Raw genomic sequence first — 366,185 nt, forward strand, 5'->3', positions numbered from 1 at the left:
CTTTAACACCACGGTAGCAGGTACTTCTGTTGCGGGTGAGTTGGCTCATCGTCGCAATGAACCACTGCAAATCGATGATGTCGAAATTCTGTACGCTGGTATGCCAGAGCAGCTTGCTAATGCAACCCTGGATGGTATCGCTGTGAACCCTGAATTGGGTGGTATTTCGCAAATTGGCCGGGCTGATGGCAATAAAGTGCTGCCTGGCCAGATGGCTCAGGGCTATATAACCCGCAACACCACCCAGGCATCGGTAACTTTGACCCACTTGTTTGGGCCTGTGCTTGGCACCGACAACTTGTCAGTCCTTGCTGAAGTGGGTGGTGTGAAAATCCACAGCATGCCAGATCAAAGTGTGCTTCGTTTGAATGGCCCAAACACCGATCGCAGTGGAGCACCTTTGATAGGTCCTTTTGGGCCATCGGAAGGCTTGCATCAGGCATTGTCTGACGGGCCAGAACCAAATCCGTTCCCTACGGCTTCAGCCTGGGGCTATCGTATCTTTGCGCAGGCCCAATACAACAACGTTTTTGCGGGAGGCAATCTGACGCACCGCATCAACTTCGCCCACGATGTGAATGGCATTACACCAGATCCATTGTTCATGTTCGTGGAAGGGCGTAAGTCTCTGGGTTATACCATTGGCTTTGATTACCTGAGTCGCTGGTCAGCAGAGCTGTCTTACAATTGGTTCTGGGGTGGGGTAGGTACCACCAACAATCTGGCCGATCGTGACTTTGTATCATTTAACGTTAAGTACTCTATTTAAGTAAGGGACGAGAACCATTATGAAAAAACTCACCCTCTTGGCTTCAGCTGTTGCCATGGTTGTAAGCTGCAGTGCGCTGGCTAAAATTACGCCAGAACAAGCTGCTCGTCTTGGTCAGGACTTAACACCAATCGGTGCTGAGCGAGCCGGCAATGCTGCTGGTACCATCCCTGAATGGACCGGTGGTATTTTGACGCCACCAGCAGGTTACACTCCTGGTGATCATCACCCGGATCCTTTCGCTGATGATCAGGTGTTGTATGTAATTAACAGCAGTAACCTGGATCAGCACCGCGACAAATTAAGTCCGGGTCAAATTGCCTTGTTTGAGCTCTATCCTGATACCTTCAACATGCCGATTTATCCGACGCGTCGTTCTGCCTCCTTTCCGCAGTATTTTTACGATGCAACCAAGGAAATAGCCACTAAGGCCGAGCTGATTGAAGGCGGCAATGGTCTGGCCAATGCTGCTATTGGTATTCCATTTCCAATTCCAAGCAATGGCTTAGAAGCGATCTGGAACCATATTGTGCGCTTCCGTGGCGTTGCAGCTACCCGCAATGGTGGTCAAGCGGCACCTACGGCTTCTGGTGCATACACCTTTATTGGTTTTGATGAACAAATCATGTTCAAGTACTCACATCCGGATGCAACGCCAGAAAACCTGATGGCAGAAAACATTTTGTTTAAGTTTAAACAAAGCGTTACCTCGCCAGCGCGTTTGGCGGGTACAGCCTTGCTGGTTCATGAAACCATGGACCAAATTGCTACTCCCCGACAGGCCTGGACCTATAACACCGGTCAGCGCCGGGTGCGTCGTGCGCCAAACGTTGCCTACGATGCACCAGGTACCGCTTCCGATGGCCTGCGTACCACCGATGACTTTGATATGTTTAATGGCTCCCCAGATCGCTACAACTGGGAGTTGAAAGGCAAAAAGGAAATGTATATTCCGTACAACAGCTATAAGTTGCACAGCAATGAGCTGAAGTACAGCGATATTCTGATGCCTGGTCATATCAATCCGGCTCACACGCGCTATGAATTGCACCGCGTCTGGGTGGTTGAAGCCACTTTGAAAGACGGTATGCGTCATGTGTATGGCAAACGTGTGTTCTTCATCGATGAAGACAGCTGGCAAATTCATGTTGCCGACCTCTATGACAACCGGGGTGATTTGTATCGGGTTGCACAGGCGCATGGTCTGAACTATTACGAAATGCCCGCACACTGGAGTACGCTTGAAGTGTATCATGATCTAAACTCGCGCCGTTACATTGCGCTGGGACTGGATAATGAGGATGCCATGTATGATTTCTCTGTCACCCTGAATGACAATGATTTCACTCCGGCAGCTTTGCGGCGCGAAGGCGTTCGTTAATCCTGAGCGGACTGTAGACAAACGGCTGAGCTTCTCAGCCGTTTTGCAATTAAATCGAGACGAATTCTGATGAAATCTGCCTGTAGTATCCCCCTTTGGATTGGTATGGCGTTGTTTATGAGCCTGGCGAGCAGTGCCAAGCAAGACCGCTTAGCTGCACAACCTGCAGTTTTGGCCCCCCTTGCTGAGCACTCGTTACTGACCGATATCACCATACTGCCATCAAACCGCCTTATTGCCGTAGGTGAGCGAGGTCATATTCTGTGGAGCGAGGATGGTGTGCACTGGCAACAGGCAGACGTGCCTGTGCGGGCCAATTTAAACGCTGTGTCCTTTGTTGATGCCAGCCATGGTTGGGCTGTAGGTCATGATGCCAGTATCTTGCACACTCAGGATGGTGGAGCCAGTTGGCAACTGCAACAGTTTTTGCCCGAGCTGGATAAGCCCTTGTTGGATGTGGTATTTGAAAGTCGCGAGCACGGTATTGCTGTTGGTGCTTATGGCCTGATGTACCGTACCCGGGATGGAGGCACCAGTTGGGAGGCCGAGTTTCATCTGGAGTTGCTGGATGAAGAGGAGCAAGAGTACCTGCTGGAGTTAAAACAAGATGATCCTGAGCTCTACGCCGTTGAACTAACCGCTATTTTGCCGCACTTCAATCGTATCTTTGTGGCAGACAACCAGCTGTTGATGGTTGGTGAAGCAGGTTTTTTTGCAATCAGTGACGATTTCGGTCAGCACTGGGAATTGCTTGAGCCCTTTTATCATGGCTCTTTGTTTGATGTGGCTGTGACTGCAGAAGGACATTGGCTTGCAGTTGGCCTGCGTGGCCATGTGTTTTTATCTGAAGATGAAGGCGAAAGCTGGCAAGAAATGGTGCTGGACTCGCAAGCGACCATTAATAGTGTGATTGTACTCCCTGAAGCCATTTACTTAACCGGCAATGCCGGCCTTTGGGCAGTCAGTACCGATCAAGGACAAAGTTTTGTCTTTAGTACCGAGGTGGATGGCCGTGCTATTGTGAATGCGGTGCCATTTCAACAGCGGATGATCCTGGCTACCGAGCTTGGGATCCGTCAGTTAGCGCAACAGAGCCAGAAGAAGCCATGAGTTTAAATCGAATCGTTAATAAAGTTGAGTATGCCTTATTTCGTCACCGACTGGCTGTGTTGGCCTTTTTCGTGTTGGCTACCTTGTTCTTATTATTTAAAGCTACTCAAATTCAGTTGGATGCTGGTTTCAGTAAGAATATACCGCTCAAGCATGAGTACATGAAAACCTATATGCAGCACGAGCAGGATTTCGGAGGTGCCAACAATATTTTGGTGTCGATGTGCGATGCCAGTGGCACTATTTTTAATGCGGATTTTTTCGATAGCCTGCGCCGGGCGCATGATCAGTTGTATTACATTCCGGGCGTTAACCGGGTCCAGGTACGCTCTTTGTTTAGTCCAAGCACCCGTTTTGTGGAGGTGGTGGAAGATGGCTTTGCCGGTGGACCGGTGATACCGGCAGATTTTGTGCCTGATCAACGCGGTCTGGCAAGAGTACGTGAGAATGTGGAAAAGGCTGGTATCGTCGGTCGCATGGTGGCGGATGATTTTAGTTGCGCCATGATCAACGCTCAGTTGCTGGAAATAGATCCCTCTACCAATGAGCGGCTTGATACCATTGCTTTTGCCGCAACCCTTGAAGAGCAAATTCGTGGACAGTTTGAAACTGAGCAGGTCAGTGTACACATCATTGGGTTTGCTAAGATGGTGGGGGATGTAGCAGATGGCGCCAAAGGCGTACTGACTTTTTTCGCTATCGCCATTGCTATCACATCCCTGATGGTATTCTTTTTCTCACGTTCTTTGATGTTGACGGTGCTGCCAATAGCCTGTTCATTGATTGCAGTGATCTGGCAAATGGGCTTGCTGTCGGTGATTGGCTTTGGCATTGATCCGATGTCAATTCTGGTTCCTTTTCTGGTCTTTGCCATTGGCGTAAGTCATGGTGTGCAGATGATCAACTCCACAGGGAAGCGGGTGGCATCCGGCCTGGATGCGAAAACGGCGGCTCAGGCCAGCTTCCGTAAATTGCTGGTCCCTGGTGGTGTGGCATTGCTGTCTGATACCGTTGGATTTTTAACCCTGTTGATCATTGAGATTGGCGTCATCCGGGAACTGGCCATTACTGCCAGTCTTGGAGTCGCGGTCATTATTCTGACCAACCTGATCTTATTGCCGGTGTTGATGTCTTACGTACGTTTCAGCAAAGCTTATCAGCAACGTGCTGCAGCTGGTAATCCTACTGCTGATAAGTTGTGGTACAAGTTGTCTGCGGTGGCAACTAAACCGGTAGCCGCAGTGGTGCTGGCAGTTACAGCCCTGCTTTTTATCGCGGCAAGCATCCAAAGCCAACAGTTAAAAATCGGTGATTTGCATGCCGGCGCCCCTGCTTTGCATGAGCATTCCCGCTACAATCAGGATACCTTCCTTATTACTGATCGTTTTGCGATTTCGGTGGATTACATCAATATTATGGTGGAGTCTATACCGAATGCCTGTACCCATCATGACATTATGCAACGGGTAGATCATTTCCAATGGCTGATGGTAAATGTACCTGGGGTACAATCTGCAGTATCACTGTCTTCAGTGGCGAAAACCATCAATGCAGGTTACAACGAAGGTAATGTGAAATGGCGGGTATTGCCACGCAACACCCAGAGTTTGGTGCAGGCATCCGCTCAGGTAGAAACCAGCAGTGGCTTGCTGAACCGGGATTGTTCAGTAATGCCAGTTATGCTGTTTTTGGAAGACCACAAAGCCGAGACGTTGGCCCGGGTGGTGCAAGCGGCGAAAGAGTACGGCAGTGAACTAGGGGATGAGGATACACGCTTTATGCTGGCATCTGGTCCGGCGGGAGTAATGGCAGCAACGAATGAGGCAGTGGCTGCAGCACAGCGACCAATGATGCTCTATGTATATGGTGCTGTCATTATCCTCTGTTTGTTAAGTTTTCGCTCTGGTCGGGCAACTGCTGCTGTGGTAATCCCACTCTTTGTAGTATCGACCATGGCGATGGCTTTAATGACCTTACTGCAGATTGGCCTGACAGTATCGACTTTGCCAGTAATAGCGCTGGGCGTAGGTATCGGGGTGGATTATGGTATTTACATTGTATCCAGCATGAGTCAGATGCTCAAAGATCGTGTACCAATGCGCGATGCTTACTACGAAGCATTGAAAGAGCGGGGCAGTGCTGTTCTCTTTACAGGCATTACGCTGGCGATTGGGGTGAGTACCTGGGTATTCTCGGCTTTGAAATTCCAGGTCGACATGGGTATTTTGCTGACTTTTATGTTCCTGGTGAATATGTTGGGAGCCATTCTGGTGTTGCCAGCGCTGGCTGCTTTTTTCTGGCCAAAGAATAAATAAGCCAAAAAAAGTTTATGCATGACTAAACACGAAAATGGCCGAAAGGCCATTTTCTATTTAAGGGAAGTGCATAAGTTATCATCAACAGTTGCCGTCACTGGTTGCACCAGTCTAAAACACTGAAATAAAGCTCGAAAATGGCTACAATAGTGACTACACTTCGCAGCTAACGCGCACAATCGTGTGCAGTTGAATCATGCCCTTGGCGTCATGACGTAAATAAAGGATATGAAAATGGCACTGATAGATGGTCAACCCTCTGTACTATTACAAAACGTAAAAAAACTTATTCAACAGAAAGTGAAAGAGCAACCTGCTCTGGTCGAAAAATTTGCTTCTATTCTCTATGGCAGCATTGCTTCAGAAGATTTGATTGGCCGTAATGACAGTGATCTGTACGGCGCTGCATTAAGCCTTTGGAAAACATTTAATAACCATCACCAGGATGGGGCTGTGATCCGGGTGTTCAATCCGGAAATTAGCCGGCACGGCTGGGAGTCCAAACATACCATCGTCGAAATTGTGGTGCATGACATGCCCTTTTTGGTGGATTCGGTACGAATGGCGCTGACTCGTCAGAATATTTCGGCTCATTTCTTTGTCCATTTGCCGTTGCAAGCCAAGCGCACTGCGGAAGGCGCGATTGAAGACTTCCATAAGCTGGGCGCCAAAAGCCAGGCCGATACCCGCCAGACGGTGTTTCATATTGAAATTGATCGCCAGACCGATAAGGCGGCCATTGATAACTTGACCTCTGAGCTGCACTCTGTGATGGAAGATGTCACTTTATCGGTGCAGGATTGGCAAGTGGTCCGTGAGAAGCTGAAGTCTGTTATTGCCGAGTTGCCAACCAGCAGTGACAAGGCGCTGAGCAACCAGCGTAAAGACCACATCGATTTCTTACACTGGCTGGTGAAAGATAACTTTACCTTCCTTGGTTACCGCGAATACAAAATCAAACCGGTCAAAGGTGATTATCGCATTGAAGGTATAACCGATACTGCGCTTGGCCTGATGCGCCGGGCCGATGCCAGAGATTTGATGCTGTCTGAATTGCCGGAAAATGCCCGCCACCAGGCATTGGATGATTCGCTGTTGATTCTGACCAAAACCAATCATAAGTCGCGGGTTCATCGTCCGGCTTACATCGATTATGTTGGTGTCAAGCAGTTTAATGACAAAGGCGAAGTCACCGGTGAGCATCGCTTTATTGGCCTGTACTCGGCAACGTTGTACAACAACAGTGCCGGTGATATCCCATTGCTAAAATCCAAGTTGTCACAGGTTATGGCGATGTCGGAGTTTACGCCTGGTACCCATGCCTACAAGGCTTTGCTGAATATTCTGGAAACCTATCCACGCGATGAGCTGATTCAAGCCAGTCCAGACGACCTGCTTGAAGTGGCAACCGGTGTATTGCAGATGCAAGAACGGGATATGACCCGGGTCTTTATGCGTAAAGACACCTTTGGCCGTTTTGTTTCAGCCATGGTTTATGTACCGCGTGAGCGTTACAACACTCAATTACGTAAAGAAACACAGCAAATATTCCAGCAATTCCTGAAAACCGATGAGCCAGTTGAGTTTACAACCTTCTTTTCCGAGTCGGTACTGGCCCGCACTCATTACATTATTCGTATCCACGATAGCCATGTCGAGTTGAATGTGAAAGAAATCGAACGCAATCTGATTGAAGCGGCCCGGACCTGGGAAGATAAGTTAGAGTCGGCGCTGGTTGGGGTCTATGGTGAAGCCAAAGGCCGCGAGTTGTCCCGTAAGTACGTCAATGCTTTCCCTCGTGGTTATAAAGAAGAGATGTTGCCAAATGATGCCTTGGTGGACATCGGCAAGCTGGAATCTCTGAACGAAGAACATACCCTCGAGATGTTGTTCTATCAACCACAGGAAGAGAAAAGCAACAGCAAAGCAGTACGCCTGAATCTGTTTCACAAAGACAAGCCGATTCATCTTTCGGATGTGTTGCCAATGTTGGAGAACTTTGGCTTGCGGGTGATTGGTGAAACACCGTATCCGGTACGAACGCCGGATGGTGCTGTCAGCTGGATCCTGAATTTCACCATGGAACTGAACTGCGAGTTATTAAACGACTTTGATCAGGCTCAGCAGGATTTCCAGAGTTCTTTTGCCAAAGTCTGGGCCGGCGCCCTGGAAGACGATGGTTTTAACCGTTTGATTTTAGCTGCGGGTTTGTCTGGGCGTGAAGCTGCTTTGCTGCGAGCTATTGCCAAGTACAAACGGCAAATCGGTGGTACTTTCAGCCAAAGCTATATTGAGAGCACCTTCAGTCGTTACCCGGAGTTGGCCCGACTGATAGTTGAGCTCTTTAATAGTAAGTTTTCACCATCAACCAAGGTAACAGCGAAAGCGATTGAGAAGCTGGAGCAGCAAATTACCGATCAGCTGGAACATGTAGCCAACCTGGATGATGATCGTATTATTCGTCGTTTTGTCGATATTGTGCATGCAGTGCTGCGTACCAACTATTTCCAGCCGGATGCAGAAGGGCAGGAAAAACCATACATCTCGATGAAGATAAAACCGGATCTGATCCCGGAAATTCCATTACCAGTGCCTGCTTTTGAGATTTTTGTCTATTCACCTCGGGTTGAAGGTGTGCATCTGCGGTTTGGTAAGGTTGCCCGCGGTGGTTTACGCTGGTCAGATCGACGCGAAGATTTCCGCACCGAAGTACTGGGCCTGGTAAAAGCACAGCAAGTAAAGAACACCGTGATTGTGCCGGTGGGTGCCAAAGGCGGCTTCGTTTGTAAGCAACTGCCGGAAACCGGTGGTCGTGAAGCTTTCATCAATGAAGGGAAAGCCTGCTACCGCACCTTTATTCGTGGCTTGCTGGATGTCACCGACAACATTGTCAAAGGTGAGATTGTCCCACCAAAAGATGTAGTTCGGCTGGACGAAGATGATCCTTATCTGGTTGTTGCGGCCGACAAAGGCACGGCTACCTTCTCTGATATTTCCAATGGCATCTCTGAAGAGTATGGCTTTTGGATGGGGGATGCTTTTGCTTCCGGTGGTTCCAATGGTTACGATCACAAAGGTATGGGGATCACTGCCCGGGGTGCCTGGGAGTCAGTAAAACGTCATTTCCGCGAAATTGGGGTGGATTGTCAAACCACTGATTTCACCTGTGTCGGCATCGGCGATATGGCGGGGGATGTCTTTGGTAATGGCATGCTGCTTTCTAAACACATTCGCTTGCAGGCTGCTTTTAACCACATGCACATCTTTATTGACCCTACACCAGATGCTGCCAGCTCTTACCAAGAACGTGCACGTATGTTCAAACTGCCTTCATCGACCTGGGATGATTACGACAAATCTTTGATTTCGGAAGGTGGCGGCGTCTTCTTACGCAGTGCCAAGTCGATCAAGTTAAGCCCACAAATGAAAAAGATGCTGGGTACCAGCAAAGCCAGTATGACGCCAACCGAGTTGATTCGTGCATGTCTGGCCATGCCGGTCGATCTGATTTGGAACGGCGGTATCGGTACTTACATGAAAGCTACGGATGAAAGTCATGCCGAAGTTGGCGACCGTGGCACGGAAGCACTGCGTCTAAATGGCCATGAATTTAAAGCCAAGATCTTTGGTGAAGGCGGTAACCTGGGTGCAACCCAGCGCGGCCGCATTGAATTTGCTGCCAATGGCGGTCGCATCAATACCGACTTTATTGATAACGTTGGTGGGGTAGATTGCTCAGACAATGAAGTCAACATTAAGATCCTGTTGAACTCTTTGGTGACAGCCGGCGATCTGACACTGAAGCAGCGCAACAAGCTACTGGTAGATATGACTGATGATGTCGCCCGTCTGGTTATTGAAGACTGTTATCTGCAGACTGAAAGCATTTCTATTTCCGGTTTGCTCGGTGCTGATCAACTGAAGGAATACACCCGTTTTATCCATACCCTGGAGAAAGAGGGCAAGCTAAACCGTGAGCTGGAATTCTTGCCTTCGGATGATGAGTTGTCTGACAGAATGGCACGAGGCATGGGGCTGACCCGCCCTGAGCTCGCTATTCTGACCGCCTATGGCAAGATGGTATTAAAAGAGCAGTTGGTTCTGCCTGAGATTTACGAGAACCCATACTTCAAGCAAGAGTTGTTTGCTGCTTTCCCACAAGTACTGCAGAAGAAGTACAGTGCTGAAATGGAGCAACATCCGCTGAAAGGCGAAATCATTGCTACCAAGTTGGCCAACCAACTGGTGAATGAGATGGGGCCGAATTTCGCCCAGCGGATGAGTGAAGAAACCGGCAGCAGTGTGGCAGAGTTGATGCTTTGTTATGCGATGGCACGTGATTTACTCGATATTCCAACCTATTGGGATGCGCTGCGTGCTTTGGATAACAAGATCCCGGCCAGTCTGCAAACCAAGTTATTGCATCAACTTCGGCGAACCATGCGTCGGGCTACACGCTGGTTCTTGCGCCATCGCAATAAAGCACTGGATATTCAGCAGACACTGGCGTTCTTTAAGCCAGCCTTTAAAGAAGTGTCAGAAAATCTGCCACGCTTTATGGCTGCCAAAGAGATGGCTGAACTGGATCAACAGCTGAAAACATACCAGGACAAAGGGGTGCCGGCTGATACTGCTCGTTACCTGGCTTATCTGAGTACGGTATTCTCGGTAATGGATATTGCTCAGGTGGCGGATGCAGAGCAAACGCCACTGCCATTGACTGCGGAAATTTACTTCAAGCTGGGCGACCGGCTGGATCTGCACTGGTTCCTGGAGCAAATTACGCAGCAACCTGTTGCCAACCACTGGCAGGCCCTGGCACGTGCCAGCTACCGTGAAGAGTTGGACTGGCAGCAACGCTCCATGGCCGCTGTCGTAGTGCGCAGTTGTGGTGGCGCTTGCGATGCCGAAGCTGTGATTGAAAGCTGGCTGACAGAGCACGATGCCTTGCTGGAGCGTTGGCGTATGATGTTGGCTGAGTTCAAGACAACCAAGACCCATGAGTTTGCTAAATTCTCTGTGGCCTTGCGTGAGCTGATGCTGCTGAGCCATCACTGTGAACCTGTTCAATCCTGAAGCAACAGGGTAAACTACCCTACAGGTTAAACCCAGATAGCCCCGGTACTCCTGGTTACTACACCAAGATGCCGGGGTTTCTTTTGCTGACGAAACACCTGGAGCCATCGCCATGTTTTATCCCTTTGCCCGAAGTATGATGTTTGCCTGTGATGCGGAGTGGTCGCATAATTTTGCACTGGGTACCCTGAAGCGCTTTGCGCATACCCCTTTGGCGCGGACCTGGCAACAGCAATTGGCATCCAAACCAGTGACCGTTGCGGGTATTCAATTTGATAATCCGATAGGCCTGGCTGCAGGTCTGGATAAAAACGCTGAATGTATTGATGCTTTTGGTCAAATGGGTTTTGGCTTTATTGAAGTTGGTACTGTCACTCCAAGGCCACAACAAGGTAATGATAAACCAAGGATTTTCCGGTTACCTAAAGCTCAGGCCATTATTAATCGTATGGGTTTTAATAATAAAGGCGTCGACTACCTGATTGAGAATGTAAAAAAGGCACAGTATCAGGGGGTGCTGGGTATCAATATAGGTAAGAACAAAGATACGCCCAATGAACAGGGTAAAGACGACTACGTCCACTGCATGCGCAAGGTATACGCCCATGCAAGTTACATCACTGTCAATATTTCCTCCCCCAATACACCGGGTTTGCGTGATTTGCAGTATGGTCAGGCCCTGGATGATTTATTGCAAACGGTGCGCAACGAACAATTGGACTTACAGGCCCAGTTTGATAAGTATGTGCCCATCTTTGTCAAAATTGCTCCTGATATGGATGGCGCCGAAGTGCAGCAGGTGGCAGAGGCTTTGTTGCGTAACCAAATGGATGGCGCTATTGCTACCAACACTACTTTGGATCGTAGCCTGGTACAAGGGTTAAAGCATGCCGATGAAGCGGGTGGTTTGAGTGGTTTGCCGGTGCAGCAAAAAAGTACTGCTGTGTTGCAACAATTGCGGCAGGCGGTGGGGAATGACTTTCCATTGATTGGTGTTGGCGGTATTGTTGATGGTGCTTCAGCCAAAGCGAAGCTGGCTGCAGGGGCAAACTTGGTGCAATGCTACACCGGCTTTATCTACCGGGGGCCCAGCTTGCTGACCGAGATCATCGACAGCCTGTAGTCGATCTTTCATCCTTAGAAGGATCCTGGCAGGATCCTTTTTTATTAGAAGAAATTCGAATTTCACTTTGATCATAACTTGTTATAATTACACCAAATGATCAATAATTCTAATACCTTAGGGATGCTGTATGTTGTCACCCACCGAAAGCTGGAGCTGGTACCATTGCACCGAGCGTAATCAGCTGGTGTTGGATATCAATGCTGAACTGGCATTCCCGGTGCCTTTCGCAGCAAACCTGCTGCAGTTGCCGGCATCAACGCAAGCCTTCACCATGCAAGACGCAGAGCATTACTGGCAATTGCTGGAGACCCTGGCCGAGACTGCACTTACTTCAGAGCAGCAGCTTTACTTTACCTTGACCGCTTTGGCCGCCTTGAAGTTTATGCGTTCGCAGGGACACAAAAGCTGGTATTTTGCTGATATTGCCAATACGAAAGCGGTACAATCAATGCAATTAGCCGAATTGGTGGGGCAGCAACTGGTGCAGGTTGTGGTGCTGCAAACCGACGGCGATTGTGCCGAGTGTATGTTGTTGAACAGCACAACAAACCTGGCTGGCAAAGCGCTTGTTGCAGGCTCAGTAGTGCGTGTCTTAAACTCCCGGCTAAGGCCATTGGCGCATCAATCTCTGCGAAAATCTGCCTGAGTTTTGTTTCTTGCCACGCGGTTGCCCTGACCGCGTTGTTGCTATAGTATCGCTTTGTCACAACGCCCGGGATACGCTATTAGCAATCATGTTTAAAAAAATATCAGCTTTGATCCGCCAGGTTGCGGGTAAGCCTTTACCAGCTCTGCCAAGCCCTCTGGTACTGAGTAAACGACGACGTTTTGCCGTAGCTATTCTGCTGATGTTTCATATCATGGGTTTTTTATCTTCGCTGGATGCTTTGATGTCTTCCCGAACATCGCAGGGTAGCATCGCCTGGATTGTTTCGCTTAATACCTTTCCCTATGTTTCTGTACCGGCGTATTGGATTTTTGGTCGGCAAAAGTTCCAGGGTTATGTTATTTCCCGGCGTGAAACGGACTCGGATCTGTGGCTGAAACACCAACTGAAAATGTCGACGGTTGATCGTTTTCAGCTGCAAAACAGCCGCATTCGCGGCAATATGCAAGCGGTTGAGTCTCTGGCTAAGATGCCTTTTTTAACCGGCAACGACATTGAATATCTGATTGATGGGCAGCAGAAGTTTGATAGCATCTTTGCCGGGATCCGCGCAGCGGAACACTATGTATTGGCTCAGTATTACATTATCCGTAATGATGCTATTGGCCGTCAGTTTCAGCAGGCTCTGATCGAGAAAGCGCAACAAGGTGTTCCTGTCTATCTGCTGTATGATGAAATCGGCAGCTACCGGCTTGGTAGAAACTATCTGCGTCAATTGGAGCAGGCAGGGGTGCAGGTGCGGCCTTTTCATTCCACCAAAGGGCCAGGCAACCGCTTTCAGCTGAATTTCCGTAATCATCGGAAACTGGTGATTACGGATGGCAAACATGCCTGGCTTGGCGGGGCGAATATAGGTGATGAATACCTGGGCCAAAGTTTGCGGTATGGTCATTGGCGGGATACCCATTTAAAAATCACCGGACCAGCAGTGATGAGTGTGCAACTATCCTTTGTGGAAGACTGGTACTGGTCCAGCGAGGTGATTCCTGAATTAACCTGGGAGCCGGTGGTCGCTGAACGGCGCGATCTGCCAGTACTTATCCTGCCTTCAGGCCCGGCAGATCGGCATGAAACTGCCAGCCTGATGATGCAGCATATGATCCACAGTGCCGTGGAGCGCTTTTGGATTTCCAGTCCGTATTTTGTTCCGGATGAAGGGGTGTTATCTGCTTTAAAGCTGGCAGCGCTCCGCGGAGTTGATGTGCGTATCCTGATCCCCGAGCGTACTGATAACTATCTGGTTTATCTGGCCGCCTATGCGTTTGTTGCCCCATTAATTGAGCTGGGCATCGATATCTACCGCTATCAGGATGGGGTGTTGCACTCGAAAAGCTTTCTGGTTGATCATCATGTCAGCAGTGTCGGAACAGTCAATCTGGACAATCGTTCGTTTCGGTTGAACTTTGAGATCACGGCCCTGATTGGTGGCGAAGAGCCCAACCAACAACTGGAGCAGATCTTCTTGCAGGACTTCGGGCGTTCCCGCACCATGACAGTGGAGGAAATCGAACAGAAGTCGTTGCTGTTCAGGGCTTTGTCACGCGCCGCTTATCTGATGGCACCTGTTCTTTAAATCCACTGTCGGCATTAGAAATAAGTATCCATCGCTTCAAGCAGTTGGTATTCATCATCCACCAGCCAGATGGTGCGCCACTTGTCGAACGTAAGGCAAGGGTGTGAACTGCCTAAAAGAGCCAGATCACCGACTTTCAGTTGCAGTTCGGCCGGATAGTACCAATAGGTATGCTGATCCATTATTTTTTTGCTCTCGCACTGGCTCAGATCATAGGGCAACTGCCTGCCATCCCGGTAGATTTTTAGTACCTGAGGCATGCCGGCATCAAAGGCAATATCCCGTTTGCCAAGCCCAAGTACTGCCAGGCCGGGCTCTGGTAAAGACTGAATATAAGCGGCAACTTCCAGCGCCGGTTGCAGATCGCCAGGAACTTGCCGCGCTAATTTGCTGCGTTGCTGAACCTGTTGCTGAGCTGCGGCATACAATTGATGATCATGACTGACGTAGCAGCCAGGTCTGAGTACAACCTGAATGCCGGTTTCAGCTTGTACATTGATTAATTCATCGGCGACCACGTCGTACCAAACTGAGCCAGCTCCGGTTAGCAGAGCAGTTTTGGTTTCAATGTTACTCTGCAGCAATTGTAAGCAGAGTTGCCTGGCTTGTTGGATCCAAAGGCGGACACTGGCTTCATCTTTAGCCACACCTTCATAAAACTCGACGCCGGCCAAATGAAGTCCCTGCAGTTGATGGATGCAGTTGGCTAACGACAGGCACTGCTCGATTTCGCGCAGACCACAACGCCCGGCCGGAGTACCAAGTTCAACCAAACATGGCAGATTAAGCTGCTTACTGTTAAAAAAGCCAGCCAGGCTTGCCGCATTGTCTGCATTATCAACGCAACAATACAGCTCAGTGCCCTGTGCCAATAATTCGGCCACAACCTCCATATTGGCTTTACCTACCAGTTGATTGGCGATAATGATGCGTTTCGCGCCAGCACGGGCAGCGACCCTCGCCTGATAGGCCGTGGCCACCGTCAGACCCCAGGCCCCGGCTGCCAGTTGTTGTTTAAAGATGCTTTCCGTCATGGTGGTTTTGCCATGAGGGGCCAGAGCCACATTGGCAGCATCTGCAAACTGTTGCATCCATCGAATATTATTGTGCAGAGCTGATTGCCGGATAATGGCTGCCGGCAGATGAAGCTGTTCGGCCAGTAAGCTGACTGGCTTGGATGCTGTGCGGGCAAAATCTGCTTTGTGTTTCATGACAACTCCATTGGTAAGCGCAAAACATAAATTATCTGTTACAGCTGTTTACTTTTAAAATTGAATGGTACAAAGTATCTGATGTAAATGCCATGCTATCTATGGATTTTGTAGTATTTTAATTTGAGAAAAACTGCTTAATGACATTTGAGATTGATATTTTATCACGTATATCTGAGCGCTTTGTTGAGTTAAGTGATTCCGAACAAAAAGTTGCGCAGCTTATTCTGAACGATGTGCGTGCCGCTACTGAGTTAAATATTGCGGCTTTGGCACGCAATGCCGGTGTCAGTCAGGCCACAGTGACGCGTTTTGCCCGCAGTGTAGATTGCAAGGATGTGCGGCAACTCAAAGTAAAGTTGGCGCAATCGCTGGCTGTTGGCCAGCGATTTGTGGAAGAAACACCGGATTTGGATGGTATTCAAGGGGTGTATGAGGCCATCAAAAACACGTTGGATGCCAGCCGTAAATTATTGAATGATGAGGCCGTGCACCAGTCTGTAGAGTGGTTGCTGCAGGCCAGGATGGTGATTTGTCTCGGTATGGGGGGCGGCTCATCCATTGGCTCGATGGAAATGCAAAATCGTTTATTTCGTTTTGGGGTGCCAGTAAGCAGTTATCAGGATGGGTTGTTATGCCGGATGGTCGCCGCAGCGGTAGAGCCAACAGATGTACTGGTTGTGATTTCGCTCACAGGCAATACCCCGGAAATCATTGATGCAGCGGCAATTGCACGGCAATACGACGCCAAAGTCATTGCGATAACCAAGCCTGGTTCGCCGTTGGCAGCAGAAGCCGATCTTTTATTGGCAATACAAGCACCGGAAGCCGACTACATATACAAACCTTCAGCGTCGCGCTATGCCATGTTGGCGGTTATTGATGTGCTGGCAACAGAGTTAGCCAAGCAGAATAAGCGTCGGTCACGCGACAAACTGCGCAGAGTCAAGTTATCGCTTGATAGCCACAGGGGCGGTGATGAACGGCAACCTTTAGGGGATTAACAGGAGAAACGATGTCGATTATTCGTTATGGTACAGAAGGCAATACCGGTACCGGAGGCCAAGCCTTGCCTTTTGCCAAAGCCGTTGCGGCAGGTGGTTGGTTGTATGTTTCAGGACAGACACCGATGCGTGATGGTGAGGTGGTGGAGGGTGGTATTGTGGAGCAATCGCGGTTGGCGATTGAGAACTGTCTGGAAATCATGCACCAGGCGGGATTTCACAAAGATCATATTGTGCATGTGAAGGTGTTCCTGACCGATGCCCGTTATTTCTCCTCCTTCAATAAAGTCTTTGCCGAGTACTTTGCCGATGCGCCGCCGGCCCGAATTTGCGCAGTAACAGACTTGGTGGTCGATTGTAAAGTAGAGGTAGATCTTACTTGTTTTAAGCAGGAACTATAACTGGCAAATGACAGCGATGTCATGGTGCAGGGCTGGAGTAGCGCATGAACATTACAACTTTTTATTTGTTGTTTGGTCTTTATATGGCGGCCCTTATTGGGCTGAGCTGCTTGCTGGCCCGGCGACAGAAAACCGGTGATGATTTTTTGCTGGCAGGTCGCAATGTTTCTACTCGGCTGAGCCTGGGCACCACAGTTGCCACCATGATTGGAACCGGTACCAGCATGGGGGCCGTTGGTTTTGCTTACACCAACAGCTGGGCGGGTATGCTGTATGGTTTAGGTGGAGCGACCGGTATTTTGCTGACTGCCTGGTTATTTGCTCCGGTACGTCGATACGGCTTTATGACCATGAGTGAAGAGTTAGCCTTCTATGTCGGCGCGCATCCGCGTATTCGTTTGTTATTTGCGGTATTAATTTTTATTGCTTCTTTAGGTTGGCTGGGCGCTCATCTTATTGGTGGGGCACTGTATTTAGCCTGGGCTACCGGGGTCGATCTTAATGTGGCCAAACTGATTATTGCTGTTGCTTTTACGCTTTACATTGTGATTGGTGGCTACAGTGCTGTGGTGTGGACGGACTCCATCATGGCCATCATCTTGTTTGCCGGTTTTGTACTGATGGCATTGTTGATCAGTGTGCAAGCCGGAGGTGTTGTCGCCTTGGCTGCCCAGGTGCCTGCCAGTCAGTCCGGTTGGCAGGCGCTGAGCCATATTGGTGTGATTCCGGCGATATCACTGGCAGCAGTGATTGCGCTGGGGGTAATGGCGACACCATCATTTCGGCAACGCATTTATTCTGCTCGCTCGGTAACTACAGTGCGTCGAGCTTTTATGCTGGCAGGTTTGTTGTATCTCTTTTTTGCAGCTTTGCCAGCCATGATCGGAATAGCCGCCAGACAAAGTGCTCCTGAGCTGGCTGATCATCAATTTGCTTTTGCGACCATGGCGGTCACAGTACTGCCGGCTATGATAGCCATGCTGGTGTTGCTGGCAGGTGTTTCTGCCACTTTGTCATCGGCCAGCTCGGATGCGATCGCAGCAGTTAGTATCTTTATTCGTGATCTATTGCAGCAGTGCTATCCAGCAGGTTTTAGTCCGACGGTATTGCTTCGGCTAAGCAGGGTGTCACTGGTCGTGGTGGCATCGCTGGCACTTACCATGGCACTGCTCTCTGATGATATCATTCGGTACATTACAGCCTTGATTGCAACGGTCATGTCAGGCCTGGCGGTGACTGCACTCTTAGGACGCTTTTGGCGAGGGTTTCGCTGGCAAGGAGCTCTGTCAGCAGTATTGGCAGGCATGAGTATTTCCCTCAGTATTTTGTTGCATGCAGACTGGTTGGCTTTTTGGGGCAACCCGGTGCTGCCGGCCTTTGCTGGGGCTGGCTGCTTCGGTGTGGTGGTTAGCTTGTGCTATCGAAAGCAACACCACTCGATGCTTGGTAGCATGCGCCGTTTGCGGCATGAACGACAACGTTTTATGCAACAAAACGGGGAAGAAGTGCTACCAGCAACAGAGCCCAGGCTGAGCAGCCCAGAATTATCCACTTCATGCCGTCGGGGAGAGCCTGGCCTATGATGCGTATTTTTACTGCTTCACTTGCAACAGAAACCAATACCTTTTCCCCGATGTTTACAGATTTAGACAGTTTCAAGAGCAGTTTTTACGCCAGGCCGGGGGAGCACCCACCAACCCCGACTCTGTGCAGCGCACCGCTGATTGCTTGTCGGGAGCAGGCGACAGCCCAGGGGTTTACGTTAATTGAAGGCAGTTGCAGCTGGGCTGAACCAGGCGGCCTGGTAAACCGGGCTTGTTACGAATACCTGCGGGACGAAATTTTGCAGCAACTGACCGCAGCCTTGCCAGTAGATGCTGTGGTCCTTGGTTTGCATGGGGCCATGGTTGCTCAGGGCTACGATGATTGCGAAGGCGACCTGCTAAGCCGGATCAGGGCTTTGGTAGGACCGGATACAGTGATAGCAGCGGAGCTGGATCCACACAGTCACCTGACCAGGAAACGGTGTGAGATGGCTGATTTACTGATTGCTTTTAAAGAGTTCCCACATCTGGATTTTATGGAGCGAGCCCGTGAACTGGTACAACTGACATTGGCTGCAGTGCGCGGCAATATTAAACCTTGCATGAGCCGCTTCGATTGTCGGATGATCGATGTATTACCCACCAGCAATGAGCCGATGAAATCCTTTCTGGCTCGTATTCGTTTGTTAGAACAACAACCTGGCGTGCTATCCATTTCTGTTATCCATGGGTTTATGGCAGGTGATGTACCGGAAATGGGCAGCCAGTTGCTGGTTATTACCGATAATGATCCTAGCCTGAGCCAGCAGTTAGCGAAGCAGCTTGGTATGGAGTTGTTCGCCATGCGGGGCAAGAGTATGCCGGAAATGTTGTCGGTGGAAGAGGGCGTCAGACGGTTGCAAACCAAAAACAACGGGCCGGTAGTATTGGCCGATGTCTGGGATAACCCTGGTGGCGGTGTTGCCGGGGATGGCACCTTAATTTTACGTGAGGTGATTCGCCAGCAACTGCAGGGAATTGCCTTTGGTACCATCTGGGACCCGATGGCGGTGCAACTGTGTTTTGCAGCAGGTGAGGGGGCAGAGATCCCGCTTCGCTTCGGCGGAAAGAGTTGTGCCACTGCCGGGGAGCCGGTGGATAAGATAGTTGCAATTAAAGCACTGCGGGCATCGGCCTGGCAGCAATTTGGCGGCAGTGAAGTACCAATGGGGGCTTGTGCCTGGATCCAGTTTGATGGCATTGATGTGATTTTGAATTCAAACCGTTGTCAGTCTTTTGACCCCAGTTTATTTCGGGCGCTGGGGATAGTGCCAGAGCAGTGCCGCGGCCTGGTGGTCAAATCAACCAATCACTTTTATCAGGGATTTGCTGCCATTGCCTCCGAAGTGTTGTACCTGGATGCAAAAGCGCCTTATCCCAGTGATCCCCGGCGCAATCAGTACCGGAAACTGACACGCGCCATCTGGCCAATCGTTGAGCAGCCACATCTGCAGCACCATGAAAGCAAAAGGGGCATCAGCCCCTGCTAGCGAGTTTATTCAACTAACGGCAATGCCAGTCGCTCAATACAACCGCAATCTTGCATGGTGACGTAGAGTTGGCCTGATTGGATTGCCAGATTGGTTGGCCGGCGATGCAGCAGTGGCAGTTCTGCCAGTAAGTGCCCATGGTGATTGAGCAAAACAACACTGCCATTCCCGTAACGCGTTACGGCCAGAATGCCTGGTTGGACCATTCGCATGCCATCCAGCCCGGCAGTTGAAAAAGCTGCTATCAGAGTTTTGTCGGTCAGTTGCTGTTGCTCAATACGGTAACGCCAAATACGTCGTTGCACACTTTCATTGACAAATAAATAGTGCTGATCGCTGGATACCTCAATGCCATTGGTGGTGCCCATCCCTGTTTCAAGTAAACGGCTGTCTCCATCGGCTGTAATCAACCATAATTGCCCACTCGCTGTAGCCCAGTCCGGATCGCTGGCGAACAGCGTATCTGGTGCTAACAGCGCCAGATCATTGGGCTGATGCATCGCCGGTTGATGCACCACCGTACTCAGCTGCTGACTCGCTGTATGATATTGCCAGACGCGGTTGCCGGTATAATCGGCAATAAACATCCGGCTGCCATCTGCACTAAAACGGATACCATTGCCAGTACTACCCGTTGGTAAAGTGACCAACAGTTCAGCCTGACCTTGCTGATTCACCCGACCTATGGTGCCTTCCTGTTGATAATTGACCAGGTACAGCTGTTGATCCGGCCCGAAAGCCGGCCCTTCAATACCTGCAGTGAAAGTGCCGGCAGCTACCCACACCGAGCTGGTGGTTTGGGTAAGTAAAGGCCGGATAAGGCGATGGGCAGCAATCACCAATTCCGCTTCTATCCCTCGACTGTCCTGCCAGAGCGACTGTGCTGCGGTTAACTGCTGCGCAGTCACTTCGGGCTGTTGCAACAACGTCAGTCCCAAGCTGGCCAGCTTGCTTAGTTGCAAAATAACCGGTTTCAGCTCTTTGGCTGGGGGCGTATCCGTTAAGTAAGGCAACAATGTCTCGGGTAGTTGTTGCCAGAGAGCAAACTGCTGCAGCAATGGTTCCAAGCTCATGGCTTTATCTTGTTGCCAGGCGCTGAGTAACAGCTCGAGTTGCCGGAACTGATAATTCTCTGCCGGCAGAAAATCAACCAGTCGATCCAGCCGGGCCTGATTGTGGTACTGCTGCCGAACGGAGCGCTCGTGCAAACGATGGTAATAATGCGCCGGTTCAAGCCCCAGAATGAATTGTTGCATCGCTGCTCTGCCATCGGCATGCACCAGGCCAGCCAAACCGGCATCTTGCTGTTGCAGATGCTGTAAGCCTACAGACTGTGCCAGCCAGGGTTCCAATTGCTCCAGACGCTGATAAAGGAAGTTTTCATCGGTCAGCTCGGCGGCCGACCACAGTCGCTCTGCTACCACCAATGCCTGAGGCCAGAGACGGCGATCAATCACTTCAGCATTGACCAGCTCCCCCCAGAGGGTAATTTCACCTCCCCGTACTCTGCTGGCCTCTTGTTCTGTTAAAGCTGGTCGCTCTATCCCAGTCGGGAAGGGCTGTTCTGTCTCGTACCAGGCAATTTGCTGGCCATGTACGGCATAGGGGGCATTGCCAACGACCAGATCGCCGCTAAGATCCCCTGTCAGCATCCATTCTGCGGTGACCGGTCCCATCCATGTGTCTAACTGAAAGCGCAGCCGACTTGCTTCCAGCTCCAACTGCTGTAATGTCTGGCGACTGCGGCCGTTAAAATCGATGAATCCTTCAATGCTATGATCTTGCATAAAAACCAGATAAAGGGTCCCTGTAACCGCAGCGCCTCGTAATCTGGGGATCGTAAAACTCCAGCCTGACCAGGCCTGGTAGTTGCTTGGCATTTGTGGGCTGGGCTCAGGCAGTGGATCGTTACGGTAATGAAAGCTGGCAAATTGAGGTTGATCCAGATAAAAGCCGGTAGATAAAATCACATCATGCCCAGCCTGAGCGGCGTCAACCACAGAGTCGAGACCACGCCAGGAGTGAACTAAACTTGAGGATGGCAGCTCTGGTGTTAATATTTCATCCCAGCCAATCATGCGACGTTGCAGTGGTGTCAGGATCTGCAGTAACTGCTGATTAAACCAGGTTTGTAATGCCAGATGATCCGCCATGCCGTGTTGTTGCTTGAATGCTGCTATGGCAGGGTTTTGTTGCCAATGATCCGGCAGTACTTCATCACCACCAATATGCAGGTAGGGATCCGGGAATAAGGTTGTGACCTCTTCCAGTAATTGCTGTAGAAAAACAAACACCTGCTCATTGGTTGGATCCAATACCGCCGGGTGAACCCCCCAATGTACTTCAGGCTCTGACGGGCCCGGCATGGACATAAACTCTGGATAAGCCGCACCCAATGCTGTGGTGTGGCCTGGCACATCTATTTCCGGTACTACCCGTATACCCCGCATAGCGGCATAGTCCACAATGTGGCGTATTTCATCCTGGCTGTAATAACCATCTGTTCCTCCAATTTGCTGCAATTTTGGAAAACGCTTTGACTCCAGCCGCCAGCCCTGATCATCGGTTAAATGCCAATGAAAGACATTGAGTTTGGCTGCAGCCATCGCATCCAACTGGCGCTCTATGGTAGACACAGGCAGAAAGTGACGGGCAGGATCCAGCAGCAAGCCACGCCAGGCAAAACGGGGCGCATCGGTGATTCGTATAGCAGGTATTTTTTTATTGGCAGTCACCAGCTGAGCCACGGTTTCCAGGCCGTGTAATATGCCCAGATGGGTAGGCGCACTTAGCCGGATCCCAGCCTGATCAATATGCAGCTGGTAGGATTCATCGCTGTCGGGTAAAGGATAGAAAAAAGCCTGCTCAGTTTCGATACGAAGATGCAGTAGCACTGCCGCATTCGGGTTAAAACTTATCTCTGGGTGATGCTGTTGCCATCGACGGTGTAAACGTTGCAACGCTGGTTCAAGCACCCTCTGGTGCTGCTCTGGGTAGTGCCAACTGAACTCTGCAGGTAGATGCAAGGGCGCTGTATCAAGCCATTCCACCTGCTGAGGCCAGGGCATCAGAGCGACCTCTGTAGCTTGCACGCTATGGATTGAATATGCGAATAACAGTGCCAGCAAAGCACGGTGAATACAATACTTAGAGTCCATAATGATCTCATAACTGCTACTTTAATTGTTACTTGGTAACATCAAAAGGTCACAAGCACAAGTCATCAAACGTCTTTTTTAGACAAATAAATGGCTAAAACTCAAAATCACTGTTTACTTTTTGCGCTTCATGGTACAAAGTAACAATGGGCTTGGGGTCGAAGCTAAGAGCAAGCCAGACTGATCAACGCAATCAGTACATGCTGTCGGAATTCCACTGTATGCAGGTGCCCGATGGATACCATGACACTATAAAGAGAAGAGAGTAACGCCATGCTAGGAAAAAAATTTAATGGTAACAAGTTAACCTTAGCCGTTGCTGCCGCGATTATCGGCGCCACCCCGGCTTTTGTTATGGCTGAAAATGACAGCGGTGTCATTGCGGACGAGGTAACGGATTCAGTAGAGGTCATCGAAGTGCGGGGGATCCGTGGCAGCTTAATGAGTGCACAGAATCTGAAACGTTATGCCGATACGGTGAAAGATCTTGTCACAGCATCCGATATTGGTGCTTTGCCAGACAGATCTGTTACTGAAGCTCTGCAGCGTGTACCGGGTGTCACTATCGAGCGCTTTGCATCATCCGACGATCCTAAGCATTATGCTGACGAAGGTACCGGAGTGTTGGTTCGTGGACTGGACAGGGTACGTTCCGAAGTAAATGGACGTGGAGCTTTCAGCGCAAACCCCTGGGGAGGTCTGAGTTACGAAGATTTCCCGGCAGAGCTGTTGGGGGCGGTTGAAGTCGTCAAAAACCAAACGTCAGATCTGATCTCCGGCGGTATTGCCGGTACTGTAAACCTGATTACCCGCAAGCCGCTGGACTCTGATGAGCGTTTAATTTCCTTTAACGCCAAAGCAAATTACGGTGATTTCCGTAAAGAAGTAACCCCTTCTTTCTCGGCTTTGTTTTCGGATAATTGGGATACCAGTTCAGGCCGATTTGGCTTTTTAATTGCCGCGTCACACTCTGAGTTTAAAACCCGTGGTGATGGCATTGGCTTGGGCAACTTTCACTCCCGAGGTGATTCATTTGTTCCAACACTGGACGAGTGGGGCGGCATCACCGGGGTTGATCCCGACTCGCCGGTCGATGGTCCGGCTCTGCCCGGGCAACCTGCTGGCAGTGTATGGCATGTGCCGGTCGCAATCCATATGAGTACGGCCGAAAATGACCGCAAGCGAACCGGTCTGACCAGTTCGTTGCAGTGGGCAAATACAGACAACACCCTGGTAGCTACTTTGGAACATATTCATTCAAAGGCATCCCTGGAGTGGAATGAACGCCAAATTGGCCAGGCAGCTCAAGGCTTCAGAAGCTTTATGGGCTCATCGCAAAATTGGCGGGATGATGCAGATACTGGCCGTCCTTTAACAACCAACAATGGTTTTGTCACTTCAGGGGTTGTGCTTGGAGTCAGTCCGGAAACACCATTTTTCTACCGCAGTCGCTGGAATTACAATGAAAATACGGTAAAAGATACATCTTTCAATCTGCGTTACCGGCCGACAGATCGTTTATCACTTGTCTTTGACTACCAGCACATTGACTCTGAAAAAGTGGTGCATAATTACAGCATGTCCGGTCAAACCCGCGGCAACCACGTGCATGTGGTTTCCCCTTATTTTTTGGATATGCGTGGTTCACGCCCAACAGTTGAGTTTTTAAGTGACAACATCCTGACCCCGGGCTGGTCTCCTAATGAAGACTGGAACGGTCCTGTACCGAACTTGTTCTTAGGCAGCGGCATGGAGCAAGAGGAGCACAATACAGCCAAAGCCAATAGCTTTAAATTTGATGCCACCTATGAACTTGATGGTACCTTTACCAGCATTAAAACCGGCTTTTACTTTACCGATAAAGACTTAACCGTTCGTGATACCGCTTATGAGGGTTGGTCAGCTATTGGTACTCCCTGGGATATGAATGATCGTAATGCTGCAGCAGCTGTGAACCGTCCTGAGCTGTTTGAGCGGGTTGATTTTGCTGATTTTTACCATGGCAACGTACTCATTGGTAACGTCAACAACTTCTTATTCCCCAGAATGGACTTAGTCAGAAACTACGCCGACTCCTTGCGTCAGGGCTGTAGAGATGGCTGGCACAATGCAACCAGCAGCGCTGCCAATGACGGGATCTGTACCGGCGTTTATGTGCCCTATACCGATAAACCGAATCGCGTAGAAGGGCCTTTTGCAGCGCACAACATCAGCTCATCCAATGAAAAACGTACAGAGCTGTACTTGCGGGGTGACTTTGACTTTATTGATTTACCCATACCGGTGAAAGGCAATATTGGCTTGCGCTATGTTAATTACAAGCTGGAGTCGACCGGCGCTTTTGTACAACCACTGGCCAGTAAGCGTGGCGATCCTGGGACCTCACTCAATGAGGTGATGCAACAGCCTGAATATCGACGCTATTACGATCTGGCCTCCGGTGAGTCGCAATTAAGCACCGTGAAAGGGACTGATTACAGTACGCTTCTGCCGAGCCTGAATTTAAACTTTGGTGTAACCGATGACGTGGTAGTACGCTTTGCTGCCTCGAAAGGATTGTATTACCCAAGCTTGGTGGATGCCCGCAATATCAGTTTGCTCGATCTGGATTACAATCGCCGTTTGCAGAACCCTGCGGCTGATTATGATGAAGAAACCAACCCGGTGGTTGGACTGGATGATATAGCGGTCACAGCACTGGCTGGCAATCCTTACCTGAAGCCGGAAAGCTCAATTAATTTGGATGTAACGACAGAGTGGTATTTTGCTCCGGCAGGATTTTTGGCTGTTGGCGTATTCCACAAACGGCTGGATAAAATTATCCGCAACAGATCCTTTGAGTTGCCAATCGATTACAACGGCGAACGATACAATGTATCGGCCTATGGCCCGGCAAACACTGGTTCCGGCACATTACGCGGTATTGAGTTTTCATACTCTCAATTCTACGACATGTTACCAGGCGCCTGGAGTGGGTTAGGGTTGCAGTTTAACTTTACCTACATTGACCAAAGTGGTCTGGAAGATCCGAACGAAATTTCAGAAGGCACATTAGGCTTTAATGAGGCGGGCGAGCGTATCGCAGACAATCGCAATACCTTCCGTGTTTTCAGTGGCTTGCCACTGCAGGGTTATTCCGATAAAAATATGAATATCGTTGGTATGTACGAATACAATGATATCTCATTCCGTCTCGCTTATACCTGGCGCTCTGAGTACCTGCTGACATTACGGGAATCAGAAGAATACGCGCCAGCTTTCGCCAAAGCTTCAGGCATGATGGATGCCAGTCTGTACTATTCCATTAATGATAACTGGAAAGTTGGTATAGAAGGCAGTAACTTGCTTAAAGCTGAGACCAAAACACAGTATCAGATGAATCAACAAGGTGATAGAACCGATGCGCTGAGTTTTACCACGGATCGTCGATACGCACTGAGCGTTCGTGCTGTGTTCTGATAGCACAAGTAAATAACCGCGTGGCAGTGTTGCGCGGTTTTAAGCTGCTTCTCTATGGATTATCTTGATTATTGTCTGATACCACAGCGTTATACCAGATAAAGCTGTGGTATCAGATGCCCGCATTAAATGTCAAACAGTTGTTACTAGCATAACAACTGTTATACTAACCCTCTGTTATAAACCCTGCTGATGAACACTACCGATTACAGCTGCACAGTCCAAACACGGCTGGCTTTCTCCGCTGGTTGCAGGTCCTATCTTCTTCGCACGGCGATACAGAGGTGTTTCAAAAATATGGAAGCAATGCAGGCACTTAAATTAAAACTGATTAAACTTTTTTTGCCGTATCTTGGCTTTAGTATTGCTTTGTTAGCAGCCTACAACCTTGGCCGCTGGGTATTAGATATACAACTGGGGCTTGTTTCACTTAAAACGGAAATCCTGGATTTCTGGCTACCCTGGCTGCTGCCATGGTTATGTATACCGTTATGGCTTAAGCGCCGGATTAGGCTATTGCAGGGGGCGGGCTGGCAACAGGATGGCTATTTTGCACATTATTTTGTTATCAATATTTCTGTTGCAGTCGTTATTTTTATCAGTCAAATCAACATGACCAGTGCACCGTTTTCTTTGATCTCTCTGCAGCACGTCAGTGATGTCATGCAACACCCCAGGCAGCAATACTTTGATATAGAAATATTTAACGTCCCCCGCAGCCGCTGTCGCAATATACAATTTACTGACTCCATCAGTAGCAGAGGTGGCACTAGCTACAACTTTAAAAATTACTATACTTGCCCGCTTGATCAATCTGGTACCCTTTGGTACGCCGTGTTATTTTCGAAACGCTATAATCCTGATGTAGATGACTTGCCACGCCAACAGGAACAACAGCGTTTCAATACAACGACAGAACAAAAATTTGCGCAATTGGACTTACAGCAAGTCAGCTACTTTGAGCGCCTGCGCCCATCTAATGACTTAACAGCTTTACTCAAAGTTATCCCAATACCTTCTGCAACAGCTGACCCTATGGTATTGCGAGCTCGGCATGAACCCTTTAGCCAACGACTGGGGCATGATTATAGCGATACTTTGTATGCCTTTATAATCGCTGCTGTTGTGGTATTCCTAATGCTGCTGGTTGCCAAGGTAAAACCAGAAGCACTGCAGGCTGAAAACAAACGAAAACCTCGGCAGGTAACGAAATAATCAGTCACCCAGGTTGCGATTGAAGTGGGTAATGTCAACACCTGGCTTGAGCTGGTAAAGCTGAGCTTGCCTGCCCCCCGATGAAACTTTTTGCTCGGTTAAATGAAACATATTACTGGCTTCAATGCGTCGCATTAGGCTTTTGCGCTGAATTTCCTTGCCGATAATCGCCTCGATCACCGCTTTAAGCTGGCCAACAGTAAAAGCCGGTGGCAAGCAATACACTGGCAACATGCTGTACAAGGCTTTTTGTTTCAGTCTGTGATGAGCACGCTGAATGATCTCTTGGTGATCAAATGCCAACTGCAAGCTAGCTATATCTTGTACTGGCCACCAGCTCGCCTGTGAGACCGTTGCTATATTGCTACTGACCGCTGAATAGGGCACTAAAGCAAAAAAAGCAAGACTAACACTGTAGCCGCGGGGATCCCGCCCCTTACCAGAAAAAACCTCCAGTTGCTCCAGGTAACCGGGTTGTAAGCCAGTTTTTTGCTGCAATTTACGCATAGCAGCAGCTTCCACACTGCTATCCTGCTCAATGTCAATAAAGCCACCAGGTAAGCTCCAGCAACCATCGAAAGGTGGTGCTGCACGCCGGATTAAAAGCAGATGTAATACATTGTTTTTTATAGAAAACATGACGTTATCTATCGTAAATAACGGCTGAGAAAAATCTAGACTGGCCATAGAACACCTCATTAATGTCACTAAGACACTATATGCCATTTCACGGCTATTTTCAAAGTTGTTAGATACTTTTTGTCTAGAAAAGCTCTGGTAATGTCAGAAAAGAAGGCATACCATATGTGTCATTAAGACATTAACATTCATTTGAATTAAGTATTACGTCGATAGCTTGTTCGATGGTATTATTTGACCTTTTTTAGGAGCCGGTATGGAAAACTGCATTCAGAAGGACTTTTATCAACTGCCTGCACTGGCAGGGGGCAACTTTACACAATTCAGCTTTGGTGCCGGTGAAAGCCATGTACGGCTTACCAGCATACCGGCTCGACGGGTCCAGTTGCTGTTTCGTTATCAGGGGGATGAATCTCTGATGCAGTTGTTGCTGCTGACCGATGCGCTTAAAAGAGCCGGTACCGAGCAGATCGATTTGTGGATACCGTACTTTCCCGGAGCGCGACAGGATAGGCTATGCAACCCTGGTGAGCCTTTGTCGGTTAAAGTATACGCTGATCTGATCAATGCCCAACATTATGCCAGTGTCACTGTATTTGACCCGCATAGTGATGTTTGTCCGGCACTGCTGCATCGGGTAAAGGTTGTAAAAAACCATGCGTTTGTCGCTGAAGTGTTGGCCAGCTTGCCCGGGAAAATTACCCTGATTTCTCCGGATGCCGGAGCCAACAAAAAAGTATTTGAGTTATCTGCTTATCTGGGTGCTTTGCCGGTGGTGCGGGCCGATAAAATCCGCGATGTACGGGATGGTAAGATCATTGCTACCGAGGTGTTTTCCGACAATTTGCAAGGTGCACACTGTGTCATCGTTGATGATATCTGTGCCGGCGGCCGGACTTTTATTGAATTAGCGAAAAAGTTGAAAGAGAAAGGGGCAGAAAAGATTTTCTTAATCGTTTCGCACTATGAAGGCAGTGCAAACGAGGCGTTGTTGCAACAAAGCGGAATAGACCAGGTGTTTTGCACGGATAGCCTACAGCCGGACGCTTCAGGTTTGATTCACGTAACTGATGTAACGAATTATCTGGCTTTACAAGGAGATACAAAATGAAGTTAAACCCTGTCATCGCAATTGATGGGTATAAAGTCGATCACCGTCGGCAATACCCGGATGATACGCAAATTATCTTTAGCAATCTGACAGCCCGGGCTACGCGCCGTGCCTACACCGATAAAATGGTATTTTTTGGGTTGCAGTACTTTATCAAAGACTTTTTGATCGACAGCTGGAACCGCGATTTTTTCCAACGCCCGAAGGCTGAAGTGGTATCGGCATTTGAGCGGCGGATTAATAACTATCTGGGGCCAAATAATGTTGGTACAGATCACATTGCTGCATTGCATGACTTGGGGTATTTGCCAGTAAAAATCATGGCATTGCCTGAAGGCTCGGTGTATCCACTGAAAGTTCCTTGTCTGGTAATTTATAACACAGATGAGCGCTTTTTCTGGCTGACCAATTACCTGGAAACCATTTTATCGGCCAACGTCTGGGGTATGTGTACCAGTGCAACTACAGCGCACCAGTACAAAAAGATCCTGACGCACTATGCCGCAGAAACAGACGGCAGTACTGAGTTTGTTAACTGGCAGGGCCATGATTTTAGTTTCCGAGGGATGTTTGGTGTGCAAGCTGCCACCATGAGTGGTGCCGCTCATTTGTTAAGCTTTACCGGCACGGACACTATTCCAGCGATCGACTTTCTTGAGCAGTACTATTATGCAAACAGCGATCATGAATTGGTTGGTGGTAGTGTTGCGGCCACAGAACATTCCGTGATGTGTGCCGGTGGCATGGAGAATGAGCTGGACACCTTCAGGCGTCTGATAGAAGACATCTATCCGCAAGGGATCGTCAGCATCGTATCCGACTCCTGGGACTTTTGGCAGGTGATGACGGATTTCACCGTGCAGTTAAAAGATAAAATCCTGGCGCGTGATGGCAAGGTGGTTTTCCGTCCAGATACAGGTTGTCCGGTTAAAGTGATCTGTGGTGACCCGGATGCAGAGCCAGGCAGTCCGGAATTTAAAGGCGCCATCGAGTGTTTGTGGCAGGTGTTTGGTGGTAGCACAACCGCAAAAGGCTATAAGATTTTGGACCCACATGTTGGGCTTATCTATGGGGACTCCATCACTATTGAGCGTGCTGAAGCTATCTGTGCTGGTCTTAAGGCCAAAGGATTTGCTTCGACCAATGTGGTATTTGGTATCGGTAGTTATACCTATCAATATGTCACTCGTGATACCGATGGTTTTGCCGTAAAGGCTACTTTTGCCAAAGTAGCGGGGCTTGATCGGGAAATCTTCAAAGCTCCCAAAACCGATGATGGTACCAAGCGCTCCGCTAAAGGATTAGTCGCTGTATTTAAAGATAGTAACGGCGACTATTATCTGAAAGATCAGGCCAGCTGGCATGATGTCAATCACTGTGAGCTACAAGCTGTCTTTGAAAACGGCGAACTGCTGATCAATCAGAGCTTAGCTGAGATCCGTCAGCGTCTGGCAGACTCCATTGCCAGTTAACCAAATCACCCGAAGATACTGCCAGTCGGGCAGCATCTTCGGCAGTTAACACCGGTGCGAACACCTTGCACTGTTGCTTTGGTGCAGGGGGTTTTGCATGGCATTACTCGTTTAATTTTAGGGATAAAACATGAAATATTTGCTGTCTGCCGCTTTATTGCTTGCTCCTTTTATCGTCAATGCCGACGAAGAAGAATGCAAGGTGATGGATATCGCCAGCCTGACCTATGTTGAAAACATTCAGGTAGTAGCTGATGCGGATGTCGGGGCCATCTACCAGGCGAAAGCGGAGCATCTGATGGCTTTTGCCAAGGAGCATAAAGTGGAAGGCTTTCGTATTATAAGCCAGGATGCAACGGTTAGCTCCAGCTGCTGTGGCAATATGGGTTTGCAACTGAACGTGAATTTTCAGATCACATACAGCCCCAGTTACCAGGCATTCACTGCCTTACAGAAGCATAGTGGCTCAGGCATGGTATCAACCTACCGTACTGGCATGGAGTCGTGCAAAGCCAGTAACTAAAATCTCATGCAATCAGCCTGGTTGTTACTGCCTGGCTGATTGCCACTACATAGCCTTGTGATAATTAACCGAAGTGGGGCTTGTTTATGTTTAGCAAGATCCTTATCGTAACAATAAAGGTATCAGGTAGTTTATTGTAGAGGTTTCAGTATCAAAGTGCTTAAACTATCACTGGGGTTGCTGCTTTTTTCAACGCAGGTGAATGCAAGTATGTTTGGATGGCTTAAGCGGTACGATGTACATTTGTGCCCGGAGGTTCGTGGTATCATCAGCAACAATGGGGAGCCTCTGGCAGGTCTGCGAGTGTACCGTGAGCTTGATTACGACAGAGCGTACAGTGATTCTGCGATAACTGATGCTCAGGGGCGCTTTTTCTTTGCAGAGAAAAATATTCGTTCGCGCTTGCCCGGTAATATGCTGGATCAGAGTACAGTCCGTCAGGTGCTGTCTGTGGATTACCAACAAAAAACCTACGTATTATGGTACAGCTCTACCCCGAGCCTACAGCCTCATTCCGCATTTCAGCAGGCTTTATCTGATTTACAGTGTGAACTGAGCTCTCCAGAGCAACACATGGTGTTCGCCAATGAGGAGTATCCGGATCACCCGCTAGGGGTGGTTGGCATTTGCAAACCAGCATCCCCATAAGCAAGATGCCGCCTGTCGCTGAGCCCATTGCAGAAACGATGATTGGCGTGTATTGCAGCCTGGAGACTACTGTTGCTTTAAAAGCTAAATCAGATACAATCCGAATTAATTGTAATAACAAGGATTTAGGTATGAATGAACTGTTCTGGTTGCTGCCTGCGGTGGTCCTCACCATAGGGCTGGTTATTCTGGTTCGCCGTTACCAGAAGTAGGCCAGCCTTCTTAGCTATGCAGGGAGCTTGTTTATGATTCAGCTTATCTTCATATCGGTAGCAGAACTGCTCTATCATGCCACAGGCAAGTTTACCCCAGAACTGTTGTACATTGTTCTGGCCAACTTTATAGAGTCATGAGGAGCTTTCCATGGTTGTTGGCAGGTGCTGCTGTCATGTTGCTTAGTGGTTGTGCCTTGCCATCAAAACGCGGGATGGAACAAAGTACCCACTTATCATTGGAGCAGGCAGTGGAAACCCGGCTGGGTACTGCCATTCATGATGAGCAACAGCAGCATCCGGGCAACAGTGCCGTTTATCCGTTAATTCAGGCCCAGGATGCCTTCGCCGCCCGGGTAATGTTGATTCGTTCAGCCGATAAAAGCTTGGATTTACAGTACTATATTTGGCAAAACGATATTTCCGGCCAGCTTTTGTTTGAAGAATTGCATCACGCGGCTGAGCGGGGCGTCCGGGTTCGTTTGCTGCTTGATGATCTTGGTGCCAGTGGTTTGGATCAATCACTATGGCATTTGACGCAACATCCGATGGTAGAGGTTCGCCTGTTCAATCCATTTGTCCAGCGGCAGTTCAAGTGGCTTGGCTTTATCTACGATTTTCCGCGTTTGCACCGTCGAATGCACAACAAGGCCTTGATTGCAGACAATCAATTTACTATCGTCGGCGGCCGTAATATTGGCGATGCTTATTTTGGTGCTACCGATGATGTAGTGTTCTCCGATCTGGATGTGCTGGTTGCAGGTGAAGTTGTACAGGATGTGAGCCAAGATTTTGATCTGTACTGGAATAGCCAGGCCTCGTACCCTGCGGAACGATTGATTAAAGAACCCTCCAAAGCACCTGCGCCGGCCAGTACGACCCAGAGTGCAAGAGCCAGTAGCTACAGGCAGGCGGTACAACAAAGCGACTTTATGCAGCAATTGGTCAACCACGAACTGGAGCTGCAGTGGGTGCCTGTGCGAATGGTGAGTGACAGTCCTGATAAGGTACTGAACAGAGGCGGCAAAGAGAAAAACCTGATGCCGCAATTAAGAGCAATTATAGGCCAACCAAATCAACAAATTTTGCTGGTAACGCCATACTTTGTGCCAACCAAAGCAGGTGTACAAGCATTCACAGAGCTGGCAAAAAGCGGTATTGATATTCAAATTCTCACCAACTCACTGGCCGCTACTGATGTTGCAATCGTTCACAGTGGCTATGCCAAGTACCGTAAAGCTCTGCTCAAAGCTGGTATTCGCTTGTTTGAGCTTAAGCGAACTTCTGGCAGTGATGAGCAAAAGCGTTTAACCAAAGCATTATCATCTTCATCGGCATCCAGCCTGCACGCGAAAACATTCGCCATTGATGGCGAAACTGTGTTCGTTGGTTCTTTTAATTTTGATCCCCGCTCAGCGCATTTAAATACTGAACTTGGGTTTGTCGTTCAAAGTACCGAGCTTGCAGAGCAAATGCAGCAAGTGTTCCGGGATCTCTTGCTCTTTAGCGCATACGAAGTAAAGCTGGGGCAGGGCAATCGTCTCTATTGGCAAGAGACAACCAGCAGCGGCACCATGCTGCATAGCACTGAACCCGAAAGCAGCGCTTTGCGTCGGCTGGGGGTACGTTTGCTCGGTATGTTGCCGATAGAGTGGTTGCTGTAACAGCAATAAAGCAAAGCCCACCAGTGGTGGGCTAGTTGGTGGAAACGCTTAAGCTTGTGGTTAGAGTCATTATTGTTGCTGTATTAGCAGCCAATCTGCCAGTTTTTGGTTCACTAAATCCGGTGAGGATTGCATAAACCAGTGACCTCCCGGAACAACTTCAATTTGTCCCTTGCCAAGTTCTTGTACTTGTTGCGCCCAGCTTTCAGCATGGAACCAAACCTCCTTGTCTTTACCATACATAAACAAAAAAGGAGTGCCATAGTCTTCTACCGCTATTGCTTCTGTGCTGTTTTTCGATAACACCGATCGCCATAAATGCCAGTATGGATAGGTAAGGCGCGCATCAGGTCTAAGGTCATCAATGGATTTATCAGGATCAACACGTTCAATTTGCAGAATTTTGTCTGCGGTATAATAGGCTAGTCTGGACCCTAAAGAGTCTGGTAAAGTCCAGGCAATGGCCAGTGCAAGCGTGTATTTCACATTGATGGCCGGTCTTTCTTCATCACCAAAGCTGCCTATATCGAAGAGAACCAGTCTGTTTACTAAATCATGTTCTTTCAGGTAATGAGATGCATAGACAGCGCCCCAGTCATGCGCCATTACTGTCACCGGTCCCCGCCCTAACTCTTTAATAAAGGTATCAATAATTATCCGCATCTGCTGTATGGTGTAATGGGAGCGCTTGCCATTGTCTTCTAATTCGAAGCCGGGCAGTGTAAATCGGACCACGGTATAGTTTTGTTTAAAATACGCGGCCTGCTTATCCCACAGCTCAAGGCTATCGGGGTAGCCATGAATAAAAACAATGGTTTCTTTGCCTTCTCCTTCTATTTTCACCTCCAGGCTGTTCACTATAGCCGGAAGCATGTTTTGAAAGACATCATCCGATACAGGGCCTTTCAACGTAAAGGCATAGATAAGGTAAAACACAGGGGAGAGAAGTAGCAGCGCAATGACTACTCCTATCATCAGAATCTTTTTCATGCGAATCCTTTTTATAAAAGGCCCACCAGGCACTTATGGTTGGTGGGCAACTGTGGCGGCTTATCGGCGATAGGCATTGACGAGCTGATAATCGGCTTGGTCAGGAAAGATTTCATCCTTCAATGGATTAGCACGATTTTTTATGATGCGTCTTACTTGCCATACCGCTAAAACAATATTCAAAGCCAGCGATAGAATAGCCAGGCTCCAGTTGGCAGCAGGATTGTAGCTTGGTGCGACATTGAAGGTACTGCCAATGGCAAAGAAATACGGGAACGTCATCACCCACATCATCCAAAAACTTAGTGTTGCCGCCCGGTTTTGCATCCAGGTACCTTTAGCCCATAGTAAGGCAGGAATAGTCGCTGCTATGTTAAGCGCTACGCCAGAATAAAAAGCATTGCCTGGGGCACAAGAATAGACATAAGCGATATTCCAGACGCCATAAGCGATAACCCATAACCGGGTTTGATCTGGCCACAGCATATCGTAGCGCATACCACCGGCTCGTTTACCTCGGTAGGCAAAGATGCCAAACCAACCACATATCAGCAAAATATTCAAAATACCGGCCACGCCATTCACATAGTTCCAGCCACCAGAAATATACTGCATGCCATCAACAATGCCGCTAAAGCCAGCGATACCGACCTGAAACTCACGTAGGACCGCCTCCGCGATATTGATAGCAAGAATGGCAGGCACCAGAGTGAGGTACCAAGGGTGTTTTTTGTGGTAATCAGTAAATCGAATAACCAGGTAAATGATACTGCCGGCCAGCGCTGAATATACTTTTACCCAGGTAAACCATGATGTGACATCACTATCCATATAAAGCCAGACAGGTGTCAGCAGTATCGGTAATCCAATAAATAAACCAAGGCTGGCCCATTTGCTGGCGCGAATTAATTCATTCAAGCCCATTAAAGTACATAGAACGACAAGCCACATCACCCAGTTGTACCAGGGAATAGATTCAAAGAAAAACATACCGGACCTCATTTGCTACTTAGATGCATCGGGAAAATGCTGAATTCAGAAGGCGTAGTTGTATTCCAGCCATACTCGGTCTGAGCCACCACTTTTTGAATAAGAGTGAAAGCTTAAACGCAGGTTTTGTTTGCTGGTAATCTGATAGCCGAGGGTAATTTCAATTTGCTGTGGGCTTAGCTCAAGGCCGCCATCTCTGATGCTGTCACTCCAGTCTTTCCCCATCAGCTCATCGGTGTATGTCCAGGCTCCGAGTAACCACCAGGCATCATTAAATTTGTAGCGTGCGTAGATTTTGGCAGAGAAGATGGTTGAGGCCCAATCCATACCACTGCTTCTTGTTGCTACCGCATGTTCACCAACCAATTGGCCCGTATTATCCTCCATGACAACTCCGCCTAGGAGTATCACGGGCCAGATATACGCATTGTCGCTAACAGGAATAGTTGCCAAAGCCCCCGCCTGCACTACAACTGTCGTGCCATAAAATGGGTGATCTTTCACAATGGCGTCAATCATTTTTCCTATGCCATTGGTTGTGTTTACAGAGCCGTAGCGAAATCGAAAGTTGGTGTTGGTTGTTTCATCTTTAAACTGAGGGGATAGGCCGTCCGAGGAAATACCAGAGAATTTTGGCTTACCTCCGTCTTTATCGGTAATGTCGTTTACTTCAAAGATAAAACCGGAGTTACGTTCATCTCCTGGTTTAGAAGTCATGAACATTGTTTTTAAACTAAAACCGTCATTACCGTAACCTAGGCCAAAAGCCGTATAAGCTTCTGTTGGGCTGGACATATCAATAGTGGCAGTTTCATTTGCTGAAACATATGCAGTACTTGATAACGTTGCCATGGTGAGACAAAGCATCTGTTTTACAATCATATTTTTACTCCTTGAGCCTGAGCCTACAATTGGCTCTAGGAGGTAGATCCTACACGCATTAGAGTAATTGCTCTAGCTAAGTAGAGCAATTACTCTAAATAAAGTTTGACATAGATCAGCTTTTCTTCAAAGAAAGGCAATTAGCAGCGTGGAATTGAAAAATTAGGGTGTAAGCCGGCGTTAATGCCGGCTGTAAGCTTGTATCAGAAGCCGAGCGATTTAAAGTCATCGGCGCTATGGCGCTCGGGCAGGGTGCTACCATCCTCGGAGTTGCGGTTTACCAAGCGTCCACGTTGAATAGCAGGACGTTCATTGAGTTGTTTAGCCCAGCGCTGGAGGTGAGTATAGCTTTGCACATCCAAAAACTCAGCGGCATTGTTTTCAACCGAGCTATAGAGTTGTCCCAGCGCTAAAGCGCCATACCAGGGCCAAATCGCCATATCGGCGATGCTGTATTCTGTACCGGCGATATAGGGCCGGCTTGCCAGCAATTGATCCAGCACATCCAGTTGACGCTTGGTTTCCATGGCGTAACGGTTAATGGGGTACTCGAACTTTTCCGGTGCATACACATAAAAATGACCAAAGCCGCCACCAACAAAAGGAGCACTGCCCATTTGCCAGAACAGCCAGCTTAGGATCTCGGTACGCTGCTTTGGGCTTTGGCCCAGAAAGCATTGAAACTTTTCAGCCAGATAGAGCAAGATAGCACCAGATTCAAAAACCCGCTGTGGTTGTGCGGGCTCACTGCGATCCAGTAACGCTGGGATCTTGCTATTCGGGTTCAGTTCGACAAAACCACTGCCAAACTGATCGCCCTGACCAATATCCACCAACCAGGCATCATACTCAGCCTCTGAAAAACCTAAGGCCAATAACTCCTCCAGCAAAATGGTAACCTTAATGCCATTGGGTGTGCCGAGTGAATACAATTGCAGTGGATGCGCTCCGATTGGCAAGGATTTTTGATGCGTGGCGCCGGCAACCGGGCGATTAATGGAGGCAAACTTTCCGCCATTTGTACTGGGTTGCCAGACTTTCGGGGGGTGATACTCGTTCATGAGGTACTCCATTTTGAATTGAGCCAGACACCGGTTAAGGTCGTACTTAACAAGTGATGTTCTGATACTAAAACAGGAGAGCTATGTCTTCCAGTAGTAAAGTACCAGCCGGTCGGCTGGCACGGTTAGGCGGTTTTGCCAGTTTGGCCGGAAAGTTGGCCGGTGGTATGTTGGCCGAGGGAGCTAAACGCCTTGCGAAAGGTGAGCCTGGTAGCCGGATGGAACTGCTGCTAACCCCAGCCAATATGAAACGCGTAACCAATCAACTGGCACATATGCGTGGCGCCGCCATGAAGCTGGGACAGCTCTTGTCAATGGATGCAGGCGACTTATTGCCCAGTGAGTTAGCGGATATGCTGGCCCGTTTGCGTGATAATGCCAATCCGATGCCACCTAAACAGTTAGCTGCAGTGCTAAGCTCAGAGCTTGGTGAAGACTGGCAGCGTCATTTCGCTGATTTTACCTTCAAACCCATGGCCGCAGCATCAATAGGCCAGGTGCATCGAGCTGAGCATGACAATGGCATGCAACTAGCGGTTAAGGTGCAGTACCCGGGCGTTCGACAAAGTATCAGCAGCGATGTAGATAATGTGGCGACCTTGCTGCGTATCAGCGGTTTACTACCTCAGGGGGTGGATTACCAAACTTTGTTGGAGGAGGCCAAAGCACAGCTGAGCCGTGAAGCCGACTATCTGCAGGAAGCGGCCTTTATACAACGATTTAAAGATGCGCTGAACAACTCTCCCGAGTTTTTATTACCTGAGCCTATAACGGAGTTATGTCGCCCCGGCGTATTGGTTATGCGTTACGTGGCAGGCATGCCGGTAGAAAGCCTGCAAGCTCAGCCGCAGGCAGTGCGTGACAGGGTAGTGACACAACTTTTTTGCTTGCTTTTTCGAGAGCTGTTTGAGTTTCAGTTGGTGCAAACAGACCCTAACTTTGCCAATTACCGCTACAACGCAGACACAGAGCAACTGGTACTGCTTGATTTTGGTGCTTGTCGTGAGTACAGCCAGGAGTTCAGTCAGGCGTATCGGCAATTATTCGCAGCCAGCCTGCAGCATGATCAGCCAGGCATGGATAAGGCACTGACCACCATCGGCTTTTTTAGTGAGCAGATTGCTGCTGAGCAACGATTGCGGGTATTGGCTCTGGTAAAGCTGGCTTGCGAGCCGCTGCAGCAGGATGCCCCGTTTGATTTTGGCCAGAGCGATCTGGCAGCACGAATACGCGAAGCGGGTACTGCACTGAGTTTGCAGCACAATTACTGGCATACACCACCAGCGGATGCGATCTTCTTGCACCGAAAAATAGGGGGGTTGTATTTGCTGGCAGCCCGCTTGCAAGCCAAAGTCAATGTACGAGCGCTGTTGCAGCCTTACTTGCGGTGATGAGGCCGCTGTATTTCTGCTGCCAACAGGCTGGCCCATTGTTTGGCGCCTGCAATGGATGGATGAAAGCCATCTTGTGCCAGCATCTTGGGTGTCAGCTCTATGGTGGAGCTGAGCACCCTGGCATTGGGCCATGTTGCCAGCGTATTGACCAACTGCTGATTGAGCTGACTGGCCTTCAGGCCAAGCCAGTGGTTCAGTGGTGCGGGCAGGGCACTAAAGTGCTGCATGGGTGGGATGGCACTGAATATGATCTGAGGTGTTGAAAATCGTTGATTAATCAGCTGCACTAAAGCATTGATCTGCGCTCTGAATTGGCGGGCAGAACTAAGCCCGGTCACATCATTTACTCCGATGGACACAACCACCCAGCTCAGTGGTTTTGCTTCCAGCTCCAGCAGGTGCTGCCTGAGCTGTGCACTGTTGATGCCCGTTTGCGCATGCAGTTGCCAGTGCACTTCGGCTTGTTGTGCCAGCAGCCCAACTAACTGGCCAGACAGAGCTTGTTGCTGATGTTGGCAACCGACACCTGCCGCTGCAGAGTCGCCGCAAATCAGCAACTGCTGTTTTGGCCCGTGCCCCTGGATACCTGAACGCTCACCGCTTGCCTCCGGTAAACGCAGTGCCAGCTTTCGTACCCGTTTGCCTTGCCAAAGCAGTAACGGCCAGCAACACAGGGCCAATAACCAAAAACGCCAATGCATGAATTTGTCCAATTGCTTGTTATTACAGCATCTTAGCAAAGAGCCAGCTTGCTTTAGAAGCTCAATTCGATACAATCAGACCGTAAATTAAAATTTTCCACAAGGATTTAGGTATGAAAGAGCTGTTTTGGTTGTTGCCTGCAGTTATCCTTACCGTCGGGCTGGTCATTCTGGTACGCCGTTATCAGAAGTAAACGCAAGCCCGGTGATTGCATAACCCGGAGCTTGTGATGTTCTGTATTGCCATCCAGTTTATTGTCAATGGCATTACCGATCCGGAGCTGCTGCAATTATTCCGAGCTGGCTTGGCTGTGGATGCTGCCGCATAGTTTTTCAGGGAAGCACCCGGTGCGTGGTAGCTCGGCTAACAATGAGTGCGTCCATCTGGCCAAGCCGTTTCAGGTCTTTGTTAGGATAATCAAACTGGCTAAGCACATAGCGCATCGCATTCAACCGGGCTCTTTTTTTGCAGTCGGATTTCACCACAATCCAGGGTGCTTCGGCCGTGTCGGTATGCAAGAACATCGCTTCTTTTGCTTTGGTGTAGTCATCCCATTTATCAAGGGATGCCCGGTCAATGGGGCTTAGCTTCCATTGTTTCAATGGGTGCGATTCGCGCTCAATAAAGCGACGTTTTTGCTCATCGCGGGTTACCGAAAACCAGAACTTAATGAGATGGATACCAGAGCGCACCAGGTTTTGCTCAAAACCGGGTGCCTGACGGATAAATTCGCGGTAATCCTGATCACTGCAAAAGTTCATCACCCGCTCAACACCGGCCCGGTTGTACCAGGAGCGGTCAAACAACACAATCTCACCAGCCGTTGGCAGATGCTGCACATAACGCTGAAAATACCACTGGCCTTGTTCTGCCCGGGTGGGTTTTTCCAGGGCAATCACCCGGGCACCCCGTGGGTTTAAGTGCTCCATAAAACGTTTGATGGTGCCGCCTTTACCCGCTGCATCACGGCCCTCGAACAAAATCACCACTCTGGCGCCTGTTTCCTTCACCCAGTGTTGCAGTTTCAGCAGTTCCACTTGCAGGTTGTATTTTTGCTTTTCGTAGCTTTTGCGGCGCAGGCGGTTTTTATAAGGGTAGGGGCTTTCCTGCCAATCGGGTAACAGTTCATCATCCGAGCCACTATCAAGGTTAGCGGTTTTTTCAAACTCTTCACGCAGCAGTACTTTCCGCAATAAGGCCACATCATCCGGCGATGCTCCTTGCACGATGGATTGCAGCTGCGTGCTTAGCTCGTCTACCGATTGATCATTTATCGTCGCGTTACTGCGCTCAGAGATGTCCCGCAATACCACCTCCAAAGAGGCCTGGGCACCGCTCATTTTCTGTTTACTGGTTTCTTCTGCGATCGCTGCCGGCGCAAGATCGGGCAGGGTGTCGCCTGTAATTACCTGCTGACGTTTGGGTTTCATTGATGGTTTGTAAGGTACATTCGCCACAACTCGCTCCTTTTATGTCCAAGTAAAAGTATAGTGTACAGGACCAGAACTGTTATTGATCAAGAACAGAGTTTGGCATTGGATTATCAGGATATCAAAGGCTTAGGTTAAGTGATACTATCCAATGTCAGTGATAGTTCTGTACAGGCTACGGAGCCATTGTCGTTAATAAGCCGGCGTCAGTATGAAAACTCTACGCGTTGCGAATCCCTCTTTAACGCTTTGTAGTTGCCCTCGCATAATGTCAGTGCTAACATTTGTGCGTACAAATAAAGGTGCTGATCATGGATTCCAGAATTCAATTTCGTGTAGACGAAGAAATAAAACGCTTAGCTCAGCAAATGGCTGAAAGCCAAGGCCGAACTCTTAGCGATGCTTGTCGTGAGCTCACTGAACAATTGGCAGAACAACAACGCAATGCGTTATCTCACGATGCGTGGCTAACTGAACAAGTAAATCAAGCATTTGAGAAGTTCGACTCAGGAAAAGCGGTGTTCGTTGAACATAACGTAGCTAAAACTCAAATAGCTGAACGTAAAGCTAAAATCCGAAATCGAGGCCATGGATGATTCTCTGGGAAGAAGCCTCCCTTAATGATCGTGAGAAAATTTTCGAATTTCTTTATGGCTTTAATCCAGCTGCAGCTGAAAAAGCTGATGATCTCATCGAAACCAAAGTCGAAAATTTACTTGAGCAGCCACTAATGGGTGTTCAACGAGATGGAATTCGCGGTAGATTACTCATTATCCCAGAAATATCCATGATTGTTTTATATTGGGTTGATGGTTCAAAAATTCGTATAATGCGAGTTCTCCATCAAAAACAGAAATTTCCAGCCGAATAAATATAGTCAACAGCAACTAACAGTTTTTTTTTAGACCTCTCAGAAAGTACAAACATCGGGAACACAGCACAATCCAGCTCGGCAACCCAAGGCATGATTTGCTCTATGGCAGCTACTATCTGTGCAGCACTTAGCCGGAGCCGCTCGAACTTACATTGCCGCTGCAAGAGCTGAGTTTACGGCTAAAAAATATCAGCTGGCGCATAAGGCTGCTTTAGTGGGTGGCGAGCAATCGTTAGAGCGGCTGATTAGAGGCTTCCAGCAGTTGGATCCGGTTACGGGCGGCCAGGGCTTCATTAAAGCCCTTGGCTATGCAGACTTTGCGTTACTTATTACTCCGAATAACGATTTTTACCGCAAAGCGGATTGGTTTAAACAGCGGCTTTCTCAACGCATGAATTATGATGAACTGGTTCAGGCACAGCTGTTCACAGAATCACTGTTGGCTGAAGCAGCAAATGGCTCTGATGGAGAGTTCTGATGAACGAGCGGTGGGTGGCTTGGGCTGATAGCTTATTTAACTTAAACACTCGATTTAACATAATATACAGACTAAGAAGCGGGGTTTTGAAAAACTTGAACTAAAACAGGGGAGTAGGGCGATAATTAAAGCGGTGAAAAGGCAGAATTTACCGCTTCAATTATCACCTTTGGCAAACGCTAAGCAACCATTTTACCCAGCACTTTTGTGTCCATTCGGCCACTTTTCCTGACTTCCTGCCAGAACATTACCAGCGAATCGTTGCCGCGTTTAAATTCGCGTTCAATATGAGCATCAGCCAGCACAGTTAAAGGGTTTAGGTCTAGAAGGTAAGCAATTTTTATTGCTAGGTCATCATCCATACTTACAGGCTTAGCCCTGTATTGGCTCACCCTTGCGGGGCTTTCGCCAAGTTTCTTAGCAAGCTGATAGTCAGATGTCAGTGAATACGCGGTTTTCACCGCGTCCATATATTCGACGGTTTTCACTTTTCGTTCCCCCAAGAACAAGTTTCCATGTGAAGTGTAGGACGATACTCAATGGCCTACAACCATGCAATGCCAATTGATACATCAATGCGCATTGCATATCCTTCTCACACGCTCACTTTCGCCGGTTCCCCCAAGAACAGAAAGCGAAGGCAGCGTACTCCGATGGGTGGCCGGTCATTGGCCGGTCACCCTCTCTCTGTCGGAGGAGAGAGCCACTAACGGCGCGGAGAGAGAAAAAACAGGAGCAAATCGAATGGCTTTTACTAATTCCATGCCTGCTGCGTCCATTGTCACAGCACATAAAGTAACCACTCCAAATGAACGTAAACTGAAGCTGATCGAGCAGATCAGGTTTTTACGCCGCATGAAACGCCACTGCATCAACGACCTGATCGCCAGTGAAGGCTTTGAGCGTGATCTTAAAATTCTCCGCAAACTTTACCGCGACACCCTGCCGGATGATGTGATCCGGGCTCGCTGCGAGCGTCTGAACGACCTACGAAAAAAACTGAACCTGCGCATTGTTGATAACCGCATCAGCTACACCCAAAAAACCACCGAAGCAGCCCATGCGCTGTGTGGGGGTGGGGTATGAGAAAAGAACTGATCCAAACGAATGGTAAATATCACGGCTTTGCAACCATGGTGCTTACGGCAACAGGTTGCGAAGTAATGATTTTTGCTGAATCTCACGATGATTTGCATGATGCATTTTTGCAATTTATTAAAGGTGCACCACTGGCAAATCCGCTTTTTGACATTGAGAAAATAAGGGCCGCAACACTTAGCAAACGAGAAGAAGTGGCCTCAGAAGTAGTGCACCTGTGCGGGTCTGATGGGGGTGGGGTATGAGCAATATGCGTTTTTTCTTTCCAGCTGCAGCTGGCACCCAGGGCAGCCGTCCATTTTACACAGCTTGTGTGCCGTTTGGCATGTTGTCGCGGTTAATGGCTATTGATACCGGTAACGTCATGGACAGAAGCCAGCGCCAGGTAGACACCAAGAGAGCCAACGCCATCAGCAAGTACATTTGCGAGAACGAAGAAAGCTTTGTTCTACCAGCGCTGACCGGTGTTATTGAGGATGAAACCCTAGAATTTATCCCGGCCAGTAAGGGTGCATCTGTTGGTGAACTGAATCTTTCAATGGATGCCACCATAAAACTGTTCGACGGCCAGCACCGTGCAACTGGTATTTTAGAAGCAATTAGCCAACGCAGAACGCTGAAAAGCCAGCAAGTTACCATCCAGCTTTTTGTAAACATGAGCCTTGCCGATAGGCAGCAGGCGTTTAGCGACATTAACAGCAACGCCAAGGCAGTAAGTGCCAGCCTGAACATGACTTACAACAAGAGAGACAACGCGGTAAACGCCATCAAAGAAGAGATCGCCAAAGTAAGCTGCTGGGAAGGCCAGATCGACTACGAAAAAAACGTGGTCGGGAAAAATACCGACAAGCTGTTTACCTACCGCCACGTTGTGCAAGCCAGTCGCCTGCTGCTTGGTATTGGCCCAAAGCAAACGCCGGATCCAATGCTCGTTACCGACATCAGCAAATGGTGGAACTCCATAGCAGAAGCCGTAGCCTGGCAATGGCAGGTCAGAGTTGTGAAAGATGTTGGCCCTGAAAACAGCGTAGCCTTTACCGCTGCAGGCCTTATGACATTAGCCCGTGTTTACCGGCAGCTAACCGATAAATACGGCTGCAAGTATTCGGTTGGAAAATACGCAATCGCGCTCGGTAACATTGATTGGCGTAAGTCGAATGAAATGTGGCTTGGCAACCTGGTTGACGAAAAAGGCAACATGCGATCAGGTACTGCTGGCCAAATCGAAGCCGCTGAACAAATCGTTGAGGCTGTATCAGCCTTTTGCGAAATGATGTGAGGTGGCTATGAACCCAATGCACAAAAACCTGCTTGAAGATATCGGGCAAGAGCAAAACAGAGCCTGCATTGTTGTAGTGCAGAAAAAATTTACCGGGCGGCACGTTGGCAGAAATGCGCAGAAGCCAAAAATTAGTTTTTTTTGCGGATTCAACAAAAAAGGCGCTCTGCAATCGGCTTGGAGTACAGCGGGAGCAAAAATACTAACGCCATACGAAGCCGCAAACATCTGCGGAATCATCCGAAATAAGGGCTATTACTGCCATGTCGCGCATGTGCAGCTAACGCTGTTAGGCGGTGCAGCATGAGTGTTCAGGAAGAAGCAAATGCAATTTGGGTTGTAAAACCACGAAGTAAAGTAATGCATGTAATTCCAAAAATGGAATTTGTTCCGTCATTGTGCGGCATGGTGCCACCAGGCAAGGGCAGGGCTCCGGGGGTATGGTCAGTTGTTGAAGCAGATTATGTATTGAAGGTGTTGGAAGGACAGGAGCGAGTTTATTACACGGTTTGTCCTAAATGTCTGCGCAACCTCAGAAAAATAAAGGAACTAGCAGGAGGTGCAGCGTGAAAAGTGAAGAATACGAGAAGATTTTTGCTAACGCTTTCATTTGGCAGAAAGTGGCAAACAAGGTTAACAAGGAAATTTCCTATCAGAATGCAAAGTGGGGAGTTGACCACGTAAGAAGCCAGACAGTTGAAGGTCATTTGTTGGTGTTGCGTAAAAAGCTGCAGGATGCAGAAGACGGTTGGATGAAAAACTTATCCGGAAGGAATTCTGTTGAAAGTGAATTGATCCAGGTGGTAGCTGTTGCCATGCAGGCATTAGTAAACATTGAGATTAAACGGCTGAATAAGGATGGTGCAGCATGAGCACCGTGATCAATCGCCCTTTCCTAAAATGGGCCGGTGGCAAGGCGAAACTGGCTCACCGCATCGCCCAGGTTCTGCCAAAGGCCAGGTGCCTGGTAGAGCCGTTTGTGGGTGCTGGCTCCATCTTCCTGAATACGGACTATGAGCACTACATTTTAAGCGATATCAACCGCGATCTAATCAATACTTACCAGCAGCTGAAAGACCAGCCGAAGGCATTTATTGCCGATGCAGCGGCTTTCTTTGTGCCGGAAAATAACACGGATTCACGGTTCAGGGAGTTAAAGGAAATATTTAACACGACCGGTGATCAGTACGAAAAAGCCCTGCTGTTTATCTACCTGAACCGGTTTTGCTTCAACGGCCTGTGCCGCTACAACAAAAGCGGCCAGTTCAATGTTTCCTTTGGTAAGTACAAAGCGCCTTACTTCCCAGCCGACGAACTGGCATTTTTTGCCAATAAGCTAAGCCGGGCAGAACTGCATTGCAGGAGTTTTGAAAAGGCGTTTTATCAAATGCCAGACGATTGCGTAATTTACTGCGATCCGCCCTATGTGCCGCTAAGCGAAACCGCCAACTTTACCAGCTATTCATCCGATGGCTTTGGCGTTGCACACCAGCGCTACCTTGCTCGTTTGGCGAGTAACTGGCAAGTGCCGGTGGTTATTTCAAACCACAATACCCAATTCACCCGACAGCTGTACAAAGGGGCAGAGCTGCAATTTTTTGATGTGCAGCGCAGCATTTCCACCAACGGGGAAAAGCGCGAAAAAGCAAAAGAAGTGCTTGCCCTGTTTGCCGATAAGCAGGAGGCAGCATGATAAATCCAGCATCAGTTGACAGGAAAGCAATGGCAAAAAGCTTTGCCAAAGTCGCCGGATTTTGCACCGGTTACCAGTTTTTGATAGTAGACATGATGCGCGAGCAGCGCTTTGTTTTTGCAGAGCTGGCGGCCATTCGGCGTCATGATGATTTTGCCGCCCAAAATACGGCGTTGTGTTTTGAAAAATTGCGGTACTGGTATCAGATGGCCCAGCGGCTTGCAATGCATGACAACTCAGTCAGTAAAGCGCATGTTATTTACCGCATGAACAAAGCCCGCTGCCAAAGGTTTGAACGGAAAGTGATGGGGGTTCGGCTGCCATGAACAGGTACTTTCTGCCTTTAGATCCTGCATGCCCTGAGTGCGGCAAAAGCTGCTATGACAAAGATTTTGATTTTGCCATGTACAGAACATGGTGCCAGAACTGCTTTGATTCCCATGTGCCAACACCCCCGGTTGGTGGTGGCGGATACAATTTGGAAAAGGTTGGAGGAAAGTGGGAGTGGGTGCCGGCATGATGTGGCAACAGCAGGACTTATTCCAAATTTACAACCGAGTGAATCACCCCGATCACTACGATGTAAACTGGATGAAGCGCCGTATTGCGGGCCTGCCATCCCGCATCCGGCAAAAGCTGCAAAAGGTGTTTTACACCGATGCGCTGACACTAACGGCCCGTGAGCGTAATACCAACCTGCGCCACGCTGCCGACCCAATACGCCGCAAGATAAAGCCGCTGTACATGGCGCTGAAACGGTTCAGTTTTGGCTACAAATCCATTGCCACCAAAGAGGCCACCCGCAAAACCGCCGCTGCCATTGCATCGGATATTTACCGCGCACTGGCAGAGCGGGCAGAGTATGCCCAAACCCAGTATCAGCACTACAACGACTGCCTGGCTGATTGCTATTCGTGGATATGCCAGTACAGCCTTGATCATCATCCGGAAGTGCAGCCGCCGTTTTGGAGCAACGAGCAGGAGTTGCCGGAACCGGAGTTCATGGAAGTAGCTTTGCTGAAAATCAAGTGTGATCGCTGGTGGTGCCGCAAGCTGCTGGTAGTGCGTAAGCGATACCTTGAAACGCTGGAAATTGTGGCCGGTAACGTGGGCCAGCAATCACCCTATGCCAGCAAATCGGCGGTTACTGAGTGGGCGCGTGATCAGCAGGCAACCCAGCAGTGGGCGGAATCGGGCGAACTGGTAAACCAAAGCGGCCAGGTAATCAGCCTGGAACAAGCGCTGGCTGCAGGGATGGGTGACCCTGAGAACATGCGTTGCGAGCTGATGAAACGCATATCAGGGCTTGAGGACTACGCCGAAGAAATGCAGCTGCAAGGCCTGTTCTTTACCCTGACGGCCCCGAGCAAATACCACCCGAAGTCAAAGAACTGGAATGGTGCCACACCGAAACAAGCCCAGTCGTATCTGGTTGATGTGTGGGGGCTGGTAAGGGCTGCGCTTGGACGGCGTAATATCAGCTATTTTGGTGTACGGGTAGCGGAACCGCACAAAGACGGCTGCCCACACTGGCACATGCTGATCTGGTGCGAGCCATCCAAAGCAAGGCAGCTGTGCCGCATTGTGAAAAGATACTGGTGCCAGGAAGACCGGCACGAACTGATCGCCCGGTTCAAACACCGCAAAGCCCTGCGCAAGCAATACCGTAAAAAACGCCAGCTGTATGGCTACTTCAAAAAGCTGGGCCAGAAGGTAAAAGCCCCCGCCAAAAGCTACTGGCCTAGCGCACCACGCTTTACAGTCGAAAAGTTAGAAAGCAGCCCCCGCGATGAAAGCGGCAAGCGCCAAGGGGGCGCTGCAGCGTACATTGCCAAGTACATCGCCAAAAACATCAATGCCAAGGGCGTGGAAAGTCTGGTGTGCGAGGAAACCGGCAAGGTGGTTGCCGACATCATCAACCATGTTCAGGCATGGAAAAGCCGCTGGGGGATCCGCCAATTCCAGTTTCAGGGCTGCGACCCAATCACGGTTTACCGCGAACTTAGGCGGGTACGACAAAGCATCGACGCTGAAAAACTGGAGCTGATCCGCCAGGGGGCAGAATCCGAGCTGTTTATTGATTTTATCCGAGCCATGAAGGAGGTCGATTGCGGGCTGGCTTACGAAGTGGAGCCCATGGCGAATCAATACGGGGAAGCCGCCAAGCGGGTGAAAGGGGTAACGGTGGGCAATGTTACCGCCTGGACCCGCTCGGAGAAATGGCAGTTGCGCCGCAAGGCGTGCAGTTCAGTCGGCGCAGCCGACCTATCTTGGACTAGTGGGAATAACTGTACGCCCCGGTCTTTGGGGCACAAATTTGACGCTTTAGGTATCGACGCGGAAGCACTGGCGCTGATGGAACGCGGCTGTACGGTAACGATCGGGGTAGAAAAGTGGAGGATCGGCAGGTTCGGGCAAATCGAACCCGCCCCACACCTGAAGTACGCCAACCCATGGGACGCCAAAAACCCCGATTTCACCCTGATTGAACACTGAGGGATCGCGAATGTTGTTGAAGGACTGGATATGAAGCAAGCACCAATGGCAGCGCTGTTAGCTGCCAGCGAATAAGGGGTATCACATGCGGGTATTATGCACAGTATGCGGCAGCAAAGCCGTGATCGGCAAAACAGACAGGGTAAGCATTGGCTATGCGAACCTGTATTGCTCCTGCACGGATCCGGAGTGCGGCCATACCTTTGTTACCAATGTGTCCTTTAGCCATACACTGAGCCCCTCGGCCAAGACGGCCAGCGAAGTGGTCACCGCGCTGGCCCGTTCGCTGTCACCAGAACAGCGCCGGGCATTGCAACAGGAGCTGGCATTTTAATTTGAATTATTGACACACGCTGAACAAGCGGTCTATGCTTTGGGTGCTGGCCATATTGCCAGCCAGGTTTAGCAGCCTGAAATCCCAAGCGAGCACAGACCGCTCAGAGCGGTTTTTTTGTGCAAACTATCTGCTACCCGTTTTTTGGCGGGCTAGGCAGGGGCACCGCAAGGTGCGCCAGTTTCGTTTGGGCTGGTCTGCTAACCCTGTTTAGTCCGTCACCATATTTAGCAGTGTGGTGCCGGTTTTTCTAAACCCAAACGATAGGTACACCACTATGAATCATACCACCCTGGCCGAAGCCGTATTACTGGATAACGCTGCCGACACCAACCCACAACTGGCCGGTAGCGCCCTTGAAAACACCCTGCAAACCATCGACGTAATAGGCACCCTGCTGCAGGGCCGCGCCGAACCCTTAACCCCCGAACAGCTGGAAGCCGTAGGCCAAACCCTGAAAGAAACCACCATGCTGGCGATGTGCTACTTTATCCGACAGGGCCATAAAGCCCACTGATCTTTTGCTTGCAATCTGCGGTTATTGTTACTACAATAACCGCATAACAACATAAAAGCAGGACGCAAACAGTGCGCATTAGTTACGACCCGGCCAAAAACCAGCGAAACATTCAGGAGCGCCAGTTGTCGTTTGACGATGCGGTTCATTTGGACTGGGCAACCGCCAGAATATGGCAGGATACCCGCAAAGTGTATCCGGAAGTACGGTACATTGCCGTAGGCTATCTGGCTGCCCGCTTGCATGTGTTGTGCTTTGCAGAGACCGCAGACGGGATCCGGGTAATCAGTTTCAGAAAGGCAAACCAACGGGAGCAAAGAGCGTATGAAACAACTGATAGATGATGAAGGCGAAGTGCGTGAATTGACCGAAGAGGATTTGGCGAAATTCAAGCCAGCCGCCGAAGTGCTGCCGGCCAGTTTAATGGCAAAGCTGAACCGGGGCGGGCGTCCGGTGTCCGATAACCCCAAAGTGTCTACCACAGTGAGGTTTGATGCCGAGGTGATCAACGCCTTCAGAGCCACCGGCAAAGGCTGGCAAACCCGCATGAACAACGCCCTGAAAGAGTGGCTGGCAACACACCCGCAGTAAACAACCGCCGCTATGCCGGGGGGTAATGCTTAGCCCCCGGCGCTATCGGTACTCATATCAAACACCAGCCGCACACCGGGCGGCACTTCCGGATCCCGCTCGATGGCATCCACCAGCATCTTAATCAGCGGCCGCGTTTCCGCTTTAAAATACACACTTTCGTACTTAGTCGGGTCACCAAGGCCAGCCGTGTTGGTTGGGATCATGCCACCCAGGCCAGCGGGGAACCGGTGAGCGTTAAACACATCCTGGGCGCTGACGGCTTTCACGTTGAAAAACTCGTCTTTGCTTTCAAAGTTGCCAACAGGGATCAGCTGAATGCCTTTTTCTTTACCACCTGGGATATTCACAAACAGAGATTTAAAGTTGCCCACACCTTTGGAGCTTTGGATTTTCTCGCGGATTTCTTTTTCTACATCCGCGTCCAGGTTCGGATCCGTGGCGTAGAGAATAAAACCCATGTGGGCACCGTTGATGTAATATTTGCGCCGGAACAGGGTTGAATCCTCGTTCAGCAACGCGGCCTGCAAGCCGCCCAGGTAATCGGGGCAGCCATACACCTGTTGCACCGGATCATAAATCCGCACCCAAATCACATCCCGCGCTTTGTATTTTTTTACTTCGCCTTCACGCTGCAGTACCACAGCGCCGCCATCTGCTGATGCCCTGGTGCGATAACTGGGCAACGGAAACAAGCGGATCACTTTACCAAAGCCATTGCGGATTTTAAGCAATGCCAGATCACCAAACTGCACCAGATTTAAAAATGCTGCACCAACCTGCTGGGCGCTCATGCCACCGGATCCGAATCGGGCCGTGGCCATGTTGGCACGGCTTTGCAAAATGCCGCCATGCTGGGCATTACGGCGCGGCAGGTTCGCCAGTAGATGCCTGTCTACCGGGGGTTCCCAGTAGTCGTGCATGTCGTTGTAGAACAGCGAATCATAGTCGGTCAGCCACATGGAGGGCATCACCGTTTCCGGCATGCTAAATACCACCGTTTTCGGTGCTTCAGCTTCGCTGGTTTCAGCCTGTTCGCTGGCCTTGCTGTCAGCTAGTGTTGTATCGACCATGATGATTTCCTTTGGTGTTGGTGGTTAAGGGGTTGGTTAATAACTGCGTGAGAAATGGCAAAGAACACATCAGCATGCCCGGTGGTATTGTCGCGGCTGGCCTTAAAGGTAATGGCCCCGCCCGAATCCGTAGTGGTGCGACGAATAGAAAGACAGCTCATGGCAATGTCTTTGTGGCCGGCATCCCATTCGATGTTGCCAGCTTCAATCAGCTCTACCATTTTCAGCACCAGGCGCGTTTTGCTGTTGACGCTGTAATGAATGGCCGTAGCTTCGCGTGGGTACAAGGTGCTGATGCTGTCGAACACACCGGCACCAATGCCGGTGGTATCCACGCCAATATAGGTAACCCGGTACTTGGCATAAATCTTTTGAATTTCGGCAACGTGGTGGGCAAAGTTCATGCCGCGCCAGTAGTGCTTTTCCAGTATGCGGAATTTCTCGCCGTCTTTTTCTGGCGGAGCTACTACCACAAGAGTGGCATTGTCGCGGGTGCGTGACGGATCATAACCAAGCCATACCTCACGGTTGCCAAAGGGGCGGGGCGCTGCTGGTTTGTGATCCTGCCAGCGGGCCGCGTCCACCATGCAGCGTTCCAGATCGGAAAATTTGAAGATGCTGGCCGCGTCATCCACAAACACACACATAAACAGGTTGGCGAAGTCGTCGGCGTTGTACTCGTCGCGCAGTTCGTCAATGTCGAACAGCTCGCAGCCGCCAGCCAGTGCATCCTGAATGGTCACCACAAAGCGCCATTGCCTATCCGGGCACAGGCGGCCGCCATCGCGCAGCGCATCAAATGCAGGGAACTCGATGTCTTCGCGTTCGGCTTTGCCTTGGCGCCAGTGATCACCTGTCCAGAACGTATAAGCAGGATGTGCTTTGGTGGATGGCGTTGAAAAATACGTTTTCCGCCATTTCTTGTGTGTGGCCATGGCACTGGCCAGCTTGTTCAGCACATCGAACTTGCCGATCCAGAAGTATTCATCAATGTACACGTGGCCGTGGTAACTCTGGGCGGTCTTGCTGTTGGTGCTTAGAAATCGCAGCTCTGCGGCACCGTGCGCCGTATTCAGCACAATGGGGTTGCCGGTCAGCTCGATTTCAAAAAATTCATGGGCAATGGCAATGATGTAACTGCGGAATACTTCGGCCTGGCTGCGCGAGGCGCTAAGGAAAATCTGCGGATCACCGGTCAGCGTGGCTTGCTCGAAGGCTTCCCCGGCAAAGTAGTAAGTGGCACCAATCTGGCGGCTTTTTAAAATGTTGCGGATCCGCTGATGCAAGTTGCTGTGCATCGTTTTCTGGTAGGCAAAAAGCGTATCGTGCCAGGTGGCAAAGTCGTCGGCCGTCAGGTGGCTTACATCGTTCTTTTTACGCCGGCCCTTGCGTTTACCGCCATCGCCATTGCTGCCGTTGGATTGGGTGCTGCCGGATTTGGTACCGCCATGGCTGTCGGTACCATCGGCCACCGCCTGTGCTTTGCGCTCGGCTTCAATCCGCTGTTTTTTCAGTCGTACATGCTGCTGGATAAGCATGTCCAGTTCTTTGATCTGCCCGTTGGTTTTGTCGGCAATATCCGTCAGCAACACTATGCGCCGGGCTATAGCATCGTCTACTTCTTCTTCGCGCAGCAAGTCCCGCCAGCCGTGCTTGTCTGCCCAGTAGTAAATAATACGGTTGTTTGGCAGCCCTAAATCATCGCGGATCTCGTCTGGCGTCCAGCGCTTCAAATACAAGCGTTTTGCAGCTTCGCGGATTTCGGGAGAGTAAGCCATTTTGCAATAACAGAGCCAGGTGAAACCAAAGAATGGCACCAGTGTATTGCCTGGCCTTGATGCGTTAACTAACTAAAATTCTTACCAATTCCTAAATGATAAAAATCGGAATGGCACAGAACAACGCCCAGTGATCAGGCGTTTACAAAGCCGTAAGCTGAAAGCCTCAAAGTGTAATTTCTACTGGCAGAGCAGGCAAATGGCAAAACAAACTGGGTGGGTAATCGCAGCAACCGCAGGCGCAACAATTGACGGGCGCGTCATTACCGAGCAGTGGATTAAAGACATGGCCGAACAGTACTCAACCGAAGAGTACACCGCCATGGTGTGGCCAGAGCATTTTCGTTCATCCTGGGCACCGTTCGACGGTAAGAACTGGGGCACCGTGGATGAAGTGAAAGCCGCCAAAGCCGGTGGGAAATTGCGCTTGTACGTGAAGTTAACCGCCAATGATTACCTGCTGCAGGCCAACAAAGACGGCCAAAAGCTGTTTATGTCCATCGAGCCCAACATTGATTACAAGGGCACTGGCAAAGCCTACCTGACCGGCATTGCCGTAACGGACAGCCCGGCCAGCACCGGAACCACCCGGCTAAAGTTCTCTGTTGGCGAGCAGCTGCACGACCACGAAGTAAGCCAGTTAGAACAACTGCTATTTACCGATTTCATCAACGACAAAGACCAACAAACCACGGCCACGGAAAAGGGCCTGCTTGCCATTTTGCAAGACTTTTTCACATCCAAACAGCCAGCACCGGCAACAGAACCCCCTGAGGACGACACAATGAACAAAGAGCAATTCGATGCCCTGATGGGCAAAATTGGCGGCATTGAAAGCAAGGTTGCCGATCTGGAAACCAAATTCAGCAAAGCGCCGGATGGCGATAAGCCAGCGGATCCGGCCAGCGATAAGCCGGCCGTCAAAGACGACGATAAGCCATCCGACAAGCCATCGGAAACCATCACCGCCGAGCAATTTAGCCAGCTGAATGAAAGCCTGGGTGCCCTGGTTAAAAAAGTGGATGGCCTGGAACAACAGTTCAAGGACATCAGCAAGGAAGTGCCAGGCCAGGAGCCAGACGCAGCCGGAACCGGCGATTCGTTCAGCGTGGTGTAGCGCTGCAGCAGCAGCTTAATGCAACACAACATCAGCAATCACTAGCAGCAGCGAGAGTAGAAAAATGCAACTGACAAAATTAGCACTATCGTGTGCGCTGGCCTACAGCGCATCACTGGCGAAAGCCTACGAAACCACCGATCCAAGCCAGCAGTTTGCGGTAACCAGCCCCATGGAAACGCGGTTGCGTGCTGCCATGCTGGATTCGGTCGAATTCCTTGGCCTGATCACCGCCATGGATGTGGATCAGATTAAAGGCCAGGTGGTGAATGTTGGCAGCAACGTCATTGCCACAGGCCGCAGTGAAACCGGCCGGTTTACGTCTGGACAAACCGTTGATGGCAACACTTATGAACTGGTAGAAACCGACAGCTGCGCTTTTGTGACCTGGGCAACGATGGCCGCTTGGGCCAATGCCGGCAACGAAAAGCAGTTTATGCAGTTGATGAGCCAGAACGCCACCCGCCGCTTTGCACTCGATGTGCTGCGCGTTGGTTTCAACGGTGTATCGATTGCGACCACGACCAACCCAACCACCAACCCATTGGGGCAGGATGTCAACAAAGGCTGGCACCAGTTGGTAAAAGAAAAAGCGCCGGATCAGGTGGTGACGGATCCTATCTATTTTAATCCGGACGCGACCGGTGAACTGGCCGAAGGCGAATACAAAACGCTGGACGCCATTGTCACCGAAATTAAAAACACCCTGATCCCGGAACAGTTCCGCAACGACCCGCGCCTGGTAGTGCTGGTAGGCAGTGATTTAACTGCAGCGGCACAAACCAAGCTGATGAATCAGGCCGATAAGCCCAGCGAGCGGGTAGCCGCCCAAATGATGGATAAATCCATTGGTGGGTTAAAGGCCTATACGCCGCCGTTCTTCCCTGGCAAGCGCCTGGTGGTGACCATGCTTTCGAATCTGCATGTGTACACCCAGCGCGGCACCCGACAGCGCAAGTCCGAAAACGTGGAAGACCGCAAACGCTGGGAAGACAAGTACTGGCGCTTTGAAGGCTACGCAGTGGAAGAGTACACCGCCTACGGTGCCATTGACGAAGCCGCCATGAACATCGGGCCAGCGCCGGAATAACGCCAGGTAAAACCATCCGCGCCGGGCTGAATCAGCCCGGCAAGTAAACACAAGCAAGGATACTGCCATGAGTGCCATTGCAAATTTTAAAAAACGCCGCGAAGCCCAACGGGCACAGCGCGAAGAGCGCACCAGTGAAGACGCCAAAACCGTTGCACCTGAAAACGAAGCCTTAACCCTGCTGGCCCTGTTGCTGTGCTGCGACGAAGAAAAAGCCATTGAAGTGGCCAGGGAAGAAGTCGATCGAAAAGCCCGTTTTGTGATGTATGACGATAAATTGCAGGGCGATGAAAAGGCCAAAGAAACCAAGGCCAACGAACAAGACAGCGACGATGCAGCCGCGCAGGTAGTGGATGCCGCCGACACGGTAAGCAGCGCAGCGGATAACGTGAACGCCGCCACCAGTGATCTGGAAGAAACCGCCAGCCAGCTGGCCGACAACGCCGACGACATCAGCCAGGCCACTGAAGATCTGAAAGTAGCGACTGAAGAGCTAAAAAAGCCATCGGCGGCGCGTCCATCCTCGCATGGAAAGAAAGCCGCCGCGCCGAAAAGCAGCTCGAAAAAGTAAGGCGAACGGGCAGTGCTGAGCATGCGCCCAGCCTGCACTTGCAGCTGATAGAGCTGGAATCGGATTTAAAGCGGTTAAAAGCCTTTGACCGCAGGGCCGACAAAATCGCCCACAAGCGGGATGTGCTGCTACCAAAGTGGCTGCCCATTGTTGAAGAGTACCTAAAAAACCGGAAGGGAAAAGGCAATGAAAAAATCAAAGATGCAACTGTTATCGACCATCCTATTTTCGCTTATTGCATTGTCTGGCTTTTCGACATTGGCGATCTCAGCCGGGCAATTGACTATGGATTTACAGCCATTGAAATCGGCCAGCCCATGGCCGGAGCAATCAAGCGTAAGTGGCCCGGATTTATCGCCGACACTGTTTTTGACTGGGCAGAAACTCAAGCCGAACAAGGCAACAGCATTGAGCCCTATTTTGGCACTGTGTTCGAGCGCGTCACAGGAAAGTGGAAGCTGCCAGAGCCAGTCACAGCCAAGTATTACAAATTCGCCGGGCTGGCCTTGCTACGAGCAGAGAACGGCAAAGTTACACCCAGCCACATCGGCGATGCGGAGCGACTTAAAAAGGCCGATCAGCTTTTAGAAAAAGCCGCCAACCTGCATAAGCATGCCCAGGTAAAGACGGTACGAAACAAAATAGCCATGCGGCTAAGGGCCTTAGAAGAAGGCGCTGCAGGGTAGACAGCAACAACTACGCGGTACCTATTGTTCGATAAGAGCGGTAGCGGCCGCAAGGGAACGACTCCCAACCCTCCAGGGCACTGGTGGAGTGCTTAACAGGCGACTGTTAAACCCACTAAGAAACCAGCAGCCCTGAACCTATTAACGATGTGACAGCAGGCGGCAGCGCCAGGGTAACAGTATGAGCGGTTTTGGATTTCAATCACCAGCACAAGACAGCATCACCATTGATGCCGGCAGCGGCTGGCCGGAACTATCGACCGGTGAATTCCGCAAAAATCGACGCATCCCTGAGTACTTCGAAGAAGCCACCCTAGCAGATTCGCTGAACCGCAGCGTGGCCGAAGTACAGTTGCAGATCATCAGTTTTGTAAGGCAGGCAAGCGCTAACACGGACGTTGCATTAACCCTGGATGAAAATCTGGCTCCTGAGTTCAGCGAGCAGCAAATCAGCATTTACCGGGGTGCAGTGTACGCCCGTTCCCATGCCGATTTGCTGGGTTATTTTTCTGCTGTGGATCAAAAAGAAGCAGGCAACAACAAAGCCAACGATGCAGACCAGCAATTGATTTTGCTGGCCCAGTCAAACCGGGGGATCCGGTTGCTGCTTGGCCTTGGCCGTGCCGGAGTGCATGACCTATGAGCCAGCCTAAAACCCAGCTGCAACAAGTAACCGAACACCTGCTGACAGGGCTAACCCCTTATGTTACTGCCAACAGCATCGACGCCTGGCAGGAAAACGGCACCTTACTGTTGAATGGTGAAGACAAAGGCGCTGGCAGTTATCAAATAGCCAAGTGGAAGCACTCGGCCATTATCGCCATTGAAAAATTTCCACACCTGAAAGTGGACCCTTACAACCTGCTTGCAATGCTAGCAGCGTTTTTACTGGCCAGCGACTGGCCCCGAGACACCTACGGTCTGGCAGATCCGCAAATAGACCTCGATATCATCAGCAACGACAACGCCACCGTGATCATTGAACTGGAACTGATGGACGACATCGAGCTGATCCCGGACGAAGAAGGGCCTGTGCTGTACCTGGACAACCGCTACCGGGTCGCCTTAGCCGAGGTGTTCGTGGCCGAGGAAGCCGAGCTGGTGACCGGTGCCGGGGGTGATGAATGACACTGATCATCAAACCCAACAAAAGCCAGGTGTTAAGTGCCAGCCAACAGCTGTCCCTGCTGCGGTTGCCGGCCAACAAGCGCACCCGAATTTTAAAAACACTGGGCCGGTACGAGCGCACCTTAGCCCGTAAGCGGATCAGCAGCCAAACCACCGTTGACGGCCGGCGCTTTGCCAAAAGCAAAAGTGGCAAAAAGTCCAGGCTGTTGCAGCGCCTGGGCAGAACGCTGGAGCCCTATGTAAAAAACGCCAACCGGCTGGAGCTAAAGCACAAAGCGCCCATGACCGGACGAATTGCGGCCCTGCATCAGAAAGGCGGCATAGAAAGAATGACGGCGGCGCGCATGAACAGAATTCACGGCCAGCCCGATTACAAGGCACCGGCCAGCCGCAGCCAGGCCAAAGCACTGGTTGCCAATGGCTACCAGGTGCGAAAAGCAAAAGGCGGTTTGCGCCGAGCCACCATCCGCGAAGTGATGGAAACACTAACCCACGGCAAGGCGGGTTTGATCCTGAGCAAGCTGCGTGGAAAACAGAAAAAACAAAGCTGGCCAATACCGGTTGCAGCAAGACCGTTCCTCGGTGACAAGGCCGACAACGTGCAGCGGCAACTGGCCGGCATCATCGAGCAAATCAACAAAACACAAAGGGGCTAACAATGTCACTAGGTAAGGTACAAGTTAACAATTTAAATCAGGGCCAGGGTGATATTGCGGCCATTGAACGTCACTTTTTATTTGTAGGTCGTGCCGGTGCAGCAGGTGAAGAAAGCCAGCTGTTTAGCATTGGTGCTCAAACCGACATTAACGACACCTTTGCAGCCAGCAACCTGCGTGATCAGGTGCTGGCCGCTCAGTTGAATGCCGGCCAGAACTGGACAGCAGCAGTATACCCGCTGGCCGAAGGTGAGGACGTATTCGAAGCCATCACCGCAGCCAACGAAGTGCAGAGCTTCGAAGCCGTAGTGTTCTGCGACCTTAGCACAGCAGGGGAAGCACTCAGCACCAAGCACGACTACCTTGCCAGCCTGCAAGCAAGCCATGGCCGGTTTGTCTTTGGTATTGCTGCAGTGCCTGGCATCGACGATGACACCCAAACGTGGAGCCAGTACGAAGCCGCCACCGTGGCATTGCAGGCAGGCATTGCTGCACATCTGGTCATTGCCGTACCACAGCTGCACGGCAACAACGCGGGTGTACTGGCGGGGCGTTTGTGCAACCGTTCGGTCAGCATTGCAGATAGCCCAATGCGGGTGGCAACCGGTGCCGTGATGGGCCTTGGCGTCGAGCCGCTGGACAGTGAAGACAAGCCGCTGACACTGGCCACGCTGGAAACGCTTGCAAATGCCCGGTTCAGTGTGCCGCAGTGGTATCCGGATCTGGAAGGCGTGTATTGGAGCGATGGCAGCACCCTGGATGCAGCAGGCGGCGATTTCCAGTACATCGAACACTTACGGCCAGTGCACAAAGCCAGCCGCGAAGTGCGAATCCTGGCTATCCGGCGCATTGCCAACCGTGCACTGAACTCCACGCCAGCCAGTATCGAGCTGAACAAGGCCTATTTCATGCGGCCGCTTCGCGCCATGAGCAAAAGCACCGTGATCTTAGGCACCCAGTTCCCTGGTGAAGTACAGCCGCCGCGGGATGGTGACATTGCCATTGTCTGGACGACCAACAAGGCCGTGACCATTTACATGGTGGTGCGTCCGTACAATTCGCCCAAAGAAATTACCGTCAACATCCTGCTTGATTTAAGCAGTGACTAATTAAAACGCTTAATTTAAGCAGCGCGTAGGAGCACAAAACATGCGTTTATCAGGAATTAATTTTAACGTGAACATGGGCGACATCATGATCCACGTTGACACAGCCACCCTGACCATTGACGACAACAGCGCGGTTAGCCAAACCAGCGGTGTGCCGGATGGTTATGTGGACGGCGATGTAGCGGCCAGCGGCGAACTGAATGTCAATGCCAGCCAGTTTGCGCTGATCTCCCAGGCAGCGAAGTCGGCCGGCGCATGGCGAGCCATGCAGACGTTCGACATCATGTTTTATGGCAAAACCGCCCGGGATGAAATGAAAGTCGAAGCTTTCGGATGCCGCATCAAGTTAAGCGAAATCCTGGACATCGACAAAAAAGGCGGCCAGGCCAGCTTGTTCAAAATCCCGTTCGATGTCACCAGCCCGGACTTTGTGCACATCGACGGTGTGCCGTACCTGCGGCCGGAAGAAATCGCCGATATCAAGCAATAAAAGCGGGGTGGCCAGTGCAGTTGTTCGTGACTGCGCCGGCCGCTGAATGGGTAACAACCAGGTAAGAGGACATGCAATGCACCAGGTAGATTTCGACTTTATCGCAGAGCTGGAAGGCAAGGCACAGCTAAAAGGCTATGTGCCGGATCCTGCCCATTCGAATTCCGGCGTCACCATCGCCACCGGGTTCGACATTGGCCAGCGCAGTGAAAGCGACATTATCAACCTGCTGCCAGAGCATCCCGAACTGGTAGATAAGTTGGTGCCTTACTGTGGCTTAAAGCGCATCGATGCCGTGATCGCGTTGCAGAAATGCCCATTGCTGATCACCCGGGAAGAAGCTGGCGTCATTGATAGCAGTGTCAAAAACCAGTTTTTAGGCCAGTTGCAACAACGGTACAACGCAGCATCCATGGCCGTGTTTACCGATCTGCCAGCGGCCATGCAAACCGTGATCGCATCAGTGGCCTTTCAGTATGGCGATTTAGCAAGGCGATGCCCGAAGTTCTGGCGAACCGCAGTTAACGTGGACAGCACTGCAATGATTAACGAGCTGAAAAACTTTGGTGATCGCTACCCGACACGGCGCAACCGCGAAGCCAACTACTTGCAGAAATATTGCCAGATGGGGGATGTATGAGCTGGAAAAAGATAGCTGGCACCGTTGGCAATGTTGCAGGTTCACTGGCTCCGCTGCTGGGCGGGCCAGCAGGCCTTTTTTTGCTACTGATGCTGGCCGCGCAAATGGGAGTGCTGTTTGTGTTTCAGATCCCTGAAGGAAACCGCGATCTGCTGGTGTACCTGTCGGGCAACTTCCTGCCGTTTGTATCTGCTGCAGTGTACTACTGGGTCAGCTCCACCAAGGACGCCACCCAGCGTGAAAAATTAATGACGATGACCGGCAGCGGCCAAGCGGGATCATCCCAGCAGAAAGCGGAGGACTGACGATGGAGTTAACCAACTGGCTGATGGTGATCATGACCTTCATGGGGCTGGTACTGGTGGTGATGGTGCCGCTAATAGCGCACCTGTACAACGTGGTCCACAACACCACCGCCGAACTAAGCCGCCACCAGACGCACATTGCCGAAAATTACTCCACAAAAATCGAGGTGGAAAAGCTCGCATACAGGATTGAACGGCAAATGCGGGACGGTTTTGACAACCTGAAAGAAATTCTAACCAACAGAAGAGAGAAGGACGCAGCATGAAACAGCAAATCACACTGACCTTAGGCAGCACTGATTTTTTATTCAATGTTACGGTGCAAGACCACAGCGATTACATCGACGCCGCAGCGCGGGGATCATCCATCACAGCCGCATCGCACAATTTCACCATGCGAACCATCGACGCCAGCCAAAAAGATGAGTTTAAGAAGCTGCTGGATGAGTGCCCCGGTGCAGAACTGCAAATCGCCGCAGCGCTGAAATCTGAGTTCTCGCCAGTACTGGAAATTACGGTAAAAAAATCGAGCAGCTGATCGAATCGATTGATTCGAATCAGCTGGAACAGTTGTTCATTATGCGGCGGCACCTGTTGCCGCATGAGCCGGACACAGAACAAAACCTGGCCCGTGCCGCCTGGTTGGTAAAACGGCAACGCGAAGACCTGCAGGCAATCGTAACCAACGCCATTGCTAAGGCCTTCGGGGGTTGATGGGTGCCGGTATCGAGTAAAGACAGCAGCAACTACGCTGCAGCAACGGGGCATGTATGAGCTTACCAAAGCCACTGATGTTTACCATTGGCCTGATAGACCAGATAACCAAGCCGATTGCAAAAATCAGCCAGCAGTTAAATGGGCTATCCGCCAACTACCAGCAAGGCACCATGCAAATGGCGGCCGGTGTGGGTGGTGTGGTGGCCAGTGGTTATGCGTTGCAACGCGCCCTGATGCCAGCCATTGAAATGAACCGATCTTTGGGCGAGGTGCGCTCACTGGGCGTGCAGGACAGCGCCCTGAAAATGCTGACCGATAACGCCTACGAATACGCCATAAAATACGGTGAATCGGCCAGCGCCTTTGTGCGGTCCAGCTACGATATCCAATCAGCGATCGACGGCCTGAACGACAGCGATTTATCACGGTTCACCATGGCCAGTAACGTGCTGGCAAAAGCCACCAAAGCCGATGCAGCCACCATCACCAGTTACATGGGTACCATGTACGGCATCTTTAAAAACGATGCGCTGGCAATGGGCCAAGGGGAGTGGGTAGACCGGTTAACCGGCATGACGGCCACCGCTGTGCAGGTATTTAAAACCGATGGTAAAAAAATGTCGGATGCCTTTGGCGCTTTGGGTGCTTCCGCTGGCCTTGCACCGCTGCAAGAGCAAATGGCTATCTTGGGCACATTGCAAGCCACCATGGGTGGCAGTGAATCGGCTACGCAGTACCGGGCATTTTTGGCCGGTGTGGGTAAAGCACAAGACGAGCTGAATTTAAAATTCACCGATGCACATGGGCAAATGTTGCATGTGGTAGACATCCTGAACAAAATTAAAGGCAAGTATGGCGAAGTTTTAACGGTTGCCGACCAAGACCAATTAGCGAAAGCCTTTGGCTCCCGGCAGGCCGTTGCCATGATCCAGTTGTTATTAAATGACATCGACGGCCTAAGCGGATCAATTGATTCGCTGGGCAAGGTAAAAGGCATGCAGCAAGCGGAGATCATGGCCGCCGCCATGGTCGACCAAAGCCAGCGCCTGGCCGAAAGCTGGTTTGTGATCCGTGCTGCATTTGGTAACGCGATACTGCCAGTATTTAACGGCTTTGTGGGCTGGATAGCCGATATGGGCCGGAAAGTCATTTGGTTTACCAGCCTGTTCCCCAACATCACCCGGTGGTTGGGCTATGTGGCCATCGGCTTTGTGTTGGCGGTGGCCGCTGGGGGGTTGTTTACCCTGATGATGGGGGCCAGCAAAATGGCCATGGTGGCCTGGACAGGGGCAACCATGGCCATGCAGGGCGTGGTGTGGCTGTTAAATGGTGGCCTGGCCGTGCTGCGTACTGCCATGCTGGCGGTAAACATCGCCATGTACGCCAACCCCATAGGACTGGTAATCGGTGCCATAGCGGCACTGATCGCAATCATCGCGGCGGCGGTGTACTACTTCGACGACCTGCGCAACTACATGGCACAAACCGCCTGGGGCCAGCCAATCCTGTTCGCTATTGATGCCATTGCAGACCTGTTAAAAACACTGGCCGGCATTGCTGCCGGTGTATTTTCAGTGTTCTTTAGCGTGCTGAAAGTAGTCTGGTCAGTACTGCGGCCAATCGCTTCCTTTTTGCTCGATGTACTGGTGGTTGCATTTAAAGTCGTTGGGGCCATAGCCGGTTTTGTTTTTGGGGCCATCGCCTACACCATTGGCGCTATTGTGCATTCAATTAACTGGCTGGCCTCTGTGATCCATCATGGGTTTTCCATTGCATTCGAATTTGTGGGAGAAGCATGGCAAGCGCTGGTGGATATGTTCGGAAATTTCGAGTGGTTCAACAATTTGCTATCAGCAGCCACAGCAGTTGGCGAGTTTATGGCGTCGCTGTGGAATGGCATCAAAGAAGCATTCGGCGCGGCATGGTCGTGGATAGTCGACAAGCTGAACAAGCTGCCAGGCATTAACATCAAAACCAACGTACTGCCGGATGGGCTGGATGCACCAGAGCTTGCTGGAAATCCTGATAATGCATCATCCATTGGCGCCATTGCCCCAATACGCAGCAGCGTTCCCCGCGGCGGCGTTAGTCAGCAGATAGCCAATGCCAACAACAGCAAATCCACTACCATAGGCAGCATTCAGATCTACCCGCAAAAAGTAGACACCGACTTCGCCAACTATGTGGAGATGCATGCATGAGCCTATACCGTGACCTGCATATCAACAACGGCGATCTGGTGCTGGATGCCGGTTTTAACCCTCAGTACCTTACCGATAGGGCGGTGATAGCACAAGACATCGCCCACGCAATCATCGAATCTGGCCTGGCACATTTGTTGGTAAGTGACAGAGGCACGGGCGTCACCGCCGACACCAAGGTAAGAATAAAGCTGCTGGTTGAAGATGACACCAGGATCCTGCCGGGCACTGTCCGAGTTGAATCACTGGACAACGGCCAGTGGTGGGTATTTGCCGACACCATCGACTTTGGGCCGCTATCGCAAAGAATAACAGAAGGGCTGCTGTAATGGCTGACAAAATCAAAGTGCCAACCATCGACTTTAAACGCATTGTGGAAGATGCCGGCATACCGACCACGGAAGAAGGCTGGAAAGAACTGTTTAAACAGGATGTAGAAGCAGAAGGCAGCATCATCGCCAACGATTCGGCCTACTCGCCGTTCTGGCGGCTAATCAGCGCCATTGTAGCCAAGCCGGCCAACTGGATAGTCAACAAAGTGCTGGTAGGCATTATTTTGCCAAACCTGTTTTTGCAAACAGCGAATGACGATCAGTTTATTGAAGCAAAAGCCTGGGAACACGATTTAACCAGAAAAGAAGCCAGCAAAGCGGAAGGAAAACTACAGTTTCACCGGGCGGCCAGCATGGGGCCAAGCTTGTTAATACCGGCTGGAACCGTAGTACAGACGGATGCCATCAACGGAACCATTTACCGAGTTATCAGCACCACGGATGTGATCATGACAACCAACACCACCACGGTTGATGTGCCAGTGATTGCAGAAAATGCCGGTGCCGCCTACAACCTGGGCGCGGGTTATTTCCATGTGCTGCCGCAGGCAATTACAGGAATTGGCAGTGTCACCAATGGCGCCGATTGGCTCGATGTACTCGGATCAGATCGGGAAAGCAACGACAATCTGAAACTGCGCACCCGTAATGCATTTACCGCTGTGTCTGCCTGGCACATTGATGCGGTATACCGCGCCATTTTAACGCAACGGGCTGGCCTGAATACTAACAATGTTTATTTTCAGCATGACGCGCCCCGTGGCCCAGGTACAGCCAATGCGTATATTTTGCTGGATACCGGCGAGCCATCATCAGAGCTTTTGACCGACTTAAACAACTACGTCATGGAAATGGGCAACCACGGCCACGGTGACGATATGCTGATATTAGCCATGCCAGGGGTTGATGTTGGCATTGGTGTAACGGTCTATCCATACACCAACCTGTTGGAAACAGAAGTCACAGCATTGCTTGCTGGCATCGAAGACTTTATCCGCTGTGCCTTTCGTGAAAATACCGATTACGAAAACACCAAAACAGTGCCTTATCAGAGATTCAGTTTTAGCCGCCTGGGCAAAGAGCTGCACCGAGAGTTTGAAGGAATCGAATCACTGGAGTGGCACCAGGCAGACATCACCAGCGCAAACAACGTGCCTCGTTTAACATCGCTGGATATTGTCAACGGGAATGAACCATGAGCATCGATTGGTCATTACTCACGAAAATGCCCGTTTGGCTGGCAAGGCAGGGCAGTGAACTCAATAAACTGCGCCGAGCTGCAGTAAAGTTTTGGCAGCGATTTGTTGATTTAATGGAGTTTCCGGCAAAACAGCTAGACCCCATGACAGCAGAGCTGGAGTTGGTGCACCTGTTAGCATGGGAACGGGAAATATCCCAACTGGCAACCGAAACCGAGGCCATGTATAGAACCCGGGTCAAGTATGCATTGCCGTTTGCCAAAGGAGCAGGCAGCAAAGTTGGCTGGTTGTCCATGTTTGAAAAGTTGGGGATACCTTGGATAACCATCAACGAACGGGTAAGCGATGTCGATTGGGATGTGGTGGACTTGCAGCTATTGGACAACAGCTTTGGTAACCAGCAAGCACTTCTGGAATTGATATGCCGTCAGTACGGCAGAACCACCAGGCGATACCAATTTACAACAATAGCGCAGATGCATATCACCATGCCACTAACCACCTTTGCCAGTAATAACGACTTGGCCATAGCGGCATTAAGCACACATTTAAAACCAGCAAAACGCATCATGACGATGGCAGGCGACAGCAGCTACCACGTTGCAGCAACAGAACAGAGGGTCTAATAGAATGGCACAAGTAATCACCACAGCCGGCGAACAACTGTTCGCACTCAAGGCACAAAATAACGAGCAGCTGGACATTGATACCTTTATTTTTGCCAATGTGCCGGGCTTGGATCCAGCAGAACCAATCGACAGAAGCGAAGGGGTGCCAACAGAGCATGTAGTGCATCAGCAAATTGTTCAGCAAGTCGGCCGGGTTAACCAGAACGTAGTGATTTATTCTACTGTGCTGGACAGCGTAACAGGCCCCTTTGAATTCAACTGGGTCGGCCTTTTTTCGGCAGTCAATGGAACATTGGTTGCCGTTAGCCACATCCCAACCGTTGTAAAAACGGTCACAGAGCCAGGCACAGCCGGTAACACCTTAAACCGAAACTTTGGCATTGAGTACAGCGGCATTGCCGATTTAACCGGCATTACCGTAGATCCGGAAACGTGGCAATTAGACTACACAGCCAGGTTAAATGGCATGGACGAACTAACCAAGCAACTGGCAAAAGATACCGGCGGCAAAGATTGGTTTAAAGACGATGGGTTTAAAGTGGTGCCGCGGGAAGTGGCCGATAGCTTCAAAATACTGGCAGGTGCCGGTTACGTGTCGGGTTTGTATGCCACTTTGGACGATGATAAAATCATCAACGTCAGCAGCTACCCGCAGAACGTCTATGTGGATGCATGGTTTGATGGCACAGCCAGCAGCACTTGGCAGGCACAAGTTGAATTTTCGGTGACCGATGAAGAGCTGGCAGACTACATCGATTCCAACGGAAAACAGCACCACCTATTCAAATTGGCCGAATTAATAAACGCCGACACCGTGCAAGATTTAAGGCCAGCCGGGCGAATTAATGTGATTGAACGCCGCCTTGGTGCTCAAGCCATCGGCGTGATCAATGTGTCAGAAATCATTAATAACAGCCCTGAATTCATTTTGCCAATTACTCCAGAACTAGGGCAGCACATCACGTTAGAAGGCCATGGCGATGCCAATTTTACCATCACAGGTTTTGGCGATGCCTGCCCGGTTGGTTACACGTTTTCTTTGTTGATCCCAAGGACCATTGCCAACACAGGCGGCAATGCAAACAGCCTGGGGAGTTACGTGCAATTCTTGCATACAGCATCCGGAAATGGTTTGGATATGAAAATTAATGCCCGCCAAAGCGGATCTAGCACTTTATACACATATCAAGCGTACCCAAATGCTAATGATGCTTTAGGTAGAGCGGCGGCTCTTTATGAGCAATTGATGTTTTCGCACTTAGGATCTGGCCGGTGGCGATGTACATCAATGCCACAGCCAATGTCATCTGAAAATCAAAACGGTTTAATTTCGAGGTTTAGCTGTGGAAGACAGAGATTAGGATATATTTTGAGTTCTTCGGCAGCATCTGTTAGCGAGGCCCTTTCATTGGGTAGCGATGTAACTATTAATGGCTATGGTGGGGCAGTTAATAAACTAGGATCCAGACCTTACCCCGCGTCTTTCGTTGGATTTAGAGTTGATCAAATTACTGGTGGTAGGTTTAACACTTCGACAGAGTATATTTATTTTGAGGGGAGGGATTGGAGTCAGATATTAGCAAAAGCGGGGGCTAATTGGAATTTTGCATCAGGCATGACGGCAGTTTCAATTAACCTATATGCAGAAGGCAGCTGGAAACCAAACGTCTAGGACTAGGAGAACACCATGTCAAAAGTAAAAGCATACGCACTATCAACAGGGGACAGAAACAGCTGCATTTTAGTGCCGGCCGGTGATCAAATACCACCCGGCTATACCCTAAAAGAGCCACCACAGCCAATGGATGGTTATCAAGTGCAGTGGAATGAATCGTTGGCAATTGGGCAGGGTGACTGGGAGCAAGTAGAAATCCCAGCAACCACCGAGTAAGCACCGCAGCATGCTAACCCTAAACGCCATAGCCATAGCCCTAAAAGGCATCCGGATCACAGCCAGCCAAGAGCTGGCCACCGAGGATGCCAGCGGGCAAAGCAGCAGCACAGACACAGCAGAAACCGGCATCAAAGCAAAAATGCTGACCGTGACCGGCTTTCTGCCGTTTGCTGATCAGCAAATGCTAACCGACCTGTTCAAACTGGCCGAAGCCACCGATGGCGGCGCCCGGGAAACCTACCGCATCGCCAACAAAACAGCGGAAACACTCGGCATCAAGCAAGTAAAATTCAGCAGCAAAATTGAAGCCGTAGAGCAAGAATCGACCAGACAGTGGAATGTGTCATTCACCCTGGCCGAAGTGCAAAGCATACCTCAGAAAAAAGAAGAACGAGAACCACAAGTAGCAGCGGCCCAGCAAGGCGGCACCGGGGAAGCCACCGACGATGCCGAATCACCACCAGAAACCGAAGTGCAGCTAACCGGCCTGCTCGGGTTCCTCAAAGCCATCGACAACAGGCTTGCATAACATGGCAGAACCAAACGCCAAATTCATAGCCCGCGCCTACATTGGCAAAAAGCTGGTCCATATCAGTGATCATTGGCTGGTACTTCAGGCAAACAGCCCAGGCACCTGCCAGCTAACCGTTGACGAAAAAGCAGAGCGCTACAGCGCCGTAGCTTTAGAACTGGGATGGGGCAGCATGATAGACCGCGTATTCATCGGCTACATAGAACGCATCATGCCAGCGGCCAACGGCCAATTTACCCTGTTCTGCCGCGAGCTATCCGGTGCCCTGGCAAATAACATCAGCGTCATGCTACGGCACCCAACCTTACGCCAGGTATGCGAAAGAATCAGCAAAAAAACAGGCATCGAATTCGACATACCACAAAAGGCCTACGCAGAAACCGCCATCCCATGCTTTTACAGCGACACCAGCGGTTATGCCATGCTCGACAACATCGGACGAGCCTACAGAATTCCAGACTACATCTGGCAACAGCAAGGCAGCGGCAAAATCTACCTGGGCAGCTATGCCGATTCGTTCTGGCACGGCAAAACCATCAGCATCCCCAACAACCTGATGACAGAGCAAAAGGCCGGCAAAACCGCCACCTTGCCAGCAGTGCCAAAAATACGCCCCAACGTCACCGCCAACGGCCAGCGGATCAGTAAAGTAGAATTCCGCGAAACCAACATGACCATAAGCTGGTAACCATGGAAAGCATCATTCGAAAAATCGTCTTACGAATATTCCCCGAGCTAAGCGCCCAGCTGCACCTGCCACGCTGGGGGAAAGTGGTCGCACTGCCAGAGCTGCCAGCCCAAGAAGGCGAGCGGGGCAGCGATGCATTCTACCCACGATGGGCCGTCGATATTGAACTGCTGGACGAAAACGGCACCGCCACAGACGGAAAAATACTGCAAGCCATCCCACTGCCATTGCCGGGCGCTGGCGTCAGGGCAGGGACCATGCACCCGCCAAGCATTGGCAGCATCGTAGAAATCGCATTCGCCTACGGCCGGCCAGACAAGCCATTCATCCGCACCGTGTTACCGTTCGGCTGGGAACTGCCAGCCATCAAGGCCGGAGAACACCGGGTACAAACCAAAGAAGGTGTTTACCAGCACATCGACGAAACCGGCAACTTTGAAACTAAAACGCCAGAGAACCTAAACGACATCATCGGCAAGTTAGCCCAGTTGGAATGCCAAACCAGAAAAGTCATCGCCAGCCAAGAGCAAGACCACCGAAGCCCCAAAACATGGCTGGGCAGCGACAGCGAGAACGTGCTAAAGCTGCTGTCCGAGCTCATGGCCACAGTCAACGCCCTGGCCACCACCTGCGCCACCCACAACCACGGATCAGGGCCACCGCCAAACCAAGCCGGCGATTTCTCCGGCCTGGCATCCCAGGCAAACGCGCAAAAATCGCGGCTAGACCCAATAACCAAATAAGCATCGAGTACAGCCACATACAACTACACACCCTGGTGACATAGCCACCGATAACTGCACTGGCCACAGGCCAGCTGCAGCATAGTTGCAACCGACTACACAAACCGGCCGCTAAAAACCTCAGCCAGTCGCAGAAGTCTCAGCACAAACGCACCCACGAACCCCCAGCGCGGAATCCAGCGCTACAGAGAAACCACGACACGAAATCCGCACTCTTCCTCACCCTCCTGCGCGCTTTGTATGTTAATTTTTTTTCAGTTTTCTAAGTATGCAATTCATAGCTGCAGACCGCGCCAATTCTAAAGGCTTGCAAGGATCGAGGATCTGAAATGATCGAGATTTTTTTCAGTAAATTACAGTTTTGAAGGGGCTAAAAATACAAAATTAAAATTGTAAGTTACTGAATAGATTGGTTTTGCTGTGGATTCCGTGAGAGTTTGCTAAAAAAGTGTCATTTTTACGTCATTAAAAAAGCGATGTAAAACAGTGGGATAGCGTAAAACAAAACTGAAATAAAAAACGGGTGAAAAGGGGGTTTGGGGATCGGCTGGCTTTGCAAAAGATCGCGGCCAGCCGGTAAAATTAGATGGATTTAAGCTTGCGGCAGGCATCAGAGCCCTTACTTAACATCAGCATGTTTTTGTGAGTGCAAAGCTCCACCCAACCAGAAATATTGCCGGGAACCACCATCGACTTAAAAGCATCAGACTGGATAGCAGAAGCATTTTCAAACTGATAAAGCTCAACGACTTCACCAGACCAAGTACCGCTCCAGCCATCGACAGCACCAACCATCTGATAAAACTGTTGTGACTGTTTTTTAAATCCGTGATCCACAGCAACATCAACAGAAATTGTCTTGGCACCGCAAGCGGCCAGCATCAAACAAGCAATAGGCAATAAAATAGTTTTTCTCATGTGCAATCCTTACATTGGTTTAAATATCAGGTAATAACTTAGCATCAAAAAACGATTAAGGCATCATTCAAGCCGTGCACACTCTGAAACTGTGTTGATCATCTGCCTGGCTGTGTGCTTTCCCTGGTCTAGCACCACAGGAAGCCGGCCAGTTTTGCGGAAGCGGTTCAGGGATTTTTGAATATCCAGCACGCGGCCCCAGTCGACACCACAAACAATGAAATTCCAAAACTGCAGCGTATCCAGGTTGATATGCACACCGTCGCGCAGTTCAACGCCATCATGAACAACACGAAGGCCGGCCCTGCGCCAAGAATCTGGCAGGTAACTGCCTTTATGCAAGCTTTCCAGTTGCATCCGCACCCGATTTGGCAAGCCGTTCTTGCTCCAGCTGCGCACCGTGCGAAGCGAAACGCAGCAAAATTCAGCAAGCCGTTTATGGTCAACGCGCTGTTTAACATCACCAGCCGCTGTCAAATACGTCTCAAAGAAGCCTGCACCATGCAATAAATCGCGATCACTTTTAGACTGTTTATTCATAACCATAATTTATACATTCCATATTGTTATTAAAAACGGGTTCGTCCCGCTTTCCGGTAACTGCATAAAATGTGCCTATCAAGCATCAAAAACAGCCAAACAATCAAAAGGGCAATTAACCGCATTTTTTACCGCTTGGCAGATTTTACCGCTGAACTTCGTATAAACTGCATTTGTTTCAATATCTTGCAATTTAACATAATATACATTATGAGAAATGATAACTAGGTGAAATCAGGCTCTAATCCCTGATTCAAACCGAAGCCGCCAAAAACAACGAATAAAGCCAGAATCGCGGCTGTAACTGACTTATTCAGCTTTTTTCCGAATTTGTGCCATACCTGCTTAGCTTCTTCTGACTTGGCTGTTTCCTCAGCTAAGTGCACCAGAACCCATTCAGTGTTTAATTCACATTCATGAGCAATGAACAATGCCTGTTCCTCAGTCAGGTGCCTTTTTCCTTTTTTGATGTCACCCAATGCGCCAGGCGTCATCTTTGGAATTACTTCTGATGCTTCCTTGTCTGTGCTTAGCCCTGCGCTTTTCTTCAATTCGCCAATTAATTCGTAGCTAAAACTCATACAGACCCCTTGCTTAATACACAGATTTGTGTATTATTAAGATTCACATATTTGTGTATTTTAGTGTTGTTAATTACATCAACAGTATATACGAGGGCTACCACCATGAACACTAACTCCCTGAATCTGGTAATAGATGGCTACGGTTTTGCAATTCTCGTTGCCGATGGCTCAGCAACTCTTTTCGATACCCTGGACGATTTAAAATTCCATGCTTCTGTGGCTGATATTGATTTGTCAGAATTTGAATGCATGTGGGCCTACAAGCTAAGTCCAGCCCTTCTGGCTAAGTACGGTTTAGAGTGTGGTAGCCCGACACCAGAACAGCCAGAGGGGCAACCTAATTTATCCACAGAAACGGTGGATAACTCTGATTCACCGGTCTGCCCACTTTGCGAAAGCTCAAACGTCACACGTCACACTCAGTCCGGTACACCTGGCTTTGAATTGCATATCTGCTTAGATTGCCCTCACGAATGGCTCGTTAAAGTGGAGCCTTCAGCATGAACAAAATGCCCCCATTCTTAGGCGTAACTTTTTGGGTTTCGGTTGTTGTTTTCTTTTTCCTGATTTCTGTAAACATGCTTTATATTGCTGAAACTCAAAGTCATTTTTTTACCGGATTAGTTCTTCTCGTCTTTTCTGGCATATTGGCTGCCGGTTTTATTGTAAATTCACTTCCCTCAAAGTTTTTCGGGGGTGATTCATGAACACCCGCGACATTAAACCGTTACGTAACGGGGGTGCATATGTCTCTATCTAATGCAGAGCGTCAAAAGCGCTACAGACAGAAACTTAAGCAACAAGCATCCAATCCGTTACGTAACGATTCAGAGCTTATAGATGCCTTATACCGGGCTTATCACAAAGCATACTGGCGTTTACACAACCCTGATTTTTCAAATTGCATGCATTACCAGGAAGGCGTTTCTTCGTTTCGTCGATACATTGAATCTGAACTTGGTATCAAGCTTCCCTCATACCGCAAAATTGATAGCGAGGTGAGCCAATGAACACCAGAGACATTAAACCGCTACTTGCTCATGACCTGCTTCGTTTCATCCAGCTAACTGCCACCATGGAAGCCGGAGAACGCGTTCTGACTGCTCAGATACTGATGCAGCTACCGAACCAAAAAGAGCCAATCCCTTTTGATTTCCACACTGACCGCCCTTTCTATGACCGGTCAGAGGTATACGACTATTTTCGGTCGCTTGGCGTTCCTCAGTCCCGCATTATCTTCGAGCTCCCCCAGGGCTCAGGACGCCTTTTTTCTCCCTGTGAACTGATACGGGGTGCCAGCTAATGAACCTCTTTGGCGTTATCTGTTTCCCTATCCAGCCGATACGGGTTCACTGCTACCCTAACCCACGCTACGCGCGTTTCATTGCACAGCGCTTAACAGAGCTAGCCAGCGAACAGCAATACCCGACCTTCTTTGTTGTCTCCACGGCATACAGGAGGCCATTCCTATGATGATAGATTGGCTTACTGTCGTGATACCGATGAAGCACCCGCGCATTCATAACGGCCATACACAAAAAATCTCTAAGGATGGCGAATTGCTTTGGTCTGTTTCTTCTTCTCAGCAATTTGCAGGCTCGTTTGAATCGTCCATTGCAGTCAAAAGCAACCAGCTAACAGAGTGCTTGCAGTATGGCGAAATGTTGTACTTCTCCGGCAACCCAACCAAGTTCTTGCAGGGCCACAACGTTGTTGGCTCGCTCGATATGAACATGCTGGTTGAACGCACTCTAGACCAGATTGCCAGGGCATTGGATTTTCAAGTCGACCACTTCACCAGGCACCGTATCCGCTGTGGTAATTACTACTTGAAGCGTGTCGATATCAACTGCATGTTCGAACTGCCAAGCCTTTCTGATGTCCGGGCATTCATAGACGCGGCATCGGTTAAGTTTCGTACCCGTCATGGCCGTTGTACTGTCACCAAAGGTACGTTTTACATCGGTAAGAATTCAAAGCGCTGGAGCTTCAAAGGCTACAGCAAGTTCGATGAAATTATGAAAGGTGAAAAGGGTCACCGCTTGCCCGTAGAGCTTTTCAACTCCCCTCTTGTTCCCTTCGTGGAAAACAAGCTTCGTCTTGAACTGGTATTGCGTGCGCCAGAGCTCAAGAAAATAACTGACGACAACAACCCCACAGCACGCCAAGTACTGTCTCTCGGATTGGAGACCATTTTTAACGATTATCTGAGGAGGATTGATATGTCCGCCAATGTCAGTTTGAAAGATGAGCAGTTGCTCAAACTGCCTCGCAAAGTCCAGGGCACTTACGCGCTCTGGAAACAAGGTTTCGATGTTCGCTCTGTGTTGGCCAATGGCACCTTTTACCGCCATAAAGACGCCCTGCAAGAGTTCGACATTGATATTTCACTGCCTTTCGACGGTGAGCACACTGCTAGCAACGTGGTTCCAATGGTTCGTATTTTGGAAGCTCAGCCGGTTGCTATTCCATCCAATTTACGCAAATACATCATCCATTAAGGGGTAAACCATGAACCAGAATATTTTAGTTGAAGGCGATGCAATCATCGGTGTTGTAGTCGGTGTATCACAGCGCAACCAGACCAACCGCCAGACAGGCGAAATCTACGCCATTACTGAGCTGGGTATCTCTCAGGTTGTTGTCGATAAGTACGGCAACCATCAGGAACACGTCACTGATGTCACAGTGACCAACCAGCAAATCAAAGATGGTGCCATGACCAAGCTCAACGACCTTAAGGGCAAAAAGGTCATCATTCCGGTCTGGCATCGTACCTACAACACAAAGAACGGTAATGGTGGCAAGACCTATTACCTTACTAACGACTGGGATAAAACCCATTACGTTATTCCTCAGCAGCAACCTATGAAGGCTGCTAGCTAATGGCCATCTGTGCAATACCGGACGCATCCGGTTTTCTACAATCCGTCGATACTCCAATAGAGTATTGCACTGGCTTCATATTGCTTGAACCAGTTGATTCAGCTAATGCGCTGCATCAACTGTTTGACCCTGCTTACCTGAGTGCTGGAGACATACAAACCGCCTTCATGCTCGGTATGACACTGCCATTATTGGCATACCTGACCGCCTGGGCTTACCAGACGGTTATTAACTTTGCATCTTCCGATAAGGAGTATTAATTATGGATTTTGGTCCTATCACCGGCGCAATTGACGCCACCGTTATTGTTGGCGCTATCTCTGCAATTGCAGCCCTGAAAGTTTTACCAGGCGTTGCTAAGTGGGGTTACGGCAAAGTAATCGGTTGGTTCCGTTAATCGTCATCAACTAGCAGGGGCAGCAATGCCCCTTGCTTACGGAGAATTTATGATTTGGGCATTTGGCTATTTTATTTTGGGAGCAATCACAAGTGCAGCAGCTATCGCAGGTTTTAAAACAGCTGGGGGCTAACCTCCCCCGATTTATCCAGCGGTTGGCAATCCGCCGCCTGTTTTTCTACGTTATACGCCACCCCCTCCGCTCTCTATTTTTCCTTATCAAAGCCTACCTGCTGCTAATGCTCTTTGCTTTGTGCCTTACCTTTGCAGCAGGCTCTTTAGCGGCTGAAAACCCCTGCGCACAAGGGGAAGTTTACAGTCCTGATGATGGCTTGTGCGGCATACCTGCCCCAGATTCAGCATGCACAATCACATCGATTTTCGTAAATAATGGTAACTTAGCCGGTAGAAGTTATCAGTCTTATCAGCTATGGTTTGCTGCTGCTAACGCTGTAACTCCAGGTCATCAAGTTGGTTCGTGCGAGTCAGTAACTCCAAATTCATCTCGTGAATGGGTAACGCAACAAATCACTACAGCAGATTTAGGCTTTACATGCCCCGATTCTGGTAGCTTTGTTGATCTCACTTATAATCATGATAGAGAGGTACACAAAACACGTATAGCACGCACAACGGGCTCTAACTGCACCACAACAAATTCAGTCGATACGTCTACCACCATCGTTACAGCACGCGTTAATTTTAACCGTGATGGTGATATTGAATGCCCTGATTCTCATCCTATTGGCCCGCGATTTTTGGACACTGGCGAAATAATAGGTAACTTCTGCTTTCGTATTGCAGAGCCGCCACCCCCATGCGATTGCTCTGACTTACAAGGCCAGGGAACATGGGCTGGCCTGTCTTACTTGGCTGCATCCTCGGCTTACAGTCAGGACAATCCTCCTCAATGCTTAACCATCACTGACAACGGCCAGTCTTGTGACTGCCAGATAGTTGCCGGTAACTGGGCTGCTTTTGCCGTTGGTATTGATGGATCACAATTGCGCTGGCAACCGCTCCCGACAGCTCAGGGCCAGCCAGCAGGTACATTTACCGGCGCATCCTGTGGTGATGAAGAATCGACAACGCCCCCGCCAGAGCGGGAAACCTGCTTTACATTGCAAGACGGCACCAGGTATTGCTTGGCTGACCGTGACCAGAACTGTACCCGCATTGATGGTGTTGAAGTCTGTCAACCAGGCTGCGGCAGATTGAACGGTGACTTTGTTTGCTTTGATGGCCAGGACGACAACCCAACAAACCCGGGTGATGACCTTGAGGATATAGACGACAACATTACCGACCCAAACAAATCCATCAATGACATGGTAAAAAGCGACTTTAAAGAGGTGCAACGTGGCACTGAACAACGTCTAGACCAACTAGCCCGCCTTTTGCAGAACTCAAATAATGCAAGCCGCACAAACCATAATGCCAGCATGTCACAGTACCAGGCATCTAATAGAGCCCTGGGCAATATTGACTCAAAACTGGCAGGTATTGGTGACACCCTAACAGCCATGGCAGGCACGTTGGATGGCATAGCCGATTCCTTGTCTGGTGACCCTGATGGTGACTGTGAAGGCGATGACTGTGACGACGAAACAACAGACCCAGGCATTGATTATTCAACCGATGCACTGAGCGAATTCACCGGAGAACCCAACGACTGGGAAGAGCGCAATTTTGGCACTGTTATGAAAGCAGCTGTTGACCGCATGCAGGAAGCTCCTGTATTTGAATCTGTCAGCACCTTTTTTGATGTGTCATTTGGCGGTGATTGCCCTATTTGGCAGGCATCAGTGCCAATGATGGGGGCTACGTTTGATATCAACATAGACCAGCTATGTAGCCCAACCATGAATTCACTTTGGCCCATCATCAGGGCCATCATTATCTTAGGTTTTTCAGTGTTAGCGTTTAGGGTGGCAATACTATGAGTAAGGTCAAAGAATGGTTTGCAAACCTCTGGCAAGGGTTTGTGGATTGGTTGGTTGCAATCATTATCATCATCCTCACCTGGATAAAGGATCTCTTTTTGCTCATCTTTGAGCTGATGCTGGATGGCGTTGTTTTTATCTTTGAATTGCTAACACCGCCAGACTTTCTGGCCGGTGGTATGGATGCCCTGGTAACAGCCCTGCCACCAAGTGTCACTTATTTTTTGGGCCAATCAGGTGTTGCAGAAGGTATCGCCATTTACGGCGCTGGCGTCACCTTCCGCTTACTCCGCAAACTCTTCACCCTGGGACAATGGTAAATGATTATTTTCCACGAAGGCTTGCCCCGCTCAGGCAAAAGCTACGAAGCCATCAAAGAACACATCATTCCGGCTCTAACAAAGGGCCGCAAGGTCTTTGCCCGTATCAATGGCCTCAACTATGAGCAGATAGCTAAGCTTGCCGACATTACCCTGGAGGAATGCCAGCAGCTGCTGTTCCACATCACTGAAGAACAGGTACCGACTATCTACGAACACGTAGAAAATGACGCCCTGGTCGTTATTGATGAACTGCAAAACTTCTTTCCTAGCGGTCGCGGCAAGCTCAGCGATGACATGACCAAATTTATCACTGAGCACGGTCACAGTGGGCTCGATATTCTCACAATGGGCCAGGCTATATCGGACTGCCACAACCTCTGGCGCAAGCGTACACAGCGTAAAATTCAGTTCCTCAAGCTCGATATGGTTGGCAAGGACAACAGCTACAAATGGACTGCCTACACAAACCGACCAGACCCCAAAGGCGAACCCACTTGGGTAAAAATTACCTCCGGTACCAAGAAATATGATCCTGCCTATTTTGGTGCCTATCTGTCACACCAACCTGACACTGAGAACAAAGACAACTTGGAAGATGCCAGGTTAAACATCTTCAACGCAAAATCGTTACGTTACGGCGTTCCTCTGGTTTTATTCCTGGCCGTCTACGCCGTTTATCACCTGTACTCGTTTTTCTCATCACCAAGTGTGGTAACTGTCGAACAAAATCCACCCCATCATGTTGAGACTAACCACACTCCCCAACAACACCAGCAACACCAGCAACCCCCTCGCCGCCCTACAGATTTTGTCATGTCCAATGACCAGCGCTACACCCCAAAGCTCACGTATATGAGCAGCTATTTTTCATTCATCCAAGATTTTTTGGTTGTCTGGGAAGATAGCCAGGGCCGTGTCCAGGACATGCTGTATATGGATGGATTCCGTGACATGGGTTACACCTTTGAAAAGCTTTCCATGGGTGTCAGGGTGCGCAAGGGTGACTATGAGCAGATTTATCGTTGGATGCCTGTGCACGAGTCCTGGGGCCGTGTACCGGTGCAGACCCAAAATGAGCTTAGCGGCTCCTAGCCATACGCCTGCCGTTAGGCAGCCGTATGGCTATGGAGCTGCGGCTCCAATTGCTTTCTTCCATCAATTGCAATAAGCTCTTAACAAATTAAATTGCAAGTATCTGTTATGTTTCGCTACCTCCCAATTTTAGCCATTATCAGCTTGCCTCTTCTCGCTAATGAGCAATATACAGTTGCTCAATGCCAATCCATTGCAACTGAACGAGAGCGCATTAAAAGCCGATTTAGGTCTGGTTTCAGAGAGCAGGAGAGAAATTACTTGAATCGCCGTGACAACGAGCTGTTCTTGCTTTTATCCAGGCACTGCACCAACCCTATTCAGCCAGGCACCGGACAGGCCAGCAGCAATACGCAACAGCAAAGAACCGTGACACGCTCACGCACTACAGTGCGCAACCAGCCCATTAATACCAATTATTCAGCCCGAAACCGAGTTTATACCGGCGAAAAGGCTCAAGCCTGGCAGGATTTTTACCAGGCATCTGATGAATGCAGACGAAGAAACCCCTCCCAGGCTGATTTTGTGGCCTGTGCTGAGGATAGAGCCCGTCAAAGACGAGAGTTTGAGGCTCAATGGCGTCAGACCAATCCAGATTAATTCTGGCCTGCATGACCGGCGATAGCCGGTGCAGTGAGCGATAGCGAACGGGAACCCAGCTCCCCTCTGGTAAATGACTCCTTTATTCCGCGCCCACAATGGTTGATTTCAATCCGGCCCCTCCCGCGCTTGCCGAACAGACAGCGGCGTTAGCCGCACAAAGCGCCCGTAGGGCCGCTATAAATCGCTTTAGCGTCTCGCGCCATTGGCGCGTTTTCCCCGTCGCGTCTCCGCGACTCGCGAAGCGTTTTCTTCTGGGGCGTCTCCGCCCCTCTCCTTCTGCCGTCTCCGGCAGGCTCGCCGCAGGCGTTTTCTCTCTCTTGGGCGCGTCTCCGCGCCCCGCGATTTTTTCGGCTAAAACAGCACTTCGGATCGAGGAAAATTTTTTTTCGCACTCGGCCGACAGGCCAAAAGGTTAAGTGATACTGCTCTTTTCTCCCATTTTGGGAATTATTCGGTGTCTGACTTTAAAAACAAGCCGCTTTTTTAACGATGTCTGCCAGTTGCTCTAAACCAGAATCAACACCTAGCCTTTTTCCCAATTATGGCAATAAAAAAGGCCGGAGATACCGGCCCGACTTGTTTCTTAACTTATTGTAATTTAACAATATGTCTCATTATGAGAAATTGAATATTAGAGTAACTAAGCCTATTTTTTGACTAAATCGGTCCAAAGCTTAATGTGCTTCGTATTAAGACAATACCTAATGACAGGATTAAACAATGCCGGAGCACTACTGCCATGACACTTTTGCTTCGATGGTTTGGCCTTGCTGCATTGTGGATTTGTTTTGCTTTGCAGGCGGAAAACATTTTGATGTCCGTACATCCTAATCAGCCTGGTACTGTGCGTTTGCAATTTGCCAGCGCGAATGACTTTAGTAATACGCGATTGGTGCATGATACGGTTATGGGTGGTCGCTCACATGGGACTTTACAGCCAGTTGAAACCACAGCGCTGCGTTTTAGTGGTCATCTGTCATTAGCGAATAACGGAGGTTTTGCATCAGCGCAATTTAATTTAAAGCAGCCATTGCCTGCTTTGAATTTCCAGCAGATCAGATTGCAGTTAGCTGCCGATGGCCGTCGCTATCAGTTGCGGCTTAAAACACCATTTATCCCGGACGGTGTTGCTTATGTCGCGCACTTTGATAGCCAGCACGGCAAAGCCAGTTATGAATTTACGGCCAGAGATTTTAATGGCCAGTTTCGTGGCCGTGCTGTCGCGAAAATGCCGGTACTTCAGTTTGCCGATGTATATCAGGTCAGCATTATGCTGGCGGATAAAACCACAGGTAACTTTGACATTTTGCTCTATGACATTGAGTTCTCAGCGCTGCAGTCCATTTAAAACACATAGAAACTCAGCTGTCGCCAGGCTTGATGCCCACCTGTTTAACATTACCCTGATCGTCTAACTGACGTACCGTAAGCACCAGAGCATCCAGTTTTACCTGATCGCCGACCACAACCCGACGGTGAAAGCGTTCGGTGATGTAATCAGCCAGAGTGATGTGGCTTTCATGCTCTGGCAAGGTAATGCTGTAAAAGGCATCCAGTTCATCCAGCGTGATTTGCCCGTTGAGGACAAAATCGCCAAAGAAATCACTGGCTGTCATACTGCGGCTGCTGGCGGCACTGGCCAACACGGTACTTATTGCAGGCACATCGACCATTTTGCACAAGACCAGCACGCTGTCTTTGAGTTTGAATACTGGTTTCTCGCTGCTTAACAGCCATTCGCCGTTACGGATCACGCCTAAAAACTCTGCATTTTGTGGCACGGTAAAGTCCTGCCATTGCTTATCCAGCATCGGCGAGTCGGCTTTAAGATTGAATGAAATCACTTCAATCACATCATTGCTATCGATAGCATCCAGTGGCATGGTTTGATCCGGCCCGGACTCTTTTGGTACTTCCAGTTTTAACCAGCGTGCGACCGGTGAAATACTCCAGCCCTGGAACACCAGCGAGACAATCACAATTACAAAAGCAACGTTAAAGTACAGGTGCTCATCAGGTACACCAGCCAACCAGGGAAAGAGCGCCAGGATGATAGGCACCGCACCGCGAAGACCTACCCAGCTGATAAACAGCTGATCTTTTGCCGGGAAGTGAAATGGGATCAAGCTTAGGAAAACAGCTAATGGCCGGGCGATGAAGATCAGTATGCCAGCGATGGCCAGTGCTGGCAGCAGATGCTCCAGCAACTGGCTGGGCACCACCAATAAACCGAGCATCAAAAACATCACGATTTGACTCAGCCAGGCCAGCCCATCATGCACCCGCAAAATATAGAGCACTTGTGGCAAACGAGCGTTACCAACAAAATAGCCCATTAAATACACGGCCAAAAAGCCACTGCCTTCAAATTGAGTGGTGACGGCATAAACCGAGATACAGCAAGCCACCGCCATTAATGGAAAGAATGCAAAACTTAGTGGCAGTTTGCGGCACAAAAACACGAACAGGCGCCCTGCTCCATAACCGACAGCACCACCGATAACGGCTTGTTTTAAAAATACAATCAGCACCGACCAATCCAGCGCGGTGTATTCCGCCAGCACCCCCACCAGGGTGACCGTAAGCATTACCGCCATAGGATCGTTACTGCCAGACTCAATTTCTAAGGTCGATGCGACCCGGTCTTTGATGCGAATACCGCGGGATTGGAAAATGGAGAAGACTGCTGCGGCATCGGTCGAGCTAAGAATAGCGCCTAGCAACAAGCCCTGCAGCCAATGCAAACCCAGGATCCAGGCTGCAGCAAGACCTGTCACGGTGCAGGTAATCACCACCCCAAGGGTGGCAAGCATGGCGGCAGGTGCCAACGCAACCCGAAAGCGCTCTGGATGAGTGCGCATACCACCATCAAACAGAATAATCACCAGCGCGATGGAGCCAATCAAAAATGCCACTTGCGGGTTATTAAATGTGATACCTAACAATCCCTGTTCACCGGCCAGCATACCAATAATCAAAAACACCAACAGGATAGGTGCACCGATGCGGGCTGAAATCAGCGTGGCAATAATGCTGATTAAAAACAATGCCCCTATAACCAGAATAGTTAGATTAATGGCTTCCACGCGCTAAAGTTCCCTCCCCTAAATGCAAGTTGGCGGCTAAGCCAATTCGTTCAGTATAGCCTGCAAGGCGGCAGCCGGATCAGCAGCTTTGGTAATTGGCCGGCCAATCACCATGTAATCCACACCCACGGCTTTGGCTTCAGCTGGTGTCATAATACGGCGCTGATCGTCCTGGCTGCTGCCTGCAGGGCGAATACCTGGCGTAACAAGACGAAAGCCCTGTCCCAGTTGTTGTTTAAGTAAACTGGCTTCTTGCGCTGAGCAAACGACGCCATCCAAACCCGAGCTTTGTGCCAGAGTAGCTAAACGCATCACTTGTTGTTCGGGTGATTGATCAATCCCAATTTCAAGCAAATCACTTTGCTCCATACTGGTAAGCACCGTCACGCCGATCAGCAATGGCTTGTTAGTACCAAAGGTTTTCAAGCTTTGTGCTGCAGCTTCCATCATACGACGGCCACCGCTGGCGTGCACATTCACCATCCAGACACCAAGATCTGCCGCAGCAGCTACTGCTTTAGCGACTGTATTAGGGATATCATGAAATTTTAAATCAAGAAATACTTCAAAACCCTGGCTGTGCAATTGTTTGACAAAAGCCGGTCCAAAGTGAGTGAACATTTCCTTGCCGACTTTTAAGCGGCATTGAGTTGGATCCAGTTGGTGAACAAAATTCAGAGCGGCTTGCTGCTGATCAAAGTCCAGCGCAACGACAACCGGGCTGATAGTGGACATGGGAACTCCTGTTAACGACCATCGATACCGCTGATTGGCTCCACCGTCTCCCATTGCTGACAGGATGGGCACAACCAGTAGTGCTGCCGGGTTTTGAAACCACAGTTCCGGCAGCTGTATAACACTTTTTTATCCAGATAATTCGCCACCAGTTCGGTGACTGACTCAAGGATATCCGCGGCAACTTCCGAGCCTTGCTTTCGTTGCTCCAGCAAGGCCTTGAATAAACGGATATTGGGCTGTTGCTGCAACTTTTCAAGCAGCAATTGCTCTGCGGCCTTGATGGAGCCGTGCTGCAGCAGCCAGTCCGCCAGCTCAATATGTGCGCTGATGTTGTTGTGCTTATGGCTAAGCTGAGACAGAAGTTGGTACCAGTCTTCATCAGGCATGCTGCAATTTTTTGCCAAGGGGAGAATATCAGCACTCCACTGCGGTTTCTCTATGACAATGCCGCGAAATAACGCAAAAGCCTCGGCGGATTGTTGTTGACTCATCGCCAGTGTCGCCAATTCATATCGAGGTCGTATCGCCTTTGGATACTGACTAGCCAACTGCTGATAGGCTTTGGCACGCTCTGCCGGTAAGCTGTGCTGCAAAGCCTCGCAACCAATATTGGCTAAAGCCAACCGTAGACTACTGGAATTGGTTTGTTCCACCGCTTCAGCAAGCTGTTGTGCTTTTGCCCATTCATGGGTACTAATGTAGAGCGCTACCAGGTTTTTCAGTGCCCTCTCCTGCAATGTAGCCTGGCGGATTAGCGGCACCAACAGTTTCTCAGCCCGATCATACAAACCAGCCGATTGATAATCTTTCGCTAACTCAAATTGAATTTGCTGGGCTTGCACTTTAGGCAGCTTTAACTGATGCAGCTTTTCATGGATGCGGATTGCTTTGTCCCAATCACCGCGGCGACGGAATAAATTAGCCAATGCCAAATAAGTATCAATGGTAGCTGCTTCTATATCCAGTAAGTGCAGCAGTTGCTCTATGGCTTTATCTTCCTGATCCGTCAGCAAAAAGTTCAGGCCAGAAGATAAATTTTTGGTAATGTGGGCGCGGTCTTTCAACTCTTGATGCTTCACGCTATTTCGCCCCATAAACCAGCCATAAGCGGCAGCAACAGGTAATAGCAGAAACAAAAGCTCTAACATAGATTAGCTAGTCGAGGATGGCTGCTGGCGTTTCTTCAACCGGCGGCGTAAACGAAATAACAAACTGAGTAGTACACCAGAAAACAGGCCTAACAGTAAAAACAAAATAGCAACATCAACCAGACGCAGCTCAAATTGGTTATAAAGTAGATCAAGTTCAACCAGTTGCTGGTTGGCGGCACCAAATAAAAAACCTAGCAGCAAGACAAGTGCAATGACAACCGCATAAACAAGATTTACCAAAGCTCACTCCATGGAACAAGGGAAAGTGGCAGACAAAGTGGTGCCACATATCAGACTAGATGTTACCTTTCACTCTGTCACGCAACTCTTTACCTGGCTTAAAGTGCGGAACATACTTGCCATCCAGATCCACCCTATCACCGGTTTTTGGATTGCGACCAATGCGTGGTGCACGGTAATGCAATGAAAAACTACCAAAGCCACGGATCTCAATGCGCTCGTTAGAGGCGAGTGATTGCACCATAAGTTCCAGGATTTCTTTGACCGATGACTCCATATCTTTAACCTGGATATGAGGGAAATCCGTTGCCATTTTTTCAATCAATTCAGATTTAGTCATATTATCTCCTGAGCGGTCATAGAGTGGGCTGGCATAACACCAGCCCACACATCAAGCCAGATTACTGATCTTTTTGAGCAGCTTTAAAGGCTTCAGCCATGGCATTGGCACCAAAGTCAGTTTCTTCCTGCTTATTGATGCTATCCAGAGCTTCTTTCTCTTCCGCTTCGTCTTTCGCACGGATTGACAGGCTGATCACACGGTTTTTGCGATCAACACCCATCAGGCGAGCTTCAACTTCTTCACCCACTTTCAGAGCAGAAGTTGCATCTTCGATGCGCTCACGAGCGATATCAGAGACACGGACGTAGCCTTCAATGCCACCTTCCAGTGCAACGGTTGCGCCTTTGGCATCAACTGCGGTCACTTCACCTTTAACAATAGCACCTTTCTTGTTGTCAGCAAGGTAGTTATTGAATGGATCGTCATCCAGTTGTTTGATACCTAAAGAGATACGCTCGCGCTCTGGGTCAACTTGCAGTACAACGGCGTGTACTTCGTCACCCTTTTTGAACTCACGAACGGCTTCTTCGCCAGTGGCATTCCAGGAGATGTCAGACAAGTGAACCAGACCGTCGATACCACCGTCCAGACCGATAAAGATACCGAAATCGGTGATGGACTTGATTTTACCGCTGACACGATCGTTCTTGTTGAAGCCTTTAGCAAACTCTTCCCATGGGTTAGGTTTACACTGCTTCAGGCCCAGAGAAATACGACGACGCTCTTCGTCGATTTCCAGTACCATAACTTCCACAGAATCACCCAGGTTAACAACCTTGGATGGGTGGATGTTCTTATTGGTCCAGTCCATCTCAGACACGTGTACCAGGCCTTCAACGCCTTCTTCGATTTCTACGAAGCAGCCGTAATCAGTCAGGTTGGTAACACGACCAGTGATTTTCGCACCTTCTGGGTAACGTGAAGCGATAGCAGCCCATGGATCTTCACCCATTTGCTTCAGTCCCAGAGAAACACGTTGCTTATCACGGTCAAACTTCAAAACCTTCACAGGAATTTCGTCACCGACATTGACGATTTCGCTTGGATGCTTCACGCGCTTCCAGGCCATATCGGTGATGTGCAGCAGGCCGTCAACGCCGCCCAGATCAACGAACGCACCGTAGTCAGTCAGGTTCTTAACGATACCTTTGACTTCCATGCCCTCTTCCAGGTTTTCCAGCAGTTGCTCGCGCTCTGCGCTGTTCTCAGACTCGATCACGGCACGACGTGAAACCACCACGTTGTTACGCTTCTGATCCAGCTTGATTACTTTGAATTCTAGCTCTTTGTTCTCCAGGTGCAGCGTGTCACGTACCGGACGGACATCAACCAGAGAACCAGGCAGGAATGCACGAATACCATCAACTTCAACCGTGAAGCCACCTTTCACTTTACCGGTAATTACACCGTGTACAGTTTCTTTGTCTTCACAGGCTTTTTCCAGGCGCAGCCAAGATTCATGACGCTTCGCTTTTTCACGAGACAGCAGAGTTTCACCAAAACCGTCTTCGATAGCGTCCAGAGCAACGTCGATGATGTCGCCGACATTAACTTCCAGCTCACCACTGTTGTTCTTGAATTGCTCGACTGGGATTGCTGCTTCTGACTTCAGACCAGCGTCAACCATAACGACGTCTTTCAGTACAGCAACAACGGTGCCTTTAACAATGGCGCCCGGGCGAGTTTCGATGGCTTTGAGGCTTTCCTCAAATAATTGTGCAAAATTTTCAGTCATAGGTTTGTTTTCAACTATTTGCTTTGCTCCACATTACATCCTGTGCAGTGGGGTTACCAGTTTGTCCCGGCCGGTTCCGTGGCGCGGGATTTTCACTCAGGAATCAGACAAGTTGCAGCTTGCTCTTGGCATACTGATAGACTTCATCCAACACCTGGGTAATGTCTTTATCCGACGAGTCCAGCATCAAGGCATCTTCAGCAGCTACCAAAGGAGCGGTTGCTCTGTTGGTATCGCGTTCATCCCTTGCCTGGATATCGTGCAAAAGGTCGCCGATTTTAACATCGAACCCCTTATTTTTCAACTGCAAAAAGCGCCTCTGAGCTCGAACTTCGGCACTTGCTGTTAAAAATATTTTTACTTTGGCCTGCGGGAACACCACAGTACCCATATCCCGACCATCCGCTACCAGACCTGGCACCTCGCGAAAGGCGCGTTGACGACGCAATAAAGCCTCACGCACTCTGGGTAAAGCGGCGACTTTGGAGGCAACAGCACCCACTTCTTCGGTACGAATGGTGGAGCTCACATTCTCACCTTCCAGAATAATCTTTACTTCACCATCATCGTCGGTGCTAAATTGCACATCCAGATGAGCCGCTAAGGGCTGCACGGCATCTTCATCTTCAGGGTCAATTTGATGATGAATCGCAGCAAGCGCCAATACCCGGTAAATCGCCCCACTATCCAGAAAGTGCCACCCCAGCTTTTGCGCCAGCAAACGACTGAGAGTCCCTTTACCGGAACCGCTTGGACCATCTATGGTAATGACAGCAGCGTCCTGTTGCATTCAAGCCTCCAAGGTTTTATCTCGAATTTCAGCGCGGTAGTATACAAGCTTTCATGGCAAAAAGCCTGTGAAGTTTTTAAACAAAGCACTTGGGCCCTGGCATAAACCAAGGCCTAAGCATTTGAAATAATGAAATAACTAGCTTGAAAGCGATTGAAACAAACTAAAATAGTCTGGAAAGGTTTTGCGGGTGCATTCAGGATCTTCAATGGTAACCGGTGTATCGCTAAGTGCTACCAATGAAAAACACATCGCCATACGATGATCATCGTAGGTTGCGATGCTGGCATGCGTCAGACTGGTCGGTGGCGTGATTTTCAAATAATCCTGGCCTTCCTCTACCTCGGCACCGACTTTTCTGAGCTCAGTTGCCATAGCAGCCAACCGGTCTGTTTCTTTCACCCGCCAGTTGTACACATTGCGAATACAGGTCGGTCCTTTGGCAAACAAAGCAGTGGTGGCAATGGTCATGGCGGCATCCGGTATGGCATTAAAATCTTTATCGATGCCATGCAGCTGGTTACGCGTGACAGAAATAAAGTCATCACCCCACTGCACATCAGCGCCCATCTCAGCCAGCGCATCAGCAAAGTGAATATCACCTTGTACCGCATTTTTACCAATACCTGTTACGGTAATAGTACCACCACGAATAGCGGCGGCAGCCAGAAAATAAGACGCGGAAGAAGCATCGCCTTCCACCAGAATACTGCCCGGGCTTTGGTAATGCTGATTACCCCGCACCACAAAGCGCTGATAGTTGTCGTTATGAACGCTCACACCAAAACGCTGCATCAGTGCCAGCGTAATATCGATGTAGGGTTTTGATACCAGTTCACCAACAATCTCGATGCTGCTGTCGCCACTAAGCATGGGGGCTACCATCAATAAAGCGGTTAAAAACTGGCTGGAAATGCTGCCATTGACGCGCGCCAATCCACCTTGTAGTGCCTGTCCCCGGATAGTTAATGGCGGAAATCCAGGCTCTTTTTCGTAGTCAATATCCGCCTGCCATTGCTGCAAGGCGTCTACCAAATGCCCAATCGGCCGCTCGTACATGCGCGGCTCACCTTTAAGGTGTGCTGTGACATTAGAGGCAGCAAGAGCTGCTGTCAGTGGTCGCATGGCAGTCCCTGCATTGCCTAAAAAAAGCTCTACTGGTGTGCTCGCCTGAAAGAAACCACCCAAGCCATTAACCACACACTCGGTGCGATCCGAACTGAGTTGGTAGTTTACCCCCAGTGCTTGCAGTGCATTGAGCATATGACGTATGTCGTCACTATCCAGCAAATTGGTGATCCGGGTTTGCCCTTTTGCCAGCGCCGCCAGCAATAACACCCGGTTGGAAATACTTTTCGAGCCAGGCAAATGCACTGTGCCTTCGACCCGGCCAATGGGTTGCAATGTTAAGGTCTTCATCCATGGCTCCGTTCAAAGGCTTGCATAAAGGCGATCAAGGCTTCCACACCTGCCATCGGCATAGCATTGTAGATACTGGCGCGCATACCACCGACCAGGCGATGCCCTTTTAATGCCAACAAGCCATTCGCTTCAGCTTCTTTCACAAAGCGATCGTTCAGGCTGTCATCGGCCAGCAGAAAAGGCACGTTCATCCAGGAGCGATTGGCTGGGGCCACATCGTTGCGGTAAAAGGCGCTCTGATCGATAAACTGATACAAGCGCTCGGCTTTGGCCTGGTTGTGCCGGGCCATTGCCGCCACACCCCCCTGCTGTTTTAACCACTGAAACACCAGGCCGGCCAGGTACCAGGCAAAGGTGGGAGGGGTATTAAACATGCTGTCGTTACCGGCTGTCAGCGCATAATCCATAATGGAAGGAATGGCTTTGCCTTGCCCGCGCGCCAGTAAGTCCTCCCGCACAATAACCAGAGTCAGGCCAGACGGGCCTATGTTCTTTTGCGCCCCGGCATAGATCAAACCAAAGCGGCTGACATCAATCGGCCGGGATAAGATGGTGGAGGACAAATCGGCCACCAGCGGTACATCCGTGTGCGGCAGTTCGGTGAACTCCAGGCCATCGACCGTTTCATTCGGGCAAAAGTGCACATAATCGGCGGTTGGATCAATGTCCCAGTCCTTCGCAGCAACCAGGCTGCGCTGGCCATCCTGATTGCGGCGAATATCCAGGGTGCGGACCTTGCCAAATTTTTGCGCCTCTTCAACGGCTGCTTTGGACCAGGAGCCAGACACCACATAGTCTGCTTCGCCGTCTTTGCTCAGTAAATTTAACGGCACCGCAGAGAACTGGCCACGGCCACCACCATGCATGAAAAGTACTTTGTAACTATCCGGAATGGACAACAAATCACGTAAATCCTGCTCGGCTTTCGCTGCGATTGCCATAAAGGATTTACTGCGATGGCTTACTTCCATCACAGAGCAGCCATGCTGCTGCCAGTTAATTAATTCAGCTTGCGCTTGTTGCATTACCTCGACCGGCAACATAGCCGGACCGGCACAAAAATTATAGGTGGTCATGCTGTGTTCTTACTCCACACTCTGCACTGTAAACAGAAACGAGCGCTGCTGCGCTCGTTCATTTGAGTGTTATACCTGTTCGTTATCCGCCGCTTGGTCCGGCGTTGTGCCTGTATCAGCACTGTCTTCGGCTACCTCAGCTTCATCAGTGGGTAACTCTTGCTCTTCAATTTCATCGATGCGCTGCACCCCTACCACAGACTCATCGTCTGAGGTGCGGATCAGGATCACGCCCTGGGTATTACGACCGACCTCCGACACTTCCTGCACCCGGGTACGAACCAGCGTGCCTTTGTTGGAGATCAGCATAATCTCATCGGACTCATTCACCTGTACGGCACCAACCACCAGACCGTTGCGCTCCGATACTTTGATCGAGACCACGCCCTGGGTTGCCCGACTCTTCGCCGGGTATTCTTCCAGCGCGGTTCGTTTTCCGTAGCCGTTCTCGGTCACCGTCAGTACAGCCCCTTCACCGTGCGGGATGATCAAGGAGACCACAGAGCCATTTTCACGCAGCTTGATACCGCGAACACCGGTGGCGGTACGACCCATGGCACGGACCTGGCCTTCATCAAAGCGCACCACTTTGCCATCGTCTGAGAACAGCATAATCTCGCTGTTGCCATCGGTCAGGCCGACACCAATCAGCTGATCACCTTCATTGAGGTTCACCGCAATGATGCCGTTGCTGCGAGGCCGTGAGTAATCGGTCAATGGGGTTTTCTTCACCGTACCTTTGGCGGTGGCCATAAAGACAAACTTGCCTTCTTCGTACTCGCGTACCGGCAGAATGGCTGTAATACGCTCTTCCGCTTCCAACGGCAGTATATTGACGATTGGTTTGCCGCGCGAGATGCGGCTGGCTTGTGGCAACTGGTATACTTTTAACCAGTACAGACGACCCCGGTCTGAGAAGCACAAAATAGTATCGTGGGTGCTGGCCACCAGCAGTTGATCGACGAAGTCTTCGTCTTTCACTTTGGTTGCTGCTTTACCTTTACCACCACGGCGCTGCGCTTCGTAATCCGTCAGCGGCTGATACTTGGCGTAGCCAAGGTGCGACAAGGTAACCACCACGTCTTCTTCGGTGATCAAATCTTCTAAGTTGATGTCCAGTTCGTTTTCTAAGATTTCGGTGCGGCGGGCATCACCATACTGCTCTTTGGCGGCTTGCAACTCTTCGCAAATTACTTCCATCAAGCGCTCTGAACTGGCCAGAATATGCAGTAGCTCGGCAATCAGCTCCAGCAGATCCTTATATTCTGCCAGAATCTTCTCGTGTTCCAGGCCGGTAAGCTTGTGCAGGCGTAGATCCAAAATAGCCTGGGCTTGTTGCTCGGTCAGGTAGTAATGGCCATCACGAATACCGAAATGATCTTCCAGCCACTCTGGCCGGGCTGCATCCTGCCCGGCCCGCTCCAACATGGCACTGACACTGCCCAGCTGCCAGCTGCGCTCCGTCAGGCCAATTTTCGCCTCTGCCGGGCTGTTGGAGGTTTTAATCAGCTCGATGATTTCATCGATGTTGGCCAGCGCTATCGCCAGGCCTTCCAAGATATGTGCCCGGTCGCGTGCCTTACGTAAGTCATAGACAGTGCGGCGGGTCACTACTTCACGGCGGTGCAGTACAAAGCATTCCAGCATCTGCTTTAAGCCGAGGATCTTCGGCTGGCCCTGATCCAGTGCCACCATATTGATACCAAATACGGTTTGCATCTGGGTATTGGTATACAGGTGATTCAGCATCACGTCGCTGGACTCGCCACGCTTGAGCTCAATCACAATGCGCATACCGTCTTTATCGGACTCATCGCGCAGCGCAGAAATGCCTTCAATGCGTTTTTCTTTCACCAGCTCGGCGATTTTCTCAATCAAACGCGCTTTATTTACCTGATACGGCAGCTCATTAACGATAATGGTTTCGCGGCCGGTTTTTTCATCGGTTTCAATTTCGGTGCGGGCACGGATGTAAATTTTACCCCGGCCAGTACGGTAGGCTTCTTCGATGCCCTTACGGCCATTGATAATCGCAGCCGTTGGGAAGTCAGGCCCTGGGATCAATTGCATCAGTTCAGGAATGCTGATTTCAGGGTTAGCGATTAACGCCAGGCAGGCATCAATCACTTCAGTTAAGTTGTGCGGCGGAATATTGGTCGCCATACCAACGGCAATGCCTGAGGAGCCATTGATCAGCAGGTTTGGTAACCGGGTTGGTAAAACGCCAGGGATTTGCTCGGTGCCATCGTAGTTCGGCACAAAATCGACGGTTTCTTTATCGAGATCGGCCAAAAGCTCATGGGCAATACGCGCCATCCGCACTTCGGTGTAACGCATGGCTGCCGCGGAGTCACCATCAATGGAACCAAAGTTGCCCTGACCGTCAACCAGCATGTAACGCAATGAGAACGGCTGAGCCATCCGGACAATGGTGTCGTACACAGCACTGTCACCATGTGGATGGTATTTACCAATGACGTCACCGACCACACGGGCAGATTTTTTATAGGCCTTGTTCCAGTCATTGCCCAGTTCTTTCATCGCAAAAAGAACTCGGCGATGCACAGGCTTGAGGCCATCCCGGACATCCGGCAGCGCACGGCCGACGATGACGCTCATGGCGTAGTCCAGGTAGGAATTTTTTAGTTCGTCTTCAATATTGATGGGAACGATTTCTTTTGCCAGCTCAGTCATATTCGCGCTTTTTCCCTTAAATCATGGAGATAACCCGCATTTATCGCAGTTCTTAGTTGCGGGGCAACGTCGGATTCTACCACATAAAATCGCAGTTGCCATGGCCGATCGGTGCTGTTGTTCGAAAAGTAAACCGAAGCCGGTCTGCCACTTGCAGTGGTGCCGCTGCGCCCTATAATAGCGAAAACTTTTTGGAGACTCCCCTGATGGCCGATATCCCTACCCAACCCTTGGCTGACAATGTAGATGCCGCTGAAATTGCCAAGTTTAATGACATCGCCTCTCGCTGGTGGGATCCTGATGGTGAGTTTAAACCCCTGCACCTGCTTAACCCCACGCGGCTGGGTTACATCAGTGATCAACTGGGCGGCTTGTTTGGTAAAGCGGTGATTGATGTGGGCTGTGGCGGCGGTATTCTGGCGGAAAGCATGGCCCGGGCCGGCGCTAACGTCACCGGCATTGATATGGCCGATGAAGCTTTGATGGTAGCACGGCTGCACGCGCTCGAAGCTGGCGTTGCTGTTGATTACCAGCAATCTACCGCAGAGCACTTTGCACTAAAAGCAGCTGGCCAGTTTGAGCTGGTAACTTGTATGGAAATGCTGGAGCATGTCCCCGAGCCAGCGTCTGTGGTGCAAGCTTGTGCGGATTTAGTGGCGCCAGGTGGTACTGTGGTGTTCTCTACCATCAATAAAAGCTGGAAAGCTTACGCCATGGCGATTGTCGGCGCGGAATATCTGCTGCGACTGGTACCACGTGGTACCCATGAATACGCCAAGTTTATTCGCCCTTCGCAACTGATGCGCTATGCCGAGCAAGCCGGTCTCACCATTACCGCAGCGACTGGCCTGCATTTCAATCCGCTGAGCAACACTTTTAAAGTAGGGCCTGGGCTGGATGTGAATTACTTTGTGGTGGCGAAAAAAGCATTGAATTGATGCTTATTTAACTGGTCAGACTGGCGGATAAAAATAGTTTTTTTCAACGAAAAAGAGCTTGCATTTCAGCAAAGCCTGACCGGCGCTGGCCTTGCTGGCTGCAGTAAAAAAGCATTAGCAAACCCCATACCAAAACTATGGTTTTTTCTGACTTGCAAATCGGGTAAATCCACACTATCTTGTGATCCAGTTCGCCGTTATCCCTATATGTTGTGTATTGAAGCAGCAATTAGGGTCGAAAAAATAATCAAGCAATCAGCACTGCCTGGTCTGACGGCGACATCAATTTAAATGGACGCAACAAAAAGTGGGTACTACAGCATGACGACATTGTATGTTACGAAGCGTGATGGCGGTCGGGAGCCGTTGGATTTAGATAAAATTCACCGTGTCATCACCTGGGCTGCCGAAGGGCTGCAAAGTGTGTCAGTTTCTCAAGTTGAGCTTAAGTCACACATCCAATTTTACGATGGCATCAAAACTGAAGATATTCACGAAACCATTATCAAAGCTGCCGCTGATCTAATTTCAAAGAGCACACCGGATTATCAGTACCTGGCCGCTCGGCTGGCGGTCTTCCACTTGCGTAAAAAAGCCTATGGCCGTTTTGAGCCGCCGGCTTTGTACGACCATGTAGTACGGATGGTGGAAAACAGTCGCTACGATGCGCACTTGCTGCAGGATTACAGCAAAGCTGAATTGGAGCAATTGGATAGTTTTATCGATCATGGCCGCGATCTGAACTTCAGTTACGCCGCTGTGAAACAACTGGAAGGCAAATATCTGGTGCAAAACCGGGTCACCGGCCAGATCTTTGAAAGTGCACAGTTCCTGTACATGTTGGTGGCTGCCTGTCTGTTTGCCAATTACCCGAAAGAAACCCGTTTAGGTTATGTGCGTCGTTTTTACGATGCCATCTCCTTGTTTAAATTATCCTTGCCTACGCCTATTATGGCAGGTGTGCGTACTCCTACCCGTCAGTTTAGTTCCTGCGTACTGATCGAGTGTGGTGATAGCCTCGACTCCATTAATGCCACCTCCAGTGCCATTGTTAAATACGTCAGTCAACGTGCTGGTATTGGCATCAATGCTGGCCGCATCCGCGCTCTGGGCAGCCCTATCCGGCATGGTGAAGCTTTTCATACCGGTTGTATCCCGTTTTACAAACATTTCCAGACTGCTGTCAAAAGCTGCTCGCAAGGCGGTGTGCGTGGCGGTGCTGCCACCTTGTTCTTCCCGTTGTGGCACCTGGAAGTAGAGTCTTTACTGGTACTGAAAAATAATCGTGGCGTGGAAGAAAACCGGGTCCGTCACCTTGATTATGGGGTGCAGTTTAACCGCCTGATGTATCAGCGCCTGATCAAAGATGAAAGCATTACCTTGTTCAGCCCATCCGATGTGCCAGGCTTGTACGATGCCTTCTTTGAAGATCAGGAAAAGTTTGAACAGCTGTATGTGCAGTATGAAGCCGATGACAGCATCCGTAAAAAGCGCATTAAAGCGGTGGAACTCTTCACCCTCTTTATGCAGGAGCGAGCCAGCACCGGCCGTATTTACCTGCAAAACGTGGATCATTGCAACACCCACAGCCCCTTTGATCCGAAAGTGGCACCAGTACGTCAGAGTAACCTGTGTCTGGAAATTGCGCTGCCTACCAAGCCGCTGCGTGATGTTAATGACGAAGAAGGTGAAATTGCGCTTTGTACCCTGTCCGCGTTTAACCTGGGCGCTCTGGAGAGCCTGGACGAACTGGAAGAATTATCGGATCTCATTGTACGGGCTCTGGACAGCCTGCTTGATTATCAGGACTACCCCATTCCGGCAGCCCGAAATGCTACTATGGGCCGTCGTACCTTGGGTGTGGGCGTGATCAATTACGCCTATTACCTGGCGAAGAATGGCGTGCGTTACTCCGATGGCTCGGCCAATGGCCTTACTCACCGTACCTTTGAAGCCATTCAGTATTACTTGCTGAAGGCCTCGATGCAGTTGGCAAAAGAATTTGGTCCTTGTCCAAAGTTCAACGAGACCACCTACTCGCAAGGCATTATGCCGATTGACAGCTACAAAAAAGATTTGGATAAAGTCTGCACAGAAGCTTTGCAACTGGACTGGGATCGGTTGCGTCAGGATGTGATGGCCTTTGGTTTGCGGAATTCCACGCTATCAGCGCTAATGCCATCAGAGACCTCGTCACAGATTTCCAATGCCACCAATGGCATTGAACCTCCACGGGGGCATGTCAGTGTCAAAGCCAGTAAAGACGGTATTCTAAAACAGGTCGTGCCTGAGTACGAACGGTTAAAAGCTCAGTACGAGCTGTTGTGGGATATGCCCAACAACGATGGCTACCTGGCCCTGGTCGGTATTATGCAGAAGTTTGTTGATCAAACCATTTCTGCCAATACCAATTACGATCCAAACCGTTTCGACGGTGGCCGGGTCCCGATGAAGCTGTTGCTAAAAGATTTGCTAACCGCTTACAAGCTTGGAGTAAAAACCCTGTACTACCACAACACCCGTGATGGTGCCTCGGATATGCAGGAAGACATGCCAGAAGCTGAAGACGATGACTGCGCCGGCGGCGCCTGCAAGATTTAACTGCCATAGCGGGCTCTTTTCAGAGCCCGTTTTTCGGTTCATTGTGTAATAGGAAGAGAATCACGCCATGGCGTACACCACTTTTAATCGTGAAATTAACGATCAAATGAAAGAGCCGATGTTCTTCGGCAACCCGGTCAATGTTTCCCGTTACGATCAGCAAAAATACCCGATTTTTGAAAAGCTGATTGAAAAGCAATTGTCTTTTTTCTGGCGTCCGGAAGAAGTTGATGTCAGCAAAGATCGCATCGACTTCCAAAACCTGCCAGAGCATGAAAAGCATATATTCCTGAGCAACCTGAAGTATCAAACCTTGCTGGACTCAGTACAAGGCCGCTCACCGAATGTAGCGCTACTGCCTTTGGTGTCCTTGCCAGAGCTGGAAACCTGGATCGAAACCTGGGCCTTTAGCGAAACCATTCACAGTCGCAGTTACACCCACATAGTGCGCAACATCTCCTCCGAGCCACACAAAGTGTTTGATGACATTATGCTCAATCAAAACATTATGGAGCGGGCGGAAGATGTTACGCGTTACTACGATGATTTGATTGAATCCTTTAGTTTGTACAATCTCTGCGGCAGCGGAACCCATAACGTCAATGGCGTCAGCAAAAGTGTCAGTTTGCGTGATTTGAAAAAGAAACTTTATCTATGCCTGATGTCGGTCAATGTGCTGGAAGCTATCCGTTTCTATGTTAGTTTTGCCTGCAGTTTTGCTTTCGCTGAGCGCGAGCTGATGGAAGGCAATGCCAAAATCATTAAACTGATTGCCCGCGATGAAGCCCTGCATCTGACCGGTACTCAGCATATGCTCAACATTATTGCTGCCGGTGAAGACGACCCGGAAATGGGTGAGATCGCCAAAGAGTGCGAGCAAGACGCCATCGCTATTTTCAAAAAAGCCGCTGAACAGGAAAAAGCCTGGGCCGCCTATTTGTTCAAAGATGGTTCCATGATCGGACTGAACAAAGATATTCTGTGCCAGTACGTTGAATACATTACCAACAATCGGATGCAGGCTATTGGCTTAAAACCGATTTACAGCACCAACCAAAACCCTATTCCCTGGATTAATGCCTGGCTGGTGTCTGACAACGTTCAGGTCGCGCCACAGGAAGCGGAAATCAGTTCCTACCTGGTAGGACAAATTGATAATCAGGTGGACTCGGGTGACTTTGGTGACTTCGATCTCTGATCTGACTCACCATGCCTAAAGTGCAGGTGAACAACTCAGACACCGAGTTGGAATACGACAACCAGGACAATCTATTGACTGTGCTGGAGCAAGCGAAGTTTAGCGTGCACTATCAGTGCCGCGAGGGCTACTGTGGAGCCTGCCGTTGCCGCTTGGTCAGCGGTGATATCAAGTACTTACAGGAGCCGCTTGCTTTTGTGCGGCAGGGTGAGTTCTTACCCTGCTGCAGTATTCCAATCAGCGATATTACGATCGAGCTTCCCGACTAGAACCGCTTTATTGACGGATCCCTTCCACCGTTAAATCCAGATAGACATGGGTTGCTGCTGGCCCTAAATCGTAATTGATGCCAAAATCTTTTAAGGCAAATTTAGTGGTACCGGCAAAGCCTGCGCGATAGCCGCCCCAGGGATCAGTGCCCTCACCCATTTTCTCTGCATCAATCACCACTACTTTCGTGATGCCATTCAAGGTTAATTCACCATGAACTTCAAGCCGGCCATTCTCAGTCGCTTTAATCTGTTGGCTCCGAAAATGCGCTTGCGGGTGAGCTTCGACATTTAAAAAATCAGCACTACGCAGATGTTGATCACGTTCCTGATGATTACTATCAATGCTGTTGGTATCAATCGTCAGAGCGATATGGGCACTGCTAAGATCGTTGGCATCGTAATGGAAGCTGCCTTCAAATTGATTAAATCGACCATACAACCAGCTATAACCCAGGTGATTCACCCGAAACTGAATAAAAGCATGAGCTCCTTCAGTATCGATTTGATAGTCGGCGGCTTGAGTGGTAGCTGACAGAAGGCTGGTTGTGGCTCCTAGCAGGATAGCAGAGCTAAATAAGGCTACTTTCATAAAATTCTCCGTGATTAAAAAACTCAAAACAAGCTTAGCCTACGGAAAAATAGATAAATAGCACAAAAATAAACAGATTTAATTCTAAAAAATCGCATGATAAGCCATCAAATGACTCATCATGCAGTGGTCGCTTAGGGCAGAATGATACGCTGAGTGCTATGCAGACTAGGATCAGGCCGGCTCAGTAACTGCTGTTCACGGGCAAAATCAATAAAAGCCTGAGCATAATTGATGTAGGTATCCTGATAACGCTCCGCAGCCATCACTTTGCCAAAAGTGGCCCAGCCATCCTGGCCGGACGCTATAAAACTGTTGGTCACGACGATGTAGCTTTCATCCATATTCAGAGGCTGCCACTCCCCATGACGCTGCACTTCCAGAGCGCTAACCCGCTGGTTCACCGGCTTGGTCAGATCGACAGAAAAGCGGATGCCGGCACCATGTGGGTAACCTCCAGACGAGGCCCCCGGGGTGATTGAGTAATCAATGGCTTCTTCCAACACCTGCTTAATCTCATGGCCATGCATGTGCAGGTGGATCAGGGTATTGGAAAACGGCAACAACTGATACACCTGGGCGATACTTAGCTCACCGGCAGGCAGATCGGTACGCACACCGCCAGCATTTTGCAGCGCAATATCAGCATGGCGGCTTTGATTCAGAAATGCCTTACTGACCACATAATGCAAGTCGGACTGCGTGGCATCGCCACAACTGGCTTCACGGGCTTCCCCCGGATCCATCCGGCATAAGCGCTCTGGTACATAGGCAATGCGCTGTGCGGATAACTCGACGATACGGGTGCTATAGCCTTCCAGCAGTTGCTGCAATGTTGGCTCTGGTGCCACCAGGCTAAGTACATCCGAGCCCGCGATGTAATCCAGTACTTTGGCTCGCTCTGCACCAGTTAACAGCTCGCCATTGCGGTTAAAGTTATCCCCAATCAATAAATGTGGCCGCCCTTCACAGCGCTCGACTGCATCACCTTTAAAGTGCACCAGCAGTTCACCGACGACCTGAGCATAATCCTTGCCTTGCACAATGCACACCGGAGCGCCGTCAAGGTTGGTTACCACGGTTGGGTATTCGCCATCGGCCGTTAAGCCAACCTGAGCAAAATCCCCCAATAAACTGTGCGAGTCACCGCCCACAATCACATCCACACCTGGCAAACGCTGTGCCAGCAGAATGTCATTGACATAGCCATAGTGTGTTAACAACACAATCTTACCAATGCCCCGCTGCTGCAACTTATCGATGTAATAACGGGCGGTTTCCAGCTCATCCAAAAAAGCAGTACTTGGCAGCGGCTGAGACGATTGCCGGGTCTTTTTGGCGATGGTCAGGCCAATGATTGCGACCTGATGTCCGCCAATCTCATGGATCACATAAGGCTGAAACAACTCCCAATCATGATTTGGAGCCAACGGTGTTCCTACTTCCGGCCGGATATTGGCAGATAACACCGGCGTTTGGCACTGCTCGTCGTGAAGGTTGCGGATAAAGGTTGCCAAATGAGCATCACCATCATCAAACTCATGGTTGCCTATGGTAAAGGCATCAAAGCAAATTTCACGCATAAGATGCGCATCGGCATCGCCCTGGAATAAACTGTAATAAAGATCACCGGTAATGGCATCACCAGCATGCAATGTCAATAAATCAGGATGGCGCTGCTGCAGTTGGGCAATTTTGCTGGCCACCCGCGGAAAACCGCCCACTTCAACATCGATAAAGTCACCGGCAATGCGTAGTGAAATTTGCTGTTTAGCAGCCAGGTTGGAGTGATGATCATTAATGTGGGCAATGGCTAAAGTTAAATCGGAACTAACTTGTGTTTCAGACATCCTTGTCTGGCTGCAACCAGACAAAGCTACTAAAAGTGAACATCCAAGCAGAGTAAGGTGTCGCATAAAACCCTCAGAACAATAAAAGCCAGCTAAGCTGGCTTTTATGACAAAAAAAAAGACAGCTGAATTATGGCTCAAGTTTACCATCACGGATATGTTTTTCACCCCGTTGTTTTGCCAGCTGAACCTGTTTTTGTCGCTCGGCAAAAGATGCTCTTTGCTCTGCAGTGGTTTTGTCATGGCAATGCGGGCAACTTAAGCCTTTGATGTAATACTCCGATTGCATGTCTTGCTCTGAGAGTGGCATCCGACAAGCATAACATTGATCGTAACTCCCCTGCTCCAAGCCATGCTTCACCGCAACACGCTGATCAAAGACAAAGCATTCCCCTTGCCACAGGCTTTGCTCAGGTGGCACTTCTTCCAGATACTTCAGAATGCCACCATCCAGGTGATAAACTTCTTCAAAGCCCTGCTCTTTCAAATAAGCCGTGGATTTCTCGCAGCGGATCCCACCGGTACAAAACATCGCAACTTTCTTATGTTGAGCAGGATCCAGGTGGCTAGCTGCCCACTCAGGAAACTCGCGAAACGAGGTGGTATTTGGGTTCACAGCATTTTGGAAAGTGCCAATAGCCACTTCGTAATCGTTGCGGGTATCTATCACGATGGTATCCGGGTCACTGATCAACCGATTCCAATCGTCACCTTTGACGTAAGTGCCGACAATATGCTTCGGGTCAACACCTGGCACTCCCATGGTGACGATTTCTTTTTTCAGCTTCACCTTGGTACGGTAAAACGCTGGCTCATCGGCAAAAGACTCTTTGTAACTTAAACCATCAAAGCGTCCTTCAGCCGCCAACCAGCTTCGGACTGCATCAATGCCGGCTCTGGAGCCACAGATGGTACCGTTAATCCCCTCTTCGGCCAGCAACAAAGTACCTTTTACCTGGTTCTCTACCAGTAATTGATACACTTTGTCTCTGAGTTGCTGATAATCGGGTAAATGAACAAATTTATAAAGTGCGGCTACAACGTACATAAACAACCTTCTTTGCCAGTCTGGATCGCAAATCCAGCGCAAGTTTAACGAGGGCCGGCATTATAGCTATTTTTAGCGCTGGGGAAAAGAAAGTAAGGGTTAATGCGGGTGTTGACACTGTACGGATAGTTCCAGATGCTGCGTGCCATCGGTCAGTAAAATGGCGTCGTCTTCACGCCAGACACTAAGCTCCATATGAGGTTTAAGCATAGTGCACAACTGCTGCAACTGCTCGGGTTGAAACACGCAGCTACTCCACTTCGCTGAATATGGCATGTTGTGCAATTGCCGTTGCTCATCCGGATCAAGAAAAAGCACCACCTGATCGGCTAAATGACAGGCCCGGCGTAGATGCTTTTCCTCCAACAGCTCAACACTGGCCCATAGTTGAAAATGCTGCTGTTCATCCAGCAAAAAGAGGTCGGGATCTTTGCCGCTGCGATGCAAGCCAGCCATCACGGCCTTACTTTCATACAAACACAACCAGGCCAGGACCCTGCGGGCAAAGTGCTCGGCAGGCTCCTCCGGATAAGGCGCTAAATAGTGGCGCTGCTGCGCAAAGTGATGGTGCTCTGCGCAGCTGTAATTCAGATCCAATTTGATGACCTTGGCACTCATCAACATGGTGTTTTCCTCGATAGCAAAAACAGGCCTTTACTAGTTTGTCGGTCATTCTGGTTAGAAGTTTAGACCAGGCTCCAAATAAGATGCAAAGCAAGTGCCAACAAAAGTGTACCCATCACCCGATCGAACCAGTAGCCTTTCAGCAGTAAAAAACCACGGACCCTGGCTTGAGTTAACAAAAAAGATAGCAAACAAAACCATAAAGCAGTAGCAATGGCCATATAACCGCCGTAAACCAGCTTAAAACTAAACGGTGTTTCGGGTGAAATGACTACCGCAAATAAAGACAGGAAGAACAAGGTTGCCTTGGGATTTAAGCCATTGGTAATAAAACCAGTCAACAATGCTTTTCGGCCGCTTAACCGCTCAGCGACTTGCTCTTTGGCAACCGCCTGTACTACATCCGGCGCTCTGCTGCGGATAGCTTGCTGGCCCAGGTAAGCAAGATAAAGTGCAGCCAGCACACTGAAAGCCATGTACAGCCAGGGCGTGGTTTGGATCAATAAACCTATCCCCACCAACGAATAGGTGACATGCAGTAAAATAGCCAAACCAATACCACAGCTGGCAGCTAACGCCGCCTGTTTGCCATAACGAACCGCATAGCGTAGCACTATGGCAAAATCCGGGCCCGGGCTGGCGACAGCCATCAGGTGGACTCCGGCAATCAATGCAAACTCAGACCAAAAACTCATCAATCAGACACCATCTTAAACAAGAGCTGCATTGTACGCTGATGGATCCATGCAATTCAAATCAAAGCCTTTCGCTTGCTATCACAGTATTGCGAACACACCCGGCTGCTTTGGCCGTGAAAATAGTGGTGTTCATCCAGTTTCTGACCAGCATCGTTGCAACAGACTTGATGCAACGAAGGAAAACTGTAAAATGTTATAACATCACAAGCTCTTCATCGATTGAAAGAAGGAAATCCGATGCGCAATTCGAAGTCGTTTCTCAAACCATCTGCCCTGGCTATTCTCATCGCCTGCTCATTTTCAGCACAGGCGATGGCCACTCAGCAAATTCGTGGCACTGTGCTCAATGCTCAGGGCGAGCCGGTAAAAAATGCCCGCATCCATGTGCATGGCCGCCAGCAATACATTTATACCGATGCCAATGGTAACTTTCAGTTGCATGCGCCCGCCAATGCGGAGCTGCACATCACCGCTCCGGGCTTTGATGGCAAGTATCTGCAAGTATCTGATCCGACAAGTGTACAAGCTATTACCTTGCAGCCAGGTGGCCAGATCGAGCGCATGATAGTTTCTGCTTCCGGGATCCATAAATACAACCTGGATATGGCCACCCCAGTCACCGTGCTATCGGGTGAGCAACTATCCCGTCGTACTGAACCTACCATTGGTGAAACCCTGAAGAAACAGCCAGGTGTCCATGCCAACTACTTTGGCCCTGTGGCATCCAGCCCCGTTATTCGCGGCTTGGATGGCCCCCGGGTGCGCATTTTGAACAACGGCCTGGATACCGGTGACGTGTCCCGTATAGGGCCGGATCACGCTATCATGGCCGATGCTCTGACTACAGAGCAAATTGAAGTGCTGCGTGGCCCTGCCACCCTGCTGTATGGTAGCGGTGCCATTGGTGGTGTAGTGAATGTGGTGGATAACCGCATTCCCCGCCAGTTACGGCCTCAGTCCGACACTGTGGTCGAAACCCGCTACAACAGCGTTTCCGATGAGAAAACCATTGCACTGAATCATGATGGTAGCCATAACCAGGTTGCCTGGCATCTGGACGGGCTGCATCGCAATGCCGACGACTACAAAGTGCCACACTTTACCAACAGCGATGGTGAACACGAAAATGAAATCGACAACAGCTGGCTGGAAACCAGCAGTCTGAATGCTGGCTTAAGTTATATTGGTAGCCGGGGGTTGATTGGTTTTCATGCTGGCCGGACTGAGTCTGAATATGGCATTCCGGGGCACGATCATGCCCATGGCCATGACGATCATGATGACCATGATCACAGCCATGGTCACGACCACGGACATAATCATGGTGGACACGATGATGATGTCTTTGCCAAAGCCCGGCAGAACCGTTTTAACCTGGCTGGTGAGTATTACGATCCCTTTGCCGGTATTGAGACCATCGCTTTTAACCTGGGCTACACCGATTACGAGCACAGCGAAATTGAAGATGGCCATGTTGCCACTTTCTTTGGCAGCAAAACTCTGGAATCCCGCATCACGCTGGAGCATGAACCTTTGGCAGGTTGGCATGGCATTTTCGGCTACCACTTGCTGCGCAATGATTACACAGCCTCTGGCGAAGAAGCTTTTACGCCAGATACAGAAACGACCAGCCATGCCTTTTTTATGCTGGAAGAAAAGCGTTTTGGAGATCTGACCCTGCAACTGGGCGGTCGGTTAGAGCGGGTTAAATACCATGCTGATGGCATTGAATTTGGCCATCACGAGCATGACCACAGTCATGGCCACGAGCACGACCATGGCCATAGTGATGGACACGAGCATGTTGAAGCCCGTTTTACCGCCTATAGTGCATCAGCTGGCCTGGTTTGGGAATTCCAGCCAGGTTTCTCCTGGGCTTTTGCTGCCAGCCGTTCCGAGCGGGCTCCCAGTGCTGCCGAGCTTTATGCCAATGGCGCTCATTTGGCAACAGGTACTTATGAATTAGGCCTGGCCTACCGCCTGGACCACCACGATGGTGATATCGAACCAAACCGTGATCGCTTCCAAAAAGAAATCGCCAATAACTTCGATCTGACGTTCCGTAAGTTTGATGGCAACCTGAGCTTAACTTATAACTTTTTTTACAACCGGGTAAATAATTACATTTACCTTGCCAATACCGGCCTGGACATCGATGATTTAGGTGGTCACGATCATGGACATGACCACAGTCATGGCCACGACCATGATCATAGCCATGATGGACACAGCGATCATAGTTTCCCGGTACTGCAATACCGTCAGGACGATGCAGTACTCTATGGCTTTGAGTTTGAGCTGGGTTACTATCTGGATCAGATGCAATCCGTCCACTTATTTGCTGATCAGGTGCGGGCCAAAGTTCGCGGTGGTGACGACTTACCTCGCATACCGCCGATGAAGCTGGGCGCAGAGTACCGCTATCAGGCGCAAAACTGGAGTGGTGAAGTTGGCTTAACCCGTTACGCCAGGCAAAACCGGGTCAGCCCGCTGGAAAACCGCACTGCCGGCTATACCCTACTGGATGCTACCTTTAACTATTACTTTGATGTAAGCGATGTGGAAATGACCGCCTTTGTCCGCGGGACCAACCTGACCAACCGCTTGGGCTTCGTACACAGCTCTTTTATCAAAGACGATGCTCCTTTGCCGGGCCGTGCCATTACCCTGGGCCTGCGCGCCAGGTTCTAAACTCTGCCCCCTGAAAAACGGCCTGTTACTCAGGCCGTTTTTTTATTCGAATTCCAGCACCATTTCTGCGGCGGTGCAGTGACATTCCCTGCCACAGACCGGGCAATCGTAGCCAGTACTTTGCAACGATAAACTGAGCCATTTATCCTGATGCACCCGAAGTAAACGCCCGCCAGCACGAGTAAAATAACGTACAGCGCTGTTACCGGGGCTTTGCATCCAGAGATGAGCTAACCCTGCTTTTGCACCTTGTTGTTGCAGTACTTGCACCGAAGCAAGCAACAATTGAGTTCCGATCCCCTTTCCTTGCATCTCTGGAACCACCGCAACGGATTTAAAGTAAGCCATTTTATCTGTTGTCACAGGCCAGAGAGACTCACTGCACCACTGGTCCGGCTGCCATTGTCCGGCAGCAAAACTTAAACGGTACCCAACCAATTGGGCCTCATGATAAGCGACAAAACTGGCATTTAAGCCAGCAGCCAGGCCACATTGAATGTAATGCTGTAGCTTGGTGGTATTCAGGTAGCCGTCACCATGCACCTGATTTGCCAGCGTCAGCAGTGCCGGCGCATCCAAAGCTTTGTAGGGCCGAATAATCATGCACTCACCACTTGTAAATACAACTTAGACATCCGCTTAGTAGACTTTAGTCGATCTTGTCCCGAAACAAGCAATATCCATACCTAAGATGGGTAAGAATAGACGAATAGCATTAATAATGGGATGGACAAGGGGAACTTAATCACCTATGTTGAATTCGGGAAGAATAACAATAAGCCCAAAGTAGTATAAATTATAATAGAAACCAGGAAGAACAACTATGCAAACAAAGAATTATAGTCGTTTATCGACCTGTATTCGCTGTGCCATTGCCGGTGTCACCACACTGGCTCTGACAGCGCCTGTGTGGGCAAACACAGAGGAACAGACCCAAGCTGCAGCACAAGAGCGTGTCGAGCGTATTGCTGTGGTAGGTAGCCGCTCGGCGCCTCGCTCGGTGGCTGATTCACCGGTACCGGTAGATATCATCGGTGGTGATGAACTAATGAAAAGTGGCAGCACCGATATGCTGAATATGATGACAGCCACAGTGCCTTCGATGAACGTACACTCACACCCTATCAGTGATGCTGCCACCTTAATCCGCCCCTTGAATCTTCGTGGTTTGTCTTCAGATAGCACCCTGATTCTGGTCAATGGCAAGCGACGTCATCGCTCTGCCGTCATCACCATGTTAGGTGGTGGCTTAAACGATGGTGCACAGGGGCCGGATATTTCCGCCATTCCAGGTGCAGCCATCAAACAAGTTGAAATTCTGCGCGATGGTGCTGCAGCTCAATATGGTTCCGATGCCATTGCCGGTGTAGTCAACTTTGTGCTGAATGACCGCGATGAAGGCGGTCACATCGAAGTTCGTCGTGGCGAGTTTTACGCTGGGGATGGTACCAGCAATGAAATCAATGCCAATATTGGTCTGCCATTAACTGATGCTGGCTTTTTTAATATCAGTGCTCAGTACAAAGCATCCGATGCAACCAGTCGTAGCACCCAGCACGCAGGTGCTGTGAACCAGGTAGCCTATGGCAACCCCAATATTTCCATCGATCAACCGGTTCAGGTATGGGGCTCACCTAAAATCAGCGATGACATTGCCATTTTTGCTAATGCCGGTTTAGATCTTGGTAATGGCAGAGAGGCTTACTTGTTTGGCAATTACTCTGAACGTGATGTTATGGGTGGTTTTTACTTTCGCGATCCCTACACCCGAAACCAGGTTTTTTCAAATGACGGTGGTCAAACACTGATTGTAGCGAACACAGATTTCAGTCAAGGGGACTGCCCAGTTGTTTCGTTAGCCGATCCAACCTTTTCTGTTGTCAATGCACAAGTGCAAGCCTTACCCGCACATTGTTTTACGTTTTTTTCCTGGTTTCCAGGCGGTTTTACCCCAAGTTTTGGCGGTAATATTACCGATACCTCCCTGGTGGGCGGAACCAAAGGTGAATTTCAGTCTGGTTTCTTAGCTGGCACCATGTACGACTTCAGTGCCACTGTGGGGCGCAGTGAAGCCGGCTTTAAAATTATCAATACAGTTAACTCAACCTTAGGGCCTGATTCCCCTACTGAATTCGACCCAGGTCGTTACATCCAATTGGAAAAGCACTTTAACGCTGATTTTTACCGTTTTGTACCAGTAGGCTTGTACGAAGATTTGGCGGTTGCTGGTGGTTTGCAATGGTCTGAAGAGAGTTTCGAGATTGTTGCCGGCGAAACGGCCTCATGGGAAGTCGGCCCTTATGTTGAGCAAGGCCTCGACTTCATTGGCTCCAACGGTTATCCCGGTTTTAGCCCAGATGCAGCAGGTGTTTTTGTAAGGCGTCATTGGGCAGCTTATCTGGATGTGGAAGCTGAGGTCACTGAGCATCTGTTGGCTGGCTTTGCATTACGCCATGAAGATTATGAAACCTTTGGCACCACCACAAATTTCAAACTGACTGGCCAATACCGACTGACCGATGACTTTGCCATCCGCGCATCGACCAGCACAGGTTTCCGGGCACCAACTGTTGGACAGGCCAATATCAGTACTTTCAGAACCGCTACTGATGATGCAGGCAATCTGGTCGATATTGCCTTGCTGGCACCTAGTAACCCGGTTGCTCAACTGTATGGAGCAACCGAGTTAACACCAGAGACATCCAAAAGTTATACTTTAGGCTTGGTATACTCTGGTAATAGCTTCTTTATGACGGCAGATGCCTACCGCATTGATATTGATGATCGTCTCAGCCAATCGGATACCATCAATATAGATGATACTGAGCGTCAACGGTTGCGTGATCTTGGCTTTAAAGGGGTTGAAGGGCTTTCACAATTAAACTTCTATACCAATGACTTCTCAACCCGAACCACCGGCTTAGACATCGTCATGAATTATGGTACAGCACTCTTGAGTGGGCGCTCAACCTTCAGCCTGGCCTACAACTGGAATAAAACTGAAGTGACTCGCTTTTCCGATATAACCGGTGCTTTTAAAGTATCGCGACTGGAAAAAGATTTGCCAAAACAGCGCGCCACACTAACCTGGAGCCAAGAGTGGAATGACATTTCGATGTTTTTGCGCTCTAACTACTATGGCAGCTACCAGGGTGTTCATTTTGATACCATTGCCAAGCAGGCATCCTCCAAAGTCACCTTTGATTTGGAAGTAAACTATGCCATCAATGATGCATTTTCTGTAGCTGTTGGTGCGCAAAACCTGTTCGACACCAAGCCAGAGCGTGTGGACTATACAGATACTGGTTTCCCGCAGGATTTCCTTGGTGGTAAGTACTATGAAACCTCCCCCATGGGCATCAATGGCGGCTTTTGGTACTTGCGTGGTCGTTATAGTTTCTGATTGCTGATTTTCTTAATAACAAAAAGCCTCTGCGGAGGCTTTTTTTAATGCCATTAAACACTGATGTCAATGGTAGTACCGGTTGCTTCACCAAAGATATTGATGCTTGGCCGCTCTGTTGGCACTTGTTGCTGGCTATCATCGGCTGTTTCTGACGGCAGCGAAATCCCACGGAATTGCTGATCGAGCCGCTCAAACAGCTCGGTAGGCGGCAAACTGGCGCGCACCAGATTCGCACGACTTTGCGCCTGGCCAGACTCCAACTGCAACTCGCGGGCAGTTTGCGCCATTTCGCGGGCTTCTTTGCGCTTTTCATCCGCTTGCGATTTTAGCTGCTCAGCTTCGCGCTCAGCCTGGTCGGCAATGCGCAGCGCCATTTGTTGCTTTAATTCAGCAAAAGCAGCAGAACTGACATTGTTGGCAGCATTGATCATAAAGCCCCCTTCTTGACACAGCGAGCACAGGCTGTTTCATCGTGGACTTCTTAAGTATACTGCAGAACCATTTTTTGTACAAAAAACCAGCAAGCACTTTAACTCAAGGCATGCAACAGTTGCTGCAGCGGATGCTTGGGCTTATCCCCAACCAGTCGTTTTACCTGACTACGGCAGGAAAAACCTGTCACCAGAATACGCTCCGTGCCATAGTGCTCCACCGGCGACTGCCAGCTCATGGCAAAGAGTGCTTTGCTGTGCTCCAGGTTCTGCCGTTCATGGCCATAAGTTCCAGCCATGCCACAACAGCCTACACTGACCGCTTTGAGCGTCAAACCTGCTTTGGCAAAGATCTGTTGCCAGTTTTTCTCGCTGGCTGGCAATGCTGTTTTCTCGGTGCAGTGCGCCAGCAATGCAAAGTCACCACCACCAGTGGTCTTGGGCAGATCCTGACTTGCTAACCACTCATGAAATAAGGCTACTTCGTAGTCACCACGCTTATCACCCAGCAATTTGCGGTACTCATCACGGTACACCAGCACCAGAGATGCATCCAGCCCCAGCATCGGAACCTGGTACTGATGCAGTTGCTGTAAAAAATGCGATGCTTTGCTGGCGGTTTTGACAAAATCACGCAGAAAGCCTTTCACATGCTGTGGCTTGCCATTGGGTAAAAATGGCAATAGCATCGGTTTTTTACCCAGCTTTTCCAACAGTTTTAGCGCATCTTCAACCAGTTCAGCTTCATAAAAGCTGGTAAAGGGATCCTGCACCAGCAACACCATTTGCTGACGCTCAGCATCGGTTGCCTGGGCCAGTGTTGCTAGATCAAACCGATACCGCTGTTGAACCCGCTCAGCCAGTGTTGGCATAGACAGTAAAGGCGTATCAACATAGCCAAGCGTATGACCAAGCAGCCGCTGTAACCAGGATTGTTGCAGGCAGAAATTGACTACCCGGGGCATTTTTGCGAGCAGCGGTGCTGTGCGCTCAATATTGCCAACAACATAGTCTTTCGCCGGCCTTAGATAACGGCTGTGGTACAGCTGCAAAAACCGGGCGCGGAACGAAGGCACATCCACATTGATAGGGCATTGGCTGGCACAAGCTTTACAGGCCAAACAACCCTCCATCGCTTCTTTTACTTCGTGAGAGAAATCCTGCTCGCCTTGTTTGTGTGCCCAGCTGTTGCGGATACGCTGCCAAAAACCGCCAAACCCAGCTCCTTCAGTTTGTAACCGCTGCTCTACCGCCAGTACATCCACCCCTTGATGCTCAGCGAGGCGCAGCCACTCGCGCATTAAGCCGGCTCTGCCTTTCGGGCTATGACGGCGGTCTTTGGTTATTTTACTGGATGGACACATGGGGGAGTTGGCTTCGTAGTTAAAACACAAGCCATTGCCGTTGCAGTTCAGACTGCTGTCAAAACTCTGTTTTACCTGCAACGGGATTTGCTTATCAAACCATGCACGCTTTACACCATCCACACTGACCAAAGCATCAGCACTTTGATAAGGTGTACAAATTTTGCCTGGATTTACCCTGTTGTACGGGTCAAAGACGGCTTTGATTTTCCGTAACTCGGTAAAGAGTTCCTCACCAAAGAATTCAGGACCATACTCACTGCGATAGCCTTTCCCATGCTCTCCCCACATCAAACCACCGTATTTAGCCGTTAGGGCTACCACCTGGTCGGAAATGGTGCGCATCAGCCTTTCCTGCTCAGGATCGCACAGATCGAGTGCCGGCCGCACATGCAACACGCCGGCATCCACATGGCCAAACATGCCGTAATGTAAGCCATGGCTATCCAGCAACTGACGAAACTCCATAATAAAGTCTGCCAGTTTCTCGGGCGGAACTGCCGTATCTTCAGCAAAGGCAATGGGTTTTTGTGTTCCCTTAGTATTGCCCAATAAACCAACGGCTTTTTTACGCATGGCATAAATATGGCCAATCGCCGCTGTATCGTACGTAAGTTGATAACCAATAATGCCATGCTGGCGCTTGGCAATTGCCTCATCCAACCGGGCAGTCAAATCAGCAATTTTTTGCTCGATATCGGCTTGGTCTTCGCTGTTGTACTCCACCATATTCAGACCTTGCATTTGCAGGCCTGGCACATCGGTGATCAACGCTTGTACCTGTTGCCAGATGATATCATTGCGGGCCAGATCCAGCACTTTGCTGTCGACTGTTTCAACCGAGGTAGCTTGCGCAGCTACCAGAAAAGGTGCATTACGCAACGCACTCTCAAAGCTATCGTACTTGATATTAACCAAGCATTTATGGCGGGCAATAGGCGTAATCGACAGTTTGGCTTCGGTCACAAAGCCCAGCGATCCTTCCGAACCGGTAATTAGCCTGGACAAATCAAATTCAGTTAAATCATCATTGAACACATGCTCTAAATCATAGCCGGTTAAAAAGCGGTTTAATCGCGGAAAGGTTTGCAGGATCTGCGGTCGGAAATTACGGCAACTTTGTAATACCTGGCGATAAATTTGACCTATAGAGCCAGCTTGCTGCGCTTTGACTTCAGCCTCTGCCACTGACTCTTTCTCAGTTTTCAGTACCGTTGCGTCCATTAATACGGTCGTAAGCGAAAGCGTATGATCGCTGGTCTTGCCGTAGACCAAAGAACCTTGACCGGAGGCATCGGTATTGATCATACCACCGATGGTGGCACGGTTTGAGGTGGATAAATCCGGTGCAAAGAAAAAACCATAGGGTTTTAAGAAAGCATTCAGCTGATCTTTAATCACACCGCTTTGCACCCGCACCCAACGCTGCTCGGTATTAATTTCCAAAATACCACGCATATGCCGTGATAGGTCCACCACCAGATGCTCGGTCAGTGATTGCCCGTTGGTGCCGGTGCCACCGCCGCGAGGGCTGAACTTTAAATGCCGAAAACTGGAGGTTTGTGCCAAACTGGTTAGCAACACCACATCATCCTGGTGCTTTGGCAGTAGCACTGCTTGCGGCAATGCCTGATAAACGCTGTTATCGGTGGCTACCGCCAGGCGGCTACCATAACTTGTTTCAATATCGCCAGCAAAACCGGCTGTTCGTAAGGCTTGGCAAAATGCCAGAACACTGGCATCCAGAGCAGCATCAGGGGCGAGACTTGGGATCATGATGATTGCGTTATTTGGTCCGACAGAGGGCGATAGTATACCATCATCTGCCGGTATTTATTAACACTTGAAACGCTGCAATCAGCCTGTTAAGGCATATGCCCCATTTTGGCAGCCTTTGTTGCAAGGTAACGATGGCTGTGGGCGGTAGTTTTCACCCGATGCTGTACCCGTTCTAAAATATTCACGCCAGCTTCCTGCAAAGCTTTTAACTTGCGTGGATTGTTGGTGAGTAGACGCAATTGCTTGATATGAAGCAATTGCAGCATCTCTGCCGCAATATCGTACTCACGCATATCCGGTAAAAAACCAAGAATTTCATTGGCTTCGACGGTATCCAACCCCTTATCCTGCTCGGCGTAAGCACGGATTTTATTAATAAGGCCAATGCCGCGCCCTTCCTGACGCAAATACAAAATAGCGCCGCGGCCTTCGTTGGCAATTTTTTGCATCGCGGCTTCCAATTGAGGTCCGCAATCGCAGCGCAAACTAAAAAGCGCATCACCGGTCAGGCACTCTGAGTGTACTCTGGCTAATACCGGCTCAGCCGTCGACACATCCCCCAATGTTAAAGCGACATGTTCTTTGCCATCAGGCGCTGTAAAACCATGCAGTTGAAAATCAGCAAAAGGAGTAGGTAAAAGGGTGGACGCAACCAGTTTCAGGGTCATTTCAGCTCTCGGCACAGACAAAAATCACCGCTATATTATCACAGCCCTCCACACTTTTACCTATTCATGCGTTAAAATAGCCGGCCTGTTTCTGCAAAGAGAGTTGCCCAATGCTTGGATGGTTCGAACGTCTCACCCGCCCTTTCCCTCTACGCGAGCCCGAACAACCACCAAAAGGCATGGTTGCATTTTGCCGCCATTATACCCGGGGAATGGAGCCATCCTTAGTGGTAATGGCCCTGTTATCGGCTCTGTCAGCCCTGTTGGAAGTGATGCTGTTTAGTTTTATGGGACAGCTGGTGGACTGGCTGGTAGAAAAGGATCCGGAGACCTTTTTTACCGATGAAAGCACCACCCTGCTTTGGATGGCTTTAGTAACTGTTTTGCTGTTACCACTGATTGCATTTTTACACTCTGCTGTGGTGCATCAAACACTGCTTGGCAATTACCCGATGTCAATCCGCTGGCTATCGCATCGCTACTTACTGCGCCAGAGTGTCAGCTTTTATCAGAATGATTTTGCCGGGCGCATTGCCACCAAAGTCATGCAAACCTCTTTAGCGGTCCGTGAAACCGTGATGAAACTGTTGAATGTGATGGTGTATGTGCTGGTTTATTTTGGTGCCATGCTCTACTTCGTCGCCGATGCCGATCCACGCTTAATGCTGCCAATGCTGTTATGGCTGGCCTGTTACATTGGGTTGCAGTTCTACTTTGTCCCTCGCTTGAAAGATGTCGCCAGCCGACAGGCAGATGCGCGCTCAGAAATGACTGGCCGTATTGTTGACAGTTACACCAATATTGCCACCGTGAAACTGTTTTCTCATACACAACGAGAGGAAAGCTATGCCAAAGACAGCATGGGGATCTTTCTAAAGCCCGTGTATCAACAAATGCGTCTCGCTACCTGGTTGAATGTTTCGGTGCAAAGCTTAAATTACCTGCTGGTGTTTTGCATTGCTGCGCTGGCACTTTGGCTATGGAGCCTGAGCGCTATTTCCATCGGCGCTATTGCCATCGCTGTGAGTTTAGCGCTGCGACTAAACGGCATGGCGCAATGGATTATGTGGGAAGTAAGTAGCTTGTTTGAAAACATTGGTACCGTTGCCGATGGCATCGCCACCCTATCACAACCTGCCAGTGTAGTGGATAAGGCCAACGCCAGCCCTTTGCTGGTCACAAAAGGCCAGATTGAATTTAAGCAGGTGTGTTTTAATTATGGCAAAGTCAGCACAGACAACGATAAAGCAGCGGTTCTGAATCAACTGAACCTGAGCATCAAGCCAGGTGAAAAAGTTGGCTTGGTTGGCCGCTCTGGTGCAGGTAAGTCCACCTTAGTCAATCTGCTGCTGCGATTTTACGACGTCGAATCTGGCCAGATCCTGATCGATGGTCAGGATATCAGCAGCGTAAGTCAGGAAAGTCTGCGCCAACACATTGCCATGGTAACCCAGGATACTTCGTTGTTGCACCGATCTGTCCGCGACAACATCAGCTATGGTAAACCTGATGCTACCGAGCAAGAGCTATTGTTGGCAGCAGAACAAGCTGAAGCCATCGATTTTATTCAGGATCTGACCGATCCAAAAGGGAACCATGGCCTCGATGCGCAGGTTGGTGAGCGCGGTGTGAAGCTATCCGGAGGTCAGCGTCAGCGCATTGCCATCGCCCGGGTATTGCTAAAGAACGCCCCGATCCTGATTTTGGATGAGGCAACGTCGGCGCTGGACTCTGAGGTAGAGGCAGCCATTCAGGCCAGCCTTAATAAGTTGATGGATGGTAAAACAGTGATTGCTATCGCCCACCGTTTATCTACCATAGCGGCGATGGATAGACTGATCGTATTGGATCAAGGCCGTATTGTAGAACAAGGTACTCATGCAGAACTAGTTGCCAGCCAAGGTATCTATGCCCAGCTTTGGGCGCATCAAACCGGTGGCTTTATTGGTGTGGAATAAGTAGAAAAAAGCCTCTGACCAGCAGAGGCTTTTTTGAAGCACTAAGACTTACGATTCAACCGTTTTTCCATTGGACTGCTCCGGCTGGGTTGCTGCCGACTGTTGCTGCTTCGCCAAGCGCTTTTCCCAGAAGGTTGCATTTTTAATGCCCAACTTCACCGGATCAAAGGTGATATCACCACCGGCTTTTTGCTGCTCCTCATAATCACGCAGGCAAAGGATGGCAGGCTTGGCGACAAAGAAAATGGCCAGAATACCGACAATATTGATCCAGGCCATTAAACCAACGCCGATATCGCCAATGTCCCAGATATAGCCGGCAGCATTGACCATGCCGTAGGACACCATCGCCATAATCACAATTTTCACTAACACCAGCGGGATATTGAATTTAAAATAGCGGTTTAAGTAGGCCACATTGGTTTCTGCAATGTAGTAATAAGCCAAAATGGTGGTAAAGGCAAAGAAGAACAAGGCAACACCAACAAAACCCTGGCCAAAGTTGCCAAACACACTAAACAGCGCCATTTGAGTGAACGCAGGTGAGCCAATTTCTGTGGCCGCATCAATATTCTGCACGATGAAGCTGCCATCGGTCAGCTCACCCACTACATTGTATTGCTGGGTGATCAGGATCATCAGCGCCGTAGCAGTACAAACAAACAAGGTATCGACATAGACCGAAAAGGCCTGTACCAGGCCTTGCTGCGCCGGATGATCCACCTCTGCAGCAGATGCCGCATGTGGCCCTGTGCCCTGACCTGCTTCGTTCGAGTAAATACCCCGCTTCACCCCCCAACCAATGGCAGCACCAAAGCCAGCCTGAGCGGTGAAGGCATCGGTAATAATCAGCGCAAATATACCAGGCACTTTATCCATGTTTAAGAACACGATAATCAAGGCCATCACAATGTAACCTAGCGCCATAAATGGCACCACGATTTGAGTAAAGTTGGCGATGCGCTTAATGCCCCCAAAGATGATAAAGGCCAGCACAATCAGGATCACCGCCAACGCCACCAACTTATTGGTGCCAACTTCACCAAAACTGGTCACCACCATATTGCCATCGCCAAAGACCTGGGTGAAGGCATTACCAACCGCATTGGCCTGAACCCCTGGTAAGAACACCCCGCACGCGATAATGGCCGAAATAGCAAACAGGATCGCCAGCCACTTTTGCCCTAAGCAACGCTCGAAATAATAAGCCGGACCACCGCGATACTGGCCATCTTCTTCTACTTTGTAGATTTGACCCAGGGTGGATTCTGCATAAGCAGTACTGGCCCCCAGAAAAGCCACCACCCACATCCAGAAAATGGCACCAGGACCGCCAAAGCCGATAGCTGCAGCAACACCGGCAATGTTACCGACCCCAACCCGGCCGGATAGCGACACAGCCAACGCCTGAAAGGAAGAAATGCCTTTGGAGGAGGCATTGCCGCTAAACAGCAACTTACACATTTCTTTAAAGTGACGGACCTGCGCAAAACGGGTCAGGATGGAATAAAACAATCCGGCGCCAAGACACAAATAAATCAAGGCATCACTCCAGATAATGCCATTGACTGAGCTAACAAAAGCTTCCATGAGGTTCCCCTGAAAACACTGATTTTTTTATTGTACGGAAGCGGTACTCTGCCACAGAACCAAGGTTTGTACCAGAGGCTGACAGTTTCAGGGCGCCGCTGGCGCCCTGAATTGAGTGATTAAGCTGTGGTACCGTACTTATCTGCCAGATACAGCCAGGTTTCAACCACGGTATCCGGATTTAACGAAACACTGTCAATACCCTCTTCCATCAGCCAGGCGGCGAAGTCATCGTGATCGGACGGCCCCTGACCACAAATACCAACGTACTTGCCTTCGGCTTTACAAGCCCGGATCGCCATAGACAACAGCTGTTTAATGGCAGGGTTTCGCTCATCAAACAAGTGTGCAATCAGGCCACTGTCCCTATCCAACCCCAATGTAAGCTGCGTTAAATCATTGGAGCCAATGGAGAAACCATCAAAGTATTGTAAAAACTCTTTCGCCAGCAAAGCATTGGATGGAAGTTCACACATCATAATCAAACGCAGGCCATTGTCACCGCGTTTCAGGCCATGGGCCGCCAATAGTTCAGTGACCGCTTTCGCTTCTTCCAATGTGCGGACAAAAGGGATCATGACTTCTACATTGGTAAAGCCCATCTGATTACGTACCCGCTTCAGAGCTTCAACTTCCAGCGCAAAACAATCACGAAAATCTGCCGAGATATAGCGTGAAGCGCCACGAAAGCCAATCATCGGATTTTCTTCATGCGGTTCATAACGTCGGCCACCAATCAGGTTCGCATACTCGTTGGATTTAAAATCCGACATCCGTACTATGACTTTTTGCGGTGCAAAGGCGCAAGCCAGCGTGGCAATCCCCTCAGTCAGCTTAGCAATATAAAACTCCGTTGGGCTACTGTAACCAGCCATAAGCTGATCAATGCTGGCCTTAACTTCACTATCTTGTTGCTGATAATTGAGCAGCGCCTTGGGATGCACCCCTATCATACGGTTAATGATAAACTCAAGGCGTGCCAGGCCAACCCCGGCATTGGGCAAACGTGAAAACGCAAAAGCTCTTTCCGGGTTGCCAACGTTCATCATCACTTTCATTGCCAGCTCTGGCATGCTATCGACACTGGTACTCACCAACTTGTGATCCAGCAAGCCTTGGTACACAAAGCCGGTATCACCTTCAGCGCAGGAGATTGTTACTTCAGCACCATCCTGAATCTTCACCGTAGCATCACCACAGCCCACTACAGCAGGAATACCCAACTCACGGGCAATAATAGCAGCATGGCAGGTACGACCGCCACGGTTGGTCACAATAGCTGCGGCCCGTTTCATAATAGGCTCCCAATCCGGATCCGTCATATCTGTGACCAGCACATCGCCTGGCTGGATCTGATCCATTTGATGGATGCCATCCAATACCCGGGCCACACCCGAGCCAATGCGTTGACCAATGGCACGTCCCTCAACCAGCACAGGTCCGGTTTCATTCAACTGAAAACGCTCCAGCCGGGTTTGATCCTCACGGCTTTTCACGGTTTCAGGACGGGCCTGCACAATATACAGCTGGCCATCAATGCCATCTTTCGCCCACTCAATATCCATCGGCCGCTGATAATGACGCTCTATGATCATGGCCTGATGCGCCAGTTGTTCTATCTCGGCATCCGTCAGAGAAAAGCGTCGGCGTTGCTCCGCAGGGACATCCTCCACCAGCACTTGTTTGCCATGCCCTTGCTCGCTGGAATACACCATTTGTACCAGTTTACTACCCAGATTGCGTTTTACCACGGCAGGGCGTCCTGCAGCCAAGGTTGGCTTGTGCACATAAAACTCATCCGGGTTGACAGCCCCCTGCACTACCATTTCTCCCAAACCAAAGGAGGAGGTAATAAAAACCACATCCTCAAAACCAGACTCGGTGTCCAGGGTAAACATCACTCCGGAGGAGGCGCAATCTGAACGAACCATGCGCTGAATGCCGGCCGATAAGGCTACTCCACGATGGTCATACCCCTGATGCACCCGATAAGAAATAGCCCGGTCATTGAAGAGTGATGCAAACACATGCTTAATAGCCACTATGACCGCATCGTAACCACGTACATTAAGAAAGGTTTCCTGCTGACCGGCAAAAGACGCATCCGGCATGTCCTCAGCAGTAGCCGACGAGCGCACCGCAAACGACAGATCCTGGCCTGTATCAGGGTGCAACTGCAGGTACGCAGTTTGAATCGCTTGCTCAAAAGCCGCATGAAAAGGAGTCTCGATAATCCATTGTCGAATTTCTGCACCAGCAGCTGCTAATGCCTGCACGTCGTCAATATTCAGGCTTTCCAGACGCTGATAAATACGTTCATTCAAACCACTTTGCTCAAGAAACTCGTTAAAGGCATCGGCAGTGGTCGCAAAACCACCAGGTACCTGCACCCCAGCTCCTGCCAGGTTACTGATCATTTCACCTAAGGACGCATTCTTACCACCGACCTGTCCAACATCCTGCATGCCGAGGTCCTGATACCAACTGACGTAGTTTTGCACTGTGATTCTCCATGATTTGTAGCAAGCACTGTAAACTTACATAATGAGTTACATTTTGATTTTACACTGTGACTGCAGGCAAATAAACTCTTGAGAAAAAGCATTTTTGTCATAGGCTATAACAAACCTTGGTAAGGAGCTCTTGTGCGCACAGCATTTTATATCTCTGATGGCACTGCCATTACATCTGAAGTCTTTGGTCACGCTTTACTTTCGTTGTTCCCAGCCGAGTTTGAGCATGTCACTATTCCATTTATTGAAACAGTCGCTCAAGCCGAACAAATGAAAATAGTGATCAATGATCGCTTTGCCGCCAGCGGTCAGCGTCCACTGGTATTTCAGACATTTGTGGATGAGGCTCTGCGTGATGTGATCCATGGCAGTGAAGGAGTCTGTTACGACTTTCTGGACACCTTTGTCCCCTCGCTACAAAAAGAGCTCGGTATGGAGCCGGTCCCCAAAACTCATCGTACCCACAGCATGCACGAGAAAACCTACGACTATCGAATTGATGCTGTGAATTACGCGCTGGCGAATGATGATGGCGCCAATATGAAAGATTTTGATAAAGCAGATCTTATTCTGGTCGGCGTCAGCCGCTCTGGAAAAACACCAACCAGCCTGTATCTGGCGCTGCAGTATGGCATCAAAGCAGCAAACTACCCTTTTGTCGACGAAGACATGGATAGGTTAACATTGCCTGATGTGCTAAAGCGTAACAAAAATAAACTATTTGGCTTAACCATCAGTGCGGAACGCTTGAGTGATATTCGCCAACAGCGCCGGGCAAATAGTCGGTATGCTTCACTGGCTCAATGTCGGCTGGAACTTAATGAAGTGGAACAACTGTATCGACGAGAGCAAATCCCTTTTTTAAACTCATCGCAATTATCCATTGAAGAGATGGCGGCTAAAATTCTGGCCATTACCGGCTTGAAGCGGCACCGCCATTAAAAAGCTCTGGCATGTGCCAGAGCTGATATTTTTTGCAAGCAATGCGGTAGAGCTTACACCGAACCGTTGCGTAAACTGTCGGCAATTAAAAATGCCAGTTCCAGCACCTGATCAGAGTTCAGGCGGGGATCGCATTGCGTAAAGTAACGCTGCGCTAAGTCTTGCTCACTCAAGCCATAGGCGCCACCGGTACACTCCGTGACATGCTCACCGGTCATTTCCAGATGAATACCACCAGCATGAGTCCCTTCAGCCTGATGCACCGCAAAAAACTGCCGTATTTCACGTAAAATAGCTTCGAAATCACGGGTTTTGTAGTTATTACTGGCTTTGACCGTGTTGCCATGCATTGGATCGGAGCTCCAAACCACCTTTCGGCCTTCACTTTGCACGCGGCGTACCAACTGCGGCAGCTTTTCAGCCAGATTATCAGCTCCCATCCGGGTAATCAGCGTCAATCGACCGGCCTTATTGTCCGGGTTCAGCGCATCAATTAAGCGAATTAGTTCATCACCATCAATGCCAGGGCCAACTTTCACCCCTACCGGGTTATGAATACCACGGAAAAACTCAATATGAGCGTGATCCAACTGCCGGGTTCGCTCACCTATCCATACCATATGGGCAGAGCAATCGTACCAGTCACCAGTCAGTGAATCCCGGCGCGTTAAAGCTTCTTCGTAATTTAACAGTAAAGCTTCATGCGAGGTATAAAGCTGCGTTTCACGAATGGATGGTGCTGTTTGTGAAGTAATGCCACAGACTTCCATAAAGCGCAGAGCTTCCTGAATGCGCTGCGAAATATCCTGATAGCGCTCTTTCAGTGGGTTGCTCTCAACAAAACTCATATTCCAGCGGTTGACCTGATGCAAGTCGGCCAGGCCCCCTTGTGCAAAAGCACGTAGCAAATTCAGCGAAGCTGCCGAGTGGTGGTAAGCAGTCACCAGCCGGTTCGGGTCTGGCCTGCGGGCTTCGGCAGTAAACTCGGAAGCATTAATGATATCCCCACGGTAACTGGGTAAGCTAACCCCATCTATGGTTTCCAGATCACTTGAACGCGGCTTGGCATACTGCCCTGCCATCCGGGCCACTTTCACGACCGGACTGCGGCCAGCGAAAGTCAGTACCACCGCCATTTGCAGTAATACTTTGAAGGTATCGCGAATTTTAGGGGCATGAAAATCAGCAAAGCTTTCCGCACAATCACCGCCCTGCAACAAAAAAGCTTCGCCATTGGCAACTTGCGCCAACTGGCTAAACAAATCCCGCGTTTCCTGTGCGAAAACTAAAGGCGGGTACTTCTGCAATTGCTGCTCTATTTGTGCCACCAGGGCTTGATCCTGATACTTTGGCTGCTGCTGAATAGGGAAATTCCTCCAGCTTTGCGGCGTCCATAAACTCACGTGCTTATCCTCATTGCTTGACTTCGAATCACTGGTTACAAAGTAAATTTATTACCGATGAAAAGCAATCTTTACGGCTAAATAAACTGTCTATATGCTATTCCAGATTGTTTTAGTAATAAAATTACCAAAATTAGCGCTGACGTGGCGCCATTTCCGCCAGTAAAGCCTTGCTACCCTGCTCAATAAGATCCAATACCCGCTCAAAACCACGACTTCCGCCATAGTATGGATCAGGCACTTCTTTGCACTGCGCAAAATCCGGGTGTCGGTGCAAAAAAAGTTGCAGTTTATGCTGGTACTGTTCAGGACAGCGTCGCTGGAGATCAGCCAGGTTTTGCAGATCCATGGCAAAAATAAAATCATAATAAGCAAAATCAGCATCTTTCACTGGTCGTGAGCGGATCCCGCTGAAGTTGTAACCTCGCTCCTTACCAACAGCAAGGCTTCTGTTATCTGGTGCAGCACCCTGGTGATAAGCGCTGGTCCCTGCCGATTCGACCTCGACCGGCAGCTTTTGCAGCTGAGCCATCTGGCGAAAAACCGCGTGCGCAGTTGGTGAGCGGCAAATATTGCCAAGGCAAACAAAAAGTACTTTAATCATCCGACTCTAACCCCATCAAAACCAGCAGCATTTTACCATGAGCCAGGCTTTAACAATATGCTTGAACTGAATGACCTATACCGAAGATGCCTGCTCGATGGCAAGGCTTGCAATCGCACATACAAAAGGTTAATACTATGTGTAAATAATAGTATCTTTGGCCTAGCCACTCAAAAGGATCGCGCATGGACTCATTTCACCGGCTAATTGTTGTTACCGACCGAGAGCAAACATCCAACCTTTCTTTACTTGCCGACTCTATCCACCTGAAAGTAGAACAAGTTGGCAGACAAGAGTTTGAACAGAAAATGTTTCCTGGCAACGCATTAATTGCCTACCCATTCGTTGGCCGACAGTTGGGTAAACGAGGCATCCCGGACGATCTGGTTCAGGGTATGTCTAAAGGGTCTCTGTTTCTTTATCAGGTAGAGCGTAGTTTTGCAGACCCTAACTTTGCGCTGAATATTGGTATTCGGGGGCTTATCTACCGGGATGAACAACTTGATAGGGTTTTAACCGCTCTAAAAGCTATGATGGCCGGTGAACTGTACTTCCCACGAGCTATTATGTCCGCCATGGTGGATGAAGTTTTACAACAACGATTCAAGCAAGGGTTTAATGCGGATGCTCTGACAGCCATTCAATTGCTTACCCGGCAGGAAAAGCGCATCATTCATTTAGTTGCCGAGGGATCGCGCAATAAAGAAATAGCTTTGACTCTCAATATTAGTGCCCACACAGTCAAAGCTCATTTATCTTCTATTTTTCGCAAAACCAAGTCCAGAAACCGGGTTGAGTTACTGCGTTGGATACAGCAATCAAACCCGGTGCAATCCTTATCTTTAACCCATTAGATGGCATTGGCACTTTCTGACGTACCTGCCCGCCAGAAACCGCGCTGCACACCTTTCTCAATTAAGTCAGCAACGGCAGTTTCCATAGCCTGGCGCACAGAAAATTGCACAGGCTCATTGGTAGAAAAGCCGGTTTCCATTTCAGCCAGCCGATCAACGGCAACGTAACGGAACAACCCCGCCCGCATTTCATGCGAAAAGACTTTTTTGGTAGCAGATACTGATAACAAAACCTGGCCGGTATGCACATCCACTGCGCGCAAATAGACGGTCACCTGATCTTCACGAAACAGTTCCGAAGCGCCAATACCAAAATACTCAACCCCAAAACCGCCTGTGGTTAAATTGGTTTCATAGCTGATAATTCCCCCTTCAAACAACAACCTGGCTTCACGTAATGGCGGTAAATCCTGTCCAGTGCGGCTGGAACCGTGGATTTTACGCTCAGTCAGCAGGTTTTGCAGCCCTTCTCGCTCCAGTGGCGCAAACCAACCAGTATCCAGCAAAATCTGCATCAGCATCGAGGTTGCCCCTTGAGTGACAGCAGTCGAGAAACTTGAAACGTTGGCTTGCGGCTTATACTGGCCTGTCTGGTCTCTAAAGGAATAGACCGATACCGGGATGGCATGCTGAGGTCGTGGTTGTTGCCATAATTGCTGCATCAGATTGCTGGGTTTATCTACTTCAGCAGGGCTAATATGAAAGCGGGGCTTTGGCATGGCCGAGCAACCGGCAAGGACCAGCACTGTGGCTAAGGCAATAATTTTATGCATATTAGCCACCTATACTCGGGATGCTTAAAATAGTGATTTCACCAGTAATTTGGTTGGTGATCTGCACCCGGATGCTGCCATCAGCGCCGGTAGAAACATCCACCAAAAACTCACCTGTATCATACACCCCATCCACCAGATCACCATCGGCAATACGACGCGTTAGAGTATTGATGATATTACGCTCAAGTGCTTCTCTGAACTTATCGACAAAGTTTTTTTCCGCTCTGGCAGGTTGATGTATCTGCGCTTTTTGCAATAAAAAAGCACCGTTCAACGGGTTGCCGCCAAAGCTGGGGTTAATCGGAGTATAAACCAACTCAGTACCATGAGCCGCGCCCATGATAAAGGGTAAGAATAACAACTTATACTTCATGGTCATTCCTTTAAAAAAATTCATCGGCTGATTCGCCGAGAATACGATCTGCTTGTATTCGGGCCAGCTCGGTAAGACTCTGTAACACCGCCTGCTCAGCAGTTTCTTTAACATCGTTGTAGCGCCTGCCAAAGTAGGTCTGATAAATCTTTCTGTCGTTCATTTCAACCCACAATACAGTTCCGGCCTGAGGATACACCTGCTCATAGATAACGACAGTAATGTTGTCTGTTGCCGGTATATCACGCCAGTAACCCGAATAGTAAAAGACAAAATCTTTACCAAAACGAGTGACCGTCCGGTCGAGCACCAGGCCCCCCAATGTGATGTCCCTGGACATCACTGTTGCAGGAAATGAGGTTAGAACGAGCAACAGCAGGTAAATTAGTATTTTCATAAGGGCATAAAGGCGGCCGAAGCCGCCTGATCTACTTCAATAACGGATTAATGCTGAATGACGGTAGCCGTATTGAAATCACCAACCTGGGTCACTGTCATCATATTACCAGAGCCCATTTGTGAGCCCATAACCAGGTTATCATTACCTAATTGGCTAATAGATACCAGACCGGCATTACCACCTTGCACAAAAGAAGGGCCTGTATCACCAGTTACCCAGTTGCCTGCGCCGATTTGTGTAATGTTCATCACATTATCACTGCCAGCTAGCAGCACATCGATCAGGTTAAAGTCACCTTGCTGTTGTGCCATAAATTGTTGATCAAACAAGATACCGGCACCAGTGGCAACCACTTCATTAAAGTCACCTGACTGCTCGATGCTAAACTGATTGTCAGCGCCCATAAATTCAACATAAGCAAAGTTCTCTACGCCATCCTGATGGATGTCAATGACGTTGTCAAAACCAAACTCAACATTGGCTAGCGCATAGTTATCACTACCATATTGTTCAATGCTAATGGTGTTGTTGTAGCCAAAAGCTGCAGCACCAGCATAGTTAAACTCGCCTTCGCTGTGAATAAAAGCCTGGTTCATACCGCCGTCCAGAACCACTTCACCGACATTCTGACTGCCATCCTGGTAAATTTCGATATCATGGCTGTCACCAAAGGTCGCGAAGAAAGCGACGTTTGCACTCCCCTGCTGCCATACATCAACCAGGTTATCATTACCCGTTACCCCAATAGGCGCATCCACTTCGTTGCCCACACCTTCTTGTTGTACCCAGATGGTATTATCAACGCCAGCCAATGGTTCCAGGATGAACACGTTCTGTGAGCCACTCTGGTATACATCAACCAAGTTATTCTCACCACTGACATCAAAGGCAATAAAGGCGTTGTCATTACCAGACTGCTGAATATAGAAGGTATTATTATCACCATTCACACCCACAACACCACCAACGTTGCCATCACCAAACTGCGCAACCTCCATGAGGTTACCATCACCAGTCAGTTGAAACATGCCTGATTCGTTAAAGCTGCCTTCCTGAACGCTGAACAACTCATTGTTATTTCCGTTAAAGCCAGCATTGGTCCAGTTCGCATCGCCGTCCTGATGCAGTTCGACAAAATTTGCATCGCCACTGAGTAGAATGGTCGCTTCATTTTGATCACCATTCTGGAAAACAGCCGCATCGTTCACATCACCTGTAATGGCGATTTCAGCCACATTCCAGAAGCCACTCTGAGTAACGGTAGCAGTGTTTTCATTGCCGTCAATATCTACAAAAGCAATGTGCCAATCATCTAATTGTTCGATACGGATCCAGTTGTCTTCACCAGCACTGAATGCATACCCCTCATGCCAGACACCATCCTGATTAAGTTCGGTGTTGTTAAGTGCACCATCCTGATCAACGATAGCCAGGTTAATGCTACCTCTTTGCTCAACAAAAGCTTCATTCCCCTCCAATACACCCGCGACCGATGTTTGCACAACGATCGCTTCGTTATCTGCCATTGCTGTACCGGTAAATGCCAGCGCGATAGCCATTCCCAGAATATGTTTACGTGGATTTTTGTAACTCATTATAGGTTCTCCATACTTTATTATTGTCACTTCTCTTGTAAAATCAGTACTGTGTAATGGCAAGTTCAGCGTGATTCCCAATTTGCTGAATACTAAAACCTGAACCACCAAACTGCTCAACCTGAATTCGGTTGTAATTTCCTTGCTGCAATACATCCAGTTGGTTTGACTGACCAAACTGCGAAATGATGGCTTCATTTCCAACACCAAACTGGCGAAGCTGCAACTGGTTCAGATAACCTGCCTGGTGCAGCAATGCGACATTGGCATAACCCAGTTGCTCAACCAGAAGACTGTTGTTTGCCCCCTGCTGCTCAATAACCGCCAGATTACCAAGCTGTTGCCGCTCAAGTAGTGAAGTCAGCGTTAGGGAAAACTCTGCGTGTAATACACTACTGAATAGCAGTGTCATGGTCACCAGTAACACCTTGGCATTTGTAAACAAAACCCACCTTCCGTTAATGCGAAAACACAAATCTAAACTATAAGATTTCTAATATGCCGCAATCGGATAAAAGAGTTATTTTTAATCAAGATATAGTTAATTCTTAAATAATATTAACCATGAAAAACATAATCTTAAATAACCATCCGTAACAATTGCACCTCCCAATAGACTAGTTCATTTGTACTAATTTATACTGAATTCCATTTCTTAATTCTAATTTATGGTATTGATTACTAGTGCTAAATAAAGCGCAGCTTTTTTACTATAATGAAAAATTAAGGTACTCATCTATGCGACAATTCAAAAAACTGGCCATGGCTGTTTCTGCAGCACTGGTCGCAGGAAGTGTAATGGCTGCACCACAGCAAGCAGCCGATGATTCCATCTTAGTCGTATTCAAACCAGGTGTCGGTAAAGCAGAACGTGAGCAGGTTATGCGTCACTCCGGAGTGTCATTACGTGAGCTGGATGCACAGGGCCGCGATATCCGCATGAAGCATGTTGCCGATGGGCGCATTGCCAAAGTCCGCTTACCAAGCGGCGTGCAGCGCGATCATCTGATTAAAAAATTAAGTCAACACCCCGCTATTGAGCTGGCAGAGCCCAACTACATAGTACAATCCATGGCATCTCCACTTTCTCCGGACGATCCACGTTTTAACGAGTTATGGGGTTTGCACAATACCGGCCAGAGTGGCGGTACCCCAGGGGCCGATATCAGCGCTTTGGAAGCCTGGGAAATCACAACGGGCAGCCGCGATATCATCATAGGCGTTATTGACAGCGGCATGGATTACAACCACCCGGATTTAATTGCCAATCGCTGGGAAAATGACGGCAGCTATCCTGGGCATCAGTTCGGTTGGTCTACCCTAAATGCCAGTGGCGACCCGATGGATAGTGGCAGTCACGGTACTCATGTCGCAGGTACCATTGGTGCAGTGGGTGACAATGGTATTGGGGTGGTAGGTGTGAGCTGGAATGTAACCCTGATCCCATGCCAATTTCTAGGCCCCACCGGCGGCAGCACCGCTGGTGCTATCGAGTGTATCAGCTACTTCACCGATTTGAAGCTTAATCACGGTGTAGACGTAAAAGCAACCAACAACTCCTGGGGTGGCGGTGGTTTCTCTGAAGCCTTAAAGCTTGCCATTGAAGATGGTGGTGATGCAGGTATTCTGTTTATTGCCGCTTCCGGCAACGATGGCCGTGATGCCGATCAATTCCCGATGTATCCGGCTGCCTACGACTCGGATATTATTGTTTCAGTCGCATCGACTGACCGCAATGATAATATGTCTGGCTTTTCGAACTTTGGCCTGGAAAGTGTTGATTTAGGTGCACCAGGTTCAGCCATTTTATCCACTGTGCCAGGCGCTGGTTACTCCACCTTTAACGGCACTTCAATGGCGTCTCCACATGTAGCAGGAGCCGCGGCATTAGTTTGGTCATTGGATCCAAGCATTTCAGCACTTGAAATGAAAGATATCCTGATGCAATCAGGTGATACTCTTCCAACACTAGATGGTCGAACTGTATCAGGTAAGCGCTTAAATGTGGCTCGTGCACTCGAAGAAGCCGATCCTGCTCCAAGTTTCCGTATGAGTCTGGCTCCGCGTAATCTGGAAATTGTAGCCGGTGAGCAAGCCAGCTACAGCCTCGAGTTCAGCTCGGTAGCTGGTTGGAACGATGAAATCCAGTTGTCTGTCGATGCCACACCAGCGTTACCAGGCGTGAGCTTCTCATCGGATTTGGCTTTCCCGGGCGATACCGTATCTTTACTGATTGATACCGATGAAGAGACTCCATGGGGGGCTTACCAGTTCCTGATCACGGCGACAGACAGTGCCAGCGGTGATATTGTTCGGCAGACAACCGCTAATCTGACGGTCATTCCGCAAGGCTTGATGGACTTCCCATACGAGAATACAACGCCTGTGGCCATTCCGGATAACAATGCAGCCGGCATTGAAAGCATTATCTCTGTAGCTGAATCTGGCCATGTATTTGGTACCGAAGTCGGTGTCAATATTACCCATACCTGGCGTGGTGATTTGATTGTTCGTCTGACCTCTCCGGAAGGCACTGTGCATACTCTGCACAATCGCACCGGTGGCAGTGCAGATGATCTCATTCAAACCTGGCAGTTGGATACTTACAACGGTGAAGCCATGCAAGGTGACTGGACACTGTTTGTCTCAGATAATGCTGCGCTGGATACCGGCACCCTGAATAGCTGGAACCTGACCCTGACCGCTTTGCCTGATGGTGGCATTGTTGATCCGGATCCAACAGCACCAGAAGCTTCCTTCAGTTATTCAGCATCTGGTCTGATGGTGACCTTCAGCGATGAATCAGCAGAAGGGGATGAGGCCATTGTGAGCTGGGACTGGAGCTTTGGTGATGGCAACAGTTCCACCGAGCAAAGCCCCACGCACCTTTACAGTGCCGCCGGCAGTTACAATGTCACCCTGACAGTTGCTGACACTAATGGTGTGACTGATAGCACCAGCCAAACAGTAACGGTCGCCGATGTAATCAGCTCCATTGATTTGTGGGTACATCGCGCTCAGCAAGCCCGCACCGGCTCAAGCATTGTAGATTTACGCTGGTCTGGTGCTGAAAGCCGGGTTGATCTGTACCGTAATGGCAGCAAAGTAGCGACGCTGGAGAATCAGGGCAGTTATCGTGACCGCTTCAATACCTCAGCCGATCAGGTCGTGTACCAGTTGTGTGCTGAAAACACGGAGCAATGCTCTGCAGAGATTGTGGCACAATTCTGATAAGCCATTAATCCATGAAATCAAAGGCGATCCTTAGGGTCGCCTTTTTTATTGCGCTTTAACTTGCTATCTTAACTTCACCAGAGCGTAAAGTTGTAAGGAGCTGCTGTGCTCGCAGAATTTCAGGCTATTGAACACCACCTCAACCAGGTTATCCTAGGTAAAAGCGCTCAAATCAAATTAGCGCTCTGCTGTTTGCTGGCTAAAGGACACCTGTTACTGGAAGACTTACCCGGAATGGGCAAGACCACATTGGCTCATGCCTTGGCCGACAGCTTAAGTTTATCCTACCGCAGGGTGCAATTTACCAGCGATTTATTGCCAGGTGACTTGCTTGGTATGAACATCTACGACAGCCGTTCGCATCAATTTAGCTTTCAACCAGGACCAGTGTTCAGTCATTTACTGCTAGCGGACGAAATCAATCGCGCCAGCCCAAAAACACAAAGTGCTTTATTGGAAGCCATGGAAGAACAGCAAGTCTCGATTGATGGTGAAACCAGAGCTTTGCCCTCGCCTTTTTTTGTGATTGCCACCCAGAACCCTTTGGATCAATCAGGCACCTCGGCGCTGCCTGAATCACAACTGGATCGCTTCTTGATGCGGATCTCGCTGGGCTTTCCTGATCGGGCAGCTGAGTTTGAGCTTTTGGACTCGGATCGCGGTCAATCCAGGCTAAGTTTATTGCAACAACACATCAGTATTGAGCAGTTGATGGAATTGCAAGCTAAGGTACCCCATATTCACGCATCGGAAGCACTCATCAATTACCTGCTGGATTTGGTCGCCCACAGCAGACAGCATCCGGATATGCTGCCTTTATCACCACGAGCTGCCAAGGCACTGCTGCAAGCCGCAAAGTCCTGGGCACTATTGCAGCAACGCGACTATGTGACTGCCGATGATGTACAAGCAGTCTTTCCCAGCGTGACAGAACATCGTCTGGATCCTAAATCGCATGCTGCAGAGCCTCGCTGGAGCCTTCTGCTGTTGCGGGAAACGCCCTGCAATCTATAAAAGGAACGGCTCGTGGTGCGAGATAAAATCTCCAGGATGTTGCAACGCTGGCTGGCGCGAAAATTTACAGCAAGCAATGATTTTCAGTTAAACCACGGCAACCTGTTGGTATTCCCCAGTCGCTATGGTTTTTGGTTTGCTTTATTGATCTTACTGCTGTATCTGCTGGGGACCAATTACCAAAACAACCTGATTTTGTTGCTGGCGTATTTACTGCTAAGCGTATTTCTGCTCTGTATCTGGTTTGCCTGGCGTAATCTGGCCGCGTTACAGATCCGGCTACAACCACCACAGGCTGTTTTTGCCGGCCAACAGCTTAGGCTACAGCTCGACATCACCGCAGAGCATCCTTTCCAGGCAGTGCAATGCACATCAGGCCCGGCTAAAGCATCAGCCAGTTCTGACCAGCCGGTTTGCCTGCAATGGACAGCGGCAAAACGTGGCTACTACCCTGTCACCAGACTGCAGTTACAAAGTGACTATCCGCTTGGCATTATCCGCTGCTGGACTTATCTGCCGGTACAGTTACACTACTGGGTATACCCAACACCACTTTCACCGGTTACCCCCCAAAGCTGGCAAGCTGGCACACCCGAGATCGGGCCGCGCAGCAGTACTGAACACCCAGAGCAGCTCAAAGCCTACCAACAGGGCGATCCGATCAAGCGTCTGCATTGGAAACGCCTGGCACGTCAACCTGATGTGCCTGTGATTAGGATTTCAGAGCAGCAGGCAAAGCAGGATCCTCGCTGGTTGCTGGTACCGCCCTTGCAGGGTGAAGCTCTGGAGCAATGCTTGTCAGAGATTTGTCACCAATTACTTGAACTCGAGGCAAAGCAAATGGAGTATGGTTTGCAATCCCCTGCCGGCGATGTGACGCTCGGTCAGGGGGCTCACCATTTACAGCAATGCCTACAAAAGTTGGCGCTATGCTAAATCAGTCGCGCTTTATTTACTTAGCAACCATCCTGCAGTTGCTGCTTATTTTGCTGATGCTGCCAGCCTGGCAATGGTGGAGTCTGGGATGCTTCCTGCTGCTCAATGGGCTGGCTTTTCTACAGGCCTTTGATAAAGCCCCAGTGCTTAGTTTACGACTGGTCAATATTCTGGCTGCACTCTGTGTGGTGGCCTTGGTGCTGGCAGGACGGCAACTTGGTGCTATGAACTTTTTGATGCACATCCTGGTGTTGTCTGCCCTGCTGCGTTTGCTGGCGTTATCCAAACAAAAAGAAGCCAGGCAGTTGGTATGGGTACATTACTTTATCCTGGGGTGCAGCTTTTTATTCCATCAATCGATAGCCATGGCCAGCTTAATCCTGCTCGCATTTGTACTGAACCTGCTGCTTCAATACCTGCTATTTGCGGTACAGATGCCAAGCAACCGCCAGCTGCGAGCCGATAGCCGCTTCCTGTTATTGTTACTGCCACTTTGGCTGGGATTGTTTTTGTTGTTTCCCCGCCTTGCCCCGCTATGGCAACTGCCCTCGGCGCAGCAAGCGATTACCGGCCTTGCCAATGAGATTGAACCCGGGACCATTGAACAATTGGTGCAAAGCAATGCCACAGCTTTTCGGGTACGGTTTGATGGTCCCTTGCCGCCGCAATCCGAACGCTACTGGCGGGCCAAGGTCTTTGAACACTTTGATGGTCGGCGCTGGTCTGTACAGCAAGGGTTTCATCATCCTGGCCGTCCGCGCAGCCGGGACTACCCTAACCAAGCGACAGAGCTCCGGTACCAGATCATTGCCGAGCCAAGCTTTCAGCGCAGTGTCTTTACTTTAGGGGTGCCTACACAATGGAGCCCTGAACTGGAAGCTTTGCCTGCTGCTCTGTTGGGCTACAACAGAACCATTAACCAACGCATCAGTTATCAGATCAGCAGTGTGACTGCTGCCGTGCCACTCACTGATGTTCAGGAAAAGCACTGGAATTTGCTGACCGGGGACCATAACCAGCGCAGCCAACAACTCGCCTCTGTGCTGTTGGCCGACCACCCAGAACCGCACGACTTTGCGGAGGCACTACTGGCTTATTTCCGTCAGCACGCCTTCTTCTACACCTTAAACCCGCCCCCTTTAGGCCAAAATAGTGTGGATGACTTTTTATTTCAAAGCCGGGCCGGTTTTTGCAGTCACTATGCATCGGCCAGTGCTTTATTATTCCGTCAGGCGGGGATCCCGGCCCGGGTTGTCGGTGGTTACCTTGGTGGGGACTGGTATCAGGAGCAGCACTATTTACTGGTACGTCAGCGAGATGCACATGCCTGGGTCGAGTACCTGGTGGATGATGTCTGGCATTCCCTGGATCCAACGGCAGCCATCGCCCCCGATCGGGTGTTGAATGGCCTGGACAGCGCTTTGTCCGATGCGGACATGGCGTTCCTGACTGGAGGCCTGTTTGGGCAACTGCCTTTGCTGTCTCAACTGCGGCTGCAGCTGTTGCATCTGGACTACTATTGGTCGGTTTGGGTACTGGGCTTTAATCAGCAACGCCAGGATGCACTGTGGCGATCATTTACGGCATTCTGGCAACAATGGCGCCAGCTGTTGTGGCTTAGTCTGCTGATAACACTTAGCCTGGTGCTGCTGGCAGTGGCATGGTGCTGGCACCGCAGAAAAAAGCGGTGCAGTGTAACAGAGCAATTGCAAAAAAGCATACCCGCTCTGGCCAACAAGCTGCCTCAGCAAAGTATCAGCAAGGCCTTGCATAGTCTGGCGGAGCAGGCTCCGTCCCAGCAGATGTTGTTGCACAGTGTGCAGATCCTGTATGAGCGCAGCATTTTTGCCTCAGATCAGTCAGCACAACAAGAACTGCTCAGACTGCTCAAACAGCACCGGCGACAGCTGACACAACTGGGCAAAAAGTAAGGGCAGTCACTGACTGCCCTTAGTATCAACGGCGAATGTCTGCCGCCGGCCCCGGTTGCAAAGGATCTGCTTTTAGCTCCGGAACAGGCGCACGCTGCACTTTGCCTCGCAGATAATCAATGGCAAAATCCAGCTGGGCATCCGTGCCATTGAAGGTCGCCACCGGCATATTGCGTACTTCGTAATCCGGTGCTACACCATAGCCTTCAATGATGTATCGCCCATCCATGGCAAACTGAGGCGTTTCAGCCACCCGGGCGACACCCCGATCGCTCAGTAAGTTGCGTCCTGTCAACCAAACGCCGGCTCCTGCGGTACGCATGCCCACCAAAGGCCCAAGCTCCAGAGCTTTGACACCGGCGGCAAAAGTTTCGCCGTCAGAATACGTCAGTTGATCGGTTAACACGACCAAGTGACCGCGGAAGGTCTGCTGCATATTGGTATAAGCACCGCCCTGGGTAGGCTGCCAGAAAGCCCAGGCTCGACGCAGTAGCTTCTCGATGATCCAGCTATCAATATTGCCACCACGATTGCGCCGCACATCAATGATCAGGCCATCTTTGTCAATGTTGGCGTAGAACTCCCGGGCAAAGCTGGCAATATCATTCGGTCCCATGGCATACAAATGCAGGTAACCGAATTGGCCTTCAGAAGCCGTTTGCACCTTGGCAGCATTGTTAAAGACCCAATCCTGATAGCGCAACTGATGATCACGCCCGGCATTCACCGGCACGGCTACCGTTTGTAAGCGGTTGCTGCCCCGCTGCAAGTCCAGCAATACCTGACGCCCCACCTGGTTACGGAGTTGCTGCTTCACATCGGCTAGCGTTTGCACGGCTCGGCCATTCACCGCACGGATCAGATCACCGGCCTGAGCATCAACCCCAGGCTGTGCCAACGGAGCCGCCTGGCCAGGTAATTCAGGATCTGTTTGGTAAATATGTGCAATACGAACGCCATTTGCTGTAGTTTCCAGGCTGGCACCAAGGCTGGCAGCCACAGCCGCAGGGCTTTGTCCGGGATAATCACCACCCCGCACCTGTGAGTGCAGTGCATCCAACTCTCCCATCATCTGGGCCAGTACATCGTCCAGCTCGTACCGATCAGACACCCGGTTTACCAGCGGCAAATAACGCTCCCTGGCATCTTGCCAGTCTATCCCACGCATGGCCTTGTCGAACAAAAACTCACGCTGCATCAACCAGGCATCGCGGAACATCTGCTGCCATTCCTGCTTTGGATCCAGCGCCAACTGCCACTGTCGACTGTTTAATAATGCAGAGCTGAGATCACCAGGCTCCTGATCGCCGATAGCCACCACATACATAGGGCCTGTGCCATTGCGCTGCTGCTTGCGAAAGTACAACTGCTTACCATCGGTGGAGATGCGATAATCGGCAATAGCTGAACCGTAATGTTCAACTTTCGCCTCCCGGTTATCCACTTTGATCACTTTCAGGGCGGGCAAAATATCGGCATCATGACTCCACTCCCGCACAAACAAACGCTGTTCAGTGACGCTTAGCTGGGTGTAGTTCCCGGCCGGAACCGGGACCTGCCATAAGCGTTGCTCCAATCCCTGCCAATCAACCCGGCTTTCAGGGGCTGATCTGCGACCTCGTCGTGCCGGCTCTTCCACCGGCTTTGCCGCCACTACTAGCTCGGTTGGTGGCTGAAACGGGAAAGTGGCTCCTTGCTTCAGATTGACAGCAAAAATCTCACTGCGGCGGTCAAACATCGGACCAAGATTGCGATCCCCCCATGGATGGCCAGGGGTAGCGCGGAAATGACGGTTGGATAAAAAGTACAGCCAGTTGCCATCCGGGCTAAAAGCAGGTGAAAACGACTCGTACTTGCTGCTGGTAATCCGTTGATGCTTTTGCTCTGCCAGCGAGTACAACAGTACCTGGCTTCTTTGCTGCCGGCTTTCCAAATGAGTCACTGCAATAAGTTGACTGTCGTGCGACCAGACAATATCCGCAAAGGGGGAAAGCCCAACACCGCCACTGAATGCCAGACGGTTTTCCAGTGTTTGCAGATTAAGCAGCCACAGGTTACCAGCTTTATCATCATGCGCCAGCCAGTTGCCATCCGGTGACAAAGCCAGTTGCCAGCGAAAATCAGTCCCATCTTTGGTCAGTTGCTGTGCTTCATCCCGGCCGTCGGCGGCATAACGCCAAATCTCCAGCTCGCCGCTTTGATCACTGATCGCATACACCCAGCGTCCATCATGACTTAAAATGGCTTCCCGGATCCGGCTGTTGGCTGGAGTCGCAATTTCTACCAGCCGTGCCGGTGATTTAGCGGCAATCGCCACCTTGCCCCGGGCGGTTAATACCACCTGATCGCCAAAGCCAGCGTAATGGGCACTGGTCAAATAGTTCAGAGGTTGATCCAGCCAGCGTTCACGCTGATGCGGTCGGTCGGATTGAATGCTCAGTTCAAGCAAACGCTGATGCCCTGTTTGCACGTCCAGTAAATGAATATCAGCACCCAGTTGATAAACAATACGGCCCTGGTTCAAATACGCTTGCCGTACTTGCCAGTCCTGATGGTCAGTATGTTGCTGCAAATTGCTGCCATCGGTTTGCATCGACCAAATGTTTGGATTACCGCTTTGATCACTGACAAAATACAAGCGCCCCTGCCAGTACATTGGATGACGAATGGACCCCTGGTGCGAAGCACTTAGCAGCTCGGCTTCCTGTCCGGAACCAAGCTGGTAGCGCCATAGTTCTCCCAAAGCCCCACCACGGTATGTGCGGGCGTTGTCACCGGTGACCTGCAAGCCATGTTGTACAAAATACAACCATTCACCGGCATCGTCCATAACCCCTTCAATGGCATCAGCAACCGGCAAGGTTTCTGTATGCAGATTGGCAGGATTGACTGTTTTTAACAGCCAGAAGTTAGCCGGGCCTGCCACCTGATCGGTGGCATAAAGTAACTTGCCATCAGCGGTCCAACCCTGCAGCCGAACCCGGCTGTTTTCATAAGTAACACGCTTGGCTAGCCCACCATTGGCCGGCTTTACATACAGCTCTGGAGTTTGCTCGTAACTGGCAACAAAGGCCAACCATTCCCCATCGGGCGATAAACGGGCTTGTGTTTCCTCAGCCGGGTGGCTGGTAAGTCGCTGGCCACGCAGCTCGGTCAAATCGGCACGCCAAACACTGCCTTCAGAAGTAAACAGCAGCGTATCCTGCTGCAAAGATGGTGCCCGGTAGTAACTATCGGACGCAAATGCAGAAGTAGCGCAAGCGGATGCAACGGCCAAAGCCAGTAGCGTACGTTTTATCATAGCAACCAAAATTATTGTGTAATAAGTGTGAACTAAGCTACCAGAAGTCCACACAGGGAGCCAGATAGAATACGGCTAAAGCTGGGTTTTTAGAGATAAAGTAACAACCTGTCATAATACGTTTTGGTAGTAGTTAATGCTGTATCCAATGCCACTAGATCTGGTCATCAACCGCCACTTTGTCGGCGGCTATTACTTCCACCAAGCGGTAATGGTACAAACTGGCATCGGCCGGCACGGTTTCGGGGGTAAAGCGCTGTTCCCGTTCAATCAGCAGTTGGTACTGATAACCGGGTACAAAGTCGAAGCCTTCGATGCTCTGGTAGAAAAACGAGCCATCCACCACCAGGCAGCGCATCGGTGCCACACCAACACAGTCTTGCTGGTAGGGCCCAACCGTAACGGTATAACGTTCTGCCAGCGGCAGGTTTGTCTCGGGCTTGTCAGCACTGCCACAGCTCGCCAGTAGCAGGCCGCACAACAATCCAGGAATGATTCTCATGTTAGATTCCTTCTTTATTTGATTATGTGACTTTAACTTGTTCTGCATCGATAGGTCCTATTGCCGTAATCAAGTCCTTATCGGTGCCAAGCCCAAGCTGATAGGCTTCCCCTAGCTTTCCGGCAGCAAACATGGAGCCAGTCAGGTATTCATCGTTCAGGTAATCAAAACCAAGTTTTTGCAGCTCAACATCCCTGACATAAAAAAGCCGCAGACTCGCCAAGACATGGGCACTGGTAGTATTCCCAAGCTCTGCGCCATACTCAAAATATGGGATGGCTTTATCAACATTGGGCGCAGCCCCGGCCAAACCATCCATATAGCATTCACCAAAACTAAAGGCCATTTGGGCCTTTAGCCAGCCAGTTGGCATATTCCATTCTTGATGAGTGGGAGCGTTTTCGAAGAGTTCACTGCGCACTCGGAACACAATGATTACTGTCTATCTAGCCAATACAAAGGTTTACGGCTTTGATGCATGTCTGCAAGAACAAAACATGTGTTTTTATCAGGTTTGTACACTACTGCATAAGGAAACTTTGTAAGCACAAAGCGGCGAGTATTTTTGCTCAACTTAGGCCAAGTGGTTGGCAACTGCTTGATAAATTTATAAGCAGATTCCAGTTCAGTGATAAAATCATCACCCAACCCAGTTGCTTGCTCTTCGTACCAAGTATAGGCTGCTTGCACTTCCGACAAGACAGATGGGTGAAATATCAGCTCCGTCATGGAACTTATTTAAGCTTACTTTTGATTTCATCCCAGGAAATGCCCTGAACCTTGCCTGTTTCAAGTTCTTCCAGGCGCTGCTCAGCTACCAGGCTCCAGCTAGCATCCACATCGTCATCCTGCGTTTTTTCAAGGCTTGAAATCAGACAATGAGCCAGCAAGGCTCTATCATTGGCGGAAAGTTCTTTGGTAACTTCAATTAACTGCTCAAGAGTTACACTCATAGGGAAAGCACTCCATCAATACGTAAACCGAGTTTAGCATGCTCAAAGCTTTCTGCCGACAAGTTGCCCGATACTTTCCCACCGTTGTTCACCACAGAAGCTGTTAAGTGAAAAAAAAACCGGCCCTTGCGGAGCCGGTTTTTGGGTTTGTTTACGCCTTGAGGCTTAGAACTCGCGGCTGTTTTGCAGCGCAGCGATGCGCTTTTCCAGCGGTGGGTGCGACATAAAAAGTTCGGACTTCTTGCCGCCACCAGCAATACCGAAAGCAGCCATGCTGCCCTCTAACCGGCTTTCGTGGTTGTGCTGCAGGCGCTTTAAAGCGGCGACCATCTTATTGGCGCCTTCTAAGCGAGCGGCACCGGCGTCGGCACGGTATTCACGATGACGCGAGAACCACATCACCACAATACTGGCCAGTACGCCAAATAACATTTCCAGCACGATCACGATACCAAAGTACGCAATAGTGCCCATTTGCTGGTTATTCTGCCGGATAATGCCGGCAATAAAACGCGCCAGGAAAATAACAAAGGTATTGACCACACCCTGGATCAGCGTCAGCGTGACCATATCGCCGTTGGCAATGTGGGACACCTCGTGCGCCAATACAGCTTCCACTTCGTCTTCACGCATATTACGCAACAAGCCGGTAGACACCGCTACCAGGGCGTCGTTGCGTTTCATGCCAGTGGCAAAGGCATTCATCTCCGGCGAGTCGTAAATCGCGACTTCCGGCATACCTATGCCTGCTTTACGGGCCTGGCGGGCTACCGTATCCACCAGCCATTTCTCAGTCGCATTACGCGGTTGCTGGATTACCACAGCGCCAGTAGAGCGCTTGGCCATCCATTTGGACATTGCCAGCGAGATAAAGGAGCCACCAAAACCAAACACAGCAGCAAATACCAGCAAGCCGCCGATACCGGAACGATCAATATTAAACACACTGAATATAATGGACAACGCAATGCCCAGGACAAAAAGAACAGCCAGGTTCGTCAGCAAAAATAAGAACACTCTTTTCATCGTGTACCTCAAAAGTAATTGAACTTTGTGTAATATAAGGGCATCGGCTGAATTTTCAATGAATACACGACCAAGACCCCGGCAAAAGAGTGTAAGCAAAGTTGTCAGGATGGGCCGGCTTTCGTAGACTAAGCCGCACTTTGCAACAGACACCCACGGAGATCCCGATGCAACTTCTTGCCCTGAGCAGTTCCAAAGTCAATAACAGCGACTACCTGACACCTTACCTGGACTGGATGAGCCAGCACCTGTCCGGCTGCAGCCGCTTGCTGTTTGTGCCTTATGCCGGTGTCAGCATTGATTTTGATGCCTATCAGGCCAAAGTGGCTGCGGCACTGGCCCAGCTTGGTATTACGGTCGATAGCCTGCATCGGTTTGACAACCCGGCCAACGCCATCGAGCAAGCTGAAGCGATTCTGGTAGGAGGCGGCAATACCTTTGCCTTGCTGCAACGGCTGCAGCAGTTGAATTTACTGGATTTAATAAAAAAACGCGTAACCGAAGGGCTACCCTACATCGGCTGGAGCGCCGGTGCTAACCTGGCCGGCTTGAGCATTCGTACCACCAACGATATGCCGATTGTGCAGCCGGATTCATTCGATGCTTTGGGCTTATTGCCGTTTCAACTAAACCCACATTACACCGACCAGCACCCGGCCGATTTTCATGGCGAAACCCGCGATATGCGCCTGGCAGAGTTTATGGTGTTAGAGCCTGAGATGCCGATCATTGCTTTACCGGAAGGCAGTGCTTTGTTGTATCAGGGGGAAGAGCTCACTGTACTCGGTGAGCCGGGCGCTTATCAGTTTAAAGGCGGCCATAAATCCCACCTGGCAGCAGGTAGCGAGCTATCGGCGTTACTTTAGCTTTAATACGTTCATTAAGGCGCCAGCCAGTTGCTGCTGCAGCAACGAGCTGGCCCCTGCTGGCTGGTATGGCAACACGCCCAAACAAGGCGCCGGGATGCGCTGCTGCAAATCGGCAATATTTTCCTGTTGCAGTTGCATCGCCGGATCGACGCCATTGGCGACCCAGCCGAGCAAGCGCAGACCAGAGCGCTCGATTTCGCGTACTGTCAGCATGGCATGATTCAAACAACCCAGCTTCATCCCTACCACCAACAGCACTGGCAATTGCTGCTCTATCACCCAATCGGCCAGGTAACGCGTAGCCGATAACGGCAATAGCCAGCCACCAGCCCCTTCCACCAACACCCACTCAGCTTGCTGCTGTAAGGCGCTAAGCTGCTGGCTAAGCACTGTTTCATCCAATGGCTGCTGTTCGATTGCAGCAGCAAGATGCGGCGCTACCGCCGCTTCCAGCAAGATCGGATTGATGGCCGCATAATCCAGTAGCACCGAGCTGGCTTGTTGCAGCGCCAGCGCATCCGGGTTTTTACCACTGGCATCCACCCCGGCGGCGATTGGTTTGGCACCAATGGCGCTAAAACCAGCCTGGTTTAAGCCCTGCAATAAAGCGGTGCTGACATAAGTTTTGCCAGCATCGGTGTCGGTGCCGGTGACAAAGAAACTGGCCATCAGCGCTTAACTCCGGTGAGATAAGCCACCTGATAGCTGGCCACTATTGTTTTGGTAGCGGTCTCTGCAGCGCCGTTTTCTAACAGCTCTGTTTGCCCACTGCCAACCCCTTTTGGGTAGGCCTGCTGCAACTGCTGCCAGTAGCTGCGTCCGGTAAGGCCTTTGCGGGTTTTATCCGGCACATAGTTGGCTCCCAGAGATTTCAGCTCCCGGCCAAGCGCCAGCACATCCGGATAGCTAAGTTGCACGGTTTCTATTTGCAATTGCCAGTCCATGGTAGGTGCCCCCTGCTGCATCGCCAGCAGCAGCGCATCGGCTGTCAGAAACTGATTCACATGCGGCGTCAGCTCAAGCGCTAAAAAGGCCTGACGAAACTCAGCCAGAGTACCCTGCAGCAAGGTGCTCAGGAAAACCTTACCACCGCTTTGCAGCACGCGTTCAAGCTCTGCCGCAACCCTGGATGGCTTGGGGCACCACTGCAGCATTAAATTGGAGATGACGTTTTGCACCGAGGCCGCTGCCAGTGGTAAAGCCTCGGCATCGGCCTGAATGTATTCTTTCGCCAGCGCCAGCTGCTGTGCCTGTTGCAGCATGCCGGCACTTAAATCAACCGCCAGCAGTTGCTGGCAGCGCTGGACCAGCTCCGGGTGCAGCCAGGCCGGGCCACAGCCCAGATCCAGCAGGTTGCCCTGTGGTGCCACCGGCAATGCATCAAGTAACGCATAACCAGTTAAGCGCTGCAAACGGGCCGCGTTACTGTAGCTTTGGCAGGCTTTGCCAAAATGGCGGGCAATGGCTTGCGCCTGAACAGACATCAAAACAGCTCCTGCAATGCAGCCACCAGGGTACGGATATGCTCTGGCTGATGGGCCGCGCTTAAAGTAATTCGAAGCCGGGCTTTGCCGGCAGCAACGGTTGGTGGCCGGATGGCCGTTAACCAGATGCCCTTCTCTTTTAGAGCCTGACTGAGCACCAGACAGCGACCGGCATCGCCTACCAGTACCGGCTGAATGGCCGAGCCGGAAGCCACTAAGGGCAAACCGGCTGCTTGTGCCAACTGCTGAAACAGGCCAAGATGCTGCTGCAAGCGCTCACGCCGCCAGTCATCCTGCCGGCACAGTTGCACCGCTTTCTGCTGCGCCCAACAGAGCGCCGGCGATAACGCCGTGCTGTAGATGTAATGACGGCCGAACTGGCGCAGGTAATCAATCACAGTGGCAGAGGCGGCAATAAAACCACCCGAGCCACCCAGGGCTTTGCCAAAATTCGCCATCAGGGCCTGCAACTGCTCGGGTACCAACCTCTGCTGTTGCCAGCTACCTCGCCCCTCAGCACCAAAAACGCCCAGGCCATGCGCATCATCCAGCAGCAACGGGGCCTGATGCCGTGCACAGAGAGCGGCCATCCCAGCCAGATCGGGGCTGTCCCCATCCATGCTGAAGACCCCTTCCGTCACCACCACCGATTTACCGGTAGCCTGTTGGCTCAGCAGCTGATGTAACGACGTCAGATCATTGTGCAAGAAACGCTTAAACCCCCCGGCATGATGTTTGGCCGCATCAATCAGCGAGGCATGGCTTAACTTATCCAGCAGGATGCGCTCATCTTGCGCTGCCAGGGTTTGTAGCATCGTCTGATTGGCGGCAAAACCAGAGCTGAACAGCAGCACCTCATCAAAGCCCAGCCAGTCACAGAGCGCATCGCTAAGCACCTGATGCGCATACTGATGCCCGGTCACCAAAGGCGAACCGGTACTGCCAATACCAAAACGGGCGGCTCCCTCGGTCAGTGCTGCCAGTACGGCAGGATCCTGCGCCAGCCCGAGGTAATCGTTGCCGGAAAAGTTCAGATAGTCTTTGCCCTGCACCCGCACCATGCCATCCGGCAATGGCTGCATGGCGAACTGGTTACGGTGCAATTGCTGCTGCCGGCGCTCACTAAGCGCCTGCTGCATGCTGGCCAGGTCCATCGGTATTAACCTGCAGCGTGATACAGCGGCGTCTGCTGCTGTTCTTTGATGGCATCCGCCAGTGCCAGGGCATGGGCTTCGTCCGACACATCCTGACGCTGCTCCGGCCGAATGCCAAGCTTGGCAAACAATTGCATATCGGCATCGGCTTCCGGGTTGTCGGTGGTGAGCAGCTTATCGCCGTAGAAAATCGAGTTGGCACCGGCCATAAAGCACAGCGCCTGCATTTGCTCGTTCATCCGGCTGCGACCAGCGGATAACCGCACATGGCTGGCTGGCATCATAATGCGGGCCACGGCAATGGCGCGGATAAACTCAAAAGCATCCATATCCTCGACAGCTTCCAGCGGTGTGCCCTGCACTTTCACCAACATATTGATCGGCACACTCTCCGGATGCTCCGGTAAATTAGCCAGCTGCATCAGCAAGGCCGAGCGATCATTGGCCGACTCGCCCATGCCAAGAATACCGCCACAGCAGACTTTCATGCCGGCATCGCGCACATGCTGCAGAGTATCCAGCCGGTCCTGATAAGTGCGGGTGGTAATGATTTCACCGTAAAACTCCGGCGAGGTATCCAGATTGTGGTTGTAGTAATCCAGGCCGGCAGAGGCCAGGCTTTGCGCCTGCTCGGGGTCAATCATGCCAAGCGTCATGCAGGTTTCCAGCCCCATCGACTTCACACCACGGACCATTTCAATCAGGTACGGCATATCCCGCTGCTTCGGGTTGCTCCAGGCTGCGCCCATGCAAAAGCGGGTGGCACCTTTCTCTTTAGCCGCCTGAGCCTGGCGCAGTACTTTTTCCACTTCCAGCAGGCGCTCACGCTCCAGGCCGGTGTTGTAATGGCCGCTTTGCGGGCAGTACTTGCAGTCTTCGGCGCAGGCACCGGTTTTAATCGACAACAAGGTGCTGACCTGCACCTCGTTCGGGGTAAAATGCTGGCGATGCACTGTTTGGGCCTGAAAGACCAGATCATTAAACGGCAAGGCGAACAGAGCATTGACTTCGGCTAGGCTCCAGTCGTGACGAATGGCTGTAGACATGAGGATCCCTGTTTGGATTGTGGTTCGGGTTATTTTTCGCTAGTCTAGCCGCCAACCCTGACTTGTCAATCTGATTTGCACACACAACTTTACTGATGGTTATTTTATGAGCATTGATTTAGCCTTTGACCGGCAGCATATCTGGCACCCCTATACCTCGATGATCGATCCACTGCCGGTGTATCCGGTGGTGGCCGCCGAAGGCTGTGAGCTGATTCTGGAAAATGGCCAGCGGCTGGTGGATGGCACCGCCTCTTGGTGGTCGGCAGTGCATGGCTACCGCCACCCGGTGCTGGATCAGGCAGTCACCGACCAGCTTGGCCAGATGGCCCATGTGATGTTTGGCGGCATTACCCATCCGCAGGCAGTGACACTGTGCCAACAGCTGCTGGCCATGACACCGCCGGCGTTAAACAAAGTCTTTCTGGCCGACAGCGGCTCGATTGCGGTGGAAGTAGCCATTAAAATGGCGCTGCAGTACTGGCAGGGCATCGGCCACAGACAAAAAACCGAGCTGATTAGCCTGCGTAAGGGCTACCATGGCGATACCTTTGCCGCCATGGCGGTGTGCGATCCGGTCGATAGCATGCACAGCATGTTCAGCAAACTGCTGCCGCAGCATCATTTTCTACCGGCCCCGGACAGTCCGTACCACAGCGAATTCCGGCCAGAGAGCCTAAAGCCCTTGCAACAACTGCTAGAGCAGCGCCATCAGTACATTGCCGCCCTGATCCTGGAGCCCATCGTGCAAGGCTATGGCGGCATGCGTTTTTACCACCCCGACTATCTGGCGGGATGTCGCGCCTTGTGCGATGAGTTTGAAGTACTGCTGATTGCCGATGAAATTGCCACCGGCTTTGGCCGCACCGGCAGTCTGTTTGCCTGTGAACAAGCCAAGATCACCGCCGATATTCTGTGCCTGGGCAAAGCCTTAACCGGCGGTTACATGACGATGGCCGCTACCCTCTGTACCGATCAGGTGGCGCTTGGTGTTAGTCAGAGCGAGGCAGGTGGCCTGATGCATGGCCCGACCTTTATGGCCAACCCGCTGGCCTGTGCGGTGGCCAATGCCAGTATCGGTTTGATCCGTACCGGTGACTGGCAAGCGCAGGTCGCAGCGATTGAAACTCAGCTAAAAGCCGAATTAGCCCCCTGCCAGGCCTCGCCTTTGGTAAAAGAAGTGCGGGTACTGGGAGCCATCGGTGTGCTGGAGATGCACCACCCTGTGGATGTAGCCAAGCTGCAACAGCATTTTGTCGGTGATGGGGTTTGGATCCGGCCTTTTAACCGGCTGATTTATCTGATGCCGCCCTTTATTATCAGCGAGGAGCAAATCAGCCGCTTGTGCTGGTCGATGCGTCGTACGGTTGGGGTCTGAACGAATGTCGATGAATGCTACAGGCGAAGCAGGTAAAGCCCCAGCGCAATGGACGCCAGCAACAGCAATACCAGATTAAAATGCAGCCGGTCGTCTTTACGGCGTAAGCGCAGCCGGTTGAGCACCAGGCTAATGGCACTAAGCAGCGCCGTGCCATACAGCATGGCCTGCAACCAGTTGGTTAGCACCGGGTGCCAGTCGCCTCGCACTTCAATATCCCAGTAGCGCACCAGGCCGGTATCCATTTCCGGCCGGGCAAAATGCACCAGTAACAAGGCCAGAATAAAAAGTACCCACGCCAGCACCGCCAGCCAGGCAAACAACTGGCGCACCAGATCCGGCCCCTGACGACGATCATTTTTAAATGCACTGTGCTCTGTGGTCATATTCGCGCTAAAAACCTAAGTTTTACTTGTGTTCAGTCACTGCGTCAGTATCATTACATGTCTTATTGATTTGACCAAGTTTAACCGCCAGGTTTCCAATTTTACACGGAGCTTTCAAGCATGTCCGATGCTGTGATTCATGATGTTTTAAGTGGTCGCTACGCTGTAGGCGATACCGTTACTGTCAAAGGCTGGGTCCGCACCAAGCGTGACTCCAAAGCCGGTATTTCTTTTGTCGCTGTGCACGATGGCAGCTGCTTTGATGCGGTGCAGGCGGTAGTACCGGCCGAGCTACCTAATTACGAAAGCGAAATCAAACGCCTGACTACTGCCTGCTCCGTGGTAGTGACAGGCACCATTGCCCGCTCTGAAGGTCAGGGCCAGCAGTTTGAAATTCAGGCCAGCTCGGTGGCCGTGATTGGCTGGGTGGAAAACCCGGATACTTACCCGATGGCGCCAAAACGCCACTCGATGGAGTACCTGCGTGAATTTGCCCATCTGCGGCCACGCACCAATATCCATGGCGCTGTAACCCGGGTACGCAACTGCCTGGCGCAAGCGGTACATCGTTTCTTTCATCAGCGCGGCTTTTACTGGATCAGCACCCCTATCATCACCGGCTCGGACACCGAAGGCGCTGGAGAAATGTTCCGGGTCAGCACGCTGGACCTGGAAAACCTGCCACGCACCGAGGCCGGCAAAGTAGATTACAGCAAAGATTTCTTTGACCGCGAGACCTTCCTGACCGTCTCCGGTCAGTTGAATGTAGAAACCTACTGCTGTGCTCTTTCCAAGGTGTACACCTTTGGCCCGACTTTCCGCGCCGAGAACTCCAATACCAGCCGCCACCTGGCCGAGTTCTGGATGATTGAACCGGAAGTGGCTTTTGCTGAACTGGCCGATGTGGCGCAGCTGGCCGAAGACATGCTGAAGTACGTGTTTAAAGCCGTGTTGGAAGAACGTGCCGATGACATGGCCTTTTTTGCCGAGCGGGTAGATAAAGACGCCATCAGCCGTTTGCAACAGATGGTGGACTCCAGCTTTGTGCGGATGGATTACACCGATGCCATCGAGATCCTGCAAAACTGCGGCAAGACCTTCAATTACCCGGTGGAATGGGGTATTGATTTGCAGTCCGAGCACGAGCGCTACCTGGCCGAAGAGCATGTGGGCGCACCCATTATTTTGCAAAACTACCCGAAAGACATCAAAGCCTTCTACATGCGCTTAAACGAAGATGGCAAGACGGTAGCAGCGATGGATATCCTGGCCCCCGGTATTGGTGAAATCATTGGCGGCAGTCAGCGCGAAGAGCGGCTCGACAAGCTGGATGAGCGACTGGCTGCGATGGGCCTGAACAAAGACGATTACGGCTGGTACCGCGATCTGCGCCGTTACGGCACCGTACCGCACTCAGGTTTTGGTTTGGGCTTTGAGCGCCTGGTCAGTTACGTGACCGGTATGGGCAATGTACGCGATGTGATCCCCTTTCCGCGCACCCCAGGCAACGCTGACTTCTAAGCCGTTGTCATTAGACCATAAACGAAACAGCCCCGCTAATGCGGGGCTGTTGCTTTTAAATCACTTTAAAATTCGGCAAAGAAGTCGGCCGGATCAAGGCCGGCACGAATACGGACTTCAGAGGCCGGTGTGCCCAAATATAAAAAGCCGACAATTTCATCGTCTTCGCCCAGCTCAAGCGACTGTTTGACAAACTCCATCTCGGCATACATGCCGCTGCGCCAAATACCCCCATAGCCCAGTGCAAAAGCCGCTTGCTGCATCGCCATCACCGAGCAGGCTGCTGACTGAATTTGCTCGTGCAAAGGTATTTTCGACTCGCTGTTGCAACGGGCAATGCAAACAATCACCATAGGTGCTCGCAGTGGCAGCTGGCGGGCTCGCTCCAGCAGATCATTGGAAATGGTGGGATCATCCTCAACCGCAGCTTCGGCGAAAATATCCCCTAAGCGCTCCAGTGAAGATCTGCCCTGCACTATCAAAAAGCGCCAGGGCCGCAAAGCACCATGATCCGGCACCCGCAGCGCGGCCTGCTTGATCAATTCCAGCGCTTCACCTTGAGGAGCTGGCTCAGTTAAACGCGGACAGGATTGCCGCGTAGTCAGTAGCGTGATCGCATCCATGATAAAACCCTTCTCAGAGCAAAAAAAGCGACAACTTAGAATAGCAACAAGGCTATCAGAAGTTTTTCAAGCTGCCTATGGCTTTATTGCGATTTCAGCGCAATCGCTTGGGAATTGATCAGAGCGCTTAGTATTGCTGCAAAGCCGCCTGATACAACAGCTCGTATTGCTGACAAGCTTGCTGCCAACTAAAGCACTGCGCCATTGCGCGTTGTTGCATCGCCTGATATAGCGCCTGGTCCTGATAAATAGCATCGGTTTGTTGCAAAGCTTGCAGTAAGGCAGCCGCATTCGCTTGCTCGAAATGGATGCCGGTACAATCGGCTTCAGGGTAAGGCACTACAGTGTCTTTCAGGCCCCCGGTAGCACGCACCAAGGGCAAGGTACCATAACGTAAACTATAAATTTGGTTCAGCCCACAAGGCTCAAACAATGAAGGCATCAGAAAAAAGTCACCAGCCGCTTCAATTTTATGCGCCATCGCTTCATCAAAGCCCATCACAAAGCTCATCTGGCCTTTAAAGCGCGCAGCCAATGCAAATAAAGCCTCGGTGTAGTGCCGCTCACCGGTCCCCATAATCAGCACCTGAGAGTCGGTGGTGGGCAGCCATTGCGCCAGTGCCGGTAGCAAATAATCGAAGCCTTTTTGGCCGGTAATGCGGCTTACCGCTACATACAACGGAACTGCTTTGTCGGGCAATTGATGATGTTGCCGCAACCAGGTTTTGCAACTTGCCTTGCCAGTCAGATCCGGCCAATCGTAATGGGCTGCTAAGTGAACGTCCCGGCCAGGATGCCATAACTGGTAATCACAGCCATTTAAAATACCGCTAAAGTCGGTCTGGCGCTGCTGATACAACCAAGCCAGTCCATTGCCTGCCGGCTCTGACAGCAGTTCATCCCGATAGCCACTACTGACGGTGTTGATTTTGCTGGCACTGACGATGCCTTGTTGCAGCAGATTGACCGGACTGCTGGATGCTGGCAGCTCCAGTTGTTTCGCCCAGTCGGATGCGACCACTTCCTGATAAGCACCATTATGAATGGTAAAAACGAAACGACTGCCGGAAAAGAAATCATCCTGCGCTTGCTCATGCTGTAAATAGACACCAGCCAACGCCGTTTGCCAATCGTGGCCATGGATAATATCCGGGCAAAAACCCCGCTCCTGACACCAGGCAAGCGCAGCCTTGCAAAAGAAAGCGAAACGCAGCGGATTATCGGCATAGCCATATTCTCCATCGTCGTATGGCCGTATGCGCTGAAAAAACTCATGATGCTCTACCAGACCAATGGCAACGCCATCCAGCGTTAGCTGTCGGACAGCACAGCCAAATGTACGACCGCCCAGAGATACATAGACCGATTGCCAATCCCTGGTTTCAAATGCATACAAGCTGGCATAACGCGGCACTAACACCATCACCTCATGCCCGGCCTCGACCAGAGCTTTGGTCAGGCCACGGCAGGCATCTGCCAGACCGCCGGTTTTAATGAGGCCTTCATACTCACTGCATAACATCAAAATACGCATTCAATGAACCTTTGTTGTTGTTCAATCCTGGCTTAATCAAAGCCAACCCGGGCTCCTTTGGGGATCACAATAACGCCTTCTTCCGACACATGAAAGCGCTGTTTATCCAGGTTCACATCTTCGCCAATCACTGTATTCGGCGCTATCTTGACATCTTTATCAATGATAGCACGACGGATGCGACAGCCCCGCCCTATATCGTTGTTGCCCATCAGCACACACTTTTCAATGTAGGCATGACTGTGCACATGCACGTTGTAACCCAGGATCGAATGGTACACGATGGAACCACTGATAATACAACCTGAAGACACCATAGAGCTAATCGCCTGACCAGTACGGTTGGTTTCATCATGCACAAATTTAGCCGGCGGCATCGGAGGCGTATAGCTACGTAGCGGCCAATACCGGTTGTACAAATCAAAAGGCGGAATCACCGCAATCAAATCCATATTGGCTTCGTAGTAGGAGTCGAGCGTGCCAACATCGCGCCAGTAACCGCGGGAGATATCTTGTTCACCACGAATGCTGTTGCTGGAAAAATCATACACATAGACGTCGCCAGACGGATAGAGTCTGGGAATAATGTTTTTACCAAAATCATGACTGGACGCCGGATCGGCAGCATCGGTTTCCAGACACTCGATCAGGCAGTCTTTTTCGAAAATATAATTGCCCATCGAAGCCAACACGTAATCAGGCCGGCCAGGTATCGTTTTTGGATTGCTAAGTGGTTTTTCTTCGAAACCAATCATTTTACCGCTGGCATCTACTTCTATCACACCGAAGTGATGGGCATCAGCGACCGGCACAGGAATGGCTGCAACCGTCATGCTGGCATTGTTTTGACGGTGAAAATCCAGCATTTGCCGCACATCCATTTTGTAGATGTGATCACCACCGAAAATACAGACCTCTTCCGGATCCAGGCCATGGATCAAGTGCAGATTTTGGTACACCGCATCGGCAGTGCCCAGATACCAATGCTTGCCGGTTTGCATCTGAGCGGGTATTGGATCAATAAAGCGGTTGGTTAAACCCGAGACGCGCCAGGCCCGCCCCAGATGCTTCATCAGGGAGTGTGATTTGAACTGGGTAATCACAAAAATCTGCAGAAAATCAGAGTTCACAAAGTTATTCAGTACAAAGTCTATAATGCGGTAATTGCCACCGAAAGGCACCGCAGGTTTGGCGCGGATACCCGTTAATGGCGCCAACCGAGTTCCTTCACCACCGGCTAAAATCATGGTTAACACACCTGACATACCAACTCCCTGTGAATCAAAAAATAATGATAGTGATGTTTCGATCTTTGTAATGCAAGGTAAAGGCCATTGTGAAGTCATGCCCTGGCAAAGCTGCATTCGTATGCAACAGGTTATGACGCCAGTATGGCGATAGCATGACAAAGGCACCAATATGGAGCAAAAAATAGCTGGCGCCACACTCATTTAGTGCAAAAAAAGCACAAGCTGGTTTCAGGCTAGCAAAGCTTTGCATCAGCGACAAGAGATTCAGGAAGGAAAGGAGCAGATATCCCCTTGCTGGTGCAACCAGCAAGGGGGATGAAACAGAAACTAAATACGGGCAGCCAATTCAGCACCCTGCCGGATGGCTCTTTTGGCATCCAATTCAGCAGCAACATCCGCGCCACCAATCAGATGCACCGGCAAACCAACATCCTGCAGTCCGGCTTGCAGCTCACGCAAAGGCATTTGTCCGGCGCAAATAATGACATTATCTACTTGCAGACACCGCTCCTCACCTGCAATTTCAATCCAAAGACCATGATCATCAATCTTACGGTATTGCACACCAGCAATACTTTCTACCCCTTTACTTTTAAGCGAGGCGCGGTGCGCCCAGCCGGATGTTTTGCCAAGGCCTGCACCCACTTTGCTGCTTTTGCGTTGCAGCAAATAGATTTTGCGCAATGCAGGTTCAGGCCGATGCTCTGGCAACAAAGCACCACGTGCCTGGTAGGCTTTATCAACGCCCCACTCTTTGAGCCAGGCATCTGGTTGCAGCGTCAGGGAATGGTTCTCGGTCAGATACTCGGCCACATCAAAACCAATGCCGCCAGCGCCAATAATAGCTACATTCTTACCGACCGCTTTGTGATCACGCAATACATCCAGATAGCTGAGTACCATCGGGTGCTCAATGCCTTCAATATCGACAGGCCTTGGTACAATACCGGTCGCAAGGATCACTTCATCAAACCCAGCTTGCTGCAGAGAGTCTACACTCTGTTCGCTGTTTAAGCGCAGTTCAATATGATGCAGTTCCAGCATCCGGCCAAAATAACGCAGGGTTTCATAAAATTCTTCTTTACCAGGAATTTGCTTGGCGTAGTTAAACTGACCACCTATCTGATGCGATTTATCAAATAAGGTCACCTTATGACCACGCTGCGCCGCATAGACACTAAAGGCAAGGCCAGCCGGACCGGCACCGACCACCGCCAATTTTTTAGGTGTAGCTGCAGACTCGAAATTCAGTTCGGTTTCATAACAAGCCCGCGGATTGACTAAGCAGCTGGCGCGCTTTTTCTGAAACACGTGATCAAGGCAGGCCTGGTTGCAGGCAATGCAGGTATTGATTTCATCGGCTTTATTAGCGGCAGCTTTATTGACAAAATCTGCATCGGCTAAAAATGGCCGTGCCATACACACCATATCCGCCTGACCATTGGCCAGGATATCTTCGGCTACCTGCGGTGTATTGATACGGTTGGTCGCCATGATTGGGATAGTAATTTCCTGACGAACCCGCTCTGTGATCCAACTAAAAGCAGCCCGGGGCACCCGGGTGGTGATGGTTGGGATCCTCGCTTCATGCCAGCCAATGCCGGTATTGATGATGCTGACACCTGCGGCAGATACAGCTTTGGCAAGTTCTACCACTTCCTCGTAGCTATTGCCGTCTTCTACCAGATCCAACATGGAAAGACGATAGACAATAATAAAATCGTCCCCACACCGCTCACGCACTGCTTTAATGGTTTCCAATGGGAAGCGGATGCGGTTGGCAAAATCGCCCCCCCATTCATCAGTGCGTTGATTGGTCCGCTGACAAATAAACTGGTTAATGAGGTAGCCTTCAGAGCCCATGATTTCCACCCCATCGTAACCAGCCTTTTTCGCCAGCTCTGCCGCCTTAGCAAAATCACGGATGGTGCTTTTAATTTGCCGGCCGGACATTTCGGATGGGGTAAAAGGGGTAATAGGTGATTTGATTTTACTGGGAGCTACATTAAAAGGATGATAGCCATAGCGACCTGCATGCAACAACTGCAAACAAATTTTGGCCCCATGAGCATGCACTGCCTGGGTGACTTCAGTATGCTTTTTTGCTTGCCAGCCAAAGCTAAGCTGGCTACCAAAAGGCACCAGATTGCCCCGGAAATTCGGGCTAATGCCCCCTGTAATGATAAGACCAACCCCTCCTTTAGCACGCTCAGCATAAAATGCAGCAAGTTTACTAAAGCCGTTTTTTTCTTCCTCAAGGCCAGTATGCATGGACCCCATAACTACGCGGTTGCGCAGCTGTGTAAAACCCAAATCCAAAGGCTGTAATAAATATTGGTAAGCCACATCGCCCTCTCTGGTCATACCTGTTAACTTGTCCGTTAGAGGGTAGCTGTTTTACCCCAGATACGCAATATGTACATTTACTTACAAATTGCAGTTATCTTTAGTGCTTAAATTCGCTAGCATAGTATCACCAAGATCAGATTTATTGTTGTGTAGGAATCCATCTATGTCCGCAACCAACCCTGGAATAGTCCGTCGCTTCTTCGGAGGCATTTGGCATGGTTACAAAGTTTTTCGTTCTATTATTTTAAACACCCTGTTTATTCTGATTGTGTTGATCCTGCTGATCAGCATTTTCAGTGGCAAAGATAAGGTTCAGGTCCCGGCAACCTCAGCTTTGGTACTGAATTTACAAGGTGACATCGTCGAAGAAAAGCGCTTTGTCGACCCCTTCTCCACCATCGTCAACGAAAGCTTGGGTGGCCAATCCGATCCGGCTGAAATTCTGCTGTCCGATGTATTGCAGGTGATTCAGCATGCGACCAAGGATGATCGTATTCATGCCATGGTGTTGGATCTGTCCGGCCTTGGCCGTGCTTCGCTGGACAAATTACAGGCCATAGGTAAAGAACTAGAACAGTTCAAAGCTTCGGGCAAGCATATCTATACCCGGGGTGCCTATTTCGGCCAAGGGCAATATTTCCTTGCCAGCTACGCCAACGAAGTACATCTTGATCCTATGGGTGCAGTGCTGCTGGAAGGCTATGGTAGTTACCCCATGTTCTATAAAAGTGCCCTGGAAAAGCTGAAAGTAAACACCCATGTCTTCCGGGTTGGCACCTACAAATCTGCTGTAGAGCCTTTTATTCGCGACACTATGTCTGACGAAGCAAAACAAGACGCTTTGTTCTGGTTAAACGACTTGTGGCATAACTACAAAGCAGAGGTGGCTGAGCGCCGCGGCTTCGAACCGGCAAGCTTTATTGAAACACGTGATACTTTCTTTGAAAAGCTGCAGCAACAAGATGGTGACTTAGCAAGTATGGCATTGGCACTGGGCCTGGTAGATACCTTGAGCACCCAGCAGGAGTTTCGCCAGAAAATGATCAGCCTGGTTGGTGAGAACGACAACCAAACCTACAACCATGTCACCTTTGACGACTACCTGAGCCTGGTAGTGCCACGGCAGTCATTTGATAACCCACTGACTGACAAAGTTGCGGTCATCGTTGCACGTGGCATGATTGTCGATGGGAATGCCAAAGCCGGCACCATTGGTGGTGATAGCACAGCTGCCATGCTGCGACGAGCCCGTAACGACGACAAAGTAAAAGCAGTGGTGCTTCGCATTGATAGTGGCGGTGGCAGTGCCTTTGCTTCTGAAATTATTGGCCGTGAGGTTATGGCTTTGCGTGCGGCAGGGAAACCAGTCATTGCTTCGATGGGTGCGGTTGCAGCCTCTGGCGGTTACTGGATTGCAGCACCTGCGACAGAGATCTGGGCATCCCCGACCACCATCACTGGCTCCATTGGGATTTTTGGCTTGTTTCACAGCCTGGAAGATAGTTTTCATGCGCTGGGAATTAATGTAGATGGCGTCGGTACTACCGAATTAGCCGGCTTTAGTTCCGGGCTGCCATTTTATAAAGGCCTGCAACCACGCGAAAAAGACATCTTCCAATTGCTGATCGAACGTGGCTACAAAGACTTCCTCAGCCTGGTTGGTGAACATCGCGGTATGAGCCTTGAAGAAGTAGATAAAGTAGCGCAAGGGCGAGTATTTACTGGCCAGCATGCCCTGCAATACGGCCTGGTCGATAAACTGGGTAGCTTTGACGATGCCATTGCTGCTGCTGCAGAGCGGGCAGGATTAAGCAACTACGATGTAAAAATCATTGGGCACGAGCTGTCACCATTTGAACAAATGGTCATTGAGCTCTTTGGTGGTGCCGCGAACCAGGGCTGGTTGCCACAAATTGGCACGAGCCCAGAGCGCCAGGCGATTAACCGTATGACTCAACAACTTCGGCATGACTTTGTCACCCTGTCCAACTTTAACGACCCACAGGGGCTCTATGCTTTCTGCCTGATGTGCCAAATCGACTGACACTCAGCATGATCTTAGCTACAATGCCCGGCCTGTGCCGGGCATTTTTTTATGAGGCCTTCGATGAATAAAAAACGGATTTACGTCGCTTATACCGGCGGTACCATTGGCATGCAACAGTCCTCCCAGGGTTTCGTTCCTGCCCCTGGCTTTTTAATTAAAACAGTTCAGGGCATGCCGGAGTTTTTCCGGGCTGAAATGCCAGAATTCACCATTCACGAGTACCCGGAGCTGATTGACTCCTCCAATATGACACCCGCCCACTGGTGGCAAATTGCCAAAGATATTCAACAAAACTACCAGCAATACGATGGGTTTGTGGTATTGCATGGCACCGATACCATGGCCTATACCGCCTCGGCCTTATCTTTTTTGCTGGAGAACTTAAGCAAGCCTGTCATTGTCACTGGTTCGCAAATTCCACTGGCACAGTTGCGCAGCGATGGTCAGGTCAATCTATTAAATGCACTCTACCTGGCGGCAGAGTACCCTATTCATGAAGTCTCGCTGTTTTTCAATAATCAGCTATTTCGGGGCAATCGCTCAACCAAAGCTGACGCCGATGGCTTTAACGCTTTTGCTTCACCCAATTACCCACCTCTGCTGGAAGCTGGCATCCAAATACGGTTGCAGGCTGGAGCCTTAAGCACCACAGAGCGACATGGCTCTCCACTGCAAGTAGCGACAGTGCTGCCACAACCCGTCAGTGTGGTTACTCTGTATCCTGGTATTAGCGTTGATGTGATTGCCAATATGGCAGCAGCTCCGGTCAAAGCATTGATTATTAAATCTTATGGGGTGGGCAATGCTCCCCAGCAAGCAGAGTTGCTGGCAACATTGCAGCAGGCCACTGAGCGTGGCACCATTATTGTCAACTGCACCCAATGCTTCCGTGGCCGGGTAAATATGGATGGCTATGCCACCGGCAATGCCCTTAGGGCCCATGGGGTGATCAGTGGTTATGACATGACTTTGGAAGCGACCCTGACAAAGCTGCATTATTTGCTAAGCCAACCAATCAGCATCGACCAGGCACGCCTTAAAATGCAACAGGATTTACGGGGAGAGCTCAGCAAAAGCTGAGCTCAGGATGCCGTAAACAGTGCCGCCACCCGGCTAAGCAAAGCCGTCTCATCCGGTTGCAAAGTACCATGACTTAACCAGCGCTTGAGCAAATTTTCTTTGGTTAAATTACTACTTTGATTGTGCTTTTCAGCCAACAACTGTAATTTTAATGCCGAAATATGCTGTGCTGGGACCGTGGCATCCTGAACCTGTCCGGTAGATACCAGCTCAAGTATGATGGTGAGATCTGCTCTGCTCATGTTATCAGCTTGCTGCGCCAAAGCATCACGCCAATAACCAGGGAGTGACTCCATGCTTGCACCGCTTTGCAAGGCAGTAAACAACTGATGGTACCATTGCTGTTGTTCATGTTGGACAAACTGTTGTTGCTTTTGCTCCAACTGTTCCAGCAACTGCTGCCGCATACGGCTGAGGGAAGCAAAACTGCTTAAATCCAACGCCAGCAACTGTTGCCGTATAACACTGAGTTGCTGCGGCTGTTCACTTTGCTGTAGCTCATGCTCACATGCCGTTAGCTGTTGTTGGCATTGCTGCTGCTCTTGCTGCCGTTGCTGTTGCAACTCCTGATGTTCCGACTTTCGTTTGGCAAAGAAATCATCACACAGCGCACGGAACGCACGCCATAATTCAGCATCCTGCGTTTTGCCGGCAAAAGGGATCTGTTTCCATTGCAACTGGCATTGCTTCAAAATAGCCGCCGCCTGACCGGTATCACTTAATTGCATCGCAGCCTTCACTTCTGCAATCAGTTGCTGCTTACTGGCAGCATAACCGGCTTGCTGGTGTTTCACCCGCTGCCATAGCTCCCTGCACTGTTGCTGATAGCTATGTTGCAGCGCGGTATAAGCCTCTTTGGGCACCTGACCAACACGCTGCCATTCTTGCTGTAATTGCTGTAGAGTCTGCGCCAGATCTTTACTATCGTCTGCGGCGGCTAGCTGTTGCAGCCGGCTCAGCAAGGCTTGCTTTTGTTTTAAGTTATGTTCGCGCTCAGCTTGCTGCGTAGCAAAAAATGCGCGGCAAGGAGCAAAAGCACGCTCACAGGCATCATCAAAGAGCTGCTGCCAGTTTGCTGCTTCATCCTCTTTCACCTTGCCAAGTGACAGCCAATCTGAGCGGGCTCTTTTTACTTCAGCAGAACGCTGGGAAGCATCCAGCATAGGCTCTTCAGCCAGTTGCTGCATTTGCTGCAGCAACTGCTGCTTGCGCGGCGTGGCAATAAAAGCTTGTAAGTCACTCAGCGCTTCCAGTTGCTGCCAGGCCTGTTGGTACAAAGTATCCAGTTGTTGCTGCTGCTCCGGCAGCAATTGCTGGTAGTCCTGTTCAATGCCCTTAAAAAGGCCAAAAAGCACCTTAAATTTACCGGCCTGATGCAAGCGTTTAAACTCGTGCAATTTGCTGCGGCACTGACGATAGGGTTGCTGCGAAGTACGTTCCAGCGATTCCAGCCTGGATTGCCACTGCTCTGACAGCACTGCAAAAGACTGGTTTAATTCACTCGGTAGTGGCAGGGACAAATCTGCTGACAGCTGTTGCCAACATTGCTGCCAATCTTGTAGCTGTTGTTTTGCCTTGGCAATATCAGCAACCTGGCTCGGTAAGTTTTCCTCCCGCCACTGTTGCAACCATTGCTCAGCCTGACCAAATCGCAAGGCCACCCTGGGCAAATCAACCAGCTGCTGCTCGAGCTTTGCCAGCGTCTCTTGTAACGCCAATTGTTCAGCAGCAGCTAACTCAGCCTGTTGTAGTTGCTCTTGCAAAGCATAAAACTGGCTCTGCAGTTGCTCGGCTTGTAGCAAGTTGGTATTTGCCAGGCTTTGACGTAAATCGATTTCCAGTGCTGCGATGGCTTTGCGGATCCCCGAACTGAGCAGTTGCTGCTGTTGCTGCTTATCTTCAGCCGCCTGTTGTTGTTTTGCCTGCTGCCAGCTGCTGGCGAAAAACGCCTGCACCGAAGATTGCAGTTGTTGATATTTTTCTTCCAACGCCGGCCAGTCATCCAGACTTCGCAATGCATCGGTAAGCTCAAGCCACTCCTGCTGGTACTGCCTAAAACGCGACTCACTGTCTGGTGGGTTGCGATCTTTTAATGCATTTATTTTGGATACAATCAGGCTGGCTTGTTTGCGCAGCTTGGCAGGCAATTCTCTTTGTTGCTGCCGCTTTGACAGCAATTGTGCCACTAGCTCTGCAAGCTCAGGTTGCAGCGACTTATGCAAGCGCTCCAACTCTTTATCGTCCTGAATGCATGACAGCAGATTCTGGCGGGCAGTCAGTGCAAGCGTTTCATCATGCAACGCGGCACAGTACAGCTCTTGTTTGTTCAACCGCTGCAACAAATTAAGTTTAATATCGCTGTCTTGCTCCATCCGCAAAATTTGCTCCAGCACACTGCTGCGCTGACACTGCTCAATAAATTGTTGTTTTAACCGCAACGAAATTTGATTGGTGATCACCATCTGAACCACCCGATTTTCGGCTTCCAGCCTCAATCGCTCGGATGCTTCTTTTTTGCTGGCTTGCCACCATAAAGAAAAGTCATTCAGTTTTTCAAGAGCCGCCTGACGCACTTTGGAGCTACCATCATTAAATGCCAGCTCGTGCAGGATTTTTTTGTAATCACTTTGCTCTGCAACCAGTTGCTGAATGGCTTCTATGCGCTTTGCGCTATCCGGGTGCTGCCATTTGGGCTGCAGCAGGCGTTTAAAGATCATCATGGTTAAACCGTGCAATAGGAGTTTGCATTTGCCAGGATGCTTTCATCTCGGCTTTGCTTTTTTGCACCATCTGGCCATCGGCTCCAATGGTGAAAGGTTCGTTGCTTTTTAGTACTTTGGCCTGATAGGCCAGCACCAACTGCATGCTGTGTGCACGCTGCTGCTCCGATAAGAGACTGCCATCAGCCCAACGACCGGTCGCTACGGCCTCTGCCAGCTTTTCATAGGTTTCCGGCGAGAGTGCACTAACAAGAGAGTCAAAATCCATGTTTAGATTTTCGCTTTAACATCATTATCCGCACCCGGTTTACCAGATACCAGATAAAACCAACGCCAATGGCTGCTATAGCCGCGTAATACTTCCAACCATAAGGCGGCAGTTGCCAATAAAAAAAGAAACCCGCCAGAAACAACACCATTGCAATCATCGATTGGGTCATCAAGGACTGACTCAGGTTTAAACGTCGATCGCGCTCCATCACAGCCAGTTTTTCTTTGTCCAGCCCGGCTATGGCAGCACCACATTTAGGGCAACCTGGTGCCTTATCGGATACTTTCTGCCCGCAGGACGGGCAACTGATAATGGCCATGAACTCCCCTTTTGTAAAGGCCAGTTGCAACTGCAGCTGGCCTAGTTTCAATCAACGCAATTGATCCACAATCGCCAGTACGGCGGTCAGACTGTCTGCACCAAACTTCATCGAGCGCACATCGCTCCAGCCATACAATTCATCCGGTAGCTTGTCGTTGTCTTTGAATGGCATTTCCAGGGTAAAGGCCATGCAGTTAAACTGCTCGGCAACCCAATTGGACGCCACTGTCATATTGGCTGTACCCGGTGCATCTACCTGGTAACCATGCTCATTTTGGAACTCTGGCGATGCCATAAGCAGGTACTGCCGAAAGTTTTGCTCCAGCTTGCCCATACGCTCATCAAAGCAAGGCACCCCTTCACTGCCGGCGAGAAAATTGTAAGGAATATTTTCATCACCATGCACATCCAGGAACATATCAACGCCCAGCTCCAGCATTTTTTCCCGCACCAGATAAACCTCCGGGCTTTGCGCCATAGAAGGTGACTGCCATTCACGGTTCAGGTTCACGCCAACAGCGTTGGTACGTAAGTGACCACGCACAGCACCATCCGGGTTCATATTTGGCACGACATAGAATACAGCTTTATCCAGCACACTCCGAGCGACAGCGTCGTCATCATCCAGCAGGCGATCAAGCAAACCTTCCACATACCACTCGGCCATGGTTTCGCCCGGATGCTGACGGGCTGTGATCCAAATTTTGCGCTTACTATCATCTGGTTCACCAATGACCAGCAGGCTCATATCACGCCCATCCAGCGTTTCACCCAGCTCAACCAGTTGGCAACGCTCATGCAACTGAGCTTGTTGCAATAAATCCAGATGCTGCTCGTAACTGTAGGGAGCAAAGTAGGCAAAATAAATCGACTCAGCTTCCGGGTAGTGGGTAATCACCAACTCCTGGCCATTGTATTCAGTATCAACCCGAAACCAGGTTTGGCGATCGTAAGAAGCAACCGCCTGATAGCCTTTCCAGCCATCTGGATAAGCTGAGCCATTCACATTGGTGATTTTGATGGTATGTGCTTCAATGTGCGGTGTGTGCAAACGGAAATGAAACCACTGATAGAAATCGGATTGGTTATCTTTGCGAATTTCAAGGCGGATATCGGTTGGATCGGTGGCACTAATCACATCAATATTGCCACTGTCGAATTGAGCGGTAATTTTCATACAGGTTTCCGTGGTTGTCGTGAAGTAAGCAAGCAGCTTACTGCTATTTGTGCTGTAGCTTTTATGCTGCTAAGAGTACCATAAAGTTGTGCTATAAAAAATCTCAGCGCACTCTGAGCTCAAGACCAAGCCTGCTGCTCCATCCCAACGACTTGCGCTGCACCCTGGCTTCGCTATCCAATACATAGTAAGTAGGGAATCCCTTGATCTGGTAATCTTGGGCCAATTGATCATTGCCCAGCACAACCGGCATACTGAGCGCTAAGTCAGCCACAAAAGCTTCCACCTCCGACCGATCTTCATAGCTTAATGCCACGGCCACAATGTTCCAGCCATCACGCTGCATCGCTTCGAGATTGGGCATGCTGTATTTGCAAACGCTGCACCAGGGAGCAAAAAAGTAGAGTACGGTAGGTTTTCCCAGCAGATCATCCCGGCTAAACCAGCCGTGCTGCAGAGTGCTGTGATAAAACATTGGTGCCATGGTCTCTGTCGGCAGCAAAGAACGCTCCCGGAACCAGGATACTGCTTGCACTATCAGAACGACAGCTATCAGATGCAGTAATAGAGATCGAGTCATAACCTACTTACTGCCCTAGCCCGCCACAGCGGACTAGGGCTGGTCACTTAATTAGTGAGCTTTACGCTGCGAACGCCCTGTGCGCAGACGCATCAATAACAGTAACGATAACCCAAGAGCAGACCACAGCGAACTGGTGGCACTTTTACGCTCATAGGTCGACTCATCCACAGCACCACACTCGCTGGGAGTACCATTGGCAATCGGGGTTAACTTGACCGCTCTGGCCTGGAACTCAGTTCGCGGGTTGCCATCCTCATCCGTTAAGACTTCCCCCCAAGAGTTACGCAGGGGTACTTCAGTCACCGCGGTAGCCAGAATTTCATTGTTATTATTGATGCTGGTTGCATCGACCAGCGTATAATCGCTATCGCATGCAAGGTAAGTGTTTAAATCAATAAAGCTGCCATCATCAATGCTGTACATAAAAGCCCGCTGCCGTTTGGCCGAAGAAATAACCACCTCCGTCCGGCCGACAATCACGCCTTGATCATTGATAGCGCGTGGTATTGTGTTGGCAGTAACAAAGAAATCCTCCGGGAACACCAGTTCAGCGGAATTGTAATCGTAATAAAACATGCGGTTACGCTGCTGGCCCGTAATAAACCTGGTTGCGAAGCCAGCAATAATGTTGTTATTGTTAATTGCCGTCGCATTGCTTGCCAACCATTCACGGTCAGTTTCCGGAAATATCGGGTGTACTTCATCACCAATAAAGATGGAAGCCCGGTTGCTGGCATATATGTTTTCCCGGGTTATGCGCTGACCAGTCCAAGGGTCAATCCGTTCCGTTCGAATAATGTCGCTGGAGTCAGAGTAGGTTGAAATGCCCACAATAATGCCCTGATTGTTCACTGCATTGGCCAAACTGCTGTAAGGCACGTCTGGTAACTCAGTCTCCGGATGCGGTTCATTATTGCCTTTATCCCCCAGAAAACCAAGTATTTGTGGCGAAGAAACGCTATTATCATCATTGAGTTGCCATACCATAGCACGGCTTACATAGCCATCAGCTATAGTGTGAAGATAGTGCAGACAGTTTTCGACTGGAGCTGAAAAACCACCGCAGTTATCTTCAACTAAAGTGATGAAGCTTTCACTGATATCGACACTACCGACGCCAATAATTAAACCTTCATCACTAATTGCCTGAGCAATGCTTGTACCACCGCCATACTCAGAGTATACCGGTGTCAGGGTGAGAACTTCATTCCCTATCCGAACCACGCCCAGTTGTTGCGCGCCAACAGGACGCCAAATCATATGCTCTGTTGGTTCAGGCACTTCGCTACCCTCTTCAACACTTTCAGGGTCTGTCGTGCGGGTAAAGGCTGTGTACTCAAAGGTGGGCGTCGCATAACCAACCTGCATATTGCGATTATTTTGCCCCAATACCTGCTCATTATTACCAATCTGAGTGTCCGTGGTTAAAAAGCGCAGCGGCTGAACCCCTTGCCCTTGTTCAATAGAGGCTGCTACCGTACTCACCGGTTGAAACTCATAACGATCCACTAAATTGGCAACTCGGGCACTTAAAGAGGTATGGATGTTGTTGTAGCTGTTTGGCCAGCCTGACAAAAAAGAATACAAAAGACCATGGGTGGTTGCCGTCAACTCGCCATTTTTCAACTCTGCCAACTGATCTTCAGTAAACACGTTTTCAAACACTTCTTTATCAAAGTCTATCCGACTGATGTCTATATCCACCGAGTACAACTCACGGCCATTCAGGACAGAGACACCTTGATCATTCACCGAGTTTGCATAGGTTGCACGCGCATCGACAACTTCGCCTAAGTCAACCACCTGGTACACTGCAGCTGAAGCACTCATGGCAGTTAAAAAAGGCACCATGGCCAGGCTGATGGGTGATAATTTCATTCAAAAACCCCTATAAATACGTCTGTTTATTATGCTTCTAAAATTTCCCAACGCTCGTACGCGTGCGCCAACTTCGACTCAACTTCAGCAAGTTGGTTCAACACCGCTTGTGTTTGCTCGATCGGGCTGGCAAAGAATTCCGGTGCATTGACTTGTTGTTGCAAAGCTGCCAGCTGAGTTTCCAAGGTTTCAATCAAGGCAGGCAATTGTTCCAACTCGCGTTTTTCCTTAAAGGATAACTTACGTTCTGTGCTTGTGGTGACTTTGCTGCTGTTGCTAACAGGCGCAGGCTCTGGCGTCACTGATGACTTGGCAGGTTTTACCGGCTCTTCGGCGAACTGCGCCTGCCAGCGTACCACATCATCGTAGCCACCGGTAATATCCACGATGGTAGCACGACCAGCAAACAACAAACTACTGGTGACGGTATTATTGACAAACTCCCGGTCATGGCTGACCAGAATAACAGTGCCTTGATACTGCTGTAAAATATCTTCCAGCAGCTCCAGAGTTTCCACATCCAGGTCGTTGGTAGGCTCATCCAGGATCAGCAAGTTACTGGGCTTGGCAAACAAGCGCGCCAGCAGCAGGCGGTTTTTTTCGCCACCAGATAATGCCCTAACCGGCGTACGGCTTCTGGCTGGTGGAAATAAAAAGTCCTGCAGATAACTGAGGACATGGCGGCTTTGGCCATTTTGCATCACTTCTTGCCGGCCATCTGCCACATTGTCCTGCACGGTCGCATCCAGATCCAGTGCCTGGCGGTGCTGGTCGAAATAAGCTACCTCAAGGTTAGAACCCCGTTTGATGCTGCCTTGCTCCGGCTCCAACTCGCCCAGTAGCAGTTTTATTAACGTTGACTTACCAACCCCATTAGGACCAATCAAGGCAAGCCGGTCACCTCTCATAACCAGTAAGTCCAAATCTTTTAACAGCGGCTCACCACCAAAGCTATGGCTAATCTGCTTGGTTTCAAACACCAGTTTGCCAGAGCGATCGGCCTGCTCGATAGCAAACTCGACTTTGCCTAAGCTTTCTACCCGGGCAGCCCGCTCTTTACGCAACGCCTTCAGCGCCCGTACCCGGCCTTCGTTGCGGGTGCGGCGGGCTTTGATGCCCTGGCGGATCCAGACCTCTTCTTCGGCCAGTTTTTTATCGAACAGTGCATTGTGTTGCTGCTCATCTTCGAGAATTTTTTGCTTACGATCCAGGTACTGTTGGTAATCACCGGGATGTGAAGTGAGCTGGCCACGATCTAAATCTATGATACGGGTAGCTAAAGCGCGGATAAAAGCCCGGTCGTGCGAGATAAAAATAATGGCACCTTTAAACTCTTTTAAAAAACCTTCCAACCACTGTATGGCAGCAATATCCAGATGGTTGGTTGGCTCATCCAGCAACAAGATATCAGGCTTAGCCACCAAGGCTCTTGCCAGCGCGGCTTTACGCAGCCAGCCACCGGAAAGTGATGCCAGGTTGGCTTCGGGATCCATCGCAAACTGCTGACAGAGTGCGGTTACGCGTGCTTCTAAGGACCAACCATCGCGGCTATCGAGCTCAGCCTGTAGCTGCTCGAACAAACGCATTTGCTGGGGATTTTCGGCATCGAGCGCTTCCGATAGTTGATAAAACTGCTGCAGCTTATCGGCTAAATCGCCGGCACCTTCCCGGATAAAATCGGCAATGCGGGTGTCCATTTTAGCAGGTGGATCTTGCTCCAGCCTGCTTAGTACCACACCGGTTGGCAGTACCACCTGGCCGTCATCCAGACTTTGCTGGCCGGTCAGCACTTTTAAAAAGGTCGATTTGCCGGCGCCATTGCGCCCGACCAGGCAGACGCGCTCGCCACTGAATAAGCTAAAATCCACCTTATCCAGTACCGGATGGGTACCAAAGGCCAGACAGGCCTGCTGAAAACGTAATACTTCCACCGTTATTGTTCCTGTTGTTGCAGCCAGGCCATCAGTTGCGCCTGATCAAAGGGCCAGCCCAGTGTGGCCTTGTTGTTACGGCAGGCCACGACTGGGATCAGAGCCCGGTATTGCTCAAATAAGTGCTCGTGATCCACGATATCCAGCACCTGATACTGGCCGGCTAAGCCTGCATCCAGTAGCATCTGCTCGGCTTGCTCACACAGATGACAGCCCCAGGTGCTGAAGAGTTCAAACCGTGCTGTCATCGGCTCAGCTCAAAACAGACATGAATGTGCGGATTGCGTTTAAAGTCTTCCGGCAAGGTTGCCGCCGAAATATCTTTCACCTGCCAACCATCGGCTTCAAGCGCCTGATAATCCAATTTAAAGCGGCGCTTGTTGTTGGAGAAAATAACCACACCGCCATCTTTCAGCCGGTATTTGATAAGCTCCAGCAGTTTGACATGATCGCGCTGCACATCCCAACTATCCTGCATCCGCTTGGAGTTTGAAAATGTCGGAGGATCGACAAAAATCAGATCGTATTGCTGCTGGCAACGGGTAAGCCACTGCAAACAATCGGCTTGCTCAAACTGGTACTGATGACCGTGCAAACCATTCAGTAAAAAGTTGCGCTTCGCCCAATCCAGATAGGTATTGGACATATCCACGGTAGTGACCGAGCTCGCGCCACCAATAGCCGCGTGCACCGATGCAGTACCGGTGTAGGCAAATAGATTCAGTACCGACTTGCCTTGGGCCATCTGCTGAATGCGCTTGCGGGTAATGCGGTGGTCCAAAAACAAGCCCGTATCCAGATAATCACGCAGATTCACCCAGAGTTTGGCACCGTACTCCTGCACTTCTTTGTACTGGCCTTGCTGTTGCAACGCCTGATACTGTTTGCTGCCTTTTTGCCGCTCCCGTACCTTCAACACCATTTGTTCCGGCTTAATGCCAAGTACCTGCGGTACCTGATTCACCACATCGAACAAACGCTTTTGCGCCAAGTCCTCATTCACTGAGGCTGGCGGTGCGTATTCATGCACCACCACTTCTCCGTCGTACCAGTCGACCGCCACGTTGTATTCCGGAATATCGGCATCGTACAGCCGGTAGCAACGGATATTTTCCCGCTCCGCCCACTTTTTTAGCTGCTTACGGTTTTTAGTAAGCCGGTTGCCAAAAGAGCTGCTTTCGCTGAAAAATAACGCCGGCGCTTCGACATTGCGGCTTTGCACCTGTTTTTCAGTCAGTTCAAACAGGCTGAACTCGCAATCGAGTGGGCCATTACTAAACTGGTAGCTTTTGCTGCGCGCTAGCTTCAGGGCCCGCAGTAAATCCTGATTGGAGGTAATGATCGCCAGCCACCAGCCCACATAATGCTGCTTTAACGCCACCGAAAAACGGGTATAGAGTGGGATCAGCGCCGGTAAGTCCCCCAGCCGCTCGCCATAAGGCGGATTGGTGACAATTACCCCTGGCTCTTTCGATACGGCTTCACCCAACGCCGTGGCATCGCCTTCCATAAAAGTAATCAACTCAGCCACACCGGCATTGCTGGCATTGCGCAACGATTTTTGCAGCACCTGCGGATCTTTATCCAGCCCATACAGCAGGCCAGTGGCCAGTTCTGTTTTAGCGGCCAACGCCTCTTGACGCAGGCTTTGCCACAGTGCCGGCCGGTGGCCGGGCCAGCCTTCAAAAGCAAAGTGCTGCCGCTGTAAGCCCGGTGCCCTGTTGGTAGCAATAAGCGCAGCTTCAATCAATAAGGTGCCGCTGCCACAGAAGGGATCAAACAGCACCTGATCATGCTTCCAGCCGGAGCGCAATACCAGGGCAGCAGCCAAATGCTCTTTCAGTGGCGCTTCGCCCTGGCCAAAACGGTAACCGCGCTGATGCAACGATGGACCGGAGAAGTCCTGCAAGAAATGAAAGGCTTTGTTGCTGATACGCACCTGAAAGCGCACATCTGGTTGTTGCCTATCTACATTGGGCCGCTCATTGGTTTCACGGCGAAACTGATCGACAATGGCATCTTTTACCCGCAAGGCACCAAACTGGGTATTATCGATGGTTGGGTGCTTGCCCACGCAGTCAATGGCAATGGATTGTTGCACCGACATTAGTTCAGTCCAGTTCAACTGGCTGGCAACCTGATACAGATCGGCGCTGTTATCCACCATTTCGGTATGCAGGTGCCGTAAAATGCGGGTAGCCAACCGCGACCACAAACACAGCTGATAGGCTGTTTTTAAGTCAGCTTTAAACCGAACAACACCCATGGTTATCTTAACCACTTCGCCCTGATGCTGACGGATCTCATCCGCCAGTAATTCCTCCACACCTTTGGAGGTTAATGCCCAAAATTCCAGCATGCTTTGACTGCCATGAAAAAAATCGATGGCTAGTATATCAGAAGCGAACCCCGAAGACGCGCCTGCAGGGGTGAATCTTTGTTACCTTTGCAGTGGCTTTTAGCAGCAGATGCCGAATAAAGCAGCAAACGATTGCCATCGATTGAATTGGTGCTTGCGTAGTTACCAAAAACCCCCTATCATTCGCCCCGCAATGACGGACGCGGGATGGAGCAGCCTGGTAGCTCGTCGGGCTCATAACCCGAAGGTCGTCGGTTCAAATCCGGCTCCCGCAACCAATTGTGACCAACTTATTCCAGAGGTCATCAATTAACGTCTTGCAAATCAAGCAATTATCTCTACTGCTCGGGGATAATTCACGGACGCGGGATGGAGCAGCCTGGTAGCTCGTCGGGCTCATAACCCGAAGGTCGTCGGTTCAAATCCGGCTCCCGCAACCAAATTGATTGTAAACATGGTATAGTGAATCGCCCTCGGGCTCCTCTCTATAACCGTGAGGCGAAGGTCGAAAATCCGGCTCTCGCAACCAACATCTTAACCAGCCATGTGCTGGTTTTTTTGTATCTGGACTTCAGCAACCCGAAGGTCGCCGGTTCGCTCTTCAATCGCTGTTTTTTGTGTCTATGATTACCTTTGCTTCTTCTATATAACCGCTATTGCCTCTGGTACGCAGCGTTGTTTATCTTTTGTGGTACATTAGAATACTGCAAGAGCGGTTCATAGATGGTGCCTAAGGGGGAATACAATGAGAAGCTGCTGGTGGAGTCTAGTACTGAGTATCTGCCTGGGAACCAATCTGGCTTATGCCAGCACAGCCGCAGTTGCCAGCCCAGATCGCTATGGCGCTGAAACATCCCAACTTATTCTGCATCAGGGAGGCAATGCAGTTGATGCTGCCATAGCAACCGCTTTTACACTGGCCGTCACTTATCCTGAGGCTGGGAATATTGGCGGAGGCGGCTTTATGGTGATCTGGTTTGAAGGCAAGCCTTATTTCCTGGATTACCGCGAAACAGCGCCATTGCAAGCGAGCCGGGACATGTATCTGGATGAAGATCGGCAAGTCATTGATGAACTTAGCCTGATTGGTCATCTGGCTTCCGGTGTTCCTGGTACTGTCATGGGACTGTGGCAGGCACATCAGCGCTTCGGCACCCTACCCTGGGCCGATTTGCTGCAACCTGCCATTGCTTTAGCAAACCAGGGTTTTATTGTACCAGAGAACCTGCAGCAATACGGCGGTAATGCACTGGAGCGCTATCAGGGCAAAACCAATTTCGCCGATTATTTTGCCGCCATGACCGCAGGTCATTTGTTTAAACAACCAGAGTTGGCCGCCACCCTGAGCCGTATCGCGAACCAGGGAGCGGCAGAGTTTTACATGGGCGAAACTGCCAGCCTGATTGTGGCTGAAATGCAGCGCGGGGCCGGCTTTATCACGGCCGACGATTTGGCACAGTACCAGGCGGTATGGCGAGAGCCGCTTATTTTCCCATGGCGAGATTATCAATTAGTCACGGTCGCTCCACCCAGCTCTGGCGGCATAGCCCTTAGTCAACTGCTTGGTTTAAAGCAACTTCGGCTGGATGATTTTAAAGCACAGCAACACAATTCTGCTGGCTATGTGCATCTGTTGGCAGAGATTTACAAGCGGGTTTTCGCCGACCGGGCCGATTACCTGGGTGATCCTGCCTTTACCAAGGTACCGCAACAAGAATTGCTGGCAGCAGACTATCTGGCGCAACGAGCCAGTGAAATCAATCCGCAGGCAATTTCAGCAACAAAGCAAATCAGACCGGGGCTCGAATCGGCACAAACAACTCACTTTTCCATTGTTGATCATGCCGGTAATGCAGTGTCCAACACCTACACCCTGAACCTTGATTTCGGCAGTGGTGTGGTGGTAACAGGCGCAGGTTTTCTGCTGAACAATGAAATGGATGATTTTTCCATTAAACCTGGCGTACCGAATGCCTTCGGTGTGGTCGGTGGAGCGGCCAATGCGATCGAACCTGGCAAGCGAATGTTATCGTCAATGACACCCAGTATTCTGGTGCAGGATAATGAAGTTCGGCTGGTAATTGGTACGCCAGGCGGCTCTACTATTTTCACCTCGGTATTTCAGGTGATCACGAATCTGTATGACTTCGGCATGCCACTGGCGGATGCTGTTGCAGCCCCGCGCTTTCATCATCAGTTGCTGCCCAAAAACCAGCTTGCCATGGAACCTTATCAGCCGTTAAGTGATGAGGTACAACAGCAGTTGTCCGAAATGGGCTACCAGCTTCATCTGCAGCGCTGGAGCCTGGGTGATATTCAGGCGATCCAGTTGACAGATCGGGGCATCGAAGCCATTGCCGATCCCCGAGGTCGTGGCAAGGCTCTGTTGATTGAGCCTGTTGCCACAGAGGAACAAAGTCAGTTGGACGGCAGTACTATGTAAACATTCTCAAAATGCAGATCATCAGCCTGGGAAGTCGCAACCAGTTGAATATGCAATGTGCCAACCTGGCTGATCTCAAGACATTGATCCAATTCGAAAACCCGATCTGTATGTGGCTTATCCCAACTTGACAACAGCCTGGCTTTGGCCTTTTGTTTCGCATCCGCTCTGTCTGTAGCCACCACAAACAAATAACGATGGTCTTCGCCAAATACCCCATCGTGATACCCACCAAGATTTAAAAAGAACAGTTTATTTTGCTGAGGAGCAGGCTCAGAAACCAGTTGCAGCCGATACCCATCAACTACCCGCACCCGCATCCAGGCATCCATATGCAGGCCCTCAGGCTCAGCAAACCATAAGCGCTGAAGCTGCGGGTAGCAGTGCTCCAGCTCGGTACCTGCCACAAAAACAACATCATGCAACTCGATGTTAGCTTTGGGATGGCTTCCTCCCAGCATCACCATAAACAGATCCACTCCGGTCGACATCGCGCTTCCCCTTCCTTTTTGCGGCAGTATAGCCAGTAAGGGGAAGCCTGCCAATGTTAGCCGTTAGGGTAAATGCTGGCGTATTTCTTCCAGACAGCTTGGATCTTCAATGGTAGAAGGCACCTGAGGCGTTTTACCATCGGCAATTTCACGCAACACCTTACGCAGAATTTTGCCAGAGCGGGTTTTTGGCAACTTCTGTACAATTTTGGCTTGCTTAAAACAGGCCACAGCACCGATGTCTTCGCGCACCATGGTGACCAATTCCTGCTCCAATTGCTCAGGCGAAATCGTGCTGCCATTTTTTACCATCACCAGACCAAAAGGCAACTGGCCTTTGAGTGCATCGGCAATGCCTATCACACAGCACTCAGCAACCGCCGGATGCCGGGCAATAATCTCTTCCATCTCACCGGTCGATAAACGATGGCCAGCTACATTGATCACGTCGTCAGTGCGCCCCATGATAAACACATAACCATCGTCATCAATAAAACCACCATCACCACTGCTGTAGTACCCCGGAAAACTGCTGAGATAACCAGCTTCGAACCGGGCTTCATTCCTCCAAATGGTTTGCAGACAGCCGGGTGGCAATGGCAATTTAATGGCAATATTGCCTTGTTGATTGGCAGGCAGCCGCTGGCCAGCATCATCCAGCACTTCAATGCAAAAACCAGGCACCGGCACCGAAGAAGAGCCGGGCTTGACCGGCAAAGCCTCAATGCCCATCAAATTGGCACAAATTGGCCATCCTGTTTCGGTTTGCCACCAATGATCAATGACTGGCTTGCCCGTTTTGGCTACAGTCCAATCATAGGTTGCAGGATCAAGCCGCTCCCCGGCCATGAAAATGCATTGCAAGCTACTTATATCGTAGTGTTGCAGCCATTGCGCTTCCGGATCATCTTTGCGAATAGCGCGAAAAGCGGTTGGCGCTGCAAACAGGACTTTGACCTGATACTGTTGACACAATCGCCAGAAAGAGCCTGCATCGGGTGTCATTACCGGCTTACCTTCATACAGCACCGTAGTGCAGCCAGCAAACAATGGGCCATACACAATGTAGGAGTGCCCTACCACCCAACCCACATCGGATGCGGCAAAAAATACATCGCCGGCCCGCACATTGTAAATAGCACCCATGCTGTAATGCAGTGCCACCGCATAACCGCCATGATCGCGCACCACCCCTTTGGGCTTTCCAGTCGTACCAGAAGTATACAAAATATACAGGGGATCATCGCTTGCGACCGGGACCGCAGCCGCCGGTTCGGCAGTGGCTAAAGCCTGCTGCCAATCATGATCCCTCCCTGGTTGCAATGCCGCAGCTAACTGTGCCCGCTGAACAATTAACGTAGCAACGGGTTGATGCGATGCCTGCGCCAAAGCTTTATCAAGCAGTGGTTTGTAGGCAATGACTTTATTAACTTCAATGCCACAGCTGGCACTGATAATTACCTTAGGAGTGGCATCATCAATTCGGACCGCCAGCTCATGCGCAGCAAAGCCTCCAAAAACCACCGAGTGAATAGCTCCAAGTCGCGCCACAGCCAGCATAGCGATCACGGCCTCTGGGATCATCGGCATATAAATCACCACCCGATCGCCCTTAGCCACCCCAAGCTGCCGTAAAGCTCCGGCACATTGCTGCACCTGTTGCAGTAGTAGCTGGTAGCTGAAGTTTTGTCTGGTATTGGTGACCGGAGAATCATAAATCAGTGCTAGCTGGTTTCCCCGTCCGGCAGCTACATGATGATCCAGTGCCAGATAGCTGCAATTGAGCTTGCCATCGGCAAACCAACGGTAACGATGGTCGGATAAAGGCTCTAAAGCCCGGCTCGGTAGCTGATACCAGGGCAGTTGCTGCGCCTGCTGTAACCAGAAAGATTCCGGGTCGGCCATAGCCGCCTGATAGTGTGCCTGATAACTGGTCATAGCCCTGCTCCTTTCATACGATTTGCCCTTACATAGGGTAAGGAAATAGATCACTACTGTACTGCAGAAAGGCTTTGTTGAAACTTAGACTATGGGCGAAGAAGTTTGTCTTTTAACCGCATCCGCACCAAGACTGGTGCATGATCACTGCTGTAGGCATCCTGGCTGTAATCTGGCCGCCTCAGGTGTTGATCCAGGGTCTGATACCCCATTACATCGGCACGACAGGCTGGATGATGGCTATCGAACTCATCCGACAGCAGAATGTAATCGAGCACCTGCCCCTCTGCGCCATAGTAATGGGTTGCAGGTCGTTGTGCTGTAGTTGCAAGCAGTTGATTTGCCAGCAAGTAAGCATCATGCAATCTGGCTGGGTTAAAGCTGTGCTGATTCAATGCTTGGCTGTTGGCCTGCTTTTGCCACAGCAGACCTGCTTGCAGTAAAATCGCCAAAGGTGATTGCTCACTCAGCGTATCATTCAAATCTCCCAGCACTACCAGTGGCTGTTGGTGTTGTTGCCGACGTAGACAGAGCGCATGCGCTAACAACTGCGCTTCCGTGCCTCGTTGTACCGTCGAGGCCCAATAGCCGAACGCATCCTGCAGGGGTGAGGCATGACCCGAAGGGGTTAACAGGCTGCTATCTAACTGAGATCGCTTCGATTTTAAATGCACCACACAACAATCCAAGGCACCAAAATCCGGTACTTGTACGGTAGCACGTAGAGGATGACGGCTAAATTGCATACCACTTAAACCAGCTGCATTTAGTAAGGCAGTATCCGGCATCAAGGCAGCATACGAACTAATTTTAAAACGTGACGCCAGTGCAACCACGGGTTTATGATAAATGTAATCTGCAACCAGCTCTGGCTGCTGCACCACTACAAAATATGGGTAGCCTAAAGCTTGCACTTGTTGTTTCAGCGCTTCACAGCTAAAAACCTCCTGAAAGCCAATAATGTCAGGTTGTTGTTGTTCGATAATACGCTGTAACCATTGTTGTTTTTGCTGCCACTGTGCTTTGCTGTAAATAGCATCATACTCATAGCAGGCCAGTGGCGGCTCGATGTAATTAAGCAAATTAATGCTGGCAATACTAAAGGTAAAAAGCGACTGCATGAATCACTGTTATCCTGTTCGTTGAATGCACCGGGATCCGGGACAAGGCATTTGCACCACTGTGACAGACTGGGTACCATGCTTAAAGACACTATAACTATAAAGGAAATATTTTCATGGTAAAACGACTTGCACTCAGTGTTGCTCTGGTAGTCAGCAGCCCGCTTTATGCCCAAACTGTGTCGGTTCCGGCTCAGGATCAGTTTTTTGACCACATTGCAGCTTACTGCGGTCAGGCCTTTGAAGGTCGGGTCACTGAAGCCAACTTCACCGGTGTTGAAACCTTCACCGAGAATCGACTGGTGATGCATGTACGTCACTGCAGTGCTGACCGGCTGGAAATTCCGTTTCACGTTGGAGATAACCATTCTCGCACCTGGATCCTGACCAAAACTGGCTCTGGTATCCAATTAAAACATGATCACCGAACCAAAGAAGGGCTGCCGGATAACGCCACCATGTATGGTGGTCATACGATCAATGCGGGTTGGCCACATGCACAGTCATTCCCGGCAGATGACTTCTCCAAACAAGACTTTTTGCGACGCCGAATCCCTCAATCGGTTGGCAATACCTGGCATATGTACATTTATCCGGGTGAGTTTTTTGCTTACCGTTTAACCCGTGAAGGCCGTGAACTTCGGGTAGACTTCGATTTAACCAAGCCAGTTGCCCTGCCACCTACGCCCTGGGGCTATGAAGGTACCGAGTAACAGCAATAACTTCAGGTTAATGCTAATACACAGATAAGCCCAATTGCTCTGCCAGCCGGGTTACCATAAACATGGCCCGGCAGGAGTTGCCAAAGCTGTTCAGCCTGGGGCTCCAGGCCGCTATAACCCCGTAATTGGGCACGATGGCGGCAATACCACCACCTACCCCACTTTTCGCCGGCAAGCCTACGGTAAAAGCAAACTCACCGGACTGATCGTACATGCCACTGGTAGATAAAATGGCATTGACCCGGTGTGCATCACGCCGGCTGCATATTAACTGCTCTGTGACAGGCTGTACGCCGCGATTGGCTAGAAATACCAGACTGCTGGCCAGTTGCTCACAACTCATTTCCACTGCACATTGATAAAAGTAATGATCCAACACCTGCGGCACTTCCGCTTCGATGTTGCCAAAGCTTTTCATCAAGTAGGCCAGAGCCGCATTGCGATTACCGTGTTCTTTTTCCGACTGATAAACCTCACTGTCAGCCCATATTTGTTCAGTTCCTGCCAGTTTACGAATAAAGTTTAACAAGGCTGCCTTGCTGGCCGAATAGTGACTAACCAGCATATCGGCCACCACAATAGCACCGGCATTAATAAAGGGATTGCGTGGTATGCCATGCTCCCACTCCAATTGCACAATGGAATTAAAAGGCTGGCCGGACGGCTCCATATGCACGCGCTGCCAAACCTCTTCTTCCAGCCGGTTCATGGCCAATACCAGGCCAAAAATTTTCGAGACGCTTTGAATGGAAAAGTTCTGACTGGAATCACCAGCTGTGTGTAGCTGGCCATCTAAGGTCGCTACTGCGATGCCGGTTTGTTCAGGGGCTACAGCAGCCAGAGCCGGAATGTAATCAGCAACCTTGCCTTGCTCAGGCAATTGCCTGGCCTGTTCAACCAGGCTTTGCAGCAGTAATGACAAGTTGGATGGTTGTTTTGGTGTGCCTTCCATGTACTTCCTGGTGTTATAAGGCCTGTGCGCTTTGGATAGCGAACAGGCCTGGCATTAAGATGGGAGCTTATTGCTGAGCAGCAATCCATCGCTCAACGCGACGCTCCAGTAAATCCAGTGGCAAAGCACCGCCACCAAGAATGGTGTCGTGGAAGCCACGAATATCGAACCGATCACCCAGTGCTAGCTCTGCCTGCTGGCGTAACTGCTGAATACGGATCATACCAATTTTATAAGAGGTGGCTTGCCCGGGCATCACCAGGTAACGCCGAACTTCCGAGCGCACAGCCTCCAATGGAATGGGTGTATACTGTTGGAAGTAGCCAATCGCATCTTCCTCTGTCCACCCTTTCGCATGAAGACCGGTATCCACCACCAAACGGACAGCACGCCACATTTCCGTTACCAGCCGGCCAAAGTCGGAATACGGGTCCTGGTAGGCTCCCATTTCCTTAGCCAGCAGCTCGGAATAAAGTGCCCAGCCTTCTACATAAACCGTAAAGCTGGCTTGGGTACGGAAACGAGGAATGTTCTCCAACTCCTGTGCAATGGAAATTTGCATATGATGCCCAGGGTTGCCTTCATGGTAAGCAATAGCTTCCATTTCATTTTTTGGCATGGCACGCATATCCGACAAGTGCGCGTAATAGATCCCAGGCCGAGACCCATCGGGAGTGCCAGGGAAATAATGCTGTGCCGCACCGGCTTGCTCACGGAAAGGTTCTACCCGCTTTACCACCAAATCGGCTTTGGGCAGGATGCCAAAATAATCCGGCAAGCGCTCATTAATAAAGGCCAGAAAGGCTTCTGAGTCGGTAATATAAGCTTGACGTCCTTCATCAGTATCTGGATAAAAAAACTGGTCATCGGTACGGATAAACTCAAAAAACTGATGCAGATCACCATCAAAACCAACTTGCTGCCTTATGGCTTCCATCTCTTTTGTCAGACGCTCCACCTCCTGCAAACCCAGTTGATGGATTTGCTCTGCAGTCATCTCAGTGGTGGTAGAAACCTGCAGCATATGGTTGTAATAAGCCTTGCCATTCGGATGGGTGGAAACGCCTGTTGGATTCACTGCAGCCAAAGCCACCTCTTGCTGCAACCAATCGAGCAACTGCTGATAAGCCGGTTGAAAATAGCCAGTAAGTGCCGCCCTTGCCTGCTGTTGCAGCGCTTTTGCTTCCTCATCATTTACCACTTGTTGTTGCTGCAACTGGCTGATTTTTTGTTGGGCATTTTCCCATAGCGGAGCGACCTGCTCCGACTCCAGGGTGAAAGGCTGGCCACGCAATAAGTTTTCAACCTGCTCGATCACGCCCTCATAGGCAAAACGTGGTGGCCGGATTCCTTGTTCAGTAAATTGCTCAGCTTGCTCCAGTAACTGCACCAGAGCATGACTAATGCCCTGCAGACGTTGGATATAGGCAAGCATATCTTCTTTGCTTTCCACCTGATGAAAATTCATCATAATTTGAGGAAGCAAGCTATGCATGCCCTGCATTTGATTGAATACATAGTTGTGATGCCGAAAATCTGCGGCCGCTTTCATCTGCTGGTATTGATACAACCACAAATCGTAAGAATCCTGAGCCTCTTCTGTCAGGTTCTGGTAATCAAACTGGCTTTGCAATGCTTCTACCGTCGCAGCTTTCCATGCCAGTTGGGCATCCTGAGCCGCCAGGCTCATATCATCCACTTCGAATTGACGATCTTTGCGGCCAAGAAAGGTCAGCATCAGCGGGCTTTGTTGCAGCTGTTGTTCGTACTTTTCATCAAACCAGCGGGTCAATCGCTCACTTTCTTGTTGCTGAAACTCTGCGCTGATGGGTTGAGGTAAACTGCTTGCATGGTCCTGTGCAGGCTGACAGCCTGCCAACAGCAATGACAGTGAAACAGCAAGAACGGAATAACGCACCATAGTGGCTCCTGTATCGGATTCGTTGCTCTGCATCTACCGCAGTGGCCCGCTTACAACTTAATACAACATGCCAGCTTTAGGGTTTAATACAGAAAGAAGGTAAAGCGCTTCACTATTACAGAAATCCAGGGCGGCACGCAAGTCTGGCTCAATAATTCCCAGGACCTCCAGCACAAAGGGATCGAGTAAATTCGCTTGCTTGTAGAGATCCGCATGAATATTGGCCAATGCCAGGCGGGTTGATATATTCAACAACAGAACCGCAGGTTGCCTCAGATGCTTATCTGGCTGATGCTGCAAGGCTATAGGTTCAATGATAGAGGGTGGCAATTGCCATAATCGCAATAATGCGGCACTTAACTCGGCATAGGTAAAGCCCAACAGCCGGCGTTGGCATTGCCAGGGCTTCTCAGTTGCAGAGTACTGCTCACAGGCCTTGGCCAGTTCAGGATCCAACTGGCACAATGCCAGCTCGCCAATATTGTGCAGCAGGCCAGATACATACAGCTGTTCACTTTGCCTTGGCACCACTTTATTGCCTAACGCCCTCGCTATTAAAGCACTGTGCACACTTTGCGCCCAAAATCTGTCCATATCAATGGCATTGGTGGTGACCTGTTCGCAGACACTGATCACCGCCGAGCTGACCACCAGGTTGTAAACTGTTTCGGCTCCCAATACCACCAGAGCTTTCCCAATGGTGTCAATTTTTTTGGGTAAACTGTATATCGCGCTGTTAGCTAATTTCAGCACTTTGCTGGCTAGTGAAGGATCCAGTTGGATAACTTCTGCCACTTCATCCATATCTGCCCGCTCGGACTCCAGCAATTGCTTGACCCGCAAATAAGCATCAGGAAAGACAAAAACTTCGGTTACGTTCTCGGCATACTGTAGAGCGTTCATCAAACGATGTCTCAAGTTGGTTTGTCTGCTTGCTATTAGTATAGCCGGCAAGCACATAATTGGAATATTGACTGAAAGAATAACAGATTAGCTGGGATAGGCGATACGTTTTACTGCAAAAGTAACGGGCAGCAGTTGGCTGCTGCCCGTTGGCCTTTTAATCGTAGATATGGAATAAATCAGCGTTTAGCCACAAATGTACAACGATGCTGGCGATGTAGCCTAGCAAAATAACCGGCGCCCACTTCAGATGCCCAAAGAAAGTATAATACCCCCTGGCCTGCCCCATCAGAGCCACTCCAGCCGCAGAACCAATGGACAACAAGCTGCCCCCAACGCCTGCAGTCAGGGTAATCAACAACCAGTGGCCATGCGACATCTCCGGCTGCATCGCCAGTACAGCAAACATCACGGGAATATTATCGATAACAGCAGAAATCATCCCCAACAGAATATTGGCAGAGGTGGCATTCCAGCCTTCGTACAGCAGGTCGGACATTAAACCGAGGTAACCAAGAAAACCCAATCCGCCTACGCACATAACGATGCCATAGAAGAATAACAAGGTGTCCCACTCGGCCCTGGAAACCCGGCTAAACACATCAAAGGGCACCACACCACCCAAGCGCTTTAACTTTTCCTGATCCCCTTCCCGCTCAGCCATCGCTTTTTTACGTGCCAGTGAACCTGGCAGAGTCATCCGCAGGAAATAACCAAAAAACTGCAAATAGCCAAGCCCCATCATCATACCCAGCACCGGCGGCAGATGCAGCAAGCTGTGACACAGTACAGCCGTTGCTACAGTTAGCAAGAACAAAGTTAGAATTCGCAGCGCACCACGTTTTAGCTCCACCTCTTCATAGACAGCGCTGGGCTGTTTCTTTTCAACGAAATAGCTCATCACCGCTGCTGGTACCAGGTAATTGACCAGAGCAGGCAGGAACAACACCAGGAACTCATCAATACGAACCAAGCCAGCTTGCCATACCATCAGTGTAGTAATATCACCAAAGGGGCTAAAAGCACCGCCTGCGTTGGCAGCAATAACGATATTTACGCAACAAATATTAATAAACCGCTTGTCACCTTCGGCAACTTTCATCACCACGGCACACATCAGTAAGGCCGTAGTCAGGTTATCGGCAATAGGCGAAATAAAGAACGACAAAAAGCCAGTGATCCAAAATAAATTCTGGTAACTAAAGCCCTTACGAATCATCCAGGAGCGCAGCGCATCAAATAGGCGTCGCTCTTCCAGCGCATTGATGTAAGTCATAGCAACCAGCAGGAACAGCATCAATTCAGCGAACTCGAGCAGGTTATGACGAAATGCCGCCTCCGTCACATCGGGAATATCCTGACTGATGTAGACCCAGCCAATCAAAATCCAAATAAGGCCCGCCGCGACCAATACGGGCTTGGATTTACGCATATGGAGTTTCTCTTCGCCCATTACCAGAATATAGGCAACAACAAAGATTGCGATACAGACAAAACCAACGAGAGAGCTTGTTAAATCAAGTGGAGCAGCGGATGCAGCAAAAACCGGAGTGCTGAACAGCAGACACAGCAAACCAGCCAACCACGACACGCAACGGAGACTTTGCATGGCCAGACCTATCTAGTTACATTCGGATTAAAGGGAAGCTTTTACCTATTGCAGGCGGCGGCATTGTAGCATAGCAGATAAAGAAAAATCAGGACAAAATGCCAGAAAATAGCGTTAAATTGCGAGGTTGCGACTAAAGTAGCAGAAATAAAACATCTGTATGCACTAAGGGCTAGTTCTTAGTGGTTAAGTATGCAAAAAATTGTCGGTAGTTAAGGTGTGATGATCAGCATTTTCGGCTTAAACAGCCGCAGCTCAGTGAACTGGCCGGCTTAAGCCGGCACAGTTACCAGGTCTCAGTGGGTCTTCACCTGCGCCAAAGCCTCCTGACACAAGGTTGTGACTCTTTGCCAGTCTCCTGCGGCAATGGCATCGGCCGGCAACACCCAGGAGCCACCCACACACACCACATTCGGCAGTGCCAGATACTCAAGGAAGTTTTTCTCATTGATACCGCCGGTTGGGCAGAAACGAACTTCTGAGAAAGGACCATGGATGGATTTCAATGTTTTAACGCCACCAGCAGCTTCTGCGGGGAAAAACTTGAAGTGGGTATACCCAAGTGCCAGCCCTTCCATCAATTCAGAAATGCTGGCAATGCCAGGGATCAGTGGGATCACAGAGTCCTTACCTGCCTGCAATAGCTCACGGGTCATGCCCGGACTGATGGCAAAACGGGCACCAGCGGCAATGACCTGCTGCAATTGCTCCGACGAAGTGACGGTGCCGGCACCAACAATCGCATCCGGTACTTCCTGACTTAGCAAGCGGATCGCATCCATTGCCACAGGGGTTCGCAGCGTCACTTCAAGAACGCGCAAGCCGCCAGCAACCAGTGCTTTCGCCATAGGCACGGCTTCAGCCAAATCATTTATGACGATAACGGGTACCACAGGGCCTTGAGCAAACAAGGTTGCAGGATCTAATTGCCAATTTTCAAATGCCATAGTGCTTACTCGCCCTGAGTTTGTTGTAAGATGGTTTGCTTCAGATACAAAGCAGCGCCAATAAGGCCGGGTTGCTCTGCTGTGATTACATAAGTTGGAATGGCCTGATTAAAGGCTGTAAAACGCCCTTTTTGCTCGAAGCGGGCACGAAACTCACTCTGCGGGAGCAGCGGTAATAGTTTCGGCACTATGCCACCGCCAATAAAAACGCCTCCCGTGGTGCTTAATGTCAATGCCAGATCACCGGCGATACTGCCAAGGCTGGCAAAAAACTGCGCTATGGTGGCTGAGGCCAGCGCATTGTCAGCGGCCAATGCCTGCTGTGAAATAGCAGCTGCACTGAGTGGTTCAACCTGCTGTTGGCGATACGCTGCCAGTGCCAGGTACAAGTCTTCCAACCCAGGGCCTGATAACAAGCGCTCTGGGGAAACATGGCCATATTTAGCGCTTAGCTGCTGGTAAATTGCCCACTCCTGCTGATTGGTGGGAGCCCAATCGACATGGCCACCTTCTCCGGGCAGTGGCAGATAACCTTTTTCGCCAACAGGCAACAAATGGCCAACACCCAGACCAGTGCCTGCGCCCAGCACTGCCATCGGCTGCCCGGCAACAGCGGTACCTGCGCCTACCTGCACACAAGCCGCAGCTTGCACCGCAGGCAAGCTCATCGCCACCGCGGTAAAATCATTCATCACCAGCAAAGTGGAAAGCTCCAGTTGCTGCTGCATCGCGCTGATGGAAAATTGCCAGTGAAAGTTGGTCATTTGCACCATATCACCTTGCACCGGGCAGGCGATGGCAATAGCAACATCGCTTAAAGCATGCAACTGCTGATCTGTACGGTAATGCTGCAGTGCATCCGCCAGACTGGCAAAATCGGCGCAACGATACTGCTGGACTTTATCCAATGTCAAAGCCGATAAATCCACCCGGCTGAAGCGGGCGTTGGTGCCGCCGATGTCTGCCACAATGGCGTAACGCACATCAGTCATTGCTACCTCCAGCGGCTACCAGATGATCTTCGGTCGAGAACAAGGCGCAAGCCCCCTCTTCTGCCCCGGTTAACTGAGCACGTAGCCCGCCAAAAATTTCCCGGCCCATGCCTGCGTAGCTATCGGATAAATCGATGGTTTCTGCCTGACGCTTGGCCAGCTCGTCCGCATCAACCAGCAGTTCCAGTACACCTTGATCAGCATCTACCCGCACCAGATCACCGTTTTGCACTTTGGCCAGTAAGCCGCCTTCTACCGCTTCCGGTGTCACATGAATGGCTGCCGGAACCTTACCGGAAGCGCCCGACATACGACCATCTGTCACCAGAGCGACTTTGTAGCCTCGGTCTTGCAACACGCCAAGAGGAGGTGTCAGTTTATGCAACTCCGGCATTCCAATGGCTTTTGGTCCCTGAAAACGAACCACCACAATGCAGTCTTTATTTAAATCTCCGGCTTTAAAAGAAGCGTCCAACTCGTGCTGACTGGAAAAAACTACTGCAGGAGCTGTAATCGCAGCAGTACCGTCACGCAAAGCGGAGGTTTTCATGACAGCACGTCCCAGATTGCCAGACAGCACCTCAAGCCCGCCATGGTTTTTAAAGGGAGCTGCGGCAGAAGTTAAGACACTTGGGTCAAGCGATTCGGTCGGGCCATCTACCCATACCAGCTTGCCATCTTGCAATACCGGCACCTGGGTGTAACGGCGCAAGCCAAAACCAGCCACGGTGTGCACATCTTCGTGCAGCAGGCCTTCATCCAGTAAAGTGCGGATCAGGTAAGCCATACCTCCGGCTTGTTGAAAATGATTGATGTCTGCCTGGCCATTGGGGTAAATACGGGTTACCAGTGGAGTCACACTGGATAGTTCGGCAAAATCATCCCAGTTGATCAGAAAGCCAGCCGAACGGGCGACCGCAATCAGATGCATAGTATGATTGGTAGAGCCGCCGGTAGCCAACAAGCCGACCAGACCGTTGACGATGGATTTCACATCCACCATGCTGCCGATGGGCAGGTACTCAGTGCCTAAGTCGGTCAAACGAGTCACTTGCCGGGTAGCGGCTTTGGTCAGCTCATCACGCAGCTCGGTTCCTGGATTTACAAATGAAGAACCTGGCAAGTGCAGCCCCATCATTTCTACCACCAACTGATTGGAGTTGGCTGTGCCATAAAAGGTACAGGTACCTGCTGAGTGATACGACGCTGATTCGGCCTCCAGCAATTGCTCTTTGCTTGCTTTACCTTCGGCATACAACTGGCGTACGCGCGCTTTTTCTTTATTGGGAATACCGGATGGCATCGGCCCTGCGGGTACAAATACAAAGGGTAAATGGCCAAAACTAAAAGCTGCCATCAACAGTCCGGGCACTATTTTGTCGCAAATGCCAAGCATCAGACCACCATCAAACATATTGTGCGATAGACCAACCGCTGCGGCCATCGCAATAATGTCGCGGCTCATCAAGCTGAGCTCCATCCCAGGCTGCCCCTGAGTGACACCATCACACATCGCTGGCACACCACCGGCAAACTGAGCAACACTGCCTACCTCTTGGGCTGCGGCTTTGATCAACGCCGGATAATGCTCATAGGGTTGATGTGCTGACAGCATATCGTTGTACGACGAAATAATGCCTATATTGGCTTTGGTCAGACTACGCAGATCGGATTTATCCTGCTTGCCACAAGCAGCAAAACCATGTGCCAGGTTACCACAGGATAAGGTACCGCGATGGGGTCCTTTTAGGCGTGCCTTTTCAATCCTGGCCAGATAAACCGCCCGGCTGCGCTCACTTCTGGCGGCAATACGATCGGTGACTTGTTGAATGACAGGGTGCATAAATAGCCTCTACTCGGTAGCAAACATCACCTGGATATCAACACAGGGATGGTGTAAGAAAGCGCGGATTGGCATCTGCAGCACATCATCACCGGCTACGGCTTGGTTCAATACCGGCAGTTTACCGGCACCAACCAGATGCAAAAACAAGTGCTGCGTGTTCAGCAAACGCTGTTTGGACAACGAGATCCGCTGGTAAGGTGCTGTGGTCGGATGAACGGCCACTGCATCCTGCGTCGTGCTCAGCCCCAAAGACAATTCCTGGCTGCAGGGAAACAGTGAGGCGGTATGGCCATCCTCCCCCATGCCAAGAATAACGGCATCAAACTTTGGTAACGATGACAGCCGCTGGTTAATCACAGCAGCTCCCTGCTCAGCGCGTTCATCTGTAGTCACCAGACTTACAAAGTGAGCCGCGCTGGCTTTGTCTTGCAGCAGTACCGACTTCACCAGACGCTCATTGCTGTCCTGAGCATCCGGAGCCAACCAACGGTCATCCGCCAGGGTGATGGTAACTTGCTGCCAGGGCAAGTCAGTCCCGGCCAAGTGTGCAAACAATGCCTGCGGTGTACGGCCACCGGACACCGCCAGGTAGGCATGGCCTCGCTCGGCAATGGCATCTTTAACTATGCGAATTAACCACCTGGCAAAGGTGCTGTTTAGCGCGCTACTGTTTTCAAAACGATGAAATTGCATCCTGACTCCTATTCGTCCCAATTGCGGTCATCACGTGCCAGCAATGAAATGGCAGATACCGGCCCCCAACTGCCGGCCTGATAACTTTTAGGGGTTTCGCCTGTTGCTTGCCAGGCTGCCAAAATACCATCCACCCAACGCCAGGCATGCTCCACTTCATCGCGACGTACAAAGAGGTATTGATTGCCAAGCATGGCTTCAAGCAGTAAGCGCTCGTAGGCATCGGCAATGCGCTTGGAACTGAACGTTTCATCAAAGCTCAAATCCAGCTTGGTTTGTTTCAGCTGCATGTGCTCACCCAAACCTGGAATTTTGTTCATGACCTGAACTTCCACACCCTCATCAGGTTGCAGACGAATGATCAGCTTATTGGCTGGCAACTGCTTGTAAGTTTCATGAAAAATATTGTGTGGTTGCGGTTTAAAACTGATCACCACTTCGCTGCGCTTTTCCGGCATACGTTTACCGGTCCGCAGGTAGAAAGGAACTCCGGCCCAACGCCAGTTATCGATATCCACTTTAATCGCAACAAAAGTTTCTGTGCTGCTATTGCTACGCGAGCCCTCTTCATCCAGGTAGCCCGGCACAGCGCCGCCGGCAACATAACCACCTGCGTATTGACCACGTACCGTCTTTTCATGCACATTGCTGGTATCAATAGGACGCAAAGCCTTCAATACTTTAAGCTTTTCATCCCGGATGCTGTCGGCATCCAGGCGTGCTGGTGGCTCCATCGCGATCAGCGTCAGTACCTGCAATAAATGGTTTTGCACCATGTCACGCATCTGACCGGCGTCGTCGTAGTAACTCCAACGCCCTTCTACTCCAACTTCTTCAGCTACAGTAATTTGCACATGATCGATGGCATTATGATCCCAGTTCGAAGCGAAAATTGCGTTCGCAAAACGCAGGGCCAACAAATTAAGCACCGTTTCTTTACCAAGGTAGTGATCGATGCGGTAGATTTGGCATTCGTTAAAATATTGAGCCACTTGCTCATTGATAAGCCGGGATGATTCTAAATCGTGACCAATGGGCTTCTCCAGCACAACCCGGGCAGGTTCGGCTGCAAGGCCGGCGGCGTGCAAGCCAGCACAAATCGCGGAAAACAACGCCGGTGGGGTAGCAAAATAGCTGACCGGAATGCGCTGGCTACTATCTACTACAGCACTGAGTTTCTTGTAATCCGCAGTCGCGCTTAAATCCAGTTGCACATAATGCAAACGCTCTTTAAAACGTTGCCAGACTTCTTCGTCAATCGGCTCTTTCTTAATAAAGGTTTCCAGGTTTTTCCGAACCAGTTGCTGATAAGCCTCTAACTCCAGCTCATCTCTGGCCACCCCTATTACCCTGCTGTCATCCTGCATTAAACCGGCTTTTTCCAGTTGATACAGAGCCGGCAATAACTTACGACGCGCCAGATCTCCTTTGGTGCCAAATAAAATAAGATCACAGGCTTTTGCTGCAGATGACATAGTTTAGTCCCGTCCTAAAGATGTAATTTTACAACAACCATCGCATACTAGCGCAGCATTCCGGCGTTGTAAACCCGACTTATTGTAATTAAATTACATTTATGCTTAAGTATCCTATTATACGCTCAGCTGCAGTGAGTTACAGCGTGCTACAGGCTCTAACTGTGGTAAAATAAATACTTTTCTGTAACCGGGTTTGGATGTATAACAACAAGATTACATCGGATCTCTGTATCATCCGGTTGCATAACCAGGAAGCTTGGAATGAATGTACTCGAAAAAATAGTCAACAGCGTGGCAAACTTCAGCAAGTCTGAACGTAAAGTGGCTGAAGTGATCCTGGCTAACCCACAAACCACCATCCATAGCAGTATAGCTGCCCTGGCGAAAATGGCTGATGTCAGTGAGCCAACGGTTAACCGCTTCTGCCGTCGCCTGGATACCAAAGGCTTTCCGGATTTTAAGCTGCATCTGGCGCAAAGCCTGGCCAATGGCACTCCCTATGTGAACCGTCATGTAGAAGAAGAAGATGGTCCTGAAGCCTATACTGCAAAAATTTTTGAATCCACCATGGCAGCGCTGGACTCTGCCCGCCACAATGTAGATATCAATACCATTAACCGCGCGGTGGATGTACTTACGCAGGCGAAGAAAATTTCATTTTTTGGTTTGGGCGCATCAGCCTCTGTGGCGCATGATGCTCAGAACAAGTTTTTCCGCTTTAATGTACCGGTCGTTTGCTTTGACGATATCGTGATGCAACGTATGTCGGCTATTAACAGCGCAGAAGGCGATGTAGTGGTATGCATCAGCCATACCGGCCGTACTAAAAACCTGTGTGATATCGCAGCCATTGCACGCGAAAACGATGCTACTGTAATTGGCATTACGGCCTATGACAGCCCATTGGCCCGCGAGTGTACACTGGTGTTGTCGTTGGATGTGCCGGAAGACACCGATATGTACATGCCCATGGCTTCCCGGGTTGCTCAACTGGTACTGATCGATATTCTGGCTACAGGTTTTACCTTACGCCGCGGCTCCAAGTTCCGTGAAAACCTGAAAAAAGTAAAAGATAGCTTACGCGGCTCCCGCTTCGAAAAGAAAGACTTTCCTGCCTGAATCAGCACAACGACCGCCTGACTTGCTGTACGGTCGTTGTTATTTAATTTCTCCATAACGCTGTATTCTGTAATAAAATTACATTACACTGTTTGTTATTCGTCCATAGCTGCATTCAGGAGCATTTGATGCCAAGAAGAACTAAAATTGTCGCGACCCTAGGCCCTGCCACCAATACCGAAACCGCAATAGAGCAACTGATTAAAAAAGGGGCCACGGTATTTCGCTTCAACTTCTCTCATGGCAGTGCCGATGACCATCGCCAGCGCGCTGCCATGGTTCGTGCTGCCGCCAATAAAACCGGGACTCATGTCGCCATTCTTGGTGATTTGCAGGGACCAAAAATTCGTGTCTCGACCTTTGCTGAAGGCTCAGTGCAGCTAAAACCTGAGCAGGCATTCCTGCTGGATGCCAGCTTACCGAAAGGCGCCGGCACTACTGAACAGGTAGGGATTGATTACAAAGAATTGCCACAAGATGTACAGCCTGGCGATATTCTGCTGCTGGATGATGGTCGCATCCAATTGCAAGTTACTTCGGTCGATGGCAGCAAGGTACACACCAAGGTCACCGTGGCCGGTAAGCTCAGTAACAACAAAGGCATTAATCGCCAGGGCGGCGGCTTATCAGCCCCTGCCCTGACCGAAAAAGACAAAGAAGACATCAAGCTGGCAGCTGAAATTGATGTAGATTATCTGGCAGTTTCTTTTCCGCGCTGCGGTGACGACCTGCGTCTGGCACGCGAGCTGGCTTTGGCTGCAGGCTCTGAAGCCCGTATCATGGCAAAAATTGAACGGGCTGAAGCCGTGGCAGATAACACTACCCTGGATGACATTATTCTGGCTTCCGATGCCGTTATGGTGGCCCGAGGGGATTTGGGGGTAGAAATAGGCGATGCTGAGTTGGTTGGCCAGCAAAAGCGTATTATCGCCCGCAGTCGCCAGCTGAATCGGATTGTGATCACAGCAACTCAAATGATGGAGTCGATGATCGAAAGCCCAATGCCAACCCGGGCGGAGGTGATGGACGTGGCAAATGCGGTACTGGATGGTACCGATGCCGTGATGCTGTCTGCTGAAACCGCAGCTGGTGCTTACCCGACAGAAACAGTGGATGCGATGGCACGGGTTTGTCTTGGAGCCGAAAAGCACCCCAGCATTAAAGTATCCAAGCACCGGATGGAGGAAACCTTCAGTGATGTCAGTGAGACAATAGCCTTGTCCGCGATGTATGCAGCGAACCATCTGCCTGGCATTAAAGCCATCATCGCGCTGACTGAATCTGGCTATACCGCAAAGCTGATGTCACGAATCACCTCCACCCAGCCCATTTATGCCCTGTCACGCCATCAAAAAACACTGAACAAACTGGCGCTGTACCGCGGTGTGTATCCAGCATTTTTTGATACCAGGGCTATTCCGGCACAGGAACTGGCTCACAGTGCAATTCAATGCATTGCCAGCCAGGCTGGTTTAAAAAGTGGCGATCTGGTGATGCTGACCCATGGTGATCAAATGGAAACTATCGGAGCCTCTAATACCTGTAAAATCGTGCAGGTTAAATAACGGCTACCAGTACCAGCCTGTTTTAACGCCGTAGTTGCTGACTACGGCGTTTTTCTTGGAATTTAGCGTGATACTGCCCCCACAACGGTGATAATGCGGTTGTCATGGAACCTACCACCACCAAACAAGCTCCCAGCATGGCCCAGCCATTTAAAGGTTCTGGTGTCAGCCATTCTGGCTGCCATTGATGCAAACCTTTGGCAACCAGTATGGTGATCAAAGGCGTAATAGCCAACACAGCACTGACTTTTGAAGCCTCCCAATGATGCAAAGCCTCCGCAAAAGCTCCATACGCTACCACGGTATTTAAGCAACAAAACAGCAAAAATGCCCAATGCCACCCCGTCAGTTGCAACAAAGGCTGCAGATCCGACAAAGGCATAAATACTACAGCTCCGGCACAATAAATAAGCACCATAATTTGCTTTGAACTGTAATGCACCAACAATTGCTTTTGTGCCAGAGCATAAGCTGCCCAGGTGACAGCCGCTCCAATGATCAGCAATAAACCAAAGCTTTCTTCGCTCAATTGAGTCAGTAGCACCAACAAGCGTGTATTAAAAAACAGCAGCAACCCAACCACCAACACCAGAGCACCAATTTTTTGCCAAAACAACAAGCGCTCTTTAAAAATCCAGACCCCTCCTAACATCATCAGAAAAGGGGCCAACTGGATTAACAGTTGAGCTGTTTCTGCGGTCAGGTAATTTAAACCTGACATATACAACAGATAATTGGCCAACAGGCCCAGCACAGCAATCAACAACAATACAATGCCTTGCCGGCTTAACAAACTGAACCGGGGCCATTGCCGCTGCCACCACAATAAGACACCAACCATAACAGCAGCTACGAAAAAACGAATACCAGTCAAGGTACTGGCGGTCAGAAAATCAAGCAGCACCTTCAGTACTATCGGTAAAACCCCCCAGAGCACCGCCGTGGTAAAAGCAAGGCTGAAACCTAAAATTGCGCGACCGGAAACCTGATGCATGGAAGGACTACCTGTAAGGGCAAAACAACAACCACTATTTTCGCTTATTCAAAGACAAAAGTCCTGCAGTTTCCGCCAGCCAGCACTTTATTGCGTTATGTAGCGTTATGCGGCAGATCAAAGTGTTGCAATGAAGTTTTGCTATACTGCTGCTCTGTAGATAGCAATGGAGCAATCAGATGGCAACGATACGGCGCATAGGTGTTTTAACTTCAGGTGGCGATGCGCCAGGCATGAATGCCTGCATTCGTTCGGTGGTGTTAACGGCTGCAGCTCACCAAATTGAGGTGATTGGCTTTTCTCATGGTTACAACGGCTTAATAGAAGGCGACTATACCAAGCTGCTGCCTTATCATGTGCAGCATATTATTCAGCTGGGCGGCACCATTTTAAAAAGCGCCCGTTGCCCTGCTTTACAGACTGAAGAAGGCGCAAAAGCTGCCGCCGCCACACTGCGTCAACTGCAGCTTGATGCGTTGCTGGTGATTGGAGGTGATGGCAGTTTTAAAGGTGCCCTGGCCATCGCTCAGCATTACAAGGGGCAAATTCTTGGCTTGCCGGGTACCATTGACAATGATGTGGATGGCACCGATGCCACCATAGGCTATGCCACCGCCATTGATACGGCGCTGGATGCCATTGATAAAATTCGGGATACTGCCGATGCGTTCGAACGTATCTTTCTGGTAGAGCTGATGGGACGCCACAGCGGGTTTATTGCACTGTCTGCCGGTATCGCATCCGGCGCAGAGCAAATTATCTGTCCGGAGTTCGGTACTCTGGAACCAGGCCAGCTCGATACAGTGATTCGGCCCATTCAGAATGCCCAGGTACTGAAAGGCAAAAGCAGTTACATCATTGTGATGGCCGAGCATTGCTACCCTGGTGGCAGCACCACGCTGGCAGCGGACATTACCGATGCGATCGGCATCGAATGTCGTGCTTGTGTGTTGGGGCATATTCAACGCGGGGGATCACCCGTTGGAGCGGATCGCATCCTTGCCACTAAATTAGGTGCCTACGCAGTGGAGCAGTTACTTGGCGGTGCCCACCTGATGATGGCTGGTGAAGTGAATCATCAGGCTGGTCTGTACCCGCTGCAGGCCAGCGGCGAGCGGAAAAAACGCATTGATCCTTATCTGCTTCGCTGGCAGCAACAAGTCGCCAATGACTGACTCAGTTCGGTTGCCGTCCTGCTAAGGGACGGCAAGCTACCTACTGAGGTGATGGTTTATGCTCCTTTAAAGACCTGTTTGACCCTGTCTTTGTAGCTACGGCTGACTTTCACCGTCTGATCATTGCTTAACATCAACTGATGCTCGCCATTGGGTAACATCTGCAGCTTTACGATGGTATTTACATTGACAATGGCAGAACGATGCACCCGGACAAACAAGCGCGGATCCAGTTCTTGCTCCAGCTCCTTCATGGTTTTACGCAGAATATGGGTTTGGCCATCACGGGTATGGATACACATGTAATCACCGGCTGCATCCACCCAATCAATATCAATCACCATTACCCGGGTAATTTCGCCACTGTCTTTGATACTAATGGCATCCGGATAGCGTGAGTCAACCACTGGCTCTTCGTTACTCAGCCGCTCCAAAATAGTGTCGGCTGCATCACCGGTTAAGCGGGATACCACCTGCGCCAGTTGCGATTTGTGCTTCTGATCATCCCGGCTGTCAAACACCTTGATGGCTTTATCCACAGCCAGCTTTAACCGCTCTGCCTCAACTGGCTTTAGTACATAATCAATAGCATTGACATCAAAGGCCGCCAACGCATAGTGATCGTAAGCGGTGACAAAAATAATGTAAGGCATTGGCAATTGTTGATTTTGCAAATGTTCAATTACAGCAAAGCCATTAATACCTGGCATTTCTACATCCAGAAACACCAAATCGGGCTGATGCGCAGCAATGGCATCAATCGCTTCTTTACCATTGGCACATTCAGCGACTACCGTCAGCTCCTTAAATTCTCCCAGCCGGTACAACATCCCTTTGCGGGCTAATGGCTCATCATCGACTACTACTACCTTCAGCATGCTCTTTATTCCGTTGTGTCCAGTTCATAAGGGATACGAATATTGACCTTCAGTCCCAATGGATCGTTGTGCGTCAGCACCAATGAAAAATTATGATCGTACAATGCCGCTAACCGCTCACGGGTATTGACCAAACCAACCCCACTGTTTTCCGACTTGGGCAAACCACCATCCAGCGGCACACCTGGTCCATTGTCGGCTACTTCCAACAGCAGATCATGACCAAACTTTTTCGCTGAAATTGCAATTCGGCCACCTTCTACCTGGGTTGCTACTGCGTACTTTATGGCATTTTCAATCAGGGGTTGCAAGATTAAACTGGGTACTAATGCCTGGCAGGCTTCATCACTGATTTCAAAACTCACCTTCAACCGCTCTGAAAAACGTACTTTTTCAATTTCCAGATAAAGCCGAGCCGCACTGATTTCCTGTTGCAGGGGGACTTTTTTGATCGGATCTTTGTACAAAGAATAACGCAAAAAGTCACTGAGCCGGGTTACCATTTTCTCCGCAGTATCATTTTCTCTGGTCAACACCAGCGTAGAAATTGCGTTTAAGGTATTGAATAAAAAGTGAGGGTTGAGCTGGTAGCGCAACATCTTTAACTGAGCTTCATGCGCTCTGTTGGTAGCAGTAAGCAGCTTCTGCTTTTCCCGTTGCAGGGTCTGGTAATACTTAATACCAAAATAAAGGCCACTCCAGCTTAGGATCACATAAAAAGAGACCGGCGTATGTCGCAGGTACAACTGGGCCCAACTCCAGCTTTTTGGCTGAAAGCCATGGCGGTAGATTTCCCAGTAGGAATGGTTTTTAAAGATGGTCCATACCACGGCAACCACAGTGGCCAGCAACAAGACCGTCAGGATCATTTTTAGTGGATGCCAGTGCCAGGCACGTTGATACACATAGCGCAGGGGTATGGTCAGTAACCAGCCCACAAAGGCATCCAGTAATACCACCCATAGGTAAGCATCGCGCATCTCCTGCACCAGAGAGCCCAGATAATGCACCACGGCAAAACCTATCCAACCGAGCGTGTGCAGTAGCCAAAATTGCAGATGTCTTTTATCGTCTAAGTTGTGAAGCAAGGCGCCACCAGAACTGCTTGAGATAGCTGAAATTATACCCGAGTGCAGCCAGGCTGCAGCTCAGTTAAACCTGAATCCCGCTACATTAGTCGCAACGGCGCTGATAACGGATGCCAAGGCGCTGCAACACAAAGCTCAGTAGCCAGGCCGGCCCAATCAGCAAAAAGAAAATATCCTGAAAAAAGGACGGTTTTTTCCCTTCAATATGATGCCCGATAAATTGCAACAGCCACATGACTGCAAAGAGTACCAGGCTACTGAGCCAAAGAGGCCAGCCAAGCGCCAGTTCGTGCCAACGCAACACAGAAAATACCAGAGCGGTAAACAAGGTCATGCCCGCACCCAGTGCAAAAGATAAACTAAAATAAAACACCAACACAGGTACAGCCATTAACATGGCCCAATTGATTTGGCTGGCAGCCAGACCGGACAAAGGCATCGGAATGGACCATAGCAAACCAAAAACAGTGCCATAAATGATTGGCACCGCTAACCAGTGAATGGCCTTATTTATTTTATTTTGATGGCTTACCGCGTATGCATCAAACCACTGCTGTGCTGTTTTCATTGTGTCACCTGGCGGCTGCTAACTGCTCTTACCAGATTAATCCAACAGCACACAAAGTCAAGTAAAGGACCTAGCCATCAAACCCTGACAGCACCGGCACAGGTTTGCGATCCGGCCCAAGCGCAACAAAGGTAAAGCTGCCGGAAATGGCTTTGTGCTGGTCATCCTGGTACATGTGCTCCAAAAAAATATCCACATGCACCCGGATACTGGTACGCCCGACATGATCAATCTTTGCGACCAGTTCAATCAAACTGCCAGCAGGAATGGCTTCTTTAAAATCAACCCGGTCAGAAGACACAGTTACCAGGGGTTTACGGCAAAAACGGGTAGCAGCAATAAAAGCGGCTTCATCCATCCAGGCCAGCGCCTCACCACCAAACAAGGTGTTGTGGTGATTGGTGCGCCCCGGAAAAACGGTTTTAGTTACCCGGGTGATGGCATGCTGCATGCGTTTGGCAATAAGTGCATCTTGGTTGTCTGTGCTCATGCTCGCTCTGATCTGTTGGTTGTATGTGCGGGCGCGCATTGTACGTGAACGCCCGGCAAATGCAATGCTGCCAGCTTTAGTAGCTTAACATGGGGCCTAAGGGGCGCCCGCCTACCAAATGCAGATGAATATGGTACACCTCCTGACCGCCATGCTGATTGCAGTTCATAATCAGCCGATAGCCATCCTCAGCAATGCCCTCCTCTGCCGCCAGTTTACGAGCCACGGTAAAGAGGCGACCCAGTGCTTGTTCATGCTGCGGCTCTACATCATTGACTGTTGGGATCAAGTGATTGGGGATAATCAAAATATGGCTGGGTGCTCTGGGATGAATGTCCCGAAAAGCAGTCACCAGTTCATCCTGGTACAGGATATCGGCCGGAACTTCGCCGCGTACAATTTTGCTGAAAATCGTTTCTTGCGCCATGGGGATTCCTTGTCATGTTACAATCAACAGAGTCTATCTGCAGGAGACCTCAGTATATATGAAGGCTTTCATTCAATACCAGCTTCGTTGTGTCGATATCGCGGCCCATCTGATTGAGATGGAACTCACCATACAGCCACAAGACAACGGCCCCCTGCTGTTGCAATTGCCGGCCTGGATCCCTGGTAGCTACATGATCCGGGACTTTGCCCGCAATATACTATGGCTGACAGCATCGGATCAGCAAGGGCCTTTACCGGTCGAAAAAGTCGACAAACAAAGCTGGCAACTGGTTCACCGCAATCAAAGCGTCCAGATACGCTATCAGCTCTATGCGTTTGATCGCTCGGTGCGGGCTGCTTATCTGGATGATGAAGTCGCGGTATTAAACCCAGCCTGTCTGTGTTTGTCGGTCGCCGGTTATGAACAACTGCCGCATTGCCTGAAAGTACATGCCCCAACAGATGCAGATGCGGCCGATTGGCGACTGGCTACCGCTTTGCCTGCGGCAGACGATACCCCATGGCTGGGCTTTGGCACCTACCTGGCCAGGCATTACCAGCACTTAATTGACAGCCCCTTATTAGCGGGCCGCTTTCAACTGAGCGAGTTTCACATCGACGATGTACCGCATTACCTGGTGGTGACCGGACGTAATTTATTTGATGCCAGCCGCTTTACCGCCGATCTGGCCAGGATTTGCCAGCAACAACGAAATGTCTTTGGCGCTTTGCCTGAGGATTTAACGGCTTATTGGTTTTTAACCTGGGTTACTGACTCCGGCTTTGGTGGTCTGGAACACCTGGACTCGACCTTGCTGTTGTGCAGCCGCTTTGATTTACCTGCAGTGCAAACGGACAACGCCGAGTTGTCGGAAGGTTATCAAACCTTGTTGAGCCTCTGCAGTCATGAATATTTCCATACCTGGTGGGTAAAACGATTAAAACCGGCCGAATTTCATCCTTATCAACTGACACAGGAACAATACAGCCGACAGTTATGGATCTACGAAGGCTTTACCTCCTACTTTGATGATTTGGCCTTGTACAGCAGTGGTCTGCAAAGCACAGAGCGTTATTTAAAAACCCTGGAAAAAACCATCAGCCGCGTCACCCGTAACCCAAGCGATACGGTGCAATCACTGGAAGACAGCAGTTTTGATGCCTGGACTAAATTCTATAAGCAGGATGAAAATGCCGTCAATGCGATAGCCAGTTATTACGCCAAAGGTGCTTTGGTGGCACTTTGTCTTGATGCCGCTTTAACCGCGAAAGGTCGCAACTTGCCAGAGCTGATGCAACAGCTATGGCTAAAGCATTTAACTACCGGGACTCCCCCTGGCGCCATCGCAGAACAATTAGTGGAGTGGCAGCTACCCGAGCTGGCAACACAACTGAACCACTGGGTGCAAGAAGCCGAACCTATCCCTTTGGCCGATTATATACCAGCTCTTGGATTAACACTCAACTGGCGTCAACCGACCAGCCCTGACGATCTGAACGGAACAGCTGAATCAGAGGGTAACGTCTGGCTTGGTGCCCAATATCAGAGCAGTGAACACAGCATCAAACTCACCGCTGTCTATCACAAAGGACCCGCGCATCAGGCTGGCCTGATGGTAGGTGACGAATTGCTGGCTTTGGATGGCTACCGGCTGACTACCAGCAGCCTGCCAGAACTACTTAAACGTTTGCCTGTACAGCAGCCCTTGACCCTGCAGTTGTTTCGGCGTGACCGCTTGTTAGAGCGACACATCACGTTAAGCGCGCCACCCGCTACAGTGGCACAATTGCGTATGACTGCTGAAGATGCACTTCACCCCTGGTGGGCGACCCCGGTAACGGACCATTAAAGCTTAACGACGATTTGGATCCTGCCTTGGCGGTGCAGCTTCCGGCATAAGCAAAGCGGGATCCAATCGCTCTTGAAACCAGTTGATTCGCCAATCCAGATGAGGCCCGGTCACCCGGCCGGTAGCGCCCATATCTGCCACCAACTGGCCCTGAGTAACTTTATCACCAACGGTTACATGAAAAGCATTCAGGTGCATCAACGTACTGCTTACACCATATCCATGGTCGATGATGAGGGTTAGGCCCGAGTAGTACAAGTCGTCTGCCAGCGTGACTATACCGGTCATCGGCGCGTACACCGGGCTACCAACCGGGCCGGCAATATCCAGCCCCAAATGTGGGTTACGAGGCTGGCCATTAAAAATACGTTGTGACCCATAAACACCACTGATGCGGCCATAGGCTGGCCATACCGGCTGCTGGAAAGCATACGGCAAGTCGGTCATCGTTGTCCGTGCAGCCTGCACCTGCTGGCTATCACGACGGATCCTGGCCAGTACTTCAGCCGGAGGGCTGACAAAGCGCTGCTCTACCCCTTCAATCCGTTGAATGTCGTATTCCCGGCCACTGAATGTTAATGGCAGGATAAGCTGCTGGCCATTTAGCTGAACACGCAATTGATGCTCAAGCGCAGCATCCCTGCCAATGCCAAAAACCACCTGGCCGCTTGGGCTTACTGCAATTTCAGTATCATTAAACCAGACCTGGCTGCCAGCCGGCACTGCAGCACGGATCAGGCTGCCCTGCGTCAGTTCCCCGCGTAACTCAATGCTGTCTTTTGATAATTCAGTTGCCTGCAGCGGCAAACTAGCTGCAAGCAATAGCGCCTTTAGCCACACCTTCATAAGCAACCACCTTGTAATGATGTTCCGCATTCAATGTTTTCAATGCACCGGCTATGTAGTCAGCCAGGCATTCCACAGTGGTATCGCAAGGCACCACTTCGCAATGGCTGGCGGGTAAACAAATTTCAAATTGGCCCTGGCCCGCCTGATAACGCGAACAGAGATCACCGGCATTGGCCTGCAACCACTGCAAGTCATCCGGCTGACATAGATCCTCGGTAGTGATCAGGTAAATATCCTGCCAGCGATCAGCCCAGAACTTATTTAACCGGGGAGACAACATGCCATCCTGATAGATCTGAATGGTAGAGCGATGACCATGTGCGATACGCTGGCAGTTACCATCGTGCTTTTTCAGGCCATGACTGTAGTGATAACTAAAGCCCTGACTGGCTTCCGGCCTTAAGGTTAACTGCACTTGTTTCACATTGTCTGGCAACTGGCCATGCAACTGCTGCTGAATAAATTGCTCTATGGACTGCAAATCTACCTGCTGTGCCTGCAGTAAAGCAAAGGCTTGCCCAGGACCTGCCACCTGAATGGCACCACGCGCACTGTTAAAATGCACCCTGGTGACAGCATCTTGCTGTTCCAGCCTGGTGGCAGTCGAGGCCACAGGCACAGCCAACGCATGATCGATGCTGCTATCAATGACTTTTTTGATCACTTTTTTGACCAGGCCAAAATCGAACACCATGGAGGCCTGATCTAAATCACCGTGCAGCTCAACATCCACAATCAGACTTTCGCCCAATAAACCACGCTGCGAACAAAGGTAAGAAAAATCGATGACCGTCAGATCACGTACAAATAAAATCATAACAACTCACAGGACGAACAAGGTTTGTGCATTATACGGCAGCAACCGGCTCAATGGCAGAGGCTGTTAGCGATCATGCTCTTTTAACCAGGCGTAAAGCAAACCGACCTGGCCACACTTATGGGCAGCATACATCAGCCGTAAAGCATTACTGACCAGGGTGCTATCGTTCCAATCTGTTTTTTGCTGGATATCTTCATAGCAGCGCAAAGCTTCAGGTGATAGATAACCCCGCAACTCTTTTTTACCAGCTTCTTTTTGCCGTTCGCGGTATCGCCGCTGCTTTTCGGCATTGCTTAGCGCTTGTTTGTCTTGTTCGCTCATGCGGTACCTCAATGCTGGCTGAATGCTGGTGTTTGTCCTTATTTTGCACTAATCGGACTTGCTTAGCGTACAAGTGTTCGCTAAGCTCCCACCAGAAAAAATCAGACCTCGTTAATTGGAATCAACATACATGATGAAGAATAGCTTTACAAAAGAAGAATTGGCGGCCTGTGGTCGCGGTGAACTCTTTGGCCCGGGCAACAGCCAGCTCCCCATCGATCAGATGCTGATGATGGATCGCATTGTACATATTTCTGAGCAAGGCGGCGACTTTGATAAAGGTGAAATCATTGCTGAACTGGATATTACCCCAGAGCTTTGGTTCTTTGCCTGCCATTTCCAGGGCGATCCGGTCATGCCAGGCTGTTTGGGGCTGGATGCTATGTGGCAACTGGTTGGTTTCTTCCTTGGTTGGTCTGGTGGCCCTGGTAAAGGTCGGGCTTTGGGGGTAGGTGAAGTGAAGTTCACCGGCCAGATCCTGCCAACAGCTAAAAAAGTAACTTACCGGATCAACATGAAACGCGTGATCAAACGCAAACTGTTTATGGGAATTGCAGATGGCTCAGTTAGTGTGGATGGTCGCGAAATATACACTGCCAAAGATTTAAAAGTAGGCCTCTTTACCGACACCTCCAGTTTCTGAGGCTCAGGTAAAAACGCCAGCTTTACAAAGCCACAAGCCCCGGTGATCGGGGCTTGTTTTTGTTGATATTCGGCAATTACATACCCTTGTTATAGAGACCTGTGCCACGGTCCTCCATGGCTTCACGCCAGCCTCCTAACCACTGGGAGCGTACATCGAGATTTTGATAAGGACAGATTTCTTTTGAGCGGCCAGTGACTCCGGCCCGGTAACCTTGTGCGTGTGCACGTTCAAGACGATCACGTTTTTGTCTTTTCATACGGCAGTCTTCCTCAATCGTTTTTGATGACAACACTGGATGAATGCGTTCAGCCAGTCCGCATCTAATAGATAAGGCAAAGTTGCGAAAGGTTCAACCCTGTTTTAGTCGCAATTGCAACCTTTCAGAATAAGCGCCTGATATGACAATGGAATTACAAAAAAAAGAATCTGCTCATTTTTTGCAAGCAATCAAGCTGGAAAGCGGAATATAAGTTGCAGTACAAACCAGTTCAGGAATAAGAAACCCGGTAAAGCAATGACTTTACCGGGCTACTCCGAACTGGGCGTTTAACGGCTTTGTGGCAAGGTGGGATACTTGATGCCTGCCATTTCGTACATCACCCGAATCACCTGCACGCTGTAACCAAACTCGTTATCATACCAGACGTAAAGCACGCAACGATCGCCATCCACGATGGTAGCCTGAGAGTCCACCACACCGGCATAGCGCGAACCCACCAAATCAGAAGATACGATTTCAGTTGAGCTGGTGTAATCAATCTGATCCTGCAATTCAGAGAACAAAGCCGTTTGCTGCAAGAAGGCGTTCAAACCATCTTTGCTGGTTTCTTTATTCAGGTTTAACGACAGGATAGCCATCGACACGTTCGGCGTTGGTACCCGGATGGCGTTACCGGTCAGCTTGCCTTTTAATTCTGGCAATGCCTTGGCTACAGCACTGGCAGCACCAGTCGAGGTAATAACCATGTTTAAAGGAGCGGCCCGGCCACGGCGCTCGGCTTTGTGGAAGTTATCGATCAGATTCTGATCGTTGGTATAGGAATGCACGGTTTCGACATGGCCATTGCGAATACCAAACTCATCGTTGAGTGCTTTCAGCACTGGTGTAATAGCATTGGTGGTACAGCTGGCAGCCGACACAATTTTATGCTCTGGCAAGATCATATCCTGATTCACACCATAGACCACATTTGGCACTTCGCCTTTTGCCGGGGCAGTTAACAACACCCTGCCCGTACCTTTGGATTCAAAATGAATGGCCAGAGCTTTGTCATCTTTCCAGACACCGGTGTTGTCCACCACCAATGCATTGTTAATACCATATTGGGTGTAATCAACATCGCTTGGTGAGTTGGCATAGATGATCTTAATAAAAGTACCGTTGGCTTTAATGCCCTGATTCTCGTGATCGACGGTGATGCTGCCATTAAACAGGCCATGAATGGAGTCACGGCGCAACAAGCTGGCGCGCTTTTCAAGGTCCCCTTCTTTGCCACCACGCACCACTATTGCACGTAAGCGCAGTTTGCTGCTTGGGCCACTGCGCTCCAACATCAGGCGTGCCAACAAACGACCAATGCGGCCAAAGCCATAAAGGACAACATCAGTTGGCTGGACTTTATCTGGGTTATCCAACAAATCGGCCAGCTCTCGCTTTAGATAGTCTTGCAGGCTGGCGCCATTGGAAGAGTTTTTGTACTGATAACCATAAGCCAGTTTGCCGATATCAATGCGCCCCGGGGCCAGCTCCAGCTGACTGATGGCTTCAAGGATAGGAAAGCTTTCCCGCAAACGGAGTTTTTGTCCTTCGTAACGCTCCACCATTTTATGGGCTTTGATCAGCTCAATGGTGGTTGCATTGACCAGAGGCTTGCCATAAACAACCACTTCCACGCCTTTGTTGCGGTACAACCGCCCAATCAAAGGAAGCATGTTCTCGGCAAATTCCTGGCGCTCCTGCCAGCTCTTCTGGTACTGTTCTTCGTGTGATAGGGTCATAGTTCGGCCTTTTAACTTCAGTCTGCTGAATGTAATGGGTGTTCAGATACAGAGGCCGCCCTTGCGAGCGGCGGCCTATTGTAATAGAAACTGAAACCTTACCACAACAGTTACAGCTTTTTTTCAGGACTAAACTGCAAAGAGACCGAGTTTACACAATAACGCTGACCCGTTGGTGCCGGCCCATCGTCAAATACATGGCCAAGATGGGCATCACACTGAGCACAAAGAATTTCCGTGCGGCTCATGCCATGGCTCTGATCATGCTGATAGCGTACTTTGTCAGCCAACGACTGATAAAAGGACGGCCAGCCGCAGCCAGCGTCAAACTTGGCCGCTGAATCAAACAGAGCAGTACCACAGCAAATGCAATGATAGCTGCCTTTAGCTTCCTGATAGAGTAACTCACCACTAAAAGGCAGCTCAGTCCCTTTAAGCCGGGTTACCCGGTATTGTTCCGGGCTTAATTGTTGTTGCCATTCAGCATCGCTTTTTTTCATACTTCACTCCCGTATTAAGCACCGAAAGGTTTCGCTCCAATCAACAACTGATGCAAATAAAAAGCAAACAGCCAGAACAGCAGTATACCGAGCAACAGCGACACCAGATCACGCCACAAAAAAACCGGCTCGCTGAATAACTTCAGCCCGTCACAACATCGACTGATGGCATAACAAATAGCATCAGCTTGCCCTTTTATTGGTTAAATATTCAATGCATGGTCGCTGTATGGATAATCATGCGCTTCCAGACTTTCCTGATAGCTTTCAACCCGATCAGCGACAATATCGGTGCGGTAAAACTGAGCAATGTGGTATACCGCATCGCCTTCATTCACCAGTGGCAGCTTCAGCAAACCAATGATAATCCCACTGTAAGGGGCACGGATTTCCTGCTCCGACTCGCCAAAAGGATCCGACACCACTCCCAGCACCGTCTGGTCTTTCAGCACCCGGCCTCCTTCACGTACAAAGGCCCGGAAAATACCGCTTTGAGGTGCTCGTACCCAGGCACTGGAGCGAGCCATTACCGGCTCTTTCGGCTGCGGGCGCCTTGATGGCGGTAGCATATCAAGCGCCCGCATCACCCGTAAAATGCCCTCAACCCCACCGCGAATAGCCACTTCATCAAAACGCAACGCTTCGCCGGCTTCATACAACAAGGTTGGGATCTTGTTTTGACCTGCGGCTTCCCGCAGTGAACCTTCACGCAACTCGGAATTAAGGATCACCGGGGTGCCAAAGGCTTTGGCCAGACGCAGAGCTTCCGGATCGTCCAGATCGGCCCGGATTTGTGGTAAATTAAAGCGGTGCAAAGCACCTGTATGCAGATCAATGCCATGCGTTGACTGGCTTACCACTTCACTCATAAAAAGGCGCGCCAGCCGTCCCGCCATGGATCCTTTGTTCGAGCCGGGGAAGCTACGGTTTAAGTCACGCCGATCCGGCAGATAGCGGCTTTGGTTGATAAAGCCATGCAAGTTCACCACAGGCACCGCCAGTAAAGTTCCTTTTAAACGCTTTAATGCTGGCACTTTCAGCAGACGGCGGATGATCTCGACCCCATTGATTTCATCACCATGAATGGCAGCACTGATAAAGAGCACAGGTCCTTGCTGACGACCACAGAGTACCTGTACCGGCATCATCACTGGTGTATGGGTATAGAGCTTGCTGCCACGCACATCTATGGTTTTGCGCTCCCCAGGCCTCACCTCAATCCCACCAATGCAAATGCTGCTGTTACGACTGCGAACCTGTGTACTCATTCAGCCACGTCCCTTGGTTTTCGTACGATTGGGTTTGGCATTTTTCTCAATAAAGTCAATGATAGAGCCAGCAATGTCTTTGCCGGAAGCCCCCTCAATGCCTTCCAGGCCAGGAGACGAATTCACCTCCATCACCACAGGACCATGATTCGAACGCAGTAAATCAACCCCGCAGACGTTTAATCCCATCACTTTTGCCGCCCGAATGGCAGTGGCGCGTTCTTCCGGCGTAATGCGGCACAACTGAGCAGTCCCGCCACGATGCAGGTTGGAGCGGAACTCCCCCTCCTTGGCCTGACGCTTCATGGCCGCCACCACCTTGCCACCAATGACAAAAGCACGAATATCAGAGCCCTTCGCTTCTTTAATAAACTCCTGAACCAGAATATGTTGCTTTAACCCCATAAATGCCTGGATCACGCTCTCTGCTGCCTGATTGGTTTCTGCCAGCACCACCCCTATGCCCTGAGTCCCTTCCAGCAGTTTGATAACGGCCGGTGCACCACCGACAATACTGAGCAGATCTTCAATGTCATCCGGCGAGTGGGCAAAGCTGGTGACCGGCAAGCCAATACCGCGCCGTGATAACAACTGCAAGCTACGCAGTTTGTCACGCGAACGGCTGATGGCAACCGATTCATTCAGTGGATACACATTCATCATCTCAAATTGACGCAATACAGCCGTGCCATAAAAGGTAATCGAAGCACCAATTCTTGGGATCACTGCATCAAAGCCGGTCAGGACTTCCCCTTTGTAATGAATTTCCGGATTATGGGAGGTGATGTTCATGTAACAACGCAGCGCATCAATCACCCGCACTTCGTGACCGCGTTGCTGCGCTGCTTCAACCAGCCGCCTGGTCGAGTACAGCTTGGGATTTCGGGATAATATTGCGATTTTCATACCGGCTTAACCTTCTCAGAACACTGCTCAATCGGTGACAATGGTTGCAAATAAGACGCTTCCGGCACCACCACAAAACGGTGACGCAGCGCTTCCCGCCCTAACAACATTCGAAATAACATGCTATCACGGCTAGTCAGAGAAACTTCAATCGGATAGCTTTGCTGCCCGACCACCACCTCTGTTTTAATAAAATACCGTTCGGTAGTATGCCCGCCCGAATCAGTAACAGCTCGTTTGTCATGCACTTTGGCTTCACACCAGACAACCTGCTCTGTATCGTGTTGCCGTGGGTGCATCCCAAAACGCACCCATTCCTCACCCTCTTTCTGAAATGGCTCCACAGAGAAAGTATGCAACGCAGAGCTCCGTGCCCCCGTATCCACTTTGCACTTAATCGCAGGGATCTGCAGCTCTGGCAGTGCAACCCATTCCCGCCAGCCAATTGGCCGGGCTTTTACATCAGACTTGTTCAAGAGTTGTTGCTCCCTATTGCATTGCTGGCAACGCTGCCGGCACCACTCTTAGCAGGTGCCCCTGGGGCTCATCGGTCAGCAGATAAACAGCACCATCCGGCCCGGTTCGCACATCTCGAAACCGCACCTGTAACTCGGTAAATAATACCTCCACCACCTCAGCGCCTTGTGAAGTCAATCGCACCCGTTGTACCTGGCGGGCAGCCAAGGCTCCAACCAGCAGATCACCTTGCCACTGAGGAAATAAATCACCCTGATACAGCGCAAGACCTGAAGGCGCTATCGAAGGTGTCCAGTCCAGCAACGGAGGTTCCATGCCCTGGTAGGCGGTAAAAGGTGTGATGCGGGCACCGGTGTAATCGATGCCTTGGGTAACGACTGGCCAGCCATAATTGCGCCCTGGTTCGATGCGATTGAGTTCGTCACCGCCTCTGGGGCCATGCTCATGACTTAGCAGCTGATTGTTGGCGCTATCATACACCAGTCCTTGCACATTTCGATGACCATAACTGTAGATTTCTGCTAAAGCACCACGCTTGGCGGCAAAAGGATTGTCTGCAGGTATCGTTCCATCTGGCCACAAACGAACCAGGCTGCCAAGATGGCTGGTCAAACGTTGTGCCTCTTCGCGGTAATCAAAACCATCCCCCAGGCTGAGCACGATACTGCCATCACCCAGCCATACTAGACGACCACCGTAATGCGCATTGCCGCTTTTCGCCGGATAACTGCGAAAGATCTCGGTTAAGCCGGTGAGCTCAAGCCGGCTGAGATCCAGACGGGCACTCGCCAGGCAGCTATGATTAGCGCGTCTGCTGCCACAAGCATAACTTAAGAAGATCTGTTGCGAGCGGGCAAAGTCTTGTGCCGGCAACACCTCAAATAACCCGGCCTGGCCCGAGGCAAACACCTCCGGTAAGCCAGCAATGGGTTCTGGCTCCAGCCGGCCATCGGCGTGCACCAGGCGGAGCCGTCCCGGGCGCTCTGTCACCAGCATAGTGCCACCTGGAAGGAAAGCCAGTGACCAGGGATGCTCCAGCCCTTGAACAACCGTATCTACCCGATAATCGCTATTGGCACTGGCAGGCTCGGTATTTAACACTGTCAGCAACAGGCATGGTAGTAACCATACCGCCGTAGATGTTGGACGCGCGGGCCCGCCGCGGCTGTTCTGCAGGTACGATTTCGCTGCAACTGCCCGGCCAAATAATGCCCCTGCCAGAGCAGCAATCAGCAACAACACCAGCATGCCCATCAGGCTTCGGCTGGCTGCAATCAGCGTAGGCATCGGTGCTACAGCGTTCACCAGCAGCAAGGTACACCAAAGGCCGGATCCTGCAGCCAGCGCGAATAAAGCCGGCTGCCAGCGCAAGACAATAAAACGACGCAAGCCAAGTGCCACCCCCTGAGAAATGCCATAACTGACGGACAACAAAGCCGCATAGACTGGCGCAAAATGACGGATATCGTGCCAACTGGTGGCCCATCGCTCGCTTGCAGGAATAACAACACCCAGTTGCTGCAACGCCAGTAAATTCAGTTGCGTTTGCGCCAGCGTGCTGAGCACCACCGCCAGCAATAAGGTCCAGATAAAATGCAGCAGCAGTTTGTAGCCCTTTGCAGTAATCAACATCAGGTTTCTCCCAAGCCAACTTATCGAATAAACTGAAAGCCTTAATAGTAGTGCAGCAACACTGCAACTGCTATGATTTTACCGTAAAACCAATCACCTGCTGCAACATAGGATCCTGAACGTGACCGATTGGACCGATCATCTTAACAGCCTGGCCAACCACTTGTGGCGACTGAGCCCTGGCTGCCGCACCGGGGTAGATCCCAGCATGGTCAGGCTGGTTGCCCACCGAGGGGCTCACCACGGACAAACCGGAAACCATGGCGACAATGTTCTGGAGAATACCCTGGCCGCATTCGACCGCTGTCTGCTGCATGGTATCTGGGGCATTGAGCTTGATATTCATTTAACTCTGGATGGTGAGCCGGTGGTACACCATGATCCAGCCTGTGGCCGTTTATTTGGCCGGCCGGATCTGGTTATTGCCGAAACCCGTTTTGATGTGCTGCAACGCGAATTGCCAGCCATCCCGCATTTGCAAGACATCATTGCACGCTATGGCCGACAACTGCACCTGATGCTTGAGATTAAAGAGTCCTGGCGTGAGTCTCCAGCCCTGGTACCACGCTTACAAAGGTTGCTGGCTGAGCTGGTACCGGAGAAAGACTTTCACCTGCTTAGTCTCGAACCGGATCACCTGGAGGGCTTTCGTTATTTGCCGCCTACCGCTCTGGTCGATGTGGCTCTGACCAACACCAAGCAGATTGTTCGGCAGAACCTTGCTCTTGGTCATGGCGCTGTGGCTGGCTCCTTTGCACTGCTTACTCCGGCCATCGTGCAACAATTAAAAGCCGCTGGTAAACAAACCGGTACCGGCCAGGTTAATCACCCTGATATTCTGAACCGTGAAGTCAATCGGGGCGTAGACTGGATCTTCAGCGATCAGCCACTGCGCTTGCAATACCCGGAAAAGTTCCGATAATAGGTTACGTAAAACAACAACATAATGAACAATAATCAACCATGAGGTCTCTATGAAAACTTTGCTTGCGCTTAGTATTGGCGCTGTACTGGCCGGCAGCACTCTGCTCAGCTCTACTGCTTCGGCGGTGAGCCCATCGCCTTACATCCATACTCAGTTCAATGTGACAGAATCGATGCAGCAAGCCGATCTGTTGGTGGTGCTGGTGCCGGAAAATGCCGGTGAGTTGCGTTTAACCGGCTGGGATCGCAGCAGCCGTAATCACATCAACCGCGCCATTAGCGTCGCTGCCTTTGACGGCAAAGCCGGTTCCCAGCTGGATATTGTTGCTCCTGTCGGGTTGAATTATGGCCGCGTGTTGCTGCTGGGGGTCGGTGATACCGCTGAGCTTAGCCGAGCCAAAGCTGAGGAAATCGGCGCCAACTTAAGCAACTGGGTCAATGGTACCAAAGCCGAAACTGTGCATGTCCATAGCCAGCTAATTGCCAATGCCAGCGATAATCACCGCATTGCCGCCGCTATCGCCCATGGGGTCGAGCTGCGCAATTACCGGTTTGACCGTTTCAAAAGCCAGCCGGAAGCCCGGCCAGCCCAGCGTTACAGCTGGCAAGTCGCACTGGCGACCGAGGCCCGGGCTAAAATTGAGCAAAAGCAGGCGCTGGCACAAGGCGTTTTTACAGCCCGTGAACTGACCAACCTGCCCGGCAGCAGTGGCTATCCGGCAGCCTTTGCCAATTTTGCCAAAGCAGTGCTGGAACCCTTAGGCGTGGAAGTGACTATTTTGGGGCCAGAGGACATCCAAGCCCTTGGTATGGGCTCTTTGTATGGTGTTAGTCAGGGCAGCCATATGAAAGCTCACCTGTTGGTCGCACGCTGGCGTGGCAACGATGACGACGCGCCTATTGCACTGGTTGGCAAAGGCAATACCTTCGATACCGGCGGCTATAACTTAAAAACCCAATCGGCTTCCATTTTACGCATGCACACCGACAAAGCCGGTGGTGCTGCCGTGGTAGGGGCTATCCAGGCCCTCGCTGGCCAGAAAGCCCAGGCCCATGTGGTGGGTGTGGTGCCGCTATCCATCAACATGATTTCTGGTACCGCTCAATTGCCTGGCGATGTGGTTACTGCCGGCGATGGCAGTACCATTGAAATTGGCAATACCGACGCAGAAGGCCGGCTTATTTTGGCCGATGGCATCTGGTACGCTAGAGAACACATCAAACCAAGAGCCATTGTGGATATTGCCACCTTAACCGGTGCCAAAGTTGGCGCGCTCGGAACCGAGTACTCCGCCGTCTTTACCCGGGATCAACAGATTGAAGCCAGCCTGCGCGAAGCAGGTAACCTGGTGCAAGAGCGGGTTTGGCCACTGCCATTGGATGGCTATGATAACATCGTCCGCAGCCGAATTGCCGATCGCATCAATACCGGCTCGCCGGGTGCTCAGGCCGGGGCAATTTTCCTGCAGCATTTTGCCGGCGATATCCCCTGGGCACACATTGATATGGCAGGCGATGCTTTCAATGCCAGCGCCAATGGCATTCACCCGGAAGGCAGCAGCGGTTACGGTGTGCGCTTGCTGACTGAGTGGGTCAAACTGTATCAGGCTCAAAGCAATTAATCTTTGTTGCCGTCAGGGTGGCCGATCTGGCTGATCGGTCGCCCTACTCGCTATCCTGCCAAGCTTCTGCCACTGCAGTGCCCCGGCTTTCATTCAGCGGCAACACCGCCACTATTGCCAGCACAAACAAAAACAGACAAAAGATAATGGCATCGGCCAGACCAAAAGCCCACTGCATCAGACCAAGGCCGACCATGCCAAACACCGCGGCCAGTTTGGTGGTCATACTCCAGAAGCCAAAAAACTCCGCTGCTTTGCTGTTTGGGGTTAACACCCCCACCAAAGCCCGGGCAGCCGATTGCGAAGCCCCCAGGCTGGCACCGGCCAGCACCCCGGCAAATAAAAACACATACTGAGCCTGCCAATCGACATCAAACCATTGCCGGCATAAGGCCGTCAGCCAGGGCGTTTGCCAAATAGCCAAAATAGCCAGCAGCCACAACATCAAGGTTAAGAGGTAAGTTGTTCGGGCACCGAGAGCACTTTGCAAAAAACCAAAACCAATAGCACCGAAGGCGGCAGTGATTTGCACGGTGACAAACATCAGTACCCGCACCTGTTCGTCCCAGCCAATCACCTGAGCGCCGTAGATAAAGGAAAAAGCAATGATGATGTAAATGCCGGCCATGGCAAAGAACACCGACACCAACAAGGTACGCAGATCGCGAAATTGCGGCAGGTGCTGCCAGGTCTGCCTCAGACGCCCCAGTCCGCCCCCCAGCAACCCCTGCCCTGCAGGTAAAACCCGCTTTCGACCGCGCTCGCGCACAAACCAAAAGGTAGGAATAGCGGCCAGCAAAAAGAAAGCCGCGGCAAAAGGCCCGACAAAACGAATGGTATCGTAGTTTTCCAGCGAGACTTCACCGAGAAAGAACAGGGTAAAAGCAGTCGCTATCAAACCACCGACATAGCCCAGGCTCCAGCCAAGGCCGGAGATCCAGCCCAGGGCTTTACGCGGCCCTAAGTCGGTCAAAAAACTGGCGATAAAACCTTCGCCAATGGCGTAGGCAAAGTTAGAGACAATAATCAGCAGCATGGCCGGCACTATCCAACCCGGCTCCACCAGATACAAGAGCGCGGTCGCCCCCACCGTTAGCAGATAACTGGCAAAGAGAAAGCGCTTGCGACTGGCCGAATAATCCATCACAGCACCGCAAATCGGGTTGGTCAGTACCACCAACAGGTAGCTGATGGCCAGCGACACACTCCATAGCAAGTTGCCCATACGGTAATCCGGTGCATCCCCAACCACAATGCGGGTAAAGAGATCGCCGTAGATCACGGTAATAATAAGCAAAGTGTATGCCTGATTGGCGAAATCAAACATCGCCCAGCCAAAGATTTCCCGCTTCGGTGCCAGCTGTTGGGGTGTCATAAAGCACTCAGATGATGATGTGTCCAGCTCACTCTAGCATGAAAGTGAGCTGGAAATCATGTCGCTACCGCCGTTTCAACAACGACAGGCTCAAGCCAAAAGATAACGGCCTTAACGTAGCTCTGTCCGAATGCTTGCTGCACTGGCCTTGGCTTTGTTTACCGCCGCTTCAATGCTCTCATCCAGCGCCAGCGCCACCCCCATTCGGCGCTTGCCCTGTACTTCCGGCTTGCCGAATAAGCGTAGTTCGGTATCCGGCTTAGCCAGTGCTTCCTGTAAGCCCTGGTATCGAATATCGTCACTCTGCCCTTCGACCAGCAGCACTGCAGACGCAGCCGGGCCATACTGGCGGATCTGAGGAATAGGCAAGCCTAAAATAGCTCTGGCATGCAAGGCAAACTCACTGTATTGCTGCGAAATCAGGGTTACCAGGCCGGTATCGTGCGGACGCGGCGAGACTTCACTGAACCACACCTGTTCGTCTTTAATAAAAAGTTCAACGCCAAAAATGCCGTTGCCCCCCAATGCCTGCACTATCTGGCTGGCAAACTGTTGCGATTTTTCCAACGCAGCTGCGGACATGGCCTGCGGCTGCCAGCTCTCGCGGTAGTCGCCATCTTCCTGGCGATGGCCGATAGGTGCACAAAACTGAATACCAGCTACCGATTGCACGGTAAGCAATGTAATTTCGTAATCAAAATCAACAAAGCCTTCAACAATGACATGCCCTTTGCCGGCGCGGCCGCCTTCTTGCGCATAGTCCCAGGCAGCATCCAGATCCTCTGCACTTTGCAACACCGTCTGTCCCTTACCGGAAGAGGACATGATAGGCTTGACCACACAAGGGTAACCAATAGCGGCTACCGCGGCTTCAAAGCTGGCTCTGTCCTGGGCAAAACGATAAGCCGACGTAGGCAGTTGCAGCTCTTCGGCCGCTAAACGCCGGATCCCTTCACGGTTCATAGTTAAATTAGCGGCCCGAGCGCTGGGTACCACGGTAAAACCAGCCTGCTCCAGTTCCAACAACTCGGTGGTAGCAATGGCTTCAAGTTCAGGCACAATAAAAGTAGGCTTTTCTTTGATCACCAGCTGCCGCAAGGCGGCATTGTTCAGCATGGATATCACCACCGCTTTGTCTGCCACCTGCATGGCCGGGGCATTCGGGTAGCGATCCACGGCAATGACTTCGCAGCCATAACGTTTTAATTCAATACACAGCTCTTTACCCAACTCACCACTTCCAAGCAGCAGTACTTTGGTAGCACTGCAACTACCGGGTGTTCCAATGGTTGTATTCATTATTTGATCCTCGTCATTGGCCGGCCCTGCTCGCTCCACAAAACATGGAAAGTTTTGCCTTTGGGCTGATCGGTGCGCTCAAAGGTATGAGCCCCAAAAAAGTCACGCTGGCCCTGCAGCAAGTTGGCCGGCAAGACCGCAGTACGGTACGCATCGTAATAACTCAGGGCTGAGCTTAGGGCAGGCACCGGAATGCCGGCCAAGGTTGCATTGGCAACCGCCTGACGCCAGTGCTGCTGAAAACTGGAGATTTGCTTGGCAAAAAATGGATCCACCAACAGATTATCCAGCTCTTCATTGCGCTGGTAGGCTTTGGTAATCGACTGCAAAAATACTGCCCGGATAATGCAGCCTGCCCGCCAAATTTTGGCGATCTCGGCAAAATTCAGTTCCCAGCCTTGTTCGGCTGCGGCGGTTTTCATCAGGTGAAAGCCCTGGGCATAGACACAAACTTTGGCGCAGTACAGCGCATCGTGCAGCGCTGCCACCCTTGCTTGCTTTTGTGCCTCATCCAGTAGCTGCGGGCTTGGCCCCGCTAATACGCTGGAAGCTTTCACCCGCTCGGCTTTTAACGCCGACAACGAACGGGCATAGACCGCTTCAGCAATGCTCGGCGCTGGGCTGCCCAACTGCAGGCTGCTAACCGCCGTCCAAAGGCCGGTGCCCTTTTGGCCGGCTTTATCCAGGATCACATCCACCAGCGGCAAACCAGTCTCGGAATCCGCTGTCGCCAGTACCTCTGCACTTATTTCCATCAGGTAACTGTTTAAAATGCCCTGATTCCAGTCTTTAAATACCCGCGCTATTTCCTGCGGATTCATATCCAATTGATCGCGCATCACCTGGTAGGCTTCGCAAATTAATTGCATATCCGCGTATTCAATACCGTTGTGCACCATTTTGACATAATGGCCAGAGCCCGTCGGACCTATGTAGCTGGCGCAAGGTTCGCCTTCCTGCACCGGTTGACCAGGTACTTTGCGCTCAATTGGTTTACCGCTCACCGGATCGACTTTGGCAGCAATGGCCTGCCACACGGGTTTGATGCGGGTCCAGGCGTAGGGATCGCCACTTGGCATCAGTGAAGGGCCAAAGCGTGCTCCTTCCTCCCCACCAGACACCGCAGTACTAAAGAAGATAAATTTCCCTTCGTAGGACTTTTCCCGTTCTACCGTATCGGTCCAAAGGCTGTTGCCGGTATCAACCACAATATCATCGGCCTGGATGCCGGCATCAATCAGTTTGTGGCAAATATCATCGACTGGCTTACCTGCTGGCACCGACAACACAATAAGGTGCGGAGCCGTCAGGCGCCCTAGCAGTTCAGTATACGAGCTACATGCAACCACCCGCGCTGGCTGGTCGCCACGTTCAGCAGCGTCCTGCGCCAGCAAAGCCTCCAGCCGCTGATGATCCAGATCGAAAGCGGCCACCCGATAACCGTTATCGGCCAGATTAAGAATAAGGTTTTTGCCCATAACGCCGGCTCCAACGAAGCCGATATCGCAGTGAATGACTGGTTCTGACATGAGAGGTCCTGTTTCAACCGGAGAAATCGGCGCGAAGTATAGCAAGTTCACGCCATAAATGCAGTCTCCGTCTTGTGTCGGATCTTTTGACAGCTGCCATTGACCCTTGAGGTTGCTTTTCCTGTACTTTGACAGCTTTCTACCGCACCACAAGGCCACTCTCAATGGTACCCCTGTGCCTGCTAACGTCTATCACGCCTCTCTATGGTTAACGGTAGAACACCCCGTCCATTTCGCGCTCAAGTTCCCGCAAAGTAGCCGCTGGCCCCACATAATAGCCAACCTCTATCATGAAATAGACGCCAGGGCTGGGCTCAGACATACGCCAATCAATATGTTCAATATGAGAAACACCAAATTGAACTTCCAGCTCTGTCCGCTTTGCATTAAGAATATGCTCCAGCCCATCTTTTGAGCGGGCGGCAGCCATCGCAGGCAAAGCAATATACCCATCCCGCCGTTCGATCTTAATATCCAAAGCACGCAGCAGGTTTCGAAGCTCGTCTTCAGCAACTGGCAACAGGCTTGCCACCAGTTCGTGACTTTCTTGTATGGCTTGATGGAATGATTCAGACTGAGAGTCTGTGGCTTTCACTCCAGCTTCGATATACAAAGCATCGGGTACACGACCTGATGGCCCACCGCCCGTGCCAGAAGGACCAACACGGGTATCATAAAACTCAATTGAGATATACTCTGGCGGTCGTCGCATTGTTGCAATAAAGGCAGCATCGACTAATTGTTCAAGTTGGCTTTGGTTGAGACCCAAACGGTTGCTTGACAAGGCAAGCGCTATCTCGATGACTTGATAAGCTCCATCCTGACGTAACGGGCCCATCAAAACACGAATGTCATCATTTGCCAGTTCTGTATTGGTGTTGGTATTGTAAAATCGCACCCCAAGGTACTCGGGTTCAACCCGAATAGTTGAGCCAACAGCTCGCTGAAAGATCTCGTCAGCACTTGCCCCCTGAACCAAAAGTTCGGCTACATCAAAGGGCGTTTGCTGGCGTGTTTGAGCCATCGAAGCAGGGCTGAGCATAACCATGCAGAATACTAAAAATGCTAGTATGATGATTTTCAAAACATATTTCCCCTTGCACTCGTAGCGGGTATATGTAACATATTATGCAATTAGAGTCTTACCTTTTCATCAAGGATATGCCATGCAGTGCCTATTGCGGGTTAGCTTGCAGCTAGTTACTTTTGCTCTCATTGCAGCTTGTGCCAACTACCCACTTGGCATGACTGAAGATGAATGGAACCGACTATCACCCCAACAACAACTTGATGCCCGCGAGCGTCAAGCCCTGTTAAACCAGGCTGAGCATGCCCGGCGTGCTGAAGCCGCAAGACACAAAGCTGAACAGGAACGTGAAGAACAACAACGCTATCAAGCTATGCTGGCAAATGCCGGGCCAGGTGACATTGTGCAATGCGTACTGCAAAACGGCGAAGGCTATTATGGCAGTAGTTGGCATCCAGCCGAGCCGGTTGGCTTTTCGTTACTGCGCGATTACACACAAACAGTCAGTTTTGCAGAACAAGGCCGCCCTACCCGCAGTATCACCACCGAATTGACCTACAATGGTGCCAATATACGAGTGTGCCGCCTCAACAACCGTGACTGCTCCAATGTCGCAGCCACACAGAATCAGTTACGCAATGGTATTTCTCAAAACATTCAGGTGAATCGAGCTATTCGTGGCACACTGTACTGCGATATTCCAAACCACGACAGAGTAAGATATCGTCCACAGCAATAACGTCCAAATGGCTTTGATGAAGCAATGGGTTAAAGGCTTAGTTCTTCTTTGCATCGATCCGATTGCGCAAAAACTAATTGCGATCTAATTCCCTACCCCGCTCATCAATAACAAAGTTAGCCTTCTCCATATCCTTGATAATTAAAACGTAATCCTGTTGGTTGTCATTATTCAGATCGCCCTGAATTTGTTCGAGAACAACATATCCAGCAGGAACAAACTCGATAGGTAAATTTGCGGTTATAGAGCGTGCTTGTCCGTATACGCTTGTTCCAAACACCAAAGAAAAGATAACAACAACGCTTTTCATTTCAAACCGCGACTGTATGTTGCAGACTAACGACTCTACGATAGCTGCCGCCCGCGACACAGCCTGTGAAACGGTGGCACACCTGCGGACGCAATCCTCCATCAAAAACTTTCTCCATAGCGGCTTTTGTTGAGTATTTGATGGGCATCGGAAAACCCCACAAGCTCACGTATGGCTTGGCTTTTGTCCTCAGAATGATGGTAATAAGCCTCAGCAATACGCTTTCCAATCCAGTACGCCATGTCTGCAGGCTTTCCATCCGATGCTGATTGCGGTTTCAATGGTAAGTACAGGTTCCAATGCCTGTTTTGCTCGCATTACGTCCGTATAGTTTTCCTTTATCCAGCGCTCGATATCATCTTCAAAAATGGTCATGGAATTGCCTAACACTCAAAGCAGCTGCGCTCTGTTCAGCATCGGCTGCCTTTACTTGTTTATGAGCTACCCTTTCTTTCACAAAAAGATACCACAGATCACTCTCACTCTTTATGATTTCCGCCGAGTGCCCATGTCCTGGTGATTCGACAAAAATTAAGTACCGTTCACCAGTATTAAATGTTAATGATGGTGAGCAGCTTCCATTTGGATACGGAGCTCGATATGCCTCTTGGCTCCAAAACTCTGGTGAACGGTGTTGATCAAAGTCATTCACGATATGCGATTGCCTCGCTCTAAACTTTACCCACTGAAACTCAACTGGTGGCCGGCCTTTTATTACCTCAATAGTCCTGAAATAGGACAACATGGCAGTATCAACTAGTTCAGCCAACACAATGGTATCCGTTGTATCAATAAGCTCTTCATGACTTAACAAAGCGCCGTGCATCCTGGCAGAGCATGAAAATACAGGCCAAGAAAAGAATAAGAGCAAAACTATCGTTGCTAACTGTTTCATGTCATTACTCAGATTCGGGATCGGGAGACACCTCACAGCACCTCTCCTCCCACAGCACCTTGGATACGGAACACGTATGCGGTGGTTCATTTGCATAACCCTAATCGTACTACCAGGGTCGGTAGCCCCAAGCTCAGACCGCGGCGGAAGAGTTATTTTGCTTGTACTGTCTAACTAACCAACTTTGCATAGCTGGCTCGTTCAATATCCACAACTTCAACGGTTAAAGAGCAAGTTTGAAGCTCAAGCTTTTGAAGTTGAACTAATACTGACTTTGAAAGCAATTGCTTTTGTTCGAGGGTTCTACCTGACAAGATTTTTAAAACCACATGCACAAAATCAGCTTTCTCTGGCCCCGTTAAATAGCTGTAATAAGTAATTGCTCTCACTTTTATATCACTACCATCAGTCTCAAATAGCTCTGACTTCAGGGCACCTGAAAATACCAGCGGCAATATCAACTCACTATCCAAGGATGCCGAATGTTCAACTACAATGTGGCACGAATTACTCCAAAAATACAACGCCCGCTGCAAAAACAAGCAACTTGTTACCAGCTGAGCGCCCAGCGGACACGTTGTGCATGTTATGCTTGCAGCTCATCTAAGCGCTTTTTTACTGACTCAATGTCAACATACTGACTTAGAACTGACATGCTCGCATTACTTTGCGAAAACATTCCTGCAGCCATGAACGCTGCACCAGCTAAAGCGGCACCTAAAAATAGGAAAATTGTATCAATGAGTTGGTACTTATATGCGACGACAACAAAAACTGTGCTAACAAGCATTACAATGAGCCAGATCATTCTGCAACGAGAGCATGAGGCTAAAGCACCGTTTGATTCATGCACTTCAACAATCCATTTAAGAGCTGCAATTTCGGTATCAACAGGGCTATCGTTTGACACTCAATTCTCCTTAGGCATAACGCCCGCCACAAACGCAAGCAACTTGTTGCGAGCTGAGCGGGCGTGTTTTCGATAGCGCCAGCTACACAACTTTAACGCTATGTTCACCAACTAATTCTTGTAAGACGTCTTTGTTTATCTTTGCAAGAAAAGCAAACTCTCTGAAGTTTGTACCTACGTTTGATTTGAAATCAATCAGAGTGCCAATAGGGCCAAGATTATAAGGCCTAATTTCAGCTAGAGATGCAAGTGCTAAGTGATCAGGGAAAAAGCCATAGCTATAAAGCGTCAGTTTTTCTTTGGAAAGAACAAAAACAGGCATAGTTAAAGCTTTGATAGTTAGCAGCCACAGTAAGCATCCTACGCCTGAGAGAAATAAAACTGTAAACGACTGTTCGATATTTAAAATAGAGAGTAGGAAATATTCCTTTTCCGCTCCCCAACGATTGCCTCGAGCATCTATATAAAAAGCAAAAGCATAGACGCCTAAAGGAACCGCAGGAACCAGCCAAATATGCAGGAAAATAGATTTAAAGAGAGAGATCTTTTCTGTTTTTCCATTTCGCCAGATTTTCACAAATCTTCCTTAAGTTGTATAGCACCTTGCTCACCAGAAAATCGGGAGCTTAGCGAGTAATTTTCCCGCATGCAGTAATTTGTTATTCATTTTTGCTGGATAGCTCTGGAAACTCTGCTGCAGCTACCAAAGCTGTAAACTCGTGCCTGAACTCATAGTCGCCCACATAGGCCTGGGCAATCGCACCCAACCACCTAATCTTGAATTGCATAGACTTGCCGATCCGCTCAAACCTGATCCGGTGTTTGCCGACCGCATCATGGCCAAGCAGGTAGATATGAAATGCAAGGTCATCCCAGTCCTTTATGGTTTCGGGGTTCGGATCAACTAGTACCTCAAGACCATCCAGCAGCTCCGGTGTGTATTCAGCGACGGTGCATACTCTAAATCCACCATCGTGCCAATAATTGGAAGACAGTGTGCATGAGTGATAATTACCCCAGACGATCGGGGCCGCCCAGTCTGATGTATAGTCGACATCCTCATCATCTTCTATATCGCGCTCCGCATAATAATCGGCTGATTTAAGATGCAGATCGAACCACACATCTTCACCCACCACTTTCGCCGACCATGAGAACGCTTTAATTGGATGGCCTTCTGGCCAGGGATTGTCCTTGAAGTAAATTCTGTCAGGTTCCATGTGTAAATCCTGTTGATGCCTAACATCTTACTGTTTTATCCAGCACGTTGTTCAGTGATAGCTAAACGCCTGTTGAACGGGCCGGTTCACTTCATTGTTGGTATCACTGATGCTAATGGAATTTGTTTTTTAAGGGAACAGCTTATTTACAGTTTTTTATGACTTAAGGGGCTGGCGCAACAAAAGCAGTACTCCACTTGCTGCTGGCAACTAGCGCGTTGCCATAACGGCTGCTCTAAAGCAGCAGTGCAGCTTATGCGGTGTTACCCGGCCTGGTGCAATTGCCACAACGAGCTACTAAAAGCCGCTTGCTGATAATGGCCCTGTTGTTGGTTGGGAGCTTGCAGCAGGCCTTTGTCGCGGGCAGTATCGAACAACTGGCACCAGTCCCCTGCTGGCAGTTGGATCGGTTGTTCCTTCTGGCCGGCATTGAACACAAAGAACAAGGTTTCGTCGGTGCGGGTGTTCTGAATGCTGAACAAACAGCAGGCCCGCTCCGGATCGTGCCAGTCGTGGCTTTGTTTTAGCTCACCGTCTGGCAAGTACCATTGCACCAGGTGTTTATCACCGTGCAATTGGTAGCGCTCATCCAGTAAAGACAATTGCTGCAAACAGGGGTAACGCTTACGCAGTGCCATCAGTTGCTGCACAAACTGCAGAAAGTCTTTTTGCTCCGTATCCAACTGCCAGTTCAGCCAACTAATGTCGTTGTCCTGACAATAGGCGTTGTTGTTGCCCCGCTGGCTATGGCTAAGCTCGTCCCCGCCCAGCCAGTGGATCATGCCCTGACTTAGCAGCAAGGTCGCTACCAGATTACGTTTGTGCTGGTAGCGTGCCGCTACCACCGCAGGATCCCGGCTCGGGCCTTCCACACCATGGTTGCAGCTGAGGTTATGACCATGACCGTCGCGGTTTTCTTCGCCATTCAGCCAATTGTGTTTTTGCTGGTAACTCACCAGATCCTGCAGGGTAAAACCATCGTGGTAACACAGATAATTCACGCTGCAGCTAGCCGGCATGCGGTGTTTTTGAAAAATATCGCGTGAACCAAGCAGCCGGGTAGTAAATTCAGCCAGGCTGCCTTTATCCCCGCGCCAAAAAGAACGGAAGCTGTCGCGGCATTTGTCATTCAACTCGGCCCAGTTGGCTGGAAACTGGCCTAAGTGATAGCCAAAAGGTCCAACATCCCAGGGCTCTGCAATTAGTTTGGCTTCACTAAGCACCGGATCCTGAGCAATGATTTGGAAAAAAGCAGCGTACGGGTTAAAGCGTTTGTGCTCACGTCCAAGGGTGACCGCCAAGTCAAAGCGAAAACCATCCACCTGCATTTCAGTAAGCCAGTACCGCAGAGCATCCATCACCAGCTTTTGTGTGACCGGGTGTGCCACATTCAGTGTGTTACCACAGCCGGTGAAATTGCAGTAACTCTGGTAGTCGGTAATATCTGCATGATTATGGAACAGGTAATACTGCCGGTTGGCCAGGCCTCGAAAGCTTAGCGCAGGCCCATCCTCCCCGGCTTCGGCACTGTGGTTAAACACCACATCCAGCAGAACCTCTATGCCATGCTGATGGAAAGTCCCCACCATGGTTTTAAATTCCAGCACAGCATCTTCCGACTGATAACGTGGATCCGGTGCAAAAAAATTCACCGGATTGTAGCCCCAGTAGTTGCTCAGTTGCATCTGCTCCAACCGGGGTTCACTCATAAAGCTGGCCACCGGCAGTAACTGGATGCTGGTGACACCAAGCGTCTTTAAGTGATTGATAATAGAAGGATGGCATAAGCCAAGATAGGTTCCGCGTAACTTTTCAGGCACCTCGGGGTGCTGCATGGTCATGCCTTTGACATGGGCTTCATAAATAATGCTTTGCTCAGCCGGTATCTGAGGCTTGGTTATGCCTTGCCAGTCAAACGGGCAGCTACTAAGGACTCCCTTGCTGATAAACAGGGGGCTCTTTTCCTGGTACAAGTGGGCCTGGAAACGCTGAGGCCGGTTTAACTGCTTGCAATAAGGATCAATCAGCAACCGGCTTGCATCAAAGCACAAACCTTGCTGCGGATTATTCTCGCCATCGACCGACAGCGCATACAAAGTGTTGTTGGCAATGCCATCGACCTGCAGGTGCCAGACTTCACCGGTACGCCCTGCAAATGGCAGTTCTGCAATAAGCTCCTCGGTATCCGGCTGAAACAGGCACAAACTAACCAGCTGCGCATCCGGTGCATAGACGGCAAAATTCCACAACTGCGGCCCAGTCTGGCTTGGGCCAAGCGGCTTTGCCTGGCCAACCGAGGTTTTTAACAGCGGTACCTGTAAGCCCATGTTCAGTTCCTGCACCGGATATACAAGGTAGACAATGGAGGCAAATCCAAGCTCAGACTGGCTGGCTGATTCTGATGCGGCAGGTTTTCAGCCAGCAGCGCAGCCCCAACATGGTAATTGCTGCCCCAGTAGTAGCTGCTGTCGGTATTGAGGATCACTTCATAGTCTCCAGCGGCAGCTACACCTAACCGATATTGGTTACGCGGTACCGGCGTAAAGTTACTGACCACGTAAATACGGGCCGCTGATGCATCCTGCCGGTAAAAGCTTAGCACTGAATGCGCTGCATCGTCGTGATCAAGCCAACCAAACCCCTGCTGCTCATAATCCAATTGATACAGTGGCGGACAACGCCGGTAACTCAGGTTCAAATCACGAAACAGCTGTTGAACACCACGGTGCTTGTCGTAATCAAGCAGGTGCCAATCCAGGCTGCGCTGATGGCTCCACTCTGCCGCCTGCGCAAACTCCATGCCCATAAAATGCAACTTTTTGCCCGGGTGTGCAAACATATAAGCAATGTAGGCTCGCAGGTTAGCCGCTTGCTGCCACTCATCGCCAGGCATTTTATGCAGCAAGCTGCCTTTGCCATGCACCACTTCATCGTGCGACAACGACAGCACAAAGTTTTCGTTGTAGTGATACACCATGGCAAAGGTCAGATCGTTATGGTGAAACTTACGATACGCCGGATCTTTGCTGATGTAACGCAGGCTGTCGTTCATCCAGCCCATGTTCCATTTAAAACCAAAACCAAGGCCGCCCTGGTCAACCGGCTTGGACACACCAGCAAAGGAAGTCGACTCTTCGGCAATGGTGATGGCCTTCGGGAAATGCCGGTAAACCTCGGTATTCAGCCATTGCAACAAACTGATGGCTTCGTAGTTGTGATTGCCCCCATCCACGTTGGGCACCCACTCTCCGGCCTTACGCGAGTAGTCCCAGTACAGCATGGAAGCCACAGCATCAACCCGCAAACCATCAATATGAAAATGCTCCAGCCAATACAGCGCACTGGCCACCAGAAAGTGCCGGACAGTGTCTTTGCCAAAATCATAAATGCAGGAATTCCAGTCCGGGTGCCAGCCCCGGCGTGGATCTTCATACTCATACAATGCTGTACCATCAAACCGGGCCAGGCCGTGGCCATCGTCCGGAAAGTGTGCCGGTACCCAGTCCAAAATAACCCCAATACCAGCCTGATGGCAGGCATCGACCAGTGCTTTAAAATCATCCGGGCTGCCAAAACGTGAGCTGGGTGCAAATAAACCAAGCGGTTGGTAGCCCCAGGAGCCATCAAAAGGATGCTCCATCACCGGCAACAACTCAATATGGGTATAACCCATATCCAGTAGATAAGGGATTAACTGCTCTTTCAGTTCCAGGTAACTTAACGGTTCGTTGTTCTCTTTGCGTCGCCAGGAACCTAAGTGCAGCTCGTACACACTCATCGCCGAACGGTACATCAGCTCGGCCTCACGTTGTTGCCAGGCCTGATCCTGCCACTGATAGCGACTGTGATCGTATACCTGAGAAGCGTGCGATGGGTATTGGTCGGCCAGAAAACCGACCGGATCTGCCTTGTGCGGCAGCAAATGTCCCTGACTGTCTTTGATTTCAAATTTATAGCGAACACCAGCCGCACTATCCGGCATCACTAACACCCAGTGCCCGCAGTCGGTTTTTTGCATCGGGTGGCAACGGCCATCCCAATCATTCATATCTCCAATCAGGCTGACACTGCTGGCATTGGGGGCATACACAGCAAAACGGGTTGCGTGGAGCTGGTGTTTTCCAACATCCAGTTGTATCAGTTGTGCCCCCAACTGCCGGTACAGGTTTTGCGGCTGGCTATGAACAAAATGTACCGCATGGTAGGCCTCGTCCTGAAACTGGTACGGATCGATGCAGCGGTACTGATGCTTGCCCCGAGTGACCAGCAACTGATAAGGCGTCGTTTTTCGTTTACGGGGCAATCGTAGTGTGAAAACACCCGCCACCGCAGGATCCGGCCGGCACACGCCAAGGGATTTTCCCGTGGTTAAATCCAGCACCTCGACCTGCTCTGCTTTCGGCAGAAAACAACGAACCAACCAGCCCTTTTGCTCCCCATTCACCAGATTGGGCTGCCAGCCCAGCAAAGAAAATGGTTGTGCACAGCTTACTGCTGCCAAGTCTTGCACTTGAGTCATCCTGCTTCCTTTTGCGTTATTCCTGTGGTTACCGGTACAGCCAATCGCAACGGGCCTGGCTAAGTTGCTGCATTAAAGCCAGCTGTTCTGGTTGCTGGCTTAACTGCTCGATTGTCTGACTAAGCTTGCGTCGCCAGTTCGGGTACTCATCACTGGTGCCTGGCACATTGACCGGTTGCGTCATATGCATCCAGTCTTCCAGTTGTAAAGACACCAACTGACTGTGTCCCTTCGCCAGATGCAACTGCAAGGCGTGGGCCAACACCGGCTCCATTCCAACCTGATCCACCTGCCTTGGATAGTCCTGCGGTAAAGCGCCATGGCCATGCAACGAATCCAGAATGCGCTGTTTATTGCGATGGCGCTGCTCAAACAATTGCTGCAACTGGGCTGCATCCGGATAAAGGCCTAACTGCTCGCCCAGCTTTAAATCATCGCAATGCCAAAAGCCGATTAAAGTCGGCAAATCATGCGTGCAAAGAGTAGCCATGGCCTGTAAAGGGTAATGCGCCGGTGAAATAAAACCGCCATCGGCGGCCTGTTCAAAGAAAAACACCCGGTACGAATAAACGCCATGCTGCTGCAATAAGTCGCGAATACCATCTGGCACTGTACCAAGATCCTCACCAATCACCACCACCTGGTTGCGCTGACTCTCCAACGCCAGTATGCCCAGCAAGTCCATAATGGGGTAATACAAATAGGCACCGCCTCTGGCATCAGCCGCGCTCTTGGGCACCCACCACAACCGCAGCAATGCCATCACATGATCAATGCGCAGTGCACCAGCATGTTGCATATTGCTGCGAAACAGATCAATCAGCGGCTGATAGCCCTGCTGAAACAATGACAGCGGCGACATCGGAGGTAAGCCCCAGTTTTGCCCTTGCGGTCCCAGCGGATCCGGCGGTGCACCAACGCTGGCATCGCGACAGTACAAAGCCGGATTAGCCCAAATTTCCATGGATGCTTCACTAACGCCTACCGCCAGATCACGATAGAGCCCCAGCAGCATGCCAGATGCTGTGGCCAATTGCTGCGCCGCAGCCAGTTGCTGTTCGGCACAAAACTGCAGGTAGCAGTAAAAGTCCAGATCAGCAGCATGGCTTTTGCTAAAGGCTTTTACGGTTGCAGAATCCGCAGCCTTGTACTTCTGCGGCCAGTTTGGCCAGCCCCAGTAACTGCTATCCATCGCATACAGGTGTGCATGCAAAGCATCGTACAAGGCCTGTTGCTGCAAGCTATCCCCACCAGCCTGCTTAAAGTTGGTAAAAGCAGCCTGCTGCTTCGCCGTAGCATGCTGCACAAACCATTGATACAAAGCACGCAGTGCAGGCAACTTTAACTGCATCACGCCAGTGTAATCCACCCAGTCCAGGCTACGCTGCAGCGCCAGTTGCTCCTGAAAAGCTGCTGACTTGACCCATTGCTGGCATTCGGTTGATTCCGTAAAACCAGGTATGGCGGTCACATCAAGGTAGATACAGTTCAGCCAACGCCTGGACGAAGGACTGTACGGACTGGCATGTTCCGGCATGGCCGGGTACAGAGCATGGATGGGGTTCAAACCAACGAAATCAGCACCCTGGCCTGCAAGTAACCGAATCAGTTGCTGCAAATCGCCAAAATCGCCAATGCCCCAGTTACGCTCTGAACGCAGGCCGTACAACTGCACACTGACGCCCCACTGTTTTTTTTCTGCAAATACCGCTGGCTGATAACAATGAGGCGGAGTGACGATCAAAGACTGCTCGCACTTCAGTGCAGCCGGGCTGGTCACCCGCAAGCGGTGATAACCAGGCTTGAGGTGAGGTACAATCGCATGCTGGTAAAGCTGGTACTCGTGCTCATCCTGCTGATACACCTGCAACAGCTCACCATCTACCGGGGTTAGCGTAAAGCGATGCTGCTTCCCATCTTCAGTGATCAGGTTCAGTTTCAGAGGCTCGTTTGCCAGCGCCAGGGGTACGCGAAGCTCCAGATGCAACGGTTGATCTTGCTGCTGCACCGACACCGGCAATAGCAATTGTTGCCATAACGCCTGCTCCTGTTGCTGCAGACTAGCAGCCAGCCCCGCCTCATCACGGGTGTCAAAACCCTGCGCAGCCAGCAAGGCTAACAAGCTTTGTTCACTCACCTGCTGTGGCTGACCGTAAGCATCGGTGTAACTGGCTTCAATACCAGCAAACTGCAAAGCCTGTTGCATAAGCACTGTATTCATGGCGTCCTTCCTGCTGAGTTTTTATTTGCTATGCTGAGATTACCTTGAACCCGGGCGATTTGCGTTATTTAATTACAAGAATTCGTATGCAATTGCATTTATCGCTTGAAAATTTCGCCAAACAATGTAATTTTACTACAAAATAACGTTTAACCAAGGGGTGCTTATGACCATTCGTGTTGCTATCAACGGCTTTGGCCGTATCGGCCGTAATATTTTACGGGCTTTGTATGAAACGAATAAGTCGTACGACATAAAAATTGTCGCAATCAACGATTTGGGCGATGCCGCCATCAATGCGCACTTGCTGAAGTATGACACAGCTCATGGCATTTTTCAGGCCCAGGTCGAGCATTCAGACCGTGCCATCTATGTCAATCAGGATGAAATCCTGACGTTAAGCGAGCGTAACCCAGCCAAACTTCCCTGGCAAGAACTGCAGGTCGATGTGGTGCTGGAGTGTACCGGCCTCTTTACCGATCGCAACAGTGCAGGTGCGCACCTTGAAGCCGGCGCCAAAAAAGTCATTATTTCAGCACCAGCTAAGAATGTGGATGCAACCATTGTCTATGGTGTAAACCATAACATCATCACTCCGGATATGACCATTATCTCCAACGCTTCGTGCACCACCAACTGTTTGGCTCCTATTGCCAAGCCACTAAACGATGCATTGGGCATTGAATCCGGCCTGATGACCACTATCCATGCCTACACCAACGATCAGCGACTGAGCGATGTTTACCATACCGATGTTCGGCGGGCCCGTGCTGCGGCCATGTCGATGATCCCAACCAAAACCGGTGCAGCTGCCGCTGTTGGTCTGGTGGTGCCTGAACTGCAAGGTAAGTTCGATGGTCTGGCGGTACGGGTACCAACCCTGAACGTCTCACTGGTCGATTTAACTTTTATTGCCGGTCGTCAAACCTCAGTGGACGAAGTCAATGACATCATTCGGCAAGCGGCTGCAACCTCACCGCTGAATGAAGCCCTGGCCGTGAACGACTTACCGCTGGTATCGGTAGATTTCAATCACAACCCGATGTCATCCATTTTTGATGCCAGCGAAACCCGTGTCAATGGCCGGCTGGTCAAAGTCATGTCCTGGTACGACAACGAATGGGGTTTTAGCAACCGTATGCTGGACAATACTGTACAGATGATGAAATAACAGGCCGCGCCGCCCTATGCTAAGCAGTATCCGGCAACAGACTGGTTTTGCCCACCTGCACGACCTGCCGTGCTGGCTGCTGCACTGCGGGCCAGCCCGTGCCGTGATCAGCAGCTACGGTGCGCAGGTTTTATCCTACCAACCCAGTGCCGGAGACGAACTGCTCTGGCTCTCTGAACAGGCTGGCTGGAACAACCAGGCCATTCGTGGGGGCATCCCTATCTGCTGGCCCTGGTTTGGGCCAGCACAACCGGAGCATATCCCTGAGGCAAACCAGCATCCCAGCCATGGATTAGCCCGAACCCGTCATTGGCAGTTGCTGCAACAGCAATGCACCGCCACCGAAGCCATACTGCATTTACACTGTCTGTTTGACCGTTTACCGCAGCAAGCGGCAGCTACCGAACTGCAACTTGAACTGCGTTTAACCAGCCAGGCGCTACAACTGACATTGCGCTGTGCACAAGCCTTGCCCCAACAAGCGGCTTTGCATAGCTATTTTCGGATCCATCAGCCCGGGCAACTGAAAGTCCACGGCCTTGGAAGACCATATCTGGATAAAGTACAGCAGCGACCTGGCAACGATGGCCTGCAAGGTGCCCAGCTTTACGGTGAAACCGATCGTATTTATCAGCAGCCAACGGACAAATTACTCCTTCAAGATGGCGAAGTAGCTGTTAGTCTGCAGCAGGCAGGCCATGACAGCTCGGTGTTATGGAATCCTGGCCCGGTTAAAAGTAAGCAACTGAGTGATGTAGCAGATGATGGTTATCAGCAGTTTGTTTGTGTGGAAACCGCCAGACTCCATTGGCAAGCGGTTCCCCTGCACTTAGTCCAGCGCATCTCCCGCCGCTAACTTAACGCCAACTGCTTTGAAAGGTTTGATGAATCAGCACCTCACGGCCATCCTGATAGCGTATCTTAACCATCAATCGCCACCGCATGTTCGGATCGGTGCAGGCGCCTAATAGAAACTCCGCCTGCCACAAATTATCAGTCAGCGGATCAAAGCGAACAGGTACCCGTCCCATATACATCGAATCACCAGTCACCTCCGCACTGATGTCAGCTATAGCTGCCAAAGCCTGCAGTTGCATAGTTAACAAAGACTCCACCGGAACAGTTGCAGGGCTTATCGTCAGGCGCTCGGCTGTGCTATCATAGAGCAAAAGCTCGGATTGATCAGTGTGTTGCGAAGGCTGGCACCCCAGTTGACAAGACAACAGAAACAGCAAAGACACCCATCGAAGCTGTCTGGCTTTGAGCATAAGTGAATCAAACCTTTTAATCCTGACAAGACGAACAATTCTACATGGAATACAGCAAAATGGGCAAAGACAACCTACACTTGTTTACTTAGTAAACAAGGACTTTGTTCTAAATCATAAAACCCGCGGATTCAACTATCTTTTAGAAAGTGAACACTTTATCATCCGCAACCAGAATAGCCCAGAGTGGGTACAGTACAGTGAGGTACGTACCGGCTTGGGGTGATAAAAAAAGGGCCACTTCCCGCAAGTGGATAATTTGTAACCAGCGAAACTGCAGTGGAACTCGATATGAGCCAGACTAAATCGTTAGAAGTTGACTACAACTATAGCGTTGTCCGTCTCTTTACCCTCGCTACCATTCTTTGGGGTATTGTGGGTATGGGGATAGGTGTACTGATTGCAGCCCAATTGTATTGGCCTGCCCTGAACTTTGACATTCCATGGCTGACCTACAGCCGCCTCCGTCCCCTTCATACCAATGCAGTCATTTTTGCGTTTGGTACCAGTGCCTTAATGGGAACGGCTTACTACATCGTTCAACGTACCTGTCAGGTCCGCCTTTTTGCGGAAAAGCTGGCGATGTTCACTTTCTGGGGCTGGCAAACAGTGATTTTACTGGCGGCCATTACGCTACCGCTTGGTATTACCCAATCCAAAGAATACGCTGAGCTGGAATGGCCTATTGATATTCTGATTACCGTAGTCTGGGTTGCCTTTGCTGTGGTGTTCTTTGGTACGCTGGTAAAGCGTAAAACCAGCCACATTTATGTCGCTAACTGGTTTTATGGTGCTTTCATTATTACGGTAGCAGCCCTGCACCTGGTTAATAACATGGTGATACCACTGAACCTGGTGAAGTCTTACTCGATTTATGCGGGTGCTGTCGATGCCATGATCCAGTGGTGGTATGGCCACAACGCCGTAGGCTTCCTGCTGACTGCTGGTTTCTTAGGCATGATGTACTACTTTGTGCCCAAGCAAGCAGGCCGTCCGGTTTATTCCTACCGCTTATCGATTGTACACTTCTGGGCACTGATTGCTCTGTACATCTGGGCCGGTCCGCACCATTTGCATTACACAGCCCTGCCAGACTGGACCCAGTCATTGGGTATGGTAATGTCAGTAATCCTGTTCGTGCCGAGCTGGGGTGGTATGATCAACGGCATTATGACGCTGTCTGGTGCCTGGCATAAGCTGAAAACCGATCCTATCCTACGCTTCCTGATCGTTTCTCTGTCCTTCTATGGCATGTCCACTTTTGAAGGCCCAATGATGGCGATCAAATCAGTAAATGCTCTGTCGCACTACACCGACTGGACCGTAGGTCACGTGCACTCAGGTGCTCTTGGCTGGGTTGCGATGATTACCATTGGTGCCACCTATTACCTGATCCCTACGCTGTTTAATCAGGGCCGTATGTACAGCATTAAGCTGGTAAACACCCATTTTTGGCTGCATACCATTGGTGTCGTACTCTACATTGTGGCCATGTGGATCTCCGGTATTATGCAAGGCATGATGTGGCGCGCGGTCAACACCGATGGCACCCTGACCTACAGCTTTGTAGAAAGTGTCGAAGCCTCTATGCCGTTCTATCTGATGCGCTTTATTGGTGGTGTGTTCGTGCTGGTTGGGATGTTTGTGATGGCTTACAACGCTTACAAAACCCTGCGTGCAGAGAACCACTCTCTGAAGCCTGTTGCTGAAGCCATGGCGTAAGGAGCAAGCAATGTCGAATAAAAATCATCACGAAAAAATTGAAAAAAGCGTTGGCTTGCTGGGTATTTTCACCATCATTGCCATTAGCTTTGGCACCATGGTACAAATCACGCCGCTGATGTACTTAGAAGAAACCACCACTCCGGTCCATGGCTTACGCCCTTATACTGCACTGGAGATGGAAGGCCGTGATATCTATATCCGTGAAGGCTGTAATAACTGCCATAGCCAGATGATCCGTCCGTTCCGCTCAGAGGTAGAGCGTTATGGTCATTACTCAGTCGCTGGTGAGCATGTGTGGGAACACCCTCACTTGTGGGGTTCGAAGCGGACCGGGCCTGATCTGGCACGTGTTGGCGAACGCTACAGCGACGATTGGCACTATGCGCATATGATGGATCCACGCTCTGTAGTACCGCAATCCAATATGCCGGCGTATCCCTGGTTAGCAGAGCGGGTGTTGGATGGTCGCTACACAGCCCGTAAGCTGGAAATCTTCCGTAACCTGGGCGTGCCCTACACCGACGAAGACATCGCTGGTGCGGCAAAAGCCGTTCAAGGTAAAACCGAAATGGATGCTCTGATTGCTTATCTGCAATCGCTGGGCACACACTTGAAGTGATTACGATGGAATTTGCAACCTTACACAGCATATTAACCGTCATTTTATTTGTAGGTTTTGTCGGCCTGATTATCTGGGCCTACGGCAAAGGTCGGAAAAAAGACTTCGACGAAGCGGCGAACCTGGTGTTCGACGACGAGCCTGAGCAGATAAAGCCTAAACAAAAACAAAAACAGGAGTCCGATCATGAGTAGCTTCTGGAGCGCTTGGATCATAATTTTCACCCTGGTGGTTTTGGTTGGTTGTTTCGTATTGCTGACCTGGAACCTGAAGAACTATGTTGGTGTTTCCGAAGATGAAACCACCGGCCACGAGCACGATGGCATCTCGGAACTGAACAACCCACTGCCAAAGTGGTGGACCTACATGTTCTATATCACCATAGCCTGGTCACTGTTGTACCTGGCGGCCTACCCAGGCCTTGGCAATTACAAAGGTTTTTTAAACTGGACCAGTTCCAATCAGGGTATTTTGTCGCTGGAACAGTCTGAGCAAGCAGTTATCGCGGCGCGTGAAGCCGGCATGAATGTGCAGCTGGATCGGGAAGTTGCCCGGGCTGATGAAGTCTATGGCCCGGTGTTTCGGCAATTTGCTGAACGTGATGTACTGGATCTGGCCTACGATCCGGAAGCCTTACGTATCGGCCAACGCTTGTTCTTGCAAAACTGTGCGCAGTGCCATGGCTCAGATGCCCGTGGTCAGCGTGGCTTTCCAAACCTGACCAACAATGACTGGTTGTGGGGTGGTACGCCAGAGAAAATCAAAGAAACGCTGTTGTATGGCCGTAAAGCTGCCATGCCAGGTTTCAAAGATGCACTGGGTGAGCAAGGTATCCGTGAAATGACGGCTTATGTACTGAGCTTATCTGGCCGTACCGTCAATCAACGAGATGCCGAAGCAGGCCAGGCCAAGTTTGCTATGTGTGCAGCCTGCCACGGCAATGACGGTAAAGGCAGTGTGGCCCACAATTTACCTTTTGGTGCCCCGAACCTGACCAACAACATCTGGTTGTACGGTGGCTCTGCTGCCGATATCACCGAAACCTTGACGCAGGGACGCTTTGGCGAAATGCCAGCCTTCCGTCACACTCTGGGCGAAGATAAGGTGCATATTCTAACCGCTTATGTCTACCGCTTATCCAACCCCGAGCCAAAACAAGACTGATCCCCTGGCTGGATTAAGATAGAATAAACCCCGGCTTCGGGGTTTATTTTTACGAGGAACGCTTTCATGCATACAGATACCAAACCCTGGTACAAACAACTCTGGCCCTGGATCTTAATTCTGCTGCCAGTAATTGCTTTTGCCCGTGGCGGTTGGGCCTTTTACATCATGCTGCAAAACCAGCCGGAAATGGTAGTCGATGACTACTACCGGGAAGGCCGGACCATCAATAACCGGTTGGAAAAATACCGCGAAGCGGCACTGCGTAATCTGGAAGCCCATGTACTGGTGATTGGTAATCGTGCCGTGGTGCGCTTTGACGAGAACGCCGTTCTGGGTGAAAGCATCCATCTGGATTTCTATCATACCACCTTAGGTGCCAATGACTTTGAAGTGGATGCACAGCGCAGTGGCGAGTTGCTCTATGTTGCCACCCTGCCGCACACCCCGCGTGGACGTTTTCGCTTAGTGGTGTCTGACGACAGTCAGGAGTGGCGTTTGCGGGTAACGCTGGATATCCCTGCCGAGCAGGAAGTGAAGCTAGGCTATTAACCACACTATGAGTACTGAGCGCTGCTTTCATTGCCACGAGCCGGTTCTGACCGGTCAGCAATTTGTATTACCCTTTGAAGGTGAACCACGCTCTTTTTGCTGCGCGGGTTGCCAGGCGGTAGCCGATACCATTATTCAACAGGGGTTGGCTGACTATTACCGTTTTCGAACAGAACCCGCCACCAAAGCCGATGCGATGCCCGCTGATCTGGCCGCAGAATTGGCCAGTTACGACAGCCCGGATGTGCTGGCTGATCTAAGCAGCATCGAGGGAGAGCGCAGTAAAATTGAGTTGTCCATTAGTGGTATCAGTTGTGCCGCTTGCGCCTGGCTGATTGAACGACGCCTGAAGCAACTGCCGGGGATTGCCAGTATCAGTGTGAACTCAGGCACGCAGCGCGCCCAGATCGAATGGCTGCCTGAACAGCTGAAGCTCAGTCATATCCTGCAAGACATTGCCCGACTGGGTTATCAGGCCAGCCCTTTTGCCGCCGATCAGGAAGAAAAAACCCATAAAGCAGAGCTCAGCCGTTATTTAAAGCGGTTGGCCGTCTCTGGTATCTTGTCGATGCAGGTGATGATGCTGGCAATAGCGCTCTACTTTGGCGAATGGACTGGCATTGATCCCGAGCATCAGGATTACCTGCGCTGGATCAGCCTGCTACTGACCACTCCGGTGGCCTTTTATGCTGCCCTGCCCTTCGTCACCAGCGCCTGGCGTAGCATTGTCAATCGTAAAATGAATATGGATGTGCCAGTCAGCCTGGCCATCTACTACACCTACTTTGCCTCCGCCTATGCCACGGTCACCGAAACCGGTGAAGTGTATTTTGAGTCGGTCTGCATGTTTGTATTCTTTTTGCAACTGGGCAAATTTTTTGAATACAGGGCCAGAGCAAAAGCTCGGGATGCCACCAGTAATCTATTAAAAATCATGCCGGTCACGGCCACCCAATTGATCGATGGTCAGCCACAGAGCACTTCAGCCAGGCGACTGCAACCAGGCGACCTGATTTTGGTGAAAGCCGGTGAAACCCTGCCAGCCGACGGCGAAGTGTTCGACGGCACCAGCAGCGTCGATGAATCCATGTTAACTGGCGAATACCAGCCTATCGCAAAAGTTGCAGGCAGTACTGTACTGGCAGGCAGCGTTAATCATGATGGTGTGTTGCAGGTTAAAGTCGGTCAACCACTGGCATTATCACGGCTTGGCCAGATCATTGCGTTGCAACAAGAGACGCTGAATCAAAAACCCAAACTGGCTGAAAAAACCGACGAACTGGCTCAGTATTTTGTCGAGCGCTTACTGTTGATAGCGCTGGCCACCTTTTTGGTGTGGTTCTTCTGGATTGATGCCAGTCGTGCTTTTTGGGTCACTTTGTCGGTTTTGGTTGCTACCTGCCCCTGCGCGCTGGCACTGGCGACCCCTACTGCCATCACCTGCTCACTGGCACAGTTAAACCGCAAGCATATCCTGATTAAAAACAATCAGGTATTGGATCGATTGCCCGATATTCAACAAATCGTATTTGATAAAACCGGCACCCTGACCCAGGGGCGTTTTAGTGTGCATCAGGTTCATCTGCTGCAGACAAAGCAGGATAAAGCCAGCTTGCTGAACCTGATCGCCAATCTGGAACGGCATTCCGAGCATCCGATTGGCAAAGCCTTTCAACCTTATCTGCAACAGGAGTTGACACTTAGCAAGGTACAAATCAGCATAGGCGCCGGTATATCAGCTTTGTGGCAAGGTCAGCTCATTCAGGTAGGCAATGCCGCATTCTGTCGGGCGAAACCAATTCGGGGTGCAATGGTGTACCTGACCATTAACCACGAACTGCAGGCCGCCATTGAATTGCAGGACGAATTACGGCCAGAAGTTCCAGCGTTGCTGCAAACCCTCAAAGCCAAAGGCTATCAACTGGGTCTGTTAACCGGCGATAGTTCCAGCCAGGCGGAGCGGGTAGCGCAGCAGTTAGGCTTTGATTGGCTGGAGAAAGGTTGTAGCCCGGAGCAGAAAGTAACCGTGATCCAGCAACTGACCGCTCAACAACAGAAAGTTATGATGATCGGTGATGGTATTAACGACAGCGCCTGTTTTCATGCTGCCGACGTCTCAGTCACACTGCAAGGCAGTACTGATCTGGCGAAGAATCAGGCCGATGTGCTGATCCTGCGCAATGATTTAAGCCTGTTGACCACGCTTTTGGCAGGCGCAGAGCAAACCGCCCGCACCATCAAACAAAATCTGGCCTGGTCGGTGGGCTACAATGTGATCATCATTCCACTGGCGGTGGTCGGTCTAGTCTCCCCTTACATTGCCGTGCTGGGGATGTCATTCAGCTCCTTGCTGGTGGTATCCAACTCACTAAGGTTACTCAAATCATGAGTGTTATTTATGTTCTGATCCCAATAGCAGTACTTTTTGTCATGATAGGGCTGGCTATTTTTTTCTGGGCAGTGAAAAGCAAACAATTCGACGATCTCGATAAACAGGGCTTTAGCATTTTGTTCGATGACGAGCCCAAGGCTCCGGCTAAAACCGAACCAACCGGGCAACCTGACCACACAACCAACAGCAGTGACCATGAACCCCGCTGACCTGGCTGCAGCTTTGATGATTGGACTGATAGGCAGTAGCCATTGCCTGGTAATGTGTGGCGGTATTGTAGCTGCTTTGCAACTATCCATGCCCGCTATGTCGCCAAGCCGTCGCTTTGGTTACCAACTACTACTAAGCCTTGGCCGGTTAACCAGCTATGCTTTTTTCGGTGCTGTCGTGGGCTATTTTGGTGTTGTTGCACTGCAAGTGACAGGGGCCTCAATGGTGTGGCTGCGCTTGCTGGCCGGCTTATTGCTGATTGCGATGGCGCTGTACATAGCAAAATTATCCACCCTGCTACTGCATCTGGAACGGTTGGGGCAAGGCGTCTGGCGGCGGATCCAACCCCTTAGCAGCCGGCTAATGCCACTGAATAGCCCTTACAAGGCCTTTGGCTATGGTCTGTGCTGGGGCTGGCTGCCCTGCGGCCTGGTGTACAGCACCCTGAGCTGGAGCCTGGCCAGTGGTAGTGCCACAGCCGGCGCCGGTATTATGTTGGCTTTTGGTGCAGGCACCCTGCCCGCTATTTTGCTCACCGCGACTCTGGCAACACGACTCACCCAGCTGAAACAACAAGGCTGGTTCCGGTATGGCACCGCCCTGCTGCTCGGTGGTTACGGTTTTTATACGGTTTATCTTGCCTTGGCGCGGCTAGTTTCTTAAGCTATCACCAATATAGCGACAACTATGGATCTGTTATGGCCCACTCGTCAATCAACTGTCAGGATTGTGGTTTCAGTCAGCTTTGCTTGCCTTTTACATTAAACGACAACGAGCTGGATACGCTGGATGACATTATTCAACGCAAAAAACCTTTGCACAAAAGCGATTATCTGTACGAAGCTGGCCGGCCTTTTCAGGCGCTCTATGCCATTCGTACCGGATCCTTCAAAACCTTTACCCTGACCGAGCAGGGCGAAGAACAGATCACGGGTTTTCACTTACCTGGCGATGTATTGGGCTTTGAAGCCATCAACACCGAGCAACACGTCAGCTACGCTCAGGCGCTGGAAACAGCTATGGTCTGTGAGATCCCTTATGCGAACCTGGAGCAACTACTGGGCGAACTGCCCAAACTGCGTCAACAGCTGATGCGTCTGATGAGTCAGGACATCTCCGCCGATCAGCAACTGATGTTGCTGCTCAATCGAAAAAATGCTGAAGAAAAGCTGGCCGCCTTTTTAACCAATCTGGCGCAACGTTTTCACAGCCGTGGCTTCTCAGGCAAAGAGTTTCGCCTTACCATGACACGGGGTGAAATTGGCAACTACCTGGGCTTAACGGTGGAAACCATCAGTCGGATCCTGGGGCGTTTTCATAAAGAAGAGCTTATCCACGTTGATGGTAAGTTTATCAGCATCAGTAATGCAGCAGCCTTAGCAAGCCTGGGTGGTATGGCCGGCATCGCCAGCTAGCAAGGCGGCAGCCAGGCCGCTGCACTTTATTTTGTTTCTGTTTGATACAACGCATGTTTTTCACTCGGCATCGCTGTGTTTTTTAACTACACTGAATGAAGTCAAAGCACCATAAGGAGCGATGCTGTGTCCAAACCCCAACATATCATGGTAGTGATTGATCCCACTACCGAACAACAAAAAGCACTCAACCGGGCTGTTGAGTACGCCCGCTATCAGGATTGTAGTCTTACCGCCTTTTTATCGATATATGACTTTTCCTACGAAATGACCACCATGCTGTCTGGCGAAGAGCGAGAGTCTATGCGTCAGGCGGTGATTAAAGATCGTGAACTGTGGATCAGCGAACTGGTTGCCCCCTACCGCGACAAAGGTCTGGTCGTTGATATTCATGTCGAATGGCACAACAGGCCCTTTGAAGCCATTGTCAAAGCCGTACTGGACGAGGGTTACGACATGGTATTTAAAGGTACCCATGACCACGATGTGCTCAAGTCCATGATTTTCACACCAACCGATTGGCATATCCTGCGAAAGTGTCCTTGCCCTGTACTCCTGGTCAAAGACCACGATTGGCCGGAAGGTGGCAATGTGCTGGTAGCGGTCAATGCTGGCAGTGAACAAGGCTACCATAAATCGCTGAATAGCCGCCTGATCAACAAAGCCAAAAAAGTGGCAGGCATGCTGTCTGCAGAGGTGCACCTGGTCAATGCTTATCCGGGCACTCCGGTCAATATTGCCATTGAAATTCCAGAGTTCAATCCACAGGAATACAACAGCACCATGAAGCGTCATCACGTCGATGCCGTAAAAGACTTGGCTCGTCAGCATAACATAGGCGATGATCATACCCATGTACTTGAAGGTATGCCCGAGGATGTGATCCCAAAAGTTGCCCGTGAACTGGATGCTGAAATGGTGCTGATAGGCACCATTGGCCGTACCGGCTTTTCCGCAGCCATCATTGGCAACACAGCTGAGCATGTTATTGATCGGCTGGACTGCGATGTACTGGCAGTAAAACCAGAGGACTTTGTCAGTCCGTTGCAGAAGTCTTAATTAAGCCTTGCTGAGCACTATGGAAACGGCGCCGGATCCGCTATACTGAGCGCCGTTTTTTTTCAGGGTGGTGTTATGTCGCATTCTGCTCAAGCCAAAGCTCAGTACAGCCTGAATAAGCTGCATAAGAAACTTCGCCGTGGAGTTGGCCAGGCCATTGCCGACTTCAATATGATTGAAGCTGGCGATAAAATCATGGTCTGCTTATCCGGCGGCAAAGACAGTTATACCCTGCTGGACATCCTGCTGAATCTGCAATTGTCGGCCCCAATCGACTTTTCCATTGTGGCGGTAAATTTGGATCAAAAACAACCAGGCTTTCCGGCTGAAGTGTTGCCCAACTATCTAAGCCAGCTTGGTGTCGACTATAAAATTGTCACCGAAGACACCTACGCTATTGTGAAAGAAAAAATCCCCGAGGGCAAAACCACTTGCTCACTGTGTTCGCGATTACGCCGTGGTATTTTGTACCGTACAGCTAAAGAGCTGGGCGCTACCAAGATTGCGCTTGGCCATCACCGCGATGATATGCTGGAAACCTTGTTTCTGAATATGTTTTATGGCGGCAAGATGAAATCCATGCCACCCAAACTACTGAGTGATAATGGTGAACATATGGTGATTCGACCTCTGGCCTATTGCCGGGAAAAGGACATTAGCCGTTATGCCGAAGCCAAAGCCTTTCCTATCATTCCCTGCAACCTATGTGGCTCGCAAGATGGTTTACAGCGCCAGGTCGTGAAAGAGATGCTGCAAGACTGGGATAAACGCTTTCCTGGTCGCATAGAAACCATGTTTCAGGCACTGCAAAATGTCGTTCCTTCGCATTTGGCTGATGCAAGTTTGTTTGATTTTAAACAACTGTCCAAAGACGATGCAGCTTATGCCAGCGATACTGCCTTTGACCCGGTTAGTTTACCGGCAAAGCTACCGATAACCGACGATGAAGAGCACGAAAAGGCCGCGGCAGCCGTCCAGGTGGTCGAACTGAGTTAGTACCGGCCGACCACTGCAGTTTAGTGCAGTGCTTTGCTGCGAAATAAAATAAAAATAGCCAGTCTGCACTGGCTATTTTTTTGTACCTGCATGGCTGACTAGCAAGCCGGCGAGATGGTAACAATGTGTTCCACTTCCTGCAAAATCGGGCAGTTAAAGCGGATCATGCCACTGATTTCAGCAATGTAATCCTCCCCTCGCTCCGAGTAGCGAAGTAAGCCCCGGGCCAGCTCCTCGCCTCGAACCGGCTTGTTATGGCTGCGCAGCTCGGCCCGGATATCCCGCAGCTCTTCATAGCTATGGAAGGTATTCAGGTTGTAGAAATAGCTGCGGATACTGGCACCGGCCGAATCAAAGCGAGCGACCTCATGAAACTGATCTTCACCACGGTACAATGGCACCAAACCACAGCCTTCACGAAAACACCATTGACCAAAGAAGTTCAACCCCTCCACCGCAAAGCGGCTGGTCCCCCACGCCGACTCATTGGCCGCCTGCATTAATACCAAAGATGCAGGCAATATATCGACCCGCTTCAAGAGTTCAGTGAAACTGTCGTCATCCGTTTGAGCAACGTCCATGCGAAACTCATCGTACAATGCATACAAGAATGCATAATCCTGCACGGTTAATGGCTGACGATTCGTCAGTTGTGCTTTCATTTCTAGCAGTTGTTTTCTGAGAAACCGCAAACGGGCATTTTCCCGTGCGACATGAGGGCCAAGATAGGCAAAAAACGCTTGCTTCTTTTCATTTATATCGGCAATGGCATCAAAATCCGGCAATGGTTTTTTGGCCGGTGCCGATGTTGGATAAGCCAAACGTTTACGCACCTGCTCAGATCGCGCATAACTGATCACATCCGAGCGTAAGGGGTGCTCGATTGGTTCTTGCGATACAACAACCTCTGGCTCAGTCACTGTTGATTCCATAAAAGGATAATACAGTGCATACAGCACTAACATTGTAACGGCCGTTAGTAGTGGGAACTTCAAAAATCGCATCTATCACCTGTAAGCTGCTTTCATTCTTTTGGCTTGCCGATGGGCCTGCTTGCCAGCCTGGCTCTTTTGCTTTAACGTAAAAGCCATCTGCAACCACCTTTTATAGTGTATTTTACCCTTAAATCATCAAATGCACGAACTTTTCTGTACACTTGATGTGCACATTCCAGCCTTATACAGAGCTAAGCTATTGATAATAAATAACAAATATTTTTTGGCATAATTAGTGCTTTAAAGCTGTAAAACCTTGCTTTTATGTATGCAAACGAAAGGAAATTACCATGAAAAAAGTGCTTTTAATCACCATGCTCCTGCTATTTAGTGCGCTAAGTCCCAGCCATGCAGACGAAAAGCGGCTTGAACTTGAGCTGGATGCCTCATCACTGCAACAGCTGCTGATCGAAGTGGGTGTTGGTCAGATTCAGATCACGCCGGCAAATACTGATCGCATTCTACTCACGGTGGATGTGCGTGGAGAAAAGCGCTGGTGGTTCTTTAGCTACAAAGTTGGCAATGCCGAGCTGCGTCAACAGCGAGAAGGCAATACTTTGCGCCTGAGCATTCCTAAAGACAACACCAAACAACACTGGCAATTGACCGTACCTGCTGAACTGGCTGTAAAAGCTGATCTTGGGGTAGGCCAATTTTATGCCAACAACATCAGCAGCAGTTATGAAATTGATGTTGGGGTCGGCCAAATCAGTAGCAGCTTGAATGCTGAGCAGTATCAGCGTATTGAATTATCGGCTGGTGTTGGTAATGTCAACCTGCACAATGCTCCCAGTAACTTCAAAGCAGACCGCCATTTGGTCGGCGGCTCCTTGGAATGGACCGGGCAAGGTAACACAGAGTTCAAGGCCAATGTTGGTGTCGGTGATATCAGCCTGACGCATCTGAACTAGTTTTACTGAAGTAATGGGTTGAGCGGTGACGCGAAAAAAATAATCATTTTGCAGCCAAAAGCCCTGCTTTTGGCTTTCTTTTGCCGGTTCAGATCAGGTAGTATCTGGCTATCCAGACGTATAAACCAAGAAGCAAAGTAGCCCTTATGAAGCCCATCCAACGCTCAAGCAAGCTCGAAGGGGTCTGTTACGATATCCGCGGCCCTGTGGCACAGGAAGCCAAACGGATGGAGGAAGAAGGCCACCGTATTTTAAAACTCAATATCGGCAACCCTGCCCCCTTTGGCTTTGAAGCACCGGATGAAATTCTAAAGCATGTGATACACAACTTGCCAACAGCCCAGGGCTACTCCGACTCTCAGGGTATTTATCCGGCCCGGGTTGCTGTGGCGCAATATTATCAACAACGTGGAATTCGTGGTGCCGATGCCGATGATGTGTTTATTGGCAATGGGGTGTCAGAACTCATCCTGATGGCACTGCAGGGATTACTCAATAACGACGATGAAGTCTTGATCCCCTCGCCTGATTACCCGCTTTGGACAGCGGCGGTGAACTTAGCCGGTGGCAAAGCCCGGCATTATCGCTGCGATGAGCAACAGGATTGGGCGCCGGATCTGGATGACTTGCGCAGCAAAATCAGCAAAAAAACCAAAGCGCTGGTGCTGATTAACCCAAACAACCCCACCGGAGCGGTTTATTCAAACGAAGTGCTGCTGGCCTTGCTGGAAATTGCCCGTCAGCACCAGCTGGTGGTGCTTAGCGACGAAATCTACGACAAAATTCTGTACGATGGGACCGAGCATACCAGCACAGCGGCGTTATGCGATGACTTGCTGCTGCTCACCTTTGGTGGTTTATCAAAGAATTACCGTATCGCCGGCTTTCGCGTTGGTTGGTTATTTATTTCCGGTGCCAAACGTCAGGCTCAGCACTATGTCGATGGCCTGCGTATTCTGGCTTCTATGCGTCTTTGTGCCAATGTGCCATGCCAGCACGCAGTGCAAACCGCACTCGGTGGTTACCAAAGTATTTTTGAGTTAACAGCCCCGGGAGGCCGTCTTTACGAACAGATGGATGCCGCCTGGCAACAGATCAATCAAATACCCGGGCTAAGCTGCACCCGCCCCAAAGGGGCCATGTACCTGTTCCCGAAGATCGATCGCAGCAAAATAAAAGTGAGAGACGATGAGTTGATGGTGCTGGATTTTTTGCGGCAGCACAAAGTTCTGTTGGTGCATGGTCGCGCTTTTAACTGGCCAGAACCGGATCACTTTCGTATTGTTTTTTTGCCACACAAAGAGCAGCTGGAACAAGCCATTGACCGCTTACAGCAGTTTTTAGGCAGCTACCAACAATAGGGGTTGCCATGACTACTGAGCCCGGCTTTCGTCACGCCTTTGAGTGGTTTACCAACCAGTTATCGTCCGCGGTATTCTATGCCATCCCGGTTGGCGGCGCCGAGCTGCCAGTGGTGGTGCTCTGGCTGATGGCCGGCGCTTTGTTCAGTACCTTTTATCTGGGCTTTATCAATGTGCGTGGTTTTGGTCATGCATTAAACGTAGTCTCCGGCCGTTATAAAGATCCACGCCAGCAAGGCGATATCACTCCGTTTCAGGCGTTATCCACCGCCTTATCGGGAACCGTTGGTACTGGCAATATTGCCGGTGTTGCTGTGGCCATTACACTGGGAGGTCCAGGCGCCACTTTTTGGATGATCCTGGCTGGCTTACTGGGGATGTCGCTGAAATTTGTCGAATGTACCCTGGCCGTTAAATACCGCCATCAGGCAGCCGATGGCAGCTACTCTGGCGGCCCTATGTACTACATTGAAGTGGCACTTCGCAAATTCAAGCTGCCACGTCTTGGTAAGGCCCTGGCGATTTTCTTTGCCATGGCCTGTGTCTTTGGCTCGGCCGGTTTTGTCCATGTCAACCAGGGCTATGCCCAGGTCAAAGGCGTCACGGGCTTTGACAATGCCTGGCTGTTTGGTGCTATCTACGCCCTGCTGGTGGCGGTAGTGATCATCGGTGGTATCAAAAGCATTGCCAATGTTACCAGCCGGCTGGTACCCATGATGTGCGCTATCTACCTGCTGGCGGCGCTGGTGATTATTGGCAGCCACCTGGATGCCGTGCCCGCGGCTCTGATGACCATCGTCTATGGCGCCTTTGCCCCTGAAGCCGCCTATGGTGGCTTTATTGGGGTGCTTATTCAGGGATTTCGCCGGGCTGCCTACTCCAACGAAGCAGGGATTGGCTCTTCACCGATTGCCCATGCAGCGGCACAAACACGGCACCCGGTGTCACAGGGTTTTGTCGCCCTGCTCGAGCCCTTTATTGATACCGTGGTGATCTGCACCATCACTGCCCTGGTGATCATTTTAACCGGCGCTTACCTCGGCAGTGATCTGGATGGCGTGCGCCTTACTTCCAGTGCTTTTGCCAGCGTATTTGACTGGTTTCCACTGGTGCTGATGGTCGCACTGCTGCTGTTTGGCTTTTCCACCGTAATCAGTTGGTCTTACTACGGCCTGAAATCCTGGAGCTATATCTTTGGTGAAACCAGCCGGGTACAAAACCTGTTTAAAGTGCTGTTTTGCATGGTGGTCTCCATTGGCGCCGTACCCAATATCCTGGCGGTGTTTAATTTTATCGACTCGATGATTTTCCTGATGGCAGTACCCAATATTCTGGCTATTTACCTGCTGATGCCCGAGGTGAAACGCGACTTAAAAGAATACTTGCGCCAGTTAAAGTCCTAATTGATGGAGGGCTCGACCCTAAGTAGGCTTTAACGTAAGATAGTGTTTGAACATAAGGAAGATGGCATGAGTACACCCTGGCTGGAGCGGCGCTCTGACCGCTCATTGAACCGGCAGCATGATCAACGCACTCCCTGGCAGCGCGATCGCGCTCGCATTTTGCACTCAGCGGCTTTTCGCCGTTTACAGGCAAAAACCCAGATCATGGGAGTCGGCCAGAATGATTTTTACCGCACCCGCCTGACGCACTCATTGGAAGCGGCTCAGATAGGCACCGGCCTGGTCAATCAGCTAAAGCGCCGGTACCAGCAACAGCCAGAGCTGGCCAAACAGCTACCGGAAGAAAGTCTGATGGAAGCCTTATGCCTGGCACATGATATTGGCCATCCACCTTTTGGTCATGGTGGCGAGACGGCGCTGAATTACAAAATGCTGCATGCCGGGGGGTTTGAAGGCAATGGCCAGACCTTTCGTATTGTCAGCAAACTGGAACCCTACACCGAACACCATGGCATGGATCTGACCCGCCGTACTCTGTTGGGTTTACTGAAATACCCGGTACTGCCGCCTGAGCAGCTGGGGGATAACAGCGAACCGTCACCGCTGAGCCTGACCCCATGGAAAGCGGTGAAATCGGTATTCCATGAAGACTCCGATGTGCTGGATTGGGTGCTGGCTCCGCTTAGCGCCACCGATCGTGCTTTGTTTCAGCAACTGGAACGGCTTGGGCAAAGCCCCTGGCAAAAGTCGTGCTATAAATCGCTGGATGCCTCCATTATGGAGCTGGCCGACGACATTGCCTACGGTGTGCATGATTTGGAAGATGCCATCGTCACCGGCTATGCCAGCGAAGAGCAGTGGCGCGCTCAGATCCCGGCCGCGGTTGCTGCCTTACCACAAGCCATGCAGCAACTAATGCAACCGGTCACGGATGCGCTGTTCCGGCCTGAGCATCATCTGCGTAAAAATGCCATCGGCGCTTTGGTCAATGCCTTTATTACCTCGGCAGAGTTGTATGAATGCCTGCCGGATGCGAGCGAACCCCTGATCCGTTTTAATGCCAGGCTGCCAGCACCACAGCAACAACTGCTGGAACTGCTGAAAGGTTTCGTGTTTCGCAATGTCATCAGCCAACCCGATATTCAACAAGCCCGCTTTCGTTGCCAGAACATGCTGCTAAAGATGTTTGACGCCTTTGCCTCGGATCCGAGCCGTTTGCTGCCACAAAATACCCAGCAACGCTGGCAACAGGCACAAAAGGATGGCCTTGGTTTGCGGGTGATCTGCGATTATTTGTCGGGTATGACCGATGAATACGCCGAAACCATGTACCAGAAGTTGTTTGGCGCTTTATGAGGTTACGTGTTTTAGCCGGGCCCACTGCTCTGGCCCATATTCAGCAGCATGGCTTGAATGCCAACGACATCACCACCTTGGTTGGTGCCAGTGGCGGACCCAAGTGGTTTAGTTTATTTGGGCTGGACCAGTACCTGACCGGTGAGTTTTTCCAAGGTCGTCAGCAACCACTGCAGCTGCTGGGCAGTTCGGCCGGTGCCTGGCGCTTTGCTTGTTATGCTCAGCAAAACCCGGTGGCAGCCAGCCAGCGCTTTTGCGATGCCTACTCCACCTTGTGTTACCCGGCCAAAGCCAGCAGCAAAGAAATTACTGATATTTCGATGACGGTGATTAAGCGCGTTTTCCCGGATCCCGATAAAATCCATGAAGTCATCAACAACCCGCTATTTAAGCTGAACTTCACGGTCGCACGCGCCAGAGCTTTGACCCGTTCACGTCATAAAGTTGGGCAACTGGCAGGCTTAAGCCTGACTGCAGCTGCTAACTTAGCCAGCCGTCGACATTTACGCTTTTTCTTTGAGCGCTGCTTGTTTTATGCACCCGACAGTCAGTTAGCCAAAAACCCACTGCAGGACTTACCTACCCGCACCATTCAACTGAGTGAACAAAATCTGTTACCGGCATTGCAGGCCAGTGGCTCCATACCGCTGGTGCTGGACCCAGTGCAGGATATCCCCGGCGCAGGTCGGGGGCTGTTTTACGATGGTGGCGTCACCGATTATCATTTTGACTGGCCTTTCAGCCAGCACGGTCTGGTGCTTTATCCACACTTTTATCCTTACATTGCCCCAGGCTGGTTCGACAAGTCACTGCCTTGGCGGCGTAAGTTCTCTGCTCACTACCACAATGTCGTGCTACTGTGCCCTACTGCTGACTGGGTGGCTTCTCTGCCTGGTGCAAAAATCCCTGATCGCAAGGATTTTAATCGGCCGGATAAAGCACGGATCCATGACTGGCGGGAAGTGATTGCCCGCTCTCACGAGCTGGCAGAGGATTTTAAAGCAGGCCATTACCAGTTGGAGCCACTCTGCTAGTCATTGCATCTGCAGCTCCAACCATGAGACGCAAAGTTATGGGCTGCCAGGGCTGAGCTCGGTAATACTAAAGCGGCTTGGCACCACATCCAGCAGCACAAAAGCAGCACTGCTGTTGTCTTTCATGCCATCCAGGTACTGCCAGTAGCCCTGTGTTTTGTCATCCTGACGAAAGCGCAGTGTGAAACCCAGTCCCTCGCCTTGGTGCAGATAGCTCACTACTTCACTGGCTCCTTTGTTATCCACCAAATCAAAGCCAATTAAATCCTTTAAACGACTGTTGCGGCTGAACACTCCCGAGACCACTACTGGCTCAGCAAGATCCAGGTACTCACGGCCAATGGTCGCAGATTTAGCCGGGTGCGGAATAAAACGATGCTCACCAACATGGTATCTGTCACCACCCTGAATAAAGCTAATACGGACGTCTTCCATATGGTAACCATGCGGATTGTTGATTTTACGTGCTTCGCGGACATCGATAATGGTGACACCACCATAGCCCAGGGCTTCAATTTCACGACGTTGTGGGTAATAGATCAGAGCAGCGTCTTCATCAACGCCATAACCTACCGGGTATAGGGCACGATTTTGCTGCACGGCAACCAGCAAGCGGCCAAAGCGCGACTTGCGATCAAAGTGCTGGTCGATGATGCCGTCTTTAAAAAAGCCAAGACCGGTACGCAAAATCAGAGGGCCGGCTTCCTGATCCTGCATGCCCTCATAGCGCTCAGCTGGCGGCTGCATCAGGGCATGCCAGGAATCACCACCGGCAATCATCACATCACTCATCATCGCTGCACCGGCACTGGTGCCCGCTACCACCCCTCCACGCTGATACAAGTCACGTACAGCCGTCAATACCGGCGTGGCTTTGTTATCAGGCAACAGCGTTTTGGTAATTCGGGTCTGATCGCCTCCCAGAAACCAGACGGCGGTGTATTGCTCCAAAGATTTCGCCAACTGCTTATCATGCCCACCCTGTGCCCAACTGCTTTCATCGACATCGGCGGTACTGCGATCATCCATCACGGCGATAGGTAATAAGGTCACTTGATCTTTGGTAAGGCCGTAATGCAGCATGTCATCTCGGAACTGCTCAAAATAGTGCACAGGTTGGCCACTGGCTGCCGGGATTACCGCAATGCGCGCTTGAATTGGTCCACCCGCCAGCTCAATAAACCGTTGGTAGACTGCTGCATTACTGGTACTGAGTGCCCCACCTACTATCACCAGTGCACCTTTCTCACTGATACGGGGTTCGGGATCTTTTTTTGAACAACCAATTATCGCCAGGCAGGCGACCAGCATTAGGATTGAATACTTCACTTTTTTTGCTCCATTGTTATCTTTGTAGTTTGGATACCCTGTTGCTTTTATTATCGGGTAACGGCCTGTGGCCAGCCAAAAGCTTAGCAAAAAAAACCTGGTGATTGCAGTAAAATCAATCGGCCCTGTGTTGACGAACCTGGTCTATGCCCTCACAAAGCGCTTGGATCCCATCCAGACTCCGCCGGGTAAAGCGATACATCAGATCAGCATCGACCGCCAGAAACTGCTGTTTTTGTACCGCAATCAGACTGGCGTACTGCTGCCATTGTTCAGGCCGGATAGCCTGCGCACCTACCGAAGGTTGAATGATCAATTCAGGATTTGCCAGCAGCAATTGCTCCGGCCCTAATTGTGGATAATCAGCGCTATTGACTGCGAAGGGATTCTCGGCAGCGCAGACCTCCAGCATCAACTGGGGCCAGGCGGCATTGGCTACGGTAGACAGTGGTTGCTGTGACATCGCAAAAAATACCCGTACCGGGGTCAATTGCTGGTACTGCTGCCGCAGTGCTGCCAAAGCCTGTTCATAAGCAGCAGCCCGCTGTTCGGCCAGTTGTTCGTTGCCGGTGATGGCTCCTAAACGGCGTAATTCAGGCGCAATGTCGTCCAGTTGCAACGGATCGGAGTAAAACACCCGCACACCCAGTTGTTTCAAACGCGCAAGATCGGATTGCGGATTTCCCGTTCGCCAGGCAATCACCAAATCAGGCTGCAGGGCCAAAACCGCCTCCAACTGAATATGCGCGTAGTTAGCAACACTGGGTAAGGCTTGAGCAGCCTCAGGGTAGTTGCTAAAATCACTGACCGCAACCAACTGATCACCCGCTCCTATATCATACAATAACTCGGTAATATGGGGAGCCAGCGAAATAATACGCTCTGGTTTTGCTGCAACAGGTGCCTGCAGTAAAAAACACAGCAACAGTGCAAACCACTTCACCAATCCACCCCCTGCTGCGCACGAATGCCGGCATCAAACGCATGTTTAACTACCTGTATATCGCTCACCGTATCAGCCAGCTCCAGCAAGCGGCGATGGCAATTCCGACCAGTCACCACCACATGTTGACCAGCTGGCCGCTGGCGAATACAGGTCAGGACTTCATCCAAATCCAGATAGTGATAACTCAACATGTACGTCAACTCGTCCAACAACACCAAGTCAATGCTTTCATCCGTTAAAAAAACTTTTGCTTGCTGCCAGACACTGTTTGCAGCGGCCATATCAGCAGTTTTATCCTGCGTATCCCAGGTAAAGCCAGTGGCCATGACAGCGAAAGGCACGCCATGCTGCTGCAGCAGGTTACGCTCCCCGCACGGCCAGTCGCCTTTGATGAACTGCACCACAGCCGCTTTGTAACCGTGGCCGACGGCACGTGTCACTGTGCCAAAGCCAGCCGTTGATTTGCCCTTGCCATTACCGGTAAGCACCAATAGCAGGCCTTTATCCTGATCGGCTTTAGCAACCGCCTGGTCTACTTGCTCCTTTAGTTGCTGTTGCCGGGCTCGATGTCGCTTTGCTTTGTAATCGTCTGTCATGGTTCATCCCGCTTGTTGCCGCCGTAGTAGCAGCAGAAAAAACACGCTCCCCAGTAAGGAAGTAATAACACCCAGGGGAATTTCTTGCTGCATAAACAAACTGCGCGCAAAGTTATCCACCCAGATTAAAAAAATGCCTCCCACCAGGGCAGAACCCAGCAACAGAGGCAGCATGGTCACTCCAAACCATTGTCGTACCAGGTGAGGAATCATCAAGCCGACAAAAGCGATACCACCGCATTGCGCCACAATAAAAGCAGTGACTGCAGAGGTGCCAAGTAAGAAAAACAATCGCACCCGCTCTACCGACACACCCAAAGTACGGGCACTCTCGTCATGCAGTAACATGGCATCCAACTGCCGGCGAAAAGCGAGTGCCACCAGCAAGAGACAGAGCACAGCTGGAGCTACCACTGCCACACCCTGCCAGTCACTCCGGCTTAAGCTCCCCATCAACCAAAAGATCACCCTGTTGGCAGCAAAAGGCTCTGCAAAATACAAAATAAAGCTGCTGATCGCACTCAGCATAAAAGACACAGCAACCCCGGCCAGTAACATCACCTGCAGTTGCTGCCAGCCATGACGAATACAAACCAATACCACCAGCAGCACAGCCAGGCTGGCTCCCACAAAAGCCGACAACGCCAAGGGCAGCTGCTGCTCGGGAAAAACAATCATCGACAAGCTGGCTCCAAGACCGGCACCGGCTGTCAGGCCAAATAAATAGGGGTCCGCCAAGGGGTTTCGGCTCATGTTTTGCAACAAAGCCCCGCAGATGGCCAGGCCTGCCCCGGCAAAAAAGGCCATGGCTATGCGCGGTAAGCGAATTTGCCAAATAATCGCCTGAAAGGTGGCATTGCTATCTGACGTAGTCAGAATATGCCAGATTTGACCATAAGACAGGGCGGCACTGCCAAGACGGATGCTCATCAATAAAGTGAACAGCAAGGCAACGAGTGCCAGCAGCCAACGAAAATAGCCAGCCCTAGCCATGGTGCTCTCCGGGCTTTTTAGCATAAAAATGGATCACCGGTCTTTCCAGCTGTGCATGAGGCAGCATCAGACATGGCTGCTGAAACACCTGACTCAACCGCTCAGCGGTCAGCACCTGCTGTGCAGTACCAAAGGCCTGCAAACGGCCGTTATCAAGCAGCAAAATGTCATCGCAATAACTGGCTGCCAGATTCAAATCGTGCAGGCAGCAAACAATGGTCAGATTAAGTTGGCGGATCAACTGCAAAATTTGGTGTTGATAGTGCACATCCAGATGGTTGGTCGGCTCATCCAGCAGCAGCACCCGGGCATTTTGTACCAAAGCCCTGGCAATAAAAGCCCGTTGCAACTCACCGCCGGAGAGTTCTGCCAGCTTTTTATGACGCAACGCCAGCAAACCGGTTTTTAACAAAGCCAGTTCCAGTTGATGGTAATCCTGGCTGGTGGTTGGATCAAACCAGCGTTTGTGCGGTACCAGTCCCAGCATCACCATTTGCTCGGTGGTTAGACTAAACACAGGCATAGGACTTTGCATCACCACCGCCATCTGCCGCGCCAGTTCAGCCCGCCGATAACTGCTGATGGCTTTATGGTGAAATAATACCTGGCCCTGGCTGGCCTGCAACTCGCCATACAACAATCGCAACAAAGAGCTCTTGCCGGCCCCGTTGGGGCCAACGACACCAAGCACCCGGCCAGCAGCAACACTGCAGGATATCTGGTCCAGCACGGTACGCTGCCCTAATTGCAAGGACACATTTTGCAATTGCAATACAGCTGATGCCAACTTAGGATCCACGATTGAGGTAAGTTGACGGATTGTAACAGAAAATCATAGAAATGGATTGCGGTTTTCAGAAACAACAAAACCAGCCGTAGCTGGTTTCACTTGCTGCAGATCCGGTTTAATTTAAGACGGATAGCAGGGTCTCATCCAGACCTTCAGTACTAAGAATCTGCACAATGGCCTGACAATGATCCACCGTGAAATCATTGTCTTCAATTTGATCGTTCAGCATGGCACGACGACGTAGCACAATACCAGCCAGCATGGCGGAATCAAAATCATTGGATGCTTCAATCTTCGTTTGAAGTTTATTCAACCAGGGGTACAGTTGTGCTTCCGCCTGATAGGCCGATTGCCGCACTGCCGGATGAAAATCCTGGCAGGCATTTAGATTGAGTAAATAAAAGTTCAGATAACCCGCAACCGTCAGTAAGCGGTAATCCTTGGTCGAAGCATCCAACTGCCAGGAGCTGGCTGCAATTGCACTGAATACAATCGCTATCAAGCACTTTTTCATCCTACGTCATCCCTATCTTATTGCTGTAGATTCAATCTAAACAGAAACCGGCGTTTTTTCAACGTTGCCGACCAAATAAGCACATTTTTTTGCTGCCTTCCAGCCTGCCACTGTTACGACAAAAAACATTGTAAATTTATGAATACAATAAAATTAACAGATAAACACCCAATTTATTGCTATATCGTTTCCTTTGTCTAGTATGAAACCTGGTGCACCAATAAGGTGACACTAAAACATCAATTAAATTTAAAACAATAAATAATGATAACAACTACGGAGGAATTATGCGTTATCACTACAGTGGGATCTTTCTGGCACTCAGTGCACTCAGTACTCTGCCCGCCAGTCTACAGGCACAACAAAGGGAGCAAGCAACGGATGTCGAGCGCATCCAGGTGACCGGTAGCCGGATACGGCAATCCGAACTGGAAGGACACAATCCGGTGCAAATATTGGACAGGGATTACATCGATCGCTCGGGCATGAGTTCGATCGGTGACTTACTGCAGTCCATTACAGCCTCTGGTTCAGCATTAAATACCCGCTTTAATTCCAGCGGAAACTTTGGTTTTCCACCCGACGGTGGTGGTGTTGGTGCCGGTGCCAGTACTGTAGACTTACGGCATCTGGGTACCCAGCGGGTGCTGGTCTTAGTCGACGGCCTGCGCTGGGTCAATGAAAGCTCTGCGTCGGGTGTTGGCGGCGTTGTTGATTTAAATACCATCCCAATGGCGATTGTTGATCGCATTGAAGTGCTGGAAGATGGTGCATCATCCATTTACGGCTCCGATGCCATTGCCGGCGTGGTCAATATCATTACCCGTCAATCACAAAACGGGGCAGCATTGAATGCACGCTTTGGGCAGTTTACCAAAGGGGATGGTGATCAAGGCCAGCTAGAGCTTAGCTTTGGCGGCGAGGTTGAACGGCACAGCTTTTTCATTGCGGCCAGCTTTTTTGACCAAAAAGCGGTAGCATCCAATACGCGTGCCCAATCCAGCCTGCCCTACCCTGGTACGGGCAATGCGCTGGGTAGCGCGGCCATACCAGCAGGTTTGATCGACTTTATTGATCCGAACACCAACCAACGACAAGCGCTATTTCCTACCAGCAGCAGCCCAGCCTATGATCCAGCATTGACTGGCTGTGAGCGTAGCGATAATTTCAGCTGCTTTAGCGACGATGATCGCTTTAATTATGCCGAATACAACTTGCTTCAAACACCAAACAAACGCTCGTCATTATTCGCACAACAGCGTTACCAGCTAACAGCACAGACCCAGTGGTATCTTCGTGGTCTTTATAACCAACGCAAGAGCACCAACCAGGCCGCCGCAGAGCCACTCTTTATCGGCACGGCTAACCCTACCAATTTCTGGGCCGATAATCTGACCATTGCAGCCGACAACCCCTACAACCCCTTTGGTTTTGATTTGGTGGCTGGCGGTGAGGATCCAAACCTGCTGATGCTGGCTTACCGTCCGTTAGAGGGCGGCCCGCGCCGTTTTGAGCAAACCGTCGATACCTTTTATCTATCAACTGGTTTCAGTGGTGATTTTATTCACAGCGACCGTTGGTTTAACTGGGATATCAATGCCGCCTACAGTACCAACCGGGCCGAGCAGCTTAACTTTGGCAGTTACAATGCCAGACGCTTGGCGACTGGTTTAGGCCCTATAGCCAACTGCCAGGCCGAAGCGGGCTGTGTCCCCCTGAATCTGTTTGGTGCCAATGCACTGACTCCGGACATGTTGGCTTATATCCAACCAGTGGTGCGGGATAACAGTGAAAACACTCTGAATCTGTTCTCGGCCAACCTGAGCGGTGAGCTCGTCAGCTTACCTGCCGGCGAGCTGGCTTTTGCCACCGGCTGGGAGTACCGCAAATACCGTGGTAACTATCGCCCTGATGGCTTAACCGTAGCTGGTGAATACAATGGCGTCGTTTCCTCACCCACCTCGGGAAGCTACCATGTTAATGAAGTCTATGCAGAACTCAGCATTCCTGTGTTGCGTGACCTGGCATTTGCCGACCAGTTGGATCTGAGCCTGGCAAGCCGTTTCTCGGATTATTCTACCTTTGGCAGCGAGCTAACCAGTAAAGCTGGCCTGCGCTGGCAACTATCGAGCCAACTGTTGTTACGGGGTAGCTGGGCTGAAGGATTTCGGGCACCTAATATTGGTGAATTATTTGGCTCTGCCAGTGGTTTCGATGCTGTACTGACCGATCCTTGCTCGGCACCAACTGATGCGGGCATTCAAGCCAATTGTGCTGCGCTGGGAGTCCCTGCCAGCTATGAACAACCCAACCCACAGATCGGCATCATCACAGGCGGTAACCGGGAGTTAGAACCGGAAACCTCTACCAGTAACAACTTCGGCTTGGTCTATAGCCCCGAGTTTGCCAGCCAAACCAGTTGGTCGGAGCGCCTGGATTTCAGTGTCAGCTGGTATCGGCACAAACTGAAAGGGGCGATTCAGGCATTGGATGCACAAACCCAGCTCAATCTTTGTGTACAAACCCTGCGTGATGATTTCTGTGGGGGTATTCAGCGCAATGCCTTAGGTGCCATTGATAACTTTAGCAATGCCCTGACCAACATCGGTAAAATCGACACCTCAGGTGTGGATTTTGACATCAGCTGGCTGCAGCCAGCCACCGACTATGGCCAACTCCGGGTCGACTGGCGCACCACCATGATGAATTATCATCGGGTATTTGATGCCAACAATGAGCGTCAACCAAGAACCGTGGCTGTGGAAGTAAACAACAGTGGTATTCCCCGTTTTAGCAGCAACCTGAACTTTAACTGGGGCAACGACATCCTCAATGCCAGTTGGACCATGCGTTACCTGAGTGAATTAACAGAAAGTTGTGGCCGCGCTGCCAGCTTTGCCGTTTGCCAAAATCGTCCGGAAACAGGCAAAAACCGTCTTGGCTCTGTGGTCTACCATGATGTGCAATTTAGCTGGCAGACGGATGAGCTACTCAGTGGTTTGCAGGTTGTGATTGGACTGAACAACCTGTTTGGCAAAGAGCCACCTATTTGCCTGTCCTGTACCCTGAATGGTTATGATCCTTCCAATTACGAGATGCCTGGCAGCCGTTTCTGGTACTTGCAAACCAGGCTTCAATTCTAAAGCCTGATCACATCGGGGGCTCGCGCCCCCCTTTATCATTTTACAGCCGATCAAACACCGAGCCCATATCCGGGCTGAAAATTTTCTGGTACAACTTAATGGCATAGCTGTCCGTCATGCCAGCTACATAGTCACAAATTACGCGATCTTGCTGGGCTGTCTGTTGATAACGCGCCAACACCACAGGCGGCAACAACCGCTCCGGATTATCCCTAAGCACCGCAAACAGCTTCATCACCAGTTGCTGTCCTTTGTATTCCAGGGTTTGCACCTCTGGCCGGCGGATCACATGTTTGTAAACAAAGTCTTTTAAGATTTGCAACGTCGCGCTGGCTTCCGCCGATAACTGCACCTGCAGATCCAGCAAAGGCGTCGCAAAACGCTGCTGTCTGACAATGGATATTTCCGGCAAAAAATAACCGATCAATCGGCTGATGGCATGCTTACGATCGGTGCTCGACTCAGAAAATAACTTACGATTGTAGAAGTCCAACGCTTTTGAAATCACATCATTGCCACTGAGTTTATTCAGCACATCCTCTTGCCAGGCCCGCTCTGTGACCAAACGCAATGCCAACACATCCTCCAGATCGTGCACCCCGTAAGAGATATCATCGGCCAGCTCCATAATGGCGGTATCAAAACCTTTGAAACAAGCCTTGGGCCTACTGCCTTCAGTGTTGATGCTGCGAAACAACTGTGCATCTTCAGGCGGCAAAGCAGACAGTACCCAGGCCAGCACGCTGTCATCATCATCATGAATGCACTTAGGGGGCTTGTAGCTGTCAATGTTGCTGCTGCACTCAGCCAGTTCGATCGGGTAGCAAGCCACGTCACGATGCAACACCGGGTACTTGAGTACACCCAACATGGTACGCCGGGTTAAATCCAGGCCATGCTGGGGAGAGTACTCCCCAAGGTGGGCCATAATGCGCAAAGTCTGGCCATTGCCTTCAAAGCCACCCTTTGCATGCATGTAGTAATTCAGCGCTACCTCTCCACCATGACCAAAAGGTGGATGTCCCATATCGTGCGCCAGACAGATTGCTTCAATCTGGCTCAGGCTTGGCAACCATTCCAGATAATCGGCATGATCCGCATAGCGTTCGCGCAACTGCTCACAAATACCAGAGCCAATCTGGGCAACCTCCAGCGAGTGTGTTAATCGCGTGCGATAAAAGTCATGCTCGCCAACACCAAGCACCTGGGTTTTAGCCTGCAGGCGTCGAAAAGCTTCCGAATGAATAATACGGGCACGATCACGTTGCGCGTCCTTATCTGCTGAATTTGAATTAAAAGCTTTCGGTGCATTGCCGTGCTGATAACTGCGCCTGCTCTCCCACATCTTGTCTTCCTGTCATTGGTCAACGGATGATGCCTAATCTACCACCAGATGCGGCAACAAACAAAAAGCGGCCAATGGCTGGACATTGACCACCAACAACTGTATAAATAGACAGTTCGTTATCATCAACCTATCTAAGGAGACAAGATGGCGGTTATCGTCAAGTACGTGGTCGAGCGAAACGGAGAAGAAAAGATGACTTTTAGCTCAAAAGCAGAAGCAGATGCCTACGATAAAATGTTGGATATTGCAGATGAGTTAACCGAATTTCTCGAGCACAGCACTCTCATCCCTGAGCAGGCAACCCAGGAAGCTTTGGCCTTGTATCTGGCGCAACATAAGGATGAGCTGATAAGCCTGCTAAGCAATAAACGCAAAGCAGCACCCACCAAAACAAAAGCCACGCCAAGCTCACCGGCAACGACCGCTAAAGAGCAGGCAGCATAAGCTTTTCCCCTCTTGCCCTGTATAAACTAACACCTGTCGGTGTTGGTTTAGACGTCATTTTTATGCTGGATAGGCTATGCTTGCCACCATACAGGCAGTATTTTATAGGGTAAATCAGCAGTTATGCCCTGTAATGTCATGGCCAAAGTAGCGATTAAACCAACATCTACTGTGTATTTTTCTTTAGAATACCAGCCATACGTCACGAAAAACTGCAGTCGTGTTGCAAGCGTCTGCGCCGCAGAATGAAAGGACCAAGCTATGCTATTTCATGGTGACCTGACCACCGATTGCCCCATCAGACAAAAAATCCGTGATTTTTACCGCATTGATGAGAACGAAGTCATCAACCATATCCTGCCGCTGGCCGAGGTGGGTGTAAAAGCCCGCAGCCGAGCCTGGGAGCGGGCACGACAAATTGTGCACAACATCCGTAAAGATCAGGATGGCCAGGGCGGTATTGATGCCTTATTGAATGAGTTTTCCCTCTCCAGTGAGGAAGGAGTGGTATTGATGTGTCTGGCCGAAGCCCTGTTACGGGTGCCGGATAAACGTACTCAGGACTTGCTGATCCGCGACAAGCTGGCCAAAGGCGATTGGAGCTCACATCTCGGTAGCAGCGACTCCTTATTTGTCAATGCATCCTCCTGGGGCCTGCTGGTCACCGGCAAGATGGTAAATTACAGCGATAAAACCAAGGCTCAGCAATTTGGCATCCTGAAAAAAACCATTGGTCGCCTTGGTGAGCCAGTGATCCGCAAGTCGGTCAACTTTGCCATGAAAATCATGGGCAAGCAGTTTGTGATGGGCCAAACCATTGAAGACGCCATTGAACGAGCCGCGGACAAAGAGCAAAAAGGCTACGTCTACTCGTACGACATGCTGGGCGAAGGGGCCCGCACCATGAAGGATGCCGACTTTTACTACCAAAACTACCTGGACGCAACCCATGCCATTGGCAAAGCTGCCAATGGCCGGGGGCCCATTAAAAGTCCGGGAATTTCCGTTAAGTTGTCCGCCATCCATCCGCGCTATGAGTTCAGCCACCGCGATCGGGTGATGAATGAGTTGGTACCCAAGTTAAAAGCTCTGGCTTTGATCGCCAAACAGTACGACATTGGTTTTACCGTGGATGCCGAAGAAGCCGATCGGTTGGATATGTCACTGGATGTAATTGAAGCCGTCTTCAGTGACGATGCACTGGGTGATTGGAATGGCTTTGGTTTAGCAGTTCAGGCCTATCAAAAGCGGGCTATTTTCGTTATTGAATGGGTCACGGAGCTGGCCCGCAGAGTGGGCCGTAAACTGATGGTCCGTCTGGTAAAAGGAGCCTACTGGGATACTGAAATTAAAACAACCCAGCAGCTTGGTTTAGCGCATTTTCCGGTCTTTACCCGCAAAGCGACCACCGATGTTTGCTACAAAGCCTGCGCAATAAAGTTGCTGGAAGCCCGCGATGTGCTCTACCCGCAATTTGCCACCCATAATGCCTACACTGCCGCCACTATTCTGGAAGTAGCGAAAGGCAATAATGTCGGCTTTGAGTTCCAGCGCCTGCATGGTATGGGAGAGTCACTGTTCGATCAAATTGTGCAAGAAGAAAAAATTCAGTGCCGTGTTTACGCACCTGTTGGTCAACACGAAAACTTGCTGGCCTATCTGGTGCGGCGTTTGCTGGAAAATGGCGCAAACTCGTCTTTTGTCAACGCCATTGTGGATACCAGCAAGCCGGTAGAAGCTCTGCTGCCTGACCCGGTTGAAACCCTGCAAGGCCTGCGCAATAAGCATAATAGCCAGATTAGAATGCCCATCGATTTGTACGGAGCGGAGCGTGCCAACTCCAAAGGCATGGATCTGACCGATATCAATACCATCACGCCCTTTAAAGAGAACCTAGCGCGCTGGTTTGAAGAACACCGTATTGATGCCAGCCAGCTAGCTGAAGATGCTTTGCCGGTAAAAAACCCCGCCAATCACCAGGAAGTGATAGGTTCTGTCCGGCTGCACAGCGCGGATGAAATGCAGGCTTTGCTTGCCAATGCCGAAGCTGCCTTTCAAAGCTGGTCTGCCACGGATGTTAAAGAACGGGCCAACCTATTGCGCCGTATTGCTGATATTCTGGAGCGGCATCATGATGAGTTGGTAGCACTTTGCATCAAAGAAGCAGGTAAAGTTGCCCAGGATGGGATCGATGAAGTGCGGGAAGCCGTTGACTTTTGTCGCTACTACGCAGCCAGGGCTGAAGAGCTGGCTACCGATGAGCGCTTTGAAGCACGGGGCGTTATTCTGTGTATCAGCCCCTGGAACTTCCCGCTGGCGATTTTCCTGGGGCAGGTTGCTGCCGCCATCGTTACCGGTAATACGGTGATAGCAAAACCGGCCGAGCAAACCAGCCTGATTGCACTGCGAACCATAGAATTGATGCTGTCAGTTGGTATGCCAGAGCACGTTGTCCAGCCGGTGATTGCCCGCGGCAGTGAGGTGGGGAAAGTGATAGTGCCCGATCCCCGGATTCAGGCTGTAATGTTTACCGGCTCCACCGAGACAGGGACCATTATTTCGCAAACACTGGCTGCCCGTAGCGATACGCAAGTGCCACTGATAGCCGAAACCGGCGGTCAAAACTGCATGATTGTCGATTCCACCGCCCTGCCGGAACAGGTGGTAGATGATGTGATTAGCTCCGGTTTCCAAAGTGCAGGTCAGCGCTGCTCTGCACTGCGGGTGCTGTTTATCCAGGATGATGTGGCCGATAGCATTATTGCCATGCTGATAGGAGCTTTGAAAGAGCTTCATGTCGGCGATCCGTCTTTATTATCGACCGATATTGGCCCAGTCATTGATGCCAAGGCATTAAAAAGCCTGACCGAGCATGTCAATGACCTGCAAGACAAAGCCAAGCTGCTTTACCAATGCCCTATCCCGGACAACACCACCAATGGCGCCTTCTTTTTTGCTCCCCGCTTGTATGAAATTAAGGACTTGTCTGTCCTGAAACGGGAAGTATTTGGTCCTTGCGTGCACATCATTCGATACAAAGCCAATGAGCTGGACCAGGTGATTGATCAAATCAATGGTACCGGCTACGGACTTACCATGGGTGTGCACTCACGGATTGAAGACCGTTGCGAATACCTGGCCAGGATGTCACGGGCTGGTAATGTTTATATCAACCGCAATATGATTGGTGCCATTGTCGGCGTGCAACCTTTTGGTGGCCGTGGTTTATCCGGTACTGGCCCCAAAGCCGGCGGCCCGAACTACCTGCAGCGACTGGTGAAAGAGAAAGCCTCACCGGATAATGTACAAATGACCAGCCTGACTCCAGACGAGCTGGACTTGCACCATACCGAGGATGCGGATGAGCAGGTAGCTATTCTGATGGCAAACTCGCTGCGTGATGAAAAAATCTGGCGCTCCACCCCCTTGAATGACCGGGTTTCCGCTGTTCGCCAGCTTTTAGCAAAAATCGCGACGGTAGATATAATCGACGAGCTGGCGGATGATCTGGCCATGACGCTGGCTGATGCCCGCGCACAGCTCAACCGGTTGGAAAAACACATGCGCAAGTCTATCACCTTGCCAGGACCGACCGGCGAATCGAATACTCTGCATATTGAACCTCGTGGTTGTGTGGTCTGCTATGCCGATAAGAGTACTTCTTTTAACTTCTGGGCGATTTCTATTATCACCGCCCTTGCGGCCGGTAATACAGTCATCACTGTTGCATCAGAATTGTTTTACGAAGAAGCCGTTGCCTTTAAAGACAAGTTTATCGCCACCGGTGTTGCTGAGGGCGTCTTTCAGGTTGCCAGGCCCAATCAGTTGCAAGCTATTTTGGCCCACCCACACCTGGCAGGGGCTGTGGTTGCCGCCCGCTCCACACGCTTGGGCTACTTCAGCCAGCAACTGGCTCAACGCCAGGGTGCCATTTTGCCGGTGATCAGTGCCGAATATTACGATACTTTGATCAAACGCCTGGTCACAGAAAAGACCATCAGCATCGATACCACTGCATCCGGTGGTAATACCTCGCTGATGACGCTGGTAGAAGATGAAGAGTAAAGGCTACCACTAGCCTCACTCAGCTAGCCGGACATGCTTTGATGGTCCGGCTTTTTTACACCAAGGTAGCCACAAAGCCATAGTCCGTAGACTTTCTGCGGCCAGCAGCACCCAACCAGCATGGGCTTTATGCCTTTATTTTGTTAACCTTGCTAAAAAATAACAACAATCATTGGAGTTTATACCTGCATGAAATACACCCTGCCCTTGATTACAGCTGCGCTGTTAACCGCCTGCAGTGGAGGCCAATCCATTACCGATGCATCCCAACACCACAACAGCCAAAGTCCACACAATCTAAGCTACCCAGAGACCAATCGCGGCTCAGTGGTAGACCACTACTTTGGCCGGCAAGTCGCCGACCCATACCGCTGGCTGGAAGATGATCGCAGCAGCGAAACCGAAGCCTGGGTAAAAGCCCAGAATGAACTGACCTTCGCTTATCTGGAACACATCCCTTATCGAAGCAACATCCGACAACGCCTGCAGGACTCCTGGAACTTTGAACGCTTAGGTGCTCCTTTTCAGGAAGGAGACTATACCTATTTTTACCGCAACGATGGCCTGCAAAACCAGTTTGTGCTCTACCGGCAAAAAGATGGTAGTGAACCAGAAGTGTTTCTCGATCCCAACACATTCAGTGCAGATGGCACCACCTCACTGGCTACGATTCGATTCTCCCGTGATGGCAGTCTGGCTGCTTATGCTATCTCCGAGGGCGGCAGCGACTGGCGTAAAATTATTGTAATCGATACCAAGACCGGCCAGCAAATCGGCGACGTACTGGTCGATATCAAATTCAGTGGTATCAGCTGGTTTGGTAATGAAGGCTTCTACTACTCCAGCTACGACAAGCCGGATGGCAGCGAGCTCTCTGCCATGACCGATCAGCACAAGTTGTACTACCACAAGCTTGGGACACCACAATCAGACGATCAGGTGATTTTTGGCGCTGCCGAAGCAGAGCAACACCGCTATGTCGGTGCCACCGTGACGGAAGATGATCGCTACTTGCTGGTCTCAGCAGCAGTATCTACCTCGGGCAATAAGCTTTTCATCAAAGATCTAACCAAACCAGCCGACGGCTTTACAGCGATTGTTGATACACCCACACACGATGTCAACTTCCTGACATCAAAAGGCGATCAACTGTTTTTAGTGACCAACCGTGATGCACCAAATCGCCGTGTGGTGGTTGCAAAAGCGGCCAAACCTCAGCCTGAATACTGGCAGGAACTGATCCCGCAAACCGAACATGTACTCCGAGCCTCTACCGGCGCCGGTTTCATCTTCGCCAATTACATTGTCGATGCTGTCGCTAAGGTAAAGCAGTTTGATTACGAGGGTAAACTGGTTCGCCAAATTGAACTGCCTGGCGTTGGCAGTGCCGGCGGTTTTAACGGCAAAACCGATGCTGAAACGCTTTATTTTAGCTTTACCAACTACATCAGCCCTGGCAGCATCTATCAACTGGATCCACACAGCGGTGAAACCGCTTTGTATAACCGACCAGACACCAGCTTCGATCCTGCCAACTACACTTCGGAGCAGGTATTTTACAGCTCGAAAGATGGCACCCGCATCCCAATGATCATCAGCTACCGTACTGATCTGCAGCGCGATGGCAACAACCCGACCATTCTGTACGGTTACGGTGGTTTTAATGTCAGCCTTACTCCCTCCTTCAGTGTTTCCAATGCAGTCTGGATGGATATGGGCGGTATTTATGCAGTCGCCAACATCCGTGGTGGCGGTGAGTATGGCAAAGACTGGCACGATGCAGGCCGTCAGATGAACCGGCAAAATGTGTTTGATGACTTTATTGCTGCCGCTGAATACCTGATTGACAGTAAGTACACCAGTGCCGAAAAGCTGGCTATTCGTGGTGGCTCCAATGGAGGCTTACTGGTTGCTGCAGCTTCTACCCAGCGCCCTGAACTGTTCAAAGTCGCTATCCCGGCAGTTGGAGTGCTGGATATGCTGCGTTACCACACCTTTACTGCCGGCGCCGGCTGGGCATACGATTACGGTACCGCGGATCAAAGTGAGGCCATGTTCGAATACTTGCTTGGTTACTCGCCGGTACACAATGTGCGGGCAGGTGTGAATCATCCGGCTACCATGGTCACCACGGCTGATCATGATGATCGAGTGGTCCCTGCCCACTCGTTCAAGTACGTGGCAGAGCTGCAAGCCAAAGACGGTGGTAAGCACCCGCAACTGATCCGGGTAGATGTTAATGCCGGCCATGGTGCGGGTATGCCGGTATCGATGATCATCGATCAGGCCGCCGATGTATTTTCCTTTATCCTGTACAACATGGGTTATGAGGAACTACCGAAGCAATAACAGCGCACTCCGCCCGTAACAACGGCGCCCAAGGGCGCCGTCCTTCCGTTTGCTCCGATACCAACTGGTAACCACAAGGTAAGTTCCGGTACAGCGGGACAGCGTGATACAATTTGGTGCTGGATCTAAAGCCGGCTTTACGGCATGCTAGCGCCCGCACTTTAACCATGCCGGAACACATAGCATGCTGTACCTTTGGGTCGTTACCCTGCTCTGGGCTTTTTCATTTTCGCTGATTGGGGTCTACCTGGCCGGTCAGGTGGATGCATATTTCTCGGTACTAAGCCGGGTCGTGCTGGCTGCGGTGGTGTTTTTGCCTTGGTTACTGCGCCATAAAGTTGCCCCGCACATAGCCGCTCAACTGATGGCTATTGGTGCCATTCAGCTTGGACTGATGTATCTGTTCTATTATCAGTCTTTTTTGCTGCTGAGTGTGCCCGAGGTGCTGGTGTTTACCATCTTCACACCGGTCTACATTACTTTGCTGCATGATCTGCTGGAGGGACGCTTTCATCGCCGCTATTTGCTCAGCGCTGTGCTGGCCATCACTGGTGCTGCGGTGATGCGCTGGAACAGCCTGACAGACGATTTCTGGCTGGGCTTTCTGGTGGTGCAAGGAGCCAACCTCTGCTTTGCCAGCGGCCAGGTACTGTACAAATACCGGCTGGCACATTGGCCTGCCGCAACACAACCTGCGCAGCATACGATTTTTGGCTGGTTTTATCTAGGTGCTCTGCTGATTGCTCTGCCAGCCTGGCTGCTGCTCGGTACCCCTCAATACCCAACCACAGAATTGCAATGGAGCATCCTGCTCTGGCTGGGAGTAGTAGCATCCGGTCTGGGTTATTTTCTGTGGAACCTTGGAGCTACCAAGGTCAACAGCGGCCAGTTAGCAACCATGAACAATGTGCTGATCCCGGCAGGACTTATCGTCAATTTACTATTGTGGAACCGGGATACCGACTTACTGCGCCTGTCGGTTGGAGCAGGCATCATGCTACTGGCACTTTGGCTGGTCAGTTATCAGCGCCAGCCTGCTCAGCTCAGGTAGCAGCTTATGATAGGACCCGTATTGATTTTTGACTCTGGTGTAGGTGGTCTTTCCATTGCGCAGGCTTTAAGGCACCATCACCCGGAGATGCCGCTCAGCTACTGCTGTGATAATGCCTGGTTACCTTACCCACCTGACAGATAGCTTTGCGCACCATGGCTTTCAAAGCACACAACGTTTGATCATCCCAGCTGATCACGAAAACTTACCTTGGTAGCCTTTCACTACCTACACTTTATGCTCAAGCAGCTCTCTTAAAGGCGCTGGTAAAATTTTTCGTAGTTTTTCAGTCAGCGACTTCTCATGCTTTTGCCATAGCACCCCCGCATAGATAATACCCAGACCGATCGCAGTCAGCGCTATTGGAAACAGCCAACTGTCTTTGAGTACATCGGATGCAAGGTAGCTCAGGTAAATAAAACCCCCCAAAGCGCCAAAAATCACAAAAACCCGACGAATCAGCATTACACCTACTCCTATCATCAACAGATTGATGCAGAAATAGAAAAACTTTGACCACTCATTATCCGAGTTTTGCAAGCTCAGTCCGCCCCAGAACGCTAACACACCGACAAGATACAACCAAAAAGCATAATCAGCTTTCCCCCTAGCTCGCAGATCAACCCAAAATGCCAAGGCGATGATGACTAACCCTGAGTACATTGAGACCAGCTTCCTTAATCTCCAGCTAAAATAATCATCTGAAATCAGTACCGTAATATCCATACTCAGATACCACAGGGTTACCGCAACAGGCATCAATAAAAAAGGGTATTTATAACGCCAGGCAACGATGGCTCCAATAGCTAAGGTGCCGAGCTCCATATAGAGCCAATTCCATTTGATGTAGCGATGGTAGTCCCGATACACGCTATCATCCGGCCAGAGCCCCAGCCACTGCTGCAGGCCATAGATAGCCAGTGGTGTTAAGCACACCATAAAAGTGGCACAGATACCTGCCGGAATAGCCAGCTGTTTCGCTGCAAAGTGGTTTGTAATAATAAGAGCTACTGCGGCGTACAAAACTGCGATAGATACAATGCCTGCACCTCCAAAACTTTCCCAGCCAAGAGTCATAAACAATGTCATGGCGCCGATGGCAATGAAGCCCCCGAAGTAATAAAGCACATGCGTGAAAGTAAAACGGGGGCTGTCTGCCGTGCTAGCTTGTAGAAAATCATACAGCTTCTTTGCTTGCTCAGATGAAATGATGTGTTGCTCCACGGCATCCGTTAATGATTTTTTGGTTATCTTCATGCTTTTTCTCGTCATCTGACTACTATGTCTAAAAAGGCTCTTGCATCAAGCAATTGCGCTCTCACTTGGTAGTGGCCCCTGCCAGGACTCACCACTTGGCGTAATGGTCCTCGCTAAAACCCCAGGCACCTTCGAGTTGAATGATTTCATCCGCGACTTGGATCTGGCCAGAATAGCGACCAAAATGCTGGGTAAAATTGGAAGCCAGCAACCCCAGATTGATTTTTTCCTGGCGCCGGCCTTGCGGTTCAAACTGCAAACAGAGAATACCGTCGCTCGATACCATCGACCAAGGTGTGTCGGGCTGATAGCGATCAAACTGAAAATCAACCATAGCAATTTTTATTAAGCGACCATCCAACCAAAGCGCATTTTCAGTAAAGCCCGTCTCATTGACTCCTGCGGCTAAGTTAAAACCAAGGCGACGACCATCGGGTAAAAAGCACGACAAACTGCCCCAATTCCAGAAGGTTTCCCGCCGCATATAGCCAGCCGTCCAGTCGACGCAAGCAAGAGTATTAAGGGCTTGCAAATCATAGCGACGGTTTTGCCACTTCAGCTGACCATTGCAAGACAAGGCGGTGGCTTTTTGGGTAAAGACCCAGCCCTGATAGCCGGCGCGGGTACAAACAGCCAAAGGCTGATAAGTGGTACTCTCATCAATGCAGGCTGTGAGTTGCAGCTGTTTTAATTGCACCTCGATAAGGCGCCTGCCTGGCTGCGACGAGGCATCTATGCTCAGGTAGTTCGCGCCTTTACGAAAAAGGGCTTTACCCTGACCGGGCTGAGTCTCTATCCGGGTGTTAAGCGCTAAGGGCTGCAGAAAACTGAACTCTTCGAACTGTTGTGTTTGCACATCATAGCAATAAACAAAAGCATTGCTAAGCCACTTTAAATCCACAATAGCCACACCAATCAGCAAACTCTGGCTGCTAAAACCGATGAATTGAAACTGATTAAACTTAAATCGTTTGGCAAAAGCGCCCAAACGCTTGTCCATGGCACTGCGCAAGTCATAATCCAGGTAGTTAATGGTATCAACACCATCCGGGAAATAGCCAAATTCAGGCTGACCATTGGTGTTGATTAATTGCGCTTTGCGTGCCATTTAGGCTCCTATCGGTATGCTTGTTTAAGCAATGCTAATAGTGATAACGGCATGAAATGATAGTAATAGCCGTATCATCAACTGCATAGACCAACCGGTTGGTATCATCGATACGGCGGGACCAAAATCCAGCCAGGTTTTCTTTTAATGGCTCGGGTTTCCCAATGCCAGCAAAAGGAGTGCGTTTTGTATCCTGGATCAGTTTATTGATGCGTTTGAGGGTTTTCTTATCCTGAGTCTGCCAATACAGGTAATCGCGCCATGCTTCATCCGTCCAGCAGAGCAAACGGCTAGTCATCCATAAGCTCTTTTTGGCTTGCTTTGCCTGCTTTAAATTGGGCTATAGAGCGCTGCAGGTGCTCAGCGTTAGCAGGTGAGCGCAGTAAATGCACCGTCTCCATAAGGCTGTTGTAGTAATCCAGCGACATGACCACTGCATCGTCCGCATCACGGCGCGTGATCACCGTGGTATCGGCATTATTAACCACTTCATCCAACACCGATTTCAGGCTATTTCTGGCTTCAGTAAAAGAGACGATTTTCATAAAGATCACCTGTACAATAAACAGAACAAGTATAAATAGCCAGCTCTGACTTGTACAGTAAGTCGCACAGAAATAAAAAACCCATGCCGGAGCATGGGTTTGATTGCAGCAGCTGTGCAGGTGTTACTTCATCGCCACCAGCATGGCTGCTGGTTGCTCCAGGTACTGTTTCCACAGGTTGCAGAAACGGGCAATGGTGCCGCCGTCAATCACCCGGTGATCGCCCGACCAGCTGATTTGCATCAGTTGCCTTGCTTCGACCTCACCTTTGGCATTAAAGCGCGGTAAGGTCTGCACCTTGCCAAGCGCCACAATCGCCACTTCCGGCTTATTGATGATGGGCGTTGCCACCGTGCCACCAATGGCGCCGATGTTGGAGATGCTGATAGTGCCGCCTTTGAGCTGATCCGGGCTAACCCGCCCTGCACGGGCCTGATCGGTCAGTTCAGTCAGTTCTTTGGCAATATCGACAATGGATTTTTGCTCACAGTGCTTGATGTTCGGCACCAACAGGCCCACTTTAGAGTCCACCGCCACACCAATGTTGTGCGCTGCTTTGTAGATAAGCTCGCTGCAATCGGCATTGACCTGGCTGTTCAAAATCGGGAATTCCCGAATGGCCATCGACAAGGCTTTCATAAAGAACGGCATCATGGTCAGTTTCACGCCCTGCTCACGGTACTGATCTTTCAGCTGGTTGCGCAGTGCACTCAGCTCAGTCAAATCAATCTCATCGCAGTAGGTAAAGTGTGGAATGCTGCTGACCGACTCCATCATCTGCCGGGCCATCACCGCTTTGACGCCTTTAATCGGCTCGACTCTGTCTTCTGCCGCAGCTGTTGCCACAACGGTACTGCTGGCTTTAGCTGGTGCAGCAGCTTTGCTGGTGCTGGTTGTGGTGGTTTTACCATCGGCGAAAGCACGCACATCCTCTTTAAACACCCGGCCTTTATCGCCAGAGCCTGGTACCTTGCTGATGTCCACATCCAGCTCACGGGCCAAACGTCGTACTGCTGGGCTCGCCACGGCTTTCCCCGGACGCAGCTCGGCTTGTTGCGTTTCGCTGCTTTGCACAGGGCAACTGGCGTTGCTGCTTGCGCTGGCTGCGGGCTTAACACTGGTCGCAGCCACAGAGCCGGCGATACGCATGCCAAACAACGGCTGATGCACCTTGGCAATATCGCCTTTTTGGTAATACAGCTTGGTGACGGTGCCGGAGTATTTGGCCGGGATTTGCACCAGCGCCTTGTCGGTCATCACATCACAGACGGGTTGGTCTTCTTCGATGCTATCGCCTTCGGCCACCAGCCATTCGACAATTTCACACTCGACAATGCCTTCGCCAATATCCGGCAGAATAAAGTCTTCTTCGGCTTCGGCCTGGCTGCTGGCTGGTGCAGCGCCGGAAGCTGGCTCAGTGGTTTTGGCATCAGCAGCACCATCACTGGCCAGTTCCATTTCAAACAAGGGGCCATGTACCTTGGCGATGTCGCCCTTTTGGTAGTACAGCTTGGACACCACGCCATCATGCACTGCTGGAATTTGCACCAGCGCTTTGTCGGTCATCACATCACAAACCGGCTGATCTTCTTTGATGGTATCGCCTTCGGCCACCAGCCATTCGACAATTTCACACTCGACAATGCCTTCGCCAATATCTGGCAGAATAAAATCTTTTTTCATGCTGCCCTCACTTAGAAGCTCATTGAACGCACAATGGCTTCGTAGGTTTTCAGATGATCGGCGACGTATTCTTTTTCCAGCGCCAGTGGGTACGGAGCATCCAGACCACAGACCCGCTCAATCGGGCTTTCCAAATGCAAGAAGCACTCTTTTTGGATGGTGGCGGCAATTTCACCGGCAAAGCCACCGGTCAGCGGTGCTTCGTGGTTGATCACCAGGCGGCCGGTTTTTAGCACCGAGTTGGCGACTGTCTCGACATCCCATGGCAAAATGCTGCGCAAGTCAATGATTTCACAAGAAATGCCATCTTTTTCATTCGCCATATCAGCTGCCTTTTGCACGATTTCCATCTGCGCGCCCCAGGCCAGCAAGGTCAGATCGCTGCCCTCTTGCACCACCTCGGCTTTGCCAATCGGCAGCTCGTAGTACTCTTCCGGCACTTCACCCACAGCGGCACGGTACAAGCGTTTAGGTTCAAAGAAGATGACCGGATCCGGGCTGTTAATGGCAGCCAACAGCAAGCCCTTGGCTTGATAGGGATCGCGCGGCACCACCACCTGCAGTCCCGGCGTATGGGCGAAATAGGCTTCCGGTGACTGACTGTGGTAATGGCCACCGGCAATGCCGCCGCCATAAGGAGTACGGAACACCAGGCCACCGACATTGAACTCATTGCCGGAGCGGTAACGGAACTTGGCGGTTTCGTTGACAATTTGGTCAAAGGCCGGGAAGATGTAATCGGCAAACTGGATTTCAGCCACCGGTTTCATGCCCTGAGCCGCCATGCCGTTGGCAAAGCCAGCAATGCCCTGCTCGGTCAGCGGAGTGTTGAAACAACGATCACGGCCGTACTTTTCCTGCAGCTTACTGGTGGCACGGAACACGCCACCAAAATGGCCGACGTCTTCGCCAAAGCAGACGACGCTGTCGTCTTTTTCCATCGCCAAATCCAGCGCATTGTTAATGGCCTGCAATAGATTCATTTTTGCCATCAGTCGATTCTCCCCGCCGTCACCGGATAGGCATCCGGGTATTTTTTAATGTGCGCTTTTAGCTCTTTCAGTTGCAGCTGCAACTGCACAGTCGGCTCGGCGTAAACATCGGTGATCATGTGTTCAATGCCAGGTTTAGCGACTTTTTCGGCTACTTTTAGTGCATCCAGAATTTCCTGACGCAAGGCACTGGTTTGCTCCGTATCGGCGGCATCATCCAGCCAACCTTTGTTGATCAACCACAAACGGAAACGACTGATGGGATCGTTTTTACGCCACTGCTCTTCTTCTTCTTTGGAGCGGTAACCGCTTGGATCGTCCGATGAAGAGTGCGCCGCCAGGCGATAGGCCATCGACTCCAGCAAGATAGGCTCGTTGCCGGCCAGTGCCTGCTCTCGCGCCATCTTGGTGGCCTGATAGACCGCCAGAATATCAGCGCCATCCACCCGCATGGTTTTAATACCATAACCAACACCGCGGCAAGCAATGCCATCACCGACAAACTGCTCATTGGCGGGGGTGGATATGGCATAACCGTTGTTGCGGCAGAAAAACAGCGCCGGAGCCTTGTGCACCGCAGCCATATTGAGGCCAGCGTGGAAATCACCTTCCGACGCTGCCCCTTCACCAAAGTAGCACAGAGTGACATTTTTCAGGCCACGCAAGCGCTGAGCATAGGCATAGCCACTGGCTTGGGGAATTTGGGTACCCAGCGGGGATGAGACCGTCATGTAGTAAATATCTTTACTGCCGTAATGCACCGGCATCTGCCGGCCTTTGCCCAGATCTTTTTCGTTGGAAAACAGCTGGTTCATAAACTGCTCCAGCGAAAAGCCGCGGTAGCGCAAAGCACCCTGCTCACGGTATTGCGCCATGATCATGTCTTTATCATCCAGCGCCGCAGCGCTGCCAACGACAGCGGCCTCTTCGCCAAGACACTGCATGTAAAAGCTGATACGGCCCTGGCGCTGGGCGGCTAACATCCGTTCATCCAGTACCCGGATAAATACCATGGTATCGTACATTTTTAAGGCGGTGGCTTTATCCAGCTCGGGCTCTTTGGCCCCTTCATACAAGGTACCATCGTCTTTGAGTAAGCGAAGCGTGGGAATACTTAACGCATGACCGCTGGTGAACTCTGCCGAATGCACCGTGGTAATGGTGGCGTTATTTGGGTTGGTCATAGGGTTTCTCTTGGTTGTTTACTCCAGCCGGCTTTACGTAGACGTAAAGCAAAGCCCGAGGTTGAACATGCTAAGCAAGCTCCAGTAAAGCTACGAAACGATTAGCCACTCACATTAAGCGGCTATAGTATAGCTGTACAGGCCTGCTCTTCCCCATTTCGTCTGCTACTTTAAGCAACAGATCACTGTTATGGTTGTTATTGTCGACGCCAACTTTACCTTTACGTAAACTGCATTGCAACTCCGGCCAGCGCCTTTTCTGTGGCAAACAACGGATTCAGTGTCAGTTTTGCTGTACTGTTTCTTGCACGTACGAACCCGGCCCCAAGATAGCACAATGCCCGGTAAAACCGGGCATTGTGCTTTAGATGGAGGCTTGCTTAGGCCAATTGCCCTTTGACCGATCGTGGGATCACCATCAGCATAGCGCGTTGACCAACCGCCACTTTGGCATTGGGGAAAATCAGCGCCTCCCCCTCTTGCTCGACCCGGTATTCGGTATCGCCATCAGTCGCCAGCAAAGTACCCACCGGATAAGTAGTAAAGTTTTCCACGTCATCAGCAAAGTGCAGTTTAAAATCCTGTGTTTGCTTATGGATCGAGCGGTACACCTCGTACAGATGAAAGTTGGCTTCATCAAAATCTTGGGTTTTAAGCGCTGCATCAGCCACTAAAGCACGCAAACTGGTGCGTACTTCGCTAAAACGGTTCATATCGTTTTGGCCAAAAGGCCGCACCTTGCCAAGCTCGATTGTAAAGGCATCGGCACCATGGGTATTGGAGGCATAATAACTAAAAGTTGAAGCTGCCGTTTGCATCAACAGCACAGTACTGACACCACAGGCCTGTAAAAACTCCAACTGATTTTTCTGCCATGGCTTGCCGTGCAAAAACGGATACACCGCAAATTTCTCAAAGCGTGAGCCACGAATGGCGGTATGCAAATCGTACAGATAACGCTTGCGCGTGCCGTTCGGTGCCTGCTGATAAAAACGCGTGACGTATTGCTCCAAAGCCAGTGCACGCTTGCGTTCATCGTTTATCAGGCCAGCACCTTTGCTGTGATGGCCGGAGAACAAGCGATTGAGGTTTTCTTCCACTTCGCGTTTGCCGCCATTGATAGCGGCTGGGTTGCCAATCAACACCAGAGTACGCTGCTTGGGTGCTAGTTTTTGTTGCAGTATGTCTTGTACCAGCTCGGCACAGATCTCGATAGGCGCCGTTTCATTGCCATGCACGCCACATGAGAGCACGATGTCTTTGTCACCGGCCGTAGCTGGCTCAAAACAAATCACGCCGGTATCCCATACCTGCACGGTTACGCCATTATCCAGACGAAATTCACAAGGGGAAAGCCCTGTTGGGTTGTTAAGGGTATGACGAAGAAAGTCATCGTTCGGGATTAACTGCTGGCTCATGCCTGCTACTCCTAGAAATCAAATCAGCGTTGCTATGGCGAGGTTTTCGCAAACCACTATACCAGCGGTAAATAAAAACAACAGAGTAAGTCGGCTAACTGCTGCTTGTTCCAGCAACTGAAGATGGCTCGCTGGGTCCACTAAAAAAATGCACTTGATTACGCCCACTTTGCTTAGCCTTGTACATCGCCTTATCCGCATCTGCCAACAACTGTTTCAATTCAAAGCCTGAATTATCACTGGACGTAACCCCAAAGCTAGCTGTTAACCGAAACTCATAACTGCTTGGTTTTGTATTGATTTCCTCAATGGCATCACGGCATATCTCTGCCAGCATCAGGGCTTTATCCGCATGGCAGCCAGGCAGCAGAATGGCGAACTCTTCGCCCCCCAGGCGGCCAAACACATCATCCAATCGCATAAAGTTGCGGCAAGTACGTACTACTTGCTGCAGTACCCAGTCACCGGTGGCATGGCCAAATTTGTCATTAATTTGTTTAAAATGATCAAGGTCAAATAGAATAACGCCTACCGTCATATCACGTTTTTTACAGTGCTGCAGTGCCCGCTCTGCCAGTTTGTTGAAGTGATAGCGATTGCTAATCCCTGTCAGCTCGTCGTTTTCGGCCATAAATTTAAAGCGATGACGCCCAACTAGGCCTCGGTAGGCAAAAATGCCCAGCACAAACAAAAGCAGCAAGAAAAAACCAAGCAATAAACGGGCATTTTGTGCTTCTTTATTCAACACCTGCTGCTCAAGATACAACAACTCATTATCTTTACTCAACAACTCTATCTGCTGATTTTTAGCCTGCATCACGGCTCTGGTTTCGTGAAAACTCCGAGTACGTTCAGATTGTGTATCTCTGTACTGCGATAGTGTCAGAAGGAGTTTTTTATGGTGATACAAGGCTGACTCAAAGTTCTCTTGCCGTTCATGAAGCTGAAATAAGACCTTGTTTGCAATAACATGAGACTCATAATATTTGCTTGCTTCTGTTCTTGTGGTTACCTGAAGCGCTGAAGCTTCAGCAGCATAAAAATCATTCAATAAAAAACTCAGTTGGGCTTTTAAGGCATGATAATAAGCAAAGAGTGCCTCGTAACTAACCTTTTCAAGTTTTTTAGAGTGTGCAATCAGTAATTCTTCGGCCAACTCTAAATCATTGAACTCTATCAAATATCGAATATAAAAATAATGCACCAAACTTTCAAAAACCAAATCACCTGCCTGCTGACAGCTTGCAACTGCTTCCGGGTACAAAAGCTCTATGTACTCAGCTTGCTGCAACCGGTAGTAAGATTCCATGATCAATTGTTGTGCCGCACATGCATCTCTGGCCTGATCGCTTTTTTGCAACGCAAGAGTCGAATAATAAAGCGACTCTTCATAGAGGCCAGATTGGTTGTACAGCAGTGAAACAACTCTCAGTGCATGTAATCTGGCAGTGGGATCTATAGCAGTAAGCGCATGCTGAGCAATATCATCAGCGAGTATAAAAGCTTCTGTGAATCGCCCTTGAATGGTTAAAATATTGAGCAATGTCGACTGCGCCCGAAGTGATAATCCCATATCCTCCGACTCATGCACAACAGATTGCAAGATACGCATCGATACATCAAAGTTACCAACAAAGCCTTGTTCATATCCATTGAGGTAATTCAGATAGATTTGCTGCTTTGTTGATAGAGTGTGTGACTCAGATTCAATATCTCGCAGAATACTTTGAAAGGTAGTAAAATCTGAACTTTTTATTGTATCCGCATGTTGCAACCTCTCGCTAATCATCATACCTCCAGCCAGTGCAAATGGCTGAAGGAACATCATCAAAATTACTGCAACAAAAAAATGAGCCGCCGTCTTACCCAGCATGCCGAAATCGATCATCAGCCCAAGCAAGTAAGGCTCTCTTCTCTTGCTCATCTTCCGTATCTTCTGGCTGCTCTTCATCATCCTTGTCAGGATCTTCCGCAGGGTGAAGCCCACAGATAACCTGCGTTCGCACTTGCAACAACAGGTTAAGCTCATCAACGTTACCAGTTCTCAATGCGTGCAGTGCCTCTGCAGGTACGTCAGCTTCGAGTTCATGACAAAACTCCGACCTATCTTGTTCAAAGGAAGTAGCCTGCCCCATTTTTTCCAGAAAATTTATAATTTTTGTCATTAAGTTATCACCTGTTAATCTTACACAACCCATAACAGCATTTATAGCAACCAGTTATGGTCATAACCGAAGCTTACAGTGCAAAGCATACCGCACATAATATCTATCTAAGCTTAACTTAAATCAAGTAGTAGCATAGGTTAATGTATCATTATTCTTAAACATCTTGTGTCTGGCTATCCTCCAGAGCTGCAAGTCGTTGTAGCATTTTGTGGTTTGGCCTCATAGCATTAGCCGGAGGAATAATTAGTGTAGTCTTTAAACTAATGTCAGAGTGTGGCAAGTCTTTTAGTGGCAATGTCTCGATTCGCACTTTTTGGATCGATAAGCAAATGGCTTCATACAAGATAACCTGGTGGTGCTGTGAGTAGTGAGCTTGCAGTGCTTCAACCAACAGAGCACGATAAGTTGAATCAGTCGAAAAACGTGCCAGACTTTTGTCCCCAGCAACCCCAACCTGCCACAATACCAGGTAAGCTGATGGGTTTATCGGACAATGGTAGAACATAAACTGGCTAGCTTCGTAATGCTGGCACCCATAAGTACCAGGGTCGATGCCAAGATCAGCATACAAACAATCTTCCGCTGATATGCCCGGCTCCATATGAGCCTGGTAGCCTTCAGCTCGCGCCGTAGCAATGGCTTTATGAGGTACCCAGGCAAAAACACCAGGATGGCCATAAAAAGCCCCAACCACCTTTTTACCCGCCCGAACTTCAGCCAAGATTACGGCAACCATTTCTTTATAACTCAGCAAGCGTGATTTCCCTTCCAGATAAAATGGTTGTAAGCTGCGCACATCCGAGTTCATGCTTTCAATCCATTGCTCAGTGATACCATCAGCGACCAGCACAAACACTACATCGGCTTGTTCAATATAATTACGACTTAAAGGACTGATGTGCGAGCCTAATGTCATACCAGTTCCCACACAAACCAAACTTCCCTGTTGCATCAACGCCTCCTGAGTAGTGTTATTGTTGCGATGATTTGTACCATATCTGTTTGTCACCCGCCTCAATACCCGACATTCGCTTCATATTTGCACGGCGTGCCATAGCAACTGCGGCACTATTGCCCCGCTGCACTTCCAGCCAAACAGTGCGCATAGAAAAAGTTCGAAAAAGTTGAGGTAACCAAGCTTGCAAAATCTCGCTGGCGATCCCTTGCCCCTGCGCATCATGCTGCAACACAATACCAAACTCAAGGCTGCGCGTCGTCCAATCAGCAGAGCTTAGACCAACTAAGCCCATAGTTTGCATACTAAGTTTATCTTCTACTACAAAAAACAACCGTGACCATATACGCGTAGAGTTCAAAGCTAAGGCATTTTGAAAGCTTTTGATTGCCTGGGCTTGTGATAATGGTGGCATGATATAACGCAACAGTTTTTCATCAGTGTACAGTCTGCTATACAGCGGCTGATCTTCGGATCTCAACAGCCGTATAGCCACTCTTGTTGCAGACAAAGACAGCTCAACCGGTTCTGGTACCCCTACCATAGCAATTAATGCTTTTTGCTAACACTGTGTCTGGCCGGTTTACGACCTGGTTTATGCTTGGTAGCAGGATCCAAGCCGGTATGCCGGGTCAGCGCTCGCTGCCCCGGCTTAGGCTTTGATGAATGTCTGGGTAATGGCTTGTCATCCGGCGGTACCAGGCAGTCTTTGCTGCGGCCAATCAGATGCTCCATCTTGTGCGCAATCAAGGCTTCGCGAATTTGCCCCCAACCAGCCGGATCGTGGTAACGCAGCAGCGCTTTATGCAAGCGCCGGTTGCGCTCGCCTTTAGGCACCGGCACATCGTCGGTGCTGGACTTGTGGATGTTCTTCAGCGAGTTCAAGCCCGTATAGTAAATGGTGGTGGCATTGGCCATTGGGCTGGGGTAAAAATTCTGCACCTGATCCAACTTAAAGCCACGCTGTTTTAGCCACAATGCCAGATTGATCATATCCAGATCAGTGGTGCCAGGGTGCGCCGAAATAAAGTATGGGATCAGGTACTGCTCTTTGCCTGCTTCTTTGCTGTATTGCTCGAACATGGCTTTGAACTTGTCGTACGCGCCCATGCCCGGCTTCATCATTTTCGACAAAGGCCCTTCTTCGGTATGCTCTGGTGCAATTTTTAAGTAGCCACCGACATGATGCTGCACCAGCTCTTTAACGTAATTCGGATCTTCCACCGCTAAATCGTAGCGTACACCGGATGCCACCAGCACTTTTTTAATGCCCGGCAAAGCCCGCGCTTCGCGGTACAGCTCTACCGTCGGGCTCTGATCGGTATCCATATGCTCACAAATGCTGGGATAGACGCAGGATGGTCGGCGACAGGTTTGCTCGGCCCGTGGGTTTTTACAGCGCAGCCGATACATATTAGCAGTTGGGCCGCCTAAATCCGATATCACGCCGGTAAAACCCGGTACCTTATCGCGAATTTGTTCCACTTCCCGCATAATGGACTCTTTTGAGCGGCTTTGAATCACCCGCCCCTCGTGTTCGGTAATGGAGCAGAAGCTGCAACCACCAAAGCAGCCACGCATGATATTGACCGAGGTTTTGATCATCTCATAGGCCGGTATTTTCGCCTTGCCGTAGCTTGGATGCGGCACCCGCTGGTAAGGCAAACCAAACACCAAATCCATTTCTTCGGTACTCAGCGGAAAAGCCGGCGGGTTAACCCAGATATGGCGATCGCCATGGCGCTGCATAATGGCCCGGGCGCAACCCGGGTTGGTTTCCTGATGCACGATGCGTGAGGCATGAGCATAGAGTGGCTTATTGACCGAGACCTGCTCAAAGGCAGGCAGCTTGACATAAGTAAGCTCCCACGGCTTTTGCTTGGCTGGTTGCACCACCACGGCTTTGGCCTCGACGGACTGTGGCTTGGTTAAGTCAATACCGGCTTTGGCAAATTCGGAGTAGCTGCTGCAACCAACATCATCGGCACCATAGGGGTTTGGGATGGGATCAATTTTGCCGATTTTATCCAGTGCAGTGGAATCAACGCCACGCCAGCCAGGCAGCGGCTCTTTACGAATGACAGCGGTACCACGCACATCCTGAATGCTGCTAACAGGCTCGCCAGCAGCAATCCGGCTGGCTACTTCAATCAAAGGGCGTTCGGCATTGCCATAAATCAGTAAGTCGGCTTTGGCATCGAACAACACCGAGCGACGTACTTTTTCCGACCAGTAATCGTAATGGGCAATACGCCGCAAGCTAGCCTCAATACCGCCAATGATCACTGGCACTTCTTTGTAGGCTTCTTTGCAGCGCTGCGAGTACACCAGCACCGCCCTATCGGGCCGCTTGCCGCCGACATCGCCAGGGGTATAAGCATCATCATGCCGGAGTTTTTTATCGGCGGTGTAACGGTTGATCATCGAGTCCATGTTGCCGGCGGAAACGCCAAAAAACAGATTGGGCTTACCGAGGCGCATAAAGTCGCTTTTGCTGTGCCAGTCTGGCTGAGCAATAATACCCACCCGAAACCCCTGTTGTTCCAGCATACGCCCGACCACCGCCATGCCAAAGCTGGGATGATCGACATAGGCATCGCCGACCACCAGAATAATATCGCAGCTGTCCCAACCCAGTTGCTCCATCTCTTTGCGTGTCATCGGCAAAAAGGGTGCTGTGCCATAACACTCCGCCCAATACTTCGGGTATGAAAACAGATCACGCTCTGGAGCCATGCGGGCTACCTGAGTGCGGGGGCGGAGTGAAGGAGCTGATTGCGACATGAAAACGGCCTGGTAAATTACAGGCCGTTAGTATAGCGGTTTAATGGCAGAACTTACAGCCTCAGCCGGTTAACTCCGCCGTGCTTTCCGGGCGGTAATACCGCAGTTTTAACTCCTCCAGCACACTGTAAGCAGCCGGTACCAGCAATAAAGTCAGTACGGTTGCTATCGACATACCAAAAATCACCGTAATGGCTAAAGAGGCGTTGCCATTGCCACCTGGCCCCGAATCGAAAGCGGCAGGGATCATGGCAAGGATCAGGGTAAGGGATGTCATCAGCACAGGCCGTAAACGCACCGGACAAGCCGCTCTAAGCGCCTCATTGATGCTCATGCTATGTGTTTCCCGGTATTGGTTGGTAAGGTCAATCAGCAAAATTGAGTTTTTGGTCACGACACCAATTAACAGCACCATCCCAATCATCGAATAAATATTCAGTGAATAACCGGTCAAACCCAAACCAAGAAAAGCTCCCATCACAGCCAAAGGCATCGCAGTCATAATAATCACCGGCTGCAAATAGGAATTAAACTGGCTGGCCAACACCATGTAGACCAGGACGATAGCAATCATAAAGACAAACAACATGGCATTGACGGTTCGCCCTAACTCTTCGGCCTGACCGGTCAATGCAATGCTGAACCCATTCGGCAATGTTGTCGCTGCCGTGGTATAGAGCTGCTCAATCGCATCCGATAACGGCATATCCGGGGCGATGTAAAAGGGCACTGCATACTGCAAGTTGTATCGGCTGATCACGGCAGGTGCATAGCTTTGTTCAAAATGCGCCACTGCATCCAATCGAACCCGCTGTCCCTCGCTGTTGCGCAGCCAAATCCGGCTTAAGTCCGCAGGGGTAGTAAATTGGTCATCGCGGCCTTTTAAACGGATGCGAAAACGCTCCCCACCACCAAAATCATCATCAAAGCGGGCAACATCAGCCCCACCAATGAAAATATTTACTGCCTGCACCACATCAGAAGTTTGTAACCCCATAAAGTGGGCTCGTTCCCGATCCACCCGCAATTGGAGCTGAGGCTGATTCTGGCGCAAATCCATATCAATGCGGCCAAGTCCTCGTTGCTGCAACGCCTCGAACAAGCGCTCGGATTGAATAGCTAACTGCTCCTGATTGGTAGAGCGCACATTGAATTGTAATGCTTCGCCACGCTGGCCACCAAACAAGCCCTGGGAAGACGTAAAAATCCGCACCCCGGTTACTTCTGCAAATGCCCGGTCCAGGCGTTGCATCACTTGTTGTTGGCTAACACTGCGCTGCTGCCAGGGCAAGAGCCTCACAAAAGCCGTCGCTTCATTGACACCGGCACTGCCGGTACCAATGGAAACAAAGTAATTATCCACCAAGGCTTCCTGCGTCAGAATGGCTTCCATTTCAGCGACTTTCTCATCCATATAATGGATAGAAACGCCTAAAGGAGCCCGCATGGTTACCACAAACTGGCCTTCATCTTCTTCCGGAGCAAACTCTGCTGGCAATTGCATACCCAGCCATAAGCTGGCCAGTATGGCAAGGCCGGACAGGGTAATCACTTTGCTTCTATGGGCCAGCCCCCAGATAAGGATGCGTTGGTAATGATTATCCAGCCACTGAAACGCAGCTTCTAAACGATGGTAGGCTTTGCCATGTACTTTGGGGAGTGATAAAAAGCGAGCGCACAGCATCGGAATTAAGCTAAGGGCAATGAAAGTAGATACCGCTACGCCAAACACCACCACCACGGCAAATGATTCAAAGAAACGCCCGATAATGCCTTCCATGAAAATGACCGAGCCAAAAATAGCAATAAGCGACAACGAGGATGCAATCACCGCAGTAAAGACCTCATTGGCACCAATACCAGCTGCAGCAACCGCATCCGTCTCCCCCTGCTCGCGGTGTCGCCAGATATTTTCCAGCACTACAATGGCATCATCCACCACCAGACCAATCAATAGCAGGATAGCCAGCATGGTCATCGAATTCAGGGTGTAACCCGCAAAATACATCACCGCAGTTACTGCCAGTAAAGAGACCGGAATGGCGACGATAATGATCAGTGTTGAACGCAGGTTTTTTAGGAATAACCACATAACCAAACCTGCCAACACTACGGCCAGCAATAAGGTTCTCTCCAGATTGTCAATCATGCTTTTAATGAAAGTAGACTGATCCGAGGTCACAGCCAGTTCGATCCCGGCCGGCAATGACGGCCTGATCTCTTCTGCCAATCGCCGCTCAACCTCCTGCACCACCTCCAGGGTATTAGCGCCTGCAACTTTAATAATTCCAAGCCCGACGCTCTCCTGGCCATTGAAGCGAGCCAGCCGCCGAAAATCGGTCAGACCATCTATCACCGTACTGATATCCTGCAAGCGGACCAAGCGTTCACCACTGCGGCGGATAATCAGCTCGTTAAGCGCATCAACATTGTGGTACTCCAAATCCAGCCGTAACATCCGTTCCTGACGGCCACCAACCAGAAAGCCCCCACTCGCCAACACATGCTCGTTGTTTATCGCCGAACGCACATCGGCAACAGTAACGCCTTCACGACTCATCGCATCAGCATCCAGTTCAACCCGGATCCGACGATTACGGCTGCCGCCAAGGCGAATTTCACCGACACCGTTGATTTGCTCAAGCTGAGGTCTGAGTGTTGTGCGGGCATACTCCGTCAATTGTTGAATGGTACGATCGCCTTTGACAATAAGCCACAGAACAGGCTGCGAGTCCGCCTCTACTTTCTTAATAACAGGCGAGTCGGCATCATTGGGCAAGCTGCCAACCACTTCACTGACCCGGGTTTGTACTTCAGAAAATGCGACATCTATGTCCTGCCCCATCATAAAAGTAATATTGACCGTCGAACTTCCAGGTGCGGAGACTGAGCTTATATTATCGATGCCTGGCACCGTATTGACAGCCCGCTCAATGAATTGAGTCACATTGGCATCCACCGTATCCGGATCGGCTCCAGATAAGGAGGTACTGACCGAGATCACCGGGAAGTCAACATTCGGTACCCGATCATTACCAATATCCTGGTAAGCAATCAGGCCAAACAACACCAGCACAGCGCTCATCATCACCGCCATGACATGTCGGCGAATAAAAAACTGAGGTAGGGACATATTAGCGCCCTCCCTGAATACGCACCTCGGCATCATGCGTCAGATAGGCACTTCCATCCACCACCACGCGCTCACCGGCACTGACACCAGACAAAACTTCCACGCGATCTGCTGAACGCTGACCAAGCTCGACCCGACGCTCTTCAACCTTGCCGTAATCCTCATGGCCAGGTAGAACATACACCACGGTCCGCCCTGGCCTGTCGACGACACTGACGGATGGAACCTGAAGAGCATTCGATCGCTGCGCTACTTCAACCAGACCTTCCAGCATGGTCCCGGATGGCCAGGATGATGGGGGAATAAACTCGACCACAGCCGTAACACCCATACCATCCTCGACCGATGGGCGCAAACGGGTTACCTTGCCATCAATCCAGTAATCATCGCTGCCTAAGCGGCGTAACTTCACTCGCATGCCCGTTTCAAGACGACCACCAACACGCTCAGGAAAGGGCAACGACACTCTGGCACTGCTTTGCGGGATCATCCGAAAAGCACGGTCACCGGCACTGACAAAATCGCCTTCGGAAATATGGCGCTCATCAATACGCCCGGCAATAGGCGCCTGAATACGGGTGTGAGCGACCTTCCGCTGTGCCGCTTCCCGCCGGCTTTCGGCCGCTTTCAGCTCCTGACGTGCGGTATACAAGTCTGCCCGGGCAGACTCCAAGTCCATTTGGCTAACGTACTGCCCACCGCCTACCATTTCCAGACGGTTGAGGTCTCGGGCAAACTGCTCTGCACGTGTTTTCAGAGCTGCTTCATCTGCCTGAGCAGCTGCTAACGCTAGGGTATAGGAGCTATCATCCAATCGGGCAAGAATGGCCCCTTCTTCCACTTCATCACCAATATCATGCAGCACTTCAACCACACGACCATCCACCTCGGGTGATACCTGCGGGCTGGAAAAAGCCTCGCTGCGCGCCATGGAGCGCTCTGTTTCTACCACCGTTGTGATGTGCACAGGTTGTACTCTCACAGGTGTACCCTGCTGAGCTTTGGCTTCATCACTATTAATGGGTGAACAGGCGATGGTAGATAAACCAAGAAAAACAGCTGAAGAAATCAAAAAAAACCGATGACTACTTGTCTGCATGCATACAACTCCATATCAACTCAGTGCACAACGTTATGCCAATCAAGCTGAGCCCAAGCTGAACTCAGTGAAAATAGTACATCAGATAACAAGTTAGCACCACGAAAACGCTGTCATAAATCAATCTTGGCAGCTCAGTTAGCACAGTAAACTTGAATTAACCTGTACAAAAAGTATACTATAGGTTCAAGCAAAGTCGTTCTCAGGAGGTTTATCATGGCAACGGTGGAAAGTACCAACCCGGTCGCGTTCGAAGCCAGTCAATTGCTAGGTAACACCCGGCCTGAGCGCTCGGCAACCGCAGAGCAACCTGCCAATCAGCCTGACCTTAGGGCGAATGATACCGCCAATACCAACAACGATGTTTCTTCGGTCGATATCAGCCAAGAAGCCAGAGCCGCATTTGAACAGGACAATGCTGACTTTCAACAAGCTCTGCAGGATTTTCGCAACCAAAGTGCACAACAACCGGCACAACTGGTGGCTAGCTTGTTTGATGATGCTGCCGGCAGCGGCAATCAATCCCTGACCGATGCTCTGGCCCGATTAAACAGTCTGGCCGAGCGTTTGAATGACAACCGGCAAGCGCAACTCAGTGAGCCAGTGGAGCGTGCTGTTGCAGCCGAGCCTGAAGTAGCCCCGGCGACAGAAAGTGATGCACCTGACACAACAACTGCCGCCGTGCAAGAACAAACACCGACCACAGAAGCTGAGCCTGAAGCCCTTGCTCTAAGCCAGCGTAACCCATTGGATGAAACCGGCCTGAGCCAGGGTTAAGTCTAATCGTATTTTTGTTTAATCTTTTCAAGCTGCTGGAAAAACTCATCCAGCAGCTTTTCACTGTCGGCATTGCTGTGCCAGGTATTGTGAAAACCTAACGTTAGTTGCACCCGACTGTTGTCGAAAAACAGTTCGTAACCATCAAAACCAGAGGATACCTGCACGCCATCCAGCAAATACCCCTGACCCCATTCAGTTTCAGTAGCCGAACCATGCTTTTCAATTTTGCTGTAAACATCCATCAGGAATTTACTGTTTATTTTGTGTTCCATCGGCAACTCCAATAGTGACAACTTTTTTCTTTGGCAAAGATACGAGCAAGTCGTTCAACCAGTTTTCCTGTATTTGAACCTGAGTGCAGTTCTGGGTATAGTGCCTGCAAACCTACAAATCAATGGAACATACCATGACAAAAAAAACAACCAAACCTATGCTGCTTTCAGCTGCAGCTCTTGCCGTATCCTTTGCAACCCAGGCTAACATTGTTGCACCAGCGCCCTTGGTCTCCATTCCAACCCACGATGCTTTTTTTGATCATCTGCGCGCTCACTGCGGTAAAGCCTATGAAGGTCAGGTAACAGTTAACAATCCGGCATCATCTGGGTTTGAGGGCCGTTTAATCATGCATGTCCGGGTCTGTGAAGACAATCAGTTGCAGATCCCTTTTCATGTCGGTGATAACCACTCCCGGACATGGATTTTAACCAAGACCGGCTCTGGCATCAGCTTAAAGCATGATCATCGCTTAGAAGATGGTAGCAATGACCCTATGACCATGTACGGTGGCCATACGGTGGATGCAGGCTTTGATCGGGTGCAATCCTTCCCGGTCGACCAATATTCGATTGAAGAATTTGTTAAAGCCGGCATACCCGCATCCAACACCAACATCTGGCAAATGTACATTTACCCGGAGCAATTTACCTACCGCCTGATCCGTGAGGGCCGCGAGTTCCGTGTTGACTTCGACTTAACCAAGCCAGTGGATCTGCCACCAACGCCATGGGGCTACCAGTAAAACGCCCAGAGCCAGCAACTCAGTCTGAGTTGTTGGCGCCTTTGTCCCGTTCAGGTTAGTATAGCTTTGCAGTACACCCATTATAATTACAACGAACTTCACTGGAGTCCATTTATGAAACCTACGCATTGGTTTTCAGGAACCCTGGCAGCCAGTTGCTGCCTTGCACTAAGTGGCTGTGGTCAACCAGCCCTGCAATCCGACGTCGCAGCAGCCGACGACACCCCCTGGTATCAGCAAGATACCGACATGAATCCTCGCCTGGCTGAGTACATCAAAACCCTGGCCTCTAATGAGTTTCAGGGACGTGCCCCGGCCACTGCCGGCGAAACTAAAACCGTTGCCTATCTGGAAGAACATTTTCGCCGGATTGGTTTAAAACCGATAGATGGCGACAGCTACAAACAACCTGTCTCGCTGGTGCAGATTGATCCGGTACAAGTAAGCGGTATGACCTTAAGCGGCGCCCTGGATACTACCCTGGCCTACCGGGATGATATGATGGCCTGGACCACCCGGGTGGTGGATGGTGTCGAACTGAAGGACAGCGAGCTGGTGTTTGTTGGCTATGGTATCGTCGCACCAGAATACAACTGGAACGATTACGAAGGCCTGGATGTCGCAGGCAAAACCGTGGTGATGTTTGTCAATGATCCGGGCTACGCCACCCAAAACCCGGAGCTGTTTAATGGCAATGCCATGACCTACTACGGCCGCTGGACCTACAAATTCGAAGAAGCGGCCCGTCAGGGCGCGGCCGGGGCTTTGATTATTCATGAAACCGAACCGGCCAGTTATGGCTGGGGCGTTGTGGCGCATGGTTCCCCAATCAAGTTTGATTTGATCAGCGAAAACAAAAACATGGACCGCTCGCAAATCGAAGGCTGGATCACTGCCGAAACCGCAGGCCGTTTATTTGCCGCCAACAATACCGATATTGAGGCCTTACGGGCTCAGGCTTTATCAGGCGAATTTAAGCCGGTACCGCTGAATACCACAGCGTCCATTTCGGTGAAAAACAATCTGCGGGAGCTGACTTCCAGCAATGTGGTTGGTTTCATTGAAGGCAGTACCTACCCGGATGAAACCATTGTCTATATGGCGCACTGGGATCACCTTGGCATGGACTTCTCCAACCCAAGCAACCCTGTGTTTAATGGTGCCCAGGACAACGCCAGTGGCACAGGCGCCGTGATGGCCCTGGCCGAGTACTTTGTACAGCAGCCACAACCTGAACGCAGTATTGCTTTTGTATTGGTCACAGCTGAAGAACGGGGCTTGCTGGGCTCTGCCTGGTATGCTGAGCACCCGGTATTCCCACTGGAAACCACCGTTGCCGCCATCAATATGGATGTGATGAATGTGTATGGCCCGATGAAAGACATGGTCATCGTCGGTTTGGGTAACACCGATCTGGAAGAAATTCTGGTGAAGTACACCGAGCAACAAGGCCGTTATGCCGTGCCAGAGCCAAATCCGGAAGCTGGTATTGCCTACCGCTCTGATCACTTCAGCCTGTCGAAGAAGGGGGTGCCTATTCTGTATGCCAAAGGTGGCAATGACCACTACCAGCACGGCGCAGAATGGGGTGCGGCACAGCGTGCGGAATTCAACCGCTGCTGCTACCACAAAGTCACCGACGAGTGGAGCGATGACTTTGACCTGCGCGGCGCCCAGCAGGACATGTTCCTGTACTTCCGGGTTGGTAATGAACTGGCCAACAGCCGCCTGTGGCCGAACTGGTACCAGGGCAATGAGTTCCGTGCCATCCGCGATGCCAGTGCCGCTTCACGTCAATAAAAAGCGATAAACCAAGGGCAATGCTTCATTGCCCTTTTTATTTAGGAGCTAATCATGACAACCCAGTATTCGATAGGTTTGCTCTGCGTGTTCGCCTTAACCGCCTGCCAACCCGCATCACACAGCCAGCAGACTACAGCCACAGACACCAGCAGTGATGAGATAGAATTGTTTGAAAGCAACTTCAATCCAAATTTCCGAGAGTACTTTCGCACACTGGCCTCCGACCAATTTATGGGCCGGGCACCCGCTACCAAAGGTGAAGAAATTACAGTTGCCTATATTGAACAACAGTTTAAGAGCTTTGGTTTAAAGCCGGCTAATCAGGGCAGTTACCGTCAGCCCGTACCGGTCACACAAATTGACCCGGTTCAGGTTTCCTCATTGCGCTTTGCCGGCAACAATGCGCCAGCCGATTATGTCTACAGACAGGATATGATGGCCTGGAGCAGCCAGATGCTAAATGAAATCAATGTTGAAGCGAGTGACATTGTATTTGTTGGCTACGGCATTGTTGCGCCGGAATACAACTGGAACGACTACGAAGGGCTGGATGTCACAGGTAAAACTGTGGTGATGTTTGTCAATGATCCTGGCTATGCGACCCAGAACCCGGAGTTGTTCAATGGCAATGCCATGACCTACTATGGTCGCTGGACTTACAAGTATGAAGAGGCAGCGCGCCAGGGTGCCGCTATGGCTTTAATTGTGCATGAAACCGCCCCTGCCAGTTACGGCTGGCACGTAGTAGCAGGCACCAGCCCAATTCGCTTTGAGCTGGCAAATGAAAACAAAAACATGCACCGGGCTAAAGTTGAAGGCTGGCTATCACAACAGGGAGCAGAGCGTTTATTTGCAGCTGCAGGCCTTGATTTAGAAGCATTACGCCAACAAGCACTGTCAGGTTCCTTCCAGCCAATCCCTCTTGAGATACAAGCATCCATCAACATAAAAAACAACTTGCGCACTTTGCAGTCCGACAATGTCATCGGCTACATTGAAGGCAGCACTTACCCTGAAGAAACCGTCATTTACATGGCACACTGGGATCATTTCGGCATGGATTTCAGCTTGCCGGATAATCAGGTCTTTAATGGTGCTCAGGATAATGCCGGAGGTGTTGCGGCCTTACTGGCGATAGCTGAGCGAATGGCGCAAGAGCCAGCCCCACAGCGCTCGGTGGTATTTATGTCCTGGGCGGTTGAAGAGCGTGGCTTACTGGGCTCGGCCTGGTATGCAGCAAACCCACTGTTTCCGCTTGAAACCACTGTAGCCGGTGTCAATATGGACGTCATCAACGTGCATGGACCGATGAAAGATGTGATGGTCGTTGGGCATAACAGTTCTGAGCTGGAACCTATGCTAGAACACTACAGCAAACTGCAACACCGTTACATTGTACCAGAACCAACCCCCGAAGATGGCTTTTACTATCGCTCCGACCATTTCAGTTTAGCCAAGGTGGGAGTGCCCATGCTGTATGCCCGCGGTGGCATTGACCATATTGAACATGGAAAGGCATGGGGTCTGGAACAGCGACACATCTACAACAGCCAGCATTATCATAAAGTCACTGATGAATTCGATGAGAACTGGGACTTACGTGGTGCCGCGCAGGATATGTATTTGTTCTATCATATCGGCAACGATCTGGCCAACAGCCGTCAGTGGCCAAACTGGTACCAGGGCAATGAGTTCCGTGCTATCCGCGATGCCAGCGCCAGGGTACGTCAGTAATGCTAAGTATGTAAGGGCAATGTGAGATTGCTCTTACCTCTTACTGCCATTGCAGGCTTCGAAACATGAAAAAATCAATCACTATCTTGCTCAAGGAGCAAACCATATCGCGCATAAATTTCAGTCACCTCTCCCCTGTCTTTTAAAACCTGTATGATTTCGTCAATCTTCGGAAAAAAAGCCATACGAGCTGATTTTCGCGGTATAGAAAAGCAACGGTAATTCTTATAACTTTCTTGATAGGTTGCAGGAATTAGGCTTTCATGCTGCTGAAATAGCTCAAGACCATGTATTTGGGAGCTAATTGCAATATCTATTCGCTTCAACCGCAACATTTCAATCAATTGCCCCACATCTGTCACTGTATAGACGGTCATATCGTCCAATGCGTTATTGAACTGCTCGCTGTAATAACTGCCTCGCAAAGCACCAATCTGTAATTTCTTAATATCATCAAAACTGAAAAAATCCCTTTCATCTTCTCGGTGCTTAAAGTACGCAATTGTTCTTATTTCATAACCAAATACAAAGCTCTTTAAAACTTGATCTCTTTCGGCAAAACATGAATGAACTGGTACTAAATCAACTGAACCCTCTTCCGCACTTTGCATTGTTCTGGCCCAGGGGACAAGTCGCCAAATAATCCGGTGCTGAGGACCTAGCATAGAAATTACAAGCTCCAGCATATCTGCGCCAGGCCCGCTACATGTACCATTTTCCCAGTAGATGTAAGGTAATCTTTGACGACAATCAGCTTGCCAATGGACGATATCTGCTTTTGCTGAGAACGTTAAGAGTAATGCTGCAAAAAAAATAAAAGGCATAAACGCCTCCCAGAATCAGGCCGCACTAAACACCTTCCAATCATACCGCGTCTGACCACGGTGCAAGCGGCCTTGCTGACCAAGTAACGCTAGCTCTTTACTCCTTACTGGGTTTAAAATAAATATTGCAATCGTGCAGCCAGCGCTTTGCCGCTATCTTCCGTCCCAACCAATGCCTGCTGCCCAGGGCCAGATACTTCGCTGTAGATTATGTTCGCCATTAAACGAACTCGCGTATTAAAATAGTAGTTCGTGCCAATTGTATAGGTAGTAACATCGGTTCCTTGATTTTCAGAACTGGCATTGAAGCGACTAAGGCGAGTTACAAATTCCCAGCTGTTGGCGATATTTCGCGGTTGACCAAAAACTGCACTGCCGGTTGAATAGGGTCGAACCTCACCTGATGGGAAATAACTAAGTGTCAGGTAAAAACCATCGACATCGGATTTATTCAACGGATCAGAAGCAAGCATCGTTTTAAGTTCACGCCGGGCATACTCCATTTCAAGCAGGATATTTTGCTTTTGATAGGCAACCTCAATACCACTCTGGTGCAAGCTATCTAAGGCTGCAGTCGTACCACCAGCACTGTAATTTACCAAACCAATGGGAGTTTTTCTGACTTCCCCTCTTGCTAGCCTGGGACTTAAGGTGTTCCCCCCCATATCTCTGCGAGAATGCCATGCACCAAGATGTAATACATGCTGATCAACCAGTTGGGACCAGGTCAAACGGCCGGTATAAGCAAGAGTTAAGCGCCCATTACTGTTCTCTCCACTCGCACCAAAAGCATCATTTTTATGAACTCCAAGAGCCCACCGTAAACCTGTATGTTCATGGTATTGATATGCTGAAGCTCCCCAACGAAAGTAAGGAGAAAAACTATCAGCCAAATGACTGCGCTCAATCAAACTTAAATTATTGCTACTCGTAAGCGCATTAAGTGAAATATCTTCCCGTAATTTACCAAATTGCACCCGAACACCATTACCAAAACCTGCATAGCGGATCCGAGCCATCACGATGTGATCATTCCCCTCTGCAAAATCCAGTAATATGGTGTGATCCCAGTCACCAACAGTGGAGTTTACTCCTAAGCGCACTCTGCGGGCGAATAAATCGCTGCCGCTTGTGCCATTTTCTGCTGCATTATAAGCGCCATCAAACAGGTTGTAATCCAGTTGAATACGGCCATCGAATCTCAAGGGCAGTGCCGGCTTGCTTTTTTCAAGCGCATCAACTTTGGCGCTAAGCTCATCAATTTGTTTTTGTAAATCTGAGTCTTGCGCTTCTTCGGCATGCACCTCCGTCACAACACAACTGCAAAGAAGAAAACCTGTTATTACAAATCTTAGGGTCATCGTGGCTACCTCATTCAATGTTTAAGCTATGCCGGAATTACTCTTTATTTGCAAAGTGTTATTGCCACCACCTTTATTATGATCTTGACTTACAAAACAGAAAAACCTTTCAATTAAAACTTTTTCAAAGCTAGTTGATAAAAGTAATTGTGTCTAGAAAAAGCCCCTTATTTGTATGAATCCTTTGAAAAGACATCAAATTCCATCGCGCCAAGCTACAGATGTGCTATACCAAATAAGAGTGTATCGCTAGCCATCAATGAGCCCAGTTTGTTCTGGCAGGAGAGCCCATGTTCCAGCGTCTAAGAATGACAAGTCGTCTTGTATTAGTTTTTAGTGTACCGTTGTCACTCTGCTTACTCATCGCTGCTGTTGTCGTTATTCAACAAGTTAGCAGTCGTGTTGTTAAACTTGGAGAGACGGCTGCTGCGCAGGCAGCACAAAGTAACGCCGATTTAGTCGGGAGCTGGATTAACTCCAGAATGGAGGTCGTTCGTACCCTCACTGAAACCAATACTTTCACGTCAGGTGATCCAGAAGCAATCACAGCGTTATTGCAACACTTTATGCGCAATCATAGTGAGTTTGAGGTGATGTTCTATGCCGACTCACAAGGAGAAGCTTACTATCACAATCTGGATCGTCGAAATCGGGCGGATCGAAGTTATTTTAATGAGATTGTTATTCAAAACAGTCGCACCTCGGTTGTATCAAACCCAACCTACTCCGGAACAACAGGCAACGCCATCACACTATTAGTTCATGCTGTTAAGAATGACAATGGTCGAGTAATTGGCTTACTGGCCGCGACACTCACGTTAGATACGTTAACACAATTAGTGGATGATATTTCTAGTGAACAAGCGATTGCCTGGCTAGTAGACTCTCAGGGTATTTATGTAGCACATCCAGAGCCGAGCTTACGCATGGAGAAAAACGCACTGGAATCAACTAATGCAGAGTATTCTGCTATGTCACGGCGTATGATCTCTGGTGAAACTGGCCTGGCAGATATTTTCCTGGATAATAACCGACGCTATATGGTTGCATACCATCCGGTGGTAAATACCCCTGGATGGTCGCTGGCCGTTGCACTCCCCTACGACCATGTCATGGCAACGGCTGTGAGTTTAAGAAACTCCCTGCTAATGGCATTTAGCCTGATTTTAATCATACTTGTCGGGATAGTCATTCTGGTAGCCAAAATGATTGTCAAGCTAGTGAATACCACAGGTTCCGCCTTAGACAGGATTGCCGCAGGTGATGGAGATCTGACCCAACGCTTAAGCGAAGAACGACATGACGAGTTTGGTGATCTTGCCCGTAGTTTCAATCACTTCGTTAGTGGCGTTCATGGATTGGTTCAGCAGGTCGCTGGTGCCGCTGTCCAACTGGCGGCTGCTTCTGAGCAACTTGCTGTATCGAGTCGGGAAGCAAGTGAACAGGTCAGTCAACAGCAACACGAAACTGATCAAGTCGCAACCGCAATGACTCAGATGGCAGCCTCAGTGCTTGAAGTTGCGGGAAATGCAGCTCAGGCAGCAACAGCCGCTGAGCAGTCAAGTCTATCGGTTGAACAAGGAGATAAAGTTGTTCAAAGGACAGCATCTGAGGTATCCATTTTAGCTGGCGAAGTTCAAAAAGCAGTTGATGTAATGCAACGATTGCAAAAAGATGCCGAGTCAATTGGTGCAATGCTGGAAGTCATTCGTGCAATTGCTGATCAAACCAACCTTCTGGCTTTAAATGCGGCAATTGAAGCCGCTCGCGCCGGCGAGCATGGCAGAGGCTTTGCTGTGGTTGCTGATGAAGTCAGGGCATTGGCAACTCGCACCCAAGCATCAACTGAAGATATCCGCAACATTATTGAAAAACTGCAAGCCGTTTCGCAAGATGCTGTCAATGTAATGGATGGTAGCTATACCAAAGCGAATGAAGTCCTTGACTGGTCTAGCCAGGCGTCAGAAATGCTCAAACAGATCACAGAGTCCATCATGACGATTAATGATATGAATATGCAAATTGCTACAGCTACTGAAGAACAATCTGCTGTTGCAGAAGACGTTAATCAATCACTGATTCGAATTAGTACAGGTGTTGAACAGTTGTCAACCGGATCAGCCCACATCGCGGGAGGCAGTGATGAGCTGGCTCGGTTAGCCACAGAATTGCAACAGCGTGTTGCCCGCTTTAAAGTCTAGACTAGTCCACTGTTTTTATAACAAAAAAAGCACCCGAAGGTGCTTTTTTTAAGACGGATGGCAACTTACGCAGCCAAACCTTCTTTTGCTTTGTTGACCAAAGCGGTGAATGCCGCCTTGTCGTACACAGCGATATCCGCCAGGATCTTACGGTCGATTTCCACAGAGGCTTTTTTCAGGCCTGCAATGAAGCGGCTGTAAGACAGACCGTTCTGACGAGAAGCCGCATTGATACGGGCAATCCACAGTTGACGGAACTGACGCTTACGCTGGCGACGGTCACGGTAGGCGTATTGGCCTGCCTTAATTACCGCCTGGAAAGCAACACGATAAACACGACTGCGGGCACCGTAGTAACCTTTGGCCTGGTTTAACACCTTCTTGTGACGCGCGCGCGCCGTTACACCACGTTTTACTCTTGGCATGTCAAGCTCCTATTCGTTATGCGTATGGCATGCAGCGGTCAAGACCGGCAATATCAACTTTAGCAACCAGGGTTTTAGGGCCCAGTTGACGCTTACGCTTGGAGCTTTTCTTCGTCAGAATGTGGCGAAGGTGTGATTGCTTGCGCTTAAAGCTACCAGAAGCTGTTTTTTTGAAACGCTTCGCGGCACCTTTGTTGGTTTTCATCTTTGGCATAGTATTAAAACTCGCATTGTAGTTAACAACGAATAATAAGGCGTCAGCCACTGACCTGGGCCAGCGGCATGCGCTTGAAAGCCTTATTACTTCTTATTTGGGGCCAGCATCATGGTCATCTGGCGACCTTCCACCCGGCTGGGGAAAGATTCGCACACAGCAATGTCTTCCATATCGGCTTTAATCCGATTTAGCATCTCAATGCCGATTTCCTGATGCGCCATTTCACGACCACGATAACGCAGTGTGACTTTGGCTTTGTCACCCTCTTCAATAAAGCGACGCAGGTTGCGTAGTTTGACCTGGTAATCGCCTTCATCAGTTCCAGGCCGGAATTTTACTTCCTTAATCTGGATCTGCTTTTGCTTTTTCTTCTGCTCTTTCAGAGCCTTACTTTTTTCAAACAGGAACTTACCATAATCCATTAGTTTACAGACAGGAGGTTCCGCATTTGGGCTTACTTCCACCAGATCAACGCCGGCTTCTTCTGCCATGGTCAAAGCTTCAGCAGTCACCACAACACCCAACTGCTCTCCTTCGACACCTACCAAACGTACTTCACGTACATTGATTTCTTCATTTAAGCGGTTCGCCCGCGGTGCTGCCTGATTCTTTTTTCCAACTTTAATGGTTCGTTCCTCCAAGAAAAGAATAATTACGACTTAGTAGCAATTTCTGTCTGCAGCTTGTCAATAAAGCTTTCTACCGACATTTTGCCCAAGTCTTCCCCCTTACGGGTGCGCACCGCCACATCACCGGCTTCCATCTCTTTATCGCCGACAACTATCAGGTACGGGATCCGCTTTAAGGTATGCTCGCGGATTTTAAAGCCTATTTTCTCATTTCTCAAGTCACTTATCACACGAATGCCCTGAGATTTGAAAGTTTTTACCAATTTTCGCACATAATCGGCCTGATGATCGGTAATATTCATCACCACCACCTGGGTTGGTGCTAACCAGGCCGGGAATAAACCAGCGTACTCTTCAATCAAAATACCGATAAAACGCTCCAGCGAGCCTAAAATGGCACGGTGGATCATTACTGGCGGCTTACGCTCGCCATCTTCATCGACAAATTGTGCGCCCAAACGGGCTGGCATCGAAAAGTCGAGCTGTATGGTACCACATTGCCAGGCCCGACCAATGGAATCGTACAAAGTAAATTCAATCTTAGGGCCATAGAAAGCCCCCTCACCTGGCTGGTACTGGAACTCCAGACCATTGCGCTGCAAGGCTTCGGCCAATGCCTGCTCGGATTTATCCCAGCTTTCATCGCTCCCAATACGCTTTTCCGGCCGGGTCGACAGCTTGATATCGATGTTGTCGCTAAAACCAAAATCTTTGTAGACGTCATACACCATGCTAATGCAGCTGGTCACTTCATCCAGGATTTGCGCTTCAGTACAGAACACATGGGCATCGTCCTGGGTAAAGGAGCGCACCCGCATCAGGCCATGCAAAGCACCCGACGGCTCGTTGCGATGCACAATGCCAAATTCAGCCATGCGGTATGGCAGGTCACGGTAACTTTTTAAGCCCTGATTAAAAATCTGCACATGGCCCGGGCAGTTCATCGGCTTCACCGCGTAGGTGCGTTTTTCCGACTCGGTGGCAAAGATATTGTCGTGGTACTTGTCCCAGTGGCCGGATTTTTCCCACATTGAGACATCCATGATCATCGGTGCACGGACTTCTTCGTAGTCGTACTCCACCAGCTTGTCACGCATGTAGTTTTCGATGGTCTTGTAGATTTTCCAGCCATCATCATGCCAGAACACCATGCCAGGTGCTTCTTCCTGCCAGTGGAACAGATTCAGTGCCTTGCCAATTTTACGGTGATCGCGCTTTTCCGCTTCTTCGAGCTGCGTTAAATAAGCCGCTAATTGTTTCTTATCCGCCCAGGCAGTGCCATAAATGCGCTGCAGCATCTTGTTGTTGGAGTCGCCACGCCAGTAAGCACCGGCAACTTTCATTACTTTAAAATGCTGACAAAACTTCATGTTTGGTACATGCGGACCACGGCACATATCGATGTATTCTTCGTGGTGATACAGGCCAGGCTGATCGTCTTTACTGACGTTTTCCTGCAGGATTTGCAGCTTGTAATTCTCGCCACGGGCTTTGAAGGTATCAAACGCTTCCTGCCAGCTGACTTTTTTCTTGATCACGTCGTATTCGGTTTTTGCCAGCTCCAGCATGCGCTGTTCAAGCCGCTGTAAATCGTCGTGGCTAAGCGAATGCTCCATATCCACGTCGTAATAAAAACCTTTGTCAATCACCGGGCCGATGGCCATTTTTACATTGGGCCACAGTTGCTTGATGGCATGGCCAAGCAAGTGCGCGCAGGAATGGCGGATGATCTCCAGGCCTTCCTCGTTTTTGGCGGTGATGATTTGCAGCTCTGCGTCCTGCTCAATCAGATCGCAGGCATCAACCAGCTGACCATTAACACGGCCGGCGATGGTCGCCTTCGCTAAACCAGGGCCAATGTCTTTGGCAACATCCATCACAGAAACTGAGTGGTCGAATACGCGCTGACTGCCGTCAGGCAAAGTAATAACAGGCATGACTTGTCCTTTTTCCAGTGGTGGCCCATACCAAGGGTCACATATGAATTCAATATAATGTTTACCCGTATCAGATGAAACACAACGGGTAAAGCTGAGACGATATGCCTTGCGGACCAGTCGATGACCCCTACAAAGAGCCATTTGATACACAACGCGGAATACCGCTTGTTTTCAGCAGCGTTATGATAACACCTGCACCCGCTAAGCTCCATACAAAGTCATGGCCATGGGTGAATTTTCTTGATTTTGCGCCATACTCAATACACCAAATTCAAGCCGGAGCGAAAATTATGTGGCAAGCCATTGCAGAACACATTAACAGTGAGCTGGATATCGACTTTAAAGTGGAAAAAAAACAGCAACTGAGCGGTGGTGATATCAATCTGGCTTACCATATATCGGATGATAAACACGACTTTTTCATCAAACTGAACGAAAAAGAACAATTGGAGCAATTTATCTCGGAAGCTATGAGCCTGCACTGCATAGAGCAGCGTCACGCCATCCGGGTGCCGAGGGTGATTTGCTATGGCCAAACGCTGGACAAAGCTTTTCTGGTACTGGAATATCTGCCTTTAGTAGATGAACATAATGCGGGTTGGGAGACTTTGGGGCTTGCCCTGGCCAGGCTGCATGAAGACAGTGGCCAGGCCATGTATGGCTTTGATTGGGACAGCTCCCTGGGGCGTACCAGTCAGCCCAATAAGTGGCAAGGCAGCTGGAGCAGCTTTTTCTCGGAGCAGCGCCTTGGCTGGTTGCTACAACTGCTGCAAGAGCAAGGCTTTGGCTTTGGTAAAATAGACTTTCTGGTCGAGCAGTGCCGGCAGCGACTGCACCACTATGAACCGCTCCCTAGCTTGGTGCATGGCGATTTTTGGCGCGGTAATGTCGGCTTTATGGCTGATGAAGCCGTCATCTTTGATCCGGCCAGCTACTATGGTGACCGGGAAGTGGATATTGCCTTTAGCGAGTTGTTTGGCCGTTTCCCCGAGCGCTTTTATCACAGCTACCAAAATCAGTACCCGTTGGATAAAAACTACGGTGAGCGTAAACATTTATACAACCTCTACCATGTACTAAACCACGCCTATATGTTCCGCGGCAGTTACCTGCTGCAAGCCCAGGATATGGTAAAGCACCTGTTCTATTAATCACTTTGTATTGATCCAAAATACGATTCGACTGATAGAATACTGCCTTTACCAGCAAAAGTGATGTTTCAATGAGCTTAACAACTTCCCCGGTAGCCCTGATCACCGGCAGCGCCAAGCGGCTTGGCCGCACCATGATAGAACGGCTGCATCGCCATGGTTATAACGTCATTATTCACTACCACAGCTCTGAACGCGAAGCGCAGAACTTTGCAGCCAGTCTGAATCAGCTGCGGCCTGACAGTGCCTGCCTGGTGCAAGGGGATCTGACCGACAACAACAGCTTGCTGCGCATTGCCAGGGAAGCAGAGCAGGCTTTTGGCCGGCTGGACATCCTGATTAACAATGCCTCGGCTTTTTATCCTACCCGCATAGGTAGCGCCAGCTTTGACGACTGGGATCAACTGATGGGTTCGAATGCCAAGGCACCGTTTTTCTTAAGCCAGGCATTGGCTCCAGTGCTTTCAAAGCAAAACGGCTGCATTATCAATATGGTGGATATTCATGCCGAGCGCCCCTTGCTGGAACACCCGATCTACTGCATGGCCAAGGCTGCACTTTTGATGCTGACAAAGTCGCTGGCACGTGAATTAGCGCCTACAATAAGAGTGAATGGGATAGCACCTGGCGCCATACTCTGGCCCAGCAACGACATTGCAGAAACAGACAAACAAATGATCCTGCAGCAAATCCCATTGGAGACACTCGGCACTCCGGACGATATTGCCGATACCGCCTTGTTTTTGATTGAATCAGGTTATGTGAACGGACAAATTATTGCGGTCGATGGCGGCAGAAGTCTGGGGGGAACAAAAAAAGCCTAACAGCCTGTTACAATTGGAGGCGGTATGTCGGTATTACGTCGCACCATTGAATGTCCCTTTTGCGGTCACCATCTGCACATTAGTTTTGAGGTGACCGATGAGGATCAAGATTACATCGAAGACTGTAGCAATTGCTGCAATCCGATCCATTTACGCGTGCATAAAGACGATCTGCACCACAGTGTGCAATTGTTTGTCGATGCCGATGATGAGCAATACTACTAAGTCTGCTGCCGCTGCTGCATCACCCGCTCAACCGTTTGTACAATGGTGACGGTTTGCTGATCCAGCTCAATATTGAGCCGATCACCTACTTGACGCTGCCCCAGTGTGGTGATGCTGAGCGTTTCCGGAATTAAGTGCAATTCAAAACCATCGGCATGCACCACTCCTACCGTCAGGCTGGCACCATCCACTGTAATAAAACCTTTGGCCAGAACATAAGGTAGATACTCTGCTTCCAACCGCAGTCGCATACGGCAGTTGTGCTTGGTGCGCTCAAGCTCGATCAGCTCCGTAGTGGTTTGGATATGACCAGACACCAGATGACCGCCAATTTCATCGCCAAACTTTAATGAGCGCTCAAAGTTGACCCAATCTCCCTGTGCTAAGGCACCCAGATTGGTTCTTGCCAGGGTTTCATCAATCACATCAAAAGTGACCCTGCCAGCGGCCTCATCAAAGGCGGTGACCGTTAAACAGACCCCATTGATGGCGATACTGGCACCCAAAGTTAACTGCTGCAATTTATCAGACGCTACAGCAAGAGTTAGCTGGCGAAAATTGGGGGCAGAAGCTATGGCGGCAATTTGGGCCTGACACTGAACAATACCTGTAAACATACACCCTCGGTTGTGCTAAAGTATGCGCCCGTTCCGATAAGGGCAACTCATTGATCACTATGCTACCTTTTTCCCGCTTTGAAGCCAGAACAATTTTTAAATTATCCGGCCCCATTGTGCTGGCGCAGCTGACACAAACCCTGATGTATTTTGTCGATACCGTCATGGCCGGCCGGGTCAGTGCACTGGATATGGCGGCAATCGCAGTGGCTTCTGGCTTATGGCTACCGGTGATGCTGACTTTGCAGGGCTTACTGCTGGCGCTCACTCCCATTATTGCCCAGTATTTTGGCAGCAAAAAGACCGAGCCAGTGACGCATTATACCCTGCAAGGCCTGTATCTTGGGCTGGCGCTGGCAGCTAGTTTATTCGTAGTGATGCAGTTTGCCGATCACTTGCTGGACTTGCTGAATATGGAAGCAGAGCTGCGGGAGAAAACCAGCTTGTACTTGACCTTTGTCAGTTACGGCCTGTTCCCGGCCGCCGGCTACATGGTCATGCGCAACCTGTTTGAAGGCATTGGTAACACCAAAGCCAGCATGTGGATCAGCTTTGTCGGTATTTTAGTAAACATTCCGGCCAACTATGTGTTTATTTACGGCAAGTTGGGCATGCCGGCCTACGGCGGTGCCGGTTGTGGTATCGCCACCAGCCTGGTACTGTTGGCGATGTTTATTGCCATGCTGGTCTATGGCTGGTTCAGTCGAAGTACCGCTCCCTACCGTTTCTGGCCCGCTCGCCTTACACCAGATTTTAAAGCCATCTGGCAGGTAATACGTATCGGCACACCGATAGCCATGTCGATCTTCTTTGAAGTGACCCTCTTTGCCTGCATTCCGCTGATGATCGTTCATCTTGGCCCTGTGGTAGTCGCTGGCCATCAAGTCGCGCACAACTACAGCGCCATTGTCTTTATGATCCCACTCAGCCTTGGCATGGCCGCAACCATTCGGGTGGGCCACCTGATCGGTGAGCGCAACCTGCAGGCACTTCGCACCGCTATCAGTACCATACTCATAGTTGCTTTTTTGCTAGCAGCCTGTATTGCCGCTTTCACCTACTTGATGCGTTTTCAGGTGCCACAGATTTATACCAAAGACGCTGAAGTGTTAGCGCTGGCGGCAGGCATTATGGTGTTGGCTGCTTTGTATCAGTTGTCCGATGCCATTCAGGTGGTGTCGGCCTGCGCTTTGCGCGGCATGAAAATCACCAAGCCGGTGCTCTTTATCACCTTAATCGCCTACTGGCCGATCGGCTTTGGCCTTGGCGCCGTATTGGGATTAACCGACTGGCTGGTACCGGCCATGGGCGTTAAAGGCTTCTGGACCGGCATCATCGTTGGTTTGACCGTGGCAGCTGTGTTGCTATTCTGGTTGTTGCAGCATTCATTACGGAGGTTTGAACGGGATGGCTTACCGCTGGATCCTACTGATCAGCATCAGTCTGGCCCTGCTGGCATGCAGCCCGGCCAATGAGCGCCAGTTAAACAATTACCAAAGCCGGTTGGAGCGGGTGGCTGGTATTGCCCCTGAGCGGTGGCAGCCTCTGCAAGTCGATACGCTGCCTGCAGCCCGTGATTTACTGCACCCGTTGCCGGATCTGCGGCTGGATCTGCTGGATGCCTGGGCCAGCCGCCAGTGCGGGCTGGACGCATTAATCGCTGAACGCAACTCCAGCCTGGGCCGGGTGCAAAGCCATAGCCTGCGGCTAAACTACGAACTGCGGTTACTGCAGCAATTAGAGCTCTGCCTGCAACAGAACAGCATCAGCGCCTCACTGCAACAACAACTTACCGATATTTTGCACAGCAAACGAAACAGCATTGAGCTGTCTTTTTTCAATATGCTGCATGCAGAGCAAACTCTGCGCCAGCAACTGCATGGCAAAACTCTGCTGTTGCCAATAGCCAGCCAGGAGGCACTGCTTGAGACTCAGGCAGCACTGCGACAGCTAAACCAACTGCAAAACGCTATCACAGCGCAAGACTGGCCAGCGGCCGCCGCTATCGACATTGAAGCGGCACTCAGCGTGTTGCATCGTTTCGATACCCTGGCGGTACTGCAATACAGCCAGCGTTACTTAAGCGGCTGGTTAAGCAGTCTGAATGAAGCTCTGCTGGCTCTTGAGCCTACACAGTTTTGCCCAAACCAGCGCTCAACAGAGCAGCTCAGCATCCTCACCACAGTGTTTTTGAAGTTTTTTGCTGAAGAGCTGCAGCCTTACTTCAACCAACACCAACGTCATATGCAAGCACTTTGGCCCGAGCTGCAACAATTGTATCGGCACAGCCCGCTGCTGCCGCTCCTGGAGCAGCGCTATGCTGGCAGCGCAGCGCAATTACAACAGGAAATCCTGGCACATATCGGCTGGTGGCAGCAACTTAATGCTGAGTGCCCCGCGGGGTTAACCCAAAGAAATTAACCAATAGTCGTATTTATTTTGATGTCTACATGCCATAATAATTACATAGCAGGCAAGACGCCTTTTGTAGCTAAATTTGAGGGAATAAATGAATATAGGATTGGGTTATAGTTGTCAGGCCAGCTCATTGCATGCCGGGCAAGAAGCCGCCAATCTTGCTGGTCAGCTCCAGCAACACCCCGAGCTGATACTGGCATTCTGTAATCACCAGTTAAATCCACATGATGTCTATCTGGGTATACGAGCAGAAGTAGGCGATCAGGTCCCTATCATTGGCGGCTCTGTCATTGGCATTATTGGCAATGATTTCGTACAAACAGATGGCCCAGCTGTCTTAGTTGCAGCACTTCGCAGCGATCAGCTGCGTTGTCACTATGCCAGCAGTAAAGCGCTGTTTAAAGATGCCAAACTTAGCGGCATAGCATTGGGTAATCAGTTGTCTTCAATTGCCGATCCCAGTTGTTTGCTGCTGCTGTATGACTCAATCAAGCATCCAGCGACTAAGCAATGCCCTGCCGTATTAAACCCATCCAACCTGCTGCTACAAGGTCTGGCAGAGAGCCAGTTAAACGTTTCAACCATTATTGGCGCCGGCTTACTGGGCGACCACAGCTTTCAACGCTGTTGGCAATTTACGGGCTTCGGGGTAAACCAGCAAGAAGCATTGGGTCTGCTGCTTTCTGGCCCCCTGCACAGTCATACCACGGTACTGCATGGCTGCCACCCGGTAGCTGATACGGAGTACACCATCAGCAACATTCATGGTCAGTTTTTGTATGCATTGGACAACCAACCGGCAGTACAGGTCATTGAGCAAGCTCTTGGTACCAGCGAGTGGCGACAGAGCTCTCCGGTACATACCGTCTGCCTGGGCCGCAAAATAACAGATCCAGATAGTGGCCAGACGCATTATATCAACCGGCTGATCAGTGGCTTACTCCCAGAAAATGATGGCCTGATCCTGTTTGAAGATGATTACCAACTGGGTGATAAAGTGCTGTTGATGCACCATGATCCCGCAGCAATGTTGTCATCGGTCGGCGAGAAAACCAGTACACTGCTCAGGCAAATACAACAAAGTGGTCAAAAACCTTTATTTGCGCTTTACATCAATTGTGGCGGTCGCATAGAACTGGGCCAACCAAATGAGCGGGCAGAAACCCTGGAAATCCAACGCCAATTAACCGCAGCAGGGATCCCGTTGCTGGGATTTTATTCCGGTGTAGAGATAGCACCTGTGCTGGGAAAGCCCCGAGGTTTGGACTGGAGCGGTGTGCTGACCATTATTTGCCGACCCGGCTAATGTTTGTTTTGAAACGGCTTCCATGCCGTTTCAAAACTTCAGTCATCAAAGTGAGTTTAGTCGTACGCCTGATACGGCATGCCCTGCAGCCACCACTCCGGCGCCGGCTCACCTTTTAGGTAATGATTAAAAAACTCCAGCATCTTGATGCTGTAATCCAGTTTGTTGGCAAAGCGCTGCAAGTGATGCCCCTCCCCTTCGTAATGCAGCATCACCACATCCTTCTGCAAACGGCGCATCGCTAAATACAGCTCAATGCCCTGCTCCCAGGGTACAGCGCCATCTTTATCACCAAATTGGATCAGCAACGGTGTGTTGATGCGATCGGCAAAGAACACCGGCGAATTTTTGATGTACGGCGCCCTATCTTCAAACATCGACACTCCCAAACGGCTCTGGCCGGTTTCGTACTGAAACAGACGTGCCAAACCGGTTTGCCAGCGGATGCCACTGTAGGCACTGGTCATGTTGGATACCGGAGCGCCGGCTACAGCAGCAGCAAAACGGTCGGTTTCGGTCACCACAAAAGCCGTTTGATAGCCCGACCAACTGTGACCATGCAAACCAATGGCATTGGGATCAGCAATGCCAAGTTCAATTAAGCGATCAATGCCCGGCAGCAAGGACTCCGTAGCACTTGGCCCGGGCGCGCCTTCGCGAAAGCGTACATCCGGTAAAAACACCACATAATCCTGCCCCAGATAAAACGGGAAATTCGGCCGGTGATTGACTTTCATCTGATTAAAGTGATGCAGCCGCTGAGAAAACTGCTCGTAGTAATACACCAGCACCGGGTAGCGACGATTGGCATCAAAGCCATCCGGCGTGATCACCACACCCTGCAAACGCTCACCATCCTCAGTAAACCAGTCAATCAGATGGCTGTCGCCCCAAACAAACTGGGCTTTTTGTGGGTTGAGATCGGTCAGTTGCTGCCGCTTGGAAAAATCAGCAGTGGCAAACCAGATATTAGGGAACTGCCGAAAGCTTTGCTCGGTGAACAAGTAGCCACCCAGCTCAGGCAGCGCCTCTACCAGGTCAAAGCGTTTATTATCCGCCAGCAGTTGCTGCAGGTGTTGATTGCTCAGACTTAACTGATAAAAACCATAGCTTTTATCTTCTTCATCAAAGCGGTTTAGCAGCAGCCCGGCATCAGGTGCTATCGCAAAGGCTTTCGGATCGGTGCGCTCAACCCGAAAGCGCTGCCGGTTCTCCCGGCCGATTGCGGTCAGATTGGTACTGCTGCCATCAAGCGACAACTGCCAGATATCAAACCGATCATATACAAACACGGCCGTTTCATCGGCCAACCAGCCGGCTACGCCATAACTGGCCGCAGGCTCTGGCCGATCGTGGGTTTCATCGAGCCAGGAAACACCTGCATCGATGCCCAGAGTGCGCCGCTCACCGGTTTGGCTGTCAAACAACTGCCAGTTGCCTCCTTGCTGATAGGCCGCATAACGGCCCGTCGGTGATAAATGGGCCCGTTCAACAGTACGATTACGGGCGAACACCTGCTGGCGCGCTCCGGTGCGTAAATTGACGTGCCAGACATCATGAAAGCGGCCATCCCAGGTCATGTCCTGCAGATAAGGCCGGCCATTGCTGACCAGTGCCGCTTCACTGTGCTCGCTCTCATAGAGCCGGTCTTCCACATCCTCTCCCAGCATCACCAACTGCTCGTCTTGCAACCAGAATACCGCAGGTGCCGTGCGCCGCTGTGCTTGCTGGTGCTCGGCTTTTTGCTGCGAATTAATGCGATCGTCCTGGCCATGCCAGACCTGCAGGCGACGGTCACTTAGCAAACGTTCCGTATCAAAGAGCTCGGCTTCGCTTTGCGGCGGTTCAATATCTTGCGTTGCTGAGGCTGGCTCGGGTCGAAAGCCGACAAAAACCCGCTTGCCATCCTCGGAAAAACGCGGTACCTGCTGTGCACTGAGCTGCCAGCCTTCATGCTTTAGTTCATGCGGGGCGGCTTGGTTTTGCTCCGACGGCCAATGCCAAAGCTGCTGCGCGACTTGCTGATTTTTTTCAGCACGGTCACCAGCAAAAAACACCAGTTGGCTGCCATCCGCACTAAAGGTCAGCTGTTGGTACCGGGCGGCAGAAGGTGGTGTCAGTTCAAACCGGCGGTCAAATGCCGCGTCCCACAACATCACTTGCTGTAGTTGCAGACTGTCATCGTCTTTATCGGTAAATTCCAGCACATAGGCGACCAGAGTGCCCTGCTCAGCCACCGCAAATTCGCTGACCTGACCCAGCTCAACCGTCTTGCCTTGCTCCATCCGGCCCGTGTTGGTCAGCTGCAGCGCGCTAAGCAGCTGCGTTTTGTCTTTGCTGTCGGCTTTACGGGCCAGCAGCAGCGCCTGGTGGCCATCGCCGGTAAAGGCAAAGCGGTCGATAGCGGTAAACAGCTGCTGCTCGCCAGTCACAGCATTTAGCAACACCGCATCATGCGCCAAGGCATCACGGGCGGCTTTGTCGGTGGCTTGCTCGCGCAGCAGCAAGGGCGAGCGCTGACGAAACAAAGCAAAACTGCCATCGGCATTCAACTGACCACGATCGGCATAGGGCACTGAAAATTGCTGCCCGGTCAGCACATTCACCAGATAGCCGGTACTGTCGCCATAGTCCGGTTCTGCGGTATAGACCATCGCCTGCTGATTGGTGCTGACGCTACGCTGTTTGATTTCACGAAACTGCATGATATCGCATAAGCTAAGCGGCTTAAGCGCATCGGTCACCACAGCGCTGGATGGGATCACCACAGCAGTGGGTGCTGGCGTTACGCTGGTTGGTAACTGGCTGCAGGCAAAGGTACCCAATGCCAGGGCCAAACAAAGCGCCAAACGACGCCCAGGTTGCAAGTGTTTTTTCATGATGTTTTCTTATAAATAGTCATGATTCAACCTTACCACAGGCCAAAACCACCCGGCAGAAAAACCCCATCAAGCAGCAAAAGCACGGGATAAACAGCAGTGATGCGCTGCCAACCTCACAATCCCCAAGGTGACACGGGCAAAAATCCGCCAAACAGTTCAGTCTGTTAAAAAAACACTTGCCAAGCTACCGACCGCCCACTAAGATAGCGGCCGTTGTCAGCGACAACACTCTGCGTCCTTAGCTCAGTTGGTTAGAGCACCACCTTGACATGGTGGGGGTCGGTGGTTCGAATCCACTAGGACGCACCAAATTCCTAAACAAAAACAGCACCTTAATCGGTGCTGTTTTTGTTTGCGGTTTTGAACTGACAAAAATGGCAAATACAGTGCTGGTACTGTATAAACCTGCGCCCTACTTTTAGCCGCCTGTTCCCTTTCAGGCCCCGTTAGCAGCGCCATCATTTGCCAAAGCAATGGTGGGCAAAGTCACTGTCTGACATCACGTTTGCCCAGGCATTTGACCACTTGCGTTGGTTGGGGTTAAAACTGTCTTGCTGATACAAACATCACAACAGGCCACTCAAAGCTGTTTTTCATTTCTTGCTGTGCAGTCAAGCATAATACGACGAACCTTTATCTGATATCGCACCAACTCTTTGAAACCTCTGGTCTTGAATAATAGCGTAGCGACCAGGCCTGCCAGACTCGCCAGTAGTGCAAGCACTGTAAATAGCTGCGAATGCAAAAGAAAATAGCTAACGGCCGCCCAAATCAGTCCGGCAGTGGTACACACAACGGCATAACCTTGTAACCAGGTGATGCTTGTTAGCGATGCCTGTCCTTGAATCGGTTTCAGCATCAGTGACATCACCACAAACAATACAGCCGTCATGGCAAGCATCATGAGTTGAGACTCGCCAAACCACACCATGCCACAAATTAATAGTATGAGAAAGCTGGATGCCATGGCAGCCAGGAATGCCATGGCCGCAATCGCAAAGTACGGAGGAAAAACACCATGGTATTCTGAGCCCATTTGGGCTTTAATTGCCTGGGCTAGCGACCTGCCAGAGAGCTTTTTTGTCGATGAATTATTTGACGATTTTGCCATTATTTATGTACCAGTGTGATTTTTTTCAGGCGTTTATGGTGACTGGTTGGTACGGGGTGAAAAGTTACATAGATGGGTAACTGTCGTTTTAGCTGCAACCAAAAGCAGATCTCACCAAACAGAGACCACTCAAAGTCTCTGTTTGGTAGAAGAATCAGGCTTTGCGACGACGGAATAACATTAAAGCGCCCAAGCCGAATAACCCCAGAGTTGCTGGCACTGGTACAGACGTCACTGGATCTGGTGTATTTAAAGGCACGCCCGAAAACACCAGTTGATTCTGGGACAAAGGATTGGTCAGCACATACAGGCTAAACTGACTTTCAATGCTATCCAGGCTGGCTAACCAATTCGTGGCTAAATCGCGCACTACGCCACCGGTCCGTACTCTGAAATCACCGGTACGAAGATTCCAGTTAGCCGATGTTTCGTGCACAATTTCCCACAATGCCAACTGAAATGCAGCATTGCTGGTTGCATCACCCACTACCGGATGATAGGCAGTGTATAAACGCTCAATGGCTTGAGATTGAGTCGCTGAAAACACCTGAGAAGTTTCTACCAGATTATAGCTATGCCAGCCGGACCGGACACCTTGTGTAAACTCAACGCAAAAAGCATCAACCGACATACCATTCACATCAAAGGGTAGCGCCGAAAGATCAGTGTCAGCGCGCAAATTAAACTGCATCAAGCCAGCATCGACGGTTGAGTTAGCCCCTTTATGCCTCAATTGCACAGACTGGCCATTCATGTCCGCATAATTAGCTTCAACAATCAGACTTGCACTGGCCTGTTGGCTAACCATGGATGCAGCCAAAACAGCGGCGGCGGTGAAGCAAAAGCGAAATTTCATCTGGATCTCTCCTTGTCAGATGGTGAAAACCCAAACCTGAACGGAAGGGCTGTACAGCAATGCGGTGGGTCCTGATAGCAGAACTACAAACAACACTGCAAAATAGGTTTGCATTGCCGGAAACGCTTTTGCAAACAAGGGCTATTGTACAAGAATCACACAACATGATGCAACGCTAATTTATGCTGCTATTATGTTAACCGAACTTTGAGTTCACGGCTGAAAGTTCGGCTGACTTTCAGCGTCTTTTGGTTGCTTAGGATGGCATGATATTCAGAGTTGTTAAGCGGTTCTAAGCGAGTAATGTGCTTAAGATTAACGATAGTGGATTTATGGATCCTTAAAAAACAGGCTGGCAGGGTTTCTTTGATCAAGCCTTTCATTCGAGCACGCATCACAAAAGTATCGTTTTGAGTGTGTACACACATGTAATCGCCTGCAGCATCTATCCACAAAATATCAGTATAAGGTATCAACTGCACCGGCTGATGGCCATCCTGGATCACCAGCTTGTCCTGGTGAATGGAATAGTCTGGCTCTGTCCCAGGCGTTATTTGTTGCTCCCTTTGCTGCAACTGATCCACCGCGGCCAGCAGTTGTTGCTTGCTGGCTGGCCGATACAGGCTATCGCTGACCCTGGCGATGGCTTCGGCCAACCGCTCTGTTTTCACCGGTTTAAGCAAGTAATCCAGCGCCCGCACTTCAAACGCCTGCACCGCATACTGATGAAAGGCGGTGACAAAGACAATGGCCGGACAGGCCTCTGGTTGCAGCTGCCTGACCAGCTCAAAACCGGATTTGCCGGGCATTTCAATATCAAGAAAAATCAAGTCAGGAGCGCACTGATTGATGAATGTCAGGGCCTGATCCACCGTGCCGGCCTGACCGATGATCTCAACCTCAGCAAAAGCCGCAAGCCGAATAGCCAGCCCTTCAATGGCGCTGGGTTCGTCATCCACCAACAGGGTTTTCAGTGTGTTCATAGCGATTCTCTTACCGTCCGCGCTGTCGCTTTTTGCTGATATGCCTGTTCACGCGGCAGCCGGATACGGATCCAGGCACCACCTTCAGGCTGATTGCCGCAGTGAAATTCACTGTGCTCAGGGTAAATCAGCTGCAAGCGCTCCTGACAGTTTTTCATGCCAATGCCGCCGACTTCAGAACCAGGATCACCAAAACCGCTGCCATTGTCGCGAATATCAATCTGCAAATGCTCACCAACACAGCCAAAGGTCACCGAAATCTCCATGCTGCTCTGCTGGCTCATGCCATGTTTCAGTGCATTCTCAACCAGCGGTTGCAGCAACAAGGATGGGATCAACAACTGCTCACAAGCGGTGTCGCTGTGAATCTGGACATTCAAATGGCTTTGAAAGCGGCACTGCTCTATATCAACATAGGTTTGCAAAATGGCGACTTCTTCTTGCACAGTAATTTTTGCCAGCGGATCAGTATACAAACTATAGCGTAATAAATCGCACAGTTTTTCCAGCATGCCCACCGCCTGACTGTTGTGCTGCTTTAAAATCAGGGTGCAAATGGCGTTGATGCTGTTGAACATAAAATGAGGATTGAGCTGATAGCGCAGCATTTTTAGCTGTGACTCTTTGGCAAGGTGCATGGCTTCTGCTGCTTTGTGCCGCTGCTCGACATTGTCCAGATAAATCTTGATGCCATAATACCCTGCCGTCCAGGTAGCCAGCATGGTCAAGGAGGCCGAGGTCCAGGTACCAAAATCGAACCAGGTCATCGGCTGCCACCAACTACCGTAAAACCCTTGCAGGGTGAACCATTTAAACTGCGTCCACAGCAAAGAGGCGGTCATCAAATAGCCCAGATGCAACGCGATGCTTAGGCGGGCCTGGTGTCGCCGGGCAGTGGCGTACAGCCGGCGCAGCAACAGGGTGATCAAAAAGCCGCAACTGGTATCGAGCACCAAGTGCCCAAGATGAATGTTCCAGGGCTCTGGCCCTGGAATTTTTATCAATAACTCAGTTAAAAGCGCATAGGCCGCCCAGCCGCAGCACTGGCACAGCCAGAACAACTGATCTTTGGACTCCAGTTTTATCACTCTTGCTGTATTCCTTCGCCCGCCTTTCAGGACGGGCACTAGTTACTAATTACACGCCTGCAACAGCGCAGTTTCTGCCGTGCTCTCCACCAGAGCGACCTCGGCGATGGCCAGGCTAAAGGTTCCACCAGCCCGAATGCGCAGCAGATCTTCTACTTTGTCCGGTGCTTGCGATGCTGCCGAACCTGAAGCTGCTGCATCGCAATAAAGCGGCCATGCCATCCTAACCCATTGCCCACGCTCAAGACCAGCCAGCAGTGGCAACAAGGACTCGGAGCGGGCGCAATCCTGCTGCTGACACAACAGCTCCAGTTGCACAGCAGCAGTCGGCGCTTGATCCAGCCGGATGCTCATTTGCAGCCATTGAGCGCTGTCTGCCTCGCCTGACGTCTGCAACACACTAAATGGCTGTGGCATGCTGTACTGCAAGCTGGCCACGGCTGGTTGCTGCTGGTTATTCCAGACAAACTTGCGGCCATCTTCCTGATAAGCCAGATTGACCGACTGCATCGAGAGACTGCGGCCGTCGGCACTGACGGCTGAGGAAGCCGTGGTGGCCACTTTATCGGCTCTGCCATCGTTCAATTGCCAGCGCAGGCCATCGGCCAGGTTGCGGACAAACAGTGCTACACCTGTTCCCGTTTCAGGCTCTGGCGCAGGGCTGGTCTTTTCGTGCAAAGGCTCAAGCTCCACCGCATCGGCATACGTCAGGCCATAGCCGTACGCGAACAGTGGCTGGTAGTCGTCATCGTGCACATTCAGCAAGAACTGGTCGTCGTATTTCGGCCAGGAAAAGCTGAGGGTGCCGCTAAAATCGTACTGGATGTTGCCCTTCGCATCACGCAGCAGTACATCGGCAATGCCCTGACCTTCCGAGCCTGGCAACCAGGCGGCAACAAAGGCATCGGATGCATTCAGCTCTTTATTGACCCAGAGCGGCCGGCCAGTCAAAAAGACCGTCACCACAGGGATCCCCTGGGCTTGCAACCGATGCAACAATGCTAAGTCTTGCTTATTGCCGTACTGGTACTCCAACCGCTGAATATCGCCATACCACTCGGCGTAAGGCTCTTCGCCAATCACCACAATGGCAACATCGGGCTTTTCTTCAAAATGCCCATCAACACTAAGCTCAGCGCTGCCACCCGCTGCAATGATCTGCTGGCGTAGCCCCTGATAGATGGAAGTCGCATTGGGGAAATCGGCATTGGTGTTGTCGGTACCCTGCCAGGACACGCTCCAGCCACCGGCTTGCTTGGCTATGTTGTCGGCGCCATCCCCGGCAATCAACACCCGGCTGTTTGGCGCCAATGGCAGCAGTTGCTGATTATTTTTTAGCAGTACCAGCGACTGGCGCACGGCCCGCCGTGCCAGCTCCCGATGCTCCGGCGCATTAAACCACTGAGTTTGAGACGACTCAGGCCGGCTGGATGGTTTACCGCGCTGAAATAGCCCCCAGCGGATTTTAGCCCGTAAAAAACGGCGCACCGCATCATCAATGCGCTCAAGCGGGATCCGGCCATCTTTTACCTGCTGTACTGTGTTGTGGTAGAAAGCTTCGAAATGCTCCGGCACCATCATTACGTCGACACCAGCATTAAAGGCCGCCGCGCATTGCTCCAGATCGCAGCCATCGACAAACATATGGGCATTCCAGTCGCTGATCACAAAGCCATCAAAACCCATCTGGTTTTTCAGCACCTCGGTCAGCAGGTACTGATCACCATGCACCCGCTTGCCATTCCAGCTGTTAAAAGAGGCCATCACCGACTGCACGCCAGCGGCGATGGCGGTGTAATAGCCGGCGGCATGGATTTCACGCAAGCTGGTTTCATCCAGCAGGGTATCGCCGCGGTCCAGGCCATTTTCGGTGCCGCCATCGCCGATAAAGTGCTTGGCGGTCGCCATGCGGTAATGGCCGCGCAAAAAGTTATCACCAATCTCCCCCTGCAAACCGCTGACCATAGGCCCAGCGTACTCGGCAACTATGGCCGGATCTTCGGAATAACTTTCGTAGGCACGGCCCCAGCGATCATCGCGCACCACCGCCACGGTTGGCGCAAAGGTCCATTCAATGCCGGTGACAGCAACCTCTTTGGCGGTGGCCTCGCCTATCAGGCGGATCAGCTCCGGGTCCCGCGCCGCTCCCAGGCCAATATTGTGCGGAAATAAGGTGGCGCCATAAACATTGCTGTGGCCATGCATGGCATCGGTACCCCAGATGGTCGGAATACTGCTGCCATCCAGGCTGCTGTCTATCGATGCCAGATACATCGCATCGGCCAACTGCAGCCAGGTTGCCACATCGGCCCGCTTGTTACCATAAGGGGCGGTATTGCCGCCATTGAGGTAAGAGCCAAAGCCGTACTGACGCATTTGTTCCACCGTCAGATAACCAATTTCCGGCTGGATCAGCTGGGCAACTTTCTGCTCGATGGTCATATCGGCCAGCAAACCATCAATTTTTTGTTCGATAGCCGGGTCGACTTGCAGGGCCGACTGTACTCGCGGCCAGTTGCCGCTATCGTCAGGCTGTGCAAAACAGCCGGCAGCCGCTACTAAGCCCCCGGCGGCCAACAGTGCAGTTTTTACCATCAAAACTTTCGGTCTAAATCGCTTTGAAACAGATAACATAACAAAATCCTTGCAGTTGAATCCGATACTATAGAACAGCATAGCAGCCACCAGACTGTGCTTTTAATGAGGAATGTATTCAATAAAGTCGTAATAAGCCCAGGCCAAGCGGAAGCTACGCTCCAAGCGAATGCTGTTGCACCGTTCATTCCTCACCTGCTGCCCGCCGGCCTGACAAAGCCGTGCGGGCAGGTAAGTTGGCTTGCTTAGAAGTTAAAACCAGCCCGGATCCCATAATGACGCGGCATGCCAAAGCTGCCTTTCGGAATGCCTTTGCCGGTATTATTCCAGTACTGCACCTGTTGGTTGCTGGCATTGCTGACAAAGACCTCGGCATACCATAGCTGACTTTGTGGCTCGTACTTCAGAGCAGCATTCAGCATGCTGTATGCACCCCGTTTGTCACTGATATAAAGTGCAGCCTCATCCGATACGGCAAAATCCATATCATCCAGGTGTTTGTCCAGATTCCAGATGGTGGTGTAGGACGATGCTTTCCAGTTCCAGTTAAACCAGCCATGTAGATAGCCATAACGCCCCAATTCCAGACTATGGGTATAGCTGATATTGGCACTGAAACGTGGTGTCATCGCCAGATCGTTGCCTTTAAGGTTGGTGGTTAGCAGGGTATTTTCCGGATCGATCGAATCTTCATACGACAGATCAAACAGGTACTCCGGATCATAGTCCCACTTGGTGATCCAGTCTTTGGTAACGCGGGCATGCGTCCAAGTGACATAGCCGGTAAAGCGGCCGCTTGGGTAGGGTTTCCAGTCAAACTCCAGCTCCATGCCTTTGATCACGGCATCCGGCACGTTTTGAGTGAAGTAGGCAATCACAGGTCTGTTACGAAACTCCAGAATTGGCTGACCATCGCCGCCCAAAATCGGGTTACCATTCTCATCTTCTACCGGTGACAAACGCTCCACATTGCCAATGGAACCCACCGAAGCGTACTGCATGTCTTTGTAATCGGTGTAGAAAAACGCCGCTTGCAGGTTGAGTGAGTTGTCAAAAAAGCTGGATTTGGCACCAAACTCCAGCGTGATCACTTTTTCCGGGTCAAACTGGGTTTCAAACCGGTTTACTTCGCCGGTTCGGTCATTGACCACCTCGAACACATCACCGATACCACCGGCTTTAAAACCAGACGCCAGATAGCTGTACAACATGGTGTCCTGACTCAGGTTGTAATCCAGGCCAATGCGAAAATCATGGTTGCGCCACTGGCCTTTGTTGTCGTTTTCAAAATAAGAGCCATACAAAGAACTATCGTGGAAGTAATCAACCGGCAGGTTGCTTAGCTCAGTACGGTTAAACCAGCCAGGCGCACAGCCATCGGCATTGGAGCAACGATAGGTCCGCCCCCCCTTATCCTGTTTGGTTTCATTGCTGTAGCGATAGCCCAGGGTGCCATGCAAATTATTGGTGAGTTTGTAAGTGCCCTGGCCGAATGCAGCATAGGCTTTGGTAGAGCGATCCGGCTGATCCCAGAATGCCTTATCATCCATCGGGTTGTCGTAGTAACCAAGAGTACTGGTTTTTTCGAAGAAATAATTCACCCCGGCAATCCACACCAGATCACCAAACTCATTGGACTGCAACTGCAATTCGGTCGAATAGGATTTAGCCCCGGTGCCTTTTAAAAAATAAATGGCACCGTCCCAGGGATCCAGGCCAACTTCACTGTCCTGCGCTGAAGCACGATCCATGTTCTCGTAGCCCAGTTGCCACACCAGGCTGAGCTCATCGTTGAGTTCATAATTAAAATTGTTGCGCAAATAGGTAATGTCCAGTTTCAACTCACCCGGCACATTAACCACCGCCTGATAGGTATTGTCGCTGGGTAAAAAGGAGCTGCAATCACCACCAAACTCGTCCGGACGGCCACGCAGCTGCTCACAATTCACCAAATCCAGGCTGCCACCACTGTTGTTGCTGTATTGCTGGAACACAGTATGGTTACTAAAGCGACCATGGCTAGGTTGCCACAAAGCACTGATCCGGTACGAATACTCATTGGCATTGTGGTAAAAATCTTTTTTGTTGGCGGGAGTCAAGGCCCGTACCCGCTGCGCTTCAGGATCCGTCCCGGCACTATCAATCCACCAGTTCTCACGCTGGGTGACGGTAGAGCCAATGCCCTGATAGGAATTTTCTGATATGACCGGCGCATTCAGCACCTCCGGGCTTAAACGACGGGTATCGTATTGATTAGGATCCCAGTAGCCTTCCAGGTACGAATCGCGCTTTAAGCCTTTAGCCGCAATACGAATGGCAAACTCATCATTCACCGGCAGATTGACAAAACCACCAACGCTTCGTGTGTTAAAGCGACCAGCCTCCAGATTGACGTTGCCAAAAGTGCCGGAAAAATCAGGCTTGGCAGAAATCACATTGATGCTGCCCACCGTCGAGTTACGGCCAAACAGCGTGCCCTGAGGCCCACGCAAGGCTTCAACCCGCTCGACATCATACATCAGCGCCAAAGCACCCTGCATCCGGGGCGAGTAGATGCCATCCAGGTGTACGCCGACTGCCGGATCTCCGAGCTCCGTAATATTGGTTGAACGTACCCCGCGCATCGAAATAACCGGCGCGGCTTGATCGGTGGCCATGGAGATATCCAGCCCCGGCACCAGATCGGCCATGTCTTTGATGCTGTTAATACCGCTTTGCCGCAATTGCTCCTGCGTCAATACCGTGATGGCCACTGGCGTTTCCATCAAGGCAGTACGGCGCTTGGTGGCAGTGACTGAGATTACCTCAATGGCGCGATCACTTTCAGCCACTGGTTGATTGTCATTGTCGCTGGCACTTTGTGCGGCCATGGCCGGCAGCGCACCGGCCATCAGCATGGCCAGTGTAATGGCGTTTAACTTGTACATGTCTACCCTCCCCGGGCTCTTGTCATATTATTGTTGTATTGGCAAAGACGTGGTGCAGGCCAAGATTTGGATGTTCTGTCGTTATTATTATCATCATTAATCTAGAGGGTTTATTTGATGAGAATCCAGCAAGATTCGATAAGGCGAGCCCAAGATACTACAACCCGATTATCGCTCTGCTTACTTCGCCAAAGGCTGATAAGCATATGCACGAAGCTTGATCCAGCACATTGCACTTTGGCTACAGAAGCGTCACACTTGGACCATCCCTAACCGATGTATCAGGAGTGTGCATGTCCGTCGCCAAACCTTCATCCTCCCTATCCGCACATTCAGACCATGCCCCAGCCTACGCCTTATCGAGCACCGATGTTCTAAATCACCAACAGAGCACAGCAGAGGGATTAAGCCAATCCGAAGCAGAAAAACGACTGAGCGAGCATGGGGCTAACGCCTTACCGGAGCCCCCTAAACCAGGCATCTTGCAGCGTTTTTTCAAACATTTTCACGATACGCTTATTTACATTTTACTGGCCGCGGCAGGAATTACCGCCCTACTGGGGCATTGGCTAGACACCTGGGTGATTCTGGCGGTGGTGCTGATCAATGCCAGCATCGGCTTTGTGCAGGAAGGCAAAGCCGAAAAAGCACTGGCCGGCATTCGCAACATGTTGTCCCTGCACGCCACCGTAAAGCGCGATGGCAGCTGGCAACAGCTGGCAGCTGAGCAATTGGTAGTTGGCGATATAGTGCGGCTGCGCTCTGGCGACAAAGTACCTGCCGATATGCGGCTGCTGGATACCAACAACCTGCGGATTGAAGAGTCAGCGCTGACTGGCGAGTCGGTACCCACCGAAAAAAACACTCAGGCTGTGGCAGCAGATGCCGGTATCGGCGACCGTTTTTGCATGGCGTTTTCCGGTACCTTAGTCGCCGCCGGGCGTGGTACCGCTGTGGTCACTGCAACTGGTGCCCATACAGAAATTGGTCAAATCAACGCCATGCTTTCATCGGTGCAGGCCATTGCCACTCCCCTTACCCGCCAGATGGCGCAATTTAGCAAGTGGTTGTCGGTGGTGATTGTCGCTTTAGCGCTGTTGATGCTACTGATTGGCTATCTGCTGCATGATTTTGCCATTGGCGAACTGTTTTTAGCGGCGATCGGCTTTGCTGTTGCGGCTATCCCTGAAGGCTTACCGGCCATTTTAACCATTACACTGGCGCTTGGCGTGCAGCAAATGGCCCGTCGTAATGCCATTACCCGCCGGTTAAATGCGGTGGAAACCTTAGGTTCCATTACAGTGATTTGTTCGGATAAAACCGGTACTTTAACCCGTAATGAGATGACCGCCAGTCAGGTGGTCACTACCGCCGGAAACTTCCAGATCAGTGGCCTGGGCTATCAGCCGGAAGGTGATTTTGAGCTGGAAGGCGAGCGCATAACTGCGCTTAAACAGCCAACACTGGCCGCCCTGATTGAAGTCGTCGCGATTGCCAACGACAGCCAGTTAACCCAGCAGAATGAACACTGGGGCGTCCAGGGCGAGCCAACTGAGGGCGCCTTGCTGTGCCTGGCAGAGAAAGCCGGCTTTGAACGTGAACGCTACCAGCGGCTGGCGGTGATCCCCTTTGAATCCGAGAACAAGTTTATGGCCAGCCTGGAGCAACGGCCGGATGGCAGCCGGCAGATTTTGCTGAAAGGCGCACCGGATCGCTTGCTGGAACGTTGCACAAGCCAGCTCGATGCCAACGGCGATGCCGAAGCGCTGGATACCGACTTCTGGCAACAGCAATTGGATGCACTCAGCAGCCAGGGGCTGCGGGTGCTGGCTGCCGCCCGTAAGAGCACCGGACACAGTGAGCTGGGACTGGATGAGCTAAAAGAGATGACGCTGATTGGTCTGATTGGCATCATCGATCCGCCCAGGCCCGAGGCCATTGAGGCCATCGCCCAGTGCCATCAGGCTGGTATTCGGGTCAAAATGATCACCGGCGATCATGCCGGCACCGCCGAAGCCATCGGCAAAGTCATGCATCTTTCGGCCGATGGCGCTTTGTGTGTGGTCACAGGTGCTGAAATTGAAGCCGCCAGCGATGAAGAACTTCAAGCCATCGCCAAACGCAGCAACATCTTTGCCCGCACCAGTCCGGAGCACAAGCTTCGGCTGGTTAAAGCACTGCAAGCCAATGGCGAGGTGGTGGCCATGACCGGCGATGGCGTTAACGATGCCCCGGCGCTCAAGCGCGCCGATGTGGGCATCGCCATGGGCATCAAGGGCACCGAGGCTACCAAAGAAGCGGCCGATATCGTACTGGCCGATGACAACTTCAGCACCATCGCCCAAGCGATAGCCGAAGGGCGCACCATCTACGACAACTTGCGTAAAGCCATCCTGTTTATTTTACCCACCAATGGTGCTCAGGGTCTGGTGATGCTGGCAGCGGTGCTGTTTGGTCTGACCTTGCCGCTAACGCCGGTGCAGATCCTCTGGGTGAATATGGTGGTGGCGGTAACCCTGGCGTTGGCGCTGGCGTTTGAGCCGGCCGAGCCGGGCGTGATGAAGCGGCCACCACGCGATCCCAGAGCGGCTATTTTAAGTGGCATGTTCTTGTGGCGCATCAGTCTGGTGTCGCTGATGATTGGTGGGGTGTCGATTTTGATGTTTTTATCGGCCATGGCTGCTGAGGTGGATCTCAGCACAGCCCGGACCCTGGCGGTCAATACGCTGGTGATGGCGCAGGCGTTTTATTTGATCAACAGCCGCTATCTGGCCGAGTGCAGCTTACGGTTTGGTTTGTTGTTTGCCAACAAAGTGGCCTGGCTGGCGATGGGGGTACTGCTGCTGTTGCAGCTCGCATTCGTCTACCTGCCCTTTATGCAGCAATTGTTCGGTACCAGCGCCTTGCCCCTTGCTTACTGGCTGCTCCCGATCGGTTTGGGCCTGGCAATTATGCTGCTGATTGAGCTGGAGAAGAAATGGCTCTGGCGCTGACGCACTTTTGATGCCTGCTGGTGAATAAAAGTGAACAGGATACGGCGTAAGGCCGTACCCTGTACTTTAGCACTTAAAGACTTAACACTCAGGAGCAAAGCCGATGTTTGGATTATTTAAACGCGACCCTATCAAAAAACTGCGTAAAATCTACGATCAAAAGCTGGAGCAAGCCATGTTGGCACAACGCAAGGGCGATATGCGGCTCTTTGCCGATTTAACCGCTGAAAGCGAAGCCTTATGGCAACAAATTGAGCAGTTGCAACAACAATCTTAATCTGCACTACCGGGATTAAGCAGCTGCAGCTCTGCCAGCTCTTTGTACAGCGGGCAACTGGCCATCAGCTCACTGTGACTGCCGCTGGCAATGACCCGGCCTTTGTCCAGCACCACGATGCGATCCACATGCAGCACCGTCGATAAGCGATGCGCAATGATCAGGGTGGTTTTGCCTTGCATCAGGTGCTGCAGCGCTTCTTTCACCGCATGCTCACTGACCGCATCCAGCGCACTGGTTGCCTCATCCAGCAACAATACCGGCCGATCCGCCAGAATAGCCCGGGCGATGGCCAGCCGTTGTTTCTGCCCACCGGATAAACGCACCCCGCGCTCGCCTAATTGACTGTGATAGCCTTCAGGCAATTCCTGGATAAAGGCATCCGCCCTGGCCGCTTTGCAGGCGGCTATCACTTCGGCTTCGCTTGCCTCTGGCCGGCCATAACGGACATTTTCCAGCACCGAATCGGCAAAAATCACCGCATCCTGGGGTACCAGGGCAAATTGGGCCCGTAAGCTGGCCAGATCCAGCTCGGCAATATCGATGCTATCGAGCAAAATGCGACCTTGTTGCGGCTGATAAAACCGTTGTAGCAACTGAAACAAAGTGCTTTTGCCGGCACCGCTAGGCCCGACCAATGCAATGCGCTCACCTGGCGCTATGCTAAGTTCAAGTCCGCTCAATGCAGCGCTGCTGCCAGCCTGCGGGTAGGAAAAGCTCAGTTGTTGCAGCTCCAAACGTCCCTGCACCGGCTGTAGCAATGCCTGAGGCTGTGCGACCGTCTCAATATGCACCGGCACCTCTGACAATTCAATCAAACGTTCGGTCGCACCGGCTGCACGTTGCACCTCGCCAATCACTTCGCTGATGGTGGCAGTCGCGCCCGCCACCAAGACCGCATAAAACAGAAACGCTGTGAGCTGACCGGCTGACATTCGGCCTTGCAACACATCCAGCGCCCCTGCCCAGCCAATCAAGGTGATGGCACTGACGCTCAGCAGCATCACCAGGCCAATCAACAAAGCACGGTAAAAAATGCGCTTTTTGGCCGCCTGGATCACCTGCTCAATTTTGCCGGCGAACAGCTGCTGATCCAGGCGTTCATGACCATAGGACTGAACAGTGTGAATTTCGTGCAGGCTCTCATCAACATGAGCACCAATATCAGCCAGCCGATCCTGGCTGGCCCGCGATAAGCGCCGCACTTTGCGGCCCAATACAATGATAGGCACCAGCACCAAAGGCACCGCCAACAACACCAGAGCCGTCAATTTGAAACTGGTGAGTAGCATCATCAGTAAACCACCGATGGCAGTCACGCCTGAGCGCAGCGCCATCGACAAGCTGGAGCCCACCACCGATTGCAACAAGGTGGTATCGGCAGTAAAGCGGGAAATCACTTCGCCGGTGCGGGTTTCGCTGTAAAATGCCGGCGAGAGTTTCAGTAAATGCCGGTACACCCGATTGCGGATATCGGCACTCACCCGCTCACCCAGCCAGGTCATCAGGTAAAAGCGGCAAAACACCGCACTGGCGCTGATGGCGCTGATCAGCAACACCCAGCCGACCAGTTGGTTCAACCTCCCGGCATTACCGGCGACAAAGCCTTCATCTACCAGCAGCCGCACGCCCTGGCCCAGCGCCAGCCAGGCCAAGGACCCCACCAACAGGAAAAACACCGCCGCCGCTACCTGCCAGCGGTAGGGCTTTAAAAAAGCCAGCAGCCAGGGCAATACAGCCTTATTTGAGACAGTGGCGTTAGCGGTGGAGGATTGAGACATCGTTAGTCCTTGCATGATTGGATGAGCGTCTGACTTGCGCGAACAGGGTTGCTTTGGCTAGACTAAGCCACTTTTTTAGCTTTCGTACAGGACTATTTATGGGCGCGCAGTGGAAAACCAAACACAAAATGGATGCAGCTGCATCCAAAGGACGTATTTTTACCAAGCTGGCCAAAGAAATTATGGTAGCAGCACGCAACGGCGCCGATCCGGATATGAACAGCAAGCTGCGCTCGGCCATTGATGCCGCCAAGAAGGCCTCCATGCCAAAAGACACCTTGGAGCGCGCCATCAAAAAAGGTGCCGGCTTGCTGGATGGCCCGGTTAACTACGAGTCGGTTACCTACGAAGGCTTTGCACCGCATCAGGTGCCGGTCATCGTGGAGTGCTTAACCGACAATAAAAACCGCTCGGCCCAGAGCATGCGCTTGCTGTTTCGTAAAGGCCAGTTGGCTACCTCAGGCGCTGTATCCTGGGACTTTAAGCATCTTGGGCAAATTGAAGCCACCCCCAGCAGCGACGATGCTGATCTGGAGCTGGCAGCCATTGAAGCCGGTGCGCAGGATTTTGAAGCCGGTGAAGGCAATGACGTGGTGTTTTTAACCGAACCGACCGATTTGGATGCCGTCAGCAAAGCCCTGCCGGAATTTGGCTACGAAGTCCAATCCGCCAAACTGGTGTACCGCGCCAACAATCCGGTTGAATTAAGCGGCGATGCACTGGCCGAGGTGGAAGCTTTTTTGGATGCCATCGACAACGATGACGATGTGCAAAATGTCTACGCGGGTTTAGCTGGTTAAGCATTCATCCATGACTTCACGCCAGCAGCACTTAGCTGCCGGCGTACTTCAACCAAACAGCTGCGTTAGCCGATGCCAAACAACGAAGTTTGGAACAGCAGCAGGATGGCAAAACTGACCACCATCACAGCAAGCAGATTCAACACAAAACCAGCCCGCATCATGTCGCTGATTTTCAGCTGCCCCGATGAAAACACAATGGCATTAGGCGGCGTGGCTACCGGCATCATAAAGGCACAACTGGCAGCAATAGCTGCCGGGATCACCAGCGTCAAGGGCGAGCCTGACATGGCCATTGCCACCGGCGCGAGTAGCGGTAAGAAACCAGCCGCCGTCGCGGTATTGCTGGTAACTTCGGTTAAAAATACAATCACCAGCGTAACCACCAAAACCATCACCCAGAGTGGCATATCTCCCAGCAAAATCACTTGATCGGCAATAAAGCCAGCCAGGCCGCTTTTGCTAATCAAAGCCGCCAGGCTAAGCCCACCGCCAAACAACATCAAAATCCCCCAGGGCAACTTGCTGGTTTCATCCCAGGTCAGGATCCGGGTGTTTTTCCGATCCAGCGGCAGCACCAAAATCAGCAAAGCCGCTGCCATAGCAATAATGGAATCATCCAATGGCAAGCCGGTCAGCTTCACCAGCAAAGGACGACTGATCCAGCAAACAGCTGTGATCACAAAGATCAGCAACACCGCCTTTTCACCACGTTGCATGGTTCCTAGCTCACTGAGCTGTTGACGAAACAGGCTTTTGGTATCGACAGCGGCCTGCTGATCCACCTTGTACATTACCCGGGTTAACCAGAGCCAGGTCAAGGCCAGCAGTACCGCACTTAATGGCAAGCCCAGTAACATCCACTCGGCAAAACCAATGGTCAGTTGGTAATTGTCTGACAAAAAGGCTGCCATCAACGCATTTGGCGGTGTCCCTATCAAGGTTGCCAGGCCACCTACCGACGCAGCATAAGCAATGGCCAGCAGCATGGGCTTGGCCAGGGAGCTATCCGGCTGATCTTGCTTTAGCAATTGCAAAATAGACAGCGCAATCGGCAGCATCATCACCGTGGTTGCCGTGTTGGACATCCACATCGATAAAAAAGCCGTCACCAGCATCATGCCGCCGATTTGCTGGCTGGGTTTGCTGCCTACCCACAGCATGGTGTGCAAGGCAATGCGTTTGTGCAGTGACCAACGTTCCATCGCAATGGAAATAATAAAGCCGCCCAGAAACAGGAAAATCAGCGGATGCGCGTACGGCTGGGCAACTGCGCTTAAGCTATTTAAACCCAGTAATGGAGCCACCACCAGTGGCAAAAAGGAGGTCACAGGAATGGGGACTGCTTCACTGATCCACCAGGAGGCCATCCAGAAAGTTAAGCCAGTAACGAACCAGCTGTCCTGATTCATACCAAAGGGGGCTGGTAACAACAGCACCAGCAACATGCACAATGGGCCTAACAGGAGGCCTAGCACAGGCGTTTTTGTGATTGGGGTCATGACCTGCTCCTAGAAACGGTATTGCAAGCCAAGGGCAAGCGAGGTATCAGCGCTGTCGGTCAGCTCCAGCCGGGTGACATACAGATAGGCCTTGCTCTGGCGGTTAAAGACGTAATCGATCCCAGCCGTGTAATGGTTGGCAGCCGTCGCCTGACGCAAACGGGTAGTATCACGGCCAAGCTGCACCTTAGGTCGCCAATGGTCAAACCGGTACTCGGCGCTTAGATAGCCCCCGGTTCCGCTGCGCTCGCCATCGCTTTCTTCACTGTGTTGCAACAAAATCCCAAGTACCAGCCCGGAAAACTGCTGTTGCCACATCAGCCGGGTAGCATCCAGGCCATTCAGGCTCTGTGCCCGGGTCAATGTCAGATAGTAAGGCACTGTGCTCAGGCTACGATCACCATAGCCAATACTAATGGCCACACCATCTTTACCGGCTTGCAGCTCGTTGTCCTGGCCCAATACATAGGTGGCTGATAGGCTCCAGTTGCCAAAACTGGGGGATAAATAAGTCAGGCTATCGCCCAGCCGATCCTGACCCGGCAAAATCTGCGCAATATCACCACTGGTTTCGTTATAGAGATCAAAACCTCCCTCGCTGGTTTTTAACCGGGTGTCGTTTCGACCAGCTATCAACTGACCAAACTGGCCTTTGATACCAATAAAGGTATTGCGCGCTGAAAACGGAGTCTGAGTATCGGCTTGATCAAAGCCGCGCACATCCACCTCGTAGGTAAAGAAGGCAGTAAGGTGCTCATTCAGTACTTGCTCCCCCCTGAGCCCAAAGCGACTAAATGGCATATCAAGCTGTGTGCCTTCCCGGGTATAGCGCATCAGCCCTTTATCGGTATAGGCCAGTTGCACTTCTGCCTTGCCATACAGCGTTACTGCCGGAGCAGGCAAAGTCACGCCGCTGGCCTTGGCCGGCGCCGTCATACTAAGTAGTGGGGTAAGAAAAACTGCCGCTGCCATGGCGGCACGGTTCACCTGTTGCATAGTCACCTCGTCTAGGATTGTTATAGTTTTAGCGAGGAGGACATAGCAAGAAGGTGACCAACAATAAAATAATATAAAAATCAGCAACTTAAAAACAAAAAGACTATAGCTTCGGCGGTCAGCCACCCACAAAAAACCAATCAATGGGTGGATTTCCACCCAATTTAATCCATGCCGTCCATGCGGTCATCGTCTTTAAACTGACTGCGCAAAATGCCGTATTTCCGCATTTTATCGTACAGGGTTTTACGCGGAAGATTCAGCGCCTGCATGGTTTCCTTGATACTGCCTTTGGTGGCACTAAGCGCCTCTTCAATCAGCATCTGTTCAAAAAACGCCACCCGCTCGGCCAAACCCATGGCACTGCTGGTGGTATCGGGTAGTGGCAACCCCTGCTGCATAAAGGCCGCCTCGGCACCAAGTAGCACATAACGCTCGGCCAGGTTGCGTAATTCCCGCACATTGCCCGGCCAGTTATGGCTGAGCAGGCTATCCAGTTGTTGCTGGTTTAATGGCAGCATGGGCTTGTGGTAGCGGGCCGCAGCCAGCATAGCAAAGTGTTTGAACAATAAAGGAATATCCTGCTTGCGCTGTCGCAGCGCCGGAATGGCAATTTGCACCAGATTCAACCGGTAATACAAATCAAGCCGGAACTCGCCGCGCTCACTCAGCTGCTCCAGATTGGTCTTGGTGGCCGCGACCACCCGGATATTCAGCGGTATGCTCTGATTGCTGCCCAAAGGGGTGACTTTCCGCTCTTCCAGCACCCGCAATAAGCGGATCTGCACAGCGAGCGGCGTGCTTTCAATTTCATCCAGAAACAAAGTACCACCATTGGCAAACTCAAACTTGCCCTGCCGCTTTTTACTGGCGCCGGTGTAGGCTCCTTCTTCACTGCCAAAGAGCTCGCTTTCAATCAATTGCTCCGGGATAGCACCACAATTGATAGCAACAAAGTTATGGTCGCTGCGGCTGGAATTATCGTGCAGATAACGGGCAACCATTTCTTTGCCACTGCCGGTTTCCCCTGCTATCAGCACATCCGCTGGCGTGTCCAGCACCAAATCCAGCAGGCTGCGCATTTGCTCCATGGCCGGGCTATCGCCGATCAGTTGCACCCGGCCGCGACGACTGCCCTGCAACTGCGCTGTCAGGCGGCGGTTTTCCAGGCACAGCAGTCGTTTCTCTGCCGCCTGCATCAGAATTTTTTGCAGCTCCGAATGATTGACCGGTTTTTCAATAAAGCTGTATGCACCCAGTTGCATGGCCTGGACCGCAACGCTGATATCACCATAGCCGGTCAGCACGATCACCGGCAAATCTACATCCTTTGCCTGCAACTGTTGCACCACCGATAAACCGTCCAGCGTTGGCATATTCAGATCGGTCACTACCACGCCGGCAAAATCAGCCGGCAGCGCCTGCAGTAAGGCAAGCGGATCGCTAAAGGTTCGGCAACTCCAGCCCTCCAGCCTCAGGCCCTGACTGAGCGCATCCAAAATACTGCTGTCATCGTCCAGCAACCAGATGTCGCACTGTGTTGTCATGTTATGTCTCCGACGGATCGCGCGGTAAGCTCAAAATAACAATAGCGCCGCCATCCGGATGATTGTCAATCGACAAAGTACCACCATAGCTTTCCACAATCTGACGGGAAATAGACAGGCCAAGACCAAGCCCTGAGCCTTGCTTGGTGGTAAAAAAGGGTTCGAACAAATGCACCATATCATGGGGTTGGATGCCTGGCCCTTTATCCTGAATGGATACCTGCACCTGTGCTTCGGTCGCATCCAACTGGATCACCAGTTCAGGCTGCGGCGTCTGCTCCATCGCCTGAGCGGCATTACCAATCAGGTTGACCAGCACTTGCTCCAGTTGCAGTGGGTCTAACCGCACTCTGGCAACATGGTTCTCTTTCAACCGAACCTGTACCTGTTGCTGTTTCAGTGCAGGCTGCACGATACCCAGAGCATTGTGCACCACCTGATGCAGTGGCACAGACTCAGGGTTGTTGGCTGCTTTGCGGCTAAAGCTTTTAAACTGCTTGACGATGTGATTAAGCCGCAGCAGCAATTGCGATAATTTATCAAGATTGACAGACAACTCATCCACTCTGCCTTTTTGCAGCAGCAATCTGGTATTTTGCAGATAGCTGTGCATCGCGGTCAGAGGTTGATTGATTTCGTGATTGATCGAAGCACTGAGCTGACCAATGGTCGCCAGCTTGGCGGCCTGCAGCAATTGCTGCTGGGCCTGCTTCAACTCAGCTTCGGCTTCATAGCGCTGCGTTATTTCATACTGCAGTTGTTGGTTGCTCAACGTTAAGGATTCAGTACGCTCGGTGACGGCTTGCTCCAGTTGCGCGAAAATCCGCTCTTTTTGTCGAAGCTGCTGACGCCGGTTACGCCAATAGCCTCCCAGTAGCACCAGCATGCCAAGCAACAGACTCAAGCTGGCTGCTAACTGCAATGCCTGCACCCGCAGTGGCTGCGCAGCCTGCAACATCAGCAATTGCCAGGGCAAGCGCTGGTTTTGCTTTACCGCGACAGCAAATTCACGTGGCATCGGATCGGCACTATCTGGCTCAACCAACAGTTTCCACAGCATGTCGCGTTGCCGTACATGCAAGGCTGGTAAAACCACCCCAGGATGACGGGGTAAGGTAAGCGCTTTATCCCCCAACTGACTGAGACGCCAGGGCGCATGATTGCTGCCAATCACACTGTCTTCATCATCCACCAGCATAAACAGCAAGGGACTTTGACCGGCAATGGCCTGATACGCCTGCTCCACCCGATCAATGTTTAATTTGACGGTAAGGACCCCCAGCGGTTTGTCACCGGCCAGAACCAGGCTGGCAAAGTAAATGCCGCGCTCATTCGAGATCCAGCCCAGGCCATAGTCCACATAACTTTCGCCCGTTCGAACCGTTTCTGTGAAATAAGGCCTAAAGCCAAAGTTGTAATGCATAAAGCTCACGGCTTCATGATAATTGCTGCTGGCCAAAACGACACCCGATAAGTCCATCAGGTAGATGGAAGCACTGCCGCTGGCCAGATTAAAATCAGCCAGCAATTGACTGAGCTGCTGCTGTTTGACGGTGTCATCGGGTGCCTGCAACACAGGCAGAAGCTCTGGCCTGCGCACCAGCGCCCCGGTAAGCTGACTGAAGCGGTCCAACTGCTGATCCAGATACTGGTTAAACTCTGTGCCCTGCTGCATAGCCGTTTGCTGCGAGAGCTGCAGCAACTGCTGAAAGCTTAGCCAGTAGCTGCTGCAAAAAAGTGCCACAAACGCAAGAGCTATGGCAGCAAAGCGACGATACGATGCAAGCATTCTGGTAAGGCATACCTGTGATGAGTTGACGGATTGCTATGATCGCACCCTTACTTCACTGGAGTAAAGGAGTTTTGCCGGTGCTTATCCGCATAAAAAAGCACTGTCATACATCCCTGTATGACAGTGCCCTAATTCACGCCATTCGTTAGAACTGATAACGCAGCCCCAAGGAGGCAGTACGGCCATTGATGGTGCGAGCCGTGATAATGCCATTGGCTGGCACACTGCCCTGCTCGGCTTCGGTAATGCCGATGGTATCGAACAGGTTGTTGATGTTCAGCGACAGTGTCAGGTTGGTCGCCAGATCATAACTGGCAAAGGCATTGACCTGAGTATAACCACTGAACTTCAGATCATTGTTATCCTGAGCGTAGGCGGCCGTGGTACCAATCAGGCTCAGGCCAAGCTGCCCCTGATCAAAGATGTAGCGGCCAATCAGGCTGTAAATAAAATCCGCCTGGCGCCGTGGCGTATTGCCCACCACATCCGGGTTCAGCGCATCGCGGGTGATCTCGGCATCGGTCCAGGTAACGGAGCCGCGCAGGTCAAAATCACCGATGCGGTAGCTGCTTTCCAGTTCAATGCCTTTGGCTTTGTATACCCGGTCAAAAAACAGCTGAGTGGTGGCTTCAAAGTTTTGCTCTTCTGTTTCGGCAAAGAACAAGGTGGCAAACAAGTTCAGATTGCCATGGCGGCTTTTGCTGCCAAGCTCATACTGTTTAACTTCGTCAATGGCGTCTTCTCTGGCCACGCTGCCATCGGCATTGACTTTGCCAAACAACAAACGGTCAGCATTGGCGCGGCCACCTTTACTGATTCGGCCAAACACAGCCCAGTCGTTGTCCAGCTGGTAGTTAGCACCAACGGAATAAGAGTTGTAGCCCCAGCTGTAATTGACCAGGCTGGGATTGGCCAGATCAATGGCCGAGACACTTTGCTCGACCTGGCTGATGATGCCATCGCCATTCATATCGCGGCTGCTTTGCACGGCGCCGGCGTAGCTGCCCCGCGCTTTACCGGTATCACGACGGACACTGGCATCCAGCGACAGATCGCCCATGGCCCAACTGGCCGTCAGGTACGGTGCTTTGATGCTGTAATCGGTATCGTAGTTGCGCTGACAGCAGTTGTCCCAGTACGGCACACCGTAAGCCAGCAAGCCCTGCTCGGAAAAGGCAGTGCCATCGGCCGCATACACATCCAGCAGCTCGGCATTGTCGCCTTTGAGTGCCATCAGGTAAGAGTTCGACAGCCAGGACATCCGAATGCTTTGATCGGCCAGGTAGTAGCCAAAGGTGACATCCACTTCGCCAAAGCGGCGCGACAGCTTCAGATCATTGACGATGGAGCCAAAGTCATTCAGCTCCACATCAAAGGTGTGAATGCGCATGGCATTTTCTGCCGTGAAGCGCTCACCGGCATTTGGCCCGACCGCGTATCGCACCACCGCATCATCACCGGCGATGCTGTTGGCAATGCTTTGGGCGCTATCCACTTCGGCCGGGAACAAGGTAATAAAATTCCCGCTAACAGAATTAATACGAAAACGGTTTTCCAGCGTCCAGTGATCGTCCAGATCAAAGATGGCTTCGAATCCAAAGCTGTTTACTTCCGGGTTCATGCCATTACGAAGATCGCCACGGGAGATTTGGTTGTCGCCATTCAAGCGTACCGTTTGCGTCAGATAGACCGACTGCAGGGTGTCTTTGCGCGCATCAAAGCCCGGCACCGAGCTGCCATCGGCAAACATCGGCATCGGCATGTAGCTGGCAACCCTATCGTTTAAATGCTTGGCATACAAGCGGACATAACCGGTATCAAATTCTTTGGTCAGGTTGGCCTTGAGTTGATAGCCTTTCTCACCCTGATAACCCGGGTTACGTACCCCTTCACCCTGACGGACAAAGCCACCTATGTGAAAGCGGGTATCGTTGTTGATATCGCCACCGTATTCAAAGTCGGTGCGAAAGCTGTCGTAATTCAGCCCCGTGGTAAAGGCAACACTGCCGCCCTCTTCCAGCCCGGTTTTACTGACAAAGTTGATAATACCGCCTGGTGAATTGCTGGCAGCGGTGCTGGCCGAGCCACCACGAATGACATCGAGCCGCGATATGGTCGAATCGGCCCGCAGAAAGATATCGGCATTACCAAAGGCAATATCGCCAAACTGCATCACCGGCAAACCATCTTCCTGCAAGGTTAAAAACTTGGCGCCACCGGCCGCGACCGGCAAGCCCCGTACCGCGATATTGGCATTGCCATCACCGCCGGTGGACTCGCTGCGCACGCCCGGCAGCATGCGGAAAATCTCGGCGGTACTGCGCGGCGCCGATACTTGAATGTCTTCAGTGGTTAAGGTGCTGACCGAAACGCTGGATTGCATCACCGTCTGGTTACGCGCTACCGCACCGGTCACCACGATGCGCTCAAAACCAAGGCCGGTGCTCTCGCTGGCGTCGCTCTCGTCCGGCTCGGCCAGTGCCAACGAGCTACCGAGTGCCAGACTGATGGCCAGCGCCAGTTGTGAAGGGGTTGTCAGATTGTGTCTCATCGCTTGTCTCCCGTGTTGATCGTACTGTGTTTTAATTTTTAAAGGAATACGACTTAATCGTTTAAGATTTGCTTGCAAAAAATAGTCTGGAAAAAATGTCAGGATGACATCTTCTCCAGCTGCGCTTTGGCCGGTTGCGCCAGCCAGTTGTACAACATCAGTGCCGCCAATAAAGCCGCAAAAAAAGTAGCCAGGTAAAAGCCAGCCACCACATCGCCGGCCAGATCGCCCAGCAGCGCCATCAGGGCTGGAGCTACCGCAGCCGCCAGCGCGGTAAAGGCCAGAATAAGTCCCGCCACGGCGCCATGCTGCTGCCGTGGAAAACAGCTGATGCCCTTGGAGTTCAACGTGGGGTAAATCATCGACATAAAAAGCCCGGACAGCGGCATCAGCCACAGCGCCCAGTCGCGGCCAAGCAGCATGCTAAGCGCAAAGCATAAGAAAATCAGCGCCGTGAACACCGCCATCACACTGCTCCAGCAAAAATGGCGCAAAATCAGGCTGGCTAAAAAGCGGCCCAGCGCGCGTAAAATAAAGAAGATGGTGACGGCATGCAGCGCCAAGAGCGCAAAGCGGCCGCTGTAATCGGCCAGCAGGGTTGGCAACCAGACAAAAATGGCCACTTCGCAGCTGACATAAAGCGCTATAGCCAGTGAAAAGCCCATGGCGTAGCGATCTTTGAGCAGCCGCATTGATTGACGCAGCGACACCTGCTCCGCCGAGGCCTGATACGGCGGATACGGCATGCGGGCGGCAATAATCACCAGCACCGTGCACAGCAAGCCCGCCAGCAGATACAACTGCTTCCAGTGAATGGAGGCAGCAATCATCAAGGTCACCAGTGCCGGGCCGGCGATGGCTCCGAGCGCAAAAAAACCTTCTACCGTATTCATGGTGCGGGTATGGCCGTGACTGTCGCGGCTGATATCCCCAATCAGGGCCAGTGCCGCCGTTTTAAAGATCCCAATCGCCAGACCGCAGAGGCCCATCAGCAGAATAAAAAACAGCGCGCTGTCGCCGGCGATAAAGGCGTAGCAAGACAGCGAATACAGCAGCAAGCCGGCAATAATTAGCTTTTTCCGGCCCAGTTTATCGGCCAGACGGCCCAGCAATAGCCCGGCCAGGCCTATCGCTACCATCGGTACATAGTGAAAGGCGCTGGCCTGAAACATCGAGAGCTGATAATCGGCCATCACCTGGGGAATAATCACCCCCACCGCATCGGTGGTCATGGCAAAGACGAAAAACATCAGGTAGGTCATCCAGCGCACCTGGCGCTGAATGCTTTCAGTAGTCACGCCAGCAGCAAGCCCAGGATTTAGCTGGGTCGAGCTTTTGGCCGTGCTGTTGGCATGGCTTTTTGTATTCATCAAATGGTTCCCTGTCTTTTCTGCTTGCAGCTGGCCGGATGGCAGTCGGTGGTTTGCCTGAAGCTAAATCACCGCTGCATTTTATTGTTGTCCGGCTATTGACAAACTGAAGCATTCCCATAAAGCTATATCTTAATCGTTTAAGATGCAAATTTTTTTTCAGGGTAATGACAATGAACAATCAGCCGGGCAGCAATCAAATTCAGTTAATCACCTACGTTGACCGCTTAAGCGGCGGCGGTGTCTCAGAGCTGCATCAGCTGCTGCAGCAGGAGCTAAGCGGCTTATTCGATGGGGTGCATCTGCTGCCTTTTTACACGCCGATTGATGGCGAAGACGCCGGTTTTGACCCAACCGATCACACCGCCGTCGACAGCCGGCTTGGCAACTGGCAAAACATCGCCAGCCTTGCCAGCGATTACCCGGTGATGGCGGATATGATTGTTAACCATGTCTCAGCGCAATCGGCGCAGTTTCAGGATGTGCTGGCCAAAGGGGAAGCCTCGCCTTACTGGCCGCTGTTTCTGACCCGCGACAAGGTGTTTGGCCAAGCGCCGAACCCTGCTGATCTGACTGCCATTTACCGGCCAAGGCCAACCAGCTGCTTTACCGAGCTGGCACTTGCCGATGGCCGCAGCCTGCCCTTCTGGACCACCTTTACCGCCAACCAGATTGACATTGATGTGCAATCCGAGCCCGGCCAGGCCTATCTGGATGCGATTTTGCAGCGTTTTACCGAAAATGGCGTCAAGTTGATCCGGCTGGATGCGGCCGGCTACGCCATTAAAAAAGCCGGCACCAGCTGCTTTATGTTGCCGGAAACCTTTGAGTTTATTGCCGGCCTTAGCAGCAAAGCCAAAGCGCTGGGCATGCAGTGCCTGGTCGAGATCCACGGTTACCATCAAACCCAAATCGACATTGCCAAGCGCTGCGATTGGGTGTACGACTTCGCGCTACCGCCGCTGGTGCTGCATACCCTGTTCAGTCGCGATGCCAGGGCGCTGAAACACTGGCTGGATATCGCCCCGCGCAACTGCATCACGGTGCTGGATACCCACGATGGCATCGGCATTGTCGATGCCGCCGATCATCAGGGCCAGCCTGGCTTATTGACCGATCCAGAGCTGGATGCACTGGTGGAACAAATTCACCACAACAGCGGCGGCAGCTCCAAACTGGCCACCGGCAATGCCGCCAATAACGTCGATTTGTATCAGGTGAACTGCAGCTTCTACGATGCGCTGGCGCAGCACGACGAGCATTATCTGCTGGCCCGGGCCATTCAGCTGTTTTGCCCGGGTATCAGCCAGATCTATTACGGCGGCCTGCTGGCGGCCGAGAATGATGTCGAGTTACTAAAGCGCACCCAGGTCGGCCGCGACATCAACCGGCCATACTTTACGCCGGAAAAAGTACGCCAGGCGCTGCAAAAACCGGTGGTGAAAGCGCTGTGTGCTTTAATCAAACTGCGCCGCAGTCTGCAGGCCTTTGATGGCGACTTTAGCCAACAGCTTAGCGATGGACAGTACCAGCTCAACTGGCAGCATCAGGGCCATAGCGCCAGTTTACGGATCCGGCTTGCTGATCTATCGGCTGAACTGGTCTGGCAGCACAGCGGTGAGGTGCAGCAACAATGTCCACTCAGCAGTTTGTTGGCGGACTAAGGGCAGCAGTAAGTTGCAGCTAAGCGCACGGCTTAGCTGCTTTCACCGAGCCTAAGCTCATAAGACAGCAGCTGGTTGTCGTCCTGGCCGCTTTGAAAAGCACGGGCCGCGGCCTCGCCTTTTTGATCGCTGAATTGCCAGACCGAGCTCAGGGTTGGATGATAGCGCAGCGTCTCTTCAATACCATCAAAGCCCACCACCCGCAGCTGTTCGGGAATCCGCAGGCCAAGCGCCAGCGCCACCCGCATGGCACTGAGTGCAATCAGATCGCTCATGCACAACAGCACCGTTGGCGCTGGTGACTGGCTTAGCACCGCTTTGGCGGCGGTTTCAGCGCAGGCCTGATTGCTCTCGGGCAAATGCCACAGCAGCTCGTTCGACAGAGTCAGCCCAAGCTGCTGCATGGCACGCTGATAACCATCCAGCCGGCGATGCGACACCGAGCTTTGATTGTCCCACAGCGGCGCCGTGCCCACTGTCCGGCTATCGGCTGCGTCTATCAGACGTAGTCCTAACACCGCGACTTTATCGCCCGGTTTTAATACCGCCATGGCGCTGTCGTAAGCCGCCTGCTCATTATCAATATTGACCGAGGGTCGGCCCGGTAAATCAAAATCGACCGTCAGCACCCGTTTCGGGCAACGTTTTAACTGTTCAATCAACTTGAGGTTGCGCGGCGCGCCGTAGCAGATAAAACCATCGACAAAATCGGTGATGCTATCCAGATTGTCGGCACTGCCCGAATACAGCAGCAGGTGTTTGCTCTGACGCTCCAGCTCGCGGGCCACGCCCTGTAAAAACTGGCTGGCCACCGGATCGCTGACCATGTACTCCAGCGAATCCGATAAAATCACTGCGACGATGCCGGAGCTGCCCTTGCGCAGCGATTGCGCTGCTTTGTTGGGGCCATCGTAGCCAAGTTCGGCGCAAGAGCTTAAAATTTTCTCTCGCAGCGCCACCGACAATTGATCCGGCCGGTTAAAGGCATTGGAGATGGTGGCAGTGGATACCCCCAGGGCTTTGGCGACACTTTTTAAGGTTGGTTTACTCATCTTTCCAGTTCGCTTTTACTGGCAACTTAATGCATTAAGATATATGATTTCACGGCCAATTGCTTGGATTTACCGAAAAATACTGCCGGAGCCTGTTATGCTTGCCGTGATCGGAGAACATGTTGTTGATCTGCTGCCCACCACCGATGGCCTGTACCGGCCGGCGCTTGGCGGCTCGCCCTTTAATGTCGCCATAGCTGCGGCTCGTCAGGGCATTGACGTGCGCTACTTAAGCCCGTTCTCCGACGATCGTTTTGGCCAGCAATTTCTGCACTACTTGCAGCAGCAAGGTGCCCAGTATGGCCTGTCTTTTTTTAGCCGGCAACCCAGCTCGCTGGCACTGATCAGTTTTGATCAGCACCAACAGCCAGCTTACAGCCTATACCGCCAGGGGGTGGCCGATCGCGCTGTCACCTCAGAGCAACAAATAGCCGCCCTGCCCGCCGACTGCCGCCTGCTGCACCTGGGCTCGCTGGCATTTGAGCCCGAAGATGCCAGCCGTATTCTGGCCGTGATGGCTTATGCCAGACGTCAGGGCATTCGGCTGGCGATTGATATCAATGTTCGGCTATCGGCGGTGTCTGATGCCAATTTGTACCGGGAGCTGCTGCTGAAAGTCATCAGCAAAAGCCATTACATCAAAGCCAGTGATGAGGATCTGCAACTGCTGTGGCCAGAACTCAGTGGCGATGAGGCGATTCAGCGCCTGCAACAACTGGCCCCTAGCGCACTGTTGGCCCTGACCAAAGGCGAGCATGGCGCCAGCCTGTACTGGCAGCAGCATCAACTGCATCAGGAGGTGATCAAGGCCGAGCCTTTTGTCGATGCGGTGGGCGCAGGCGATACCTTCTGGGCCAATTTGCTGGCGGCTTTGCTGCGTTTGCAATTGCCGGACGCCACAGACATCAGTGAGGCAGCCCTTAGCCAGTGCCTGCACCATGCCATGCTGGCGGCCAGCCTGAATATCCGCCAGGCCGGTTGCCAACCGCCAACGCAAGCTGCGTTGGATCAGGCACTGAGTCAGCCTTAATCATTTGGCTCTAAGGTTTTTTGCTTGATAACTGCTGCAAGCGCGTTTTGGCTTCAATCCACTGCCCCATAAACTTGGTGCTGCGATGGGCATGATGACGCAGCATCTGGCCGGTAAAGTTGCGCTCGCGAAACTTGGTAAGCTGCTCTCGCCGCTGCTCCAGCTCTGCCCAGACCCGCGCTTGCTCTGTGGTCGCATCAAAACGCTGCTTTAAGCAAACAAAGCCTTGCTGCTGTGCCTGCTGCCACAGGTCTTCATTTTGATACAGCGCTACCGCAGCATCTACCAGCGCAGCCTCATCATTGGCAATGCTGCCGGGCCAGGGCAAATCGCCGTGCATGCCCTCAGCCCCTATCGGGGTGGTGACGCTGGGGGTGCCTTGTTGCATCGCATCAAGCAGCTTGCCTTTTAAACCAGCGCCAAAAGCCAGAGGTGCCAGACAAACCCGGGCCTGCTGCATCACCAGCGCCGCATCCTCGGCCCAGCCTTTGATGTGAAAGCCAACTTTGGGCTGATGCAAGGCCGTTGCTTTGGGCGGCGGGTACGCGCCGTAGATATGCAGCTCAGCGCCGGGCAATCGGGCCCGGATGGCCGGCCATAGCGTGCGTAGCCACAGCACCGACTGCCAGTTGGGCGCATGGCGAAAATTGCCGATGGCAATAAAGTGCTGCCTATCAGAAAAAGCCGGACTGCTGCGATTTGGCGCTTCGGCAAAAAACGGGCAATAGCACAGCAGCTCGGCTGGCAACTGGTAATGCTGCGTCAATAGCTTCTGCTCGGCCTCGGAAATCACCAGAGTCAGATCGCAGCGGTAAATGGCTGCCACTTCGCGCTTTGCCAGTTCAGTATTTAACTGGTTAGGAGCAAGCTTTAACACATCGCCCTGCCCGGCTTTAAAGGCTGCTTGCCTGGCATCGCGCAGCGCATGCAGGTCTTCCATATCCAGAATACGCATCGCTTCTGGGCACGCCTGCTCAACCCGCCAGCCGAATTGCTCTTCCAGCATAAAGCGGTCGAACAGCACCGCTGTTGGCTGCATTTGCGCTACCCAGTCATCAAAACTCTGATCATTGAGCGCTATGCTGTGTTCGGTCACCTGCCAGCGGCTTAAATCAACCCGATGCGGGCTTTTTTCCGCCGCACTGGCAAAGATCACCTGCCAGCCCTGCTGCCGGTACATCCGAATTAAACTCAGCATCCGGCTGCCGGCTGCCGAGGAGTTAGGCTCTGGCCAGACATAGCCAATAATGATCAATAAAGGCACTTTCATTCGCTGCGATTTCACCTGGGGTCTCGGTATGATGGCGCAGTGTACCCCAGGATGATACCTAAAGGCGAAAGCAATGCAGCTGCAGCTGTCACTGTCGTTGAGATGCCAAGTTGAACATCGTACAATGCATAGCATCCGATGGTGGCATACGAGAAATAGCATGGCAAAGTCTCTGGCAGAACAATTATTGGGCGCAGGCCTGGTCAATGAAAAAAAAGTAAAGCAGCTTAAACGCGAGAAACATTTGGAACGCAAGCAAGATCCTAAAGGAAAAGCCAAACCCAATGCCGAGCAGCAGGCACGGCTGGATCAGCAGCGGGTAGAAGCAGCCGAGCGCGATCGTGAGCTAAACCGCCAACGCAAAGCCGAACAAGATGCCAAAGCCATGCGGGCGCAAGCCCTGCAAATGCTGCAGCACAACAAACAGCCGGTGGATGGCGATATTCGCTTTAACTTTACCGATCCGCGCACCAACAAAATCAAATTTTTGTTTGTCAGCGACAGAGTGCAACAGCACTTAAGCTCGGCCAAACTGGCCATTTGCGCTTACGATGAAGACTACTACGTGGTGCCGCGTCATGTGGCGGAGAAAGTGGCGGAGCGCTTTGCCGAATCATTAATTTATCTGGCGGATGAAAGCCAGCAGCAACCGGATGAAGATGATCCGTACAAGGACTTCCCTATTCCGGATGATTTAATGTGGTAGTTGCAGTTACGGCTCGAAGAGTTATCATTGGAATAGCCTACTTGCTATTGCTATTTTTTTGGCCCAGAGTTAAGCAACAAATAAAGATAACTTTGGGTTACTGGTTGGACACTGAATGAGCCGATCCGCAGGTCGTAGTTTGACTCTGACATTGCTGCTGCTTTTACCACTTTGTTTGGCTGCAGAGATGCATCATGTGTTTCGCCTTTCACCGGATAATGGCCTGAGCCAGGGGCATGTTAACCGCCTGCATCTCGATGCACATCACCAATTGTGGTTGGCGACCGATGGCGGTCTGGATCGTTTCGATGGCTATCAAAGCAGGTCCGTGCTCACTGAGCATTTACCTGCTAACACCGTGATTTACGATATGCACTGGCTAAGCAATCAGCAGGTGCATCTTGCCACCGCTCTTGGTTTGGTTGCGTTGGATTTGAGTACAAACCATAGTACATTGCTGCAACAACCCGACAGTGATCTCACCGATTACAGTGCGGAAGTAGTCTATCTGATCCGCCAGGACAAGAATGGCCGGCCACTCTATGCCGACTCGAGCCGGGTTTTTTCCTTACAGGATGGTCACCCCCATATTCATTTTACCCTGCCCAGTGTCGATATTCATCGTCATTACATAAGGGATCTGTTGGCGTTTGAGCACTATCTGGTAGTAGCCACCAGTCAGGGGCTCTGGTTGCACGATCGGGAGCTGAGCCATAGTTGGCAACTCGATTATCTGCCAGAAGCCGAGCGTGATCAGTTGGATAGCAAAGCTTTGGCTTATCACAACCAGCAACTGTACCTTGGAACAGTTCAAGGGCTCTATGCCATTGCCACAAAGAGTTTTTCCAAACTGCCGCCAACTGAGCTGCGCCATGCAATTACAGCACAAGTGCTGTTACCAGAACACAATATCTGGCGGATCCAACCGGAGCATGACCAATTACTGCTTGCTACAAACCATGGCTTACTAACACTGAACCCACTGAACCTCGAACACCAGTTACTCTTTCAACCTGGTAGTACCCGCTACGGCTATTACGACAACAGCATCATCGATTTTATCCGCGACAAAAATGACAACCTCTGGCTGGCTACCCGTGGTGATGGTGCCTATTACTGGCAATCTGCTGATGCCGTTTTTAGTAGTATTGTTAATACAGCGCAGCAGCAAAGCTTAAGTCATCCGTTTATTTTTGCCATGCATGCAGATACTGATGCGTTATGGATTGGTAGTCAGAATGGCTTGAATCGACTGGATTTAACAACGAATAAACTGGACTGGTACCTTGTTAACCCGGATGAGAAAGCAACAGAGTCAGAATCAAGCTTTTACAGTCTGCAGGCCTTACCCGATGCCGATGCACTCTGGCTTATGCATCTAGATGGCATTGCTTTGTTTAGTCGCAAGAAGAGGCAACTGCTACCACTACCAGCCGAAACACAGCAAGTGTTGGCGGCCCAACCATACAGCATGCAGCTAAGTCCAGAGGGTGTACTCTTTGTGCATAACCAGGCTGGATTATTTCAAATCAGTCCGGAGTTTGAAGCCAGTCGATTGTACGAGCTGGAGCAAGGCTTTGTCGGCGACTGGGCCAGCCACTGGATTGGCGCACACCCGCTGCGACAACAGCAAATGCTGCTGTATGACAATTTTACCATCTGGTCTGTCGATACCAGCACAGGTACGATGCAACCTTTATATCAACTGCCCAAAGGGCACCAGCAAAGCAGTGCTTATGTGGAAGGGTTTCTGGTGCGGGGCGACAGCATCTGGATCCTGTTTCATGGACTTGGCCTGGTAGAGCTGGATAAAGACACCTATCAAACAAAGCAGACGCTATTTGGCAGTGCAGCTATGCCTACCAATATCCTCTATCAATTGCATCAGGATACCGCTGGTATGCTGTGGATGAGTAGCCATTCCGGTTTGTGGCGCTTTAATCCGGAGCTTGGTCATTTCCGTCAATTCACCAGCCAGCAAGGGCTTGGCTTTCATGAATTTAATGGTTTTAGCAGCACCCAACTGCCCGATGGTAAGCTGGCTTATGGTGGTGTCAAAGGGCTGGTTTGGTTTGATCCTACAGATGTGACAGATCAGCAATCACCCCAACCCAGGCTGGGCTTTTCTCACCTGTCGTTGTTATCCAGAGAGCTGCCAGCATTATTACATCCGCAACAACAGCATGCGCTTGCCTTGCAGCATGATGACTATGGACTGCAAATTCATTTTTCCACTTTCAGCTACCGCCAGCAAACGGATATCAGTTACCGTATTCAGTTGGACGGCCCCAGCAGGATCCCGACCTTCACCAGTAAAGATCCATACCTGCTGTTACCTCAGCTATTACCAGGCAATTACCTACTGACGGTCACAGCTTTTGACCCGACATCAGAACAAAACAGTGAGCCAGCCCAACTCTCATTGCAAGTAGCTTATGCACCATGGAATAGCCCGCAAGCACGACTACTGTATTTACTTTGTTTCGTGGCAATAGTGCTGTTCTGGTTCCAGTGGCGGCAAAAACAAAAACTTCGGCTCATTCAGAAAAACAAAGAACTGCAGCAATCGAAAGAGCGATTGCAGTTAGCACTGGATATCGCCGACAGCGATGTCTGGAGCTGGAGTGCTGTCACCAATAGCTTACAACATCCGCAACGACAACAACTGCTGGCATGGTCAGCAGACGCAGAACCATCCTTCGAGCACTATGCAGAACACATACACCCAGACGATAAAGCCGATTACCTGCACGCTTGGAAAGAGTTATGCGCAGGGCTGAATGATCATTTTCAACAAGTCTATCGGGTACGTGATGCCGATCACAAGTGGCACTGGTTCAAGGACATTGGCCGGGTAACTCAACGGGATCAGGGACAGCTTATGCATGTCTCGGGTATTTACACCAACATCACAGCACAAAAGCTCACCGAGCAAGAACTGGAACAACTCATTCACTTTGATAGCCTGACGCAATTACCAAACCGCAGTTACCTGCTGCAACAAATGGATACGCTGCTGCAAATTGCCCCTGCAACAGGCTTTAGCGTGTTATTTATTGACCTGGATCGCTTTAAACACATCAATGACAGTATGGGGCATGAACATGGTAATACGTTGCTGCAGGTCATTGCCGCTCGCTTGCAAAGCCAGTTGCAACCAGGCGAAATTCTGGCTCATCTGGGCAGTGACGAGTTTGTCTATATCATGCTCTCCAGTGAGCAGGCACAAATTGCAAATAAATCAGGAGCTTTACATCGTCTCATTGCCAAGCCAGTGATGCTGGATCAGCAATTGGTCCGCATCAGTTGCTCTATTGGGATTGCCTGCTATCCAAACCATAGCTCCGACAGTTACGAGCTGCTCAAATTTTCTGATATCGCCATGGCCTTCGCCAAACGACATGGTGAACTGGACTTCGCTATTTTCGAAAGCTCAATGCCAGAACGTATCAAAGCAAAAATGCAGCTGGAATATCAGCTAAAACAAGCCATTCAACATCACCAACTGCAGAATTATTACCAGCCCATTGTCGACAGCAAACAACAAAAAACTGTCGGTGTTGAATTGCTCCTTCGGTGGAATAATGAAGGGCGCATGGTGTCGCCGGAGCAATTTATTCCGATGGCTGAAGAGCTGGATTTGATGGGGGAACTCACCTGGGGTTCGGTACAAAAAGCACTGCATGATTTGCAGCGCTGGCATCAAATGGGTTTTCCTTTGTATCTGTCCATTAATTTATCGGCCAGTCAACTCAGTTCCGAGTTACTGGCTGAACGGCTGGATAGCCTGATCCAGCAGCAAGCCCTCAATCCGGCGATGTTACGATTGGAAATTACCGAGTCTTCATTGATGAAGAACCGACGACAGGCCATTGACAATATGCAGCGGTTAAAACAGTTGGGTATACCATTGTATCTGGACGATTTTGGTACAGGCTACTCATCCCTGACCTACTTAAAAGATTTCCCGATTGATTTGATTAAAATTGATCGAAGTTTCGTATCTGGTGTGCAACAAGGAAGCCAGAATGCCATTTTAAACACCATCATTGCCCTGGCGCGCAATATGCAGCTGCCTTGCATTGCCGAAGGTGTTGAAACGCAGTATCAGTTGGAATACCTGCAACAGCAAGGCTGTCACCTGATCCAAGGCTACTGGTATTCACCGCCTTTGCCAAAAGATCGTCTGGAGCAGTTTTTACGCGCCGAGCAGCAAAGGAGTTAATTACCCATTTACTCAAGCAAATTGGCACAGTAAAAGTAGCCTTTGGATGGCTCAGGACATTTTCCATGAAAAATCCAAAATTGCCTCACAAATGGAAGGAGTCATATTTAAATCCGCACAGTAATTTCTTACCGCCAATGGTTTTTGATTGTGAAATAAAATCTGCTTAGCAATAAATAAAATCTGATGTTGAGGCTTAAGGTGCGGCTCTGTCACAGCCGTTGCATCGTGACATTTCATGATCAATTCACAGAGCTCCGCTTTATAGCCCCATAAACGCATAACATAGGCTGAGATCAGTTGGTAATCGGCACCATATTCTTGCAACATAGCCTCGTTGTGCAGGGTGCTTTCATCACTTCCTTCAGCCAATAAAATCATTTTGCCAATAAAGCTTAGCAATGCAGTCGCAAACAGCTCTTCTTGCGCATCGCGGTTAAGACCGCACGCTTTGGCAAAGGCTTTCACGCAACAAGCATAATCTGACGCAATGTCGAGCTGTCGTTGATGGCTTTCAGCCGACACGGACGTTTGGTAATTTTTAGAAATCGCCATTGAACTGACAACAGCCATCAGCATTTTGGTTCCTAGCCGGGACACAGCTGCATCGATCGATGAGGTATGGCACTGAAAACCAAGGTAAGCGGAGTTGGCCAATTGCAACACTTTGGCCATGATCACTGGGTCTTTGGCAACGACGGCAGCGATTTCATGGGCATCACTATTGTCATCATCGACCAACACTTTTAACTTGCGCAGCAAACCACCTGAAACCGGAAAGCTGGTCATAGCCCCCAAAGCGGTGCGCGCTGAAGGCGCAAAAGGCAACCGCTTAAGGTCTGCCACTGCTTCAAACAAGGATTGCACATCCTGTGCATTAAAAGGCTTAGCCAGATACGCATGCACTACATTAGGCTGACGCATCATAGTTGCCAAGGTCATGTCTCCGGTGAGCAAAGCACGAACCGGGTAGGAGTTTTCCTCGGTGCAACGTTCAAGCACATCCAACCCATGCATGTGCGGCATTAAGTAATCGCTGATCACCAAATCCACATGGGGGTGTTCACGCAGATAACACCAAAAAGGCTCTAGCTCACTGAAGGTTTCAATACAAGCTCCAGGGCACAAACGCTGCATTGTGCGCTTTAATGCTTTCAGTAAAAACGCATCGTCATCCAGCATCACAACCGTTATCGAGTGCATACTAGCCCCCTGTCGCACACTGCTGCGTGAAATGAATGAACTCTTTTGCTTTCATCGGCTGTGCCAGTAAAAAACCCTGAAATTGATCACACGCCATTTCTTTTAATAGCTCCAACTCAAAATGGGTCTCAACGCCCTCTGCAACGACTAACAGCTGAATATCGTGCGACATCCGAATAATGTTGCGTACCATGCTTTGTACAGCAAGTGAACTTTCAAGGTCATCAATCAGGCTTTTATCCAATTTGATTGCATCAGCCGGAAGCCTCGATAAGTAAGACAAGGAGGAATAGCCGCAGCCAAAATCATCAATGTAAATTTTGCAACCCAGCTCACGTAGGCACTGCATTTGCAGCTGACAATTTTGCAAATCCTGCACCAGGTAGGTTTCAGTAAGCTCAAAACAGAGCATTGATGGATCTATCTGATACTGCCTCAACAAATCAGCCACAAAGCTTACCAGGCTACTATCTTCTTTGAGCTGCCTGCCTGACACATTGACAGCGATCGGTAAAGTCCCTGCACCACTTTGTTGCCACTCTGCAAGCTGTTGACAAACGTTTTTCAACACCCAACGGCCAATCTCTAAAATTTGCCCATCCCGCTCAGCAATAGGAACAAAAACCGCAGGTGAAACCCAGCCATGCTTTTGCGGCTCAAACCAGCGCAACAAGGCTTCTGCCCCTACAACCTTGCCATCACAATTCATTTTTGGCTGAAACTTCAGTTGAAGCTGCTGCTCCAACTCCGGTTGCAACAAAGCTCTGCTGATTTCAAAATTTCGCCGGTAGTCCTTGACCAATTGCTCATCGAAACGGCAAAACGAGTGGCGGGCTGATTTCGCCTGATGCGTCATGCAAAGGCGCATTGGACTCAATAATTCTTTGAGAGATAGGCCGTCTTCCGGCGCCATGCCATAAACACCAAACAACCTGATTTGCCCCATTTTATACTGACGGGACATGGCTGTCTGAAACGCCTCACAGAACTGCTCCAAGCGTTGCAATACCCCCTGCTCACTATCAACATCCGTCAACAGCAGCAAGAAACGATCACTATTGAGGTAACACAGCTTCTCTGTGCCTTTGAGTGTTTGGACCAATGCTTCGGTAATGCTAACAACAAGCGGATCAGTGGTTCGAAAGCCCAACAGATCATTTAGCACGTCAAATTGACTGATACCAAGCGTGATAACAGAACAACATCGGTGCGCTTGCAGGCAGCTTTGCAGCACAGCAGATAATTCTTCCTCTGAGGCAAGCTGAACCTGAGGCGGAAAATCAGGCCCGCCAACCAGTGAAACTTCACGTGAAAGTTGAACGAGCTGTCCAAAATCATCCGTCAAATAACGCTCCAACAAGATGGGCTCTTGTTGACGGTCCCAGACCAGTAACGCATCCAACTTGCCCTGGCAAAAATGGAGCAAGTCTTGCACTTCAGAACCGCTCACCAAGAGTGACAATGCTTGTCCTGCGCCAGCTAGCTCCGGCAGTAAAAGTTGAGCTGCCGCATTAGCTCGTTGCAGGGTACCGGTTTTATCCAACTCAATAAGCGCTGCATGGCTGCCTAACAGCAATTGATCGCGCTCACTTTTTTGCTGTTGCCGGTAAAATGCGTTGTAAGCATCCTCGACTTGTTGCAGCATGTCGGACTCATCCCAAGGCTTTTCCAAGAAACGAAATGCAAGGCCGTCATTTAACAGCTCCACTACAGATTTATAGTCGGCATAGCCACTTAGCACCAAATTAATGGTCTGGGGCCAACGAGCCCGCACAACGCGCAACAGCTCAGCGCCGGACATTTCAGGCATTCTAAAATCAGTGATGATCACAGGGAAAAAACCTAATGTCAGCTGCTCAATAGCCTCGCTTCCACTGCTTGCCGTCACAACATGGTAGCCATGGCGACAAAACAAACGCTTTAGAGCTTTAAGCACACTTTGTTCATCATCAACCAGCAGAATTGCCTGTTGCATAATTACCTCACAAATGCCCGTAAATTAAGCATTTTCTGTACTTTGGCCAGTAGCACATCGGCATCAAATGGCTTCATTAAGTAATCATTGGCGCCAAGTTCCACCGCTTTTTCAAGCTCAGGCTCTGGTAAACCGGAAATAACCAGCAGCCGGATATCGTTAAACTCAGGCTGCTGTCGAATAACCCGGATCACATCAAAACCATTGAATCCGGGCATCGCCAAATCAATGGTCATCAAATCAGGGGCTTGTTGCAGTACCAGCATACCGGCTTCAAAACCACCCGCGGCTTCCACAACATCCAGTTCTAGTCGTTGCAAGGTTCGTCGGATGACAGAGCGAATACCCGCTTCGTCATCTACTACCAACACTCGCGGATGTGCGGACAGGCTTGGCGGAACAGGCATGCCCTGCTTTTCCAGAAACTCAATAAAATCGGCAACCTGCACCCGGTAATTGCCCCGCCCTGGTAGTTTGTGGCCTTTTAATTCACCAGATGCGATCCAGCGACTGACGGTTCGATGATGCACATCGCAATAGCTGGCAATTTCACTCGGTTTTAATGTTCTTAGCATAGTACAACTCAGCTAGCTTGATTTACTGTCGAGGATAGCATACATTTAATATGATTGCGACAAATGAGACAAATACGCCACCGAGAGGGCTTTATCATGACCGCTGCCACCGCCAAAAAACCTGTGATGCTGTGCGTTGATGACGAGCCAAGCATCTTAAATGCCCTCAAACGATTGTTTTTCCCAGTCGGTTTAGATATTGAGCTGGCGACCAACGGCCGGGATGCGATCAGGATACTGGAGTCAAAACAAGTACATCTGATTATTTCAGACATGCGCATGCCCGAAATGAATGGCGCTGAATTTTTAGCAAAAGCCCTAGAGATTCAACCCGATGCTTACCGGATCCTCATGACCGGTTACAGCGATATGACTTCAACTATTGCTGCCATCAACGATGGTCGCATTCACCGCTACGTGCAAAAGCCATGGAACAACAAAGATTTGCTCAACACTGTGAAAGATGGCTTAAAGCTGTTTCATCTCGAGCAAGCCAACAAACGGATGCAACAACAAATTGGCTTGCAAAACAAAGAGTTGAAAGAGTTAAATCATAACCTTGAGGAAATGGTGCATCAACGCACAGTTCAACTGAAGAAAACGCTGACACAACTCCGGGCCAGCATGGCGCGTTCTGAGCAAGAAAAACAAAATAACCTGGATATCCTCTACAACGTGATTAGCATACACCCTTCAATCAGCGCAGGTTTTGCCGCAAATGTATCCAACCTGGCTAAAGCCATTGCTGAAAAAATGCAGTTACCGGCCAAAGACATTGAAAACGTAGCTCTAACCGCCCTGTTGCATGAAATCGGCATGATTGGACTACCTGCTGATTTGTTAAAAAAACCCTACCATCAGCTGGAAGGGTTGGAAAAGCAGCAATTTATGGAGCACGCCTCGCATGCAGAGTTGATTTTATCACCAGCACCTCATTTACGCGCTGTTGTGGAGGGGATCTGCTGCCAGTATGCGCACTTTAATGGTTCGGGCTACCCGGCAGAGCTGAAAGAAACGCAGATTCCTTTACCTGCCCGCGTTTTAGCAGTGGCCAGAGATTATTGGTTGCTGATGACCCGTCGTAGTTACAGCAAGGTTTTAACGCCCAAAGAGGCGTGCACCATGATTATGCGAGCAAGCCACAGTTTGTACGACCCGGATGTGATTGTCGCTTTTGAAGCCTGCTATCAAAAAAGCCGTGATATTTTTATTAACAGTATTCGCGATGGTTTCAGCATTGATGAACTCAAACCCGGCATGCGACTCCGCTCTGCTCTTTACAATGAAACCAAAATTTTGCTACTACCTAAAGGCTGTGAGCTAACCCCCGCTTTGATTGATAAACTTAAAAAATATCAACGACAGCATCATCAAGAACTTAAGATTGATATCGCTCCGGAAGACTCCGTCGCAACAGCATCTGAAGCGCCGAATGCGCCAAGTGAGGCCTGAATGTTTTCCATCGACAGCCATCACATCACCGCATCAAGCACTGCCGAGGCGGCAGAGCAGCTCAAGTCGCAGCTTGTCAGCAACGACTGTCAGTTTGTGATTGGGTTTTGTGAAGCGGCCCTACTTAAAGCCTTGCCAGGCGAGCTGAACCTGACATCACCCTGCCTGTTTACCAGCTCCTGCCTGGGTAGTTCCAATGAGCAACAGCTATCACTGCAACAGCACAGCATCAGTATGCTGCAATTTAAAGATAAAGCGGGCTTTTATGGTGTTGCCAGCAGCCAGGCATCTACTGACGTCCGCTCTGCTGCAGCCCAAACTCTGCTTAACGCGATGGAAAAAAGTGGTCGCGGCCACCTTTCACCTCAGCTTATCTGGTGTTTTCAAACCCCTGGGCAAGAGGAGCAGGTACTATTGGGCATCCAGGATATCGTGGGCACCAAAGTGCCGGTTTTTGGTGGCAGCAGTGCAGACAATACCATCGAAGGACAATGGGGGCTGCATGATGGTAGCAAAAGACTGTCTCATGGCTTTATCATTGCGGTGCTCTATCCATCCGTACCTGTGCTCGGTTATTTTGGCAGTGGCTACGAGCTTACCGGGCGGTCAGGAACAGTGACAAAGGTCAGCGGAAGAAAGTTGCAGGAAATCGATGGCCAGCCGGCTGTCGATGTCATCAATACATGGCGAACACAACTCGGGCACCCTATGCTTGAAGATGGCAATGTGCTGGCTGCATCCACCATGACACCAATAGCACGACTAAAAAGCAGCAGCGATATTCCGTTGTTGCTGCTAAGCCATCCGGCAATGGCATCCAACGGCTGCCTGGATTTATTTTCAGAAGTGCATCCGGGTGAAACGCTGCATCTGGCCTCTGGTTCAACAAGGCAACTGCTCGAGCGCGGGCCTCAGGTCATTCGAACCGCTCGCGACATCGCGAAACTAAGGGGCATGTTGTCGCTTGAGGGAGCCATCATCATTTTTTGTGGTGGCTGTATGCTGGCCATTCAGAATGCCATGGCCGAAGTGCAGGCCGCCATGGCAGCGGAACTTCCGGATCTTCCTTTTATCATGGGCTTTACCTTTGGGGAGCAAGGGACCTTTAGCGATGGAGAAAGTCGCCATGGCAACCTGATGATTTCGTGCACACTGTTTGGAGGTGATCGTGAAACCTAACGAGAGCCTGTTGGATAAACTGCATCAGCTGCAAATCAAAAATAGGGAGCTGGAGCAGGTGCACTTGTTGCAGACACTTATTCTGGACGGCCTGCATGTTATTTTAACGATCGATGACATCGATACACTCTTCGCACAGTTTTTTGGGCTACTGCGCCAGGCGTTAAACTTTGATGCCGCTGTCATGACCCAACTAAGCAAAGACCAGACACAGCTACTTCCTGTTAGCAGCACAGAAACCGATAACAGTGGTGCACTAAGTATTGTGCAGCATGTCCACCAGAAAGGTCTGCAACGCCCACTGAATGCTTTTCATATTTCTTTACTGTTGGAAAAACCATTGCCGCTTAGCTCCCCTTGGGCCAACATGCGCTCACTGCTCGGAATTGATATTCGAACGCAGCATGCTGACTACCAGCTGTGGATTTTTTCTAGTCAACGTGCTGCCTTTGGGCCCCATGATCTGACTTTATTGCAGCAGTTTTCCAGCTTTGCCGGCAGTACCATAAACCAGGTGGAAAAACGTCGCCTGCAAGAACAACAAAAAGAGCTAGAAGCCAAGCAAGACCAGATTGAAAAAGTGCTGATGTCATCAGAAAAAATGGCCTCATTGGGCCAAATGGCCGCTGGCGTTGCACATGAAATCAACAACCCGCTCAGTTATGTACTTAGCAATATTCAAAACCTCGCCTACAACCACGAGCAGCTGCACCAGCTAATCGAAGCGCTAAAGCACGAAGTTGCTGCCGACAAAGCCCAGTCCATCCTTGAACACTACCGCTACCAAGCCATTTGTGCCGATACTGACGACATCATGGCTGAAATGACCGAGGGGGCAACACGGGTTAAAGACATCGTCAAAAGCCTAAGGCAATTTTCGCATCCGGACCAAAGCAAGGTTGACGATATTGATTTGGCCGAACTGATTGACAACACCTTGCGAGTGGCCTGGAATCAGATTAAGTACAGCGCCCAGGTTGAAAAGAATTACGGCAACAAACGCATTGTTGTCACTGCCAGGGCTGCTCAACTGTCACAGGTATTGCTGAATATACTGGTCAATGCAGCTCAGGCCTGCGATGACAACCGGGGGCTCATTCAAATTACCTTATGCGACGATAAAGACAACGCATTTATTGAAATTAAAGACAATGGTTGTGGTATCCCTGAAGACACCCTGTCCAAAATATTTGATCCCTTTTTCACCACCAAAGCCGTTGGCAAAGGCACTGGGTTAGGCTTGGCAATCTCCAAGGCTATTATTGAACAACACAGTGGTAGCATTCAGGTTATCAGTCAACCCAATCAAGGTACCAGCTTTGTGATCGCTTTACCGAAACAACCAGATCTTAGCAACTATCATGCAGATGACTATCTTTGAGACACCACATAATGGCAATTGAGCAGGACAAGCTTTCTGGTTTATCCAAAACTCTGTTTAGCATCTCAGAGCTGAGTTATGCAGATTTGGCAGAAAGCACCTACTTTGCCAGATTGCATCAATGCGTGCATCAACTGGTGCACTGCGATAATTTTATGATTGTGCTCTATCATCCAACGCAGTTGTCTCTGGAAATTGCCTACTTCGCTGATCAAAAAGACGCCTGCCCTGCCACCACACACTTTGCACTTGGGGATGGCATTACCTCCTATGTCATTCGTAAGCGTAAGCCGGTGCTGCTCGATGCCGAAGACATCCAAGAGCTCATACAGCTGGGCGAAATTGCGAGTGTACTTGGCCATCTTGACAGCATTGCCAGTTGGTTGGGTGTCCCCATGCTGCTTGAGGATGAGCTGTTGGGGGTGCTGGTTATTCAGAGTTATTCCAGCGATGTGAAGTACCAAACCACCGATCTGGAGCTGCTTGCATACGTTGCGACCCACCTGGCTGCTCACTTTGAGCGCCGTAAAGCGCATCGGGAGCGCCAGCAACTGATGCAACTGCTGGCAGAGAAAAACCAACAGCTCGAGAAAGCACTGCACCAACTCAAAAAACAGGAGCTTTCGTTAATTCAACAACAGCGCATGGCCAGCTTTGGCAAGCTGGCAGAAAGCCTGGCTCATGAAATTAACAGTCCTCTGGGGGCAACTTTGTGCAATCTGCAATTACTTCAGCATTATGTGGAAATACTGCCCAAGGTAATTCCAGAACAAGCTATGGAGGCAATTACATGCCTTACCCCGGAGTTTCCGGAGCTGCTGATGGATGCCAAACAACTGGTCGCAGAAACAGAAGCTGCAGCAAGCAAAATTGAAACTGTGGTCAAGCAACTCACCTTATTCCATCACCACGATAGCAGCAGTAATACACCGGTTAACGTCCATACGCTGCTGCAGTCGGTTGCCTTGCTGCTAAAAAGCACCCATCATCAGTTGATCCCTGTCGAGATTGATTGCAATAGCATGCTTCAGCTAAACACCAACAAGGCCAAACTGGTTCAGGTACTTTTTGGTCTGCTGGAAAATGCCATGGAGCATGGCAAACCACCGCTTAAAATGCAGGCCTTGTTGGATGAAAGCGAGCATCATGTTCTGCTACGAGTGATTGATCAAGGGGCGGGAGTTGCAGCGAATTTACTGCAAGATCTGCAACACCGGCAAGAGATGGCCAAAACAGATCACAAAGGGCTTGGTTTAGCACTTTGCGTGCATACGGTGCAAGAATTAAAAGGCACACTGTCATTGCAGCCTCAGCATGACGGCCACACCTGCTTTGAAGTGCGGCTGCCCTTATAGATTACTTTATGAGTCAATTCGTTGCATTAAGCCATTTAACTGCTCAATCTTTTTAACCGTCTCTTGCACCAACAAGTCTATCTCGTCGCTCGATTTACGCGAGCTGGCAGCAAGTGTCCTTACTTCATCGGCGACCACTGCAAAGCCACGCCCCATTTCACCAGCGCGAGCTGCTTCGATCGCCGCGTTTAAGGCTAACAAGTTGGTTTGCTCGGAAATACCATTGATGGTTCCAATGATGGAACTGATGGTTTGACTTGAGGTAATAAGTTCACTCATCGCACTCTGCGTTTGCGCTACGATGGCTTTTCGCTCGGTAATATCGATGCCAAACACTACGTAACGAACTATCTCGCCCTTGATGTTTTTAATCACGCAAACTCGAGCATCCATGCTGAGTAAATCAGTGTCTGATTTCAATTCAAATTGCTTGGAGACAGAGCCTTGCTGTTGCAACTGCTGCAACTCAGCCGTACTTAACTGCGCATCAAACATTTTGTGCGCCACCTGGCTGGGGGAGCCAAATTTTTTACAGCGCTCTGTAAACAATGCATTGGCCTCCAGAAAAGACTTATCCGCTTTTAACTCAAAAATAAACAGAGCAGTCCCAATAGCAGCTAATTTATTAGTAAATTCAACCGCCATTTCTTTAACCGAGCTGACGTTGGCTTGCACCGAGATAAAGTTTTTAACTTGCTTCTGTTTATCAAGTACCGGATTGACCGACAAAGAAACCCAATAAGGCTCACCACTTTTGGTGTAATTTAATATTTCGTCATAAAATGGCACGCGCTGCTGAATGCAGTCCCGTATTTTTTTGATGGTGGCGGGGTTGGTTTCGTCGCCTTGCAAAAAAGAACCGGGCTTTAAGCCTTTGACTTCAGCCAACTGATAACCGGTTAAACGTTCAAAACCGTTGTTCACGTAGACGATTAACCCGGCCGGATCGGTAATGATGACCGCATTATCGGTTTCATTGGCTACAAGAGAGAGCATTTCACGCTCTTCTCGTTGCCTTACTTCTTCAGTGACATCTTTTATAAACGCAGTGTAAATGGTTTTATTACCCAGCTGCACCTTAGAAAGCGACAAAGCTCCCCAACATTTGGTACCGTCAAAACGCTCAATTTCAACCTCCCGGCTGGTGCCAACGATTTTATCTTTGCCGGTCGTGCGGTTTGCATGAATAAAGCCATCATGCATCGATTGAATGGCAGCAGGCACCAGCATTTTCACGTTTTGCCCAAGTACCTGCTGTCGGTCGGTAGCCCACAAGGCTTCGGCTGCTTTGTTAAAAAAAGTAATGCAGTTATTTTCATCAATGCAGACCACTGCATCCAGTGCCTGCTCCAAGGTCTGAAACATGGTGTCGCGCACAGCGCGCTCATGTGAGATATCCCGCAGCATGGCGGTATAATGAATGGCGCTCCCCATTTTCACCTTGGACAGTGACAACGAGACCCATACCAGCGCGCCTGACTTATGGCGCATCTGGACATCACGTGAACTGCCGACAATTTTATCGGCACCGCCATCCCGGTGCCGGTTCACCCAGCTGTCATGGGACGCCTGCATGGCATCAGGTAACAAAAAAGCCACGTTTTTCCCAAGCACCTCAGCTCGCTTGTAGCCAGTCAGGTTCTCAGCGGCATTGTTGAAGAACCGCACATTATTCTTATCATCAATAGTAATAACGGCCAGAATACTTTGCCGCAAAGCCTGCTCGCTGGCATTGTGAACGAAACCAAGTATATTCATTGAGTTTACTCCAATTGTTGTATAGAGCATTCAACCTGAGCATAAAGTGCATTAAGTGTAGCTAATAAATCTAAAAAAACAGACTGAGGTAAAAAGGATTCTGATTTTAGTAACTGTTCCGTATCATGCAGCTGGTTCGCCACAGACACCGCACCCACAAAACGGGTCGAGGATTTTAACCGGTGACATAGGGCAGCCAGGGTGACAGGATCGCCGGCACGGAAGCTTTGCCGCATTTCCCCCATGGTTTTAGTCAAAGAGGCTTGAAAATCATGCAATACCTCTGCCATTGCATCCTCCCCCACCATGACGGCCAGACAGTTCAGCGTCAGAGCTATGGGTTGTCTGACTGGATGATACAACCAGCGGCTTAAACCATCACTCAACCCCTGAAGCGTGATGGGCTTGGTAAGGTGATCATCGAGCTGATGGTGTCGGCTGCGCTCGATGTCTTCAGGCATGACACCAGCCGACAGCGCCAGAATCGGTTTTCGAAAACCTTGCTGACGCAGCTGTTCAGTGGCCGTCAGGCCATCCATCACCGGCATCTGAATGTCCATCAGGATGATGTCGGGCTCCTGCAGTGCCACAGCGGCCAGGGCTGCTTTGCCATGCTCAGCTTCCCGAACCGACAAGCCCAGCCGCTCCAGCATTTTCCGCAGCAATAAACGGTTGGTACTGTCGTCTTCAACCAGCAGGACCTGCCCTTGCAGCTCAGCAGCAGGTGCTTCAGCAGGACGCTTGACCAGCCCAGTGTTCGCAGCAAAAGGCAACCGAAGTTGAAATGAGAAACTGCTGCCCTGTCCTGGCGTGGATTGTACTTTGAGTGCACTCTGCATTTTCTGCAACAACCCCTGACTGATGAAAAGCCCAAGCCCGGTGCCACCGAACTGGCGGGTAATGCTGGTATCAAGCTGGTGAAAGGCATCAAATAACTGAGCAATGCTCTCCTCGCTCATACCAATACCGGTATCGGTCACTGCAACCTCCAAGGTAACGGCGTCGTTGTCTATCTCAAGGACACGGAATTCCACCGTAACACGGCCGTAGTGGGTAAACTTAATGGCGTTGCCTACAAGGTTAATCATCACCTGGTTAAAGCGAAGCGCATCAAGCATCACTGGACGGTGCAGGGCCGGGTCAACAGAGACCTGCAAACTTAAGCTTTTGCGCTGCGCCTGCAATTGCATCATGTCGTCCAGCTCCAACATCAGACGGGACAGTCGGACAGCCTCTGGCTTTAGCTCCAACTTGTTGGCTTCAATTTTCGACAAATCCAGAATATCGTTGATGACCGACAATAAGTGAGACGACGCCTGCTGAATTTTTTGGTTAAAACTCTTAGCCTGGGCGGTCAAATCCAGTGACTGCATTAACTCGCTAAAGCCGGTAATGGCATTGAGTGGTGTACGTAATTCATGGCTCATGTTGGCAAGAAACTGTGCCTTTACTTGAGCCGCAGACTCAGCGGATTGTTTGGCGGTATCCAGCAGTTGCATGGTATCCATCCGTTCCTTCAGGTTCACCAGCAATTGAGCAAACACTGCCAGCAGTTTGCGCTCCTGCTGATCGTAGTGGTGAAATCGACGCACCGAGTCAAAGCCAACAAAACCGATTAATTTGCCCTGATGCCGCATCGGAATGGTGATAATGCTTTTAATGCCCTGAGGAGCCAGAATGGCCTTGATCGGATCATCGTCAGGCAATGCTGGTACATCGGGGTACAGCATCTGCTCACCCTGCAGATGGGCATTCAACCACTGTGGAATGTGCAAGATTGACACATTTTGCAACTGTTCAATTTCCGCGCTGATGCCTTCTGCGCACCACTCGTGTGTATTGCTGCAGGTATTTTTCTCAAAGTCGTATGAAAAAATGTAAACGCGATCGGCATCCACAAATTTGCCCATCTGCTCCAGAGTATCGGCAATCAGGTACTCCGACTCAGCCAGAGGCACATTAATAAAGCGCTCGGCAATGGCCAACAGAATATCGGTTAATTCACTACCGGTATCGTCAGTCTTTAAAAGGTGCTCTTGCTGCATATCAACCCCGATAAGCTTTAAAGCAAAAACGGAACCTGGTTCCGGTACCCGGCTCACTGTCCACCTGCATGGTCGCCTCATGCTCCTGCACAATGTTGTAGACTTCAGCCAAACCAAGGCCGGTGCCCTGCCCCACAGCTTTGGTGGTAAAAAAAGGATCAAAGATACGAGACAAAGTATCGCTGTCCATACCACAGCCATTGTCCTGTATAGTCAGTTGAATTGTGTCTTGCTGCAGTGTACAGCTAATTCGCAGCAAACCCATCGGCTGCATGGCCTGCAAGGCATTTAGAATCACATTAAATAGCAACTGGCGAATGGAGGCTGCTTTGGCCCAAATCAGTGCATTCTGCTCAGGAAGTTCCAGCTCCACTTTCGCTTTGTATTTGATTTCGTTTTCCAGCAATGCCAGGGCCGAGCGGATCACCTCCGCTAAATCAAGACCCACCCAACCTTCTTCATCATGTTTAGCAAAATCACGTAGGCTTTTGACGATGCTTCGAACGCGCTCAGTTCCTGCCAGCGACTCGTCAATAAGATCAGGTAAATCCGACTGGATATAAGCAACGCCTAAACGTTCATATAGGTCATTCAGTAGGGCGATAAACCTTGGTTCGGCTTGCTTTAGAATAATTTTTTGCTGTCGATCCATGATCTTTATCAATTTAGAGGTATAGTCCTGCATGGTCTCTAAATTGGAGCGAACAAAACCTACCGGGTTATTGATTTCATGGGCAACACCTGCTGCCAATTGGCCGATGGACGCCATTTTTTCTGATTGCAACATTTGTTGTTGCGCTTGCTTCAGCTCGGCATGCAGCTTTTGCAACTGCTGGTGCTCTTCTTCCAACGCTTGTTTGAGCTCACTTTGCTGCAAAAAGTAGCTGGCCTCCGCGGTGACATCCGAAATCACCATGCACAGGTGTGAAACTTCGTCTGCCGAGTCCAGAAGTGGAATAAATTGCACATTTTGATACATTTCGGACTCATCGCCGGTAATGGGGCGACTGCTGCTCATTGGAAATACATGCGGTCGCTGCTGCCAGTAGCTAAAACTCGGATTTTTCAGGGCAAACACACTGTTGATTTTCCGCTTTAAAAAGCGGATCTGCTGCGGAAACACATCATCCAACAGACGCCCGGTTAAGTCTTCTTGCCTAAGGGTAAGGCCGCCTGAGAATGCTGCATTGGCAAAAACAATGGTTCTCGCCTCATCGATAATGCACACCGCTATCGGCAGTTGCACCAACACATGCTCAAGCTCAGCTTTTCGCATCAGGACTCCAGCAATGCACGAATGGGGATCAGTAATTGACTGGTCGAGCCCTCGCTTAAACCAATCAATACCCTGGCATCGAATTGCATTTGCTCAATCCGAAAATCCACATCCATCAACAAAATGGAAGACCAATCAGCATCTTGTGGTGTTTTTTCGGGATAATAAAAGGCTGGCATTGCCAATTGCGCGCTAAGTTCTAACTGACTGGTAAAGCCTTGCAAGCAAGCAGCCGATAAAATATTGGTTACTTCCAGCACCAGTTCTTCTGTGGTACTGGGATCAAGCGGTAACTCAAAATCCATCAGTTCAGCGATAGCTTCACAGCCTTCTTTTTGCAAACTGGTGATGACCTCACCTCGTAAAGTACCCAGAAAAGATTGCCGGGCAAACCAGCTGTTGGACATACCGTGGATCATGGCCTGAAAGTCTTGCGGTGTCATAGTGCGAATGGCTGGTACCGACAGTGTCACCTTGGTTTGGATCAGTCGCGCCATAGCATTGGCTGCCTGCCCCATCGAGATGTTCATGATTTCTTGCAGCGCATCACGCTCGTCTTCCGATAGGCTAATCATAACAAGCCCACCTCGTTCAGGGTTTGCCGCAACTCATCAGCTTGCAAGGGCTTTTTGAGAAACCGAAAGGCACCTAAAGAGTTTACCAAAGCCTGAGCTTCGGGCTGAATGTCGGCACTGATCACAATCACAACCGTTTTCTCGTGATGATCGTGCAGTGTTTTCAGCACCTCAAAGCCATTCATTTCCGGCATTTGCAGGTCTAAAAACAATACATCAGCTTTCCCCGCATGCACGGCATCCATGGCTTCGACACCATTTTTAGCTTCATGAATATCAACATCCCAGTCTGCCGGTAAAGCACGCCGGATTGTTTTACGTGACAAGGCTGAATCGTCTGCTATCGTGACCGGTATTCCCATGGTGATCTCCCATAGTCTGAAAAGGCACAAGTGTCTCATTTGTCTTATACTAGCTTAATGTAGGCTTTTTAGCAAAAACATTTGTAGTATTTAAAAGTAAGCCAATGAGGATGTCGGGCATCTATCAGTATAGATGATGAGCTTAACAAACTCTTTGAGTGTGCAATTTAAGCGGCTTTTGCTCTTAAGACATCGCCTATCAGAAGCAAGAAATTCAATCAATCTTGCATGCCCTAATGCAGGTCAGCTTGTTGAGGTTGTAAAACATAACAGATTAACAAAGCAACAAAGACCGAAGATGAGCTCACACTTAGGTAATTCCAGAGCAGATTTGCCATCAACTGCTTTAATCGTAATTCAGTTAACCAGACGGATGGCTGTCTATTGCCGATTTCAGCAGCAGTAATCGAAAAAATATCAGAGATTTATCAGCCTTAACCGGGAAACATATCGAGCAATCTGCCATGAACTGCTTTAGTATACATTTAAGGTACTGGACCTGATGCAGGAGATGTAGTCGCATGTCTAAGGAAGAAGCCAGTAAATGGCAAAGTATGCAGCAAAGCTATCGGGCCAACCTGCAACAAAAAACAACCCAGTTGGATTATCACTGGCAACACTACCAAACAAACAACAGCAAAGATGCCCGTACTGAGCTTAAGCGCCTTTGCCAACAGTTGAATGGCGCAGCCAGTATGTATGGCTTTAAAGCTGTCGCCAATAGTGCCAACCAGTTTTTTGATGCCTTATCCAAGCCATACAGTGATGAGTTAAGTCAACGTATTCAGGAACACAACTGCTTTGAGGTGCTATGGCAACAACTAACTGATGCTTGTCAAAGTAAGAAAAATACCTTGTCAGAGTCCCCAGTGTTTGACATGCCGCTATCTGCTCAATCTGTACTGATCTTTGATAAAAATCAGCGTCAGGCAGACCATCTGGCAGCAGAGCTCAGACGTCATCACGTCACCGTTGTCACAGAAACCAGCCCGGACGCCTTGTACGACACACTGCTGCAGACTAAACCACAGGTGATTATCTGTGATATTCAGCTCTATGATCAGCATTGCGACACTGCCGAGACCATCCGAAACAGCTGGCAACAACTGGGGTATCAACCGCCCGCTATTTTCCTGGCCGAACAAGACAGCTTTGAAGCACGACTCGCTGCCACCAGAGCTGGCTGTCACCACTTCATGCTCAGGCCTTTGGATGCAGCACAATTGTTAAGTCATTTGAACAAGCTGCTTTGCAAAGAGCAAACTGAGCCCTATCGGATTTTATTGGTCGATAGCGATGCCGATGCGCTGCGCTTTTACCGCCAGGCGTTGAGCATGGGGGGATATAAAGTATATTCCGCTAAAAATGCAAAACATGGCTTCGAGCTGCTACAGGAAGTAAGCCCGGAGTTAATGCTGATTGATTTGAATTTGCCTGGCTGCAGTGGCCTGGAGTTAGGGCAAATTATTCGTCAGCACCCTGGATTAGCTGATACAGCATTGATGTTTATGGCATCCGAGCCAGAGACCGACGAAAATATGGCGGCCGCCAATCTGGCCGGTGATGACTTCATCCAAAAACCAATTGCCCCCTGGCGTTTGTTGATGACGGTTGAAGCGCGAGTCAAACGAAGCCGGTTGCTTAAACGCCAGAAAAGAGCCGTTATCCAACGCCCTGAGTTGATGCAACACATAGACACGCTGACAGCTCTGCCAACCTTATGGCAATTAAAGCGCGATCTTGAATACTGCACCACGCACCAAGACACTTTTTGCCTGATAAAAATGGACCTGGATCAGTTTCATCGTATCAACGATGTGTATGGTCGGGAAACCGGTGACCTGGTCTTACAAACCATTGCCTGGCAAATGGCTCAGCTGCTGCATGAGCAAGATCATTTGTATCGGGAGTCTGGTGATGAGTTTTGGCTGCTGTGCTGCCACCTTACCACGTTAGAGCAAGCAGCCGAGTTCACCGAGCATTTGCTATTAATGCTGGAGCATATCTCCACCAATTTTGATGTCAGTATTCATTTTACTGCCAGTGTCGGCATCTGTCTGGTGAGCGAACAGCAGCAGCCGGATGAGTTATTGCAATATGCCAGCTCAGCACTGTACGAAGCTAAAAAAAAAGCCGGCCATCAATACCGTTTCTATGATCCAGAGCAACAGCATAAAATTGACTTGCGCCAACAGCTTAGTCAGACCATACGACAAGCGATTAGCAATAAGCAGTTTAGTTGTGCTTATCAAGCCATTTTTACTGCCGAAACCCAATTAGCCAGCTTCGAATTGCTTGCTCGCTGGCTTCACCCACAACTGGGGCCTATTTCGCCAGTGTTGTTTATTCCTTTGCTTGAAGAACAGGGCCTGATTAGCTTTTTAACGCAGCAAATGCTGGAGCTTGGACTGTCGCAAATAAAGGCCTGGCGCCAGTACTGGCCAGAACTGCGTTTAAATATAAATTTTAGTGCCCAAGATCTGGCTGATCCTGAATTATGCAAGCAATTAATCGAATGCATGCAACACCACCAATTACCCAATGATGTCTTAGTTATTGAAATTACTGAGAGTATTCTGATCCAGGCAGGTTCCAGCTCATTCGAGCAATTACGTCAATTGGCAGAACAAGGCTTTTCGATTTCTTTGGATGATTTTGGCACCGGCTATTCATCATTGAGTTATCTGGATAAGTTGCCCGTAAGCCGCCTTAAAATCGACCGCAGTTTTATACAGCGTATTGATGAAACCACTCAGGACAAATTGCTGCCTGCCATCATCCATCTGGCCAATGATCTGGAGTTGGAAATTACCGCCGAAGGCGTTGAAACTAAGGCTCAGTTTGACTATCTAAAAAGCTTGGGTTGCCAACGCTATCAGGGCTATTTATTGAGTAAACCTTTGCAAGCTGAAGACGTGGAGCGAACCCGCTGGTTTCAGAGCAGAGAATCAGTATTATCCAGATAAATGCAATCAATCGGGCAAACCGCAATGCAAGTAGGCGCCTCGTAAAAACCTTCGCACTCGGTGCAAAGCTCCGGATCGACCTCATAATGGTGAACCCCCAGAGCAATCGCCTGGTTTGGACACTCTGGTACACACATGTCGCAATTGATGCAGGAAACTTCGATAACTGCTGTCAAACCCTCAGCACTCCAGCTTTGAACCCCTATTAACCACATAGGCTGCATTCAAACACACAAAGCCAGACAGGTGCTTGATCTTTATCAACCAAATGTCAGAGCCTGGCTCAAACCACCGTGAAATCGGGCACTATTCAAAATCACAGGGTATGAACAAACACTTTGCCGGAACTGCTGACAGAGGAGGTCACAACACCCTCCTCTGATTTTAAAACCTTAACGTGCCAGTCGCCGCTCCTCCACCATCGCATACAGCACCGGCACCATAAAGACACTCAGTAGCACAAAGAACATGCCTCCCAGTGTCGGGATCGCCATCGGGATCATCAAGTCGGCGCCACGGCCTGTGGCGGTGAGGACCGGCAACAGCGCTAACATGGTAGTAGCCGAAGTCATCAGGCAGGGACGGATCCGTTTTTGCGCAGCCTGCATGACTAAAGCCCGCACCTCACTACGACTTTGCGGTTTAGCCGCACTAAACTGCTGCTTCAGGTAAGTGGCCATCACCACCCCATCATCAACCGCGATGCCAAACAGCGCCAGAAAGCCAACCCAAACCGCAATACTCAGGTGATAGCTTTGCAGCTGAAACAAAGAGCGCAGATTGGTATCGAACCAGTCGATGTTTAAGAACCAGGGCTGAGCAAACAAGTCCAGCATGATAAAACCGCCCGACCAGGCCACAGCAATGCTGCTAAAGATCATCAGCGCGGTGCTGACCCGCTTAAACTGCAAATACAGCAGCATAAAAATCAGCACCAGCGATAGCGGGATCACCCATTGCAAGGTTTGGCTGGCTCGCTGCTGATGCTCGAAGCTGCCGGCAAAGCTGTAACTGGCACCGGCCGGTAACTGCCAGTCGCCGCGAGCAATAGCCGCATTCAGATAGGCAGCCACTTCATCCACCACATCGACTTCAGCCCAGCCGCTTAAGCTGCCAAAGGTGACGTAAGCGGTTAAAAAGGTATTTTCCGAACGGATCATCTGCGGGCCGCGCTGGTAGCGAATCTCCGCCAGTTGGGTTAACGGCACCGGATAGCCGGATGCGGTATCAATCAGTACCTCGGCCAGATGCTCCAGACTGTCACGACGCTCTCGCTGATAGCGCACCGTAATACCATAGCGCTCGCGCCCTTCCACAGTACGGCCAACCTCCATGCCGCCTATGGCTGTCGCAATGGCCTGCTGCACCTGCTGCATGCTGACACCATAGCGGGCTATGGCAGCGCGATCTGGGTGGATTTCCAGATAAGGCTGACCCACAATGCGCTCAGCACTGACCGAGGCGGCCTGCACCCCGGGAGCCTGGCGCAGCAATTGTTCCAGCTCTACCGCCAGTTGGTCCAACGTCGCCAGATCCGGCGCCGATAACTTCACCCCCATCGCCGCCCGCATGCCGGTTTGCAGCATCAGCAAGCGGGTTTCAATCGGCTGCAACTTAGGCGCTGAGGTCACACCCGGCAGCTGGGCAGCCCGCACGATCTCTTGCCAGATATCATCCGGCGACAGGATATGCTCCCGCCATTGCCGGTAAGGCCGGCCACGCGGATCTTCAATCAGCTCGCCTTGTTCATCACGCACGAAGTCGCCGGCCCGGTTGTCGTAACGAAATGCCAACCGCCTACCTGCAGCATCGGTTTTAAACTCGCTGTGGTACTGGATCAGGGTTTCAATCATGCCAAGAGGGGCCGGATCCAGTGCGGTTTCAGCCCGGCCAATTTTACCAACCACCGAACGCACTTCCGGGATGGCTGCAATGGCCGCATCTTGCTGCTGCAACACCGCCAGCGCTTCGCCAATGGAGGCATGCGGCATCAAGCTTGGCATCAGCAAAAAAGCCCCTTCATCCAGCGCCGGCATAAATTCGCGGCCAAGGCCGGGGTATCGATGGGTCAGTTTGTGATACAAAGACGAGGGCCAACGCTCGCTGTGCTGCCAATGCCCTGGCAACCAGCCCAGCGTCTGCTGCGCGCCCAGCCAGACCGTCAGGCCAAAGCCAATCACCAGCACAGGCAAGGCTAAGAACAGCCATTTCAGCCGTAAAAAGGTGGCCAAAAGCCAGGGGTAGCCCCACAAAAACAGCATAAAAAAGCCCAGTACTCCTGCCAGCAGCATGGTAACAAAGCCCCAGTTGGCCAGGCTGCCGGCCAAAGGCCCGAGTGGCAGCCAGACCTGACTGAGCAAAGTGACCGCCGCCAGCAGCACCAGGATCACCAGCAGGCCATGGCCAAGCCGCCATAGCAGAGCTGCCGGTAGCGAATAGCGCTGGCCAAAAGCGCGCAGCCTTCGCTCGATGCTCTGACAGAGCGGGAACGGCTGCAACTTTTTCCAGACGCTTGCCCGGTAACCGGACCAGAGCAACACCGCAGCATAAAACAGACTGGCCAGCCACAGCAATGCCGAGCCAAACCAGATGGCCAGCAGCACAAAAGCCGCCAGCAGCCACCAGCGCGCACTGCTAAGCAAGTGCTGCTGCCAGGCCTGCCAGGCATCGGCTTTGCGCCAGCGGAACAACAAGGCCAGCAACACCGGCAGTACCGTTAATGCAAGCAAGGCCGCCGATAACAGTACAAAGGTTTTGGTGTAAGCCAAAGGCCCGAACAACTTGCCCTCGGCACCGGTCATGGTAAAGACCGGTAAAAAGCTGATCACCGTGGTGCTGATGGCCGTTACAATGGCAGGACCAACTTCGTGCCCAGCTCGCCTGACCGCAGCGATGGCCGTTAAATCCGGTTGCTGCTGACGCTGCCGCAGCAGGTTTTCACTGACTATAATGCCCATATCGACAATGGTACCAATGGCAATGGCAATGCCCGCCAGCGCAACGATGTTGGCATCGACCGCCAGCCACTTCATGGCAATAAAGCTCAACAGCACCGCCATCGGCAACATCAGGCTCACCGCCAACGCCGCCCGAAAGTGCAGCAGCAAGGCCAGCACCACCACCACCGTTACCAGTAATTGCTGGCTGAGCGCATCCTGCAAGGTGCCCAAGGTTTCATCAATCAGTCCACTGCGATCGTAAAATGGCACCACCGTTAGCTGGCTTAGGGTCAACCAGCTGGGCCAGCTATCGGCTGGCTGGGCCCGCAAAAAACCCAGCCAGTCGTCCTGCACAGTCGGATCCCGTCCCTGCCAGGCAGGCAATTGCCAGTCGCGGGCAAAGGCATCGACTTCAGCCGCAGTCACCTGCTGCCAGTCAATCACCGCCTTGGCCGGTAAGCCGCGCTGCACCTCGTCAAGACGACGCTTCACATTGGCTATGGCCTGACGCGGGTTGTAGCCCTCACGTACCGTGACCACACCACCGACGGCCTCGGCGCCATTAACATCCAGCGCTCCGCGTCGCTCAGCTGGGCCAAATTGCACCCGGGCCACATCGGCAACCCGGATCGGGGTGTTGTCCGGTGCCAACCGCACCACGGCCTGCTCGATATCGCTTAGCTGTTTGACAAAACCGACGCCCCGGATCAGGTACTCGACCCCATTCAGCTCCCGGCTGCCGGCACTGACATCCAGATTGGCTGCCATCACCGCCGAAGTCACTTGCGACAGCGTTACCCGATGCATGCGCAGTAGATCGGGGTCCACCTCCACCTGATATTCCCGTTGATAGCCACCAATCGAAGCCACTTCGCTGATGCCTTCGGCAGCCAGCAGGCCGGTTCTGAGGTACCAATCCTGCACGCTGCGCAGTTCATCCAGATCCCAGCCAGAGGTGGTGTTGCCCGCCGGATCCCGCCCTTCTAACGTGTAGAGAAACACCTGCCCCAGTGCGGTTGCATCCGGCCCCAACGTGGGCTGCACCCCATCCGGCAAGGCATCGGGTGGCAGACTGGCCAGCTTTTCCAGCAAGCGGGTACGCGACCAGTAAAACTCCACGCTGTCATCAAAAATCACTGCGATGCTGGAAAAACCAAACATCGACAAGGAGCGCACATCCTTCACGCCGGGAACACCCATCAGTGCCACGCTTAGTGGGTAACTGATTTGATCTTCCACATCCTGCGGCGAGCGGCCTGGCCAATCGGTAAAGACGATTTGTTGGTTCTCGCCGAGGTTCGGGATGGCATCGACCGCAACCGGCTCCAGGGGCATGCCGGTTTTCCAGCCAAACGGCGCGAAAGCCACACCAGCCACCAGCAAGAGACCAGCCATCAGCAGCACCAGCAACTTTTGCTGCAGGCAGCTTTGCATCAGACGATCAAACCAAGGGGAGCGGCCAACTGAGCCCGTATCAGTGTGCATGCTGTCCCTCCCCGGCAAACTGCTGCTGGATATCGCCACAGCGCAGCATCATGGCGCCGTAGTAAGGGTTTAGCACTCTGTCTTGAGGCTGCAACCAGGCCGCGCCACGGCCACCACGCGCCATCGGGCAATAGGCCCGGTACCAGCCGCCGGCCAGCACCCCCTGCTCGGCCAGTGTTAGTAGCGCCTGCACCTGGGGGTAGTACAGCTCGCGCGCCTGATCTAAAGAACCAACATGATGGCTATGGCCTTTGCCCTGCTGCATCGCCTCAACCTCAGCCTTCAGTTGCTCTGGCCAATCAATGGCAGCGACAGCCTGGTGAAAATCAGCAGTGCCTTGCTGCCAGCCGGCTAAATCATCGTCAGTGAGTGCCTGATACAACTGGCGGTAACTTAGCATCAGCGCCTGTTCATCGTCAGCTTTTAGCTGAAAATCAGTGACCAGCTGGCGGCTACGGGAACTGACGGTTGGATCTTCGGTGTGCGGCTCCTCGGCATGAGTGCCATGATGATGCGCATGGGGATCGCCACCCTCACCCACTGCCGCCATCATGCTGGACAAGCCGCGGATTTGCAGTTCACTATCAAGCCGCATCGCGCCTTTGCTGACCACCAGCGCCTGCTCATCCAAACCGGACAGCACTTCGTAATAGTTGCCAAAGCGCCGGCCTAAACGGACCTCACGACCGGTGTAAGTCGGGCGTTCATCGTCCAGCTTCACATAGACCAGGGCCCGCTCGCCGGTCAGTAGAGCAGCCGACACTGGGATTAACAGCACATCATCCTGCGTGCTTTTTAGCTGGGCCCGGGCCAGCATGCCCGGTTTTAAGCGACCATCGGGATTCTGCAGCAAGGCCCGCACCCGAACCGTACGGCGGCTGGCATCCACCACCGGCTCCAACAGCAGGACTTCTGTCTCCAACGTTTCACCTGGCAGGGCCAGCAGTTCGACCTCGATGCGCTGGCCTGGCTGTATCAACGGCAATTGATGTTCAAAAGCTTCCAGTTCCAGCCAGAGCGTTTCCAGATTAAGGACGGTAAACAGCGGCTGGCCGGTGCTGACATAGGCGCCGGCATTGACCATTTTTTCCATCACCCGACCTGAAACCGGCGCACTGATGGTGACGGTATCCTGCAGGGTTTCACTTTGCAGGATGGCTTCGATTTGCTCGCCAGGCACGCCCAGTAAGCGCAAGCGCCGGCGGGCGGCGTCCAGTGTGGAACTGGCCGGCAGACTACCCGCACGAGCACTGCCCTGAGCCGCCGCAAGCTGCTTAGCCTGCACCAGCTCTTGCTGGATCACGATCAGATCCGGGTTAAAAATCTCCACCATCGGCTGGCCAGCCTGCACATCCACCGCTGTGGTGTCCAGGTACAGCTGCTCAATCCGGCCCGAAGCCCAGGCGCTGATGGTTTTTAGCTGGCTCTGATCGGCTGCCAACTGCCCCACCAGCGACAGGCTGGCGGTGGCCTGCTGCCGCCGGACCGGGGTTAGCTCCGGTTGCAGCAACGCATTGGCTCTGGGGCTTAGCCGGATCACGGCGTCATCCCCTTCTGGCAAGGGATCATCGTCCTGCTCGACCGGGATCAGTGCCATGCCACAAATCGGGCAGCGATCATTCGGATTTTCGGAACGTACATGCGGATGCATGGAACAGGTGTAGATGGTGGTTGCCTGGTTACGCATCGACGAAAGTACATCATCCTGCTTGGCCGCCGATTGCGCCGGGGCATGATCAGCGTGGCTGCCATGCTGATGCGGCGTTGCAAAAACACCATAAGAAACAATCAACAACCAGATAAAAAGCGCAGAGCGCTGCTTTGTGAAAGTGAACATAGAAAAAGTCCTGCCAGATTAAACGCCAAAGCAACCACATGCCACAGCATGCAGCCAAGGTTCAGATAATCAGCAGCACTCAGATCAGCAGTAAGGATTTTTCCAGATAAAGCGGGGTCGTTCGGGGGTAAGGCGGGCCTTGCGCCAGATACAGGCTGTGTTGCTCAGCAGGCAGTTCAGCAGGCATAGGCTCAACCACAGCCTGCAACCACAGCACCACAGCAGGTAGCTCAGGTGTTGCGGTTTGCACCGCATCCAGCGCACAGCCAGAGCAGAGATCGTGCTCTGGCAAGAATTCATGCACCTGGGCTTCAGCAACAGTACCATGGCAAGAAGGCACTTCCGCTTGCAGCTCTGCGTCATGGCTGGCTGCAAACAACTGGCCGCAAAACAGCAAACACCAGGACAAAGCAAGGCTGACCATCATCGGGATGGCCCAGATTTTTTGCCGTTGTACTAGCGTGCTAAGCATATGCAGTCACCAGAGTGAAGATGCGCTTAATGTACGCTGCCTGGTCGAAATTGTCAAAAATTGCAACAGCACAGTCGCTTTGTTAGCTGCCCCTGGAATGTTTGTCAGCCTTTAAAAAGTGCGCTAGAGTAAAAAAGTGTTGAATCTGTGGGTGCCACCATGCGCTGTACTGCCCTGCTGCTGATTGCTGCCTTGCTGCTGAAAAGTGTGGCCGGCTTTGCTATGGCAGGCTGTCATATCGGGCACCACCCTGCAGAATCTACCAGCGAGCAGGTTTTTAGCCATGTACCAGTCGATGACAACAGCTCAGCTCAGTCAGACAGCGCAGAACAACGGAACAGCACAGCGGAATTGATAGGCCAAGCCGATGCGTCTCAACCAGAGGCCACAGCCAAGCCCCTGACTTCCATCTGCAGCCTGTGCGCCAGTTGCTGTGTCACCGCTACGCCCGCAGTTGATCAGAGTTCCTCTCAACCTGGCCCGGTAACGGATCCCATCCCTAGCCCGGACTTTATTGACTTAAGCGTTTTGCTAAGCCGCGCCACCCAACCTCCCAAAGCCTCCTAATACATTCGGCTTTACATCCATTTTAGCTAAGCGGTCTTGGTGAAAACCAAGGTCTGCTGTTGTACCCCACGCAACACCAACTAAATTTTTGAAGGAAATGATGATGAAAACTTTAACCAGCCTGATGGCGGCCCTGTTCTTCTTTGCCCTGCAAAGCACTGCAGCTTTGGCCCATACCCCACTGATGTTCTCCATTCCGGCAAAGGACGCTGTGCTCACAGAATCCCCAAAAGTGGTGATGCTGCACTTTGGTGATCCGGTGCGGATGTTATCGCTGGAACTTACCCTGGATGAAGAGGCCATTGAATTTGGCTTTCGCCGCAACACCGAGGCCACAGATCACATTGAGTTTGAACTGCCGGTACTGCAAGCTGGCAGCTACCAGTTTGCCTGGGCGGCCATCGGCGCGGATGGACATCGGGTCAGTGGCGAGATTGCTTTTACCCTGGATCCGGACGCAACTGAATCATCCCCTGGAAAGCAACCTGAAGCGGATGAGCACCAGCACCACCACCACGCCAGCCTGCTGCCATTGCAGCCGCAGGGCAGCTAAGCATGACCTGGGAGGAATTGGCTGCCGCCAGCCGGTTTCTGCTTTATCTGTGCACGGCCATCACGTTGGGACTGTTGTTCTGCAACTGGCTGGCACAGCAGCACCGGCTTAGCGCACCGCTAGGCCGGCCTGGCCAGGCACTGCTGTTTGGCCTGGGTGCTTTTAGCGTGCTAAGCGGCTTTCTGCTGCAGGTAGGAACGATGACCATGGCAGGCTTTGGAGGCATGTTTGACTGGGAGCTGATGCAATTTCTGTGGCCGGATGCTGCAGGAAAAGCGCTGCGCTTTCAACTGCCGGCCTTTGGCTTGCTTTTGCTAAGCCTGTTGCTTGGCAAAGTAAAATACCTGTCAGCTCTGCTGCAGGGCCTGGCCCTGCTGTTGCTGCTGCTCGGTTTCTTGCAAGGCGGCCATCTGCTGCGCTTTGGCTTGCTTGGGCAGTTGCTGCTACTAGCACACCTGTTGGCTGTTGGACTTTGGGTAGGCTCCCTGCCACTGCTGTGGCGACTGTGCCGCCACAGTTCAACCGTGCAGCTGCATGCGCTGCTGCATCAGTTTGGTCAGATCATGATTGGGATCTTGCTGCTATTGCTGCTGAGCGGCGCCAGCATGCTGTGGTTGCTGCTGTCCGAACCGGGTCAACTGTGGACCACCAGCTATGGCCGGCTGCTGCTGATAAAAATGCTGCTGGTAGCGGCCTTGATGAGTTTAGGCGCATTGAATAAACTCAAGCTGGTACCAGCGTTACAGCAAACGCCAGATCCTAAACGGCTGCAAACGGCCATTGCCTTAGAAATGCTGCTAGCAGGCCTTATACTTATGATCACTTCAGTAATAACCATGGTGATTGGGTGGGCTTAATAGGGAAGCAAATATGAATATCGAAATGCTACTTACCCACCTTGCGTTGGGGGTTTATGGCCTTGCCATTGTCGTTGGGATCTTTGTACATCATCAACTAAAACAACAAGGTCACTGTTTACAACACATAGCGCTTTTGATCTTAACTATTATTGAAATAGCTGGGCTCTTATGTATTGGTTACCATTTGTTCTTACATTTCAACAGTTAAATTTTAAACCAATGAATGTAGTTTCAACGGCATTCTAATCATTACGTGCTATGGACAAGCCTCTAATCCTCAGCTCGCAACTCAAAGGTAATGCGATTGCTGTCGCCATGTGGCGTCCGGACGAAAAACTCTCCACGGCTTTCCCGGGCCGGCAAACGTAGCCGGATTTCATTCGGGCGAATTCGGCTTGGATTCACTGCCCTGTTGTTCAGCATCACGCGGGAGCCCCGCACAAAGCCTGCTCCCTGAATCACCAACTCTTCACCTGGGTTCAACATCCGAAAGCGGCTACCAGCAATCACCGGTGAGTTGGCTGCTTTTGTATTCAAACGGAAATGCCCGGTCCTGCGATCGCCAATCGCCACAAATAAGGTTGAGCGCTCTGCGTCCGGCATGGTGAAGATTAAACCCTCTTCACTGACACTTTCTGGGTGTAAATTGATTGGGGTACCACCACCAAAAATCGCGATGATGATATCTTCGGGCGCAGCCTCTAAGCCAAAACCCCGGATCTGAACCTTATCGCCATACCGGTAGTACTCGGAACGCTCCGAGCCATGCACACCAAACAGGGTTAGAATGGTCCGCCGCTCTGGACCCATGTAAGGGGCTTCCGCAATTGGGTTAAGGCGGTCATTATCCCAGGTATCCAGCAAACCATCACCATCATCATCCAGATCCAAAAAGTCCGGAATGCCATTGCGGTTGGTATCCACTGGCCGCAGTGGGTTTGGCCCTACTTCGATACTATCTGGTATGCCATTGCCGTCACTGTCAAAGTCCAGGAAATTGGGAACCCCATCGCCATCAGCATCGCCAATGCCTTTGATCCGATCAGGAATACCATCGCCATTGCTGTCGGTATCCAGAATATTCGGAATACCATCACCATCGAAGTCCAGTTCATCACAGGTGGTGGCAAAGGCAACTTTCCATAAATCCAGAATGCCGTCGCCACTGGAGCTTTGCACGGTTGGCTCTACCCCCATGGCCCGCATTTGCTGGTCATCCACACCGTTCCCGTTAGAATCCAGAAAGACCGTCACGGTATAACCAAAGTCCGGGCCTCCCTTAGCGTTTTGATCGGCAATAAGAAAAAACAACTCCCGATCCTCGCGCACAACATAGTTAATGGCAACAATGCCATAATGCGCTGGGGCACCTCGGGATATACGACCAAAATTCAGCGCATTACCATCTAGGCCGGCGAAGCTGAGCAAAGGCTCAAAGGCCGAGTCCAGATCCGTTTTTCGCAGTAAGGCGGTGATGGATTGCCCTTGCTTTGCGGCAAAACGAAACATATCGGCATTGTCCGAATCTGACGAGAGAGCCCCGGAGATCCTAAAACCCGGATTTGCCAGACTGAGCTGATGGTTGGTTTTAACTGCCACAGCCGGGTTATCATTGGGTTCGGTATCGGCATATTCCGGATACCGACTGCGGCTAGGATCAAACGGAAAGTCATCCAGGCAATCTGGCACACCATCCCCATCTTCATCCTGGTTCAGCCAACTACCCAGCGGCTGCTCTGACGACACCGAATAGCTACTAACCAAGGCCGTAAACAACCCTAATGCCAGACAGCAAGGCGCTAACTGCATAAAACGCATAACTTACATCCATTTTACTATATCAGGTTACTTGAACAGACATGCAGCCATGCTATACGCATGTTGCAAAATAGAAGCTAGATTCGCACAGTACTTGCCAGGTGTCTAGCGATAACAAGTCACTTTTTGCTTTCAGCCGGCGGCTGCAATATGTTATCAAAAAGCTACTTAGGATCTAACTTTAGCGAACAGGAGAATAGATTCGGCTTTTGAAGCCATACCTGTGATGCGGCCTTACTGCCTGATTCTCAATGACGATTCGATAATATTTCCTCCGCCCGACCAATCGCAGGAATAGGCAACCCCGAGGTAGTACTGCTCCCTCAACCATTGCTCATTAATTTCATTACGATTCTGAAATTTATATAAAACAGTTACCTTATAGTTGTATTTTAGCAAAGGCGTCTCCAACATGATTAGCTCTCCCTGCAGGCGTTCTGCGCAGGCCTCTGCATGTTTTCTTTCTACTGTATAAAAATCAAGCCCGAGCACTATAGGTTGTTCTGTCGGCAATGTTAGAATTTCTTTAAAAAACCATCTACTGGAATGTCTTAAACCTGCTTCATAATCGACAGCTAAAGCCGGAAAAAAAACGAACAAGAACAATAAATAATAAGCTTTCATATCAACCTCACAACCAATGAATGTGATGATCTAATCGGCAAAACTCCGCCAAACTCATTCCAGGTTGCTATGCCATCATAGTATTTTAACGAAGTCCCATAGAGCACGATAGGCCAAGCGGCTTATCGATAAAACACCCTCCCATCATCCACAACATTACAGCCTAATCCGCCAGCTCGCACACTCTACCTTGTGTTGCTTGCCTCACAAAATCGGTCGAAATAACCGTATTGTCTGCAATAGTAAAACGAGCTGCTGTGTAGGTTGTTTCATCACTGAGATCATTGAGTAAGCAAGTGACTGTTACTGTGAAAGTATTTGCAATCGCATCAACTGAAACCAAAGGGCTGGAAAAGCGAGAAAAATTCAAACCTTGCTCCTTGATGCTTCTGGTTACATCAACCAGATCGCCTGATGCCATCACTAATTGATAGTCTGTCACCAAACCATCATAAATCTTATTTTTAATGGTCAATGCTGCGAAGCCTCCGGGAAGTTCATAATGAAATGACCGGTTATCGGAGTAGTAATTAGGGAAAGAGAAATTGGGGAATGATGGCATAGTGATATGTTCCTGAACATCAGATGCTGGAGCTTCTGATGGTTGCTCTTTAAACTCAATAAGAAACTCTTGCAGCTTTAACCCTACTTGATACATATCTTCCACTGTGAAATCAAAATCGCCTTTCTCTGTAATCTTTAAATCCACATGTAAATTAAAACCTGTTGTCGTACCATCAGCAAACGTTATGTACTGCGGTTCCCCTACAAACCATCCAAAAGAAATACAAGTCTGCTGAAACTCAACGCAGACTTTCTGAAGTGGTATGACATTAATATATAATAAACTATCTATCGGAATTTGATTCAGTTCTGAATGTGTATACACCCAGCGCCCCGCTGGATTAGACATCTCGATTTTACTAACTATCTGT

Annotated in this window: 318 protein-coding genes, 3 tRNA genes and 1 pseudogene (1 of these 322 only partly in view); 152 read left to right on the plus strand and 170 right to left on the minus strand. The window is 50.6% G+C overall.

Going from position 1 to position 366,185, the window contains the following annotated elements; all coding sequences use genetic code 11:
- From QWF21_RS04670 to cls, 8 genes are all read left to right on the plus strand, one after another.
- Positions 1-769, plus strand: partial view of a DUF1302 domain-containing protein gene (locus tag QWF21_RS04670; protein WP_330086886.1) — the 3' end only. The gene continues 1,391 nt to the left of window position 1, outside the view; 769 of the gene's 2,160 nt are visible here — the last part of the coding sequence; the start codon falls outside the window, past its left edge; it ends in the stop codon at positions 767-769.
- Between the two features lie 19 nt (positions 770-788).
- Positions 789-2,150 carry a DUF1329 domain-containing protein gene (locus tag QWF21_RS04675; protein ID WP_330086887.1) on the plus strand — a complete coding sequence of 454 codons (1,362 nt, stop codon included), beginning with the start codon at positions 789-791 and terminating at the stop codon, positions 2,148-2,150.
- Positions 2,151-2,219: 69 nt separating this feature from the next.
- Positions 2,220-3,260: a WD40/YVTN/BNR-like repeat-containing protein gene (locus QWF21_RS04680; protein ID WP_330086888.1), complete on the plus strand. Its 1,041-nt coding sequence runs from the start codon at positions 2,220-2,222 to the stop codon at positions 3,258-3,260.
- The gene (locus QWF21_RS04685) at positions 3,257-5,575 is read left to right on the plus strand and encodes an efflux RND transporter permease subunit (RefSeq protein ID WP_330086889.1); all 2,319 of its coding nucleotides are present in this window, start codon (positions 3,257-3,259) and stop codon (positions 5,573-5,575) included. Before QWF21_RS04680 ends, QWF21_RS04685 begins: the two co-directional genes overlap by 4 nt.
- A gap of 234 nt (positions 5,576-5,809) precedes the next feature.
- The gene (locus tag QWF21_RS04690) at positions 5,810-10,651 is read left to right on the plus strand and encodes an NAD-glutamate dehydrogenase (protein WP_330086890.1); all 4,842 of its coding nucleotides are present in this window, start codon (positions 5,810-5,812) and stop codon (positions 10,649-10,651) included.
- Positions 10,652-10,763: 112 nt separating this feature from the next.
- The gene (gene pyrD / locus QWF21_RS04695) at positions 10,764-11,774 is read left to right on the plus strand and encodes a quinone-dependent dihydroorotate dehydrogenase (protein WP_330086891.1); all 1,011 of its coding nucleotides are present in this window, start codon (positions 10,764-10,766) and stop codon (positions 11,772-11,774) included.
- A gap of 130 nt (positions 11,775-11,904) precedes the next feature.
- Positions 11,905-12,423, plus strand: coding sequence for a cell division protein ZapC domain-containing protein (locus QWF21_RS04700; RefSeq protein ID WP_330086892.1), 519 nt, complete (start codon positions 11,905-11,907; stop codon positions 12,421-12,423).
- A gap of 202 nt (positions 12,424-12,625) precedes the next feature.
- Positions 12,626-14,017 (plus strand): cardiolipin synthase, encoded by a 1,392-nt coding sequence (gene cls / locus QWF21_RS04705; protein WP_407935264.1) that lies wholly within the window; start codon positions 12,626-12,628, stop codon positions 14,015-14,017.
- Between the two features lie 14 nt (positions 14,018-14,031).
- On the opposite strand, the gene QWF21_RS04710 is transcribed toward cls, so the two are convergent.
- The gene (locus QWF21_RS04710) at positions 14,032-15,228 is read right to left on the minus strand and encodes an alanine racemase (RefSeq protein WP_330086894.1); all 1,197 of its coding nucleotides are present in this window, start codon (positions 15,226-15,228) and stop codon (positions 14,032-14,034) included.
- A gap of 140 nt (positions 15,229-15,368) precedes the next feature.
- On the opposite strand from QWF21_RS04710, the gene QWF21_RS04715 reads away from it, so the two are divergent.
- From QWF21_RS04715 to QWF21_RS04730, 4 genes are read left to right on the plus strand one after another with little or no spacing between them, the layout of a single operon-like run.
- The gene (locus QWF21_RS04715) at positions 15,369-16,232 is read left to right on the plus strand and encodes an SIS domain-containing protein (protein WP_330086895.1); all 864 of its coding nucleotides are present in this window, start codon (positions 15,369-15,371) and stop codon (positions 16,230-16,232) included.
- An 11-nt stretch (positions 16,233-16,243) separates the two neighbouring features.
- Positions 16,244-16,633 carry a RidA family protein gene (locus tag QWF21_RS04720; RefSeq protein WP_330086896.1) on the plus strand — a complete coding sequence of 130 codons (390 nt, stop codon included), beginning with the start codon at positions 16,244-16,246 and terminating at the stop codon, positions 16,631-16,633.
- Between the two features lie 44 nt (positions 16,634-16,677).
- Positions 16,678-18,216, plus strand: a complete 1,539-nt coding sequence (locus QWF21_RS04725; protein WP_330086897.1) for a sodium:solute symporter family protein — start codon at positions 16,678-16,680, stop codon at positions 18,214-18,216.
- Entirely contained in the window at positions 18,216-19,706 is a 1,491-nt protein-coding gene (locus tag QWF21_RS04730; protein WP_330087192.1) for a M81 family metallopeptidase, read from the plus strand. Before QWF21_RS04725 ends, QWF21_RS04730 begins: the two co-directional genes overlap by 1 nt.
- A gap of 5 nt (positions 19,707-19,711) precedes the next feature.
- Here the strand turns inward: QWF21_RS04730 and QWF21_RS04735 are convergent, their stop codons facing one another.
- Positions 19,712-22,864, minus strand: coding sequence for a family 20 glycosylhydrolase (locus QWF21_RS04735; RefSeq protein WP_330086898.1), 3,153 nt, complete (start codon positions 22,862-22,864; stop codon positions 19,712-19,714).
- A gap of 273 nt (positions 22,865-23,137) precedes the next feature.
- Here QWF21_RS04735 and QWF21_RS04740 point away from each other — a divergent pair, with 273 nt between their 5' ends.
- Together QWF21_RS04740 and QWF21_RS04745 are read left to right on the plus strand one after the other, a co-directional pair.
- Positions 23,138-26,323 (plus strand): TonB-dependent receptor, encoded by a 3,186-nt coding sequence (locus tag QWF21_RS04740; RefSeq protein WP_330086899.1) that lies wholly within the window; start codon positions 23,138-23,140, stop codon positions 26,321-26,323.
- 297 nt (positions 26,324-26,620) lie between these two features.
- Positions 26,621-27,538, plus strand: coding sequence for a hypothetical protein (locus tag QWF21_RS04745; protein ID WP_330086900.1), 918 nt, complete (start codon positions 26,621-26,623; stop codon positions 27,536-27,538).
- Here QWF21_RS04745 and QWF21_RS04750 read toward each other — a convergent pair whose 3' ends face one another.
- Positions 27,539-28,177, minus strand: a complete 639-nt coding sequence (locus QWF21_RS04750; protein ID WP_330086901.1) for an NUDIX hydrolase — start codon at positions 28,175-28,177, stop codon at positions 27,539-27,541.
- Positions 28,178-28,433: 256 nt separating this feature from the next.
- Here QWF21_RS04750 and prs point away from each other — a divergent pair, with 256 nt between their 5' ends.
- The 5 genes from prs (at position 28,434) to QWF21_RS04775 (ending at position 33,807) form a co-directional block, all read left to right on the plus strand.
- On the plus strand, positions 28,434-29,288 hold the full coding sequence (gene prs / locus QWF21_RS04755; RefSeq protein ID WP_330086902.1) for a ribose-phosphate diphosphokinase: 855 nt from the start codon (positions 28,434-28,436) through the stop codon (positions 29,286-29,288).
- Positions 29,285-30,760, plus strand: a complete 1,476-nt coding sequence (locus tag QWF21_RS04760; protein ID WP_330086903.1) for a nicotinate phosphoribosyltransferase — start codon at positions 29,285-29,287, stop codon at positions 30,758-30,760. Before prs ends, QWF21_RS04760 begins: the two co-directional genes overlap by 4 nt.
- 130 nt (positions 30,761-30,890) lie before the next feature.
- Positions 30,891-31,283, plus strand: a complete 393-nt coding sequence (locus tag QWF21_RS04765) for a hypothetical protein (RefSeq protein WP_330086904.1) — start codon at positions 30,891-30,893, stop codon at positions 31,281-31,283.
- A 210-nt stretch (positions 31,284-31,493) separates the two neighbouring features.
- The gene (locus QWF21_RS04770) at positions 31,494-31,931 is read left to right on the plus strand and encodes a DUF6795 domain-containing protein (protein ID WP_330086905.1); all 438 of its coding nucleotides are present in this window, start codon (positions 31,494-31,496) and stop codon (positions 31,929-31,931) included.
- A gap of 388 nt (positions 31,932-32,319) precedes the next feature.
- Positions 32,320-33,807, plus strand: a complete 1,488-nt coding sequence (locus QWF21_RS04775) for a phospholipase D-like domain-containing protein (protein WP_330086906.1) — start codon at positions 32,320-32,322, stop codon at positions 33,805-33,807.
- Between the two features lie 69 nt (positions 33,808-33,876).
- On the opposite strand, the gene QWF21_RS04780 is transcribed toward QWF21_RS04775, so the two are convergent.
- The 4 genes from QWF21_RS04780 to yghU form a co-directional block, all read right to left on the minus strand.
- A complete protein-coding gene (locus QWF21_RS04780; RefSeq protein ID WP_330086907.1) occupies positions 33,877-34,797 on the minus strand; it encodes an alpha/beta fold hydrolase in 921 nt (306 codons plus the stop codon).
- Between the two features lie 60 nt (positions 34,798-34,857).
- Complete coding sequence (locus QWF21_RS04785; RefSeq protein WP_330086908.1) at positions 34,858-35,787, minus strand: DUF5692 family protein; 930 nt, start codon at positions 35,785-35,787, stop codon at positions 34,858-34,860.
- A 45-nt stretch (positions 35,788-35,832) separates the two neighbouring features.
- Entirely contained in the window at positions 35,833-36,669 is an 837-nt protein-coding gene (locus QWF21_RS04790; RefSeq protein WP_330086909.1) for a hypothetical protein, read from the minus strand.
- Positions 36,670-36,872: 203 nt separating this feature from the next.
- On the minus strand, positions 36,873-37,730 hold the full coding sequence (gene yghU / locus QWF21_RS04795; RefSeq protein WP_330086910.1) for a glutathione-dependent disulfide-bond oxidoreductase: 858 nt from the start codon (positions 37,728-37,730) through the stop codon (positions 36,873-36,875).
- An 83-nt stretch (positions 37,731-37,813) separates the two neighbouring features.
- On the opposite strand from yghU, the gene QWF21_RS04800 reads away from it, so the two are divergent.
- The gene (locus tag QWF21_RS04800) at positions 37,814-39,121 is read left to right on the plus strand and encodes an ABC1 kinase family protein (protein WP_330086911.1); all 1,308 of its coding nucleotides are present in this window, start codon (positions 37,814-37,816) and stop codon (positions 39,119-39,121) included.
- On the opposite strand, the gene QWF21_RS04805 is transcribed toward QWF21_RS04800, so the two are convergent.
- Entirely contained in the window at positions 39,109-39,825 is a 717-nt protein-coding gene (locus QWF21_RS04805; RefSeq protein ID WP_330086912.1) for an SGNH/GDSL hydrolase family protein, read from the minus strand. The two genes, QWF21_RS04800 and QWF21_RS04805, sit on opposite strands and share 13 nt — an antisense overlap.
- Positions 39,826-40,158: 333 nt before the next feature.
- The gene (gene ppk2 / locus QWF21_RS04810; RefSeq protein ID WP_407935265.1) at positions 40,159-41,256 is read right to left on the minus strand and encodes a polyphosphate kinase 2; all 1,098 of its coding nucleotides are present in this window, start codon (positions 41,254-41,256) and stop codon (positions 40,159-40,161) included.
- Positions 41,257-41,567: 311 nt separating this feature from the next.
- Here ppk2 and QWF21_RS04815 point away from each other — a divergent pair, with 311 nt between their 5' ends.
- From QWF21_RS04815 to QWF21_RS04825, 3 genes are all read left to right on the plus strand, one after another.
- A complete protein-coding gene (locus QWF21_RS04815; protein ID WP_330086914.1) occupies positions 41,568-41,852 on the plus strand; it encodes a type II toxin-antitoxin system TacA family antitoxin in 285 nt (94 codons plus the stop codon).
- Positions 41,849-42,127: a type II toxin-antitoxin system RelE/ParE family toxin gene (locus QWF21_RS04820; protein WP_330086915.1), complete on the plus strand. Its 279-nt coding sequence runs from the start codon at positions 41,849-41,851 to the stop codon at positions 42,125-42,127. Before QWF21_RS04815 ends, QWF21_RS04820 begins: the two co-directional genes overlap by 4 nt.
- Before the next feature lie 217 nt (positions 42,128-42,344).
- Complete coding sequence (locus tag QWF21_RS04825) at positions 42,345-42,608, plus strand: hypothetical protein (RefSeq protein ID WP_330086916.1); 264 nt, start codon at positions 42,345-42,347, stop codon at positions 42,606-42,608.
- Positions 42,609-42,787: 179 nt separating this feature from the next.
- On the opposite strand, the gene QWF21_RS04830 is transcribed toward QWF21_RS04825, so the two are convergent.
- On the minus strand, positions 42,788-43,096 hold the full coding sequence (locus QWF21_RS04830; RefSeq protein WP_330086917.1) for a hypothetical protein: 309 nt from the start codon (positions 43,094-43,096) through the stop codon (positions 42,788-42,790).
- A 256-nt stretch (positions 43,097-43,352) separates the two neighbouring features.
- On the opposite strand from QWF21_RS04830, the gene QWF21_RS04835 reads away from it, so the two are divergent.
- The 13 genes from QWF21_RS04835 (at position 43,353) to QWF21_RS04895 (ending at position 50,616) form a co-directional block, all read left to right on the plus strand.
- Positions 43,353-43,694, plus strand: coding sequence for a hypothetical protein (locus QWF21_RS04835; RefSeq protein WP_330086918.1), 342 nt, complete (start codon positions 43,353-43,355; stop codon positions 43,692-43,694).
- Positions 43,691-43,951, plus strand: a complete 261-nt coding sequence (locus tag QWF21_RS04840; RefSeq protein WP_330086919.1) for a hypothetical protein — start codon at positions 43,691-43,693, stop codon at positions 43,949-43,951. Before QWF21_RS04835 ends, QWF21_RS04840 begins: the two co-directional genes overlap by 4 nt.
- Positions 43,948-44,985, plus strand: a complete 1,038-nt coding sequence (locus QWF21_RS04845; protein WP_330086920.1) for a DNA sulfur modification protein DndB — start codon at positions 43,948-43,950, stop codon at positions 44,983-44,985. The genes QWF21_RS04840 and QWF21_RS04845 overlap by 4 nt, the downstream gene beginning before the upstream one ends.
- A 7-nt stretch (positions 44,986-44,992) precedes the next feature.
- The gene (locus QWF21_RS04850; protein ID WP_330086921.1) at positions 44,993-45,292 is read left to right on the plus strand and encodes a hypothetical protein; all 300 of its coding nucleotides are present in this window, start codon (positions 44,993-44,995) and stop codon (positions 45,290-45,292) included.
- Entirely contained in the window at positions 45,289-45,555 is a 267-nt protein-coding gene (locus tag QWF21_RS04855) for an eL24 family ribosomal protein (protein WP_330086922.1), read from the plus strand. Before QWF21_RS04850 ends, QWF21_RS04855 begins: the two co-directional genes overlap by 4 nt.
- Positions 45,552-45,857, plus strand: a complete 306-nt coding sequence (locus QWF21_RS04860) for a hypothetical protein (protein ID WP_330086923.1) — start codon at positions 45,552-45,554, stop codon at positions 45,855-45,857. Before QWF21_RS04855 ends, QWF21_RS04860 begins: the two co-directional genes overlap by 4 nt.
- Entirely contained in the window at positions 45,854-46,678 is an 825-nt protein-coding gene (locus tag QWF21_RS04865) for a Dam family site-specific DNA-(adenine-N6)-methyltransferase (RefSeq protein ID WP_330086924.1), read from the plus strand. Before QWF21_RS04860 ends, QWF21_RS04865 begins: the two co-directional genes overlap by 4 nt.
- 29 nt (positions 46,679-46,707) lie before the next feature.
- On the plus strand, positions 46,708-47,004 hold the full coding sequence (locus tag QWF21_RS04870; protein WP_330086925.1) for a hypothetical protein: 297 nt from the start codon (positions 46,708-46,710) through the stop codon (positions 47,002-47,004).
- 190 nt (positions 47,005-47,194) lie between these two features.
- The gene (locus QWF21_RS04875; RefSeq protein ID WP_330086926.1) at positions 47,195-49,174 is read left to right on the plus strand and encodes a replication endonuclease; all 1,980 of its coding nucleotides are present in this window, start codon (positions 47,195-47,197) and stop codon (positions 49,172-49,174) included.
- Positions 49,175-49,259: 85 nt separating this feature from the next.
- Positions 49,260-49,508, plus strand: coding sequence for an ogr/Delta-like zinc finger family protein (locus tag QWF21_RS04880; protein ID WP_330086927.1), 249 nt, complete (start codon positions 49,260-49,262; stop codon positions 49,506-49,508).
- A gap of 277 nt (positions 49,509-49,785) precedes the next feature.
- Positions 49,786-50,025 (plus strand): hypothetical protein, encoded by a 240-nt coding sequence (locus tag QWF21_RS04885; RefSeq protein ID WP_330086928.1) that lies wholly within the window; start codon positions 49,786-49,788, stop codon positions 50,023-50,025.
- A 71-nt stretch (positions 50,026-50,096) separates the two neighbouring features.
- Positions 50,097-50,369, plus strand: a complete 273-nt coding sequence (locus QWF21_RS04890; protein ID WP_330086929.1) for a BrnT family toxin — start codon at positions 50,097-50,099, stop codon at positions 50,367-50,369.
- Entirely contained in the window at positions 50,350-50,616 is a 267-nt protein-coding gene (locus QWF21_RS04895; protein WP_330086930.1) for a BrnA antitoxin family protein, read from the plus strand. The genes QWF21_RS04890 and QWF21_RS04895 overlap by 20 nt, the downstream gene beginning before the upstream one ends.
- Positions 50,617-50,645: 29 nt before the next feature.
- On the opposite strand, the gene QWF21_RS04900 is transcribed toward QWF21_RS04895, so the two are convergent.
- Positions 50,646-51,689 carry a phage portal protein gene (locus QWF21_RS04900; RefSeq protein ID WP_330086931.1) on the minus strand — a complete coding sequence of 348 codons (1,044 nt, stop codon included), beginning with the start codon at positions 51,687-51,689 and terminating at the stop codon, positions 50,646-50,648.
- Complete coding sequence (locus QWF21_RS04905; RefSeq protein ID WP_330086932.1) at positions 51,671-53,467, minus strand: terminase large subunit domain-containing protein; 1,797 nt, start codon at positions 53,465-53,467, stop codon at positions 51,671-51,673. The genes QWF21_RS04900 and QWF21_RS04905 overlap by 19 nt, the downstream gene beginning before the upstream one ends.
- Positions 53,468-53,666: 199 nt before the next feature.
- Here QWF21_RS04905 and QWF21_RS04910 point away from each other — a divergent pair, with 199 nt between their 5' ends.
- The 23 genes from QWF21_RS04910 to QWF21_RS05020 all read left to right on the plus strand — a co-directional run bounded on the left by QWF21_RS04910 (position 53,667) and on the right by QWF21_RS05020 (position 70,194).
- Positions 53,667-54,584 (plus strand): GPO family capsid scaffolding protein, encoded by a 918-nt coding sequence (locus QWF21_RS04910; protein ID WP_330086933.1) that lies wholly within the window; start codon positions 53,667-53,669, stop codon positions 54,582-54,584.
- A 64-nt stretch (positions 54,585-54,648) separates the two neighbouring features.
- Positions 54,649-55,674 carry a phage major capsid protein, P2 family gene (locus QWF21_RS04915; protein WP_330086934.1) on the plus strand — a complete coding sequence of 342 codons (1,026 nt, stop codon included), beginning with the start codon at positions 54,649-54,651 and terminating at the stop codon, positions 55,672-55,674.
- 67 nt (positions 55,675-55,741) lie between these two features.
- The gene (locus QWF21_RS04920; RefSeq protein WP_330086935.1) at positions 55,742-56,245 is read left to right on the plus strand and encodes a hypothetical protein; all 504 of its coding nucleotides are present in this window, start codon (positions 55,742-55,744) and stop codon (positions 56,243-56,245) included.
- 38 nt (positions 56,246-56,283) lie between these two features.
- Positions 56,284-56,931 (plus strand): phage terminase small subunit, encoded by a 648-nt coding sequence (gene gpM, locus QWF21_RS04925; RefSeq protein WP_330086936.1) that lies wholly within the window; start codon positions 56,284-56,286, stop codon positions 56,929-56,931.
- Positions 56,932-57,112: 181 nt separating this feature from the next.
- A complete protein-coding gene (locus tag QWF21_RS04930; RefSeq protein ID WP_330086937.1) occupies positions 57,113-57,574 on the plus strand; it encodes a head completion/stabilization protein in 462 nt (153 codons plus the stop codon).
- Positions 57,571-58,059 carry a phage tail protein gene (locus QWF21_RS04935; protein WP_330086938.1) on the plus strand — a complete coding sequence of 163 codons (489 nt, stop codon included), beginning with the start codon at positions 57,571-57,573 and terminating at the stop codon, positions 58,057-58,059. The genes QWF21_RS04930 and QWF21_RS04935 overlap by 4 nt, the downstream gene beginning before the upstream one ends.
- Positions 58,056-58,715: a hypothetical protein gene (locus tag QWF21_RS04940; protein ID WP_330086939.1), complete on the plus strand. Its 660-nt coding sequence runs from the start codon at positions 58,056-58,058 to the stop codon at positions 58,713-58,715. Before QWF21_RS04935 ends, QWF21_RS04940 begins: the two co-directional genes overlap by 4 nt.
- A 2-nt stretch (positions 58,716-58,717) precedes the next feature.
- Positions 58,718-59,824 (plus strand): DUF2586 domain-containing protein, encoded by a 1,107-nt coding sequence (locus tag QWF21_RS04945; RefSeq protein ID WP_330086940.1) that lies wholly within the window; start codon positions 58,718-58,720, stop codon positions 59,822-59,824.
- A 40-nt stretch (positions 59,825-59,864) separates the two neighbouring features.
- Positions 59,865-60,314, plus strand: coding sequence for a phage protein (locus tag QWF21_RS04950; protein ID WP_330086941.1), 450 nt, complete (start codon positions 59,865-59,867; stop codon positions 60,312-60,314).
- A gap of 76 nt (positions 60,315-60,390) precedes the next feature.
- The gene (locus QWF21_RS04955; RefSeq protein WP_330086942.1) at positions 60,391-60,954 is read left to right on the plus strand and encodes a pesticin C-terminus-like muramidase; all 564 of its coding nucleotides are present in this window, start codon (positions 60,391-60,393) and stop codon (positions 60,952-60,954) included.
- Positions 60,951-61,259, plus strand: coding sequence for a hypothetical protein (locus QWF21_RS04960; RefSeq protein WP_330086943.1), 309 nt, complete (start codon positions 60,951-60,953; stop codon positions 61,257-61,259). Before QWF21_RS04955 ends, QWF21_RS04960 begins: the two co-directional genes overlap by 4 nt.
- 2 nt (positions 61,260-61,261) lie before the next feature.
- A complete protein-coding gene (locus tag QWF21_RS04965) occupies positions 61,262-61,525 on the plus strand; it encodes a hypothetical protein (protein WP_330086944.1) in 264 nt (87 codons plus the stop codon).
- Complete coding sequence (locus QWF21_RS04970) at positions 61,522-61,797, plus strand: putative phage tail assembly chaperone (protein ID WP_330086945.1); 276 nt, start codon at positions 61,522-61,524, stop codon at positions 61,795-61,797. Before QWF21_RS04965 ends, QWF21_RS04970 begins: the two co-directional genes overlap by 4 nt.
- 41 nt (positions 61,798-61,838) lie before the next feature.
- A complete protein-coding gene (locus tag QWF21_RS04975; RefSeq protein ID WP_330087200.1) occupies positions 61,839-61,973 on the plus strand; it encodes a DUF6890 family protein in 135 nt (44 codons plus the stop codon).
- 56 nt (positions 61,974-62,029) lie between these two features.
- Positions 62,030-64,177 carry a phage tail tape measure protein gene (locus QWF21_RS04980; RefSeq protein WP_330086946.1) on the plus strand — a complete coding sequence of 716 codons (2,148 nt, stop codon included), beginning with the start codon at positions 62,030-62,032 and terminating at the stop codon, positions 64,175-64,177.
- Positions 64,174-64,506, plus strand: a complete 333-nt coding sequence (locus tag QWF21_RS04985; RefSeq protein WP_330086947.1) for a DUF2590 family protein — start codon at positions 64,174-64,176, stop codon at positions 64,504-64,506. Before QWF21_RS04980 ends, QWF21_RS04985 begins: the two co-directional genes overlap by 4 nt.
- Positions 64,506-65,708, plus strand: coding sequence for a baseplate J/gp47 family protein (locus QWF21_RS04990; RefSeq protein WP_330086948.1), 1,203 nt, complete (start codon positions 64,506-64,508; stop codon positions 65,706-65,708). The genes QWF21_RS04985 and QWF21_RS04990 overlap by 1 nt, the downstream gene beginning before the upstream one ends.
- Positions 65,705-66,334, plus strand: coding sequence for a phage tail protein (locus tag QWF21_RS04995; protein ID WP_330086949.1), 630 nt, complete (start codon positions 65,705-65,707; stop codon positions 66,332-66,334). Before QWF21_RS04990 ends, QWF21_RS04995 begins: the two co-directional genes overlap by 4 nt.
- A gap of 4 nt (positions 66,335-66,338) precedes the next feature.
- On the plus strand, positions 66,339-68,009 hold the full coding sequence (locus tag QWF21_RS05000; protein ID WP_330086950.1) for a phage tail-collar fiber domain-containing protein: 1,671 nt from the start codon (positions 66,339-66,341) through the stop codon (positions 68,007-68,009).
- Between the two features lie 15 nt (positions 68,010-68,024).
- Positions 68,025-68,228: a hypothetical protein gene (locus QWF21_RS05005; protein ID WP_330086951.1), complete on the plus strand. Its 204-nt coding sequence runs from the start codon at positions 68,025-68,027 to the stop codon at positions 68,226-68,228.
- 10 nt (positions 68,229-68,238) lie between these two features.
- A complete protein-coding gene (locus QWF21_RS05010; protein WP_330086952.1) occupies positions 68,239-68,760 on the plus strand; it encodes a baseplate complex protein in 522 nt (173 codons plus the stop codon).
- A 1-nt stretch (position 68,761) separates the two neighbouring features.
- The gene (locus QWF21_RS05015; RefSeq protein WP_330086953.1) at positions 68,762-69,451 is read left to right on the plus strand and encodes a hypothetical protein; all 690 of its coding nucleotides are present in this window, start codon (positions 68,762-68,764) and stop codon (positions 69,449-69,451) included.
- 2 nt (positions 69,452-69,453) lie between these two features.
- Positions 69,454-70,194, plus strand: a complete 741-nt coding sequence (locus QWF21_RS05020) for a hypothetical protein (RefSeq protein WP_330086954.1) — start codon at positions 69,454-69,456, stop codon at positions 70,192-70,194.
- Positions 70,195-70,776: 582 nt separating this feature from the next.
- Here QWF21_RS05020 and QWF21_RS05025 read toward each other — a convergent pair.
- Positions 70,777-71,112: a hypothetical protein gene (locus tag QWF21_RS05025; RefSeq protein ID WP_330086955.1), complete on the minus strand. Its 336-nt coding sequence runs from the start codon at positions 71,110-71,112 to the stop codon at positions 70,777-70,779.
- A gap of 177 nt (positions 71,113-71,289) precedes the next feature.
- On the opposite strand from QWF21_RS05025, the gene QWF21_RS05030 reads away from it, so the two are divergent.
- Complete coding sequence (locus QWF21_RS05030; RefSeq protein WP_330086956.1) at positions 71,290-71,622, plus strand: hypothetical protein; 333 nt, start codon at positions 71,290-71,292, stop codon at positions 71,620-71,622.
- A 254-nt stretch (positions 71,623-71,876) separates the two neighbouring features.
- Here the strand turns inward: QWF21_RS05030 and QWF21_RS05035 are convergent, their stop codons facing one another.
- A complete protein-coding gene (locus QWF21_RS05035) occupies positions 71,877-72,233 on the minus strand; it encodes a DUF3693 domain-containing protein (protein WP_330086957.1) in 357 nt (118 codons plus the stop codon).
- A 105-nt stretch (positions 72,234-72,338) separates the two neighbouring features.
- Here QWF21_RS05035 and QWF21_RS05040 point away from each other — a divergent pair, with 105 nt between their 5' ends.
- From QWF21_RS05040 to QWF21_RS05090, 11 genes are all read left to right on the plus strand, one after another.
- On the plus strand, positions 72,339-72,740 hold the full coding sequence (locus tag QWF21_RS05040) for a hypothetical protein (protein WP_330086958.1): 402 nt from the start codon (positions 72,339-72,341) through the stop codon (positions 72,738-72,740).
- Positions 72,737-72,943 (plus strand): hypothetical protein, encoded by a 207-nt coding sequence (locus QWF21_RS05045; RefSeq protein WP_330086959.1) that lies wholly within the window; start codon positions 72,737-72,739, stop codon positions 72,941-72,943. The genes QWF21_RS05040 and QWF21_RS05045 overlap by 4 nt, the downstream gene beginning before the upstream one ends.
- A 762-nt stretch (positions 72,944-73,705) precedes the next feature.
- On the plus strand, positions 73,706-74,737 hold the full coding sequence (locus QWF21_RS05050) for a phage/plasmid replication protein, II/X family (protein WP_330086960.1): 1,032 nt from the start codon (positions 73,706-73,708) through the stop codon (positions 74,735-74,737).
- Positions 74,738-74,747: 10 nt separating this feature from the next.
- Positions 74,748-75,122, plus strand: coding sequence for a DNA-binding protein (locus tag QWF21_RS05055; protein WP_330086961.1), 375 nt, complete (start codon positions 74,748-74,750; stop codon positions 75,120-75,122).
- Entirely contained in the window at positions 75,122-75,382 is a 261-nt protein-coding gene (locus QWF21_RS05060; protein WP_330086962.1) for a hypothetical protein, read from the plus strand. Before QWF21_RS05055 ends, QWF21_RS05060 begins: the two co-directional genes overlap by 1 nt.
- A 2-nt stretch (positions 75,383-75,384) precedes the next feature.
- The gene (locus QWF21_RS05065; protein WP_330086963.1) at positions 75,385-75,519 is read left to right on the plus strand and encodes a hypothetical protein; all 135 of its coding nucleotides are present in this window, start codon (positions 75,385-75,387) and stop codon (positions 75,517-75,519) included.
- Positions 75,520-75,581: 62 nt separating this feature from the next.
- Positions 75,582-77,462, plus strand: a complete 1,881-nt coding sequence (locus QWF21_RS05070; protein ID WP_330086964.1) for a hypothetical protein — start codon at positions 75,582-75,584, stop codon at positions 77,460-77,462.
- A complete protein-coding gene (locus QWF21_RS05075; RefSeq protein WP_330086965.1) occupies positions 77,459-77,782 on the plus strand; it encodes a DUF2523 domain-containing protein in 324 nt (107 codons plus the stop codon). Before QWF21_RS05070 ends, QWF21_RS05075 begins: the two co-directional genes overlap by 4 nt.
- Positions 77,783-78,877 (plus strand): zonular occludens toxin family protein, encoded by a 1,095-nt coding sequence (locus tag QWF21_RS05080; protein ID WP_330086966.1) that lies wholly within the window; start codon positions 77,783-77,785, stop codon positions 78,875-78,877.
- A gap of 261 nt (positions 78,878-79,138) precedes the next feature.
- Complete coding sequence (locus QWF21_RS05085; protein WP_330086967.1) at positions 79,139-79,477, plus strand: hypothetical protein; 339 nt, start codon at positions 79,139-79,141, stop codon at positions 79,475-79,477.
- An 817-nt stretch (positions 79,478-80,294) separates the two neighbouring features.
- On the plus strand, positions 80,295-80,828 hold the full coding sequence (locus tag QWF21_RS05090; protein WP_330086968.1) for a CIA30 family protein: 534 nt from the start codon (positions 80,295-80,297) through the stop codon (positions 80,826-80,828).
- 13 nt (positions 80,829-80,841) lie between these two features.
- Here the strand turns inward: QWF21_RS05090 and QWF21_RS05095 are convergent, their stop codons facing one another.
- From QWF21_RS05095 to gyrA, 10 genes are all read right to left on the minus strand, one after another.
- Complete coding sequence (locus QWF21_RS05095) at positions 80,842-82,566, minus strand: potassium/proton antiporter (RefSeq protein ID WP_330086969.1); 1,725 nt, start codon at positions 82,564-82,566, stop codon at positions 80,842-80,844.
- Between the two features lie 36 nt (positions 82,567-82,602).
- Complete coding sequence (pyrF, locus tag QWF21_RS05100; protein WP_330086970.1) at positions 82,603-83,301, minus strand: orotidine-5'-phosphate decarboxylase; 699 nt, start codon at positions 83,299-83,301, stop codon at positions 82,603-82,605.
- Between the two features lie 11 nt (positions 83,302-83,312).
- The gene (locus QWF21_RS05105; RefSeq protein ID WP_330086971.1) at positions 83,313-84,452 is read right to left on the minus strand and encodes an N-acetylglucosaminyl transferase; all 1,140 of its coding nucleotides are present in this window, start codon (positions 84,450-84,452) and stop codon (positions 83,313-83,315) included.
- A gap of 3 nt (positions 84,453-84,455) precedes the next feature.
- Positions 84,456-84,695, minus strand: coding sequence for a lipopolysaccharide assembly protein LapA domain-containing protein (locus tag QWF21_RS05110; RefSeq protein ID WP_330086972.1), 240 nt, complete (start codon positions 84,693-84,695; stop codon positions 84,456-84,458).
- Between the two features lie 55 nt (positions 84,696-84,750).
- A complete protein-coding gene (gene ihfB, locus QWF21_RS05115; protein WP_330086973.1) occupies positions 84,751-85,035 on the minus strand; it encodes an integration host factor subunit beta in 285 nt (94 codons plus the stop codon).
- 61 nt (positions 85,036-85,096) lie between these two features.
- Entirely contained in the window at positions 85,097-86,773 is a 1,677-nt protein-coding gene (rpsA, locus tag QWF21_RS05120) for a 30S ribosomal protein S1 (protein WP_330086974.1), read from the minus strand.
- A 103-nt stretch (positions 86,774-86,876) separates the two neighbouring features.
- A complete protein-coding gene (cmk, locus tag QWF21_RS05125) occupies positions 86,877-87,563 on the minus strand; it encodes a (d)CMP kinase (RefSeq protein WP_330086975.1) in 687 nt (228 codons plus the stop codon).
- Positions 87,564-87,701: 138 nt separating this feature from the next.
- On the minus strand, positions 87,702-88,982 hold the full coding sequence (aroA, locus tag QWF21_RS05130) for a 3-phosphoshikimate 1-carboxyvinyltransferase (protein WP_330086976.1): 1,281 nt from the start codon (positions 88,980-88,982) through the stop codon (positions 87,702-87,704).
- Positions 88,979-90,061 carry a 3-phosphoserine/phosphohydroxythreonine transaminase gene (gene serC, locus QWF21_RS05135; protein WP_330086977.1) on the minus strand — a complete coding sequence of 361 codons (1,083 nt, stop codon included), beginning with the start codon at positions 90,059-90,061 and terminating at the stop codon, positions 88,979-88,981. The genes aroA and serC overlap by 4 nt, the downstream gene beginning before the upstream one ends.
- 69 nt (positions 90,062-90,130) lie before the next feature.
- Positions 90,131-92,755, minus strand: coding sequence for a DNA topoisomerase (ATP-hydrolyzing) subunit A (gyrA, locus tag QWF21_RS05140; protein WP_330086978.1), 2,625 nt, complete (start codon positions 92,753-92,755; stop codon positions 90,131-90,133).
- Positions 92,756-92,961: 206 nt separating this feature from the next.
- Here gyrA and ubiG point away from each other — a divergent pair, with 206 nt between their 5' ends.
- From ubiG to yfaE, 4 genes are all read left to right on the plus strand, one after another.
- A complete protein-coding gene (ubiG, locus tag QWF21_RS05145) occupies positions 92,962-93,693 on the plus strand; it encodes a bifunctional 2-polyprenyl-6-hydroxyphenol methylase/3-demethylubiquinol 3-O-methyltransferase UbiG (protein ID WP_330086979.1) in 732 nt (243 codons plus the stop codon).
- Positions 93,694-94,014: 321 nt separating this feature from the next.
- Complete coding sequence (gene nrdA, locus QWF21_RS05150) at positions 94,015-96,294, plus strand: class 1a ribonucleoside-diphosphate reductase subunit alpha (protein ID WP_330086980.1); 2,280 nt, start codon at positions 94,015-94,017, stop codon at positions 96,292-96,294.
- A gap of 67 nt (positions 96,295-96,361) precedes the next feature.
- Positions 96,362-97,492 (plus strand): class Ia ribonucleoside-diphosphate reductase subunit beta, encoded by a 1,131-nt coding sequence (nrdB, locus tag QWF21_RS05155; RefSeq protein WP_330086981.1) that lies wholly within the window; start codon positions 96,362-96,364, stop codon positions 97,490-97,492.
- Between the two features lie 11 nt (positions 97,493-97,503).
- A complete protein-coding gene (gene yfaE, locus QWF21_RS05160; RefSeq protein ID WP_330086982.1) occupies positions 97,504-97,761 on the plus strand; it encodes a class I ribonucleotide reductase maintenance protein YfaE in 258 nt (85 codons plus the stop codon).
- Positions 97,762-97,768: 7 nt separating this feature from the next.
- Here the strand turns inward: yfaE and QWF21_RS05165 are convergent, their stop codons facing one another.
- From QWF21_RS05165 to QWF21_RS05185, 5 genes are all read right to left on the minus strand, one after another.
- Entirely contained in the window at positions 97,769-98,353 is a 585-nt protein-coding gene (locus QWF21_RS05165; protein WP_330086983.1) for a YceI family protein, read from the minus strand.
- A 134-nt stretch (positions 98,354-98,487) separates the two neighbouring features.
- The gene (locus tag QWF21_RS05170) at positions 98,488-100,203 is read right to left on the minus strand and encodes a bifunctional metallophosphatase/5'-nucleotidase (protein WP_330086984.1); all 1,716 of its coding nucleotides are present in this window, start codon (positions 100,201-100,203) and stop codon (positions 98,488-98,490) included.
- A 130-nt stretch (positions 100,204-100,333) separates the two neighbouring features.
- Positions 100,334-101,251, minus strand: coding sequence for an oxygen-dependent tRNA uridine(34) hydroxylase TrhO (trhO, locus tag QWF21_RS05175; protein ID WP_330086985.1), 918 nt, complete (start codon positions 101,249-101,251; stop codon positions 100,334-100,336).
- Between the two features lie 99 nt (positions 101,252-101,350).
- Positions 101,351-101,875, minus strand: coding sequence for a YaeQ family protein (locus QWF21_RS05180; protein WP_330086986.1), 525 nt, complete (start codon positions 101,873-101,875; stop codon positions 101,351-101,353).
- Between the two features lie 62 nt (positions 101,876-101,937).
- Positions 101,938-102,570, minus strand: coding sequence for a LysE family translocator (locus tag QWF21_RS05185; RefSeq protein WP_330086987.1), 633 nt, complete (start codon positions 102,568-102,570; stop codon positions 101,938-101,940).
- Positions 102,571-102,810: 240 nt separating this feature from the next.
- Between QWF21_RS05185 and QWF21_RS05190 the strand changes: the two genes are divergently transcribed.
- A complete protein-coding gene (locus QWF21_RS05190) occupies positions 102,811-105,264 on the plus strand; it encodes a TonB-dependent receptor (protein ID WP_330086988.1) in 2,454 nt (817 codons plus the stop codon).
- Between the two features lie 42 nt (positions 105,265-105,306).
- Here QWF21_RS05190 and QWF21_RS05195 read toward each other — a convergent pair whose 3' ends face one another.
- Entirely contained in the window at positions 105,307-105,867 is a 561-nt protein-coding gene (locus QWF21_RS05195; RefSeq protein WP_330086989.1) for a GNAT family N-acetyltransferase, read from the minus strand.
- 220 nt (positions 105,868-106,087) lie between these two features.
- Between QWF21_RS05195 and QWF21_RS05200 the strand changes: the two genes are divergently transcribed.
- On the plus strand, positions 106,088-108,667 hold the full coding sequence (locus QWF21_RS05200) for a TonB-dependent receptor plug domain-containing protein (RefSeq protein WP_330086990.1): 2,580 nt from the start codon (positions 106,088-106,090) through the stop codon (positions 108,665-108,667).
- A gap of 53 nt (positions 108,668-108,720) precedes the next feature.
- On the opposite strand, the gene QWF21_RS05205 is transcribed toward QWF21_RS05200, so the two are convergent.
- The 3 genes from QWF21_RS05205 to ribA form a co-directional block, all read right to left on the minus strand.
- Positions 108,721-109,101: a hypothetical protein gene (locus tag QWF21_RS05205; protein WP_330086991.1), complete on the minus strand. Its 381-nt coding sequence runs from the start codon at positions 109,099-109,101 to the stop codon at positions 108,721-108,723.
- Positions 109,102-109,199: 98 nt separating this feature from the next.
- On the minus strand, positions 109,200-112,241 hold the full coding sequence (ydiJ, locus tag QWF21_RS05210) for a D-2-hydroxyglutarate dehydrogenase YdiJ (RefSeq protein WP_330086992.1): 3,042 nt from the start codon (positions 112,239-112,241) through the stop codon (positions 109,200-109,202).
- Positions 112,242-112,330: 89 nt separating this feature from the next.
- On the minus strand, positions 112,331-112,912 hold the full coding sequence (ribA, locus tag QWF21_RS05215; RefSeq protein WP_330086993.1) for a GTP cyclohydrolase II: 582 nt from the start codon (positions 112,910-112,912) through the stop codon (positions 112,331-112,333).
- 110 nt (positions 112,913-113,022) lie between these two features.
- Here ribA and QWF21_RS05220 point away from each other — a divergent pair, with 110 nt between their 5' ends.
- Positions 113,023-114,870 (plus strand): ABC transporter ATP-binding protein, encoded by a 1,848-nt coding sequence (locus tag QWF21_RS05220; RefSeq protein WP_330086994.1) that lies wholly within the window; start codon positions 113,023-113,025, stop codon positions 114,868-114,870.
- 48 nt (positions 114,871-114,918) lie between these two features.
- On the opposite strand, the gene QWF21_RS05225 is transcribed toward QWF21_RS05220, so the two are convergent.
- Positions 114,919-116,460: an alanine/glycine:cation symporter family protein gene (locus tag QWF21_RS05225; RefSeq protein ID WP_330086995.1), complete on the minus strand. Its 1,542-nt coding sequence runs from the start codon at positions 116,458-116,460 to the stop codon at positions 114,919-114,921.
- Between the two features lie 119 nt (positions 116,461-116,579).
- Positions 116,580-118,961 carry a phosphoenolpyruvate synthase gene (ppsA, locus tag QWF21_RS05230; protein WP_330086996.1) on the minus strand — a complete coding sequence of 794 codons (2,382 nt, stop codon included), beginning with the start codon at positions 118,959-118,961 and terminating at the stop codon, positions 116,580-116,582.
- 144 nt (positions 118,962-119,105) lie between these two features.
- Between ppsA and ppsR the strand changes: the two genes are divergently transcribed.
- On the plus strand, positions 119,106-119,915 hold the full coding sequence (gene ppsR / locus QWF21_RS05235; RefSeq protein WP_330086997.1) for a posphoenolpyruvate synthetase regulatory kinase/phosphorylase PpsR: 810 nt from the start codon (positions 119,106-119,108) through the stop codon (positions 119,913-119,915).
- Between the two features lie 53 nt (positions 119,916-119,968).
- Here the strand turns inward: ppsR and QWF21_RS05240 are convergent, their stop codons facing one another.
- The gene (locus tag QWF21_RS05240) at positions 119,969-121,318 is read right to left on the minus strand and encodes a class II 3-deoxy-7-phosphoheptulonate synthase (protein WP_330086998.1); all 1,350 of its coding nucleotides are present in this window, start codon (positions 121,316-121,318) and stop codon (positions 119,969-119,971) included.
- 133 nt (positions 121,319-121,451) lie between these two features.
- The gene (locus tag QWF21_RS05245; protein WP_330086999.1) at positions 121,452-121,922 is read right to left on the minus strand and encodes a low molecular weight protein-tyrosine-phosphatase; all 471 of its coding nucleotides are present in this window, start codon (positions 121,920-121,922) and stop codon (positions 121,452-121,454) included.
- 185 nt (positions 121,923-122,107) lie between these two features.
- Between QWF21_RS05245 and QWF21_RS05250 the strand changes: the two genes are divergently transcribed.
- Positions 122,108-122,776 (plus strand): helix-turn-helix transcriptional regulator, encoded by a 669-nt coding sequence (locus tag QWF21_RS05250; protein ID WP_330087000.1) that lies wholly within the window; start codon positions 122,108-122,110, stop codon positions 122,774-122,776.
- On the opposite strand, the gene QWF21_RS05255 is transcribed toward QWF21_RS05250, so the two are convergent.
- The 5 genes from QWF21_RS05255 to QWF21_RS05275 are packed head-to-tail and all read right to left on the minus strand — an operon-like array spanning position 122,773 to position 126,332.
- Positions 122,773-123,549 carry a CsgG/HfaB family protein gene (locus QWF21_RS05255; protein ID WP_330087001.1) on the minus strand — a complete coding sequence of 259 codons (777 nt, stop codon included), beginning with the start codon at positions 123,547-123,549 and terminating at the stop codon, positions 122,773-122,775. The two genes, QWF21_RS05250 and QWF21_RS05255, sit on opposite strands and share 4 nt — an antisense overlap.
- Before the next feature lies 1 nt (position 123,550).
- Complete coding sequence (locus QWF21_RS05260) at positions 123,551-123,925, minus strand: curli assembly protein CsgF (protein ID WP_330087002.1); 375 nt, start codon at positions 123,923-123,925, stop codon at positions 123,551-123,553.
- A 10-nt stretch (positions 123,926-123,935) separates the two neighbouring features.
- A complete protein-coding gene (locus QWF21_RS05265; protein WP_407935260.1) occupies positions 123,936-124,322 on the minus strand; it encodes a curli production assembly/transport protein CsgE in 387 nt (128 codons plus the stop codon).
- 47 nt (positions 124,323-124,369) lie between these two features.
- Positions 124,370-125,920, minus strand: a complete 1,551-nt coding sequence (locus QWF21_RS05270) for a hypothetical protein (RefSeq protein WP_330087004.1) — start codon at positions 125,918-125,920, stop codon at positions 124,370-124,372.
- Between the two features lie 43 nt (positions 125,921-125,963).
- Positions 125,964-126,332 carry a curlin subunit CsgB gene (locus QWF21_RS05275; protein ID WP_330087193.1) on the minus strand — a complete coding sequence of 123 codons (369 nt, stop codon included), beginning with the start codon at positions 126,330-126,332 and terminating at the stop codon, positions 125,964-125,966.
- 326 nt (positions 126,333-126,658) lie between these two features.
- Here QWF21_RS05275 and QWF21_RS05280 point away from each other — a divergent pair, with 326 nt between their 5' ends.
- The 4 genes from QWF21_RS05280 (at position 126,659) to QWF21_RS05295 (ending at position 133,035) form a co-directional block, all read left to right on the plus strand.
- Positions 126,659-129,151, plus strand: coding sequence for a S8 family serine peptidase (locus tag QWF21_RS05280; protein ID WP_330087005.1), 2,493 nt, complete (start codon positions 126,659-126,661; stop codon positions 129,149-129,151).
- Between the two features lie 108 nt (positions 129,152-129,259).
- Entirely contained in the window at positions 129,260-130,168 is a 909-nt protein-coding gene (locus tag QWF21_RS05285; protein ID WP_330087006.1) for an AAA family ATPase, read from the plus strand.
- Positions 130,169-130,180: 12 nt separating this feature from the next.
- Entirely contained in the window at positions 130,181-131,104 is a 924-nt protein-coding gene (locus tag QWF21_RS05290; RefSeq protein ID WP_330087007.1) for a DUF58 domain-containing protein, read from the plus strand.
- Positions 131,098-133,035, plus strand: a complete 1,938-nt coding sequence (locus QWF21_RS05295) for a transglutaminase family protein (RefSeq protein ID WP_330087008.1) — start codon at positions 131,098-131,100, stop codon at positions 133,033-133,035. The genes QWF21_RS05290 and QWF21_RS05295 overlap by 7 nt, the downstream gene beginning before the upstream one ends.
- Before the next feature lie 25 nt (positions 133,036-133,060).
- Here QWF21_RS05295 and QWF21_RS05300 read toward each other — a convergent pair whose 3' ends face one another.
- The 6 genes from QWF21_RS05300 to htpX form a co-directional block, all read right to left on the minus strand.
- Positions 133,061-136,336, minus strand: coding sequence for a S41 family peptidase (locus QWF21_RS05300; RefSeq protein ID WP_330087009.1), 3,276 nt, complete (start codon positions 136,334-136,336; stop codon positions 133,061-133,063).
- Positions 136,337-136,490: 154 nt separating this feature from the next.
- Positions 136,491-136,838 (minus strand): DUF4377 domain-containing protein, encoded by a 348-nt coding sequence (locus tag QWF21_RS05305; protein WP_330087010.1) that lies wholly within the window; start codon positions 136,836-136,838, stop codon positions 136,491-136,493.
- 22 nt (positions 136,839-136,860) lie between these two features.
- On the minus strand, positions 136,861-137,211 hold the full coding sequence (locus QWF21_RS05310) for an SEL1-like repeat protein (protein WP_330087011.1): 351 nt from the start codon (positions 137,209-137,211) through the stop codon (positions 136,861-136,863).
- Between the two features lie 62 nt (positions 137,212-137,273).
- Positions 137,274-137,567 (minus strand): type II toxin-antitoxin system RelE/ParE family toxin, encoded by a 294-nt coding sequence (locus QWF21_RS05315; RefSeq protein ID WP_330087012.1) that lies wholly within the window; start codon positions 137,565-137,567, stop codon positions 137,274-137,276.
- 5 nt (positions 137,568-137,572) lie between these two features.
- Entirely contained in the window at positions 137,573-137,791 is a 219-nt protein-coding gene (locus QWF21_RS05320; RefSeq protein WP_330087013.1) for an addiction module protein, read from the minus strand.
- A gap of 165 nt (positions 137,792-137,956) precedes the next feature.
- The gene (gene htpX / locus QWF21_RS05325) at positions 137,957-138,817 is read right to left on the minus strand and encodes a protease HtpX (RefSeq protein WP_330087014.1); all 861 of its coding nucleotides are present in this window, start codon (positions 138,815-138,817) and stop codon (positions 137,957-137,959) included.
- 167 nt (positions 138,818-138,984) lie between these two features.
- Here htpX and pepE point away from each other — a divergent pair, with 167 nt between their 5' ends.
- Positions 138,985-139,683: a dipeptidase PepE gene (gene pepE / locus QWF21_RS05330; protein ID WP_330087015.1), complete on the plus strand. Its 699-nt coding sequence runs from the start codon at positions 138,985-138,987 to the stop codon at positions 139,681-139,683.
- On the opposite strand, the gene bioD is transcribed toward pepE, so the two are convergent.
- Genes bioD through bioB form a run of 4 tightly spaced genes read right to left on the minus strand, consistent with a single transcriptional unit; the run spans position 139,675 to position 143,370 of the window.
- Positions 139,675-140,355: a dethiobiotin synthase gene (gene bioD, locus QWF21_RS05335; protein WP_330087016.1), complete on the minus strand. Its 681-nt coding sequence runs from the start codon at positions 140,353-140,355 to the stop codon at positions 139,675-139,677. The two genes, pepE and bioD, sit on opposite strands and share 9 nt — an antisense overlap.
- Positions 140,355-141,170 (minus strand): methyltransferase domain-containing protein, encoded by an 816-nt coding sequence (locus QWF21_RS05340; RefSeq protein ID WP_330087017.1) that lies wholly within the window; start codon positions 141,168-141,170, stop codon positions 140,355-140,357. Before QWF21_RS05340 ends, bioD begins: the two co-directional genes overlap by 1 nt.
- Positions 141,170-142,324, minus strand: coding sequence for an aminotransferase class I/II-fold pyridoxal phosphate-dependent enzyme (locus tag QWF21_RS05345; protein ID WP_330087018.1), 1,155 nt, complete (start codon positions 142,322-142,324; stop codon positions 141,170-141,172). Before QWF21_RS05345 ends, QWF21_RS05340 begins: the two co-directional genes overlap by 1 nt.
- A 5-nt stretch (positions 142,325-142,329) precedes the next feature.
- Entirely contained in the window at positions 142,330-143,370 is a 1,041-nt protein-coding gene (bioB, locus tag QWF21_RS05350; protein WP_330087019.1) for a biotin synthase BioB, read from the minus strand.
- A 106-nt stretch (positions 143,371-143,476) separates the two neighbouring features.
- On the opposite strand from bioB, the gene bioA reads away from it, so the two are divergent.
- Positions 143,477-144,748 carry an adenosylmethionine--8-amino-7-oxononanoate transaminase gene (gene bioA / locus QWF21_RS05355; RefSeq protein ID WP_330087020.1) on the plus strand — a complete coding sequence of 424 codons (1,272 nt, stop codon included), beginning with the start codon at positions 143,477-143,479 and terminating at the stop codon, positions 144,746-144,748.
- A 17-nt stretch (positions 144,749-144,765) separates the two neighbouring features.
- Here the strand turns inward: bioA and QWF21_RS05360 are convergent, their stop codons facing one another.
- Entirely contained in the window at positions 144,766-145,134 is a 369-nt protein-coding gene (locus QWF21_RS05360) for a hypothetical protein (protein ID WP_330087021.1), read from the minus strand.
- A 120-nt stretch (positions 145,135-145,254) separates the two neighbouring features.
- Here QWF21_RS05360 and asnS point away from each other — a divergent pair, with 120 nt between their 5' ends.
- Positions 145,255-146,655, plus strand: coding sequence for an asparagine--tRNA ligase (asnS, locus tag QWF21_RS05365; RefSeq protein WP_330087022.1), 1,401 nt, complete (start codon positions 145,255-145,257; stop codon positions 146,653-146,655).
- Positions 146,656-146,720: 65 nt separating this feature from the next.
- Here asnS and QWF21_RS05370 read toward each other — a convergent pair whose 3' ends face one another.
- The 4 genes from QWF21_RS05370 to QWF21_RS05385 form a co-directional block, all read right to left on the minus strand.
- A complete protein-coding gene (locus QWF21_RS05370; protein WP_330087023.1) occupies positions 146,721-147,278 on the minus strand; it encodes an NAD(P)H nitroreductase in 558 nt (185 codons plus the stop codon).
- A gap of 127 nt (positions 147,279-147,405) precedes the next feature.
- Entirely contained in the window at positions 147,406-148,812 is a 1,407-nt protein-coding gene (locus QWF21_RS05375) for a glycogen synthase (protein ID WP_330087024.1), read from the minus strand.
- A 32-nt stretch (positions 148,813-148,844) separates the two neighbouring features.
- The gene (glgC, locus tag QWF21_RS05380) at positions 148,845-150,077 is read right to left on the minus strand and encodes a glucose-1-phosphate adenylyltransferase (RefSeq protein WP_330087025.1); all 1,233 of its coding nucleotides are present in this window, start codon (positions 150,075-150,077) and stop codon (positions 148,845-148,847) included.
- 312 nt (positions 150,078-150,389) lie between these two features.
- Positions 150,390-152,426 carry an NADPH-dependent 2,4-dienoyl-CoA reductase gene (locus QWF21_RS05385; RefSeq protein WP_330087026.1) on the minus strand — a complete coding sequence of 679 codons (2,037 nt, stop codon included), beginning with the start codon at positions 152,424-152,426 and terminating at the stop codon, positions 150,390-150,392.
- A 148-nt stretch (positions 152,427-152,574) separates the two neighbouring features.
- On the opposite strand from QWF21_RS05385, the gene sppA reads away from it, so the two are divergent.
- Both sppA and ansA read left to right on the plus strand, forming a co-directional pair.
- Positions 152,575-154,455: a signal peptide peptidase SppA gene (gene sppA, locus QWF21_RS05390; RefSeq protein ID WP_330087027.1), complete on the plus strand. Its 1,881-nt coding sequence runs from the start codon at positions 152,575-152,577 to the stop codon at positions 154,453-154,455.
- Positions 154,456-154,518: 63 nt separating this feature from the next.
- Positions 154,519-155,538, plus strand: coding sequence for an asparaginase (gene ansA / locus QWF21_RS05395; RefSeq protein ID WP_330087028.1), 1,020 nt, complete (start codon positions 154,519-154,521; stop codon positions 155,536-155,538).
- 2 nt (positions 155,539-155,540) lie between these two features.
- Here the strand turns inward: ansA and QWF21_RS05400 are convergent, their stop codons facing one another.
- The 9 genes from QWF21_RS05400 to rlmKL form a co-directional block, all read right to left on the minus strand.
- Positions 155,541-158,258, minus strand: coding sequence for a DUF349 domain-containing protein (locus tag QWF21_RS05400; RefSeq protein ID WP_330087029.1), 2,718 nt, complete (start codon positions 158,256-158,258; stop codon positions 155,541-155,543).
- The gene (locus tag QWF21_RS05405) at positions 158,245-158,526 is read right to left on the minus strand and encodes a DUF1315 family protein (RefSeq protein WP_330087030.1); all 282 of its coding nucleotides are present in this window, start codon (positions 158,524-158,526) and stop codon (positions 158,245-158,247) included. The genes QWF21_RS05400 and QWF21_RS05405 overlap by 14 nt, the downstream gene beginning before the upstream one ends.
- Positions 158,516-158,848 (minus strand): zinc ribbon domain-containing protein, encoded by a 333-nt coding sequence (locus QWF21_RS05410; RefSeq protein ID WP_330087031.1) that lies wholly within the window; start codon positions 158,846-158,848, stop codon positions 158,516-158,518. Before QWF21_RS05410 ends, QWF21_RS05405 begins: the two co-directional genes overlap by 11 nt.
- A gap of 51 nt (positions 158,849-158,899) precedes the next feature.
- Complete coding sequence (locus tag QWF21_RS05415; RefSeq protein WP_330087032.1) at positions 158,900-160,027, minus strand: M14 family metallopeptidase; 1,128 nt, start codon at positions 160,025-160,027, stop codon at positions 158,900-158,902.
- A gap of 103 nt (positions 160,028-160,130) precedes the next feature.
- The gene (locus QWF21_RS05420; RefSeq protein ID WP_330087033.1) at positions 160,131-160,607 is read right to left on the minus strand and encodes a TlpA disulfide reductase family protein; all 477 of its coding nucleotides are present in this window, start codon (positions 160,605-160,607) and stop codon (positions 160,131-160,133) included.
- Positions 160,608-160,658: 51 nt separating this feature from the next.
- Complete coding sequence (locus QWF21_RS05425) at positions 160,659-162,488, minus strand: DUF3466 family protein (protein ID WP_330087034.1); 1,830 nt, start codon at positions 162,486-162,488, stop codon at positions 160,659-160,661.
- Positions 162,489-162,517: 29 nt separating this feature from the next.
- A complete protein-coding gene (gene uup / locus QWF21_RS05430) occupies positions 162,518-164,419 on the minus strand; it encodes an ATP-binding cassette ATPase Uup (protein ID WP_330087035.1) in 1,902 nt (633 codons plus the stop codon).
- A 2-nt stretch (positions 164,420-164,421) separates the two neighbouring features.
- Positions 164,422-164,667 (minus strand): glutaredoxin family protein, encoded by a 246-nt coding sequence (locus QWF21_RS05435; RefSeq protein ID WP_330087036.1) that lies wholly within the window; start codon positions 164,665-164,667, stop codon positions 164,422-164,424.
- Positions 164,664-166,778, minus strand: coding sequence for a bifunctional 23S rRNA (guanine(2069)-N(7))-methyltransferase RlmK/23S rRNA (guanine(2445)-N(2))-methyltransferase RlmL (rlmKL, locus tag QWF21_RS05440; protein WP_330087037.1), 2,115 nt, complete (start codon positions 166,776-166,778; stop codon positions 164,664-164,666). The genes QWF21_RS05435 and rlmKL overlap by 4 nt, the downstream gene beginning before the upstream one ends.
- A 201-nt stretch (positions 166,779-166,979) precedes the next feature.
- Between rlmKL and QWF21_RS05445 the strand changes: the two genes are divergently transcribed.
- From QWF21_RS05445 to ggt, 3 genes are all read left to right on the plus strand, one after another.
- Positions 166,980-167,056 (plus strand) — tRNA-Met (locus QWF21_RS05445).
- An 85-nt stretch (positions 167,057-167,141) separates the two neighbouring features.
- Positions 167,142-167,218, plus strand: a tRNA-Met gene (locus tag QWF21_RS05450).
- A 305-nt stretch (positions 167,219-167,523) separates the two neighbouring features.
- Positions 167,524-169,221, plus strand: a complete 1,698-nt coding sequence (gene ggt, locus QWF21_RS05455; RefSeq protein WP_330087038.1) for a gamma-glutamyltransferase — start codon at positions 167,524-167,526, stop codon at positions 169,219-169,221.
- On the opposite strand, the gene QWF21_RS05460 is transcribed toward ggt, so the two are convergent.
- The 3 genes from QWF21_RS05460 to QWF21_RS05470 all read right to left on the minus strand — a co-directional run bounded on the left by QWF21_RS05460 (position 169,197) and on the right by QWF21_RS05470 (position 172,771).
- Entirely contained in the window at positions 169,197-169,712 is a 516-nt protein-coding gene (locus QWF21_RS05460) for a DUF1543 domain-containing protein (protein WP_330087039.1), read from the minus strand. The two genes, ggt and QWF21_RS05460, sit on opposite strands and share 25 nt — an antisense overlap.
- Before the next feature lie 63 nt (positions 169,713-169,775).
- The gene (locus tag QWF21_RS05465) at positions 169,776-171,650 is read right to left on the minus strand and encodes an acetate--CoA ligase (RefSeq protein WP_330087040.1); all 1,875 of its coding nucleotides are present in this window, start codon (positions 171,648-171,650) and stop codon (positions 169,776-169,778) included.
- A gap of 89 nt (positions 171,651-171,739) precedes the next feature.
- Positions 171,740-172,771: an endonuclease/exonuclease/phosphatase family protein gene (locus tag QWF21_RS05470; protein WP_330087041.1), complete on the minus strand. Its 1,032-nt coding sequence runs from the start codon at positions 172,769-172,771 to the stop codon at positions 171,740-171,742.
- 116 nt (positions 172,772-172,887) lie between these two features.
- Here QWF21_RS05470 and QWF21_RS05475 point away from each other — a divergent pair, with 116 nt between their 5' ends.
- Positions 172,888-173,484 (plus strand): hypothetical protein, encoded by a 597-nt coding sequence (locus QWF21_RS05475; protein WP_330087042.1) that lies wholly within the window; start codon positions 172,888-172,890, stop codon positions 173,482-173,484.
- Positions 173,485-173,506: 22 nt separating this feature from the next.
- On the opposite strand, the gene glsB is transcribed toward QWF21_RS05475, so the two are convergent.
- The 9 genes from glsB to zwf form a co-directional block, all read right to left on the minus strand.
- Positions 173,507-174,445 carry a glutaminase B gene (glsB, locus tag QWF21_RS05480; protein WP_330087043.1) on the minus strand — a complete coding sequence of 313 codons (939 nt, stop codon included), beginning with the start codon at positions 174,443-174,445 and terminating at the stop codon, positions 173,507-173,509.
- 67 nt (positions 174,446-174,512) lie between these two features.
- Positions 174,513-176,366, minus strand: a complete 1,854-nt coding sequence (locus QWF21_RS05485) for a DUF885 domain-containing protein (RefSeq protein WP_407935261.1) — start codon at positions 176,364-176,366, stop codon at positions 174,513-174,515.
- Positions 176,367-176,423: 57 nt separating this feature from the next.
- The gene (locus QWF21_RS05490) at positions 176,424-177,269 is read right to left on the minus strand and encodes an HDOD domain-containing protein (RefSeq protein WP_330087044.1); all 846 of its coding nucleotides are present in this window, start codon (positions 177,267-177,269) and stop codon (positions 176,424-176,426) included.
- A 157-nt stretch (positions 177,270-177,426) separates the two neighbouring features.
- On the minus strand, positions 177,427-178,878 hold the full coding sequence (nhaD, locus tag QWF21_RS05495; protein WP_330087045.1) for a sodium:proton antiporter NhaD: 1,452 nt from the start codon (positions 178,876-178,878) through the stop codon (positions 177,427-177,429).
- Positions 178,879-179,174: 296 nt separating this feature from the next.
- Positions 179,175-179,825: a bifunctional 4-hydroxy-2-oxoglutarate aldolase/2-dehydro-3-deoxy-phosphogluconate aldolase gene (locus tag QWF21_RS05500; protein WP_330087046.1), complete on the minus strand. Its 651-nt coding sequence runs from the start codon at positions 179,823-179,825 to the stop codon at positions 179,175-179,177.
- Between the two features lie 5 nt (positions 179,826-179,830).
- On the minus strand, positions 179,831-180,817 hold the full coding sequence (locus QWF21_RS05505; RefSeq protein WP_330087047.1) for a glucokinase: 987 nt from the start codon (positions 180,815-180,817) through the stop codon (positions 179,831-179,833).
- Positions 180,810-182,660, minus strand: a complete 1,851-nt coding sequence (edd, locus tag QWF21_RS05510) for a phosphogluconate dehydratase (RefSeq protein WP_330087048.1) — start codon at positions 182,658-182,660, stop codon at positions 180,810-180,812. Before edd ends, QWF21_RS05505 begins: the two co-directional genes overlap by 8 nt.
- 9 nt (positions 182,661-182,669) lie before the next feature.
- Positions 182,670-183,356, minus strand: a complete 687-nt coding sequence (gene pgl / locus QWF21_RS05515; RefSeq protein WP_330087049.1) for a 6-phosphogluconolactonase — start codon at positions 183,354-183,356, stop codon at positions 182,670-182,672.
- An 8-nt stretch (positions 183,357-183,364) separates the two neighbouring features.
- Positions 183,365-184,831: a glucose-6-phosphate dehydrogenase gene (gene zwf / locus QWF21_RS05520; RefSeq protein WP_330087050.1), complete on the minus strand. Its 1,467-nt coding sequence runs from the start codon at positions 184,829-184,831 to the stop codon at positions 183,365-183,367.
- Positions 184,832-185,095: 264 nt separating this feature from the next.
- Here zwf and QWF21_RS05525 point away from each other — a divergent pair, with 264 nt between their 5' ends.
- Complete coding sequence (locus QWF21_RS05525) at positions 185,096-185,953, plus strand: MurR/RpiR family transcriptional regulator (protein WP_091339722.1); 858 nt, start codon at positions 185,096-185,098, stop codon at positions 185,951-185,953.
- A gap of 128 nt (positions 185,954-186,081) precedes the next feature.
- On the plus strand, positions 186,082-187,518 hold the full coding sequence (pyk, locus tag QWF21_RS05530; protein ID WP_330087051.1) for a pyruvate kinase: 1,437 nt from the start codon (positions 186,082-186,084) through the stop codon (positions 187,516-187,518).
- Between the two features lie 22 nt (positions 187,519-187,540).
- Here the strand turns inward: pyk and QWF21_RS05535 are convergent, their stop codons facing one another.
- Positions 187,541-188,512, minus strand: coding sequence for a DMT family transporter (locus QWF21_RS05535; protein ID WP_330087052.1), 972 nt, complete (start codon positions 188,510-188,512; stop codon positions 187,541-187,543).
- Positions 188,513-188,691: 179 nt separating this feature from the next.
- Between QWF21_RS05535 and QWF21_RS05540 the strand changes: the two genes are divergently transcribed.
- A complete protein-coding gene (locus QWF21_RS05540; protein WP_330087053.1) occupies positions 188,692-189,687 on the plus strand; it encodes an ATP-dependent 6-phosphofructokinase in 996 nt (331 codons plus the stop codon).
- Between the two features lie 56 nt (positions 189,688-189,743).
- Here QWF21_RS05540 and QWF21_RS05545 read toward each other — a convergent pair whose 3' ends face one another.
- From QWF21_RS05545 to hinT, 5 genes are all read right to left on the minus strand, one after another.
- Positions 189,744-190,565 (minus strand): LytR/AlgR family response regulator transcription factor, encoded by an 822-nt coding sequence (locus QWF21_RS05545; RefSeq protein ID WP_330087054.1) that lies wholly within the window; start codon positions 190,563-190,565, stop codon positions 189,744-189,746.
- A 5-nt stretch (positions 190,566-190,570) separates the two neighbouring features.
- Complete coding sequence (locus QWF21_RS05550) at positions 190,571-191,653, minus strand: sensor histidine kinase (protein WP_330087055.1); 1,083 nt, start codon at positions 191,651-191,653, stop codon at positions 190,571-190,573.
- An 85-nt stretch (positions 191,654-191,738) separates the two neighbouring features.
- Positions 191,739-192,221: an Mpo1 family 2-hydroxy fatty acid dioxygenase gene (locus QWF21_RS05555; RefSeq protein ID WP_330087056.1), complete on the minus strand. Its 483-nt coding sequence runs from the start codon at positions 192,219-192,221 to the stop codon at positions 191,739-191,741.
- A gap of 70 nt (positions 192,222-192,291) precedes the next feature.
- A complete protein-coding gene (locus QWF21_RS05560) occupies positions 192,292-192,711 on the minus strand; it encodes an acyl-CoA thioesterase (RefSeq protein ID WP_330087057.1) in 420 nt (139 codons plus the stop codon).
- Positions 192,712-192,787: 76 nt separating this feature from the next.
- Positions 192,788-193,138: a purine nucleoside phosphoramidase gene (gene hinT / locus QWF21_RS05565; RefSeq protein WP_330087058.1), complete on the minus strand. Its 351-nt coding sequence runs from the start codon at positions 193,136-193,138 to the stop codon at positions 192,788-192,790.
- Between the two features lie 58 nt (positions 193,139-193,196).
- Here hinT and QWF21_RS05570 point away from each other — a divergent pair, with 58 nt between their 5' ends.
- Positions 193,197-194,990, plus strand: coding sequence for a M61 family metallopeptidase (locus QWF21_RS05570; RefSeq protein ID WP_330087059.1), 1,794 nt, complete (start codon positions 193,197-193,199; stop codon positions 194,988-194,990).
- A 3-nt stretch (positions 194,991-194,993) separates the two neighbouring features.
- On the opposite strand, the gene QWF21_RS05575 is transcribed toward QWF21_RS05570, so the two are convergent.
- The 3 genes from QWF21_RS05575 to QWF21_RS05585 all read right to left on the minus strand — a co-directional run bounded on the left by QWF21_RS05575 (position 194,994) and on the right by QWF21_RS05585 (position 196,980).
- A complete protein-coding gene (locus QWF21_RS05575; RefSeq protein ID WP_330087060.1) occupies positions 194,994-195,836 on the minus strand; it encodes a M23 family metallopeptidase in 843 nt (280 codons plus the stop codon).
- A complete protein-coding gene (locus QWF21_RS05580) occupies positions 195,799-196,656 on the minus strand; it encodes a 6-carboxytetrahydropterin synthase (protein ID WP_330087061.1) in 858 nt (285 codons plus the stop codon). Before QWF21_RS05580 ends, QWF21_RS05575 begins: the two co-directional genes overlap by 38 nt.
- A 66-nt stretch (positions 196,657-196,722) precedes the next feature.
- A complete protein-coding gene (locus QWF21_RS05585) occupies positions 196,723-196,980 on the minus strand; it encodes a hypothetical protein (RefSeq protein ID WP_330087062.1) in 258 nt (85 codons plus the stop codon).
- 130 nt (positions 196,981-197,110) lie between these two features.
- On the opposite strand from QWF21_RS05585, the gene fabA reads away from it, so the two are divergent.
- On the plus strand, positions 197,111-197,623 hold the full coding sequence (gene fabA / locus QWF21_RS05590) for a 3-hydroxyacyl-[acyl-carrier-protein] dehydratase FabA (protein ID WP_330087063.1): 513 nt from the start codon (positions 197,111-197,113) through the stop codon (positions 197,621-197,623).
- Between the two features lie 76 nt (positions 197,624-197,699).
- On the opposite strand, the gene rmf is transcribed toward fabA, so the two are convergent.
- The 7 genes from rmf to QWF21_RS05625 all read right to left on the minus strand — a co-directional run bounded on the left by rmf (position 197,700) and on the right by QWF21_RS05625 (position 204,407).
- On the minus strand, positions 197,700-197,882 hold the full coding sequence (gene rmf, locus QWF21_RS05595) for a ribosome modulation factor (protein ID WP_330087064.1): 183 nt from the start codon (positions 197,880-197,882) through the stop codon (positions 197,700-197,702).
- Positions 197,883-198,172: 290 nt separating this feature from the next.
- A complete protein-coding gene (locus QWF21_RS05600; RefSeq protein ID WP_330087065.1) occupies positions 198,173-199,624 on the minus strand; it encodes a glyceraldehyde-3-phosphate dehydrogenase in 1,452 nt (483 codons plus the stop codon).
- A 110-nt stretch (positions 199,625-199,734) separates the two neighbouring features.
- Positions 199,735-200,124 carry a peptide-methionine (R)-S-oxide reductase MsrB gene (msrB, locus tag QWF21_RS05605; protein ID WP_330087066.1) on the minus strand — a complete coding sequence of 130 codons (390 nt, stop codon included), beginning with the start codon at positions 200,122-200,124 and terminating at the stop codon, positions 199,735-199,737.
- A 203-nt stretch (positions 200,125-200,327) separates the two neighbouring features.
- A complete protein-coding gene (locus tag QWF21_RS05610; protein WP_330087067.1) occupies positions 200,328-201,392 on the minus strand; it encodes a succinylglutamate desuccinylase/aspartoacylase family protein in 1,065 nt (354 codons plus the stop codon).
- Positions 201,393-202,298 carry a 30S ribosomal protein S6--L-glutamate ligase gene (gene rimK, locus QWF21_RS05615; protein ID WP_330087068.1) on the minus strand — a complete coding sequence of 302 codons (906 nt, stop codon included), beginning with the start codon at positions 202,296-202,298 and terminating at the stop codon, positions 201,393-201,395. It abuts the gene before it with no gap.
- On the minus strand, positions 202,295-202,774 hold the full coding sequence (locus tag QWF21_RS05620) for an ATP-dependent zinc protease family protein (RefSeq protein ID WP_330087069.1): 480 nt from the start codon (positions 202,772-202,774) through the stop codon (positions 202,295-202,297). The genes rimK and QWF21_RS05620 overlap by 4 nt, the downstream gene beginning before the upstream one ends.
- A gap of 13 nt (positions 202,775-202,787) precedes the next feature.
- Entirely contained in the window at positions 202,788-204,407 is a 1,620-nt protein-coding gene (locus QWF21_RS05625) for a PQQ-dependent sugar dehydrogenase (RefSeq protein ID WP_330087070.1), read from the minus strand.
- A gap of 121 nt (positions 204,408-204,528) precedes the next feature.
- On the opposite strand from QWF21_RS05625, the gene QWF21_RS05630 reads away from it, so the two are divergent.
- Both QWF21_RS05630 and QWF21_RS05635 read left to right on the plus strand, forming a co-directional pair.
- Positions 204,529-205,329 carry a glycerophosphodiester phosphodiesterase gene (locus QWF21_RS05630; RefSeq protein WP_330087071.1) on the plus strand — a complete coding sequence of 267 codons (801 nt, stop codon included), beginning with the start codon at positions 204,529-204,531 and terminating at the stop codon, positions 205,327-205,329.
- 52 nt (positions 205,330-205,381) lie between these two features.
- Positions 205,382-206,953, plus strand: a complete 1,572-nt coding sequence (locus tag QWF21_RS05635) for a leucyl aminopeptidase family protein (RefSeq protein WP_330087072.1) — start codon at positions 205,382-205,384, stop codon at positions 206,951-206,953.
- A gap of 43 nt (positions 206,954-206,996) precedes the next feature.
- On the opposite strand, the gene QWF21_RS05640 is transcribed toward QWF21_RS05635, so the two are convergent.
- From QWF21_RS05640 to QWF21_RS05655, 4 genes are all read right to left on the minus strand, one after another.
- Entirely contained in the window at positions 206,997-208,328 is a 1,332-nt protein-coding gene (locus QWF21_RS05640; RefSeq protein WP_330087073.1) for an MFS transporter, read from the minus strand.
- A gap of 111 nt (positions 208,329-208,439) precedes the next feature.
- Positions 208,440-209,627, minus strand: coding sequence for a formate-dependent phosphoribosylglycinamide formyltransferase (gene purT, locus QWF21_RS05645; protein ID WP_330087074.1), 1,188 nt, complete (start codon positions 209,625-209,627; stop codon positions 208,440-208,442).
- Positions 209,627-211,156, minus strand: a complete 1,530-nt coding sequence (gene gndA / locus QWF21_RS05650; RefSeq protein ID WP_330087075.1) for an NADP-dependent phosphogluconate dehydrogenase — start codon at positions 211,154-211,156, stop codon at positions 209,627-209,629. The genes purT and gndA overlap by 1 nt, the downstream gene beginning before the upstream one ends.
- 208 nt (positions 211,157-211,364) lie before the next feature.
- The gene (locus QWF21_RS05655; RefSeq protein WP_330087076.1) at positions 211,365-212,240 is read right to left on the minus strand and encodes a hypothetical protein; all 876 of its coding nucleotides are present in this window, start codon (positions 212,238-212,240) and stop codon (positions 211,365-211,367) included.
- A gap of 82 nt (positions 212,241-212,322) precedes the next feature.
- Between QWF21_RS05655 and QWF21_RS05660 the strand changes: the two genes are divergently transcribed.
- Positions 212,323-212,922: a hypothetical protein gene (locus QWF21_RS05660; RefSeq protein WP_330087077.1), complete on the plus strand. Its 600-nt coding sequence runs from the start codon at positions 212,323-212,325 to the stop codon at positions 212,920-212,922.
- A 73-nt stretch (positions 212,923-212,995) separates the two neighbouring features.
- On the opposite strand, the gene QWF21_RS05665 is transcribed toward QWF21_RS05660, so the two are convergent.
- The 9 genes from QWF21_RS05665 to malQ form a co-directional block, all read right to left on the minus strand.
- The gene (locus QWF21_RS05665; RefSeq protein WP_330087078.1) at positions 212,996-213,232 is read right to left on the minus strand and encodes a hypothetical protein; all 237 of its coding nucleotides are present in this window, start codon (positions 213,230-213,232) and stop codon (positions 212,996-212,998) included.
- A 361-nt stretch (positions 213,233-213,593) separates the two neighbouring features.
- The gene (locus QWF21_RS05670) at positions 213,594-214,127 is read right to left on the minus strand and encodes a hypothetical protein (protein WP_330087079.1); all 534 of its coding nucleotides are present in this window, start codon (positions 214,125-214,127) and stop codon (positions 213,594-213,596) included.
- Between the two features lie 170 nt (positions 214,128-214,297).
- Complete coding sequence (locus QWF21_RS05675) at positions 214,298-214,651, minus strand: 5-carboxymethyl-2-hydroxymuconate Delta-isomerase (RefSeq protein ID WP_330087195.1); 354 nt, start codon at positions 214,649-214,651, stop codon at positions 214,298-214,300.
- A 62-nt stretch (positions 214,652-214,713) separates the two neighbouring features.
- Positions 214,714-215,037 (minus strand): hypothetical protein, encoded by a 324-nt coding sequence (locus QWF21_RS05680; protein ID WP_330087080.1) that lies wholly within the window; start codon positions 215,035-215,037, stop codon positions 214,714-214,716.
- Positions 215,038-215,119: 82 nt separating this feature from the next.
- Positions 215,120-215,614, minus strand: a complete 495-nt coding sequence (locus tag QWF21_RS05685) for a hypothetical protein (RefSeq protein ID WP_330087081.1) — start codon at positions 215,612-215,614, stop codon at positions 215,120-215,122.
- An 82-nt stretch (positions 215,615-215,696) separates the two neighbouring features.
- On the minus strand, positions 215,697-216,257 hold the full coding sequence (locus QWF21_RS05690; RefSeq protein ID WP_330087082.1) for a hypothetical protein: 561 nt from the start codon (positions 216,255-216,257) through the stop codon (positions 215,697-215,699).
- Between the two features lie 263 nt (positions 216,258-216,520).
- Entirely contained in the window at positions 216,521-218,584 is a 2,064-nt protein-coding gene (gene glgX / locus QWF21_RS05695) for a glycogen debranching protein GlgX (RefSeq protein ID WP_330087083.1), read from the minus strand.
- A gap of 2 nt (positions 218,585-218,586) precedes the next feature.
- Complete coding sequence (gene glgB, locus QWF21_RS05700; protein ID WP_330087084.1) at positions 218,587-220,776, minus strand: 1,4-alpha-glucan branching protein GlgB; 2,190 nt, start codon at positions 220,774-220,776, stop codon at positions 218,587-218,589.
- Positions 220,777-220,804: 28 nt separating this feature from the next.
- Positions 220,805-222,997 (minus strand): 4-alpha-glucanotransferase, encoded by a 2,193-nt coding sequence (gene malQ, locus QWF21_RS05705; protein WP_330087085.1) that lies wholly within the window; start codon positions 222,995-222,997, stop codon positions 220,805-220,807.
- Positions 222,998-223,163: 166 nt separating this feature from the next.
- On the opposite strand from malQ, the gene gap reads away from it, so the two are divergent.
- Both gap and QWF21_RS05715 read left to right on the plus strand, forming a co-directional pair.
- A complete protein-coding gene (gene gap, locus QWF21_RS05710; RefSeq protein WP_330087086.1) occupies positions 223,164-224,168 on the plus strand; it encodes a type I glyceraldehyde-3-phosphate dehydrogenase in 1,005 nt (334 codons plus the stop codon).
- Between the two features lie 16 nt (positions 224,169-224,184).
- Entirely contained in the window at positions 224,185-225,024 is an 840-nt protein-coding gene (locus tag QWF21_RS05715; RefSeq protein ID WP_330087087.1) for a D-hexose-6-phosphate mutarotase, read from the plus strand.
- A 1-nt stretch (position 225,025) separates the two neighbouring features.
- Here the strand turns inward: QWF21_RS05715 and QWF21_RS05720 are convergent, their stop codons facing one another.
- Positions 225,026-225,436, minus strand: coding sequence for a hypothetical protein (locus tag QWF21_RS05720; RefSeq protein ID WP_330087088.1), 411 nt, complete (start codon positions 225,434-225,436; stop codon positions 225,026-225,028).
- Between the two features lie 291 nt (positions 225,437-225,727).
- Here QWF21_RS05720 and ccoN point away from each other — a divergent pair, with 291 nt between their 5' ends.
- From ccoN to ttcA, 11 genes are all read left to right on the plus strand, one after another.
- Complete coding sequence (ccoN, locus tag QWF21_RS05725) at positions 225,728-227,158, plus strand: cytochrome-c oxidase, cbb3-type subunit I (RefSeq protein ID WP_330087089.1); 1,431 nt, start codon at positions 225,728-225,730, stop codon at positions 227,156-227,158.
- Between the two features lie 10 nt (positions 227,159-227,168).
- The gene (ccoO, locus tag QWF21_RS05730; RefSeq protein WP_330087090.1) at positions 227,169-227,780 is read left to right on the plus strand and encodes a cytochrome-c oxidase, cbb3-type subunit II; all 612 of its coding nucleotides are present in this window, start codon (positions 227,169-227,171) and stop codon (positions 227,778-227,780) included.
- Between the two features lie 5 nt (positions 227,781-227,785).
- Positions 227,786-227,974, plus strand: a complete 189-nt coding sequence (locus QWF21_RS05735; RefSeq protein WP_330087091.1) for a cbb3-type cytochrome oxidase subunit 3 — start codon at positions 227,786-227,788, stop codon at positions 227,972-227,974.
- Positions 227,967-228,944 (plus strand): cytochrome-c oxidase, cbb3-type subunit III, encoded by a 978-nt coding sequence (ccoP, locus tag QWF21_RS05740; protein WP_330087092.1) that lies wholly within the window; start codon positions 227,967-227,969, stop codon positions 228,942-228,944. Before QWF21_RS05735 ends, ccoP begins: the two co-directional genes overlap by 8 nt.
- A gap of 66 nt (positions 228,945-229,010) precedes the next feature.
- Entirely contained in the window at positions 229,011-229,496 is a 486-nt protein-coding gene (locus tag QWF21_RS05745; RefSeq protein WP_330087093.1) for a FixH family protein, read from the plus strand.
- A 7-nt stretch (positions 229,497-229,503) separates the two neighbouring features.
- A complete protein-coding gene (locus QWF21_RS05750; RefSeq protein WP_330087094.1) occupies positions 229,504-231,885 on the plus strand; it encodes a heavy metal translocating P-type ATPase in 2,382 nt (793 codons plus the stop codon).
- Positions 231,882-232,097, plus strand: a complete 216-nt coding sequence (gene ccoS / locus QWF21_RS05755; protein WP_330087095.1) for a cbb3-type cytochrome oxidase assembly protein CcoS — start codon at positions 231,882-231,884, stop codon at positions 232,095-232,097. Before QWF21_RS05750 ends, ccoS begins: the two co-directional genes overlap by 4 nt.
- Positions 232,084-232,761, plus strand: coding sequence for a sulfite exporter TauE/SafE family protein (locus QWF21_RS05760; RefSeq protein WP_330087096.1), 678 nt, complete (start codon positions 232,084-232,086; stop codon positions 232,759-232,761). Before ccoS ends, QWF21_RS05760 begins: the two co-directional genes overlap by 14 nt.
- Before the next feature lie 35 nt (positions 232,762-232,796).
- Entirely contained in the window at positions 232,797-233,513 is a 717-nt protein-coding gene (gene fnr, locus QWF21_RS05765; protein WP_330087097.1) for a fumarate/nitrate reduction transcriptional regulator Fnr, read from the plus strand.
- A 126-nt stretch (positions 233,514-233,639) separates the two neighbouring features.
- The gene (uspE, locus tag QWF21_RS05770) at positions 233,640-234,572 is read left to right on the plus strand and encodes a universal stress protein UspE (RefSeq protein WP_330087098.1); all 933 of its coding nucleotides are present in this window, start codon (positions 233,640-233,642) and stop codon (positions 234,570-234,572) included.
- A gap of 75 nt (positions 234,573-234,647) precedes the next feature.
- A complete protein-coding gene (ttcA, locus tag QWF21_RS05775) occupies positions 234,648-235,568 on the plus strand; it encodes a tRNA 2-thiocytidine(32) synthetase TtcA (protein WP_330087099.1) in 921 nt (306 codons plus the stop codon).
- Between the two features lie 98 nt (positions 235,569-235,666).
- On the opposite strand, the gene QWF21_RS05780 is transcribed toward ttcA, so the two are convergent.
- Positions 235,667-236,488 (minus strand): glucosaminidase domain-containing protein, encoded by an 822-nt coding sequence (locus QWF21_RS05780; protein ID WP_330087100.1) that lies wholly within the window; start codon positions 236,486-236,488, stop codon positions 235,667-235,669.
- A gap of 365 nt (positions 236,489-236,853) precedes the next feature.
- On the opposite strand from QWF21_RS05780, the gene QWF21_RS05785 reads away from it, so the two are divergent.
- The 5 genes from QWF21_RS05785 (at position 236,854) to QWF21_RS05805 (ending at position 242,628) form a co-directional block, all read left to right on the plus strand.
- A complete protein-coding gene (locus QWF21_RS05785; protein ID WP_330087101.1) occupies positions 236,854-237,474 on the plus strand; it encodes a hypothetical protein in 621 nt (206 codons plus the stop codon).
- A 146-nt stretch (positions 237,475-237,620) separates the two neighbouring features.
- Positions 237,621-238,835, plus strand: a complete 1,215-nt coding sequence (locus QWF21_RS05790) for a pyridoxal phosphate-dependent aminotransferase (protein ID WP_330087102.1) — start codon at positions 237,621-237,623, stop codon at positions 238,833-238,835.
- Between the two features lie 8 nt (positions 238,836-238,843).
- A complete protein-coding gene (locus QWF21_RS05795; protein WP_330087103.1) occupies positions 238,844-240,238 on the plus strand; it encodes an alanine/glycine:cation symporter family protein in 1,395 nt (464 codons plus the stop codon).
- A 66-nt stretch (positions 240,239-240,304) separates the two neighbouring features.
- Entirely contained in the window at positions 240,305-241,594 is a 1,290-nt protein-coding gene (locus QWF21_RS05800; protein WP_330087104.1) for an anti-phage deoxyguanosine triphosphatase, read from the plus strand.
- Entirely contained in the window at positions 241,591-242,628 is a 1,038-nt protein-coding gene (locus QWF21_RS05805) for a patatin-like phospholipase family protein (protein WP_330087105.1), read from the plus strand. The genes QWF21_RS05800 and QWF21_RS05805 overlap by 4 nt, the downstream gene beginning before the upstream one ends.
- 36 nt (positions 242,629-242,664) lie before the next feature.
- On the opposite strand, the gene QWF21_RS05810 is transcribed toward QWF21_RS05805, so the two are convergent.
- The 6 genes from QWF21_RS05810 to QWF21_RS05835 all read right to left on the minus strand — a co-directional run bounded on the left by QWF21_RS05810 (position 242,665) and on the right by QWF21_RS05835 (position 247,796).
- Positions 242,665-243,957, minus strand: a complete 1,293-nt coding sequence (locus QWF21_RS05810) for a cyanophycinase (RefSeq protein WP_330087106.1) — start codon at positions 243,955-243,957, stop codon at positions 242,665-242,667.
- 115 nt (positions 243,958-244,072) lie between these two features.
- Entirely contained in the window at positions 244,073-244,900 is an 828-nt protein-coding gene (locus tag QWF21_RS05815) for a cobalamin-binding protein (protein WP_330087107.1), read from the minus strand.
- Positions 244,897-245,499 (minus strand): cob(I)yrinic acid a,c-diamide adenosyltransferase, encoded by a 603-nt coding sequence (gene cobO, locus QWF21_RS05820; RefSeq protein ID WP_330087108.1) that lies wholly within the window; start codon positions 245,497-245,499, stop codon positions 244,897-244,899. The genes QWF21_RS05815 and cobO overlap by 4 nt, the downstream gene beginning before the upstream one ends.
- Before the next feature lie 3 nt (positions 245,500-245,502).
- Positions 245,503-246,492 (minus strand): FecCD family ABC transporter permease, encoded by a 990-nt coding sequence (locus QWF21_RS05825; protein WP_330087109.1) that lies wholly within the window; start codon positions 246,490-246,492, stop codon positions 245,503-245,505.
- Positions 246,485-247,279: an ABC transporter ATP-binding protein gene (locus QWF21_RS05830; protein ID WP_330087110.1), complete on the minus strand. Its 795-nt coding sequence runs from the start codon at positions 247,277-247,279 to the stop codon at positions 246,485-246,487. The genes QWF21_RS05825 and QWF21_RS05830 overlap by 8 nt, the downstream gene beginning before the upstream one ends.
- Positions 247,280-247,397: 118 nt before the next feature.
- The gene (locus QWF21_RS05835; RefSeq protein WP_330087111.1) at positions 247,398-247,796 is read right to left on the minus strand and encodes a hypothetical protein; all 399 of its coding nucleotides are present in this window, start codon (positions 247,794-247,796) and stop codon (positions 247,398-247,400) included.
- A 287-nt stretch (positions 247,797-248,083) separates the two neighbouring features.
- Here QWF21_RS05835 and QWF21_RS05840 point away from each other — a divergent pair, with 287 nt between their 5' ends.
- The gene (locus tag QWF21_RS05840; protein ID WP_330087112.1) at positions 248,084-250,939 is read left to right on the plus strand and encodes a TonB-dependent receptor plug domain-containing protein; all 2,856 of its coding nucleotides are present in this window, start codon (positions 248,084-248,086) and stop codon (positions 250,937-250,939) included.
- 40 nt (positions 250,940-250,979) lie between these two features.
- Here the strand turns inward: QWF21_RS05840 and QWF21_RS05845 are convergent, their stop codons facing one another.
- The gene (locus QWF21_RS05845) at positions 250,980-252,284 is read right to left on the minus strand and encodes an anti-phage deoxyguanosine triphosphatase (RefSeq protein ID WP_330087113.1); all 1,305 of its coding nucleotides are present in this window, start codon (positions 252,282-252,284) and stop codon (positions 250,980-250,982) included.
- A gap of 147 nt (positions 252,285-252,431) precedes the next feature.
- Between QWF21_RS05845 and QWF21_RS05850 the strand changes: the two genes are divergently transcribed.
- From QWF21_RS05850 to QWF21_RS05870, 5 genes and pseudogenes are all read left to right on the plus strand, one after another.
- On the plus strand, positions 252,432-252,731 hold the full coding sequence (locus QWF21_RS05850; protein WP_330087114.1) for a YebG family protein: 300 nt from the start codon (positions 252,432-252,434) through the stop codon (positions 252,729-252,731).
- A gap of 261 nt (positions 252,732-252,992) precedes the next feature.
- Positions 252,993-256,796: a bifunctional proline dehydrogenase/L-glutamate gamma-semialdehyde dehydrogenase PutA gene (gene putA / locus QWF21_RS05855; RefSeq protein WP_330087115.1), complete on the plus strand. Its 3,804-nt coding sequence runs from the start codon at positions 252,993-252,995 to the stop codon at positions 256,794-256,796.
- A 189-nt stretch (positions 256,797-256,985) separates the two neighbouring features.
- The gene (locus QWF21_RS05860; RefSeq protein ID WP_330087116.1) at positions 256,986-259,145 is read left to right on the plus strand and encodes a prolyl oligopeptidase family serine peptidase; all 2,160 of its coding nucleotides are present in this window, start codon (positions 256,986-256,988) and stop codon (positions 259,143-259,145) included.
- Between the two features lie 184 nt (positions 259,146-259,329).
- Entirely contained in the window at positions 259,330-260,196 is an 867-nt protein-coding gene (locus QWF21_RS05865; RefSeq protein ID WP_330087117.1) for an EamA family transporter, read from the plus strand.
- Between the two features lie 6 nt (positions 260,197-260,202).
- A pseudogene (locus QWF21_RS05870) lies at positions 260,203-260,325 on the plus strand (glutamate racemase); the annotation flags it as partial.
- Between the two features lie 99 nt (positions 260,326-260,424).
- On the opposite strand, the gene QWF21_RS05875 reads toward QWF21_RS05870, so the two are convergent.
- The 15 genes from QWF21_RS05875 to QWF21_RS05945 form a co-directional block, all read right to left on the minus strand.
- Entirely contained in the window at positions 260,425-261,453 is a 1,029-nt protein-coding gene (locus tag QWF21_RS05875; protein WP_330087118.1) for a DUF2157 domain-containing protein, read from the minus strand.
- An 88-nt stretch (positions 261,454-261,541) separates the two neighbouring features.
- Complete coding sequence (locus tag QWF21_RS05880; protein WP_330087119.1) at positions 261,542-262,561, minus strand: DUF2804 domain-containing protein; 1,020 nt, start codon at positions 262,559-262,561, stop codon at positions 261,542-261,544.
- Between the two features lie 34 nt (positions 262,562-262,595).
- Entirely contained in the window at positions 262,596-262,859 is a 264-nt protein-coding gene (locus tag QWF21_RS05885; protein WP_330087120.1) for a Txe/YoeB family addiction module toxin, read from the minus strand.
- Positions 262,852-263,106, minus strand: a complete 255-nt coding sequence (locus tag QWF21_RS05890; RefSeq protein ID WP_330087121.1) for a type II toxin-antitoxin system Phd/YefM family antitoxin — start codon at positions 263,104-263,106, stop codon at positions 262,852-262,854. Before QWF21_RS05890 ends, QWF21_RS05885 begins: the two co-directional genes overlap by 8 nt.
- Positions 263,107-263,229: 123 nt before the next feature.
- Complete coding sequence (locus QWF21_RS05895) at positions 263,230-264,789, minus strand: dihydrolipoyllysine-residue acetyltransferase (protein ID WP_330087122.1); 1,560 nt, start codon at positions 264,787-264,789, stop codon at positions 263,230-263,232.
- A gap of 11 nt (positions 264,790-264,800) precedes the next feature.
- Entirely contained in the window at positions 264,801-265,781 is a 981-nt protein-coding gene (locus QWF21_RS05900) for an alpha-ketoacid dehydrogenase subunit beta (RefSeq protein WP_330087123.1), read from the minus strand.
- Positions 265,781-266,965 carry a thiamine pyrophosphate-dependent dehydrogenase E1 component subunit alpha gene (locus tag QWF21_RS05905; RefSeq protein ID WP_330087124.1) on the minus strand — a complete coding sequence of 395 codons (1,185 nt, stop codon included), beginning with the start codon at positions 266,963-266,965 and terminating at the stop codon, positions 265,781-265,783. Before QWF21_RS05905 ends, QWF21_RS05900 begins: the two co-directional genes overlap by 1 nt.
- 380 nt (positions 266,966-267,345) lie before the next feature.
- Positions 267,346-268,383 carry a succinylglutamate desuccinylase gene (gene astE, locus QWF21_RS05910; protein WP_330087125.1) on the minus strand — a complete coding sequence of 346 codons (1,038 nt, stop codon included), beginning with the start codon at positions 268,381-268,383 and terminating at the stop codon, positions 267,346-267,348.
- 94 nt (positions 268,384-268,477) lie between these two features.
- Entirely contained in the window at positions 268,478-270,307 is a 1,830-nt protein-coding gene (locus QWF21_RS05915) for a GGDEF domain-containing protein (RefSeq protein WP_330087126.1), read from the minus strand.
- On the minus strand, positions 270,246-270,548 hold the full coding sequence (locus QWF21_RS05920) for a hypothetical protein (RefSeq protein ID WP_330087127.1): 303 nt from the start codon (positions 270,546-270,548) through the stop codon (positions 270,246-270,248). Before QWF21_RS05920 ends, QWF21_RS05915 begins: the two co-directional genes overlap by 62 nt.
- Before the next feature lie 157 nt (positions 270,549-270,705).
- A complete protein-coding gene (locus QWF21_RS05925; RefSeq protein ID WP_330087128.1) occupies positions 270,706-271,503 on the minus strand; it encodes an SAM-dependent methyltransferase in 798 nt (265 codons plus the stop codon).
- A 19-nt stretch (positions 271,504-271,522) separates the two neighbouring features.
- The gene (locus QWF21_RS05930; RefSeq protein ID WP_330087129.1) at positions 271,523-272,050 is read right to left on the minus strand and encodes a GNAT family N-acetyltransferase; all 528 of its coding nucleotides are present in this window, start codon (positions 272,048-272,050) and stop codon (positions 271,523-271,525) included.
- A gap of 5 nt (positions 272,051-272,055) precedes the next feature.
- Complete coding sequence (locus QWF21_RS05935; RefSeq protein ID WP_330087196.1) at positions 272,056-274,242, minus strand: YgiQ family radical SAM protein; 2,187 nt, start codon at positions 274,240-274,242, stop codon at positions 272,056-272,058.
- Positions 274,243-274,351: 109 nt separating this feature from the next.
- Positions 274,352-277,423: an efflux RND transporter permease subunit gene (locus QWF21_RS05940; protein WP_330087130.1), complete on the minus strand. Its 3,072-nt coding sequence runs from the start codon at positions 277,421-277,423 to the stop codon at positions 274,352-274,354.
- A gap of 1 nt (position 277,424) precedes the next feature.
- Positions 277,425-278,522 (minus strand): efflux RND transporter periplasmic adaptor subunit, encoded by a 1,098-nt coding sequence (locus tag QWF21_RS05945; RefSeq protein WP_330087131.1) that lies wholly within the window; start codon positions 278,520-278,522, stop codon positions 277,425-277,427.
- A gap of 216 nt (positions 278,523-278,738) precedes the next feature.
- On the opposite strand from QWF21_RS05945, the gene QWF21_RS05950 reads away from it, so the two are divergent.
- Entirely contained in the window at positions 278,739-279,299 is a 561-nt protein-coding gene (locus QWF21_RS05950) for a hypothetical protein (protein WP_330087132.1), read from the plus strand.
- A 2-nt stretch (positions 279,300-279,301) separates the two neighbouring features.
- On the opposite strand, the gene QWF21_RS05955 is transcribed toward QWF21_RS05950, so the two are convergent.
- A complete protein-coding gene (locus QWF21_RS05955) occupies positions 279,302-279,574 on the minus strand; it encodes a DUF3081 family protein (protein WP_330087133.1) in 273 nt (90 codons plus the stop codon).
- Positions 279,575-279,732: 158 nt separating this feature from the next.
- Here QWF21_RS05955 and QWF21_RS05960 point away from each other — a divergent pair, with 158 nt between their 5' ends.
- From QWF21_RS05960 to QWF21_RS05970, 3 genes are all read left to right on the plus strand, one after another.
- Positions 279,733-280,320: a hypothetical protein gene (locus QWF21_RS05960; protein WP_407935266.1), complete on the plus strand. Its 588-nt coding sequence runs from the start codon at positions 279,733-279,735 to the stop codon at positions 280,318-280,320.
- Positions 280,321-280,434: 114 nt separating this feature from the next.
- Positions 280,435-282,120 carry a M28 family metallopeptidase gene (locus tag QWF21_RS05965; RefSeq protein WP_330087135.1) on the plus strand — a complete coding sequence of 562 codons (1,686 nt, stop codon included), beginning with the start codon at positions 280,435-280,437 and terminating at the stop codon, positions 282,118-282,120.
- Between the two features lie 54 nt (positions 282,121-282,174).
- A complete protein-coding gene (locus QWF21_RS05970; RefSeq protein WP_330087136.1) occupies positions 282,175-283,857 on the plus strand; it encodes a M28 family metallopeptidase in 1,683 nt (560 codons plus the stop codon).
- 74 nt (positions 283,858-283,931) lie between these two features.
- Here the strand turns inward: QWF21_RS05970 and QWF21_RS05975 are convergent, their stop codons facing one another.
- The gene (locus QWF21_RS05975; RefSeq protein WP_330087137.1) at positions 283,932-284,681 is read right to left on the minus strand and encodes a substrate-binding periplasmic protein; all 750 of its coding nucleotides are present in this window, start codon (positions 284,679-284,681) and stop codon (positions 283,932-283,934) included.
- Between the two features lie 113 nt (positions 284,682-284,794).
- Positions 284,795-286,042, minus strand: a complete 1,248-nt coding sequence (locus QWF21_RS05980; protein WP_330087138.1) for an OprO/OprP family phosphate-selective porin — start codon at positions 286,040-286,042, stop codon at positions 284,795-284,797.
- A 290-nt stretch (positions 286,043-286,332) separates the two neighbouring features.
- On the opposite strand from QWF21_RS05980, the gene QWF21_RS05985 reads away from it, so the two are divergent.
- Entirely contained in the window at positions 286,333-288,243 is a 1,911-nt protein-coding gene (locus QWF21_RS05985; RefSeq protein ID WP_330087139.1) for a methyl-accepting chemotaxis protein, read from the plus strand.
- A gap of 65 nt (positions 288,244-288,308) precedes the next feature.
- Here QWF21_RS05985 and rplT read toward each other — a convergent pair whose 3' ends face one another.
- The 4 genes from rplT to thrS all read right to left on the minus strand — a co-directional run bounded on the left by rplT (position 288,309) and on the right by thrS (position 291,451).
- Positions 288,309-288,668 carry a 50S ribosomal protein L20 gene (gene rplT / locus QWF21_RS05990; protein ID WP_091340064.1) on the minus strand — a complete coding sequence of 120 codons (360 nt, stop codon included), beginning with the start codon at positions 288,666-288,668 and terminating at the stop codon, positions 288,309-288,311.
- Positions 288,669-288,684: 16 nt separating this feature from the next.
- Positions 288,685-288,882, minus strand: coding sequence for a 50S ribosomal protein L35 (gene rpmI, locus QWF21_RS05995; RefSeq protein ID WP_091341054.1), 198 nt, complete (start codon positions 288,880-288,882; stop codon positions 288,685-288,687).
- An 86-nt stretch (positions 288,883-288,968) separates the two neighbouring features.
- Positions 288,969-289,526: a translation initiation factor IF-3 gene (gene infC, locus QWF21_RS06000; RefSeq protein ID WP_330087140.1), complete on the minus strand. Its 558-nt coding sequence runs from the start codon at positions 289,524-289,526 to the stop codon at positions 288,969-288,971.
- Positions 289,527-289,537: 11 nt separating this feature from the next.
- Positions 289,538-291,451 carry a threonine--tRNA ligase gene (thrS, locus tag QWF21_RS06005; protein WP_330087141.1) on the minus strand — a complete coding sequence of 638 codons (1,914 nt, stop codon included), beginning with the start codon at positions 291,449-291,451 and terminating at the stop codon, positions 289,538-289,540.
- Positions 291,452-291,744: 293 nt separating this feature from the next.
- On the opposite strand from thrS, the gene QWF21_RS06010 reads away from it, so the two are divergent.
- From QWF21_RS06010 to QWF21_RS06020, 3 genes are all read left to right on the plus strand, one after another.
- Complete coding sequence (locus QWF21_RS06010) at positions 291,745-292,605, plus strand: fructosamine kinase family protein (RefSeq protein ID WP_330087142.1); 861 nt, start codon at positions 291,745-291,747, stop codon at positions 292,603-292,605.
- Between the two features lie 71 nt (positions 292,606-292,676).
- Entirely contained in the window at positions 292,677-293,429 is a 753-nt protein-coding gene (locus QWF21_RS06015) for a pteridine reductase (RefSeq protein WP_330087143.1), read from the plus strand.
- A gap of 24 nt (positions 293,430-293,453) precedes the next feature.
- The gene (locus tag QWF21_RS06020) at positions 293,454-293,654 is read left to right on the plus strand and encodes a CPXCG motif-containing cysteine-rich protein (RefSeq protein WP_091340082.1); all 201 of its coding nucleotides are present in this window, start codon (positions 293,454-293,456) and stop codon (positions 293,652-293,654) included.
- Here QWF21_RS06020 and QWF21_RS06025 read toward each other — a convergent pair.
- On the minus strand, positions 293,651-294,271 hold the full coding sequence (locus QWF21_RS06025) for a riboflavin synthase subunit alpha (RefSeq protein WP_330087144.1): 621 nt from the start codon (positions 294,269-294,271) through the stop codon (positions 293,651-293,653). The genes QWF21_RS06020 and QWF21_RS06025 overlap by 4 nt on opposite strands.
- Positions 294,272-294,330: 59 nt before the next feature.
- Here QWF21_RS06025 and QWF21_RS06030 point away from each other — a divergent pair, with 59 nt between their 5' ends.
- From QWF21_RS06030 to QWF21_RS06040, 3 genes are all read left to right on the plus strand, one after another.
- Positions 294,331-295,746, plus strand: a complete 1,416-nt coding sequence (locus tag QWF21_RS06030) for an MATE family efflux transporter (protein ID WP_330087197.1) — start codon at positions 294,331-294,333, stop codon at positions 295,744-295,746.
- Positions 295,679-296,692: a DUF3080 family protein gene (locus tag QWF21_RS06035; protein WP_330087145.1), complete on the plus strand. Its 1,014-nt coding sequence runs from the start codon at positions 295,679-295,681 to the stop codon at positions 296,690-296,692. The genes QWF21_RS06030 and QWF21_RS06035 overlap by 68 nt, the downstream gene beginning before the upstream one ends.
- A gap of 88 nt (positions 296,693-296,780) precedes the next feature.
- Complete coding sequence (locus QWF21_RS06040; RefSeq protein WP_330087146.1) at positions 296,781-297,995, plus strand: FIST N-terminal domain-containing protein; 1,215 nt, start codon at positions 296,781-296,783, stop codon at positions 297,993-297,995.
- Positions 297,996-298,051: 56 nt separating this feature from the next.
- Here QWF21_RS06040 and QWF21_RS06045 read toward each other — a convergent pair whose 3' ends face one another.
- Positions 298,052-300,874, minus strand: coding sequence for a S9 family peptidase (locus QWF21_RS06045; protein ID WP_330087147.1), 2,823 nt, complete (start codon positions 300,872-300,874; stop codon positions 298,052-298,054).
- A 235-nt stretch (positions 300,875-301,109) separates the two neighbouring features.
- Between QWF21_RS06045 and QWF21_RS06050 the strand changes: the two genes are divergently transcribed.
- A tRNA-Val gene (locus tag QWF21_RS06050) sits at positions 301,110-301,186 on the plus strand.
- A gap of 271 nt (positions 301,187-301,457) precedes the next feature.
- Here QWF21_RS06050 and QWF21_RS06055 read toward each other — a convergent pair.
- The 6 genes from QWF21_RS06055 to QWF21_RS06080 form a co-directional block, all read right to left on the minus strand.
- Complete coding sequence (locus QWF21_RS06055; protein ID WP_330087148.1) at positions 301,458-301,988, minus strand: hypothetical protein; 531 nt, start codon at positions 301,986-301,988, stop codon at positions 301,458-301,460.
- Between the two features lie 154 nt (positions 301,989-302,142).
- Positions 302,143-302,844 (minus strand): PEP-CTERM sorting domain-containing protein, encoded by a 702-nt coding sequence (locus QWF21_RS06060; protein WP_330087149.1) that lies wholly within the window; start codon positions 302,842-302,844, stop codon positions 302,143-302,145.
- 191 nt (positions 302,845-303,035) lie between these two features.
- Positions 303,036-303,827 carry a LytR/AlgR family response regulator transcription factor gene (locus tag QWF21_RS06065; protein WP_330087150.1) on the minus strand — a complete coding sequence of 264 codons (792 nt, stop codon included), beginning with the start codon at positions 303,825-303,827 and terminating at the stop codon, positions 303,036-303,038.
- A complete protein-coding gene (locus QWF21_RS06070) occupies positions 303,824-304,915 on the minus strand; it encodes a sensor histidine kinase (protein WP_330087151.1) in 1,092 nt (363 codons plus the stop codon). The genes QWF21_RS06065 and QWF21_RS06070 overlap by 4 nt, the downstream gene beginning before the upstream one ends.
- Positions 304,916-304,960: 45 nt before the next feature.
- Positions 304,961-307,510 (minus strand): glycoside hydrolase family 3 protein, encoded by a 2,550-nt coding sequence (locus tag QWF21_RS06075; RefSeq protein WP_330087152.1) that lies wholly within the window; start codon positions 307,508-307,510, stop codon positions 304,961-304,963.
- A 245-nt stretch (positions 307,511-307,755) separates the two neighbouring features.
- On the minus strand, positions 307,756-310,437 hold the full coding sequence (locus tag QWF21_RS06080; RefSeq protein ID WP_330087153.1) for a TonB-dependent receptor: 2,682 nt from the start codon (positions 310,435-310,437) through the stop codon (positions 307,756-307,758).
- A gap of 293 nt (positions 310,438-310,730) precedes the next feature.
- On the opposite strand from QWF21_RS06080, the gene QWF21_RS06085 reads away from it, so the two are divergent.
- Together QWF21_RS06085 and QWF21_RS06090 are read left to right on the plus strand one after the other, a co-directional pair.
- The gene (locus QWF21_RS06085) at positions 310,731-313,430 is read left to right on the plus strand and encodes a cation-transporting P-type ATPase (RefSeq protein ID WP_330087154.1); all 2,700 of its coding nucleotides are present in this window, start codon (positions 310,731-310,733) and stop codon (positions 313,428-313,430) included.
- Positions 313,431-313,533: 103 nt separating this feature from the next.
- Positions 313,534-313,707 (plus strand): DUF6435 family protein, encoded by a 174-nt coding sequence (locus QWF21_RS06090; protein ID WP_330087155.1) that lies wholly within the window; start codon positions 313,534-313,536, stop codon positions 313,705-313,707.
- Here the strand turns inward: QWF21_RS06090 and QWF21_RS06095 are convergent.
- A complete protein-coding gene (locus QWF21_RS06095; protein ID WP_330087156.1) occupies positions 313,704-315,488 on the minus strand; it encodes an ABC transporter transmembrane domain-containing protein in 1,785 nt (594 codons plus the stop codon). The genes QWF21_RS06090 and QWF21_RS06095 overlap by 4 nt on opposite strands.
- 98 nt (positions 315,489-315,586) lie before the next feature.
- On the opposite strand from QWF21_RS06095, the gene QWF21_RS06100 reads away from it, so the two are divergent.
- Positions 315,587-316,288: a YebC/PmpR family DNA-binding transcriptional regulator gene (locus QWF21_RS06100; protein ID WP_330087157.1), complete on the plus strand. Its 702-nt coding sequence runs from the start codon at positions 315,587-315,589 to the stop codon at positions 316,286-316,288.
- A gap of 65 nt (positions 316,289-316,353) precedes the next feature.
- On the opposite strand, the gene QWF21_RS06105 is transcribed toward QWF21_RS06100, so the two are convergent.
- From QWF21_RS06105 to QWF21_RS06130, 6 genes are all read right to left on the minus strand, one after another.
- Positions 316,354-317,790: an SLC13 family permease gene (locus QWF21_RS06105; protein WP_330087158.1), complete on the minus strand. Its 1,437-nt coding sequence runs from the start codon at positions 317,788-317,790 to the stop codon at positions 316,354-316,356.
- 9 nt (positions 317,791-317,799) lie between these two features.
- Positions 317,800-318,786: a porin gene (locus QWF21_RS06110; protein ID WP_330087159.1), complete on the minus strand. Its 987-nt coding sequence runs from the start codon at positions 318,784-318,786 to the stop codon at positions 317,800-317,802.
- A gap of 164 nt (positions 318,787-318,950) precedes the next feature.
- Entirely contained in the window at positions 318,951-320,333 is a 1,383-nt protein-coding gene (locus tag QWF21_RS06115) for a sigma-54-dependent transcriptional regulator (protein ID WP_330087160.1), read from the minus strand.
- A 1-nt stretch (position 320,334) separates the two neighbouring features.
- The gene (locus QWF21_RS06120; protein WP_330087161.1) at positions 320,335-322,122 is read right to left on the minus strand and encodes a sensor histidine kinase; all 1,788 of its coding nucleotides are present in this window, start codon (positions 322,120-322,122) and stop codon (positions 320,335-320,337) included.
- Positions 322,123-322,270: 148 nt separating this feature from the next.
- Positions 322,271-324,676 carry a TonB-dependent siderophore receptor gene (locus QWF21_RS06125; RefSeq protein WP_330087162.1) on the minus strand — a complete coding sequence of 802 codons (2,406 nt, stop codon included), beginning with the start codon at positions 324,674-324,676 and terminating at the stop codon, positions 322,271-322,273.
- A gap of 98 nt (positions 324,677-324,774) precedes the next feature.
- Entirely contained in the window at positions 324,775-326,046 is a 1,272-nt protein-coding gene (locus QWF21_RS06130; protein WP_407935262.1) for an MFS transporter, read from the minus strand.
- Positions 326,047-326,219: 173 nt separating this feature from the next.
- On the opposite strand from QWF21_RS06130, the gene gtfA reads away from it, so the two are divergent.
- Complete coding sequence (gtfA, locus tag QWF21_RS06135; RefSeq protein ID WP_330087163.1) at positions 326,220-327,710, plus strand: sucrose phosphorylase; 1,491 nt, start codon at positions 326,220-326,222, stop codon at positions 327,708-327,710.
- Between the two features lie 32 nt (positions 327,711-327,742).
- Here gtfA and QWF21_RS06140 read toward each other — a convergent pair whose 3' ends face one another.
- Positions 327,743-328,762: a LacI family DNA-binding transcriptional regulator gene (locus QWF21_RS06140; protein WP_330087164.1), complete on the minus strand. Its 1,020-nt coding sequence runs from the start codon at positions 328,760-328,762 to the stop codon at positions 327,743-327,745.
- A gap of 97 nt (positions 328,763-328,859) precedes the next feature.
- Here QWF21_RS06140 and QWF21_RS06145 point away from each other — a divergent pair, with 97 nt between their 5' ends.
- Positions 328,860-329,792, plus strand: coding sequence for a PfkB family carbohydrate kinase (locus QWF21_RS06145; protein ID WP_330087165.1), 933 nt, complete (start codon positions 328,860-328,862; stop codon positions 329,790-329,792).
- Positions 329,793-329,802: 10 nt separating this feature from the next.
- Here QWF21_RS06145 and QWF21_RS06150 read toward each other — a convergent pair whose 3' ends face one another.
- Positions 329,803-331,062, minus strand: a complete 1,260-nt coding sequence (locus QWF21_RS06150; protein ID WP_407935263.1) for a glycosyltransferase — start codon at positions 331,060-331,062, stop codon at positions 329,803-329,805.
- Between the two features lie 160 nt (positions 331,063-331,222).
- On the opposite strand from QWF21_RS06150, the gene QWF21_RS06155 reads away from it, so the two are divergent.
- Positions 331,223-331,768 (plus strand): DUF2058 domain-containing protein, encoded by a 546-nt coding sequence (locus tag QWF21_RS06155; protein WP_330087166.1) that lies wholly within the window; start codon positions 331,223-331,225, stop codon positions 331,766-331,768.
- Between the two features lie 115 nt (positions 331,769-331,883).
- Complete coding sequence (locus tag QWF21_RS06160) at positions 331,884-335,993, plus strand: EAL domain-containing protein (protein ID WP_330087167.1); 4,110 nt, start codon at positions 331,884-331,886, stop codon at positions 335,991-335,993.
- A 51-nt stretch (positions 335,994-336,044) separates the two neighbouring features.
- Here QWF21_RS06160 and QWF21_RS06165 read toward each other — a convergent pair whose 3' ends face one another.
- The 3 genes from QWF21_RS06165 to QWF21_RS06175 are packed head-to-tail and all read right to left on the minus strand — an operon-like array spanning position 336,045 to position 339,746.
- The gene (locus QWF21_RS06165; RefSeq protein ID WP_330087168.1) at positions 336,045-337,196 is read right to left on the minus strand and encodes an HDOD domain-containing protein; all 1,152 of its coding nucleotides are present in this window, start codon (positions 337,194-337,196) and stop codon (positions 336,045-336,047) included.
- Between the two features lies 1 nt (position 337,197).
- Positions 337,198-339,171, minus strand: coding sequence for an EAL domain-containing response regulator (locus tag QWF21_RS06170; RefSeq protein ID WP_330087169.1), 1,974 nt, complete (start codon positions 339,169-339,171; stop codon positions 337,198-337,200).
- Between the two features lie 2 nt (positions 339,172-339,173).
- Positions 339,174-339,746 carry a response regulator gene (locus tag QWF21_RS06175; protein WP_330087170.1) on the minus strand — a complete coding sequence of 191 codons (573 nt, stop codon included), beginning with the start codon at positions 339,744-339,746 and terminating at the stop codon, positions 339,174-339,176.
- A gap of 96 nt (positions 339,747-339,842) precedes the next feature.
- On the opposite strand from QWF21_RS06175, the gene QWF21_RS06180 reads away from it, so the two are divergent.
- From QWF21_RS06180 to QWF21_RS06195, 4 genes are read left to right on the plus strand one after another with little or no spacing between them, the layout of a single operon-like run.
- Complete coding sequence (locus QWF21_RS06180; RefSeq protein WP_330087171.1) at positions 339,843-341,198, plus strand: HD domain-containing phosphohydrolase; 1,356 nt, start codon at positions 339,843-339,845, stop codon at positions 341,196-341,198.
- Positions 341,199-342,377 (plus strand): FIST signal transduction protein, encoded by a 1,179-nt coding sequence (locus tag QWF21_RS06185; RefSeq protein ID WP_330087172.1) that lies wholly within the window; start codon positions 341,199-341,201, stop codon positions 342,375-342,377. It abuts the gene before it with no gap.
- Positions 342,367-343,758 carry a sensor histidine kinase gene (locus tag QWF21_RS06190; protein WP_330087173.1) on the plus strand — a complete coding sequence of 464 codons (1,392 nt, stop codon included), beginning with the start codon at positions 342,367-342,369 and terminating at the stop codon, positions 343,756-343,758. The genes QWF21_RS06185 and QWF21_RS06190 overlap by 11 nt, the downstream gene beginning before the upstream one ends.
- A gap of 11 nt (positions 343,759-343,769) precedes the next feature.
- Positions 343,770-345,113 carry a sensor histidine kinase gene (locus QWF21_RS06195; protein WP_330087174.1) on the plus strand — a complete coding sequence of 448 codons (1,344 nt, stop codon included), beginning with the start codon at positions 343,770-343,772 and terminating at the stop codon, positions 345,111-345,113.
- A gap of 6 nt (positions 345,114-345,119) precedes the next feature.
- On the opposite strand, the gene QWF21_RS06200 is transcribed toward QWF21_RS06195, so the two are convergent.
- Genes QWF21_RS06200 through QWF21_RS06220 form a run of 5 tightly spaced genes read right to left on the minus strand, consistent with a single transcriptional unit; the run spans position 345,120 to position 351,129 of the window.
- On the minus strand, positions 345,120-346,871 hold the full coding sequence (locus QWF21_RS06200) for a PAS domain S-box protein (RefSeq protein WP_330087175.1): 1,752 nt from the start codon (positions 346,869-346,871) through the stop codon (positions 345,120-345,122).
- A gap of 5 nt (positions 346,872-346,876) precedes the next feature.
- The gene (locus QWF21_RS06205) at positions 346,877-348,916 is read right to left on the minus strand and encodes a response regulator (RefSeq protein ID WP_330087176.1); all 2,040 of its coding nucleotides are present in this window, start codon (positions 348,914-348,916) and stop codon (positions 346,877-346,879) included.
- Position 348,917: 1 nt separating this feature from the next.
- Positions 348,918-350,192 (minus strand): PAS domain-containing sensor histidine kinase, encoded by a 1,275-nt coding sequence (locus QWF21_RS06210; protein ID WP_330087177.1) that lies wholly within the window; start codon positions 350,190-350,192, stop codon positions 348,918-348,920.
- A complete protein-coding gene (locus tag QWF21_RS06215) occupies positions 350,192-350,767 on the minus strand; it encodes a chemotaxis protein CheC (RefSeq protein WP_330087178.1) in 576 nt (191 codons plus the stop codon). Before QWF21_RS06215 ends, QWF21_RS06210 begins: the two co-directional genes overlap by 1 nt.
- Positions 350,764-351,129, minus strand: a complete 366-nt coding sequence (locus tag QWF21_RS06220) for a response regulator (RefSeq protein WP_330087179.1) — start codon at positions 351,127-351,129, stop codon at positions 350,764-350,766. Before QWF21_RS06220 ends, QWF21_RS06215 begins: the two co-directional genes overlap by 4 nt.
- Positions 351,130-351,650: 521 nt before the next feature.
- Here QWF21_RS06220 and QWF21_RS06225 point away from each other — a divergent pair.
- Positions 351,651-354,095, plus strand: coding sequence for a GGDEF/EAL domain-containing response regulator (locus tag QWF21_RS06225; RefSeq protein WP_330087180.1), 2,445 nt, complete (start codon positions 351,651-351,653; stop codon positions 354,093-354,095).
- Here the strand turns inward: QWF21_RS06225 and QWF21_RS06230 are convergent.
- The 4 genes from QWF21_RS06230 to QWF21_RS06245 all read right to left on the minus strand — a co-directional run bounded on the left by QWF21_RS06230 (position 354,065) and on the right by QWF21_RS06245 (position 360,828).
- Positions 354,065-354,310 (minus strand): YfhL family 4Fe-4S dicluster ferredoxin, encoded by a 246-nt coding sequence (locus QWF21_RS06230; protein WP_407935267.1) that lies wholly within the window; start codon positions 354,308-354,310, stop codon positions 354,065-354,067. The genes QWF21_RS06225 and QWF21_RS06230 overlap by 31 nt on opposite strands.
- A 177-nt stretch (positions 354,311-354,487) precedes the next feature.
- Positions 354,488-358,519, minus strand: coding sequence for an efflux RND transporter permease subunit (locus tag QWF21_RS06235; RefSeq protein ID WP_330087182.1), 4,032 nt, complete (start codon positions 358,517-358,519; stop codon positions 354,488-354,490).
- Entirely contained in the window at positions 358,509-360,356 is a 1,848-nt protein-coding gene (locus QWF21_RS06240; protein ID WP_330087183.1) for an efflux RND transporter periplasmic adaptor subunit, read from the minus strand. Before QWF21_RS06240 ends, QWF21_RS06235 begins: the two co-directional genes overlap by 11 nt.
- 79 nt (positions 360,357-360,435) lie before the next feature.
- Positions 360,436-360,828, minus strand: coding sequence for a hypothetical protein (locus QWF21_RS06245; protein WP_330087184.1), 393 nt, complete (start codon positions 360,826-360,828; stop codon positions 360,436-360,438).
- A 159-nt stretch (positions 360,829-360,987) separates the two neighbouring features.
- On the opposite strand from QWF21_RS06245, the gene QWF21_RS06250 reads away from it, so the two are divergent.
- The 3 genes from QWF21_RS06250 to QWF21_RS06260 all read left to right on the plus strand — a co-directional run bounded on the left by QWF21_RS06250 (position 360,988) and on the right by QWF21_RS06260 (position 362,805).
- Positions 360,988-361,395, plus strand: coding sequence for a hypothetical protein (locus QWF21_RS06250; protein ID WP_330087185.1), 408 nt, complete (start codon positions 360,988-360,990; stop codon positions 361,393-361,395).
- A 103-nt stretch (positions 361,396-361,498) separates the two neighbouring features.
- A complete protein-coding gene (locus QWF21_RS06255) occupies positions 361,499-361,948 on the plus strand; it encodes a copper resistance CopC family protein (RefSeq protein WP_330087186.1) in 450 nt (149 codons plus the stop codon).
- 2 nt (positions 361,949-361,950) lie between these two features.
- A complete protein-coding gene (locus tag QWF21_RS06260) occupies positions 361,951-362,805 on the plus strand; it encodes a CopD family protein (RefSeq protein WP_330087187.1) in 855 nt (284 codons plus the stop codon).
- A gap of 273 nt (positions 362,806-363,078) precedes the next feature.
- Here the strand turns inward: QWF21_RS06260 and QWF21_RS06265 are convergent, their stop codons facing one another.
- The 3 genes from QWF21_RS06265 to QWF21_RS06275 form a co-directional block, all read right to left on the minus strand.
- Positions 363,079-364,626, minus strand: coding sequence for a hypothetical protein (locus tag QWF21_RS06265; protein ID WP_330087188.1), 1,548 nt, complete (start codon positions 364,624-364,626; stop codon positions 363,079-363,081).
- 234 nt (positions 364,627-364,860) lie between these two features.
- Positions 364,861-365,250 (minus strand): hypothetical protein, encoded by a 390-nt coding sequence (locus QWF21_RS06270; RefSeq protein ID WP_330087189.1) that lies wholly within the window; start codon positions 365,248-365,250, stop codon positions 364,861-364,863.
- Positions 365,251-365,413: 163 nt separating this feature from the next.
- The coding region (locus QWF21_RS06275; RefSeq protein WP_330087190.1) for a hypothetical protein at positions 365,414-366,185 on the minus strand (772 nt) is incomplete at its 5' end.

Origin of the sequence: Alkalimonas mucilaginosa, assembly GCF_036327005.1 — a bacterium.
GTDB lineage: Bacteria > Pseudomonadota > Gammaproteobacteria > Enterobacterales > Alteromonadaceae > Alkalimonas > Alkalimonas mucilaginosa.

Coding starts and splice junctions, on each gene's coding strand:
- ccoN (WP_330087089.1), top strand. CDS start 225,728: ATGAGCCAGACTAAATCGTTAGAAGTTGACTACAACTATAGCGTTGTC.
- QWF21_RS05840 (WP_330087112.1), top strand. CDS start 248,084: ATGCGTTATCACTACAGTGGGATCTTTCTGGCACTCAGTGCACTCAGT.
- hinT (WP_330087058.1), bottom strand. CDS start 193,138: ATGGCGCAAGAAACGATTTTCAGCAAAATTGTACGCGGCGAAGTTCCG.
- QWF21_RS05435 (WP_330087036.1), bottom strand. CDS start 164,667: ATGACAGCACGGTTTGAACTCTTCAGCACCTGGGGCTGTCATCTGTGT.
- cobO (WP_330087108.1), bottom strand. CDS start 245,499: ATGACAGACGATTACAAAGCAAAGCGACATCGAGCCCGGCAACAGCAA.
- QWF21_RS05750 (WP_330087094.1), top strand. CDS start 229,504: ATGAGTACTGAGCGCTGCTTTCATTGCCACGAGCCGGTTCTGACCGGT.
- pyrD (WP_330086891.1), top strand. CDS start 10,764: ATGTTTTATCCCTTTGCCCGAAGTATGATGTTTGCCTGTGATGCGGAG.
- QWF21_RS06185 (WP_330087172.1), top strand. CDS start 341,199: ATGTTTTCCATCGACAGCCATCACATCACCGCATCAAGCACTGCCGAG.
- ppk2 (WP_407935265.1), bottom strand. CDS start 41,256: ATGAAACCCAAACGTCAGCAGGTAATTACAGGCGACACCCTGCCCGAT.
- QWF21_RS05295 (WP_330087008.1), top strand. CDS start 131,098: ATGCTAAATCAGTCGCGCTTTATTTACTTAGCAACCATCCTGCAGTTG.
- QWF21_RS05915 (WP_330087126.1), bottom strand. CDS start 270,307: ATGAGCAAGAGAAGAGAGCCTTACTTGCTTGGGCTGATGATCGATTTC.
- QWF21_RS05785 (WP_330087101.1), top strand. CDS start 236,854: ATGAAAAAAGTGCTTTTAATCACCATGCTCCTGCTATTTAGTGCGCTA.
- astE (WP_330087125.1), bottom strand. CDS start 268,383: ATGAGCCAGCAGTTAATCCCGAACGATGACTTTCTTCGTCATACCCTT.
- QWF21_RS05505 (WP_330087047.1), bottom strand. CDS start 180,817: ATGACTGATGTGCGTTACGCCATTGTGGCAGACATCGGCGGCACCAAC.
- QWF21_RS04845 (WP_330086920.1), top strand. CDS start 43,948: ATGAGCAATATGCGTTTTTTCTTTCCAGCTGCAGCTGGCACCCAGGGC.
- QWF21_RS05845 (WP_330087113.1), bottom strand. CDS start 252,284: ATGTGGGAGAGCAGGCGCAGTTATCAGCACGGCAATGCACCGAAAGCT.
- glgX (WP_330087083.1), bottom strand. CDS start 218,584: ATGGGCTTACAGGTACCGCTGTTAAAAACCTCGGTTGGCCAGGCAAAG.
- QWF21_RS06080 (WP_330087153.1), bottom strand. CDS start 310,437: ATGTACAAGTTAAACGCCATTACACTGGCCATGCTGATGGCCGGTGCG.
- QWF21_RS06090 (WP_330087155.1), top strand. CDS start 313,534: ATGTTTGGATTATTTAAACGCGACCCTATCAAAAAACTGCGTAAAATC.
- QWF21_RS04850 (WP_330086921.1), top strand. CDS start 44,993: ATGAACCCAATGCACAAAAACCTGCTTGAAGATATCGGGCAAGAGCAA.
- QWF21_RS04965 (WP_330086944.1), top strand. CDS start 61,262: ATGGAGTTAACCAACTGGCTGATGGTGATCATGACCTTCATGGGGCTG.
- thrS (WP_330087141.1), bottom strand. CDS start 291,451: ATGCCTGTTATTACTTTGCCTGACGGCAGTCAGCGCGTATTCGACCAC.
- QWF21_RS05275 (WP_330087193.1), bottom strand. CDS start 126,332: ATGACACTGCTATTCAGTAGTGTATTACACGCAGAGTTTTCCCTAACG.
- QWF21_RS04945 (WP_330086940.1), top strand. CDS start 58,718: ATGTCACTAGGTAAGGTACAAGTTAACAATTTAAATCAGGGCCAGGGT.
- cmk (WP_330086975.1), bottom strand. CDS start 87,563: ATGCAACAGGACGCTGCTGTCATTACCATAGATGGTCCAAGCGGTTCC.
- QWF21_RS06115 (WP_330087160.1), bottom strand. CDS start 320,333: ATGACAACACAGTGCGACATCTGGTTGCTGGACGATGACAGCAGTATT.
- QWF21_RS05020 (WP_330086954.1), top strand. CDS start 69,454: ATGGAAAGCATCATTCGAAAAATCGTCTTACGAATATTCCCCGAGCTA.
- QWF21_RS05340 (WP_330087017.1), bottom strand. CDS start 141,170: ATGTCTGTTCAGGCGCAAGCCATTGCCCGCCATTTTGGCAAAGCCTGC.
- QWF21_RS04735 (WP_330086898.1), bottom strand. CDS start 22,864: ATGGACTCTAAGTATTGTATTCACCGTGCTTTGCTGGCACTGTTATTC.
- QWF21_RS04685 (WP_330086889.1), top strand. CDS start 3,257: ATGAGTTTAAATCGAATCGTTAATAAAGTTGAGTATGCCTTATTTCGT.
- ansA (WP_330087028.1), top strand. CDS start 154,519: ATGAATAAAAAACGGATTTACGTCGCTTATACCGGCGGTACCATTGGC.
- QWF21_RS05465 (WP_330087040.1), bottom strand. CDS start 171,650: ATGACCAGTTATCAGGCACACTATCAGGCGGCTATGGCCGACCCGGAA.
- fabA (WP_330087063.1), top strand. CDS start 197,111: ATGATGAAGAATAGCTTTACAAAAGAAGAATTGGCGGCCTGTGGTCGC.
- QWF21_RS05925 (WP_330087128.1), bottom strand. CDS start 271,503: ATGCAACAGGGAAGTTTGGTTTGTGTGGGAACTGGTATGACATTAGGC.
- QWF21_RS04800 (WP_330086911.1), top strand. CDS start 37,814: ATGTCTTCCAGTAGTAAAGTACCAGCCGGTCGGCTGGCACGGTTAGGC.
- serC (WP_330086977.1), bottom strand. CDS start 90,061: ATGACCACCTATAATTTTTGTGCCGGTCCGGCTATGTTGCCGGTCGAG.
- ggt (WP_330087038.1), top strand. CDS start 167,524: ATGAGAAGCTGCTGGTGGAGTCTAGTACTGAGTATCTGCCTGGGAACC.
- ydiJ (WP_330086992.1), bottom strand. CDS start 112,241: ATGATCCCAAGTCTCGCCCCTGATGCTGCTCTGGATGCCAGTGTTCTG.
- ihfB (WP_330086973.1), bottom strand. CDS start 85,035: ATGACTAAATCTGAATTGATTGAAAAAATGGCAACGGATTTCCCTCAT.
- pepE (WP_330087015.1), top strand. CDS start 138,985: ATGCAACTTCTTGCCCTGAGCAGTTCCAAAGTCAATAACAGCGACTAC.
- QWF21_RS04680 (WP_330086888.1), top strand. CDS start 2,220: ATGAAATCTGCCTGTAGTATCCCCCTTTGGATTGGTATGGCGTTGTTT.
- htpX (WP_330087014.1), bottom strand. CDS start 138,817: ATGAAAAGAGTGTTCTTATTTTTGCTGACGAACCTGGCTGTTCTTTTT.
- QWF21_RS05025 (WP_330086955.1), bottom strand. CDS start 71,112: ATGAGAAAAACTATTTTATTGCCTATTGCTTGTTTGATGCTGGCCGCT.
- QWF21_RS05320 (WP_330087013.1), bottom strand. CDS start 137,791: ATGAGTGTAACTCTTGAGCAGTTAATTGAAGTTACCAAAGAACTTTCC.
- QWF21_RS05905 (WP_330087124.1), bottom strand. CDS start 266,965: ATGACCAACCCAAATAACGCCACCATTACCACGGTGCATTCGGCAGAG.
- QWF21_RS06040 (WP_330087146.1), top strand. CDS start 296,781: ATGAATATAGGATTGGGTTATAGTTGTCAGGCCAGCTCATTGCATGCC.
- pgl (WP_330087049.1), bottom strand. CDS start 183,356: ATGCAATTTCATCGTTTTGAAAACAGTAGCGCGCTAAACAGCACCTTT.
- QWF21_RS05305 (WP_330087010.1), bottom strand. CDS start 136,838: ATGAGAATCATTCCTGGATTGTTGTGCGGCCTGCTACTGGCGAGCTGT.
- QWF21_RS06100 (WP_330087157.1), top strand. CDS start 315,587: ATGGGCGCGCAGTGGAAAACCAAACACAAAATGGATGCAGCTGCATCC.
- QWF21_RS04690 (WP_330086890.1), top strand. CDS start 5,810: ATGGCACTGATAGATGGTCAACCCTCTGTACTATTACAAAACGTAAAA.
- QWF21_RS05400 (WP_330087029.1), bottom strand. CDS start 158,258: ATGATGATCTTTAAACGCCTGCTGCAGCCCAAATGGCAGCACCCGGAT.
- QWF21_RS05185 (WP_330086987.1), bottom strand. CDS start 102,570: ATGAGTTTTTGGTCTGAGTTTGCATTGATTGCCGGAGTCCACCTGATG.
- QWF21_RS05935 (WP_330087196.1), bottom strand. CDS start 274,242: ATGGCTCCAGAGCGTGATCTGTTTTCATACCCGAAGTATTGGGCGGAG.
- glgB (WP_330087084.1), bottom strand. CDS start 220,776: ATGACTCAAGTGCAAGACTTGGCAGCAGTAAGCTGTGCACAACCATTT.
- QWF21_RS05635 (WP_330087072.1), top strand. CDS start 205,382: ATGAAAACTTTGCTTGCGCTTAGTATTGGCGCTGTACTGGCCGGCAGC.
- QWF21_RS05850 (WP_330087114.1), top strand. CDS start 252,432: ATGGCGGTTATCGTCAAGTACGTGGTCGAGCGAAACGGAGAAGAAAAG.
- bioB (WP_330087019.1), bottom strand. CDS start 143,370: ATGTCTACAGCCATTCGTCACGACTGGAGCCTAGCCGAAGTCAATGCT.
- QWF21_RS05075 (WP_330086965.1), top strand. CDS start 77,459: ATGAGTAAGGTCAAAGAATGGTTTGCAAACCTCTGGCAAGGGTTTGTG.
- QWF21_RS04875 (WP_330086926.1), top strand. CDS start 47,195: ATGATGTGGCAACAGCAGGACTTATTCCAAATTTACAACCGAGTGAAT.
- QWF21_RS06145 (WP_330087165.1), top strand. CDS start 328,860: ATGCTTGCCGTGATCGGAGAACATGTTGTTGATCTGCTGCCCACCACC.
- QWF21_RS05720 (WP_330087088.1), bottom strand. CDS start 225,436: ATGCTCAAAGCCAGACAGCTTCGATGGGTGTCTTTGCTGTTTCTGTTG.
- QWF21_RS05405 (WP_330087030.1), bottom strand. CDS start 158,526: ATGGATTTTGACTCTCTTGTTAGTGCACTCTCGCCGGAAACCTATGAA.
- QWF21_RS05930 (WP_330087129.1), bottom strand. CDS start 272,050: ATGGTAGGGGTACCAGAACCGGTTGAGCTGTCTTTGTCTGCAACAAGA.
- QWF21_RS04915 (WP_330086934.1), top strand. CDS start 54,649: ATGCAACTGACAAAATTAGCACTATCGTGTGCGCTGGCCTACAGCGCA.
- QWF21_RS04895 (WP_330086930.1), top strand. CDS start 50,350: ATGAAACAACTGATAGATGATGAAGGCGAAGTGCGTGAATTGACCGAA.
- QWF21_RS05580 (WP_330087061.1), bottom strand. CDS start 196,656: ATGATTTTATTTGTACGTGATCTGACGGTCATCGATTTTTCTTACCTT.
- QWF21_RS05895 (WP_330087122.1), bottom strand. CDS start 264,789: ATGAAAAAAGATTTTATTCTGCCAGATATTGGCGAAGGCATTGTCGAG.
- QWF21_RS06065 (WP_330087150.1), bottom strand. CDS start 303,827: ATGAACACACTGAAAACCCTGTTGGTGGATGACGAACCCAGCGCCATT.
- QWF21_RS05570 (WP_330087059.1), top strand. CDS start 193,197: ATGAAGGCTTTCATTCAATACCAGCTTCGTTGTGTCGATATCGCGGCC.
- QWF21_RS05825 (WP_330087109.1), bottom strand. CDS start 246,492: ATGGCTAGGGCTGGCTATTTTCGTTGGCTGCTGGCACTCGTTGCCTTG.
- QWF21_RS05555 (WP_330087056.1), bottom strand. CDS start 192,221: ATGAAAACAGCACAGCAGTGGTTTGATGCATACGCGGTAAGCCATCAA.
- QWF21_RS04770 (WP_330086905.1), top strand. CDS start 31,494: ATGTTTGGATGGCTTAAGCGGTACGATGTACATTTGTGCCCGGAGGTT.
- QWF21_RS06035 (WP_330087145.1), top strand. CDS start 295,679: ATGGCTTACCGCTGGATCCTACTGATCAGCATCAGTCTGGCCCTGCTG.
- QWF21_RS05010 (WP_330086952.1), top strand. CDS start 68,239: ATGCTAACCCTAAACGCCATAGCCATAGCCCTAAAAGGCATCCGGATC.
- pyk (WP_330087051.1), top strand. CDS start 186,082: ATGCCAAGAAGAACTAAAATTGTCGCGACCCTAGGCCCTGCCACCAAT.
- QWF21_RS04815 (WP_330086914.1), top strand. CDS start 41,568: ATGGATTCCAGAATTCAATTTCGTGTAGACGAAGAAATAAAACGCTTA.
- zwf (WP_330087050.1), bottom strand. CDS start 184,831: ATGTCATCTGCAGCAAAAGCCTGTGATCTTATTTTATTTGGCACCAAA.
- QWF21_RS04910 (WP_330086933.1), top strand. CDS start 53,667: ATGGCAAAACAAACTGGGTGGGTAATCGCAGCAACCGCAGGCGCAACA.
- QWF21_RS05875 (WP_330087118.1), bottom strand. CDS start 261,453: ATGAAGATAACCAAAAAATCATTAACGGATGCCGTGGAGCAACACATC.
- bioD (WP_330087016.1), bottom strand. CDS start 140,355: ATGGCCAGTTTCTTTGTCACCGGCACCGACACCGATGCTGGCAAAACT.
- QWF21_RS06270 (WP_330087189.1), bottom strand. CDS start 365,250: ATGAAAGCTTATTATTTATTGTTCTTGTTCGTTTTTTTTCCGGCTTTA.
- QWF21_RS05425 (WP_330087034.1), bottom strand. CDS start 162,488: ATGAAATTATCACCCATCAGCCTGGCCATGGTGCCTTTTTTAACTGCC.
- QWF21_RS06125 (WP_330087162.1), bottom strand. CDS start 324,676: ATGAGACACAATCTGACAACCCCTTCACAACTGGCGCTGGCCATCAGT.
- QWF21_RS04820 (WP_330086915.1), top strand. CDS start 41,849: ATGATTCTCTGGGAAGAAGCCTCCCTTAATGATCGTGAGAAAATTTTC.
- QWF21_RS05470 (WP_330087041.1), bottom strand. CDS start 172,771: ATGCAGTCGCTTTTTACCTTTAGTATTGCCAGCATTAATTTGCTTAAT.
- QWF21_RS06260 (WP_330087187.1), top strand. CDS start 361,951: ATGACCTGGGAGGAATTGGCTGCCGCCAGCCGGTTTCTGCTTTATCTG.
- QWF21_RS05005 (WP_330086951.1), top strand. CDS start 68,025: ATGTCAAAAGTAAAAGCATACGCACTATCAACAGGGGACAGAAACAGC.
- QWF21_RS05225 (WP_330086995.1), bottom strand. CDS start 116,460: ATGGAAGCTTTTGTTAGCTCAGTCAATGGCATTATCTGGAGTGATGCC.
- QWF21_RS05415 (WP_330087032.1), bottom strand. CDS start 160,027: ATGAAAATTACCGCTCAATTCGACAGTGGCAATATTGATGTGATTAGT.
- QWF21_RS04985 (WP_330086947.1), top strand. CDS start 64,174: ATGAGCCTATACCGTGACCTGCATATCAACAACGGCGATCTGGTGCTG.
- QWF21_RS06265 (WP_330087188.1), bottom strand. CDS start 364,626: ATGCGTTTTATGCAGTTAGCGCCTTGCTGTCTGGCATTAGGGTTGTTT.
- QWF21_RS04805 (WP_330086912.1), bottom strand. CDS start 39,825: ATGCATTGGCGTTTTTGGTTATTGGCCCTGTGTTGCTGGCCGTTACTG.
- aroA (WP_330086976.1), bottom strand. CDS start 88,982: ATGAAGACCTTAACATTGCAACCCATTGGCCGGGTCGAAGGCACAGTG.
- QWF21_RS06175 (WP_330087170.1), bottom strand. CDS start 339,746: ATGCTAAGAACATTAAAACCGAGTGAAATTGCCAGCTATTGCGATGTG.
- QWF21_RS05180 (WP_330086986.1), bottom strand. CDS start 101,875: ATGTTGATGAGTGCCAAGGTCATCAAATTGGATCTGAATTACAGCTGC.
- QWF21_RS05805 (WP_330087105.1), top strand. CDS start 241,591: ATGAGGTTACGTGTTTTAGCCGGGCCCACTGCTCTGGCCCATATTCAG.
- QWF21_RS06020 (WP_091340082.1), top strand. CDS start 293,454: ATGTCGGTATTACGTCGCACCATTGAATGTCCCTTTTGCGGTCACCAT.
- rpsA (WP_330086974.1), bottom strand. CDS start 86,773: ATGACTGAAAATTTTGCACAATTATTTGAGGAAAGCCTCAAAGCCATC.
- QWF21_RS04885 (WP_330086928.1), top strand. CDS start 49,786: ATGAATCATACCACCCTGGCCGAAGCCGTATTACTGGATAACGCTGCC.
- QWF21_RS06245 (WP_330087184.1), bottom strand. CDS start 360,828: ATGCTTAGCACGCTAGTACAACGGCAAAAAATCTGGGCCATCCCGATG.
- QWF21_RS05560 (WP_330087057.1), bottom strand. CDS start 192,711: ATGAGCACAGACAACCAAGATGCACTTATTGCCAAACGCATGCAGCAT.
- QWF21_RS06160 (WP_330087167.1), top strand. CDS start 331,884: ATGAGCCGATCCGCAGGTCGTAGTTTGACTCTGACATTGCTGCTGCTT.
- QWF21_RS04880 (WP_330086927.1), top strand. CDS start 49,260: ATGCGGGTATTATGCACAGTATGCGGCAGCAAAGCCGTGATCGGCAAA.
- sppA (WP_330087027.1), top strand. CDS start 152,575: ATGTCCGCAACCAACCCTGGAATAGTCCGTCGCTTCTTCGGAGGCATT.
- QWF21_RS05060 (WP_330086962.1), top strand. CDS start 75,122: ATGGCCATCTGTGCAATACCGGACGCATCCGGTTTTCTACAATCCGTC.
- QWF21_RS06170 (WP_330087169.1), bottom strand. CDS start 339,171: ATGCAACAGGCAATTCTGCTGGTTGATGATGAACAAAGTGTGCTTAAA.
- QWF21_RS05535 (WP_330087052.1), bottom strand. CDS start 188,512: ATGCATCAGGTTTCCGGTCGCGCAATTTTAGGTTTCAGCCTTGCTTTT.
- asnS (WP_330087022.1), top strand. CDS start 145,255: ATGTCCGATGCTGTGATTCATGATGTTTTAAGTGGTCGCTACGCTGTA.
- QWF21_RS06105 (WP_330087158.1), bottom strand. CDS start 317,790: ATGACCCCAATCACAAAAACGCCTGTGCTAGGCCTCCTGTTAGGCCCA.
- QWF21_RS06130 (WP_407935262.1), bottom strand. CDS start 326,046: ATGAATACAAAAAGCCATGCCAACAGCACGGCCAAAAGCTCGACCCAG.
- rimK (WP_330087068.1), bottom strand. CDS start 202,298: ATGAAAATCGCAATATTATCCCGAAATCCCAAGCTGTACTCGACCAGG.
- QWF21_RS05735 (WP_330087091.1), top strand. CDS start 227,786: ATGGAATTTGCAACCTTACACAGCATATTAACCGTCATTTTATTTGTA.
- QWF21_RS04725 (WP_330086897.1), top strand. CDS start 16,678: ATGAACATTACAACTTTTTATTTGTTGTTTGGTCTTTATATGGCGGCC.
- msrB (WP_330087066.1), bottom strand. CDS start 200,124: ATGAAAAAAAGCGATGCTGAATGGCAACAACAATTAAGCCCGGAACAA.
- ccoP (WP_330087092.1), top strand. CDS start 227,967: ATGAGTAGCTTCTGGAGCGCTTGGATCATAATTTTCACCCTGGTGGTT.
- QWF21_RS05460 (WP_330087039.1), bottom strand. CDS start 169,712: ATGTCGACCGGAGTGGATCTGTTTATGGTGATGCTGGGAGGAAGCCAT.
- QWF21_RS05835 (WP_330087111.1), bottom strand. CDS start 247,796: ATGAAAAAGTGCTTGATAGCGATTGTATTCAGTGCAATTGCAGCCAGC.
- QWF21_RS05900 (WP_330087123.1), bottom strand. CDS start 265,781: ATGGCAAAAATGAATCTATTGCAGGCCATTAACAATGCGCTGGATTTG.
- QWF21_RS06180 (WP_330087171.1), top strand. CDS start 339,843: ATGACCGCTGCCACCGCCAAAAAACCTGTGATGCTGTGCGTTGATGAC.
- QWF21_RS04990 (WP_330086948.1), top strand. CDS start 64,506: ATGGCTGACAAAATCAAAGTGCCAACCATCGACTTTAAACGCATTGTG.
- QWF21_RS06120 (WP_330087161.1), bottom strand. CDS start 322,122: ATGCTTGCATCGTATCGTCGCTTTGCTGCCATAGCTCTTGCGTTTGTG.
- QWF21_RS05690 (WP_330087082.1), bottom strand. CDS start 216,257: ATGGAACCTGACAGAATTTACTTCAAGGACAATCCCTGGCCAGAAGGC.
- QWF21_RS06140 (WP_330087164.1), bottom strand. CDS start 328,762: ATGAGTAAACCAACCTTAAAAAGTGTCGCCAAAGCCCTGGGGGTATCC.
- QWF21_RS05040 (WP_330086958.1), top strand. CDS start 72,339: ATGAACACTAACTCCCTGAATCTGGTAATAGATGGCTACGGTTTTGCA.
- rmf (WP_330087064.1), bottom strand. CDS start 197,882: ATGAAAAGACAAAAACGTGATCGTCTTGAACGTGCACACGCACAAGGT.
- QWF21_RS04935 (WP_330086938.1), top strand. CDS start 57,571: ATGAGCCAGCCTAAAACCCAGCTGCAACAAGTAACCGAACACCTGCTG.
- QWF21_RS05980 (WP_330087138.1), bottom strand. CDS start 286,042: ATGACCCTAAGATTTGTAATAACAGGTTTTCTTCTTTGCAGTTGTGTT.
- QWF21_RS05245 (WP_330086999.1), bottom strand. CDS start 121,922: ATGATTAAAGTACTTTTTGTTTGCCTTGGCAATATTTGCCGCTCACCA.
- QWF21_RS04930 (WP_330086937.1), top strand. CDS start 57,113: ATGAGCGGTTTTGGATTTCAATCACCAGCACAAGACAGCATCACCATT.
- gndA (WP_330087075.1), bottom strand. CDS start 211,156: ATGTCAGAACCAGTCATTCACTGCGATATCGGCTTCGTTGGAGCCGGC.
- QWF21_RS05525 (WP_091339722.1), top strand. CDS start 185,096: ATGAATGTACTCGAAAAAATAGTCAACAGCGTGGCAAACTTCAGCAAG.
- QWF21_RS05640 (WP_330087073.1), bottom strand. CDS start 208,328: ATGACACCCCAACAGCTGGCACCGAAGCGGGAAATCTTTGGCTGGGCG.
- QWF21_RS04855 (WP_330086922.1), top strand. CDS start 45,289: ATGAGTGTTCAGGAAGAAGCAAATGCAATTTGGGTTGTAAAACCACGA.
- QWF21_RS05300 (WP_330087009.1), bottom strand. CDS start 136,336: ATGATAAAACGTACGCTACTGGCTTTGGCCGTTGCATCCGCTTGCGCT.
- edd (WP_330087048.1), bottom strand. CDS start 182,660: ATGCACCCTGTCATTCAACAAGTCACCGATCGTATTGCCGCCAGAAGT.
- QWF21_RS04960 (WP_330086943.1), top strand. CDS start 60,951: ATGAGCTGGAAAAAGATAGCTGGCACCGTTGGCAATGTTGCAGGTTCA.
- rplT (WP_091340064.1), bottom strand. CDS start 288,668: ATGCCAAGAGTAAAACGTGGTGTAACGGCGCGCGCGCGTCACAAGAAG.
- QWF21_RS05945 (WP_330087131.1), bottom strand. CDS start 278,522: ATGCAGACAAGTAGTCATCGGTTTTTTTTGATTTCTTCAGCTGTTTTT.
- QWF21_RS05865 (WP_330087117.1), top strand. CDS start 259,330: ATGCTGTACCTTTGGGTCGTTACCCTGCTCTGGGCTTTTTCATTTTCG.
- QWF21_RS06110 (WP_330087159.1), bottom strand. CDS start 318,786: ATGCAACAGGTGAACCGTGCCGCCATGGCAGCGGCAGTTTTTCTTACC.
- QWF21_RS06225 (WP_330087180.1), top strand. CDS start 351,651: ATGTCTAAGGAAGAAGCCAGTAAATGGCAAAGTATGCAGCAAAGCTAT.
- QWF21_RS05880 (WP_330087119.1), bottom strand. CDS start 262,561: ATGGCACGCAAAGCGCAATTAATCAACACCAATGGTCAGCCTGAATTT.
- QWF21_RS04900 (WP_330086931.1), bottom strand. CDS start 51,689: ATGGTCGATACAACACTAGCTGACAGCAAGGCCAGCGAACAGGCTGAA.
- QWF21_RS05965 (WP_330087135.1), top strand. CDS start 280,435: ATGAAACCTACGCATTGGTTTTCAGGAACCCTGGCAGCCAGTTGCTGC.
- purT (WP_330087074.1), bottom strand. CDS start 209,627: ATGAATACAACCATTGGAACACCCGGTAGTTGCAGTGCTACCAAAGTA.
- ccoO (WP_330087090.1), top strand. CDS start 227,169: ATGTCGAATAAAAATCATCACGAAAAAATTGAAAAAAGCGTTGGCTTG.
- QWF21_RS05080 (WP_330086966.1), top strand. CDS start 77,783: ATGATTATTTTCCACGAAGGCTTGCCCCGCTCAGGCAAAAGCTACGAA.
- QWF21_RS06255 (WP_330087186.1), top strand. CDS start 361,499: ATGAAAACTTTAACCAGCCTGATGGCGGCCCTGTTCTTCTTTGCCCTG.
- QWF21_RS04905 (WP_330086932.1), bottom strand. CDS start 53,467: ATGGCTTACTCTCCCGAAATCCGCGAAGCTGCAAAACGCTTGTATTTG.
- QWF21_RS06210 (WP_330087177.1), bottom strand. CDS start 350,192: ATGCGAAAAGCTGAGCTTGAGCATGTGTTGGTGCAACTGCCGATAGCG.
- glsB (WP_330087043.1), bottom strand. CDS start 174,445: ATGGAAGGCACACCAAAACAACCATCCAACTTGTCATTACTGCTGCAA.
- pyrF (WP_330086970.1), bottom strand. CDS start 83,301: ATGTCCACTATCAGCCCGGTTGTCGTTGCGCTGGACTTTGATCAGCAG.
- QWF21_RS05860 (WP_330087116.1), top strand. CDS start 256,986: ATGAAATACACCCTGCCCTTGATTACAGCTGCGCTGTTAACCGCCTGC.
- QWF21_RS04865 (WP_330086924.1), top strand. CDS start 45,854: ATGAGCACCGTGATCAATCGCCCTTTCCTAAAATGGGCCGGTGGCAAG.
- QWF21_RS04710 (WP_330086894.1), bottom strand. CDS start 15,228: ATGAAACACAAAGCAGATTTTGCCCGCACAGCATCCAAGCCAGTCAGC.
- QWF21_RS06055 (WP_330087148.1), bottom strand. CDS start 301,988: ATGGCAAAATCGTCAAATAATTCATCGACAAAAAAGCTCTCTGGCAGG.
- ubiG (WP_330086979.1), top strand. CDS start 92,962: ATGGCCGATATCCCTACCCAACCCTTGGCTGACAATGTAGATGCCGCT.
- QWF21_RS05000 (WP_330086950.1), top strand. CDS start 66,339: ATGGCACAAGTAATCACCACAGCCGGCGAACAACTGTTCGCACTCAAG.
- QWF21_RS04995 (WP_330086949.1), top strand. CDS start 65,705: ATGAGCATCGATTGGTCATTACTCACGAAAATGCCCGTTTGGCTGGCA.
- QWF21_RS06095 (WP_330087156.1), bottom strand. CDS start 315,488: ATGTCTCAATCCTCCACCGCTAACGCCACTGTCTCAAATAAGGCTGTA.
- QWF21_RS04790 (WP_330086909.1), bottom strand. CDS start 36,669: ATGATTGTAAAACAGATGCTTTGTCTCACCATGGCAACGTTATCAAGT.
- QWF21_RS05375 (WP_330087024.1), bottom strand. CDS start 148,812: ATGCGTATTTTGATGTTATGCAGTGAGTATGAAGGCCTCATTAAAACC.
- QWF21_RS05475 (WP_330087042.1), top strand. CDS start 172,888: ATGGTAAAACGACTTGCACTCAGTGTTGCTCTGGTAGTCAGCAGCCCG.
- nrdA (WP_330086980.1), top strand. CDS start 94,015: ATGACGACATTGTATGTTACGAAGCGTGATGGCGGTCGGGAGCCGTTG.
- QWF21_RS04940 (WP_330086939.1), top strand. CDS start 58,056: ATGACACTGATCATCAAACCCAACAAAAGCCAGGTGTTAAGTGCCAGC.
- fnr (WP_330087097.1), top strand. CDS start 232,797: ATGGCCCACTCGTCAATCAACTGTCAGGATTGTGGTTTCAGTCAGCTT.
- QWF21_RS05625 (WP_330087070.1), bottom strand. CDS start 204,407: ATGTTGATTACTGCAAAGGGCTACAAACTGCTGCTGCATTTTATCTGG.
- QWF21_RS05610 (WP_330087067.1), bottom strand. CDS start 201,392: ATGAGTACACAGGTTCGCAGTCGTAACAGCAGCATTTGCATTGGTGGG.
- QWF21_RS05490 (WP_330087044.1), bottom strand. CDS start 177,269: ATGAACGCTCTACAGTATGCCGAGAACGTAACCGAAGTTTTTGTCTTT.
- QWF21_RS05370 (WP_330087023.1), bottom strand. CDS start 147,278: ATGGATGCGATCACGCTACTGACTACGCGGCAATCCTGTCCGCGTTTA.
- QWF21_RS05970 (WP_330087136.1), top strand. CDS start 282,175: ATGACAACCCAGTATTCGATAGGTTTGCTCTGCGTGTTCGCCTTAACC.
- QWF21_RS06155 (WP_330087166.1), top strand. CDS start 331,223: ATGGCAAAGTCTCTGGCAGAACAATTATTGGGCGCAGGCCTGGTCAAT.
- QWF21_RS06215 (WP_330087178.1), bottom strand. CDS start 350,767: ATGATTAGCCTATCGGAAGACGAGCGTGATGCGCTGCAAGAAATCATG.
- QWF21_RS06195 (WP_330087174.1), top strand. CDS start 343,770: ATGGCAATTGAGCAGGACAAGCTTTCTGGTTTATCCAAAACTCTGTTT.
- QWF21_RS05195 (WP_330086989.1), bottom strand. CDS start 105,867: ATGATTATTCGGCCCTACAAAGCTTTGGATGCGCCGGCACTGCTGACG.
- QWF21_RS05890 (WP_330087121.1), bottom strand. CDS start 263,106: ATGAAAATCGTCTCTTTTACTGAAGCCAGAAATAGCCTGAAATCGGTG.
- QWF21_RS05665 (WP_330087078.1), bottom strand. CDS start 213,232: ATGAAAAGCGTTGTTGTTATCTTTTCTTTGGTGTTTGGAACAAGCGTA.
- QWF21_RS05270 (WP_330087004.1), bottom strand. CDS start 125,920: ATGAGTTACAAAAATCCACGTAAACATATTCTGGGAATGGCTATCGCG.
- QWF21_RS05760 (WP_330087096.1), top strand. CDS start 232,084: ATGAACCCCGCTGACCTGGCTGCAGCTTTGATGATTGGACTGATAGGC.
- yfaE (WP_330086982.1), top strand. CDS start 97,504: ATGCCTAAAGTGCAGGTGAACAACTCAGACACCGAGTTGGAATACGAC.
- QWF21_RS04975 (WP_330087200.1), top strand. CDS start 61,839: ATGCGGCGGCACCTGTTGCCGCATGAGCCGGACACAGAACAAAACCTG.
- glgC (WP_330087025.1), bottom strand. CDS start 150,077: ATGTCAGGTGTGTTAACCATGATTTTAGCCGGTGGTGAAGGAACTCGG.
- QWF21_RS05670 (WP_330087079.1), bottom strand. CDS start 214,127: ATGAAACAGTTAGCAACGATAGTTTTGCTCTTATTCTTTTCTTGGCCT.
- QWF21_RS05485 (WP_407935261.1), bottom strand. CDS start 176,366: ATGGTGCGTTATTCCGTTCTTGCTGTTTCACTGTCATTGCTGTTGGCA.
- QWF21_RS05360 (WP_330087021.1), bottom strand. CDS start 145,134: ATGACCACAGAGCACAGTGCATTTAAAAATGATCGTCGTCAGGGGCCG.
- QWF21_RS04920 (WP_330086935.1), top strand. CDS start 55,742: ATGAGTGCCATTGCAAATTTTAAAAAACGCCGCGAAGCCCAACGGGCA.
- QWF21_RS05045 (WP_330086959.1), top strand. CDS start 72,737: ATGAACAAAATGCCCCCATTCTTAGGCGTAACTTTTTGGGTTTCGGTT.
- QWF21_RS04730 (WP_330087192.1), top strand. CDS start 18,216: ATGCGTATTTTTACTGCTTCACTTGCAACAGAAACCAATACCTTTTCC.
- QWF21_RS05055 (WP_330086961.1), top strand. CDS start 74,748: ATGAACCAGAATATTTTAGTTGAAGGCGATGCAATCATCGGTGTTGTA.
- QWF21_RS05575 (WP_330087060.1), bottom strand. CDS start 195,836: ATGAAGGTGTGGCTAAAGGCGCTATTGCTTGCAGCTAGTTTGCCGCTG.
- QWF21_RS04780 (WP_330086907.1), bottom strand. CDS start 34,797: ATGAAAAAGATTCTGATGATAGGAGTAGTCATTGCGCTGCTACTTCTC.
- QWF21_RS04980 (WP_330086946.1), top strand. CDS start 62,030: ATGAGCTTACCAAAGCCACTGATGTTTACCATTGGCCTGATAGACCAG.
- QWF21_RS06230 (WP_407935267.1), bottom strand. CDS start 354,310: ATGTGGTTAATAGGGGTTCAAAGCTGGAGTGCTGAGGGTTTGACAGCA.
- QWF21_RS05310 (WP_330087011.1), bottom strand. CDS start 137,211: ATGCCAACTGGCTGGCTAAAGGCCCAAATGGCCTTTAGTTTTGGTGAA.
- ccoS (WP_330087095.1), top strand. CDS start 231,882: ATGAGTGTTATTTATGTTCTGATCCCAATAGCAGTACTTTTTGTCATG.
- gtfA (WP_330087163.1), top strand. CDS start 326,220: ATGAACAATCAGCCGGGCAGCAATCAAATTCAGTTAATCACCTACGTT.
- ttcA (WP_330087099.1), top strand. CDS start 234,648: ATGTCGCATTCTGCTCAAGCCAAAGCTCAGTACAGCCTGAATAAGCTG.
- QWF21_RS04715 (WP_330086895.1), top strand. CDS start 15,369: ATGACATTTGAGATTGATATTTTATCACGTATATCTGAGCGCTTTGTT.
- QWF21_RS05345 (WP_330087018.1), bottom strand. CDS start 142,324: ATGGACCTGGCCAGCATGCAGCAGGCGCTTAGTGAGCGCCGGCAGCAG.
- QWF21_RS05315 (WP_330087012.1), bottom strand. CDS start 137,567: ATGACGGAGCTGATATTTCACCCATCTGTCTTGTCGGAAGTGCAAGCA.
- nhaD (WP_330087045.1), bottom strand. CDS start 178,878: ATGCAAAGTCTCCGTTGCGTGTCGTGGTTGGCTGGTTTGCTGTGTCTG.
- QWF21_RS05250 (WP_330087000.1), top strand. CDS start 122,108: ATGGACTCATTTCACCGGCTAATTGTTGTTACCGACCGAGAGCAAACA.
- QWF21_RS06240 (WP_330087183.1), bottom strand. CDS start 360,356: ATGTTCACTTTCACAAAGCAGCGCTCTGCGCTTTTTATCTGGTTGTTG.
- QWF21_RS04950 (WP_330086941.1), top strand. CDS start 59,865: ATGCGTTTATCAGGAATTAATTTTAACGTGAACATGGGCGACATCATG.
- QWF21_RS06165 (WP_330087168.1), bottom strand. CDS start 337,196: ATGCACTCGATAACGGTTGTGATGCTGGATGACGATGCGTTTTTACTG.
- QWF21_RS05545 (WP_330087054.1), bottom strand. CDS start 190,565: ATGCTGAAGGTAGTAGTAGTCGATGATGAGCCATTAGCCCGCAAAGGG.
- QWF21_RS06205 (WP_330087176.1), bottom strand. CDS start 348,916: ATGCAGCAAGAGCACCTTTTAAAGACTGACGATACCGGTAGTGAATTA.
- QWF21_RS06235 (WP_330087182.1), bottom strand. CDS start 358,519: ATGCACACTGATACGGGCTCAGTTGGCCGCTCCCCTTGGTTTGATCGT.
- cls (WP_407935264.1), top strand. CDS start 12,626: ATGTTTCATATCATGGGTTTTTTATCTTCGCTGGATGCTTTGATGTCT.
- gap (WP_330087086.1), top strand. CDS start 223,164: ATGACCATTCGTGTTGCTATCAACGGCTTTGGCCGTATCGGCCGTAAT.
- QWF21_RS04970 (WP_330086945.1), top strand. CDS start 61,522: ATGAAACAGCAAATCACACTGACCTTAGGCAGCACTGATTTTTTATTC.
- QWF21_RS05015 (WP_330086953.1), top strand. CDS start 68,762: ATGGCAGAACCAAACGCCAAATTCATAGCCCGCGCCTACATTGGCAAA.
- QWF21_RS05745 (WP_330087093.1), top strand. CDS start 229,011: ATGCATACAGATACCAAACCCTGGTACAAACAACTCTGGCCCTGGATC.
- QWF21_RS06010 (WP_330087142.1), top strand. CDS start 291,745: ATGTGGCAAGCCATTGCAGAACACATTAACAGTGAGCTGGATATCGAC.
- QWF21_RS04955 (WP_330086942.1), top strand. CDS start 60,391: ATGCACCAGGTAGATTTCGACTTTATCGCAGAGCTGGAAGGCAAGGCA.
- QWF21_RS05940 (WP_330087130.1), bottom strand. CDS start 277,423: ATGTCCCTACCTCAGTTTTTTATTCGCCGACATGTCATGGCGGTGATG.
- QWF21_RS04675 (WP_330086887.1), top strand. CDS start 789: ATGAAAAAACTCACCCTCTTGGCTTCAGCTGTTGCCATGGTTGTAAGC.
- QWF21_RS05950 (WP_330087132.1), top strand. CDS start 278,739: ATGGCAACGGTGGAAAGTACCAACCCGGTCGCGTTCGAAGCCAGTCAA.
- QWF21_RS05600 (WP_330087065.1), bottom strand. CDS start 199,624: ATGACCCTATCACACGAAGAACAGTACCAGAAGAGCTGGCAGGAGCGC.
- QWF21_RS06200 (WP_330087175.1), bottom strand. CDS start 346,871: ATGAATATACTTGGTTTCGTTCACAATGCCAGCGAGCAGGCTTTGCGG.
- QWF21_RS04775 (WP_330086906.1), top strand. CDS start 32,320: ATGTTGCTTAGTGGTTGTGCCTTGCCATCAAAACGCGGGATGGAACAA.
- QWF21_RS05985 (WP_330087139.1), top strand. CDS start 286,333: ATGTTCCAGCGTCTAAGAATGACAAGTCGTCTTGTATTAGTTTTTAGT.
- QWF21_RS05410 (WP_330087031.1), bottom strand. CDS start 158,848: ATGGCCATTATCAGTTGCCCGTCCTGCGGGCAGAAAGTATCCGATAAG.
- bioA (WP_330087020.1), top strand. CDS start 143,477: ATGAGCATTGATTTAGCCTTTGACCGGCAGCATATCTGGCACCCCTAT.
- QWF21_RS05205 (WP_330086991.1), bottom strand. CDS start 109,101: ATGATCAATGCTGCCAACAATGTCAGTTCTGCTGCTTTTGCTGAATTA.
- QWF21_RS05105 (WP_330086971.1), bottom strand. CDS start 84,452: ATGTTAGAGCTTTTGTTTCTGCTATTACCTGTTGCTGCCGCTTATGGC.
- QWF21_RS04750 (WP_330086901.1), bottom strand. CDS start 28,177: ATGTTTTCTATAAAAAACAATGTATTACATCTGCTTTTAATCCGGCGT.
- QWF21_RS05920 (WP_330087127.1), bottom strand. CDS start 270,548: ATGACAAAAATTATAAATTTTCTGGAAAAAATGGGGCAGGCTACTTCC.
- QWF21_RS05065 (WP_330086963.1), top strand. CDS start 75,385: ATGGATTTTGGTCCTATCACCGGCGCAATTGACGCCACCGTTATTGTT.
- QWF21_RS05200 (WP_330086990.1), top strand. CDS start 106,088: ATGCAAACAAAGAATTATAGTCGTTTATCGACCTGTATTCGCTGTGCC.
- QWF21_RS05790 (WP_330087102.1), top strand. CDS start 237,621: ATGAAGCCCATCCAACGCTCAAGCAAGCTCGAAGGGGTCTGTTACGAT.
- QWF21_RS05955 (WP_330087133.1), bottom strand. CDS start 279,574: ATGGAACACAAAATAAACAGTAAATTCCTGATGGATGTTTACAGCAAA.
- QWF21_RS04765 (WP_330086904.1), top strand. CDS start 30,891: ATGAAATATTTGCTGTCTGCCGCTTTATTGCTTGCTCCTTTTATCGTC.
- QWF21_RS05800 (WP_330087104.1), top strand. CDS start 240,305: ATGAGTACACCCTGGCTGGAGCGGCGCTCTGACCGCTCATTGAACCGG.
- QWF21_RS04835 (WP_330086918.1), top strand. CDS start 43,353: ATGGCTTTTACTAATTCCATGCCTGCTGCGTCCATTGTCACAGCACAT.
- gyrA (WP_330086978.1), bottom strand. CDS start 92,755: ATGACTGAGCTGGCAAAAGAAATCGTTCCCATCAATATTGAAGACGAA.
- QWF21_RS06045 (WP_330087147.1), bottom strand. CDS start 300,874: ATGAAAAAACACTTGCAACCTGGGCGTCGTTTGGCGCTTTGTTTGGCC.
- QWF21_RS04840 (WP_330086919.1), top strand. CDS start 43,691: ATGAGAAAAGAACTGATCCAAACGAATGGTAAATATCACGGCTTTGCA.
- QWF21_RS05050 (WP_330086960.1), top strand. CDS start 73,706: ATGATGATAGATTGGCTTACTGTCGTGATACCGATGAAGCACCCGCGC.
- QWF21_RS05540 (WP_330087053.1), top strand. CDS start 188,692: ATGGCAACGATACGGCGCATAGGTGTTTTAACTTCAGGTGGCGATGCG.
- prs (WP_330086902.1), top strand. CDS start 28,434: ATGGAAAACTGCATTCAGAAGGACTTTTATCAACTGCCTGCACTGGCA.
- QWF21_RS04870 (WP_330086925.1), top strand. CDS start 46,708: ATGGCAAAAAGCTTTGCCAAAGTCGCCGGATTTTGCACCGGTTACCAG.
- QWF21_RS06015 (WP_330087143.1), top strand. CDS start 292,677: ATGAGCTTAACAACTTCCCCGGTAGCCCTGATCACCGGCAGCGCCAAG.
- QWF21_RS05220 (WP_330086994.1), top strand. CDS start 113,023: ATGCTTGGATGGTTCGAACGTCTCACCCGCCCTTTCCCTCTACGCGAG.
- QWF21_RS04760 (WP_330086903.1), top strand. CDS start 29,285: ATGAAGTTAAACCCTGTCATCGCAATTGATGGGTATAAAGTCGATCAC.
- yghU (WP_330086910.1), bottom strand. CDS start 37,730: ATGAACGAGTATCACCCCCCGAAAGTCTGGCAACCCAGTACAAATGGC.
- rpmI (WP_091341054.1), bottom strand. CDS start 288,882: ATGCCAAAGATGAAAACCAACAAAGGTGCCGCGAAGCGTTTCAAAAAA.
- QWF21_RS05260 (WP_330087002.1), bottom strand. CDS start 123,925: ATGAAGTATAAGTTGTTATTCTTACCCTTTATCATGGGCGCGGCTCAT.
- QWF21_RS06030 (WP_330087197.1), top strand. CDS start 294,331: ATGCTACCTTTTTCCCGCTTTGAAGCCAGAACAATTTTTAAATTATCC.
- malQ (WP_330087085.1), bottom strand. CDS start 222,997: ATGAATACAGTGCTTATGCAACAGGCTTTGCAGTTTGCTGGTATTGAA.
- putA (WP_330087115.1), top strand. CDS start 252,993: ATGCTATTTCATGGTGACCTGACCACCGATTGCCCCATCAGACAAAAA.
- QWF21_RS04700 (WP_330086892.1), top strand. CDS start 11,905: ATGTTGTCACCCACCGAAAGCTGGAGCTGGTACCATTGCACCGAGCGT.
- QWF21_RS04740 (WP_330086899.1), top strand. CDS start 23,138: ATGCTAGGAAAAAAATTTAATGGTAACAAGTTAACCTTAGCCGTTGCT.
- nrdB (WP_330086981.1), top strand. CDS start 96,362: ATGGCGTACACCACTTTTAATCGTGAAATTAACGATCAAATGAAAGAG.
- QWF21_RS05190 (WP_330086988.1), top strand. CDS start 102,811: ATGCGCAATTCGAAGTCGTTTCTCAAACCATCTGCCCTGGCTATTCTC.
- QWF21_RS05420 (WP_330087033.1), bottom strand. CDS start 160,607: ATGACTCGATCTCTATTACTGCATCTGATAGCTGTCGTTCTGATAGTG.
- QWF21_RS06075 (WP_330087152.1), bottom strand. CDS start 307,510: ATGGTAAAAACTGCACTGTTGGCCGCCGGGGGCTTAGTAGCGGCTGCC.
- QWF21_RS05660 (WP_330087077.1), top strand. CDS start 212,323: ATGCAGTGCCTATTGCGGGTTAGCTTGCAGCTAGTTACTTTTGCTCTC.
- QWF21_RS05165 (WP_330086983.1), bottom strand. CDS start 98,353: ATGAAAGTAGCCTTATTTAGCTCTGCTATCCTGCTAGGAGCCACAACC.
- QWF21_RS05280 (WP_330087005.1), top strand. CDS start 126,659: ATGCGACAATTCAAAAAACTGGCCATGGCTGTTTCTGCAGCACTGGTC.
- trhO (WP_330086985.1), bottom strand. CDS start 101,251: ATGTACGTTGTAGCCGCACTTTATAAATTTGTTCATTTACCCGATTAT.
- QWF21_RS04720 (WP_330086896.1), top strand. CDS start 16,244: ATGTCGATTATTCGTTATGGTACAGAAGGCAATACCGGTACCGGAGGC.
- QWF21_RS05035 (WP_330086957.1), bottom strand. CDS start 72,233: ATGAGTTTTAGCTACGAATTAATTGGCGAATTGAAGAAAAGCGCAGGG.
- QWF21_RS06025 (WP_330087144.1), bottom strand. CDS start 294,271: ATGTTTACAGGTATTGTTCAGTGTCAGGCCCAAATTGCCGCCATAGCT.
- QWF21_RS05265 (WP_407935260.1), bottom strand. CDS start 124,322: ATGAAAATACTAATTTACCTGCTGTTGCTCGTTCTAACCTCATTTCCT.
- QWF21_RS06085 (WP_330087154.1), top strand. CDS start 310,731: ATGTCCGTCGCCAAACCTTCATCCTCCCTATCCGCACATTCAGACCAT.
- QWF21_RS05385 (WP_330087026.1), bottom strand. CDS start 152,426: ATGACCAGAGAGGGCGATGTGGCTTACCAATATTTATTACAGCCTTTG.
- QWF21_RS05585 (WP_330087062.1), bottom strand. CDS start 196,980: ATGAGCGAACAAGACAAACAAGCGCTAAGCAATGCCGAAAAGCAGCGG.
- QWF21_RS06060 (WP_330087149.1), bottom strand. CDS start 302,844: ATGAAATTTCGCTTTTGCTTCACCGCCGCCGCTGTTTTGGCTGCATCC.
- ribA (WP_330086993.1), bottom strand. CDS start 112,912: ATGACCCTGAAACTGGTTGCGTCCACCCTTTTACCTACTCCTTTTGCT.
- QWF21_RS05885 (WP_330087120.1), bottom strand. CDS start 262,859: ATGACTAGCCGTTTGCTCTGCTGGACGGATGAAGCATGGCGCGATTAC.
- QWF21_RS05255 (WP_330087001.1), bottom strand. CDS start 123,549: ATGCATAAAATTATTGCCTTAGCCACAGTGCTGGTCCTTGCCGGTTGC.
- rlmKL (WP_330087037.1), bottom strand. CDS start 166,778: ATGCTGGAATTTTGGGCATTAACCTCCAAAGGTGTGGAGGAATTACTG.
- QWF21_RS05795 (WP_330087103.1), top strand. CDS start 238,844: ATGACTACTGAGCCCGGCTTTCGTCACGCCTTTGAGTGGTTTACCAAC.
- QWF21_RS06250 (WP_330087185.1), top strand. CDS start 360,988: ATGCGCTGTACTGCCCTGCTGCTGATTGCTGCCTTGCTGCTGAAAAGT.
- QWF21_RS05960 (WP_407935266.1), top strand. CDS start 279,733: ATGCTGCTTTCAGCTGCAGCTCTTGCCGTATCCTTTGCAACCCAGGCT.
- QWF21_RS05975 (WP_330087137.1), bottom strand. CDS start 284,681: ATGCCTTTTATTTTTTTTGCAGCATTACTCTTAACGTTCTCAGCAAAA.
- QWF21_RS04745 (WP_330086900.1), top strand. CDS start 26,621: ATGGAAGCAATGCAGGCACTTAAATTAAAACTGATTAAACTTTTTTTG.
- QWF21_RS05090 (WP_330086968.1), top strand. CDS start 80,295: ATGTCCGTACATCCTAATCAGCCTGGTACTGTGCGTTTGCAATTTGCC.
- QWF21_RS05500 (WP_330087046.1), bottom strand. CDS start 179,825: ATGGCATTTGAAAATTGGCAATTAGATCCTGCAACCTTGTTTGCTCAA.
- QWF21_RS05170 (WP_330086984.1), bottom strand. CDS start 100,203: ATGTCTGAAACACAAGTTAGTTCCGATTTAACTTTAGCCATTGCCCAC.
- QWF21_RS06150 (WP_407935263.1), bottom strand. CDS start 331,062: ATGAAAGTGCCTTTATTGATCATTATTGGCTATGTCTGGCCAGAGCCT.
- QWF21_RS06220 (WP_330087179.1), bottom strand. CDS start 351,129: ATGGGAATACCGGTCACGATAGCAGACGATTCAGCCTTGTCACGTAAA.
- QWF21_RS04785 (WP_330086908.1), bottom strand. CDS start 35,787: ATGTTTTTCTTTGAATCTATTCCCTGGTACAACTGGGTGATGTGGCTT.
- QWF21_RS05715 (WP_330087087.1), top strand. CDS start 224,185: ATGCTAAGCAGTATCCGGCAACAGACTGGTTTTGCCCACCTGCACGAC.